Source organism: Mucilaginibacter sediminis (assembly GCF_051903035.1).
Lineage (GTDB): Bacteria > Bacteroidota > Bacteroidia > Sphingobacteriales > Sphingobacteriaceae > Mucilaginibacter.
Window position 1 is genome coordinate 1,036,906 of the sequence record NZ_CP170602.1, and the last position, 461,373, is coordinate 1,498,278.

At 42.9% G+C, this 461,373-nt stretch carries 357 protein-coding genes, 2 tRNA genes, 1 other RNA gene, 1 pseudogene and 1 riboswitch (2 of these 362 cut by a window edge); of the genes and pseudogenes, 153 read left to right on the forward strand and 208 right to left on the reverse strand.

Annotation, left to right across the window (positions count from 1 at the left end; genetic code table 11):
- Positions 1–311, forward strand: partial view of a diphthine--ammonia ligase gene (locus ACFGVS_RS04035; protein WP_439697564.1) — the 3' end only. Its footprint begins 403 nt before the window's first position; only the last 311 of its 714 coding nucleotides appear in the window; the start codon falls outside the window, past its left edge; its stop codon occupies positions 309–311.
- A 228-nt stretch (positions 312–539) separates the two neighbouring features.
- Here ACFGVS_RS04035 and ACFGVS_RS04040 read toward each other — a convergent pair whose 3' ends face one another.
- Positions 540–788 carry a hypothetical protein gene (locus tag ACFGVS_RS04040; RefSeq protein WP_439697565.1) on the reverse strand — a complete coding sequence of 83 codons (249 nt, stop codon included), beginning with the start codon at positions 786–788 and terminating at the stop codon, positions 540–542.
- Positions 789–791: 3 nt separating this feature from the next.
- A complete protein-coding gene (locus tag ACFGVS_RS04045) occupies positions 792–1,493 on the reverse strand; it encodes a DUF3291 domain-containing protein (protein WP_439697566.1) in 702 nt (233 codons plus the stop codon).
- 489 nt (positions 1,494–1,982) lie between these two features.
- Between ACFGVS_RS04045 and ACFGVS_RS04050 the strand changes: the two genes are divergently transcribed.
- Positions 1,983–2,696, forward strand: a complete 714-nt coding sequence (locus tag ACFGVS_RS04050) for a ThuA domain-containing protein (protein ID WP_439697567.1) — start codon at positions 1,983–1,985, stop codon at positions 2,694–2,696.
- Between the two features lie 125 nt (positions 2,697–2,821).
- On the opposite strand, the gene ACFGVS_RS04055 is transcribed toward ACFGVS_RS04050, so the two are convergent.
- The 8 genes from ACFGVS_RS04055 to ACFGVS_RS04090 form a co-directional block, all read right to left on the reverse strand.
- Complete coding sequence (locus tag ACFGVS_RS04055; RefSeq protein ID WP_439697568.1) at positions 2,822–3,781, reverse strand: YpdA family putative bacillithiol disulfide reductase; 960 nt, start codon at positions 3,779–3,781, stop codon at positions 2,822–2,824.
- A 108-nt stretch (positions 3,782–3,889) separates the two neighbouring features.
- A complete protein-coding gene (locus tag ACFGVS_RS04060) occupies positions 3,890–4,555 on the reverse strand; it encodes an adenylate/guanylate cyclase domain-containing protein (RefSeq protein ID WP_439697569.1) in 666 nt (221 codons plus the stop codon).
- A 249-nt stretch (positions 4,556–4,804) separates the two neighbouring features.
- Entirely contained in the window at positions 4,805–5,269 is a 465-nt protein-coding gene (locus ACFGVS_RS04065) for a hypothetical protein (RefSeq protein WP_439697570.1), read from the reverse strand.
- Between the two features lie 217 nt (positions 5,270–5,486).
- Positions 5,487–5,585: signal recognition particle sRNA small type (ffs, locus tag ACFGVS_RS04070), an RNA gene on the reverse strand.
- Between the two features lie 235 nt (positions 5,586–5,820).
- The gene (locus ACFGVS_RS04075; RefSeq protein ID WP_274213386.1) at positions 5,821–6,354 is read right to left on the reverse strand and encodes a hypothetical protein; all 534 of its coding nucleotides are present in this window, start codon (positions 6,352–6,354) and stop codon (positions 5,821–5,823) included.
- A 102-nt stretch (positions 6,355–6,456) separates the two neighbouring features.
- The gene (locus ACFGVS_RS04080; protein ID WP_439697571.1) at positions 6,457–7,029 is read right to left on the reverse strand and encodes a hypothetical protein; all 573 of its coding nucleotides are present in this window, start codon (positions 7,027–7,029) and stop codon (positions 6,457–6,459) included.
- 7 nt (positions 7,030–7,036) lie between these two features.
- A complete protein-coding gene (locus ACFGVS_RS04085) occupies positions 7,037–7,657 on the reverse strand; it encodes a hypothetical protein (RefSeq protein ID WP_090651056.1) in 621 nt (206 codons plus the stop codon).
- An 11-nt stretch (positions 7,658–7,668) separates the two neighbouring features.
- Positions 7,669–8,298, reverse strand: coding sequence for a 2'-5' RNA ligase family protein (locus ACFGVS_RS04090; RefSeq protein WP_439697572.1), 630 nt, complete (start codon positions 8,296–8,298; stop codon positions 7,669–7,671).
- 72 nt (positions 8,299–8,370) lie between these two features.
- Between ACFGVS_RS04090 and dinB the strand changes: the two genes are divergently transcribed.
- The 6 genes from dinB to ACFGVS_RS04120 all read left to right on the forward strand — a co-directional run bounded on the left by dinB (position 8,371) and on the right by ACFGVS_RS04120 (position 14,804).
- Positions 8,371–9,555: a DNA polymerase IV gene (gene dinB / locus ACFGVS_RS04095; RefSeq protein WP_439697573.1), complete on the forward strand. Its 1,185-nt coding sequence runs from the start codon at positions 8,371–8,373 to the stop codon at positions 9,553–9,555.
- 98 nt (positions 9,556–9,653) lie between these two features.
- Positions 9,654–10,517 carry an SGNH/GDSL hydrolase family protein gene (locus ACFGVS_RS04100; protein ID WP_439697574.1) on the forward strand — a complete coding sequence of 288 codons (864 nt, stop codon included), beginning with the start codon at positions 9,654–9,656 and terminating at the stop codon, positions 10,515–10,517.
- A gap of 80 nt (positions 10,518–10,597) precedes the next feature.
- Positions 10,598–11,566 carry a glycoside hydrolase family 43 protein gene (locus ACFGVS_RS04105; protein ID WP_439697575.1) on the forward strand — a complete coding sequence of 323 codons (969 nt, stop codon included), beginning with the start codon at positions 10,598–10,600 and terminating at the stop codon, positions 11,564–11,566.
- 155 nt (positions 11,567–11,721) lie between these two features.
- Positions 11,722–12,960 (forward strand): acyltransferase family protein, encoded by a 1,239-nt coding sequence (locus ACFGVS_RS04110; protein WP_439697576.1) that lies wholly within the window; start codon positions 11,722–11,724, stop codon positions 12,958–12,960.
- Positions 12,961–13,071: 111 nt separating this feature from the next.
- Positions 13,072–14,100, forward strand: coding sequence for a sensor histidine kinase (locus tag ACFGVS_RS04115; protein WP_439697577.1), 1,029 nt, complete (start codon positions 13,072–13,074; stop codon positions 14,098–14,100).
- Positions 14,100–14,804: a LytR/AlgR family response regulator transcription factor gene (locus ACFGVS_RS04120; protein ID WP_439697578.1), complete on the forward strand. Its 705-nt coding sequence runs from the start codon at positions 14,100–14,102 to the stop codon at positions 14,802–14,804. The genes ACFGVS_RS04115 and ACFGVS_RS04120 overlap by 1 nt, the downstream gene beginning before the upstream one ends.
- Positions 14,805–14,829: 25 nt before the next feature.
- Here the strand turns inward: ACFGVS_RS04120 and ACFGVS_RS04125 are convergent, their stop codons facing one another.
- From ACFGVS_RS04125 to ACFGVS_RS04175, 11 genes are all read right to left on the reverse strand, one after another.
- Positions 14,830–15,420, reverse strand: a complete 591-nt coding sequence (locus ACFGVS_RS04125) for a hypothetical protein (protein ID WP_090650382.1) — start codon at positions 15,418–15,420, stop codon at positions 14,830–14,832.
- Positions 15,407–15,904, reverse strand: a complete 498-nt coding sequence (locus ACFGVS_RS04130) for an RNA polymerase sigma factor (RefSeq protein WP_439697579.1) — start codon at positions 15,902–15,904, stop codon at positions 15,407–15,409. Before ACFGVS_RS04130 ends, ACFGVS_RS04125 begins: the two co-directional genes overlap by 14 nt.
- A 45-nt stretch (positions 15,905–15,949) precedes the next feature.
- Positions 15,950–16,477: a hypothetical protein gene (locus ACFGVS_RS04135; protein ID WP_439697580.1), complete on the reverse strand. Its 528-nt coding sequence runs from the start codon at positions 16,475–16,477 to the stop codon at positions 15,950–15,952.
- Positions 16,478–16,640: 163 nt separating this feature from the next.
- Positions 16,641–17,888: a tetratricopeptide repeat protein gene (locus tag ACFGVS_RS04140; RefSeq protein ID WP_439697581.1), complete on the reverse strand. Its 1,248-nt coding sequence runs from the start codon at positions 17,886–17,888 to the stop codon at positions 16,641–16,643.
- A 6-nt stretch (positions 17,889–17,894) separates the two neighbouring features.
- On the reverse strand, positions 17,895–18,971 hold the full coding sequence (locus ACFGVS_RS04145) for a tetratricopeptide repeat protein (protein WP_439697582.1): 1,077 nt from the start codon (positions 18,969–18,971) through the stop codon (positions 17,895–17,897).
- Positions 18,972–19,018: 47 nt separating this feature from the next.
- Complete coding sequence (gene gyrA, locus ACFGVS_RS04150; protein WP_439697583.1) at positions 19,019–21,583, reverse strand: DNA gyrase subunit A; 2,565 nt, start codon at positions 21,581–21,583, stop codon at positions 19,019–19,021.
- 163 nt (positions 21,584–21,746) lie between these two features.
- Positions 21,747–22,145, reverse strand: a complete 399-nt coding sequence (locus tag ACFGVS_RS04155; RefSeq protein ID WP_274213399.1) for a hypothetical protein — start codon at positions 22,143–22,145, stop codon at positions 21,747–21,749.
- 11 nt (positions 22,146–22,156) lie between these two features.
- On the reverse strand, positions 22,157–23,071 hold the full coding sequence (gene hemF / locus ACFGVS_RS04160; protein WP_439697584.1) for an oxygen-dependent coproporphyrinogen oxidase: 915 nt from the start codon (positions 23,069–23,071) through the stop codon (positions 22,157–22,159).
- Positions 23,072–23,223: 152 nt separating this feature from the next.
- Entirely contained in the window at positions 23,224–24,456 is a 1,233-nt protein-coding gene (locus ACFGVS_RS04165; RefSeq protein ID WP_439697585.1) for an MFS transporter, read from the reverse strand.
- Positions 24,457–24,568: 112 nt separating this feature from the next.
- A complete protein-coding gene (locus ACFGVS_RS04170) occupies positions 24,569–24,766 on the reverse strand; it encodes a cold-shock protein (protein ID WP_090650362.1) in 198 nt (65 codons plus the stop codon).
- Positions 24,767–24,906: 140 nt separating this feature from the next.
- Complete coding sequence (locus tag ACFGVS_RS04175; RefSeq protein ID WP_439697586.1) at positions 24,907–25,542, reverse strand: peroxiredoxin; 636 nt, start codon at positions 25,540–25,542, stop codon at positions 24,907–24,909.
- A 151-nt stretch (positions 25,543–25,693) separates the two neighbouring features.
- Here ACFGVS_RS04175 and ACFGVS_RS04180 point away from each other — a divergent pair, with 151 nt between their 5' ends.
- Positions 25,694–27,478, forward strand: a complete 1,785-nt coding sequence (locus tag ACFGVS_RS04180) for a glycoside hydrolase family 15 protein (protein ID WP_439697587.1) — start codon at positions 25,694–25,696, stop codon at positions 27,476–27,478.
- A 341-nt stretch (positions 27,479–27,819) separates the two neighbouring features.
- On the opposite strand, the gene ACFGVS_RS04185 is transcribed toward ACFGVS_RS04180, so the two are convergent.
- From ACFGVS_RS04185 to ACFGVS_RS04205, 5 genes are all read right to left on the reverse strand, one after another.
- A complete protein-coding gene (locus ACFGVS_RS04185) occupies positions 27,820–30,033 on the reverse strand; it encodes a bifunctional alpha,alpha-trehalose-phosphate synthase (UDP-forming)/trehalose-phosphatase (protein WP_439697588.1) in 2,214 nt (737 codons plus the stop codon).
- A gap of 145 nt (positions 30,034–30,178) precedes the next feature.
- Positions 30,179–30,658: a hypothetical protein gene (locus ACFGVS_RS04190; protein ID WP_439697589.1), complete on the reverse strand. Its 480-nt coding sequence runs from the start codon at positions 30,656–30,658 to the stop codon at positions 30,179–30,181.
- Between the two features lie 1,007 nt (positions 30,659–31,665).
- Positions 31,666–32,145: a hypothetical protein gene (locus ACFGVS_RS04195; RefSeq protein WP_090650346.1), complete on the reverse strand. Its 480-nt coding sequence runs from the start codon at positions 32,143–32,145 to the stop codon at positions 31,666–31,668.
- Between the two features lie 226 nt (positions 32,146–32,371).
- Positions 32,372–33,181: a glucose 1-dehydrogenase gene (locus tag ACFGVS_RS04200; protein WP_439697590.1), complete on the reverse strand. Its 810-nt coding sequence runs from the start codon at positions 33,179–33,181 to the stop codon at positions 32,372–32,374.
- 89 nt (positions 33,182–33,270) lie between these two features.
- Complete coding sequence (locus ACFGVS_RS04205; RefSeq protein WP_439697591.1) at positions 33,271–34,443, reverse strand: MFS transporter; 1,173 nt, start codon at positions 34,441–34,443, stop codon at positions 33,271–33,273.
- 592 nt (positions 34,444–35,035) lie between these two features.
- On the opposite strand from ACFGVS_RS04205, the gene ACFGVS_RS04210 reads away from it, so the two are divergent.
- On the forward strand, positions 35,036–36,190 hold the full coding sequence (locus ACFGVS_RS04210) for a putative sensor domain DACNV-containing protein (protein WP_439697592.1): 1,155 nt from the start codon (positions 35,036–35,038) through the stop codon (positions 36,188–36,190).
- Positions 36,191–36,558: 368 nt separating this feature from the next.
- On the opposite strand, the gene ACFGVS_RS04215 is transcribed toward ACFGVS_RS04210, so the two are convergent.
- From ACFGVS_RS04215 to ACFGVS_RS04255, 9 genes are all read right to left on the reverse strand, one after another.
- Entirely contained in the window at positions 36,559–39,150 is a 2,592-nt protein-coding gene (locus tag ACFGVS_RS04215) for a BamA/TamA family outer membrane protein (protein WP_439697593.1), read from the reverse strand.
- 52 nt (positions 39,151–39,202) lie between these two features.
- The gene (locus ACFGVS_RS04220) at positions 39,203–41,551 is read right to left on the reverse strand and encodes a GAF domain-containing protein (RefSeq protein ID WP_439697594.1); all 2,349 of its coding nucleotides are present in this window, start codon (positions 41,549–41,551) and stop codon (positions 39,203–39,205) included.
- Between the two features lie 19 nt (positions 41,552–41,570).
- The gene (locus ACFGVS_RS04225) at positions 41,571–45,173 is read right to left on the reverse strand and encodes a BamA/TamA family outer membrane protein (RefSeq protein ID WP_439697595.1); all 3,603 of its coding nucleotides are present in this window, start codon (positions 45,171–45,173) and stop codon (positions 41,571–41,573) included.
- The gene (locus ACFGVS_RS04230; RefSeq protein WP_439697596.1) at positions 45,166–45,792 is read right to left on the reverse strand and encodes a phosphatase PAP2 family protein; all 627 of its coding nucleotides are present in this window, start codon (positions 45,790–45,792) and stop codon (positions 45,166–45,168) included. Before ACFGVS_RS04230 ends, ACFGVS_RS04225 begins: the two co-directional genes overlap by 8 nt.
- A gap of 4 nt (positions 45,793–45,796) precedes the next feature.
- Positions 45,797–46,669: an SdiA-regulated domain-containing protein gene (locus tag ACFGVS_RS04235; protein ID WP_439697597.1), complete on the reverse strand. Its 873-nt coding sequence runs from the start codon at positions 46,667–46,669 to the stop codon at positions 45,797–45,799.
- Positions 46,662–48,701: a polyphosphate kinase 1 gene (ppk1, locus tag ACFGVS_RS04240; protein WP_439697598.1), complete on the reverse strand. Its 2,040-nt coding sequence runs from the start codon at positions 48,699–48,701 to the stop codon at positions 46,662–46,664. Before ppk1 (ACFGVS_RS04240) ends, ACFGVS_RS04235 begins: the two co-directional genes overlap by 8 nt.
- Before the next feature lie 37 nt (positions 48,702–48,738).
- Positions 48,739–49,962, reverse strand: coding sequence for a Pycsar system effector family protein (locus ACFGVS_RS04245; RefSeq protein ID WP_274213413.1), 1,224 nt, complete (start codon positions 49,960–49,962; stop codon positions 48,739–48,741).
- A 249-nt stretch (positions 49,963–50,211) separates the two neighbouring features.
- Positions 50,212–52,797 carry a DUF3857 domain-containing protein gene (locus ACFGVS_RS04250; protein ID WP_439697599.1) on the reverse strand — a complete coding sequence of 862 codons (2,586 nt, stop codon included), beginning with the start codon at positions 52,795–52,797 and terminating at the stop codon, positions 50,212–50,214.
- A gap of 225 nt (positions 52,798–53,022) precedes the next feature.
- Complete coding sequence (locus tag ACFGVS_RS04255) at positions 53,023–56,049, reverse strand: glycosyltransferase family 117 protein (RefSeq protein WP_439697600.1); 3,027 nt, start codon at positions 56,047–56,049, stop codon at positions 53,023–53,025.
- A gap of 200 nt (positions 56,050–56,249) precedes the next feature.
- Between ACFGVS_RS04255 and ACFGVS_RS04260 the strand changes: the two genes are divergently transcribed.
- The 7 genes from ACFGVS_RS04260 to ACFGVS_RS04290 all read left to right on the forward strand — a co-directional run bounded on the left by ACFGVS_RS04260 (position 56,250) and on the right by ACFGVS_RS04290 (position 62,951).
- On the forward strand, positions 56,250–57,935 hold the full coding sequence (locus ACFGVS_RS04260; RefSeq protein WP_439697601.1) for a gliding motility protein RemB: 1,686 nt from the start codon (positions 56,250–56,252) through the stop codon (positions 57,933–57,935).
- A 303-nt stretch (positions 57,936–58,238) separates the two neighbouring features.
- Positions 58,239–59,285, forward strand: coding sequence for a winged helix DNA-binding domain-containing protein (locus ACFGVS_RS04265; protein WP_439697602.1), 1,047 nt, complete (start codon positions 58,239–58,241; stop codon positions 59,283–59,285).
- Between the two features lie 167 nt (positions 59,286–59,452).
- On the forward strand, positions 59,453–60,010 hold the full coding sequence (locus tag ACFGVS_RS04270; RefSeq protein WP_439697603.1) for a carboxymuconolactone decarboxylase family protein: 558 nt from the start codon (positions 59,453–59,455) through the stop codon (positions 60,008–60,010).
- Positions 60,011–60,192: 182 nt separating this feature from the next.
- Complete coding sequence (locus tag ACFGVS_RS04275; RefSeq protein ID WP_274213379.1) at positions 60,193–60,609, forward strand: nuclear transport factor 2 family protein; 417 nt, start codon at positions 60,193–60,195, stop codon at positions 60,607–60,609.
- A 9-nt stretch (positions 60,610–60,618) separates the two neighbouring features.
- Positions 60,619–61,233: a pyridoxamine 5'-phosphate oxidase family protein gene (locus ACFGVS_RS04280; protein WP_439697604.1), complete on the forward strand. Its 615-nt coding sequence runs from the start codon at positions 60,619–60,621 to the stop codon at positions 61,231–61,233.
- On the forward strand, positions 61,234–62,133 hold the full coding sequence (locus ACFGVS_RS04285; RefSeq protein WP_439697605.1) for a helix-turn-helix domain-containing protein: 900 nt from the start codon (positions 61,234–61,236) through the stop codon (positions 62,131–62,133).
- 47 nt (positions 62,134–62,180) lie between these two features.
- A complete protein-coding gene (locus tag ACFGVS_RS04290; protein ID WP_439697606.1) occupies positions 62,181–62,951 on the forward strand; it encodes a DNA-formamidopyrimidine glycosylase family protein in 771 nt (256 codons plus the stop codon).
- Positions 62,952–63,055: 104 nt separating this feature from the next.
- Here ACFGVS_RS04290 and ACFGVS_RS04295 read toward each other — a convergent pair whose 3' ends face one another.
- From ACFGVS_RS04295 to ACFGVS_RS04315, 5 genes are all read right to left on the reverse strand, one after another.
- On the reverse strand, positions 63,056–63,643 hold the full coding sequence (locus ACFGVS_RS04295) for a hypothetical protein (protein WP_439697607.1): 588 nt from the start codon (positions 63,641–63,643) through the stop codon (positions 63,056–63,058).
- Between the two features lie 143 nt (positions 63,644–63,786).
- Positions 63,787–64,212 carry a GNAT family N-acetyltransferase gene (locus tag ACFGVS_RS04300; RefSeq protein ID WP_439697608.1) on the reverse strand — a complete coding sequence of 142 codons (426 nt, stop codon included), beginning with the start codon at positions 64,210–64,212 and terminating at the stop codon, positions 63,787–63,789.
- A complete protein-coding gene (locus ACFGVS_RS04305) occupies positions 64,178–64,687 on the reverse strand; it encodes a low affinity iron permease family protein (RefSeq protein WP_439697609.1) in 510 nt (169 codons plus the stop codon). The genes ACFGVS_RS04300 and ACFGVS_RS04305 overlap by 35 nt, the downstream gene beginning before the upstream one ends.
- 92 nt (positions 64,688–64,779) lie before the next feature.
- The gene (gene fbaA / locus ACFGVS_RS04310) at positions 64,780–65,859 is read right to left on the reverse strand and encodes a class II fructose-bisphosphate aldolase (RefSeq protein ID WP_090650295.1); all 1,080 of its coding nucleotides are present in this window, start codon (positions 65,857–65,859) and stop codon (positions 64,780–64,782) included.
- A 224-nt stretch (positions 65,860–66,083) separates the two neighbouring features.
- Positions 66,084–67,607 carry a hypothetical protein gene (locus ACFGVS_RS04315; protein ID WP_274213372.1) on the reverse strand — a complete coding sequence of 508 codons (1,524 nt, stop codon included), beginning with the start codon at positions 67,605–67,607 and terminating at the stop codon, positions 66,084–66,086.
- Positions 67,608–67,905: 298 nt separating this feature from the next.
- On the opposite strand from ACFGVS_RS04315, the gene accD reads away from it, so the two are divergent.
- A complete protein-coding gene (gene accD, locus ACFGVS_RS04320; RefSeq protein ID WP_090651024.1) occupies positions 67,906–68,751 on the forward strand; it encodes an acetyl-CoA carboxylase, carboxyltransferase subunit beta in 846 nt (281 codons plus the stop codon).
- A 67-nt stretch (positions 68,752–68,818) separates the two neighbouring features.
- Here accD and ACFGVS_RS04325 read toward each other — a convergent pair whose 3' ends face one another.
- Complete coding sequence (locus ACFGVS_RS04325; protein WP_274213371.1) at positions 68,819–69,037, reverse strand: hypothetical protein; 219 nt, start codon at positions 69,035–69,037, stop codon at positions 68,819–68,821.
- Positions 69,038–69,447: 410 nt separating this feature from the next.
- On the reverse strand, positions 69,448–69,846 hold the full coding sequence (locus tag ACFGVS_RS04330; protein WP_274213370.1) for a hypothetical protein: 399 nt from the start codon (positions 69,844–69,846) through the stop codon (positions 69,448–69,450).
- A 172-nt stretch (positions 69,847–70,018) separates the two neighbouring features.
- On the opposite strand from ACFGVS_RS04330, the gene ACFGVS_RS04335 reads away from it, so the two are divergent.
- Positions 70,019–70,738, forward strand: coding sequence for a hypothetical protein (locus ACFGVS_RS04335; RefSeq protein WP_439697610.1), 720 nt, complete (start codon positions 70,019–70,021; stop codon positions 70,736–70,738).
- Between the two features lie 44 nt (positions 70,739–70,782).
- Here the strand turns inward: ACFGVS_RS04335 and ACFGVS_RS04340 are convergent, their stop codons facing one another.
- The gene (locus tag ACFGVS_RS04340; protein ID WP_439697611.1) at positions 70,783–71,919 is read right to left on the reverse strand and encodes a cysteine desulfurase family protein; all 1,137 of its coding nucleotides are present in this window, start codon (positions 71,917–71,919) and stop codon (positions 70,783–70,785) included.
- Positions 71,920–72,209: 290 nt separating this feature from the next.
- On the reverse strand, positions 72,210–73,592 hold the full coding sequence (glmM, locus tag ACFGVS_RS04345) for a phosphoglucosamine mutase (protein WP_439697612.1): 1,383 nt from the start codon (positions 73,590–73,592) through the stop codon (positions 72,210–72,212).
- A 276-nt stretch (positions 73,593–73,868) separates the two neighbouring features.
- Between glmM and ACFGVS_RS04350 the strand changes: the two genes are divergently transcribed.
- Together ACFGVS_RS04350 and ACFGVS_RS04355 are read left to right on the forward strand one after the other, a co-directional pair.
- A complete protein-coding gene (locus tag ACFGVS_RS04350; RefSeq protein ID WP_274213367.1) occupies positions 73,869–74,432 on the forward strand; it encodes a phosphatase PAP2 family protein in 564 nt (187 codons plus the stop codon).
- Entirely contained in the window at positions 74,432–75,148 is a 717-nt protein-coding gene (locus ACFGVS_RS04355) for a ZIP family metal transporter (protein ID WP_274213366.1), read from the forward strand. Before ACFGVS_RS04350 ends, ACFGVS_RS04355 begins: the two co-directional genes overlap by 1 nt.
- 92 nt (positions 75,149–75,240) lie before the next feature.
- Here ACFGVS_RS04355 and ACFGVS_RS04360 read toward each other — a convergent pair whose 3' ends face one another.
- Positions 75,241–76,326 carry a M20 family metallo-hydrolase gene (locus ACFGVS_RS04360; protein WP_439697613.1) on the reverse strand — a complete coding sequence of 362 codons (1,086 nt, stop codon included), beginning with the start codon at positions 76,324–76,326 and terminating at the stop codon, positions 75,241–75,243.
- 120 nt (positions 76,327–76,446) lie between these two features.
- Here ACFGVS_RS04360 and ACFGVS_RS04365 point away from each other — a divergent pair, with 120 nt between their 5' ends.
- The 4 genes from ACFGVS_RS04365 to ACFGVS_RS04380 all read left to right on the forward strand — a co-directional run bounded on the left by ACFGVS_RS04365 (position 76,447) and on the right by ACFGVS_RS04380 (position 81,429).
- Positions 76,447–77,115 (forward strand): basic secretory protein-like protein, encoded by a 669-nt coding sequence (locus ACFGVS_RS04365; protein ID WP_439697614.1) that lies wholly within the window; start codon positions 76,447–76,449, stop codon positions 77,113–77,115.
- Between the two features lie 284 nt (positions 77,116–77,399).
- Positions 77,400–77,510: riboswitch (SAM riboswitch) on the forward strand.
- Between the two features lie 245 nt (positions 77,511–77,755).
- A complete protein-coding gene (locus tag ACFGVS_RS04370; RefSeq protein WP_439697615.1) occupies positions 77,756–79,075 on the forward strand; it encodes an O-acetylhomoserine aminocarboxypropyltransferase/cysteine synthase family protein in 1,320 nt (439 codons plus the stop codon).
- An 87-nt stretch (positions 79,076–79,162) separates the two neighbouring features.
- A complete protein-coding gene (locus tag ACFGVS_RS04375) occupies positions 79,163–80,218 on the forward strand; it encodes a homoserine O-acetyltransferase family protein (RefSeq protein ID WP_439697616.1) in 1,056 nt (351 codons plus the stop codon).
- Positions 80,218–81,429 carry a homoserine dehydrogenase gene (locus tag ACFGVS_RS04380; protein ID WP_274213361.1) on the forward strand — a complete coding sequence of 404 codons (1,212 nt, stop codon included), beginning with the start codon at positions 80,218–80,220 and terminating at the stop codon, positions 81,427–81,429. Before ACFGVS_RS04375 ends, ACFGVS_RS04380 begins: the two co-directional genes overlap by 1 nt.
- A 105-nt stretch (positions 81,430–81,534) precedes the next feature.
- Here the strand turns inward: ACFGVS_RS04380 and ACFGVS_RS04385 are convergent, their stop codons facing one another.
- Both ACFGVS_RS04385 and gpmA read right to left on the reverse strand, forming a co-directional pair.
- Complete coding sequence (locus ACFGVS_RS04385; RefSeq protein WP_439697617.1) at positions 81,535–82,020, reverse strand: hypothetical protein; 486 nt, start codon at positions 82,018–82,020, stop codon at positions 81,535–81,537.
- An 83-nt stretch (positions 82,021–82,103) separates the two neighbouring features.
- The gene (gene gpmA / locus ACFGVS_RS04390) at positions 82,104–82,793 is read right to left on the reverse strand and encodes a 2,3-diphosphoglycerate-dependent phosphoglycerate mutase (RefSeq protein ID WP_439697618.1); all 690 of its coding nucleotides are present in this window, start codon (positions 82,791–82,793) and stop codon (positions 82,104–82,106) included.
- A 104-nt stretch (positions 82,794–82,897) separates the two neighbouring features.
- Between gpmA and ACFGVS_RS04395 the strand changes: the two genes are divergently transcribed.
- The 3 genes from ACFGVS_RS04395 to ACFGVS_RS04405 all read left to right on the forward strand — a co-directional run bounded on the left by ACFGVS_RS04395 (position 82,898) and on the right by ACFGVS_RS04405 (position 84,390).
- Positions 82,898–83,488 carry an acetate uptake transporter gene (locus ACFGVS_RS04395; protein WP_274213358.1) on the forward strand — a complete coding sequence of 197 codons (591 nt, stop codon included), beginning with the start codon at positions 82,898–82,900 and terminating at the stop codon, positions 83,486–83,488.
- Positions 83,489–83,511: 23 nt separating this feature from the next.
- Entirely contained in the window at positions 83,512–83,895 is a 384-nt protein-coding gene (locus ACFGVS_RS04400; RefSeq protein ID WP_090651008.1) for an SRPBCC domain-containing protein, read from the forward strand.
- Between the two features lie 234 nt (positions 83,896–84,129).
- Entirely contained in the window at positions 84,130–84,390 is a 261-nt protein-coding gene (locus tag ACFGVS_RS04405) for an SRPBCC domain-containing protein (RefSeq protein ID WP_274213357.1), read from the forward strand.
- A 116-nt stretch (positions 84,391–84,506) separates the two neighbouring features.
- Here the strand turns inward: ACFGVS_RS04405 and ACFGVS_RS04410 are convergent, their stop codons facing one another.
- From ACFGVS_RS04410 to ACFGVS_RS04420, 3 genes are all read right to left on the reverse strand, one after another.
- Positions 84,507–84,941, reverse strand: coding sequence for an OsmC family protein (locus tag ACFGVS_RS04410; RefSeq protein WP_090650246.1), 435 nt, complete (start codon positions 84,939–84,941; stop codon positions 84,507–84,509).
- 93 nt (positions 84,942–85,034) lie between these two features.
- Complete coding sequence (locus tag ACFGVS_RS04415) at positions 85,035–85,451, reverse strand: DUF3052 domain-containing protein (RefSeq protein WP_439697619.1); 417 nt, start codon at positions 85,449–85,451, stop codon at positions 85,035–85,037.
- A 4-nt stretch (positions 85,452–85,455) separates the two neighbouring features.
- Positions 85,456–85,887, reverse strand: coding sequence for a DinB family protein (locus tag ACFGVS_RS04420; RefSeq protein WP_439697620.1), 432 nt, complete (start codon positions 85,885–85,887; stop codon positions 85,456–85,458).
- A gap of 230 nt (positions 85,888–86,117) precedes the next feature.
- Between ACFGVS_RS04420 and ACFGVS_RS04425 the strand changes: the two genes are divergently transcribed.
- From ACFGVS_RS04425 to ACFGVS_RS04450, 6 genes are all read left to right on the forward strand, one after another.
- Positions 86,118–87,365 (forward strand): nucleoside recognition domain-containing protein, encoded by a 1,248-nt coding sequence (locus ACFGVS_RS04425; protein ID WP_439697621.1) that lies wholly within the window; start codon positions 86,118–86,120, stop codon positions 87,363–87,365.
- A 198-nt stretch (positions 87,366–87,563) separates the two neighbouring features.
- Positions 87,564–91,691, forward strand: a complete 4,128-nt coding sequence (locus tag ACFGVS_RS04430; RefSeq protein WP_439697622.1) for a PKD domain-containing protein — start codon at positions 87,564–87,566, stop codon at positions 91,689–91,691.
- A 3-nt stretch (positions 91,692–91,694) separates the two neighbouring features.
- Positions 91,695–92,732, forward strand: coding sequence for a PorP/SprF family type IX secretion system membrane protein (locus ACFGVS_RS04435; protein ID WP_439697623.1), 1,038 nt, complete (start codon positions 91,695–91,697; stop codon positions 92,730–92,732).
- 42 nt (positions 92,733–92,774) lie between these two features.
- A complete protein-coding gene (locus ACFGVS_RS04440) occupies positions 92,775–93,221 on the forward strand; it encodes a hypothetical protein (protein WP_274213352.1) in 447 nt (148 codons plus the stop codon).
- A gap of 198 nt (positions 93,222–93,419) precedes the next feature.
- A complete protein-coding gene (locus ACFGVS_RS04445) occupies positions 93,420–94,052 on the forward strand; it encodes an RNA polymerase sigma factor (protein ID WP_274213351.1) in 633 nt (210 codons plus the stop codon).
- Positions 94,049–95,464, forward strand: a complete 1,416-nt coding sequence (locus ACFGVS_RS04450) for a hypothetical protein (RefSeq protein WP_439697624.1) — start codon at positions 94,049–94,051, stop codon at positions 95,462–95,464. The genes ACFGVS_RS04445 and ACFGVS_RS04450 overlap by 4 nt, the downstream gene beginning before the upstream one ends.
- 97 nt (positions 95,465–95,561) lie before the next feature.
- Here the strand turns inward: ACFGVS_RS04450 and ACFGVS_RS04455 are convergent, their stop codons facing one another.
- Together ACFGVS_RS04455 and ACFGVS_RS04460 are read right to left on the reverse strand one after the other, a co-directional pair.
- Positions 95,562–96,158, reverse strand: a complete 597-nt coding sequence (locus tag ACFGVS_RS04455; protein WP_439697625.1) for a 2OG-Fe(II) oxygenase — start codon at positions 96,156–96,158, stop codon at positions 95,562–95,564.
- Between the two features lie 79 nt (positions 96,159–96,237).
- Complete coding sequence (locus ACFGVS_RS04460) at positions 96,238–96,900, reverse strand: NAD-dependent epimerase/dehydratase family protein (protein ID WP_439697626.1); 663 nt, start codon at positions 96,898–96,900, stop codon at positions 96,238–96,240.
- Between the two features lie 175 nt (positions 96,901–97,075).
- Here ACFGVS_RS04460 and ACFGVS_RS04465 point away from each other — a divergent pair, with 175 nt between their 5' ends.
- The 8 genes from ACFGVS_RS04465 to ACFGVS_RS04500 all read left to right on the forward strand — a co-directional run bounded on the left by ACFGVS_RS04465 (position 97,076) and on the right by ACFGVS_RS04500 (position 106,593).
- The gene (locus ACFGVS_RS04465) at positions 97,076–97,903 is read left to right on the forward strand and encodes a glycosyltransferase family 2 protein (protein ID WP_439697627.1); all 828 of its coding nucleotides are present in this window, start codon (positions 97,076–97,078) and stop codon (positions 97,901–97,903) included.
- Positions 97,904–97,918: 15 nt separating this feature from the next.
- Positions 97,919–99,331, forward strand: a complete 1,413-nt coding sequence (locus ACFGVS_RS04470) for an oligosaccharide flippase family protein (protein WP_439697628.1) — start codon at positions 97,919–97,921, stop codon at positions 99,329–99,331.
- Between the two features lie 76 nt (positions 99,332–99,407).
- Positions 99,408–101,072 (forward strand): hypothetical protein, encoded by a 1,665-nt coding sequence (locus ACFGVS_RS04475; RefSeq protein WP_439697629.1) that lies wholly within the window; start codon positions 99,408–99,410, stop codon positions 101,070–101,072.
- On the forward strand, positions 101,062–102,030 hold the full coding sequence (locus ACFGVS_RS04480) for a glycosyltransferase family 2 protein (RefSeq protein WP_439697630.1): 969 nt from the start codon (positions 101,062–101,064) through the stop codon (positions 102,028–102,030). The genes ACFGVS_RS04475 and ACFGVS_RS04480 overlap by 11 nt, the downstream gene beginning before the upstream one ends.
- The gene (locus ACFGVS_RS04485) at positions 102,027–103,097 is read left to right on the forward strand and encodes a glycosyltransferase family 4 protein (RefSeq protein ID WP_090650205.1); all 1,071 of its coding nucleotides are present in this window, start codon (positions 102,027–102,029) and stop codon (positions 103,095–103,097) included. Before ACFGVS_RS04480 ends, ACFGVS_RS04485 begins: the two co-directional genes overlap by 4 nt.
- 1 nt (position 103,098) lies before the next feature.
- Positions 103,099–104,229: a DUF1972 domain-containing protein gene (locus ACFGVS_RS04490; protein ID WP_439697631.1), complete on the forward strand. Its 1,131-nt coding sequence runs from the start codon at positions 103,099–103,101 to the stop codon at positions 104,227–104,229.
- On the forward strand, positions 104,204–105,520 hold the full coding sequence (locus ACFGVS_RS04495; protein ID WP_439697632.1) for an O-antigen ligase family protein: 1,317 nt from the start codon (positions 104,204–104,206) through the stop codon (positions 105,518–105,520). Before ACFGVS_RS04490 ends, ACFGVS_RS04495 begins: the two co-directional genes overlap by 26 nt.
- A gap of 152 nt (positions 105,521–105,672) precedes the next feature.
- On the forward strand, positions 105,673–106,593 hold the full coding sequence (locus tag ACFGVS_RS04500; protein WP_439697633.1) for a hypothetical protein: 921 nt from the start codon (positions 105,673–105,675) through the stop codon (positions 106,591–106,593).
- 9 nt (positions 106,594–106,602) lie between these two features.
- On the opposite strand, the gene ACFGVS_RS04505 is transcribed toward ACFGVS_RS04500, so the two are convergent.
- From ACFGVS_RS04505 to ACFGVS_RS04555, 11 genes are all read right to left on the reverse strand, one after another.
- Positions 106,603–107,481 carry a DMT family transporter gene (locus ACFGVS_RS04505; RefSeq protein ID WP_439697634.1) on the reverse strand — a complete coding sequence of 293 codons (879 nt, stop codon included), beginning with the start codon at positions 107,479–107,481 and terminating at the stop codon, positions 106,603–106,605.
- Between the two features lie 388 nt (positions 107,482–107,869).
- Positions 107,870–108,562, reverse strand: coding sequence for a DUF4288 domain-containing protein (locus ACFGVS_RS04510; protein ID WP_439697635.1), 693 nt, complete (start codon positions 108,560–108,562; stop codon positions 107,870–107,872).
- Positions 108,563–108,564: 2 nt separating this feature from the next.
- Positions 108,565–108,990 carry a VOC family protein gene (locus ACFGVS_RS04515; RefSeq protein WP_439697636.1) on the reverse strand — a complete coding sequence of 142 codons (426 nt, stop codon included), beginning with the start codon at positions 108,988–108,990 and terminating at the stop codon, positions 108,565–108,567.
- Between the two features lie 10 nt (positions 108,991–109,000).
- Positions 109,001–109,375 (reverse strand): hypothetical protein, encoded by a 375-nt coding sequence (locus ACFGVS_RS04520; RefSeq protein ID WP_439697637.1) that lies wholly within the window; start codon positions 109,373–109,375, stop codon positions 109,001–109,003.
- 2 nt (positions 109,376–109,377) lie between these two features.
- Positions 109,378–110,100, reverse strand: coding sequence for a DUF2071 domain-containing protein (locus tag ACFGVS_RS04525; RefSeq protein WP_439697638.1), 723 nt, complete (start codon positions 110,098–110,100; stop codon positions 109,378–109,380).
- Between the two features lie 16 nt (positions 110,101–110,116).
- On the reverse strand, positions 110,117–110,560 hold the full coding sequence (locus ACFGVS_RS04530) for a DUF695 domain-containing protein (protein ID WP_274208517.1): 444 nt from the start codon (positions 110,558–110,560) through the stop codon (positions 110,117–110,119).
- Between the two features lie 377 nt (positions 110,561–110,937).
- Positions 110,938–113,355 (reverse strand): glycoside hydrolase family 3 N-terminal domain-containing protein, encoded by a 2,418-nt coding sequence (locus tag ACFGVS_RS04535; protein ID WP_439697639.1) that lies wholly within the window; start codon positions 113,353–113,355, stop codon positions 110,938–110,940.
- Positions 113,356–113,662: 307 nt separating this feature from the next.
- Positions 113,663–114,694, reverse strand: a complete 1,032-nt coding sequence (locus ACFGVS_RS04540; protein WP_274208519.1) for an alpha/beta hydrolase family protein — start codon at positions 114,692–114,694, stop codon at positions 113,663–113,665.
- A 232-nt stretch (positions 114,695–114,926) separates the two neighbouring features.
- On the reverse strand, positions 114,927–115,508 hold the full coding sequence (locus ACFGVS_RS04545; RefSeq protein WP_439697640.1) for a Crp/Fnr family transcriptional regulator: 582 nt from the start codon (positions 115,506–115,508) through the stop codon (positions 114,927–114,929).
- Between the two features lie 63 nt (positions 115,509–115,571).
- Positions 115,572–116,090 carry an O-acetyl-ADP-ribose deacetylase gene (locus tag ACFGVS_RS04550; RefSeq protein ID WP_090649823.1) on the reverse strand — a complete coding sequence of 173 codons (519 nt, stop codon included), beginning with the start codon at positions 116,088–116,090 and terminating at the stop codon, positions 115,572–115,574.
- A gap of 11 nt (positions 116,091–116,101) precedes the next feature.
- Complete coding sequence (locus ACFGVS_RS04555; RefSeq protein ID WP_090649817.1) at positions 116,102–116,419, reverse strand: ferritin family protein; 318 nt, start codon at positions 116,417–116,419, stop codon at positions 116,102–116,104.
- 237 nt (positions 116,420–116,656) lie between these two features.
- Between ACFGVS_RS04555 and ACFGVS_RS04560 the strand changes: the two genes are divergently transcribed.
- The gene (locus ACFGVS_RS04560; RefSeq protein WP_439697642.1) at positions 116,657–117,013 is read left to right on the forward strand and encodes a hypothetical protein; all 357 of its coding nucleotides are present in this window, start codon (positions 116,657–116,659) and stop codon (positions 117,011–117,013) included.
- Between the two features lie 132 nt (positions 117,014–117,145).
- On the opposite strand, the gene ACFGVS_RS04565 is transcribed toward ACFGVS_RS04560, so the two are convergent.
- The 4 genes from ACFGVS_RS04565 to ACFGVS_RS04580 all read right to left on the reverse strand — a co-directional run bounded on the left by ACFGVS_RS04565 (position 117,146) and on the right by ACFGVS_RS04580 (position 123,235).
- A complete protein-coding gene (locus tag ACFGVS_RS04565; protein WP_439697643.1) occupies positions 117,146–117,709 on the reverse strand; it encodes a histidine phosphatase family protein in 564 nt (187 codons plus the stop codon).
- Positions 117,710–117,754: 45 nt separating this feature from the next.
- Positions 117,755–118,774 (reverse strand): hypothetical protein, encoded by a 1,020-nt coding sequence (locus ACFGVS_RS04570; RefSeq protein WP_439697644.1) that lies wholly within the window; start codon positions 118,772–118,774, stop codon positions 117,755–117,757.
- Positions 118,775–118,951: 177 nt separating this feature from the next.
- Positions 118,952–120,376 carry a hypothetical protein gene (locus ACFGVS_RS04575; RefSeq protein ID WP_439697645.1) on the reverse strand — a complete coding sequence of 475 codons (1,425 nt, stop codon included), beginning with the start codon at positions 120,374–120,376 and terminating at the stop codon, positions 118,952–118,954.
- 27 nt (positions 120,377–120,403) lie between these two features.
- Complete coding sequence (locus ACFGVS_RS04580) at positions 120,404–123,235, reverse strand: TonB-dependent receptor domain-containing protein (RefSeq protein WP_439697647.1); 2,832 nt, start codon at positions 123,233–123,235, stop codon at positions 120,404–120,406.
- A 296-nt stretch (positions 123,236–123,531) separates the two neighbouring features.
- On the opposite strand from ACFGVS_RS04580, the gene ACFGVS_RS04585 reads away from it, so the two are divergent.
- The gene (locus ACFGVS_RS04585; RefSeq protein WP_439697648.1) at positions 123,532–124,785 is read left to right on the forward strand and encodes an arsenic transporter; all 1,254 of its coding nucleotides are present in this window, start codon (positions 123,532–123,534) and stop codon (positions 124,783–124,785) included.
- 33 nt (positions 124,786–124,818) lie between these two features.
- Here the strand turns inward: ACFGVS_RS04585 and ACFGVS_RS04590 are convergent, their stop codons facing one another.
- From ACFGVS_RS04590 to fdhD, 3 genes are read right to left on the reverse strand one after another with little or no spacing between them, the layout of a single operon-like run.
- Entirely contained in the window at positions 124,819–127,140 is a 2,322-nt protein-coding gene (locus tag ACFGVS_RS04590; RefSeq protein ID WP_439697650.1) for an FdhF/YdeP family oxidoreductase, read from the reverse strand.
- A complete protein-coding gene (locus ACFGVS_RS04595) occupies positions 127,137–127,490 on the reverse strand; it encodes a DUF7009 family protein (protein ID WP_439697651.1) in 354 nt (117 codons plus the stop codon). Before ACFGVS_RS04595 ends, ACFGVS_RS04590 begins: the two co-directional genes overlap by 4 nt.
- Positions 127,474–128,343 carry a formate dehydrogenase accessory sulfurtransferase FdhD gene (fdhD, locus tag ACFGVS_RS04600; protein ID WP_439697652.1) on the reverse strand — a complete coding sequence of 290 codons (870 nt, stop codon included), beginning with the start codon at positions 128,341–128,343 and terminating at the stop codon, positions 127,474–127,476. The genes ACFGVS_RS04595 and fdhD overlap by 17 nt, the downstream gene beginning before the upstream one ends.
- 125 nt (positions 128,344–128,468) lie before the next feature.
- Here fdhD and ACFGVS_RS04605 point away from each other — a divergent pair, with 125 nt between their 5' ends.
- The 3 genes from ACFGVS_RS04605 to ACFGVS_RS04615 all read left to right on the forward strand — a co-directional run bounded on the left by ACFGVS_RS04605 (position 128,469) and on the right by ACFGVS_RS04615 (position 129,649).
- Positions 128,469–128,711, forward strand: coding sequence for a MoaD/ThiS family protein (locus ACFGVS_RS04605; protein ID WP_090649787.1), 243 nt, complete (start codon positions 128,469–128,471; stop codon positions 128,709–128,711).
- A gap of 79 nt (positions 128,712–128,790) precedes the next feature.
- Entirely contained in the window at positions 128,791–129,219 is a 429-nt protein-coding gene (locus ACFGVS_RS04610; protein WP_439697654.1) for a GNAT family N-acetyltransferase, read from the forward strand.
- A 7-nt stretch (positions 129,220–129,226) separates the two neighbouring features.
- Positions 129,227–129,649, forward strand: a complete 423-nt coding sequence (locus ACFGVS_RS04615; RefSeq protein ID WP_439697655.1) for a molybdenum cofactor biosynthesis protein MoaE — start codon at positions 129,227–129,229, stop codon at positions 129,647–129,649.
- A gap of 82 nt (positions 129,650–129,731) precedes the next feature.
- Here ACFGVS_RS04615 and ACFGVS_RS04620 read toward each other — a convergent pair whose 3' ends face one another.
- The 5 genes from ACFGVS_RS04620 to moaA all read right to left on the reverse strand — a co-directional run bounded on the left by ACFGVS_RS04620 (position 129,732) and on the right by moaA (position 134,940).
- Positions 129,732–130,787, reverse strand: coding sequence for a ThiF family adenylyltransferase (locus ACFGVS_RS04620; protein ID WP_439697656.1), 1,056 nt, complete (start codon positions 130,785–130,787; stop codon positions 129,732–129,734).
- Positions 130,787–131,971 carry an NTP transferase domain-containing protein gene (locus ACFGVS_RS04625; RefSeq protein ID WP_439697658.1) on the reverse strand — a complete coding sequence of 395 codons (1,185 nt, stop codon included), beginning with the start codon at positions 131,969–131,971 and terminating at the stop codon, positions 130,787–130,789. Before ACFGVS_RS04625 ends, ACFGVS_RS04620 begins: the two co-directional genes overlap by 1 nt.
- Positions 131,952–132,422, reverse strand: coding sequence for a cyclic pyranopterin monophosphate synthase MoaC (gene moaC / locus ACFGVS_RS04630; protein WP_439697659.1), 471 nt, complete (start codon positions 132,420–132,422; stop codon positions 131,952–131,954). Before moaC ends, ACFGVS_RS04625 begins: the two co-directional genes overlap by 20 nt.
- A 119-nt stretch (positions 132,423–132,541) precedes the next feature.
- The gene (locus tag ACFGVS_RS04635; RefSeq protein WP_439697660.1) at positions 132,542–133,738 is read right to left on the reverse strand and encodes a molybdopterin molybdotransferase MoeA; all 1,197 of its coding nucleotides are present in this window, start codon (positions 133,736–133,738) and stop codon (positions 132,542–132,544) included.
- Positions 133,739–133,950: 212 nt separating this feature from the next.
- Positions 133,951–134,940 (reverse strand): GTP 3',8-cyclase MoaA, encoded by a 990-nt coding sequence (gene moaA / locus ACFGVS_RS04640; RefSeq protein ID WP_439697662.1) that lies wholly within the window; start codon positions 134,938–134,940, stop codon positions 133,951–133,953.
- Between the two features lie 189 nt (positions 134,941–135,129).
- Between moaA and ACFGVS_RS04645 the strand changes: the two genes are divergently transcribed.
- Entirely contained in the window at positions 135,130–136,281 is a 1,152-nt protein-coding gene (locus ACFGVS_RS04645; RefSeq protein ID WP_439697663.1) for an XdhC family protein, read from the forward strand.
- Between the two features lie 18 nt (positions 136,282–136,299).
- Positions 136,300–136,887 (forward strand): nucleotidyltransferase family protein, encoded by a 588-nt coding sequence (locus tag ACFGVS_RS04650; RefSeq protein WP_439697664.1) that lies wholly within the window; start codon positions 136,300–136,302, stop codon positions 136,885–136,887.
- 118 nt (positions 136,888–137,005) lie between these two features.
- On the opposite strand, the gene ACFGVS_RS04655 is transcribed toward ACFGVS_RS04650, so the two are convergent.
- Entirely contained in the window at positions 137,006–137,449 is a 444-nt protein-coding gene (locus ACFGVS_RS04655; RefSeq protein WP_439697665.1) for a KTSC domain-containing protein, read from the reverse strand.
- Positions 137,450–137,923: 474 nt separating this feature from the next.
- On the opposite strand from ACFGVS_RS04655, the gene ACFGVS_RS04660 reads away from it, so the two are divergent.
- Positions 137,924–138,691, forward strand: a complete 768-nt coding sequence (locus ACFGVS_RS04660) for a DUF4382 domain-containing protein (RefSeq protein ID WP_439697666.1) — start codon at positions 137,924–137,926, stop codon at positions 138,689–138,691.
- Positions 138,692–138,774: 83 nt separating this feature from the next.
- Here ACFGVS_RS04660 and ACFGVS_RS04665 read toward each other — a convergent pair whose 3' ends face one another.
- The 5 genes from ACFGVS_RS04665 to ACFGVS_RS04685 all read right to left on the reverse strand — a co-directional run bounded on the left by ACFGVS_RS04665 (position 138,775) and on the right by ACFGVS_RS04685 (position 144,410).
- A complete protein-coding gene (locus ACFGVS_RS04665; RefSeq protein ID WP_439697667.1) occupies positions 138,775–139,137 on the reverse strand; it encodes a DUF6717 family protein in 363 nt (120 codons plus the stop codon).
- A gap of 174 nt (positions 139,138–139,311) precedes the next feature.
- The gene (locus tag ACFGVS_RS04670) at positions 139,312–141,150 is read right to left on the reverse strand and encodes a gliding motility-associated C-terminal domain-containing protein (protein ID WP_439697668.1); all 1,839 of its coding nucleotides are present in this window, start codon (positions 141,148–141,150) and stop codon (positions 139,312–139,314) included.
- A 273-nt stretch (positions 141,151–141,423) separates the two neighbouring features.
- Entirely contained in the window at positions 141,424–142,599 is a 1,176-nt protein-coding gene (locus tag ACFGVS_RS04675) for an aldose epimerase family protein (protein WP_090649752.1), read from the reverse strand.
- A 44-nt stretch (positions 142,600–142,643) separates the two neighbouring features.
- A complete protein-coding gene (locus tag ACFGVS_RS04680; RefSeq protein ID WP_439697670.1) occupies positions 142,644–143,702 on the reverse strand; it encodes a UDP-glucose--hexose-1-phosphate uridylyltransferase in 1,059 nt (352 codons plus the stop codon).
- A gap of 222 nt (positions 143,703–143,924) precedes the next feature.
- The gene (locus tag ACFGVS_RS04685; protein ID WP_439697672.1) at positions 143,925–144,410 is read right to left on the reverse strand and encodes a hypothetical protein; all 486 of its coding nucleotides are present in this window, start codon (positions 144,408–144,410) and stop codon (positions 143,925–143,927) included.
- 229 nt (positions 144,411–144,639) lie between these two features.
- On the opposite strand from ACFGVS_RS04685, the gene ACFGVS_RS04690 reads away from it, so the two are divergent.
- A complete protein-coding gene (locus ACFGVS_RS04690; protein WP_274208541.1) occupies positions 144,640–145,359 on the forward strand; it encodes an RluA family pseudouridine synthase in 720 nt (239 codons plus the stop codon).
- Positions 145,360–145,577: 218 nt separating this feature from the next.
- Here the strand turns inward: ACFGVS_RS04690 and ACFGVS_RS04695 are convergent, their stop codons facing one another.
- On the reverse strand, positions 145,578–145,748 hold the full coding sequence (locus ACFGVS_RS04695) for a hypothetical protein (RefSeq protein WP_439697674.1): 171 nt from the start codon (positions 145,746–145,748) through the stop codon (positions 145,578–145,580).
- Positions 145,749–145,969: 221 nt separating this feature from the next.
- On the opposite strand from ACFGVS_RS04695, the gene ACFGVS_RS04700 reads away from it, so the two are divergent.
- Entirely contained in the window at positions 145,970–147,439 is a 1,470-nt protein-coding gene (locus ACFGVS_RS04700; RefSeq protein WP_439697676.1) for a hypothetical protein, read from the forward strand.
- Positions 147,440–147,744: 305 nt separating this feature from the next.
- The gene (locus ACFGVS_RS04705; RefSeq protein WP_090649735.1) at positions 147,745–148,755 is read left to right on the forward strand and encodes a glutamine synthetase beta-grasp domain-containing protein; all 1,011 of its coding nucleotides are present in this window, start codon (positions 147,745–147,747) and stop codon (positions 148,753–148,755) included.
- A gap of 59 nt (positions 148,756–148,814) precedes the next feature.
- On the opposite strand, the gene ACFGVS_RS04710 is transcribed toward ACFGVS_RS04705, so the two are convergent.
- Positions 148,815–149,228 carry a gamma-glutamylcyclotransferase family protein gene (locus ACFGVS_RS04710; protein ID WP_439697678.1) on the reverse strand — a complete coding sequence of 138 codons (414 nt, stop codon included), beginning with the start codon at positions 149,226–149,228 and terminating at the stop codon, positions 148,815–148,817.
- Positions 149,229–149,358: 130 nt separating this feature from the next.
- Here ACFGVS_RS04710 and ACFGVS_RS04715 point away from each other — a divergent pair, with 130 nt between their 5' ends.
- From ACFGVS_RS04715 to ACFGVS_RS04730, 4 genes are all read left to right on the forward strand, one after another.
- A complete protein-coding gene (locus ACFGVS_RS04715; RefSeq protein ID WP_439697679.1) occupies positions 149,359–150,717 on the forward strand; it encodes a glutamine synthetase family protein in 1,359 nt (452 codons plus the stop codon).
- 148 nt (positions 150,718–150,865) lie between these two features.
- Entirely contained in the window at positions 150,866–151,255 is a 390-nt protein-coding gene (locus ACFGVS_RS04720; RefSeq protein ID WP_439697681.1) for a GxxExxY protein, read from the forward strand.
- A 170-nt stretch (positions 151,256–151,425) separates the two neighbouring features.
- Complete coding sequence (locus ACFGVS_RS04725) at positions 151,426–152,463, forward strand: hypothetical protein (protein WP_090649728.1); 1,038 nt, start codon at positions 151,426–151,428, stop codon at positions 152,461–152,463.
- Positions 152,464–152,515: 52 nt separating this feature from the next.
- On the forward strand, positions 152,516–153,385 hold the full coding sequence (locus tag ACFGVS_RS04730; protein ID WP_274208547.1) for an HAD-IIA family hydrolase: 870 nt from the start codon (positions 152,516–152,518) through the stop codon (positions 153,383–153,385).
- A 53-nt stretch (positions 153,386–153,438) separates the two neighbouring features.
- Here the strand turns inward: ACFGVS_RS04730 and ACFGVS_RS04735 are convergent, their stop codons facing one another.
- Positions 153,439–153,843 (reverse strand): MerC domain-containing protein, encoded by a 405-nt coding sequence (locus ACFGVS_RS04735; RefSeq protein ID WP_439697683.1) that lies wholly within the window; start codon positions 153,841–153,843, stop codon positions 153,439–153,441.
- Between the two features lie 137 nt (positions 153,844–153,980).
- Between ACFGVS_RS04735 and ACFGVS_RS04740 the strand changes: the two genes are divergently transcribed.
- Complete coding sequence (locus tag ACFGVS_RS04740) at positions 153,981–154,616, forward strand: sphingomyelin synthase family protein (RefSeq protein WP_255369854.1); 636 nt, start codon at positions 153,981–153,983, stop codon at positions 154,614–154,616.
- Between the two features lie 70 nt (positions 154,617–154,686).
- Here the strand turns inward: ACFGVS_RS04740 and ACFGVS_RS04745 are convergent, their stop codons facing one another.
- On the reverse strand, positions 154,687–156,186 hold the full coding sequence (locus tag ACFGVS_RS04745) for a gluconokinase (RefSeq protein WP_439697684.1): 1,500 nt from the start codon (positions 156,184–156,186) through the stop codon (positions 154,687–154,689).
- A 217-nt stretch (positions 156,187–156,403) separates the two neighbouring features.
- On the opposite strand from ACFGVS_RS04745, the gene ACFGVS_RS04750 reads away from it, so the two are divergent.
- From ACFGVS_RS04750 to ACFGVS_RS04760, 3 genes are read left to right on the forward strand one after another with little or no spacing between them, the layout of a single operon-like run.
- Complete coding sequence (locus ACFGVS_RS04750; RefSeq protein ID WP_439697685.1) at positions 156,404–156,640, forward strand: hypothetical protein; 237 nt, start codon at positions 156,404–156,406, stop codon at positions 156,638–156,640.
- Positions 156,640–157,434 (forward strand): HipA family kinase, encoded by a 795-nt coding sequence (locus ACFGVS_RS04755; protein WP_439697686.1) that lies wholly within the window; start codon positions 156,640–156,642, stop codon positions 157,432–157,434. Before ACFGVS_RS04750 ends, ACFGVS_RS04755 begins: the two co-directional genes overlap by 1 nt.
- Positions 157,415–157,795 (forward strand): DUF3037 domain-containing protein, encoded by a 381-nt coding sequence (locus ACFGVS_RS04760; protein ID WP_439697687.1) that lies wholly within the window; start codon positions 157,415–157,417, stop codon positions 157,793–157,795. The genes ACFGVS_RS04755 and ACFGVS_RS04760 overlap by 20 nt, the downstream gene beginning before the upstream one ends.
- A 50-nt stretch (positions 157,796–157,845) precedes the next feature.
- On the opposite strand, the gene ACFGVS_RS04765 is transcribed toward ACFGVS_RS04760, so the two are convergent.
- Complete coding sequence (locus ACFGVS_RS04765; protein WP_439697688.1) at positions 157,846–160,578, reverse strand: glycoside hydrolase family 78 protein; 2,733 nt, start codon at positions 160,576–160,578, stop codon at positions 157,846–157,848.
- 72 nt (positions 160,579–160,650) lie between these two features.
- Positions 160,651–161,418, reverse strand: coding sequence for a polysaccharide deacetylase family protein (locus tag ACFGVS_RS04770; protein WP_439697689.1), 768 nt, complete (start codon positions 161,416–161,418; stop codon positions 160,651–160,653).
- 156 nt (positions 161,419–161,574) lie between these two features.
- Here ACFGVS_RS04770 and ACFGVS_RS04775 point away from each other — a divergent pair, with 156 nt between their 5' ends.
- Positions 161,575–162,102 (forward strand): DinB family protein, encoded by a 528-nt coding sequence (locus ACFGVS_RS04775; RefSeq protein WP_439697690.1) that lies wholly within the window; start codon positions 161,575–161,577, stop codon positions 162,100–162,102.
- Between the two features lie 598 nt (positions 162,103–162,700).
- Here the strand turns inward: ACFGVS_RS04775 and ACFGVS_RS04780 are convergent.
- The 7 genes from ACFGVS_RS04780 to ACFGVS_RS04810 all read right to left on the reverse strand — a co-directional run bounded on the left by ACFGVS_RS04780 (position 162,701) and on the right by ACFGVS_RS04810 (position 169,954).
- Complete coding sequence (locus ACFGVS_RS04780) at positions 162,701–163,531, reverse strand: amidohydrolase family protein (RefSeq protein WP_439697691.1); 831 nt, start codon at positions 163,529–163,531, stop codon at positions 162,701–162,703.
- Complete coding sequence (locus ACFGVS_RS04785; protein ID WP_274208557.1) at positions 163,524–164,369, reverse strand: fumarylacetoacetate hydrolase family protein; 846 nt, start codon at positions 164,367–164,369, stop codon at positions 163,524–163,526. The genes ACFGVS_RS04780 and ACFGVS_RS04785 overlap by 8 nt, the downstream gene beginning before the upstream one ends.
- 24 nt (positions 164,370–164,393) lie before the next feature.
- Positions 164,394–165,158 carry an SDR family NAD(P)-dependent oxidoreductase gene (locus ACFGVS_RS04790; RefSeq protein WP_439697692.1) on the reverse strand — a complete coding sequence of 255 codons (765 nt, stop codon included), beginning with the start codon at positions 165,156–165,158 and terminating at the stop codon, positions 164,394–164,396.
- Between the two features lie 162 nt (positions 165,159–165,320).
- A complete protein-coding gene (locus ACFGVS_RS04795; protein WP_439697693.1) occupies positions 165,321–166,979 on the reverse strand; it encodes a UxaA family hydrolase in 1,659 nt (552 codons plus the stop codon).
- 88 nt (positions 166,980–167,067) lie between these two features.
- A complete protein-coding gene (locus tag ACFGVS_RS04800) occupies positions 167,068–168,417 on the reverse strand; it encodes an alpha-L-fucosidase (protein WP_439697694.1) in 1,350 nt (449 codons plus the stop codon).
- Positions 168,418–168,445: 28 nt separating this feature from the next.
- Entirely contained in the window at positions 168,446–168,778 is a 333-nt protein-coding gene (locus tag ACFGVS_RS04805; RefSeq protein WP_439697695.1) for an L-rhamnose mutarotase, read from the reverse strand.
- Positions 168,779–169,081: 303 nt separating this feature from the next.
- Positions 169,082–169,954, reverse strand: coding sequence for an AraC family transcriptional regulator (locus ACFGVS_RS04810; protein WP_090649684.1), 873 nt, complete (start codon positions 169,952–169,954; stop codon positions 169,082–169,084).
- Positions 169,955–170,114: 160 nt separating this feature from the next.
- Between ACFGVS_RS04810 and ACFGVS_RS04815 the strand changes: the two genes are divergently transcribed.
- Together ACFGVS_RS04815 and ACFGVS_RS04820 are read left to right on the forward strand one after the other, a co-directional pair.
- The gene (locus tag ACFGVS_RS04815; protein ID WP_439697696.1) at positions 170,115–171,341 is read left to right on the forward strand and encodes a hypothetical protein; all 1,227 of its coding nucleotides are present in this window, start codon (positions 170,115–170,117) and stop codon (positions 171,339–171,341) included.
- A 19-nt stretch (positions 171,342–171,360) separates the two neighbouring features.
- Positions 171,361–172,611 carry a hypothetical protein gene (locus ACFGVS_RS04820; RefSeq protein WP_090649679.1) on the forward strand — a complete coding sequence of 417 codons (1,251 nt, stop codon included), beginning with the start codon at positions 171,361–171,363 and terminating at the stop codon, positions 172,609–172,611.
- A gap of 158 nt (positions 172,612–172,769) precedes the next feature.
- On the opposite strand, the gene ACFGVS_RS04825 is transcribed toward ACFGVS_RS04820, so the two are convergent.
- Positions 172,770–175,619 (reverse strand): outer membrane beta-barrel protein, encoded by a 2,850-nt coding sequence (locus tag ACFGVS_RS04825; protein ID WP_439697697.1) that lies wholly within the window; start codon positions 175,617–175,619, stop codon positions 172,770–172,772.
- Between the two features lie 344 nt (positions 175,620–175,963).
- On the opposite strand from ACFGVS_RS04825, the gene ACFGVS_RS04830 reads away from it, so the two are divergent.
- The 5 genes from ACFGVS_RS04830 to ACFGVS_RS04850 all read left to right on the forward strand — a co-directional run bounded on the left by ACFGVS_RS04830 (position 175,964) and on the right by ACFGVS_RS04850 (position 181,353).
- Positions 175,964–177,040: a sensor histidine kinase gene (locus ACFGVS_RS04830; protein ID WP_090649673.1), complete on the forward strand. Its 1,077-nt coding sequence runs from the start codon at positions 175,964–175,966 to the stop codon at positions 177,038–177,040.
- On the forward strand, positions 177,037–177,792 hold the full coding sequence (locus ACFGVS_RS04835; protein ID WP_274208565.1) for a LytR/AlgR family response regulator transcription factor: 756 nt from the start codon (positions 177,037–177,039) through the stop codon (positions 177,790–177,792). The genes ACFGVS_RS04830 and ACFGVS_RS04835 overlap by 4 nt, the downstream gene beginning before the upstream one ends.
- Before the next feature lie 165 nt (positions 177,793–177,957).
- The gene (locus tag ACFGVS_RS04840) at positions 177,958–179,358 is read left to right on the forward strand and encodes an ATP-binding protein (RefSeq protein WP_274208566.1); all 1,401 of its coding nucleotides are present in this window, start codon (positions 177,958–177,960) and stop codon (positions 179,356–179,358) included.
- 48 nt (positions 179,359–179,406) lie between these two features.
- Complete coding sequence (locus ACFGVS_RS04845; RefSeq protein WP_090649664.1) at positions 179,407–181,068, forward strand: response regulator; 1,662 nt, start codon at positions 179,407–179,409, stop codon at positions 181,066–181,068.
- Between the two features lie 9 nt (positions 181,069–181,077).
- Complete coding sequence (locus tag ACFGVS_RS04850; RefSeq protein ID WP_439697698.1) at positions 181,078–181,353, forward strand: UBP-type zinc finger domain-containing protein; 276 nt, start codon at positions 181,078–181,080, stop codon at positions 181,351–181,353.
- 155 nt (positions 181,354–181,508) lie between these two features.
- Here ACFGVS_RS04850 and ACFGVS_RS04855 read toward each other — a convergent pair whose 3' ends face one another.
- From ACFGVS_RS04855 to ACFGVS_RS04865, 3 genes are all read right to left on the reverse strand, one after another.
- The gene (locus ACFGVS_RS04855) at positions 181,509–181,940 is read right to left on the reverse strand and encodes a DoxX family protein (RefSeq protein WP_439697699.1); all 432 of its coding nucleotides are present in this window, start codon (positions 181,938–181,940) and stop codon (positions 181,509–181,511) included.
- A gap of 436 nt (positions 181,941–182,376) precedes the next feature.
- The gene (locus ACFGVS_RS04860) at positions 182,377–183,045 is read right to left on the reverse strand and encodes a DUF4291 domain-containing protein (RefSeq protein WP_439697700.1); all 669 of its coding nucleotides are present in this window, start codon (positions 183,043–183,045) and stop codon (positions 182,377–182,379) included.
- Between the two features lie 29 nt (positions 183,046–183,074).
- Positions 183,075–184,058 (reverse strand): sugar phosphate isomerase/epimerase family protein, encoded by a 984-nt coding sequence (locus ACFGVS_RS04865; protein WP_439697701.1) that lies wholly within the window; start codon positions 184,056–184,058, stop codon positions 183,075–183,077.
- Between the two features lie 406 nt (positions 184,059–184,464).
- Between ACFGVS_RS04865 and ACFGVS_RS04870 the strand changes: the two genes are divergently transcribed.
- Positions 184,465–185,763: an IS110 family transposase gene (locus ACFGVS_RS04870; RefSeq protein ID WP_274209026.1), complete on the forward strand. Its 1,299-nt coding sequence runs from the start codon at positions 184,465–184,467 to the stop codon at positions 185,761–185,763.
- Between the two features lie 187 nt (positions 185,764–185,950).
- On the opposite strand, the gene ACFGVS_RS04875 is transcribed toward ACFGVS_RS04870, so the two are convergent.
- The 15 genes from ACFGVS_RS04875 to ACFGVS_RS04945 form a co-directional block, all read right to left on the reverse strand.
- On the reverse strand, positions 185,951–186,826 hold the full coding sequence (locus ACFGVS_RS04875) for a transglutaminase family protein (protein ID WP_439697702.1): 876 nt from the start codon (positions 186,824–186,826) through the stop codon (positions 185,951–185,953).
- A gap of 55 nt (positions 186,827–186,881) precedes the next feature.
- Positions 186,882–189,434 (reverse strand): circularly permuted type 2 ATP-grasp protein, encoded by a 2,553-nt coding sequence (locus ACFGVS_RS04880; RefSeq protein WP_439697703.1) that lies wholly within the window; start codon positions 189,432–189,434, stop codon positions 186,882–186,884.
- 23 nt (positions 189,435–189,457) lie between these two features.
- Positions 189,458–192,817, reverse strand: coding sequence for a DUF2126 domain-containing protein (locus ACFGVS_RS04885; RefSeq protein ID WP_439697704.1), 3,360 nt, complete (start codon positions 192,815–192,817; stop codon positions 189,458–189,460).
- A 168-nt stretch (positions 192,818–192,985) separates the two neighbouring features.
- Positions 192,986–195,142, reverse strand: a complete 2,157-nt coding sequence (locus ACFGVS_RS04890; protein WP_439697705.1) for a c-type cytochrome domain-containing protein — start codon at positions 195,140–195,142, stop codon at positions 192,986–192,988.
- A 185-nt stretch (positions 195,143–195,327) separates the two neighbouring features.
- On the reverse strand, positions 195,328–196,785 hold the full coding sequence (locus tag ACFGVS_RS04895; RefSeq protein WP_439697706.1) for a DUF1501 domain-containing protein: 1,458 nt from the start codon (positions 196,783–196,785) through the stop codon (positions 195,328–195,330).
- A gap of 1 nt (position 196,786) precedes the next feature.
- Positions 196,787–199,105: a PSD1 and planctomycete cytochrome C domain-containing protein gene (locus tag ACFGVS_RS04900; protein WP_439697707.1), complete on the reverse strand. Its 2,319-nt coding sequence runs from the start codon at positions 199,103–199,105 to the stop codon at positions 196,787–196,789.
- A 183-nt stretch (positions 199,106–199,288) separates the two neighbouring features.
- Positions 199,289–200,158, reverse strand: a complete 870-nt coding sequence (locus ACFGVS_RS04905; protein ID WP_439697708.1) for an OmpA/MotB family protein — start codon at positions 200,156–200,158, stop codon at positions 199,289–199,291.
- A 327-nt stretch (positions 200,159–200,485) separates the two neighbouring features.
- Positions 200,486–201,409, reverse strand: coding sequence for a helix-turn-helix domain-containing protein (locus tag ACFGVS_RS04910; RefSeq protein WP_439697709.1), 924 nt, complete (start codon positions 201,407–201,409; stop codon positions 200,486–200,488).
- Between the two features lie 16 nt (positions 201,410–201,425).
- Positions 201,426–202,352, reverse strand: coding sequence for an SDR family oxidoreductase (locus tag ACFGVS_RS04915; RefSeq protein ID WP_439697710.1), 927 nt, complete (start codon positions 202,350–202,352; stop codon positions 201,426–201,428).
- Positions 202,353–202,358: 6 nt separating this feature from the next.
- Positions 202,359–203,249: an SDR family oxidoreductase gene (locus ACFGVS_RS04920; protein WP_090650641.1), complete on the reverse strand. Its 891-nt coding sequence runs from the start codon at positions 203,247–203,249 to the stop codon at positions 202,359–202,361.
- Between the two features lie 439 nt (positions 203,250–203,688).
- On the reverse strand, positions 203,689–204,282 hold the full coding sequence (locus ACFGVS_RS04925; RefSeq protein WP_090650640.1) for a dihydrofolate reductase family protein: 594 nt from the start codon (positions 204,280–204,282) through the stop codon (positions 203,689–203,691).
- A 95-nt stretch (positions 204,283–204,377) separates the two neighbouring features.
- On the reverse strand, positions 204,378–205,217 hold the full coding sequence (locus ACFGVS_RS04930) for a hypothetical protein (protein WP_439697711.1): 840 nt from the start codon (positions 205,215–205,217) through the stop codon (positions 204,378–204,380).
- Positions 205,218–205,222: 5 nt separating this feature from the next.
- A complete protein-coding gene (locus tag ACFGVS_RS04935; RefSeq protein WP_439697712.1) occupies positions 205,223–205,705 on the reverse strand; it encodes a YybH family protein in 483 nt (160 codons plus the stop codon).
- Between the two features lie 17 nt (positions 205,706–205,722).
- Positions 205,723–206,301, reverse strand: coding sequence for a cupin domain-containing protein (locus tag ACFGVS_RS04940; RefSeq protein ID WP_439697713.1), 579 nt, complete (start codon positions 206,299–206,301; stop codon positions 205,723–205,725).
- 17 nt (positions 206,302–206,318) lie between these two features.
- Complete coding sequence (locus ACFGVS_RS04945) at positions 206,319–207,581, reverse strand: serine hydrolase domain-containing protein (protein WP_439697714.1); 1,263 nt, start codon at positions 207,579–207,581, stop codon at positions 206,319–206,321.
- A 490-nt stretch (positions 207,582–208,071) separates the two neighbouring features.
- On the opposite strand from ACFGVS_RS04945, the gene ACFGVS_RS04950 reads away from it, so the two are divergent.
- The 10 genes from ACFGVS_RS04950 (at position 208,072) to ACFGVS_RS04995 (ending at position 228,438) form a co-directional block, all read left to right on the forward strand.
- Complete coding sequence (locus tag ACFGVS_RS04950) at positions 208,072–209,217, forward strand: methionine aminotransferase (protein WP_090650626.1); 1,146 nt, start codon at positions 208,072–208,074, stop codon at positions 209,215–209,217.
- Positions 209,218–209,355: 138 nt separating this feature from the next.
- Positions 209,356–210,141 (forward strand): amidohydrolase, encoded by a 786-nt coding sequence (locus tag ACFGVS_RS04955; RefSeq protein ID WP_439697715.1) that lies wholly within the window; start codon positions 209,356–209,358, stop codon positions 210,139–210,141.
- A 682-nt stretch (positions 210,142–210,823) separates the two neighbouring features.
- Complete coding sequence (locus ACFGVS_RS04960) at positions 210,824–217,219, forward strand: cadherin-like beta sandwich domain-containing protein (protein ID WP_439697716.1); 6,396 nt, start codon at positions 210,824–210,826, stop codon at positions 217,217–217,219.
- A 1-nt stretch (position 217,220) separates the two neighbouring features.
- Positions 217,221–218,129, forward strand: coding sequence for a PorP/SprF family type IX secretion system membrane protein (locus tag ACFGVS_RS04965; RefSeq protein ID WP_439697717.1), 909 nt, complete (start codon positions 217,221–217,223; stop codon positions 218,127–218,129).
- A gap of 479 nt (positions 218,130–218,608) precedes the next feature.
- Positions 218,609–219,883 carry a TolC family protein gene (locus tag ACFGVS_RS04970; protein ID WP_439697718.1) on the forward strand — a complete coding sequence of 425 codons (1,275 nt, stop codon included), beginning with the start codon at positions 218,609–218,611 and terminating at the stop codon, positions 219,881–219,883.
- Between the two features lie 22 nt (positions 219,884–219,905).
- Positions 219,906–221,006, forward strand: coding sequence for an efflux RND transporter periplasmic adaptor subunit (locus ACFGVS_RS04975; protein ID WP_439697719.1), 1,101 nt, complete (start codon positions 219,906–219,908; stop codon positions 221,004–221,006).
- 133 nt (positions 221,007–221,139) lie between these two features.
- Positions 221,140–224,280, forward strand: coding sequence for an efflux RND transporter permease subunit (locus tag ACFGVS_RS04980; RefSeq protein ID WP_439697720.1), 3,141 nt, complete (start codon positions 221,140–221,142; stop codon positions 224,278–224,280).
- Between the two features lie 127 nt (positions 224,281–224,407).
- On the forward strand, positions 224,408–224,824 hold the full coding sequence (locus ACFGVS_RS04985) for a hypothetical protein (RefSeq protein ID WP_439697721.1): 417 nt from the start codon (positions 224,408–224,410) through the stop codon (positions 224,822–224,824).
- Positions 224,825–224,954: 130 nt separating this feature from the next.
- Positions 224,955–228,005: a GH92 family glycosyl hydrolase gene (locus tag ACFGVS_RS04990; protein ID WP_439697722.1), complete on the forward strand. Its 3,051-nt coding sequence runs from the start codon at positions 224,955–224,957 to the stop codon at positions 228,003–228,005.
- A 79-nt stretch (positions 228,006–228,084) separates the two neighbouring features.
- A complete protein-coding gene (locus ACFGVS_RS04995; protein ID WP_090650609.1) occupies positions 228,085–228,438 on the forward strand; it encodes a hypothetical protein in 354 nt (117 codons plus the stop codon).
- A gap of 32 nt (positions 228,439–228,470) precedes the next feature.
- On the opposite strand, the gene ACFGVS_RS05000 is transcribed toward ACFGVS_RS04995, so the two are convergent.
- On the reverse strand, positions 228,471–229,349 hold the full coding sequence (locus ACFGVS_RS05000) for a polyphosphate kinase 2 family protein (protein WP_090650606.1): 879 nt from the start codon (positions 229,347–229,349) through the stop codon (positions 228,471–228,473).
- Between the two features lie 274 nt (positions 229,350–229,623).
- On the opposite strand from ACFGVS_RS05000, the gene ACFGVS_RS05005 reads away from it, so the two are divergent.
- The 4 genes from ACFGVS_RS05005 to msrB all read left to right on the forward strand — a co-directional run bounded on the left by ACFGVS_RS05005 (position 229,624) and on the right by msrB (position 236,591).
- The gene (locus tag ACFGVS_RS05005) at positions 229,624–231,954 is read left to right on the forward strand and encodes a penicillin-binding protein 1A (protein ID WP_439697723.1); all 2,331 of its coding nucleotides are present in this window, start codon (positions 229,624–229,626) and stop codon (positions 231,952–231,954) included.
- A gap of 110 nt (positions 231,955–232,064) precedes the next feature.
- Positions 232,065–235,283 carry a tolB protein precursor gene (locus ACFGVS_RS05010; RefSeq protein WP_439697724.1) on the forward strand — a complete coding sequence of 1,073 codons (3,219 nt, stop codon included), beginning with the start codon at positions 232,065–232,067 and terminating at the stop codon, positions 235,281–235,283.
- 113 nt (positions 235,284–235,396) lie between these two features.
- Positions 235,397–235,984, forward strand: a complete 588-nt coding sequence (locus ACFGVS_RS05015) for a fasciclin domain-containing protein (protein WP_274213264.1) — start codon at positions 235,397–235,399, stop codon at positions 235,982–235,984.
- A gap of 133 nt (positions 235,985–236,117) precedes the next feature.
- On the forward strand, positions 236,118–236,591 hold the full coding sequence (gene msrB, locus ACFGVS_RS05020) for a peptide-methionine (R)-S-oxide reductase MsrB (RefSeq protein ID WP_439697725.1): 474 nt from the start codon (positions 236,118–236,120) through the stop codon (positions 236,589–236,591).
- On the opposite strand, the gene ACFGVS_RS05025 is transcribed toward msrB, so the two are convergent.
- Complete coding sequence (locus ACFGVS_RS05025) at positions 236,581–236,937, reverse strand: nuclease (RefSeq protein ID WP_090650595.1); 357 nt, start codon at positions 236,935–236,937, stop codon at positions 236,581–236,583. The two genes, msrB and ACFGVS_RS05025, sit on opposite strands and share 11 nt — an antisense overlap.
- A gap of 86 nt (positions 236,938–237,023) precedes the next feature.
- Between ACFGVS_RS05025 and ACFGVS_RS05030 the strand changes: the two genes are divergently transcribed.
- From ACFGVS_RS05030 to ACFGVS_RS05055, 6 genes are all read left to right on the forward strand, one after another.
- Positions 237,024–237,800 carry an XRE family transcriptional regulator gene (locus ACFGVS_RS05030; RefSeq protein ID WP_090651060.1) on the forward strand — a complete coding sequence of 259 codons (777 nt, stop codon included), beginning with the start codon at positions 237,024–237,026 and terminating at the stop codon, positions 237,798–237,800.
- Positions 237,801–237,874: 74 nt separating this feature from the next.
- A complete protein-coding gene (locus ACFGVS_RS05035; protein WP_439697726.1) occupies positions 237,875–238,249 on the forward strand; it encodes a hypothetical protein in 375 nt (124 codons plus the stop codon).
- A gap of 107 nt (positions 238,250–238,356) precedes the next feature.
- A complete protein-coding gene (locus ACFGVS_RS05040) occupies positions 238,357–239,487 on the forward strand; it encodes an aminotransferase class I/II-fold pyridoxal phosphate-dependent enzyme (protein ID WP_439697727.1) in 1,131 nt (376 codons plus the stop codon).
- Positions 239,477–240,097 (forward strand): dethiobiotin synthase, encoded by a 621-nt coding sequence (gene bioD / locus ACFGVS_RS05045; RefSeq protein WP_439697728.1) that lies wholly within the window; start codon positions 239,477–239,479, stop codon positions 240,095–240,097. The genes ACFGVS_RS05040 and bioD overlap by 11 nt, the downstream gene beginning before the upstream one ends.
- A 61-nt stretch (positions 240,098–240,158) precedes the next feature.
- Entirely contained in the window at positions 240,159–241,067 is a 909-nt protein-coding gene (locus ACFGVS_RS05050) for a 3-hydroxyacyl-CoA dehydrogenase family protein (protein ID WP_439697729.1), read from the forward strand.
- Positions 241,068–241,115: 48 nt separating this feature from the next.
- Entirely contained in the window at positions 241,116–241,406 is a 291-nt protein-coding gene (locus ACFGVS_RS05055; RefSeq protein WP_090650581.1) for a YXWGXW repeat-containing protein, read from the forward strand.
- A 112-nt stretch (positions 241,407–241,518) separates the two neighbouring features.
- Here ACFGVS_RS05055 and argS read toward each other — a convergent pair whose 3' ends face one another.
- The 3 genes from argS to ACFGVS_RS05070 form a co-directional block, all read right to left on the reverse strand.
- Positions 241,519–243,447: an arginine--tRNA ligase gene (argS, locus tag ACFGVS_RS05060; RefSeq protein WP_439697730.1), complete on the reverse strand. Its 1,929-nt coding sequence runs from the start codon at positions 243,445–243,447 to the stop codon at positions 241,519–241,521.
- 74 nt (positions 243,448–243,521) lie between these two features.
- Complete coding sequence (locus tag ACFGVS_RS05065; RefSeq protein WP_439697731.1) at positions 243,522–243,902, reverse strand: type II toxin-antitoxin system VapC family toxin; 381 nt, start codon at positions 243,900–243,902, stop codon at positions 243,522–243,524.
- The gene (locus tag ACFGVS_RS05070) at positions 243,887–244,120 is read right to left on the reverse strand and encodes a hypothetical protein (protein ID WP_274213257.1); all 234 of its coding nucleotides are present in this window, start codon (positions 244,118–244,120) and stop codon (positions 243,887–243,889) included. Before ACFGVS_RS05070 ends, ACFGVS_RS05065 begins: the two co-directional genes overlap by 16 nt.
- Positions 244,121–244,233: 113 nt before the next feature.
- Here ACFGVS_RS05070 and ACFGVS_RS05075 point away from each other — a divergent pair, with 113 nt between their 5' ends.
- The 3 genes from ACFGVS_RS05075 (at position 244,234) to ACFGVS_RS05085 (ending at position 248,334) form a co-directional block, all read left to right on the forward strand.
- Positions 244,234–245,676 (forward strand): arginine deiminase family protein, encoded by a 1,443-nt coding sequence (locus ACFGVS_RS05075; protein ID WP_439697732.1) that lies wholly within the window; start codon positions 244,234–244,236, stop codon positions 245,674–245,676.
- Between the two features lie 104 nt (positions 245,677–245,780).
- Positions 245,781–246,707, forward strand: a complete 927-nt coding sequence (gene ctlX, locus ACFGVS_RS05080; RefSeq protein WP_439697733.1) for a citrulline utilization hydrolase CtlX — start codon at positions 245,781–245,783, stop codon at positions 246,705–246,707.
- A 232-nt stretch (positions 246,708–246,939) separates the two neighbouring features.
- Positions 246,940–248,334 carry an arginine decarboxylase gene (locus ACFGVS_RS05085; RefSeq protein WP_090650569.1) on the forward strand — a complete coding sequence of 465 codons (1,395 nt, stop codon included), beginning with the start codon at positions 246,940–246,942 and terminating at the stop codon, positions 248,332–248,334.
- Between the two features lie 214 nt (positions 248,335–248,548).
- Here the strand turns inward: ACFGVS_RS05085 and ACFGVS_RS05090 are convergent, their stop codons facing one another.
- Entirely contained in the window at positions 248,549–249,094 is a 546-nt protein-coding gene (locus ACFGVS_RS05090; RefSeq protein WP_439697734.1) for a hypothetical protein, read from the reverse strand.
- Positions 249,095–249,364: 270 nt separating this feature from the next.
- Here ACFGVS_RS05090 and ACFGVS_RS05095 point away from each other — a divergent pair, with 270 nt between their 5' ends.
- On the forward strand, positions 249,365–250,897 hold the full coding sequence (locus ACFGVS_RS05095) for a malate:quinone oxidoreductase (RefSeq protein ID WP_439699233.1): 1,533 nt from the start codon (positions 249,365–249,367) through the stop codon (positions 250,895–250,897).
- Here the strand turns inward: ACFGVS_RS05095 and ACFGVS_RS05100 are convergent.
- Both ACFGVS_RS05100 and ACFGVS_RS05105 read right to left on the reverse strand, forming a co-directional pair.
- On the reverse strand, positions 250,894–251,889 hold the full coding sequence (locus ACFGVS_RS05100; protein WP_439697735.1) for a TonB family protein: 996 nt from the start codon (positions 251,887–251,889) through the stop codon (positions 250,894–250,896). The genes ACFGVS_RS05095 and ACFGVS_RS05100 overlap by 4 nt on opposite strands.
- Before the next feature lie 286 nt (positions 251,890–252,175).
- Positions 252,176–254,779: a M1 family metallopeptidase gene (locus tag ACFGVS_RS05105; protein ID WP_439697736.1), complete on the reverse strand. Its 2,604-nt coding sequence runs from the start codon at positions 254,777–254,779 to the stop codon at positions 252,176–252,178.
- A 314-nt stretch (positions 254,780–255,093) separates the two neighbouring features.
- On the opposite strand from ACFGVS_RS05105, the gene ACFGVS_RS05110 reads away from it, so the two are divergent.
- From ACFGVS_RS05110 to ACFGVS_RS05140, 7 genes are all read left to right on the forward strand, one after another.
- A complete protein-coding gene (locus ACFGVS_RS05110) occupies positions 255,094–256,044 on the forward strand; it encodes a glycosyltransferase family 2 protein (RefSeq protein WP_274213249.1) in 951 nt (316 codons plus the stop codon).
- Between the two features lie 109 nt (positions 256,045–256,153).
- Positions 256,154–257,122 carry a glycosyltransferase gene (locus ACFGVS_RS05115; protein WP_439697737.1) on the forward strand — a complete coding sequence of 323 codons (969 nt, stop codon included), beginning with the start codon at positions 256,154–256,156 and terminating at the stop codon, positions 257,120–257,122.
- A 6-nt stretch (positions 257,123–257,128) separates the two neighbouring features.
- Positions 257,129–257,899 (forward strand): glycerophosphoryl diester phosphodiesterase membrane domain-containing protein, encoded by a 771-nt coding sequence (locus ACFGVS_RS05120; protein WP_090650554.1) that lies wholly within the window; start codon positions 257,129–257,131, stop codon positions 257,897–257,899.
- Positions 257,900–257,902: 3 nt separating this feature from the next.
- The gene (locus ACFGVS_RS05125; RefSeq protein ID WP_439697738.1) at positions 257,903–259,405 is read left to right on the forward strand and encodes a GH3 auxin-responsive promoter family protein; all 1,503 of its coding nucleotides are present in this window, start codon (positions 257,903–257,905) and stop codon (positions 259,403–259,405) included.
- A 260-nt stretch (positions 259,406–259,665) separates the two neighbouring features.
- Positions 259,666–260,853, forward strand: coding sequence for a 1-deoxy-D-xylulose-5-phosphate reductoisomerase (locus tag ACFGVS_RS05130; protein ID WP_439697739.1), 1,188 nt, complete (start codon positions 259,666–259,668; stop codon positions 260,851–260,853).
- Between the two features lie 16 nt (positions 260,854–260,869).
- The gene (rseP, locus tag ACFGVS_RS05135; RefSeq protein WP_439697740.1) at positions 260,870–262,198 is read left to right on the forward strand and encodes an RIP metalloprotease RseP; all 1,329 of its coding nucleotides are present in this window, start codon (positions 260,870–260,872) and stop codon (positions 262,196–262,198) included.
- Positions 262,199–262,354: 156 nt separating this feature from the next.
- Positions 262,355–262,954, forward strand: coding sequence for a GNAT family N-acetyltransferase (locus ACFGVS_RS05140; protein ID WP_439697741.1), 600 nt, complete (start codon positions 262,355–262,357; stop codon positions 262,952–262,954).
- A 276-nt stretch (positions 262,955–263,230) separates the two neighbouring features.
- Here ACFGVS_RS05140 and ACFGVS_RS05145 read toward each other — a convergent pair whose 3' ends face one another.
- The 5 genes from ACFGVS_RS05145 to ACFGVS_RS05165 form a co-directional block, all read right to left on the reverse strand.
- Positions 263,231–266,359, reverse strand: a complete 3,129-nt coding sequence (locus tag ACFGVS_RS05145; RefSeq protein ID WP_274213242.1) for an efflux RND transporter permease subunit — start codon at positions 266,357–266,359, stop codon at positions 263,231–263,233.
- A 30-nt stretch (positions 266,360–266,389) separates the two neighbouring features.
- Positions 266,390–267,484, reverse strand: a complete 1,095-nt coding sequence (locus ACFGVS_RS05150; RefSeq protein WP_439697742.1) for an efflux RND transporter periplasmic adaptor subunit — start codon at positions 267,482–267,484, stop codon at positions 266,390–266,392.
- A 13-nt stretch (positions 267,485–267,497) separates the two neighbouring features.
- Positions 267,498–268,799, reverse strand: a complete 1,302-nt coding sequence (locus tag ACFGVS_RS05155) for a TolC family protein (protein WP_274213240.1) — start codon at positions 268,797–268,799, stop codon at positions 267,498–267,500.
- Between the two features lie 69 nt (positions 268,800–268,868).
- Positions 268,869–270,233 (reverse strand): sensor histidine kinase, encoded by a 1,365-nt coding sequence (locus tag ACFGVS_RS05160; protein WP_274213239.1) that lies wholly within the window; start codon positions 270,231–270,233, stop codon positions 268,869–268,871.
- Positions 270,234–270,239: 6 nt separating this feature from the next.
- On the reverse strand, positions 270,240–270,923 hold the full coding sequence (locus ACFGVS_RS05165; RefSeq protein ID WP_274213238.1) for a response regulator transcription factor: 684 nt from the start codon (positions 270,921–270,923) through the stop codon (positions 270,240–270,242).
- A gap of 121 nt (positions 270,924–271,044) precedes the next feature.
- Between ACFGVS_RS05165 and ACFGVS_RS05170 the strand changes: the two genes are divergently transcribed.
- The 3 genes from ACFGVS_RS05170 to ACFGVS_RS05180 all read left to right on the forward strand — a co-directional run bounded on the left by ACFGVS_RS05170 (position 271,045) and on the right by ACFGVS_RS05180 (position 275,104).
- The gene (locus tag ACFGVS_RS05170) at positions 271,045–272,622 is read left to right on the forward strand and encodes a glycoside hydrolase (RefSeq protein ID WP_439697743.1); all 1,578 of its coding nucleotides are present in this window, start codon (positions 271,045–271,047) and stop codon (positions 272,620–272,622) included.
- A 144-nt stretch (positions 272,623–272,766) separates the two neighbouring features.
- Entirely contained in the window at positions 272,767–273,846 is a 1,080-nt protein-coding gene (locus ACFGVS_RS05175) for an AI-2E family transporter (RefSeq protein ID WP_439697744.1), read from the forward strand.
- A gap of 439 nt (positions 273,847–274,285) precedes the next feature.
- The gene (locus ACFGVS_RS05180; RefSeq protein WP_439697745.1) at positions 274,286–275,104 is read left to right on the forward strand and encodes a sugar phosphate isomerase/epimerase family protein; all 819 of its coding nucleotides are present in this window, start codon (positions 274,286–274,288) and stop codon (positions 275,102–275,104) included.
- 131 nt (positions 275,105–275,235) lie between these two features.
- Here ACFGVS_RS05180 and ACFGVS_RS05185 read toward each other — a convergent pair whose 3' ends face one another.
- The 8 genes from ACFGVS_RS05185 to ACFGVS_RS05220 all read right to left on the reverse strand — a co-directional run bounded on the left by ACFGVS_RS05185 (position 275,236) and on the right by ACFGVS_RS05220 (position 293,299).
- Positions 275,236–276,261 (reverse strand): DUF4097 family beta strand repeat-containing protein, encoded by a 1,026-nt coding sequence (locus ACFGVS_RS05185; RefSeq protein WP_439697746.1) that lies wholly within the window; start codon positions 276,259–276,261, stop codon positions 275,236–275,238.
- Between the two features lie 175 nt (positions 276,262–276,436).
- Positions 276,437–278,833 carry an ABC transporter permease gene (locus tag ACFGVS_RS05190; protein WP_439697747.1) on the reverse strand — a complete coding sequence of 799 codons (2,397 nt, stop codon included), beginning with the start codon at positions 278,831–278,833 and terminating at the stop codon, positions 276,437–276,439.
- A gap of 105 nt (positions 278,834–278,938) precedes the next feature.
- Positions 278,939–281,320, reverse strand: coding sequence for an ABC transporter permease (locus tag ACFGVS_RS05195; RefSeq protein WP_439697748.1), 2,382 nt, complete (start codon positions 281,318–281,320; stop codon positions 278,939–278,941).
- Positions 281,321–281,433: 113 nt separating this feature from the next.
- Positions 281,434–283,809 (reverse strand): ABC transporter permease, encoded by a 2,376-nt coding sequence (locus ACFGVS_RS05200; RefSeq protein WP_439697749.1) that lies wholly within the window; start codon positions 283,807–283,809, stop codon positions 281,434–281,436.
- Positions 283,810–283,917: 108 nt separating this feature from the next.
- On the reverse strand, positions 283,918–286,344 hold the full coding sequence (locus ACFGVS_RS05205; RefSeq protein ID WP_439697750.1) for an ABC transporter permease: 2,427 nt from the start codon (positions 286,342–286,344) through the stop codon (positions 283,918–283,920).
- Positions 286,345–286,459: 115 nt separating this feature from the next.
- On the reverse strand, positions 286,460–288,844 hold the full coding sequence (locus ACFGVS_RS05210; RefSeq protein ID WP_439697751.1) for an ABC transporter permease: 2,385 nt from the start codon (positions 288,842–288,844) through the stop codon (positions 286,460–286,462).
- Positions 288,845–288,943: 99 nt separating this feature from the next.
- Entirely contained in the window at positions 288,944–291,337 is a 2,394-nt protein-coding gene (locus tag ACFGVS_RS05215) for an ABC transporter permease (RefSeq protein WP_439697752.1), read from the reverse strand.
- Positions 291,338–291,562: 225 nt separating this feature from the next.
- The gene (locus ACFGVS_RS05220; RefSeq protein ID WP_439697753.1) at positions 291,563–293,299 is read right to left on the reverse strand and encodes a phospho-sugar mutase; all 1,737 of its coding nucleotides are present in this window, start codon (positions 293,297–293,299) and stop codon (positions 291,563–291,565) included.
- Between the two features lie 770 nt (positions 293,300–294,069).
- On the opposite strand from ACFGVS_RS05220, the gene ACFGVS_RS05225 reads away from it, so the two are divergent.
- From ACFGVS_RS05225 to ACFGVS_RS05240, 4 genes are all read left to right on the forward strand, one after another.
- Positions 294,070–294,825: an SDR family oxidoreductase gene (locus ACFGVS_RS05225; RefSeq protein WP_439697754.1), complete on the forward strand. Its 756-nt coding sequence runs from the start codon at positions 294,070–294,072 to the stop codon at positions 294,823–294,825.
- A 76-nt stretch (positions 294,826–294,901) separates the two neighbouring features.
- Positions 294,902–295,480: a TetR/AcrR family transcriptional regulator gene (locus ACFGVS_RS05230; RefSeq protein ID WP_439697755.1), complete on the forward strand. Its 579-nt coding sequence runs from the start codon at positions 294,902–294,904 to the stop codon at positions 295,478–295,480.
- 400 nt (positions 295,481–295,880) lie between these two features.
- Positions 295,881–297,776 carry an AAA domain-containing protein gene (locus ACFGVS_RS05235; RefSeq protein ID WP_439697756.1) on the forward strand — a complete coding sequence of 632 codons (1,896 nt, stop codon included), beginning with the start codon at positions 295,881–295,883 and terminating at the stop codon, positions 297,774–297,776.
- Between the two features lie 101 nt (positions 297,777–297,877).
- Positions 297,878–298,396, forward strand: coding sequence for a DinB family protein (locus tag ACFGVS_RS05240; protein ID WP_439697757.1), 519 nt, complete (start codon positions 297,878–297,880; stop codon positions 298,394–298,396).
- Between the two features lie 52 nt (positions 298,397–298,448).
- Here the strand turns inward: ACFGVS_RS05240 and ACFGVS_RS05245 are convergent, their stop codons facing one another.
- The 5 genes from ACFGVS_RS05245 to kdsA form a co-directional block, all read right to left on the reverse strand.
- On the reverse strand, positions 298,449–299,243 hold the full coding sequence (locus ACFGVS_RS05245) for a helical backbone metal receptor (RefSeq protein WP_439697758.1): 795 nt from the start codon (positions 299,241–299,243) through the stop codon (positions 298,449–298,451).
- A 1-nt stretch (position 299,244) separates the two neighbouring features.
- A complete protein-coding gene (locus ACFGVS_RS05250; protein ID WP_090650270.1) occupies positions 299,245–300,648 on the reverse strand; it encodes an undecaprenyl-phosphate glucose phosphotransferase in 1,404 nt (467 codons plus the stop codon).
- Positions 300,649–300,856: 208 nt separating this feature from the next.
- The gene (locus ACFGVS_RS05255) at positions 300,857–302,188 is read right to left on the reverse strand and encodes a nucleotide sugar dehydrogenase (protein WP_439697759.1); all 1,332 of its coding nucleotides are present in this window, start codon (positions 302,186–302,188) and stop codon (positions 300,857–300,859) included.
- Positions 302,189–302,246: 58 nt separating this feature from the next.
- Positions 302,247–303,182 carry a KpsF/GutQ family sugar-phosphate isomerase gene (locus ACFGVS_RS05260; RefSeq protein WP_090650266.1) on the reverse strand — a complete coding sequence of 312 codons (936 nt, stop codon included), beginning with the start codon at positions 303,180–303,182 and terminating at the stop codon, positions 302,247–302,249.
- Positions 303,183–303,268: 86 nt separating this feature from the next.
- Positions 303,269–304,042, reverse strand: coding sequence for a 3-deoxy-8-phosphooctulonate synthase (gene kdsA, locus ACFGVS_RS05265; protein WP_439697760.1), 774 nt, complete (start codon positions 304,040–304,042; stop codon positions 303,269–303,271).
- A gap of 150 nt (positions 304,043–304,192) precedes the next feature.
- On the opposite strand from kdsA, the gene hscB reads away from it, so the two are divergent.
- The 9 genes and pseudogenes from hscB (at position 304,193) to ACFGVS_RS05310 (ending at position 313,781) form a co-directional block, all read left to right on the forward strand.
- A complete protein-coding gene (hscB, locus tag ACFGVS_RS05270; RefSeq protein WP_439697761.1) occupies positions 304,193–304,753 on the forward strand; it encodes a Fe-S protein assembly co-chaperone HscB in 561 nt (186 codons plus the stop codon).
- A gap of 28 nt (positions 304,754–304,781) precedes the next feature.
- Positions 304,782–304,861 (forward strand) — tRNA-Leu (locus ACFGVS_RS05275).
- Between the two features lie 191 nt (positions 304,862–305,052).
- Positions 305,053–305,700 (forward strand): hypothetical protein, encoded by a 648-nt coding sequence (locus ACFGVS_RS05280; protein ID WP_439697762.1) that lies wholly within the window; start codon positions 305,053–305,055, stop codon positions 305,698–305,700.
- Between the two features lie 664 nt (positions 305,701–306,364).
- A pseudogene (locus ACFGVS_RS05285) lies at positions 306,365–306,553 on the forward strand (winged helix-turn-helix transcriptional regulator); the annotation flags it as partial.
- A gap of 157 nt (positions 306,554–306,710) precedes the next feature.
- Entirely contained in the window at positions 306,711–307,472 is a 762-nt protein-coding gene (locus ACFGVS_RS05290; protein WP_439697763.1) for an SDR family NAD(P)-dependent oxidoreductase, read from the forward strand.
- Positions 307,473–307,543: 71 nt separating this feature from the next.
- Positions 307,544–308,152: a TetR/AcrR family transcriptional regulator gene (locus tag ACFGVS_RS05295; RefSeq protein ID WP_439697764.1), complete on the forward strand. Its 609-nt coding sequence runs from the start codon at positions 307,544–307,546 to the stop codon at positions 308,150–308,152.
- Between the two features lie 54 nt (positions 308,153–308,206).
- Positions 308,207–309,568 (forward strand): TolC family protein, encoded by a 1,362-nt coding sequence (locus ACFGVS_RS05300; RefSeq protein ID WP_439697765.1) that lies wholly within the window; start codon positions 308,207–308,209, stop codon positions 309,566–309,568.
- A 93-nt stretch (positions 309,569–309,661) separates the two neighbouring features.
- A complete protein-coding gene (locus tag ACFGVS_RS05305) occupies positions 309,662–310,714 on the forward strand; it encodes an efflux RND transporter periplasmic adaptor subunit (RefSeq protein WP_439697766.1) in 1,053 nt (350 codons plus the stop codon).
- Between the two features lie 4 nt (positions 310,715–310,718).
- A complete protein-coding gene (locus tag ACFGVS_RS05310; protein ID WP_439697767.1) occupies positions 310,719–313,781 on the forward strand; it encodes an efflux RND transporter permease subunit in 3,063 nt (1,020 codons plus the stop codon).
- 189 nt (positions 313,782–313,970) lie between these two features.
- On the opposite strand, the gene ACFGVS_RS05315 is transcribed toward ACFGVS_RS05310, so the two are convergent.
- From ACFGVS_RS05315 to ACFGVS_RS05335, 5 genes are all read right to left on the reverse strand, one after another.
- Positions 313,971–315,047: a YncE family protein gene (locus tag ACFGVS_RS05315; protein ID WP_439697768.1), complete on the reverse strand. Its 1,077-nt coding sequence runs from the start codon at positions 315,045–315,047 to the stop codon at positions 313,971–313,973.
- Between the two features lie 309 nt (positions 315,048–315,356).
- Positions 315,357–316,325, reverse strand: a complete 969-nt coding sequence (locus tag ACFGVS_RS05320) for a 3-keto-disaccharide hydrolase (RefSeq protein WP_439697769.1) — start codon at positions 316,323–316,325, stop codon at positions 315,357–315,359.
- A gap of 567 nt (positions 316,326–316,892) precedes the next feature.
- Positions 316,893–318,068: a formylglycine-generating enzyme family protein gene (locus ACFGVS_RS05325; RefSeq protein ID WP_439697770.1), complete on the reverse strand. Its 1,176-nt coding sequence runs from the start codon at positions 318,066–318,068 to the stop codon at positions 316,893–316,895.
- Positions 318,069–318,092: 24 nt separating this feature from the next.
- Complete coding sequence (locus ACFGVS_RS05330; RefSeq protein WP_439697771.1) at positions 318,093–319,718, reverse strand: arylsulfatase; 1,626 nt, start codon at positions 319,716–319,718, stop codon at positions 318,093–318,095.
- A gap of 3 nt (positions 319,719–319,721) precedes the next feature.
- The gene (locus ACFGVS_RS05335) at positions 319,722–321,623 is read right to left on the reverse strand and encodes an arylsulfatase (protein ID WP_439697772.1); all 1,902 of its coding nucleotides are present in this window, start codon (positions 321,621–321,623) and stop codon (positions 319,722–319,724) included.
- A gap of 608 nt (positions 321,624–322,231) precedes the next feature.
- On the opposite strand from ACFGVS_RS05335, the gene ACFGVS_RS05340 reads away from it, so the two are divergent.
- Positions 322,232–325,621 carry a DEAD/DEAH box helicase gene (locus ACFGVS_RS05340; protein ID WP_439697773.1) on the forward strand — a complete coding sequence of 1,130 codons (3,390 nt, stop codon included), beginning with the start codon at positions 322,232–322,234 and terminating at the stop codon, positions 325,619–325,621.
- A gap of 91 nt (positions 325,622–325,712) precedes the next feature.
- Here ACFGVS_RS05340 and ACFGVS_RS05345 read toward each other — a convergent pair whose 3' ends face one another.
- The 9 genes from ACFGVS_RS05345 to ACFGVS_RS05385 all read right to left on the reverse strand — a co-directional run bounded on the left by ACFGVS_RS05345 (position 325,713) and on the right by ACFGVS_RS05385 (position 343,208).
- Entirely contained in the window at positions 325,713–331,022 is a 5,310-nt protein-coding gene (locus tag ACFGVS_RS05345) for a PKD-like domain-containing protein (protein ID WP_439697774.1), read from the reverse strand.
- Positions 331,023–331,305: 283 nt separating this feature from the next.
- Positions 331,306–332,199 (reverse strand): glycoside hydrolase family 16 protein, encoded by an 894-nt coding sequence (locus ACFGVS_RS05350; RefSeq protein ID WP_439697775.1) that lies wholly within the window; start codon positions 332,197–332,199, stop codon positions 331,306–331,308.
- A 480-nt stretch (positions 332,200–332,679) separates the two neighbouring features.
- Complete coding sequence (locus tag ACFGVS_RS05355; RefSeq protein ID WP_274213161.1) at positions 332,680–334,011, reverse strand: TldD/PmbA family protein; 1,332 nt, start codon at positions 334,009–334,011, stop codon at positions 332,680–332,682.
- 7 nt (positions 334,012–334,018) lie between these two features.
- Complete coding sequence (locus ACFGVS_RS05360; RefSeq protein WP_439697776.1) at positions 334,019–335,656, reverse strand: TldD/PmbA family protein; 1,638 nt, start codon at positions 335,654–335,656, stop codon at positions 334,019–334,021.
- A gap of 31 nt (positions 335,657–335,687) precedes the next feature.
- Positions 335,688–337,472, reverse strand: a complete 1,785-nt coding sequence (locus ACFGVS_RS05365; RefSeq protein ID WP_439697777.1) for a hypothetical protein — start codon at positions 337,470–337,472, stop codon at positions 335,688–335,690.
- Between the two features lie 6 nt (positions 337,473–337,478).
- Positions 337,479–339,605, reverse strand: a complete 2,127-nt coding sequence (locus ACFGVS_RS05370; RefSeq protein WP_439697778.1) for a DUF4175 family protein — start codon at positions 339,603–339,605, stop codon at positions 337,479–337,481.
- The gene (locus tag ACFGVS_RS05375; protein WP_439697779.1) at positions 339,602–341,116 is read right to left on the reverse strand and encodes a BatA domain-containing protein; all 1,515 of its coding nucleotides are present in this window, start codon (positions 341,114–341,116) and stop codon (positions 339,602–339,604) included. The genes ACFGVS_RS05370 and ACFGVS_RS05375 overlap by 4 nt, the downstream gene beginning before the upstream one ends.
- 69 nt (positions 341,117–341,185) lie before the next feature.
- Positions 341,186–342,061, reverse strand: a complete 876-nt coding sequence (locus tag ACFGVS_RS05380; RefSeq protein WP_439697780.1) for a DUF58 domain-containing protein — start codon at positions 342,059–342,061, stop codon at positions 341,186–341,188.
- Between the two features lie 148 nt (positions 342,062–342,209).
- Entirely contained in the window at positions 342,210–343,208 is a 999-nt protein-coding gene (locus tag ACFGVS_RS05385) for an AAA family ATPase (RefSeq protein WP_274213155.1), read from the reverse strand.
- Between the two features lie 162 nt (positions 343,209–343,370).
- Between ACFGVS_RS05385 and ACFGVS_RS05390 the strand changes: the two genes are divergently transcribed.
- The 4 genes from ACFGVS_RS05390 (at position 343,371) to ACFGVS_RS05405 (ending at position 347,746) form a co-directional block, all read left to right on the forward strand.
- Positions 343,371–343,997, forward strand: a complete 627-nt coding sequence (locus ACFGVS_RS05390) for a DUF4159 domain-containing protein (RefSeq protein WP_147060103.1) — start codon at positions 343,371–343,373, stop codon at positions 343,995–343,997.
- A 62-nt stretch (positions 343,998–344,059) separates the two neighbouring features.
- Positions 344,060–344,680, forward strand: coding sequence for an RDD family protein (locus ACFGVS_RS05395; protein ID WP_090650962.1), 621 nt, complete (start codon positions 344,060–344,062; stop codon positions 344,678–344,680).
- 90 nt (positions 344,681–344,770) lie between these two features.
- A complete protein-coding gene (locus tag ACFGVS_RS05400) occupies positions 344,771–346,405 on the forward strand; it encodes a TldD/PmbA family protein (protein ID WP_147060099.1) in 1,635 nt (544 codons plus the stop codon).
- Between the two features lie 3 nt (positions 346,406–346,408).
- Positions 346,409–347,746, forward strand: a complete 1,338-nt coding sequence (locus ACFGVS_RS05405; protein ID WP_439697781.1) for a TldD/PmbA family protein — start codon at positions 346,409–346,411, stop codon at positions 347,744–347,746.
- Positions 347,747–347,879: 133 nt separating this feature from the next.
- Here ACFGVS_RS05405 and ACFGVS_RS05410 read toward each other — a convergent pair whose 3' ends face one another.
- A complete protein-coding gene (locus ACFGVS_RS05410; protein WP_439697782.1) occupies positions 347,880–349,571 on the reverse strand; it encodes a sodium:solute symporter family transporter in 1,692 nt (563 codons plus the stop codon).
- A 349-nt stretch (positions 349,572–349,920) separates the two neighbouring features.
- On the opposite strand from ACFGVS_RS05410, the gene ACFGVS_RS05415 reads away from it, so the two are divergent.
- Entirely contained in the window at positions 349,921–350,961 is a 1,041-nt protein-coding gene (locus tag ACFGVS_RS05415) for a LacI family DNA-binding transcriptional regulator (protein WP_439697783.1), read from the forward strand.
- Positions 350,962–351,231: 270 nt separating this feature from the next.
- Here ACFGVS_RS05415 and ACFGVS_RS05420 read toward each other — a convergent pair whose 3' ends face one another.
- On the reverse strand, positions 351,232–352,512 hold the full coding sequence (locus tag ACFGVS_RS05420) for a PAS domain-containing sensor histidine kinase (RefSeq protein WP_439697784.1): 1,281 nt from the start codon (positions 352,510–352,512) through the stop codon (positions 351,232–351,234).
- Between the two features lie 50 nt (positions 352,513–352,562).
- Positions 352,563–352,976 carry a helix-turn-helix domain-containing protein gene (locus ACFGVS_RS05425; RefSeq protein WP_439697785.1) on the reverse strand — a complete coding sequence of 138 codons (414 nt, stop codon included), beginning with the start codon at positions 352,974–352,976 and terminating at the stop codon, positions 352,563–352,565.
- Positions 352,977–353,668: 692 nt separating this feature from the next.
- Here ACFGVS_RS05425 and ACFGVS_RS05430 point away from each other — a divergent pair.
- Positions 353,669–354,787, forward strand: a complete 1,119-nt coding sequence (locus tag ACFGVS_RS05430) for an NHL repeat-containing protein (RefSeq protein WP_439697786.1) — start codon at positions 353,669–353,671, stop codon at positions 354,785–354,787.
- Positions 354,788–355,259: 472 nt separating this feature from the next.
- On the opposite strand, the gene nagA is transcribed toward ACFGVS_RS05430, so the two are convergent.
- The 10 genes from nagA to ACFGVS_RS05480 all read right to left on the reverse strand — a co-directional run bounded on the left by nagA (position 355,260) and on the right by ACFGVS_RS05480 (position 372,364).
- A complete protein-coding gene (gene nagA, locus ACFGVS_RS05435) occupies positions 355,260–356,441 on the reverse strand; it encodes an N-acetylglucosamine-6-phosphate deacetylase (protein ID WP_439697787.1) in 1,182 nt (393 codons plus the stop codon).
- Positions 356,442–356,515: 74 nt separating this feature from the next.
- The gene (locus tag ACFGVS_RS05440) at positions 356,516–358,618 is read right to left on the reverse strand and encodes a hypothetical protein (RefSeq protein ID WP_439697788.1); all 2,103 of its coding nucleotides are present in this window, start codon (positions 358,616–358,618) and stop codon (positions 356,516–356,518) included.
- A gap of 152 nt (positions 358,619–358,770) precedes the next feature.
- The gene (locus ACFGVS_RS05445) at positions 358,771–359,847 is read right to left on the reverse strand and encodes a cellulase family glycosylhydrolase (RefSeq protein ID WP_439697789.1); all 1,077 of its coding nucleotides are present in this window, start codon (positions 359,845–359,847) and stop codon (positions 358,771–358,773) included.
- 18 nt (positions 359,848–359,865) lie between these two features.
- The gene (locus ACFGVS_RS05450) at positions 359,866–361,020 is read right to left on the reverse strand and encodes a sialidase family protein (RefSeq protein WP_439697790.1); all 1,155 of its coding nucleotides are present in this window, start codon (positions 361,018–361,020) and stop codon (positions 359,866–359,868) included.
- A 12-nt stretch (positions 361,021–361,032) separates the two neighbouring features.
- On the reverse strand, positions 361,033–362,076 hold the full coding sequence (locus ACFGVS_RS05455) for a family 43 glycosylhydrolase (RefSeq protein WP_439697791.1): 1,044 nt from the start codon (positions 362,074–362,076) through the stop codon (positions 361,033–361,035).
- A gap of 12 nt (positions 362,077–362,088) precedes the next feature.
- Positions 362,089–364,152, reverse strand: coding sequence for a beta-L-arabinofuranosidase domain-containing protein (locus tag ACFGVS_RS05460; RefSeq protein ID WP_439697792.1), 2,064 nt, complete (start codon positions 364,150–364,152; stop codon positions 362,089–362,091).
- Between the two features lie 315 nt (positions 364,153–364,467).
- Entirely contained in the window at positions 364,468–366,309 is a 1,842-nt protein-coding gene (locus ACFGVS_RS05465) for a glycoside hydrolase family 2 protein (protein WP_439697793.1), read from the reverse strand.
- Between the two features lie 217 nt (positions 366,310–366,526).
- Positions 366,527–367,225 carry a DUF3823 domain-containing protein gene (locus ACFGVS_RS05470; protein ID WP_274213601.1) on the reverse strand — a complete coding sequence of 233 codons (699 nt, stop codon included), beginning with the start codon at positions 367,223–367,225 and terminating at the stop codon, positions 366,527–366,529.
- Between the two features lie 19 nt (positions 367,226–367,244).
- The gene (locus ACFGVS_RS05475) at positions 367,245–369,143 is read right to left on the reverse strand and encodes a RagB/SusD family nutrient uptake outer membrane protein (RefSeq protein WP_439697794.1); all 1,899 of its coding nucleotides are present in this window, start codon (positions 369,141–369,143) and stop codon (positions 367,245–367,247) included.
- A 23-nt stretch (positions 369,144–369,166) separates the two neighbouring features.
- Positions 369,167–372,364 carry a SusC/RagA family TonB-linked outer membrane protein gene (locus ACFGVS_RS05480; protein ID WP_439697795.1) on the reverse strand — a complete coding sequence of 1,066 codons (3,198 nt, stop codon included), beginning with the start codon at positions 372,362–372,364 and terminating at the stop codon, positions 369,167–369,169.
- A gap of 194 nt (positions 372,365–372,558) precedes the next feature.
- Between ACFGVS_RS05480 and ACFGVS_RS05485 the strand changes: the two genes are divergently transcribed.
- On the forward strand, positions 372,559–376,557 hold the full coding sequence (locus ACFGVS_RS05485; protein ID WP_439697796.1) for a hybrid sensor histidine kinase/response regulator transcription factor: 3,999 nt from the start codon (positions 372,559–372,561) through the stop codon (positions 376,555–376,557).
- Between the two features lie 118 nt (positions 376,558–376,675).
- On the opposite strand, the gene ACFGVS_RS05490 is transcribed toward ACFGVS_RS05485, so the two are convergent.
- Positions 376,676–377,995, reverse strand: coding sequence for a vanadium-dependent haloperoxidase (locus ACFGVS_RS05490; protein ID WP_439697797.1), 1,320 nt, complete (start codon positions 377,993–377,995; stop codon positions 376,676–376,678).
- 234 nt (positions 377,996–378,229) lie between these two features.
- Between ACFGVS_RS05490 and ACFGVS_RS05495 the strand changes: the two genes are divergently transcribed.
- The 5 genes from ACFGVS_RS05495 to ACFGVS_RS05515 all read left to right on the forward strand — a co-directional run bounded on the left by ACFGVS_RS05495 (position 378,230) and on the right by ACFGVS_RS05515 (position 388,053).
- Positions 378,230–381,793: a VCBS repeat-containing protein gene (locus ACFGVS_RS05495; RefSeq protein ID WP_439697798.1), complete on the forward strand. Its 3,564-nt coding sequence runs from the start codon at positions 378,230–378,232 to the stop codon at positions 381,791–381,793.
- Between the two features lie 747 nt (positions 381,794–382,540).
- The gene (locus tag ACFGVS_RS05500) at positions 382,541–383,572 is read left to right on the forward strand and encodes a sensor histidine kinase (protein WP_439697799.1); all 1,032 of its coding nucleotides are present in this window, start codon (positions 382,541–382,543) and stop codon (positions 383,570–383,572) included.
- On the forward strand, positions 383,569–384,273 hold the full coding sequence (locus ACFGVS_RS05505; RefSeq protein ID WP_225976395.1) for a LytR/AlgR family response regulator transcription factor: 705 nt from the start codon (positions 383,569–383,571) through the stop codon (positions 384,271–384,273). Before ACFGVS_RS05500 ends, ACFGVS_RS05505 begins: the two co-directional genes overlap by 4 nt.
- Before the next feature lie 163 nt (positions 384,274–384,436).
- Positions 384,437–387,253, forward strand: a complete 2,817-nt coding sequence (locus ACFGVS_RS05510) for a TonB-dependent receptor (RefSeq protein ID WP_439697800.1) — start codon at positions 384,437–384,439, stop codon at positions 387,251–387,253.
- Positions 387,244–388,053 carry a DUF4249 family protein gene (locus ACFGVS_RS05515; protein ID WP_090650915.1) on the forward strand — a complete coding sequence of 270 codons (810 nt, stop codon included), beginning with the start codon at positions 387,244–387,246 and terminating at the stop codon, positions 388,051–388,053. The genes ACFGVS_RS05510 and ACFGVS_RS05515 overlap by 10 nt, the downstream gene beginning before the upstream one ends.
- On the opposite strand, the gene cls is transcribed toward ACFGVS_RS05515, so the two are convergent.
- From cls to ACFGVS_RS05530, 3 genes are all read right to left on the reverse strand, one after another.
- Entirely contained in the window at positions 388,054–389,499 is a 1,446-nt protein-coding gene (gene cls, locus ACFGVS_RS05520; protein WP_274213607.1) for a cardiolipin synthase, read from the reverse strand.
- Positions 389,500–389,501: 2 nt separating this feature from the next.
- Complete coding sequence (locus ACFGVS_RS05525; RefSeq protein WP_439697801.1) at positions 389,502–390,545, reverse strand: metal-dependent hydrolase; 1,044 nt, start codon at positions 390,543–390,545, stop codon at positions 389,502–389,504.
- Between the two features lie 81 nt (positions 390,546–390,626).
- Positions 390,627–391,688 (reverse strand): acyltransferase, encoded by a 1,062-nt coding sequence (locus ACFGVS_RS05530; RefSeq protein WP_274213609.1) that lies wholly within the window; start codon positions 391,686–391,688, stop codon positions 390,627–390,629.
- A 453-nt stretch (positions 391,689–392,141) separates the two neighbouring features.
- Between ACFGVS_RS05530 and ACFGVS_RS05535 the strand changes: the two genes are divergently transcribed.
- Both ACFGVS_RS05535 and ACFGVS_RS05540 read left to right on the forward strand, forming a co-directional pair.
- Positions 392,142–392,477 (forward strand): hypothetical protein, encoded by a 336-nt coding sequence (locus tag ACFGVS_RS05535; RefSeq protein ID WP_274213610.1) that lies wholly within the window; start codon positions 392,142–392,144, stop codon positions 392,475–392,477.
- A gap of 74 nt (positions 392,478–392,551) precedes the next feature.
- Positions 392,552–393,013, forward strand: a complete 462-nt coding sequence (locus ACFGVS_RS05540; protein ID WP_274213611.1) for a hypothetical protein — start codon at positions 392,552–392,554, stop codon at positions 393,011–393,013.
- Positions 393,014–393,067: 54 nt separating this feature from the next.
- On the opposite strand, the gene ACFGVS_RS05545 is transcribed toward ACFGVS_RS05540, so the two are convergent.
- The 9 genes from ACFGVS_RS05545 to ACFGVS_RS05585 all read right to left on the reverse strand — a co-directional run bounded on the left by ACFGVS_RS05545 (position 393,068) and on the right by ACFGVS_RS05585 (position 409,004).
- Positions 393,068–395,506: an outer membrane beta-barrel protein gene (locus ACFGVS_RS05545; RefSeq protein ID WP_439697802.1), complete on the reverse strand. Its 2,439-nt coding sequence runs from the start codon at positions 395,504–395,506 to the stop codon at positions 393,068–393,070.
- A 129-nt stretch (positions 395,507–395,635) separates the two neighbouring features.
- Positions 395,636–397,351 (reverse strand): M56 family metallopeptidase, encoded by a 1,716-nt coding sequence (locus tag ACFGVS_RS05550; RefSeq protein WP_439697803.1) that lies wholly within the window; start codon positions 397,349–397,351, stop codon positions 395,636–395,638.
- 3 nt (positions 397,352–397,354) lie between these two features.
- The gene (locus tag ACFGVS_RS05555; protein ID WP_147052007.1) at positions 397,355–397,744 is read right to left on the reverse strand and encodes a BlaI/MecI/CopY family transcriptional regulator; all 390 of its coding nucleotides are present in this window, start codon (positions 397,742–397,744) and stop codon (positions 397,355–397,357) included.
- 720 nt (positions 397,745–398,464) lie between these two features.
- Entirely contained in the window at positions 398,465–400,438 is a 1,974-nt protein-coding gene (locus tag ACFGVS_RS05560; protein ID WP_439697804.1) for a sialate O-acetylesterase, read from the reverse strand.
- A gap of 111 nt (positions 400,439–400,549) precedes the next feature.
- Positions 400,550–402,172 carry an alpha-L-fucosidase gene (locus tag ACFGVS_RS05565; protein ID WP_439697805.1) on the reverse strand — a complete coding sequence of 541 codons (1,623 nt, stop codon included), beginning with the start codon at positions 402,170–402,172 and terminating at the stop codon, positions 400,550–400,552.
- Positions 402,173–402,250: 78 nt separating this feature from the next.
- The gene (locus tag ACFGVS_RS05570) at positions 402,251–403,780 is read right to left on the reverse strand and encodes a SusD/RagB family nutrient-binding outer membrane lipoprotein (protein WP_274213617.1); all 1,530 of its coding nucleotides are present in this window, start codon (positions 403,778–403,780) and stop codon (positions 402,251–402,253) included.
- An 18-nt stretch (positions 403,781–403,798) separates the two neighbouring features.
- Positions 403,799–407,248 carry a SusC/RagA family TonB-linked outer membrane protein gene (locus tag ACFGVS_RS05575; RefSeq protein WP_439697806.1) on the reverse strand — a complete coding sequence of 1,150 codons (3,450 nt, stop codon included), beginning with the start codon at positions 407,246–407,248 and terminating at the stop codon, positions 403,799–403,801.
- A gap of 18 nt (positions 407,249–407,266) precedes the next feature.
- Positions 407,267–408,304 carry a FecR family protein gene (locus tag ACFGVS_RS05580; protein ID WP_439697807.1) on the reverse strand — a complete coding sequence of 346 codons (1,038 nt, stop codon included), beginning with the start codon at positions 408,302–408,304 and terminating at the stop codon, positions 407,267–407,269.
- Between the two features lie 73 nt (positions 408,305–408,377).
- Positions 408,378–409,004, reverse strand: a complete 627-nt coding sequence (locus ACFGVS_RS05585) for an RNA polymerase sigma factor (protein ID WP_439697808.1) — start codon at positions 409,002–409,004, stop codon at positions 408,378–408,380.
- A 169-nt stretch (positions 409,005–409,173) separates the two neighbouring features.
- Here ACFGVS_RS05585 and ACFGVS_RS05590 point away from each other — a divergent pair, with 169 nt between their 5' ends.
- From ACFGVS_RS05590 to ACFGVS_RS05600, 3 genes are all read left to right on the forward strand, one after another.
- Positions 409,174–410,109 (forward strand): helix-turn-helix domain-containing protein, encoded by a 936-nt coding sequence (locus tag ACFGVS_RS05590; protein ID WP_439697809.1) that lies wholly within the window; start codon positions 409,174–409,176, stop codon positions 410,107–410,109.
- Between the two features lie 107 nt (positions 410,110–410,216).
- Positions 410,217–410,957, forward strand: a complete 741-nt coding sequence (locus ACFGVS_RS05595) for an SDR family oxidoreductase (RefSeq protein ID WP_439697810.1) — start codon at positions 410,217–410,219, stop codon at positions 410,955–410,957.
- Positions 410,958–411,023: 66 nt separating this feature from the next.
- Positions 411,024–411,776, forward strand: a complete 753-nt coding sequence (locus ACFGVS_RS05600) for a glucose 1-dehydrogenase (protein WP_274213623.1) — start codon at positions 411,024–411,026, stop codon at positions 411,774–411,776.
- Positions 411,777–412,039: 263 nt separating this feature from the next.
- Here the strand turns inward: ACFGVS_RS05600 and ACFGVS_RS05605 are convergent, their stop codons facing one another.
- Complete coding sequence (locus ACFGVS_RS05605; RefSeq protein WP_439697811.1) at positions 412,040–412,351, reverse strand: hypothetical protein; 312 nt, start codon at positions 412,349–412,351, stop codon at positions 412,040–412,042.
- A gap of 193 nt (positions 412,352–412,544) precedes the next feature.
- Between ACFGVS_RS05605 and ACFGVS_RS05610 the strand changes: the two genes are divergently transcribed.
- Positions 412,545–413,258 (forward strand): SGNH/GDSL hydrolase family protein, encoded by a 714-nt coding sequence (locus ACFGVS_RS05610; RefSeq protein ID WP_274213625.1) that lies wholly within the window; start codon positions 412,545–412,547, stop codon positions 413,256–413,258.
- 113 nt (positions 413,259–413,371) lie between these two features.
- The gene (locus ACFGVS_RS05615; RefSeq protein WP_439697812.1) at positions 413,372–413,890 is read left to right on the forward strand and encodes a hypothetical protein; all 519 of its coding nucleotides are present in this window, start codon (positions 413,372–413,374) and stop codon (positions 413,888–413,890) included.
- Between the two features lie 9 nt (positions 413,891–413,899).
- On the opposite strand, the gene ACFGVS_RS05620 is transcribed toward ACFGVS_RS05615, so the two are convergent.
- Complete coding sequence (locus tag ACFGVS_RS05620; RefSeq protein WP_274213627.1) at positions 413,900–414,106, reverse strand: hypothetical protein; 207 nt, start codon at positions 414,104–414,106, stop codon at positions 413,900–413,902.
- Between the two features lie 114 nt (positions 414,107–414,220).
- On the opposite strand from ACFGVS_RS05620, the gene ACFGVS_RS05625 reads away from it, so the two are divergent.
- Positions 414,221–414,829: a DUF2238 domain-containing protein gene (locus ACFGVS_RS05625; RefSeq protein WP_439697813.1), complete on the forward strand. Its 609-nt coding sequence runs from the start codon at positions 414,221–414,223 to the stop codon at positions 414,827–414,829.
- A gap of 120 nt (positions 414,830–414,949) precedes the next feature.
- On the opposite strand, the gene ACFGVS_RS05630 is transcribed toward ACFGVS_RS05625, so the two are convergent.
- On the reverse strand, positions 414,950–415,315 hold the full coding sequence (locus ACFGVS_RS05630; RefSeq protein ID WP_090652661.1) for a response regulator: 366 nt from the start codon (positions 415,313–415,315) through the stop codon (positions 414,950–414,952).
- Between the two features lie 213 nt (positions 415,316–415,528).
- Here ACFGVS_RS05630 and glgX point away from each other — a divergent pair, with 213 nt between their 5' ends.
- Positions 415,529–417,676: a glycogen debranching protein GlgX gene (glgX, locus tag ACFGVS_RS05635; protein WP_439697814.1), complete on the forward strand. Its 2,148-nt coding sequence runs from the start codon at positions 415,529–415,531 to the stop codon at positions 417,674–417,676.
- 409 nt (positions 417,677–418,085) lie between these two features.
- Here the strand turns inward: glgX and ACFGVS_RS05640 are convergent, their stop codons facing one another.
- Entirely contained in the window at positions 418,086–418,706 is a 621-nt protein-coding gene (locus tag ACFGVS_RS05640; RefSeq protein ID WP_090652663.1) for a TetR/AcrR family transcriptional regulator, read from the reverse strand.
- 172 nt (positions 418,707–418,878) lie between these two features.
- On the opposite strand from ACFGVS_RS05640, the gene ACFGVS_RS05645 reads away from it, so the two are divergent.
- Entirely contained in the window at positions 418,879–419,997 is a 1,119-nt protein-coding gene (locus ACFGVS_RS05645) for a mechanosensitive ion channel family protein (protein ID WP_274213630.1), read from the forward strand.
- Here ACFGVS_RS05645 and ACFGVS_RS05650 read toward each other — a convergent pair.
- The 5 genes from ACFGVS_RS05650 to ACFGVS_RS05670 form a co-directional block, all read right to left on the reverse strand.
- Positions 419,994–420,479 carry a DUF4126 family protein gene (locus ACFGVS_RS05650; protein ID WP_274213631.1) on the reverse strand — a complete coding sequence of 162 codons (486 nt, stop codon included), beginning with the start codon at positions 420,477–420,479 and terminating at the stop codon, positions 419,994–419,996. The two genes, ACFGVS_RS05645 and ACFGVS_RS05650, sit on opposite strands and share 4 nt — an antisense overlap.
- Positions 420,480–420,658: 179 nt before the next feature.
- A complete protein-coding gene (locus ACFGVS_RS05655; protein WP_090652666.1) occupies positions 420,659–424,075 on the reverse strand; it encodes an efflux RND transporter permease subunit in 3,417 nt (1,138 codons plus the stop codon).
- A gap of 26 nt (positions 424,076–424,101) precedes the next feature.
- Positions 424,102–425,214 carry an efflux RND transporter periplasmic adaptor subunit gene (locus ACFGVS_RS05660; protein WP_439697815.1) on the reverse strand — a complete coding sequence of 371 codons (1,113 nt, stop codon included), beginning with the start codon at positions 425,212–425,214 and terminating at the stop codon, positions 424,102–424,104.
- Between the two features lie 32 nt (positions 425,215–425,246).
- Positions 425,247–426,596 (reverse strand): TolC family protein, encoded by a 1,350-nt coding sequence (locus ACFGVS_RS05665; protein ID WP_439697816.1) that lies wholly within the window; start codon positions 426,594–426,596, stop codon positions 425,247–425,249.
- An 87-nt stretch (positions 426,597–426,683) separates the two neighbouring features.
- On the reverse strand, positions 426,684–427,295 hold the full coding sequence (locus tag ACFGVS_RS05670) for a TetR/AcrR family transcriptional regulator (RefSeq protein ID WP_090652669.1): 612 nt from the start codon (positions 427,293–427,295) through the stop codon (positions 426,684–426,686).
- Positions 427,296–427,524: 229 nt separating this feature from the next.
- On the opposite strand from ACFGVS_RS05670, the gene purB reads away from it, so the two are divergent.
- Together purB and ACFGVS_RS05680 are read left to right on the forward strand one after the other, a co-directional pair.
- On the forward strand, positions 427,525–428,871 hold the full coding sequence (gene purB, locus ACFGVS_RS05675; protein ID WP_439697817.1) for an adenylosuccinate lyase: 1,347 nt from the start codon (positions 427,525–427,527) through the stop codon (positions 428,869–428,871).
- A gap of 185 nt (positions 428,872–429,056) precedes the next feature.
- Entirely contained in the window at positions 429,057–429,608 is a 552-nt protein-coding gene (locus tag ACFGVS_RS05680; protein WP_147051710.1) for a NifU family protein, read from the forward strand.
- A 226-nt stretch (positions 429,609–429,834) separates the two neighbouring features.
- On the opposite strand, the gene ACFGVS_RS05685 is transcribed toward ACFGVS_RS05680, so the two are convergent.
- The 8 genes from ACFGVS_RS05685 to ppk1 (ACFGVS_RS05720) form a co-directional block, all read right to left on the reverse strand.
- A complete protein-coding gene (locus ACFGVS_RS05685; RefSeq protein ID WP_439697818.1) occupies positions 429,835–430,626 on the reverse strand; it encodes an inositol monophosphatase family protein in 792 nt (263 codons plus the stop codon).
- Positions 430,592–431,077 carry a GtrA family protein gene (locus ACFGVS_RS05690; protein ID WP_439697819.1) on the reverse strand — a complete coding sequence of 162 codons (486 nt, stop codon included), beginning with the start codon at positions 431,075–431,077 and terminating at the stop codon, positions 430,592–430,594. Before ACFGVS_RS05690 ends, ACFGVS_RS05685 begins: the two co-directional genes overlap by 35 nt.
- Entirely contained in the window at positions 431,070–432,236 is a 1,167-nt protein-coding gene (locus tag ACFGVS_RS05695; RefSeq protein ID WP_439697820.1) for a prolipoprotein diacylglyceryl transferase, read from the reverse strand. The genes ACFGVS_RS05690 and ACFGVS_RS05695 overlap by 8 nt, the downstream gene beginning before the upstream one ends.
- 29 nt (positions 432,237–432,265) lie before the next feature.
- Positions 432,266–433,585: a tRNA (N(6)-L-threonylcarbamoyladenosine(37)-C(2))-methylthiotransferase MtaB gene (gene mtaB / locus ACFGVS_RS05700; RefSeq protein WP_439697821.1), complete on the reverse strand. Its 1,320-nt coding sequence runs from the start codon at positions 433,583–433,585 to the stop codon at positions 432,266–432,268.
- Positions 433,586–433,714: 129 nt separating this feature from the next.
- On the reverse strand, positions 433,715–434,053 hold the full coding sequence (locus ACFGVS_RS05705; protein ID WP_439697822.1) for an NINE protein: 339 nt from the start codon (positions 434,051–434,053) through the stop codon (positions 433,715–433,717).
- Positions 434,054–434,227: 174 nt separating this feature from the next.
- Complete coding sequence (locus ACFGVS_RS05710) at positions 434,228–434,791, reverse strand: UbiX family flavin prenyltransferase (RefSeq protein ID WP_274213642.1); 564 nt, start codon at positions 434,789–434,791, stop codon at positions 434,228–434,230.
- A gap of 169 nt (positions 434,792–434,960) precedes the next feature.
- Complete coding sequence (locus tag ACFGVS_RS05715) at positions 434,961–435,839, reverse strand: Ppx/GppA phosphatase family protein (protein WP_274213643.1); 879 nt, start codon at positions 435,837–435,839, stop codon at positions 434,961–434,963.
- A 2-nt stretch (positions 435,840–435,841) separates the two neighbouring features.
- Positions 435,842–437,887, reverse strand: a complete 2,046-nt coding sequence (gene ppk1, locus ACFGVS_RS05720) for a polyphosphate kinase 1 (RefSeq protein ID WP_439697823.1) — start codon at positions 437,885–437,887, stop codon at positions 435,842–435,844.
- A 187-nt stretch (positions 437,888–438,074) separates the two neighbouring features.
- Between ppk1 (ACFGVS_RS05720) and ACFGVS_RS05725 the strand changes: the two genes are divergently transcribed.
- Both ACFGVS_RS05725 and ACFGVS_RS05730 read left to right on the forward strand, forming a co-directional pair.
- The gene (locus ACFGVS_RS05725) at positions 438,075–438,566 is read left to right on the forward strand and encodes a YajQ family cyclic di-GMP-binding protein (RefSeq protein WP_439697824.1); all 492 of its coding nucleotides are present in this window, start codon (positions 438,075–438,077) and stop codon (positions 438,564–438,566) included.
- Between the two features lie 19 nt (positions 438,567–438,585).
- Entirely contained in the window at positions 438,586–439,422 is an 837-nt protein-coding gene (locus ACFGVS_RS05730) for a KilA-N domain-containing protein (protein ID WP_090652679.1), read from the forward strand.
- An 87-nt stretch (positions 439,423–439,509) separates the two neighbouring features.
- On the opposite strand, the gene bioB is transcribed toward ACFGVS_RS05730, so the two are convergent.
- The 5 genes from bioB to ribD all read right to left on the reverse strand — a co-directional run bounded on the left by bioB (position 439,510) and on the right by ribD (position 444,825).
- Positions 439,510–440,511, reverse strand: a complete 1,002-nt coding sequence (bioB, locus tag ACFGVS_RS05735) for a biotin synthase BioB (protein ID WP_090652680.1) — start codon at positions 440,509–440,511, stop codon at positions 439,510–439,512.
- A 57-nt stretch (positions 440,512–440,568) separates the two neighbouring features.
- Positions 440,569–441,924 carry a magnesium transporter gene (gene mgtE, locus ACFGVS_RS05740; RefSeq protein WP_274213649.1) on the reverse strand — a complete coding sequence of 452 codons (1,356 nt, stop codon included), beginning with the start codon at positions 441,922–441,924 and terminating at the stop codon, positions 440,569–440,571.
- A gap of 106 nt (positions 441,925–442,030) precedes the next feature.
- Positions 442,031–442,645 carry an IMPACT family protein gene (locus tag ACFGVS_RS05745; protein WP_274213650.1) on the reverse strand — a complete coding sequence of 205 codons (615 nt, stop codon included), beginning with the start codon at positions 442,643–442,645 and terminating at the stop codon, positions 442,031–442,033.
- Between the two features lie 71 nt (positions 442,646–442,716).
- Positions 442,717–443,607 (reverse strand): EamA/RhaT family transporter, encoded by an 891-nt coding sequence (locus ACFGVS_RS05750; protein ID WP_274213651.1) that lies wholly within the window; start codon positions 443,605–443,607, stop codon positions 442,717–442,719.
- Between the two features lie 171 nt (positions 443,608–443,778).
- Complete coding sequence (gene ribD, locus ACFGVS_RS05755) at positions 443,779–444,825, reverse strand: bifunctional diaminohydroxyphosphoribosylaminopyrimidine deaminase/5-amino-6-(5-phosphoribosylamino)uracil reductase RibD (RefSeq protein ID WP_439697825.1); 1,047 nt, start codon at positions 444,823–444,825, stop codon at positions 443,779–443,781.
- Between the two features lie 33 nt (positions 444,826–444,858).
- Between ribD and prmC the strand changes: the two genes are divergently transcribed.
- Positions 444,859–445,827, forward strand: a complete 969-nt coding sequence (gene prmC / locus ACFGVS_RS05760) for a peptide chain release factor N(5)-glutamine methyltransferase (protein ID WP_439697826.1) — start codon at positions 444,859–444,861, stop codon at positions 445,825–445,827.
- Between the two features lie 367 nt (positions 445,828–446,194).
- On the opposite strand, the gene ACFGVS_RS05765 is transcribed toward prmC, so the two are convergent.
- The 3 genes from ACFGVS_RS05765 to ACFGVS_RS05775 form a co-directional block, all read right to left on the reverse strand.
- Positions 446,195–447,307, reverse strand: a complete 1,113-nt coding sequence (locus tag ACFGVS_RS05765; protein ID WP_274213654.1) for a hypothetical protein — start codon at positions 447,305–447,307, stop codon at positions 446,195–446,197.
- Complete coding sequence (locus ACFGVS_RS05770) at positions 447,304–447,942, reverse strand: ABC transporter ATP-binding protein (protein ID WP_274213655.1); 639 nt, start codon at positions 447,940–447,942, stop codon at positions 447,304–447,306. The genes ACFGVS_RS05765 and ACFGVS_RS05770 overlap by 4 nt, the downstream gene beginning before the upstream one ends.
- A 222-nt stretch (positions 447,943–448,164) precedes the next feature.
- On the reverse strand, positions 448,165–449,142 hold the full coding sequence (locus ACFGVS_RS05775; protein WP_439697827.1) for a D-alanine--D-alanine ligase: 978 nt from the start codon (positions 449,140–449,142) through the stop codon (positions 448,165–448,167).
- Positions 449,143–449,418: 276 nt separating this feature from the next.
- Here ACFGVS_RS05775 and ACFGVS_RS05780 point away from each other — a divergent pair, with 276 nt between their 5' ends.
- The 8 genes from ACFGVS_RS05780 (at position 449,419) to ACFGVS_RS05815 (ending at position 454,275) form a co-directional block, all read left to right on the forward strand.
- On the forward strand, positions 449,419–450,210 hold the full coding sequence (locus ACFGVS_RS05780; protein WP_274213657.1) for a PASTA domain-containing protein: 792 nt from the start codon (positions 449,419–449,421) through the stop codon (positions 450,208–450,210).
- Positions 450,191–450,499 carry a rhodanese-like domain-containing protein gene (locus ACFGVS_RS05785; protein WP_439697828.1) on the forward strand — a complete coding sequence of 103 codons (309 nt, stop codon included), beginning with the start codon at positions 450,191–450,193 and terminating at the stop codon, positions 450,497–450,499. Before ACFGVS_RS05780 ends, ACFGVS_RS05785 begins: the two co-directional genes overlap by 20 nt.
- 186 nt (positions 450,500–450,685) lie before the next feature.
- Positions 450,686–451,738 (forward strand): endolytic transglycosylase MltG, encoded by a 1,053-nt coding sequence (gene mltG / locus ACFGVS_RS05790; protein WP_439697829.1) that lies wholly within the window; start codon positions 450,686–450,688, stop codon positions 451,736–451,738.
- Positions 451,738–452,145 (forward strand): acyl-CoA thioesterase, encoded by a 408-nt coding sequence (locus ACFGVS_RS05795; RefSeq protein ID WP_439697830.1) that lies wholly within the window; start codon positions 451,738–451,740, stop codon positions 452,143–452,145. Before mltG ends, ACFGVS_RS05795 begins: the two co-directional genes overlap by 1 nt.
- A 10-nt stretch (positions 452,146–452,155) precedes the next feature.
- Positions 452,156–453,136 carry a YihY/virulence factor BrkB family protein gene (locus tag ACFGVS_RS05800; protein WP_439697831.1) on the forward strand — a complete coding sequence of 327 codons (981 nt, stop codon included), beginning with the start codon at positions 452,156–452,158 and terminating at the stop codon, positions 453,134–453,136.
- 98 nt (positions 453,137–453,234) lie between these two features.
- Positions 453,235–453,321, forward strand: a tRNA-Ser gene (locus ACFGVS_RS05805).
- Between the two features lie 237 nt (positions 453,322–453,558).
- Complete coding sequence (locus tag ACFGVS_RS05810) at positions 453,559–453,699, forward strand: Arm DNA-binding domain-containing protein (RefSeq protein WP_274213662.1); 141 nt, start codon at positions 453,559–453,561, stop codon at positions 453,697–453,699.
- An 81-nt stretch (positions 453,700–453,780) separates the two neighbouring features.
- Complete coding sequence (locus tag ACFGVS_RS05815; RefSeq protein WP_274213663.1) at positions 453,781–454,275, forward strand: phage integrase SAM-like domain-containing protein; 495 nt, start codon at positions 453,781–453,783, stop codon at positions 454,273–454,275.
- A 795-nt stretch (positions 454,276–455,070) separates the two neighbouring features.
- Here the strand turns inward: ACFGVS_RS05815 and ACFGVS_RS05820 are convergent.
- From ACFGVS_RS05820 to ACFGVS_RS05835, 4 genes are all read right to left on the reverse strand, one after another.
- Complete coding sequence (locus tag ACFGVS_RS05820) at positions 455,071–457,914, reverse strand: M16 family metallopeptidase (protein ID WP_439697832.1); 2,844 nt, start codon at positions 457,912–457,914, stop codon at positions 455,071–455,073.
- A 92-nt stretch (positions 457,915–458,006) separates the two neighbouring features.
- Entirely contained in the window at positions 458,007–459,221 is a 1,215-nt protein-coding gene (locus ACFGVS_RS05825; RefSeq protein ID WP_439697833.1) for a dienelactone hydrolase family protein, read from the reverse strand.
- A 1-nt stretch (position 459,222) separates the two neighbouring features.
- Positions 459,223–460,548, reverse strand: coding sequence for a MutS-related protein (locus ACFGVS_RS05830; protein ID WP_439697834.1), 1,326 nt, complete (start codon positions 460,546–460,548; stop codon positions 459,223–459,225).
- Positions 460,545–461,373, reverse strand: the 3' portion of a protein-coding gene (locus ACFGVS_RS05835) for a MutS-related protein (RefSeq protein ID WP_439697835.1). Its footprint extends 524 nt past the window's final position; 829 of the gene's 1,353 nt are visible here — the last part of the coding sequence; its start codon lies off the right edge, out of view; the stop codon is at positions 460,545–460,547. The genes ACFGVS_RS05830 and ACFGVS_RS05835 overlap by 4 nt, the downstream gene beginning before the upstream one ends.

Below are 461,373 nucleotides of genomic sequence, written 5' to 3' on the forward strand. Positions count from 1 at the left end.
ATGAATTTTTAAGCCTTGGATTTGGAACGGTGATAGCCTGCACACAGGCTCGCCTTGAACGAATAGTAGGGCGGGAGCTCAGTGCCGAACTGATTGATGCCCTGCCCGATGATGTAGATGTTTGCGGCGAGAACGGCGAGTTTCACACCTTCACTTTTAAGGGGCCTATTTTTTCAAATCCCGTTAACTATAAAACCGGGATTAAAATTTTTAAGGAATATCAGGCCCCTAAAAACACAGACGATTCCTGCGTTACAAACCCGGATCACAAACCAGCCGGATTTTGGTATTGTGACCTTATTTTAGCTTAACCTCCCATTTATTTGGCTGATATTGTCACCAAATAAAATTACTTATAAAATTTAAATTATTAATAATCAATAATTTATTGTTATTTAGTTAGATTTTTAGTTTAATGAACAGAGAGAGTTAGGTCATTAATTGCAGGCATTTTGTGTATTTTGCCAAATATAATCCTGTTCGTTAAAGTTGTTTGTTTTAAAATCCTGTAAATCAACTACTAATCCTGTAAATCCTGTTTAAAAATTGTACCGGTAATATGCATCTTTAAAATCAGCACGCATCTCTATAAACCGGGCGGCAACTTTGGTTAAAAACTCCTCATCAAGCAATTCAAAAACACTGTTAACGCCATCGGTTAAATCCATTTCGGCAACTTTAAAACTTTGCTCCAGGGTACCCTGTTCTATCTTTACAATAAACTTTTGGTTCATATTCATGATCGTAACTTTAAAATCGGAGTGCGGTAGTTCGGCAATAATTCTCATATTTTAATTTTTCAATAAATCTTTTAAAGGGTCTTTACCGTCCAGCGAACCAAAGCTGGCAACCAGCCGGAAGCGGGCAAATAACTCTTCGCTATACCAGTTCTCGCTGCGGGTAAGTTTTATTACCTCGGCGTGCTCCCGGCTTTTGTAGGCAAAGTTTTTTACATCATCAATGCTTTTCCAAACAGAAAATGTTGCCTGCCGGTAAACAGGGGCTTCGCCAACGCCAAACGATGTAACGTAACCAGGGGCTAAGGTCATTAGACCAGCCACCTCATCCACATGACTCCAGAAATTCTTAAGCCTGCTTATGCGGATGGTGGCCCGTGTTAGCACAGCCACGGGGCCGGTATAATTTGTGGCTTCGGGATTGCCAAAGGGTTCTTTGCCACTCCACTTACCATGGCTTTGCAGGGGCTGGCATAGTACGGTATAACCTTCATGGCCAAATATTTTCCACCAGCCCGATACAAACGACCGGTTATAAAACCTGTCAAAATCTTCACGGCTTTCCCAGCAGGCTAATAAGCCCCACTGCTGCCAGTCGGGTTGTAAATCAAAAGTTCCGTTTTTGCCCGAGCCAAGCAACTTATAAAATGTGCAGCCTTTTTGCAGCAACAGCGGCAGCCGGTGGATAGCCATGGCGAGTAATGCGAATGGTATAAACAGCTTGCGGTAACGTATTATGGTTAAGCTAACATACATGTATCTGCTAAATAAAAGATTTAATGTGATATAGTTGGAATTTACCTTCAGGAAGCAGAATTTTTACATAAAGGTGTCAGGGCAACGGCATCTGAATAATTGGCGGCGATAAGCTGTTATTTAATAATTGCTAAAACGATACCTTATGTTTATTGCCTCATCCTGCCAAAAGATCCAAGTTGCTTCGGCACCCTGTTTTGACCAAAAACAGGTACAAATATTTGGATGCACTTAAATTGCGTGATACATCAAATTAGTGTTAACCATGATAAATTATAAATAATTAACTATCAAATACTTATAAACAAAATATCTGAAATATGTTAAGTTATGTTAACCCAACTCAGATGCGTTTTGCCCGATAAAGTTGCCGCGAGAATTGTGGTCGATGATCTGCAGCTTTCAAAACTAAACCTTGCGACGTGAAACATTAATACTAAATTGCATAACGGAATTACATTTCCAAACTAACCTTTTGAAATATCAATTATGAAAAAATTAATCATCATTTGCCTGCTAACGGGCTTGGCTATCATCAATGCAGCCGCCAAAACCAAAGTGCTGGTATTTTGCAAAACAGCCGGGTTTCATCACAATTCTATAGCGGTTGGCGTACCGGCTATTATGAAGCTGGGGGCCGAAAATGGCTTTGCTGTGGATAGCACCACCAACGCCGAAAAGTTTACTGCCGCCAACTTAAAGCAATATGCGGCTGTAATATTTTTAAGTACTACGGGTGATGTTTTGAACGATGCGCAGCAAACAGCCTTTGAACAGTATATTAAAGCCGGTGGTGGCTTTGTTGGCGTACATGCTGCTACCGATACCGAATATGATTGGGCCTGGTATGGCAAGCTGGTTGGGGCTTATTTTAAAAGTCACCCTAAACAGCAGGAAGCGGTTTTACATGTTGTCGACCATGATTTTATTGCCACCAACCACCTGCCCGAAGATTGGAAACGCTGGGACGAATGGTATAATTACAAATGGATAGGTGATGACCTGCATATATTGATCAAGATAGATGAAAAAAGCTACACAGGCGGCGAAAACGGCGATAACCATCCTATGGCCTGGTATCACAGCTTTGATGGCGGCAGGGCCTTTTATACTGAGCTTGGGCACACCGACGAGTCATATGCCGATCCGTTATACCTGAAGCATTTGCTGGGCGGGATTCAATATGCAATAGGGAAGAAGTAGTTGGCATCTGAAGGATGCTCTCTATGGGAGGAATCCAGGAAAAGCCTATGAACAAATCTCCGGCCTGATAAACAGGATGCAGATAGGGCCGGAGATGTTCATCAGTTGAATTTTATGCTATTGATCTATTGCCTTTTTGCAACTATATCATTCATAATCATATCGGCATGCACCCGCGAGTTTTCAATAAACCAAAGGTGGGTATCCAATCCTCCGCAAACTACGCCCGCAAGGTATAAACCGGGCAGGTTGGTTTCCATCGTTTCCGGATTGTATTGGGGAATAAATTTATCTTCGGACAGGATAATGCCCAGTTTTTTCAGAAAATCGAAATTGGGTTTATAGCCTGTCATCGCCATTACAAAATCGTTAGGCATGGTAATCAATCCATCAGGTGTTTTGATATCAACCTCATGCTCGCGGATGGCTTCAAGATTGGAGTTGAAATAAGCCTTTATACTGCCTTCTTTTATCCGGTTAATGATATCCGGCCGTACCCAGTATTTAACCCTGCTGCTAATCTCAGGCCCACGCACCACGAGGGTAACATCGGCGCCCTTGCGATAGGTTTCCAGAGCCACATCAATGGCCGAATTGCTGGAACCAACCACCACCACTTTTTGCGAGGTATAATAATGCGGATCCAGGTAATAGTGTTTTACTTTGGGAAGATCTTCGCCCGGGATATTTAAATTAACCGCTATGTCATAAAAGCCGGTAGATAGGATGACCTTTTTTGCCCGGTAAGTTGTTTTATTGGTTGTTATAGTATAGCCATCATCATCGGCCTTTACGTTGGTTACCTCCTCAAATAAATGGAGCGGAAGGTTGTTTGACAGGGCAACCCTGCGGTAATATTCCAGTGCATCGTTACGGGTGGGTTTGTTATGAACGGTTACAAAAGGTACGCCTCCAATCTCCAATTTCTCTGAAGTTGAGAAGAAGGTCATGGTAGAGGGATAATTATATAAAGAGTTTACCAGGCAGCCTTTTTCGACAATTGCAAAACTTAATCCTGCTTTTTGGGCTGCCAGGCCGCAAGCTAAACCTATGGGGCCGCCACCTATAATGAGTATATCGAGCATGCTGCTAAGATAGGCAGTTTTTGAGAGACAATTGTGAATCGATCTGCACAAGTGCCAATTTTGATTAAATAAGTAAAATGTTCAGGAGGAACCAGCTGCACTTATATGTTAACCAGAAATAGCCATTAAATAGTCCAGGTTTGGTTGGGTGCGATTGCTGTATGGCCTTCCTGCCAGCCGGACCTGTTGCCCCTGGCTGATCCCTTGTAGCTGTACAGTTTGATAATGGGCGATAGCCCCGTCATCTGCCAACAATTGATATGCATGCTCTGAAATGATCATGTCGTTATCCAACTCTTTAGTTTTGGCTTGTAGCCTGGATGCAATGTTGACAGGGAGGCCCATTACTGATAGTTGCGGAGCGTTATCCAATCCAAACTGGCCAACGAAAACATTACCAGCGTGCAAACCGACACCAATCTCGAGCGGGCCTTCATAATAAGGTTCGTCATAAGCTTCGTTATACAGGCCAACCGTTTGGAACATCACTTTAGCAGCCTGGTAGGCATTGTTCACGGATTCTTTTAACCCGGTTTGTAAACCAAACACAGCATACATACTGTCTCCGGCGATCTCTACCACCTTACCTTCGAATTTCTTAATGATTTGATTAAACGCGGTGAACAAACGGCGTACAATTTGAATGACGGTTTTACCAGACTGGGCTTCCAATAAGCCGGTGAAATTCCGGATATCGAGAAACAGGATGGCAAGTTCCTGTTCTTTGTCTGGGGGAGCAGGCACCGGGCTCAGCATGAAATAATTATTTTCCATATTAGTATAGACGATTAACACTTAAAACCATTTTAAACAAATGTAGAGGGATGACTAAATGGTGGCAAAGCAAAAAAGGTAAACCCGGGGCGCTTACCGGTAAAAGTAGGGATATGGGCGGTGAGCCGTGTCCTTTTTTGTACTGCCGACTGATATTAGGACGATTCAAAATACCAACAAAAAATTAACGTCCTTGCCGCGCGCCAAAAAAAAAGAATCCAATGGGTACTTTTAGCCGTTGACTATTTTTTAGAATGGCCGGAAATTTGGCCGGCTGATGAGCGGTGAAAACGACCAGGGCACCGAACTTAGTATTACCAGCAGGGCTACGGTTAACCAAATCGCCATTGTTTTAAATTTTTTCAGGTCATTGGTTTGTCGTTTGCTTTTGACAGAGCCCAGAGTAATAAGGGTTATCCCTATCAGCATCATGGTAACGTGTTCCATGCCAAAAAAACGGATTGCACGTTCATGTACTGCGGTGGCGAAGTGATGTAAGAAATAAGCAACAATAGGGCTGATGAAGTATAGCCAGACGCCCAGTATTAATTGAAGATGTGCTATGGTGGCTGTAGTATGCCTTACAATGTTATCGAATTTCAAATAAGGACTTCCTGATAACCAGCCACGGTACGAACGAAAGATAGCGAACAGGAGGGTTATCAATATCAGCCAGCGGGTGAGGGAGTGTAATGCCAATAAGGTTCCGTACATGTTTATGCAGACAATTATCTTGCAATAATATTTAATTTTTTTATGCTACGAAGCCTTGTGCGCATTTTTTGGGGTATTTGTTACCTGGCTTCTCTCCGTTATGATTTTTAATTATAAGGGGGGCAAACGGCTGTAGTCTGGGAGGAAACTTGATTACCGTCGCTTGGTTCACAATAAAAAAGGAACCCGCTTTTGGCAGGAAAAATATAGGCATAAAAAAGGGTAAGCTACTTTTATCGCGCCGCTCAACTCTCTACCCTTGCTGCGTTCCCACCCTGGGGGAGTTCAAGAGGAGCTGGCCGTAAAAGACTTACCCCGGGGCAAATATAGAAAAAGGATGCTTATCAGGTTAATAAATTGTTAAAAAAGGCTTACCCGCTGATAGTTAAAGGAATAGATTATTGTTTGTTGCCCGTTCCTGGTTACATCGGCCATAAACGCCAGCGCTTTGTTGGCCTTGAATGCTCGTGAACCGCGTGTTTTTAAAATTTACAGTGTTTTTTGATGGGTAGAAATAGCAAAGGCGGTTAAAATCACCGCCTCTTTATTTTTTACTTTGTTAATATCAATTCAAGATCTTTCTTAATCAGATCAGCGTTTTTGGGTTTAATCTCGTAATCGAAGTTAGCGGCACCATCAGTCGCGATCCGGATAATTGAAACTGATTTTGTTTTCAACGTTTCGATATCATCTTTCTCCAGTTTATAATATACCAGGTTAATAATCCGGTCGGCCTGCGAGCCGTAAGTTACATGGGCGTCGCCGCCTACATCAGGTTTTAAATCCAGTACGCTGTTATCAGTAAACTTGATATTGGTAATGTTGGCCGGACCGATAGACCAAACCCGAGGACCGTTCATATTATCTATCCTGAAGCACAGCACGTAACTGGTTCCTATTTTTTCCGCGTAAACGTATAATAGTCTGCCCGTAGCAAAGCCCAATTGTGTGTAAATTCGTTCATCGGATGTTTTCCATGTGGTGTCGCCTTTGATCTTATCGATCTCTGGTTTTTCTAATTTTTGGGCACTTGCAGAAAGCGCAATGCCGGTAGCTAAAATAGCCGACAAGTAAATTTTTTTCATTGTGAAATTTTTAGAGTTAAGTAATAATTTTTGAAAAGGTAATAGGTTTAAAGCCAACGAATTTTATTTTAAGGTTTAGGTTTTTTATTCAATATCAAGTTTTTATGCCACGGCCAGCTTTCTGTCGAAAGGGATTTTTTTATAAATCTTATAGCTGTCAAATTTGGTGTCGGCCTCTTTTTCCAGCACGGTTATACCATCGGCTAAAAACTCGTCTCTGTAATTAATTTTCACAAAATGCGGCCATAAGGTATTAAATGCCTCTATCGGTATTTTACGCGCAATGGTAATGTGTGGATGGAGCTTTTTTATCATCAGCAAATCCTTAATGACGGTAAACCAGTCGGATGTTTCTTTATCCAGTTCTATTTCCGCATAAATAGTACGGAAAGCCGGACCGTGCGAAAAAAAGTTAAATCCTGTTACCCTGATGTTGTGTACAGCTATCGTTCGCCTTATTATAAAATCGACCATATCATAAAAATGACCGATAACTTTGGGCTTTTGCGCCCCGGGTTCAACCTCATCCCTAATGACATCTAAAGTAATATGTGCACGCGAATTCATCCCCTGGAAATTACCAATGCGGTTAAAACACGCTTTTTTAAAAGCATTTATCTTTTGATCAATACGATCTGGCGGAGACAATACTGTCAGATAATATTTAAGGGCCATATTCAAGTTAAAAAAGACTGGTTTGTTTATTAACAGCAGCTGTGTTTTTTACATGCCGCATTAAATATTCCTGGTAAACACTGTTTAATGAATCGGCCGAACCTTTAAACTCAAATTCGCGATAAACAGACGTGCCGGAGTTAACCAGATTTTTTAAAATGGTGAATTTTGATACCACAAACCTCTTTTTCAACTCTTTCCTTTGAAAATAGGGCCAAAGTAAATTAAACTGTTCGGGGGTAAGTCCGCGTGCTATGGTAATGTGCGGTGTTCCACTGCCTTTGCCTACTATATCCCACAATAATTTAAGCCAGTAGGTATTATGGTCGCTTATCTTCAGCTTTGCGTAAATGGTTTTGTTATAGCCGTTATTTTCGTTAAAGCAATCAAAGCCATCTATTTCAAAAACAGCTGCCGGTAAAGCCGTCAACCTGCGCTCAAACATCGAAAAGCCATGGTCATGCACATGGATGGGGTGCTTTGGATAATTGTTGGTAGTGATATGAGGCTTCGACCCCATGCCGGGGTAATCGCCGATTACCCGCCGGGCTTCGTTTTTCAATTTAACAATCTCGGTATTAACATGATCTGGCAAGGACAATACGAAGTGAAAAAATGGCGAATTCATATAATTGCTGATTAAATTGTTTCAAATAAACTGGTTTGATCCTGGCCGACCATCTCAATCCGGCCGCCTTCAATGTTTTCTGTACCAATAAAGCCTTGCTGATTTTTAAATTCAAAGGCTTTAAAAAACTCCCATTTGGCATATGGATCAAACGTATCGCGCTTAACTACGGTAAGCGCATTTATCCAGAAAGGCTCTACCAGCTTTTTATGCCTTAAATGAGGCCATAACTTGTTGAAATCCTTTTCTGGTATATTCCTGGTGATAGTTATATGCGGCGTAAGCGCCTTTTTTATTTTTAGTTTTTTCTTTAACTGGTTAAACCAATCGTCAACCGCAGGTGTCGACCGTATATTGGCATATGTGGTGAATTTACCGTGCAGGTATGGGAAGTTTCCAAAACCATCAATATGCAGCAATACCGGCGGCAAGCTTGTCAATTCTGTTTCTAAAAATTCAATGCTTCTATCGGTCGTGAACGGTTTCTGGCGTTCCTTATGCTGGATAGAAATATGAGCAGGCGAGTTCATGCTTTGATAATCTCCAATAAGCTTTGCAGATGCCTTTTTATAGCGGGCAATTTCGGTTCTGATTATTTCCGGCGGCGAAAGCAGCATTAAGTGATCTTCGTACATCCTCATATTTTAAATTTCTCTCAATCAAAAATACTAATATAATTAGCAAAATACCAAATTAATTAGCAAATTTGTTTCATGGATCAAAAACGATATATCGTACACATCGATCTCGATTCCTTTTTTGTTTCGGTTGAGCGTAAGTTTAACCCGGCGCTTATTGGTATTCCGGTACTTATTGGTGGCTCGGCAGATAGGGGGGTAGTGGCCTCCTGTAGTTATGAGGCCCGTAAATTTGGAATCCACTCGGCCATGCCGATGAAACAGGCCATGAAGCTTTGCCCTCATGCTACAATAGTTCGGGGTTCCCATGGTCGCTATTCCGAAGCATCCAGGGAGGTTACGGATATCATCCAGGACTCGGTACCACTATTCCAGAAATCGTCGGTTGACGAGTTTTATATCGACCTTACCGGTATGGACAGGTTTTATGATTGCTACCAGGTTGCATCAAACCTTAGGCAACGGGTTATTAAAGAAACAGGCTTACCTATTTCATTTGGGATGGCATCGGGCAAAACGGTGGCTAAAATGGCTACCAATGCGGCTAAGCCTAACGGCCAGCTGTTTATTAAACACGGCGAAGAACTCCAATTCCTGGCACCTTTATCAATCAGCAGAATTCCCGGCCTTGGCGAAAGTACCGCCCAAAAGCTTTATCAATATGGCATAGAGAAAATTGGCGACCTGCAACGTACCAATCTTAGGTTTCTGGAAACCGTTTTCGGCAAGGCCGGGATTTTTCTTTGGGAGAGGGCGCATGGAATAGATCATAGCGAAATCACCCCGCATTCCGACCGTAAATCTATATCGACGGAGCACACCTTCGATATCAATGTAAACGATCAGCGCACCATTGAAACCATCCTTATTTCGATGACTGAAGAACTATCGTCAAAACTGCGGCGGGAAAATAAACTGGCATCATGCCTAGCTATCAAAATCAGGTATGCCAACTTTGAAACCCACACGCAGCAGCAAAAGATAGCCCTTACCGCTGCCGAACACATTTTGCTGCCAGGAGTTAAAAACCTGCTAAAAAAAGCCTGGAACCAGCACCGCCCCATCAGGTTGATAGGAGTAAGGTTGAGTAACCTGGCCAGCGGCCGCTACCAGATTAACCTGTTTGAGGATAACGAGGAACGTATTCGCTTATACCAGGCTATGGATAATATCAACTTTAAATTTGGCGATAAAACTGTTTGCCGCGCTGCAGGAATGGATATTGGCACGAGGAATTTTAATCCGTTTTTGAAAGGGTAGGTTACTAAAGAAAGAGAAGATACAGTTAAGGACAGTTTGTAAAAAAATCCGGTTAATTTAGCGCTTGTACTTCCGGTAAACCTGTAATTATTTCCACCATGATGAAACAAATAAGACTACTGCTGTTGTTGGTACCCATATTCGTGGCCCTGAGCGCTTACAAATCTAAGGAATTGACCTGGGTGGCCATAGGTGATTCAATCACTTACCTAAACGATCACCTTGACGAAACGGGTAACCGGGTTACTGTGGGATATCTAACCCGTGTAACGAAGCAGTGCAATGGTTTGCATTATATTAATAAGGGGTTTAATGGCTGGACATCGGGCGGTATCGCAAAAAACATAGATAGCCTCGGAATCCCGGTCGCGGATATTTACACTGTTTTTTTAGGAACTAACGACTGGTGGCAGGGGAGGTCTGTTGGCAGCATGGGCGATTATAAAGCCGGTAATGGCAATACTACCGTTTATGGCTCGTTCCGCATTATTATCAATAAGCTGCGCAGCTTAAATCCTGTTGCCAAAATTCTGCTGATAACTCCGATGCAAAGAGTCGACTTTGTGTATATTAATAATCAGCGAAATAATGCCTTTGGCAGCTATCGCACTAAGAACGGTCAGTCGTTGGAAATGGTTGTGAATGCTATAGATTCCATTGGCCGTTGGGAACAAATCCCTGTGGTTGACCTTTACCACGACCGCCGGCTGGCAATAGAGGACCTGGTTAAATTTAAACGCCTTAAAAACCCAGCATCTGGTACTTACGAAAATTACTTTTACCCGGAATTTACGAAAATATCTTTTGATGCTGTTACCGACGAATATCCTTATCCTAAGGAGGCCATCGGGTTAACTTACGATGGCTTACATCCTTCGGATTGGGGAAACGCCGTTATTGCAGGGGCGGTGACAAAAGTATTTAAACAATGGTTTGGTGCAGATAATACAGCCAATAAGTAATACAAACGATATTTGACGGCCAGGTATGCCAAGAATTACACCGACGAAATTTTCGATATTTACACCTGTAGATTTTTAATATGAAAGTTTTTTTTAGAGTAGTATTATGCGTTTTTTCCTTCGCCATAGCTATACCTGTATCGGCATTACCAGTGATGTCCGTGCCTGGCGATACCGTTTTAATGGCCGATCCGACCATCTTTATGGAAAAAGGCGTTTATTATTTATACGGTACAGGTAGCAAAGATGGATTTTTGGTATACCGCTCAACTGATTTACATCATTGGATAGGGCCGATAGGGAATAGAGGTGGGCATGCATTACTGAAAGGAGATAGTTTTGGAACACAGGGATTTTGGGCGCCGCAGATTTTTAAATATCGGGGTAAATATTATATGGCTTACACAGCTGATGAGCAGATAGCCATTGCCACGAGTGATAGTCCGCTTGGTCCATTTGTGCAAAAGAACAAAAAAAAGGTTTCTGGTAGTGGTAAACAAATAGACCCCTTTGTTTTCGAGGATACCGATGGAAACCTGTACCTGTACTACGTGCGTTTGCAAGATGGTAACCGTATTTTTGTTGCCCGTTTAAAACCCGATCTTTCTGACATTGATTTAGCAACTGTAAAAGAATGCCTGCATGCAGAGCTGCCATGGGAGAACACCGACTTATCCAAATGGCCTGTGTCAGAAGGGCCTACCGTATTAAAACATGCCGGTCTGTACTACCTGTTTTATACCGCTAATGATTTTCGTAGTAAAGATTATGCGGTGGGCTACGCAGCATCAACGTCGCCTTATGGGCCGTGGACAAAAATGCAGGATAGCCCGCTCATCAGCCGGAAAAATACGGGCGCCAACGGTACCGGCCATGGTGATTTTCTGCAGGATGCAAAGGGCAATTTATACTATGTATTTCATACACACAACAGCAATACCCGTGTTGGTCCTCGTAAAACCGCAATTATAAGGGCCGAGTTTAGCAAGGGAGCACCAATAAAAATGTTAGTCGACTCGGGCAGTTTTCGTTTTTTGGTGTTGCAGTAACGTTCGAAACAACATAAGCCAGGCGTCTGATATCTCATATCGTACATCTCAAACTTGCTCTCGGTTGCCGTTGGTCAAAGGTTTTTAACCGTTGGTCAAAGTATTTATATTGATTATGCCGGTTTTGTTTCTTTTGATAAAAAAACAAAACGATTATGGAAACCACGCAACGTCAAACCTACCTCGATTGGTTAAGGATCATCTCAATTTTAGGGGTATTATTTTTTCATTCGGCTATGCCTTATGTGGCCGAGGATGGCTGGCACATCAAAAACGCGCAAACCAGCAACCTGATGATGGAATCAAATCACTTTTTGCACCTTTTTCGCATGCCGCTGCTCTTTTTTATTTCTGGTACCGTGAGTTACTACATGATGCAGCGGCGATCTGCTTTAAACTTCATCGGCTTACGTTTCCGCAGGCTGTTTATCCCGTTGCTGGTTGGCATGTTTATTATAGTGCCGCCGCAAATTTATATGGAACGGCTTGCAAATGGCTATCGTGGCAGTTTTGGGCAGTTTTATACAAGTGTATTTAATTTTGTACCTTATCCCAAAGGCAGCTTCAGCTGGCACCACTTGTGGTTTATTGCTTACCTGCTCATCTATGATTTAATATTTGCGCCATTATTCGCCTGGATGGTATCGTCCAAAAGCGATGGCTTCAAACAGAAACTTACACTGCTGGCTAAAGGGAAGTGGGTATATACGCTAATGCTGCCAGGCGTTATTTGGTTTACCCTGTTAAGCTGGCAATTGCCCGAAACCAATGACCTTGTACATGATGGCTGTTACTTTGTTTACTGGCTGTTTTTTGTACTGGCGGGCTTTATATGCATCGTACAACCCAAACTGATGGATAGCCTGGAGCGCAACCGCCGCTTTGCCTTAACCATCGGTTTTTTAAGCCTAATGTTGTGGGAATGCATGCGTTGGAACGGTATTGAACCCGGTGAAGCACGGTGGCCTTTTCAAAATATACTATTTAGCTACGCTTTTACGGCCCTAAGGCCCATTATTGCCTGGGGATGGGTATTGGCGTTGGTTGGTTACGGCAAGCAGTATCTTAATGGTACACACAAAGCGCTAAATTATCTTAACCAGGCCGTTTACCCGTTTTATATCCTGCATCAAACTGTAATAGTTTTAGTTGTTTATTATATTGTACAAACACGTAATGAAAGTATCCTGTCTAAATATATTTATACGGTTGGTATTACCTTTTTTGTAACAGTGCTTATTTATCATTTACTGGTACGCCCTTATGCTTTAACACGGTTTTTATTTGGAATGAAACCCTTGGAGAAGAAGAGTCAAAAACCAGGAATTAAGATTCAAGACGAAAAGCAAGAATTACCGATTATTCAGGATCGGATTATTGAATCGGCTCTATAATAATATGATGTTGGATGTTTATCGGCCAATGTGTTATGCATAATTAAAACAATTATGCATAACTTAACGAACGTCGAAATAGGGCATTTGTATTAACTCCTGACTTTCCAAATGAATTTTTTTAAGAAATATATTTCCCCCGCGTTGTATGGCCTGCTGGTATATTTTACCGTAAGGCTGCTGCACGACACTGAACATGATGAAATGTTTTGGAAAAGAGACTGGGGTTTAAATGTCCTTGAAATGAGCTGCAGTGTATTGGTGGGCTATGCAGGCATATATATATTTGAGTGGCTCTTTCGGTTTTATGACAGGCGCTGGCCATTGCAACTTAATTATAGGGGAATAGTAAGAGAATTAATTATACTGGTGTCTGCTAACCTGGTTTTGGTGAACCTGGTATTTACTCCAATGGCTGCATTGACTGACGACGGCCTATCCTGGGGTGATCTGGCAGACCTCACCATGATACCAACCTTATACGCCATTATTTATTATGGCATAGCCCGTAGCAGTACATGGTTAAAGGCCTACATTGCCAACAAGGTACAGCTGGAAAAGTTGACTAACGATCAGTTAGAAACCGAACTTAAGTTTTTGAAAGCCCAATATCATCCGCACTTTTTGTTTAATGCTTTAAACACCATTTATTTTCAGATGGATGAGGATGTGCCGGCGGCCAAGCAAAGTACAGAATTGCTTTCCAGTTTGTTAAGATATCAACTTTACGATCAGCAGCAACAGGTACCTATAAGCCACGAATTGGAATACCTGCAAAACTACATCCGCTTTCAGCAAATAAGGGCCAGCAGTAAATTGAAGCTGAACGTTTGTTTTGATGAAAGGTTAACAGACCAGCCAATTTACCCATTACTACTACTACCATTGGTCGAAAATGCTTTCAAATACGCGGGTGGCAACTTTGAAATCAGCATTAGTGCAAATATTAACGACGGCGACTTTATTTTTGCTACATTTAACGATGTACCGGCACAAATGCAGCCTAACGAAAACTATACAGGTATTGGGTTAGAGAATTTACGTCGCCGTTTACAGTTGTTGTATCCGGATAAACACAGGTTAGTTGTTGGTTGTGCAGGAAATCGTTTTTCGGCAGAGTTGGTGATAGAATTTAATTGATGAACTTGATAACTTGTATAATAACCGATGATGAACCTTTTGCGCGCAAGGGCCTGCAAGGTTATGTGGAAAAGATCAACTTTTTTGATTTAAAAGCGAAATGCGAGGATGCCATGGAACTGAGCGAAGTGCTGAAACAACAGCCTGTCGATCTGTTGTTTTTAGACATCCAGATGCCGCATTTAACAGGGGTTGAATTTATTAAGTCGTTGCAAAACCCGCCAAAAGTAATATTTACCACCGCCTTTAAGGAATATGCCACCGATGGTTTTGACCTTGATGTGCTGGATTATCTATTAAAACCCATCTCGTTTGAGCGATTTATGAAAGCTGCCTTTAAGGCTAAAGATTATTTTGATCAAAAGGGGAGTAGTGACTTCGAAATGGGGTATATGTTTGTAAAAAGCGAAGGCAAGCTTGAAAAAATTGTATTTGATGAGGTGTTGTTTGTGCAGGGCATGGAGAACTATGTGGTAATACAAACCGTCAACAAAAAGATTATCACCCACAGCACACTAAAAGCCTTTGGCGAAAGATTACCGCAGCGTAAGTTTATACAAACTCATAAATCGTACTTTGTGGCATATGATAAGGTAAACTCAATTGATGGCAATATGCTGGATGTAGGAACAAACCATGTGCCTATTAGCAGACAGCTACGGGAACAGGTAATACAACTGTTAATTAACAAAGGGAATAAATAATGTTACGAAACCCGTTCAACGATATTTAATTAAACTGTTCTTTTAACCGAACCAGTCTATCTATCATCAGGTTAAGTTTTTCTTCCTCATTTTTAAACATCCTCGGCTTTAAATAAAAAGTGGTAAACAGAAACCAGATGGTGATAGAGCTGTAAGTGCCAATTTTAAATGCCAGGGAAGAGTTTTCCAGCACCTCAATAAAGTAGAGTGCCAGCCCGGCGCTGATTAACAGTATGTAGATGTAATAAAACCAACCTGTAATTTTCGATCGTGTTTTTTGATACTCTTTTAGGCTATCCAAATATTCGGCCGGGTTAATGGTTGCGTCGCGCTTGCTTAAAATGTGATAGTGCCTTACGGTAAGCGCCAAATACATCAGCATGGTAAGCAATACTATTAAAATACCCGCCGTTGTAACCCCTGACTTGAACGCCAGGAAAAATGTAACAATGGCCGCGAATACAGTAACGGCCACCATGGCCACAATTGTCCAATACAACTTGTTGGTTATGCCGCGAATTCCCTTCTTTACCTGCTTCAGCACATCATCCACTGAAAGCTGATCTTGCTTTGGCTGTCCCTGCCAAACCGACATCAAATGATCAAAGTCTTTCATACTGGTTATATAATTCTGTTAACTTCTGTTTAATACGATAAATTTTCACCCTCAAATTCCCCTCTGATATGCCCGAAACATCTGCTATTTCGGGGTACGGCACTTCATCAAGCACCAGTGTTATAATAATTCTTTCCGATTCTTCCAGTTTTGATATGCATTTATACAGTAAAGCAACCTGCTCATTCTTTTCAGAAAATTCCTCTCGTTTTGTTTCGGCTATTTGTTCGGTAAGTTCGTCTTTTGCCTGTCGCTTCTCTGATCGCAGGTAGGTTAAGCAGGTGTTTACTGCAATACGATAGATCCAGGTAGAGATCATGGCCTGGTTACGAAATTTATCCAGGTTTTGCCATACTTTTAAAAAAGTTTCCTGTAGCAGGTCGTTCGCGGCTTCATCGTCGCCGGTATAACCATAGCACAAATGGAAAATCTTTTTAGAATTAGCTGCATAAATTTCCTTGAATGCTGCTTCTTTGTTGGCCACTGTTAATAGAATTTATATAGGTTAGATTATCTTAGTGTACATATGTTACAACAGGTAATCACTCTTTTTAAACCAGTTTAATTTTTTTTCAGCATCGGCAATTAATGCATTGTAGTTATCGGAAAAATCATATTGCAGGTCTTCATGTAGTTTAGTTATTAGCGTTTTTACCTTTTCAACCTGACGGGTTAATATCAGGCGGATTGGTTTGTATGATGTTCGCCTGTCGGCATACTCCAGGTAATTGCTGCAGAAATTTAGTAAAAACTCTATTTCTGCTGTTTTTGATCCGGTAAACTTAGTGTACTTGCTTAGGAGCCGCAGTATTTTGCGCATGCCTTTTGCGGCATTATAACTTAATGCTGGCAATTGGCTGAACATAAACCCAGCCTCGGCCTTAACTTTTTCGATAAACGCAGCCTCGTCATAGGCTTCAAACAGTAAATAAGCCAGTAATTCTTTATTCTCTTTTTTATAACGCGACAGGCGAAGCAACAATTCAGACAATTGCTCATGTGGCAAATGCTGAATCTCTTTCTTAATGTGCTGTAGTCCGTAGGTAGTAACCGTCATGCGTTGTAAAGTTGAACAAAATAGTGAAGAGAATCAAGTGTCGGGATTTAAGGTAAAAATTTACTATAAAAAATAACTCAATTACATAATTAACATTATGTTAAATAAATATATTAAAAAGAGAGAGGCTTTACCATGAAAGCCTCTCTCTTTTTAATATATTTTATTGCTTTGGTAATGCCTCTATCTGTGCCTTTATTTTAGCTGCATTTGCTTCGTCCTTTACGCCCAGGTAATAAGTACGCAAGTTTGTTAATGCATCAATAGACTTTGGATTTAAATCCGCAGCTTTTAACAAGTATGGTTTTGCTGCTTCAAACTGAGCTTTTGCTTTCGCAATAGCTACATCGTATTCTTTTTGTTTGTTGGCCGGCAATTTATTGGCAGCGTTATAATCGTCGATAGCAGGATTAATGATAACGTAGCCTAAATTCAGATTGGCTTCAAAATAGTTAGGATCTATCTCTAATGCCTTTTTGTACATTTCTGCCGCTTTGTTATAGTTTTCGACTTTGCCTGCTTGTAATTTGGCTTTTGTAGCAGCGTCTTTTGCTTTGCCTTGTTCTTTTGTAATTGCTTCTGCAGTTTGCGAATATGTTAAACCAGCATAATAATATAAAGTTTTGTTTTTAGGATCGGCTGTTAACGCGCTTTGTATTTTATCCAAAACTTCTTTTTCTTTGCCAGTTTGCAGGCTTATCTCAATTTCTCTTTTGCGTAGTTCGGCATTATTGGGATATTTAGCTACGCCTTCGCTAACCGTTTTTAGTGCATTGGCTGTATCGGCATTTAACAGGTAAACAGACGAAAGATCAAGGTATACACCTTGTACTTTTGAAAATTTGGTTGTAACCAGTTTAGTGTAGTTTGATATGGCTGCAGGATAATTTTTTGAATTTGCCGCCGATAAACCGGTGTAATAAATAGCATTGGTATCTTCGGGCAATATAGTGCGATAATAATCAAACGATTTATAGGCAAGGTCATATTTACCACTTCCGTATTCGGCAACGCCTTTTGTAAGCTGGTATTGGGCCAAATTTAAGTTACCTGCGTCAATAAGTTGTTTATTTTCGCCTTTAGTATCCAACTCTTTAGCTTTTTTTAACGCTTCTTCTGCAGTTGTAAACAACGGTAACGAAGTAGCTGCTACTGAATCCAGGTTGGCATAGGTAGAGTAAATTACACCTTTTAACGCGTAAGTAAGCGGCAATGAAGCCGTTTTTTCGTTAGCAGCTGCTTTGTCGATAGAAGTGCGTGCAGTAGTTAAACTTGCTTTGGCCAAAGGTGTGCCCCTTAAGCCTTCATACTTTTCATATTCTGATTTGGCAGTGTTCAATTCGCCTTTTTGCGCAAACGCTGTTGCGGAAACTAAGCCCAGCAGGCCCGCCATCAAAAGTTTGATTTTCATGTTTTATTAGTTAGTTAGCTGTTTTAATTTATTGTTTATTTTATCAAGTTGATCTTTGTTATTGGTTTTAGCGTATGCAATTTGCAACGCCTGTAAACCTTTCACATTGCCCGGGGATATTTCGTTGGCCTTTTCGAGCCACTGAATAGCCATCCCAATATTTCTATCGCTCTCCCCCTCCTGCTTTGCCAAAGCGCTTTCCTTTAAGTACAATAACCCCAGGTTAAGTGCCGGATCATAAGCCGACCCATTTAACTCAATAGTATGTAAATAAAGCGATTCGGCCTGGTCGTATTTGTTCAGATGATCGTAGCAATTGGCGGCTACAAATGCAATATCGGCGTTATTTGAATTAATATCAAGTAGTTGCGCAATTAATGGCTCTAATGATTTATAATCCTTTAAATTGTTGTAGATATTGGCTTCATCCAGCAATAAAAACCTGTCATTAGGTACAAGTTTCCGCCCTTTTTTGAGTACTTGAAGCGCTTTTGCTGTATCGCCCAATGATTTATAAATACTTGATGCCGTTTCAATATACTCGGTACGGGTGCTGTCTACCGCTAATAAATTACTGTAATACTTAGCAGCATCTACCAAATTCCCCATCTTGTTATTTGCATAGGCGATGTAATCATTGATTTGCTTAAAATTGGGCGCATATTTTTTGGCATTTTCAAATGATTGCCGCCCATTAGCGAAGTCAGAATTATTTACAAATTCAAATCCTTTCCTGATATAAACGTTAGCAAGGCAACGTTTTACATAATCCATTTCGGGCTGATAATTGTATATCTTGCTTTTGGCCGCAAGCTTGTCGGTAAGATCTGATGTCTGCGCTAATAACGTGGCAGGCTGCCCAAGCGTATTTGCAGAATCGATAAATAAAATACTTGCGTTGATTAATGCCCGGTAAGTATTCCTGGCTAAATCTGCTGAATCTGATTTGGTAACCACCAGGCTGTCGGCCGATTTTTTGGCTGCCCGCAGGTATTTCAAATCTTTATTTTGCTTATAGAAAGCCAGGTTATTAACTACAACTTTAAGCGCTTCGGATTGTGCGAAGGCAAAAGTTGTAGTCATGAATGGTATTAAAACCGATAAAACAATTTTACGGCACTGCATATTTGTTATTCAGTTGGTGGTTCGTCAGTTTTTGATTCTTCGCTATTTTCGGTCGCCTCGTTTTCATCGGCTGCACCTGCTTCTGCATTTTCATCAATTTCTTTCTCTTCATCCTCGTCGTGCTCAATTTTAGCAACCGAAGCAATCTCGTCGTTACCCTTAAGCGTTATCAGGCGTACACCTTGTGTAGCCCTGCCCATTGTGCGCAGTTCACTTACGGCTATACGGATAATAATTCCCGATTTGTTGATGATCATCAAATCCTCTTTATCAGTAACACCTTTTATAGCAACAAGGTTTCCGGTTTTTTCGGTAATATTTAAAGTTTTTACACCTTTACCACCGCGGTTGGTTACCCTGTAGTCGTCAATATCGGTACGTTTACCGTAGCCCTTCTCTGACACTACCAACACCGTTGTTTCACTGTCGTTGATACTGATCATGCCAACAACCTCATCTGTTTCGTCATCCAAAGTAATACCACGAACACCCGTTGCGGTACGCCCCATCGGTCTGACAGTAGATTCGTTGAAGCGGATAGCCCTGCCCGATTTAAGCGCCATAACAATTTCGCTGCTGCCTGTAGTTAAGGTTGCTTCTAATAAGGAATCGCCCTCGTTAATGTTAATAGCATTGATACCATTAGCACGCGGACGGGAATAAGCCTCTAAAGAAGTTTTCTTGATGGTACCTTTCTTGGTACACATGATAATAAAATTGTTTTCCAGGTATTCTTTATCCTTAAGGCTAATCAGCTTGATGTATGCTTTAATGTTTTCCTCCTTAGGGATATTGATGATATTTTGTATAGCACGTCCTTTTGAAGTACGCGTTCCTTCGGGGATTTCAAATACACGTAACCAGTAACACTGGCCCGATTCGGTAAAGAACAGCATGTAGTTGTGATTGGATGCAACAAGCAGATGCTCGATAAAATCAGCATCGCGGCTGTTACTTCCGATAGAACCTTTACCACCCCTGCCCTGGCGGCGATACTCGGTTAAAGGCGTACGTTTAATGTAACCTTCGCGCGATATGGTGATAACCACATCTTCATCCTCAATAAAGTCTTCAGTCTGCATCTCGGCAGATGAGTGCACCATTTCGGTACGGCGCTCGTCACCGTATTTCTCTTTGATCTCTAACAGTTCATCTTTAATGATCTGCATCCTTAAGCTTTCGTCGGCCAGGATAGATTTCAAGTGTTCAATCAGTTTCATTAAGGCTGCGTATTCATCCTTAATTTTGTCACGCTCAAGTCCGGTTAATCGGCGAAGTGTCATATCCAATATGGCACGCGCCTGGATATCACTTAATCCAAACTGGGCCATTAAGCCTTCCCTTGCTTCATCAGGTGTTTGCGATGCGCGGATCAGTCGGATAACTTCATCCAAATGATCTAAGGCGATTAATAAGCCCTCTAAAATATGGGCGCGTTTTTCGGCTTCTGCAAGTTCAAATTTGGTACGGCGGATAACAACCTCGTGCCTGTGCTCCACAAAGTGGTGAATCAGGTCCTTCAGGTTCAGCATCATCGGGCGGCCATTAACCAGTGCGATGTTGTTTACACTAAATGATGTTTGTAACGCGGTGTATTTGAATAGGTTATTTAGTACGATAGCTGCATTAGCTTCGCGTTTTATCTCATAAACTATGCGGATACCCTCCCTGCTCGATTCATCGCGGATGGCAGAAATGCCTTCCAGTTTTTTATCGTTCACCAGTTCGGCGGTGCGCTCAATCATCAACGCTTTGTTTACCTGGTAAGGTACTTCGGTAACAATAATGCGTTCCCTGTCGTTTCCGTGGGTCTCAATCTCGGCACGCGAGCGGATAACAATCCTGCCCCGGCCTGTCTCTAATGCCTCACGCGGACCTTCAAAACCATAAATGATACCGCCTGTAGGGAAATCGGGGCCTTTTACGTATTTCATTAGCTCGGTAACCTCTATCTGGCGGTTATCAATTAATGCCATGGTGGCATCAATAACCTCCGATAAATTATGGGGTGCCATATTGGTGGCCATACCCACCGCTATACCCGAAGCTCCGTTAACCAAAAGGTTAGGGAATTTAGCAGGTAAAACGGTTGGTTCCTGTAACGAGTCGTCGAAGTTTAATTGAAAATCTATGGTATCCTTGTTAATGTCGGCCAGCATCTCTTCAGCAAGCTTTTGTAAGCGGGCCTCGGTATAACGCATTGCTGCAGGTTCGTCGCCATCTATCGAGCCGTAGTTACCTTGTCCTTCTACCAGTAAGTAACGCAGGCTCCACTCCTGGGCCATACGTACCATGGTATCGTAAACAGATTTATCACCATGTGGGTGATATTTACCCATCACCTCGCCCACTATACGGGCCGATTTTTTGTAGGGCTTGTTATTATTTAAGCCCAAATCAAGCATGCCAAATAACACACGCCTGTGTACGGGTTTCAGTCCGTCGCGAACATCGGGCAGCGCCCTGGAAACAATCACCGACATTGAATAATCAATGTACGCAGATCGCATTTCCTCATCAATATTTATCGAAATTATTCTGTCTTCTTTGCTTGAATTATCGTCAGCCATTTTTATTTATTTGTAGAACCTTCTCTCTGTTTTTCGTGTTAAAAATTGATTTTTAAACGACCTGCGAAGTTAAGAAAATAGTTGACTAATGTGCCAATTTTGGCAACAATATGCATGCATAATTTATGCACACCAGCTAATTTATTAACGTTGCAGGTTTGGTTTATTTGATTTTCACCCAGTGATCTTCAATCTTATTACCGTTGGGTAAAACGGTGAATAATTTAAGTGTATCATTACTAATTGTATAAGTATATTTCACTACTTTATTGAGCAATTCTGAGGATTGCAGGCTGTAGGTTTGTGTTTCAAAACAAGTATCGGCCTGCAATTGATAATCTCCTTTTTCGTAAACCACATCCTTCTCCCCCTTTTCCTTTAAAACGGCTTTATAATGCAATTTATCATATGTGCGCAGTAAAGTATAAGCGGTTGAAGCGCTATCCGTTTTGCCGTTAACAACACCTCCCCTATATTCCCATACGCCTTTAAGTGGGTAATCCATTGCGGCAAAGGAGCACAAAAAGCAAATTGTTAAAATTGGCAGTACAAGCTTTTTCATAGGTAATGATATTAAGCCCAGTTAATTCCTTTTTTTAATAAAGATAGTGTTTTTTCTTCCTCGCTGCCCGGCGTTGCCTGGTAGTTATACACCCACTTGGCTGTTGGCGGCAGGCTCATTAATATTGATTCGATACGGCCATTGGTTTCCAGGCCAAATTTGGTGCCGGCGTCATAAACCAGGTTAAACTCGGCATAGCGGCTGCGGCGCTGGTATTGCCACAACTGCTCTTGTTCGGTAAAAGATTTACTACGGTTACGGTTTACCAATTCGGTATAAGTTGGGATAAAAGAACGACCTAACGCTTTCGAAAAATCGAAAATATTCTCCCACGATAATTCGTCATTGGCAGTCAGCCTGTCATAAAAAACACCACCTATACCCCTGGTTTCGTTTCGGTGTTTGATGTAAAAATAATCATCGGCCCAAAGTTTAAACCGGTGATAAAAATCATGATAGTAATTATCGCAGACAGCTTTTAAGCTGGTATGAAAAAACCTTGCATCCTCCTCAATGACGTAATGCGGGGTAAGATCGATACCGCCGCCAAACCACCGGATAGGTTGGCTATTACCGTTCATAGATGAAGGCATTTCAAAGTAACGGATGTTCATGTGAATGATAGGTACCATCGGATGATTTGGGTGAATCACGATAGAAACGCCCGTTGCAAAAAAGTCATCAGATTCTACCTGTAACGCTCTTTTCATGCTATCGGGTAGTTGGCCATGCACGGCCGAAAAGTTAACGCCCCCCTTTTCAAAAATATTGCCGTTTTGGATAACACGCGTACGGCCGCCGCCGCCGCCTTCCCGCTCCCATTTTTCTTCTTCAAACGTGGCCAGCCCATCTGTCAATTCAAGCGCCGTACATATCTCGTCCTGTATCTGTTGGTAGTCTGCAGCTATTTGTTCTTTGCTAATCATTAATGCAAATGTAATTTTTTTGGTTGATTAAGTGATTGGTTGATTGGGTGAGTGGTTAGCATCGGATATAAAAAACAGAAGTTACCCGGGTTGCGATAGTTAAGGTTTCTAACCTAATCAACCAATCGAACTTAATAAACTATTCACCAACCCTAACTTATCTCTACATAATCCAAATCCTTACCAAAAGTTTCCTTTAGCTGACTTAACGAAAGTAACGAAATAATAGTAAGTAGCCCCATCATGATATAGCCAGCTGTGATATCTCCGTAATGTACTTTAAAAAGGTTAAACACCATTATGATCGGAATTAGCAGTCCCCGAACGAAATTTGGTACGGTAGTAGTAACTGTCGAGCGGATATTTGTCCCGAATTGCTCTGAGGCTATCGTAACAAAAGTGGCCCAATATCCTACTGTGCATCCCATAAAAAAGCTTAGCACAGCAAATTTCTCTGGAGTAATTCCCTTACTGCTCAGGTAAAAGTGAACACTCACCAACGACAGCAGTAAAAAAGTTGCCATGGTAAGCTTTCTTGATTTTGTAAACTGCGCAAGCAGGCCCGCAACAACATCGCCCACTGCAATACCTATATAGCTATAAAAAATACCATCGCCGGGCTTAATAAGTGTTTTAGCACCTAAAGCAATGCCAAATTTATCCGAAAAACTAATAAGCACCCCTACAACATACCACAACGGCGCGCCTATAAGTATACAAAACAGATACTTTTTAAACCGCGTCCAGTTTGTCAATAAAATCAGGATGTTGCCTTTAGATGCACCGCTGTTTTTTTCGTTTTTAAACATGCCCGATTCAAAGGTGCCTATCCGCAAAAGCAAAAGTAAAATACCCAGGCCGCCGCCAACAAAATAAGCATTACGCCATCCAAACTTTGCTACAGCGTAAGCAGCAGTTGCGCCAAAAAGACCTATTACAGCTACCATCATGGTGCCATATCCCCTGTTTTCCTTACTTAAAGTTTCGCTTACCAGTGTAATACCTGCTCCTAATTCACCGGCAAGGCCAATTCCCGCTATAAAACGGACAATAGCATACGTATTTACATCATGAACAAGGCCATTGGCAAAATTGGCGATTGAATAAAGTAATATAGAACCAAAAAGTACCTTTATTCGCCCGAGTTTATCACCTATAATGCCCCACATGATTCCGCCAAGTAACAAGCCAAACATTTGCACGCTGATAATAAATTGACCTTTATCGGTAATTTGCTGTTCATTCAATCCCAGATCTTTAAGGCTTGAAATACGTACTATCGAAAAAACCAGCAGATCATAGATATCAACAAAATAACCCAGGGAAGCAACAAGTACAAGGAATATCATGTTCCTGGTGGCCTTAGCGGCGGTAACATCAGTCATAATTATAATAATTGGATGGCTAAAGTAGCAGAATTATACATATAGTTTCAAAAAAATAGCACAAAAAAAACCCCTGTGTATGCAGAGGTCTTTTATCAAGAACTTTGGTTATTTATGCTTTTTTAACATTTACTGCCTGTAATCCTTTTCTGCCTTCTTCCACTTCATAAGTAACGCTATCGTTATCTTTAATGGCATTTACGCCACCTTGCACATCCTTAAAGTGTACAAAAAGATCTTTACCATCTTCGGTAACAATAAAGCCGTAACCCTTTTGTGTGTTAAACCATTTTACTTTTCCAGTTTTCATAATTATAATTATCGTATTAAAAAATTGTTGTGAGATTAAAAACTAAAGCCAAACTGAAAATAAAATGGTTTTAATGTTCAGACGGAATAGATAACCCTATCTTTTTCAAATATATAAAATAATTAATAAACCAAATAAAATTATTTATTTGGTTGCGGAGTAGTGCGTAAGTAGGGTTTTATGAGTGTGAAACCCTTTGGAAATTTGGCCGGGATGTCTTCTGTCTTGGTAGCAGGTACCACAACAACGTCTTCTCCGTCTTTCCAATCGGCTGGTGTAGCAACACCGTAATTGGCCGTTAACTGCAACGAATCAATAACCCTTAAAATCTCCTGGAAATTACGCCCGGTTGATGCAGGATAAGTAATAATTAACTTTACGGCTTTATCGGGCCCGATAACAAACAACGAGCGCACCGTTGCGTTTACAGACGCGTTGGGGTGGATCATATCGTAAGCTTCAGAAATTTTACGGTCTTCATCGGCAATAATCGGGAAGTTTACCTCTACTCCCTGCGTTTCGTTAATATCGCTTATCCAGCCGGTATGTGATTCGACCGAATCAACACTTAGTGCTAAAACTTTAACATTGCGTTTAGCAAATTCATCTTTTAACGCCGCGGTTTTACCAAGTTCGGTAGTACAAACAGGTGTATAATCGCCTGGGTGCGAGAATAATACTCCCCAGCTATCGCCAAGGTATTCGTAAAAGTCTATTTCTCCTGCCGAGGTTTTTGCTTGAAAATTGGGGGCTTTATCGCCTAATCGTAAACTCATGACTAAATTATAATTTAAGTAGATTAAAGTCTACTAAGTTAATATACATTAATTAACAAATCCAAATTAATCAGAAATTATACCACTTTTTACGCCAACATTACACAAGGTATGTTGTTGAACAATTGAACCAGGCTAAAAACTAACATTAATGGCACGACATACATACGATACCGGGATAATTGGAAACTGCGCTTTTTTGGCGCACATACACAAAAACACCAATATAGAATGGCTTTGCTGGCCGCGATTTGACAGTACTTTTATTTTTGGTGGTTTACTGGACAAGAAAAAAGGCGGCGAGTTTTCCATTTTACCTGAAGGAGAATTTACGTCCCATCAGTATTACCTCGAGAATACCAATGTGTTAATAACCGAAATTAGTCCGGCTTCAGGCGGCATGTATCGGGTAACCGATTTTGCTCCCCGTTTTTACCAGCACCAGCGCTATTATAAACCTTTGATGCTATTCAGGAAAATTGAAGCTATTGAAGGATCGCCGAGGGTTAAAGTAAAATGTGAGCCGGTGTCTGAATACGGCGCTGTGAAACTTAGGGTAAACCGCGGTAGTAATCACATTCAATACCTGGGCGGCGAAGAAAACATCCGGCTAACCACCAATATTCCCATCAGCTATGTTTTTGACGGGCAGCCCTTTGTGCTTAACGAAATCAAATACCTGGCCCTCACCTATGGCGAACCATTGGAAGCGCCACTGACTACGACTGCCGAGCGTTTTTTATCCGAAACTATCCAATACTGGCGCACGTGGATCAAACACTCCTCTATCGCCACTTATTTTCAACCATATGTAATCCGGTCCGGGCTGGCTTTGAAAATACACCAGTTTGAGGACACTGGAGCCATTATTGCAGCCAGCACTACCAGTTTACCGGAATCGCCGGGAAGTGGCCGTAATTGGGATTATAGGTACTGCTGGCTGCGCGATACCTACTATGTGATAACCGCACTTAACCACATTGGCCATTTTGAAGAAATGGAGCGATATTTTAGTTACGTCACCGACATATCTTTTTCAACAAATGAGCGCTACCAGCCACTGTATAGCATTACCGGTAAAAAAGATCTGGTAGAAATTGTTTTAACCGATTTGGAAGGCTACCTGGGCAACCAGCCGGTACGCGTTGGCAACCAGGCATCAGAACATATACAGAACGACATTTACGGGCAGGTAATGATTTCTATGTTACCGCTTTATACCGATCATCGCTTTGTTTTCTCCGAAAGGAAAGACTCGGTACGATGGATTGAGTTTTTGCTGAATAAGATTGAATTTACAATTGACGAGAAAGATGCCGGCATCTGGGAGTTCCGTAACATGGCCAACATTCACTGTTACAGTAATTTGTTTCAATGGGCAGGAGCATCAGCTGCCGAAAAAATGGCACGTACGATAGATAATAAAGAACTGATTGATAAGGCTATAGCTTTAAAAGAACGCGCGGCCGCGCATATTGAAAGCTGTTATGATCCCGTCAGGAAGGTATACACCAACTCGGCAGGCAGTTCAAACCTGGATGCCAGTACCTTGCAGCTTATTATGATGAATTACCTCGATCCAACATCGCAGCGTGCAAAGGATCATTTAATTGCACTTGAAAATGAGCTAAAGGCAACTAATGGATTATTTTACAGGTACTTATACAAGGATGATTTTGGCAAACCTAAAACCACTTTCCTTATCTGCGCATTCTGGTACGTTGAAGCGCTGGCCAGTGTTGGCCGCATTGATGATGCCCAGCGCGAGTTTGGCAACCTGCTCAAATACTCTAATCACCTGTTGCTTTTCAGCGAGGATGTGGATGAAAATGACGGCAGCCAATGGGGAAACTTTCCGCAGGCATACAGCCATGTGGGATTAATGAACGCGGCTTACAGGATAGCTATTAAGTTGGATAGGCCCATCTTCCTCTAAGAAGCTGTCTAAAAACGAGATTTATTTATTGCCGTTGACTTTAGTCAACGGTAAAAGAAGGTATCGTTGCTGGCTTTAGCCAAAATATTCAGTGGAATTTGGCTAAAGCCATTCGCCTTTTAGTCATTATTCCGTTGACTAAAGTCAACGGCAATGATTTTTATATGATACATAAATAATCTAAATCAAATTTAGACAGGTTCTCACCCTTAACACGATTTAAGGATTTTGCAGGATTGACAGTTTTTTTTTGATTAACGCCTGGTAAAAGTTCGTCATTAACGAAGTTTTACCAGGCTTTGAAATCTGAAATCTGCACATTTGAAATCTGCACATCTGCATTAATCTTGCAAAATTCCTGAATTTTGTCCTACGTATTGTTTGGTAAAACTGGTGAGCAGTTTTCGTACCTCTTGCGGATTGCGCAGGTAGAATTTAGCCGCCGACAGATTACTGCCCACCTTAATTGTAATGGCGCTTTCTGGCAGGGCTTTAAAAATATCCTCGTCGGTATAGTCGTCGCCAAAGGCTATCACAAAATCATAATCTTTACCCTCTGTCAGGGTTAAAGCTGCTTTGCCTTTGTTGATATCCATATTCTTCACTTCCAGTACCTTATCCCCTGCCAATAGCTGTAACCCTTTATCGCTGGCCAGGTACTTGAGGTTATTCATCAACTCCCCTGCCCTTAGCTCGCCCAGACCTGCCTGGGCTTTGCGGTAATGCCATACCAGTGAGTATGTTTTCTCTTCGATAAACGATCCAGGAGTGCGATCTACATAGGTTTCCAATAATGGGTATATATCGTGCTTCCATTGGTCAGATAGGCCGGCTATTTTATGCCAGGTAGTACCCGGCTGTTTGAACCAGGAACCGTGCTCGGCTATCAGATACATATCTGTGTGTTGAAACCACTCGTCGAGGTTTTCATGTTTCCGGCCGCTGATGAGCACTACCTGGTTGGTAGGGTCTTCAGTAAGTTTTTGAATAATGTTATAAAGCTCTTTATCGGGGCTGGCCTGCTCAATGTCCGATCTGAACCCAACCAGTGTCCCATCATAATCTAAAAAAATTATGCGCTTTTTGGTTTTACTGTAGCGGTTAATGATGGATTGCTCGGTAGTGTTACTTACGTGCCTGGTTTGCAATGAACGTTGCATCAATTTCACTTCCTTAAGCCTGTCCATAAAAATTTTAACCCAATGCCTGATGTTAAATTTGGCCACTAACTGGCGCATTGGAATCATACGCTTTTTTTGCTCATCAAGCGGCATGTTAATTGCCTGTAATATCGCCCTGCATACCTCGCCAGTATTATTGGGATTTACAATTATCGCATCTATTAATTCTTTAGATGCGCCAGCCATCTCGCTCATAATCAATACTCCATCATTATTTACGCGACTGGCTACATATTCTTTACTTACCAAATTCATCCCATCGCGCATTGGCGTAACCAGGCAAACATCGGCAGTGGCATATAAGGCTGCAAGCGTTTCGAGGGGGAACGATCTGTAGTAATAGTGAATAGGACTCCAATCCATAGTGCGATAAATGGAATTGATGTTGCCCACTTTTTTATCAATCTCATCGCGCAGGTGTGCATACTGCGGCACTGTATCGCGCGATGGCACCACTATCATATAAAGGGCTATATTTTCAATACATTCGGGGCACAATTGCAGCAATAATTCAAATGCCGCAAGCCGTTGTAATATGCCTTTGCTGTAATCAAGCCTGTCAACAGATAGTATCAGTTTACCATCCTTAAAGTTATTCTTGATCAGTTCTACCTGGTGTTTTACATCGTCCTGCAATGGTAACGATGCGTATTTTTGCTCGTCAATACCCATGGGAAACGATTCGACTACTATTGATCGTTCGCCCGTCGCTATGATATTTGCCGAAGATGTTACCGGCAAAATACGGGTTGTGGCACCTAAAAAATGCCTTACATCGTCAAAGGTATGCAGGCCAATCAAATCGGCCCCAAGCATTCCTTCCAATAATTCCGATCGCCAGGGAATTAATCTAAACATCTCGTGCGATGGGAATGGAATATGAAGAAAAAATCCGATAGAAACATCAGGTATTTCCTGCCTCACCAGGGCAGGCAGCAACAGCAACTGGTAGTCATGTACCCATATAACATCGCCGGGCTCGGCGATAGTCAGTATTACATCTCTGAATTTTTTGTTAACTGCCTGATAATAATCCCAGTTTGATTGTTTGTAGGTGGCATAAGTAGATGCGTAGTAATGAAAAACGGGCCATAAAACCTCGTTCGAGAAACCCTCATAATATTGGTTAATCTCTTCCTGGTCAAGAAAAACGGGCACCAGGCTTAACTCTTTTAACTGTTGGGTTACGGTATCTTTATCCTCTTGTTCTGTAATTTCAACGCCGGGCCAGCCTATCCATACGTTATCACCTTGTTTGTAAATTGAACCTAAGCCGGTAGCTAAGCCTCCCTCGCTTGATGATAAATTATAGTCGCTATCGGTTTTAGAGATTTTTACAGGCAACCGGTTAGATACGATAATGGTCTTTGGCATAATAATTATAAAATATATTAACTAATACTTTATAAAGTCATAAACAGCCAAGTTGTTTGATAAAATATAATTATTGCAATTATCATAAAATAAAAAAGCCATCCCGATAATTGGAATGGCTTGTATGAAAGTATTTTTTGAAGAATTATTTCACTTGTTGAAAAAACTCAAGGTTTGCTTGTTGAGTTATCCTTACAAGTACTTCGTGTTTGTCGTTCTTAAGATCAACAAAATATGAAGTAGCATCAATGTTTGAATTGATATCGGTGTTAGCCTGGTAAACAATTACTTCATTAACGTCGTAACCAGCGTAATCTTTGCTGATTTGTTTCATTGTTTTAGCGGGGATGGCTTTAACGTCAACGCGTTGAGTTACACCAAGGTACTCACCGTTAAGGTTGTAAAAAGCAGTTTTCCTTACGCCATCAACAGTAAATGTTGCTTTCTGGGTATTTTTAGTTACAGTCCAGTTCACATCTTTTGCATCAGCAAAGTCAACGGTGAAACCATGTAAGGCTATGTATGATACGTTAGTACCTCCATCATTCTTTTTACCGCCATCGGCAGCAAATACATTAACACTTAATAAAGCGGCAATTGCGGTTGTTAAAAATATCTTTTTCATGTTGCTTTAAATTTTAAATCCATAACAAAAATAGACTAATATTATAAATTTGGCAACTATAATTTAATTTTTATGAATATTTTATAATTTTAGATGATTTATAGTGTAAAATTTAATTTTTAGCAATACACTTAGTGTATATTTTACAATATATTAAAGAATTGAAACGCTAATAAATCGGTTTAGCTAAATCTAAATGCATTAAACAGGTAACTTTTGGCTTCAAATCTGTAATCCTCCAATAAATTTCCAGGGACAAAATGCTGCCTTTAGCCCGAATGGAAAATTCTGCGAAATATTGAAGGGAAAAATGAGATTGTAAAAAGGTCTGTCATTGGTAGTAATCACCAGTTTGGCTGAAAAAAACAGAAATGACATTGCTGCAAATGAGGCTTTTGTAGAGACGCAATTATGCGTCTCTACAAAAAAAACAATATTGATAATCAATAATTTACAATGATGTCATTATAAGTGGTAAAATTTCGTGAAATTCTGAAGGAGGAATGACGGATATCGCATATCGGCGTCGACTCACCCCGACGAGGCTGCGCCCGTCTGCCCCTCTCTCCGCTTCGCGTGAGTGTTGCACAACTAAGGTTGCAAAAAAAAGTGCATGTTTTATGGCGGTTTGACGCCCTGAGATTTGAATATCGACTAACTTGCTTTTGGCAATAGCTGAATATTAAAATCTCAGAAGGTTGATCGACAAGATTTGAAATTTTGCGACGTATGCGCTTAGTTGTGCAACAATCACTTCGCGCATAGAGGGGCAAAAAAATAAAAAAAGAGCTTCACCCTCTTTGCGGCGCAGCCGGAGAGAGGGTGGTCGGGCGCAGCCTCGACCGGGTGAGTCGTAGCCAGCGTTCAAAAGCCGAATGATTATTTGAACTGAAACACATCAAGTGCATGCTTTTATTTATTTGATTCCCCCTTGATAAATCGTTTCAAGCAAAAAAGCCACCCCGGATACCAGGATGGCTTGCAATAGTTGTGATTTTTTAAAAGAATTACTTTACTTGTTGAAAAAACTCAAGGTTTGCTTGTTGGGTTATCCTTACAAGCACTTCGTGTTTGTCGTTTTTAAGATCAACAAAGTATGAAGTAGCATCGATGTTTGAATTTACTTCGGTGTTAGCCTGGTAAACAATTACTTCGCCAACTTCGTAACCAGCGTAATCTTTGTTGATTTGTTTCATCGTTTTAGCTGGGATGGCTTTAACGTCAACGCGTTGAGTTACACCAAGGTACTCGCCGCTAAGGTTGTAAAAAGCAGTTTTCCTTACGCCATCAACAGTGAATGATGCTTTTTGGCAATTTTTAGTTACTGTCCAGTTTACGTCTGTTGCATCAGCAAAGTCAACAGTAAAACCATGCAATGCTACGTATGATACATTTGCACCTCCGTCAGCTTTTTTACCGCCATCGGCAGCGAATACATTAACGCTTAATAAAGCGGCTATTGCGGTAGTAATAAATATCTTTTTCATGTTATGTTAAATTTTAAATCCACAACAAAAATAGGCTAATGTTATAAATTTGGCAAATAAAATTTAATTTTTATGAATATTTGATAATAACAGTCAAATTGACGTATAAAATTTAATTTTTCGCAATTTACTTAGTGTACATATTACAATATCTTCAGCACAAAAACAGGTTAATATCGATTTAGCAAGGTGTAAACCAATATATTTATATTTAATTTACATTGGGTTAACCGTTGTCGGCAAATCCGGGGTATAAAGTCATGCCCCCATCCATAAATATGGTGGTACCGGTTATATAGTCGGCCTGGTCTGATGCCAGCCAGGCTGCCAGCTGCCCAATATCGCCAGGTTTGCCTATCCGGTTATAAGGTATCAGGGTTAGTAATTTGTTCAGCGCTTCGGGTGTATCCCAGGCCGATTTGTTGATCGGGGTTTGAATAGCGCCCGGCCCAATGCCAACAACCCTGATTTTATGAGGCGCAAGCTCCTGGGCTATACTTTTCATAAACATACTGATGCCACCTTTACTGGCGGCATAGTTAACATGCCCGGCCCAGGGAATTACTTCATGTACGCTGCTCATACAAATGATTTTGCCGGCAGCCACGCTTCTTTCTTCAACTACTCCCCTGCGGATAAATTCTTTGGCGGCCTCGCGCGAGCATAAAAACTGGCCGGTAAGGTTGATGCTGATTACCGTGTTCCAATCCGCCAGCTTCATATCTACAAATTTGGAATCTTTTTGCAGTCCGGCATTATTAACCAATATGTCTATTGTATGGTAGCGCGCAAACATTTGCGCAAACATGGCTTTTACTTCGTCTTCGTGGCTTACGTCGGCCTGCACTGCGAAGGCCTCGCCGCCAGAGGCTGTTATTTGTGCAACAACCTCCTCGGCAGCTGCCTGGTTATGCGCATAATTGATTACTACTTTGGCACCCGCGGCCGCCAGCGCCAGGGCAACGCCTTTACCTATACCGCTATCGGCGCCTGTTACCAGGGCCGATTGATCTTTTAACGATGGAGTTTGGTTCATGCTAACAGTTTTGATTGTTCAATATAACCAATAAAATTGCGCCAATAATGTTTTGGCACGATTTAAGGATTTTGCAGGATTAAAATGAATTATGCCAAAACTTCGTCGGCTTCCGCTTCTTCTTTAATGCGGGCAACCATCATGATAATGAGTGCGCCGAAGCCCGATACTATCCCAAATGCCCAGCGTAAACCGGCAGCCTGGGCTACAAAGCCAACAAACGGCGGGATAATTAAAAAGCCAAGATAGCTTACGGTAGATATTGCCGCCAGGGCCTGCCCGCTTTTTAAGGTTTTTGACCGGCCCGCCATACTGAATACCAATGGTACTACACAGGAAATACCCATGCCAACCATGGCATAACCAATAAGGGCGGTATATAGGTAAGGTAAAAGCACGGCCATTAAAAAACCAAGTAAAATAAATACGCCGCTAAAGTTCAATACTTTTTTAATACTGGTGGCAGCCACTATCCTATCGCCGGTAAAGCGCCCAAGGGTCATAAAAAACATATAAACTACAAAGGCAGCTGTTGAGGTAGCTTTAGGTGCATGCAACGCTTTTTGAAAATAAATGCTGCTCCAGTCATACATCGTGTTTTCGCAGGCCATACAGGCAAATGCGATGAGCGCGAATTTGAGCAGATCTTTATCGGGGAATGAAAAAACGGTAGTGTTGCTTTGGCCGTAAGGAGCTTGCTCAAGGGAGCTGGGATAAAACCAGAGTGTTAGTATAAACAGTACAACACTTACACCAATAAGGTGATAGGTTGGCGCAACATTAAAATAAACCATAATATAGCCTACTGCCGCCCCGGCAAAACCCGCCAGGCTCCAGATGCCATGAAAAGTAACCATGATAGGTTTATCATACATAGCTTGCACCCCCACTGCCTGCGCGTTTACCGTTATGGCAATTACGTTACGCGTTGAGCCTATAAAAAACAACACCAGAATAAGCTCCCACATATAGGCAGTAAAGCCAGGCAGGCAAAGCAACAAAGTAAATGCAGTTATCCCGAAAAACATAATGCTGCGGCTACTGAAATGCCTGAGCATTTTAGAGGTGATAGGCATGGTAAGCATCAGGCCGATTGGCAGGGCAAATAAAACCGCACCTAATTCTGCTTCGTTTAAATGTAACTGCTGTTGCAGTGATGGGATGCGCGATGCCCATGATGAGTACCCAAACCCCGAAATAAAGAAAAAAATACTGATGCCGGTACGTAGTTTAGCCCTGTTAGCAACACTGGTGTTGTCCATGCGGCAAAAGTAAAAATAAATTATTTGCCTGCCAGCTGTTTACGGATGCGGCTTAAAGTTTCTGGCGGGAGGGCCAGGTTTGAAACTATCCTATTTTACGGGAAGCGCTGCAAAAAAAGTAAGGGCGGTATCCAGGGCAACCGCGTCTAAATAATTAACGGCGATAAGCTGTTATTTAATAACTGAAGGAATAAGCCTATGGCGTAAGGAAGATATAAGCATCAAATGACACACTGTTTTTATTGCCTGATCCTGGTTAAATGATCGAGGTACCGAAGGGACTTGTATTGGTCAACAACAGGCACAAATATTTGGATGCGCCTAAATTGCGCTATCAGTTTAGTGTTAACCATGATAAAAATAAAATATTGATTATTAGGTATTTACAAATATTTTATCTGAAATATGTTAAGTTATGTTAACCCTATTAGAAACGCTTGCCCTTGGGCGGTATCTGTAAAGCGTATTTATCTCAATTATCGCTTAATTGCAATTTTGAGGCATTTGTTTGTGTTGGCAGCTTTTATGGCTTATTTTTGGTAGACAATCTTTTTTAACCGGCCATACCGGCAGGCATCATCTTAAAAACAGCATGGAATCAAGGACAATTACCTCTGAACCAACCTATAAAGCAGCCCGAAAAATTGCCCCGGCAATTGAACGGCATTTTAAGCATTTTCATTCATTAGCGGCTGATAACCCTGCCGAGGTTGGCCTTACGCCTGATATACAAACTATTGAAACCCTTATAGATTTAGCTTTCTGGGCAAGTTTGCGCCGCGAAGAAGGTTATTCGCCAAAGTTTACACTTGCTTTTTTACCGCCTGAAAGCGCCGGGCAACCTTTATTGTTTGGCCATAAAATTAAGCTGGCGCCTAATATACTTACTAAATTTGCTTCGGCAGTACAGCAGCCAGGTATCCACCTTGGCGTTTGTTTAGAGGACGGTGAGCTGTATGTTTGGGGAACAACCCTTGCTATACCTGCTTATTGCTTTGTTTTGGAAGTAATTGAGCCTGGCCTATTGGTGATAAAGCACCGCCGGGTTGATGGGTTTGGCAAATTTTTAAATATTGCCATTTTAAAAGGCGACGAAATAAAGGTGGTTGATGAAAACGGATCGACTTTGTCTGACTGCCCCAACATACTTACGTCGATGCTTGATTTTACACTGCCATCATCATGGAACGATCCGGTGAATGTGCTGGTACAGTTAGCTGCATCAATGCAGGCCCACAAACGGGGCGGTATTTTGTTGGTGGTGCCATCCGGCAGCGACGACTGGCTGGAATCTATCATTCAGCCTATATCCTACCCTGTTTCCCCGGCATTCTCCGGCCTTACCGATTTGATGATACACGAGGGGATTGAAAAGTACCATACGCCCTGGCAGGAAAAATTGCGCCGTGCTGTTGACACTATCGGAGGTTTAACATCAATAGATGGTGCAACCGTAATTAATGACAAACATGAATTGCTGGCCTTTGGTGCTAAAATAGGCCGTTCATCAAAAAGCACCCGTGTAGAAGAAATTGTGGTAACCGAGCCTGTTGTTGGCTGCTCCACCAGGGTGATCCACCCGGCGCAAAACGGCGGCACCAGGCATTTATCGGCAGCACAATTTGTGTTCGATCAAAAGGATGCCATAGCGTTGGTGGCTTCGCAGGATGGCAGGTTTACAGTTTTTGCATGGTCGCCGGTGGTAAATATGGTTCATGCCCACCAGATTGATATATTGTTGCTGTAAGGCACGAGCCCCAGCCCCCTCTAAATCTCCCCCGGGAGGGGAGACTTTTGATTTTGCTGGCAGGTTTTGATTTCCAGTTTATCTTTTATAGCCCTCCCTACCGGCTACTGTGTGTACACATCTCTCTAAGTAAAGAGAATTGTCATTTCGATAGAGTATGTGTGGGGTTGTGCGGGAGAGCGAAAGAGAAATCTTATACGATTTGCACCGCGCAAGTTTGCAAGCATGACGCATAAGATTTCTCCTCACGCCAATGCTCAAAATCCACCCCAGTTCGTTCGAAATGACAACGTTTTCATTTAGTGATACGATCCTAAAAGATGTGTACACACGGTAGCCCTACCGGGGAGGGTTTGGGAGGGGCTTTTCTAAAACCTTAACCCAATAGTAATATAAGGCAACGATCCCTCTTTGGAAAAGCCCATCACGGCCTCAATTAATACCAACTGGGCGGGGATAACGTAAAACCCGCCGCCATAGCCATCATGCCATTGATCTGACTTTTCGCCGGGTACCCAAACGCGGCCTACATCGTTAAAACCTATAATACCTAAGGAACCTGGCAGCAGGTATGATGTAAAATCCAATACTTTAAGGCGTAATTCGAGATTGTTATAGGCGATAGACTTGCCCGTAAACCGGTTTGTGTGGAAACCACGGAAATTTTGCGCACCGCCAAGTTTCATCAACTGAAAATACGTGGCATTGCCAACCGTAGTGCCAAGGCCCGTTCTGTTGGCTATTACCAATACCGAATCCTTATCAGGATTGAGATAAAAGCTAAACTCCGATAGGATTTGCCCGTAGGTGCTATGGCTGTTTTTGCTTAAACCGGTGTAGCCGCCAATGGTAGTATTCCATAAAATACCTTTAGTGGGGATGGTTGCTTTATTGCGGGTATCCAGCCGGGCGCTGGCCACAACGCCCGTATAGAATTTTGTGCCAAAAACATTTTGATCGGGATTAGCCTGATTATAGCCGTTTAAAAAGCGATTAGCATTGTTTGAAGCACTACTGTTATAATATTGCCCGGCGATGCCCTCACTAAACTGCCAGTTATTATTGGTTTGACTAAGCGATACATTGGCGGTAACGAAATCGTATCGGTTACGATAATAGCTGATCTCCTTATCACCCTCGTTTTCAAAAACGGTATTGTTGCCTATGCCAAAAAAGTTACTGAGGTTGTGCGGGCCCAACGATTTGATATTAATACCCAGATCATTATTACCTATGGCCTTTTTCCAATCGGCGCTATACGTCAGCATGAATGATTGCCTGCCCAGGTTATAATTAACAAGGAATTCATCACGGAAGGCATAAGGCTCTTTCCTGAATCCATGCTTTTCCCAGGATAACCCGGCTATCAATGAGATCCCTAAGTCCGGGCTATAATTGGCCAGTACAATTGGCTCAAACCGGTCGAATTTAAAACTCTTTTTATCATACTGATTTACCGCCGTATCTGTTGACGTGCGAATCTTCGCATCCGAAGATGATGGTAATTTATTCTGCTGATCCGACCTGTCGTACACGTACAGGCTGCTTTTATTGTGCAGGTTTTTATCTACGTAAAAACTATCTACCCCATCACCACCAACCATCCGCACCTTTATAGGCGATGGGTTGCTGCCTGTAACTACAAACTGATCGTCACCGGCAAAACCGTATAACCTTACCTCTTCGGTTACATTTGGTTTAAAAGTGCGTTTGTAGGTTATTTTATCAATGCTGCCGTCTTTCTTGATCTTGTTAACGGTAACAGTAAGGTTGCCTCCCGCTTCACTGTTAACGGTAAATTTATCTGTTTTATCACTTGCAGGTATCTCTACCTGTTTGGCTATAAAACGATAGTATTCCATGGCCTGCTTATCCAGTATGTTCCTGCGGGCAATCATTTTGCCGATGATTTCGGCACCCGAAAGTTTAAAAATGGTATCGGGCATCCGTTTAACTGCGCTTTTTATCAGGTTATCGGTTAGTTTATTTTGCACAAAGGCTATCTGTTCCTTCCAATCCTCTTCGCTTAATTGATTCAGAAAATAGCGATCAAAATAGCGTGCGTTAAAATTCCAGCCGTTGATGTCCCTTATTTCGTCACTATAGCCCTGAAACTTTGATTTGAGCCACTGGTGCGCTACTATCCACGGAAATAGCCCCGAAGTTTTGTAATAAACCTGGTCGCGATCACGTGGCACAGGTTCATAGGTGGCTCCCATTTCGCCTTCCAGTTTTTCCCAGCGCCATTGGTCTTCGTGCCTGTCCCAATCGCCCAGCAGCATATCCAGCAGGCGGGCGCGCAGCACGGTTTTTTCATCAACCTGGTTATCATTGTCGGCCTGTAATTTTCGCTGCACTTTATCGGTGTTGTCGGTTTTTTCGGCATCCAGCGGTTCACGCTCTTCAAACAAGAAAACCTGGTTGGCAAAATCCTTGCGATAATCGCCTAATGCAGCATCATCGGGCACGTAAACAATTTCGGGATTGGAGTGAGGTATGCCCAACGCCGCAGCCAATGGCGGCACGGTTAAAGCCGAAAATGGATGTGCGGCAGAAACCTGGTCTTGCAGGATATCCTTAGCTACTGTTGGCCGTAAACTTGGCGGTAATCCTTTTTCGGGATATTTTTGGATAGTTCTTAATACCCATTGCTGCCCGGTTGGGTCTTGCAGGCGTAATGATTTGGTTTGCTGACCGCCGCCTTTTTGCAGAATTTTTAAACCGCCTTTTTCTGTTTGGATATGAAAAATGCGCAGTGTCACCGGCGCTGCCCAAAGTTTACGGTAGTTTTCACCAAGAAAAAAACGATGGGTGCCGCTCACATTATTGTATCCGGGCTCAATAGCCAGCTTAATGCTATCGGCAGTAGCTTGCGCATAAGCGCGCATTGTACCTATTGCGGCTAATATCAGCAGCAATAAGCTTTTAACCATCTTTTTTTTTAGGTACGTATTTTTCAAGGTGATAAGCTAATAACGCATAGTACACAATAGTTTAATACACCGTTTTGTTTTATGATTTAAAATCATAATTTACCCCAACCCTCAAGGCTTTTAGCCCGGTAACACCCTGCAATTCCTCCAGGTCAAGGTATTCAAGATCATTATTCAATATATGCGAATCCTGCAGGTATTTAATATATTCCTGGTATTCGGTTGCCTCGTTGGCGTTAAAATATACCATAGCAATTTTGCCCGGCTGGGTAAGGCGCTCAACAGTGCCAGCTATCAATACTTTATCAATACGTTTTTTAACTACTTCGTACCTGATGTTATAGGCGCCTTCCACGTCAAAACGACGTTCGTCATTCCTGAAACTGATTTGTATTGGGTTTGAGTGGATAAAAATCAGCTGTGTTGTTTGCAGCTGATGCGAAATCTGGTCGATTAAAGAGTTGGTGATCCTTGCTATCTCAGCCATCGACCTTAATTGCCACAAACGGATATTTTTTAAATAGAGCAAATCAAAAACCCGGCCTGGTGCAATCGACTGCCCTATGTAAATATCATATTCGACACCATCTGTCCTGAATTTCTCAAAATAACATGGATATGATTCCTGCACTTCGCCCTGTGCTACCTCCAGGTAATGATTGATGCTGTTATTAATAAGCTGCATGGAATTTTCCAGGTTACGCCTATTGGCAAAAGAAAGACCTGTATCTTCAGACAGTGCTGCAAAGTATTTATCAATCACCGGTTTTTCATCGGGATAGTTTTGCCTGAAATGTTCCAGGAATGGGTTTAGTTCATCCCTAACAAAGCCATCCAGCGTAAGCTCGTCGTTTGTGGTAATAAAACCACTTACCCTTTGCAGCCATTCATCGCATTTAAATACCAGGTTATCAATAAGACGCAGGTGAATGTGTTTTTTTAGCGAGGTAAGGGTATCCATAACCAGCGTAAGGAATGCCTTTAAATCATCCTGCAGGGCAGTGTTACGCTCAATGGTGGAATTGCGGATATCTATTGCGCCAAACAGTGGGTACACGTTATCAAATACAACCGTTTCTATTTCCTGATTTTTACGCCTTCTATTACCACTTTTAAGGTACTCCCAAGCCACCTCGTTAAATTTCCATTGAACAGATGGCTGAAGCGAGGTAAATTTGTCTTTAATTACCCGTTCAATGCGGTCGTTAAACTGATCGATGCTGTTTTGGAGTAACTGCGCTATCAGGGGCATAGCGGTTTGCAGCTTTGATAGTAGCTTTTCGTAAAATGCTATTTCCTTGTAAGCATATACCTCAAGGATACCCACATTTTTTTTATTGTAGTAAACAGGAAAAATACCGTATGATTTAACACCCGATTGTTTTAATACCTTTAAAAAGGGATACTTTATGGTCTTTTCGTCGTTAATAACGTTAAAGAATATAGGCTTGGGATTTTTGTTATAATCATTGGCAATAGCCACAAAGGTTTCTTCGGCCATACTATATTTTTTTGCAGATGACATAAGTACACTTTGCGAGCACTCATCAGTATCGAATATCGGTCGGTTATTTACTGTTAAAAAAGGCATCAGGCCAAATTCAATTGCCGGGTCTTCGGATAGGGTTTTTAACGAATTGATGATATGCTCATATTGTTCGGTTTCGTTACTGGAGTGGTTAACCAGTTCGTTCCGGATGCTTTCCATCGCATGGGGTAAGGTAACATCAGTTAAAGTTATTACCGAGAAACCTTCGAACTTAAAATTTGAGAGTGGTAAAATGCTTTCAAGCACATCTATACCCTCAAAATCATTAAGATAAGGCTCAATGGCCTCAAAGCTTAATACAGGCAATTCTCCCTTTGATACTACATTAACAAATTGCGGGTTGGTAAAAATGTTATAGTAACGTGTAAGTTTGGTATCGGGATCTACATAGCTGTACAACAACTCGTTCCTTAGAATTGTACTGAAGCCATACATGCGCTCCAGGATCAGGTTGTAAATAAAACGTTTCTGGCGCTGTGCAAATAAATCCTGATCGGCCATGTTGACCGCATACAGGCCGGAATGGTGACTGGAATGAAATTCAAAAAAAGCCTCGGTGCTGAAAAATATCTTTTCGGGTACCGGGGTGCTCAGCGCCCAAAAAAACTCTTTTTCATTTAAAATAGGCGGTGTAAGTATACTGTAAATCAACTCCAATGTACCCCTGTACATTTCTGCATAATCGGGGTTCACCTCCAGATCAATACATAAGTCTGTTTCAAACTTATGGAGTACATATTTATAAAACTCAGATTTAAGGGTCTTTTCTGTTTTTACACGCTCCTGTAAATGCGCTACAAAAGGATCAAACGTAAGGCAGGTTTCTACCTGGCAAACATTGCAATCATTTTTACTTATGTTGAGTACTTCGGTGTGCATTTTTTATAAATTACCTTAGTTAAAATCTGAAGGCCGTTGATAAGTAAGGATACCAGCCTTCTTCGGAATGCCCCGCCACAATTTTTATAACCGCTAATTTGGCAGGGGCAATATATAAGCCGGCGCCGGTACCATTATGCCATTTATCAGAATGCTCGCCATTTTCCCAAACGCGGCCAATGTCATAAAAACCTACCAAGCCGGCCTGCCCGGGTACAATATAACTTGCAAAATCAAACAATTTTAAGCGCAGTTCCAAATTGTTATAAAAACTATATTGCCCTGCAAAGCGATAAAGCCTGTAACCTAACAGGTTATCCTGTCCGCCTAAAAACAACGATTGATAGAAAGCGGTTTTACCAATGGTGATACCGCCGCCTACCCGCTCGGCCAGCACTATGGTGCTGTTGGCGTTTAAGCTTTTATATAAAGCAGCCTGCGGTATCAGTTGTATAAAAGAGTTTGAATAACTATTTAAGCCCATATACCCCTGCAATTTAACATTTACGTAGCTTCCCCATGCGGGTAGTATCTTGTTGTTACGCAAATCGCTGGTGAAGTTAAAAATTGCGCCCGCAAAAAGTTTTCGCTGATCAAAGGTATAACTATCTGTACTATTGGTGAGTAAGGGATTTGTAATTAAACGGCCTGTATTGTCAGCTGCATTTAAATTATAGTGCTGTAATGACGGCCCAACGGTTATCGTAGTACCGCCCGCACTATGCCAGGTTAAAGCCGGATCGAACTGAACGGTTGTGAACCGGGTACGATAAAACTTTTTGTAATTACCGGTTTTATCGAATACAGTTTCGTTACCGCGGCCAAAAAAGTTGATATTCTCCGGCGAATTGGCCTGGAATTGTAATAACAGGTTAGCGTTGCCAATGGCTTTAATCCACTCGCCGCTGTAACTGGCCCTGAAAGCTTTTGTTGAAAACGAGTGGCTCAAAAATACCTGCTGCACATCGTTATACGGAAATTTACGAAAACTATCCTGGTGCGTATACTTAAACCCAAGCCCCAATAAAAAACCTTCATCGGGGTTTATCTCGATATTGGCCATGGGCATGGTAACGTTTGACAGGTTTACAGCCATATACGAGATATTGGCACTATCGGCCGAAAAATACTTGCGTACCCTGGTGCTATCACCTGTTAATTTCAGCGTACCGGGGTCATAAATCTGCACTTTGTTTTTTGAGCGGACAATGTTATAGTCTTTTACATCAACACTATCAACAAACCTGAGTTTTATGGGCGACGTGGCATTATTTAAAACAACTTTATCGGCACCGGCACCCAGGTAAATCCTGATCTCTTTGGTAATATCGGGCATAAAATTGATGTTCATCAAGGTATCCCGCACTTTACCGCCGCTGCTGATTTTGTTGATGATGATATTTAATCCATTACCGGGGATATCTTTAATGTTAAAGAGTTCATTTTTCTTTGAAGTGTGGATCTCGACAATTTTATTACTGATCTTATAAAACTCTTCCATGGCGGCCGGGATGTTCGCACGGCGCTCTTTTAGTTGTTTCAATAACACGTCATGCCTTAATTTATAAGCCGATGCGGGCAACCGGCGTAAGCCAGCTTCTAAAACCTCGTCGGTTTCGGCAGCCACAAATTCATTAACAATCCTCGTCCAATCTTCGTGATTATATTTCATCCCCGGAAACAAATCGGCAAACATGCTGCTCCACAATGAGTAATATATATTCTTAATTTTTCCGCCAAAGCCCTGCAGGTCGGGCTCTGCCCATTCCCTTGAGGCGATGTATGGAATGATGCCTTGGTTGGTGTAAAGTGCCTGGTCGCGGTCGCGTGGGACACCGGTATAATAAATACCCTTGTCGGTTTTGGTACCCTGCCAGCGCCACTGATCGCCCCGGCGGTCCCAATCGCCAATCAGCAAATCAAGCAGGCGGCCGCGTAAAAATGTTTCGGCATCTATCCTGTTATCGTTGTCCTTTAACATCGTGACTACCATTTTTAACGAGTTATCTGATTTACCGGTAGGTTCGCGCTCTTCAATAAGCACAGCTTTGTTATCAAATACTTTGTTAAACTTTCCCAGCTTTTCATCGGGCGACATTACGCCGATTTGCGGGTTGGTATGCGGCACATGTACCGCGTCGGCCAATGGAGGCACAATCAATGCCGAAAATGGATGCTGGGCGCTCATGGCATCGTTTACCCAATCTCTGGCGAAAGTTTCCTGGAACTCCGGGGGTAACAATTTTTCCGGGCTTTTTTCAACGCTGCGGATAACCCACTCTTTACCGGTTTTGTCAATTAAACGCAGCGAATGTGTTTGAAAACCACCACCAAGTTTCTCGGGTGTCAGCCCTCCCTGAAAGGTAGCTATATTGATAACCGGCAATTTGGTATCGGCAGCCCATTCTTTACGATAGTTTTCGCCAAATAACAAACGGTGAAATTTACTTACACTATCATATGATGGATGTACTTTAATTACCAAACTATCGGCTGTAATTACTTTAAACGGGGTTGCCGGTAATGGTTTAACCGGTATGTAAGGCTGGGTATAAACAAAAGCCTGTTTTACGCCGGATTCTCCGTCAATAAAGTAGGTAAAACGCATGCTGTTATCGGCAAGAATATCGGCTATCACATATCCCTGGGTAGCATCGGCAAACAGGGAGTTTTTGCCTTTTATAGCATAAGTATGCTTGGCGCCCGCGCCACTTACAACCTGCAGCTGATCGTCTTTTATAAACTGCAGGCCATGCTCATGCCCCGCCACGTGGACGACGTTGGGAAAACCTTTAAACACCCCATCTATTCGTTTCACCATGTCCTTGTATAAAGGATGGTTTAAATCCTCGGGGTTTGGAAATGATGATCGCAAAAATGGATACAACGACCCTAACACAGGCAACGGAATAAGCAGATTACTGTTTACCGCCGTCAGCGGGAAAACGTGATCTTTTAACGAAAAATAGCCGCCATGGGTGCCATAGCTTTGAAACGGATGATGTGATGCCAGCAGGATAACTTTATTGCGGTTCCGGCTCAGGATCTGTTCAAATTTATCTATAATATCTTCTTTGGTTTTACAATCGCATTCGGCGGCATCATTTGCTTTGCTGAATTGATACAGCCACCATTCGCTGTCAAAGGCTATAACTGTCAGGTTATCCCCCAGGTTTATTTCCACAGGGTCCGGGCAGCCATTGCGGGGCACCATTTTTAACAGGCTATCCTGCTGCTCTTCTAAAAACGCCCATTCCCTTTTTATTTTGGCCAGGCCCTGCGGCCCCATTTTATCCCAATCGTGGTTGCCGGGTAAAAAGTAAACCGGTGCGCCATTGGCCCGCATAGGCTGGTATTGCGATTGAAGGATCTTCTGGGTTTGCTTCTCTTCGGGGCTGCCGGGCAGGCCCATTCCCCTGGGGTAAATATTATCGCCAAGGTACATCACAATTGTTTTATTTTTGATGATGTTGGCCGCCGCGTGTTTTAAAACCGCCTTTTGCTGCATGTCCATTTCGCCGGCGTCGCCTATAAGTATCACCCGGTATTTTACCGGGTCCTGTGCCAGCAGATTAAGGCCGCCAGTTAAACATATATATAGCAGAAGTAATTTTTTAATCATGGCCCTCATGAATTACAGTATGCTTTTTAAATAGTTTTTGATTAAGCCAGTGCCCCGCGTATGCTGTGCCAATGCCCACGGCCGCGCCGGCAAGTACATCTGATGGATAATGCTTGCCCAGGTACATACGGGAGTATCCAACAGACGAAGCCCATAAATAAGCCGGTACGGTTACATACCACTTATGGTATTGTATGGATATGGTAGCGGCGGTAGCAAAAGCAAGGCTGCTGTGTCCTGACGGAAATGACTGACCGTGTGTTGGCGAATTAACAAATACATCGTTTGGATACCTATCTGCCGGGCGGGTACGGTTTACCGAATTTTTAATAGCGTAAGTAAAAAGTTCGGTTGCACCTAAATTAATAATAGCCTCTAATCCATTTTGTTTAGCTGCTTTATCGCCGCTTGCCAATCCGTATATTAAAGTACCAAACGAAGCGGCCCCTGCTACGTAGTAGGCTGATGTACTTGTATTATGCCAGTAAGAAGACGTTGGACTTTGCGGGTTGATTCTTTTTAAGATATCAACATCAAGGTTTTGAGCAAAACAGGTTTGATAACAGGTAATGCTAAAAATGGTTAATAGTATAGCTACCAGCTTGATCTTTTTTGGCATGTGTTTATTTACTATAGTTAAATTTTAAGATATTACCCGCAGCCGTTTTGCTGCCCTCGTTTGAGATATAAAGGTTGTATTTATTATCAAATGTAATACCTTCGGGCTGGTTGAAAATAGCAGGATCTAAACTGTAAACTGCTTTTACATTCCAGTTGTTATCGGCAACCACCAATAATTTATTAAACGATGATAAAATATACCATTCGTTGGTTTTGCTGTTTTTAGTTAAGGCTGACGGATGGAAACTAATCTTCTTTTTCCCGGTTAGCTTTTCTATTGTTTTTACATCTACGTTGAAACTTCCGCTCTGTTTAAGTGCGCCATCTGCCTGTAAAGCCAAAATATAGCCGCTGCTGCTTTTGGTAGTTTTGTCGTCGGTGCAATGTTTACATAACAGGTATACCAGGCCATTTTTTTCATCAGCATACATACCTTCATATTCACCTTCGGGCAATAGCCCCTCTAATTTTTGAACGCCAGGAATTTCTTTATTCCGTACCTGGCCAAAAGGAAATGTGAACAGCACCCCATCGCTACGCAGCATAATTACCTGGTTATGGCAAATAGCTATATCTTCATAATCGCCTTTTTTACCAAATTTGCTGTAGTTAACCTGCTTATCGCCCAGTTTCAGGTAATAAATGTTCCCATCTTCGTCCTGTTCGGCATAAACCGAGTCACTTTTGCCATTGTTAAAGGCTATGCCCGAAATTTCGAGCAAGCCATCGGGCATATAATATTTTACAGGTTTATTGAGGTTGTATCCGGTGGGGCTATCGTAGCCTTGTGTACCTGTTTTGCTGGCACAAGAGATACTTAACAATATACCCGCTACAATAACCGCCATCAATGTGTTACGCATATCCTTAATCATTGAGCTTCGATTTTAAAAATTCATAAATCGCCTTTTGCGACTGCACCATAGGCGGCACCGGCTTTATTTTTATATTCCGTAGCTCATCATCGAGTGCAACAGCCTGTGTATTATCCTTAAGCTGAAAATCAATCAGCTGCAAAACCTCGGCCTTTATGTTATCATTGTAAACCGGGAAACAAACTTCTATCCGCCGGTAAATATTACGGTTCATCCAATCGGCCGAACCAAGAAAAACCTTTTCGTCGCCGTTATTGTGGAAGATAAAAATCCGGCCATGCTCCAGGTAGCGGTCTACAATGCGCCTTATAGTGATATTTTCACTCATTCCTGGTACACCGGGTATCAGGCAGCAAATACTGCGTACTATCAGCGATATTTTAACCCCACTCTGTGACGCCTCATAAAGTTTGGCTATTAGCGTACGCTCTTCCAGGTTGTTTAATTTGATAGTGATGGATGCCGGCAGGCCTTGTTTGGCGTTGGCAATTTCTTGGTCAATTAACGCTAAAAAGCGGTCCCGCAAATTAAACTGGGCTACCAGCAGGTGCTTAAAATCAATTGGATACCCATCTGCCGATTTTTTACCCTTTGCTAAAAACATGAACAGCAACTCCATTTCGCGCAGTAATGATGAATTGGCCGTCATCATGATATGATCGGTATAAAATGCCGCGGTGCTTTCATTAAAATTCCCGGTTGCCAATAATCCGGAGTATTTATCGCGGCCATCGACATGTCTTTTTACCAACGCAATTTTAGCATGAACCTTTAAGGCAGTGTTGCTGTAAATAATATCTACACCGGCGGCTTTCATTTTTTTTGCCCATTTAATGTTGTTGGCTTCATCAAACCTGGCTTTCAGTTCGACCATAACCCGCACCTTTTTTCCATTTTTAGCGGCACTTATAAGGGCATTTACAATGCGCGACTCGCTGGCCACCCGGTACAGGGTAACAGACACTTCTTTAACCGAACCATCGGTAGCGGCTTCGTTAAAAAAACGAAGGATGGTATCGTAAGATTGGTATGGGGCATGAAAAATGTAATCCTGTTTTTCGATATGATCAAACAACGATCCCATATCATTTACATGATAGCCTGTTATTGGAGTCCATTGCGTGTTACGCAACGAAGAATTATTCACAGGTAAACCCGACAAATCTTTTAGGTTGTGGTACATCCCTCCTTCCACTACACTCGAGCTTTGCAGATTAAATTTATCTGTTATAAAATGCAGGGTGCGTAAAGGCATCCCCGGTTGGTGCAAAAAGCGGGTGGCAATACCCAGATCGCGTTTTAGTAATTGTTTTTCAACCTGTTCAGATAGGTCGCCCTGGTACTCGTCGTCCAGGTCAAGTTCGGCGTCACGGGTTATTTTTATGCTGTAGCAGCCTGTAAGCACCTCGTTTTTAAATAACTTATCCAGGTTATTCCGGATAATGTCATCCAAAAAAACAATGTATTGCCCGTCATCTATATTCACGCGGTAAAACCTGGGCAACTGGTTTGATGGAATGTTAAGGATTACGTTGCGTTCGGTTTTGTGCTCAGCTTGCAGGGTCACTAAAAAGTACAATCGGTTATTTTCCGGGAAGAAATTCTTTTTGGTATCAGCCAGGTCTATAGGTTGCAAAAACGCCATAACCTGGCTATAAAAGTAGTCGCTTACCTTGTCTGCAATTGCATTGGGTATAGGTTCGTTAAAAAGCAGGGTGATTTTTTTGGCTTTTAATAAAGGTATAATCTCACCGGTAAAAACATGTCCGAATTTCTGTTGTTGATGGCCTATCAATTCCTGGGCTTCCAGCAATACATCCTCTTTTTCGCTGTTGCCGTGTTTGGCCAGGTTATGTAAGGCCAATAATACAGGCATCCGTACCCGGTAAAACTCGTCTAAATTGGACGAAAATATGGAGAGAAAATTTACCCTTTCCATCAATGGCAAAGTATCTTTTCCGGCCTCCATCAAAATCCGTTCATTGAAAAGCAGCCAGCTTAAATCCCTGTCAAAAAATGAGTAATGATCCATAAGTAGATATATTTGTAACGGTATAGTACTTACCGTTTTAGATCAGTGTCGAAATAATGAACGCAACTACCGAAATAATAAGGCCAAACATGAATACATTGTACGAGGCACGCAACAAGCGGTATTTTTTTCCCAACACCACACCTTGCGAATAATTATCGCGGATAAGGCTTCCGTATAAGAAATCGCTGTCGTCCATCATTTTAACCATGCCCTCGCTGTATTTTTCGAGCGACATGCGGTAAAAATTACCAAAAAACAATAGGTTAACGGTTTTATTCTCAATATCCTCATGTGTGAATACGCCGTCAGGTATCGACGGCCGGGTTGCCAGTATCGAAAAGGTGATAGTGAGTAAACTTACCCCAAGCAGCATAAAGGTTGGCACCAGGAGGTTGGAGTGTTCATCAATTTTGCGCAGCACCAAACTAATAATGGCCGATAAAATGATAGAGTTTACCGTGATCATGATATGGGCCTTATTGTCGGCCATGTCGCTCAACCGCTGGTGATTGCTTGAGCTAATGCGAAACATCGTCTCGATACCGCGTTCAGGCTTATCCGTTTTATGTTTTTTACCATGCTTTTCGGTATCAGCCTTATCATCGTCTGTGTCAGTCACAACGCCTTCTTCGGCCAAAGCAATTGCAGGCGCTTTGTCTTTTACCAGCGCCTGTTTGCCTATCAGTTTATCCAGATTTTTTTGCTGCTGATCGCCAAGCAGCAGACGGCAATAATCGGTAAAATACCGGTGCGATTGCAGTAGTTCGATACTCTTTTGACGCCACACGTCTTTATCAAGTACAATGTTTTTTACCTTTTCTATTTCTTTACGCACCAGTTTGCTGCGTTCGTTAAAATCATCGGTTCCTAAATGAAAAAGATCGGCATCACATATAATTTCCTGAAGTAAGCCAACTGGCTTCTGTGGCATTTCGGTAGCCATAATACAGCCTTTTACTTTTTCAATTACCGCATCGGTAACTTTTAGCTGCTTAAGCTCATGCTCGGCTATGCTGATGCTCTTTGCCTCGTGTTCGGCTTTATCAGTAAAATATCCGGTATCGTGAAACCATGAGGCAGCTACAACAACAAAAAAGTCCTCATCGCTAAGCTGGTAGTGGTTGGCAATTTTTGTAGCGGCAGCTACAACATCTTTGGTATGCTGAAGATCGTGATAAATTAAGTTGGGGTCCTGGTAGGCATCAAAATAAGATATCACGTATTTTTTGACGTCTTCTAATAACTGTTGAAATTTCATTGGCCTGAATGTAATTATTAATCAAATTTATTCTAAAAATCCCTATTTGCTGTCGATTTAATGTTATAAGCTAATTTATTGCTGATAATTAATTGATGACGACTAAATTGATTTACAACCTAAATTACTTTGCTAAACCTATACCATTGATTAAATATCTAATTTTCAAATACTTAATTAAAGTTTTCTTTCCTGAAGTCTTGATATATCGCTAAATCACGATATTACGTTACTAAGTTGTAATATAATTTAGTCTTTAGCTGCTGGATATTTTGAATCGGGACCTTCGTAGCTGTAATTGTAAGGCGGATAAGGCACAATAAAAGTATCCTCCACCCGGGTAGACCTTTTGAAATAGGGGATCCAGATAGCAGAAACAACACATGCCCTTATTAAAAAGTACAAAGACTGCGAAACAACTTTTTCATCATGCACGGTTAATGATATGATGTAAAAAACAGCGCCAAACCCCAAGACATATAAAAAATAACCGGTAATAACTTTAGGGAATATATCGCGTTTATTTAATAAAAGGATAAGGCAAAAAACAGCCAGCATCATGAGTATAATATTGCCACCGGCCCCAACAACCAACAAAAGTTTGTGGTTAAAGCCATATTTACTGGTAGCAAAGGAATTCCAGGTAGCCATATCAAAAAAATTGCCGGTGTAAAGATTCCGGGCAACGCTAAGGACTGTTGCCCCGAGGCCAATGGCTATCAATATGAGCCAGCCACCAATAGGCATAAACGTTGATCCATAGCTAAAAACAATAGCCGGTGTTTCGCGCTGGTAAAACCATACGCCTAAAAAAATCAGGCCAACCACCAAAAAGCCTGCAAAAATAACCATCGGGTTGTTAATGTTCGATCCGGGTTCGCTGATGGCTCCGTAACTAAAACTATAGCTAAGTCCGTCGCTGTTAAGCTTTTTAATATCTTCTTTAAATTCGTCCAGTTTATCTACAGGAACATTGTCCTTTAAGTAAGCAAGCTTGTAATTAAGCTGTAGCGTATCGCCCGAAGATGTGTAATCAGACGAAAATTTATAATAGTCCCTTGTAATTGCATTGGTTTTGTCAGTTATGTCCCAGCCTCCTTTTAATATAACGCTTATGGTATAATCATAATCAAGTGGGTAACTCAATGACACAGGCGTTTTTATTCTTCCGTTTAACGATGGCAGTTGCTGCGAAATGTAGTTGGCATATAAGTCAGCCGATTTTTTATTGGTCTCGGTATCTACCCGGAAAAAGTCTTTTATGGTATAGGTTTCGGTAGTTGTAAGTACATTTTTATCCAGATCGTCATCCACTGTAATCGAGTCTTTTTGTTCGATTTTTGTATATGTTTTTGCATAATAATCCAGGTAATTTTTCTCCGTTTCGGCCATGCCTGTCGAGGCAAGCCGGCTGCGGATATCATCAGCCTCGTTTAAAGTGTAAGTGGTTTTTACAGTGAACATCACCGGCGCGTGGTCGTTTTTCACTTTATAGATATCATTAAAAATCACTTTACCTGTTTTGGATTGTGGTATGGTAGTAAGCGAAGTATCACCCGCTCTTAATACCAAACCTTTACCATAATTAGGGAAATAAATATCGGTACCCGAGCCGCCCTGGTAGTCAATAGTTGCATCAACCCAAACCTGTTTGCCCTGTACGTTGGCAGTAACCACAGCATGGTCAAATGCATAGTAAGTTGGCAGGTAATCTTCAATATGCGCCCTAACGCTCGAATTTACCAGCACCATCGCTGCATCTATACCATCGGCTTTCAGCATTGATACCAGTAATAACGATTTATCTTTACAATCACCGTAGCGTTGTTTAAATACCTTTTCGGGATTATTTGCCTTATGCGAGTATTGGCCCATTTCGATGCCCATATACCGCACCTCATTTTGCACGGTTTTAACCGCCTCGCGAAAATATTTTACCTGGTCGTTACCTGTTTTTGCCTTAATCTCGGCAATGCGCTGTGCCAATTCGCCTTTAATATTGATTGCTGCCGGGTTAATACTCAGTGCCCAATTTACTACGCCAGCCCAGCCATTAAATTCACTGATCTGTACGCGGGGCCTGCTTTCGTACCAGGCAGGCTGGTTTTCGTCGTCACGCGCGGGTGGTACCTGGAAACCCTCATATTCGTACCGCTTTAAGCCAGCAGTTTGGCTGATAGCCACTTTAGGTATGGCATTAATCGCCTTAAAATTCAATTTTCTTTGTGCCGACGCTATGAGCACCGTATACTGATGTGCTATAGGCTGGTACCACTGAAAAGCGATATCATCGCAAAACCTGCCATTAAAAATAGGGTTGCGGCCGGTTAGTGTATATGAATATTCAATCCTGTCGCCTTTACGAATGTCGTCAAGGATCAGCAAAGCCGAGTAACTACCCTGGTAAATAAAGTTGGATAAATCCTGTTCGTCGGCAATTACTTTAAAGGCAGATACATTTAAGCGATTAATAGGCTTGTTGTTGCGCCAAACAATGATGTTATGAAAATCAAGACGCTGGAAACTGGGATCGAAACTCACATTAACCTGTGATGCATTTTGAATGCCTGTTTCAGATACTATCTCTTTAATTACATGGTGGTAATTGGCCTGCAACTCAACATGCACCTGCTGTTCAAAAAGAGCAAAAAAATAACCTTTTTCTATGGTACGTGCCGACGGTCTTTGGTCATAAGGCTTACAGACACTTAACCAGCCGGGTTTGGGTGTTACGTGCACTACGGGTGTACCCGCCGCCATAACACACTGTTTATTAATTAACAACAGCAAAGCACCAGTAATAAGGTTTAAGTATAGTTTAAAACGATTTTGCATACCGGCTATTAAAATAAAAAAAAGAACCGGATTTATAATTATTTATTTAATTATTGGCCCCGCCCCAATCCTTTAATATCTGCCAGTGGAGCGCCTTGAGTTTAGATCACGGATAGGTAGTTAAGAAAACAGTTCTATAAAACCATAAAAGGAAGTTTTTTTTGAAAAACTTCCTTTTATCGGGCAAATCAAAAACCCCTCCCCTTTAGAGAGGATTGGGCGAACCTATTGTTGTTGATTGCCCAACAATGGGGCAAACTTTTTAACGTAATCCTTTAATTGGCCATCGAATTTCTTAAATAATGCAGGCTGATTATTTTCTTTAACAAAATCTGTCATGCCATTTAATATTTGTAAACCTATTTGAACATCGCGGGTGCTCAAAGTATTATCGTTTGATGTTAGCAAATGGTAATTATAATCAAGCTGATCTGTTACGTACTCATCAAGATGGTTTGCCATTTTGGTACCTAAAACTACATCATTTAATTGAAATGCCATTTGTATCAAAAATATTTTACGGCCGGCAATGTCAATGTAAGGGTTAATGTCGGGCATTTCCTGATCATATTTATGCAGTACTTTTAAAGCAAGGTCGTTATGCCCCTCCTTCATCAGATTCTGGATCAAATCGGTAAAAGTGGTAGTCATTACCGGGTAAAACATCGACGTTGACTCGTGATCAAGATATTTAGCGGTTTTAAAGTTCCCGAATTTAAACTTGTTCATCACATTATTGTACATCACCATTGTGTTTGTTTTACTTAACTGGTCATGCACGGTGGTGTCTTTCTGGAAAGGTATTAAATGGTAAGTAAAACCTTCTTTATACAGGTATGGCTGTAAACCAATCAGGTTTTCGTTGCCAATGGTTGTAGTAAAACAAATAGGCCTTTTCCAGTTATTATGCGCAAGTATATCCAATATCGCCAGGTTCTCTTTGGTTACATAATTTGGCGGAAATTTCCAATCCATTACGCTTGCAAGCCTGCTTTTTTGATCGGGCGTTACCACTCCCATTTTTACTACCTGGTCCGGGTTTATGGTTAGTTTTAAATTTTTGGTAGGCAGGTAATTGCCAAAATCGCCGCTTTGGTATTCAACCTGGGCGGCTTTATCATCAGATGTTATAAAGTCAAAAACCTCTTTTACTTCCTGCGGACCGTCTAATTTTTTGTCGTTAAAATAAATGGCATCGCGTACACCCTCTTTATATTTATCATAAGGCATGGTAATAGGCAAAGGATCCGATTCATTCATCTTTTTCTGCATCTGGCGTATGTACCAATCGCCGGTAAATAAACTCAGGTTCACGATGCGTACGTCGGGCCTGATGCCTTCAACTTCCTGATCGTACCATAACGAGTAGGTATCATTATCGCCATAGGTAAATAATATGGCATCTTTAGGGCACGATATCAGGTAGTTATAAGCCATATCATGCGGTGTCATTTTTGTAGAGCGGTCGTGATCACCCCACTCCTTACTTGCCAGCAACACGGGTGCAGCCAATAAACACACGGCAGTTGAAGCTAAAGCAGCAGTTTTGCCATCAATAAATTTACGGGCGCTTTCGGCAATGGCTATAACACCTAAACCTATCCAAATAGCAAAGGCATAAAAGGAGCCAACATAGGAGTAATCACGCTCGCGCGGCTGCACATTGGCTTGATTAACATATAATACAATAGCAAGGCCGGTAAAGAAGAAAAGTAACAATACCACCAGCGCATCTTTCTTTTTACGGTTAAAATGGTAAGCAGCACCTATTAAACCGATAATGAGCGGTAATGCATATAATGGCGTATAGGTTACTGCTCCTGTAACTGATTTTGGCAAATGCCTGCCGCCATCAAATATTCCGGTTGTCCAATTACCATCAATGGCTACCATGCTTTGCTGGCCATCGGCGTCATTGTATCGGCCCACAAAGTTCCATAAAAAATAACGCCAGTACATCTGGTACATTTGCCAGGTAAACATCCAGCTTAAGTTGTTGGCAAAATTTGGCGCCTGCCCCTCAGGAATGCGCAGCCACTCTTTATAAAACTGAACATCCTGCGGATCGGTACTGTACATACGCGGCAAAATTGTGGTATGATCATATACCGTTTCAATTTTTTTGCCAGCATTTTCATATTTGGTATTTCCTTTACGATAAATGATGCTTCCCTCCTTTTGTTCGGTAACCTGCGCATCATAATACTGCCCAAAAAGCAAAGGGTTTTCGCCGTACTGGATACGGTTTAAGTAACCATAAAGGGTAAATGCATTATCGGGGTGCGAGTTATTTAAATCGGGATTTGCCGTAGCTCTGATGGGGATGTAAGCAAACGAGCCATATCCAAAATAAATGAAAGCGAGGCACAACAAAGCAAGGTTAAGCGTTGGTTTTTTTGCACGGATACTATATATAATACCCGACACAAGGGCAGCCACGATGATTAGCATAAAAAAGAATGCACCGCTGCCAAAGCCCAGCCCCAAGGTATTTACAAAGAAAAGGTCAAAGTAGGCGGCAAATTTAATGGTGTATCCCCTAACACCGTACTGTACCAGGCCAAGGATAACTATACCGGCCAAAAACGCCAATATTCCGTTACCTACATTTACATTTTTACTCCTGCGGAAGAAATAAACAATGGCCAAAGCCGGTATGGTTAATAAATTAAGCAGGTGAATACCTATTGATAAACCAATTACATAGGCTATAAAAACCAGCCATTTATCGGCGCCTTTTTCATCGGCGTGTGCATCCCATTTTAAAATGGCCCAAAATACAATAGCGGTACATAATGATGATAAAGCAAATACAATGGTTTCAACGGCCGAAAACCAGAAAGTATCTGTATAAGTAAATGCTAACGCGCCAACAAGGCCTGCACCCATAATCATGATCAGGTTTGTTTGGCTAACTTCTTCATCACGTTTATTGAGTAATAATTTTTTGGCTAATGCAGTAATTGTCCAAAATAAAAACATAATGGTAGCCCCGCTGGCGATAGCCGACCCCATATTGGTATAATAAGGCACCTTAGCATTATTGCCGAATGAAAGTAATGAAAACAACTTGCCCAACATGGCAAAAACAGGGTACCCCGGTTGGTGAGCAACCTGTAGCCTATAGGCGCATGAAATAAATTCACCGCAGTCCCAAAAACTAACTGACGGTTCTAATGTTAAGATGTAGGTAATTGAAGCTATAACAAAGCAAAGCCAGCCTAAAAGATTATTGATTTTTTTGTACTGCATTTATATTAAATAGTAAGGGTTTTATCGCGCGGGCAAATATCACTATTTTTAAATGGTAATTAAAAAAAACAGTTTGCCTGTGCCAAATTTAACATTTATTAACTTTTTTAGAACAAGATATTCGGACTCAAAAATGTCCTGCAAAATCTATTACCAATGAAAATTTTTATCTTACCATAAATAATACTTATTTTGTTGCGATGCAAAAAATCTACCCATTTCTGTCCATAAAATCATTTTTGTTAGCCGGAATCATCCTGGTTTCGGTTCAAGGGGTTAAAGCACAATCTACTTACCTGCCAAACTCCTACCAGCTATACCAAAAGTTCAATGCCGATATTTATTCAACAAAAACAGCGTTTCATAGTTCCATGCGCCCATTTTTGATTGATAGTATTATCCAGCACAGCTATGATTCGGTCATGAATGTTGGGGTGAGACCCAACAGTAAAAGCTGGGTCACGCGCAAATTATTGAATGAACACCTTTTTGAAGTTAAAAGGCCCAATTACACTTTTTACGGTGATATCATCCTGGATTTGGATGTAAGTAAAGATTTTAGCGCAAAAACAGGCGGTCCTGCCCAAACGTTTTCGTCCCAGGGGCAGTTAGCCAGCCTCACGGTAAACTCAAGTATTTATTTAAATACCCGCGGGTATCAATTTGGTGGTACCATTGGTAAAAACTTTTCATTTTACACCAGTGGTTATGAAAACGAGGCAAAATTCCCTACCTATTATAATACGGTTGTTAATGCCAACGGCTTTATACCGGGGCTGGCTTATCAGCGTTATTATGGCATAACTAAAGGCCTGGCAGATTGGTCGTATGTCACAGCAATCCTATCTTATAACGTAACAAAAAATATCAATGTTACCCTGGGCGAGGATAAAATGTTTATAGGCGATGGTTACCGATCTCTATTGTTGTCAGATTATGCAGCCAATATGCCCCTGTTAAGGGTGACCGCCAACCTGGGTAAGCATGTGCAGTATATGGCAACCTGGGCTTATATAGAAGACCTTAAAGAAACAAAATTCGACACCTTTGGCAGCAACCGCCGCAAATGGGCATTTTTTCATTATATCGACTGGAACGTGAGCAACCGGGTATCCTTCGGTTTCTTTAACGCGCTTATTTCGCCCGAAGCCGATGCAAACGGCAACAGGCGCGGTTTTGATGCCAACATGATAAACCCGATTTTCTTCTCCAGCTCATTGGGGCCATCTCAACAACCTAAAGACAATACGTTGGTTGGTTTTACAGGTAAATATAAAATTTTGGATAAAACCGCGCTGTATGCCCAGTTATTGATTGACAGGTTTAAGGCCAGTAATTTTTTCTCAGGCAATAATGCCGATAATACTAATGGCGTACAAGTCGGTATCCGCGGCGCCGATCTTTTTGCTGTAAAGCGCTTTAACTACCTTTTTGAGTTTAATACCGTTAAACCGTATACTTACCAAAATGCCAATACCATAAGCAGCTACAATTTTTACGGCGATCCGTTGGCGCATCCTTATGGCGCAAATTTCAGGGAGGCTTTGGGCATTCTGAACTACTCTTTTGGAAGGATTGACCTGCAAGGACAAATAAACTATGCCAAATATGGTACAGATACATTAAAAAGCATAAACAACGGCAAAATAGTGAACAAACCATTTGTACCAACAGCAACTACTACTACCAATGTTGGCCAGGGATTGAGCACCCAGCTTTACTATGCCGAAGGCACAATTTCATTTTTAATTAACCCTAAATATAATCTCCGTTTTGAATTAAGCGGCTTGTACCGGCAGGAAAAAAGCGCGAAAGCTGATAATAAAACAACGATGGTTACTTTTGGGTTAAGAAGCTCATTCAGGAATTTGTATCATGATTTTTAAATCATAACCCAGAGATTTTACAAAATTGATATTTTGATATTATAAAAACGCGATGCTTAATTGTATCGCGTTTTTTTGTGCCTATTAAAGTTATTGTGCTCTTTTTTGTGCGCTAAATGCCAAACCAACCGCAATGCCCAAAGATATACCTATAGCTACGTTGTGGAGTGCCAGGCCTATCGCAATACCCATTGCTAAATGCGATGAGTTAATGTTTTTAATTTACTTATAACAAATTTTTCATGCTGACATGCCTTTGTCATTAAGGCCTGATAAATTTGTAATATAACTAAAATACTATCAATGAAAGATAATCCTTTAGCCCGGTTGCGAATGTATAACCAGTACATTAGCAGCCCCGTTTTTAGCAAGCCGGAGGATGTTGTCAAAAACATGGTGGCCATGCAGGCCCAGGATTACGCAGGGGCCAAATGGGCTGTTGGGCTACGTATGACATCGGCGAAAGAAAATATTGTTGAACAGGCTATCACTGATGGCCGCATATTGCGCACCCACCTGCTAAGGCCTACCTGGCACTTTGTTGCGCCCGACGATATCCGTTGGATGCTGGCGCTTACTGCACCCCGTATACATGCCATTAACGCAGGGATGTATAAAAAATTCGAACTGGATAGTATTGTATTTAATAAAGCCAACGAAGTATTTATTAAAGCCATGCAAGGCAATAAACAACTCATCCGGGCAGAATTAACCGACGTGTTAACCAGAAATCATATCCCAACCGACGAGTTACGCTTTACCCTTTTACTGATGCATGCCGAACTTGACGGCGTTATTTGCAGTGGTGGCCGCATTGGTAAACAATTTACCTACGCCTTGCTTGACGACCGGGCGCCGGCAACCCCGTCACTAACCCACGACGAAGCACTGACTAAACTGGCAACGGGCTTTTTTAATACGCGCGGCCCAGCTACCATACACGATTTTGCCAATTGGTCGGGGCTTACTATTGCAGACGCCAGTACCGGTCTTGAACATATAAAAGGGCACCTAATAAGCGAAGTAATAGACGGAAAGATATATTGGATGCCCTATCATACAACAACTGCTCCAACTAAAAACAAAGCGTACCTGTTGCCTGCTTATGATGAATTTGCAATAGCCTATAAAGAGCGTGACGCGCTGGTTGCGCCCAAATACAGGGAGCAGGCCAGGTATGTAATTTTCGATCCGGTGATTGTGATAGATAACCAAGTTGTTGGCAACTGGAAGCGGGCAATTAAAACAAACACTGTTGATATTAATTATAACCTGTTTGGCAAACTTAATAAAGTTCAAACAACAAGATTGGCTGCTGCTGCCAACATATACAAAAAGTTTATTTTATAACTCATCGGCTAAACCTGGCAAAAGACTTTAGACCTGGGTGTTTTTGAGTTCTTTGAGAACGCGGTTGGGAAAATTGTCCATGTACTAACGAAATTCATCCATGTTACAGCTTTGCTGCTGTGTGCACTTTTGTATTGTCAATTACGACAAACAAAAAACATACTACAATGGCACGTTTAAAAGCATTAAGTCCTGACGAAGCTACAGGCAAAACAAAAGAATTATTTTCTGCAATACAAAGTAAATTGGGTGTTGTACCCAACATGATGCGCACCATGGGCAATTCATCGGCCTTGTTAGAAGGTTACCTGAACTTTAGCGGGGCACTGGCACATGGTAAGCTTGGTGCAAAAACCGGTGAGCTGCTGGCTATGGCCGTGTCCGAAAAAAATAATTGTGATTACTGTTTATCTGCACATACCTATATCGGCGAAAAGTTAGCACATATTGACGCTGCAACTTTAACCGATGCCCGTAACGCGACTAATCAGGACGCTAAAACAGCTGCGGCTTTGCAATTTGCAACCATATTAACAGCCAAACAAGGCCTGGTAAATGATGCCGATGTTGAAGCGGTAAAAGCGGCTGGCTTTACCGACGGCGAGATAGGCGAAATTGTTGGCCATGTGGCGCTAAATGTTCTGACCAACTATTTTAATAATACCGCCAAAACCGACATTGATTTCCCGGTGGTAAACGCTTATAACTCTGTTGAAGCCTTGTAAAAAGAATCAAGAGTCAAGAATCAAGAAATTAAGACAGCTCCAGGTATTTTTTCAGCATAATTAAAAAGAATTAAGTGCCGGCGATCAATAATTAGGACAGGTGCAGTTTTTTCATCTTGATTCTTGATTCTTGATTCTCGCCTCTCTTTCACTACTTTTATCAAGTTTAAAACAACGTCATCATGGAAAACAAACGCTATCCCCTCCCTCCTTTTAACATGGAAACAGCACAGCAGAAAGTGCAGGCTGCCGAGGATGCCTGGAATACTCGCGACCCTGAAAAGGTGAGCCTTGCCTATACCATTGATACTGAATGGCGCAACCGCACCGATTTTATAAATGGCCGCGAAGAAGTTAAACAGTTTTTAACGCAGAAATGGGAGAAAGAACTGGATTATAAATTAAAGAAAGAACTTTGGGGTTTCCGCGAAAACCGTATGGCTGTAAGGTTTGAGTACGAATGGCACGACCACACCGGCCAGTGGTATCGTAGCTACGGGAACGAGCTTTGGGAGTTTGACGAGAATGGCTACATGCAAAAGCGTTTTGCCAGCATTAACGATATGCCTATTGCCGAAACCGATAGGAAACTATATTAAGAACACATTATGAATTATGCACAAATTGCATTTACCGATGCCGTAAAGGAATTCCAGGAACGTTATGGTAGCCGTGCCGGTTATGCACGGCAGCAGGAATTTAAATACACTGATGGTTTTACCGAAGCCGAAGAGGATTTTATAAGCCAGCAGGATAATTTTTACCTATCCACTATTAGCGAAAGTGGTTACCCTTATATACAGTTTCGCGGTGGTCCTAAAGGTTTTTTGAAGGTGTTGGATCATGAAACCCTGGGCTTTATTGATTTTGGAGGCAATAAGCAATACATATCCGCAGGTAATTTGGCTACCCACAATAAGGTAGCTTTATTCCTGTTAGATCAGGCCGCAAAAGCCCGGCTTAAGATTTTTGCAGAAGCAAGTATTTTAGATATCGATAATAACGCCGAATTGTATGATAAGCTAAACCTTCCGAATTATAAATTTAAGCCCGAAAGAATTATCCTGTTAAAGGTGACAGCCTACGATTGGAACTGCCCTCAACATATTACCCCAAGGTATACCCTTGAGGAGATTCAACATGAGTTTGCGGCCCAACACGAATACATCAATAAATTGAGAGCCGAAAACCACGCTCTTAAAGCACAGTTAGCATCAAAATAAATGACCGACAACCAAAATACTTTTACCCTGGTTGATCCTTTAACCGGGAACCTTGCCTTTAAACTTTTTTTATTTGAGGATAACAGCTATTTCGACCATTTACAGCGCAATAATTATTTTTCGGTTATCTGGGTAAAAGAAGGATCGGGCAGGTTAAAATCTGATTTTTCGGAATATAGCTTTGAAAAGGACAACCTGCTTGCGTTTACGCCCTATCAGCCCTTTATGCTTTCTACAGCGCAAGCTATTAACGGCGTAGCTATTCAGTTTCACCCCGATTTTTTTTGTATCCATAAGCATCATAAAGAGGTATCGTGCAGTGGTATTTTGTTTGACAATATTTACCATCCGCCATATATAAAAATCGACGCCACCAGTGCGGCTACTTTTGATATGGTGATAAACCAGGTAAAAGCCGAAATGCAAAACAAGGGGATGGCCCAATTCGATATCCTGGTATCGTATCTGAAAATTTTCTTGATCACGGCCTCCCGTCTAAAATCCGAACAGCAGGTGTTGGACAGGGATCCCGACAAGGTAAATAAAGAACCCTTCGTTTTGCAAAGCCTTCAGGATGCTATCGAAATACATTACAAAACCAAGCACAGTGCGAGCGATTATGCCGATATGCTCAACATTTCGGCAAAGGCGCTGGCCCGCATCACCAAAAGCCATTTTAATAAAACCATCAGTAACCTGATTGCCGAACGCATTATCATCGAGGCTAAACGCGAGTTGTATTTAACCAATAAACCCGTAAAAGAAATTGCATGGGAACTGGGATATGAAGACGAATACTATTTCAGCCGGTTTTTTAAAACCAATGCTGATGTATCGCCGCAAATGTACCGGGATACAGTAGGATTTGGCAGGGCAAGTGACAATCAGCTGGTAAATTAAAAACTAATCCATTTATATTTGGTTTGATTTTTAAAATATCAACTACCATGCCCGAACTACCCGATCTGCAGGCTTTCAGCCACAACCTTGATAAAAAACTTAGTGGTAAAACCGTTAAGAATGTTGTTATAGTTAATGCCAAAAAGCTTAATGTAACCCATCAACAGTTAAAAGACACCCTTGAAGGCCAAAAGCTGGATAAGGTGTACCGCGAGGGCAAAGAGCTTTATTTAAAATTCGGCAAAGGTGATATACTTGCCCTGCACCTGATGCTGCACGGCAAGTTGTTTTTGTTTGATGGAAAAAACGAAAATAAATATCCCATCATCGAATTACATTTTACCGATGGTACCGGTCTGGTGCTAACTGACTTCCAGAGAATCGCCAGTCCAACCTTAAACCCTGAAGAAAAAGAATCACCGGATGCCATGGCAATTAATGCTGATTTTTTGAAAACACGGTTAGTTAAAACCAAAACCAACATAAAAACTGTTCTATTAGATCAAAAGATCATCCGGGGTATAGGCAATGCCTACGCCGACGAAATATTGTGGCATGCGGGCATCTCCCCTTTTTCGGTAAGTAACAAAATACCCGAAGCCAGGCTTAATGATCTTACTGATTCAATTCATCGTGTTTTAAAAGATGCTGAAAAGGCGATCCTTAAATCAAATCCGGACATCATTAACGGTGAGGTCCGCGATTTTATGCTGATCCATAACTCAAAGAAAACCCACAGCCCAAAAGGCGCAGAAATCAAAGTAAAAGAAGGCTCAAGGAAAACTTATTATACAGATGAGCAGGAGTTATTTGAGTAATATATTTTAAGCGCGTTGTCTCAGTAATTTTCTCGCGATAAGATTATTTAAACTAATAGATCACTGACAATCAACTATTGTGAATATATAGTTTCTTACATTATCTATTTCAACTTCTTCACCAACACATTAAAATCGGCGCCAACAACTGGTATCTTTTTCCATTTGTCGATTCCGGGCTCTTTGTGGAAAGTACCGCCATTTAGCAACCCGCAGGCAAAACTTATTTCAGATCCATTTTTTGTGGTCAAAAACTCAATGGAAACCAGGATCTGCCCGGATACTACAACATTATAAGGCGAGAGGTCAACGGTTACCAATTGGTGCCCGCCATTTTCATATTTAGGTATGGTTCCTTTTATTTCCGCAACAACAAGATTGGTGTCTGCTGGCAGCTTGCCGTTCATTTTATACACATTCACTTTAAAAGGAACACTGTCGCCTGATTGGTTGGCCGCATGAAAGTTAAGCTTTAGTAATTGAACCTGTTTGCGGCCGGCGTTCATCCGGATACCTACCTGCCCGCCTTTTACTGCTGAAAAGGAATTGTTTGCTGATCCTTCGCGGGGTTTGTTGCCTATCATTTTTGTTTTATCCTGAGCAAAGCTACTTATGGCAACCAAACACAGTAAAAAGGTAAAAATGGATTTTAAAATGAATGCTTTTGACGATAAGTAAATAGTGTTTTTCATGGTAGACATATCAATAAGATGTTTAATTTAAATGAAAGACGATGCCACGACCGAATTGGTTGCATGACAAAACTTCGGGTTCAAATTAAATTATCCGGATGATTTTAACTGATATGAATATGGTTGGTTGTAAATAGATTGGTTTATTTTTTAACCATCTTATAATGCCTCATCCCGGCTTCTTCAAACTCCGGACCTGACTGCTCAAATCCAAACCTGGTATATAGTGATACTGCCTGTACCTGGGCGTGCAGATAAATGTAATTTGCGTCGGCCGGCAAGGCCTCCAGCGCCGCTTTTACAAGAGCCTGGCCAACACCCAGTCCTCTGAATTTTTCAAGTACGGCAAAACGTTCCAACTTGTAGCCCTTATCTGTCTTTCTCCAGCGGCATGCACCGGCTGGTTCCCCATTCACCGTTGCCAAAAAATGTGTGGATTCATCATCAAATTCAACCTCAAGCGCGGGTGGGCAATCCTGGCCAACAACAAATACCTCATATCTGATGGCTGATGCCTTATCCAGGTCGGCTTGTTCAGTTGCTTTTTTTACTTCTGTTTTTAAGTGCATTTGTATAATGTGGCTTGGTTTTAAGGTGCTCTAATTTGCTGTTATGGTTTGCAGCAGCAGCATCAATTGAATGTGTGCAGGTGATATCGTCTTCTTGCTCGGCAAGTTCAGATAACTGTACATAAAACTTATGCAACTGATCAAGCTCCAGCTCATTCAAGTCTTCGATATCAACCATCCGGTTACTTGCACCCTGGTGCGAGGCCAGCAATTCATTCAGTTTTAAATGTATGGCTTTTGAATCTTTATTTTGTGATTTTTGGATCAAAAAAACCATTAAAAAAGTAACTATTGTTGTACCGGTATTAATAATAAGCTGCCAGGTATTGGAGTACTGAAAAATGGGCCCAGTTACTCCCCATATGATGATGATAGATACCGCGCCTATAAAGGCAGCGGAACTTCCGGTAGCGATAGTTGCCCAGTTGGCAAACCTTTCAAACAGATTTTTTTTCTTTTTTTTTGCCTTAGCCATTTTGTAGATGTTACTTAGTGATCATTTTGGCTAAACAACAAAGCGCCGGTACATTTGTTGCACCGACGCTTTAATAGTTTTAAATTGGTTATTTATAGTTTGCTTGTGGCATCGATACAATTAAGATCTTCGAAAGCCGCCGCAAGTCTTTTAACAAAATTTTCTTCGCCTTTACGTAACCATACGCGCGGATCATAATACTTTTTGTTTGGAGAATCTTCGCCATCAGGGCTGCCAATTTGCGATTGCAGATATCCTTCTTTTGATTTATAGTAATCTTTAATACCTTCCCAGTATGCCCATTGCATATCGGTATCAATATTCATTTTAACAGCACCATATGAAATAGCCTCGCGGATTTCTTCCTGGCTTGAACCAGAACCGCCGTGGAATACAAAGTTGATAGGTTTTTCTTCGGTTAAGTTGAATTTTTGTTTTACATACTCTTGTGAGTTATGCAAAATAACCGGCTGCAATTTAACGTTGCCTGGTTTGTACACACCATGTACGTTACCAAAAGCAGCTGCCACTGTAAAACGTGGGCTCACTTTTAATAAATGCTCATATGAGTAAGAAACCTCTTCTGGCTGGGTATATAAACGCGAGCTGTCAACATCAGAGTTGTCAACGCCGTCTTCTTCGCCACCGGTAACACCTAATTCAATTTCAAGTGTCATGCCCATTTTGGCCATACGCTCCAGGTATTTAGCAGATATCTCGATATTTTCTTCGATAGGTTCTTCAGAAAGATCAAGCATGTGCGATGAAAAAAGTGGCTTGCCTGTTTCGGCAAAAAACTTCTCGCCATAATCTAACAGGCCGTCAATCCATGGTAATAATTTTTTTGCGGCATGGTCGGTATGCAAAATTACGGCAACACCGTAATGTTCGGCCAGCAAGTGAACATGCTTTGCAGCTGATACACCACCTAAAATACAGGCTTGCAGTTTTGAATTATCTAATGATTTGCCGGCGTAAAATTGCGCACCGCCATTTGAAAGCTGAATAATAACCGGGGAATTTACCAGCTTAGCTGTTTCCATAACTGCGTTAATAGTATTGGTACCTATAACGTTTACCGCCGGCAAAGCAAACTGATGCTTTTTAGCTGCTTCAAACAGTTCCTGCACCTGATCGCCGTGCAGAACACCTTTATAATTTTTTAAATCCATGAGCTTTTATTTGGGCCTCGAAGTTATAAAATTTCTTTGTTTTTGATAAGAAATGTTACTATTAATAGTTGAATATTAACATTTTGTTCAGTTAAATAAGCAAAGTATATTAAAACGATAGTTTTAAGGGGATAAAAAGTAACAAAAGGGCAAAATTCAATTAAATCTTATGCTTTTTTTATCATTTTCATAATATTTGGTTAATCTTAAAGGCAGGCGGCTAATCAATTTACATAGTCAGTACCCGCATCCAGGTCGCTAAAATCATGATTATAAGGCATTGGCCCATCATATTGGATGAGCCCGAACACCTGCTGGCTAACCACGCGCTGCAGGCAAATGTCTATAAGAGTAGTTGAATTGGGCTGTATAACTTTTTTCAAAAATTCATCCGCGGCATTTATTTCAAATGGCACATATTTAATAAATCCATTATCCGGCCGCGGATTTACAATGAGGCCCAACTTTTTTGCTCCCGGTAATGCCGGCCGTAATTCTTTCCCATCATATTTAATACCTGCACAACCATTCATCACATCATGATTAACAAAATACGTTACTGTTTGCGGCGATATACTATTTCGCTGTCTGTCGGCAAAAAAGCCCTCGGGCAGATGATTGGGATCTGCATTGTCGCCGGCGGTAAAAATAAGGTCATAATCTGTTACCGGATAATCCTCCGAGTCATGAATCCTGAAAATTACCATCGAAAACCTATCGTGAATAAAATACCTGTCATGCAGGAAAAAGCCCTCAGATACTTTCTCCACCTGCTCCACTGCCTGAACTTCATCTGTTTGGGCAGCAAATGCATCAATAAGCGTATCATAATCATTTATGTTATTAACCTTAATACAATCCAATATCGCTTCAATCAATGCAGCACTTTCTGCGGAATCATCTTTCCCGTCTTCTTTGGGGCTGGCCATAATTCCCATGGTGGTGCCCGAGTGAGCTTTCCATTTAACCACCCTGAAGGCTGTTTTAGGGGCAGTATCAAACTCCACTGTCATCGCCTCTGGTGTATCTTTACCATCGGTATTAACAACCGGCCCTTGCTTTACACTCACATAAGTAGCATTTAAATTAGCCGCGGCCGATCTTACCACCCCATCGGAACCCAGTTCGCCGGTGTACGAATTAAGGTTATCATAAAATGCGCGGTCGATAGACTGTCCTATTATACTAAACGGAAAAATACCATTTTCGCCAATCTCCCCTCCTTTTCCTTTTATCCATTTTTCATTCAAGTCCCATGATTTATCGCTGCCAAGTTCAAGCCAGTTAAGCACGCCTTGTCCCGGCTCCACTTTCTCAAACCACGATTTTAACCGGCTTATTTTACTTTTTCCTAATTGTGCTAAAGCCGAGCCAAAGTTGGCTGGCGCCAGCATAATCAAATGGCTCATAGGGCAAACAGGCGCACCTGGTTTATTATAATAAAAATCAAACCATTCCCTTACCACAGGGCCGCCGGTAGAATGGGTTATACAAACAAAACGGTTATTTGCAAGTATCTCGGCCGATAACTGCTCCCGAACTGCATGTTCAAAAGCCCTGGAAATATCATGCAACTGTACTTCATCATGAAAGCTGACGTATTGCCCAAGGTAAATATCCTTAACTGTTACTGTCGGGGCAATGCTTGAAGCTTCATTCATTAAACGCAGGGGTAATTCGCCGTAGGTGTTAAGGTTGGTAACACTCCAGCCGTGAACAAACACAAGTACAAGGTTATCGGATTTCATAGGGTTAAAATTTAGGTAATTAAAAATATAATGTTACAAATTAAAAACGATAATGTTTAATTTAAACGCCTTATTTTTAAATAAATACAATTTCAAGCCGCGGCAAAAATACATTTTAGTGGTTCAAAGCCCGACAGCGCCCTCCGTCAGCTCTTTATCATTAAACCGTGTTATATACCTGGTTACAAGAGGAAAGTTAACGTGTGGCAATTTTTATAAACTTATTACCAATCCATATTTAAACAGTTTATAATTTTTTTCGTTTCTTTGTAGTCAATTGAAAGAGTTAGACATAGATATGGCGTGGTTTAAACGAGAGTTGAAAGGGATAATTACGACTACTGAGGAAAAGAAGGAAACCCCTGATGGTATCTGGAATAAGTGCCCTAATTGTAAGAAACCTTTACACTATTCTGAGCAGGTTGAAAATCAATATGTTTGCCATTACTGTGGCTTTCACCTGCGTATAGGTTCAAAAGAGTATTTTTCTGTTTTGTTTGATAATAACGAGTTTACAGAATTATTTGCCGATTTAACATCAGGCGATCCGTTGCATTTTGAAGACACCAAAAAATATACCGACAGGTTAACAGAAACCCAGGCAAAAACCGGCTTGAAGGATGCTATCCGTGCAGCTGTTGGCAAAATTGACGGACAAGACATTGTGATTGCCTGTATGGATTTTAATTTCATCGGCGGTTCTATGGGTTCGGTAGTAGGCGAAAAAATTGCCCGCTCGATAGATCACAGCATAGCCAACAAAATTCCTTTTCTGATGATATCCAAATCTGGTGGTGCAAGGATGATGGAAGCTGCGTTTTCATTAATGCAAATGGCCAAAACATCGGCTAAGCTGGCTTTACTATCGCAGGCTAAAATACCTTATATATCTTTATTAACCGACCCTACAACAGGCGGCGTTACGGCGTCATATGCTATGCTGGGCGATATAAACATTGCCGAGCCTGGTTCATTGATTGGCTTTGCCGGCCCAAGGGTTATTAAAGAAACTATCAAAAAAGACTTGCCAAAAGGATTCCAGACCGCAGAGTTTGTTCAGGAACACGGTTTCCTTGATTTTATAGTTGACCGCAGAGAGATGAAAGAGAAACTGGCGTCGTTTTTAAAGATGATGAAAAACTGAGTTTCTTTAATTCGATATAAAAACAAAGGCTGCCCGTTTTGGGTGGCCTTTGTTTTTATATCGAAAATCATTTTGTTATACAGCCCGATAGTGCACCGGCCCCCGGTATATCACGATCGGGAAGATCGGCAAAGCTGCCGTCTTCATGCAAAACTTTCAGATTTTTTCTGTTTGGGCCATTCCTTTCAAGCGTATGATTACCCGTCGTCATATCCGCATTAACGTTAGTGCCCCTTATCCACACGTCGTTCCCCTGGTTTTGGTTTAGTTCTCCATACTTTCTCATGATTTTATCCTCCTCTATATTTTAGGTTAAAATATTAATTCTACAAAACATCAATAGATACTTGGTTTATAGCTGTGCATTCAATTGATGGTAAGCCCGGGCATCCTGATTATGTGTGGGATTTTAGGTCGTTGTCATAAACCTTGTATATTATATCAACTCATTATTATTCTTTTTAGTATTCCGAAAAGCATGCGGAGAGGTAATTGCTGTCATGGTTGTGCAGACTGCTTATGACCGTTCTTTTAACAATGTTATTTCTTTTTATAGGGTCACGAAATTTTCAAGTTAGGATGGCAAAGGGGTTATCCGGTTATTGGAAGAAATGATAACAAAGAAGAGGCAGGCCGGTACGGATAGCCCCTTCTTATTTTCAAGCAGCGAGTTCTATAATGATTTAATTATCAAGCTTATATACCTTCGGTACCCGGCTCATGCCCTACCATGCGGCCTGTTGTCCGGCCCTGAGGGCGACTTGCAAAATCTGTTTTAGCAGGTCCCACTGATGGAAACTCCTTTTTATTTGGCGGGGTTACGTCGGTTTGTTCGCTATAAGATGTATCGGCGCTTCTATCAGGCTGGTCAACTTCGGCCTGGGAATGGCTGCCAACGCCTTCTGTTCTTGTTTTACGTTCTTCGGGCGTTTCGTTTGGATACTCGCCGCTTACATCAAACTCTTCGTCCAAATCATCGCCATCATCTTCCAAATCACGGTTCGCGTTATAGGCATCGCCGTTGTTCGCAGAAACCGAACGGGCATTTTGATAATTGCTATCCTGGTTTTCCCAAGTTTCATTATGCATACTCATAGGTTTTAATTTTAGTTACTAATTAGTAAACCCATTAAAATACTATATTGTTTTCTAATTAAGAAAATAACTTTCAATGTAAATGTGCAGATATGCAGATTTTAGATGTGCAGATGGAGCTGTTAATGCTGAATTGTTTTAATAACTTACAACAAACTAAACCAACATAAAAATGAAAATAAGCACGTTATTTGAGGAGTTAGATGCCTTGAGCGTACAGGATGGAATTGACGATATATTTGAAAAATCGGGAATGAGTAACAGATATAAAGAACTTAATTTTGGTTTTTTTCCTTTAGGATCTGGCATACTAACTAAAGAAAATTGCACAATAGATAAAGCTGAAGTTAAGGAAAGACGTGCGATGATTTTGGGCAATGATTTCGGAACAATTTCTTATGTAGATAATCTTAATAATAAGTGTGAAACGAATAGCCCTACCATCAGAAACCTAACAAATACTGGCCTCGACTTAGAGAATTCATTCTTTACAAACTTTTATATGGGACTGAGAGATAATATCAGGTATCCCAAAACGACAATGATTTATAGGCAAGAAGCAATTAAAAAAGAGTATAAAGCATTGTGTTCTAAATTTTTCAAAACACAAATGAAGCTTATCAATCCAAGTATTGTAATTTGCCTGGGCCAGGAAGTAAAAAAAGCCTTAATAGATTCTGAGTTGAAAAACTCATTTACCGGTTGGAAACCTAAGTCTGGTTCGATAGCAAAGTTATATTCAGATAATAATCATTCAACTATTTTAAAGAACGAAGAATTGGCGATGGACTGCACATTCATCATAATTCCACATCCTTGTGATATTAGAAACTTCAACGGAAAGTATCAAAATATTCTAAAGGAAATCCTGAAGAATAAAGTTGAGTCCTGATGAAAATAGATTCTAAACTTACGAAGTTTCAAAGGGGCCTATACTTAGGCGCTCACCAAACAAAGTTCCTTTACCTTGGCTACCGTGAAATCAACTTCGTCTTTGGTATTGTATTTGGAGAAAGAGAATCTCACAGACGGTCTTGATGAGCTTGCACCTATCGAGGTAAGTACGTGCGAGCCAATATCGGTGCCTGAGCTGCAGGCGCTGCCACCTGATGCTGATATGCCACTGATATCTAAATTAAATAACAGCATATCGGCCATTTCCATTTCCGGGAAAGCAACGTTGAGTACAGTATACAAACTTTTTTCAGGATCAGTTTCGCCATTGAAATTTACGCCGGGGATCTCGCTGGTTAATTTACCCAGCATGTATGATTTTAGGCCCTGTATATGGGCCTGGTGTTGCTCCATTTCGGCATAAGCCAACTCCAAAGCTTTTGCCAGGCCAACAATTCCGTAAATATTTTCGGTACCGCCACGCATGTTGCGCTCCTGCGAGCCGCCATATATTAAAGGCTTTATTTTAATGCGGTGGTTAATGTGTAAAAATCCAACACCTTTAGGTCCATGCAGTTTATGACCGGCGCAAACCAAAAAATGAGTTTTAAGCTTGCTCAGGTCATGCTGGTAGTGTCCCATGGTTTGTACCGTATCGCAATGATAAATGGCGTTATAAGCCTCGCAAAGGTCGCCAATGCGGTTCATATCCGATAGGGTGCCAATCTCGTTGTTAGCGTGCATAATAGATACAAAACTCCTGGCATTGTCTTTTAGTAAAGTTTCCAGGTGATCGTAATCTACATTGCCTTTACTATCAATATTAACAAAACTTAATTTGATGATACCCGATTTTTCCATGGCCTCCAGCGTATGTAATACGGCATGGTGCTCGATGTGGCTGGTTATGGCGTGGGTAATGTTATGATCAATTATGCCGCAGCGGATAGCGGTATTATCGGCTTCGGTACCGCTTGATGTAAAAAATATCTCGGCAGGCGAAGTATGCAGCAACCCGGCTATGGTTTTGCGCGATTTTTCGATAAGCGTGCGTGCCTCCCTGCCGTGTGAATGGATCGACGATGGGTTACCATAATGGTTTTCCATCACTTTATACATTTCTTTTAAAACTTCAGGGTCAAGCGGCGTAGTAGCAGCATTATCAAAATAAACACGCATCGTTATAGTAATTATTGATTTATTGAATTACTGATTTATTGAATTAAACTGATCCTTCGATCAACAATTCATTAATCCGATAATGCAACAAATGGGTCAGTTAACTTGTAAAAACTCTTTATTAAATTAAGACTTAATGATTGGAATTAACACACATCGTTATCGTAATCAATGAATTAAACTGATTCTTCAATCAATAATTCAGTAATTCAATAACTCAATAATTAATTCAAACTTAATGATTCGGTTAATGCCTAACTCAATAATTCATTAAATCAATAATCCAAAAATTAATTCAAAATCTCTTTAATATCAGCGATTATCTTATTTGCCAGCCCGTTTGCAACCGTTTCTGAATTGCCCTCGGAGTAAATACGGATAATCGGTTCAGTATTTGAACGACGCAAATGTACCCATTCTTTATCAAATTCTATTTTCAAACCGTCAATTGTTGAGTGCGGTTGCTTCATATATTTTTCTTCAACCTTACTCAAAAGGGCATCAATGTCCATTTCGGGGGTTAAAGTGATCTTATTTTTCGAAATAAAATAACCGGGATATGACCGGCGCAGGTTTGAAACCGATTGGCCGTATTTAGCCAGGTGGGTTAAAAACAAGGCGATACCCACTAAAGCATCGCGGCCATAATGTATTTCGGGATAAATAATGCCGCCATTACCTTCACCGCCAATAACAGCATTAACCGATTTCATTTTGTTAACCACGTTCACCTCTCCTACTGCCGATGCGTGGTATTCGCCGCCGGCAGTTTCGGTAACATCGCGCAACGCGCGGGTTGATGACAGGTTGGATACCGTATTGCCCAAATTATTCTGCAGCACATAATCGGCCACTGCAACCAGCGTATATTCCTCGCCAAACATGTTGCCATCCTCGCAAACAAAGCAAAGGCGGTCAACATCAGGGTCGACAGCTATCCCCAAATGGGCGCGTTTATTTAATACTTCTTTTGACAAAGCTGTCAGGTTTTCCGGCAACGGTTCCGGGTTATGCGGAAAATTACCGTCGGGCTCGCAATACAATTCGTGAACGGTATTTACCCCCAATGCTTTTAGCAAGGCAGGTACAAAAATACCTCCGGTAGAATTTACACAATCAATTACAATATTAAAATCGGCCTTCTTTATAGCTTCCACATCAACCAGTGGCAAAGCCAGTACAAGGTCTATATGTTTTTGAAGCCAGCTATCGTCCATCGTAACTTTACCAAGATCGTTCACATCAGCGTACGTAAAATCGCTGTTTTCGGCAATTTCCAGCACTTCTTTACCATCCGCATCGCTTATAAATTCACCATCGGCATTAAGCAGTTTAAGCGCGTTCCATTGTTTAGGGTTGTGGCTTGCGGTTAAAATAATGCCGCCTGCTGCCTGCTCGCCTGTAACTGCAACTTCAACAGTTGGCGTGGTTGAAAGGCCAAGGTCAATTACATCTATGCCAAGGCCTTGTAAGGTACCTATTACCAGGTTATTAACCATGGCGCCCGATATGCGGGCATCGCGGCCTATCACAATTTTTTTGATTCCCGATTTTTCTACTGCCCAGGAGCCATAAGCCGACGTAAATTTTACAATATCCAGCGGTGTTAAACCATCGCCGGCGGCACCACCAATGGTACCGCGTATCCCCGAAATTGATTTTATAAGTGTCAAAATTGTATTTGTTTTTGTTGGACAAAAGTAAAATATTTAAACGACAGGCTTGTACAATTTATATTTTTCTGCAAACGTTTGCTCAGTAAAAAAGGCCTCAAACAACTTCAAAAAACTATTTTATAACTATTTGCTTCTTTTACCATAGGTAACGCCGTTTAGCTTTTATCTGTATATAGCTGGTAAAACATGAGTCTTTTATCTGTAATTAGCCGCCTGCTATAAAACTTGTTTAAAGTATTTGATAACTTTGGGGCTTTACTATAAAATTCATCAATGCCTGATTACATCTTACAACTCGACCGGCATTTATTTTATTTCATCAACCACGACCTGACTAATCCGTTCTTTGATCTGGTTATGCCCTGGTTTCGTAATCCTAAATTCTGGATTCCGCTGTATATTTTCATTATTGTTTTTTCTTTATGGCGATATAAAAAAGTGGGCGCTATAATCATCGTCCTGTTAGCAACAACTGCTGGCTTTGCCGATTTTACGAGCGCTACGCTCATCAAGCACCAGGTACAAAGGCTTCGCCCCTGCCGCGATCCGGTAGTTGGTTTAACCGATATTAACCGCATTCCATGCGGTACGGGTTACAGCTTCCCGTCAACCCATGCAACAGATCATTTTGCCATGGCTATATTTTTATGCCTTGTTTTTGGCAAAAAATGGCGCTGGGTATGGTTTGCTGCAATTTTTTGGGCCGCGCTGGTGTCATTTGCCCAGGTGTATGTGGGAGTGCATTTTCCTGTTGATGTAATTTGCGGGGCTATTTATGGCTCGCTTGTAGGGATGCTGTTTGCCTTTATTTTTAAAAGAATACAACCTGCCTTTTAATGGAGATCTGGAAAGTTTTACTATTGTTTTTAAGCGCCTCATTTGGTGGTTTATCTGTTTTTTTATTCAGGGGCGATAATCATAAAATGCTCAAGCTTGTGTTGTCTTTCAGCGGGGCATACCTGTTTGGCATAACCGTTTTGCATTTAATACCTGATGCTTACCACGGCAATGATAATTATGTGGGCGTATTTATCCTGATCGGGTTTCTTTTCCAGATTGTTTTAGAGCTATTTTCTGACGGCATTGAGCATGGCCACATGCACAAACACCAGCACGACCTGGTGGTTTTTCCGGTAGGTATTATGGTAAGCCTTTGCCTGCACGCTTTTTTAGAGGGCATGCCATTGGCGCAAGGTAACCAGGATCAGTTGGTTTATGGCATAGCATTGCACCATATACCGGCCGCATTTGCTTTAGGCACCGTGCTGCTTACCAACAAGCAAGGCCGTAATAAAACCGTGTTTTTCATTTTGTTATTTGCCGTAATGGCGCCGGCCGGATACTTTTTTAGCAATACATTAAGCACCGGCAACATTGGTAACCTGCAGCATTACTTTAACCGGATAATGGGTATGGTTATTGGTATATTCCTGCACATATCCACCACAATTTTATTTGAATCAAGTGCCGATCATAAATTCAATTTACGAAAAATGGGGGCTGTGCTTTTGGGTGTCGCTATTGCGTTGGCCGGAAGCTCCCTAACCGATTAAGCCCCCTAACCCCCTAAAGGGGGAACCATAGTTGAAAATTCAAATTAGTAATTCAAAAAGTTCCCCCTTCAGGGGGTTAAGGGGCTTAGGGGTTAATTAATGCTCTTTAACATTTTGATATACAATTCAATCCCCTCCTTTATCTCATCTATATATACAAACTCATCAGCGGTGTGTGACCTTGCCGAATCGCCAGGGCCAACTTTGACGGATGGGATATCCAGCAACGACTGATCTGAAGTAGTTGGAGAGCCATAAGTTGTACGGCCCAAAGCTAAACCTGCCTGCACAATAGCATGCTCTTTGGGAATTGATGATGGTTTTAAGCGGATAGATCTTGGCTTTACATCGCAGCTTACATGCTGGCGGATGATTTCCAGAACCTCCTCATTTCGGTAGGCATCGGTAACCCGAACATCAACAGTAAACACACAACTTGCCGGCACCACATTATGCTGCGAACCTGCGTTGATAATAGTAACCGACATTTTGATCGGCCCAAAAACTTCCGATTCTTTAGGGAACTTAAAGCTGCGGAACCACTCAATATCTGTTAGCGCTTTATAGATAGCGTTATCACCTTCTTCGCGGGCTGCATGGCCGGCTCGGCCATGAGCGGTACAATCCAGCACCATTAAACCACGTTCGGCAATGGCCAGCTGCATTAGTGTAGGCTCGCCTACTATTCCGAAATCAAGCTTACCCAGTTCGGGGATAATCAATTCAAGTCCGTTTACGCCAGAGATCTCCTCTTCGGCAGTGGTCGCCAGGCAAAAATTATATTTCAGGTTTTCCCTGTCATGAAAATAAAGAAATACCACTATCAACGATACCAGGCACCCGCCGGCATCATTGCTGCCCAGGCCAAATAGCTTACCATCTTCAATCCTGGCATCATATGGGTCGCGTGTGTAACCAGAGTTAGGTTTCACGGTATCGTGATGTGAGTTGAGCAGTATTGTTGGCTTTGCCGGATCAAAATGCCTGTTCCAGGCCCAGATATTGTTAAGCTTGCGATGGGTGGTTACACCGTGTTGTTGTAAAAACTCGTTAATCAGATCTGCGGTGCGGTCTTCTTCTTTACTGAATGATGGTATAGATATCAGCTGCTGCAATAATGTAACTGCCAACTGGTATAAATTGTTGCTATCGGTCATAGATGTCGGGATAATTCCCATGAATGTTATGCGGGCAAAATTAATAACTTTTTATGTAACGATACTGATAAACGAATGGTATTAATATTCGGGTTTAAATTAAAATTGTAGTTTTGAAATTCAATCTATTTATCCAAAACAATGAAAAAAACATCAATCTTATCTATCCTGTTTTTAATGCTGATGGCAGGCACTTCCTATGCCCAGCAAACCAGTAACTACAACAAAAACGGTTACAAGCTTACCTTTATCAACTATGATAATACGCTTGATACCGCATTGAAAACCAAACTGATAAACACGTTTTATAAAGTATATCCTGAGCTGGCAAATGCCTACAACAAAAAAACACTGAAAGCAGTTACCATGATTATAGATACCAGCTACAAAGGCGTTGCCGAAACTGCAAACGGCATTGTTACCATAAGTTCGCGCTGGATGCACCAACGCCCGGAAGACATTGATGTAGTAACTCACGAAGTAATGCACATTGTACAGGATTATGGCCAAAGCACCGGCCCGGGCTGGTTAACAGAAGGTATTGCCGATTATGCCCGGTTTAAATTTGGCGTTAATAATCCGGCAGCAAACTGGTCGTTACCGGCATACAAGACCACTCAAAATTATGATAACAGTTACCGCGTTACCGCGCGTTTCCTGGCGTGGCTGGAAAAAAGCAAGCCTGGAATTGTGAAAACTTTCGATGGCAAAATGCGCGACCATACTTTTACCGACGATACCTGGAAACAGCAAACCGGCAAAACGCTGGATGAACTTTGGAAAGATTATTCAGCAAACCCAACTGTCTGAAATCAGAATTAACAGAATGAACCTCTGTCTAAACCGGAATTTGTCGAATTATTTGAATTTCCAGAATTTTGAAAATTTAAATAATTCCTTAATTCGACAAACTCCCGTTTAAAAAAACATTTGCATATACAGGTTGTTTAAGCAGGCGAAAGGGTAAGTAACATCTACCCTTTCACCTTTTAATAAAAATAAAATTTGGTATTTAAATAAATATCCGCTTATCTTTGAAGCATTATTTGGTAGCAATACCATAGTCAATCAATTCTCCGCATAGTTCGGGTATTGATTTATAAAGAAGCGGCGAGAGATCAGGCTCACTGACCCGCTGGCAACCCTTCAATTTTGGAGAAGGTGCCAATTCCTGTCCCGGCAAATAACACCGGGGGATATAAATTTATAGCCATGAAAAGTTTTAATACAATTACTAAAAGCAACATTTTTAATACCCAAAACGGTAACATGCAACATATTAGCCCTTCTATCGGCAATATTTGTATGTGTTGCTGCTGTTGATGTTTAATACGTCCCTTTTTTCAATCCCTGAAAACATACGTGTTGTAAAACTGGTAAACATTTTATCAGCTTGCTAAAATCCATCTAAACAACAAAATTTAATTATAACCTTTCAAAATCTACAACTATGTCAGCCTTAAAATTCGAAACCTTACAATTACACGCCGGCCAGGAAGTTGATCCTACTACAGGCTCACGCGCGGTACCGCTTTACCAAACTACTTCGTACGTATTTAAAAGTGCCGAGCATGGTGCCAACCTGTTTGCACTAAAAGAGTTTGGCAATATTTATACCCGCTTAATGAACCCCACTACGGATGTGTTTGAAAAACGCATTGCCGCTTTAGAAGGTGGTGTTGCGGCTTTGGCCACTGCATCGGGCCAGGCTTCCCAGTTTATAGCGTTAAATAATATATTACAGGTTGGCGATAATTTTGTGAGCTCGCCATTCTTATATGGCGGCACTTACAACCAGTTTAAAGTAGCCTTTAAACGTTTGGGCATTGATGTGCGTTTTGCCAAAGACGATACCGCCGAAAGCCTTGAAGCTTTAATAGATGATAAAACCAAAGCCATTTACCTGGAAACTATAGGTAACCCTGGTTTTACAATTGCCGATTTTGATAAAGTTGGCGCGCTGGCAAAAAAATACGACTTGCCGCTTATTGTAGATAATACTTTTGGAGCAGGCGGCTATTTATTCCGTCCGTTGGAGCATGGCGCAAGCGTAGTAGTACAATCAACCACCAAATGGATTGGCGGCCATGGTACCAGCATTGGCGGTGTTATTATTGATGGCGGCACTTATAACTGGGGCAACGGAAAGTTTCCGCAGTTTACCGAGCCATCCGAAGGTTACCACGGGTTGGTTTTTGCAGATGTGTTTGGCATTGGCGGTCCGTTTGGCAACATTCAGTTTATTATTCGTGCACGTGTAGAAGGCTTGCGCGATTTTGGCCCTTCGCAATCGCCGTTTAACTCATGGCTCAACATCCAGGGATTGGAAACACTATCATTGCGGGTGCAACGCCATGTGGATAATACATTGGAACTGGCCAAATGGCTTGATCAGCATCCGCAGGTAGCATCAGTAAACTATCCGGGATTAGCATCATCCCCGTACCACGAATTAGCAAAAAAATACCTGAAAAATGGTTTCGGAGCGGTGTTGTCTTTCGAGATTGATGGCGATAAAGAAGCAGCGGGTAAATTAATTGATAACCTGAAGCTGGTAAGCCACCTGGCCAATGTGGGCGATGCTAAAACATTGATCATTCAGCCATCGGCAACAACACATCAGCAGCTATCAGATGAAGAACAGCTTTCGGCAGGCGTTACTCCAACATCGTTAAGGGTAGCGGTTGGTATTGAGCATATTGACGATATAAAAGCAGATTTTGAACAGGCATTTGCCAAAATAAAAGAGGCGCAAGCCGAATTAGCGTAGTGGTGAGTAGTGAGTGGTGAATGGTGAGTGAATAAAAAATTCACCACTCACTACTGCCCACTCACCACTATCAACCATGATAGAAGAATGAATACAGAAATATTTAAGTACACACAAACTTTTGAGCTGGAATCGGGCGAACAACTACAGCAACTGGAGATAGGCTTTCATACGTATGGCCGCTTAAACAAGGAGCGGGACAATGTGGTATGGGTATGCCACGCCCTGACAGCTAATGCCGATGTTTTTGATTGGTGGAAAGGTTTTGTGGGCACTGGAAATAAATTCAACCCGGAAGAACATTTTATAGTTTGTGCCAATATTTTGGGTTCGCCATACGGTACAACCAACCCTTTAAGCACGAATCCGGCAACTGGTTTGCCGTATTTTTTAACATTCCCGCAGTTTACTATCAGAGATATAGTAAAAGCACACCAGTTATTAGCCAGCCATTTGGGCATCGGCAATATTCATATCCTCATTGGTGGCTCATTGGGCGGCCAGCAGGCCATTGAGTGGGGTATTATTGAACCAAACCGTATCAAAAACCTTATTTTGATAGCCACCAACGCGCGTCATTCGCCATGGGGCATCGCGTTTAATGAGTCGCAGCGTTTGGCTTTAAGTGCCGACACGACCTTCAACAATAACACTATCGAAGGTGGGCAAAACGGCTTGAAGGCTGCCAGGAGCATAGCGCTGCTCTCCTACCGTACTTATAAAACTTATGGTATAACACAACAGGAGGAGGTTGATAGCAAAACCGATAATTTTAAGGCATCAACCTACCAGGATTACCAGGGCCAAAAGCTGGTGAACCGGTTTAATGCCTATAGCTATTGGTATTTAACTAAGGTGATGGATTCGCACAACGTGGGCCGTAACCGAAATGGTGTTGAGAAAGCACTAAGCCTTATCAAAGCCCGTACCCTGGTTATTGGCATCAAGTCGGACGTGTTATTTCCCATCGAAGAGCAGGAATACCTGTTCAGGCATATTCCCAAATCGGCCTTTGCCGAACTGGATTCGTTTTATGGCCACGATGGCTTTTTAATTGAAACAGAAGCATTAACAAATATTATCACATCGTTTTTTAAAACTGATGTAAAAGGAAAAATTATAGAATTGCAACGTACAGCGTAATGAGTAAAAAGTTAAGTATAGGATTATTTGGATTTGGCGTAGTTGGACAGGGGTTATATGATATCATCAAGACAAAAAATTTAAACATCGAAATTGTAAAATTTGCTATCAAGGATCCGCACAAAGAAAGGTCCCTGCCGGCAGATTTATTCACCACAGATAGAGACGAGTTGCTGAACAACCCAGAGATTAATACCATTGTAGAATTAATTAACGATACCGAGGCGGCTTTTGAAATAGTATCAAGAGCATTAAGCAGCGGAAAAAACGTGGTATCGGCCAGTAAAAAAATGATAGCGCTTCATTTGGAAGAGTTGATTGAGCTACAGCATACGCATGGCACGTCATTATTATACGAGGGCGCGGTTTGCGGTAGCATCCCTATTATCCGTAATCTGGAAGAGTATTATGATAATGAATTACTGCACTCTATAAGTGGAATTTTTAACGGATCATCTAATTATATTCTATCCAAGGGCTTTATTGAGGGGCTTGATTATGATAGCGCCTTAAAACAGGCGCAAGACCTTGGTTTTGCCGAGACCGACCCAACCAGCGATGTAGGTGGTTACGATGCCAAATATAAGCTGGTAATTGCTGCGGCACATGCCTATGGCGTTATAGTACAGCCAGATGAAGTTTTTAATTTAGGCATACAGAACCTTGCTGCCCAGGATTTACAATATGCCCGCGAAAAGAATCTGAAAATTAAACTGGTTCCGGTAGCTAAAGAATTGGACGATAGCAATGTGGCCATGTTTGTATTGCCTAAATTTGTTAACAGTACCGAATTTTTATATAACGTGGAGTACGAGTACAATGGTGTAACAGTGCAGGCCGCTTTTGCCGACCAACAATTCTTTTTTGGAAAAGGCGCCGGCGGCCATCCTACCGGATCGGCCGTGCTATCAGATATAGCAGCATTGCGCTATAGCTATCAGTATGAATACAAAAAAGCCAAGGAAAAAACCGGGCTTCAATTTACCAATAATGTAGAGTTTGACATCTATTTAAGGTATGATGACGAACGTTTGGTAGAAGATTTGAAATTTATATCCATAAAAGAGCGCTATTACTCAGGTGATTATAAATTTGTGATTGGAAAAGTTAATTTACAAAACCTGATTGATAACCAATCGCAAATAGCTGAAGGAAAGGCATTTGTTGCATTTGCTGGTCAGCTTACCGGGGTTGGCCTGGCGTCAGTATAAGCGGGCCTCAGCGCGTCAATGTATATTAAATCTACTTTATTGAGTTTACAAATAAGAGAGGCCCGGACGGGCCTCTCTTATTTGTAGGGATTTAGTATCTGTTTATTATTTCGCAAAAAAGATAGCTATGCGCTTACCAAAGGCCACTGCTAAAATACCTACAAATACTTTTGTTATCGATGATATTACCGCGTTTTTATCGTTTTCGCTGGACATGTTGTATATGCGGTACAGCAAATCAGGAACGTTATTAACAATAAGCAGGCCACCGATGATAATAAGTGCTATCTCGTATATCACTTTTCTATCAGCAAACAGTTTTACATTTTCTTGCTTATCTGTTGCGTTAGTAACTGCCCTGGTAATAAACTTCGTACCTGCTATTAAAAAAATAGACAAGGCCAGTATAAAAATAAAGTTTATGATATTTAACCAAAACAGGTTCATTTGCTCAGAAGCATGGTCGGAGCCTGAAAGAGCATTAAACGTTTTTAAAAAGGTGAAAAAACCGGGGACTTTGGATAGGTTGGAAACCAACAAGTAAACACCAAGTATCTTTATGGTTATTTCATAAATATCAGACTTCTTCATTTTTTGTTTTAGCGTATGGTTTATAGTTAATCGGGACGACTAAGATAAACAAATACGCTGCATATCTCCATGAAAATCAAATCTCAATCTAAATAATAATGCCTTATCTGGTTTAACCCGTGGTCCAGTTCATAAACCCAGGGTGTGGCTGTGGGGATTTCAAGTTGAGTCACCTGCTCATCGGTAAGGCAATCTATGTATTTAATTAATGAACGCAGGCTATTGCCGTGGGCAACCACAATTACCTTTTGGTTGCGGCGCAAGGCACTTACAATGGTTTCGTTCCAAAAGGGCAATACTCTATCCATTGTCTCGCTAAGGTTTTCGGTGAGTGGTAGCTCGCGATCTGTTAAATTTTTATAGCGCAAATCGTGACCGGGAAACCGTGGATCATCGCGGGTAACAGCAGGCGGGTGTTCATTGGGGTCGCGCCGCCATTTTTGAACCTGTTGGGCACCGTATTTGGCTATGGCTTCATCTTTGTTCATTCCCTGTAAAGCGCCGTAAAAACGTTCATTAAGCCGCCATGATTTTTCAACCGGAATCCATAAATGATCCAACTCCTCCAATATAAAATGCATGGTTTTAATTGATCGCTTTAAATACGAGGTAAAACCGACATCAAAGTTATAACCATTTTTTTTAAGGATCTGCCCTGCTTTGTGGGCTTGCTGATAGCCATTTTCAGACAAATCGACATCTTCCCAACCGGTAAAACGGTTTTCGAGATTAAAAATACTTTCGCCGTGGCGTATCAATACTATTTTTTGCATAGGTATTTGCTTAACGCAAAAGTAAGTGCAGAGTTGTAAATAAAATTGTAAAATAATCATAAATCAATTAGCTTGCGTTATAAACCAACTAATACTAAACCAACATGATCCCTACTACACCTGCCCCTGTAAAGGACGGCATTGCTAATCCGGCGCCGCTTGGCCTTTGCGCCTTCGGTATGACCACCGTTTTGTTAAACATCCATAACGCCGGTTTTTTTGAAATGAACGGCATGATACTGGCTATGGGCATTTTTTACGGCGGCCTGGCACAGGTTATTGCAGGCGTTATTGAGGCAAAAAAGAATAACACATTCGGGCTAACTGCATTTACATCGTACGGATTTTTCTGGCTATCGTTAGTTGGCCTTATTGTAATGCCAAAACTGGGCTGGGCTACAGCAGCATCTGAAGGCGCTATGTGTGCTTATTTATCAGTTTGGGGAGTATTCACCTTGCTTTTGTTTTTTGGCACGTTAAAATTGAACCGCGCATTGCAGTTTGTTTTTGGATCGCTAACCATATTATTCTTTTTATTAGTGGCGGGCGATGCAACAGGTAATCCTGCTATTAAACACCTGGCGGGTTACGAGGGTATTATTTGCGGCGCATCGGCTATATACACTGGTATTGCCAATGTGTTAAATGAGGTTTACGGTCGTGTGGTATTACCAATAGGACCTGTAAACGTTTAAAATAATCTTGCTAAATTGCGCAGGTGAAAGATTTTAAAAAATACTACAGCATACCGGCAACGCCCGACGAAATTTATATGGCCCTTACCAATCCCGTCACTATTGAGTTATGGACAGGTGAAACAGCTCAAATGAGTACCGAACCAGGGTCGGAATTCTCTATGTGGGATGGCAGCATTGTTGGTAAAAACATAGAATTTGAGCCCGGCAAAAAAATTGTACAGCAATGGTATTTTGAAGGTAAATCAGACGATTCAATAGTTACCATAAAACTACACCCCGATAAACAAGGCACATCTGCCGAAGTTAGGCACACCAACATACCCGATGAGGATTTTGATGACATTGCCGATGGCTGGACCCATAGCTACTTTGGCGGATTGATAGACTTTTTTGAAGGCGAGTGACGGCCGGAGGTTAAAACATAAAAAGCGATGGTTATAATCCGTCGCTTTTTATGTTTAATAAAGTACTTACAGGGCTGTATTACAAAAAGCTTAGCCTTTACCAACCGCGTGTTGGTTAATCAAGCAAGCATTACAAGCCCAAAAGTGTGTGTACCGGTACGGGATGACACACCCTGAAACAACCTGGTACGGGGTGGTACGGGGTGAAACACCCTGGTACGGGCTGGTACACCATTGAAAAATGCCGGCAGCAAACACTGTTTTAAACCTCATCGGCTGCCAACCATTTATCATCCCGAGAAAATTGTACCGCAATGGTATTCTGAAGGTAAATCAGATGATTTTGTAGTTACCATAAAACTACACCCCGATAAACAAGGCACATTTGCCGAAATTGAGCACACCAACATTCCCGATGAGGATTTTGACGATATAACCGATGGCTGGACCCATAGCTACTTTGGCGGATTAATAGATTTTTTTGAAGGCGAGTAAGAGCCTGAGGTTAAAACGTAAAAAGCGATGGTTTATAGCCATCGCTTTTTACGTTTTAAATAAGTCCCTTTAATTTCCCCGGAACTTTACCAGAACTTTAATAGATTTTATTGTCGTTATATCTCTACTGCCGGGTGAACAAACACCTTCGATTTAATATCGGCGCCGGCTTTACCAAGCGTAGCAGCTACAGAACAATATTTGTTTAATGATAATTCAACCGCGCGGGCTGCTTTATCTTCATCAATATCGCCATACAAGTGAAATTCAACTTCAATATCCTGCCATAACGAAGGTTCTTTGCCGGCTTCGCGTTCGCCGTTAACCACCATTTTATAGTCCTTTACTTCCTGGCGTTGTTTTTTTAAAATGCTGATAACATCAATTGCCGAGCAGCCTGCAAGGCCCATTAACAGCATTTGCATCGGGCGTATCCCAAAATCTTCGCCACCACTTTCGGGGCTGCTATCCATTTTTACTGTGTGACCAATGGAATCCACGGCCTCAAAGCCGAAATCGCCATGCACACGTTTAAGTTCTATTGTGGCCATAGTATTAAATTTATAATGATGCTAAGTTAGGTAATTGTTGGCGTTTGCAAATAATAGCTGATGATTGTTTACGCTGTTATTACCAAAAAAGTTTTAAGCTAATGATTTCCTGTCCTTTACCGGAATAACCAATTTTAAACCCGACCAAATTTCGTCCACGGCACAAACTTTTATATCAACCAGCCCTATTTTAAGTGCGAAATAGCGGATTACGTCTTCAGTAATATCGGTAACCACTTTTGATGCTTTTTTGGGCCACGACACCCAGATCATGCCATCGGGTTTTATTTGCTTCATCAATTGCGGCAAATTAATTAAAAACTCGTCCTGGCTTTTTGTGAAAAAATGGATAAGATCTTTTTTAACACCGGCATCATCCACAAAGTAAACTTCGGCCGGCATGTCGGTAAATAACTGCAAATAATAATCGGGGGCGTTAATCAGCATTACTGTTGCCGAAGCCTTTATGCCCAGCTTTTTTGCCAACGGTGTACCGGAGTATCCTGCCATATAATTAAATAGTTTTTAAATGGTGCATTAAATGTTCAACATAATCATTAGCCAGCCATTCAACAGTTTGAAGGTTGGGTTCGCCTTTGCTGTTATCGCAACGGGCGGTCAGCCTGTCGGCCGGGTAATTTTCCCAAACCCTTATTATTTGCCTGTTAAGCAAAATCCAAAGGTCAAGCACTTCTTTAATATCAGCATCCTGGTAATGTTGTACAGCAACATAAATATCCTGCTCATAAACCAGTTTAAAGTTCTCCTCGTAAGTGCAGCGTACAAAGCGCTGCAGGTTTATTTGGGCGCTGTCAATCAGGTGGCCAATGACCTCTTTTTTTGACCATTTACCTGGTGCGGGTTTTAAATCCCAATTATCATCGGGTGACCTGGTTTGCAAAAAATCGGTTATAGCGGTGTTTAAAATGGCCGAAGTAGTGGTCATGGTGTTGTTTTTTTAATACGTGGGGAGAGAATCAAGAGTCAAGAATCAAGACAAAAACTATAAAGGCTAATTTAGGATTAATTTTAATGAAGAAACAGCTTCGATCCTATTCTTAGCAAATTCGCGCTATCTTAATTCTTGACTCTTGATTCTATCTTCCCACTGTCCAAGTTAAGTATTATTTCATATTGAAATACAAAACCATTAACTTCAAAGCCTTAAAGACACGTATGGCCCTTAATTATATCTGGATAGCATTTTTTTTGATCGCTTTTGTTGTAGCACTCATTAAGCTTATTTTTTTTGGCGACGTAGAGGCTTTTAAATTGCTTGTCGACGGTATTTTCAATTCGTCAAAATCATCGGTAATGGATATTGCCTTACCATTGATTGGCGCTATGGCCTTTTGGCTGGGTATATTAAATGTGGGCGAAAAGGCAGGCGCCATAAATTTTCTATCGCGCCTGGTAGGTCCGTTTTTTAGCCGCCTGTTTCCTGATGTACCTAAAAAGCATCCGGCCGTTGGTCAAATGCTCATGAACTTCTCGGCCAATTTACTTGGGCTTGATAATGCGGCCACCCCGCTGGGTTTAAAAGCTATGGGGAGCCTGCAGGAGTTAAATAAAGATAAGGAATCGGCTTCAAACGCACAGATCATGTTCCTGGTGCTGCATACTTCGGGCCTGCAAATGTTGCCGGTTACTATCATAGCGCAACGTGCCATTTTAAATGCCAAAGATCCCGCGGATATATTTTTACCATGCGTTATAGCAACCTACGTAGCAACGGTTGTTGGTTTATTAATTGTAGCCATAAAACAAAAGATAAATCTTTGGGATAGGGTTATCATTGCCTGGCTGGGTGGAGTAACTGCTTTTATTACGATAGTGGTATGGTATTTTACAAAGTACTTAACTAACGAAGAAATAAGTATAGTATCTAAAGTAGTTAGTAACTTTTTATTGTTTTTTATCCCGGTAGTATTTATCGTAGGCGGATTGATAAAAAAAATAAATGTATTTGATGTTTTTGTAGAAGGAGCAAAAAGCGGATTTGAAACATCGGTAAAGATAATCCCTTACCTGGTGGCAATGTTAGTAGGTATTAGCGTGTTTCGTAGTTGCGGTGCGCTGGATTATATGAACGAGGGTTTGCGTTGGGTTTGTATAAAGGCCAACCTTGACACCCGGTTTGTAGATGCAATGCCCGTAGCCTACATGAAACCGCTCAGCGGATCTGGTTCAAAAGCAATGATGATAGATGTAATGAAAACCTTTGGCCCCGATAGTTTTGCAGGCCGCCTGGGTAGTGTATTCAACGGTTCGGCCGATACTACGTTCTATATAGTTGCCTTATATTTTGGTACCGTGGGGATAAAAAAATCACGGTACGCCATACCCGCCGGCTTATTTGCCGATGCAGCCGGTATCATAGCTGCAATATTCATCTCTTATTTATTTTTTGGAAATTTAAAGTAAGCTTAGCACCGTTATCATTCATTATTAAGCAACCTATTTTATTTCTGTTACAGGCAATTACTTTGTTCGTTTTTGGCGAAAAACCTCTGGTTCAAAAATTTTACTTTTTGCAATAAATTCAATTATTATTTGAAAATAATTATTATTTTCGACCAATCTATTGAATTTTAAGCAATTATCTACAGTAAAAGCAAGTGAATGAATAAAATATTTACTACAAATTTATTTTTTTTTGCTTTATTTAATTTAGTTGCTTTTTCGGCCTTAGCGCAAACTATAACTATTGGCAATGTAGATATCGGCCCCTATGCGCCAGGGTCGACAATAAGCGTTCCCATCCAGGTAACGGGTTCATGCATCGATCCTGCTAATACCTACAATCTTTACCTTTCAAATGCCAGCGGTAGTTTCACGTCGCAAAAACTAATTGGCAAGTTCACGGGCAACTATGCTACTTTTGTAAATGGCATAATACCAGCCGGCACCATTCCCGGCACCGGTTATTTGGTTAGAGTAGCCGCTACCAAACCATCGGTTACAAGCACGTCATCAGCTGCCATATCAATTGTTGCCGGCGCAGGCACTGTTGCAGCGTTAAATTCGCAATCGATAGATGCCAATTATCCCGAAGTGTTTGGCACTTGTTCGGGGTCGGGCAATTCTTCTTATAATTTTATAAATACATCAACTACAGGCGCCACAGTTACCGCAAGCTTTTACAACGAGCTTTCTCAGGTAACTGAAGCATCCAATGTTAATTTTACCAATAATGGTAATTTTACAGCCAAAGCTGCTAATTACACAATTAGCGTAAAAGCTGTTTTAGGAGGCATCACAGGTACCTATACTTATACCCTGGTCAATAACATGGTTAACAACAGCTTCGGGGTTGAGGGTAGCACAACGGCCTGCCTTGGCAGCGGGGCTACCAATTTAACGTACAACATCGACCCGAATGTTATAAAAAGCAACTATCCCGGGTTGCTTTATAATGTTTCCTGGGGCGATGGTACGCCATCGGTATCTTATACCTATTGCCAGATACTTGCTGCCGGCGGCAAAGTTTCTCACCAATATGTTAAGGCATCATGCGGAAACATAGTTAAAGGCCAAAACAATTCATTTGAAGTAAAACTGCAATTAGCAAGCCCGTTTTGCGGCAATGTAGGCACCCCCGTTGCCAGTTACGCAAAAGTTATAGCGCCGCCAATTAACCTGCCGGTTGTGCCGGTGGCCGCCTGTGTAAATACTGCGGTTAAATTTGTAAACAATTCTTTTCCGGGCGACGACCCCAACAGTACGTCGGCAAGTTGTACAAACAGCAAAGCCCGGTATACGTGGCTTGTTGACGGCGTAACCAAACAAGTTAATTACAAACTATCTGATGCTTTCATTTATACTTTTACAACCACCGGTACGCATACAGTAACCTTGCAACTGCAAAACAACACAGGCTCATGCGCCGTTGCAGATGTTACGCAGGATATTTGTATCCAGGAGCCTCCTGTGCCGGCCTTTTCGCTGCCTGTTAATTCGGGTTGCATCCCCCTTACGGTTACTCCTGTAAACACATCAAAAATTGACTCAAACTGTAATAATACCAATAAATATGTGTGGACGGTTACCGGTCCAGCACCCGTAGCTTATGCAAACGGCACAAATGCAAACAGCCAAACGCCACAGTTTTTGTTTAACAAAACAGGTGTTTACAATATTAAACTGGCAATCTCGACGGTAAGTTGCGGGCTGATAACCGATGCTAACACACAAACGGTTGTGGTTGATGATGTGCCCACAGCCACATTATCAAAAGATACTGTGTTTTGCGGAACAAATAGTACTCTTAAATTTGATAATAATATTAACAGTGCTACCAAAGTAACATTTTCCGGGTCGGCACAAAACACAGGTGCAACCTACAAATGGACGGTAACCGGCGGGGCATTTTCTTTTATTAATAATACTACCGACGTTTCACAATATCCGGTCATAAAATTTAACGATTTTGCCAAGTATACCGTTACCGTAACAAATACCAACGTTTGCGGGGCACCGGCCACCAGCAGCCAGCATTTACAATTTATAGCAGCGCCAACAGTTACCGCCGGCACCTACCCTGCCGTTTGCGCCGGGACACCCATAAGTTTGAATGGTGCGTCAAATAATCCTTCAATAAAAATGCGCTGGGCCGGCGGTACCGGCACCTTTACCGACCGAAATTTGGCGCAGACAGTTTATACACCTTCATCCGCCGAAATAAAGGCGGGCAAGGTTACTCTCCTTTTTCAGGGGATAACAACCCTGGCCGCACCCTGCGATACCATAACCGATCCAACAACCATCGTCATCAATAAAGCCGATTCAATTACAAGTAAAAATACAGTTACGTCCTGTGCAGGAAAATCGCTTGGTTACAATATCACAGCTACGAAACCTGCAACAACATTTACATGGGTAGTTGATGCATCAAAAACCACCGCAACTGCTGGTGGTTACACGGTAAGTGGCAGCGGCAGCTTTATAAACGATGTTTTAACCAACAGCGATTTAAACGGAAATGCGACTGTAACGTATAATATTATATCAACCAGCCAGGGCTGTGTTAGCGGTGTATTTGTACTTACAGTAACTATCCCCCCGGCTATTGCTACCCCATCGTTTACCAAGGATAACAGCACAGCGTGCGGTAATATGCTGGTTAAGTTCACCAATACATCCAAACCAATAAACAGTGTTTTTTTATGGGATTTTGGCGACGGCTCAACAGATACAGGGACCAATCCCCAACACATATTTTTGGCAAAAACAGACGGTCGGGATACTGTTTATCACATCAGTTTAAGCATTGTAAGCAATTGCAATATAGCCCCTCCTTACCTCGATTCGGTAAGAATAAGCCCACAAAAACCAATTGCAAGGCTAATTCCTGATAGAGTTGAAGGTTGCTCGCCTTTTATTGTAACAGGCAAAAACTCATCGCCCGGTAAAAACTTACAGTACACCTACTACCTGTATGATGGGCCGCTGATGCTGGAATCAAAAGTATATACCGATAAAAGCGATTTTAAGTTTGATACGCCATTAAATACCACCCGTACAAAGCAGTACACCATATTTATGGTTGCCCAAAATTACTGTGGCAATACCGATACCACGCTCAAACGCACAATAACGGTATCGGCCCCAACTATTACGCCGGATATGTTTTTTCTGAATAATAAAAACAGCGGGTGTGCACCTTTAAATTTAACGTTTGTAAATAATTCATCAGGCGGCGATACATTTTATTACACCATTTATGATGATAAATACGCCGTAGTAACCAATGTAGCAGCCGGTACCGATAAACTGCCTTATGTATTTACCAAACCAGGCCTGTATTATGTAACCATAACCGCTTCAAGTGCATGTTCGTCGGGCAATGAATCATCCAAATCAACAAACCGGGTTATGGTATATGATATACCCAAAGCCGGCTTTGCAGCATCAGATACCACGGGCTGCCGAAATGTTACCGCGTCGTTTACAAATTCTACCTACGCCGATCCTAACACACAGCCGATAGCCCTATCCTATACCTGGTATTACGGAGATGGGGCTACAGCCACCGGATTTACGCCACCACCACATACCTACAATTATAAAAATTCGCCTTACACCGTTAAACTTGTGGCCCTTAACCCATTAACAGGCTGTGCAGACAGTTTGGTAAAAAAAGATTATATAAAAGTTACGTCGCCGCCGGGCACTGCTTTTACAGCCAATCCCGATACTATCACCAGCATACCAAATTACCAGTTTCAGTTTGTTGACCAAACTACCGGAACGCCGGCCAATTGGATGTGGGATTTTGGAGACGGAACTGTAAGCGCCCTTGGTAACCCAATCCATACTTATGCAGATACGGGAAAATATAAGGTAACGCTGGTAACCAGCACTAAAGATTTTTGCGATAGCGCAGTAACACACTATGTACGCATAACTGGTATTCCCGGCGAACTGTATTTGCCTAACGCCTTTATGCCTACCAGCGGTACCACCGAACTAAGAAAGTTTGCGGCCAAAGGATCGGGTATTAGGCAATGGCACCTGCAAATATTTAATGGCTTTGGCCAGTTAATTTGGGAAACCACGAAACTATCGGCCCCTAAAGGCACCCCGGTTGATGGCGATGGCTGGGACGGTACTTTTAAAGGAGTACCCGTAGAGCAGGGCGTTTACGTGTGGCAGGCTTCGGCAACATTTATAAACGGCAGCGAGTGGAAAGGAATGTCGTACAATAATTCATTACCCAAACGAACGGGTGTTGTTCATTTAATAAGATAAATAATGCGCGTTTTGCTTAAAGGATATGTTTTAGGGTTGTTAATGCTGTTGTTTGTTAGCGTGGCCGTTGCCCAGGATCATATGTACTCTCAGTTTTTTAATTCGCCCGTGTATCTTAACCCTGCATTAAACGGGCAATTCCACGGCGATTTGCGGATGAACCTTATTTATCGCAATCAATTTACATCGGTGCCTGGCGGGTTTAACTATCTTACAGCATCGGTAGATTATAATATTCCGCAATTTGGCGGCGGGGTTGGTTTGATATTTACCCGGGGTAATGAGGGTACTGCCGGGCTTACAAAAAACAATATAGCCGGTATTTACTCCTATAGTGTTGGTTCCGATGATTTTGTATTATCGTTTGGCGTGCAGGCAGGGGTAACTAACCGCTCGGTTGATTATGGCAAACTGGTATTCAGCGACCAGATTGACCCACGTTTAGGGTACATCCCCGGATCGCCAACAAATGCCGAGTCGCCAAGATTCGACAGCCGGTTCTACTTTGATTCAGGCGCGGGTATAAACCTTGCTTTAAGCGATTTTAATATTGGCGGTGCATTGCAGCATATTAACCGGCCCAATGAATCATTTACGGGTACGCCCGCAAAATTACCTATGCGCGGTACGGCACATATAAGCTATAGATGGGATCTTAACAAGGATGAAAATCTTGATGAGGACGAAAAATCTTTTTTTATTCCATCAGTTGTTTTTTATAAACAATCAACGGCACAATCAATAAATATGGGGCTACAGTATAAAAGACATAACCTTAATGCCGGTTTATGGGTGCGTACTGCCGGATCGGGCGGGCCATCTGCAATCACTTTTTCGTTAATATTTGATCTGTTTTTAAACAAAGAGAGCGGAGAAAAATTCAGGTTGGGGGTAAGCCATGATGCGCCAATTTCGGGTCTTAATTATAGCAATACCAGCGGCACAACCGAAGGAAGTATCGGTTATGAAACCACCTTGCCCTCCCGTGGGGATACCTATCACAAATTTGAAGGGGCAAGGCGCTGTTATGATTTTTATTAAGAAATTTATATACCTTTAACAAGTTATATATCCTGAATTACGATGGAGAGAATCTATCACAAAGCAAGACCCGACCAGTCTTATCTTAAAGACAAACGACATAAAAAGAAAACAGCCATGATAGGTGCATGGATGCTGGCGATTTTTGGAATTATTTTTATGATGATAGTTGTAAAGTTTGCCACATCGGGAGGATCATCTGATATGCTTACGTTTACCATGTTCCCAAACAGCGATGATGCATACCAGGCAGCCAAGCAGTACATTGCACCTACCATCAAATCGGGCAATTTAACTTTTGCCGAAGATCACTATCAGTTTGCAAAAAAATCAGATTCGGTGTTTGTCATTAAATCATACGTAACTTCAATTGATAAAAAAGGAGAAAAAGTAAAAACCAATTTTAAGATCACATTAAAATACAACGGAGGCCCCAAGGCAGTACAGGATAACTGGACAATGATTGATGTGAATGAGGTAGCAGAGTAATGCTTCATTATTCAAGGTAATTTGCGATCTGCAAAACACATTAATAACGCCTGTTTTACGGTTCTTTTACTTTTAAAAGCGAACGGGATTTATCATAAATAAGCTTTCTGAAAAAAAAGTAAAACCAAAGGCAACCCTTTCAACTATAAATACGTGTTAGTTGCAAACAGGAATTAATTAAACAGGTAGCCCGTATATATGGGAGAAGCAGAACTACAACAATTGATTGCAGGCTGTTTACAGCATAGCCGAAAAGACCAGAAGATGCTTTACAAAGCATTTTATGGCTTTGCTATGAGCATATGCCTGCGATACGCCGGCAATAGGTACGAAGCTGCTGAGATCATGAACCAGGGCTTTTTAAAAGTGTTTACCAACTTACAAAAATATGATACCACCCGCCCCTTTATTGCATGGGTTGGCAGGATTATGATGAACACCTCGGTTGATTATTACAGAAGTAACCTAAAACTCTCGCTAACCGATGACCTTGATGCTGCCGAGGATATAGGGCATAACGAACTCCCCGACCAAAAGTTAAATTACGATGATCTTATCGGCATGGTGCAACAACTGCCAAACGCCTACCGGACGGTGTTTAACCTTTTTGCTATTGAGGGATTTTCGCACGAGGAGATAGCGTCGAAACTAAATATAAGTACAGGTACATCAAAATCAAATTTGTTTAAAGCGCGTGAAAAATTGAAAAATATGGTAATCAACTCCGGCAGGCTGCCGGATAGTAATTCCGGCAGCGGGCAACATACCATTGTGGCTATTGGCACTATAAGCATCAGTATGTCGGTATTGATAGAATTAATAATGAAATGAAAGAGAAAAACGAAAATAAGCTGGATCAATTATTCAGGGACGGGTTATCCGGCCCTGGAGACCACTTTGCTTTTCGGGAGGAGGATTGGGAGTCTATGGAGCAGCTGCTGGATAAAAAATCCAATAAAAAAGCAGGCTTCTTCCGTATTATGTATTATGCATCCGGCATTGCAGCTTTATTGCTGCTGGCTTTAGGTTTATATTTTTACAGCAAAAACGATACTACAGATCCAGCTAAATCACGCGTAAAGGTGGTTAATAAAACAGGCAATAGCCAAAAACATTCAGGTTCACCTGGTAGGGATACTGGCAACGACAGCCTCAACAATAAAACTGATGACATTGCGGTAACCGCCCCTGGCGGGCAATCCAATAGCGTTAAATCTGCAAAAAAAAATACGATTAACAATAAAGCAGAAAACATGGCCGTAAACAATTCAGCCAATAACAACCGGGCATCAAAAGTTAAAGTAAGCACGGGAAGTATTCTTAACGATAAAGCTACTAACATGGCTGCCAGCAAAGTGCTGCCTAAAAACAATGTGCAAAAAACGGAAACAATTAGTAAAGCCATACCAGGCAACAATGCAACCCAACTGGCCGATAATAAAACACCAAGTGCAAACAAAGCACCTGATGGCCAAACAACCGGTATTGATACACCTGATAATGGCGGTAAAATAGCCCAGGCAGGCAACCAGGTTAAAAACAACATGGCAGCAAATCAAAATGCAGATACGACAGCGAATAAGAAAGCAGAGCGGGAGGCAAAAAAACAAATGGCTATTGTTAAGGCATCAGCAATAAAAAACAGGCCACAGTTTTCTATCAGCGTGTTGGCCGCATCTGACGCTAATGCGGTAAATTCATTTGGGCATAGCCAAACAGGTACTAATTATGGATTGCAGCTTTCATTACGGATTACAAAAAAGTTAACTATAAGCACGGGTGCAGCATACGCTATTAAGCCTTATTCATCAACACCTACCAGTTATTCGTCTGCGTCTTACAATCCATCGATAACGCCTACCAATATCCAGGCAAATTGTAAGGTGCTTGATGTTCCTTTGAACCTCAGTTACCAATTGTATTCAAAAGGAAGCAACGCTATTGGTGTTGGTACGGGGTTATCATCGTACTTTATGCTTAAAGAAAATTACAGGTTTGATTACTCGGCCGAAAGCGGCTGGAAACCCTATAACCTGGAAATACGAAATAAAAATACACACCTGTTTGGCGTGTTGAATGTTAATGTTAATTACCAGCGAAGAATAAATTCGAAGTTTAGCGCCGTTTTACAACCCTACATGAAACTACCGATTACCGGTATTGGCAATGGCAAGGTCGACCTAAAATCAACCGGCGTTGCCCTTGGTATAAACTGGAACATTGGTTCAGGGTTTAAGCCATGATAGGCCAAAGTCTGAAGTACTAAGTAGAGCACTTTAAGTCGTAAAATGGATTTCGATTTTTTGACTTAGGGCTTAGTACTTTCGACTTCAGACTTATTTAATGATCTACCTTTAACCAGCCAGTAATGCTCATTCTTGGTTTTTGCGTACATAAAACCTCGTGAACAAGCTCATTACTTTTAAAGAATACCGAACGCCCGTTTTCAGGGCCGATATTTTGTTCATGATTTGAATGGTGTATACGCAATTCGCCACCATCGGCAGCTAACCACCCGGTATTTAAATACATGATCATTGAATATTTACGGCTATCGTTATTCCTGAACTGATCAAGATGCTTTTTGTAGAAAGCGCCCTTTTCATACAAAGTATAATGAAATTCATAGCCGGTGATACCGGTATAACAGGTTTTATTAAGATAGGCAACAAAGCTATCCATCAGGTCGAGAAAATCATTTTCGCAAGGGGTGTCATGCTTGCGGTCGAGCCAGTAGATGTGGTCGCCCCTAACTTTAGTGTCATGGTTCACGGCTGTATCGTTACCGGTTCCGGCAGATGACAGTAAGCTTGATTTAACAAGTGCCTGTAGGTTTAGCTTAAGATCGGCAGCAAGCGTGTCACTTAAAAAATGATCGGCTATGCCAACCTTATCGGCAAGGTAACTATCGATAAGGCAATTGAATGAATCTTCCAATAAAGGTGAGTTAGCATGTTATCCGGCAAATGCAGGCATGTTGTTAAAGATACCCTTTTTAATCGATCTGGCAGCAGTATTACCTTGCCAATGCTATGATATCCTTTCCTTCTATCACTTTTTTGGGATATGGTTGGTTAACCACCTTTATCATGGCTGTAGCCAATTCCTCCAGGGTGCAAAAACCCGCCGGGTAAAGCGCACGGCCAACCGGGAACAGCCAGTTGATATATTTGTAAAAGCTGTGGGCATTTTTTAAACCCTGTATCGGTTTTATAAAGCCTGGCCTAAAGGCGTAAACTTGTTTAAAGGGCAGTTTCATCAGGTCGTTTTCTGTTTTACCTTTTACCGCGGCCCACCCGTTGCCTTTTTCATTACTATCGGTGCCAGCGCCCGATACATAGCAAAAAGTCATTTCAGGATCTTGTTTTGCCAATATTTGAGCCATGTGCATGGTGAGTGTATAAGTAAGCCTATAATATTCATCGGCCTTTTTACCTACCGAAGTAACACCCAGGCAAAAAAAGCACGCATTATAACCGGTAAGCTGATCACTGATTGGCGAGAGATCAAAAAAATCGGCATGAATAATCTCTTTTAATTTGGGATGCGATACCCCCGACGGCTTCCGGTTAATCACTAATACCTGCTCAACATCCGGGTTTTGTAAACATTGGTGCATAAGCCCCTCGCCTACCATTCCGGTTGCGCCGGTAACAATGGCTTTTATTCCTGTTTTCATATGGTAAAATGTATTTGCATAAAATTAATGCTTTAAAATGAGGCCGCACGCGCTTTTTGAAATAAGTTTTTGGTGCGCGGGCAACCCTCCCGCCTAAAATAACGATATAGTTAATAGATGCCCTTTGCTTCTTGTATTACTTAAAGCAACAGACACCGATTAACATTAATATAACATGAATCCAATTTCTGTTGTGATCATTACCAAAAACGAGGCCGGTACCCTTGTTAAAAGTATCCCGCTGCTGAAACAGATCAGCGACGACATTATTGTGATTGACAATAACAGTACCGATCAAACCGTAACTATAGCCACGGCATATGGCTGCAAAGTATATCAAAAGGCATGGATTGGCTATGGTGTCAACAAAAACAAAGGCATTCAACTGGCGCGATATAACTGGATACTAAGCGTTGATGGTGATGAGATACCCGACCAGGCCCTGATCAACTCTATAAAGGCAACGGCCCCGGGCGATGATAAAACTGTTTACGATATAGCCTTTAAAACTTATTTTGGCAAAAAGCTCATCCGCTTTGGTAACTGGGGTCGCGATCACCATATCCGCCTGTTCAACAGGCAGCATGTTAAATGGAACGAAACGCCGGTACACGAAACATTGCAACTGCCGCAAAACGTTGTTGTAAAAAAACTGGACGGCAACCTGCACCATTATTCTGTGGAAAACCGGGCCGAGTACGAGAAGAAAACAATTCACTATTCGCAATTAAGCGCCATAAAGTACCTGAAAGCCGGAAAAAAGGCGGGCCTTGTAAAGCAGCATTTGGCGCCGGTATTTCATTTTGTGAAGACCTACCTGCTTTTATTGGGGTTTTTAGATGGCAAGGAAGGCTTCATCATTTCGCGGATGGCATTTAAAAATACATGGCTAAAATATCATTACCTTAGTAAAGCTACACAAAGCCTAAGGGATAAGCCGATTTACCAGCATGACGTACCTACCGTGGCATATAAACTTAATACCCATGCACGTGTTGAATAAACCACAGCATTGTTCATGAAAAAAAAGCTGGTAATTGATCTTTCGGCAAATACATTGCAGCTTGTCATCAACCAGCTGTTTGGGGTGATTATTTTTTATGTATTATCTGTAAATCTTGATAAAAACAGCTTTGGCCAGGTTAATCTGGCCTTAGCGGTACTGCTATCTGCATTCAACATCCTTTCTTTTGGTATCGACCAGGTAATTATTAAAAAAGTAGCGCATGGCGATGATGTTCAAACAGCTTTGTCGCTTTATGCTTTCCATGTGTTGTTTGCCGGAGGGCTATTTTATGGCGTCCTGTTATTGGGCCGCACGTTTTTCATACATGATAATGAAGTATACCGCCTGATACTGCTGTTGGGCCTGGGCAAGCTTATGATCTTCTTTTCCACACCATTAAAGCAGGTTTCAAGCGGCATGGAGCGGTTTAAATTACTGGCATGCATGCTGGTCATATCCAATATGGTAAGGGGCATCAGCCTGCTCATTTTGGCCGTTTTGCACCAGGTAAGCATAGGCACCATAATATGGGTATTTATTGGTGGCGATGTACTTGAATTAACGGCGTCCTTTTATCTTTTCAGGCGCTATGTACGGGTGCCCGTACTTCCCGCCTGGAGAAAATCACCCTACTTTGCCTTACTGCGCCAATCATTGCCACAGGTTGGAGTGGTCTTAATTACTTCGGCCCTGGCCCGGTTCGATTGGTTGTTCATCGGGTTTATGGTATCGGCAGTTAGTTTGGCAGAGTATAGTTTCGCATACAAGATATTTGAGATCTCTACCCTCCCCTTATTAGCTATCGCCCCCTTAATTCTTCCCCGTTTTACCAAATTATTTAAAACTGATAACCATCGCCGGGCCGATCTTAAATTGCTCATCCGGATAGAACTTATAATAGCAGCATTTACTGCTTTGATTTTAAATATGTGTTGGAACCCTGTGGTTGACAACATAACCCATGGGAGGTATGGCGCGGTTAATACAACAACCATATTTATCCTCTCGCTTTGTTTACCCCTGCTGTATTTAAATAATTTTTTGTGGACGATTTTTTTTGCGCAAAACAGGTTAAAAATGATCTTCAATTCGTTTTTGCTCACTTTTGCCGTAAATGTAGTTGGCGACCTTGTATTAATCCCTTTTTACAAAAACGAAGGGGCTGCCCTCGCGTTTTTATTGGCCTGCCTGGTGCAGGGTGTTTTCTACCTCGCCAATGACAAATCGGGGCTTAAGGGTTCTTTTTATACACTCGCCATTTGTACCGCATGTGCCTTTTTTAGCGGATTGGCAGCCAAAGCCCTGTTCCCAAACCTATGGCTGGCCATGATAATGGCGGTTGTATTTTACGGTGTTTCGTTATTGATCACGATGCAATTAAAGCGGGATGACAGAGCTGGCCTAATCGGGCTGTTAAACTGGTAAAATAAGGCATCTTCCTGCTTTACGCAGGCAACCAATACGGTTTTCAGGTCGTAATGACTTTAAATGCCCAAGGATAATGTTGGTTAACAAAGCAGTTTTTTACATTGATAAATTAAAGCAAAAGGTGGATTGGAAGCTACTGGCCTTTTTGCTTTTATTTTTGAACGTAAAAATCGGCATCAAGATCCCGGTTATCATCCTGTTCACACTCCTTCAATTTAATTTCAAATTCGGTTTTAGTTTCAAAAACTCCCGGTTGCCCCTGTTTTATCCATTAGTAATAGCTATAGCGGTTATTAACTGGTTTATAGGCAAAAATTATACGCAACTTAATTATAACATTATGTTATCGGCTGGTATAGGGTTTTGGATATTATGCATCCTTGCCATTCACCAGGTAAAACTGGCTGTTGAGCAAAACCAACCCGCCGTAATACATCAAACCATCCTGTTTTTCTTTATTATCAATGCATTATTCTCGGCCGGCAACCTGGCTGCCATATTTTTAGAGACCCATGCCATTAACCCTTATACCTACCAGGGTCAGCTGCAAAAGTATTTTTTAAACACCGGCGATTATATAAGGGGTGTAACTTTTGATACCTCCACAACCAACGCTATGCTAAATGCTTTTGGCGTAATCTACTTTTTAACGCGCAAAAACGCCCCCATGCTTTTTGTATGCATGGCTACCTTATTGTTTACTGGCAGCAATTTTATCAATATTGTTATAGTTCTCGTTTTTTTAATGTTATTTGTTTTCAAAACAGATCGTTATCAAAAAAGCCTGATTGTAGTTTGCCTGGTTTTTTTAGGCGTTTTTATGGCGAAAATCTCGCCTCAAAATAATCAATATACAACTAACGCAATTTCGATCCTGCTGCATAAAGATCCAAGCCCGCCCACCCCCCCGGTGTGGGCAAATGTACCTGTGGAAGCGAGACCGGATAGTGTATTAAGCTTTGATGAACACCGGCAAAAACAGGCCATCATTTTCAGGGATAGCGTTTATAAGGCAGCCCATCCCAAAAGAACAGAGATTATAAAGCCACAGGACAAGCCCTACGAAACCGAAGGCGGCCGGATAGCCATTAAAGGCCCCGATATTAATTCGGCGCCTTATCAAAGCAGTACCCAAACCCCTCCCGAGCAAAAACAACTGGTGCAGTTTATTGATGCACACAAGGCGGCGTTGCCGGTTGCCGGGCAGGAAATTGTAGTGCCCAGGCTGGACAGGCCCGGCAAGCTGATTGGCTTTTTACAAACAACCAATTTTTTGCATCACCATATTAATAAACTAATAACCGGCGCTGGTATGGGCAATTTTTCGTCGAAGCTGGCTTTTAGGGCTACCGGCCTGGGATTTGCCGGAGGCTATCCGCATAAATTCACTTACATCGGGCATGATTTTATGGTAAATCATCTCGACCTGTATCTCAATTATTTCAGCAAAAGGGCGGGCTTTCATTCGTTAACCAATAGCCCGTTTTCGGTTTATGACCAGTTATTAGCCGAATATGGCATTATTGGTTTACTCGTATTTGCCGTCTACTACCTTGGCTTTTTTGCCAGGCATTATAAAGCTTTAACTTATGGCCTGCCCCTTTTGCTGTTAATGCTGGCAGCATTTTTTATCGAGTACTGGTTTGAGCAGCTTTCGGTTATCGTATTTTTCGAACTGTTGCTGTTGCTAAACATCAAAGAAACCAAATCCCCTAAACTGTTGGCACATGAACTTTAGCATCCCACAAATAACGGTATTGATGCCTGCCTACAACGCCGGTAAATATATTGGCGATGCCATAACATCGGTACTGGAACAAACTTTTGCGGATTTTGAATTACTTATAATAAATGACGGATCGACAGACAATACGATCGACGTTGTCCGTTCATTTGACGACCAGCGCATTGTAGTAATTTACCAGGATAACAAAGGTATTGCCGGTGCGCTTAACAACGGACTGAAGTATGCCCGTGCGCCATATATAGCGCGCTTTGATGCCGATGATATTTGCTACCCCGAACGCCTGCAACTGCAGTATGATTTTATGGTAGCGAATCCAGAGTACAGCGTAATTGGATCTGCTGCTGACTATATTGACATGGAGGGGCACTTTTTGTTTACCCATAAGCCCCCGGCTTTTGATAACGACGAGATTCAGCAGTTAAAATATTCGGTTTGCCCTTTCATTCACTCCTGTGTTTTTTACAAAAAAGATATGGTAATTAGCAAGGGGGGGTATAATGAGCATGCCTATAGCTTTGAAGATCATTTTTTATGGGTTAATATTTTAAAAGATCAAAAGGCCTGCAACCTTGCCCTACCCCTAATTAAAGTAAGGCTAAACCCCGAATCAATCACCATTGATGAAAAATGGAGGCCCCGCAAGTTCAGGGACATCAAATATGCTACGCTTAAAAACCGCGCTATAAGTAAACGGGAAGGCAGTTTACTGGCAGAGATAGGCGAAAAACAATATTCGGCCAAAATAAAACAAGGCTCTTATTATGCGCTTTGCGGTAAAAAACTACTGCTTAATAACTTTCAGCCACAAAAGGCCCGCATTCATGTGGCCAGGGCTATCAGCATCTCGCCCTTAAGGTTAGATAACTACCTGCTGTATACTGTTAGCTACCTTCCGGAACGAGTAATTATTTGGCTGCATAAATTAGTATCAGGAGGTGCTGCGATATGAAAGTAGCATTCATCACCCGGTCAACCTTGTATACCGTGCCCGGCGGCGATACCGTGCAGGTGGTGCAAACCGCGCGCCATCTTACCTTTATGGGCATTACCACCGATATAAAACTGGCAAACGAGCACATTAATTACAACAATTACGATCTGCTGCATTTTTTTAACCTCAGCCGTCCTGCCGATATTTTATACCATAGCCATAAGGCCGAAAAGCCATTCGTGATATCAACCATACTATGTAACTACAGCGAGTATGATCAGCAGCATCGTAAAGGTTTGGGCAGAATTTTCAAGTATTTGCCGGCAGATGGTGTGGAATATGTTAAAACCATAGCCCGTTACCTGCTTGGCCGCGATAAACTGGCCAGTTTAGCTTATACCTGGAAGGGACAGCGCAAAAGTATATTGGATATTTTAAGCCGGGCGGCTATGATATTGCCCAACTCCCGCTCGGAGTATCACCGGGTATTAAACAATTACCCGGGCGAAGTAAGGCACATGGTGGTACCGAACGGCACCGATCAGCATTTGTTTAAATACGATGCCTCGGTAACAAAAGATGATAAACTGGTGCTTTGTGTTGCCAGGATAGAAGGCATTAAAAACCAGCTGAACCTGATAAAAGCATTAAATAACACGCCTTACCGTTTGCTGCTTATCGGAACCCATTCTCCCAACCAGGCAGCTTATTACCAGGAATGCCGCAAAACAGCGGCAGATAACATCACCTTCATTGAGCAGATACCGCAATATGAACTGGTAAAGTACTATGCACAGGCCAAAGTACATGTATTACCAAGTTGGTTTGAAACCACCGGCCTTAGTTCGATAGAAGCCGCCTTAATGGGCTGTAGCCTGGTTATCAGCGACAAAGGCGATGTAAGGGAATATTTTGCCGACGATGCATTTTATTGCGATCCGGCAATGCCTAAAAGCATTTTGGCTGCCATTGAAAAAGCCAGCCAGGCCCCCGTTAACGAAGATTTACGCGATAAGATTTTACAAAAATATACCTGGAAACAGGCTGCTACTGAAACTTTAAAAGCATATCAATCTGTATTATAACATGAAACTACGCATAGCCATATTAGGGACCAGGGGTGTACCAAATTACTACGGTGGGTTTGAACATATTTCGGAATATGTATCGGCCGGCCTTGTAAAGCGCGGCCACTCGGTAACGGTTTATAACTCACACAATCATCCATATCAGCAGGATAGCTGGAACGGTGTCGAAATAAGGCATTGTTATGATCCTGAGTACCTGGTTGGCACCGCAGGGCAATTTGTTTATGACATGAACTGCCTGTTAGATGTCCGTAAACGAAATTTTGATGTGGTAATGCTTATGGGCTATACCAGCAGTTCGGTTTGGGGACAGCTTTATCCTAAACACAGCACCATTATTACCAATATGGACGGCATGGAGTGGAAACGGACTAAATACTCCAAACCAGTACAGCAGTTTTTAAAATATGCCGAAAAGCTGGCAGTTAAACACAGCGACTATTATGTTGCCGATTCAAGGGTGATAAAGTCGTATCTGAAGGATAAGTATAACATCAACAGTAAATACATCCCCTATGGTGCTGATATTTTTACCGATTTTGAGCGCGAGCAATATGATGTAAGCGAAGCGCTAAAGGAGGATTATTTTTTGCTGATGGCACGCATGGAACCCGAAAATAACATAGAAGCCATCCTGGAAGGTTTTAACAGGAGTAATTCGGCCAAAAAGTTTAAAGTTTTGGGCGATACCAGCAATCGTTTTGGCAAGTTCATCACCAATAAATTTGCCAACGACCAACGCATTCAATTTAAAGGCGCCATTTTTGATACGCCCAAGGTACGTTCGTTGCAAAATAACTCTTACCTGTATTTTCATGGGCATAGCGTTGGAGGCACCAATCCATCCTTGTTAGAAGCGATGGCCAGCGAGGCTCTGATAGCGGCGCATAATAACCCCTTTAATAAGTCGGTATTAAATACGGATGCTTTTTACTTTTCAAATGCGACCGAAGTAACCCACCTGGTAGAGAATGTGCAGCGTAAAGCGCCCGAAAAAAATATGGTAATGAATAACCTGCATAAAATTCAGTACCAGTTTAATTGGGAGCGGGTAATTGACCAGTACGAGGAGTTTATTATCGAAAGCTATAAACACAAAAACTATGAAGCAATTATTGCTGATAAATGATAATAACGCTAATAAGGTAAGTTATTATCACATCATGTTACTTATGGCAAGCCTGCCGTTTGACAGGTTTTACAGCCATATTATACTCATTAGTTTTATTGTGCATACGTTTATCCATTTGCAAAAGGAAAAGCTAAGGATTATGCTCACATTAAAAACTGTAGTACTGCAATCTGTTTTTTTTGTTACGCTTATTGCCACGGTTTACTCCCTTTACCGTTCCGAAGCGTTTAACGAATGGGTATTGCGCTTACCCATTCTGATTTTGCCGCCAGTATTTTTATTAAACGGCCTCGACTTAAAAAAATATCGGGCTAATTTTTTATTTGCTTTTGTCATTGTGTGTACGGCAACCATCATTTACCTATATATTGATGCCCTTATCACCATTAAATATTATCATCTGCCGCTTAAAACCATTTTTTCGCCGGCATTTACTAATCATAATTTCTCGGAGCCGCTTGATATACATGCCACTTTTTTTTCATTACAGCTGGTGATAGCATTGGTATATCTGTTAACGCTATTGTTTAAACCGCTAACATTGCCTGTGAAATTAATTTGCGGTATTTGCAGCTTCATATTGTTATGCGGACTTATCCAGCTAAGTTCAAAATCAATTCTGGCGATTTTATTTATAATTATTAACCTGGTACTCCCGTATTGCCTGCTTAAGGGTAAAAGCAGGCTGAAGTTTATAACGGCCGGCGCAGCAATATCGGCGTTGGCTTTTGCAACAATTTTAAATGTGTCCTCATTCAAAGAACGCTATTTAACCAGTTTGACAGATGATTTTTCGGCATTTAAACCCGGCGAGAGTACCGACTCGCGCCTGGCCCGCTGGCACGTGGTAGCCCAACTTATTAAGCAGAAGCCTTTAATTGGTCATGGCTCAGGTTCTGAGCAGAAATTGTTACACGATGAATTTTTTAAGGCTAAAATGTACGACTCATTTTTAGCCAACTTGAATTCGCACAACCAATACCTCAGCTTCCTGGTAAAATCGGGTATTTGGGGGCTGCTTGTTTATTTGATAACGCTGGCATACGGTTTTAAAACCGCTATCCTAAAAAAGGACGTGGTATTTATCAGCTTTATGCTGCTGATTGCCATTGTTTCGCTTTCAGAAAATGTGCTGGATGCCGATAAGGGTGTTATGTTTTACAGCTTTTTTTTTGCCTTGCTGTTGTTTTCCGGCGGCGAAGTGAAGCCTGAAGAAATCGTCAAAAATAAAAGCCCGGAATATTTAGATGAAGTGGCAACCAACAGTTTAGCGCTTACGTCATACTAATGTTGTACCGCCTATAAAATGGTAGATAGTTCTTAGTAGAAAGTCCTAAGTTACAAGCCCACAACAACGACGAGATAAAATTCAGAACTCAAGACATAATACTATAAATAATGCAGATCAGGTCCGTTTTTAATCAACCAAGCTTCAATACCGTGTCAGAAATTAAAAAAAATATATTAACTACCCTGGCCTATTTTGATGCATTTAACTATCCGCTCACCCGCGAAGAGGTATGCTTGTTTTTGCCGGTGAAATTTGAGCGCAAGACTTTTGACGACGCCATGACCTGCCTGATAGAAACCCGCATGGTATACCGTTTTGATAAGTTTTATTGTTTAAAAAACGATCAATACCTGGCGCAGCGCCGCAATAAAGGCAACCAAAAGGCGATTGAAATGGTAAGTACAGCGCGTAAGGTTGGCAGCCTGCTTATCAATTTTCCTTACGTGCGGGGGATCGCTATTTCGGGCTCGCTGTCTAAAAATTATGCCGACGACAAGTCAGATATAGACCTGTTTATAATTACCGCGCCAAACCGCCTTTGGGTAGCACGTACCCTGATGCATTTTTTTAAGAAGCTAACCTTCCTGGTAAATAAGCAACATTGCTTTTGCATGAACTATTATGTAGATGAACAAGCGCTTGAAATAGCCGAAAAAAATATATATACCGCTACAGAAGTAGTTACCCTGATACCCATCCAGGGCGACACCACTTTTGCTGATTTTTTTGCAGCTAACGTTTGGACGCGCAAATACCTGCCTAATCATATTATGCGGGTATCAACCGCTAAGTCACTAAAAAATAATTGGTTAAAAAGCATGTTTGAATTTTTACTTAACAATAAACTGGGCGATTTACTGGATGATGGCTTTATGAATTTAACATCGCGCAGGTGGAGTGAGAAAACCAGGCAAAAGAAACTTAATGATCATGGCGTATTACTGGCCATAGTTACCGGTAAACATTGTGCTAAACCCGATCCGGGAAATTTTCAGTCGAACCTGATTAGGCGCTTTCAAAATAAAATAATACAATTGCTTGCCGAAAACCAGCATAGTGTAGCCCATTGAAAAGATAGTTTATTCTGAAACCTGCTGTACAGCTTTAATTTTAGATACCACAAGCCCGGTTACCACCAAAATAGTTCCCGCTATAGCGTAAACCGAGATTTGTTCGCCAAGTAAAAGGTAACCAAAACCGTACCCAAATACAGGCGTAAGGTAAAGCCACGTACCGGCCGTTACAGCATCCTGGCCAACCAGGTATAGCCACAGCTGGTTGGCGATAAACGAGAGTACCACAATTAGCCAAAAAAGGGATAAAAACAGGTTGACGTTAATGTGGTGTACATGCTGCTGCCCAAACAATGGGCAAAACGGCAACAAAATTATGCCACCGACAAATACCTGCCAGATATTGAACGATACATTAGGCAAGCTGATAGTTAATGTAGAGAAGTAAACGCTGCTTGATGCATAGGCAAAAATGTAAATAAGCAGCAATATAATGCCCAGTGGTTTTATACTGGCATTAGGCAGCGCCGCTGCAGAAGCCAGCACCAGGCCGGTAAATGCAATCAGCATCCCAATAATTTCGAACCTGGTAAGTTTCCGTTTAACAATTATTGACGAAAAAAAGGCGATTAGTAAAGGCGCAACCGCTATAAACAACATACTGATACCGGCCGATGCGTATCGCTGGGCGGCAAAAAACGAACCTAAAGTTAAAGTGGTGCATAAAAAGCCGTAAATGACGATGCTTTTCCATTCGCTTTTTAGCGGCCAGAAACGTTCTTTCCTGACCAGGCCAAAAAAAGGACCGAATATGAAGCCTGTGGCAATAAACCGGATGCTGGCCAATATCAATGCATCTGCCGAGCGGATTCCGAATTTTACAGCGACAGACCCGGTTGCCCAAAGAATACTAAACAATAAACCGGGAAGGATTTTCTTTAACATGGGCACTATGATATGCCTGCAAAGATATTTTTTAATGATTTAAATTAAAGGGTGCTATGACGTTTTGTGTAAGTAACGCAGATGAAGTGCCTATTATAGTTTCTAAAGATATATTTATTGACACATCGGAGCTTGTTGAACACGAATCAGAGGCGTAGCCTCGGCCAATTTTGTAGCCGCGGTTTTAACCCGTGAAAAAAACGAAGAAAACGATGGAGAGCCGGTTCGATCCATATGAACAACGCATATATATATCGTTTGAACAATTTGAAAATACCTGGATTTACGCCCGAATATGTGCCGTGCCGATGGCACTCTTGTTGTGCTTTGGTCAATCATCCACGGGTTGAAACCCGTGGCTACAATATTTGTCGGGCCGATGGCCCTATCAGGGCTTTCCATCCCAAACAGTTTTCAATTTATTCTTTCTTTTTCCAAGGGCCGAAAAAACTTCAACGCCGGCAGGGCTATCTAACTCGGCAGGGTTTTCTATATCAGTTACAAAACAATCATCATAACTTTCAATCCGCCAGCGCACAAAACGGCCATTGGGATTCATGTAAGATTCAACATAATTCTCTTGCTGCTTTTCGACTTTATCATAAGCATCGTCAAATGACCATGCTTTTATTAAAACAAACCTTTTTTCGATGTCTTGTTTTTTTAAGCGCACTCCTTCTATTTCAATAACCACCGTCATCTTAACACAATAATATCGCTCTTTTGGCGGCTCCTCAGCTTTTATAAATGTCGCGTGATCTACCGACGTTACCCAGATATCTCGAATGAATCCCACTTTTTTAAGCTTTTCAAGATCGTTAAATTTCACTTTCGCAGTTACCCCTGTAGGGCGTTTCTTTTTGCCCGTAATTTCATACGTATCAAATAAATTTAGCGCTATAAGACGGGTTAAATCCTCGCGATATATACCGTCAATTTTTTTGACCCGTTCTTTAGGTTTAAGATCGGTGAGTTCCTTTACTTTAGGATAAACTAAATTGATTTTAACTGTCGCAAAACGTACCGAGTTTGAAACGACCCTATCTAATTGCCAATATTCCAGGTCATAAATTTCTTTCATTTTCAAATTTCCTTCTGCATAAACATCCAACGCTGCCCTTCCAAATCGGCAGCGCGGTAACGGGTGCCTGGGTAGCCTTCTTCCGGCACAGATAATATGGTAGCGCCGTTGCTTTTAGCGTGGTCATAATGCCGGGTTACATCATCTACATAAACCAAAACCCCGTTAATAACGTAGGGCACCTCGTAAGCTTTAGCAACTATAGTACAATTTTGCGCATGATGCTTGGGGCTTTGGTAATCTGGCGTGGGCTCGGCCAGCATTACCAGGCTTTCGCCCATGGCTATTTCGCCATGGCCCAGGCGGCCTTGCTCATCAGTCATGCGGGTTACCTCGGTAAAACCAAAAACCTTGCAAAGCCATTCCATTGCCGCTATGCCATCCTCATAGGCCAGCATAGGTATAATTTGTTGGTTTGATATGCTCATGATGCGTTGTTTAATGTTTAACAAATAATCTTGCAACGGCAAAATACCCGATATAGCAAACTACAATAATAAGGTAAGCCCAAAGTAGTTCGCGCGTATACAATTTTAGCTGTTTGTGAAAAAAAACCAGCAATACAGCTGTTAGTACCAATAAATGGAACACAATAAGGTAGTAGCTTTCTATAAACATTGCCCAGTAAGCAATTCCGGTTACATCTGCCTGCACCTTGTTTTTTGTCGCGAAATGCGAATCATAGTGGTTACGCAAATAGGCCCTTAAAAAAAACAGCACTACCCTATCTAAAATATAGGTGCCGCTTACCAGCAATGATATAATAATAACCAGCGCATCAAATTTTATCTTACGGAAAATGATTACAGGCATGGTCAGTTATTTACAACCGCCTTATCGGGCTTTGAATACCAATCGTGCTGTATATTGGTCATCAACAGCGCATTATCAAACACAATAGTCCCTTTTGGAAAAATAGCTTCATCCTCAAAAAAGCTTGATGATACTTTGCTTACCTCAAGGGCTTCTACCTTCCAGTTTTCTGTATGCAGCAACAAGCCTTCATATTTATCGCCATTTGGCGAATAGCCTGTGGCACCAGCTTTAAAAAAATCAGATGCAGTATCTAAATCCTTAAAAACAGAATCTTTGTTAAAAGTATCGGTAATTTTAGCATCTATGCTAATGGTAGTACCATCCGAGCTTTCAAAAGCTACGTGATAATTGCTGTTATGCTCATTAACATCAAACCTGGCGTGATAATGCCTGCCCGGAAATATTCTGCCGCCAACAATAGTGTTGAAACGGGATGAAGTATCCCTCCGGGGAATGTAAACACCTTCTTTAATTTCACCATCTTCCTGCCATTCAACAGCAATGCGGTGCGCGCCGTTTTCGGAACCCACCCCAACAAAAGCGGGCATTCCTTTAGGCCTTACATCTTTTAACCGGATAAGGCAAATACCCACAATGGCTTTACCATTAACAATTTTAGGACTAAACGGGGCCGGAACTATTAATTTGGCAATATCAGGATCGACTGCAAAGTTAATCAATATGCGCCTGTCTATAATACCGGTAATAGTAGGTATTTTCATGTGAGGTTATTAAAAGCTATTCGGCAAAATCTTCCAGCACACCGTTATACTCGTCCCAGTCCGGGTCGGTATTGGCGGTAATACTGATTGGTAATTCATCAAAGCCTGCCAATGCCACGTTCAGGCGTTCGCCTGCTATATCAACATCAGTAGTATACCATGCCCACCATCGTTCATTTTCGCCGGTAAATGAAAACGCCAGGATAGTTTGATTATCCTCTTCCAAAATATCTGCAAGCGCTTCCTCAACCTGCTCCATCAGGTCAAGATCTATTTCGTGCGGCAGCAAAGTTTCATTGGGCGAATTATATGACCAAATCACATCCATCCGGTGGTTATAAAAACCGGTATCAATAAAATTTTGCAGGTAAGGCCTAAATTTTACAAAAACAGGCAAACCTCCGTCCGTCGAAAACTCGAGTGAGATCCATGAGTCGCCCAGGTATAAATCTTCAATCATATATCAATATTACAAAAAAGGTTTGCGATTATTAAACTTCGCAAACCTTTCATTTTATTTTTAAGCGCGGATTACCGGTCGAGCATAAGACTGTTTTTTCGGTTAAAAAACACCGTTTAGGTTAAAAATATTAACCACCGGTTGTGTACCACCCCGTACCAGGGTGTTTCACCCCGTACCGGTACACACACTTTAATGCTAAAAACTGCCTCATCCCATCCCTTCTCATCAGTCAGCCGGCCGCATTTAAACGCACCACACCTTGCACTAAAATGAGATTTTAGTAAGACCCGGGAGTCGGAAAGAACTAATGTCAAATCAGCAAAATCGAAATTTATTGTTCGCAAGTCTTTCACTAATTGGTTATTTAAAGTCGTTTACTTTACCTCAAATTCCTTTTTCAGCTTGATATCTTCCGATGAACTGCCTATCATCACCATAAATTTGCCTGGTTCAACTGTCCAGTTCATATTTTTATCCAGCAGGGCCAGGTCATCGGGGTGCAGGGTAAACTGTACCGTTCTTTTTTCGCCGGGTTTAAGATTTACACGTTCAAAACCGCGCAGATCATATTCGTATGTAGTTACGCTGCTTACTTCGTCTTTCAGGTATAGTTGTACCACATCATCCCCGGCACGGTCACCTGTGTTGGTTACATCCACGCTTACCTGCACATCACCCTGAGAATTCTCTGTCTCCGGCGACACTACCAGGTTACTGTATTCAAACTGGGTATAGCTTAAGCCATAACCAAATGGGTATAAAGCGCCGTTTACACTGGTTTTACCCCAGCTGTTGGGACCGCCCTGCCCTGCCTGGGCATTGGGCTTAAACGGAAAGTTGAATTCAATTTGCCCTGTGGTTTTTGGGAAAGTGATGGGCAGCTTACCACCCGGGTTATTATCACCAAACAACGTTTCGGTTATTACCTGCCCGCTTTGCACACTCGGGAACCAGGCCTCTAAAATAGCCGGCACATATTTATTTTCCCAGTTGATGGTAAGCGGCTGCCCATTTATCATCACCATAACCACGGGCTTACCGGTAGCCTGTAAAGCCTGTATCAGCTTTAATTGCCTGCCAGGAAGGTTTAAGCCTGTGCGCGATAAGCTTTCGCCTACCCTATCTACATCTTCGCCCACAACGGCTATAACCACATCCACGTTTTTGGCCTGGTTTACAGCGTTATCGATTTCTATTTGTTCCTGATGGGTAAGCGGCGTTTCAATAATCTCGCTCTCGGGCCAGGTGGCATCTATCATGTCGCAACCTTTGGCATATACAATTAAGCCATCGTTACCCATATAATTAACCAAGCCATCGTACACACTGGTAACCGGGTTATGCGAGGGGCCGTAACGGCTGATGGCATAATTGGTTTCTTTAGCCAATGGGCCGGTAACCAATATCCTGGAATATTTCTTCTTATCCAAAGGCAGCAAGCCGCCTTCGTTTTTCAACAACACCATCGATTCGCGGTTCATTTTGAGCGACAAGGCGGCATCATCGGCCGTATGTACAATTTTATCGGCAGCGTTTGGATCTTTAACGTAAGGGCTATCAAACAAACCCAGGCGGAATTTTACCCGCAATACATCCCCCACCCGCGAATCTATCACCTTCATCGAAATCTTGTTTTCTTTAATCAGCTCGCGCAGCGGCAAAATAAAGGTTTGTGGCATGGTAAAGTTGGTGCGCACATTAAGGCCCGCCTCAACCGCCTGCCTTACGGCTTCTTTATAATCGGCCGCTACATGGTGCTTGGAATAAAGATATTCAACCGCTTCGCTATCGCTCACTACATAACCATTAAAGCCAAATTGCTGGCGCAGCAGCTGCGTTAAAAAGTAATAACTCCCGGTTACAGGCACGCCATCCCAATCATTGTAACTACTCATTACGCCCATAGGATGCGCTTCCTGGATAACCCGGCGAAAAGGGTATAAATAAACCTGGTGCATTTCCCTTGGTGCCACATGCGGATCGGTGCGTGCTGCGCCGTCACGACCACCCTTGGGTACGCTATACACTGCGAAGTGTTTAAGGGTTGAGGCAACGCCTTCCTCCTGAATACCCAGTACCATTTGTTTGCCCATTTCCGCAATATGAAAAGGATCTTCGCCATAACACTCAACCACGCGGCCCCAGCGCTGGTCGCGGGCGGGGTCAAGGATGGGGGCGTAAACGTTGGTATAGCCCAAAGCTTTGGCTTCGCGGCCTACGGTTTGGCCTGCCTGGCGTACCAGTTGTTTGTCAAATGTACTGCCAATGCTGATAGGCGCCGGCAAAGGTGTTGCCCTGTCATGGTTCAGGCCGTGGATGCCTTCGTTGGTAAAATCAACCGGGATGCCCATGCGGGTTTCTTCAACAAACCATTTTTGCACGGTATTAATTGCCGAAGCATGTTTGCTAAAGGGGAACGAATATTGCGTAGGCGCATCATCCGTATGCGATGTAAGGTTATTTAGTTCTTCATCTATATTCGCTATGCCATCCTTCCAGATCTCGTTTTTCCAGTTGGCGACAGGCATTTCCTCTTTGAGTACCCGTTTATAACCATATAGCGTGGCCATCTGGCATGTTTTTTCGTCAACGGTCATCTGGCTTAGTAAATCGGCAACGCGCTTATCAATGGTTTGAGATGGGTCTTCAAACACATCCATTTTACCATTTTTATTAAAGTCTATCCAGCCTTTATGATAAATATTTTTTTGTTGTGCTGATGCTGATAAGGTAAGCCCGGCAGCCATTGCCGTTACCACGCAAATGCGCGGCAGGTAATACTTTTTTCTCATGTAGATGAATTGCGGTTTGTATTTCAAATATAGGAGAATATAGTAATGCCGGGAATATATCACCAAGCTGTTACAATGCCCCCCGGCCCCCTGAAGGGGGAGTGTTCAATAGCATTAGTTAAGCAAACCAGAAGTACCGATAATATCGAATAATGAATTTTGAATCTCCAACACCGAAGTTTTCTTTCATTATTCGTTATTGGACATTCGGGGTTCGATATTTAAATGGTTCATAATTCTTCCATTTAATAACAATTGAGGGAGTGTATATAAGCTCCACAAATCACCTATAAGTTTTACTCCGCCTTCAGGGGGCCGGGGGGCTTAATGTCTTCCTAAAAAACGCTATAGCCAAACTATCCATCTTCAGGTGCACGGCATGCCTGTTAACAGTGTGATCATCGGCGAATAGCACAGGTGCTTCCTTTTTTACAGGTTCGATGGCTTCTGACAACATTACATAATGCCCGGTTTTGCCGGGGTTAATGTACAGCTGCGATCCTTTTATCAATTGGTGGTAATGGATGGCGTTAGTTTTTACGGGCGCTATAGTGTCGCTTTGCGAACCCACGATATAAACAGGACTGCTGATGTTTTTCACCTGCTGCCTTTTTACAAAACCAGGGCCCAGGGCCGGCGAAATAGAGAAAAATGCTTTGATACGCTTATCTTTCAGCGGAGGATAATGTTTTGATTCGGTTAACAGCGTGCTATCATCCAGCGATTTTACAAGGCCGGGATATTCGGGAATTTCGATTTCTTTACGGCCTGCGGTTTTATAGTAATTGCGCAGCACATCAAAATCAAATTCGCCGCCTGCGAGGGCTATTACCGTAAACCCTCCAAATGAAAAGCCGGCCGCCCCTATCCTGTCGGGATCTATTATTGCCTTAAAATCCCGGTCGTTCAATAGCGAGGTTAATGCAAAACTAATGTCCTGCGGGCGCTCCCAGGCCTTTAAAAACTCCAGCTTTATCTTGTTATCATAAGTATTGCCCCAATGATCTACAGCGGCCACAATAAAGCCGTTTTGCGCCAACGCGGCTGCCAGCCATTCCAGTGTTAACCTGCCGCCACCGGTGCCGTGCGACAGCATAATAACCGGCAACTTAACCGCAGGCAGTTTTCCGTTGCGCACGGTTTGCACACGGGTAAATGGCGAAAAGTATTTATCAGCCTGTTTTACCGAATCAGTAGTGGGGTACCAAACCTCGGTTGTTACCGGGCGGTTACGCTTTTGATCTTTAAACTGAAAAGTGCGCTGGCCAATATTGGTTTGCGCTAAAACGATATTACCTGATAGTAAAAATATAAAGGAGATTACAATTTGCCTGTACATAATTTTGATGGTTTAATAGTACAAATCAAGTGCTTATCGTTGTCAAAAAGATTGACAATTGTCAATAAATCAAATTGGTCAGTGGTCATTAGTCATTGGTTTGGTTAAGTGTGCCAAACTCATGTGAGGGTAGCGTTAGTGGAACTCGTGGGGTAATCTGGTTTAAGCCTTTGGCTTAAGTTCAGCTGAAAGCTGAAACTATGCGACCCACGATCTGGAAGCTCGCGGGAGCTTAGGCTTTAGTGGGCCGGTGGGCCTTCAGCCGGCTAAGCGTTTCCTGCGAGATGCCCAGGTAATCGGCCACTATTTTGTTGGGCAAACGCCTGATGATATCCGGACGGGTATCCATCAGCACCTGGTATCGGGCTTTTGAATCCATGGTGATCAGGCTCTCTATCCGTTGGATAGACGCGATATAATCCTGCTCAAGCCCTATGCGGTACATGGTTTCCCAGCCGGGAACCTCTTTTAGCAGGAGATCCCTGTCGTGCCGGCTTAGCACCAGCAATTCTGATGCCTCCAGGCTTTGAATTGCAGCCAGGGACGGCGTGCCGTTGATAAAACTTGGGAAAGCGGTGCCCATATTGTTTTCAAATATCAAAAACCTGGTAGACTCATTCCCGCTGTCGTCAACCAGGAAAACCCGGAGACAGCCTTTGATCACAAAGTAAATATTTTTAGCTACACTACCTTTTGGTACCAATACCTCGTTCCGCTTAGCATGTTTCAGCTTAAAGCAACGGTCAATCAATGCCTCGTGCCCGGCAGAAAGATCAATCTTACCAGAAAAGTATTGTTTTAAAACCGGGTGCATGTAGCTAACATAATAAATATTTAAGCGTAATCCCTTATCACCTTAAAACAATATTCCACATTGCTACAACAAACCTTTGTAAATACCACAGTTTTCGTCATCAAAGCAAACAAAAACTACCTCTTTAATACCGTCGTTCTCTGCCAGAAAATCCTGTACTGTTTTTATGGCGATGGTTGCCGCTTTCTTTTTAGGGAAATGGTAAATACCCGTACTGATATTAGGGAAAGCAATGGTTTCCACGTGGTTTTCAGCAGCCAGTTTAAGGCTGTTTAAATAGGCGGAAGCCAGTAATCCATCCTCGCCTTTGCCGCCATTATTATAAACCGGTCCAACCGTGTGGATCACGTATTTAGCCGGAAGATTACCACCTGTAGTAATTACCGCCTCGCCGGTTTTGCAGCCGCCCTGTCGGTTACGAATCTGGATGCACTCTTCCAGTATGGCTTTGCCGCCCGCCCTGTGGATGGCGCCGTCAACTCCCCCGCCGCCCAGTAACGATGTGTTGGCAGCATTTACAATGGCATCGGCCTTAATTTTGGTAATATCGCCCTGTACCAGTTTTATTCGTTGGTTACTCATGGTAAAATAGTTTAGTCCTCAGCCGCCTCCTCGCCTTTGCTACCCAATTCAACAATATCACCTTGTTGAAACAGGATGGCCTTTAAAGTGGTGCGCCAAACGGGCTTTTTACGCAGCAAAAATTCCAAATCCATACCAAAATGTTTAAACTCCTCATGCTGGGCATTTTGCATAATGGCTTTGGCGTCGTTATCTGTTTCTACAGCTATCCGCTGCTCGTACCAGTTTATGGCCTCGGCCTCCTCGGTAAGCGAAACAATCATCCTTGCAAATGTGCGGGTTTCGGCCGACAATTCATTTACTGGTTCGTGGTATTGATCAAATGACATAATACTTTTTATTAATTAAAACACCGGAGTCGTTTTTTGTTTGAATGGACAATTATTTATCTGAGGCAAGCGATGAAAGGCAAAAGGTAGAAAGCGATGTGTGTTGAAAAACTTTATTATTCGACGATGTATTTTATTTATTATTCAACCAGACAGTCCATTTTGAATTCTGACTTTTGAATTTATTTTGTAACCTCCACATAACCTTGCCCGTACTATTGTTTATAAACCAATTTTATGCAGCCTAAAGCTTTACTCAAACTGGCGTTAAGTTTATTACCTTTTTTAGGGTTTGCCCAGCCGCGTACCGCAACCTACACGGCAAATTTACACGGTAAGCAAATTAAGCTTAGCCTGGCAAACGGTTTTAGCGGTGCAAGCCAGATACAAGTGGGCGGCGTAACCTATTATGCAAACAGCGGCCACCCTGATGCAGGCAATCACCTGATGTTCCAATCACGATATGTCCAGAACATCGAATATTTTGTACTTGCCAACATCCAGAATTCATATGATAAATTACCGGAGGTTATTACCGGGAAATACTACCGTGGGCGAAATAGTGTTACCATAAAGTTCAAGTTGAATAAATAGCCCAATGCGTTGTTTTAACTGGATACCGGGCAGCTTGGGCAGTTTCAAACCCGGCTTACCCGGCAAAAACTATTGTCTATTTAACCTGCGATGCTTAAATTTTGTCATAGGCTTACATTCGGTAGCATGGCGTTAAAAATCGCATCCTTTTGAGGCAACTATGCCTTCTTTATCTTTGGTTAAAACAGCAACTCCATTATCAAAGGTTACTATCCAAATGCTGTCATAATCATCATCCGGCCATTTTAAGCCACTTTCTTTTACACCAAGCGCCCTTGCTATTGGTGCGATGCCCCCGTGTTCCCAGGCTACAAGTACAACGCCGCTACGGCTTTTAAGATCTGCGGCCATACCTAATGAGTCTTTCTCGGTGCGGCTGCTGTTGATGGTTAAATTATATTTGGCCACAAGCGGTACAATAGTTTGGAACATGCGGGCATGTTTGGTAGCCTCGCCCAAACCAAGTGAGGGCACAAACACAAACGCCGGGATACCAAACTTTGCAGTTATCACGGCCGGTAGTTTTAACGACCGGTTTAAACCCTCGCAGGTAAGGTTATCGCCTTTAAGCGGTTTCTCGGCATGGCGGATGAAGACTATTTTCAAATCGTTAGAAATGCTTTTTTGACCAAAGGTATTTAAGCAACAAGCGTTTATAGCAATAGTTGCCATAAATAAAATTTTAAAAAACTTCATTTTTTCAGTTTTAATCAATGATGAAGATGAGCTTGTAATTGGGGATTATTTTCTTTTATAAAAAGAAATAGTAGCTAAAGAACCGGGATAGTCCCTTACTTCGGTGTTGGTATAATACCCGGAGCCGTCTGCAGCAAAACATACACCTTCGCCTTGTGGCTCGTTATTGAAGTAAGGGGCATATTGCGGTTTAGTGAGCAGCCCGGCAGTTATGGAAAGGCCCGCGGGCAACTTCCAGTACCATATAGACTCCTTGCTCCTCAGTAAAATTTCGGTACCATCGGCAGATATATCTCCGCCGGTTGCTTTGTTAAACAGCAACTTAACAACAGGAGTTAACGTTATTATCGCGACGGTACTTTGGGGGTACCTGGCCACATAAATTTTTGAAAGATTATTCTCTTTACTGGCAATATAAATATCTTTTGTTTTAGGGTCAATCATCAGTGTCTCTGCGTTACGGGAGCCGTCCGGATAACGCAGTTCAATTTTATCTACATCATTTATATCCAAAGTAACCGGTAAAGTTTTTCCGGTTAAATCGGGTTCAGGGAAACGGTAGATCATTATTGTTTTATATTTCGCATCGTTATCGCCTATATCGGCAACATATACATAACTTTTACCTGCAACCGGGCCGGGGCCTACGGCTATATCTTCCCAATCGCGGTTGCTTTCCCGGGTTAAGGTGAGCGTTCCTTTATCAGCTCCGGTTCCATCGGTAAGGTAAACCTGGTTTGGGTTGCCGCTATCGTTATGAATATATAGCAAGCCGCGGGTTAACCTGCTTGCGGCAACGCCCGATATCTCTACAAGATCTGTCCGGAAAAGATGATTGGTTACCGGCACCGCGTTAAATAGCCTGGTAGTATCTAACGATGCGGGATCGTATGTTGGAGACGGGAATACAACCGGAGTGACCGGTGGCGTTGTTGCAACCGTATCTTTTACCGGCACAACACTGCTACCTGTTTTTTTACAGGCCGTTGCAATAATTATCAACAAACAAAACAACCCACGTTTAATGTATTTAGTTGTTTTATTTACATTAAATGGGGTTGTCATGCTGTTGATGATTATTGAAGTTAAGAATTAAGAATCAAGAGTCAAGGATCAAGATAAGCGCAAAAGCAGCTAAACTTAAAAGTTAGCGACTTTGCGATATGTTATCTCTCTGACGCCGAAGTCTTACTACTTACTACTTACTACTTACTACTTACTACTTGATACTTACTACTATTATTAATGCTGGTTGCCGGTACCATCAGTTTGGTAGCAGCCGATATCTTTACCCGGCGGAGTTATGCCGCTTGAACCAAAGTTAGGATCAACCGGAACATTAGCAATAGCACTAAAGCCGGTGTAGCCCTTGCCAACAGCAGGTGAACCTGCCTGAAGGCGGAAGTTAAATGCATCAACAGAGGCCTGGTTTACAAAATTCAGGTTTGGAAGCGGATAGCTTACAAACATTGGGTTGTTTTGGCCTACCAATGTTGTACCGTCATATTTAAAACCAAAGGTGTAAGCGGCACCTAAAAATGCTTTCATATTAGGTATATCTGTAGCCTGGGGATGTGTTACAACAGCTTGTGCAATATTTGTTGGCAAAAACTGATTGGCAATTGCCACATTATCAGCATAATAGAAGTTATAACCATAAGCAGTTTTAGTGATAGGGCCATCTGCGTGGCTTAAAGTATCGGCTAAATAAACTTTAGCAGTAACGTTGTTACCGCCTGCAATACGTACACCAAAATTGCAATCAACAATTAAGTTATTGTAGGCTAATGCCCTTGAATTATTTTCAACTTCAACAGATCCGGAGCGTGCGCCGTATACACCGTGGTTTCTGAAACCGCCATTAACATAAGTATTATTGTACATGGCTATCTGGCATTGGATAGAGCCTTTTGCACCGTCATTTGCTGACTTTGTTCCGTTAGTAGCACCACCAATGATCAGGTTATATGCCATGTTGCCCTGCGTACCGCCTTTGGCGTTAAAACCATCGCCGCCAAGTCCGCCGCATTTCTCTAACGTGTTCCTCATCATATTGATATGGCCGCCATAAAAACGAACGGCATCATCAGGCGTACCATAAATCCATGAATCTTCTAAAATAAAGTTTCCGTCTGGATTTTGCCAGTATATAGCATACTGATCGCCGGTTGACGGGCCGGTAAACGGAGGTGACTTTAAACCTGCGCCTGCAAAATCAAGGTGTGTCCACTTTATAACTAACAATTTGCAGGTAACATCGGCATAAATACCGCCCCATCCGCCTGCATAGGCAGAATCTGTTGCGGCCGTTGAGTTACCTGTAGTTTTGGTTCTGCGCGGATCAGTTATAGTAACCGGAGCGTCTTTGGTGCCTAAACTAACCAATGTGCCTTTTACAATAAAAGTAGCCGAGTTAGTTACTTTTACAGTAACCCCTTTTTGAATTAAAAGGGTATCTGTTGCATTAATGGTAACATCGCCAGATATGGTGTACGTTTTACCGGCAAGCATTGTGCCTTTGATTGAGCCGGATAGCGGCGCGGTATTGCTAACCGCTTGCCCTACTTGCAACAGCGGAACCGATATAACGGCGTTATCTTTACTTTTACTGCACGCTGCCAGTACCAATGCTGATAGGCAAACCAATGCATTTCTTAAATTTTTCATGATTAAATGGGTTATAGTAATTTATTGTTAAAATTTAAACCGGAAACCAACCAGGAACCTGGCGTAAAACTTGTCGTTTTCTACAGTAGCATAATTAGGGCTATCCTGTATAGGCAGCTTATTATTGCCGCTATAAGCTTTGTTTGATTGTTTTATTATTAATTTATAAGGCGTGTTTAACAGGTTGTTAACTTTTACATATACAATGTAATGCTCACTAAACTCCTTCTGGGCCGAAAAATCGAGGTTGATGGTTGGCCTCTCCCAGTTGTCAAGATCTTTATATAACGACAAGGTATTTATTCTTTCGCCCGTGTAAACCGCGGCAAGCTGCGCATCTAATTTGTGCTTACCATCTTTATACAGTAATGAGAAATTACCGACATGTGCCGATTGTCCCTGTAACGGACGCGATTGGTTTACCTCAATATTATGGAAACTGTTATCAGCTGGATCTACGTAAGTAAATTTCTTGGTAGAATTGATAACCGAATGGGTATAAGTATAGTTACCTGATACGCCAACATTGCCGAAGAATTTACGAAAAACAGCCTCCAGGCCATAATTATGGGCTGTTCCAAAATTATATGGGCTTAACGTAAGGTTGGCCGAAAAGTCTGTTTGCACCAGGGCGTATTCAATAGGGTTGGTAATTGTTTTATAAAATGCGCCCACCATAAACTGATCTAAACCGTTCGGAAAAACCTCGTACCTGAAATCGAAATTATCGATAACCGAGTGTTGCAAATGCGGGTTACCTTGTATCGGGAAATTATCTGTAGCAAAGCCGGTATTATCCTGGTATGGGACCAGGTCTGAATATGCGGGGCGTAAAACCGATTTAAAATAAGATAACCTTAAAGCCTGGTTATTACTTAACGCATACTTAGCGTTCACGCTTGGTAAATAATCGGTATAAGTTATAGATGCCGATTTACCTGCTATAGTTGCCGGTAATGATGAATCATATGATTGTGATGTATGCTCGGCTCGTAACCCAAATAGAACGTCAAAACGGTCATTTATAAAATACTTTGCTTGCACATACCCTGCCTGAATGTTTTCCTGAAAAGTATAAACACCAGGATTACTAAATGCCGTGCCTAAAGCATCGGTATTGGGTATAAATTTAAATTGCGAAGCGGGGATAGAAACGTATTTCTGGTAAGTTGAATCGGCATCCGGAACCGGGCTCAGCTTATATTGATTATCGTAGTTATCCCTGTTTTTGTGCCTTGCCATACCACCAAATCCAATTTGTGTAGTATGATTGTTTATTTTGGTGCTATAATGCAAATTCAAATAACCCGATATATCCCTGTCTGTATTGCGGGTCCATTCACGTGTTTCTTTTTCTACAGAGACAGGCCCGTATGAGAGTGAGGTGGCTGTACCTGAAGCATTAGGGCTAATTTGCTGCGAGGTATTGAACGCTGCATAATCTGGCAATTGTTGTTTAGCCTGCGAATAAACTAACGACCAATCTGTAGTAAAATACGAAGCGAGTTTATTATTACCGTGCAATATCAGGCTGTAAATGCTTTGTAAATCCTGCCTGGTTTGGGTTTGGTTGTTGTTTTGAAAACCGCCTATATAACCGTTATAAGAATAGTTGCCCAAAAGAATATCGTTGGTTAACCGTACCCGGTCTTCGTTTAGTTGCAGGTAAGTACCAAATAAGCTTACTGTATTATCTGCATTAAATTTATAGTCGATTGTCGAGATCAAGCCAAGCCTATTGGTTAACGAGGAGTATTTACGGGTTTGGTAATCGGGGAAAACCTGTGTCATCGTGGCATTGGGGCCCGCCGCCGGCCCTAATGTTGCATTTTGAACCAATACCGATGTATTGTTGCCCGCATAGGTATTTTGATAAGTACCTGAAAATATTACACCGAGTTTTTTATTTAAAAACCTATCGCCTATCGTTAGGCTAAAATTGCTGTTGATAGGGGTCTTTTTTGTACCTGTTACCAGGCTATTGTAAGGAAAAGAAGAAATCGGCGCATAAACACCATTTCCCAAAATTTCGGCTGGCGACTGTTTATTTATTGACGATGTGTTGAAACTGTCAAATGGTCGTTTTGAAAATAACTGGCTATAACCCGCGCCAACATTTCCCTCTAACCTGAATTCATCCGGCGCTGTTTTCATCACCATATTGATAACACCTCCGGAGGCATCGCCTTCCATATCGGGAGTTAATGATTTTGAAATCTCAATCCGTTCAACCAAATCTGCGGGGAATATATCTAATGGTACATACCGGTTCTTGTTATCCGGGCTCGGAATTTTCACCCCGTTTATCAACGTTGTATTATAACGCTTATCCATCCCCCTGATAATGGCATACTGCCCGTCACCTGTATTTCCCCGCTCGATAGAAACACCGGAAACACGTGCCAGCACGTTGGCAACAGTAATATCGGGTGATATGGCAATAGAATTGGCCGAAACTATGTTAACCAGGTTATCGGCCCGTTGCTCAGCCCTTTTGGCATACCTGTCCGATTCTTTATTGCCCTTTGCGGATATGGTTACGCCATTTAAGCTGGAAGTATTTGAAACAAGGGCGAAGTTTAGTTTTAAATTTTGATTGTCGGCAAGTGTTATAGTAGTATCAATTGATACATAACCAATGTATGAAACCTTTAATCTGTAAGTACCCGCTTTTAAATTGCTGAATGCATATTTTCCATTAAGCATTGAAACTGCTTTAACCGGGCCGGGCAGTAGTACTAATGTTGCGCCAACAAGTTGTTCGTTAACATTTTTATCAAAAACAGAGCCCGATATGGTAGAAGCATAAGAACCTGAGACGAAAAACATGAAGATCAATGCTGAATAAATCTGTTTCATTAACACGATATTTTCAGCAAAGAAACCCCATCAAATCTGTAGCAATTTTGAATTTTAAGTCTATTATCTATTAATTAACTCAATGGTTTCCATAAGTTAACAATGACCTAACTTCTTCATTAAAAACACACTTTTACCTAACAATAAGTAAACACCAAAATGAAGAAATTTAACATCCCCTGAATATATTTTTCGGGTAATTGATGATAAAATTCCGGGGAATATCAAAATGGCTTATAGCAAAATCCATCAAAATAAAAGCAATTGTATACCCATAATCAATTAATTCAACATCTTTGAATAATTATATGGGGCATACTTACATCTGGATAATTTCTTTTTTTGCCGTAGCGGGCGTCATTATAAGGCCGTTTAAAATACCTGAGGTAGTTTGGGCCGTAGCAGGGGCTGTTTTGCTGGTTATTTTTAAACTGATATTACCTGCCGATGGCTTAACGGGCATTGGCAAAGGCACTGATGTATACCTGTTTTTAACCGGCATGATGCTGCTTGCCGAAACCGCCCGCGAAGAAAAACTGTTTGACTGGCTGGCGGCTCACGCCGCGCGGATGGCTCAAGGGTCGGCAAGCAGGCTTTTCCTGCTCATATACCTTGTTGGCGTGGTGGTTACCATATTTTTATCAAACGATGCCACTGCTGTTGTACTTACCCCCGCTGTGGCAGCCGCTGTAAGGGCTGCTAAGGTTGATAAGCCCCTACCCTACCTGTTTATTTGCGCGTTTATAGCCAATGCCGCCTCATTTGTATTGCCCATATCAAACCCGGCCAACCTGGTAATTTATGGAAGCCATATGCCACCGCTATTACATTGGCTGGCGCAATATATTTTGCCTTCTTTTTTTGCTATAACGGTTACTTATATCATGTTGCGCTTAACACAGCGCGAGGCTTTAAAAGCAAAAATTGAAACAGATATCACTATCCCGGTTTTGGCTCAGGGCGGCAAAACAGCCATTATTGGTATAGGTGCTACAGCCGTTATTTTGCTGATTGCATCAGCACTTGATATTCAATTAGGCCTGCCAACTGCCATAACAGGAATTTTAACATCGGCCATTGTAATTACCAGGGCTAAAAAAAATCCGTGGATGGTGATAAAAGGAGTTTCCTGGGCCGTGCTGCCCCTGGTTGCCGGGTTATTTGTTATTGTAGAGGCGCTGGGCAAAACCGGTATTATAGAGCGTTTAACAACCCTGCTTCATGAAAATGCCGCACATTCAGTAAATGCGACGGCCTGGGGTAGCGGCATCATTACCGCCTTTGCCTGTAACCTGATGAACAACCTGCCTGCCGGGTTAATAGCCGGTAATGTTGTACAGGGCAATGTACCCGAAATTATCAAAAGTTCGGTACTCATCGGCATCGACCTTGGGCCAAATCTATCGGTAACGGGCTCATTGGCAACTATCCTGTGGCTGGTTGCGCTACGCCGCGAAGGACTGGATGTAAGCTTTTGGACGTTTTTAAAGCTGGGGGCGTTGGTTATGACGGTTTCGTTGCTGTTTGCATTAGGGGCTTTGTGGATATAGTTACAACGGCTGTAAAATTATTACTGTGAAATATCACTTCACCTCATGTTTTTTTACACTGATAAAAACCAGTTTTGAAGTAGGCGTATTACTTCCTTCGGCCACACTATCAATCGGGATCAACACATTGGCTTCGGGGTAATAGGTTGCGGTGTTTCCCTCGGGGATGTTATAGGGGATCACCACAAACAAGCGCGCAACACGCTCAATCCCGGCAAAGTTATTGTAAATATCTACATGTTCTCCTTCCTTAAAACCGGCTTTGGCTATATCTTTCTCGTTCATGAATATTACCCTGCGCTCGTTGTGGATTCCGCGGTAACGGTCGTTCAGTCCGTAGATGGTCGTGTTAAACTGATCGTGGCTGCGGATAGTTGTCATCCGGAACTCCCCTGTTTTTGGTTCATGTATGGGCAGACCGGCAATGTTAAAATCAATCTTATTGCCAAACTTAATATTTTCAAACTTGCCTTCCCGTGGACCATTGGGCAAATAAAAGCCTGCCGGTATACGTACCTTTTGATTATAGTTCTCAAAACCGGGAATTACTTTGGCAATGTCATCGCGTACAGCATCATAACTTTTGGCGTACTTATCCCAATCAATAACAGAACGCTTGCCCAAGGTGGCTTTAGCCAGCCTGCAAACAATCTGGTTCTCGTTCAAGAGATCCTTAGAGATGGGCTCCAGCATTCCCTTCGACATTTGCACAACCCCCATCGAGTTTTCGCAGCTGATGAACTGCGCTTCGCCATTAACCATATCTTTATCACTGCGCGAAAGTGTTGGTAATATCAAAGCTTCATCACCATGTACCAAATGACTGCGGTTAAGTTTGGTAGATACGTGAACAGACAGCTCGAGCTTACGCATTGCATCGGCCGTATAAGTGGTATCCGGCGTAGCCGAAAGAAAATTACCTCCCATGGCAAAAAACACTTTCAGCTTACCCTCGTGCATGGCCTGTATTGACTCTACTACGTCGTAACCATGTTGGCGCGGTGGTTCAAAACCAAAAACCTCTTTCAGTTTGTCCAGTTGTTTGGGTTTAGGCTTATCAAATATCATCATGGTACGGTTGCCCTGCACATTGCTGTGACCGCGCACCGGGCAAAGGCCAGCGCCCGGTTTACCTATCGCACCTTTCAGCATAGCCAGGTTAACAATTTCTTTAACGGTGGCGACGCCGTTTTTATGCTGGGTAACACCCATAGCCCAACAAATGATAATGCGGGTTTTATCCTTGAGCATATCGGCGGCCTGCTCTATTTGTGTTAAAGGTACGCCGGCTTCGTTGGCCAGGTGGTTTAAATCGAATTCATTAAGATGGTTTAAAAATGCTACGTAGCCTTCGGTATTGTTTTTTATAAATTGATGGTCGAACACCGTACCGGGAGATTGTAGTTCAGCCTTATATAGCAGTTTTTCAATAGCCTTCAATAATGCCATGTCGCCGTTGATCTTTACCTGGAGGTACAAATCGGCTAACTGGGTGGTTATTCCTAATACGCCTTTCACCGTTTGAGGATTTTTAAAGCCCATCAAGCCCGCCTCATGCAGCGGATTTACAGCAATGATCTTAGACCCATGTTGCTTTGCTTTTTCGAGGGCGCTCAGCATCCTGGGATGATTGGTACCAGGGTTTTGCCCAATGATAATGATTACATCGGTATCATAAAAATCATTTAAAGTAACCGTTCCCTTACCTATGCCAATGGCCTCGGCCAGCCCCAGGCTGGTTGATTCGTGGCACATATTTGAACAATCGGGCATATTGTTGGTACCATACTCGCGGATAAACAGCTGGTAGGTAAACGAAGCCTCGTTACTTGTGCGCCCTGAGGTATAAAATGCAGCCTCATTTGGCGATGCCAGGCTATTTAATTTATCGGCTATCTTTTTAAAAGCATCGTCCCAACTAATAGGTTGGTAGTGCGTGCCGCCTTTAGGCAGATATACAGGTTGGGCTATCCGGCCTTTTTTGCCTATCTCGTAATCGTTTAGTTTGGCCAAATCAAAAACAGAGTTTTGAGCAAAAAATTCAGCTGTGAGCTTTTTGGTGGTGGCTTCTTCGGCAAGGGCTTTTGCGCCATTCTCGCAATACTCGGCAATGGGCGACCGGTCGTCATCCGGGTCGGGCCAGGCACAGCCAGAACAGTCAAAGCCGTCCTTTTTGTTCATTTTAAACAGGCCTTCCATACCGCGCACAAAGCCGGGTTCCTGCAAAATATCAACCAAAGCGACAGTTACCGCGGGAATGCCCGCTGCCCATACTTTTGGCTTACTGATTTTCAGGTTGAGCAGTTCTTCAGGATTTTCTGCTGATGGCTGTTCTTTAACATCTTTACTCATCATTTTTTATCGGCTAAAGGATTGGGGTAGTTGTCGCTCTGATCTTCGGCGACATTATCAAGGCAGGTAAAATCTTTTTCTACCAATAAATGCAGGCTGCCATGTTTACCTTCAAAACCAATCTTATCGGTTTCTGCGAGTTCTTTAATCACATCATTGGGTACAAACAGGATAATGGTATTTTCCCTAAATATCGATGACAGGTGATCATCCTCAACCGCTTTAATGGCATAGTATAGCTGCTGGCCACAAAAGTCAACTTCTTCCTGCATATGGCCTTCCTCCGCCAGTTGCGCTACATCGCTTTTGGTAAGCCTGTATCTTAATGAATTGCCTTTAATACGTATTTTCATAATTTGGTATCAATACGCGGTGTGCCGCGGTGTAAATATTAAAACGCTCATCGCGCAGGAAACCTATCAGGGTAATATTAAATTCTTCGGCTAATTGTACGGCCAGGCTTGACGGAGCGCCTACAGCCGCAATAATATTAATGCCCGCCATAATTGCCTTTTGTACCAGCTCAAAACTCGCCCTGCCACTTAAAAGCAGTATAGTTTGCTGCAGGGGGAGCCAGCCATAACCAAGGGCGGCCCCTATCAATTTATCCAGCGCATTGTGCCTGCCTACATCCTCGCGCAACAATAATAATTCGCCTTGTGTGGTGAATAAAGCCGATGCATGCAAACCACCGGTATCAGCAAATACCCGCTGATTCCTTTGTAAAATAATGGGTAGCCGGTATAAAATCTCCGCAGCCACGGCATCATGATCTGCCACCAGGCCGGTAAAATTACTCACCGTGCGAATGGCGTCTATAGAGCCTTTGCCGCATACCCCGCAGCTTGATGTGGTATAAAAATTACGCCCGCTATTTTGCAGGTGTGGTACAACACCGGGATTTAAGGTAACCTGGATCACATTCTCCTTATTTTCGGCACAGGCAATAAAGCAATGAGCGGTTGATGTAATATCATCCGCATCTTTTATAATACCTTCTGTAAATAAAAAACCGTTTGCAAGTTCGGCATCGTGCCCCGGCGTACGCATAGTAACCGAAATATTCTGTACCTGCCGCTGCCCTTCTTTTCCGTACTCCAGCCTTATCTCTAAAGGTTCTTCAACAGCAAGCGCATCGGTTGCCCGGATGTTGGTTGCAGCTGTAACTTTAACAACAGGTATTTGATGTGTGGATTTGACGGCCATATGTAAATATACAATTTAGCACACAAGTTGTTTAGTCAGCCGCTTGGCTAAAGGGTGAGTTTTTGAATATCAATTATTTAAAATTCTATGGTATATTATATCTCATTTTGCCCTAATTTTGAGGGATGAAGATCAATGTGCTGGCATTTGGTGTAACAAAGGAGATATTCGGAAGTTCGCTGGTAAGTTTGGAATTAACAAATGACGCTACCATTTACAATTTAAAGTATGTACTTGAGCAGCAATATCCACGCTTAAAGCAATTGGCATCGTATATGGTTGCGGTAAATAACGAATATGCTTTACCCGGCGATACCATCCACGAACGCGATGAGATAGCCATTATTCCGCCTGTAAGCGGGGGATAGTTTTTGGCACAAAGGCTTAACGATTTCCCTGTTTTTTACCCGTTTAATCCTCGTTCTTTCAATCTTTTATCATAAAAAAATGAGTATCAGAAAAGCCACTTTGGCCGATCAGCCTGCTATATCAAACTTACTGGATCAATTGGGTTATCCGGGGACGGAAGCCTTTTTAGCAGAAAACCTGGAACAGATGCTTAGTCAGCCACAATCGGAAGTTTTGGTTTATGAATTGGATGGGCATGTTGCAGGCTTTATTGCTTTTGATTTTTTAACACAATTGGTAGTTAAAGGCAGTTTTGCAAGGATAAGTTGTTTTGCCGTGGACGAGAATGCCCGCAGCAAAGGAGTTGGAAAATTATTGGAGGAACATTTTAAAAATTTGGCTATCGAAAAAAAATGCGACCGGATAGAGGTGCATTGCCATTCGCGCCGGGTTGACGCGCACCGTTTTTATGAACGCCAGGGTTACCACGAGTCGCCAAAGTATTTGATGAAATCGTTAATTGATTAAGCAATCCATGAACAATATACAAGTATTACTTTCTGCGGAAAGCCTGAATGCACAATCCTGTATTGACTGGGTGATGTCGCCGGAATCTGGCGGGATAGATGTATTTATTGGTACAGTACGCAATGCCACCAAAGGCAAAGCGGTTTTAAAACTCGATTTTGAAGCTTATGAGCCTATGGCAATAAGCGAGATGGAAAAGATAGCCAACCAGACCTTTGAAAAATGGCCGGTACAGAAAGTTTTAATCCACCACCGTACAGGCGAGTTACAAATTGGGGAAATACCGGTGATCATAGCTGTATCTGCCGCCCACCGGGATGCGGCATTTGAGGCCTGCCGCTACATCATAGATACCCTTAAACAAACAGTACCCATCTGGAAAAAGGAGGCTTTTGAAGATGGCGAGGTATGGGTGGCAGCACATCCTTGATTAATTTCGGATTTGGGATTTACTATTTCGGATTTTATAAGTAAACGGACAGTATTTTACCCACAGGAAACATATCATCAGCCTATTCTGTATATAAACTCAACCCACCTTCCAGCGATAACACATCAGCCTCGGGAATTCTTTTCAGGATCAGCTTTACCGCTTCGGCGCTTCTTTTGCCGGTTGAGCAGTACAACACTTTAGTATTGGTACTGGTGAAGTATGGCATATCCTCTTCCAGCTCGTCTAAAGGAATATGCGTACCGCCAATATCATAGGCATCACGCTCCTGAATTGTACGTACGTCAATCAGTTCGATAGTATCATCTTCCTGCATGCGCCTTTTAAGTTCTTCTGCAGATATGGTTGAAAAAGTAATTGTAGCAGCCAAATGCCTGATATGCGTTTTGGTGATCAAGCCAATTTTAATGATGCGGCTCTGCATACTTTGAGCATCAAAGATCAATACTTTACCGGCAAGCAGTTCGCCGGTTTTAGTGATGTATTTAATTACCTCGTTGGCCTGCATACTGCCAATAATACCAGCCAACGTAGGGATCACACCACCTTCTGTACAATTAGGGATCTGGGTGGCATCCACCTCGGGGAAAAGATCGCGGTAATTAGGCGACCTTTGCCCATCCTTATTAAGTACGTTCCATACAGCTACCTGGCCTTCAAACTGGTAAATGGCACCGTAAACCAGAGGTTTTCCACTTAAAACACAGGCATCATTTAATAAATAACGGGTTTCGAAGTTGTCGGTGCCATCAACTACAATATCGTACCGGTTTACTATATCTAAAACATTGGCCGAAGTTATCTTATCCCTATGGGGCACCAGCTTTATACCCGGATTTTGTTTTTGCAAACGCTGGCAGGCAAGCGTGGTTTTTTCCTTTCCAATATCATCCGGCGTATACAAAACCTGGCGGTGCAGATTACTTACAGATACCACATCAAAATCGGCGATGCCTATAGTACCAACTCCTGTTGATGTAAGGTACTGTGCTGCGGGGCAACCCAGCCCTCCGGCACCTACTATCAGTACTTTTGCCTGCTGCAACAGCTGCTGTATGGCTTCGCTGAAACCAGGCAGGGCAATTTGGCAGCTATATCTCAGATCATCGGTATCCATTAGCTTGTAGCTGTTTTTTGGTGTATAACCCGTTTTATTTTTTCCAGTTCATCCGGCGTATTCACATTGGTTAACGCCTCCGGTTCCGGCGGATTTAATAGTGTGATATCGGTATTGATGAGCACCTTACGCGGACAAGAATACCCCTGCGCCAAATAAGACAATAATACAGGATAACTTTTCGGTTCCCAAATGGCAATAAGCGGTTCAGGAAAATCTGTTACCGGACTATGGTAGGCTGTCGCGATGGAAGAACTGTTACGCCAGGCTATTAAATTACGCAAGGTACCCTCATCCATCAAAGGCAGATCGCAGGCGATAACCAGCCAGGCGCTATCCGGTTTTTCCCGAAATGCCGATAATATCGCCCCAAAAGGGCCAAGCCCCGTAAAGGTGTCTTCCAGCGATGGGTATTGCTTATCTATTCCACCTTGCTGACCGGACCTGCAGGATATAAAAACTTCGTTGCAGAAAGGTTTTAGCATATCGGCCATGTGGTAGCGCTGGGCCTTGCCATGCCAGTTTACGTTCCCTTTATCAAAACCCATACGCAGGCTTTGTCCGCCGGCCAACACCAATCCGTTTAGTACAGGCCTTACCTGTTGCAAATTGGTTTCAAAAAAAGCTATGATCCTTTCCCTGTCTGCTAATCTATAAACGGGAATCTGTTGCCAGTTTGGGATAGCTTCCTTTATAAAATCAAAAGGTTCGTCGCTGTAATCGGCTAATAAAAACAGTTGTACGTTGGTTAACTGTTCAACCCGTTTTTGCAGTGATGCCTTTTTATTAATATCGATAATAACAACCTGCGCATTTGCCTGCTGGTGGTTACCGTTCACCAGTACCAGGTCGGCATTGGCAAATTGCTGTTTAAGCTGGTAAGGCATCAGCGGGTTTTGAAAATTAAATTGCTGGTAGTTTACCTGGTCGGTATAATCCACTATAGCACCACTCGCCAATCTACCTGGTACCTGTGTAATATCATGATTGTGTGCTGTATCGGCATATGCACATTTATAGCTTGAGGATAAAGCAGCTATTATATCGTCGGCCAGTAATTTTATTACTGTACATGGCCCGCCAACAATTGCCCATTCGTTTCTTCCAAAATTCCCGGTGGAAGGCCTTGCCAGTTTGGCGTGTTTTTTATGCTTGACTTCGGGATTATGCTCTTTTAAAATCACGTTTACCTCCTGTTTTTGCTGTCAGTTTGGTTTCTTTTATCACAATATCATGGCTCATGGCCTTGCACATATCATAAACGGTAAGCGCCGCTACAGACGCGCCAACAAGTGCTTCCATCTCGATACCCGTTTTGGCAGTAATGCTCGCCGTACATTCAATCACAATTTCCTGCTGCTCATTCACTTCAACAGTAACCTGGCAATTATCCATACCCAAAGGGTGACAAAGCGGGATCAGTTCGCCGGTTTTTTTGGCGGCCATGATGCCTGCAATTATTGCTGTTTGAAAAACAGGCCCTTTTTTGCTGATCAAGTCACCATCTATCAAATGCTGCAACACCTCATCGGGCAAAACAACAATGCTACGTGCCGTTGCGGTACGTTGCGTTACCTGCTTTGCAGATACATCAACCATTGATGGGTTGCCTTGTTTATCTATATGGGTTAACATTATAATTTTATCTGAACTCGAATTAAACGAATTTTTAGAATTTAAGAATTGCTTTGCAAACGGTAATTTATAATTGCGGAAATAATTCAGTAAATTCTATAAATTCCTGAAATTCCGGTTCAGACAAACTTCCATATCCTAAACACCTCCCCTTGCTTAAAATCACCCCTTTCCATGGGTAATTCTAAAAAAGCTTCGGTATCTGCTAAGTTAGCAAAATCGCCCGAACCATTTCCTTCTACAGGCGATGCTATTAATTGTCCTTGTAAATTACTGTTCAGTTTCACCTGCAAATAGTATTGCAAAGGGGGCTGAAACTTAAAATCTTTAGCTAAAACAGCATAAACCGGCGATTGTTCTGCCAAACCCAGGGTTGTATTTAGCCAGGTTAAAAAATACCGGTGCAGGCACATAAATGTGGCTACCGGGTTGCCGGGGAAGGCAAAAACCAGGGCTTTATCCTGGTACCGGCCAAACCAAAACGGCTTACCGGGGCGCTGTGCTACTTTATGAAAAATTTTCTCTGCCCGCAAATCTTCCAATGCCTGGGGGATATAATCAAACTTGCCCATAGAAATACCTCCGCTTAGCAGCAGCACATCGTAATTTAGCAGGCATTGTTGAATTTGGGCCTTTGTAATTTCAGGATCATCCGGAATATGCAGGATATCCGGCTGCAGGCCATATTGCTGCAAAACCGCTTTAACCGTGTAGCTATTTGATTTACGAATCTGGTAGGGCGAAGGTGTTTCGTGCACATCTACCAGTTCATCGCCCGATGATATAATGACCACTTTGGGCATTTTTTTCACCAGCAAATGAGTTTTACCAACCGATGCAGCCAGGCTAATGATAGCCGGTGTAACCAATTGACCCGAAGCTGCCAATACCTCATGCTGTTTTTTGTCGGCGCCCTGGATATGGATATTTTGCCCTTGCTTAATCCCATCCACTTTAATACTGGCTAACCCGGCCCTCATCTCCAGATCCTCGTAACGGATAACCGTATTGACCGACGATGGCAAAACCGCCCCGGTCATGATCTCGATACACTCGTTGCGATCGGTAATTTCAACAGGCACATCGCCCGCCGCCTGGGTAGCCTTTATATGGAATGTGCAGATGCCGTTTTCAACAGCCTGGTAATTAATGGCTATGCCATCCATAGTTACCCGGTTAAAGGGCGGCAGGTCGCGGTCAGCCTTTATCGGTTCGGCCAAAACTTTACCCAACGCCTGTTCAAAGGGTACGTTTTCATCACCATAATCTTTTACCTGGGCAAGTATTAGTTTTTCAGCTTGTTCAACAGTTGTCATAGTTTTAGCTAAAAGCCAAAGGCAGAAAGCCTAAAGCGTTTTCCCTGATCTTATACTTCAAATGAAACACATGTCCACACGTCATTGCGAGGTACGAAGCAATCCCAAACTATGCAGATCGGATTTGCAAAGCCACTCTGCAAGGCGGGGATTGCTTCGTACCTCGCAATGACGGTCTGTTTTTTTATTTTTAGCTTTCAGCCTTAAGCTCATCAACCCCCAATAGAGGCCATCGATTCATGAAGCCCGGGGTGTATCACGCGCGACTTTTCGGCCTCCCAGCCATCTGCAGCGCGGCTGCCAAAAGCATCCAGCAAAACCGACCGTAATTCATCATCGCTGGCACCGTTGCGTATCAAATCCTTAATATTAAGCCCGCCATCGTCATATAAACAGGTTTTCAATTCGCCCTGCGGGGTAATCCTGATCCGGTTACAGGTACCACAAAACGTGCGCGAATAGGCTGCAATGATACCAATTGTACCTTTATGCCCCGGTATCTGGTAATTATATGATGTGGAATAAGCCGCATCGGTTAGTTTCTGGATCTGTGGATATTTATTTTTAATCTCATCCAGGATGCGTACATAATCCCACTGCAAACCGGTATAAATATGTCCGTCGCCATTAAAAGGCATTTCCTCTATAAACCTTACACTTACGGGCAAATCTTTGGTCATTTCAACCAGTGGAATAATATCCTGGGTGTTTTTGCCGTCCATTACCACGGCATTTATTTTCACCTCGATATCATGCTGCAGCAAAGCCTCCAAAGCGGCCATAACATTGGCAAATTCATCGCGGCGGGTAATGGTAAAAAAACGATTGGCGTCCAGCGTATCTAAACTAAGGTTTACAGATCGTATACCTATCTTTTTAAGTTCGGGCACATAAGGTGCAGTTAAAACCCCATTTGTGGTGATACTCAAATCCTGTAATCCATCCAATTGCGAAATAGCGGTAAGCAGGGTCATAATATCCTTGCGTACAAATGGCTCGCCGCCTGTAATACGGATTTTTTGGATGCCCATTTTTACCAGCAGGGAACAGGTATGCAGCATTTCCTCGTAGCTCATCAGTTCCTTACGGGATAGCCAGTTGAGGCCATCCTCGGGCATGCAATAAAAACAGCGCAGGTTGCACCTGTCGGTCACCGCAAGGCGAAGGTAATTGATGTTTCGGCCGTGATTATCTATTAACAAGTTATAAAATTTACAGTGTATACAATTTAATCAACAAATCTGTGGTTTTTAAGTTTAATGATCGTTAATGTAAAAATAAAAATTACAAATTTGAACATTGTGGTTTAAATGTACTTTTTTATAGCCAATTATTGTTGCTAATCACATATACACCGATATTCACATTTACAATTTATTGAATTTGCCCAGGTGAAAGAACTTAAAGATATAATAACGGCATTTGATGCCGCACATAATGCCGGCAGGCAAACCGCGCTGGCTACGGTTGTACACGTAGAGGGTTCATCTTATCGACGCGCCGGCGCCCGCATGCTCATTACCGAAGATGGGCAACTTACAGGCGCCATTAGCGGCGGCTGCCTGGAGGGCGACGCCCTGCGCAAGGCCCGCCTGGTGATGACCCAAAACAAGCCCATGCTGGTTACTTATGATACCACCGACGATGACGACGCCAAGTTTGGCGTTGGCCTGGGCTGCAATGGCATTATCCACATTATGATTGAACCTATTTTTGCTGATAGGCAGGATAACCCCATACAGTTGTTTAAACAATTTTTGAGCAAACGCGAACCTGTGGTGCTTATCACCCTGTTTACCATGAACGATAAGCAGGCACCGCAGCCCGGCACTTGTTTGTTACTAAATAAGGATGAAGAAATAACCGGACAATTCCCCGATGACGCTATTAAGGATGCCCTGTTGCAAGATGCCAAACACGTTTTGGCCAATGGCAATTCGGTAACCAAAACTTATTTATATGGCGATAAATTTACCTGCTTTATTGAGCTGATGCAACCCGCAGTGTCGCTTGTAATATTTGGTGCCGGCAATGATACCATACCGCTGGTACAGATAGCCGCTGCGCTGGGTTGGATAATTCACCTGGTAGATGGACGCGCCAACTACGCTGTTCCGGAGCGGTTCCCGCTGGTGGGCAAAATCACCATATCCAAACCGGAATACGCTTTACAACATGTAAAAATAGATGAACGTACTGTAATTATTTTGATGACACACAACTATAATTACGATGCCTGCGTATTAAAGCAGCTACTGCCACTCAGCCCGTCCTACATCGGGGTGCTGGGACCAAAAAAACGGTTACAAAGAATGCTGGATGAGTTTGCCGGTGAAGGTATAACGGCTACCCCGCAACAATTGGAAAGCGTATTTGGGCCGGCGGGTTTGGATATAGGATCTGAAAATGCCGATGAAATTGCCCTCTCTATCATTGCCGAAATGCAGGCGGTGCTAAAGGGTAGGTCAGGAACATCATTACGTTATAAAACAAGTATCCATAACCATGTACCGCAGCAAATTGTACATCAATCTATGCCTTAAAAAAACTGAAGAAAACGAATGACGGGGATAATTATACTTGCTGCCGGCTCTTCAAGCCGCTTCGGATCGCCAAAACAGAACCTGGTTTACCAGGGCAAAACATTATTGCAACGCGCCATACAAACCGCTTTAACTTCGGCCTGCTGCGATTGCGCTGTAGTAGTATTGGGAGCCAACGAAGGCGAAATACGCCCCAACATATCCGATCAGCAAGTTAATATTGTTTATAACCCCGACTGGCAGGAAGGCATGGCTTCATCAATCCGCCTGGGAATAGCCCAGCTAATGTACTTAGAGCCACTGATTACGTCGGCAATCCTAATGCTTTGCGATCAGCCCTTTGTTGACCCGCTGCTACTTTATCAATTAACCGAACGCAAAACCGAGAATGATACAGGGATAATAGCCTGCGAATATAAAAACACACTGGGTGTGCCCGCTTTGTTTGATAAAAAGTATTTCGTCAAATTAATGAAGCTAACAGGCAGTGAAGGGGCAAAAACCATCATCAATGCCTACCCGGACGATGTTATGTCGGTACCGTTTGGACTGGGTGCCATTGATATTGATACAATCGATGATTTTGAACGATTGAACCGGGGATGAGGGTTCGAGTTGCCAGTTGCGTGGTTCGGGTTACGGGGGCAAACTTAACGTTTTAAAAGATCTTAAAGTTGAGATGCAGACCTCACAACCCGAGCCCCGCATCTCGTAACAGAACCAGCTACGCCGTAGCTACCAGCCTGCTTACGCTGCGGTAAACATATTCGTTATAAATATGCCTGCGGGCAAACCTGCCGGGCGAATCGGCATTAATCAGCTTTACATAAATCGCCTTGGGTACATCAAAATACTCGTATTCGGCACCATCCAAAAACGTAATTTTCAACACCTGCGATTTGTATTCAAAATCGGCAATGTTTGATAACGTGGTAGTGGCCGTATATTCGGTTAATGATTGCGCGCGGGTTTCGGGCGCTATGCTTACCAAAAAGTGGTAAGCTTCAATAATGGTCTTGCTTTTTTCTTCCGCCTCAACCCTGCTCTCATCCTGGAACTTATCCGGGTGCCAGGTTTTCATCATATTGCGGTAGTTTGATTTTAATTCCTGTAGTTCTGCAGCTTCGGTAACATTTAAAAGCTTCCTGTAGTCGACAATTTTTTTCATTCTATTATTTTTATTTTATCGTCGTTGAAGCTGAAAGCATGATAATTAAACGCTTTGTTTTCAAGAAAATAATGGCGCGAAGGTACACTTTTTACAGCACAATTTATAGTCCCGGCAGCGAAATGATTTAAGTTTGATTTGGGCTTAACAATTAAATCACATACGCCCCGCCGGCCAGGTTTGAAGAAAAGCTATGGAGCGCAGGTTTTCTGTTGGCAAAACTGGTCACCTGCGCGCCATCGCACCGATGTAAACTTTTGCACACAGGCCACAAAGGCATACAATTACCAGACAATTGAAGGGAAAATTGTGCAGATAACTGGTCAATAACCACCGAAACTTTACGCTGTAACATAATTGGACCTTATTCTGCAACCAACACCCCTATTCATCGATACATATTGCCATTTCGTCGGCACATTGCCCGACAAGGCACCAGTTTTGAACGTTGGTTTATACACTAAATAATACATTATGAAAAAGTTACTTTTATTTGCCGCTGCACTCAGCCTTTCGTTGTTCTCTTGTAAAAAGGACAGCAACAACAGTGCAGGCGGCACATCGCACGTAACAGTGAAGATGACCGATGCCCCTGGCGCTTTTGATGCCGTTATCCTGAATGTTAAAAGCGTAGTTGTAGTTACCGATAAAGGGGAAAATACACTTGATGTAAACGGCGGCCCGATAGACATCCTAAGGTTTAGGGCGGGTAAAGATACCGTGCTGGCAGCACAGGACATCCCGGCCGGCACTATCCAGCAAATAAGGCTGGTTTTAAACGACTCCGGCAACCGGGTAGTAGTAGCTGGCGTATCTCACGACCTGACCACGCCCAGCGGACAAACATCGGGCGTAAAGCTTAACGTACACGACAATTTAACGGCAGGTGTGGCCTACACCCTCCGTTTAGACTTTGACGCAGCGCAGTCGATCGTATTAACCGGAAACGGCAAATACATACTAAAACCAGTGATAAGGGCAATACCACAGGCTGTTTCGGGTGCATTAAGCGGTGTAGTATCGCCTGCCGCGTCGTCTCCTAAAGTGTTTGCAATTACCGGCGCCGATACCGTTGGTACTGTGGCCGATGCTACGGGCAAATTCTACTTTTCGGGCCTGGCAGCAGGCACTTACAACGTACAATTTGTACCGGTAAGCCCATATGTTACAAAAACCGTTACCGGAGTAACCGTGATAAACGGTTCGGTGAAGGATATGGGCACAGTAACCATTACCCAGTAAGCGTAATCACTGTTCAACAAAAAAAGCGGCTGTTCCTGTTGGGATAGCCGCTTTTTTTGCTGAACATGGTTTTAAGCATTCAGCTATTGCTTGTTAGTTTCCACTTTCTTGAAATAAATAACCTCTGGCAGTTTGCCAAACACAAATTCGGTAACACCACAAAGCCACATTTTTTGGTTAAGCTCTTCGCCGTTGTATCGGCCAAGCAGGTAAATACCGCCACCCACATGGTCTCGATAATCTTCAACAAGTTGAAGTGGAGTTGCGTTTTCAAAAGGTTCTTCGGCCAGCTGCAGTTCTACTTCGCGGGCACCCTGGCCAACATAGTCAAGCATGATGTCGGCACCTTCAACCATTTCCAGGTCGGCATGCATACCTTGCCAGTCGGGCAGGTTAATATACCAGCGGTTGGTGGGTTCTTTAATGAATTTGTAGGACGTAAGCATGAGGTAAAGTTAGTAATTACAGCTTAAATCTCATCGACCTCTTTCTACTCCCCAATCTCATCAGGAATATTACGAAATCAGAAGGTTGGGTGATTACCTTGTATTCGGCTTACAATTGCGCAACGGCTGGTACATCCAACACTCCACCAAAGTCTTGATACTTGATACTATACTTCAATACACCAGCACCACATACCCCGATCGTACTGCGCTGCCATCCTTCAAATCAATAATGTAATAATAGGTGCCCGCAGGAAGGCGCCTGTTTTTATAGGTTCCATCCCACGGATGGGCGTAGCCGGTGGATGTGAAAAGCTTTTGGCCGTAGCGGTTAAATATATTTACCGTACAGGTAGCAAACTGATCTAAGTGCTGAATATCCCATATGTCATTTACACCATCGTGGTTGGGGCTGATGGCGTTGGGGATCACCACATCAAGCGGCAGCACTTTTATAATCAGGCTGTCGGTAGCCGTACATGTATTTTGGTTTTGCACCAGCAAGGTGTATTTGGTTGTTTGATTTGGGGTTGCTATGGGGTTGAGTATGCCTGGGTTATCAAGCCCGGTGGCAGGGCTCCATTTCGTGGTCATTATATCGCCGGTTGCAGTGGCTTTTAACTGGATGGCATCGCCCTGGTGAATGGTTACGTTGGGGCCTGCATCAACTACAGGTTGCGGTAACAGCGTTGCTGTAAGTGCATTGCTTGTTGCTGTGGGTATAGTAAGGCACAGGTTGTGTGGGGTTACCTGGCAGGTTATTATATCGCCGGTTATAAGGCTGTTGGTAGTAAATATAAAGCTGTTGGTACCGGCATCGGTGCCATTTACCTGCCATTTAAGCGTAGGCTCCCTGCCACCGTTAAGCACTCCTGCCTCAAAAGTGATAGAGTTGCCCTGGCAAACGTTGCCGGTTAACTGACTGATACTTATTGACGGCACTACCGGCGTAGTAAAGCTTACATTGATGCTGCCATCGCTACAACTGGCTACCCCATTTGTAGCCATTACGGTATAAGTTGTTGGCTGCATTGGGGCTACAGTGATGGATGGGGTGGTTTCGCCGGTTGACCATTTAAGGGCAACGGGTGTTTTCTCAACGGTGGCGCCAATGATGAACAGGCGCTGGCCGTTGCCGCCATGATCATTTACCACAATGCTGTCTATACGCGTTGGTGCAGGCATCTGGATGCGCACATTATCCAGCCGGTTTTGCCGGTTGGGCGATAACCACACGTTTGTAGTGCTGGTGTTATTGATTTGGTTGGTAAACTGGGCAGCGTTAAAGTCGCGGATGTCCTGGTTGCCTATAAGGTCTTTTTTGTACACCTCGGCACCATTGGCCCAAAAGCTTACGCTTACATACGACGCCGGGCCGGGTACGCCAAAATAGGTATTGGCCAGCAGGTTGATGGCCACAGCACCATCCTCGTTAACGGGAATAAAAAGTTTACGCGGATCGGGTCCGGTAGCGTTGCTTGCATTCCAGCCGGTAAAGGTATCACTCCATGGGTAAAGGATATAAGGGATACCATTGAATGTAACATTCCCCGTAGGGCAGTTAACAAACTGGTGCCCAAAAGTATTAGTAGAGATGTTGAAATTGAACTGGTTTGAAAAATCGACCTGTTTATATTTGGCATAAGCCGCACCCGAAACATCGGCCTGGAGTACCATAGTGCTGCCAGGGCAAATAGCGGTATCATGCTGCACAATAACAGGCGGCGAAAGGATGGTCATGGTAAGGGCGTTGCTGTTGGCGATATTAAATGTACCGTTAGGCCCAGGGATACTTACCCTGCATTGCACTACATCAGCATTAACAAGTGTACTACTGGTAAATTTATTTTGATTGAATCCAACGTTAATTCCGTTTACCTGCCATTGGTAAACCGGTAATACGCCCACACCTGAGGCCACTGCTGTAAATGTAATAGGCTGCCCAACACAGCCGCTGGTTGGTTGCGAACCGATGGTAACCAACTGTGCATTACCTTTTGTATTAAATACCAATTGAAAGGTGCACAACAAAACCAACCAAAGACACTGCTTTGTAGGTAACCGCTGCTTAAATAATTGGGTTGACAATAAAGAGTTCATTGTTGGCTGGTGGAAATATACAGTTTAGATGTGAGATTTGAGATATGTGATTTGATATGAAAGGCCAGTTTGGCGCTCCCTGAAGTTAAGAACAATAGGCAGGTCGTCTTTCGGTCCTCCCAGTCGGGCAAAAAAAAGATCCGGTCAAATGACCGGATCTTTTCAAAATATCTAAAAATCGCAAGCTTATTTTATCACCGAAAACTTATACAGCGATTGAGTTTTATAAGTCTCGCCCGGCTTAAGTTCGGTTGATGGAAATTGCGGCTGGTTTGGCGAATCGGGGTAGTGCTGGGTTTCCATTGCAAACGAGGTACGAAACTCGTCCTTAATACCGCGTTTCATGGCGTTTTTGGCCTGCATAAAGTTACCACTATAAAACTGCATACCGGGCTCTTCGGTATAAACTTCCATTTTAATACCACTTTTATCACCGGTTACGGTAGCAATCGGGATTGTGATATCGTGTTTGTTAAGCACAAAATTATGATCGTAACCTTTGCCGTTTTTCAGCTGCTGATTATCGTCATTAATGCGTTTGCCAATAGTTTCTGGTTTGGTAAAATCAAACGGCGTACCTTTTACCAGCTCAATTTTACCTGTGGGAATTAAACCGGCATCAACCGGGGTATAATTATCCGCATCAATTTGTACCAAATGATTAAGGATAGTGCCACTCCCTTCGCCGTTCAGGTTAAAAAACGCGTGGTTGGTTAGGTTTACCACGGTTGTTTTATCGGTTTGGGCTTCGTAAACGCATTTAAATTCGTTGTTGTCGGTAAGGCTATAAACCACCTTTATGGTAAGATTGCCTGGGAAACCTTCTTCCATATCTTTTGACAGGTAGGTAAGCTCCAGGGTGGTCGAATCAATTTGTTTGGCATCCCAAACAACACTCTGATATCCGTTTTTACCGCCATGTAACGTGTTTGGCGGGTTATTGATAGATGACTGATAATCTTTACCATCAATTTTAAAATGACCTTTGGCAATCCGGTTACCAAAACGGCCTATGGTAGCGCCATAATAAGGTTCAGTTGATTTTTCAAAACCTTCTACACTTTCATAACCTAAAACTACATCAGTAAGTTTACCATTCTTATCGGGTACCAGCAGGCTTACTATACGCCCACCATAATTGGTAAAGGTAGCGGTAACGCCATTTTTGTTTTTAAGGGTGTAAAGATGAGTTTGTTTACCATTGATGGTTGATTCAAATGCAGCAGCGAATGATTTGGTGCTATCCGTTTTGGTGCTATCTGTCATACTGGTTTTCTGTTGGGTTGATGGTTGATTACAAGCTGCCAAAGATAGGCAAGCCGGTACCATAATTAATGATAGATTTTTAAATAAGTGATTCATAAATAGGTGTTGTGTTGTATTGGTTGGTTTAAAAGTAATGTTTTTTACGCTCCTTTCGCTTTGTAATGAATTTCGCTTAGTGCACGCAGCTTTTCGGCAGCGTATTCTGCAGTAATATCGCGTTGCGGGTTGGCCAGCATCTCGTACCCAACCATAAACTTTTTCACGGTTGCCGACCGTAGTAGCGGCGGATAAAAATGCATGTGCCAGTGCCAGTAAGGATGTTCGCCCATGTTAACCGGCGATTGGTGCATACCTGCCGAGTAAGGGAACGAGGTTTCGAACATGTTATCGTACCTCACGGTGAGTCTTTTAATGGCATCAGCAAGGGCGTGCTTTTCTTCATCTGTAAAATAAAGGATGCTGGTAACGTGCCTTTTGCTGATGATCATGGTTTCATAGGGCCAAACCGCCCAAAACGGTACCAGTACTACAAAATGATCGTTCTGAAAAATAACGCGTTCCTGGCGTTTAAGTTCAAGCGCCAGGTAATCGCCAAGCAGACTGCTGCCTTTTTGCTCAAAATGAGATTTTTGCTGCTGGGTTTCTTTAGCTACCTCAACCGGGATGCTGTTTTGCGCCCAGATTTGCCCGTGAGGATGGGGGTTGCTACAACCCATAATGTCGCCTTTGTTCTCAAATATTTGGATATGTTTTATCCAGGGGTATGATGCCAGGTTTTCAAATTCAGATTGCCAAACATCAACCACTTTGCGAATCTCCGTAGTTTCCATTTGCGGCAACGTAAGGTCATGCCGGGGCGAAAAGCTGATAACACGGCAAATACCTTTTTGGCTGTTGGCTACCAATAGTTCATCATCGTTAAGGCCGCCATCGGGTGTATTTAGCAGTAACGATGAGTAGTCATTAGTAAAAACAAAGTTGCCTTTATAATCAGGATTTTCGCTGCCATCTGCACGCTTGTTGGTTGGGCAAAGATAACATTGCGGGTCATAAGCGGGGCGGTCGTTAGCCTGTGTGGCTTCTACCTTACCTTGCCACGGGCGTTTGGTACGGTGCGGTGATACCAGGATCCAATCGCCGGTTAAAATATTTAAACGACTGTGCGGATGCTCTTTAAGATCGAAATTATTAGTTTCCATTGTGTTATTTGTACAGGTTTTATTGGCTTATGGCAATTGGTAATTGCGTTTGATTTTTCAAAAGTAGAAAAATAAATGTAAATACTACATTTAAAATAAAAAAGATTAAACGATCTATTGCCAGCTAACAGAAGCATAGGCCTTAAACCCGTCGATAAAACGTGTTACACAAAAAAAGCGATGACCTGTAAGGTGCATCGCTTCCAAACTAATATTAAAAAATTATTTAGCTGCCAAAGCTTTTTTCTTAACTGTTGTAGCTGCCTTCGCCGTTTTAGTCGCGGCTGTTTTTTTAACCGCGGCAACGGCACCTTTGGCTTTGGCCGAGATCTTTTTTGCTTTTGTTTCGGCCAGGGCTTTTACATCGGCAGCTTCTTTTCTTGCCACGATGGTTTCATTTTTTGCTTTGGCAGTAATCTTTTTTGCTTTTTCACTCGCCTCGGCTTTTACTTTGGCTACTGCAGTTTTTGCCTTATCGGCGGCTTCAGTTGCTTTTTTTGTTACATCAGCTTTTGCAGCAGTCACAGCCTTTTTGGCGGTTGTTGCTTTTTTTGTGGTTACCTTTTCTTTAATATCTTCCAGTTTATCCGCTGCGGCTTCTCTTACGTCTTCGGCTGTATCTTTGGTACCTTCCCACAAATGTTCAATTGTTTCTTTAACCTTCTCAAAAAATCCCTTTTCTTCAGGTTCGGTTTTGTTAATGCTCATGTTGTTTTTACAGTTAGATTGTTGCTTAACATAAAACAAATACTATTCCATGGTTATACTATCTAAGCAAATGGCCTTAATTTAAGTTTATTGTACTTTTTTAAGGCCATATTACAAGGTCATTTGACTCCGTGTTTAACACCGTGCACTCGTTGTTGTTATTTAAAAAATTGACGGCAGGCGTGTTATCATTATTATAAACCGTATTTTTGCCGGCTATATATAAAATATGAAGTTTCCGAAATTTGCCGACCTGATACTATTTGAGAACGATGATGTTATTGTAGTTAATAAACCCCCTTTTTTGAGTTCGCTCGACGAGCGTGAAGGTGGCGAGGTGAATTTATTGCGACTGGCTAAAGGATATTGGGAAGATGCACAAATTTGTCATCGACTGGATAAAGAAACTTCGGGGGCGCTTATTATTGCCAAAAACCCGGAAGCTTACCGAATGGTATCGATGCAATTTGAAAAACGGCAGGTAAAAAAGGTGTACCATGCGATTATTGACGGCACCCATACCTTTGATAACTTACTGATTGACCTGCCGATATTAAACGTGGGCAAGGGCAACGTAACGATTAGCAGGCAGGAAGGCAAACGTGCCGAAACCTGGTTTCAATCACTAAAATACTTTAAGCATTATACATTGGTGGAGTGTCGCCCGGTAACAGGCCGTATGCACCAGATAAGGATTCACCTGGCTACCCAAAGGGCTTCAATAGCCGGCGATGAAATGTACAAGGGTGAGCCTGTATTTCTATCTAAAATAAAACGGAAATATCATTTAGGGAAAGACCAGGAAGAATTACCTATCATGAAGCGCTTTGCGCTGCATGCATACGAAGTTACATTCAAAATACCCCCCGGGACAGAAATCACCATACATGCCCCCTATCCCAAGGATTTTGAAACGTTGCTGAAACTGTTAGAAAAATTTGATAGTTAACTTTCCAGCTGCCTATGATCCGCTCCCGGATAAACAGCCAGCTTTCTCTTCGATGAAGGACACATCTGTATTAAGTTAATAAATCCGATATTAAGGCGCGTCCGTTACTTTCATGGCAAAACTTTCCGGACTGATCCAGCTAACACGATGGCACAGGCTGCAAATAAAAAAAGACAACCTTTTTTATGGTTGTCTTTTTTACACAGGAGCCAAAACTACTATTTGTATATAGTGTCTTTCAACAGCGTAGTTCTTATATATATAGTGTCTTTTTTACCAGTAGCTACTCCATTAGTAATAGTTTTCTTAGGCGCTATAGTTTCCTTTTTACAAGAAAAGTAACATGTGGCAACAATAATTGCCATAATTAAAAGTGCGGTTTTTTTCATAATAAACTGGGGTTAGTTTTTTTCAAAATTAACATAAATATGCGTTAATATCAAATAAATAGAAAAATAATTTCTGTAATACGAATGTGGCATCTAATTCATTCCCCTCCTTTTTTTAACACAAAAAAAAACAATAAGTCATTCCCGGTATACGGATAATTTAATTTATATGTTTGGTTTTGTCTTTAGCAAGTGTATTTTTATCCTAAATTGCCGGCACGTTGAAAATACTGCGCTATATCCCTATACTATTATTATTTATTTGTCTCTCTAAAGTGACATGTGCCCAATCTCATGCTAAAAAAGACAGCCTGATAGATTATATTTTGATAAAAGACCAAACAGAAAGGGAAACAAAAGTTACCCGGTATGTAAAGTCGTTTTTTCAAAATGCTCCTTTAAACCAGCTCATCGATAAAAAGAAAGATGTTACAAATACGTTTGCCACGTTTAACTTTGATAATAAATCGTCGATGCTGTATTTCATGGAAAGCATCTATCAGAGAAGACTCAACAATTTAAAGGAATCTCAAAAATCATTGATAAAAGCTATTGATGAAGCGCACAAAAGCAGCGATCATTTTTTACTTCAACAATATTTTATCCACCTCGCATTTTTACAAACAGATGAAGGTAATTTTATTGAAGCTTTAAACAGTTACGATTTGGCTAAACAGGAAATCAAAAAACTAAATAATCCCAGTTTAGAGCTTATACTTAACGTTAATATATCAGATGTAGATTATAAAAGCGGCTTATACAGCCAATCGTTATCCTATCTTAACCAGGCTCAAAAGATATTGGAAGAAAATAAAATTAACCGTCCGGCTATTTCAACCATCATCACTTATAACAAAGCTGAAAACTATTTTAGGACTAACAATTACGATTCGCTAAAAACCTATCACGAAAAACTATTTGATCCAACATACAAGAGTTATAAATTATACACCTATCAAAAACGTACCGGTTATTACCTAAGCCTGCTGAAGCATGATTATAAAGGTGCGATAAAACTAATCAACTCGCTATTAAAAGATAGCTTGTATGTTAAAAGCGACCTGGAGGAACAGCTTTTGGCCGATGCTTATTTAAGCAACGGCCAAATTGATTCTGCAAAATACATGGTAGATAAACAACTGGCCCAACCATCTCAAATAAACCATCCCGAAATAAAATATCATTTATATGAAGTGCTTGGGGAAATAGCTGAACGTAAAAATGACAGCAAGTTGGCAGCAAGCAGCTTTAAACTGGCATTGAGCCAGTTAAAGCAAAACCTCAATAATCTTTCGCAGGCAGGCAATAAGTCATCGCAATTAAAAGTAAATGAAGTACAAAGCTTGTATTATGTAAACTTACTAAGGTATGAACGCGAACGTTTATGGATGATATTTGCCATTGTCATTGCTGTTTTAGCGGTTGTTGTTGTGGCTATTTTTTACCGCAGCAGCAGGCAAAAACGCCATTATGAGCAGTTATTATTCGCCGCCAAAAAACAAGAGCTGGCCACAATCAACTCTCATGAAGTACGTAAGCACCTATCAAACATATTGGGCCTTCTTGACCTGGTTAAGGACATTGAAACCAAAGAAGAACTACTTAAAATACGCAAACATTTATTATACTCGGCCGAGGAACTGGACAAAAATGTTAAAAACGTTTCAGAAAAGTTAAGCGAAAAAGATTGATCTCGTAATCAGCCAACATAGGGCGAAATTTTTAGGTATTCCCATTTACAATTCCCCGCTGTTTTGCATTCTTTTTAAAATTCAGCATTACCATAGGCGTAAAAATACTAAATCACTAAAAATACCTCCAATTAGATTAATTATTATGCATTTACAGTTAAAACGTGGTATTTGTTGAAAAAAATTATAAAAAAATCACAAATTCATGGTGATTTTTGTAAAAATAATTTAAATTCGCCTTGTTAATTGGCGAGATTAATACAAAAACTATCAATAGAACCCCAACTTTACAAATTAATTAAAAAATGGCAACTAAACTCGAGTACATTTGGCTTGATGGGTACAAACCAACACAAAGCCTGCGTAGCAAAACAAAAATCGTTAAGGATTTCAGCGGTAAAGTAGAAGATCTGGATAACTGGAGCTTTGACGGCTCATCAACTGAACAAGCACCAGGTGGTTCATCAGATTGTATCTTAAAACCAGTTTTTGTATGCCCGGATCCGCAAAGAAAAAGCGCTTACCTTGTTATGTGCGAAGTTTTAGATTCAACAGGAAAACCTCACGAGTCAAACGGTCGTGCCCTTATACAGGATGATGATAATGATTTCTGGTTTGGTTTTGAGCAGGAATACTTTTTATGGGATCCTAAAACCAACAAACCGCTTGGTTTCCCGGCTGGTGGTTACCCAGGCCCGCAAGGACCATACTATTGCTCGGTAGGCGCAAACAATGCTTACGGCCGCGAAATTGTTGAAGAGCACTTAGACGTGTGTTTAGAAGCCGGCTTAAATGTTGAAGGTATCAACGCCGAAGTAGCAGCAGGTCAGTGGGAATTCCAGATCTTCGCTAAAGGCGCTAAAGAAGCTGGTGACCAAATCTGGGTTGCACGTTATTTATTAGAAAGAATTGGTGAAAGCTATGGCGTATCTATCAACTGGCATTGCAAACCGCTTGGTCAGTTAGACTGGAACGGTTCTGGCATGCACGCTAACTTCTCAAATACTACCTTACGTACTGCAAACAGCAAAGCTACTTTCGAAGCTATCTGCGAGTCATTCCGCCCGGCTGTTTCTGAGTGTATCGCTGTATATGGTGCCGATAATGATCAGCGCTTAACCGGTAAACACGAAACTGCTTCTATTACCGACTTTAGCTATGGCGTATCAGATCGTGGTGCTTCTATTCGTATCCCACTTTATGCAGTTGAACACAACTGGAGTGGTTACCTGGAAGATCGTCGTCCTAACTCGGCTGCCGATCCATACAAAGTGGCTGCGGTGATTATTAAAACTGTAAAAACAGCTAAAGTTTAATCCCCCTTATATCATTAATTTCCCCTGGTTTTAAAAAGATCAGGGGATTTTTTTTGCCCCTATTGTTTTTGTTTGAAATACTGCAGATAATCGCCTTTGGTTATTTGAAACTTCCCTTCCAGCGGCCATTTATAAATATATACCCAACAGGCAACAATTCCATTTTCTGTCTCAATATTAGTCAGGCTCCTGGTATACTCATGAGGCTCAGGCTCACTTGGGCCTATTCCTTCATATTCATCAATAACAGATAAAATTTCAACAGCGTCATCCATCAAATAAATGCTGCCGTATACAAACAGATTACTATTTATATCATTAATTGCTGCCGGATATTCGCCTATATCATAAAGTCGCCCCCTGAATTTACCTTCGCCAACCAACCTACAATGTTGTTGTAAATAAGCGGCATAAGGGTTACCCTGAGCCAATAAAGTTCCATAAACAAATAAATACCGGTTAATTGCTGTCATTATAAAATTGCATAAAACAAAGGTAACAGCAAAATCGTATCAATACTTGTAAACACCAATAGCATTTTTTTATGTTTACATCGTAATGGCTATGTTACCCAACTAAAACCAGCCTTATAACTTATATACCATGAATACCAAACAGATTAAAACCTATATAGAAGAAAATAACATCCAGAAAATAAAATTCGCTTTTGCTGATATTGATGGCGTTTTACGCGGTAAAGTTATACATCCCAAAAAATTCATTGAGGGCCTGCAAAGCGGTTATGGTTTTTGCGATGTAGTTTTTGGATGGGACAGCAATGATGCCTGCTATGATAATGTGCAACTTACGGGCTGGCATACTGGCTACCCCGATAAGTTATGCCGCATTGATCTGAACACTTTAAGAAACGTTCCGTGGCAGGATAATATCCCCTTCTTTCTGGCCGATTACAGCGACCCTAATGGTAACGCCCTGCCGGCCTGCCCGCGTAGCCTGTTAAAAAAGATAGTTAAAGAATGCGAAGGCCTTGGCTATCATGCCGAGTTTGCGCAGGAGTTTGAGTGGTTCAACTTCAGGGAAACACCGCAATCCATCAATGACAAAGGCTTTACCAATATTAATACCCTTACGCCGGGAATGTTTGGTTATTCCATACTCCGGACATCACAAAACAGCGATTTTTATTACGCCCTGTTTAACTTGCTTACACAATTTAATATACCCATAGAAGGTTTACATACCGAAACCGGCCCCGGCGTTTACGAGGCTGCCATTGCCCATGACGAGGTTTTGGCCGCGGCCGATAAGGCTGTGCTATTTAAAACAGCAGTTAAAGAGATTGCCAGTAAACATGGCATCATGGCTTCATTTATGGCCAAATGGAACGAAAACCTGCCAGGCTGCAGTGGTCACATACACCAAAGCCTATGGAGTAAGGATAAGGCCCACAACTTGTTTTATGACAATAACGATATACATAAAATGAGCGATATACATAAGCATTACCTTGCGGGGCAACTGCATTGCATGCAACACTTATTGCCCATGTACGCCCCTACAATTAACAGTTACAAACGACTTGTTGAGGGCGCCTGGGCGCCAACCACCATTACATGGGGGGTAGATAACCGCACCACAGCCCTGCGTGTTATTAATACCACGCCAGGTTATACCCGCCTGGAAACCCGCATACCGGGCTCAGATACAAATCCTTATTTGGCCATAGCGGCAGCATTGGCTTCTGGTTTGTACGGTATAAAAAACAAGCTGCCACTAAACATCGAACCTACCACAGGCAATGGCTATGAAGATAAACGCAACGGCGTATTAGCCAAAAACCTGTTTGATGCCGCCACAAATATGCAAAATTCGTCATTAGCCAAAGAGTTGTTTGGCGAGGGCTTTGTTGAGCATTTTACCCAAACACGACTATGGGAGAATCGCCAATACGCAAAACATGTTACTGATTGGGAATTGAAGAGGTATTTTGAAGTGATATAATTTCCTTCTGAACTCGGATTAAGCAGATTTTTCGGATTTTTGGATTTGATTTACATGATCGCAAGTCTTTTACAAATTTAAAAATCTGACAAATCCATTAATCTGCTTAATCCGAGTTCAGACAAAATCAAAACATAAACGACAAAGAATGCACCAATTAAAGCATGACGAAATCACCCGGCAGATTATTGGCTGCGCAATGAAGGTTCACTCCACATTAGGCAACGGATTTCAGGAGAAGATATATCAACGGGCGCTTGAGTTAGAAATGGCATCTGCAGGACTTGTTTTTGAACGGGAGATGGACATGCCTATTTATTACATGAACCAACAAATTGGAGAGCGCCGGGTTGATTTCTTTGTTGAAGGCTTAGTAATGGTTGAGTTAAAAGCTATTATCCTACTGGAAGACGTTCATCTGGCCCAAGCTATCAATTATTTGGAAGCTTATAATATGGAGGTTGGCCTACTAATAAATTTTGGCAGCAAATCACTGACCTTTAAACGTTTGTTAAACAAAAAATTCAAACCAAATTAATCTAAATATATCCCACGCAAATCAAATCCAAAACTATCAAAATATACCGCACGCAAGTCAAATCCAAATAATCCGAAAAATCTGCTTAATCCGAGTTCAGAAAAAACATTATGCAAATCACATTCCTTATTCCATTTTATTATCTAATCTTTGTAGCCTAAATTATGTAAATGGACTTTTCTTTAATTGTTAAAAAAGCATGGGAAGGGTATGACGCGTCCAAAACTATCAAGTTTATTGAGGACATCAGCGCCATGGTATCTACCAACCATGTATACCGTATTACCTTTGATGACGACGATATCATTATTGCCAAGCTATCTTATTTTGGTAAGTTTGAGCACTTTAAAGAGGATCACCGCATCATCCAAACCTTAGCCAATAACCTGCTTTATCCTTTTGAAAATTTACTTGCACGCTCGTTACTTAAAAATAACAGGGTATATATTTATCATTATAAGCATGGCAAAACTGATGCCTGGGTGGTATTTTATAACCCAACGCGTATACTAAACCGCCTGCCGCGCCGCCTGGATGACAACCATATTAAAAAGCTTGGGCAACAAGTGGGTAAGTTTCATAAAGCCTGTTCGAGGGTTAAAAATGTACTTCCAAAATCCTCAAAAACTTTACGTACCGATATTTCGTCGTTGATGCACCAGTTGGAAACCAACGAGAAACAATTTGGCACTGCCATGCAGGCCGATTTTTTGAAGTATCATTGCGAAACTTTCATGAAAAACCGGTCGAAATACAACATGAGCTCTTTCGAGATTATCCCGGTTTTTATCGACTGGAACATCGGCAACTTTTCGGTAACCCCAAGCCTTGAATTGTATTCCCGCTGGGACTATGATTGGTTCAGGATGAGCTATCGAGTGCTTGATTTTTACTTTTTCAGCCGGGTGGTATCAGACATTGGCGACCGTACGGTATTTAGTTATGTGATTAACACTATGATGGAAGATAGATTTATCTTATTCCTGAAAGAATATCATAAAGTAAACCCGCTTACCGCCGACGAAATAAGATTTATGAAAGAAGCGTACCGCTTTTTTATCCTCAATTATGTAATTAAGGACGGCAAGCACTTTTTTAGCGAACAATATGCTCAAAAATTGCAAACCGAGGCATTTAATGTTTATTTACCATCGGTAGACAGGGATTTTGACGCGGAAAAAATCATCGAGGCGCTTAAATTAAAATAGGCTTTGAGTTAATATTTAAGCATATTGCAGCTTAATTAAAGCAAACGCAGGTATGAACAGGATAGACAACTTTAAATCTATAATAGACAGGTACAAAGTTGTTTTTTTTGACGCTTTTGGGGTACTAAAAAACTATAAAGGGCTGCTGCCGGGCATCGAAAACACGTTTGCCTACCTTGATCAGCAAAAAAAGGATTACTATATTGTTACCAACGATGCATCGCGCAGCCCGGCACAACTGGCAGAATCATATAATAACAAAGGCCTGCTTGCCATAACTCCGGATAAGATCATCTCATCTGGCATGCTTACTAAAGAGTATCTTGACCTGAAAGTGAATGACGGTATTGTGGCTTACCTGGGCACGCCAGATTCTGCACATTATATAGATAGCTCGGGGCTGCACACCCTGCCCGTAAGCCAGATTGATGCTTCGAATATTGATAAGGTAAATGCGCTGGTGTTTTTAGATGATGAGGGTTTTGATTGGTTTGAAGATTTAAATAAAACGGTAAACATATTACGCAAACGCACCATCCCGGCCATAGTTGCCAATACAGACCATGCGTATCCACTCAGCAAACACGACGTATCGATAGCCATCGGCGGAATTGCCCACATGATTGAAAAAATTGTTGGCAAGGAGTTTATCCGCTTTGGTAAACCAGACTCGCAGATGTTCATGTTTGCCTATGATTTGCTGCGCGACCAGGGACCAATCAGCAAAAAAGATATTGTAATGGTTGGCGACACCCTGCAAACCGATATTTTGGGTGGCAATAAGTTTGGCCTTGATACTGTACTGGTGCTATCCGGCAACACTCAGGCAGTTGATGCCGAAAACCGTATAAATGCCACCGGTATTGTTCCTACCTTCGTTTGTGATTCGGCTGTTATTGAGCATGGAGAATTAGCATTTTAAGCTTTACTATCCTTCGCCAAGCACGTGAAGCAAAAAAATGCGAGGCCTTTCAATCAGCAGGCCGCCCCTTTGGAGATACCCGGATGCGGCCCTGCGCATCTGTAATTAATAAAATGAGCTACCGCTATCAATACCCCCCCGGCCGGCACAATAATACCCTCCATTCGTCCACTCAAAAAAACATGTCCAAGCATAATAATTGCAAAGCCGGTTACTAATAAAATTACCGGCAATGGCCGCCTGTGGATGCGCAGGTAAGATAAGCCTATCGAGTATAAACCTATCATCAGCGCAAAAATGATCATCCCCCACTCCACCAGCGGCAACGCCAAAAAACTCAGGCCAATAAGTGGCAGGCCGGTAAAAACAAGCGGCACAACCGCACAATGAATAGCGCATAACGTAGATGCTGTTATACCAATCCTATCTATCCTTGCCGTAGTCTTATGGTAATTCATGCCACAAATATAATATTAACGCAACAAAATTGCATTTAAATTTGTTTTATATTTGCCAATAACTTTAACATTGGTGTAACATATTATTAATAATCGCGTCAATAATTACCTTTGCAAATCATTTTCCTGATATAATTTTGACCCAGATTACGTTACATAGAATAAAAATTAACTGGCAAACCGCGTTTAATACGAGCTTAAAACGGGTAAGGCTTATTATTGGCACCATGCTTATTGTGGCGATAATTAATACGATGCCTTCTTTTTTTAAAGCTATTGAACAACGCCATGGCGTAGTGCTGCATGATTTGGTACTGGCAAATTTGCCGGCGCTCGACGTATCGATACCAATTTTTGCGCTAATATGGGGAATGGGTATCCTCATGACAATCAGGACACTTTACAAACCGGATATAGGCATAAGCTACCTTTGGACTATAATTTTCGTATGTATAGCCCGCTTTATAACATTAACCCTCGTCAACCTGGATCCGCCGGTGGGGCTTGTCCCCTTGATTGACCCGCTTACCGGATACTTTTACGGGCATGCCGCAATAACCAAAGACCTTTTCTTCTCGGGCCACACATCAACCCTCTTTTTAATTTATTTAAACCTCGAACGTAAAAACGATAAACGCATTGCACTTGCCGCCACTATCATTTTAATGTTCCTGCTGCTCATCCAGCATATTCACTATACCATGGATGTGCTGGCTGCCCCGGTTATTGTTTACTGCTGCCATCGTTTTACCAAAGCGCTGGGTTTTAAATAAGCGGACAATCATTTCAACTTCATTTTTTCAGAAAACGCTAATGCAACTTTAATGCTTTACGTTTACCTTTTCAGATGCCCAGGTTATTAACCAGGTGCATGGTATCCTTTAAATCGAGGTAAAGCTTTTTAAAAATAACGAAGGTTTTGTTATACAATTCATGATTTTGCTGTTTAGGTCTTATAATGGTTTCACTATTCACATGAGTTAGCGCATCATAACTTTCGGGATGCATTATTTGCATGGCGAGATAAACAGCCCCTACAGCAGATGCGTCTTCAGGTTGCAACACCACCAGTTTTTTGCCGGTAATATCAGCCAGTACCTGTGTCCAGGTGCCCGAACCTACAAAACCACCGCTTATATTAACCTGGGTAATAGCAACAGAGGCATCCTCAACCGTTTTAAGCACATCATATAAAGCGAAACAAACCCCTTCAAGCGCAGCCCTTAAAAAATGGGCCTGGGTATGGCCTGGCTTAATATTGAAGTATGCGCCGCTGGTTTTGGTGTCCCAAAGGGGAGCACGCTCGCCGTATAGATAAGGTAAAAATAAAAGGCCGTCGCTGCCGGCTGGTACTGTTTCAATGGTATTGAATAAAGCATCATAATCGGCACCTGTTAGATTATTTTTTTGTAAAAAGTTTTTCAGCAGCCAGTTTATCGCAATCCCACCGTTATTTACAGCTCCGCCGCACACATAGGTGTTTTGGTTAAGCAGGTAGTTAAAGGTCATGCCCTGGTAATTATAAACAGGCACCGGGCTGGTAATACGTACCGCCCCGCTTGTACCAATAGTGAGGGCCGCTACCCCCGGCCCTATAGTATGGCTGCCCAGGTTTGCGCAGCAGCCATCGCTTGCACCTATAATAAATTTGGTATCAGCTGGTATGCCCAGCAAGTTTGCCGTAGCAGCGTCAAGATTGTCCTTGTAATAAGTGGTATTCACTGGCTCTGATAATCTATCGGCAGTTATACCGGCAAGCTGGCAGGCTTCATTGCTCCATTGCAATTTTAAAATATCGAAAAGTCCTGTGGCCGAGGCGATAGAATAATCAATTTGGAAATCATTAAACAGTTTAAACCAGATAAACTCTTTTATCGATATAAACATATCTGCCTGCGCAAACAGACCGGAGTTATTTGCTTTCAGCCAAATGAGCTTGCATAAGGGCGACATGGCATGAATTGGCGTTCCTGTAATGCGGTATATCTCCTCCCCTTTTGGCGAGTTCCTTAAATCCTGGGCTATATTTTCGGCACGGGCATCGGCCCAGGTAATCATGGGTGCCAACGGCGTGCCTGTTTTATCAACGGGGATAATACTATGCATCGCGCTGCTAAAGCTAAACGCCTGCGGCGCATACCCTATTTTAACCACTATCTCCTGCACGCATTGTACAAAAGCATCCCAGATAATTAAGGGGTTCTGTTCGCTATAACCGGGTTCGGGGATATCAATACCGTAATGCTGTTGGCTTACCCCCAATGCCTGGCCTGTTAATGCCACAGCTACAGCCTTTGTGCTGCCAGTACCAATATCAATACCTAATATATATTCCTGCATCATCTATCAGCCAAAATAGGATTTATCTTTGGGATGGCGGAAATAAAACATAGCATTGCTTAATTATCCTAAATTTGTCCTGATTTTTCAATTTATGGCATATAATTCTTCTGTTGTGAACAATTGGACCGGAATTTTAAAGACATTCGGCTTCTTTATCATACTCGGATTGATATATATAATTACGAAGGTTATTCAAAGCAATCATTATAATTATGTAATGAGAAATTCGATTGTTGTTGATGGAAAAATAACAGATTTACACCACACCAAGGGTGGCGAGGTATTGAAAGTTGAATTGCCGTTTAATGGAAAAACAATATCATCCACTTGCGAATCTTCGATAGATGACAGTTTAAAAGTTGGCGATAGCATAAGACTTCGCGTTTCGGTATATAACCCTATCGACTATACTGAGTACGTCAGTCGGATAAAAACAGATAGCGCAGAAAATTAATGAATTACAATCCACCCCAACTCCGCACCATTAGGGTGATCCGTTATGTTACACCATTGCGCGAAGGCGGGTCACTGCCGGCTATCGCCGAAGGCGACGACGAGTTTTTATATGTACTTAAATTTCGTGGGGCCGGCCAGGGCGTAAAGGCACTTATCGCGGAGCTTATTGGCGGGGAATTGGCCCGCCTGTTGGGCCTGAAAGTACCCGAACTGGTGTTTGCTAATCTTGATGAAGCCTTCGGCCGCTCTGAGGCCGACGAGGAGATCCAGGACCTGCTCAAATTCAGCGTAGGGCTTAATCTTGCTTTGCATTATTTGTCGGGCGCCATAACGTACGACCCGGTTGTTAACACTTTGGATGCTAAACTGGCATCCAAAATAGTTTGGCTTGATTGCCTGCTCACCAACGTTGACCGAACCCCGCGCAATACCAACATGCTGATGTGGCACAAGGAACTTTGGCTTATTGACCATGGGGCGGCCCTCTATTTTCACCACTCGTGGAATAACTGGCAGGAATCGGCAAAAAAACCATTTGTGCAGGTAAAAGATCATGTACTGCTTCCGCAGGCATCTGAATTGGATGAGGTGGATGCCGAATTTAAGTCCATTGTAACATCTGAACGCATCTACAACATTGTGAATTTAATCCCCGACGACTGGCTTACCGATGAATCAGGAAACGGAACACCGGCCGAGCGCAGGGAAGTTTACGCGCAATTTTTATTAACCCGTATTGCATCATCGGCAATATTTGTAACCGAAGCTAAAAATGCCCGATCAGCTATTTGAGTATGCCGTAATACGCGTTGTACCCAGGGTAGAGCGCGAGGAATTTGTAAATATTGGCGTAATACTTTATTGCCCAAAACAGCAATTTTTAAAAGCAATTGTATCAATAGATGAAGCACGGATAGCGACTTTTGCACCCGGCCTGGATATAGATTGCCTTAAAGATAACGTTAAATCGTTTGAAAAAATAGCCCATGGCGCTCCGGATGCCGGCCCCATTGCCAAACTGGATATAGCTTCGCGCTTTAGATGGCTTACTGCTACACGTAGTACCGTGGTGCAATCGTCAAAAGTGCATCCAGGCCTATGCACGGATGCCGAATTGACTTTGAAGCGATTATGTAACCAGCTGGTGGGATAATCGTTTATGTAACGCAGAGTGCAAAACTTTGCACTCTGCGCACGTTTAAATTATTTAGCGATAACCTTATCTTTAACCACAACCCAAGGGTAGTTAAATGTATAATCGCCTGATCCTAAATGTACTGTTGTGCCGTTTGCATCGTCACTGGCACCTGTTAGCGGTTTACCATCCTGTTTTACATCTTCGGCATGTGCCTGTGGCAGTGTTAGCCCTGCTGTGGTGTTAGCAGGAATTTTAACATGTATGCGCATGATGCCATCTTTAACTTCCCACTCAGAAAGCAGCTGGCCATACATGGTTTCAAAAGTTGCTTTGGCAAATGTAAACTGGCGGCCGGGTTCGGGTTTCAATACTATATTCTTATAGCCTGGTTTACCAATTTGCAGGCCGGTAACATGCTGGTACATCCAATCGCCAACGGCACCGTACGAATAGTGATTAAAGGAGTTCATGCTTTTATCCTGGAAAGTACTGTCGGTTTTAATACCATCCCAACGCTCCCAAATGGTGGTTGCGCCCATTTTTACAGGGTATAGCCATGATGGATACGTTTTTTGCAATAACAGGTCATAAGCCACATTGGTATACCCATTTTGCGATAACACCTGGCACAGGTAAGGCGTACCTAAAAACCCGGTTGAAAGGTGGTTGTTCCGGCTGCGTACATCCTCAACAAGGTAAGCCGCTGCCCTGCTTTTTAAACTATCGGGCACCAGGTTAAATTTCAATGCCAGCACATAGCCTGTTTGCGAATCGGCAAAAATGCGCCCTGTGGGGGTCATATAATTATGGATGAATGCCTTTTTCACACTTTCAAACACATCATTGTATTTCTTTTCGTCGGCGGTGTTGCCTATAGCACCCGCGGCCTGGCTAAGTAATTTTGCCGAATACGCATAAAAAGCCGTAGCAATCATATCAGGGTTGGTATAACCGTTTGGCTCCGAAAAATCATAGATGCCGGGACGGTAAAACAACCAATCACCAAAAACACTACCTCCCCGCCAAATGTAATTATCGCCCGCTTTTTTGATGATCTTATCAACATACGCTTTCATGCTGGGATATTGGGTTTGCAAAATGCGTTTATCTGCATAAACCTGGTACATTGTCCAGGGAACAATAACGGCCACATCGCCCCAGCCTGCCGATGTGGCACGGTTAGTTTGTAAAACATCTGGCACCACAAAAGGCACTCCGCCATCCGGGAACTGGTCGGCTGCTACATCTTTCATCCATTTGGCAAAAAATGGCCCTACATTCATGTTAAATGCTGCCGTGCGCGAAAAAACCTGTGCGTCGCCTGTCCAGCCCAATCGTTCATCGCGCTGCGGGCAATCTGTAGGAATATCTAAAAAATTACCTTTTTGCCCCCACTGAATATTGTGCTGTAACTTGTTAATCATGGTATCTGAACAGGTAAACTGCCCTGTAACCGGCATATCCGAGTGGATTACAACTGCAGTAAAATTCTCCGGTTTAATCTCGCCCGGGAAACCCTCTACAGCAATATACCTGAAACCCATAAAGGTAAAGTGCGGCTCAAATGTTTCCACGCCATCCCCTTTCAGGATATAATTAATAGTAGCGGTGGCGTTGCGCAGGTTGGCTGTATAAAACTCACCAAATTTATCCAACACCTCGGCATGCCTGATGGTAACAGTTTTTCCTGCCGGGCCGCTCACTCTTAATCTTATCCACCCAGTCATATCCTGGCCAAAATCAATAACTTGGGTTCCTTTTGGGCTTTTAAAAATCGCTATAGGTTTCAGTTCGGCAATTTGGTGCACCGGCACACTTTGTACCCCAACCAATGTAGCATTTGTAATATTATTGGCTACATCAACTGGCAACCATCCTGCGTCATCAAGCCCTTTTTTGTCCCAGCCGTTTATTTCTTTACGGGCATCGTAATTTTCGCCATCGTAAATGCCGTTAAGCGTTACCGGCCCGTTTTGGGTGCCTTTCCATGAGCCATCGGAGTTTACGTTTTCGATAGTGCCATCAGCATAAGTTATTTGTAACTGGCATAACAAGGCAAGGTTTTTACCCCAGAAACCCCAGTTGTTCATATAAGCTATCGTGCCTTTAAACCAGCCGTCGCCAATCATGGCACCAATTACGTTATCGCCGGGCTGCAGCATCGTGGTAACATCATAAACCTGATATTGCAGGCGTTTTTTATACTCGGTCCAGCCGGGTGTAAGTACCTGGTTACCTATTTTGCGGCCGTTAAGATATAACTCATACACCCCGTGGGCGGTAGCATAAACCCGGGCCGATATCACTTTTTTAGATGCCGAAAATTGCTTGCGTAACATAACTGCAGGCATTTTGCGTGAGCTATCCTGCTTGGGTTGCACCCAACTGGCCGTCCAGTCGGCGGCGTTAAACAATCCTGTTTCAAAATAAGCTGGTTTGCTCCAGGCAGATGTATTGCCGTGGTTATCCCATACTTTTACCCGCCAATAGTAGCGTGTCGCCGATTTTAGCGCAACTCCATTATAAGTAACAAATACCGATGAATCGGATGCTACCTTGCCCGTATTCCAAACAGTTTTGGACGACGAGAATGATGCCTCAGTAGCAACAACAATAGTATAGGCTTGCTGTAAAGTATTCCTTTGCGCGGTATTAATTTTCCAGCTCAACCGCGGATGGCTGATATCGATACCTATCGGGTTGGTTAAATATTCGGCGGTCAGGCTTTCAACAACAGGTTTTTGCGCCATGCAAATCGCCGGCAAAACAGCAAATAAAAAAAGTAAAATACGTTTCATGATTTATGATTGGTTACCAATGATATCATTCGCGTGCGGCAATGGCAACCCCGTCTGTCTTTTGTATACCCCTTAATTAATCGTTTTAGCATAGTCGAGGGCATCCTGGAACGTACGCACTTCTATTTCACCCTCGTGTTGCTTAAGGTAAAGCAATAATTGTTTGTGTGCTGCAGCAGGTGTAGTTATATAATCGCCGCCGATACCATGAAACATAAAAACCCCTAACCCACCGCTTTGTTGTGTCTTTTTAACAAAAGCAACCAATTCATCGCCCGTAACACCGCCATGTATGCCCCAGGCCGGTACCTGCATGGGGTCAATCTTTTTAAAATCGGTTATTACGGCATCGGCGCCGCCGCCAATACGTGCGTATTTGACGATGCCGGCGGCACCCAGCGAATCGGCGTATTTTACGCCGCCAACAGCTATTTCGGTACAGGGGTAGGCATACGTGCGCGTACCTGTTTTTCCGTCAACGGCAAACAGCAGGTTATTCATTTCGGCAACTTCGCGCTTGATCATAAATACCGAATAGTTGGCCGAATTATTTGCAGGATTGGCTTTTACCGAATTGGTTAAACAGGGATGATATAGCGAGTGGTTAGCCAATTCGTGCCCATTTAAAGCTACCTGCCGCCAGCGTGGGATGGTTGCCTGGGTTATATATCCCGTCAGGAAAAACGTACCCTTAAATCCTAACGAATCGAGTTGTGGCAGCGCTATATCCAACTGTGACGGCAAAGCATCATCATAGGTAAGCACTATGATAGCTTTTTTATGAGTTTGAGCCAAGGCGGTAAAATTGAGCAATACTAAAAGCAGGGTTATTTTTTTCATAAACGCAGGTTTAAAACCTGTACTAATATAGACTAACGCATGATTTTTTTGGCGATGGAAAACGAATAAAATAAATTAAACTTTATTAAATGCTACTGACATAGGGCTGTCACAAGCTGGTTGTTACTTTGAGTTATAATCAAAAACAAAAACGCTATGAATATTATCCCAATGTTTTTAAAGGAATTAGAGCAGGAAGCCCAAACCACCCGTAAAATGCTCGAAATTGTGCCAACCGACAAATTTCAATGGCAGCCACACCCGAAAAGTATGACCATTGAAGACCTTACTGTTCATATTGTGGATTTGCCAAACTGGCTTGCATTAGCGGTGTACACCGATGGATTAAATTTTGCCGCAGAACCTTACAATCCACCTAAAGCCGAAAACACCACTGAACTGTTAGATTTGCTGGAACAATCGGTAGCTAAAGGCAAAGAAGCCCTGCAAAACATAACCGAAGAAGAACTGCTGAAACCCTGGACACTAAGCAATGGCGATGTGATATTGCAAAACTATAACAAAGCCGAAGTAATCAGAGTTGCCTTTTGCCAGCTTGTACATCATCGCGCCCAGTTAGGTGTTTACCTGCGCCTGCTAAACATTCCGATACCCGGCAGCTACGGCCCCAGCGCCGACGAACTGAGCGGAGAGTATCAACGCGAAGTAGCAAGTACCATTTAGTAGTAAGTATCAAGACAGCTGCGAAAATTGGTTAATCCGAAAGTTAAAAAATCTTGATACTTACTACTTACTACTAAATAAAAACGATTGTCCTTTATTTAGAACAATCGTCTTTTACATGTCTTGCTGTGTGGATACTAATTCCTATACTTTGATAATTTCCCTTCGTTTATTTCTTCAAGGAAACCGTTCTCGTTAATTGCGTACCGGGCATAGGTTGTATCGGTATCAATTTTATATTTTGTAACAGAATTTGATTTTTTGCGTGTTTTAGAGCGCAAAATGAAGATAACGACTGTGAAACAGATTACGGCAAGCAGTGCAGCGATTTGGAAAAATATAAAAGGCATAACGTTGAAAATAAATTGTTTAATACGCACATCTAAAACTGTGATAAAAACTTAACGGTTTATAATTTTAGCTGTAATCGTTGCCTATACATAGCTAAATATGTGCCAACATTTTATTAACGTTTATGCTTAGAAGAATGTTACAATTTGAGGGCAAAAAATTGAGGGATATGGAGCCTGTAGACAGAAAACTTGCGAAGTTTTAAAAACTTCGCAAGTTTAATAAAATGAGTATGGGAAAGTGAGGCTTATAAGCCATAAAACGAAATAGCGTTGCCTCCCCAAAATTGTTCCTGCTCGGTGGCAGATAGCTTAGCAACATAGTTTTGCATTACCTGCATGGTACCCTCGTAACCGCCTGCCAGCAGGCAAACCGGCCAATCGGAACCGAACATGACACGGGCCGGGCCAAATGCCTTGAATATTACATCAAGGTATGGGGTAAAATCATCAACCTTCCAGTTAGCCCAATCGGCTTCGGTTAGCATTCCCGAAATTTTGCAGGATACATTTTCATGTTTGGCCAGCGCTTCGATATCCTTTTGCCAGTCGCCTATTTTTTTATCCTTGATGTGAGGCTTGGCCAAATGATCAACCACAAATTGCTGATTGGGAAAATTTCCTACCAATTGATTAGCAAAAGGCAGATGCCGTGGAAATATCAGGATATCATAGGTATAGCCGTACTTTTGAAGCATGCCTATGCCTTTTTGAAAAGCAGGCTGTAGCATGTACTGGTCATCTGCCTCTGATTGCAAAACATGCCGGAATCCTTTGAGCTTATCGTAGCTTTTATATTGCAGCAATTGGTCTTCAAGGTCATCAGCTTGCAGGTTTACCCAGCCTACTACGCCTTTTACAAACGGGTTTGCGGCTGCGTGATCCAGCAAAAACATGGTTTCATCGCCGGTTTGGCTTGCCTGTACAGATACACAACCATCTATGCCGTGCTGTTGTAAAATGGGTAACAGGTCAACCGGCGAAAAATCACGTTTTATAGCCAGCATCTGGTCGTTAATCCAACTATCCCTCACGGGGTCAAAAATCCAGAAATGCTGGTGCGAATCTATCTTAAGCATATGCTACCACGTTTTGTTTTTGCTCACCAAGGCCGTCAATACCCAATTCAATAACGTCGCCAGGTTTAAGGTAAACCGGCGGTTTCATACCCAGGCCAACACCGGCGGGGGTACCTGTTGATATAATATCTCCTGGCAACAAAGTCATAAATTGACTTGTGTATGATATTACCTGCGGCAGGTTAAATATAAAGTTTGATGTGGTACCATATTGCATAATTTCGCCATTTACTTTCAGCCAAAGGTGCAGGTTGTGCGGGTCTTCAATCTCATCAGCAGTTGCCAAAAACGGACCCAGCGGTGCAAAGGTATCGCAGCCTTTGCCTTTATCCCAGGTGCCGTTACGCTCCAGTTGAAACTCGCGTTCGGATACATCGTTGTGCAATACATAGCCTGCAACATAGCTCATGGCATCTGCTTCATCAACATAAGAGGCTTTTTTACCGATAACTACGGCGAGTTCAACCTCCCAATCGGTTTTTACCGAATTTTTAGGAACTACTACATTATCATTAGGACCAACAATGGCCGAGGTAGCTTTCATAAAAATTACCGGCTCGGGCGGCAGCGGTGCGTTGGTTTCATGCGCATGGTCGGCATAATTTAAACCGATGCATATGATTTTTGACGGGCGCGCGAAGGGGCTGCCCAAACGTGCATCATCGGCAACCTGGGGCAGTTCAGCATCTTTTATAAATGCGGCTAAACGTGCAAGGCCATCGGTTTCAAAAAACTGTTCGGTATAATCTTCACCAAAAGCCGATGTGTCGTATTTTTTATTATTAAGGATAACACCTGTTTTTTCTTTACCGGGTTCGCCAAATCTAATAAGCTTCATTGTATCTTGTTGTTATGGTTTTGTTTAATTATTAAGGGTGATAAAACCGCCATCGATAGGATAATCGGTACCGGTGATAAACCCGGCCTCATCTGAGCACAAATAAAGAGCCAATGCTGCCACCTCTTCTGATTTTCCCATGCGGCCAATCGGCTGGCTTTTGGAGAGTTTTTCAAAAATTTCGGCTTCGTGCCCTGCATAATTTTTGGCGATAAAGCCATCAACAAAAGGCGTATGGATACGTGCCGGAGAAATGCAGTTACAGCGGATATTGTCGTGCAGGTAATCACGGGCCACAGACAGCGTCATGGCGTGTATAGCCCCTTTACTCATCGAGTAAGCAAACCTATCGGTAATACCAACACTGGCTGCTATCGAAGCTGTATTAAGAATAACCCCACCCCCATTTGCCTTTAAAATAGGAACAACGGCGTACAGGCAATTGTAAGCGCCTTTTACATTTACGTTAAATACTTTTTCAAAATCGGCAGTGCTGGTGGTATCGGCGCGACCAATGTGGGCGATACCTGCATTATTTATTAAAATATTAATTACACCAATGCTTGTAAAAGTATCAACCACTTGTTGCTGGTTGCTTACATCGCAGGCATAGCCTTTGGCTCTGCCCCCGGCGGCCTCTATTTCGGCAACGGTATCGGCCGCTGCTTTATCATTTAATTCGATGATGTGCACAGTAGCGCCCTGCTGTGCAAAAAGTATCGACATTGCCCTGCCAATCCCGCTGCCACCGCCGGTAATTACTGCTGATTTATTGGTTAGTTTGAACATAATAATTTTCTATTTTGTCATCCTGAGGACCGAAGCATCTATTAGTAAACTTTGCATATTGAATATGCATATTGCAGAATAGATGCTTCGTTCCTCAGCATGACAGGTTGTTAAATATCCTTTTCAAAGCCCTCTCCAAAGGAGAGGGTTGGGTAAGGCTCTTTATAACGACACTCCCCTCTTCCACGGTATAAAATCGTCCTGGCCAAGCTTTACCGATTTGGGTTCTATTTCGCCATTGGCAACTTGTATTACATAATTCAGAATCCGCTCGCCGGCCTGTTGTATGGTTTCTTCACCCTCGATGATAGTACCGCAGTTAATATCGATAATATCGGGCATTCGCTCAAACATTACCGTATTGGTTGATAGTTTAATAACAGGTGTAATGGGGTTACCTGTAGGCGTACCCAAACCAGTGGTGAATAACACAATGTTTGCGCCCGATCCAACTTCGGCCGTAGTACTTTCCACATCGCTGCCGGGCGTACATAATAGGTTTAACCCCGGCCTTGTTACTTTTTCAGGATAATCCAACACAGCGGTTACCGGAGATGTGCCGCCCTTTTTGGCCGCCCCCGCCGATTTGATGGCATCGGTGATCAAACCGTCGCGGATATTCCCCGGGGATGGGTTGGCGTAAAAGCCCGATCCATCCGCCTCGGCACGGGCGTTATAGGTAGTCATCAATTGCATAAAACGGTTGGCGGTTTCTTCGTCGGCACAGCGATCGCTCAGTTCCTGTTCTACCCCGCAAAGCTCTGGAAATTCGGCCAGGATTACCGAGCCGCCCATGGTAACCAACAAATCTGATACATAACCCAAAGCCGGGTTTGCCGAAATGCCCGAAAAACCATCAGAGCCGCCACACTCCATACCTATGCATAGCTTTGATAGCGGCGCAGGCAGACGCTGAATTTGGTTAGCCTGTACCAGCCCGGCAAAAGTTTGTTTAAGGGCTTGTTTAAGCAATTCACTTTCGGTACCCACTTTTTGCTGTTCCAATATCACCATTGGTTTACTGAACGCGGGATCGCGTTTGGCAATCTCGGCCTGCAAAATGCTTACCTGCGCATGCTGACAGCCAAGGCTCAGCACCGTTGCCCCGGCAACGTTTGGATGAGTGATGTAACCGGCAATCAATCCACATAAAGCATCCGAATCATCCTTGGTGCCACCACAACCCATACTGTGGTTCAGAAATTTGATACCATCTATATTTTTAAACAGGCGTTTTGAGTTTGGTTTATCAGCGCTTAGCTGAATATCGGCATTCAAAATCTCTTCAACAGATTTACCTGCCTGGTAAAGCTCCATTAACTGCTCTACATCGCCTTCATAGCTTTTAGCTTTTTTATAGCCAAGCTTATCAACTAACGCCTCTTTTAAAACCTGGATGTTCCGGTTTTCGCAAAATACAAGCGGTACAACTATCCAGTAATTTGCAGTTCCTACAGATCCATCGGTACGGTGATAACCGTTAAATGTTTTGCCCGCAAAATTTGCGGTATCCGGCTGGTGCCAGCTCAGCTTACGCTCGCCCAAGTGAAATCCTTCCGATGCGTGGTGTACATTAGCTGTAGTAAGCAAACCTCCTTTGGGTATTGTTACAGTGGCCTTACCTACCAGCACGCCGTACATATAAATTTCGGCATCTTGTGCCAATTCATTAATAGCAAATTTGTGTTTGGCCGCCACACGATCAACCAATGGAAAGCTTTCGCCCTCAAAATTAATTATTGTGCCGGCTTCGAGGTTTTGAAGCGCTACCAGCACATTATCGTGTGGGTGAATTCTTAAAAATGTTTCTTTTTGCGACATATTTTTTGTTCATGGATCATGGATCATAGTTCATAGTTCCCGGCAGCTTTTTTTTCACCATGAACCATGAACTATCAACCATAAACTTTTAATTAAGCGATAACTCAATAACCGGTATCTCATAAGGTGGCTTAGCCGGCATGGTAACCTCCAAATCATCAGATCCTGATGGTTTGTACAACAACTCCGAATGATCATTTAAAAACTGCGCGTATTTAATTTTACCGGCGTAACCAGGCAGTATCAGCTTGCCCCCGGGATAATCAAACAATTGTACATATAGTTTCTTTGTTGTCTTATTGTAAGTAAGTTTTGTTCCCTCGGGTATTTTATAAGTATCCGGGGCGTAAGTACAGTTGTAAATTGATTTATCGTTGGCATGCATCCAGTGTGCCAAACTATCCAGCGCATTTGTGGCACGGTAGTCAAATTCGCCGCGGGCTGTTGGGCCTACGTTAAGGATAAGGTTACCGCCATTACTTACCGATGTTATCAGCAAATCCAATAACTGGCGGTGGGTTTTCCATGTATTTTCATCGCGATAGTATCCCCATGAGCCCGAAAATGTTTGGCAGGTTTCCCATGTTTTGCCACGGTATTTGGCCAGTTCGGCTGTACTTACCTGTTCCGGTGTTTCAAAATCGGCGCCATCTTTATATTCTTCCAGATTAAGGCGGTTATCTACTATAATGCCGGGTTGCAATTTCCTGATCAGTTTTAGCAGTTCAACAGATCCCCACTCGTCTTTACCCTTGCCATGCCCATCACCACGCGGGAAAGAAAAATCGAGCCAAAGGATATCAATTTTACCATAGTTGGTTAGCAACTCTGTTATCTGGTTGCGCATATATTGGCGGTATTTGGCCATATCGCGGTTTTTATTCAGTTTGGCATAACTGGCGTCGCTTTTATCTTTTGGCGATTGCGGGTGAATTTCATCAATAGTATAATCGGGGTGGTGCCAATCTAACAACGAATAATAGAAGCCAACTTTAAGCCCCTGTGCGCGGAAAGCGTTTACATACTCGCGTACCAAATCGCGTTTGGCCTGGGTATTAGGCGCTTTATAATCGGTATATTTTGAATCGAAAAGACAAAACCCTTCATGATGTTTAGTGGTGAGTACCGCGTACTTCATACCGGCAGCTTTGGCCTGTTTAGCCCATTTCTGAGGGTCAAAATAATCGGGGTTAAACTGGTCGAAATATTTCTGATAGCCGGCGTTGTCAATCTTCTCGTTATGCTTTACCCATTCGTGCCTTGCCGCGCCCGAGTACAATCCCCAGTGAATAAACATGCCAAAGCGACTGTCTTTCCACCATTCCATCCGTTTTTCTTTTTGGGCATCCGTTTCGGTGCCAATTGTTTTTTGTTGTGCCGAAGCCGATAAAACGGCTACCAACATCACCAGCATAGATAATTGAAGTTTTTTGAACATGAGGTTTATAATTTAGTTGACAGGTTATTTATAGCTGAAATATTTTATCCATTAAAACCCATTTTTCGCCTTTTTGGGCACCTTTAATAGCCTGCTGATATTTCCACATCAGGTTTTCCCATTCCAGCACTTTTGGATTAGCAGCATCGGCAGCCGACTTTTTTTCGAAACTGAAAGTATCGTCGGTTTCCATGATCATAAACAGGCGCACATCAAAACGGTAAATTTCCATGTTAGTGATGCCGTAATCGGTAATACTTTGATGAATCTCGGGCCAGATAGCCTGGTGGTATTTTTCGTATTCGGCAATCAGCTTGGCATCGTCAACCAAATCAAGCGTTAAACAATAGCGGTGGGCCATAAATAGATTTAAAAAGTAGTATATCGGTTATACAAAGAAATAAAGTTTACAGGTAAATAGTTGGTATAAAATGGTTAAAACATTCAGCTTTTTTGGCATATACAGAGCAGCCCCCTCTCTAAATCCGGTACGGGAGATTTTACCTGACTATTTGTTAAAATCCTATCTAATGGGAAGGATTTAGCCGGAGTTTAATCATTACGCTGTTCTTACCATGCATTCAGTCCTTTGTGGCAAGGGGAGAGATAGCTAAAAAAAAGACGAAGATCAAAAGTCTCCCTACCGGGGAGATATAGAGGGGGCTTACGAATTCTTAATAAACTCCTTCTGGTACATCAGCGGGCTTTTGCCGGTCACCAGCTTAAAATGTTTGTGAAAGGTTGAAAAGTTATTGAACCCGCTATCGTAACATAGCTGTTTAATGTTCAGCTTATCTTCTATCAGTAATTTACAGGCGTGGCCAACTTTTATTTCGATGATAAACTGCGAGAAGGTTTTGCGGGTTTTTGATTTAAAGTACCGGCAAAACGAGTTGGAACTTACACCCGCTATCTCGGCAATCTCATCCAGGTAAATCTTTTTCCTGAAATTCTGCATCGAATATTCATAAATATTGTTTAGCCGGTCGTTCTCTGAATCATTATGATCGTATTTAAAACCAATGGAAGCCATGTAACTCGATGCCGCGCTGGTGGCAATAGCATTTAGTGCCTTTAGCAGCATGATAATCCTCTCGGCGCCATCGGTACCTGGCATGGCTGCCATCTGGGCGGCTACTTTTTCTTTTGCTGCCCCGGTAATCTGCAACCCGCGTTTTGATTTTTCGAACAATACTTTGATCAATTTATTCTCTGGCAATTGCAAAAATTGCTCGCCCCAAAAGTTTTCGCAAAAGTGTACTACAAAAACCTCTACCCCTTTATTTTCAGCGGAGTTAAAATACAAATCGTCAAAACGCCAGTAGTGCGGCAGGTTGGGGCCAACCAACACCATGTCGCCCGATTTGAATTGTTTAATACTATCGCCAATAAACTGTGTACCGCTGCCTTTTTTCAGGTAAATCAGTTCCAGTTCGGGGTGGCAATGCCAGCGGTTGTTAATATCGGGCAATACATCGTGCCGCACACTAAACGAGTGTGCAGGGCCCGAAGAAACTTTTAGTAACTGTGGTTTCATTCAGCTTATTTTACAATTGATGCGATAAATATAGCCAATAATTGTAAAAATAGCTGATTGTCGCACTTTTTTTACGCCACTAAAAAAACGACACGTCACATTTTCTTTTAAGTGATATATTTTTATATCTTGCTGCCAGATTAAATCCAATTATTTCCTAATGAAACCTTATTACAAACTGCTGCTTCCGGCATTAATATTGCCTTTATTTTCTGTTGCGCAAAGCAATTACAAACCAGGTTATGTTGTTACGCTTAAAGGCGATACTTTACGCGGCTTCATCAACATTAAAGAATGGGCTGTTAACCCACGAAAGGTTAGTTTTAAAACATCGACAAATGACACTCCCCCCCGCGACCTTGGTGTTAGTGATATCACTTCGTTTGCAGCTACAAATTCAGAAGCATATCAAAGATATATTGGCTTACTAAACGTCGATCCAACCAAAATATCCAGCCTTTCAAACGGCCGAAACACGGATACCAAAACTGATTCGGTGTTTTTAAAGATCATCCAAAAAGGAGCCAATATTACTTTATTTGAATATGCCGACGATTTAAAGAATCATTACTTTGTTAGCGGAAGTGGCGATGCTCAGCCAACGGAACTGGTTTACAGGGTTTATAAGAATGATGGAAAAACCATAAACGAAGATGCATATAAACAACAACTATTCCTGTTATCGGAAAAGTACAACGGCTCCAACAACACCAAAACCATTATTGAAAAGGCCGACTATAATGCGGATGACCTAATCGAAATAGCACGATTTATCAATAAAACTAATGCGAAACAAGACGCAACATTAACCGATGGCAGTAAAAGCACCCAATTTTTTGCTTCGGCGGGTGTAAACTTTGGCAACATTACATCAGGCATCGACGCATTTAAAGAATTTGACAGCAAATCAGCCTCATCAATATTCCCGCGCATTGCCGTCGGAATAAATGTATTGGCTAACCCCAGTACCGGAAAACTGATATTCAGGGCGCAGCTTGCTTATACCAGTAATAAGTTTAAAGGAAATCAAACCGGCGGCTCTACTTATTCGCTAACTCAAAATAATATATCGCTGATACCACAAATCCTGTATAATTTTTACAATACAAATGACTTTAAATTTTACGCCGCTGCCGGTGCCGCATTTAATATATCAGCTTACGGCGGTAACAAGTATACCTATTCAGGTGCAGGTAAAACAACCGTTACAGATGGCTATCTGTTACAATCAAATTGGATATCATACCCCATAAATATCGGCGCGGTGATTGGTAAAAAATTCGACATCACAGCAGGATATATACCGAATGCGATCTTTACCAAGGATAACACAAATTACATGCAGGTAAGTGCTGTTCAAATAGCCTTAAACTACTATTTTAATTAAAAACTAAACCTCTATCGCAATGAAAACTTTATTTTCAATAGCAGCAGCATTAACGTTGCTACCTGCTTTAACGTTTGCGCAAAGCAATTATAAGCCAGGCTACATTGTTACCCTAAAGGGTGATACTTTACGCGGTGAAATAAACCAGAAAGAATGGTTTGGCAACCCCAAAAGCATCGAATTTAAAAGCACTGCAGGCGTTAAAAACTATACGGTAAATGATATAAGCTATTTTGAATTGCTTAATTCATCTATTTATCAGCGGTACTCCGGCGAGATCAGTATGGATGAAACCAATACTTCAAAATTGCAAACAGGAGTTGATTCAACCAGAAAGCAGGATGTGGTATTTTTAAGGGTGGAGCAAAATGGCCCAAATGTAACCTTGTATTCATACATTGATGCCAAAAAGACGAGGTTTTTTATTGGCGATAACAAAACCAGCCAGGTTAAGGAACTTGTTTACCGGATTTATTATTTGCCAGATCACGGCGTACAAACCCGGAGCGAAAATATTTACATACCGCAACTGTATGACCTGGCTATTAAATATAACCCGACATCGGAGAAATTAAAAAGCGAAATAGAAAATGCTACTTATAGTTTACCCGACCTAAAAAGCATTTCCCAAAAACTCAACAATATTACTGTTGATAAAAAAACGTATGGTGGTAAATCGGCGTGGAAATTTTTTGCCGGCGTGGGTGTTAATGCTACCCTGTTTACAACCAGTCCGGGTACCAGCCAGGGCACCAAATTTTACAACGCAAAAAATACAACATCTGTGTACCCCGCAGTGTCAGCAGGTGTAAATTTATATCCAAATCCAAGTGTTGGCAAACTCATTGTACGTGGCGAAATAATGGTTACCGGGGCAGCGTATAAGAACTCTGTAGATCTCTATTTTAACCAGCCGGATATACCAAAATCTGATTTTAATGTAAAGGAATTTTTAGTTATTGTTAATCCGCAGGTGATATACAACATTTATAACACCAACAATTTTAAATTCTTTATCGACGCCGGTATATCCTATACTTTCGTAAAAACCACGGGCAATTCTATCTACAACAGCCATCTTCAAACAACTACGTACAACTACCTTTCTCTAAGTTCGGGACTAATCAGTTTCCCTATCAAGCTGGGTGTAACTTTAGGTAAAAAAGTGGACATATATGTTTCTTATTCCACTCCCGCGGCTATTACCAATAGCAAAAATTATACTATAAATGCAAACAGCATTAAAGCGGGCATTAATTACGAGTTTTAAATCAAAAAAGCGTCCCGGTATCTCACCCCCGGGACGCTGTGTTATGGCTTAAACCAATAACATCAACTAAATCCAGATCAACCTCGCGTATGATCATTGCTTGCCATCTTTCTCAGGGATAGCCAGATTTTAAATATCGTTTCAGACTTTCTCCCTCATTAAAACGGGCCACCGCCACCCGGAGGGGGGCCACCAGGGCCAGGGCCGCCCATACCACCGGGCCCCATTGTTGGTTTCTTACCTGCAAATTTCTGTAGCTTAAGTGTAAAACTTAACAAATAATACCTACCCAGCCTGTTGCTGCTGGTTTGGGTTACATAGCTACCACTTTGCGTACTGGTGTAACCCGTATTTTGATTAAACACATCCATTGCCGAAAGGCGGATAGTACCTGCATTTCCTTTTAAAAACCTGCGCTCAACATAGGTATTTAATATGTTGGGGTTGGCTGCTCCTTTATAGCCGTAATAAAACATCTTGGAGTAATCGTAACTTACTGTCCAATCCTTCCATAAATAATTTTTGCCGTTGATGCCCAGGTTAAGCGAGCTGAAATTATTGTTGATGTTGGCCGTAGTAATCGAATTATTCGACTTATTTACCGCGTAGGTTGTGCTGGCCTCGGCATCTACAACATCAGTAATACTCAACCGGAATCTGACGCCTTGCGAGAGCACCAGGTTTTTAGCTATATTTTTCTCGGTTGTCATGGCATAACTTGTCGAATCGACATTACTTATATAAGAGATGTTATTATTGTAGGCAACGTTGCCTATAAAGAATAAATTATATTTTCTTTTTTCCCAGGGTTTGGCAAATACGTAAAAACCCTGTGCCGAGTAAAATCCATCGGCATTCAAATACTGGGTTAAAATACTTCCGGCCAGTTTGCTGTTTGGCGTGTATGTTTTAGGGTAATTGATAGTGTTGGCTACTATCTTATTATCGGTAGTGGTGAAAGATAAATTACTGAAAAACACATTCCCACTCTCGAAATTAAACTTGTTGTACCTGATGGATAGGTTGTTATTAAACTCTGGCTTTAAATCGGGGTTACCTTGAACCGGGTACGATGCATTGCTGAAATCGGTAACAGGTTGCAACTCGGTATAGGTTGGCTGGTTGCTCACCCCGTTATAGTTTAAGCTTAACGACTGATTACGCGAGAAGTTGTAAATGAACCTGGCATTAGGTGCTAAGTTAAATGTATGGCTATCTGTTGGCGAAGCACCGTTAGTTAATGATTGCCCGCGCAGTATGGTTGGTTGTGCTACCAAACCTAAGGTGTAGTTATACTTTTTATCGATAAAACGATAGTTTAAGCCAAAACGATTGGTAATAAACGTGGAGTTATAATTATTGCTCAGCAAGCCATAATAATCTTTGGTTACGCCATCAAGGCTGAGGGTATCTGTCCGTTTATCAGCCGTAGTATAGGCGTAATGATAAGCATATGTTAATTCAAGATACCCTTTTTTACTCACCGGCTCCAAAAACGATACGCTTGTACCCAAACTATCGGTACGGCTGTTGGTATTAATAAACTGATTGAGCGGCGCGTTTGCAGCACCATCTAAATAGGTATAAACCGGGTTTTGGTATTTATTGATCTTGTATGATCCGGCACCAACATTTACGCTAAAATTGCGGCCTTTACGGGCAAAACGGTGGTTAAATAACACATTGGCCCCATAATTTGGTTCGGTTTGGTTACTGTAGGTATCAAAATTATAATTGGATATGGTTTGGGAGTTATTAACCAACAAACTACTGCCTAACTGTGTGGTAGTTACTTTTGCATAAGCAAACGATGGTGTAATTTTAATATAATTAACGGTATCGGGCTTAATTTCGATATTGAAGTTGAAACGATGGTTCAGCTTTTCGTCGTTTTGGGTGTTGTTATTGGTATTGGTGCTTGGGTTTGATGTAGATATATTGTTTTGAATGGTTTTGTTGATGGTATATACCGAATTATCGGCAAAGCTATAGCTGCCATAAGCTGTAACTTTTTTGCCCCAGCTATCGCGGTAGTTAAGGCCAAATGACCGTGCTGTAGTGATACCGTTAGTATTGCTGCTATTACCACCCGGAGGACCACCCGGACCGCCGCCTCTGGGGCCGCCGCCGTTAAAGGTAAACAGGTTGGTATTGGTATTATTTAGATTGCCCAAAAAGGCCAGTTGCTGATCGCCGTTAAATTTGAACATATTTGCCGATGCCACATACCTGTTCCCCTCCTGGCTGTTGGAGATACCGGGAATAGCATCCCTGCCCCCGCCCACGCTGGCCTGGCCAAAATACCCGTAATTTTTACTCTGTTTTATGGTGATGTTAAGGATCTTGTCAGGCTCGCCGCTTTTTACACCGGTAAGATTGGCCTGATCGCCGTAGTCATCAATAATCTGGATGTTTTGTACAATATCAGCGGGCAGGTTTTTGGTGGCCGATTTTACGTCGCCACCAAAAAAATCTTTACCATTTACTCTTACTTTGGTTACACTTTTACCCTGGGCGGTAATATTGCCATCTTTATCAACATCAACACCAGGCAATTTTTTAATTACATCCTCCACAGGGGCATTATCACGAACCGGGTAAGCAGCGGCATTAAATTCAACCGTATCCTCCTTAAGCTTTACCGGGTTAACATCAGATATGGTAACCGTGTTAAGCATATAGGTATCATTTTTAAGAATAATGGGCTTTAACAACACAGGAGTACTGGCATTATCCAACACAAAACGACGGCGCAGCCCCTGGTAACCTATCGAGTTTAAAACCAGGCTAAACGTGTTTGTTTTTACATCGTCAAAGGTAAATGCGCCCTTACTATCGGTAATTACTTTGGTGCTATCGGTACCGGTTAGTAATTTAACGGTGGTTCCAGGTAAGGTTACCCCGGTTGAGTCGGTGACAGTTCCCCTGACCCGCCTGCCCGTTTGGGCAAAGGTTGTGAGGCTAAACAGCAATGCTGCGATTATCAGATATGTAGATTTGAGTTTCATCCTGTTGCGGCTTATTTACAACACAAAGGAATAACATCGGCATCACCCCCAAAAACGCAATAGACAGGGGTACTACAAACGTAGATGAAGGCATGCTTTTTACCTATAAACCCATGCATTTGCCCCCTTAAACTCCAATAACACTATTTAACGGTTAATTTTGGCCATTTGTCGGCGAGTTATGCCTCTTAGGCGATTATGCTTGATTGATAGCCAATTGGTTTAGTAATATTGAAGAGTTATTAAACCGCCATCGAGAATCTTCAGGTCAAGATTTTCTGTCGAAAAATAAAAAACATAAATAGTCCTGATTCTCGTATCTTGACTTCTGATTATAACCAGCAATGAGCCTCAAATCAAAAAGCACTACGATTACTATCCTAATTCATGTATTAATATGGGCCGTACTGGTTTTTGCCCTGCTTTTATACCAGCCGCTTACCTGGAACATCGTATTACCTTATCAATTCTGGGTAAAACAGGCTTTGGTTATTATTGTGCTGGTGGTTGCTTTCTATATCAATTCTATTGTACTTGTGCCGGTATACCTATTAAAAAACCGTACCGGAATGTACTTCCTGATTATCATTGGGTTAATAATTGCCATATATTTTTTAAACAATCTTTTCGACAGTGCTTTAAATATGCATCAATTAATGGATGCAGCTACGCACAAACACAGCAGGCCGCCAAAACAGGGCGGCGGCAGAAATCATATTTTTGATTTTGTAATCGTGTTTATCATGGCATTGGTATTAGGCATCAGCACCAGCATTACGGCTATTCAAAAGTGGCAGGCCGATATCAGGCTCCGCGAAACTTTAGAACAAGATAAAATCAGTTCGGAATTATCGTTCCTGAAAGCGCAGATCAATCCGCATTTCTTTTTCAATACGCTGAATAACATTTACGCGCTTACGCATATCAATGCCGAAACATCGCGCAAAGCTATTCACCAGCTTTCGCGGATGATGCGGTACGTGTTATATGATACCCAACACGGCACTGCATTGTTAAGTCAGGAAATAGCCTTTATAAAAGACTACATCAGCCTGATGGAACTACGGCTTACCGATAAGGTGAAAGTTACATTTAATTCGCCCCCAGCTGTTAATGATATGACCGTTGCCCCTATGATATTTTTACCTTTTGTGGAGAATGCCTTTAAACATGGCATCAGCGCCACGCTGCCCAGTGAAATCCTTATCAGCGTTGAACAAAATGCAGAGATGCTGGAACTAAGGGTAGAAAACTCCATTTACAAAGACGCCAACCCCAACCTGGAAGAAAACAAAGGCATTGGCCTTACCAATACCCTGCGCCGTTTAGATTTGTTGTATGCCGGAAAATACACATTGGATATAAAGGAAGATGTCGCCGCAAATACCTATAAAGTTCACTTAATACTCAACCTGTCATGATATTAAACTGCATAGCCGTTGATGATGAGCCCCTGGCCCTTGGGCTGGTTTGCGCCTTTATTGAACAAACGCCCTTTTTAAAACTTACAGGCCGCTACAGCAGCGCTGTTGAAGCACTGGTTGGTTTACAAGACCAAAAGGTGGACCTTATTTTCCTGGATATACAAATGCCCAATTTAAACGGCATCGAGCTGGCCCGTGTGCTGGATAGCCGGGGCGCCAGCAAACCCCGTATCATTTTTACCACGGCTTACAACCAGTTTGCGTTGGAAGGCTACAAGGTTGACGCGCTGGATTACCTGTTGAAACCTTTTAATTACGAAGAGTTTTTGCATGCCGCCAACAAAGCATTAAGCTATGCCGAGCTGCTACAACGCTCAGCCAACCCGGCCCCCGCCGCGATGACTGCTCCCGAAGAACATCGTATTGAGGACGACTACCTGTTTTTAAAGATAGAGTACCAGCTGGTGCGCATAGCACTTAAAGATATCCTGTACATAGAGGGCCTGAAAGATTACGTTAAAATATACCTGCAAGGCACCGAGAAAGCCCTGCTATCGCTCACCAGTTTAAAATCGCTGGAAGAAAAATTGCCGTCAAAACGCTTTATGCGGGTGCACCGCTCGTTCATCGTATCGTTAGATAAAATAAACTCCATTACCCGCAACGCCCTGCAAATTGGCAAGGTAAACATCACCGTTGGCGATCAGTATAAGGATGCTTTCGGGGTATTTTTGAGCAAGTGGGTGTAAGTGTATGAATCAGAATTTTCAGAATTTGAAAATTAACAGAATCCTGTCTGTTGAAATAAATTCCGGGTATTCTTAAATTCTGAAAATTCTGATTCAGACAACATCGCTTTGCAATTTTTTCTCTCCCATTCTCCCGCATTAAATAATAATCCCTAATTTTATTTTATGCAAGAGGTAACCGTATCCTGGCTTAAATCGCTCGAAGCTTTAGAGCATGTCCCGGATGATCAGCTGCAATGGCTGATAGATAATAGTGAATACAAAATATTTGAAGATGGCACGTTGCTTAATGAGCCTGGCTCACCCGCTACGGGGCCACATATAATTATTGAAGGCAGTATGCGGTTTTACATGCTGCAAAACCGCGGCCGTCGCGATTTTGTTGCCGTAGGGCCCGGAAGTATAACAGGCTATCTTCCGTTTTCGCGCGGACTCATTTCAAAAGGCTATGCCGAAGCTATCGGCGAACTGCATGTTTTGAGTTTCCCTACCGAGCGGATAACCGAAATGATAAAAAATCATTTTGAACTTACCCAGGCGTTAGTACACATCATGACCAACCGCGTGCGCGATTTTACAGCCCTGCAGCAGCAAAACGAAAAAATGATGGCCTTAGGTAAACTATCCGCCGGGCTGGCCCACGAGTTGAATAACCCGGCATCGGCCATTGTGCGTGATTCTACTTCCCTAAGCAAGCACTTACAGTTAGCGCCTGATGCCGTAAAGGGAATGTTTGCCATAAAAATGACCCCCGAACAGGTTGACGGTGTAACCGGCGAGATGTTTAAAGTGCTTGGGGCAAAAGAAGGAACACGCCTGAGTTTGAAGCAACGTACCCAACGCGAAGATGAAATTGGCGAATGGCTTGATGAAAACGAGATAGAAAACAGCTACGACATAGCCGAAAGCTTTGTTGATTTTAATTTTACGTTAGAAAATCTCGACACTTTAAAAAGCTATATCCCAAAACAGTTTTTGTCGACCATCCTTAACTGGATGAGCAACAAGCTGGTGGCCGAAAAAATGATCCTGGATATCCAGGAATCATCCAAACGGATAGCCGAACTGGTAAGTTCGGTTAAAACTTTTACGCATATGGACCGCGGACAGGATAAGCAGTATGCCGATATTCATATTGGTATCACCAACACGCTTACCATGCTGGGTTACAAAATTCGTAAAGGAAATATTACCGTTGTTGAAGATTTTGACCGAACTTTGCCCGAAGTTAAAGCGCTGATTGGCGAGCTTAACCAGGTTTGGACAAACCTTATTGATAATGCCCTTGATGCTATGGCACCCGCGGGCAAAGGCATCCTGACCATTAAAACCCGGCGTGACCGGGAGTTTGTAGAAGTTTTTATCATCGACGATGGCCCGGGTATCCCCGAAGATATCCAAAGCCAGATTTTCGATCCGTTTTTTACCACCAAAGAGATGGGCAAGGGTACCGGCATGGGGCTTGAAGTGGTGCAACGAATTGTAAAACAACACCGTGGATCGATCAAAGTAAAATCGAAGCCCGGGTGTACCGTGTTTAATGTTTGCTTCCTTATTGACGGGTAGCCAACATTTTTTTAATAATATATTTATCATTTACCTGTAGCAAAACCTATGAATCGACCTATTATATTTTCAATTGATGATGATCAGCAGGTACTACGGTCTATTAGCCGTGATCTGCGGTCACAGTACGGTAAAGAGTACAAAATACTAAGTACGACATCGGCACAGGAAGCACTGGAAACACTTACCGAACTCAAAAATGGTTCGGATGTGGTAGCCTTGTTTCTTTGCGACCAGCGCATGCCCGAAATGGAAGGCGTTAAATTTTTAGAAAAAGCAAAAAAAGTATTTCCTGACGCCAAAAGGGTATTACTTACGGCATACAGCGATACCGAGGCGGCTATTAAAGCCATCAATGATGTGCAGCTGGATTATTACCTTATGAAACCATGGGACCCGCCCGAAGAAAAACTATACCCGGTAATAAATGATTTGCTTGCAGATTGGCATAACAGTTATATTCCCGAATTTGTGGGTATTAAATTGGTAGGGTACCAGTTTTCGCCGCAATCGCATGTGATAAAAGATTACCTGGCCGGTAACCTTATCCCCTATCGCTGGCTTGATATCGAAAAGAATGTGGATGCAGGAACGCTACTGGCTTTAAACAACCTATCTACCGATTGCCTGCCCATGGTGTTTTTTGAGGACGGCAGCTATCTGCAAAAACCATCGATACAGGGCATAGCCGCCAAGCTTGAAAAAAACACCCAAACATTAACCGATGTTTACGATGTGGTAATTATAGGCGCTGGCCCCGCCGGCCTTGCCGCCGCGGTTTATGGCGCATCCGAAGGTTTAAAAACCCTGCTGATTGAGCGTAAAGCTCCGGGCGGACAGGCAGGCACCAGTTCGCGGATTGAAAACTACCTGGGTTTCCCGGCTGGCTTAAGCGGTGCCGATCTTACCCGCCGGGCCATTACACAGGCCATGCGTTTGGGCGCCGAATTTTTATCGCCCCAATCTGTTAGTGATATCAAACAAAAAGATGGTTACAAAACCATTATTTTGGATGACGGGCCCGAAATTATAAGCCGCACCGTAGTGATAACTACCGGCGTTGATTACCGTAAACTGGAGGTTAAAGGCGTTGAAAACTTTACAGGCGCGGGCATTTATTACGGAGCCGCCACTACCGAAGCTTCGGCTTGTACGGGTAAAGATGTTTATGTAATTGGCGGTGGTAACTCGGCCGGGCAGGCTGCCATGCACCTTTCTAAATATGCCACGAAGGTGCATATCGTGATCAGGCGCGAGGACTTGGTGGCAACCATGTCGGCCTACCTAATTACACAAATCAGCGAAACACCCAACATTGAGGTGCTGGGCAATACCGAGATTGTAGAAGCCCACGGCGGTAACTGCCTGGAAAAATTAACCTTAAAAAACTGTATAACGCAGGAAACTTTTACAAATAAGGCTGCTGCCTTGTACATTTTTATAGGCGCCAAACCATATACCGACTGGATTAAGCTCGACATTATAAAAAACAACAAGGATTTTATAGAAACCGGCCGCGAGCTGCGCAGCTACGAAAGCTTTAACAAAGTATGGAAACTTAAGCGCGATCCGTTTTTACTGGAAACCAGCTGCTCGGGAATTTTTGCCGCCGGCGATGTACGCGCCGGGGCCATGAACAGGGTGGCATCTGCCGTGGGCGAAGGCTCAATGGCCATTAGTTTTGTTCACAAATATTTAGCTGAAGTTTAATAACACAATATGCAAAACGACGACCAAATATGCCAGCACCTGGCGGCAATTACCGATATTAAACAACCAAAGGAGTACCTGTGCGAAGAGTGCGTTAAAACACATTCATCATGGATGCACCTGCGCACCTGCCAAACCTGTGGCGTTACATTATGCTGCGATAACTCGCCCAATACCCACATGACCAAACATTTTGAAGCCACCGGCCACCCGGTAGTAATATCGGCCGAGCCCGGCGAAAGATGGCTATGGTGCTATGTGGATGAAGCGGTAGTGGGCTATTAGATGTGCAGATTTCAGATGTGCAAATTTCAGATGATTTTGATTTGCACATTTGAAATTTCAACATCGAAACTGAAGCTTCATTTGCACATCTGAAATCTACATATCTGCACATCAGTCCCTTCATCTGCACATCTGAAATCTGCAGATCAACAAGCTTATCCTTCCAGGTACCTATCCAAGGAGATTGGGCCTGAACCTAAGATGGTGAACAGTGATAGTAGGATTAATGCAATTACCGATGGCCATTCCAGGGCATTTATTGGTTCCCGGAAAATACCGGTTACAAATACGGCTCCTAACACGATGGGGATCTGGATAAGAGAAGCCAGCCGGGTAAATATACCGAGCGTTATCAGGATGCCTCCAATCATGTGGGCAAAAGTTACATAATAAACCAAAACCATTAGTACCCCTGGCGAAAGATCAACGATATCCTGGCTGTCGATAAGATCGCGCAGGTAGGCCGTGTTTTCCATAAAGGCTATGCCTTTCAGCAATAAAAATACCCCAAGGGCAACACGAACAAGATCAAGGAATTTAGGGTGATGGGTATCGCCCCAATGTTCAATTTTATGAACCACATTCATAACAGCCTCCTCATTTTTAAAGGTGTAATTGGTTTTGGCAACCAGGCGGCTTGCGGGGAGAATAAAGCAGATTGGTTACGCTATATAAATATAGTAACAAACTTGTTATAATTGCAAATTGTTTTTATTCGGAATTTAAGGCAAACGCGCCAAAATTGGGTTAACATAACTTAACACATTTTAGGCGAGAAACGATATAAATATTTGATAATCAATAATTTGTATTTTTAACATGGTTAACATTAAAAATCATGTTTCGCGCAATGTAAACGCATCTTAATTTTTGTGCCTGCCGTTGGTTAAAACAGGTGCCGAAGCGACCTGGATTTTTTAACCAGGATCAGACAATAAACACAAGCTATCGTTTGACGCTAATATCTTCCTGGCATCATTGGCTTACTCCGTTGTTTACATTTATAATTTCCAACAAAATCTATCACTCTATGCCTACCCTATCATTCAAAGCAGCGTCGCTGGTTTTAAATACAGTTTCAAATGGCACTGATAGTTCATCCAGGCAGCCGGCATCTAACAATTGTTTCTGCTGCTTTACAAAATCTGTAACATCTTGAACCTTCCTGATTTGATGTTTACCAAAATCTTCCAGCGTTTTCCCTTTTAAACCCAATTGAATTGCGCGGCGTTGCAGCTTATTGCCATATGGGTCATGGTCAGGATCCCATTGCAGGCGCACTTCCTTTTGCTCCAAATCGGCCATCCATTGTGCGTGGCTTTGGTAATATTGAGGATTAAATGAAGATATGGCTGCTTCACCCAGGATTTTCTCTAAATCCGTCTTTTGAATCCACAGGGCAAGTACTCTCTCCTGGTTTTCCTTTTCGGCCCAGCCGCAGCGGTACATCATCCATAAAAAATTGGGCTTTATCCACGACATCCGGCTATAACTATAATGGTTACCGCCAAGGAATTGATGCTCTACCGCAAAATCGGCAATGCGATGATTATAGGCCTGGTAAACAACGATAAGATCTTCGGTTTGGTGGCCTAACAAATGCTGGCCGGTTTTGGGTAATCTTTGGATGCTATTCCGGTATAATTCGGTAGTGATGTGTAGTAGATTGTTTTTTGTTAAATTGGTATTCATTAATGTATTATATATTCATAGTTGATCTTTTACAGATCATATTCCTTTAACCATCCTCTTAAGGTGGCCAGGTCTTTTTTCACAGCAGTTGTAAATGCGTCCTTGCTGATAGTTAATTGTTTGGCGCCATCCTGCGCGCCGCCAAGTTCATATTCGCAGTGCAGGCTCATGGGTCCGTTTATTTTCTGTTCTTTTAATATACGAAAATATTTTGGAAAATCCACCATACCCTCGCCCAAAGGCACACTTTTAACCTGCCATTTGCCATCTTTTTTGTCCCAGTAAAAATCTTTTACATTGGTTGTTTTAATCCGTGGGATAAGTGTTTGGATAGATGTTGACCAGGTGTCGGCACCTTCGGTAGTGGCATGCCTTACGTCGTACTGGCATCCAATAAAATCAGGACTGGTTGCATCCATCCCCAGCCAAAGATCCCAAACCGAGGCGCCAAATAACTCGCCCGAATGGTTTTGATAAGCACCATGCATGTTATATTGGCCGTTAAGGGCCTCAAGCGCCTTAAACTGTTTGTTTATAGCTTTCAGGTTTTCGGGGATGCCGATGCTTTTATCATAATTTAACCAGGCCATCCGGTAGTATTTAATTCCTAATGCCGATGCTGCCTTCAAAATATCATGAGTATATTTTTCGTCGGGCGATTTAATGTTGGTTACAATGGTATAAACTTTTAAACCGGCTTGCTCAACTGCGGCGACTGCTTTTGGCAGGTCGGCAGCCACATACTCCGGCAATACGTGCCCATCGGGCCTTACGGTAAGGTCTACCCCATCAAAACCCATATCTGCCGCCAATGAGGCCATATCAGCGTAATTGAGCCAATGCAGGTGCTTGGAGAAAATGCTTACTTTAATTTTTCCGGGGGAAGATTGAACGGCATCGCTCCTATTTGAGCCTTTGGGTAAGATAAATCCTTTGGCGTTTAAACCTAATGCCATGCCGGCCGTTGCCATTGTAGCTGCTGCAATAAACTTTTTGCGGCTGATATTTTCCATAAGCTTATAAATTGGTATTGCAATATACCAAAAGCCGGATGGAATTTCAGAAGAAGAGTTGTAGGAGTGCTAAGCCGGAAGTTTTAAGCCCTAAGTCAAAAAAAAGATTTACATTTTACAATTTGCCATTGGTATCTTCCTATGACCTATTCGATTTACAAGGAGGGTGGGCCTGTCAGTCTGAGTGTTAAAATTTCGCGAAATTCTGAAGGTGAAATGACATACTTTTGTTAACGCTGTGCAGTGTGGCCGGTCGAGTTATAGTGCTTCGTGCCTGTGTCTGAGTATGGTTCCGAAGATAGAGTCTGAAGGTATGGTACGATCCTGTTTACAGTGATTTGTCCGATGGGTAGCCTGTTTTTTCCTTATACTCCTTCGGGCACAGCTTATTTAAAACAAGCTTGATATGGAAAAAATGCGTACACATGCAGCCGGTATAGATATTGGCTCCCGTCATGTTTTCGTTGGCCTGGAAAGCGGCCCTGTCCGTAGCTTTGAAACCTTTACCGGCGATCTGGTAGCACTTAGTAAATATTTACTGGAGAACCGGGTAACTACAGTGGCGATGGAAGCTACAGGTGTTTACTGGTATGTACTTCATGATATCCTGTCAGATGCAGGGTTAGATGTGTGGCTGGTCGACGGCCGCCAAACCAAACAGTTGCCTGGAAGAAAGACAGATGTGAAAGACTGCCAGTGGATCCAGCAGTTACATAGTTATGGTTTACTGAACCGTTGCTACGTTTCTGAGGGGCTGCTCAAGGAGCTACGTAGTTACCAGCGATTACGTGAAGACCACCTCCGGAGTGCCTCGATGCATATTCAGCATATGCAAAAGGCCCTGATCGAAATGAATATCCGTTTACCGGAAGTATTAAGTCAGATACATGGGGCCAGTGGAAAAGCCCTTATAACAGCAATCCTTTCCGGTGAAAGAGACCGTTATAAGCTGCTTGCTCTCTGCCACAAAAAAATCAAAGATAAAAAGAGCGAAGAAGTATTAAAGGCTTTGGAGGGCCATTACACGCCACATGGGCTTTTTGCCCTGGAGCAGGCTTATAAGGCATATCTTTTTTATCAAGGCCAGATCTTGGAGTGTGACCGGAAAATAGATAGCACCTTGCAACAGATTAATAAAGACAAACAACTACCGCCCGGTACAAATACCGGAAATAGAAAACCGATCAGGCACAATAAGCCCCAGGTTAAAGACCTTGGCGGGCATTTGCTGAAAATATTTGGTGGCCGGGATGCCACCAGACTTCCCGGCTTTACAGATTATAACTGGTTACAGTTATATACAGAAATTGGAGCCGATTTAAGCCAGTGGTCGACGGAAAAACGGTTTGCCAATTGGCTTGGGGTATCTCCCGGTCAGAACCGTTCGGGCAAGAAAAACAAAAGTAAAAGCAAAGGAAAACCTACCGCCGGCCAGATATTCAAGGAGATGGCGTGCGGCTTGCTAAACAGCAAATACATTGGATGGGGAGCATTCGCCAGGCGGTTAAGAGGAAGAAAAGGTCCGGCGATAGCCATCAAAGCAACTGCCAGAAAATTGGCTATTCAATATTGGCGTTTAATGGTTAAAGGGAGCGATTTTGTAGAAAAAGGCATAGAGGCATATGATAACATGCTTAAAGAGCAGAAGCAAAGGTATTTACAAAAGCTCGCTATCGAATTTAATGTGGACTTAGTACCTATATAATTCGATATGTCATGGGTAATTCTGAAGGGAGAATGACAATCAAAAAATAAACGACTGTCATCCTGAGTAAGTTTTATTTGTGCGCAAATAAAACTTACTCAGGATGACAGGAAAATTGGATATGTCATGGATAGTTACGAAGAATGACACAGAACACAATTATAAAACACTTGGTGGCGTAGCTGTACTACTCCACCCTCCGCACATCCACATTTACATACATCCGTTGCCCGGCGCCGCTGTAAACCACACCTTTTAACGGTACTACATCGGCAAAATCGCGGCCGATGGCGGTGCGGATGTGGCGGTCGTTAACCAGCAGGTTATTGGTGGCGTCAAACTCGGTCCAACCTATGTCGGGAATGTACAATGCGATCCAGGCGTGTGAGGCATCCGAGCCAAATAGCTTTGGCTTTCCGGGCGGCGGCAGCGTCTCGATGTATCCGCTTACGTACCTGGCCGATAAGCCTAACGAGCGTAGGCAGGCCAGCGAGAAATGCGCAAAATCCTGGCAAACGCCTTTTTTATGTAAAAAAACTTCTTCCAGCCTGGTTGTAACATCTGTAAAGCCGGGCGTGAAATCAAAATCATTATATATGCGGGAATTAAGGTCAAGCATGGCTTCCATAATTGGCCTGCCGGGCGTGAATGATTTTAATGCATACTCCCGGATGCCTGGTATAAACATAACATGATCCGATTCGAGATAAAATTGCCTGATGTCACTTTCGGCATCGGTACTTTTCAGCCAAATCACCACGTTTTCCCAGGGTGTTGTGTTTTGGGGTGCTGCGCTAATCCATACCGGCTCCGAAATTTTAACCTCGCTTTTTATCTCGACGGTTAACCGTTTATGAAATTCTTCTATCGAAAAATAGATAAATTTATTACTGAAAAAATCCTCCCTGGTCACTACTAAATGTGGTACGGGATGAATTTGGTAGTTCACATTCTCAACCTCCTGGAAACTATGGTTAACCGGCACCTGGTATACCAGGTTATGGCATAACGAAGCCGGCAACTGGTATTCATATTTGGTAATATGGGTTACCTGGTATTTCATAAGCTTTGGCAGTTTTGAAAACACCGGTTAAAAAATGGCTTTGTATTAGCGGTTCTCATAGTTCGGGTAAGGCGTTATTATTCTTCACAAAGCTGTACTGGCTTTGTGTTGGGCTAAAGTAGCTTTCAAATATAATGGTTGATGCCTGGCTCAATAAGGTAATCAGGTGGTGCAAAAAGCCACTAAGCTCTTTTTTGCCAAAACCATTGGCATTGGCCGATGGTACCATCTTGTTTACATCGCAAAGCCTGATCATCGTTAATGCCTCCAGCAGTTTTTTGTGTGCCGGGCTAAGGCCGCCTTCTTTATGGTTATCTGGCAGATGCGCCAGGTGCTCATCAATTTTAGCGATTAAAAAGGCCACCGACTTTGGATTATCCTCGTTAACGAGCAGCAAATTGAGCACACCCGGCAATTGCAGCGTCGACCGGTATAGGTAGCGGTAGGTAACCAAACTCTCGTTGCACATCAGCACCAGTTCCATCAGTTGCTTCTCCACCTCGGGTGTTACGTTGTTTGCCAATGCAGCCTGTAAAATGATGCATGTATTTAACGATGATTCTAAAAACCGGCCGATGTTAAGCAACCGCCAGCTGGATGCCCTGGTCATGTTATCGTTGTTGAGGCCGATGAAAGCCATCAGCTTGATGATAAACTGATCGAGGTTGTGGTAAATCTTGCGTAAATCGTTGCCGTTTTCCTTCATCAGCTCAAACTCTTCGGATATGCTATCCAAAATCCTCCAGGTATCCAGGCTTAAACGATCGCGTACGGCATAGCCGTTTGTTAAAAATGATTGCAGGGATTGCGCCAAAGTACCTGCCCTGCCTGTTTCAACAGCCAGTGACAATAATTCTTTTTCGGGCTGCCTTAACCTGGCCTGGTCGACTGAGGCAAAGCCGGGTAAAGTGCCCGTTACCGCGCTTAAAGTTTTTAGCAGTATTACCAGCGTTTGGTTGGTTTCAGGATGAATTTCGTCATCGCGCTCATTGTAAATCTTAAGCACGATACGCATTAGCCGCACATTGGTCACTGCCCTGTCGAGGTACCGGCCCAGCCAAAATAAGCTTTCGCCGGTGCGGCTTGGCAAAATATTTTTTACCTGCCGCAATACCGGCTGGTTAACCGCGGGCTTTGCCTGGCTTTGGGGCGATGGCCCCAGTACCCAGGTATCTTTACTGATACCTCCCGACTGGTTAGAAATAATAAACTCGCCTTTTGTAGGAAAACTCCTTGACAAACCGCCTGGCATTACATGGTAAACCTCTTTATCCATATCGGCTACAATGTAACTCCTGAACACGGCGTTGCAGGCTTCCAGGTTGTTACCAATTAATGATGGCGTGGTGCTGAAGCTTACTACCTCCTGCGCCACGTATAAATAAGGCCGGGTGTTTATTTCGACCCTCAAATCTTCTATCTGCTTTTTGCTCAGTTCGCTGCCGATGTATGGGCGGTTCTCGTTACTCCGGTAAATAGACCGGATAATAAGGAAGGGCAGGTTATCCAGCACATACTTTTTCTCTTTCTCGTGCCCGCACCACCAGGTGGCTACCGATGGTAATATCAGATCTTCGTTTAACAGGTGCTTGCACAGGCGCGGCAAAAAAGCCATCAGCCCCGGATTCTCCAATATGCGGCCGCCTAATGGGTTAATAATAGTTACCTTTTTTTGCCGTACCGCTTCCATCAACCCAACCACCCCTAAGTGCGAATCGCCTAAAAACTCCAGCGGATCGCAAAATATATCATCAACACGGCGTACAATAACATCTACTTTCTCTAACCCTTTTAAGGTTTTTAGCCATACATAGCCGTCGCTCACGGTTAAATCCTGCCCAAAAACAAGGGTAAAGCCTAATGACGATGCCAGGTAGGCGTGCTCAAAGTAAGTTTCGTTGGCGGTACCGGGCGATAATAGTACCACCCGTGGGTTCTCTTTATTTTGTAAAGCGAGCCTGGTAAGCGTATTTTTTAATGTTTGATAATAAGACGAAATTTTACGCACCTGGTTTTCGCGGATCAGATCAGGAAAAACCCTGGTCATGGCGGCCCTGTTTTCAAGCGTGTATCCGGCACCTGACGGCGCGTCGGCACGGTCATGCAGCACCCACATTTTGCCAAGCGGCCCTCGTACCAGGTCGGCAGAGTATTGGATAAGCTGGAATTTGCCGGGGATTTTAATTTTATCAGCCTGCCTTAAAAACCCTTTATGGGTAAATACCAAATCAAAGGGAATAAAACCCTCTTTAATCAGCCTTCGTTCGCCATAAATATCAGATATGATCAGGTTAAGCAATTCGGCACGTTGTATCAGGCCTTTTTCAATATTCTCCCATTCCTGTTGGCTGAAGACCATAGGCACAGGGTCAAGCTTCCAGGGGCGGTTAATACCGTCAGGGTCGCTGTACACGTTATAAGTAACCCCATTATCGCGCAACTCCTGGCTAATTTCCCGGCTCCGCTGCTCCATTTTTTCAAGGCCCAGCTCGTCATAAGCATGGGCAAGCTTTTTCCAATGCTCGCGCACCACGCCTTCGGGTGCGGCAAGCTCATCAAAAAAAGGTTTGGCAGTTTTACCGTTCCGCTCCAGGTAAGTTTCAATCATTTTCCAAATGTCTGATTTTTCTGCTATAAATTCCTGGCATTTTTATATCGCCTCAAATCCATGGTATACGGGTATTCCGGGCTAACTACTTCATTGGTGATGGTATATTGCGGCAGTATATTCATTTTGGTAACAAACCTCCCTCCTGCTGTTTGCTGAGCAACAGCAGGCTCAACCAGGTTAACCGAATGGCCAAAATCAAAAAAGCGGGAAATGATGCGCGATTCGGCTTCATAACTGTTTACCGGGAAGGTATCGTAGCTACGTCCTCCGGGATGCGATACATGGTACTGGCATGCAGCCACTGATTTTTGCGTCCAGGTGTCAAACAAATCAAACACCAGCGGCGTATCCGTACCGATGGTGGGGTGTAGTGCCGATGGCGGTTGCCAGGCCCGGTAGCGTACGCCGGCAATATATTCGCCTTGTACACCTGTGCTTTTTAGCGGTATTTTTAAACCGTTACATAAAAAGGTGTAACGCGAATCGGTAAGGCCCGATATTTTAACCTGGATACGCTCCAGCGATGAATCCACAAAACGCGACGTGCCTGTGCTCGACATTTCTTCGCCTAATACATGCCATGGCTCAATGGCCATCTTAATTTCGATATTGATATCATCCACCTGCAACTCGCCCAGGAACGGGAAACGGAAGCTAAAGAAAGGCTCAAACCACGAGATATCAAAACCATAACCGGCATCGCGCAGGCTATTTACCACCTCGGTCATATCTTTATAGCAATAGTGCGGCAGCAGGAATCGGTCGTGCAGCTCGGTTCCCCAACGCACCAGTTTATGGTTGTATGGGGTTTTCCAGAACCAGGCCAACAATGTGCGGATCAGCAGGAACTGCACCATGCTCATGCGGTAATGCGGCGGCATATCAAAGCCCCTGAACTCCAGGATGCCTAACCGGCCACTTGATGAATCGGGCGAATAAAGCTTATCGATACAAAACTCCGAGCGGTGGGTATTGCCGGTGATATCTGTTAAAAAGTGACGGAAAATCCTATCAACCAGCCAAAAGGGAACTTCATTTTCGGCCCGGTCGGGTACCTGCTGAAACGCTATTTCCAGCTCATACAATGTTTCCATCCTGCCCTCATCAACACGTGGCGCCTGGCTGGTGGGGCCTATAAACTGGGTAGAAAACAGGTACGACAAGCAAGGGTGATGCTGCCAGAAGGTTATAAAACTGCGCAAAATATCGGGCCGGCGCAATAGCGGACTATCAGCCGGTGTTTCGCCACCCAGGGTTACGTGGTTACCCCCACCCGTCCCGGTATGCCTGCCATCAATGTTGAACTTTTCCGTCGCAAGGCGCGATTCTGCTGCCTTTTTATACAGCACATCGTAATTTTTTGCCAGTTCGCGCCAGCTTGCCGCGGGGTGAATGTTCACTTCAATAACACCCGGATCGGGCGTTATCATCATTTTGGTGATACGATTATCGGATGGTGGATCGTAGCCTTCAATCAATACGGGCATCTTTAGCTTCTCGGCTGTACGTTCAACGGCATTAACCAGGTACAGGTAATGCTCAAAGTAACTGGTCGGCGGGAAAAATATAAAAAGTTTGCCCTGCCTCACTTCAACCACCAACGCTGTTTTAAAAATGATTTTGCTGTTATTGAATTTGGCCCCGGTTTCGGGAATCAAATGATCGCCATCAGGCAAAGCATCCACATCGGCAAAAAGGCTTCTTTCCGGTAGCTCTTCCTGCTCTGCCGGATCAAAATATTGCACAGAATCCAATGGCAGGCGCAAGCCCACGGGCGAATTGCCGGGAACAAGGAACAAATTTTGCCGCCTGAACGACCATTTACAACTTTGCCAGTTGCTTTGCTCCAGGTCCCATTTAATGGGCACTACGTAGCCTACTGGCTCGTTCAGCCCGGTATTCAGCAACTCGGCCAGTTTTTGTCGCTCCAGCGGAGATTTCAGATCAACCTTCAGCGGATCGACATTGATGGGCGTTTTACTCTCTTCCCACAGAAAATAAAATGGATCTTCGTAAGTTGGATTAATATTTTTAGGGTCAATATGCAATTCTTTGGTAAGCAACTTCATGAAGCTTTTGGCATCCTTAGGGCCAAGGCCGTAATCTTTTGACAAGTCGGCCATTAACGCGTCGTTGTTCCACAACGGCACATTATCCTTACGCCAATAGCAGGCCAGTTTCCAGCGTGGCAGCGGTTCGCCTGGGTACCATTTGCCCTGCCCGTATTGCATTAACGCGCCTTCGCCATACTCGTTTTTAAGCTTGTGGAACAAGATATTGGACAGGCGGCGTTTATGCTCGCCATCAGCTGCCGAATTCCATTCAGGCGCTTCGTTATTATCTACCGATACAAAAGTTGGCTCGCCGCCCATAGTGAGGCGTACGTTGTTGGCGGCAAATTCCTCATCAACCTTATCGCCAAGGGCCATAATATCTTCCCATTGCTCGTCAGAGAATGGTTTGGTTACCCGTGGTTTTTCTTCAATACGGGTAATGGTGTTTTCAAAATGAAACTCTGTTTTGATGGGGTCGTTTGTATCGCTGATGATACCACCACTGATCGGGGCCGCGCTTTGTGGATCAGGTGTACAGGCCAATGGAATATGTCCCTCACCGGCAAATAAGCCGGATGTCGGGTCGAGCCCTATCCAGCCCGCACCAGGCAGGTAAACTTCCGTCCAGGCATGCAGGTCGGTAAAATCCTGTTCGGGGCCTGATGGGCCGTCTAATGATTTAATGTCGGGCTTTAACTGCACCAGGTAGCCCGATGCAAAACGCGCGGCCAAGCCAAAATGCCTTAGCAATTGCACAAACAGCCATGCCGTATCACGACATGAGCCCGATTTAAGTTCCAGCGTTTCCTCGCATGATTGTACGCCCGGCTCCATGCGGATATTGTAGGAAATCTCCAGGTAAAGCAGCCTGTTAAGGGTGACTAAAAAATCCTGAGTAACTGCATTTTTCTTGAGTAACTCGGCGGCTTTCTCTGTTAAATCCATTAACAGCGGGCCGCGCTCGGTTATCTCCAGATACGGCACCAGGTTCTTTTTCAATGATTCTTCATACTCAAAAGGATAGTGATTAGCATACTCTTCTACAAAAAAGTCAAAAGGATTTATCACCACCATATCGGCAATAACCTCTACATCAATCACAAATTCGTTTACCTTGTCCGGGAAAACAATGCGGGCCAGGTAATTACCAAAGGGATCCTGCTGCCAGTTTATAAAGTGCTTTTCGGGTAATATTTTTAACGAGTAGCCTTTAATCATGGTACGCGAGTGCGCGGCAGGCCGTAAACGGATAACTTGTGGCGAAAGCGTGATATGTTTATCGTACTTGTAACTTGTAAAATGACGAATTGCTACTTTTATTGACATCGGCTATGTTTTATGTTATAAACATAGCCTATTTACAGTAAAATATTCAACAAAACAGTTAAATTTTTATTGATTTTTTAATATTTATAAAATTCACTATCCACAATATCAATAACGCTATTGGCCACAGTTAAGCCGCAGTGGTAAGCTGTGTATTTATCAGCCATCTTAATTCAAAAATACCTCATCCATAAAAACCCAGGCAGGTTTGCCTTTTGCAGGATGCCAGGCTGGAACACTTTTAAGTGGCCTGGCAACCAGCTTTATACAGGATATGGGCTGGCTGTTTTTTAATTTACACTCCAGGCTCATGATGCTGTAAGTATCTTTTTTAAGCGGCATGGCGGGTGTAATACTCCCTAACAATTTAAGATGAGATTGATCGGTACCGCCCCACACCTCTACCTTCGCCGGTAAAAATATCTGAGGGCCTGTATTGCGCATCACATTCAGGTTAATTGCATGCAAATCGACGGGCTTATTAAACCACATCAGCAATTCCAGGTCTTTTTGCGAGGCCAGCCATTTTCCATCGCCAAAGTTACCACTGCCCAATTCCTTATCTATCATTGTTTTAGGACCCTCTCCTTTGTACTTACTATCGGGATAGGTTAAAAAACTGACGCTATCAGGCGTGTAGGTAGATTTGTAAATGTTAAACTGAACCGTGTCGCTGCCTATCCAACCGGCTTTAAAGGCCCTGGCGCGAATTACCGTGCTTTGCGTGAACGATACGCCGGGTTTATAGGAGATAGCATGAATACTATCCGGCGCGCTACCATCGGTAGTATACCGGATATCGGTTCCTTTTATCGGGTTGCCAAGCTGCAACAGGTAACTTTGCTTAAATATTACCGCAGTGTTCTTTAACTGGGGACTGGTAAGTTTTAAAGGCTTGCCATCATCTTTAAAGCCCGTTAATAGGACAACGTGCTTATTTGCTTTTTGCAATGGCACAAGATCGACGGTTTTAAGGCCGGTATCCCAGATGGCCAGTTCGGTGAGGCTTTTGATGGCTGCCAGTTGCTTTACATCGGCAGCATTTAATTTCACGCCGGCCAGCGAGAGGCTTTTAAGCAACTTAAGCGAAGCCAGTTCTTTTAGCCCTGCGCCGGTAACATCGCTAAAATTGAGATTAAGCCTGCGCAGGTTTTCAAATTGGGCTATCGTTTTCAAGTCAGCATCCTTCACCGGCATTTTATTCAGGTCGAGCGATACCACTTGTTTTTTAACGGGGCTAAGCTCATCAAGCGACTTGATGTTGTAGGTGCTTTTATTGTAAATATTAACGGCCAGAGCGGGCGATTCCTTAGCCAGCGGATAAATTACCCGGTAATTATTGTTAAGTTTTTTAATCTCCTTATCATCAGCTGCCGAAAAATCGTATATCTCCTCCGCGCTTTCGGCGGGTTTTAATAATGTTGCCGCAATCATCCGGAGCGAATCGGTTGCGGGCAGGTCGATAACCTTTTTCTTAAAGTCGGGCTTGTTTTTTACCCAAAGGTAAAGGAGTACTTTTTCTTCGTCGGTTAGTTGCGGTTTACCGGTAGGCGGCATGTGCTTCTTCTCTGTTTCGGGCATGTGTACCCGCTGCAGCAACAGGCTCATAGCCGGATCGCCGGGGATAAAAAGTTTACCATTTTTGCCGCCTTTTAACATTGCAGCCTGGCTGGTGAGCATTAGTCCGCCTTTCATTTTATCCGCATTATGGCAGCTTTGGCATTTGGCTTCAAAAATTGGCCTGATAACGTCCTGGTAAACAAAGGCCTTGTCAATGGGCACTTTGTTTTTTTCTTTATCCATTACCGGCCCTAAAACAAAATCATCGCCATGGGTAAGGTTTGCACCAAAATGCCCGGCCACTATTAAACAGGAAACTGTGACCAAAGCCCCTGTTTTGGCCAGCGTAGCTGTATATTTTGATGTGTTGCGAATAAGGTAAACGCCATAGCCCACAAACGCCACGCTGACACCAAACCACTTATGCCATAACAAATTGCCTCCCTCGTAACCCGGCTCGCGCGATAACAGCAAACCCATAATTACCGTTAACGACGATAAAAGCGCACCCAATACAAGCAAATAATTGGTAAAGTATTGGTAAAACTTCTCGTTAACAAATTCGGCCCTGAACCGGAAAAACTCCAGCACCATGGCCAACATGAGTATTACTATAGGGAAATGTAAAATTAAGGGGTGCAACCGCCCAACCGGCTGTAACCATTGCGGCACAACCAGGCCATCGCCGGCTACCAGTAAAACTAAAATGAAAATATTAAGTGCAAACAATGCCGCGTCTGCGAAAACCTTGTGGTTGCCCTTCATACCAGCAACAATATTTTATTTATCAAAACCAAATAAGCTAAAACGTTTTAAACACATCGACAAAAAGATATCAGCCGTAAAATCTATCAAAACCGGATAAGCTAAAACGTTTTAAGCATATCGCTAAAAAGGTATCAGCCGTAAAAATCAAAATCCTGTCAATCCTGTAAAACCCTAAAATCGTGTTAAGTGATAATCCCCTTTACCACATTTCCGGCCACATCCGTCAGCCTGTACCTCCGGCCTAAGCTTTTAAACGTAAGCTTTTTATGATCGATGCCTAACTGGTTGAGCATGGTAGCATGAAAATCATGCACATGCACAGGATCTTTAACAATATTATATCCAAAATCGTCCGATTCGCCATAAACCATGCCCGGCTTGATACCACCGCCGGCCATCCACACACTAAAGCAGCGCGGGTGATGATCGCGCCCATAGTTGGCTTTCTCCAACTTGCCTTGGCTGTAATTGGTACGGCCAAATTCGCCGCCCCATATTACCAGGGTTTCATCCAGCAGGCCGCGTTGTTTTAAATCGGTAACCAAAGCGGCCGAAGCCTGGTCTACGTCCTTAGCCTGCCCGGCCATTTCCTGTGGCAGGTTACTATGCTGATCCCATCCCTGGTGGTAAAGCTGCACAAAGCGAACGCCGTTTTCTGATAGCTTCCTGGCCAGCAAACAATTGGCCGCGTAAGTACCGGGAATTAAACATTCGGGGCCGTACATTTTTACGATGTCGTCCGATTCTTTGGATACATCCATAATTTCGGGCACGGCAGTTTGCATGCGGTAGGCCATTTCGTACTGCTGTATCTTGGTGTTTATCTCCGGATCGCCGAATTGTTTATAGTTGATATCATTTAAAGCGGCCAGGTTATCCAGCATTTTTCGTCGTTCGTGCCGGTTTAATCCTTCGGGATCGTTCAGGTACAATATCGGGTTTTCGCCGCTGCTGAATTGTACCCCCTGGTGAATAGAATCTAAAAAGCCATTACTCCACAATTTGGAGTAAACCCCTTGTCCGTTGCCTTTTCCCTTGGATAACAATACCGTGAATGCAGGCAGGTTTTTGTTCTCGCTGCCAAGCCCATAGCTTACCCACGACCCCATACTTGGGCGGTTACCCTGCTGTGCCCCGGTCTGGAAAAAAGTAAGCGCAGGATCGTGGTTGATGGCATCGGTGTTCATCGAGCGGATGATACAGATATCATCGGCAATTTTGCCGATATGAGGGAACAGATCGCTCACCCATGCCCCCGATTCGCCGTATTGTTTAAAATCGTAAAATGAACCTACCAGCGGGAACGAGGCCTGCTTAGCCGTCATCCCGGTAAGTATCTGGTTGCCACGCACCGAAGCAGGCAGCTCCTGCCCCATCATCTCTCGTAATTTTGGCTTATAATCAAATGATTCCAGTTGTGAAGGCGCGCCGTCCTGGAAAAGATAGATCACCCTTTTTGCCTTAGGTGCAAAGTTGGGGATGCCCGACACAAAATCAGCTTCGGCATCGGCACCGCTACCACTAAAAAGATCGGGAATAAGTAATGAGCCTAACGCAACACTGCCTATCCCCAGGCTTAACCTGGACAGGAACTTGCGCCGGTTTATATTGAGCCTGCTCTCTAAAAAATCTTTTTCCATATCAGGTTTTTGTTATCGTTTCTTCTACATTGTACATGGCATCAACCACTTTCATCATAGCTGCTAATTTTACTTTATCAAGGTTGGCTGGTATCGGGTATTCGCCAACGCTTAACAGCTTTTGGGCGTCGGCCTTGTTCATCCCCTTCAATTCATCGTTGTAATAGGCTGTAAGTATGGCCAATTCTTTTTCCTGCGGATGGCGGCACATGATCAAGCGGAAAGCTTTGGTTATTTTATCCTGCGGACGACTGTTATCCTGCAATAACCTTGCTGCTAAAACACGGGCGGCCTCCAGCACCGTAGGGTCATTAAGCATCACCAAAGCCTGTAAGGGCGTATTGGTGCGCAAGCGTTTTACCTCGCACTGATCGCGGTTACTGGCATCAAAAATACCCAGCGAGGCCGGCGGCACGGTGCGTTTGATGAGTGTATACATGCCCCTGCGATAAAGGTTGGGGCCGTGTACCTGTTTATAGCTGGCCAACTGCCCGCGGCCGGATGTCGCGTTTTCCCACAAGCCGGGCGGCTGGTACGGATTAACACTTGGGCCGCCAATGGTATGGTTAAGTAACCCGCTGCTGGCCAAAACCAAATCGCGCACAAACTCGGCAGGCAAGCGGCTACGGGGGCCGCGCGCCAGCCATGTATTTTCTGGATCGTCCTTTAACTTTTCGGGGCTGATTACTGCTGATTGCCGATAGGTAGCCGACATAACAATTTGTTTTACCAGCCGTTTGATATCCCAGCCATGATCCCTGAAATCAACCGCAAGCCAATCCAATAATTCGGGGTGCGACGGCAAATCGCCCTGCATGCCAAAATCGCCCGAACTTTTTACAATGCCTTTGCCAAAAAATTCCTGCCAAACCTGGTTTACAAATACCCTTGCCGCAAGCGGGTTGTTTTTATTAAACAGCCATTCGGCCAAACCGAGGCGATTTTTAGGATAGTTGGCGGTAAATGGTAATATAGCTTTGGGCGTACCCGGCTCAACAACATCACCATGGGCATCGTAATTGCCTCTTTTAAGAATATAAGTAGGCCGCACTTTATCACTATCTGTCATGATAGATACAATGAGTTTATCGGTATCCTGCTTATTGATAAAACGCATCACCTTTTTCACTTCATCGTTACTGATCGGCATTAAGGGCCGTTTGGCATAAGTTTCGGGCCCGCCTACAACCGACTCAATGCCTACTTCCTTTACATTATTAAAAAACGCAAACATTTGGTAATAATCCTTTTGCGAAAACGGATCATATTTATGATCGTGGCAATGGGCGCACTCCAACGTAACCCCAAGCAGGGCTTTGCCGAAGGTATTGGTACGATCGGTTACGTAGCTTACCCGATACTCTTCATCAATTACGCCGCCCTCTTCGGTAATTTTGTGGTTGCGGTTAAAGCCTGTTGCCAGTAGCTGCTCGGTAGTGGCATTGGGCAGCTGGTCGCCGGCTATTTGCCAGGTAATGAATTTGTCGTAAGGCAGGTTTTCGTTGAAGGCGTGAATCACCCAATCTCGCCAGGGCCACTGGCTGCGGTAGTTATCGTCCTGGTAGCCGTGCGAATCGGCGTAACGGGCTACATCCAGCCAATGCAGGGTCATTTTTTCGCCGTATTGTGGCGATGCCACTAACTGGTCAACTATCTTTTGGTAAGCGTTGGCGCTGTTATCGGCCAAAAAGTTGTCCATCATTTGCAAAGTCGGCGGTAAGCCCGTCAAATCAAGCGATACGCGTTTTAGCAAACGTTCCTTATCAGCTTCGGGATTAGGATCAAAACCTTTTTGCACCATTTTTTGCAGCACAAAATTATCTATGGGATTTTTTGGCCATGCGGTATTTTGAACCTGCGGAACAGCATACGAACGGGGCGGCACAAAAGCCCAATGTTTTTCATAACGGGCGCCTTGTTTTATCCATTGTTTAAGCAGGTCGACTTCAAAAGGCGTTAATTTTTTGAGGTTGGATGACGGCGGGGGCATTTGTTCGGAAGTATCTTTGGTTGAGATACGCCGGTAAACTTCAGACATCATCGGATCGCCTGCTACAAGCGCATGGGCTGTCGGGTTATCTTTCAGCGCTTTAAAAGCACTTTCTGGAATATCAAGCCTTAAATCGGCCTGGCGGTGTGCAGCGTCGGGTCCGTGGCATTTAAAACATTTATCAGATAATATGGGGCGGATGTTAAAGTTGTAGCTGATGGTATCGGGCATTTGCTCCGCATCTGTTTTACCGGCCCGGTTGCAGGCATGTATGATAAACAAAACACAGGTGGCTATTACAAGCCACACTAAATACAATTTCCGGAACATCAGTCTACTAATTGGTTAATTAAGAAATTAAAGTTATTAATTTCAATTGTAATCTGCAATTTGATTTCCGGGCCCTTGGTAACATTTCAACTACAGAAATTAACCAACAATAAAAACGGGCTTAACAAAAATGCTAAGCCCGTTTTTCCTGTTGAATCCTGATTCTTATCTTCTGACTCTTTTTTATTGTTTAACCGGGGTGGTATCCGGTGCTTTACCTATCAAATCCATAAACTGATCAAGTTTTGGTGTGATGATAATTTGGGTACGCCTGTTTTGGCTTTTACCTGCCGGTGTGGCATTATCCGCAATTGGATTATACTCGCCGCGGCCGCCCGCAGTTAAGCGTTTGGGGTCCACATTATAAGTATTTTGCAAGGCTTGTACTACTGATGAAGCCCTAAGCGTACTCAAATCCCAATTATTACGAATGTTGGTTTGCTTAATTGGTACATTATCGGTATTACCTTCAATCAGCACATCATAGGTTGAATAATCGGTAATGATCTTAGCAATTTTGGCCAAAGCGGTTCCTGCTTTGTCTGAAATTTCATAGCTACCTGATTTATATAACATATTATCAGACAAGGATATATACACGACACCTTTAAGTACCTGTACATCAACCCCCTGTGCTTCTTCCCTGCTTAATGAGCGAGTAAGATTATTGGTTAACACCATATTAAGCGAGTCGCTTTTGTTTTTGGTTGCCACCAGGTATTGGATATATTTATTGGAGGCATTTATCTCATCAACCAATTTCGAGATGTTTGCACCACCCTGGTTGTTGCCGGCCAAACATTTGTTCAATGCATCTTTTAACGATGCATTATTTGACCGTTCGGAAGTTAGCTGTTCTTCCAGGCTGGTAATACGACCGTTTGACACGGCAAGTGCCTGCTCGCTCCTCTGATATTTTACGCTGAGGTCTTGTGTGCTATTTTGCAATTGCGTGTAATTGCCCTCGAGTTCCTTGTATTTTTTGCTGCTAACGCAACTTTGGGTTACCGTTGCTACAATGAGCACCAACGGTAATAGATGGTAAATTTTCATATCTGTAAATGTTTAATAGCCGGTTATAATTATTTATAAGCAGCATTGCATTTACAACAACATTTTGAGTAAAAAGTTTACCATGCCATATTTGTGCAGTAAAATTACCTTTACACCCTCATTATCAAATATTAAACTAAACAGCAGCCCCTAAAAATCAAATCACAACATTAATATTGGGGGCTTAGCATGTCGAGGACTTCCTGGTGCCTTATAATAATGTATATCGTATGGCGGCGAAGGCTTTGCCCATTTGATGTGATTCAGGCGCGGGCATTGACCCGCTGGCCACGCTCGACCCAAAACCAGATTTGTTGTTTGTGAATATCAGTTGAAAGAATTGCGGAACTCCAGCGGCGAGAAACTGGTTTTGGTTTTGAACAGCTTGCTGAAAGACTGCAGGTGTTCAAACCCCAGGTCATAGGCAATTTCGCTGACGGAAAGATTAGTGGTCGAAAGTTTCTCTTTGGCCAGTTCTATCAGCTTGTTGTGCAAATGCTGCTGGGTATTCTGGCCGGTAAGCGACTTGAGCAGGCCGCTCAGGTAACCGGGTGAGATATTTAAGTTCTCGGCAATATAAGTAACGCTGGGCAGCCCTTTCCGGGCGAGTGCGCCGCTGCTAAAGTAAGCGGCGAGTAAATTTTCCAGTTTGGATAGTATTTCATGGCTGGTTATCTTGCGGGTGATGAACTGCCGCTGGTAAAACCTTTCCGAATAGGTGAGCAATAGTTCCAGTTGGGCAATGATCACGCTTTGGCTAAACCTGTCAATGTTGGCATGATATTCCTGCTCTATATTTTGTGCAATGGCTGTGAGCATGGTTTCTTCCTTGTCAGATAAGTGAAGCGCCTCATAAACCGAGTAATTGAAAAATTCGTATTGCCTGATTGTTTTGGCCAGCGGGGTGTTCCATAAAAAATCCGGGTGAATCAGGATCATCCATCCTTCGCGACGGTGCATTACGCTGCCTTTTTCAATCTCCATTCCAAAGACCTGCCCCGGCGACATGAAGAACAGTACACCTTCATCAAAATCGCATGTTTGCTGGCCGTATTTAAACTTGGCATTCTTCACTCTTTTCATCGAGATAGAATAAAAATCATAGATCAAACTGAACGCCCCCTCTGCCAGGGGTTTGTTTAGGTTGCCCATATGCACCAGGCTAATCAGCGGGTGCGCCGGTTTAGGCAAACCTGCCATACGGTGATATTCGGTGATGGTATGAAAATGAAAAAGCCGGTTACTGTTCATAGCTATGCTAAATTCGTTATTTTTTATGATATGCTTCGGCAAACTCTTCAGCAAAATCAGCCAGTTTCACCTTGCCCATTTTGGGCCGGCTCTTGTGAAAGTTTTCAAGCGCTTTACCGCTGTGCATGGCGGCCTGCATTTCAACTAAGGTTTGTGCCAGCTTTTCCGGTACTTTGGCCATCTTTAATCCCCGCAGCATTTCCTTATCAGTAAGCAGCACCCATTTTAGCCAGGGCTTGCCTACCGCGCTGCCAATGATCCTGGCCGCTTCGTTACACGTCATTTCATCGCTGCCTACGTAGCGGATGGTTTTCTCTTTGGGCGATAGCTGCAATTCCCCGGCAACGGCATCCGCAATATCCTTTGGCGAAACAAAAACTATCCGGTCTTCTCCGCCGTAGTTACCCATCAGCAGGCCGGTTTTACCGGTTAGCAGGGCCCCAAGGCCGGAATAACGCAGCGTTAAAAATTTACCAATGAAGCCTTTGCCTTTGATGAGGTTAATGGACTGATAAAAGTTGGTATAAAAAGCGCCAGGCCGCATAATAGTGATAGAGGCGTCCAGGTCGTCAAATACATGTTCTACGTTTTCGGTTTTAACCAGGTCTGCCACCCAACCGCTCATTAGTACTACCCGTTGGATGCAGGTGTCCTTAAGGGCCCGCACATAATTTTGAGCTATCCTATACATATAACTGCCCAGATCGGGCTCGGTGAAGCTTAAGGGGATCATGGCATAAACAGCGTCTGCGCCTTTGAAAGTATGGGTCAAAAACGGTACGTCGTCTATTGAGCCAATGGCTGGTTCCGCGCCTAAGTTTTCGATAGCTGCCTGTTTTTTAGGGTCGCTGCTTACAACGGTTACCGCGTGCCCCCGGGCAATTAATAGTTCTGTCAGCGGTTTACTAATGTTCCCCAATGAACCGGTTACAATAATCTTCATTGCTTGTTATCTGGTATAAATACCGTTCTCAATATCGTTAAGCAAGGTGTTGTGCGTTGGGTGCCACTTCAAATATTCCCGCGTCCGGCTGCTCGATGTCGGGCAGTCGATAGCGGCCATGTGTGAAAACCATCCAAAATGTTCGGCAGCGGCCTCAGCAGCAATTGATTTTACCGGGAGATTAAGTTGTTTTCCTATAGATTCGGCAATAGACTTAACCGTGATGGCTTCTTCCGCAGAACCATGAAAACGGACTCCAGGTACAGCGTTCTCCAAAGCCAACCTGTACAAACGGGCAGCATCCAACCGGTGTACGGCGTTCCATTGGTTAAGCCCTTCGCCGATATATGCCGATACGCCTGTCTGCCTTGCTATATTAACCAGTATGGGTATAAAACCATGTTTATCCCCGTCGCCATGCACCGATGGTGACAGGCGGATAACTGCCGCACGAACACCCTGCGAGGCTACAACGTCTGCTGCTTGCTCAGAGGCCCGCGGCCATGCAGGGTTTAACGGTGGAATAATATCTTCGGTAGCCAGCTTCCCGGGGCTTACCAGCGCCGTACCGGAGGTAACAATAAACGAACGGTTTGAACCGGCTAATACGTCGCCAATGGTTTCAATGGCTATTTTATCTACCTGGCAAACTTCCGCAAACCGGGTAAAATCGTGAATAAAACCGGCATGGATAACGCCGTCGGCCTGTGCGGCGCCGCTGCGCAGGCTATCAAGGTCTTCCAGATCACCCCTGTGAACTTCTGCACCGGCATCGGCCAGCTTTTGGGCCGATGCATCTGAACGGGCCAACCCCAGCACATGGTGGCCGGCACCTATTAATTCCTGCACAATAGCAGTACCAATGAAGCCTGTGGCTCCTGTTACAAATACACGCATAAATAATTCTGTTTTGTTGATACAAAGATGGGCTGCTTTAGCTGGCAGAATTTATCCAAATCTGCGTTTGATTTAGCCAAAACTGTAAAAAGTATCTAAATAGCCCGAACTTGAATTATTGTGCGATCTACTCAGTGTAAACGCGCGGTGGCATTAAATTATTTGGCGAACTCCTAAACCTGTAGCCTATAGCCCCACGATGAAGCCATTAACCTACCGGCTATCTGAGTGGGTAGGTTAATGCAATCATTAGTGAAATGGAGTGCCCCCTACAGTACAATTTAAAATTGAGCTGACTTACTAATTAATTCAAATTGTATCTGTTTAAAGGTCTGATGTTTTCGGTAGGTTTGAAAGAAATAAAAAAATAATGGGTTTTACCCAACCCTCATTTTTTATAAAATCCTGCGCAGTAAAGCTATTTGAAACAGCCATCCCGTTAAGCTCCGATAGTGCCTGTTTTAACTTCGCCGGCGCGTTTGTAATTGGCAAAAATAACTCCACCCGGCGTAACCAAACTTTCTGTTAATGTAAATGCCGCCGGGATTGTGCTGTTGTTAAACAACCTTTTTCCTTCGCCAAGCAGCACGGGGTAAATTTTGAGCCAAAGCTCGTCTACCAGATCATGTGCGAGCAATAAATGAACAAGCTCGCTGCTGCCCCAAACTTTAATGTCGGCACCATCAGTATTTTTGAGCTTTTCGATATCCGCCACACTGGTAAGGAAAGTTGTGTTTTGCCAATCCGACTTTTGCATGGTGGCCGACAAGACGTATTTTGTTACCTCATTAATACCTGGCCAATAGCCGGAGTGTTGGGGCCAATAAGATGCAAAAATTTCGAATGTTTTCCGGCCCAGTAAAAGATCGGCAGGCTCCATCTGTTTTTGCATAGCCTTACCAGAAACTTCGTCGCCATAAGGTGCCGACCAGCCACCGTATTTAAAACCACCTGATGGATCTTCCTCAGGGCTGCCGGGTGCCTGCATCACACCGTCTAATGTTATAAATGTTGTAACGATGATTTTTCGCATGTGTATATCGTCAGTGATGATTCACCATTTAAGTCCCGCGTTCTTTACAAATTTAATGCTATTAACGCGAACTGCGGATACAAAAGTGTGCCATTTTACCGTCGAAGAAGTAAACGCACCCCAATAAGATAATACATCACAAAAGTAATGGCGGGAATAGCCACCAGGTAGCCTGCTGTGCCAAAAGGTTCTGGCCAGGAAGGAGGTATTAGTTCCAGCAAAATGGCAATTAAACTGCAGCCAATATACCAACGGGATGCATGTTTACTGAGTGAGCCCGTTATTTTGAGCGCCACGGCAAAAAGGAGGGTGCCCAGGTATATCAATACAACTTCGGCCACGCTGATTACATAAAATAGACTTTTTACCGCGACGTATAAATCCGGCCGTTTCGCGGCCGGGTTTGCAGCAAACAGCCGGAAAGCATCGGTAAGGTAATAACCCCAGAATGCCATATTGATGATAAACAGGGGCACTGCTATGCTTAGCGCTGCAAATGCTAATACCGAATACAGATTTTCGCCCGCTTCCTGTAAACGGGTTTTCAGCAGGGCGGCACCCAACAAAAGTAAAATTCCGCCTGCTATAAGGATGGTGTAGCGGGTTTGCTGTTCAGCAGCGGTGTTAACCCAGCCCTGCAGTGTTGAGGGTGGCGGCCCCATGCCTGCAAAGATGGAAAATAACAGCCATGGTATAAATAGTAACAGCGCGGTAACAGCTTGTTGTTTACCAGATCGATCTTGTTTCCAAAGGCGGTGTACACCAAGATGATATGCGGAGAAGGTCATCAAACAGGCATTTAAACCCCAAATGGGTAAGTAAAATTTATAACTTACCGAACCTATGCCAAAACCAATAGCCATGGTTACAGGTGGAACAAGCCATAGGTATGCCAGGCTCAGTTTTTGTTTAAATGAGGTAGAATCGTTATGCATCTCAATTATTTTATTCCTTTTTCCAGTTTGGCATTTTGCCCGGCGAGAATCTTCCAGGAGCCATCGCGTTTTATCATAACAATCATCCTCCGAAACTCAAACGTTTGGCCGGGAAACCGTTCGTCGCCATCTAATGCTGTGCGCACATGCGATATGGCAAAGTTTGGATATGGGTAGATAATATCCTCGACGGCACGGGTATAGTAATGCGTTCCTTTAAAATAGGTGGTATGCACCTGCTGATAATGAAACTGAATATCGTCCCGTCCTTTATAATAGGCCCCAAACCAGTTAACCCAGGTGGCATCAACGGTATAATTATCAGCAAGGCCTTTAGGATCGTGTCGGTTCCAGGCGTCTTCGTAATTTTTTATGAGCTGCCTAATCTGCGGATTTTCCTTAGTGGTATCTGTTTGCTGGCTGTAGGCTTTAAAACCATACAACCAGCACAAACAAACTACTATGAACTTAAAACTACTAACTTTCATAACCTGGTGACTGGAATTTAAAACGCTTTTAGTATATCAATTGGCGGCCCAACGCGTTCAAAGCCGTGTTGTTTCCTGAACTCGTCCTGCTCGGCTTCGGGTTTGCCTTTCATTTGCCCTTCGCTTATCGCTATAAAACACTCTTCCATTTTACCTGCCGGCTGAAAAGTAGTGAGCATTCGGCCAACCCCTTCACCTACCTTTGAAAATGCGTGCGGTACACCACGCGGGCCAAACACACTATCACCGGGCTTAACATGGTGCATTTTATCGCCCACTGTTATTACAAACTCACCTTCCAAAATATACCACCACTCGTCCTGGTTATAATGGAGATGCAGGTTGGGACCTCCTTTTTTAACTCGCGATGATTCATATACATAAAAATCGCCATCGGTATCTTTGGTAGATACTTTGGAGTAAAATGTATCACCATCAAACAGGCTGATGGGCTTTTGGAAGCGGTCGGTCCCGGCATCTGTTTTATAGCCGTTTTTTTCTCTAAGCATGGTAAAGCTTTTGGCGATGGTGGCTATGGGGCTGGCTAAAATGGCGCCCGTTACGGATATCATTTGGAGAAAGGTGTTACGTTTCATGATGGTGGAAGTTTGGTTTATTTAATGAACAAGTCGTCAGTAGCCCAGGTTGGATTTTTGGCGTAAGCCTTCCAGAATATCTGGTCTAAGTCATAGTCGAAATTAGTTTTCCAACTACGGGTGTTGGTTAAAATCACAAAGTTAAATCCATTATCCAAACGACCCTGTTCTGTGGCGGTACCGGGCAGGCTCCCTGTATGAAAATAGTTGTTACCTGAAATACCCCAGCCGCATCCGTAAGCTGCGTTGGCAGTTGAGCCGGTATACATAATATTTAAGGTTGATGGTGTAAGGATATCCGGACGTACCGGAAATTTATCGATATAAACCAGGAACCTGGCCAGGTCGGCAGCTGTAGCAATCCACCCTCCGTGCGAGTCCATCCGGCTCACATTCATTGCATAAGGATCTTCGCCATACTGGCCATAGTAAGTAACTTCTTTTGGAAGTTTTTGGGCAAATGTGTTACCGCCAATAGTCATATCGGTAATTCCGATAGGTGTTAATACCAATGTTTTCACCGCTTCTTCATAGGTTTGGCCTGTAATTTTTTCTATCACGCGGCCTAATATGCAATAACCAAAATTCGAGTAATCGTAGTTTGTGCCTGGTACATGGTCAAGCGGGCGGTTATCTAAAGTCCAGGTGATGAGTTGTGCCGCTGTCATTGCCTGATTACTGAACATCGGGTCGTTCACTTCGTTACCCCAGCCTCCGGATGTATGGTGCAGCAGTTCATCAACAGTAATATCGGTAATATGTGCGCCGTAGGCCTTAGTGCCATAGGTTTTACCTAAAAGCGCGCCATCGCCAAATACTTTGTCGTTCAGCTTTATTTTACCCTGATCAAGCAATTTCATTATAGTAACGGAGGTAAACTGCTTTGAAAGGCTGGCTAACCGGTAACGATCGGTTATTGCCGCTTTGGTACCCTTAGATTTATCGGTTATGCCATACGCTTTCAGGTAAACCAATTTTTCTCCTTTGGTGATGGCTACAGATACTGCCGGCACGTTATAAGTGGTCATAAAAGCATTTACTTCATCATCTAAAGCAGATACCGCAATTTTGCTGGCAGTAAGGGTGTCAACCGTCGTTCCTGAACCAGTACCGGTACCTGTACCTGTGCCTGTTCCCGTTCCCGTATCTATCTTAGTAGCCGGGGGCGAATCTTTGCTACAACCGGTAAAAAGCAGCATGCCGGCAACTGCAACTAATTTGGTAAATTTTAAAGCGTAAATAGCAAAGCGGTAAGTCGCGGACTTATAATTTTTTTTCATAGGTAATAGGTAGTTGTTTAATAACAAAGCCTTATAAGGAATCAAAGAAACAGAAACGGGCTGAAAAATTCTTTCGCGTTTGTTGCAAATCCATTTGATTTTGTTGCGTAATGAAACCAAACTGGAAGATGAGCCGTCATTATCGATGTGGCACCCCTTCGCTAAACGCAATTTATTTGCAGTTATAGGTAAAAGGGTTGACAGCCGCGCTCACCGGAAAATTTTGATCGTGATATTGGGAGATAAGGGTTGCGTTAATGTTTGTAGGTGCGGCGCCTCCGATTTACGCAAAAGAAGCATCCCCAATTATTGCCAAACCGAAGCAAATCAGCTTCAAAGGACCTGAATTATTATAGCTTAAGATACCGCATACTTACTGTTTTACAGCAGCGCTATTATTTTTCTTACAACGGTAAATACTTTCAAAAAACTAAAAATACGTATTAATACGTTTACCGGTTCGTGCTTTTTTACTTACTTTAGCCCTTAGATGATTTCTGTAGTTTCAAAATTACCCCAAACGGGTACTACCATATTTACGGTGATGTCGGCCCTGGCCAATGAGGTTGGTGCTATAAACTTGTCGCAGGGATTTCCGGATTATAACTGCTCGGCCGACCTGATCGAACTGGTTAACAAGGCGATGACTGATGGCCATAACCAATATGCCCCTATGGCCGGCGTAATGAGTTTAAGGGAGCGTATTGCCGAAAAAACCGAGAGGCTTTACGGTGCCGTTTATAATCCCGAAACCGAAATAACCATTACTGCGGGCGGCACGCAGGCTATATTTACTGCCATTAGCGCTGTTATACACCCCAATGACGAGGTTATTATTTTTGAGCCCGCATTTGATTGCTATGCCCCTGCCATAAAGCTGATGGGCGGCGTTGTAAAATCATTACCGCTTGAGCCGCCAAACTACCGCATTGCCTGGGATATGGTAAAAAGGCTTATCAACCACAAAACCAAAATGATTATCCTTAATTCGCCGCATAACCCTACTGCTACTATTTTGCACAAGGAGGATATTGACGAGTTAAGCGCATTGGTTAAAAACCAGGATATTTTAATACTAAGCGATGAGGTTTACGAGCACCTGATATATGATGGCCAAACGCACCACAGTATGGCGCGCTACCCGGATTTACAACAGCGAAGCTTTATAGTGGCATCATTTGGCAAGCCTTTTCACGCTACCGGCTGGAAGGTGGGTTACTGTATGGCGCCGGCCTACCTGATGCATGAATTCAGGAAAATTCACCAGTTTTTGGTTTTCGCGGTTAATACCCCCATACAATATGCTATTGCCGAGCATCTAAAAAATGAAGAAACTTATACGGGTTTGCCAGAGTTTTTTCAGCAGAAACGTGACTACTTTCGCCAGGGGCTGGAACAAACCCGGTTTGAATTGCTGCCCTGCCATGGATCATACTTTCAATCAGTACGTTACAGCAATATAACCGACGAAAAAGATGCCGATTTTGTACTGCGTTTAACTAAGGAATTTGGCGTGGCGGCGATACCGGTTTCGGCCTTTTACAGCAAGGGTATTGACCACCATGTGTTAAGGTTTTGTTTCGCCAAAAGGCAAGAAACTTTGGATAAAGCCGTTGATAGGTTATTGAAAGTTTAATTTTGAGTTAATAGACCATGGTCGATAGTCCATGGTTGAAGCACAGAATTGAACAATCTGGTTAAAATAATTAGCTATCATCCATTAACTTTAAAAACTATAGGCCATCGACTATGGTCTATCGACTAAACACCGCTTATGGATAATCTTAAAATTACCGTTTTTCAAGGCTACCTTTTTTGGGAAAATACTGATAAAAATTTACAAAATATTACTTTACGCTTATCTGGCGGAATAAGGGAAAAAACAGACCTTATTATCCTGCCCGAAATGTTTAGCACCGGCTTTACCATGAATGCCGCCGCACTTGCCGAACCAATGGAAGGCAAAACCATGCAATGGATGCACCAAACCGCCAAACAACACGATTGCGTGGTTACAGGCAGTATTATTATCAAAGAAAACGACCATTACTACAACCGCCTCATTTGGATGCGCACCGATGGCACTTATGAGTATTATGATAAACGCCACCTGTTTGCTTTGGGCAAAGAACATAACACCTACACCGCCGGCACCAAAAAAATTATGGTGGAGCTGAACGGCTGGAAAATATGCCCCATGATTTGCTACGATCTGCGTTTCCCGGTATGGCTGCGCAACCTTGCCGATAACCCTTACGATTTATTGATAGTTGTAGCCAACTGGCCCGAACGCCGTGCCCTGCACTGGCGCACTTTATTACCCGCCCGCGCTGTTGAAAACCAGGCTTATGTAATTGGCGTAAACCGGGTAGGCCACGATGGCAACGAGGTTTACCACTCGGGCGATTCAACCTGTATCGATCCCAATGGAAACGTGGTTTATTACAAACGCGATGAGGACGATGTGTACACCTTCTCCATCATTGCAGATGAGGTAAAGAAAGCCCGCCGTGCCTTACCGTTTTTGAAAGACGCGGATGAATTTGAAATAAACCTTTAGGTCATTGGTCATTGGTCATTGGTGAGAATTGGGGTTGGGTTATTTGGTTTTAAAAATTTGCAGCGTATTTCAATATAACAAACGCAACATTTTTCGCGCCCGGCAAAATGGAAGGATCAAAAAGGGCTTTTTGGGATGGTTTTGAGCATTTGGTTAAGTTAGCCTTTGCCACTTAATTTATTTTTATAAATGGCCACCCACTTTTGGGTTATTGTTAAGCCCTGGATATTAAGGAGCAGGGCCTCTCCTACAAGCTTTCAACACAGTAATGATCATGCTATCAATTGGCCCGATAACGATTTTTCTTCACCGTTATTTTACAGCGCTTTTTTTTCTAATTACTGCCTGATTCAAAACATTTTAAGTATTTTCGACTAAATATTAACTATTCCTAAATAAGGCATATCAAACAGTTAAAATACGATGTTATTTACGGCTGTTTTTGTGGTTATATCTTTTTTAGGAACAGGGCATATCTGACCTTCACCTTATAAAAAAAATTGAATCAAGCACCAGGAACCAAAAGTCAAAAAAAGCACAGGTAAAAGTTTATTCAATCCAGGCCGCAGGCTGCGCTTAACGGTGTAATGGGCATGGATTTATTTTTTATACCTGACTCCCGGTTTATATAAGGTGCCAGAGGTATAATTACCATTAAAGTTCTCGTTTTTAAACCAACGTTATGAAAAAAAACCTACACCTCTCAATTTCACCATCCCTTTATAGATTATTGAATTACAGGGAATTATATATAGCTTTTTTTATAACTCTCCTGTCGGTTAAATTATTTGCGCAGGTGCCTGTGATCAGTTACAGCGGGCCCCAGGTTTACCGGCCAGGTGTGGCAATTACCCCGCTGAGTCCTACAAGCAGCCAGGTTGCCGCCCCGGCTTATAGCAGCAGCGCAACTACCGTTGGATCAGGGTATGCTAACCCGGTAGGTGTAGCCGTAGATAATGCGGGCAATGTGTATGTGGCCGATGCCGGCAACAATACTGTTAAACCCACTATATATAAAATACCGGCCGACGGCGGCCCACAGGTTGTGTTTTCCTCCAGTTTTAATCAGCTATTCGCCATAGCAATAGACCGTGCAAATAATTTTTACGTGTCGTCAAGCAATTTGTGGAAAATACCCGGGGGCAGCGGCACCCCTGTTAATTTAGGTAGTTTTAGTCAGCCGCAGGGTATAGCGGTAGACGCAGCGGGTAATGTATATGTGGCCGATACCTGGACTGGTTATATAAAGAAAATACCTTCCGGTGGGGGAAGTATTATAGTTTTGGGAATGGGGTTTAGTTCGCCAACCGGTATAGCTGTTGACAATAATGGCAATGTATTTGTTGCAGAAGACACAGGAAATGTAATACGGGAAATACCAGCCGGAGGCGGTAGTCCGGTTTTTATTGGAAGCGGTAATCGTCCAACCGGACTGGTAGTGGATGCTTCAGGCAATTTGTATTTTGTTGATTCCGGCACCCAAAGGATAAAAGAGATATCCGCAGGTACTCGCGTTGTAACAACTATTCGAACTATGTCAAGCCCCACCGCAATAGCATCAGACGCCTCAGGAAATCTATATGTAACCGGATCAAGCGGTTTTACGCGTATAGTTGAAAAAATAAAGCCTGTGGGGGGATACTATATAGCCCCTTTTTTGCCAGCCGGTTTAAACTTTAATGCCTCTACAGGCATTATCAGCGGTACGCCCGTTTCTACATCGCCTGCAACAAACTATATTGCCACGGCCTACAATAGCTCCGGCAGCGGTTCGGCAACGTTGAATTTAACAATTAGTTCAACACCAATAGTAACATTAAGCGCAGTAACCGGGAATATTTTTGCATTTGCCGGCACGGCGTCTGTCAGTCCACAAATTAAACAGTTTACAGTTTCGGGGGTTAATTTAACCGGAGACATTATTGCTACGGCGCCGGCAAATGTCGAAGTGTCCCTTGCTTCTGGCAGTGGTTACAGCAGCAGCATAACTATAACCCAATCAGGGGGTGTAACAGGAAACACCACAGTATATGTTCGATCTGCCGCATCTGCGCCCGTTGGTTCGATATCAGGAAATATAACACTTACTTCAACCGGGTTTACCCAGAATGTGGCGGTAACAGGTACAGTAAGTGCGGCGCTGCCCATTGTGGCCAGCACTGTTACCGGCAATATTTCTGCATGCCAGGGTACCGCTTCGGCAAGCCCGAACCTGCAACAGTTTACAGTTGCCGGCACCGGTTTAACAGGTAATATAATAGCAACTGCCCCAACAGGCTTCGAGTTATCACTTGCCTCGGGCAGCGGTTATGGCGGCAATGTAACGCTTACACAGTCAGGCGGCGCAGTAAATAATACCGTGATATATGTGCGGTCGGCGGCTACTGCACCTGCCGGTACCGTATCAGGCAACCTCGTGCTGAGTTCAACAGGAGCCACAAGCCAGAATGTGGCGGTAACAGGCAGAATAAATGCATTGCCGGTGGCCGACCCAATCACCAATCAAACCGTCGTAAATGGCGATACTACCACAACCATTAACTTTACAGGTACCGGCAATACCTTTACCTGGGTAAATGATACTCCGGGCATTGGTTTGGCAGCAAGCGGTACCGGCAAAATCGCTTCATTTACTGCTGTTAACAAAACAGCCAGCCCGGTAACTGCAACAATTACTGTAAGTCCGGCATCTACGGGAATGGTGTATGCTGCAAATCAAGATTACGATAATGTTTCGGTGGTCAATATTGCAACTAATAAAACTGTAGCTACGATACCGGTAGGTACATCCCCCCAGGGTGTTACGTTAAGCCATGACGGTACCAGGGCGTACACGGCCAATTATTTTTCATATAACATCTCGGTTATTAATACCGCAACTAACACCGTAATGGCTACGATCTGGCTCGGCGATAATTCGAGAGTCATGGTATTAAGCCCGGACGACAGCCGGCTATATGTAGTAAAGGAACAGTCGGGCGCTGTATCCGTGATCAATACCGCAACCAATACGATAACATCTACTATAACCGTTGGTGAAGCTCCTTCTTTTTTAGCGATAAGTCCAGATGGCAGCAGGATTTATGTAGAGAATGCCCAAAAAAACGTCTCAGTGATCAATACGGCCACAAATACGGTAATAGCTACAATTGATCTGGGTGCTTCCGGTAGGTGTATGTCATTAAGCCCTGATGGCAGTCGTTTGTACCTGGGAACCAGTGGTAATAGTGTTTTGGTTGTCAATACCTCAACCAACACGGTTGTGGCAACTATACCTGTATCAGATCCCGACTATTTTGCAATAAGTCCTGATGGGAGTCGTTGCTACATACTGAACGGCTCAAGTAGTGTAACTGTCGTCAATACAACAACTAATACAGTAATAGCTACTATTACAGTGGGATCGCAGCCCCAAGGTCTGTGTATATCGCCTGATGGCAGTAAGGTTTATGTTGCTAATACGTATTCTAATAATGTTTCGGTGATCGATGCTACGTCAAATACGGTGGTATCCACTATCCCGACAGGCAAATCACCTACCGATATATCGCCAAGCGCCGATGGCAACCAGGTGTTTGTACTAAACAATAGTAATGTTGTCTCTGTGATCAATGTCTTATCAAATACCGTAGTATCCAATCTCTCTGTAGGCAAATTCCCCGCATTCTTTACCACAGGCGGAACCGGCTGTAGTGGCGCAGCAGCTACCTTTACTATTACCGTAAACCCATCACCTCCTGCCATTCATGGCGGTACAGCAGCAGGCACTATTTCTGCTTGTTTAGGCAGTGCTTCATTAAACACGCAACGGTTTATGGTTACCGGCAATGGTTTAACAGGCAATATTACCGCTACAGCCCCAACAGCCTTTGAGGTATCACTTGCCTACAGCGGCGGATTTGCCAGCGCTGTAACCATTACACAAGTAGCGGGCAAGGTAGACAGCACCCTAATTTATGTACGGTCGGCGGCAACAGCGCCGGTTGGCAGCATATCAGGTAGCGTAACGCTAACTTCACCAGGCATAACCAGCCAAAATGTAGCGGTAACCGGAACAATAAATACATTGCCAACAGTAAACACCATACCCAACCAAACAATTACAAACGGCGGTAGTACCGCAGCTATTAACTTTACAGGCACAGGCAATACTTTTACCTGGGTTAATGATACGCCCGGCGCAGGCCTTGCAGCAAGCGGTATTGGGAATATAGCATCTTTTACGGGCGTAAATACAGGCAGCAGCCCCGTTACAGCTACCATTACCGTTACACCGGTTTCGGCAGGCTTTGCATATATGCCAAGTAGTAATTCTAATTATGTCTCGGTGATCAACACAGCTACAGATATGGTGATTGACAAAATAACTGTTGGACAGGGGCCGCTAGCCGTAGGCACATCGGCCGACGGCAGCCGCGTGTATGTGGCAAATCAAACGGACAATACCGTGTCGGTTATCAATACTATAACTAATACTGTGATAACAACCATTCCAGTAGGCCTATTCCCGCAAGGTGTAACGGTAAGTCCGGACGGCAGTAAAGTATATGTAGCAAATGCTAATTCAAATTCAGTCTCGGTGATCAATACCGTAACAAATACGGTAACAGCTACTATTGAGGTAGGTTCATTTCCCCAGGGCATTTCTGTAAGCCCCGATGGCAGCACGGTATACGTATCGAATTCACTGGGGGCTAGCGTATCGGTCATTTACACCCCATACAATACAACAGTTTCTACTATTCCGGTGGGCCGTAATCCTAATAGTATTTCAATGAGTACAGTTGGCAGCAAGGTTTATGTAGCAAATTATGATTCAAACAGTGTCTCGGTGATCAATACCGCAGCTGATACTGTTGAAGCTACAATAACGGTTGGTTTATCTCCTGTCGGCGTTTCTGTAAGCCCCGATGGCAGCAAGGTATATGTGTCAAATTTTGTTTCAAAAACCGTCTCGGTTATAAATACTAAGACTAATACCGTTATCGCGACAATTACTGTTGGTTCCGGTGTCGGTAGTTTATCGGTGAATTCAGATGGCAGCAAGGTTTATGTAGCAAATTATTATTCAAACACTGTCTCGGTTATTAATACTATAACAAATGCCGTAATAACCGCCATACCTGTAGGTCAGGGACCAGCATCATCAGGAAATTTTATTACCTATGGAACAGGCTGTGCAGGCGCACCTATCACCTTCACCATCACCGTAAACCCATCCAATAATCCTTCGCTAAGTTCATTAACCATGAACCCGGGTTCTCCGCTGATCCTGGCAAGTTCAGCAGTTGGTACAGTAAATTATACAACGGGGGTCGACGCAACAACCAGTAGCGTAACGCTTACCCCAACAGCAACTTATCCAAGTGGCACTATTACGGTAAACGGCGTACCGGTAACCAGCGGTACACCGTCGGCCCCCATACCGCTTAATAGCGGCCCCACTTTAATAACTACCGTGGTAACTGCGCCGGACGGCATTGCTACAAAAACCTATACCGTAACGGTAAACAGAACAGGGTCAAACAGCGGCGCGTTAAGCACGTTGATCCTGAGCCCGGCTTCTCCGCTGGTGCTGACAAGCGCCACTGTAAGCAATGTGAATTATAAAACGTCTGTAGATCCCTCCATAAACACCGTTACCTTTACACCAACAGTAGTTGAAGCTGGTGCAACAATAACCGTAAACGGGGTTGCCGTAAGCAGCGGCTCCGCCTCGGGTCCGATAACGCTGAACACCGGCCCTACCACAATAACTGTCCTGGTAACTGCCCCCGATGGAACTACTATCAAAACTTATGCTGTAACGGTAATCAGGGCATCAAATAATGCCACCTTAAGCACCTTGATCATGAACCCGCCCGGCGCAATGTTTCCGGCATTTGGCCCCACCAGTGTGAATTACACAACCGCTGTAGATCCTGCCGTCAGCAGCATAAGAATTACACCTACCACACAGGATACAAATGCTACGGTAACCGTAAATGGCGTACCGGTTAGCAGCGGCTCCGCATCGGGAGTAATAACGCTTAACAGCGGCCCTACTTTGATAACCACTGTGGTAACCGCGCCGGATGGTATCACAACCAAAACCTATAATGTAACGGTAAACAGGACAGGATCAAACAATGGCACATTAAGCTCATTGGTCATGAACCCCGGGTCGACGCTGTTTCTTACTAATGCAAATACCACTGCCGTAGATTACACTACCTCTGTTGAGCCAACTGTGACCAGTGTAACGTTTACCCCCTCGGTGCAGCAACCGGGTGCAACTATAACGGTAAATGGCGTTGCGGTAAGGAGCGGTACCACTTCTGGTCCGATAGCGCTTAACAGCGGCCCCACAATAATACCTACCGTAGTAACAGCACCGGATGGCGTGACTACCAAAACCTATTTTGTTACAGTAAACAAAGTGGGGTCAAATAATGCCAGGTTAAGCTCATTGGTCCTAAATCCGCATTCAGCACTGGCTTTGGTAAGCTCAACACCAACTAATGTGGAGTATACAACAGTAGTACCTGATACGGTTGGCACAGTTACCCTAACCGCGATAACAACCGACCCCAATGCCACTTTCACCATAAATGGCACTAACGCTTCGCCGGCTACCATAACGCTGAACGTGGGCGATAACCTGGTAACAACCCTGGTTACTGCCCATGATGGCGTAACCACTAAAACCTATAACATAACCATAACCAGGCTGGCGGGGCTGGTTGGATTTGTAAATAACCATAGCCTTAGCCTGCCTGCTGCCCTGAGCCTTGCAGACAATATGCAAAATGACGGCATAACGGTTCACCAGGGTGTTTCACCGAATGGCGACGGCATTGCCGATGTGTTTACCATTGATGGCATTACAGCTTATCCTGATAATAAATTAACCATTGTTGACCGGAGCGGCGCACCTGTATTTGAAGCCGCGGGATATGATAATACGAATAAGGTATTTAACGGGCGATCCAATAAAACGGGCGCAATGCAGCATGCGGGTACTTATTATTACTTGCTGGAATACCGCAATAAAGGCCAGTTGAAACGTAAAACCGGCTATTTAATCATCAAATATTAATATGAGGATAACGGGCTTTTTAAGCATTGTATTTTTTTTGACAGGATTTAGTTTACAGCTCAAAGCCCAAAACGGCCAGTTTAGTTATACTCAATATGCCGAAAACCTGACACCGCTTAATCCGGCCTATTCGTTGCTTGATAAAGCGGGCTCGGTAACGTTGCTTGCGCGCAAGCAATGGGTAGGCATAAGCGGGGCACCATCAACCTTAATTTTTAACGGTAATTTGCCCATCGAAAGCATAAACGGAGCAGCTGGCCTTAATGTAATGAACGATAATTTTGCTGTAGAGCATCAGTTTGAAATTAATGCCTATTTTGCCAAAGCTATTCAACTGGAAACAAACAGCTATTTGGGGGTATCGTTAAATGCCGGCCTGCGGAATTACAGGGCTAATTATTCTGAACTCGACTCAGGCGATCCGTCTTTCAAGGACGACGTGCGCGAAACTAAGCCTAATTTGGGTTTCGGGATTATTTATTATACAGACTGGTATTATGTTGGATTTTCGCTGCCGGAACTTACGTTAACCAGCCTTGGTACCGCTTCCGTACAAAACATCAATAACTTCAGGAATCATTACTATTTTTCGGCAGGGTGTATAACCAACCTGTCTGATGAATTTAGCTTTAAGCCGGCTGCTTTGGTATCATATGCAAAAGGAGTTCCGATGGTAGGCGATATATCGGGGACGTTTTATATCAAAAACCAGCTTGGTATTGGTGTAAATTATCGTACCCATAATCAGGCTGCAGGTATCATATTGATAAACATAGAATCTGTCCGTTTAGGGTACAGTTATCAATTCGGAACATCTTCGGCAAACCTGGGTGGTTTCAACAATGCAACCCATGAAGTTTCTTTGAGTTTTCGTTTCGGCAAAGGCGCATCGGTTTCTAAAGTATTATAAACTGGGTGTGTTTTTACGCGGCATCTTTCCATATTGTAGTGTATTTTTTGGCAAATGAATTTTGCTTTAAAAATTTGCATTTTCTTTTAAACTTTCGGTGTATTAATTAATAATTAGTATAGCTTTTTTGTGTAAAATCTCCTTTTTTTTAACACCTTTTTGGCGAATTAGGGCTCCGTGCCCTGATTTTTAAAAATGGGATGTTCGCTCTCACCCGGACCCGAACACCCTCAAAATAACAACTAACTGATAATCAGCACATATAAAAACAATCCCAAGGCTATCTCCCAAACACCAGAACACTTAAAAACCTGATTTATAACAACTTAAGTGTTAGCGTTTTCCAATCAGAACGGATAACCTTGCAAAAGCGAACACCTTATGGTGATGTTCGCATATATAATTTTCACCCGACCACCCTCTTCATAGAAAATTCATAACCGTTATGAATTTTTGTCCCGTTGAATTGAAAGAGGACTATGTGTAAGATAAAAACCCTGCTATTTTTATTAATTGTATTTTTTTGCTGTAATACAAACCGGGCCACCGCCCAAACTGACACACTCAAAATTAACTTCCAGGATGCCGAAAAACAGTTTTTGGAAAACAACCTGGCCTTACTGGCACAGAAGTATAATATTGAGGCTTCAAAAGCGCTGATACAGCAAGCCAAACTCTGGGATAACCCCGTGCTAAGCACCGACCAAAACATTTGGGATGGCGGCAGCAAAAAATTCTTTTACCACGGCAATAACAGCGGCCAGGTATTTGTGCAGCTAAGCCAGGTATTTGCTACCGCCGGCAAACGCGGCAAACAGGTAAAAGTGGCCGAAGATGATGCCAAAGTTCAGGAAGCAGCCTTTGCCGACCTGATGCGCAACCTGCGCTATAACCTTCAATTGGATTTTAGTCAGCTGGCTACATTGAATGCCCAGGAAAAAGTTTATCAAAATGAGATCAGTTCGGCCCAGAACCTGGTAGCGGCTATCCAAAAATCATTTGATGCGGGTAATACTTCCATGAAAGATCTGATCCGCCTGAAAGCATTGCTTTTTGGCCTGCAGAATGATATGGTAGAAAATCACCGCCAGGTAAATGACCTGCAAACTGAATTAAAAACCCTGCTACAAACCAAGGAAACAGCCTTTGTATACCCGGTAATAAGCGACAAACCTATTGAGACGGTAACCCTCGATATCCCAGGTTTGATTGAGCAGGCCAAAACAAACAGGCCCGATTACCTATCAAATCAATACCAGCTAAGCTCGGCCACACATAACCTGGCGTATCAAAGGGCTTTGGCTGTGCCCGATGTTACCATCGGCGCTGCTTATGACCAAAACAGCAGTTATGCCCGCAATTACTATGGTCTGCAAATTGGTTTGCCCCTGCCCTTTTTTAACCGCAACCAGGGCAATATTAAATCGGCCAAATACAATATTCAAAGCCAGGAAGCAACTGTAAAACAAAATGAGCTTCAGCTTAAAAACGATGTGGTAGCGGCTGTAAATCAGTACAAATTAAACCAGCAATTATTCTCGACCCAACAACTGGAGTTTAATGAGCAATACGATAAACTGTTTAACAGCATGCTCAAAAGCTTCCAGCAACGGCAAATCAGCCTGATTGAATTTGTCGATTTTTTTGATACCTATAAAGATACCAAGCTTAAAATACTACAACAGCAATACAACCTGCAAAAAGCCATTGCCGACCTGAACTTTGCTACCGGCACTACTATAATTAAATCGTAAAACACCTTATAAAACATATATAATGATGAAAAGAGAAACGCTGTTATCCGGCATCTCCGCTTTACTATTGCTTGCCGCCTGCAAGGGCAAGCCGCAACCCGTAGCCGAAAATAAGCAGGTTTGCGTAAGCGATTCGATGGCAAAAATTATAACCATTGATACTGCTAAAACTACTGCAATAAAAAATGAACTTACCCTGTCGGGCGAGGTTTCAAATGATGAAAATAACGTGGTAAAAGTTTTTCCTTTTTCAAGCGGGCAAATACTGGATGTTAAAGTTTCCCTTGGCGATAAAGTAACCAAAGGTCAAACCCTGGCTATTATGCGCAGCGCAGATGTTGCTGGTAACTATACCGACTTAACAGCCACAAAATCAGACCTGGCCATATCAAAACGCCAGTTGGAGCAAGCCGAGTACCTTTACAAAAATGGCATTTCGAGCGAGCGTGATTACACCGAAGCCAAAGAAAACTATAACAAAGCAGAAGCAGCTAACCGTAAAATTCAGCAACAGATTGCTATTAACGGAGGGGGTAATACCAACCCAGGTGGCACGTTGGTTATCAAGGCGCCGGAAAGCGGCTATATCGTCGAAAAAAATGTTACTACCGGCAGCTTTATCCGCCAGGATAACAATGGCAGCATGTTCACGATATCAAACATGAAAGATGTATGGATTTGGGCCAACGTATTTGAATCCGACATCAGTAAGGTTAAAACCGGGTACAGCGCCAAAGTAACTACGCTGGCTTACCCGGGTAAAGTTTTCGAAGGCAAAATTGATGCTATTAGTTCGGTACTTGACCCCGATAATAAAGTGTTGAAAATTAAGGTGGTATTACCCAACACCGATATGCTGCTGAAACCCGAAATGTTTACCAATGTAGTAATTACCAATAATGATGCTGCAACATCCGTATCAATCCCTGCCAAAGCAGTGATTTTCGATAGCAGCAAAAACTTTGTGGTGGTTTACAACAGCAAATGCGATTTAAAAGTACGCGAGGTAAGCGTTATCAAAACAGTTGATGATGTCACTTACATCGCATCAGGCCTAAACGCCGGCGACAAAGTGATCTCCAAAAACGGCCTGCTTTTATACGATGCATTAGCGGGGGATTGATTTTAAGAAGTATCAAGTAGTTAGTATCAAGTATCAAGACCGGAGCCAGCCAGTTAATTGTTACCTAATACCAACCACTTGATACCACCATAAAATCTTGCTACTTGATACTAACTACTTGATACTTTAAAAGATGAATAAATTCATTAAAAATATAATTTACTTCTCACTCAGGCACCGCTACTTTGTGTTTTTTATGACACTGGTTTTGGTTGTGCTCGGTGTGTGGAGCTACATGAATACGCCCATCGAGACGTTTCCTGATGTAACTAATACCCAAATCATCATTATTGCCCAATGGCCGGGCCGTAGCGCCGAGGAAGTTGAAAAAATGATCACCATCCCGATGGAGACCGTTTTAAACTCGGTACAAAAAAAGGCCAACCTGCGTACAACCTCAGCCTTCGGCTTATCGTACGTGCGCATCATTTTTGATGATGATGTGGATGATGCTTTTGCCCGCCAACAGGTATTAAGCCGCCTGGGCAATGCCGATTTGCCCGATGGCGTAAAACCCGAGGTTGAGCCACCATACGGCCCTACCGGCGAAATTTATCGTTATACGCTTAAAAGCCGCACCAAATCAATTCACGAGCTTACCGCTATACAGGATTGGGTACTTGATCGCCAGTTTAAATCTGTGCCCGGCGTTGCCGATGTAAATAGCTTTGGCGGCGAGGAAAAAACTTACGAAGTTGCTGTTAACCCTGCCCTGTTGCAAAAGTACGGGCTTACGTCGCTGGATGTTTATACTGCCATAAACCGTAGTAACATCAATGTGGGTGGCGATGTGATTGAAAAAAATGACCAGGCTTATGTAGTACGCGGTATTGGGGTTATCAATAATATTGATGAAATCCAGAATATCATCATTAAAAATGTAAACAACGTACCTATATTGGCAAAAGATATTGCCGATGTAAAAGAGGCCGGCCTACCCCGTTTAGGCCAGGTGAGCCGAGATAAGCAAAAAGATGTGCTTGAAGGTATTATTGTAATGCGCAAAGGCGAGAATCCCGCCGAGGTTCTGAATCGTATCCGTGACAAAGTAAAAGACCTGAATGAAAACATCCTGCCCAAGGACGTAAAGATTGATACCTTTTACGACCGCACAAACCTGATGGATTTTTGTACCGAAACAGTTATCCATAACCTGTGCGAGGGCATTATCCTGGTAACCGTTATTGTGTTCCTGTTTATGGCCGACTGGCGTACAACCCTTACTGTTGCTATTATCATCCCGCTATCCCTGTTGTTTGCCTTTGTATGTATGCGCATAAAAGGAATGAGCGCCAACCTGCTATCAATGGGTGCTGTAGATTTTGGTATAATTATAGACGGGGCGGTTGTAATGGTTGAGGGGATTTTTGTTGCCCTTGATCATAAGGCTAAAGAAGTAGGCATGCAAAAGTTTAACGGCCTTGCCAAGCTGGGTTTGTTTAAAAATGTAGGTGCCGAAATGGGTAAAGCCATCTTCTTCTCCAAGTTGATCATCATCACCTGTTTAATCCCGATTTTTGCATTCCAGAAGGTTGAGGGTAAAATGTTCTCGCCTTTGGCCTATACCTTGGGTTTCGCATTACTTGGAGCATTAATATTCACACTAACCCTGGTACCTGCTCTGTCCAGCATCCTGTTACAAAAAAACGTAAAGGAAAAACATAATCCGGTTGTTCTCTTTTTCGAGAATGGCATACGCCGAATGTTCAACTTTACCTATAAAAATCAAAAACTGAGTTTGATAGTTGCGGTTGCCTTTATGGCTGTCACCTTCTTTTCGGCAAAGTTCTTAGGATCGGAATTTTTGCCCGATCTGAACGAGGGCGCATTATGGGTTGAGGCTGAATTACCAATGAGCGTTTCGCTAAATGAAGCCGAAAGCATCAATCAAAAAATGATGCAGATATTAGATAAGTTCCCCGAAGTGAAGCAAACGCTTGCGCAGGTTGGCCGAACCAATGACGGTACCGACCCAAAAGGCTTTTTTGACGTTCAAATCCAGGTCGATCTTAAAAACAAAAAAGAATGGCCCAGCGGTATTACCGAGGATGAACTTATTGCCCAGATGGATAAACAACTGAGCAAAATCCCTGGTGCCGTGTTCAACTATTCGCAGCCTATTCGCGATAACGTAGAAGAAGCAGTTGCTGGCGTTAATGCCGCGTTAGCTGTAAAAATATTTGGCCCCGATTTTCAAACACTTGATAAAAAAGCCGACAGTGTACTGCGAATTTTAAAAACAGTACAGGGCGTTGAAGACCTTGGCGTGCTTCGCAATTTGGGTCAACCAGAGTTCAGGATTGAACTCGACCAACGCAAAATGGCACTTTATGGCGTATCTACCGCAGATGCTAACTCGGTTATCGAAATGGCTATAGGAGGTAAAGCAGCAACTGAGTTATATGAGGGCGAGCGCAGGTTTGATATCAGGATCAGGTATCAGCAACAATACCGCAACACCCAGGATAAAATAGAAAACCTGATGGTGCCTACCCTTAACGGCTCCAAAATTTCAATAAAAGAAATTGCCACCATCAAAACTATTACCGGGCCAGCCTTTATTTACAGGGATAATAATACCCGTTACATTGCCGTAAAATTCTCGGTACGCGGCCGCGATTTGGGCAGTACCATTGCCGAAGCACAAGGCAAAGTACACTCGAAAGTAACATTTGAGCATGGCTATACTGACGTTTGGGCAGGTGAGTTTGAAAACCAGATACGTGCATCAAATACATTGGCTCATGTAGTACCTATTTGCTTGTTGGTGATATTCCTCATCTTGTTTATCACATTTGGTAATGCCAAAGATGCCACATTGGTTATTATGAACGTGCCATTCGCCTTAATTGGCGGGATACTGGCGTTGCATATAACAGGCACAAACTTTAGTATATCCGCGGGTATAGGTTTTATCGCCTTATTTGGTGTGTGTATTCAAAATGGTGTAATCCTGGTATCTGTATTTAAAAAGAACCTGGAAGAGCGTATGCCGCTTGATAAAGCAATTTTAGATGGTGTTATCAGCCGCGTAAGGCCTGTAGTAATGACTGCGTTGATGGCAGCCATAGGGTTAATGCCCGCGGCTGTATCAACGGGTATAGGTTCCGAAACGCAGAAACCCCTGGCTATAGTTGTTATTGGTGGCCTGGTAACCTCAACCATATTAACACTATTGATATTGCCTATCATATATGCTATTGTTCACCGGCTGATTCACCGCCGCGAAAACCGTAAGCTTTTGAAAAAGATAGGCGTTGTACGCAACGCATAATACCCCTTGCTAAACTAAACGCCCGGCTAATAAACCGGGCTTTTTTTCGTTTATATGGATTTTTGCCATTGTAAGTGTCGGATAAATACCTACTTTCGGAGAATTTTATCACACTGCATATTTTTTTATGAAAGCACTTTTAAGCTTCATCTTTATTGCTGTACTGGCAAGTTCCTGCTCCACTTATTACATGACCCCGGCCAGTTTAGTAAGCCAACTTGACAAGGTTAACCCGGAAAAGATAACCGAAGCCTATGATTTTAGACTTGGCCTTGCAGGTGTGTTGCTAAAAAACGGTAAAAACTTTTACAACGGAATTGATTCTATTGAAGTAACTAATAAGGATGGCAAATCATTTAAAATGCAGGTTACAAATCATACAAGCCTTAAGCTAACAGATAATGCAGGGAATTATACCATCGTATTTTTCGACTCGATGTTTAAAAAAGACAGTATGATTTTTGCCAGTAAATCCCATTTTTTTAATTTGCCCGTTCAACGTAGTATCAATAGCCTCAAAAAAATTGAGACTCAAATAAATTAATTTCTAATTGATACAAGATTTGTCGGCCCTTCTAGGTATCTATATCAGCTATGTATTATATTTATTGCCATCGTACATTGTAATATTTAAGTTTTATTTTGCGTGATATAATAAAACTGTATTTAATTGTATGTCCGTTATCAGATTTACACATCGCCATTTATTTGTAATCACTTTATCGTTAGTCTTCGTTGTACCAGCATCGGCACAAAAAAGAAAAGATAAAGATTACGCCCAACTGGTTAACTCTTTTATTGGTACCGGGGGGCATGGGCACACTTATCCCGGCGCGGTAATGCCTTTTGGCATGGTGCAGCTAAGCCCTGACACAAGACTGGAAGGCTGGGATGGCTGCTCGGGCTATCATTATACTGATACGGTTGTCTATGGCTTCTCGCACACCCATTTAAGCGGCACAGGCATTCCCGATTATTGCGATGTGCTGTTTATGCCTACCACCGGCGAGCCGCAGTTTAAAAACACCGAATATCGCTCTGGTTTTAAAAAGAAAAATGAGATTGCCACGCCCGGTTATTATAAAACCTTGCTGGATAAATACAATATCGGCGTCGAATTAACAGCTACTACCCGCGTTGGCGTACACCGCTATAGCTACCCCAGTGCCGAAAAGGCCAACATCATCATAGATCTGCAACACCGCGACGAGGTGCTGGATTCGTGGATTGAAGTGGTGAACGATCACGAAATTCGCGGGTACCGCAAATCAAAATCGTGGGCCAATAACCAACAGGTTTATTTTTATGCCAAATTCTCAAAACCATTTAAAACTTATGGGATAACCAGTAACAACGAGTTACAGGATGGGAAAAACAAAGCGCAGGGCAAAAACATTAAAATGTACCTGCAGTTTAACAATCCCGGCGAGGTGATTTCGAAAGTCGGTATTTCGGCAGTAAGTACCGAAGGCGCCTTGAAAAACCTGGATGCAGAAGTACCCGATTTCGATTTTAAAAAGGTCCAGAAAGCAGCCAAAGCAACCTGGAATACCGAGTTGAATAAAATTCAGGTAGAAGGCGGCGGCCCATCCTCGTCGCAACAATCAGCGCTTAATGATGAAGGGACGGTTAACAACCCTTATAGTCCCGCCCCTGCCGGTAAAAAAACAAAACCCATTGACTATGCAGGTATAAAACAAACCATATTTTACACCGCTTTATACCACAGCATGCTGGCACCCAACATTTACAGCGACGTTGACGGCCAATACCGTGGTATGGATCAGCAAGTGCATACCGCGCAAGGCTTTAACTACTATACTGTTTTTTCGTTGTGGGACACCTACCGGGCCGAAAACCCTTTGCTTACACTGATCGACAGAAAACGGACGCTCGATTTCATCAAATCATTCCTGGCGATGTATGACCAGGGTGGGTTACTGCCTATATGGCCACTGGCCAGTACCGAAACCTATTGCATGATTGGTAATCACTCCATCCCTGTTATTGTAGATGCTTATGCAAAAGGTATTCGTGATTTTGATGCGGCAAAAGCATTTACCGCTATGAAAGCCGCGGTGAACCGCAACCAGTTCGGGCTGGATGTTTACCGTAAAAACGGCGCAGTATTATCCGACCAGGAAGATGCTTCGGTATCCAAAACCCTGGAGTATGCCTATGACGATTGGTGTATAGCCCAGATGGCTAAAATGCTGAACAAACCCATCGATTACGCCGAATACATTCAATGTGCCCAGTATTGGAAAAACGTTTACAATAACCAGAATGGCTTTATGCAGGCCCGCAGCAATGGTGGCTGGCTTACACCTTTCGACCCTACCGAGATAAATGGTAATTACACGGAAGGCAACTCTTGGCAATACTCGTTCATGGTACCCCAGGATGTAGAAACCGTGATGGCAAAAATGGGTGGAAAGGAAGCTTTTGAAGCTAAACTGGATGAATTGTTTACCACAGAATCAAAGCTAAACGGTAGCGATATTCCGGATGTAGCCGGCCTTATCGGCCAATATGCACACGGAAACGAGCCAAGTCATCATATGGCTTACCTGTACAACTTTACCGCATCGCCCGAGAAAACGCAATTTTATATAGACAGGATTTTGCGTGAAGAGTATAGCAATAAACCCGATGGGCTGGCAGGAAATGAAGATTGCGGGCAAATGTCGGCCTGGTATGTCATGAGCTCGCTGGGTATTTACAATATTGCCCCCGGGCAGCAGGCTTTCCAGGTTGGGGTGCCACAGTTTGATAAAGCTGTTATTAATTTAGAAAACGGCAAGCAATTTACCATCCTCAACTCCGGGGCAAGCATAGGCAAAGGCAATATTTATTTGCAAGGCATGAGCCTGGCCAAGAAAACCTATAACAAGCTATACCTTAATTTTGACGATATAGCCAACGGCGGCGAGTTTGAAGTATTTGCCGGCAAACTGGCCAACAAACTGTTTGTACAGGATTTGGAACGCCCAACTTCAAAAATAAACGACAGCTTGATTGTGGCTACCCCTTACATTATAGCCCCCGCCAAATCATTCAAAGAAGCTATCAGCGTACAAATAAAAAGCACCGACCCGGATGCCGGGATTTACTACACATTAGATGGATCAACCCCTACCGTACACTCAACACTTTACAGTAAGCCAATTGCCATTACCGGGAATACAACAGTTAAGGCGATAGCTATCATGAACGGTAAAAGCAGCTTTGTTGACGAAGCTAACTTTATTAAACTACGAACAGACATCAAACTAACGCTCGTCAATAAATACCTGCCCAACTATGCAGATAAAGGCGACGAATCGCTTATCAACGGCATCCATGGCACAACAAACTGGCATGTGGGCAACTGGCAGGGCTACCAGGGCAAAGATTTGGAAGCCATTATTGATATAGGTGCCATAAAACCTGTAAAACAAGTCAGTATTGGCACATTACAAGATAGCAATGCGTGGATAGTGTTCCCTAAATATATTCAATATTGGGTATCTGACGATGGCAGGAATTATAAGTTGGCAGCCACCGTGAATACCAAGGTAGATATTAAGGATACAAATTCGCAAACCCAGGAGTTTACTGCGCCGCTAAATTTAAACACCCGCTATATTAAAATAATAGCCAAACAATATGGCGCACTGCCTAACTGGCATGAAAGTAAAGGCAACCAATCGTACATTTTTGCGGATGAAATAACCGTGGAATAATTTGTGATTAAACTATCCTTTTGATCAAAATATGGTTAGCTTTAATAATTAATTATCACTCAAAATTACCTTCTTTACTATGAGCAACTATTCGTCAAGCGATGATGGCAAATTAGCCGGCATCATCAGTTATTTTACCATTATAGGGTGGCTTATTGCTTATTTTGCCCTGTATCAAAAAAACAAAACCTATCAGGCAAGCTATCAAATGAGGCAAACGCTGCTATTCCACATCGTGTCTATGATCGTATCGTATGCCGCCGGTGCTATACTTTTTTCGGTAGGTTTTTCGTTTGGTGCAGCAATACTTTGGGTAGTGCGGGTTGCGCTTTTTGTAATCTGGGTGATTGGCCTGCTTGGCGCACTCCAGGGTGAAAGAAAACCAATGCCGCTAATTGGCGAACCTGCACAAAATATATTTTCTGGCATTTAACCAAGTTTGATTAAGCAATTGGAGAGGGTGATTTATTCCTTTTCCAATTGCTTTTTGGATTCATCCAATTTATCCTTCTCTTCTTTTTCAAGCACCGGGTATTTTAGCTTCAATCCTTTTAGAGTATCAAGAATGACAGTAGAAATGGCAATCCGTGTAAACCATTTTTTATCAGCAGGTATTACATACCAGGGACAATCACCGGTAGCAGTTTCTTTTATTGCCTTTTCATAAGCATCCATATAGTCCCCCCATTTTTCCCGCTCTTGAATATCGGCAGCCGAAAATTTCCAGTTTTTTTTGGGGTTATCAATCCGTTTTAAAAAACGCAGCTTTTGCTCCTGCTTAGATACATTCAGGTAAAATTTGATAATAACTGTACCGTTATTCGTAAGGTGCTTTTCAAATGCCCGGATACTTTCGTAACGTTTATCCCAAAACTTCCCATCAACATCTTTTACATCGTTAATCCCAGGCAAATGCTCTTTTAGCAACAAATCGGGATGTACCTTGGTTACCAATACATTTTCATAATGCGACCTATTGTGGATACCTATGCGCCCCCTTTCGGGTAACGACCGGTAATGCCGCCACAGAAAGTCGTGTTCATAATCTTCGGGACTGGGTTGTTTAAAACTATAAACCTGGCAGCCCTGCGGGTTTAAGCCCGATAATGTATGTTCAATAGCGCTATCTTTCCCGGCGGCATCCATCGCCTGGAAAATGATGAGCAGGGCATATTTATTGGCCGCGTAAAGTTCTGTCTGCAAGTCAAATGTTTCATCTATCAGGTCTTTTAATGTCTTTCGGGCCTCGATTTTTTTAAATCCGTCAGAATACGCCGGATCGAAGTCTCCCAGCTTAAATCCCTTACCATTTTCGACTTTAAACTTTTTGACGATATTACTCATGATAAAAATTTTGTTTTACACGTTGTTAACATGAAATTTAGGTATTAAAATTGCGTTGATAATAAAAGTTTATTTTTAGCTAATGTACTACGCCACTATTCAAACCTAAATATAAGTTACCGTTTAAGGCAACATCAAATTATATTATGGAAATTTTAGGCCTTTATTAAATAAAATGGTAGTCGGCTGGTATATATTTAGCTTTATATAAACTACACATATTAATATTTGTTTCGGGCTATGATTTAGCGCCATAATTTTACATCTTTACCCAATGTTCAGAGAAATACGAAACCGGTTTCTGCGATTCCTTGTTATCTTCATATACTTCGTTATCATCTTTTTTTGCTCCATCGAGCTCAACTTCCTTTGGCTTTTTGGTTATTCACCTGACATGCAGGATATTAAGACCCCTGTGCTTTCTGTGGGCTCGGAGGTTTTTACTGCCGATGGTAAACTGATAGGCCAATACTATAAAGAAAACCGCTCGCCCGTTGATTTAAAGCATATTTCACCCAACCTTATAAACGCGCTTATTTCAACCGAAGACGTGCGTTTTTACAGTCATGGTGGTGTCGATTTTTATTCGTTTTTTACCAGTATGGTTTCAACGGCTAAAGGCGAGCGGCGGGGCGGCAGTACCATTACACAACAGCTTGCCAAAAACCTTTTTGAAACACGTAAGCGCAAATCCCAGGGCTTTATCCGCAAAGTGCCTCTTATAAATACCGTTGTATATAAGTTTAAAGAGTGGCTTACTGCGTTTAAAATTGAACACGTATATAGCAAGCAAAAAATTCTTGAATTATATTTTAATACGGTCCCTTTTGGCAACAATACTTTTGGCATAAAAACAGCCACATTAAAATATTTTAACAAACAACCTGACCAGGTTAGTCCCGGTGAAGCTGCTTTGCTTATAGGTATGCTGAAAGCCACATCCAGCTATAATCCTATCCGCAATCCCGAACGTGCTACCGAACGCAGAAATACGGTTTTAGGCCAGATGCTTAAAAATGGTTCCATTACTAAAGACCAATACACAAGCAGTTCACAATCGCCCATAAAACTCGATTTAAGCTATGTAGAAGAGGATTCGCATGGCGACTCCTACCTTCGCCGCGCGGTTGAAAAATGGCTGGATAAATGGTGTAAGGATAATGGGTATGATTTATATGAGGATGGATTGAAAATTTATACAACCATAGACTCGCGGATGCAGCAATATGCCGAAGAGGCTGTTGCCGAAAAAATGAAAATGCTGCAAAAACGTTTTTACAACCTATGGGGCAATAAAAATCCGTGGCGCGATTCGAAGGGTGTAGAAATTAAAGATTTCATTTTAAAAAACGAGCAAAAACTTCCTATATACAAATTGCTGGATAAAAAATTTGGCGGTGACACCGTAAAAATAAGCGAGTACTTTAAAACTAAAAAACGGATGACCGTTTTTACCTGGCACGGTGAGCAGGATACCACATTTTCGACTATCGACTCTATTAAATACTACGCCAAACTGTTAAATACCGGCATGATGACGCTTGAACCATCTACCGGTAAAATAAAGGTTTGGATTGGCGGCATCGACCATCGTTTTTTCAATTACGATCACGTAAACCAATCAAGAAGGCAGGCAGGTTCTACCTTTAAGCCATTTGCCTATTTAACGGCGCTTGATAACGGCTACACGCCCTGCGATAAATTCACCGATCAGCCAGTAACCATAAAATATAAAGACAACGGCAAAGACGAAGTATGGCAGCCCAATAATGCCGATTTTCATTTTTCGTACCAGGAAATGTCGCTAAGGTGGGCTATGGGCAAATCTGTAAACTCCATTACCGCGCAGCTTACCGAAAAAGTTGGCTGGGATAAAATTGTACAGTACGCGCACAAATGCGGTATCGAAAGCCCATTAAAATCGGTTCCTTCGGTATCATTAGGATCTAATGACGTTTCGGTTTATGAAATGGTAAGGGCGTACAGCACATTCCTCAATAAAGGCCAAAAAATAGATCCATTACTGGTAACTAAAATAACAGACCAGCAGGGTAATGTAATTGACGAATTTGAGTTGAAACAAGAAAAAGTATTGAGCGAAGAAACCGCCTGGCTAATGCTCTATATGTTCCGAGGAGGTATGGAAGAACCGGGTGGCACCTCACAGGCCTTATGGGAATACCCTGGCCTTTGGAAAAAGGATAACCAGATTGGCGGCAAAACCGGCACATCATCTGATTATGTTGACGGATGGTACATGGGTATAACAAAGGACTTGGTTACCGGCGTATGGGTTGGTGCTGACGACAGAAGCGTACACTTTACATCGTCCGAAACCGGCGAAGGATCACACACGGCGCTGCCCATTTTTGGCCGCTTTATGGAGAAGGTTTATGCCGATCCAAAACTGGGCTATACTTACGGGCCTTTCCCTAAGCCCTGGAGCAAGATCACCAAAAACTACAATTGTCCGTCGCCGCATATTGCCGCTGATACTACGGAGGTAGATAGTACAAGCAACCCTATTGATACCACCAACGTTATACCAACGCCAGCTAACAGTACGCCGGAGAACCCCGAAACAACGCCCGCCAATCAAAAATAGGGCATTTTAAGGGGATTAAAAGTTCATAGACAAGTTTTAAATATCAATCGGCAGGCCCTACAGCCCGCCGATTATTCATTAAATTAGCCGTATTCTATTTAGTTTGAATTATGAATAAAACCTACTCATTGTTAAACAACGCTAAAAAGTTCAGCTTTATATTGGTATGCCTTATCTGCTCGCTGCTCATCAGCAACAGCGCCAGGGCGCAATATTTCGGTCAAAATAAAGTACGGTACAAAAACCTCAAGTTTAAAGTTTATAAAACCCCGCATTTCGAAATCTACTATTACATCAAAAACGATAGCATGATTAAACGCTTTGCCCAGGAAAGCGAATTGTGGTACACCCTGCACCAACAGGTTTTTAAGGATACATTTAAAACAGCCAATCCAATTATTTTATATGCCAATCACCCCGATTTTCAGCAAACCACCGCAATTGACGGCGAAATTGGTGTAGGTACAGGCGGTATTACCGAAGGTTTAAAAAACCGTGTGGTAATGCCTGTGATGGAAACAAACCAAATGACGCGCCACGTAATAGGGCACGAATTGGTGCACGCTTTTCAATACCATGCCCTGCTAGGTGGCAATCAGAACGAGAATTTCGAGAACATCAATAACATTCCACTGTGGATGATAGAAGGTATGGCCGAGTATCTTTCGTTGGGTAAAAAAGATGCCTACACCGCGATGTGGATGCGCGATGCTTATTTGAACCACGACATCCCTACGGTTCGCGATCTGACGGAGAGTAACAAGTATTTCCCGTACCGCTACGGAGAAGCCTTTTGGTCGTTTTTAGGGTCAACTTACGGCGATACGGTGATTGTGCCCTTCTTCAAAAATACTGCCCGCTATGGCCTTGCCTATGGCATCAGGCGCACTTTTGGGTACGACGACAAAACACTATCCCGGCTGTGGAAAAATTCGATAGAGAGCACTTACAAGCCATTTTTAAAGGATACCGTACAAAAGCCTGTTGGTTTAAAACTGGTAGATAAAGACAACGGCGGCGACCTTGTGGTAGCCCCGGCGGTAAGCCCCGATGGTAAATACCTGGCATTTTTATCTGCTAAAAGTTTGTTCAGTATAGACCTTTACCTGGCCGATGCCCGAACGGGTAAAATTTTACGGAAACTCACAAGCAAGGTATCCAACACGCATATAGATGAGTTTAACTTCATCGAATCGGCCGGCGCATGGTCGCCGGATAGTAAGCGGTTCGCATTCAGTGTGTTCAGCAAGGGACGTAACCGCATGGAAGTAGTTGATATCAACAACGGACGCGTTCTTGATGATGTATCGATGGAGCAGGCAGAGCAATTTAGCAACCTCTCCTGGTCGCCCGATGGTAAGGACATTGTTTTTACCGGGCTTGTTGAGGGCCAAAGCGATTTGTATTCCTATAATTTCGACACAAAAAAAGTTACTCAGCTTACCAACGATAAATACACCGATTACCAGCCAACCTATTCAAGGGATGGTAAAAAGGTTCTGTTTTCAAGCGACCGCTCCACTTACGATCAATCATTAGAGCAGGCTATCACCTTTAACCTGGCCGAACTTGACCTGGCCACCGGCAAAGTGACCGATATAAAAATATTTAACGGGGCCAACAATTTAAATCCGCAATACTCAGCCGATGGTTCGCAAATCTACTTCCTGTCCAACAGGGATGGTTTCCGCAACATGTACCGCTACACCATCAGCACGGGCCAGGTTGAACAAATGACCGATCTGTTTACCGGCATCTGTGGTATTACCGAATTTTCGCCTGCGTTAAGTATCTCTGCTAATGATGATGTGGTATATTCCTATTACCGGGCGCAAAAATACGCCTTGTACAACGCCAAAGCATCGGCGTTTAAGTCCATTGCATTACAACCGCAGGCAGTAGATTTTAGCGCTGCTATGCTGCCCCCTCCTCGTGCAGTTGGCGTCGATCTGATCAATTCGAACCTGAACAACTTCCTGGCTTACCGGAAAATCCCGGCAGATTCTGTAAAAGAAATCCCCTATCGCCCTAAATTTAAGCTTGATTACCTGGCAGGCAGCGGTGTTGGCATTGGGGTAAGCAGCTTTTACGGCACCAGTCTGTCAAGTGGTATCCAGGGTGTGTTCAGCGATATATTGGGCCGCAACCAAATATTCGCTGCAGCATCCGTCAACGGGCAAATTTACGACTCCGGCGCTGCCGTAACATACGTAAACCAAACCGGCAGGTGGAATTTGGGTACAGGAATATCACATATTCCCTACCTTTTTGGTTTACAAACGGAAACCTTCCCAACACAAAATGTAGGCGGCAAAAATGTAAAAGTATTATCGCAGAATACGGATATCATCCGCAATTTTGAAGATGCCGCCAGGGTATTTACCTCTTATCCTATCAATAAAACAAACCGTTTTGAAGTAAGCGCCGGTGCCTCTTATAACTCTTATCGTGTTGACCGGTATAGCGATACCTATAAAATTGATACATTAACCGACGCCAATAACAATACCACGTTAAACTACACCTATCTCAACTCGGATAAAAAGAAAATTGCCAATGCTGAAGAAAGCGCCCTGCTTAATTATAATTTAAAATCATATGCGCTTTTCCAACTGTCGACAGCCCTGGTTGGCGACAACTCCTTTTTTGGGGTGACCGCTCCTTTGAATGGTTTTAGGTACCGATTAGAAGCCGGTTACAATTTTGGCACCTACAAATTCTTCTCTCCAACTATTGATCTTCGTAAATACGTACGTGTTGAGCCGGTTACATTTGCAGCCCGCTTTTATGGCTACGGCCGCTTTGGCGATTCAAACGGCATTTATCCCCTATTTATAGGTTATCCCTTTTACATCAGGGGCTATGAAGGGCAAACCTTTTACAATAACAACAGCAAGGCGTCAAACGGCTTTAATATCGACCAGCTATCAGGCAGTAGGATGGCGATATTTAACTTTGAAACCCGCCTGCCATTTACCGGGCCCGAAAAATTGGCCCAAATCAAATCTAAATTCCTGTTTACCGATCTGAACCTGTTTTTTGATGCAGGCCTGGCCTGGAATGCCGGCGAACATATCTATTTCCAGAAAAACCCTCCGGTTTTAAGCCGCACGGCTGTTGTGGATGAAAATGGTGTGCCACAAGTTGACAGCAACGGAAACCCTGTGTTTAATACAACATATGGCCGTGTACCCGCTTTAAGCGCCGGCATTTCATTAAGGGTAAACGTTTTTGGTGCCTTTGTATTGGAGCCATACCTGGCCATTCCTTTTAACCGCACAGATGTAAAGAAACCTGTGTTTGGATTGGGCTTTACACCAGGTTGGTAATACCCGTCTCCTTTTTTAATATATTTAAGCGGCCGTGCGCCGCTTTTTTTATTTAAAACTTAAATTAGCAAAAACAGTTAACTGTTTGATTGTTATACCTGTAACCAACCACTATGAAAAATTTGATAATGCTTGCTGCCTTACTTTTATTAGGTACTATGTTATTTGCGCAAACAAAGGCTGTAAATCCTAAAGCAATTGGCCCGCTAAAAGTTGCAGCGGGCGATAGCATGCGATCCGCTAACGACATTGTTAAAAACTTAGCTATATCCAAAGACCTATCGGTGTTTTACAATTTTATTAAAACCGCAAACCTTGCATTAACTTTCCAAAGCCGTGGACCTATTACCATATTTGTTCCTGTGAATGGTGCCTTTCAGAATTTACCTGCAGGAAGGCTCGATTCGTTAATGAAACCATCGCATATTTGGGAACTTACCAGTATTTTGAGTTACCACGCTATAGCCGGTTGGTTTAAAGCAAAAGATATTGAAAAACAGATTAATAAGAGTAAAGGTGCAGCTACATTTACTACCCTGGCGGGCTATAAACTGAAAGCAAAGATTGATGCAAACCGTAATATTGTTTTGATTGATGAAAATGGAGGAGAATGCATTATTAGCCGTTTTGATATTGAGCAAAATAACGGCATGTTACATGTGGTAAACAAGGTACTGCTACCTAAGGCAAAAGTTATATAAATTGTACTATGAAATGACAAACCACCTAAACTGCAATTTCGTATTTTAACTATAATTAGTTGTAAGGATAAATCCGATTTTACGACTAACAGGGCAAAATCATAGTTCAAAAAAAAACGAAATGAATAAAGTAATGAAAAAATCAATTTTTGCTATAGCTATAATAAGTATCATAACAGCTTTTGGCTGCCAAAACAGCAACGGCCAGGCAAAACATAAATTAAGCAAACCGGCGGCAGAATGGAAGAAAATACTTACACCCAACCAGTATTACATTATGGTTGAAAGCGGAACCGAACCTCCTTTTAAAAACGAATACTGGAACAACCACGAAAAGGGTGTTTATGTAAGCGCTGCCACAGGCGAAGTATTATTCAGTTCTGAAGATAAATTTGATAGCGGTACAGGGTGGCCAAGCTTTGTAAAAGCTGTCGACTCCAAAAAAGTTGCTATTGTTACTGATAACAGCTACGGCATGAGCCGCGACGAAGTTATTGAAAAAAGCACTGGGCTACACCTTGGTCACGTTTTTGACGACGGCCCTGCCGACCGCGGCGGCAAACGTTTTTGCATGAATTCGGGTGCTTTAAAATTTATTAAAAAGTAATAGCACGCCTGTTGGCGTTTACCGACGGGCGCAATTGCGGCCTGGTACGTATCCCGCTTTCATATTTTAAGCCAATGGTCAGATCTACCCAATCAGGGTTAACCGGTCTGATCATTTTTTCTTTTTGGGGCCTTGTATAGGTGCTTACTGTTTTAAAGCGTTCCATCGCCTGCTCTTCGGTATTAATCTCTTCAAAATACACTAAACGGTTAAGCTGCTGTGCGCTATCAAAAAATAAGGTTGGCATATCGCTGTAAAACTGCAGCGTTTTTACCAGGTCTGAACATAAGCCTACATGAAGGTTTTTCCTGTTTCTGTCGGTGATGATATATACAAAACGTTTCATTTTTTGATAAAAATTTTGGTGAATGAATAAATATTACTAACTTTATGAGCATAAAATTACTAATAAATTTAGCAAATGCAAATTTTATGTCAATAATTTCACAAAATATTAAGTTCCTTCGCAAAAAGAAGGGAATTACCCAACAGCAGTTCGCTGATGAAGTAGGTATAAAACGCTCATTGGTAGGTGCTTATGAAGAAGAGCGTGCCGAGCCGAAATATGAATTACTAAAACAATTAGCAATCTATTTTGACATTAGCATTGATGATTTTATTAATGAAACCATTAACGAAAAGTGGGCGCCAAAACCAAAAGGTAACCCCGCAAACCTGCGCGTGCTAAGTATTTCTGTTGATAAAGAGGATAACGAAAACATTGAAATGGTGCCCCTTAAGGCCAGCGCCGGTTATTTAAATGGGTACGCCGATCCGGAATATGTAGCCAAGCTGCCTAAGTTTTATTTGCCTATGTTTAAACAGGGCACCTACCGTGCTTTTGAAATAAAAGGCGATTCGATGCTGCCGATAGTATCAGGAGATATCATCATTGCTGAGTACCTTGAAAACTGGGCAGATGTAAAACCTGGCGAAACTTACGTGGTAATATCAAAAGACGATGGCGTTGTATATAAAAGGATAGGTAACAAATTCAAAGACAATAAAAAGCTAAAGCTGATATCTGATAATCCGGTATATGAGCCGTATGAAATAAACGGCGAAGACGTGCTGGAAATATGGAAGGCAAAAGGCTATATATCAACACAGTTACCACAGCCAACACCCGAGCCAACTATGGAAAGCCTTACCAATATGATGGCCCAGATGCAGCGTTCGATATCCAACTTACAGCAAAGCAACAATTAAGTTACATCGGCTTTCTTAAACCTTTACGTTATATCTTTATCTTAAGATTAAAACGTAAATAAATTAAAAGAGCTATGAAAAAATTTCTGTTGATGTGCTGTTTCCTGATGGGGATTGCAGCAGTAAGCCATGCACAAGGTGGCGGTATGAGAAAGAGCCCCGAAGACAGGGCTAAAGATTTGCAGACACAGTTAAAATTAACTGATGATCAAACCGCTAAAGTTACAGCCATTTATAAAGAACAGGCTACAAAAATGGACAGCGTAAGAACTGCCGCCAATGGCGACAGGGATGCAATGCGCAGCGCCATGATGCCGATGAGAAAAGCAACTAACGATAAAGTGAAAGCTATTTTAACTCCGGAACAAGCAACTACTTTTGACAAGTTGCAAAAGGACATGATGGATAGGATGAGACAAGGTGGCGGCGGAGGAGGCTCCCAAAACTAATTCAATATAATACGACAAAAGAAGCGGCGATGAGCCGCTTTTTTTATTTTTGCACGGTAGAGCAAAAAGCTCAGCATTAGAAATACTCTATTAAAACATCCCATAAATTGACATCAGCCAGCGAACACCTGAAAAAAAAACTCGACGAGCGAAAGGAAATTGCCATATACCGCAGCCTGAAACAAGAAAACAGCCTTGTCGATTTTTGTTCAAACGATTACCTGGGTTTCGCCCGGTCGCCGGTATTAAAAGAACGTATTAAAGCCGAATTGGATAACAATCCATTGAGTCTAAACGGATCAACCGGCTCAAGGCTGCTTTCGGGAAACTCACAGTATGCCGAAGACCTGGAATTGGAAATTGCCGGGTTTCATGGATTTGAAGCCGGTTTACTATTTAATTCAGGTTATGACGCCAACCTCGGCCTGCTCTCGTCCCTGGCACAACGTGGCGACACCATTATTCTTGATGAATTAATACATGCCTCTGCCATTGATGGTGTGCGGTTAAGCTATGCCAACAGGTACAGCTTCAAACACAACGATATCGAAAGCCTGGAGGCTAAATTAAAGGCATCTAAGGGCAATTGCTATGTGGTGGTTGAGAGTATATATTCCATGGACGGCGATTCGGCTCCGCTAAAGGATATGGCTGATATAACAGAAAAGTACGGTGCGCATTTAATTGTTGATGAAGCACATGCAGTTGGCTTGTATAAAAAAGGCTTAACAAACCAACTTGGCCTCCAAAATCGGATATTCGCCACGGTTGTAACTTTCGGTAAAGCACTTGGCAATCACGGGGCGATTGTGCTGGGTAGCAAGGTGCTTAAGGAATACCTCATCAACTTTGCCCGGCCATTTATTTATAGCACGGCCCCCTCCTTTCATCACTTAGCTTCGATAAAAATGGCTTATCAGCTATTAAATAATGTTGAAAAGGAAATTATCGACCTAAAAAACAACATTGCATATTTTAAAAACCATACCAACATCAATAGTGATTATCCTTTGTTGCAAAGCGATAGCGCTATCCAATGTATTATTTTAAAAAACAATGACAAAGCCCGCCTGATAGCAAATACCTTACAGTCAGCAGGTTTAGATGTACGACCCATTTTAAGCCCAACGGTAGCCGCCGGGACAGAACGTATAAGAATATGCCTGCATAGTTTTAATACCTTAAATGAATTAGCTTTGCTGTGTAATACAGTAAACAATTTTATTAATGCCCGCTAAACAACCTATTTTTATTACCGGCATTGGCACCGGTATTGGCAAAACCATAGTTTCGGCAATTGTGACCGAAAAATTAAAGGCAGATTATTGGAAACCTATCCAATCCGGCGATTTGGATAATAGTGATACTCAAAAAGTACAAGGCCTGGTTTCCAATCCCGGCACAAAATTTCATCCCGAAGCGTATCGCTTAACACAGCCATTTTCTCCCCATAAATCAGCCGCAATTGATAAGGTTACTATCGAAATGGAAAATATTGTGTTACCTAAAACAGATAACCAGCTGGTGATTGAAGGCGCAGGTGGCCTGATGGTGCCGTTGAATGACAATTTTTTGATGATCGACCTGATTAAACAGCTTAACTCAAAAGTGATCCTGGTATCACAGCATTACCTGGGGAGCATTAACCATACCCTGTTATCCATACACGCGCTTAAAAAATACAACATCGAGGTTATGGGTATAATATTTAATGGCGCCAAGGATATTTATTCAAAAAGCTACATTCTAAATTATTCCAATCTACCGGAATTGGGCACCATACCCACTTTTGAGAATCTAACCAGGAAGGCAATTACAGATGCCGGCACTCTTATTAGCTTACAATAGGCTGATCGAGTTTTGCAAAACCAATAATTTGAATCAATTTAGTAATTGTATAAACTGATAAATGATGAAAAACATAACCGTTATTGGATCCGGAACTATGGGTAATGGCATAGCCCACACCTTTGCCCAATATGGGTTTGAGGTAGCGCTGGTTGACATCAATGCCGATGCCCTGGCAAAAGCTGTACAAACGATTACCAATAATCTTGACAGGCAGCTAAAAAAAGGCAGTATAGATGAGATTGGTAAAACAAATACCCTAAGCCGGATCAAAACGTATACCGATTTGAAAGAAGGCGCTGCAACCGCCGACCTGGTTATTGAAGCCGCTACCGAAAACCGGGAGATTAAACTCAAGTTATTTAAACAATTAAGCGAAATCTGTTCGGACGACGTTATTCTCGCCTCAAATACATCATCTATATCAATAACCGAAATTGCAGCTGCTACCAAGAATCCGGGCAATGTAATTGGTATGCACTTTATGAACCCGGTACCGGTAATGAAATTGGTAGAGGTAATCAGGGGTTATTCCACATCAGATTCGGTTACACAAACCATTATGCAACTGGCCCAAACGCTGGATAAAGCCGCTGTTGAAGTAAACGATTACCCCGGTTTTGTTGCCAACCGCATTTTAATGCCAATGATTAACGAAGCCATTTATACGCTATACGAAGGCGTGGCCGGAGTGCAGGAAATTGATACCGTTATGAAATTGGGCATGGCCCACCCCATGGGCCCGCTACAGTTGGCCGACTTCATTGGTCTGGATGTTTGCCTGGCTATATTAAAAGTGTTGTACGATGGCTTCGGCAATCAAAAATATGCACCTTGCCCCCTGCTGGTAAACATGGTTACAGCTGGCCACCGCGGCATAAAAACCGGGAGTGGATTTTATAAATATATTGCAGGCAGCAAAGATTTGGTAGTAGCAAGTAAGTTCACCAAATCCTCATTAAACCAATAATCCCTGAAACTGTCAAACATCTGTAAGTAACTACTAAACATTTTACAGATGAAAACAATTGCGAAAACCGGATTAGTATTAGCCTTATCAGCATCACTATTTACATCTTGCGCAGCCGACTATTACGTAGCCGAACGACCGGCCGAACCCGTATATGTACGACCGGCTGCACCCTATCCGGGCGCCTATTGGGTACCTGGCGAATGGGCCTGGCGTGGCGGCAGCTATGTTTATGTAAACGGATACTATGCAAGGCCGCGTGCCAATCGTGTTTATGTACAAGGCTACTGGCACCCTGTTCGCCATGGCTATGCATGGCATAGGGGCCATTGGAGGTAAGCGAAGCCCCCTAACCCCCTAAAGGGGGAACAATAGCTTAAAAGCAAAACGCATAGCCATTTGGCTGACTATGCGTTTTGCTTTTAAACTCCCTATTCAGGAGCCAGGGGCTTTACATTCTCTCCGGTACATCTATTCCTAACAAAGCCATTCCTTTGTTAATTACTTTGGCCGACGAAGCAGATAGTTCTAATCTAAATTGTTTCAGCACTTCGTTTTCTGCCTGGAGTATTGATTTTTCGTGGTAAAACTTATTGTATGTTTTGGCCAGTTCATATACATAATTGGCAATTATAGCAGGACTGTAGCTATTGGCTGCATCCTTGATCACCGTTGGGAATTGGGTTAATAGTACAATCAGGTCGCGTTCTACCGTATCTAAGGCTGTTGTTTCATTTGTGCTGCTAACCTGGTATTCTGCGCGGCTTAATACCGACCTGATACGGGCATGTGTATACTGAATAAAAGGCCCTGTATGACCCTGAAAATCTACCGATTCATTCGGATCGAACAACAAACGTTTTTTAGGATCAACCTTAAGCAGGAAATATTTCAAGGCCCCCATACCTATGGTGTGATACAATTGTTGTTTGTATTCGTCGCTAAAACTATCAACCTTGCCCATGGCATCGGTTTGTTCTTTAGCCGTAGCATCCATTTCGGCCATCAGGTCATCGGCATCAACTACCGTACCCTCGCGAGATTTCATTTTACCAGATGGCAGATCGACCATACCATACGACAGATGGAACAGCCCATCAGCACCTGCCTTGCCCAATTTATTGAGGATCAGGAAAAGCACTTTAAAGTGATAATCCTGTTCGTTACCTACCACATAAATGGATTTATCCATGTGGAAGTCGTTATATTTTAATTGGGCAGTACCTAAATCCTGGGTAATGTAAACCGATGTTCCGTCTCCACGTAAAACCAGCTTTTCATCCAGCCCATCGGTAGTCAGGTCTATCCAAACCGAACCATCCTGTTTTTTAAAGAAAACATCTTTTTCCAGTCCCTCATCAATAATATCTTTACCTAACAAATAGGTGTTCGATTCGTAATAATACTTATCAAAATCAACACCCAGTTGCTTATAAGTTTCGGCAAAGCCCGCGTAAACCCAACCATTCATGGTTTTCCATAGGTCGAGAACTTCAGCATCCCCGGCTTCCCATTTCTGGAGCATTTGCTGGGTTTCTATCATCAGCGAGGTGACATTTTTTGCTATCTCTTTAATCTTATCTTCCTCGGCACCAATTTTATCGGTTAACTCAGCAATAAGTTTGGTCTCATTTTCGAGCGTAGCGTATTTTTTTGCTTTTAGTTTATCAATACTAATCAGCAGTGCCTGTATTTTCTCTTTTTGGTTATCATTAAATAGCGTCAGGTCGTTTTCTTCGTACACGCGCTCCAGAATAGGCACTAATTGTTTTCTTAGTTCCTTATCAAACAACACATAATACTTGCCAACCAAATGATCGCCTTTCAGGCCGGATGACTCGGGTGTTTCGCCATTGCCGAACATTTGCCACGCCAGCATAGATTTACAAATGTGGATACCACGATCGTTCACCAGGTTTGCCTTCACAACATCGTACCCGGCAGCTGCCAGAATTTGCGCTACCGAAAAGCCTAAAAGGTTATTACGAATATGCCCCAAGTGCAACGGTTTGTTGGTATTTGGCGATGAATATTCAACCATTACTTTTTGTCCGTTAGCCTTAGCCACAGCAAAATCATCAGGTAATATCTGGTTATATAGCTGGCCAATCCAATATTCGTCGCTTAAAGAGATATTTAAAAAACCTTTAACTACGTTGAAAGCGGCAACTTCTCTTAACTCATTTTTAAGATATTCGCCAATTTCGGAACCCGTTTGTTCGGGGCCTTTTCTGGAAAATTTGGTGAACGGAAATGTGACTATAGTAACTTGCCCCTCAAATTCTTTACGGGTTTCCTGTAAGCTAATAGCGGCCGGGGCTACATCTGTTTGGTACAAATGTTTAATGGCTTTAACGGCCGCTTCAATAATAAAATCCATGCGGCAAAATTAATTAAATTGGGGATAACGGCTGTAATAAATTTGGAGGAACGGAAAATGCCCTGCCTAAATAACTAATCGAAGCTTTTCAATCCGTTCAAAGTGCTTTTGTTTAGGGTAGCACAAGGAATATTGTGGCAGATTGCTGTAGCAGCAATAAATAAATCCGCGGTCTCTATTCCTTTGTTAATCTTTTTTAAATCAATATAAATTTCAGAAGCTGTAACTGCTACTTTGGCATCGAAATTTAAAATATCCATTTTCCGAAAAAACAAATTCCAGTAGTCCACCTGGTCATCAAAAGCTCCAGCATATATTTCATATTGCGTGACCGTTGAAACAGCAAATCTTTGACATGTTTTAGTTAGTTGAAAAAAAGCAGTTTTAGTTTGGTCCTTTTTTCTAAAGTGCTCGATCAAAATGGAGGTGTCCAACAGGATTATTTCGTCCGCCATCTATTCAAGCGTTTTCTTATTTCTTTATACTCTTTATATTGTTCGTCGCCAATTACAGGTCCGCTCAACAATAATTTCTGAAAATCAGTAAACTCATCTTTTTTAGGCTGTTCTCTTATCTTGCTCAATTCCTGCTCCAAAATAGCCCGTTTGTCTTCTGGCAATTGCTGCACAACATGCAATAACTCATCAAACCCTATTTCTACTTTCAATTCCATATTCAAATATAATCAATATTTAAACGAATAGTAAGTTGCCCTGTTTCAATTTCATGTCAACATTCCAATTCTCATTTTTTTTCTGATAGATTTGTGTTTGATCATTCCGATTTATGACAGTTAAAAACTCCGATTTTAAAATAGATGTAACCTCCGAAATTGGCACCCTGCGTACCCTGCTTATTCACAGCCCCGATAGCGGCCTTGGCAAAGTTGTACCTTCAAAAGCACAGGATTGGCTATTTGAAGATATTGTGCACCTGGATACCATGCGCCGTAACGAGTATGATTATTATGTGAAACTGCTGCTCTATTTTTTAGATCCGGATAAAATAAAAGGCAAACTGCAACAGGTAGAAAGCGATTACGAACGTAAGTTTTTTAAACCCGACCATACCAATTTCCACGCATCAAACAACGTTATTGAGATACAAACCCTGCTGGCCGATATTTTACAGCAGCCGGATATCCGTAAAAAACTGGTGGCTTCTGTTTGTGCAATTGAGAGCTGCAATTACCGGTTACAGCAACAGTTGATAGATACAGATCCTGTCGAACTGGCCAAAATCTTCATTTCGGGTTCGTTGAATGATGATGAGATGATCTTCGCCCCTATTCCAAATCTCATTTTTTCGCGCGATTTGGGTATAGCCATAAACAACCACATGCTGCTGAACAAACCGGCTAAAAAAGCCCGCTTCCGCGAGACTTTGCTAATGCGGTATATATTTTTTAACCACCCGCTGTTTGCATCTTATCAAAATAACATATTAGAGATCCCCGAAACAGCCCAGCATTTTTTGCGCCCCGGGGAGGATAACCAGGAAAAAACCACATTAGAAGGTGGCGATGTAATGATGGTGAGCCCGCAGCACCTGTTGATTGGTTGCAGCGAGCGTACCTCTATCAGCGGCGCCAACGAAGCTATTAAACTGTTGTTTGATAACGATGTTGTAAAAAAGGTAACCATAGTAAAAATACCGCATAAACGCGATTATATGCACATTGATACGGTATTTACCCAGGTAAAACGTAATACCTGGGTGCTGCTGCGCTCATTGGCCGTGGCCGAAGCGCCGCCGGAAGAGCAGGAGCCAATGTCGTGGTTCGCCGATAAAAAATCAAAGGACAAAACCGAGATTGTACAGTTCAGGAAAGACAAGAAACCAAAAGTATTCAATTGCCTTGAAGACCTGTTATCCAGCATCAGCGAAAAAGACCTGCAATGCGAAGACAAAACCCGGTTCATTTACTCGGGCAACAACATATTCCCGTTTGACTCGCGCGAGCAATGGACAGATTCATGCAACCTACTGGCCTTAAAAGAAGGCGTAGTTTTAGGGTATGACCGTAACGACAAAACCGTTGAAGCATTTAAACAAAGCGGCTTTGATGTAATAAAGGTGAACGACCTGCTGCAAAAATTTGAATCGGGCGAACTTGATCCGAAAACTTTAACAGATACCTTAATTTTAATGCCATCCGCAGAACTTTCAAGAGCCCGTGGTGGTTTTCATTGTATGAGTATGCCTTTGCTAAGAGATAAAGTAATCTGAATCAGAATTTACAGAATTGAAGAATTTACAAAATGAAAGAGGCAGCCAATTCTGCTAATTCTAAAATTCTGTAAATTCTGATTCTGACTAATGACCATTGACCAATGACTGACAACCAATCAACATCAAACATATTAATGATTCGCCCGGTAAGTTTCGGCTTTAATGAGCAAACTGCCGAAAGTAATGCGTTCCAAAACCGCGATGCAGATCAGCAGGCCGTACAGGATAAAGCCCTGGCCGAATTTGATCATTTTGTAAAAACTTTAGAGCACGCAGATGTTCAGGTAATCGTGGTGAACGACACGCCACAGCCCCATACCCCTGATTCTATTTTTCCAAACAATTGGGTTTCATTTCATGATGACGGTACAGTTTTCCTCTACCCCATGCAGGCCGAAAACCGCAGGCTGGAACGGCGGGAGGATATCATAACCAACCTGGAAGACAAGTTCAAAGTAGGCCATATTATTGACCTGAGCCGTTTCGAGGCCGATCACCGTTTTTTGGAGGGCACGGGCAGCATGGTGCTGGATAGGGAAAATAAAATTGCATATGCCTGCCTTTCGCCACGTACTGACAAACAGGTTTTGGATTTATTTTGTGAACAGGCCGGCTACAAAGCCATCAGCTTTGACGCGGCCGACGAACATGGCAAAGCTATCTACCATACCAATGTATTGATGTGCGTGGGCAGCAAATTCGCGGTTATTTGCGCGGATAGCATCCCTAACCCTCACGAGCGTATAGTTGTTTTAGAATCCCTTAAATCAAGTCAAAAGGAGGTTATCACCATCAGCTTTGAGCAAACGAACCACTTTGCAGGCAATATGCTCGAGGTAAAGAGTGATAAGGGGAAAACACTCATCGTGATGTCGAAAAATGCATTTAATGCTTTGGACAGTGAGCAAAAAACGACGTTAGAAAAATATGGCAATTTGGTTTATGCAGATATCAACACGATAGAAACCAATGGAGGCGGAAGTGCCCGATGTATGATGGCCGAGGTGCATTTGCCGGTTAGTTCATAGGCAATAGATCATGGTTAATGGCAGCTTCAAATTTCATCATGAACGGCAATAACATTTCTTTCATATGTAATAGGTGATGGTTACAGGCCGCCTCAAACCTCACCATGAACTATTATCCATGAACAATGAACCACAATGCACAAACAAATTACATTCAAACCATAAATTTTATCCCAACAAATAGCCAATTATTCCGTTTTAAAATCACATTTTTGCCCCAAATTTTTTAAGGATGCAGAGTTACCAGGAATTTCTTGATTTAAGTGTTGGTTTCCCGCAAGATGGTTTTGAAATCATCGACGACGAACTATACTTTCAAGACCTTAATTTAATGGAGATGATTGAAACGTACGGTACCCCCCTACGCTTTACTTATCTGCCACAGATCTCCAAAAAGATCCAACAGGCCAAGCTGTTGTTTCAGCAGGCAATCATCAAAAACAACTATCGCGGCAGCTATAAATACTGCTATTGCACCAAAAGCTCGCACTTTAAGCACATTGTTGAAGAGGCGCTTAAAAACGAGATTCACCTGGAAACATCATCGGCTTTTGATATGCCAATGATTGATGCCCTGGAGAAAAAAGGCGCTGTTAATAAAGATATTACGGTGATATGCAATGGATTTAAAACCTTCCAGTACAAAACGTATATTATTGATATGCTGCATGATGGCTTTAAAAACATCATCCCTGTGTTGGACAACAAGGAAGAGTTTAACCTTTACGACGATGAAATTGAGATGGATACCCCATGTAACCTGGGTATCCGTATAGCGGCCGAAGAGCAGCCCGATTCTCAGTTTTATACTTCCCGCTTAGGTGTACGCATGGAGGATATCATCGATTTTTACCACAATAAAATTGAAGACAATCCTAACTTCCAGGTTAAACTATTGCACTTCTTCATCAACTCCGGTATTTCAGATACCCCATACTATTGGAACGAGCTGGAGAAATACGTAACACTTTATTGCAAGTTTAAGAAAATCAACCCGCACCTGGATACGCTTGATATTGGCGGCGGGATGCCGTTTAAGGATTCGCTGGTGTTTGATTTTGATTACGAGTACATGATTAATGAGATTGTGAGCCGTATCAAAGAAATTTGTGCTGAACATGATACCATGGAGCCTGATATTATTACGGAATTTGGTAAATATACGGTTGCCGAAGCATCGGGTATCCTGTATAAAGTATTGGGACGTAAGCAACAAAATGACCGTGAGCGCTGGTTAATGCTGGATGGTTCGTTCATTACCAACCTGCCCGATGTTTGGGCACTTAACCAAAAATACATCCTGTTACCTGTAAACAACTGGGATAGCGAGTACGAGCGCGTAAACCTTGGCGGCATTACTTGTGACGGCCAGGACTATTACAACCAGGAAGCGCACATGAACAGCGTATTTATGCCAAAAACCCGTAAGGTACAATACCTGGGCTTTTTTAACACAGGCGCCTACCAGGAAGTACTAAGCGGCTACGGCGGTATTCACCACTGTTTATTACCATCACCAAAACACGTCATCATCCGCCGCAACCGCGACGAAACATTCAACTTTGAAGTTTTTGGCGAAGAGCAAAACAGCAAGCAGGTATTGAAGATACTGGGCTATACCACTTAAACAGTTGACAGTTTTTAGTTAGCAGTATGCAGCAAAATATTTAGCGATGAGTTTTACTCATCGCTTTTTTTGTCTGAACAGGGATTAAACAGATTTTTCAGGTGATGCAGGATTTTGTCCCATGAATACGACCATTTTCAAATCTTCAAATTTTCAAATCCTCAAATATTCCCTTTCATCTGCACATCTGTAATCTGAAATCTGCACATCTACCCTACTTCCCCGACGCTACTCCCCAGTAACAACTATTGCGTATCTTTTTAAGTAATTCGGGGGTGATACTGGATACGGCATGTTCCAGCTTGTTTTGGGTGTTGATGAGGTACATGGTGCCGTTTACATTATTATACACATAGGAGCATAGCACTTTATCTTCACCATCTTCTATTTTTTTAACATCAACACGCACTGCATTGGTTTTGTTGCTCGTATCTGGCTTTAGGGCTGGGTCGGCAGCTTTTACCCAGTTAACCGTATAGTTGATATCCGCTGGCGATAGGCTGGCAGTGTTGGCCTTAAAGCTTTTGCTTTCCTGTATTACCTGTAACAGGCATTTTACACAGGGGTCGCTGGCGTTGGCTATTCCGTATTTCTTTTGCGGATTATTCAGTACACTATCCTTTTTACCATTTACCTGGACGGTACTTTTTGAACTATCTGCCGATACTGTCTGTGGCTTAGCTTTTTGCTGATTACAGGCTGTTATGGATATTGCTGTAAACACTGTTAAAAAAACGACGTTTAGCTTATTGAGTATCATAATTTACTTCATAATGGTGGTGTAATATATACAGCCCATTATACATTTTGTGTTAATTTATTATAAATACAACAACGGTAATTTGTTCAAAAACGTTGCTAACTAAATTTAAACCTTGTTTTTATTGCAATTAATGGACAGATGACGACAGATTTTCTGTAAAAAATCCTTAAAATTGTCAGATTTAATTCCGAGCTGCTTCAATCAGTTATTCGGGGGTTAAATCAGCATAACAATTTTGCAAAAACCGGGTTATACCGGGTGTAATTAATTTCAAAATACCTTTGCAGGTATCATACTAAGATGGCTAACAGCGATAAAGTTTCGGGAACAACGGTTGATGTGGTTTTAATAGGCGCGGGTATTATGAGCGCTACTTTGGGGGTAATGCTAAAAGAATTGCAACCCGATTTAACTATCGAAATTTTTGAGCGCCTGGACGTCATCGCTTCAGAAAGCTCGGCACCCATGAATAATGCGGGCACGGGTCACTCCGCTTTCTGCGAACTAAACTACACGCCCGAATTGCCCGACGGTACTGTAGAAATAAAAAAAGCCATCAAAATTGCCGAGCAATTTGAAATAAGTAAAGAATTCTGGACTTATCTTATCGATAAAAAATATATACAATCGGCCGAAAGCTTTATCCGCAAAGTGCCGCATATGAGCTTTGTTTGGGGAACCGATAATGTAAACTACCTGAAAAAACGTCAGCAAGCGCTTATTAAGCACCACTTTTTTAAAGGGATGGAATACTCGGAAGACAAAGCCCAGATTAAAAAATGGATTCCGCTGGTAATGGAAGGCCGCGATGAACACGAGGCGGTATCGGCCACGTTTATGGATATTGGTACAGATGTAAACTTTGGTAGCTTAACCAGCAGCTTGCTTGACACCCTGAAACAAAAACCAGGCGTTAACTTAAGCCTTAACCACGATGTTACCGGCCTTAAACGCAACACAGATGGCAGTTGGCTGGTAACAGTAAAAGATAAAACAAGCGGCACAAAAAGAAAGCTGACCAGCAAATTTGTGTTTGTTGGCGCCGGAGGCGGCGCTTTGCCATTATTACAAAAATCGGGCATTAAAGAGAGTAAAGGTTTTGGCGGTTTCCCAGTGAGCGGGCAATGGCTGGTTTGTACTAATCCCGATGTAATTAAACGTCACGAAGCTAAAGTTTATGGTAAAGCATCGGTAGGTTCGCCGCCAATGTCGGTACCGCACCTGGATACCCGGATGATTGATGGTAAACGCGAACTGTTGTTTGGCCCCTACGCAGGTTTCTCAACACGCTTTTTAAAGAAAGGATCTTTACTAGATTTATTTTGTTCAATAAAACCAAATAACATATTACCGCTGCTTGCCGTAGGCCGCGATAACTGGCCACTAACCAAATATCTTATCAGCCAGGTAATGCAATCGCCCAACGACAGGCTTAAAGCCCTGCGGGAGTACTTACCAACGGCTAAAGCCGAAGATTGGGAGCTTGACATTGCCGGCCAGCGCGTACAGGTGATCAAAAAAGATCCTAAGCATACGGGCGTACTGGAATTTGGCACCGAGGTAGTAACATCGGCAGATGGCAGTATTTCAGCCCTGTTAGGCGCGTCGCCGGGTGCATCCACATCTGTACCTATTATGGTACAGCTGATTGAACGCTGCTTTAAAACCCATATTAAAACAACCGAATGGCAGGAGAAGCTGAAACAGATGATCCCATCCTACGGACAATCATTATCAAATGATGAGGCTTTGAGTGTTGCTACGCGCGAACGTACGAGTAAGGTTTTGGGGCTGGTTTAATCCTGATTGTTTTTAATATTCGCGAGAAAAATAATTGGCACCGAAAATTGCACACGTACAGGAACACCGTATAGATAAGCCGGCTTCCACTTGGGGCTTTCTTGCATAATACGCATAGCTTCCGCGTCGAGGCTTGGCTCAGTTCCCCTTGATATTTTTATATCTGCTAAAGTCCCGTTTTTTTCAACTATAAATGTCACGATAACCCTGCCCTGTATACCATTTTGCCAAGCGTATCTTGGGTATTTTATTTTCCTCCTCAGAAACCTCGTAAATCCATTCAAACCGCCATAAAACTCGGGCAGTATTTTTTTTTCGGTAAAAGTAAATACATTCCCTCCGCTATCGTAACTGGTGCCAAATGTAATAACCCCATTGGTATAGTTACAGATATAATTCAATGTATCATTAAAATGCCCTTTCCATTCACCTTGCTCCAGGCTGTCCAATACCGGGCCACTCTCCATAACCGTTTTAAAATCGTCGCTATACTTTACCCATTTTCCGTTACCGTTAACAGCTAAAGCTTTACCTATGGAATCATTACAGTTGATCAATTTTACTTTGTTTTGATGATGTGATACCGAATAATAAGCCAAGCCATTAGGATAATACACTATTTGCTCTCCTTCTTTTTGCCCGTTTTTATAATTGCTGATCGTTTTTATATTCCCGTTTAAGTAATATTCAATACATGTACCATCAAAATCAGGATACACAAAACGGCTTGCCGACATACTTATTAATTTTATCCGGCCGTTAAGATAAAGGTCTTTCACGGAGTATAATGTTTTTCCGGTGCTGTTTGTCGGCGAAATTATCAGTCTTACAAAGTCCGCGCTATCTCTGTTTTTTACCACATAGCCATGATTGTCACGCGTCCATACATCATTAGATAACTTCATATAGGTTTTTACAGTATCCAACTGGGCGTTGGCACCGGTTACAGAAAAAAATGTTGTGAACACATATAAATAGAATATTTTACGCATATATTCGGAACTCAATTTAGGTTGGTAAAGAAACTAAATTGTATCGAGGATATCAATCAATTGCCGTTTACCAGCATAAAGCTAACAGGCATCGTATAAATAAATATCGCAAACGCACCCTGGCATACACAGATGAGATTACACTAAAGACTCTCCGTTGCCATTTTCGGCCAGAATTTTAGCTATCGAATCCGGGCACTCTTTTAAAAGAAAGCGACTTACCGAATCAAGGGGGTGATCGTAAATTTTCTTTTGCCGATTTGTACTGATTTGTCTCCCGAGAAAACTATTGAAACGACACCGCCGGCATATTGCTGTTTACCGCTGTTTCTTTAACCTTAAAATCGGCCGGGTGGCCAAGGATAACGGTTTTAATTAAAAACGGAATTTTAACGCCACCGTTTATTCCCTCGTAATTTCCAAACTCCGTTACCGAACTTGCGGTACCATCAATAACCTGTTTTATTTTAAGGCCCGTTTTTTGGCTGTAATAGTTTTTAATTACAGCGCCGTCTACAACGCGAATGTCAACTTCATAAGCCATGTCGCCGTTTACCACTTTCATTGTTGAATCAAGCGACACCGCGTTTCCCAGCTTTTCGTAATCAAGTTCGGGGAAAGCTTTGCTTTTTTCTTTAAGCACTCTTTTGGCCACATCGTCCAAAGGCATTTCATGGTTTACCTGCTGCACACTTATATTATCATTATTAACCAAAATATGACTTAGTACCAGGTTGTTATATGATGGCACAGTAATTTCCTGAAAATACATTCCGGGTATGCGGTACCTCGAAACCATCTGTACTTCTGAGCCCTGCACACTTGCTGCTGCCGAAACCTGTAGATCTTTAATATTTTTCAGCTTATCAACACCGCCAATGGCATCAAGATAGGTTTTGATTACACTGCCGGCAGTTACACCGGCTGGAACCGGCAACCCGCTAAACGAGTTATTTTCGGCATTTACATCAGGCAGTTTGTGGTCGGGGTCGATAACGGCCAGGGATATTTTCGATGTGGATTTATAAGGAAAAGTCCAGGTACCGCCGCGCTGCCATATTTCGGCAGGTAGTTTTACAATGCCTGTTTTGCCATTTTCTTCTTTAATGCTAATGGTTACAGGTAGCGCCATCTCTTCCAGGTTCTCTATGGTAATCAGCGCGCCTTTCGCCGGGTCGCCGTCCTGGTAGGCAATACCGCTTATGCTTTGGTCAAGCTTCCAGGTGGTAAAAAACCATTCGTTCCAAAACCAACTCAGATCCTCGCCGGCGGCGTTATCAATGGTGTGGAAAAAATCCCAGGGCGTTGGATGTTTAAATGCCCAGCGTTTGATATAGGTGCGAAACGCGTAATCAAAACGCTGTTCGCCCAAAATCTGCTCGCGTAAAATGGCAAGGCCCAGGGCGGGCTTATCATAAGCCGCGTTGCCCAAAAAGCCTTCTTGTAGTACATCCGGAATGGTCATAATAGGCTCAGCATCGGCGCTAAACAAACCTGATGCCGCTTTTTGCTCGTCTACCGGCTCATAATACTCGCCTTTATTAAAAACGCGTGTATCAACGTTGTTTAAAAAGGTATTAAAACCTTCATCCATCCACGCGTACTTACGCTCGTTTGAGCCTACGATCATCGGGAACCAGTTATGGCCAAACTCGTGGTTGGTAACTTCCCAAAGCCCCCCTGCTTTACTTTCCCATCCGCAAAAAACAATCCCTGGATACTCCATTCCTCCTACCGTACCGGCCACATTGGTTGCTACGGGGTAGGTATACTCAAACCATTTATCCGAATAAAGTTCAATGGCAGCCTTCACATACTCTGTAGACCGGCCCCAGGCATCGTTACCTTTTACCTCGGCAGGATAAACCGATTGCGCCAAAGCTTTTTTACCGCTGGGCAAATTAATCCGCGCTGCATCCCACATAAATGCTTTTGACGCCGACCATGCCACATCACGAGCATTTTTACAGGCAAAGTGCCAGGTAAGCACCGGTTTTTTAGGGTGATCGTTACCGCTCAAAACTTCAGCCTCATCCTTTATCATCACCGTTTTATCACTTGCACGGGCTGCGGCCAGGCGGCTCATGGTAGTTGGTGTGTAAACTTCGGCGGGGTTAAGCAGCTCGCCAGAGCCGGTTACTACTAAATTTGAGGGGGCTGTAATGGTGTAATCAAAGTTACCATATTCCAGGTAAAACTCGCCGGCGCCAAGGTAGGGTAATACATTCCACCCGGTTACATCGTCATACACCTCCATGCGGGGGTACCATTGGGCTATTTCATAAATCCAGCCATTTTTGGTTTGCAGACGGCCCATACGGTCGGTACCATACTTAGGTATCTCAAAACCGTATTCTACTTTAATCTGCAGCTTACCACCCGCGGCCTTCAACGAATCTTTGAGCTTTATTTGCAGGCGTGTATCAGTAACCAGGTAATCGGCTTTGGTAGTTTTACCGTTTTTAATAATGTAAATGGCTTTTATTTCATCGCCTTTGGTATAGCTGCGATTGGTAAAACGCCCCCCGGTAACCGAGCTGGCAGCTTCGGAGCGCGAATCTTCGCGGTAAATATTCTGATCGTCCTGCAGCCATAAAAATGATAAAGCATCGGGGCTGTTGTTGGTATAAGTAATTAGCGCGGTACCGTCAATCCGGTGTTTCGCGGTATCCAACATAATATCAAGCTTGTAATCGGCACGGTTTTGCCAGTATTTTGAGCCGGGCGCTCCACCGGCATTCCTGTATTCGTTACCTTTTTCGGGATAAAATAATGGATTAAAAACTTTATGCTGATCGTATTTCCCCCCCTGTTGATCGTCGGTTTGAGCATAGGCTATTGTGGAAAACACACACAGAAAAACAAAAAGAATTGCTTTACAAAATTTCATGAAGGCTTTATTTATAATGACAGGCAAGTTATGCAAATATTTCCAAGTGCTTTTAACGTAATAGATGCTTTACATATTGTAGGCAGCCCCACCTAAATAGCGTAGCTTTCATGAGCGCACCAAATCACCAACTGCGAATAATCCTCCCCGGTAGGGAGGACTTTAAAAAAGCAGTTAAAGTCTCCCCTACCGGGGGAGATTTAGAGGGGGCTTGGCTGCTTAAAAATCATTATACAAACCATTCCCTATTTTTTATATTTTTGCGGATGATTGCGGGCAAACATAATTTTAGCCACGCATCACATTCCTTATAAATGGATATATCAGTTGTAGTACCGCTTTATGACGAAGTAGAATCATTGCCCGAGCTTACCTCATGGATAAGCCGCGTAATGGCCGAAAATCGCTTTACTTATGAAATCATATTGGTTGATGATGGTAGCAAGGACGGGTCATGGGAGATGATCAGGAAGCTAAGCTTCGATAATCCTTTCATTAAAGGCATCAAATTCAGGCGCAACTATGGCAAATCGGCAGCGCTTAATACCGGCTTTGCCGCTACCAGGGGCGATGTGGTAATAACCATGGATGCCGATTTACAGGATAGCCCGGATGAAATTCCCGAACTTTATCGCCGTATAACCGAAGAAAAATTCGACCTGGTATCGGGATGGAAAGCCAAACGGTATGATCCGCTCAGCAAAACCATACCCACTAAGCTATTTAACTATGCCACCCGTAAAATGAGCGGCATAGATAACCTGCACGATTTTAACTGCGGCCTTAAAGCATACCGCGGCGCTGTGGTGAAAAATATAGAGGTTTATGGCGAAATGCACCGCTATATCCCAGTATTAGCCAAATGGGCCGGTTTTACCAAAATTGGCGAGCAGGTAGTTGAGCACCGTGCCCGCAAATACGGCAAAACCAAATTTGGCATGAGCCGCTTTGTAAACGGCTTTCTTGATTTGCTATCGATATTTTTTGTTGGCAAGTTTGGTAAACGCCCCATGCACTTTTTTGGAACTATGGGTACAATCAGCTTTTTTACAGGATTGGTAATAGCGATATGGATAATGGCCGATAAGCTTTATAACATCTCGCATCATATTAAAGAAAGGCAGCCAACAGACAACCCCTGGTTTTATATAGCCATTGTAGCCATCATTTTAGGCTCGCAGCTATTTTTAACCGGCTTTGTTGCCGAACTGGTTTCCCGTAGCTCAAGCGAACGGAACCATTACCAGGTAGAGGAAGTTATCTGATTTGAAAATTTGAGGATTTGAAAATTTGAAAATTACCCTTTCAAATTGAAATGGTTGAAAAGCCAGCCATTTTCAAATCCTCAAATTTTCAAATCATCAAATTCAAAACATGTTTTTTTCCATCATCATTCCTTTATATAACCGCCCGCAGGAGATTAAAGAACTGCTGGAAACACTTGTGCTGCAAACGTACCGGAATTTTGAGGTTTTGGTGATTGAAGATGGATCGGTTAATGACGCCGAAGCTATCGTAAACAGCTTTGTTGGACAGTTGGATGTTCGCTATTTTAAAAAAGCAAACGAAGGGCAGGGTTTTACACGCAATTTTGGATTTGAACGCGCCAGGGGCGACTACTTTATCATATTCGATTCGGATTGTTTGATCCCTGCAGATTACCTGCAGATTGTAAATAATTCGTTAACCGCAAATTACCTTGATGCCTACGGCGGGCCAGACGGAGCACATACTTCATTTACGCCTACGCAAAAGGCTATCAGCTATAGCATGACCTCCCCTTTTACAACCGGCGGCATCCGCGGAAATAAAAAAGCGATTGGGCAGTTTCATCCACGTAGTTTTAACATGGGTGTATCAAGGCAGGTATGGGAAAAAGCAGGCGGCTTTATTATCACCCGACTGGGCGAGGATATCGAATACAGCATCCGCATCCATTCCCTTGGTTTTAAAATCGGGCTGATCCCCGACGCCATCGTTTACCATAAACGCCGCACCAACTTTGTGCAGTTTTTTAAGCAACTTCACTTTTTTGGCAGGGCGCGCATTAATATTTATAAGTTTTTCCCGGGGGAGTTAAAGGCGGTGCACTTTTTCCCCGCGGCGTTCACACTGTTCCTGCTATTCACGCTCATTTTCAATCTATTGGGATGGCAGATTGCCAAACTGGGTAATTTAATAGTGTTGTTTATCATTTTGTTAATATTTTTTCATGCTTGGTGGAAAAATAAATCAGCAAAAATCGCATTTTTGAGCATTATAGCTGCCTTCACTCAACTAACAGCCTACGGGATAGGATTTATGCAGGATTTTTGGAAGCGGGTAATTTTTAACAGATCATAATAACCTATGTACCACACCTTTTCTGTTGCAGAAACCATTAAAACTGCATGGAATATTTTAAAGAAAAATTTTGTGCCGCTTGTTGTGTATTCGGTTATTTCGCTGTTTATAAATGAGGTGCTTGACTTTTTTAAGACTTTTTTTTTAATTGGCGATTACCTTACCACCACTATTTTCTTCTTCATAGCGTTGATAACGCAGTGCTTTATTGGTTTAAGCTTTTACAAACTCATATTAACCTTAATGGACAAAGAATATTATGAGTTTGAATTTAAAGATATTTTGCCATCGGCTAAAATGACATTTAACTTTGTTATTATCGGCTTTTTAACAGCGTTCTTCGTTGCAATATTATTCTTCTTCTATGTATTGGCCCAACGGTATCTGGGTTTGGAAAGCATATTTCAAACAATAGAATTATTGATTATCCTCTACATAAGCCTGCGCAGTATATTTTGCATCTGCTTTATTGTTGACGATGATTCGGCGCCTATAGAATCGCTCAAACAAAGTTTCGAAATAACCAAGGATAACTTCTTTAAAACGCTTAGCATCTTTATTATTATAATAGGCATACTCTTTATAGCATTGATACCTGTTTTCCTGATCATAAATTTAACCGGACTTGATGAAAAGGGAGGATTCATATTCAGATTAGCTTTTTATTGTTGGTTTTTGCTAACCTTCCCCTTTATCCAGGTAATTATTATGGTTACCTACCGTAAATTAGTTTACAGCCACCTGGATGTTGACGATGACCTGTCCGAAACCAATTAACAAATGGGCCTTAAATCTGTATTAAGCAAAGTTTTTGCAGCCCTGGTAAACAGGGAGCTTAATCAGCTGCGTAAAAATGCCCTTATTTTGCAGCAAAATACATTTAGCAGTCTTATCCACCAGGCTAAAGATACCACCTTTGGTAAGGCGCATAATTTTTCACAGATCAATAGCTACGAAGATTTTAAACGAAATGTACCTATTCACGATTACGAAGACCTGCGCCCCTATATAGACAGGGTTGTAAAAGGCGAAGAGAATGTGTTATGGCCGGGCAAGCCAAAATACCTGGCCAAAACATCGGGCACAACATCGGGTGTAAAATATATCCCGATATCAAAAGAAAGCATGCCCCAGCATATTAAAGCCGCCCGAAACGCGCTGCTTGCTTATATCCACGAAACCGGCAACGCCGATTTTGTGGATGGCAAAATGATATTTCTGCAGGGAAGCCCGGTTTTAGCCGAAAAAAATGGCGTTTCAACTGGGAGGCTTTCGGGCATAGTGGCACACCACGTACCCGCCTACCTTCAAAAAAACAGGCTGCCCAGCTATCAAACCAATTGCATTGAAGATTGGGAGCAAAAGGTTGACGCCATAGTTGACGAAACTTTTAATGAAGATATGCGCCTCATTAGCGGCATACCGCCCTGGTGCCAGATGTATTTTGACAGGCTTTCGGCAAAGGCCGGCGGCAAAAAGGTGAAAGATATTTTCCCTAACTTCAAATTGTACGTGCATGGCGGCGTAAACTACGAACCTTACCGCGCCCGGATGGAGGAAAGTATTGGTTTTAAAATTGATTCTATCGAAACTTATCCGGCATCAGAGGGCTTTATCGCTTTCCAGGATTCACAAAAGGAGAACGGACTGCTTTTATTAGTTGACTCAGGTATATTTTACGAGTTTATTCCTTCTGAAGAATATTTTAACGAGCATCCAACCCGCATCAATATCAAAGATGTGGAACTGGAGAAGAATTATGCGCTTATCATGAACACCAGCGCCGGCTTATGGGGTTATAGCTTAGGGGATACCATTAAATTCATATCTAAAAACCCTTATAAAATCATTGTAACCGGCCGTATTAAACACTATATATCGGCCTTTGGCGAACATGTTATTGGCGAAGAAGTAGAACATGCATTAATGAGCGTAGCAAAGGCCGAGGGTGTTGATGTAATTGAATTTACCGTAGCGCCACAGGTTAACCCGCCGGCCGGGCAACTCCCCTACCATGAGTGGTTTGTTGAGTTTGGAACACCGCCCGGCGATCTTCGGGCCTTTGCCATAAAAGTGGATAAAGCCCTGCAAAAGAAAAATATTTACTATTTTGACCTGATTGAAGGTAACATTTTGCAACCTTTGATCATCCAAGGCCTACAAAAAAACGCGTTTATAAATTACATGCGTTCCGAAGGAAAACTGGGTGGGCAAAATAAGGTGCCAAGACTATCAAACGACAGGAAGATAGCAGATGGGTTAAAAGCGTATATTAGCAAATAAAAAATACCAGCCCGTCATTGCGAGGATCAATCAGGCAAAACCTGAAGAAAAATCGTTATGACGTGCAACAGACATAGTTAAACAAATGTTCTAAACTACCGTCATTGCGAGGTACGAAGCAATCCCGAACTATTTGGGACTTAGCATGTCGGGGATTGCTTCGTACCTCGCAATGACGGATATTAAATTGATAGTCAATAACTTACAAATACGTCATTATAAGAAACGAAGCAATGACGATTTTAAATATAAAAACGTAATTGAGTAACCAGATAAAAAAAATTGCCATTTTAGGCTCAACAGGCAGCATAGGTACCCAAACACTTGAGGTGATAAAGGGCAACGGTAACCTGTTCAGGGCTTTTTTACTTACAGCGCATTCCAACGCCGGGCTATTAATTAGCCAGGCTATTGAGTTTTTGCCGGCCTACGCCATTATATGCGATACCGGCAAATACCTGCAGGTTAAGGAGGCCCTGGCCCACCTGCCCATCGAGGTACTTGCAGGCCACCAGGCTATTATTGATACCGTTACTCATCCTGATATTGATGTAGTGCTTACAGCGATGGTTGGCTTTGCAGGTTTGGAACCTACTATTGCCGCTATAAAGGCGGGTAAAGATATCGCCCTGGCTAATAAAGAAACTTTAGTTGTTGCCGGCGAAATTGTAACCACTTTGGCCAAACAGCATAGGGTTAACATCCTGCCGGTAGATTCTGAACACTCGGCGATATTCCAGTGCCTCACGGGCGAGGAAAACAACCCTGTAGAAAAACTGATTATTACAGCATCCGGCGGCCCTTTCCGTGGCCGCAGCGTTGATTTTTTGACCGGTGTAAGCCGCGAAGACGCGTTAAAACATCCCAACTGGGTAATGGGCGCCAAAATCACCATTGATTCGGCATCGCTCATGAATAAGGGCCTGGAGGTGATTGAGGCCAAATGGCTTTTTGATGTAGATGCAGATCAGATTGACGTGGTGGTTCACCCGCAATCTATCATCCACTCTATGGTGCAATTCAGGGATGGATCAATCAAAGCCCAAATGGGTTTGCCTGATATGAAACTGCCTATCCAGTACGCCCTTACCTACCCTAACCGCGTTCAAAACGATTTTAAGCGCTTTGACTTTACCGCTTACCCTAATCTGACTTTCGAAAAACCAGACCTGGAAACTTTTCGTAATCTTGGTTTAGCTTATGCTGCGTTAAAACAGGGAGGTAACATGCCTTGTATTATTAATGCTGCCAACGAGATTGCCGTTGCAGGTTTTTTAAACAACAACATCGGTTTCCTGGCCATGAGCGATTTGATTGAAGAATGTATGCAGCAAATCGCCTTCGTATCGCAACCAACCATAACCGATTATTTGAATACCGACAAAGAAACACGCATCTTTGCGCAAAATTTTATACAAAAACTGCCGTTAAAGGCAATAAACTATTAATAGATAAATATAACGAATGAGTATAGTGATCATGGTAGGCCAGCTTGTACTGGGCCTTTCAATTTTAATCATCCTGCACGAACTGGGGCACTTTTTAACGGCCCGGGCTTTCGGGATTAAAGTAGATAAATTTTACCTGTTTTTTGACGCGTGGAATATCAGCCTGTTTAAATTTACGTATAAAGGTGTTGAATATGGCATTGGCTGGCTGCCTTTAGGTGGCTATGTAAAAATTGCCGGTATGATAGATGAATCGATGGATACCGACCAGATGGCCGGTCCGCCGCAACCCTGGGAGTTCCGTTCAAAACCAGCCTGGCAGCGTTTAATTGTAATGCTGGGCGGTGTTACAGTTAACATCATACTGGGCATTCTTATATTTTGGGTCCTGACTATCCGCTTTGGCGAAAGCTATATTCCTAACTCAAGTGCGCAATATGGCATTGTACCAGGCGTGGTAGGCAAAAAAATAGGCTTATTGCCGGGCGATAAAATTACCGCCGTTAATGGTAAAGAAATTGTACGTTTTGACGATTTAACAAGCCCAAAAGTATTGCTCGAAAATACGGTATTTACCGTAGTGCGCGGTGCCCAGACGTTAAGCATTACTGTACCGCATACCATATTAAACGATTTAGCCGATCATGGTATCGAAGAATTTATAAGCCGCGTACCACGTACCAAATTTTCTGTCGATTCGGTTTATGGCAATGCTAAAAAAGCAGGCCTGCAAAAAGGCGATAGCGTAGTGGCAGTAAACGGCCAGCCTGTTGTATTTTTTGACGAGATCCAAAGCCAGCTTGCAGCAAACAAAGGCAAGATGGTTGACCTGAGCGTAAAACGCAACAGCACCACTTTGCCAATAAAAGCGCAGGTTACCGCCGATGGAACTATTGGTTTCGCACGGCCAAAAAGCGATTTCCCGGAAGTAAAAACCATAAAATACGGTTTCTTTCAATCTTTCCCTATCGGTGCGGCGAGAGCTATCAGCACATTTACTGATAATGCCAAAGGCCTGGGTAAAATATTTAAAGGTGATGTTAAGTTTAACAAAGCCGTAAGCGGCCCTGTTGCTATAGCAAACCTGTTTGGCGGCACTATTGACTGGGTGCATTTTTGGAGCCTTGTAGGCTTTTTATCAATGGTATTGGCGCTGATGAACCTGTTGCCTATCCCGGCGCTTGACGGTGGTCATGCCGTGTTCCTGATTGTGGAAATGATAAAAGGCAAACCACTGAGCGATAAGTTCCTGGAGCGCGCACAAATAGTGGGCTTTGTGATACTGGTTACCCTGATGGTATTTGTTTTTGGAAACGATATTGTAAACAAGGTAATGAAGAAGTAGGCTGAAAGCTAAAAGCATAAGACAGAAAGCTATAAATGAACAGCCTGGGGATTTAATCTCCCGGCTGTTTTTGATTTGTGGACGCCGGGGGCTTATTTAACTATAAATCGATTTTTATCTGTTAGCACAGGGCATAATTTCCGATATTTACCAGCCATGTACACACTTAAATACCAGGAGTTTTCTGAGGCTTTATACCAGGCATTACAGCCTGATCCATTTTATATCAGGTTATTACAATCAATAACCGGCGATAAAGAGAAACGGGAAGCTTTAATAAGCTACCTTGATTTTTCGATGTACGAGGCCGAAAAATACGGCCTGCTGTTTATTCCCGGCCAACACAGGTATGGCGCGTCTATATGGAGTAAGCCCTTAAGTGCAGAGACCGAATCGAAAAAAAGCCAGGAAAAGAAGGCCTTTTTGAAAGCCAATTTAGGTGATGTCGTGCTGGATGCCTATGTGCAGATGGTAGATTTTATGTCGGCGCAATTGGAGGGTTTAATTGCACCAGAATCATGGTACCTTTCCATCGTCGGCATCAAACCGGAATTCCAGGGTAAAGGTTTAGGTGTCGGCCTAATCACTGATGTATTGGCAGAAACCGACAAATTGGGTTTGCCCACCTACCTGGAAACTTTTACGCCCAGGAACATATCATTTTATAACAGGCTGGGATATAAAGAAAGCGCATCCTTTTTAGAGCCGGTAACCAATGCCACTTATTGGGTAATGCTACGGGAACCTGGTGGTTAAAAAGCATGGCAAACTATTTAGAAGAACCAGCCCCCTTTAGGTACCTGAGTTGGACAAAAACCGGCACAAATATTGGATCAGACAACATTAACGCAATCAATTTAGTGTTAACTATGTTTATATACAATTAATTTATTATCAAATACTTATAAAAAATATATCTAAAATATGTTAAGTTATGTTAACCCACTTTAGATGTGTTTACCCTGTTAAAAAAGCCCCCGTCATTACAACGGGAGCTTGGTTATATATAGAAATTAGGGAAAGTTCCTTGTTTTACAACCTGCCGGTATCTCCGCTTTCCACGCGTTTGCGATAAGTCCAGTAAAACACAATGGGGAATACAAACAGGTTAAAAATGGTATTGGTAATTAAGCCGCCAATTACCACAATGGCCAATGGTTTTGAAGCCTCGGAACCGATACCTGCGGACAATGCAGCCGGCAACAAACCAATAGCGGCCATCATAGCCGTCATGATAACCGGGCGCATCCTATCGGCTACACCGTTTTTCAAAGCCTCGGTAAAATCGGTAAATTGATGATGCCGCAGCTCCTTAATGTTCGATTTAAATTTCGAGATCAGGATAACGCCATTCTGCACGCAGATACCAAATAAAGCTATAAACCCTATCCCTGCAGATATATTAAAGTTAACCCCGGTAATCAACAAAGCCAGGATGCCACCCATGATAGCAAAAGGCACGTTGTTTAATACCAGCAGCGAATCCCTGAAGTTGCCGAAAAGGATAAACAGGATAAAGAAGATAATAAGCAAGCTTACCGGCACCGCCTGCGACAGCCTTTGCGTAGCACGCTGCTGGTTTTCAAAGTCGCCGGCCCATTCCAGGCGGTAATCTTTAGGCAGTTTTATTTGCGCGTTAACTTTGGCCTGTGCTTCGGCAATGGTGCTGCCCATATCCCTGCCGCGGATAGAGAACTTGATAGCGCCGTACCGACTGTTTTTATCCCGGTATATCATACTGATGCCCGTTATTTTGCCAATATCCGCTATCTCCCTTAGCGGAACTTTACCACCATTCAAAGTAGGCACACGCAAATCGCCTATGGCCGTTGCATTGTTCCTAAAATCTTCCGGGTAACGGATCCTTAAATCAAACTTCTTTTCGCCTTCATAAATCTGTGTTGCAGCGCGGCCGCCAATCGCCGTTTCTATCACAGCGTTAGCATCCGCAGCGGTAACACCGTATTGGGCCATTTTATCCTGGTTAAGGTTTATCTGTAACTCGGGCTGGCCCATGTTGCGTAAGATGCCCAAATCTTCGATACCGCGTACACCTTTCAGGATTTTGTAAATCTGTTCTTCCCTGCTTTCGATATAAGGGTAGTTATCTCCAAACATTTTCACCACGATCGATCCCTTTACCCCCGATACTGCTTCTTCCACGTTATCTGATATAGGTTGTGAGAAGTTGAGGTCGACACCGGGATAAAACTTTAGTTTATCCTGCATTCTGGCAATTAATTCCTCTTTGGTTTCTTTACGTTTCCATTCGTCCTGCGGATAAATATCAACATGGAATTCTATGTTATAAAAGCCGGTAGCATCGGTACCATCATTTGGCCTGCCGGTTTGCGATATCACCTGCTTAACCTCGTCAAAACTCAGGAAAATCCGGCGCATCTCGTTTGATAGCTTAACTGATTCTTCCAGCGAGGTACTTAACGGGCCCGTTGCCCGCACATATATCGATCCTTCGTTTAATTCCGGTAAAAATTCGGTCCCTAATAATGTAAAACAACCTAAACTAATAACCAAAGCAGCAACTGCTATCGGGAATACTATTTTGCGTCGTTTAAAACACAGGTTATAAAAGCGAAGTGCATTTTTGGTGATAAACTCAACAAATACGTTATGACGTTCCTTTACATTTTTACGTAACAGGATGCTGCTCAGCGCGGGCACCAGTGTAAAAGTTAACAACAAGGCACCCAAAAGCGCAAAACTCAATGTCCAGGCCAGGGGCGAAAACATTTTTCCTTCTACCTTTTGAAAGCTGAAGATGGGTAATAAACCGGTGATGATAATAGCTTTGGCAAAAAAGATGCCCTTACCGTTTACCAAGCTGGCCTGGCGGATTAAGCCAAGCTTGCTGAGCTTGTTAAAATTCTCCATCCCCATTTCTTTGGCCTTATGGTCAAGCAGTACAAAAATCCCCTCCACCATTACAACGGCCCCATCTATAATGATACCAAAGTCGATAGCGCCCATCGAGAGTAGATTGGCGGACATGCCTTTCAACTTTAGGCACATAAAGGCAAACAACAGCGCCAGCGGGATGATAATGGCTACAATTATCGTAGTGCGCCAGTCGGCCATAAACAGTAATACAATCACCGTTACAAATATGATTCCTTCGGCCATGTTATGCAGCACAGTATGCGTTGCAAAATCAACCAGGTTTTCGCGGTCGTAAAAGGTATTGATCTTAACGTCCTCAGGCAGTATAGTACCGTTCAGTTCTTTGATCTTATCTTTAAGGCCTGCAATAACTACACTCGGGTTTTCGCCTTTGCGCATAACCACTATACCCTCTACCACATCCGGGTCAACATCGCGGCCTACCTGACCCAATCTCGGTAATGATGCTTCGGTTACCTCGGCAATAGTCTTTACATAAATAGGCGTACCTTTTACGTTATTAACAACAATGTTCTTTATCTCGCTGATGTTGTTGAGCAAGCCAATACCGCGTACCACGTAAGCCTGCCCGCTTTGCTGTATCACATCGCCGCCTACGTTTACGTTACTTTTGGATACTGCATCAAATAACTGCAAGGGGGTAATATCGTATTGAACCGCCTTTTCGGGGTTTATGGTTATTTGGTAAGTTTTCACCTCGCCGCCAAAACTGTTTACATCGGCTACGCCCGGCACCGCCCTTATCTCGCGGCTTACCACCCAATCCTGTATGGTTTTCAATTCGCGTACCGACCGCTTATTACTGGTTAAGGTGTAACGGTAAATTTCGCCTGTCGGCCCGTAGGGAGGTTCAATTTCGGGGGTAATACCATCTGGCAAATTGGCCTCATCAAGGTGGTTGTTGATCTGTAAACGAGCAAACGCATAGTCTACATCATCATCAAATGTAATTTTTACTACCGACAGGCCAAACAGGGACGACGAGCGCACACTGGTCTTTTTCTCGGCCGGGTTCATGGCCAGTTCTATGGGGCGGGTTACAAATTTTTCAACCTCCTCGGCGCTGCGGCCGGGCCACTGTGTTATAATAGTTACCGATGTGTTGGTTACATCCGGAAAGGCATCTATAGCTATGGTTTTAAAACTGATATAGCCCGCCACCGCCATAAGCAGGGTAACAAAAAATATAAAAATCTTATTTTTAAGTGCAAAAGACAGCACTCCTTTTATGAACTTGTTCATCTGTTCGTTTTATAAAATGATCGTGAACTGTTAGTCCTTTAATGACTCGTACAGGTAAACCTGCCTTGAAGCAACCACGCGCTGTCCGGGCTTTAGCCCTTTGCTGATGTAGGCCACATCTTCTACCCGCTTGGCTATTTCAACCGGCTGGATATGTACTTTAGCCGGCCCATCTACAACAACCACGTAGTTTTTATTATTATCAAACACAATAGCATCTGTTTTAATGGCCGGCAGGTTCATGCCCGATTTGGCCTGGATTTTTACATTAGTAAACATACCCGGCTTAAGCATATTATCCGGATTGCTTATCATCACCCTGGCACGCATTACTTTATTATCCGGATCGAGCACGTCAAAAAGCTTATCAATTTTGCCGGTAAATACTTTATCCGGATAGGCCAACGTAGTTATTTGTACTGCATCGCCAACTTTTACACTGGCAATGTCTGATTCATACATGTTGATGAGCACAAATACCGACGACAAATCGGCTATGGTAAACAGGTTCTGGTTATTATCCGCACGTACCTGCATATCATCCGTTACATTTTTCTCGATAATGTAACCGTTTAGCGGCGCCTGGATTTCATACCCTTTGCCGTTGCTTTTATTGATAGACATGATAGAACCGGCACGGTTGTTTTCGGCAGTAGCCTTTTGATAATCTGATTTTGCCTGCTCCAGGTCTTTCTCGGACGACAGGCCGCTTTTATAAAGATCCTGCGTGGTTTCCAGCTGGCGTTTGGCATTTCGCAGGTCGGCCTGTGCCGAAATCAAGTCGCGGCTGAAGCCGGCAATCTCGGCACTTTTCATGGTAGTAAGCACCTGGCCTTTTTTAACCACATCGCCCAGCTGCACATGAACCGATTGCGCTATACCGCTCACCATCGGAAAAATTTTTACCATTTTGCTTTCATCCGGCGCAATGCTGCCGGTAAGCGTTATTTCCGACAGCGCGTTCTCCGCCTTTACGGTGTCAATAACCAGACTACGCAATAACGTATCAGTTACCTCAAAGCGGGTATCTTTCGCAGCTTCGTCCGGATGATGCGAACAGGCCGAGATAGATAAAATCAATGCCGGAAGAATACTAAAAACAACTATTTTATATGGGCGATACATGATCTGTGTGTTATTATTGATTAAAGAATGGTGTGCCGGTTGCAAAATTCAATTGCTCTAACGAAGTGATGCGGTTGAGTTGCAGATTATTTAACTGCAGCGTATTGGTTTTATACGAATCATAAAAATCAAGAAACTCCAACAGGCCTATGTTATGTTTCTGGTAGTTTTTAAACACTTCCTGTATCAGGTGGTTAAAATCCTGCTTAAACTTGGGATCGAAGCTATTGTACAGGTTTTCAAGGCGTAACGCGCCCTTATAGTTATTGGCCAGTTCACTTTCCAGCTGGTCCTGCTGGCTTTGCAGCTGCACCTTACTGGCATCAACCGCAATACGGGCCTGTTTTATGCCGCCCTGGTTGCGGTTAAAAAATGGCAGCGAAAACGCTATGCCCGCGCTTGAATAATCCCGGATATAACTACCCTGCTTGTCATAGGCCAATGAAAGAGTAACATCAGGTATGGCCGTGGCCTTTTGCAGTTTCAGGTTAATGTTGTTATAATCAACAACCGAGCGGGCAACTTTAAGATCGTAACGGTTGGCATTGGCAGAATCTACAAGACGTTGATAAGGTACATCTGACACCATATTTTTTCCTTCCAGGTTAATGTCAACCTGGGGCAACACGAAGCTCGACGGTTTGGCGCGGATCATCAATTTCAACTCGCTTTGGGTGTCATCAATGCTATCCATCAAGTCATTTAGTTCTGATTGCAGTGAGTATAACTGCGACTGGATGCGCAGCACTTCTTTTTGGGAGATATTGCCTTTAGTATATTGTTCCTGGAAAGCCTTAAGCGTTTTCGCCAGCGAATTAATCTCTTCCTGGTAAACCTGTGCCGACTGCTCCTGGAAATAGATCTTATAAAAGTCGTTCCTGAGCGTATACCTTAGCGTTCGTAACAGATCAAAAAGCTGGTACTGAGCCTGCTGTGCACTTATCTGCGCCAGCTGGATATTTTTATTGCGCTTGCCCGCGGTTTGGATAAGCTGCGATAGCTGGGCCGAATATTCGCCGCCATCATGGCTGGTATCAAAAAAGCGTTTGGTTTGCGGGTTGTATAAAACGTTGGCAAAACTAAAATCGGGGTTATTGAACAACCGTGCAGTAATTACTTGCGCCTGCGCCTGGTCAACATTATAGTGCTGAATAATGAGGTCGAGATTGTTTTTTAAGAATTGATCTTCTGTCTCTTTCAATGACATCCTGAGGGTATCGCCGCCGGAGGGTTGCCCGTAAACCGGGCCCCCGACAGCTATACACCATAGTAATAGTTGAATTGAAAAAAGAACGATAACAAATTTTCGGTGCATAGTTTATTTGTTTGGCGCAAAACTATACCACCCAAATTAGACCAGCATTAAAGCGGGATTAGAAAGAGATTAGAAAATTGGCACAAAACTAATGGTAAAAGTTGTGCCTTGCCCAACTACCGATTGTATATTGATGGTGCCATTAAATAACTGGATAATTTTAAAAGCTACGTACAGCCCTACCCCATTGCCGTCAAATACACGCCCGTTTGCGCTGCGGTAAAAGGGGGTAAATATTTTTTCCTGGTCTTCGGCAGGAATACCAACGCCCTTATCAATAATTGTAATTACTATGGATTGATCATCGGCATTTAAACGGCAGGTAACGGGTTGATTATGCGAGAATTTAAACGCATTACCAATAATATTATTGAAGGCTATTTTAAGCAAAGTGGGGTTAGCGTTAATAAATAGCGCCTGTTGGTCGTCGGGCAAATGATCAATTTGTACCTGTAGTTGCGGGTGCCCGGCCGACATAGCCCAATGATGCTGCAACTCCCATATTTGTTCATCAATCTGGATAGGTTCCAGCTTTGCGCGGGTATATTCCATATCCGTTTGCGCCAGTTCCATTAAGCTGCTAATGGTATCACTAAGTCGCCCGGCATCATTTAATACCGAATTCAACAGTCGTTCATAATCTACGATACTGCGTTGCTTGTTCAGGGCAACCTCTACTTCGCCAATAATACTTGTAACCGGGGTGCGCAACTCGTGCGATGCATTGGCTACAAAAGTTTGCTGTAACTCAAACGAGTTTTGAAGGTGACTAAGCAGGCGGTTAAAATTAAGGGCCAGGGCACTTATTTCGTCCTTACCTTTTCCTTCGTCAACCCTTACATGTAAACTGCTGGCATTAATTTGCTTCATTTGTTTGATAAGGCCATCAATGGGCATCAGCGATCGCTTTGCAAACCACCTGCCTATGAAAAACAAAACGCTGTTCACCACTATCAAAATGATAATCATAATACGGATAATTCCCGATAGGCGCACCTTTGCCTGCTGATCATACGCGGAAGCCAGGATCACGAAATTCCCTTGGTTATCATGATAGTAAATACCTATTGTTTGGCGTTCGCCTTCCCTAAAGCTGATGTACTTTTTTGCGCGGACTTCTTCAATGGTGTTAAAGCTCCAGTATTGCTCTTTATCTTTTATAAACGAGGCTATGTTGTTGGCATTGTAAACCCTTATTACCTCGTTGGGCAATTGTTCCAGCATACGTTCGCGAACGTGGTTTAATGAATCGGATGATATTTCGTCGGCTTCGAGGTATAGCTGTGCGGCCACCTTTGCCCTATCTTTTAAATGCCCGTAAAAATCCGTTCTGAAAAAGTTGGCAAAAGCCAGGTACATACTCGCCATAATAATTAGCAGCATGGCAGAACTAAGGAGTGTAAAATTTAAGGCAAGCCTGTTTTTTATTTTCATACAGCCTTATTTCTCCTTTAAAATATACCCCATACCTATAACTGTATGAATAAGTTTTGACTGCGCGCCCTTTTCTATTTTTTTACGCAGGTAGTTTACATACACGTCAATAAAATTGGTGCCAGTGTCAAACTGGATATCCCAAACCTTTTCGGCAATATAATCTCTTGATAATGTTTTGTTGGGGTTGCGCAAAAACAATTCCAGTAAATAGTATTCTTTTGTGGTCAGAGTAATTTCGGTACCAGCGCGCTCGGCAGTTTTGGTAAAGGTGTTTAGTTTCAGGTCGCTAAAGGTTAATAAACCTTCTTCCTGGGGCATTTCCTGCCGTGAACGCCTTAGCAAAGCATTCATCCGCGCCAAAAGCTCGTTAAAATGAAAGGGCTTTACCAGGTAATCATCAGCGCCCGCCTGCAGGCCGTTTACCTTATCGTCTACCCTATCCAGCGCGGTAAGCATTAATATGGGCAGCTGCTTATTATCCCTGCGGATGCGACGGCAAAGATCTATGCCATTAATATCAGGTAGCATCAAATCAAGGATTATTAGATCAAAAGTATGCCCGGCCAACAGGTCAATCGCGCTAAAGCCGTCAATGGCGTGTGTTACCTCATAATCATGTTCCTGCAATCCCTTTGAAATAAAGGCGGCTACTTTTTCTTCGTCTTCAATAAGGCAAATACGGTTCATCCTAAAGGGGTAATTAATTGGTTACAAATTAAAGGAATAATATGACATGTATAATCAACAGGCCCGTTTCCCCGCAATTAAATAGCTAATAATACAATTATCCCGGCTTATATTTGCACCGATGAAACCGACAAAAAACTTTATTAAACTAATGGCCGTCCCGTTGTTATTGACAACGTTTTTTAATTGTACATCAATTGCCCAAACTACCGATACAACAATAACCCTGCATATCAATTTGAATAATACCGCCCAGGTAATTGAAAACATAGGCGCATCGGGTTGCTGGTTTTCTGAAGGGATAGGCAAATACTGGCCCGCCGAAAAAAAGGAAGCCATCGCTCGTTTATTATTCAGTAAGCAAAAAGACAAGTTGGGAAACCCATTGGGAATTGGTTTATCGGCCTGGCGTTTTAACATTGGCGCCGGAACTGCAGAACAAGGCGATAGCAGCGGAATTAAAGATTTCAGGAGGCGATCTGAATGCTTTTTAAGCCCAAATGGCGATTATGACTGGAACAAGCAGGCCGGCTATCAATTCTTTTTAAAAAAGGCACATGATTATGGCGTAGAAACACTCATAGCCTTTTCAAACAGCCCGCCGGTGCAATTTACACGTAACGGGCTTGGTTATAAAACAGAAAAAGACTTTACCAGTAACCTAAAGGCCGATGCCTATAGCGCCTATGCCAATTTTTTGGCTAAAGTGATCAGCCATTTTGATAGTGAAGGCCTTCACTTCAGCTATATCAGCCCGGTTAATGAGCCCCAGTGGGATTGGTCGCGCCCGTATATGCAGGGTGATCAGGAGGGCACCGCATGGAAAAATGACGAAATATATCATGTGGTTAATGAACTTAACGGGGCTTTAAGCAAAGAGAAATTAAACACTAAAATATTGATAAGTGAAGCAGGCATGCTCAATTACCTGTATTCGGGTAGTGGTTATTCAACAAACCAAATTCAGCGCTTTTTTGGTCCTAACAGTTCATTATCTGTTAAAGCATTAAACCATGTACCGCCAATAATTGCCGGCCACAGTTACTTTACCGAAACTACCGACAGCGCAATGGTAGCTACCCGGAGCCAACTGGCCGATACCGCAAAAAAATATGGTGTGAACTTCTGGCAATCAGAATACAGCATGCTGGCCGATGGTTTTAAAGAAGGCTCAAAAGGCGACCGGGACGCGATAGATTGCGCATTGTTTTTGGCAAAAGTTATTCACTCCGATTTAACAGACGGTAATGCTACCGCCTGGCAATTTTGGAATGCCTATGAACCAGGCAGCGCCGGTTTTAATACACGGTATTACCTCATCGCTTTAAACCCCAAACCCGATTTTAAAGACGGCGAATTTACGGTAACCAAAAACCTGTGGGCCCTGGGCCATTACAGTTTATTTGTGCGCACCGGCATGGTACGCGTACTTACCGGCACAGCGCCGGCCACACAAAGTAAAATCCTGGTTTCGGCATGGAAAGGTGCGAACAATAAACTGGTTATAGTAGCTGTTAACCGCGGAACGACCGATACAAAGGTAAACCTCGATTTAAAAAACGCCACCAAAAAATACAAAACGCTTAGCACTTATTTAACCAATAGAGATAAGGCCGTAAATATGCAGGCTTCTCAAAGTAAGTATACTCCCGGAGTTTTACTCCCAGCACGATCGATATCAACATTTGTACTGGATTGATAAAGAGTTAGCCACCGGTAAATTGAGGAATTAGTGCTGCCCGGGCTTTTGGTTTTGATATTAAATCAATATTGCGATATTGTTAAAACTTTTGGAGATGTTCATTGTCCCCTATTTGAACATTCTTTTTCAAATTAGCACAAAATGGCCCTCAATAGCGATAAATATACCGGTAAAACAACTCAAAAAGAACTCACCTATATTCAAAAAGTATGGCAAACCGTTGCCGTAGTAGCCCTGTTGGTAGTAGTAATACTGATTGCCCGGGTTGCTTTTAATGTATTATTAATGGTACTTGCGGGTGTACTCATCTCCGTATACTTTCACGGCCTTGGCGACATGATCCAGCGGAAAACCCTATGGCGCCGCCGCATCTGCATGATTATTTCTATCGGTGGCACGTTTGTGTTGCTTGGGGTACTGTTTTGGTTTATGGGGTCTAAAATATCAAACCAGGTAGCCGTATTGAGCGATACCCTGCCGCATACAATTAGTAATGCTAAGCTAAAACTGGCCGAAACCCCCATAGGAAGAAAGATATTGGAATACCTGGCGGACGATAACTCTGATGCTTTAATGACCACTGCAAAATCATTTTTCAATACCAGTTTTGGTGTTTTGGGCGATATTTACATCATCTTGTTCCTGGCCATATTTTTTACAAGCAATCCTAACCTGTATAAAGACGGCATGATAAAATTAGTGCCAGAAAGCCGCAAACCGCTCGCCCATCAGGTGATAGACAGAATTAGCTTCGCCCTAAAGGGATGGCTAAAAGGAATGATGTTATCTATGGTGCTGGTTTTCATTTTACTTTCTATCGGGTTAGGCATCATGAGCATCCCTGTGGCTTTGGTGCTTGCCCTGCTTACCGGCCTGCTTAAACTTATTCCCAACTTTGGATCATTGGCAGCCATGATTCCCGGCGTATTACTGGCCTTAACCATCAGTACAAATACTGCTATAGTAGTAGCATTAATGTATATGGTTACTCAAACTATAGTAAGCAACATAGTAACTCCTATCATCCAAAATAAAATGATAAACCTGCCGCCAGCTTTAACCATACTGGCGCAAGTATTAATGGGCACATTATCCGGAGTTTTAGGTATTATTTTGGCGGTGCCCTTACTGGCTATCGTGATGATTTTGGTTGATGAGTTGTATGTAAAAAAAATAACAGATCTTGATATTGTAATTGTGCCTGAAAGAGGCCAACCCTAAACACAAAAAATGCGCTCCGGATCTCATCCCGAAGCGCATATTACTAATCAACTAAATCCAAATTTCTCAAGTTTGGAAGTTTTTTATCGGCATTGCTGTAGTCAAACCTAAAATAAGATTACTGTACTGCTGGGGTGCCTCCCTGCTATTCTTTAAAAACACGCGCCAAATATATAATATTTTGATATTCAGAAATTTGCAAAACATGCAGTTATTTTAGCCCTGCGGAAACGTTACAGTACGCGTGCGTTTCTATAGCTTAAATTTGGGGGTCGACCAAAATACAATCGAAGCGAAAACCGATTGAGGAAGTTCGATTTAATTTTAAAAGAAAGCGATCTGGTGTTATAAGATATAGTGGGGCAAATAATCATATATTTATCGCACAATAAAAATTAGCCATACAGATTATCTTTTCACCGTTCTTATAAATGTTATAATGAAAATAAAGTTTTTTTGCCCGCGCTGGGGTTCTGAACAATTGCCCTGGGACGAATTTTGTTTTAAAGTAAAAGAAGCCGGTTACCAGGGCGTTGAAGCATCTGTACCTTTTGATGAACAGGAAAAAGACATCATTTTAAATGCGCTTAAAAAGCATAACCTGTTATTGATTGGCCAATATTACCAGTCGTTTGAAGAAGATTTTGAGGTGCATAAAACCAGTTTCCGCAAGCACCTGGAAAACACAATAAAAGCACGGCCGGTTTTAATTGATTCGCAAACCGGAAAGGATTATTTCACAAGCGAGCAAAACAAAGCGCTTTTTGCCATAGCCAACGAGATTGCCGTTGCAAGCGGCATTACCATTGCCCATGAAACACACCGGAATAAAGCGCTATTCGCCACTCATATTGCTAAGCAATTGCTTACAGATAACCCCGATGTTTTAATAACCGCAGATTTTTCGCACTGGTGTAATGTATCTGAAAGCCTGCTGGAACAACAACCAGAAGCGGTTAAAATAGCCATCAGCCGGACTGTTCACATTCACGCGCGCGTTGGCCATGCCCAATCTGCACAGGTTTCTGATCCAAATGCCCCCGAATGGCAACCAGAGCTGGATGCACATTTGCAGTGGTGGGATGCCATAGTAAAATCGCGCCTGCAAAACGGCGCCGGGCTATTAACCATTACACCCGAGTTTGGCCCTTCCCCTTACATGCCTGTACTGCCGTATACAAAAATGCCGGTATCAAATCAATGGGACATTAACCTTGGCATGATGCAATTACTTAAGAAACGCTACCAGGAGCCCTAAGTCTGGGGCTTTAAGTCTGATTCGTCATTTTAGACTTAGAACTTAAGCTTTGGACTTAAGACTTAAAACACGAAGAGCCTGTCGCGTTAAGCAACAGGCCCGTGTGCGTACATGTTTACTTTATATAGATCTCAGTTAAGATTAAGATTGATACGGCTGTTGCCCCTTACCTCAAACGATGAACCGCCGCCATTCAATTTGCCTTCTATTCTTTCTTTTTCTTTAGTACCGCTAAAGTTTGATGTAAAGTTGGCTTCTACCTTATCAGCACGCATATCAAGGTCAAGGGCCGATTTGGACGGCACCGAAATATCAATGTGGCCCGAGCTTACATCAATTTTAACATATTTACCAACACTGGCAAATTGCGCATGAAAGCTGCCGCCACTGGTTGAAGCATCCAATGCACAGGCCAGGCCGTTAAGGTTGATGCTACCGCCTGATGTGCCTGTTTTTAACTCGCCTGCAATATTATTGGCGCTGATGCTACCGCCGCTGGTGTTGGCATCAATAGTTCCTTTTAAATCAGTAAGATGTAATGACCCGCCCGATGTTTCCAGGTGAATTTTACCATTGCAGTTACTTGCCTCGATACTGCCGCCGCTTGTTTCCAAATCGATGCTCGATCCCGAATTGCTTACATGAATGCTGCCGCCTGATGTTTGGCCTTTGATCATCCCGGTTAATTTATCAACATGCAAACTACCGCCGCTTGTTTCAAATTTTTCGGTACCATCCAAATTATCCAGGTGTATGCTGCCACCGCTGGTATTCAGGCTGGTGTTAACATTTTTGGGTACAAATACCTTAAAGCCAATACTTAACGAATTTCGCCAGTTTGAAAAATTGTGTTTGTTTTTGGCCGTCGCGTGAACTTCGCCGCCAGTAACGGTAACGCTTAGTTCGTAGTTTTCCAAACGCTTTTGAATTTCTTCTTTTGATATATTGCCGATGCCATTATTTCCCTGGATATAAACCTCAACGCGTGGCGATTCACCAGCGGCACCGCTTACAGTAATACTTCCGCCCGATGTGTTTACAAAAACATCTTTAACAGCCCCGGAAATGGGTTTGGTCATGTATGGGGTTTTGGAGTCCTGCGCAAAAACAACACAGCTTTGGCAGGCAACAAAAAATAGCAGTAAGTGCTTTTTCATAATGTTTTAGTTTGGTTTATTAATAAGACAACGGGATGGAGAAATACGTTGCACGCAAAAGAAAATAAAAGCCTCACCTAAATCCTCTCTAAAGGAGAGGACTTAAAAACTACATTTAACATTTCCCACATGCAAATCAAGAACCCTCTCCTTTGGAGAGGGCAGGGTGAGGCTCCTACTCACTCCTCAAACTATCCACCGGATTTGCCAGCGCTGCCTTAATTGCATGGTAGCTAACGGTGATAATGGCCGCTAATACAGCAATGCCGCCCGCGGCGGTAAATACCCACCAGGGTATAGTGATACGGTTTGCAAAATTTTGCAGCCAGTTGTGCATGGCCCACCAGGCTACCGGCGAAGCTATAATAACCGATAAAAGCACCAGTTTTAAAAAATCCAAAGAAAGCAGTGTACTTATTTTTGACAAGCTGGCCCCCAATATTTTACGGATGCCAATCTCTTTGGTGCGCTGCTCAATAGTGAACGCCGCAAGCCCAAACAAGCCCATCGTAGCCAATATCACCGTGATGTAAGTGAATAAGCTAAAGATGGCGGCCAATCTGTCTTCGGCCTTGTATTGCTGGTTAAAGGCATCGTCCATAAAAGTGTAGTCAAAAGGTGTATCCCGGTCGTATTTTTTATAGATATTTTGCATTTTGGCCAACAGGGTTGGCAAATTGGTATGGGGATTTATTTTGGCAAAAAGGTTGCATCCGGTCTTTTTCCAAAATGATGAGGTATCGGGAAGTGTAATTAAAGCAAAGGGCCTTAACTCATCTGCCATTGAACTAAAATTGAAGTTTTTAAGCACACCCATAACCTGGAGATTGTTATTGCCATCACTAATAAAACTGCCTACCGGGTTTGCGGGTAAATGCAGCTTCCCTATAGCCAGTTCGTTAATAACCACTTTATTACGGCCGGTAATTTCGGTATTTGGCGCAGGCGGATATTTCCATTTTAAGCCAAGAACCGGGATAAAGTTATTATCGGCAACTAAATTGGCTATAGGTATACTTTTCTCTTCTTTGGTTTTGCCGGCAGCAAAAAACATATCATAACCCTTGTACATGGCATAATGCGATGTAGCTATCTCCCCGATACCTGCCAAATCACTAATGTCTTTTTTAAATGCATGGTAGTTTTTTACCAGGCCGGTACCTACAGGCAGCATTACGATATTATCGCGGTTAACTCCTGTATCTGCGTGTCTGAAATAATAGAGCTGCCGGTCGATAACAATTCCGCATATAATCAGCCCCACAGATATGGCAAACTGCAGGGTAGTAAATACTTTACGTACCATTGCGCCGCCCGCCTGCGTGCTCATTTTGCCCTTTAGCGTAACTACAGGTTTAAAAGCCGATAAAACTAACGAAGGGTAGCTGCCTGCTATTAACACCGTAAGCACCAGCAAAGCTAACAGCAAGCCTAAAACTACCGGGCTATATAAAAACGAGTTATCGATCTTTAACTGCAACACATTTAAAAACCAGGGCTTGCAAAGATAACACAGGCAATAACCCAGCACGAATGAAATGCCCGCAAACAAGGCAGACTCTACATAAAACTGCATAGCAATACTAATACGGCTTGCCCCAGACACCTTGCGCACCCCCACTTCCTTGGCCCTTAACGTAGCCCTCGCAGTAGAAAGGCCCATGTAATTAACCAATGCCAGCAGTAATATCAACACAGCCACCAACGGAAAAATCTTTAAATACCTGGTATTAGATGAATCGCCAAAGTTCATGTGCAGGTGGGTATCAGTTATTGGCGATAAAGTATAAATCATCTCGCCCAGGCTTTTGTCTTTTTTGGCCATTGCCTGTAGGTTACGCCTCAACGCGGCAGTGTCCGAAGCATGTTTTAAAAGCAAATTCAATCCAAATGAGCCAAAACTTATCTCTTGCGAACCTATATACATTGATGCTTCTTTCATTGAAAGCAAACTTGTGTTAGATGCTACAAAGTTGAAGTCGATAGATGAATTTGACGGGGCATTTTCGGCTACCCCGGTAATGTGGTAGGTATAGGCACTATCTGTTTTTATAATAAGTGTTTCGCCCACAGGATTCGTGTTACCAAAGTATTTTTTTGCGATATCCTTTGAAATTACAACAGAGAATGGCGCTTTAAGTGCATCCGAAGCCTCTCCGGACAATAACTTAAACGAATAAAAATTAAAGAAACCCGCGTCCGCGAAGATCAGTTTACTTTCTGCAAACTTAGTTTCGGGCGATTTTGGATTGCTCACCACCATTGGCCTGAAATAAGCCAAAGTACGCATATAATCCTCCACCATTGGATTGTTTTGCTTCACAATAGGCCCGGCGGCGTAACTCATGTAAGCCATGTTCATGGTATTTCCACCCATCTTTATCGATGCCCGCAGGTTATAAATCCGCTTCCCGTTTTTGTGAAAACTATCGTAACTCATTTCATGCGTTACATACAGCATGATCATGATACAAACCGCAAGGCCAACTGCCAAACCTGTTATATTGATAAAGGTGAACCCCTTATTCCTGCTTAAACTCCTGAATGCAATCTTAATGTGGTTACGCAACATAAATCCTAATTTCTAAATACTAAACCCTAAAATTCAAACTCTAAATCCTAACTTAAGCACCCGTTACTCACAACTCACAACTCACAACTCACAACTCACAACTGCCTACTCACTCTTCAGGCTTTTTACCGGGTTGGCCAGCGCGGCTTTGGTTGATTGTATGCTTACCGTAACAGCGGCTACCAATAAGGCTGCAATACCTGTTACTACAAACACCCACCACTGTATATCAATACGATAGGCAAAATTCTGCAGCCATTTTCCGGATATGTACCAGGCAATGGGCGATGCAATAACTGTAGCAATAATCACCAGCGCTAAAAAATCTTTGGCTATCAGCATAATAATATTGGCGATGCTTGCGCCTAATACCTTGCGGATGCCTATCTCTTTGGTGCGTTGTACAACGGCAAAGGCTGTAATGGCAAACAAACCTAAACAAGCCAACATTATAGCCAATGCAGAAAAGGTGGTAAATACACCTGCCGTACGCTGTTCGGTACGGTATAGCGCGTCATAATCATCATCCAGAAAACGGTAATCGAACGGACGGTGGCTAACCCTATCTTTCCATACCTTACCAATTTGTGCCAAGGTTGCGGCTGTGCTATTCCCATCTATCTTCACAAACATCCGGTGTAGCTGCTCGTTGTCCAGGAATAAGATCAGGGGCGTGATCTGGTCATGGAATGATTTAAAATTAAAGTCTTTTATCACGCCTTTTATTGTTCCGGTTACCCCCTTTGATATGGTTTTGCCAATAGCCTGCTCTGGAGTCCAGCCTAATGCTTTTACCGCCGACTCATTCAGCATAAAGGTGTAATGATAATTTTTACGTTGATTTGTAGTATCCAGCAATAGCAAATCCGCATGGGTATAATCACTTCCCGAAATTAGTTTGAGCTGCATTGTTTTTATAAAATCCTCGTCAACAGGGATAGCGTTTACAGAAATATTTTTACCGTCATTGGTGTTTATACCATCGCCCCAGCCAACATTTATAGGTTCGTCATTAGCAGCAGCTACGGATTGCACGCCGGGAATGCCGCTCATTGCTTTTTTTATTGCATCCAGCTGCGGTAACATCTTCGCATCTATAGGCAGTACTACCATGTTGCTTTTGCTGTAACCAATATCCTTATTGCGGATGTATGATAATTGCTGCAGTATCACGATGGTAGATATGATCAAAAATACCGAGATCGCAAACTGGAAAACTATTAACGATTTACGTACATTTTGACCGGATGTAAATGAGAACCCCGATTTTAATATTTTTACCAGCTTAGCATTTGATAATAACAATGCAGGATAAGCCCCCGCTGCAAAACCAACCAATAAACTTAATGCCACAAGGCCCAAAAGTATGAGGGGGTTGACTAAGGTGGCAGCTTCAAGTTGTTTGCCCGATATTTGGTTGAACAAAGGCAAAACCAACGCCGCCAGCGCAATGGCCAATAGTGCAGCTATAACCGTTGTAAATACGGATTCAACAATGAATTGCCAAAATAATTCGCCATTGCCGGCACCCATAACTTTGCGTACACCAATTTCGGCACCCCGGCCCGCGGATTGGGCGATTGCAAGGTTAACATAATTTACACAACCTATTATCAATATTAATAAGGCTACAATTAAAAGAACGTAGATGTACGTTATGCTGCCAACCGGCTCAAATTCATCAGCCAGGTTTGATTTTAAATGTATATCTGTTAAAGGCTGCAAATTGTAAGTAAGATAATGGTTGCCATCCATTTTTAATTCTTTTTTGCTTACCGTATTCACCATGTAAGCCGATACCTGTTTTTGCAATTCAGCAGGTGAAGCTTTATCGTTAAGCAGCAAATAAGTCATGTTATTGGCTGTCCACCATTGCTCCGGCCCGTTCATATCCATATAAAGACTAAATGGCAGTACAAAATCAAACTGTATTTGCGAATTACTGGGCACATTTTCAGCTATTGCCGATACAGTGAAGTTTTTTGAGCCAACTTTCAATACTTTGCCCAATGCATCCTGGTTGCCAAAATATTTCGCAGCCGATTTTTGAGTGATCACAATTTTATCCGGAGCACTTAAAGCCGATGAGATATCGCCTTTAGCTAAATTAAATGAAAATACTTTGAAGAAATTAGCATCGGCATATAAAATGCCTTTTTCGTCGAATACCTGATTATTATAACCAATTACCCTGTTTGATTTAAACGTTCGTACATAATCCTTCACCCTGGGCAACACCCGCTTAAATTCCGGGCCAGCTTTAGTACCGCTAACGGCTATGCTTTGTGGTCCATCAGCCGTGTTATATTCCATAGTTGCCCGCACTATCCTATCGGCGTTAACGTGAAACTTATCGTAACTTGTTTCGTGCTTTACGTAGATGCCTATAAGCAGGCAGCTGGCAATACCAACCGCTAAACCCAGGATATTTACAAACGCATAAAGCTTGTTCTTTTTTAAATTACGCCACGCTAATTTGGTATTCATATTTTTTAAATGATAATTTCTAAATCCTAAACTCTAATTACAAAACCTTAAACTTTAAAGTTCCAAATCCAAAAATCGAAACCGTATTTGTCTTACTACTTGATACTAAAAACTTACTCGCTCCTCAAACTCCTTACCGGGTTCATCATTGCTGCTTTAAGCGACTGGAAGCTAATGGTTAATACGGCGATGATAAACGTGATAAACGCGGCTAATACAAATATCCACCAATGCAAAGGCGTTTTATAAGCAAAGGTTTGCAGCCATTTATTCATGCAATAGTAACCAATAGGCATTGCTATAACTGTTGCCAGGAATACCGGTTTAAGCAGATCTTTCGAGATCAATATCAAAATGCTTTGTACCGATGAGCCTAATACTTTACGCACACCAATTTCTTTAGTGCGCTTGACTGCTGTAAACGATGCCAGGCCAAATAAACCCAGGCAGGCGATGAAAATAGCCAGGCCCGAGAAAATAGTGAGCATAGTTTGCTGCCTGATATCTGTTTTATAGGTAGTGTCAAACTTCTGGTCTAAAAACGTATACTCAAATGGGTAAACCGGCGCTACTTTGGTATATATATCTTTAACCGCTGCCACCGATGCAGGGATATTGCCTGCCTTTAATTTGATAACGATCACCCTACGGTCGTCGCTTGGAGAGATCACCAGGGCGTCCATATTTTCCTTAAGGGAAAGGAAGTTAAAATCCTCTACTACACCAATAATAGTTCGCCGTTTATCATCACGCACTTTGTTTTTTATCCATTTGCCGATAGCCTGCTGCGGTAAGAAACCTAAGTCTTTAGCTGCCGTACGGTTGATAAGTACTGAGTTGGCAGTATCGGTGGCAAAAGCGGGCGAAAAATCGCGGCCGGCAATTATTTTCAACCCTAAGGTTTTTACGTATTCAAAATCGGCAAACTCTGTTCGCGACATAAAATTGGCTTGCTGTCCTTCGGCATCAAAACCATGCACATCGTAAAAACCACCGGGCTCGCCAGACATCAGCGACACCGATGAAACTGCCCCGGAGTTTTGTAATTCGTCTTTAAAAGTTTTACGGTGATCATAAATATCGTTGTTATCAATTTTTATCACCAGTGTTTGTTCCTTATCATACCCTAATGATTTGCTTTTGATATAACGCATCTGGTTTACAATCACAATAGTACCGATGATAAGCATCACCGAAATACTGAATTGCAGCACCACCAATCCCTGCCTGAAAATACTGCCGCCTTTGCCCAGCTTCAATTTACCCTTTAAAGCCTGTATAGGCGAAAACGCCGACATAAATATAGCCGGGTAGCTTCCCGCCAAAAAGCCGACCACCAAAATAACCCCGAAAAGAAATAACCAGATAGGCAGGCTATTCCAGGATACAGTTAAATGATAACCCAGTAATTGGCTATAAGATGGCATCAATACCAGGAGCAGACCAATTGATAATGCACACGAAATGAGGGCCAGCATCAACGACTCGCCAATAAACTGCCATATTAAATGATTGCGTAACGCGCCCATTACCTTGCGCATCCCAACCTCCTTTGAGCGCTCGACCGCCCTTATGGTGGCCAGGTTCATGAAGTTGATACATGCGATGAGCATAATAAGCGCCGCTATCGAGATAAATATGAATACTACCGTTTTATCGCCATGCTTTACATTATCAAAAGCCGAATATTGCTCAAAATAAATGTCATTAAGCTGGGTAAGCGATAAATCAAACTTAGCACCGAATTTTTGCATATCCTTGCCCATGTACTTATCCATAAACTGGGTAAAACGATGTTCGAGCGCAGCTGGGCTGCTGTGCTCATTTAAAAGCACATATACAAACAAGCCATTGTTTATCCATACATCAAAGCCCGGATTTTTGGTATAGTTGGCTATCGGCATCACCAAATCAAAATCGAGGTGCGAGTTTGACGGCACGTCTTTGGCAACGCCCGTAACTTTCAGGTTCAGCTGCTTATCAAACTGCACCACCTTACCCATGGCATTATCGGCCGAGCCGAAGTATTTTTTTGCGGTAGTTTCGGTAAGCACCACACTATTAGGATTATCAAGCGCTGTGGCGGCATCACCCTTAAGAAGCGGGAAAGTAAACAGCTTAAAAAAGCCGGCATCTACGGCATACACCTTCTTTTCATTAAAGGCTTTTTCGCCAAAAGATACCAGGTTATTTTGCGGCGATACCCGCACTGCCATCTTAATATCCTGCGGGTAATCGTTCAACAACGCCGGCGCATATGGACCCGACAGGTATGGAACCCTCGGTTTCGCCGGATCGAAGCCCCGCATTACCCGGTAAATATTTTTGCCCTGCTTATGAAATTTATCTACACTAAACTCATTCATAATATACAGGAAAATCATGAGGCACACCGTAATGCCCATGGTTAACCCCAGGATATGGATCAGCGAAAAAACCTTTTGCTTATAAAGGTTTCGCCAGGCTATTTTCAAATAATTACGTATCATTTTATTTGTTCATTAGTTCACTGGTTCATTAGTTCATTGGTACTTATCGCTTCATAACTTTGTAGTGAGCTCCCCGCTGCTTACTGCAAACTCACAACTGCCCACTCACTACTCACTACGAAGGCTCTTCACCGGGTTACTCAACGCCGCTTTGATGGATTGAAAACTGATAGTAGCAAAAGCTATAAAAACAGCCAGGAAAGCCGATACCGCCAGTACCCACCACTGTATGTTTTGGCGGTAAGCAAAACTTTGCAGCCATTGGTGCATAGCCAGCCACGCCAAGGGCGTAGCCACCAAAATTGCTATCAGTACCAGTTTAATAAAATCCTTGCTCAGCATGGCCACAATGGTGCTTACTTCGGCACCCAACACTTTGCGGATGCCTATTTCTTTGCTGCGCTGCTCGGCAGCGTAAGCGGCAAGGCCAAACAGGCCAAGGCAGGCAATAATAATGGCCAGGGTGGTAAATACAATGGCTATGGTGCCCATGCGCTGCTCGGCGCGATAGGTGGCATCAAAATCATCGTCCATAAACGAGTAGTTAAACTCCCGGTTTGGCGCCACAGATTTCCATTTGCTTTTGACAAGGCCCATCAGTGTTGTAATGTTGGCCGTATTTATTTTCAGGCTCAAGGCCCCCCTGTCTTCGCCGTACATCAATACTACCGGGCTGATGTTGGTTTTTAATGAATTGAAATTAAAATCTTTTATCACCCCAACTATCCGGTATCCCTTCCAAACCTTGGCCATATTATCCTGCGGAACGTACAGCATTTTGTTAACCGGATCGGCCACATCCATCAGTTTTGCCGCTGTTTCATTAATGATCATCGACGCGGTATCTGTGCCCATTTGTTTATTAAAATTGCGGCCCTTTACCAGTTTCAAACCGAGAGTGCCTATGTAATCTTCATCAACCATCCAGGTTTGCGTCAGCACGGCCTTCTTTTGGTCAAGGTTACGATCAGGGAAAACGCTGCTGCTGTTACGGTAGTCCATAGTTGGCAAAAAGCCTGTCATGGTGGCATTAATTACGCCCGACAACTGCTTTACTTCGTTTTTAAATGTGGCAGCCTGAGCGCCCATTTCATAAATACCATGAATAATCAATACCTGATTACGGCTATAGCCCAGATCTTTACTTTGGATATATTTTAACTGGTTATAAATAACCAGGGTACCAATAATCAGGAAAATAGATATCGAAAACTGGAACACTACCAGGAAACTTCTTAACCAACTACCTTTAAAACCATTGGCCAGCTTACCTTTTAATACCTCGATGGGCTGAAATGCCGAAAGGAAGAAAGCCGGATAAAAACCGGCCAAACAACCAATAATTAATACTGCCGCCAACATGCCCGGCAACAGCCAGCTTAATGCGCCGATATTGAAACTAAATGATTTATCGGCCATGTTGTTAAACACGGGCATAAATAAATAAGCCGTAATTATAGCCAGCACCGCCGCTATAAACGTAACCATCACCGACTCGGCCAAAAACTGAAAAATAAGGTATTTACGTGGCGAACCCAACACTTTACGTACCCCAACCTCGCGCGCCCGGTTTGATGAGCGGGCGGTAGATAGGTTCATGAAGTTTACACAGGCTATAAGCAATATAAAAATAGCCACCGCTGTAAAAATGTATACGTACTGAATATTGCCATTGGGCGCAAGTTCTGATACAGCGTTTGATTTTAGGTGAATGTCTTTTAACGCAATTAAATTAAGCTGGTACTTATTACCTGCTTTCTCAAACTGATCGAAAGTGATGTGAAGTATACTTTGCAGCTGCGAACCGGCATACTTACGCATGAGCAATGGTAATTTGGCTTTAAATTTCTGCGGATCGGCCCCTTCACGCAATAAAACATAAGTATTAAAATTGTTGCTGAACCAAGCGTCATCCTTACTTTCGGCAAGCGTGCTCATAGATAAGAAGAAACCGAAATTAAAGTGCGACTGCTTAGGGATATCCTTTATAACGCCCGTTACTTTATAAAGCGTGCTATCATTAAAGGTTAAGGTTTTACCTACAGCCTGTAGCGGATCACTGAAATAACGCCTGGCAACAGTTTCATTAATAACCACACAATGTGGCTCAACCAAAGCTTTTTGAGGGTCGCCGGCAATCATCGGGAATGTAAAAACATCAAAAAGTGTGGCATCGGCAAACAACATATGATCTTCCTTAATATTCTGGTTGTCCTTTTTAACGTTGTTGCCTCCCCTGTTTATCAGGCGTACGGTTTTCTCCACTTCCGGCAAATCGGCCACTAAAGCGGCTGCCAATGGTGCCGGCGAACTTGCGTACGACTGATCGTTGCCGCCAAACTTGATATCGTTGTTAATGCGATAAATTCTATCGGCCTTTGTATTAAACTTGTCATAACTCAGCTCATCTACCACATAAAAAACAATCAGCAAACAAGTAGCCAGCCCAAGGGCCAGCCCCAACACATTAATAGCCGTAAAACCCAGGTTTTTCTTGAGCGTACGAAACGCGGTTTTAATGTAGTTTTTTATCATTCTATTGGTTCATTAGTTCACTGGTTCATTAGTTCATTGGTACTTATCGCTTCATAACTTTGTAGTGAGCTCCCCGCTGCTTACTGCAAACTCACAACTGCCCACTCACTACTCACTACTCACTACGAAGGCTCTTAACCGGGTTGGCCAAAGCGGCTTTAACCGATTGTATGCTGATGGTTAGCAGGGCTATTGCCGTTGCACCAAAGCCGGCCATCAGGAAGATCCAGGCAGTTATGGTAATCCGGTAAGCATAATCCTGCAGCCATTTGTCCATGGCGTAATAGGCCACAGGCACCGCTATTAAAATAGAGATCGCAATAAGTACAATAAACTCGGTAGTCAGCAACCTGATAATGCCTGCAACGCTTGACCCTAATACCTTACGGATGCCGATCTCCCTGGTCTTTACCTGTGCCGAATAGGTTGCCAGGCCAAAAAGCCCAAGGCATGATATAAAAATAGCAATGGCCGAAAACACGTTAAATAGCGAGCCTGTACGTTGCTCTGTTTTGTATAGCTGGTTAAACGAGTCATCTAAAAAAGTATAGGAAAACGGCGAATCGTTATTGTATTGTTTCCAGGAAGTAAGCGCGGCTGCAATGGCTTTTTGTGCATTGGCACCAGTGGTTTTAATGTATATTTTGTAGCAGTCGTCGGCGCGGTAGTACAATACCGCCGGCTCAATTTTTTTACGCATAGATGCGAAGTGAAAATCCTGTACTACCCCACTTATGGTACCCTTCATTTTTTGGATGCGGATATTTTTACCTATCGGATCCTTAAGGCCCATAGCAGATACCGCGGCCTCGTTTAGCACAAAACGGGTAGTATCAGCAATAGCCCCGGTAAAGGCTACACCCTCCTTCATTTTTATTTTAAAGAAAGATATAAAATCCTTGTCGGCAGCAATCGGATGAAAAAACAGGTTAGCTTTGGCTGGTTTACCGTCCCAGTCGTTATCGCCTGTCCAGTTATCGTTTTCAATAATATCATTGCCAGACCGGGTTACCGATATAATACCGGGCTGCTTCAGCAACTCCTGTTTAATGGCATCGTAATGCGTTTTCATATCGCGCATATTAAACACAAACACGTTTTCTTTATCATAGCCAAGATCCTTTTTCTGGATAAAATTGAGCTGCCTGCCAATTACCAGGGTGCCGATGATCAGCACGATAGAAACGCTGAACTGAACCACAACCAGTACCTTCCGGAAAACGGTATTTCCTATACCCGTAGTTACTTTACCCTTAAGCGCTTTTAATGGCTCAAAAGATGAAAGCAACAAAGCCGGGTAAATGCTTGATGCTGCTAAGGTGCCTATCAGTGTAATTACCACATACATCCAAACCTGGTAGTTGGTTACAGATAGTTGCAATTGCTTGCCCGAGAAGTTATTGTACATAGGCATCAGCACATACATTAAAATAAGGGCAAACAGGGTTGATATGGCAAACAGTAAAGTAGTTTCAATCATAAACTGCATAAATAGCTGCAGTTTACCGGCGCCTATTATTTTGCGCAGGCTTACTTCCTTGGCCCTTAACATCGATCGTGCTGTCGAAAGGTTTACGTAGTTGATGCAGGCTATTACCAGTATCAAGATGGCCACAATGGCAAATGTGCGTACTGTTTCAATACCTCCGTTACTGCCATCGGCTTTGTACAAATGCATCTGGAACAGTGGCTGCGCAAGGTAAGGCACGGGCGCATCTACCGGGTGTTCGCGTTCATGTATCGCACGAAGCTTTTTGGTAACCTGGTTAATATCGGTATTGGGCTTAAGCAACAGGTAAGTATCAAATGCAAAATTGACCCAGTCGCCATCCATCGAAGAGATGAACGTTTTATTGTCGTAGCTTAATTTCCTATCCATGTAGGCCAGCTTGTTAAACCGGCTCATGGGCAGCAGGATGTTATATTTTAGGGTGGAGTTTGCAGGATAATCGGCAACTACCCCGGTTACTTTCAGGTTTTCGTTTAAGCCTAAAACAACCACCTTGCCTATAGGGTCTTCGTTGCCAAAATATTTTTTGGCTATAGCCTGTGTTATCACTACCGAATTATTATCCGGGAATGGTTTTTTCTTATCGCCTGCAACCAGCTTAAAATCAAATACAGAAAAGTATGAAGGATCGGTAAAAGCAAAATTATCTTCCCTGAAATTCTTTTCCTTGTATTTAAACGGCGCTACACCAATATTCCTGATCCGCACGGCATCGGTAACCTCCGGCATCTCGGCTTTGGCGTAAGTAGCAAGCGGGGCAATGATAGATGTAAAAATCTGTTTGCTCTCATCCGTACCTCCTACAATGCCAACGCGGTATATCTCCGCCCCTTTTTTGTTGAATGTATCAAAACTCAACTCGTCCTGCACCCAAAGTAGCATAAACAGGCCAATCACTAACCCAAAGGTTAACCCCGCCACATTAATGGCCGCGTAAAACTTATTGTTTGTAATGTTACGCCAGGCTGTTTTAAAATAATTTCTTATCATTTCATTTAATCATTAGTCATTTCGCTACGCTGTCATTGGTCATTGGTCATTGGTACTTTCATCACCGGATAATACCAATGACCGGTGACCAATGACCAGTTATTCACTTTTAAGGCTCTTAGCCGGATTAACTGTGGCTGCCCTTACTGATCGTACACTTACGGTTAAAAATGCGATTACAGCCGCTATAGCACCCGCCAGCAGGAACACCCACCACTGTATCTCAATACGGTAGGCAAAGCTTTGCAGCCATTTGCTCATACTGTACCAGGCTAATGGCGATGCTACCAGTGCTGCAAATAACACCAGTTTCATCAAGTCTTTCGACAACAGGTTTACGATACTGGTTACACTGGCGCCCAATACTTTGCGAATGCCTATTTCCTTAACCCTTTGCTCGGCAGTAAAAGTGATCAGGCCGAACAGACCTAAGCACGCAATACCAATGGCCAGTATGGTGAACACAAACAGTAGCTTGCCTTGCTTTTGCTCGGTTTGATATTGGGCTGCAAAGTTTTGATCAAGAAAATTATAGTCTGCTTTATTCTCAGGATCAAAGCGGGCATATACCTTTTGCAGGTAGCTGATAGCTGCCTGCACATTACCGTGGCCCAGCCGCACGTATAAATTATCTTTATCTTTTGTTTCGGATGGAAGGCTTAATACCATGGGCGATATTTTGTGCTGCAGCGAGTAGGTATTAAAATCCTTTACTACGCCTATCACGGTTGCGTAGGTAACCACCCCATGATTTACTCCGCTGCGAACGCGCGCGCCGACCGGGTTTTTCCAGCCCATTTCTTTCACCAGTGTTTCGTTAACCAATATGGAATGGTTGGCGGTATCGGCAGGGCCTTTCATGAAATTACGCCCGGCAGCCATTTTTATCTGCATAGCAGGTAAAAAGTCCTCATCGATGATCAATGATTCTACCAGTTTGCTATCCGGGCCTTTTTTTCCGTCGGCCCCTATGCTAAAATAGGTAGATCCGATATCGTTATTACCGATGGGATTGCCGGCAACCGCCACGCTTTGGATCAGGGGGCTTTGCAGTAATTGCGTTTTAATTTCGTCGGTTTTCGCCCTCACGTCGCGGTTACCAATATGAAACGTAAGCATTTGCGATTTGTTGAAGCCAAGGTCTTTAGTCAGCACAAAATTGAGTTGCTGGTAAATTACGCAGGAGCCAACGATCATTAATATGGTAATCACAAACTGGAATACTACCAGCCCCTTGCGGAAAAGAATAGTTGAAGATTGGTTACCCAACTGCCCCTTCATGGCGCTAATGGTTTTAAAGCCAGAAAGGAACAAAGCCGGGTATACACCGCTTACCACGCCGGTAACTACAGCGAATAATACAAATATCACCAACGATTTGGTTACCCCGAAATACCAAAGCTGTAACGATTTACCGGATAGGATATTTACGTAGGGTAAGGTAGCCTGTATCAGTACCATACCTGCAATGGTAGCCAGCACCGCCAGCAGGATTGAATCGGTAAAAAACATGTACAGCAATTGCATCCGGCCCGAGCCGATTACTTTCCGGGTGCCAATCTCTTTGATCCTGACAGATGAGCGAGCCGTGGTAAGGTTAACATAATTGATAACCGCAATGGCCAGGATGAGCAGACCAACGATGCCAAAAACATACAGGTAGGCTACGTTGCCATTATTACCCATCTGGTAATCAAGGTTGGAGTGCAGGTGAATTGCTGTAAGCGGCAATAGTTCCAGTTTATAGGTTACCCCTGCCAGGTTTTGCTTCAGGTATTTGTTATAAAAGTCACTGGAGCGTGCTTCAATTTTTTGATAGTCGTCATGATCTTTTAGCAGCACGAAGGTGTAAATGCCTGCGTTGCCCCAGTTGCCATTATAATCGGCATTGAATGAACGGAGTGCGCTAAACTTAAATGTAGAATTTTGCGGCACATCATCAATTACCCCGGTAACGGTATTTTGAACGTAACCTTCAAAAGTGATCACCTTATCGATAGCGGATGAAATATCACTGCCAAAGATCTTTTCGGCCAGTGTTTTGGTTAAAACGATAGATCGTGGCTTTACAAGCGCCGTGTTGGGATCGCCGGCTAAAAAGTGATAGCTAAATACATTAAAGATGTTTTTATCGGTAAAAGAAATATCGCCGGCCTCAACCTGCTTTTCGTTGTAAACAATTTTGCCGCCGCCCTCCAAATCAACACGTACGGCCTCTTCAACATCGGGGTAGTCTGCTTTTAGCGCCGGTGAATAGGGTGGCGAGGTTACCGCCAGGTTAAAACTGCCGCCGTTCCATTTGCCATGTTGGGCTACCTGGAAAATCCTGTCCGATTTTTCATTATAGCGGTCGTAACTCCACTCATCGGCGACATATAAACTGATAAGCCAAAACGCTGCCACCCCAATAGCCAGGCCGCTTACATTGATAATGGAGAAAACCTTATGCTTTATTAGGTTTCGCCAGGCTATTTTTATGTAATTCTTGAGCATGAGGCAAATATTTAACGTTTATACAACTTAAATACTAAAACCCGTACCAATTACATAATTACTTAATTAACAACAACTTATAAAAAATCAAATATAAAAAACCGTCCGCTTTCGTACGGTATCCGTGCAAAGGCGAACAGATGGAGATTTTTCAGCCCCATGATAACGCAAAAATCCCGGCGCAAGGGCCGGGATTTTCAGCATATGTAATTTTAAACGAATGGCTTACACGCCCAGGTCCTGCATAATGGCGTCAATTTTAGCATCCAATTGCTTGTCGGTATCGGCATAAGCTTCTTTACTTGCCAGTTTACCGTTAACGCTGCAATAAAATTTAATCTTCGGCTCGGTACCTGATGGACGGGCAGATATTATGCTGCCATCTTCGGTAATAAACTGTAACACATCTGATGTAGGCAACTCTATTGCTTTGGTAGTGTTGGTATTCAGGTCAGTTTCTACCTGGAATTCGTAATCCTTTAAGGTAACCACTTTCGATCCACCTAAAGTAGCAGGCGGATTTTTCCTGAATGTTTCCATCATGGCTTTTATTTCTTCGGCGCCAGTTTTACCTTTTTTGGTTATCGATATCAGCTTCTCTTTGTAGAAGCCGTACTGAACGTAAGTATCAATCAATGCCTCAAACAGGCTGCTGCCTTTGTCTTTGTAATAGGCCGTCATTTCGGCAATAAAGGCGCTTGATACAACAGCGTCTTTATCGCGCACCAACTCGCCTATCAAATAACCGTAGCTTTCCTCGCCACCGCCAATGAAGGTTTGTTTGCCTTCAAAATGGGTCATCAGTTCGCCAATATATTTAAAGCCGGTTAATGTATTGTAACAAATTACATTTTTGGCTTTAGCTATAGCGTCAATCAGGTTTGATGTTACAATGGTTTTAACAATGTACTCCTTGCCTGTAAGTTTGCCTTTATCTTCCCATGCGCTAAGCAGGTAGTTAATAAGCATACAGCCGGTTTGGTTACCGTTAAGCAATATAAATTCGTTACTGGTATTTTTTACAGCTATTCCCACACGGTCAGCATCAGGGTCGGTAGCTAAAACCAAATCGGCATCAGTTTCCTGTGCTTTTTTTAAAGCCAGCGTTAAAGCTTCTTTTTCTTCGGGGTTTGGATATACTACTGTTGGGAAATTTCCGTCGGGCGTGGTTTGCTCATCTACCAGGATCACATTCTCAAAACCAAAGCGCTTCAGCGCCTGTGGCACCAGGGTAATACCTGTGCCGTGGATTGGCGAATAAACAATTTTTAAATCTTTTTGGCGACTTATGGCTTCTGGTGAGATAGATAATTTTGTGATCCCTTCTAAATAAAGCTCATCAACTTCCTCGCCTATCTCTTCAATGTTTGCATCAACACGGTTGAATTTAATTTCGTCGATGCTGGCAATTTTTGCCACTTCGTCCATAACCGCTTTATCATGCGGTGATACGAATTGGCCACCATCGGCGCCATATGCTTTGTAACCGTTGTACTCTTTAGGGTTATGCGATGCAGTAAGCATCACCCCGCTTTTGCAACCAAAGTGGCGCACGGCAAACGAAAGTTCAGGTGTTGGGCGCAGCGCCTTAAAAAAGTAAACATGAATATCGTTGGCCGAAAATACCTCGGCTGTGATGTTCGAAAACAAGTCGGCGTTGTTGCGGCTATCGTGTGCTATGGCAACTTTAACTTTTTCGCCAGGATAGGTTTTTTTAAGGTAGTTTGCCAGACCCTGGGTAGCTGCACCAATAGTGTACTTATTAATACGGTTTGAGCCTGGGCCCATGGTACCACGCAAACCACCGGTACCAAATTCCAGGTCGCGGTAAAACGAGTCTGTTAACTCGGTATATGCTTTATTGTCTAATAAAGTTTGAATTTCCTGTTTAACATCGGCATCGTAATTTCCTTCGAGCCAGGTGTTTACTTTTTTTAGGATGGATGGGTCTAAGTCCTGCATTGGTATAGTATTTAAAAGATGATTGGGTTAACCAGTGGTTGTAACAAATATGGTAATAAAATGTGTGTTTAAATCACGATCAAAAAAATCTGCTGGTTTAAAATTCCCCATATCGTTACGGCGATAAATGTAATATTTTCTGCAATTATCTTTCATTATAAAAACATTAATTCCGGCAGCTTATAAATTATAGTTTCTCAAATCCGCTCAAATCCGCCCAAATGCGTCCTTGCTGCATTGAAATAAAATAAGGGGGAGGGGGGGGGTAAAATCCCAACCTCGGGCCACGCTCAACTAAGCCATCATCTGGTATAGCGTTTAGGCGATAGTAAATTTTGCATGATATGGCGCAGCCCAGCCTCACCAACAGAAAGTTAAGCAGCTTCGTCCTTATCTGTACTCCCGATTTACAAGCAAGCTTGACGGAAATATTAAAACATAATGAGCTTTTAAACAAAGTAAAATAATCTTAAGTACTTTGTAATAAATAATTTATGTAGTCTATATAATATATTACTTTTAGCTAAATTTCCTTTGAACGCTATTTTATGGAATGACAAATGAAGTTAAAACATATCTCCCGGGCAAAGCAGCAATAACACAACACCCGGTATCATTTAGCATAATCAGCTCCAAAAAATCAGTTGCAGGCCCAGTTTTGTAAGCCAATTGTAATCATCAGTAAAACCATCATTTTTATTTTGGAACGATCATTCCAATTTTATTATCTTTGAGTCAAAAATAAAAAACAGTTATTAAATAATAAAACAATGAGCAATTTAACAAACAAAGTAGCCGTAGTTACAGGTGGTAACAGCGGCATAGGATACGCCACCGCAAAAGAGTTGGCAGCCAAAGGTGCACAGGTAATTATTACCGGACGTAATGCCGCCACAGTAAGCAAAGCAGCCGAAGAACTGGGTGTAACCGGTATAGCATCCGATCAGGCTAAGTTAAACCAGATAGACACCCTGGTTGCCCAGGTAAAAGCACAATTTGGCAAAATAGATATACTATTTCTTAATGCCGGTGTAGCCTTGTTCAGCCCGATGGAAGTTGCAACCGAAGAGCATTATGATACCATGATGAATCTAAATGTAAAAGGCGTGTATTTCACCGTTCAAAAATTTCTGCCTATTTTAAATGATGGCGGTTCTATCATATTCAACGCATCAGTTAACGCATCATTAGGCGCCCCCGATAGCAGTGTATATGCAGCAAGCAAGGTAGCCCTGCTATCATTCACTAAAGTATTTGCCCGCGAATTAGCCTCCCGTAAAATCCGTGTTAACTCGGTATCGCCAGGCCCGGTTGAAACCCCGCTTTATGGTAAACTTGGCTTAACTGAAGAACAGGTTAGCGGCTTTGGATCTGTTTTAAGCCAAAAGGTTTTGCTTAACCGTTTTGGCAAATCAGAAGAAATTGCAAATGCGGTAAGATTCCTTGCTTCTGACGATGCCTCCTTTATAACCGGTACCGAACTTACCGTTGATGGTGGCTTAACTGTTAATGCTATTATGTATTAATAAAAAAGATTAAAAAATTTACACCTATTTGGAATTATTGTTCCAAATAGGTTTTTATATCATTACAATTTGAATTATGGCCAGGAATAAAGATTTTGACGAAGATGAGCTGCTTGGTAAAGCTGTTGACTTGTTTTGGGATAAAGGGTATCATGCAACATCTGCCCAGGATTTGGTAGATGAATTGGGTATTAGCCGCTCAAGTTTATACAATACCTATACTGATAAAAAAACGCTGTTTTCAAAGGCCTTACGGCAGTACCAGGGCAAAAACACCAGCGCGGTACTCACATTACTCAACAATACCGAAAATCCGGCAGAAGCCATTAAACAGGTTCTGTATGGTGTGATCCGCGAAAGCGAAGAAGACAAATTTACCAAAGGCTGTTTTATGGTAAATACAGCCATCGAATTATCGAGCCACGATAAGGAAATTGCAGACCTGGTTTCCCAAAACAACCAAAGTGTGGAAGATGCGCTAACCAGTGTTATGGAGAAAGGCCAGCACCAGGGACAGTTTAAAACCGCCCTGCCCGCCCGGGCACTGGCAAGGTTTATTTTTAGTACTATAAGCGGTTTAAGGGTATCGGCCCGTAGTGGGGCCGGCAGCAATGTACTGGAAGATATTGTGCGCGTGGCTTTATCGGCTTTGTAAGGGTCGCGCTTAATGAATGCCATTAAGGTAAGGAATTAAGGTCGATTTAATATCGAAGACCGAATGTCCAATATTGAATATGAAGGAAAAACTTCGGAGTTGGGCATTCGAAATTCAGTGTTCGATATTAATTACCCTTCTGTTTTTCTTACGTTGACGATGGCTGTTCTTCGGCTCCTGTATTGGGCAACACAAGCACAAATATTTGGAGGAGGCTAAATTACGCTAATACATCAGTTTAATGTTAACCATCTAAAAAATATAAAATATTAATTATCAGATATTTATAAATTTAAAATCCGAAATATGTTAAGTTATGTTAACCCAATTAGATGTGTTTGTCCTGATAGCTTTCTGCCTTCCGCCTTAAGCATTTAGCTTTATTACTACCTTTGCGCCGATGGATTATTTTAAGAAGCTGCTCGATCTGCTGAACAAAGAAAAAGAAGAAGACCGCAGCGCCTACCTCAAACTTACCGAAAACACATCTGCTGCAGATCGTCGTGCGCAGGGCCTTACCTGGTACCCTATCGCCATCAGGAATACCGAACCCGGCCGGGGCGATTACATCAATGTAGAGGTGGAACGTACCACCCACCAGGATATTTCGCACCAGTTACGCTTTGGTGTACCCGCCGCCTTATTCAGCAATCACGATCCTCAAAAAGATCGCGTGGAGGGCACTATTACCTACCAGGGCGGGAACAGACTCAAAATTACCTTATATACCGACGAACTGCCCGATTGGGCCCGCGACGGCAAACTGGGCATCGACCTGTTATTTGATAATAACAGTTACGACGAAATGTTTAAGGCCATTAAACAAGCATCGGCCTTGGGCGAAAAACCGGAAGGCCGTTTGGTAAATATCCTCAGTGGCAAAACCTCCCCTGTTTTTGCTGATGCTGCCCAGCCATTAAATATTTCCCGTTTAAATACCTCCCAACTGGCGGCAGTAAACAAAATAGTAACCGCGCAGGATCTGGCCATAATTCACGGCCCGCCGGGCACAGGAAAAACAACCACACTTGTACAGGCCATCTGTTTGTTAGCTAAACAAACCGGCAAGCAAATTTTAGTAGTGGCCCCAAGCAACACCGCTGTTGACCTCCTGAGCGAAAAACTGGCCGACGAGGGTTTAAATGTTTTAAGAATAGGCAACCCCAACCGGGTGTCCGAAAAACTGGTTTCGCTTACGCTGGATAGCAAAATGGCCGAACACGCGGATAATAAACTCATCCGCACGCTAAAAAAACAGGCCAGTGCATATAAAGATATGGCGCACAAGTATAAGCGCAGCTTCGGCAAATCAGAACGCGACCAGCGCAAAGCCCTGTTTAACGAGGCGCACAAGATCATGAAAGATGTGGCCCTAACGGAGCAACACATTATTGACGACCTGGTGAGCAAAGCGCAGGTAATAACCGCCACTCTTGTTGGTTCCAACCATTACACCATCCGCGAAGTAAAATTTGAAACTGTTGTGATTGACGAAGCCGGCCAGGCTCTTGAACCCGCCTGTTGGATCCCTATCCTGAAAGCGCAGAAAGTTATTTTGGCCGGCGATCATTTGCAGCTCCCTCCTACCATTAAATCAAACGATGCTGCCCGTGCAGGCTTAAGCACTACTTTGTTAGAGAAATGCGTTGCCCTGCATCCCGAAGCCGTTGTTTTATTAGATGAACAATACCGCATGAACGATACCATTATGGGCTTTTCATCCCGGGAGTTTTATGGCAATCAGTTAAAGGCTCATGCTTCCGTAGCAACACGATTATTGTTCAATGGCGATACACCAGTTACTTTTATCGATACCGCCGGGGCCGGGTTTGAAGAGCAAGTAGCAGGCACCAGTACCTATAACCCGGATGAAGCAGCACTGCTCTTCAAACATCTAAACCGCCTGGTAACGGAGATCGATCCGACCGACAAATTCCCATCGGTAGCCATTATATCGCCTTATAAAGAGCAGATAAGAGTATTAAACGAGCAATTACAAGCAAACCCGGAGCTGTTACCTTATATCGATAATATCTCTATTAATACCATCGACAGTTTCCAGGGGCAGGAACGCGATATGGTTTACATCAGCCTGGTGCGCAGCAATGCCAATGGCGAAATAGGGTTCCTCGCAGATATCCGCCGCATGAACGTAGCCATGACCCGCGCCCGTAAAAAACTGGTAGTTATAGGCGATAGCGCTACCCTAACCCGTTTACGGTTTTATGCTGATTTTGTGGAATATACCGAAAAGCTGGGCGGCTACCAAAGCGCCTGGGAGTACGCTGGAGATTAGGAGCCTGTCGCATATTACCCGCAAATCGGTCGGTTACACAGGTCATCGAATCAAATTACATACCGTAACTTTACCATAAAGAAAAAAGCTATTGATAAGCGATGATAAAGATTGCCCGCCCATATATTGAGGATGCACCCTCCTGGTACCCCTATTTTTTCGATTTAGCCAAAGGCGATGACCTCATCGAAGCATTGGAGGTTAACAAACAGCAAACAATTGACTTGATCAGGTCGATCTCATCATCGGCGGAAAATTACAGCTATGCCGGGGGTAAATGGACTATAAAACAAGTGTTAATTCATCTCGCTGATGACGAACGGTATTATGCCTACAAAGCTTTTTGCTGCTCGCGGCAGGTTGACGCATTATTAGAAGTGCCGCAGGGCAATGATTATAACAAGGATTTTAACGCGCAAAACCGCACCTTAACAGATATAGCCGAAGAACTGGTAACCATAAGGGATGCTACCGTCAGTCTTTATAAACACATGACCGATGCCATGCTGGATTTCAGATTTGACAAACTGCCGGTTTATACCGCAAGAAGTGTGGGCTGGATGGTTGTTGGGCACAATGTTCACCATTGTAATATATTGAAGGATATATATTTAAAATAGCAAAATGGTGATTATTTCCATAATGATATTTTTGCTGCTTTAATAAAAGTGATTACGTAAAGAGCAAACCAAGTTCATTCAGCAATTTATTAAAATAGCCAGGAACTTCCAGTAGCCGGCTGCCATACCATGAAAACATTTCGCCATCAACTAAAACAACTTTGGCTTTTGGCAACAACTGTTTAAATTCATCAATATGCTTTTGTCTGAACGGATATGGTTCGGATGATAAAAACACCACGTCGGGGTTTGCGGTAACCAAATCATTGGCTGATACTTCCGGATATCGCTCCGCTTCAAAAACGTTATTCAGGGCACACATTTGCATCAGGCTATCAATATAAGTTTGCCTGCCTGCGACCATGTATGGTTTCCTCCATATAAAATAAGCTGCTTTGATGTTTAACGGGTGAAAAACAAGTGTATTAAAACGATGCCGGATTTCGCTGTTTAAAGCGTCTGCCTCCTGCTTTTTGCCAACAAGTTGACCAACACTTTGAATCATGCTGAAAGCCGTTTCCAGGTCATGAATATCACTGATCCAAACAGGGCAAATATGCATCAGTGCCTCAATTTGGCTCCGTTCGTTCTCCTCTTTGTTGGCTATGATCAGTTCCGGTTGCAGGGATTTAATAAGCCCGATATCCAGTTGCTTAGTCCCCCCTACCTTTGTAACCGCCTTAACTTTCTGCTTTGGATGGATACAGAATTTAGTAATGCCTACAATTTCGGCGTCTAAACCTAAATAAAAAAGCAGCTCGGTTTGCGAGGGCACTACAGAAACTATGCGTTTTGGTGTGACAGGCAGATTAATCACACGGTTTAACTGGTCGTAAAACCCGGCCATCTTAAAACGCGTTCTTCTCTCCTCTTAAAGCATTCCAGAACGTTAGGAAAACGATTTTCATATCTAACAGGAACGACCAGTTTTCCAGGTACCAAACATCGGCTTCAACACGTTCAAGCATTGCCTGGGTTGTTTGGGTTTCGCCCCGCAAGCCATTTATTTGTGCCCAACCGGTAATTCCGGGCTTTAAAAAGTGCCTTACCATAAAGGTGTCTATAAGCTGCGAATATTGTTGTGTGTGGCTAATCATGTGCGGCCTCGGCCCTACTACAGACATATTACCCAATATCACGTTAAAAAACTGAGGCAGTTCGTCAAGGCTTGTTTTGCGGATGAAAGCACCCGTTTTGGTAATACGGGCATCGCCGCGGGTTGCTTGTTTCTTGTCAGAATCCTTGTTTACCCGCATACTGCGAAACTTATAACACTTAAATGGTTTATTATCCCTTCCCGAGCGCTCCTGCACAAAAAACACAGGGCCCCTGGATTCAAGTTTGATGAGAATAGCCAGGATAGGAAAAAGCCAGCTGAATACAAAAAAGATGATAAATAGCGAAAACAAAACATCAAACAACCGCTTAATAAACCGGTTAAGCATATTCTCCAACGGCTCGGGCCTTACCGATATAACCGGAATATGCCCAAAGCTTTGAATAAAAGTTGGCTTTTTTGCATAGTCATAATACTCTGGGATGAACTTAAACCTGATGAGATTTTTGTCGGCATCGAGCATTAATCTTTCAATTGTTGCCGCCTCCGAGTTAGGCAACGTACAAAAAATTTCGTCTACCTTGTTATTCAGCACGTAACTGATACAATCATCAGTACCACCCAAATAAAGGTGTTTATCATTTACCGTTTCAGGATTATCATCAAAAAAACCTATCAGATTATACCCGCGCTCCGGATTCTGTTTAAAAAAGCCATATAAATCAGTACCAATCCTACCTCCGCCAATAATAATCACCGCACGGGTATCTATCAATGATGCCCTGTCGCTTTTGCGTATTGTAAGGAATATAAGCTTCCACAAGCCAAGCAAAAACCCAAATAACGCAAGTGAGTAAAACAGGTACTCACGCGTAATAAAATATGCCTTGGTACCTATCAGTATAATTATGGTAAAGCAAATAAAACTTACAAACAGCATGTATGTTTTTATAACACCACGATAAGTTTTGATTGAATCTTTATTTAAAACATGTTCATACAACCCGGTAATATTGGCCGACAATAGCCATATTAAATTAAACACTAAAACAACGGGTAAATATTTCCTGTTATTTATCCAAAAAATGTATGACCTATCCTCGATAAAGTAAGAGATTACCATGCTCATATTAAGTATAATATAATCAATGGTAAGGTTCACTGCTTTAATAAAAGTAGCGTATCTGTGAATCATGTATTAGAGCTTGTTGAAGTATTTAACACCTGCTAAAATTAGCATATTTATTTATAAATAACAATGTGATAATTGGAAGTACAATCAGTTACAAATATGTTATTGCATGTGTGGCAAAATTAAAAATTAAGAAATTCATATCAAATCAAATATGTGTTTACCGTAACGTTTTACAGCTATCATATAACAAAAACAAACTTTGGCTAAACTATAACCGGCCATCGACTATACTTTTATCCAGTATTCCCTTTATATCATAAATAACTGATGAGGCTTCTTTTTTCAACCGGTTATAATCCAGACCGAAAAATTCCTTATGTGATACCGCTACTATTATAGCATCGTATTCACCCTTCAGCTCGTCAAAAGTTTTAATAGTTTTAACCCGGTACTCTAATTCAACCTCGGATGGATCTGCCCATGGATCGTAAATCTCATAACATGCTTCAAACTCACTTAAAACCTTTACAATATCAATTACACGGGTATTGCGTACGTCGGGGCAGTTTTCTTTAAAAGTGAACCCAAGCACCAGCACATTTGAGTTTTTAACCGGGATTTCCTTTTTCACCATCAGCTTGATAACTTCGAGGGCTACGTATGTGCCCATGCCATCGTTAAGCCGGCGGCCGGCCAGTATAATCTCGGGATGATAACCTACCTCCTGTGCTTTTTGGGCAAGATAATACGGATCAACTCCGGTACAATGACCACCAACAAGACCGGGTTTAAAATTCAGGAAATTCCATTTGGTACCGGCTGCTTCCAAAACAGCATGGGTATCAATACCCATTATCTGAAATATTTTGGCCAGTTCATTTACAAATGCAATATTAATATCGCGTTGCGAGTTTTCAATTACTTTACAGGCTTCGGCAACTTTAATACTCGGGGCTTTGTGAGTCCCCGCCGTAACAATTGCCTGATAAAGGTTATCAATAAAATTAGCGGCCTGGGGCGTTGAGCCGGATGTGACCTTCAAAATATTAGTAAGGGTATGCACTTTATCCCCTGGATTGATCCGCTCAGGCGAATACCCTGCGTAAAAATCAACGTTGAACTTAAGCTCCGATATCCGTTCAAGTATGGGTACACATATATCCTCGGTAACTCCAGGGTAAACTGTCGATTCATAGATTACTACGTCGCCCACTTTAAGTACAGAGGCAACTGATTCACTTGCCTTTTTTATCAGGTCAAGATCGGGCCGGTTATGCTGATCTGTGGGTGTAGGTACTGAAATTATATAAACATTACAATCTGCTATATCCTGAATATCCGAAGTAAATACGAGCCCGTTGCCAGCGCCGCCTGATAAAACCGATCCCAATACTTCGGCATCAGTTTCCAGCGTACGGTCAAAAGCATTATTTAACTCATCAACCCTGCTTTTTTTTATATCAAATCCTTTTACCGGGAATTTTTTTGCAAACTCAACGGCCAGGGGCAATCCCACATATCCCAGTCCTATTATTGCAATGCGGGTAGTTTCCGGGGCGTTAAATTGTTGCTGGATTTGATTTGACAGATGATCAAACATGTTTAAACGAGGGTAGATATTTGCAAATATATATTATTTTTTGTGTTGATAAACCATATTATTGACTGTAGATCTGGTATACGCCCGCGACAGACCTGTTAGCCGCCGACCCCACAAGTAAGGTGGTAATTTTCTTGTCGATCATCAATTGCTCGGCATAACCTGCAAACTCCTCACCATCAATAATAAGCGGATTGGCCGTCATTATTTCCAAAACACTTAGGGTCGATGGGTCCGGGTGTTTCAATAAAGCGCGACGCAAATCACCATCGGTAATAACACCTTTAATATTATTCGCCTCGCCAACTATCACCATCCCCAGCCGCCCGGCCGACATGTTGAGTAATAACTCTGTGAACGACGCACCTTCATGTATAAAAGGCAATTTATCGGTACGCATTATATCTTTTACCTTAACTAACAATTTTCGGCCAAGGCTACCGCCGGGGTGGAAACGGGCAAAATCATGCTGCTTAAATCCGCGCGACTCCATCAAAGCAATGGCAAGCGCATCGCCCATTACCAAGGCCGCCGTAGTTGATGATGTTGGCGCCAATTCGAGCGGACAGGCCTCGCGCGCGATTTTTATATTTAAATGATGATGGCTATTTTTAGCAACAGTAGAATTTACATTACCCGTTACTCCAATAACCAGATTATTGTTCCATTTTAAGAAAGGGATTATGCGTAGTACTTCATCGGTTTCACCCGAATAGGAAATCAGCATAACAGTATCGTTGGGGCCAACCATGCCAAGATCGCCGTGAAAAGCCTCGCCCGGATGTAAAAAAAAGCTTGGTGTACCAGTGCTGGCAAGTGTGGCCGCAATTTTTTTTCCTATAAGGCCGGATTTACCGATACCAATAACTACTACCTTACCGGTACAATTTAATACGGCCTCAACGGTTTTAGTAAATTCGTCATCAATTAACCCCGCCACGTGCTTCAGCGATTCTATTTCGATGTCAAAAACTCTTTTGGCAATATCCTTCATTAATATTATACGTTTTACGTATTAAGTTTTACGTTTTTAATGATAGTTCACGTACTACTTACAACGTAATACGTAAAACACCAACACTATACAAGCGAACCTATCAACGCATCCAAATCATGTAACTTTAGCATGTTAGGGCCATCGCTAAGTGCATTATCCGGATCGGGATGGGTTTCAATAAAATAACCATCGGCACCAAAAGCCTTTGCCGCTAAGGCCATCATAGGCACAAAAATACGGTCGCCGCCGGTTTTGCCACCTGCTCCACCTGGTCGTTGTACCGAATGGGTACAATCCATGCAAACCGGGTGCCCAAAAGCCTTCATGTCATATATGTTCCTGAAATCAACAGCAAGGTTATTGTAACCATACATATTACCACGCTCAGTTAGTATCACCTTGGTATTACCAGCCTCCAACACCTTTTGTGCAGGATAAAACATATCAGCTCCCGACAGGAACTGCGCTTTTTTTACATTTACTATTTTACCGGTCTCGGCTGCTGCTACTAAAAGGTCGGTTTGACGGCACAAAAATGCCGGAATTTGCAACACGTCAACTACCTCAGCAGCCACAGCCGCCTGAAAGGGTTCGTGAATATCGGTAATAACAGGCAAACCAAATTTTTCTTTAACATTCTGAAGCATCTCCATCCCCTTCGCTATGCCCGGGCCTCGATACGAGTGAATGGATGTCCGGTTAGCTTTATCAAAAGATGATTTGAAAATCACAGGGACGTTATACTTTTGGCCAACTTCGGCAACCTTTTCGGCAACAGTGTATAACAGTTCCTGGTTTTCCATTACACATGGGCCTAATATAAAAAACGGCTTCTGCCGCATCTGCTCAAATAACATATTATGTAGGTTATGAAGCAAAGATAATGATAAGCGCGAACTTCACGAATGAAACTAATAGGCACGAATATACAGGCAGGAATATATCATTTGTTTATAATCTTGAACCTGTCCGGTGTCCTGTTATGAAATTAGTATCAATTAACATTCGTGAAATTCGACACAATTGGTGAAATTTGTGTTTATATGGATTATTTTGAATTTTATGGCATACCCGAGTCATTTAACATTGAACCGGCAAAGCTTAAAAAGAAGTTTTACGAACTAAGCAAACTATATCACCCCGATTTTTATGCGGGCGAAGACGAGGCAAAGCAGCAGGAAATACTGGAATTATCTACCCTAAATAACAAAGCTTACCAGGTATTAAATGATCCGGCACGCAGGATGGAGTACATTTTAAAGCTGCATGACCTGGTATCTGAGGGGGCAAAACCACAATTACCTGCAGATTTTTTAATGGAAATGATGGATATTAACGAACGCCTGATGGAAGTTGACAATGCCACAGAATTAGCTTCCATAACAGCGGAAGTGCTTGCTTTTGAGGCCGATATTAATGAAAGCCTAAATAAGCTAACAGCCGATTATACCCAACTTGACCATACCGCGCAGGAAGAACGCCGCATAAAAATTGCAAATATTTACTATAGACAAAAATATCTGTTGCGAATTAAAGAGAGTTTAGATACATTTGCAGCCCGCCTGTAAAAGATCACAGATCAATATAACAGAGCATGCCCAGCTGGCGGAATTGGTAGACGCGCTGGTCTCAAACACCTGTGGGAAACCGTGCCGGTTCGACTCCGGCGCTGGGTACAGGAAAAGTTAGGTAGTACTTAACTTTACTGTAAAAATTAAAAACCCTCTTTACATAATTGTAAAGAGGGTTTTTTGTTGTGCATTTCGATATATTAGCGCTTAACTATAGTTCATTCGTTTGTAGTCAAATTTCGGCTGCGATGTTATAAACAATTTAAGAATTAGTAATGGGACTTGATTGGAAGCCAATGAACAGGCCTAAACCTGGTAGAGAAAAAGAATACGAGGATATTTTTATGGCACTGCAAAAGAAGGAAGAAACCTCGTTTTTTAGTAAATTATTGGGGAAGAAGCAAAACGGTAGACAGAAGTTGTTAGAGTCCTTTTTCGATATCTCAATTCCAGCTTACGAGACGCTTAATGCCCCAAGAGTGGGCTTTGATAATAATGCTACTGAGTGGGTAAAAGAAAAATATGAGTTTAGAGAAGACAAAGCCTTATCCTTAGAAGAATTTCTCCGACAAATGTATGGATACTATGTTGTTGAACTGGTTCCTGAACATGACGGTATTCCCTTGTATATAGCACCTCATTATGAACCTCATATATTCAGGGCTCAATTTTTAAAAGATTGTGAGCAAATTATCGGAGAAAGAATGTTGGAAACCGCATACACCTCGCAACTTGCTCAAGGTGCTATACTCTTTGGACAACAAATTATGGGAATTGCAGACGATTACGCGATTAAAAACAATGTTACCTATTTAAAGGACCAACGATTACCACCAGCTTTTGATGAGGATTCGGCAGAAAGCAAGGCTCACATTATGTTCTCGGCCGCGAAATGGTTATTATGGTGGGGAGGAAGAGGTCATGGATACGAGGCTGATTTTTAGAAGAATCAGGACAATTGGTGGTTCAATTCTAACCCGCTTGGTCCAAATTACTCGTGATTTTATAGAATATTCGTTCTGTTATAAATATTCATTTTATAAACCCTTTAACCTTTAAATCTGGATTATTGGCTCTATAAGCCGTAAAAAGCTTTCTAAATGTTGAAAGTATTCCTGCTGATCGGTACAAAGAGGCTGTATCATAAATCATGATCAGCCTCTTTTTTGTGTGATTTATTCGGGTACCTGATGGAGGCAATTTTCGTACAGGCGATTCTCAGACGGTCATTTTGATTTATGATACAGCCTCTTTGTTGTTTTTAGGCTTGCATTATTACCGTCCCTTTTTGGAAACAATAGGTGAGTTTTGTTCAAGATTTTAATCAGGCAAATCGGAAGCGCCTAAAGACCGATGTATTAATTACAAGATTAGCTATACGGGTCAATTTTATTTTAGCAAACCTGAGACGAACCTGCACCGAGTTGAATCTTTTCGTTTTTCAATAGTGGAAAAGTAATTATTGAATATTTATAAGCAGCGCTCGTTTAAAGATCTTACGATTGATATACATTCAACAGTAACGGCTTCCCGTTTAAAGTACGCGATAGATGCGCTTATTGGAAACGACCCGTTCACCGATATACAAGAAAGCATTCGCGGCATTTAGCCAAAGAACTGAAAGACCAGGAAAAGCAACATGTGATTACCGGGACCGTGATGGATGGCGGCCCGGTGAAGGTTACCTATCAATTGAGTGAATATGCCGATACCCTGGCGCCCCTTATCTATTCCCTTAAAGACCGGGGATTAAAAACACCAGAAGAAAGTGACGGAACGGGAATAATAGTTGATTAAATCATCCCTTCTTGTGGTGAAGATCAGCAACGTCTGAACTTCAACGCCCAGCCTTTTCTGTTTTTAATGTCAGTTTTTAAAATGATGTATAATGTTTTTTGCTTTATTGAACAGTGTTCAATAAGTTTGTACCGGTTTAAAATTAATCCAGGCAATCATGAAAAAAGCATTGATCACAGGCGCCAGCGGAGGCATCGGGCTCGAAACAGCCCGGCAGCTGGCTCAACAGAATTACCAGGTTACCCTGGTAGCCCGTAACAGGGACCGTCTCGAAAAGGCGTTAAGCGGTTTAAGCGGCAGCGGCCATACCATCCTGGTTGCTGATCTGAACGACAAGGAAGACCTGCAAAAGCTGGCGACACATCTCAGCGCTGAAAAGTACGGCGTGCTCATCAACAACGCGGGTAACGGTACTTACGGAAAATTTACTGATATCCCGCTGGAAGACCAGCTGGCCACGATGCAGCTCAATATGCAAGCTTTGGTAACTTTGTCTTATAGCTTTTTACAGAAAGCTGTCAAAGGAGATGCGCTCATCAATATCGGTTCGCTGCTGGCCCATTCTTCTCTGCCGGGCGGTGCGGTGTATGCAGGCACCAAGAGTTTTGTCGCTAATTTCTCAGAATCATTGTGGTGCGAATTCAAGCCTAAAGGCATTTATGTAACAGGCTTTAACCCCGGCGCCGCAAACTCCGATTTCCATGCAAACGCAGGCGGGCATACCAGTGATTTCCCAAAGTTTGTAATGTCTTCTGTTGAGGATGTTGCCAGGGAACTCGTGAAAGCCCTACAAAAAAGGCAGAAGCCCAGAGTGATGCAAGGTTGGAAAAATCGTTTTATGCTATTCGGTTTCAGGTTTTTACCCAGAGTTGCTGCGGTGAACATTATGAGTAAGATCAGCCCAGGCATGCAGAATTAAGCAGAAACACCCATCCGAAATTTGGCCACACGAACGGCGATCTTATATTTGTATCTTATCATTATCTAAAAATGGGCATAGCAGAAAGAAAATTAAAAGAGAAACAGGAAATGCACAAACGCATCCTTAACGGTGCACGTAAGATATTTTTAGAAAAGGGCTATGAAAAAACCAGTATGCGTAATATCGCCGCTGAGATCAATTACAGCCAGGGCTCGCTTTATTTCTATTTCAAAGACAAGAGTGAGATCTTCCACGAATTACATAAGGAGGGCTTTCGCCTGTTGTTGAACCAGTTGAAAGTACTGGACAAAGTTGGCGACCCTTTTGAGCGGTTAAAAGCATCCGGGCGCGTGTTTATTCAATTTGCCCAGGATAATAAAGATTATTATAACCTGATGTTCATTGTCGACGAACCGGTTAAAGATTCCCTGTCTGAGGGATTCCAGATAGCTGAAGAAGCCATCAAATATATGCAGGGAATGGTACAGGAATGTCAGCAGAAAGGCAAGTTCGCAGATATGGACACAGAATATTTTACTTTCCTGATCATCTCTGTAGTACACGGCATCTGTGCGCTTTTTTGCAAACACCGCAATACAAGCTTTGTTGACAAAACAAATGAACAACTCATGCAGAACGGATACGAGTCTTTTGTGGCGTTGCTTGAAAAAAGTTAGCCTTTTTTTTAATATATTGTTGAACAGTGTTTAAAATTAAAACGATGATTTAAAATGAAATTCAAAAGTCAAACATTTTATCAACTTTTGCTTTTGTCGTCAGCCTTACTGGCTGCACCCTTTGCAAAAGCGCAGGGCAAGCTGGACGAGTATATCCGGCAGGGCCTTGCCTCAAATGAAAGCATCAGGCAGCAGAACTTCGTGCTCGAAAAAAATATTTACGCGCTTAAGGAAGCGAAAAGCATGTTTCTGCCCGATGTTACTTTTTCGACTACCTACACGAAGGCTGATGGCGGCCGTACGATAGATTTCCCTACCGGCGACTTGTTTAACGGAGTTTACTCCACGCTGAATAAATTGACCGGTAGCAATGCCTTTCCGCAGCTACAAAATCAGCGGATACAGCTTAATCCGGATAATTTTTATGATGCTAAGTTTCGCACCACACTCCCTATTCTGAATGCGGAACTGATTTATAATAAGCGGATCAAAAGGCAGCAGGTAGATCTGCAAAAGGCCGAGGTATTGCTCTATAAACGCGAACTGGTCAAAGAGATCAAAGCAGCCTATTACAATTACCAGAAAGCCGTTTATGCTACCGGCATCTATGAATCTTCACTCCGGTTGGTTGAAGAAGGTCAAAGGATCAATACGAAGCTGTATGACAACAGTAAGGTTAACCGTACCGTTGTGCTCAGGAGTCAGAATGAAGTATCCAGAATCAATGCTTCGCTTATTGAGGCACAGAAAACAGCGGAATCAGCCGGCTACTATTTTAACTTCCTGCTTAACCGGCCGCTGACAGACAGCATACTTTCAGACGACATTAAAACACTGCCTGCAAGGGAACAAAGCCCGGGTAACAATGTTGATGGCAGGGAGGAATTATTCAAACTAAGGATAGCAAAGGATATCAACGGCAACCTGACTGGGCTGGCCAGATCCTATATCGTCCCCAAGTTAGGAACCTTTATCGATCTGGGTTCGCAGGCTTTTGACTGGAAATTTAACAGTAATAGCCGTTACTATCTGTTCGGGGTTTCCCTGGAATGGAACCTGTTCTCTTCCGGCAAAAACAATTACCGGGTCAAGCAGGCGCTTGCCGACCGCGAGGCCCTGGCATCACAGACCGATTACGTGCAGCAGCAATTGCTTACCGAACTTAAAGTTCGCCAGGCTGGTATGCAAAGCGCCATTGCGCAATACCAGGCCGCACAATCCCAATTAAAAACCAGCCAGACCTATTACGGGGATATGCTGAAGTTATACAAACAGGGAACAGCCATTTACATCGAACTGCTGGATGCCCAGAACCAATGGATCGATGCCCAGCTTCACGCCAATATTGCCCTTTACGACACCTGGATTGCAGACGCCGCTATAGAACGCGCCAATGCCAGTTTCACCATTCAATAAAATAAGATCATGAAACCATTATAAGCGATCCTTAAAAGACAATATAAATAAGCTCATGATCGATTCATCTCCATTAAAAAACAAATTAAAACGATGAAAAACTTACAATTATTCAGCATTATCATAGCAGCGTTAATCTCAATGGCTTCCTGCAAAGCAAAACACAGGGAAGGTAATCCAATTGGAGAACCGGATATCATACCTGTTAAAACCGCATCGGTGTCTACATTAGGCGTACCCGACCAGATCACCGCTACAGGCCTGGTCAGTACGGAGGATGAAGCCAAATATGCCTTTAAGATAGGCGGCGTGATCAACCGTATCCTGGTACAGGAAGGCCAGTTCTTTAAACAGGGGCAATTGCTGGCCACGCTCAATTCTACCGAAATTTCAGCTGGTTTAGCCCAGTCCAGCTTAGGTGTTGAAAAAGCACAGCGTGACTATAGCCGGGCACTAAATCTTTACAAAGATAGTGTTTACACTTTGGAACAATTGCAGAATACTAAAACAGCTTTGGATGTTGCCAAAAAAGCAAGGGAAGCAACAGCCTTCAATGAGCGCTACTCTAAAATATATGCCGCATCTGATGGTTTTGTAAGCAAGAAAATAGCCAATGAAGGCGAGGTTATCGCCGGGGGTATGCCGGTACTGCTGACCAACTCTACCGAACAGCAAAACAGTTATTCACTTAAAATTGGCGTGACTGACCGCGAATGGGCCATCATCAGGCCCGGACAAACCGCTAAAGTAACGCTCGACGGCTATGCCGGTCAAACCTTTGATGCTACCGTGTTCCGCAAGTCGCAGGCGGCCGATCGGGAGCTGGGTTCGTTCCAGATAGAACTGAAACTGCAATTAAACGGCGTAAAACCCGCGGTTGGCATGTTTGGTAAAGCAGAGATAGCCACCCACCAGGATAAAAGCGTGATGATTATCCCATACGGATCACTGGTAGAAGCTGACGGCAATAAAGGTTTCGTATTTACCACCATAGGCGCAACCAGGGTAAAAAGAGTACCGGTTACCATTCTGAAGTTTGACAACGAAAATGTTTATCTGAAGGATAAACTGGAAGGTATAGACCAGATCGTGGTCTCCAACAGCGCTTATCTCAACGAACAATCTTTCATTAAAATCATCAAGTAAAGCCATGAAGATCACAAATTTTGCCGTTAAGAACTATCAGTTCACCCTGATCATATTCCTTTTGGTGGCAGTTGTAGGCTTACTCACGCTGTTTACCATGCCCCGTTCGGAAGATCCGACAAACCATCCGCCGCAATACATCATCACGGTGATTTACCCTGGAACCAGTCCAAAAGATATGGAAGAGCAGGTAGTAAAACCCATCGAAAACAAGATCTATGGGCTTGAAAACATTGAAAAGATCCTGACAACCGTAGAGGACGGTGTAGCGGTTATCCAGCCCAAGTTTAAATATGGCGTAGATGTGGACAACAAATACCAGGAAATCTCCACGGAGATCAATGCGCTAAAGAACAGTGAACTTCCTAAAGATATCTATCTGATCAAAACAGAAAAAGTATCCTCATCAGACGTAAAAATTTTGCAGGTTGCGCTCGTGTCAGATAACGCTTCCGGTAAATTACTGCGGGATAAAGCAGATATCCTGAAAACACAATTAGAAAAGATCACCAATTTAAAGGAGGTAAAGTATTTCGGTATGCCCGAGCAGGAGATCCGGATCGATATGCAACTCAATAAACTGGCGCAATTGAAAATACCGCTTAATGTGGTCATCGGCAGTTTGCAAAGCGAAGCCGCGGATATCCCCGGGGGAAGTATCAACCTGGACAGCAAGGTATTTAATGTTAAAACCAGCGGCAAGTTCAAGAGTGTCGATGATGTTGCCAATACGGTTATCTATAATGCTAATGGCAAAATCATTTACCTGAAAGATGTGGCCGACGTAAGTTATAAGGACGGCACGATAGACCATATTACCCGTTTAAACGGGCACCGTTGTGTACTGGTTACGGCGGCAATGAAAGGCAATGTAAATATTGCCAGCGTTCAGAAAGAGTTTTTACCGGTACTGGATGAGTTTAACAAAAGCCTGCCTGAAAACATTCGCATGGTCAAAAACTTCGATCAGGCCGATATGGTATCCAGACGTTTGGGCCACCTTGGTTTTGACTTTGGGTTAGCCATCGTTCTGGTCGTCATCACCCTGCTGCCACTGGGGTTCAGGGCATCGCTGATCGTGATGATCTCCATCCCGCTTTCTTTGGGCCTGGGGCTTATCGCCTTGAATTTCTTAGGGTATTCTTTAAATCAACTCAGTATTGTTGGGCTTGTGGTAGCATTAGGGCTGCTGGTAGACGACAGTATTGTTGTAGTAGAGAATATTGAGCGCTGGCTCAGGGAAGGGCACTCCCGCATGGATGCTGTCCTGAAAGGGACAAAACAGATTGGTGTGGCAGTTGTAGGTTGTACAGCTACCCTGGTTATCGCGTTTTTGCCGCTTGCCTTTTTACCTGATGCGGCCGGTGAATTTATCCGCAGCCTGCCGGTGGCTGTTATGACCAGTGTGCTGTCGTCTATGATCGTAGCTTTAACGCTTGTACCGTTTTTGGGCAGCCGGATGTTAAAGACGCATACACATGGCGAGGGTAATTTCTTTTTAAAGCATCTGCAAAGGTTTTTGACCCGCTCTTATGCCCGGGTGATGCCGCTTGCCTTGAAATGGCCTAAAGTTACTATCGGGATATCGTTAGCCCTGAGCGGACTTGCTTTTTTTCTGTTCACTATTACCGGGTTCAAGCTTTTCCCAACTTCGGAAAAACCAATGTTTTTGATTAATATTAAATTGCCACTTCAGGCGGATATCCCGGAAAGCGACCGGGTGACAAAACTGGTAGAAGGTGAACTGAAGAAACACAAAGAGATCGTTTTTTATACGTCGAATGTGGGCAAAGGTAATCCACAAATTTACTACAACGTGCACCAGCAGGATGTAAAGCCTGATTTTGCCCAGGTATTTGTTCAACTGGATGAGGAGGCCAGCCCGGATAAAAAGACCGAACTGATCAAGCAACTGAGAAAGAAGTTCAACGACTTTCCCTATGCAAGGATCGAAGTGAAAGACTTTGAACAGGGAACGCCGATCGAAGCGAATATCGTAGTAAGGGTATTTGGAGAAAACCAGGATACCATACGATCTCTTTCTTTTAAAGTCGAAGAAATTCTGAAAAAGCATCCCGGTACATTTTATGTCAATAATGAGCTGAATGTTTATAAATCAGATGTCAAAATAAAGATCGATAAAGAGAAGGCCCGTACCTTAGGCGTGCTGACCAGTGATGTGGACAAAGTGATCCGTATGGCGGTAGCGGGACTAACTGTTGGCGACTATATCGATGACCGGGGTGATTCGCGCAACGTGGTGATCACGCTTCCAAGAGACAAGTTCTCTAACCTCGATGCTTTAAAAAACCTGTATGTCAACAATGTGCAGGGCACGCCGGTACTGGTTGATCAGATCGCCACTATTTCGTTTGAAATGTCGCCCACAGCCATCAACCATTTTAATAAATCACGCTTTGCGAAGGTGACTTCCCTGACCAAAGAGCACGTCCTGGCGAACGACGTCCTGAAGGATATCGTTCCGCAGCTGAACAAGCTAAAAATGCTGCCGGGTTATTATTACAAACTTTCAGGGGAAGCGGAGTCTGAAGGTGATGCGCTGGGCGGTAACTTTCTATCTGTGATCATACTCAGCACATTCCTTTTCATTGGTGTGCTACTCCTTCAATTCAAAACCTTTAAAGGAATTATTATCGTGCTTTCGATCATACCATTAGGCATACTTGGCGGGGTGGTTCTGTTACTGATGACAGGCAACCCGATGTCGCTTGTGTCTATCATCGGATTCATCGGTTTATCAGGGATACAGGTTAAAAACTCATTGTTATTGGTTGATTTTACTAACCACTTGCGCCTGGAAGGACACGGCATAGATGAAGCCATCAACATGGCCGGCGAAACGCGCTTTCTACCCGTTGTATTGACTTCGATAACAGCGATCTGTGGTTTACTTCCAATCGCTTTGAACCCTAACCCGCTCATAGCTCCGTTGGCGATTGTTTTGATTGGTGGACTGATTAGTTCTACTATCCTATCGCGGATAGTGACTCCGGTAATGTATAAATTAATACCACCACATTTGGAAAATGATGAGGAAAAAGCATAGTTAATTTAGCCCAATTTACGACATCCATAGCAAGCATTTGCGACAAAAAATATATAGTGAAAATGCCTGCTATGGATATTTTTATCATTCTATATAATTCAGCTTGATCAATGGCAATCAATTATCTCCATAAATCTTTGGCAATGAATTTCTTTTACTTTATCACCCCGATCCTCTCCCATCGCAATACTAAGGCCTAACCGCCCAGGCCAGGCCGTCAGCCCCCGGAATATCAATATGCCCTGTCACTTTCAGCGCTGTGAGATCGACCACCGCCACGTAATTGTCGCCCGTGCAACCGATAAACGCCCGTGATCCGTCATCGTCTACCAGGATGCCGGCTGCTCCATGGCCGGTACTGATGCGTTTCAACTCTTTGCGCGATGCCACATCAAAAATAAACAGATCGCCGGTCCTGAGGCTTGTAATTAATACCCGCTTACCATCCGGTGTAAACTTTAGCCGATTGGCGCCAACAACCTTTGCGTCGATGTTGCCGGTTACCTTTTTGGCGGCGATGTCGATAATGGAAATGGCACCATCATTAGCACCTGCCGTCCACAATTCACGGCCATCGGGCGAGACATCAAAACCTTCAGACCCTACCGCAACAGGAATAACAGTTTGCACCCAATCCTGGCGTGCCGGAGGTGCAAATCCTGTTGGGGAGGCGACGGGTTTGAGCAGACTATCTACCAAAATGCTTACCGTCCCTGCCGACACGTTTGTTGTGTAAACCTTTTTTCCGTCGCTGGTTACATAAATCATATGTGTCCGGTCCTGGCCTGTTCCCATGGCCCAGTCGAGTTTGGTTGTCGCCGGATCATAGCGGCCAATAGCCTTTGCTCCCTCTGCTGTGAACCATACTTTGCCATTGACGAACGTTAATCCGTGCGGCCCGGTTAACGGCCTGGTATCAATTGCCGGTAAAGGCTTCTGTGCTACCAGGTCAACCACACTAAGCTCGTGCAAGCTGCCGCCGCCGTAAATAGAAACATAAGCGACCTTTCCATCAGTTGATGCAATAACCTCATGAGGATCGGAGCCCACAGGTACACGGGCGATAATCTTTAGTGTAACGGGGTCAATGATCGCCAGAATATGATCGGTTTTTGAAAGCGCAAGCAGGGAACGCGACGGCATAGTCTGCGCGGCGCATCCTGTTGCTGCAAAAATCAACAATGTACATAAAACGTTTATAACAACTAATTTGGCCAGATTAAACTTTGTGGCTTTAAAAATTGAGTTACACAGGAACTTGTTCATATATGACTATGAATTAAAAGAAACTGTAATAAATTTTGTTTATACGCTGGCATCAAAGTCAATCATCAGAAATGATCTCCCTGGAAACAAATATACAGAACTCAAACCGGGCTTTCTGCGAAGGCGGCAGGTGAATCGACGACCGGCTGAAGACTACCGACCATTGGTTGCTTTTAACAGATGAACTACCATAATTAAACACAAAATAAGATAGATATAAAAGGGGCCCCAACGCCGAAAACATTCCCGGCGTATTGCAAGAAAGCCCTCCTGATTATTCAGGAAGGCTTTCTTACTTGTTAGTATCCTTTATTTGGCAGGAGTTATAATAATATTCCTGTAATCAATCGGTCCGTGATCCCCCTGGATCAATATCGGGCCAGGTTCGCCTTCCTGGCTATTTATAGCGCCGCCGGTTATCCCGGGGATTATCTGGTCGCATATTACCGTTTTCCCATTAGCTACGATAGTTACCATTCTGCCAACCAGCGTAACGTCATACGATTGCCAGTCACCGGGGTTTTTCGCCATCATTTTATTTGGCGGCAGGAAACCATAGATCGAGCTGAACTGGTTGTTAATAGGCTCAGGGTCTCCGCTTTTGGTATCAATCACCTGCAATTCATACCGGCCCCTCAGGTAAACGCCACTGTTGCTTCCCTGCGGATACCTGAATTCAATATGGAGTTTAAAATCGGTAAAAGTTTTATCAGTTATCAGGTTAGCTCCCGAATGCGGGCTTCTCAAAATTCCACCCTCCGCTATCCATTGATTCTTGCCATCTGTATGCCAGCCCTTAACGTTTTTTCCATTAAACAATTTCACAGGCGCACCCCAAACCGGGCTTTTAGTTCTCACAAGCAATGGGGCACGTACACCAGTAAGCTCATAAGAAGCACCGTCGGTGTAAACCATGGTACCTGTCAGTTTATCGCCGCTAACTTCAAATTGAAAATCCATATTCCGGGTTCCTTCTTCCCATTGCGGGGGAATAGAAAAGCTGTATTTTCCATTATCCGGTTTAACTTCCGAAATCGGGCGCGCGCTTCCAAAGGCATACACAAAGCGACCGATTAAAGTATGGGTACCGGATTTTTGCACCTCCAGCCATGATGGCAGGCTTTTACCGCCTTTGGTGATGGTGATATCCCACCTGCCTATCACATCAGGGTCTTTCGATGGCCCGATTTCTCCGGCTGATACTTTTAAGCCCGGGAACGCAAATAACATTAGCATTACTTGTAGCCGAAGGAAACGGCAAAGTGATCTATTATCCATTATTAATAAATTTTTCATGTTTTATTTTAAGCATTTATTGGTTAAAGTATTTGAGACTACAGGTTGAAAGGTAGCTTTTATTTTTCTTTATCCAAAAAATTATCCGGCTAACTGCCTTTATTAAATAGCTGTTTAATTTAATTGGGATTACTTAAATAACCGTCAATCAAGGATCTATAATAAAACTGACCACGTGGCTCACCAAATGGATACTAATTGAAAAACGGGTTATTTTTTACTTGTTTGGGGTACTATGCATAACCAATAAAGTGTGTGTACCAGTACAAATGAAACACCCTGAAACACCCTGACACGGGGTGGTACGGGCTGACACACCATGAAACGGGCTGAAACACCCTGGTACACCCTGAAACACCCTGGAACACCGTGGAACACCGTGGAACACCGTGGAACGGGGTGGTACACCTGTTTATTATACCAGGCCATTTCCTCACATAAACCATAAAACTGTGATAATGATAACAGCCTTGAAAAAAGAAAAGCCCGCACAGGAAATTTCAATTCTGTGCGGGCTTCACTGTTTAGTTTGGAATTTACCTAAGCTTATTATTTATCAGCAACGCACCTGAATCCAAGGTGTTCCATGCCGCTGTCTTCGGTACTTTTCATGCGGCGGGCAACACGATAGCCCGAGCAATAGCTATCATTGCACAGGAACGATCCACCCCTGATTACTCGCTTGATAGCATAAGGCTCGTCGGGATCAAAGCTTTTTACCGCGCCGCCTGGATTTTTTATGCCCCCCGGCCGGTTAATCGTTTTGTAGTAATCGTTGTTATAATAGTCGACACACCACTCCCAAACATTGCCGGCCATATCAAATAAGCCGTAACCATTAGGTGCGAAGCTGGAGACCGGGGCTACACCGTAAAATTTATCTTTATTGGTATTTTTATCCGGGAAGTGGCCTTGCCATGTATTGGCTTTTGCTTTACCGGCATCAACAGGCTCGTTGCCCCAAGGGTAAACACTGTTTGATAAACCACCACGGGCGGCCCACTCCCACTCGGCCTCGGTAGGTAAACGTTTGCCAGCCCATTTGCAATAAGCTACAGCATCATACCAGGAGATGTGCACCACCGGGTAATTATCTTTCCCCTTGATATTACTTTTAGGGCCATGCGGATGTTTCCAGTCTGCTCCCGTTTTCCAAACCCACCACTGGCTGTAATCATTCAAATCAACAGGATGAGTTGGTGCGCTAAAAACCAGCGATGCGGCTACCAGCAAGCTATCAGCCGGCTTTTGGGTTCCGGGAGGCAGCTGCTTTTTCAATTCGTTCCAATCCGGTTTTTTCTCGGCGGTAGTAACGTAGTGGGTAGCTTTTACAAATTTGCTAAACTGCGCGTTGGTTACTTCAGTCGCATCCATCCAGAAACCATTTACGCTTACCTGGTGTTTTGGATATTCATCTGGCGATGCCTGTTTATTATCGCCCCCCATCTGAAATGTACCCGCCTTAATAAAAACCATACCTTCATGCCCCGCGCTTACTCCTGGTTTATCCAGCAACGCAGCCTGGCGACCGGCAAGCGAGGGAAAACGCGCCGGGATATTTGACTCGCAGCAGATAGCTTTTTTTTGCGGTAATTTAGTTTTAACCAAAATGCCTGCTGCAACCGGTTTGGGTTTACATGATGGTGCCGATAGGCCGATGCCTGCAATAACCAGGCCTAAACCTATGCGATATAGCCGTTTGCTTTTTATTATTAATCCTTTCATTACCACCTTAATTCTGCTATCTGTTTAATTTGCTTTAATATCCAGTATCGCTTTGGGTTTTATCAAATTAAAATCCAAAACTACATTATTTGCATTTACCCATTGCAGGTATTCTAACGAAAGCTTACGCACTACGTCGGGGTTCTTTGCAGCTAAATTATTGGTTTCTCCCCTATCGTTATCAATATCATACAATTCCCATTGATTCACCGGGAATACCGACACCAGTTTCCATTTGCCTTCGCGAATGGCACGATTGCCCCATAGCTCCCAAAATAGTGGTTTATCGCGGTTAAGTTCCTCTCCTTTAAAAAACAATCCGGTAAGGCTTTTACCAATCAATGGGTTGGTTTTGGTACCGTTGTAAGCCGCCGGGTATTTGGCGCTCGCCACATCGTAAAATGTTGGTGCAAGATCAACCAGGTGGGCAGTACCCCTTTCAATAGTATTTGCCTTTATTTTACCGGGGAACCAGGCAATCAGCGGCGAGCTCATACCTCCTTCATACAGCGCACCTTTAAAAGACCGTAACGGCGAATTGGAAACAAACGACCAGTTTTTTCCCTGCGATTCAAAGGATCCGGATGTACCTACCGGGCCTATATTACGGGCCGCGTGTACCTTACCGTGCGCTACATCTTCGGCAGGCGCGCCGTTGTCAGATATAAATACGATGAGTGTATTATCATCCTTTTTAAGCGCTTTTAACTTATCCAGCACTTTACCTACATTTTGATCCATCCTATCAACCATCGCGGCGTAAACCTCCATTTTGGCCTTCCAAAGCTGCTGCTCATCGTAAGTAAGATTATCCCAGTTGGGCACTTCGGCATCGCGTACGGCAAGTGGCTGACTTGCATCGCGCAGGCCTAATTGTACCTGGCGTGCCAGGCGTTCTTTACGCAGCGAGTCCCAGCCTATGTTGTACCTTCCTTTATATTTAGCAATATCCTCGGGTAAAGCCTGTAAAGGCCAGTGTGGCGCGTTAAAAGTGAGGTACAAAAAGAAGGGTTTATTAGTTTTGCTTTGCTCGTCTAAAAACTTAGCAGCATGATCGCCAATTTCGTCGGTCATATAATAACTATCATCCGGTTTATGCCAGCGTTTGTTATCCTCTTCAATAATAACCGGGTACCTGGCGCCCCCAAGTGGCATGTAGCCGCTATTAAAGTAATTGGCCGCGCCGCCTATAATACCGAAGAAATGATCAAATCCCCGTTGGTTTGGCCAACTGGTGCTATCGTTGCCTACATGCCATTTTCCCGACATTAATGTGCTGTATCCATTTTGCTTTAGCACTTCGGCCAAAGTCAATGATTCTTTGTTCAGGTAGCCCTGGTAAGCCGGTAACCCCAGGTTTTGGTCAAAATAACCAATGCCCGCTTTGTGCTGGTCTTGCCCGGTTAATATAGATGCCCGGGTTGGCGCGCAGATGGCGTTATTATAAAACTCCTTTAAACGCAGGCCTTGCGAAGCCAGCTTATCCAGGTTGGGGGTATGGATCTCGGAACCATAACTTCCCAAATCGGCATAACCCATATCATCTACTACAATAAGGATGATATTCGGCTTCTTTTGCTGGGCCTGTACCTGTTGCAAGCCTGCAACGGCTAACAAAAGCGTTGCGCATATAATGCTCGTTTTTTTCATCTGCTATTTCCCTTTAGGAGTTGTGTTTATCATCGACTTTTGATCTGCCTGGGCCACACCTGTTTTTTTATGGATCCTTTGCTTAAATACGTCGTCCCAATCAATAAAAGGGTAAATATTGTTCTTTTGCGCCTGCTCATCAAATAAGGCCTGTAACTCCTTTAGTTTTTCGGGGTATTTAGCAGCCAGATCATTACGTTCGTTAAAATCTTTATCTAAGTTATAAAGTTCCCACTTATCCTTATTAAAATCTCTGACGGTATCGGCCGGGTTACGCGATGTATTAAAAAAAGTGGTATGATGCAAGGCTTCGGCCTTCCATCCGTCTTTATAAATAGAACGAGAACCGAAGATATAATAATATTGCAAATTGTGCCTGGTTGGTGCAGCCGCATCAGCAAACGAGTAAACCAGCGACGTTCCCTGTAAGGTATCCTGCTTTATACCTTTAATGTATTCGGGGGCTTTAATGCCCAGGTATTCGAGCGTGGTAGGCAACAAATCGTTAACATGGCTATATTGGGTGCGTATGCCGCCTTTATCTTTAATGCCTTTAGGATAAAATACAATTAGCGGGTTACGCGTGCCCCCCTCAGAGTTGGCATCTTGTTTCCAGTATTTAAATGGTGTGTTGGCGGCCTGTGCCCAGCCTAACGGATAATTTACTTCAGTGCCTTTAGGCGTACCAATATCGTCTATTTTACTAAGATTGTATTTAATAGTTTCCTCTTCCGAACCACCGTTAGCCAATATAGAACGATCGATATCGCCATTCTGCGAGCCTTCTTTACTGGCGCCATTATCGCCAATTACTACAAATATCAGGGTGTTATCCAGTTGGTTACTTTGTTTCAGATAACTTATTAAGCGCTCCGTTTCATGATCGGTATAGGTAAGATAACCTGCATAAACTTCCATAAAACGGGCATACAGTTTTTTTTCATCTGCCGATAGGGTATTCCACGCTTTGATACCGGGGTTTCGCGGAGGCAGCACTGCGTTTGCGGGAATAATGCCTTTACGCTTTTGTTCGGCAAATACCTTTTCCCTGAAAACGTCCCATCCCCCGTCAAACTTCCCCTTATACTGGTCGCTCCACTCCCTGGCTACCTGGTGTGGCGCATGTGTGGCGCCCGGCGCGTAATACAGAAAAAACGGCTTGTCTGGTGCCGCTTTTTGCTGGCGGGCAATGTAACTAATCGCCTTATCGGTTATCTGTTCGCTCAGGTGCCTTCCATCTGGTTTTACGTGGGCGTTATCTTCGACCAGGTCGGGCTTGTACTGGTCTGTTTGCGAACCAAGAAAGCCAAAAAAATGATCAAACCCTTTACCGCTTGGCCACCTATCAAACGGACCGGCATCGGTAGCATCCTCGTCGGGCGTTAAGCCGTATTTGCCAACCGCAAAAGTGTTGTAGCCGTTCTCGCGCAATATTTCGGCAATGGTACCTTTATCTGCCGGTATGCGCCCATCATAACCCGGAAAGCCTGCCGATAATATGGTATGCGCAAAACCGCCCATGTGTACATAGTGATGGTTGCGGCCGGTTAGTAATGCTGCCCTTGTAGGTGCGCAAATGGCTGCCGTATGAAAGTTGGTATAGCGCAGGCCATTATTGGCCAGGCTATCATAAGTTGGGGTATTAATGATGCCGCCAAACGCGCTTGTAGCACCAAAGCCAACATCATCAAGCAAAATCCAGATTACGTTTGGCGCGCCTTTGGGGGCTGTAACCGGGGCGGGCCACCATTCTTTTGAATCGGCAAGTGTTTTGCCAACTTTTCCTTCATAGGCCGGCGCCTGGTTGTTTTGCGCAGAAACCGATGCAGCGGCCATTGCAATAAACGCACCTGAAAGCAAGGCGGCTTTTGATGCCAGGTAAACAAATTTAATTTGTGTTTTCATATATTATAATTTAACTAAAGCTTATTAAGTAATAAATGAATTTTGGGCGACGACAAAATTGAACCAGCGGCGACAGGAGGCGTATTTGGCGCCTTTAATACGCTTCATACAATGCCGGAACAAGCCGTTACAGCCAAAGCTCCCTTGCGGGCATTATTTAGGGGTAGTCAGTAAATCTTATTTCATATTTTCAGCAGGCTTAAAGCATGAAATGAATGTTGCATGTAATTTTGAGTGCCACGCACCTCTTCCGGAAGGCAAAAAATTAAGCATCAAAAAGCAATAGGATATTGCCTGATTAACAACAACAGCAACAACAGCACGCAAGCTGTTGCGGAATGACAGAAGAGAATTTATTAAACCCTGTTTCAGGATTAAAAAAAGTGATCATGGTGGTATTTTTACATTGCAAATATAAATTAATTCCAATAAACTACTAATTCTATAGAGATTATATTTTTTATTTCAATTTGCCTCTTTTACAAATAATAGCTAACCTGCAATTAACAGAAACCGATTTAGGGCCCCATAAATATTTTCTTTACCCAACTTGGTTAGTCTGCCCAATTCTTAAGATATTTACCCAAAACACAACAAAAGGGATATAAGTGGATACAGCAGCTATTTATGAGGAAGATGAACCTGGAGGCCATACTTATATTTTAGATTTACCCTTTGCGGCCATTACCGAAACCGCCATACTCCAACGGTCGGGCGGTGGATATGATAATCATCCAGCCTATTATAAACACATTGTTCCCGAGGTTATTGAAATTAACAGCGGCGTATTTTACCACGAATTTGATGCCGTTAACTTTCCGCAAGTTACCGTGGTTCAAAATAATCAGCAACTTTTATTAACCTGTGGCTGCACCGCCAGCCATGGCCTGCTTTGCGAACACCAAACGCTGGTGCTTACCGCCGTTATTAAAAAAAATGATCTGCGCATATACTTTGATAGCCGGTTAAGGGACGAAAAAATAAGAAAGGCGGCCATTGATTATGGCCTGGAAAACGAACCCGACCTGGATGCTTTTTTTAAAGTGACGTATATAGATAAGCAATCGGTTATTGTCCCAAGGTTGCCCTCGCTTATACCGGTTACTAAAGATAGCCTGGCCCAATACGGCGAAATGTTGCTGCCCGCTGATGCGGCAATTACTGATAAGGCCGACGGAGATACCGGCCAATCCATATGTATTGTGTTAAAACAGCACAAATATTATAAATACCTTTTTGTGGAGCTGTACAGCTCCACAATCACCAAAGAGGGTAAAATTAAAAACCCGCTGACTCTGGTGAATCCTTTAGACCAGATCTGGAGTACGGACGACCATGAGCAGCTAAAGTTTTTTACAGGCATCAATAAATTTCAGAACCACATTAATAGCAAACGGTCGGCAGCCGATATTCTGGCCTTAAGGGCAATTATTAAAAACCCGCTGAAGTATGATTTTTATTACCACAACAGCCAGGTATCCGACAATATCACAGCATCATCTATAGTACCTGTTAAGGTTGGGCTATTACCGCAAAACATTAGCCTGAATATAAAACCGCAGGGGCCGTTTTATGAATTTTCGGGCCAGCTTATAATTGATGGCGAGGCACATCAGCTTAAAGATATGGGCATTAGGTTTAGCTATTTTATTTCGGTAAAGGATAAGCTTTACCTGGCCGATAATATTCAATTGCTGGGCATTATCGACCTGATGCGTAAACGACCCGAGAACCTGCTCATCCATCACTCCAAATACAAAGAGTTTAAAGCACAATTGCTTACCAAGCTGGAAGACAGGATTACGATTGCCTATCAGCATATAAAGCCAGCTACACAGGCCCAGTTAAAGCAACAGGGATTTACCGCCGAAACAGAGCAGATCATTTACCTGTCGGACTTTGGCAGTCATGTGATGATTATCCCGGTGATGCGTTATGGCGAAGCTGAAGTACCTGTGCGTACTAAGCGCACCATTCATGGGGTTGACCATAAAGGCAACGAATTTATTGTAAAACGCGATGACGAGGCCGAGATAGCCCTGACAGCCCTATTGGTAAGGCAACACCCTTACTTTGATGAACAACTGGATAACGACCTGCATTATTTTTACCTGCATAAAAGACATTTTTTGCAGGAAGAATGGTTTTTAAACGTATTTGAGGATTGGCGGCAGCATGGTATTACTGTTTTAGGTTTTAACGAGCTGGAAGGCAACAAGCTTAATGCCAACAAAGTAAATATTACAATAAGGGTGCTTAGCGGCATCAACTGGTTTAATACCGAAATTGGTATCCGCTTTGGCAAAACCAAAACTTCATTAAAACGCGTGCAAAAAGCAGTGCGTAACAAAAGTAAATACGTGCAGCTGGATGATGGCACGGTGGGTATTTTGCCGTTGGAGTGGATTGAAAGATTTACTAAATACTTTAATGCCGGCGAGGTTACTGATGAAGATATTTTAAGCATCCATAAAATCAATTACGCTGCAATTGATGAATTGTTTGATCAGCAAGTGATGGATGAGGAGGTTAAGGCCGAGTTATTTACCTACCGTGAAAAGTTAGCTGATTTTGATAAGATAACACATGTGGAAGTATCAGCCGACCTGAAGACGACACTTCGCCCTTACCAGCAACAAGGGTTAAACTGGCTTAACTTTTTAGATGATTTTAATTTTGGCGGATGCCTTGCCGATGATATGGGGTTGGGCAAAACCATGCAGATTATCGCCTTCATATTATCGCAACGCAACAAAAGAGATCGGAATACCAATTTGCTGGTGGTGCCCACATCTATCATATTTAACTGGCAGGCTGAAGTGAAAAAGTTTGCCCCGTCCATCAGGATGCATACCATTTACGGGGCCGACAGGATAAAAAACACTTCAGAGTTTGACGGTTATGAAATTATCCTGACATCGTACGGCACGCTGCTTGCCGATATTGGCTTTTTAAAGCACTATCAGTTTAACTACGTTTTTCTGGACGAATCGCAACAGATAAAAAATCCCGATTCGCAAAGGTACAAAGCGGTACGCCTGCTAAAATCGCGCAACCGGATCGCCATTACAGGCACTCCCATCGAAAATAACACCTTTGATATTTACGGTCAGCTTTCATTTGCCTGCCCGGGTTTGTTGGGTACCAAACAGTATTTTAAAGATATTTATGCCGTACCCATTGATAAATTCAAGAGCCATAAGCGCGCGGCCGAATTGCAGCATAAAATAAAGCCCTTTGTTTTGCGCCGTACAAAGCAACAGGTAGCTGCCGAATTACCCGAAAAAACCGAGATGGTACTTTATTGCGAAATGAAGGAACAACAACGCAAAATTTATGATGCCTATGAAAAGGAATTCCGCGAATACATCTCGGCCACAACCAGCGACGAACTAAGGAAGACACCGATGAACGTGCTTAAAGGATTAACCAAATTAAGGCAGATCTGCGACTCGCCGTTATTGATTGATGGAGAAAAGCCACCCGGCTCAGAATCCGCCAAGATAGAGATGCTCATTGAGCAAATTGAAAGCAAACAGCATCAGCATAAAATACTGGTATTTTCGCAGTTTGTATCGATGCTGGAACTGATCAGGAAAGAGTTGTTGAGTCGTAAAATTGAATTTTGCTGGCTCACGGGCAGCACCCGCAACCGGGAGGCTGTTGTAAATGAGTTTCAAAATAATCCAAAAATCAGCGTATTTCTTATCAGCATGAAAGCCGGCGGTACCGGCCTTAATTTAACCGAAGCCGATTACGTGTATATTGTAGACCCCTGGTGGAACCCCGCCGTTGAAAACCAGGCCATCGACCGCTCGCACCGGATAGGTCAAAGCAAACACGTAGTAGCTGTAAGGATGATTTGCCCCGATACCGTAGAAGAAAAAATTATGCAGATGCAGGACTTTAAACGAAGCCTGGCCGATAATTTGGTTAATACAGATAGCTCGTTTTTACAATCAATGTCAAAAACAGATTTGCTGGGAATTTTAGGTTGATTCGGTTGCGTGATGCGGGTGGCGAGTTGCCGGTTTTACGCCGTAATAACTATTGACCAATGACTAATGACGCGAAGCAAATGACCAGTGACTATCTCAAAACAGTCACATAACCCGTAAACCGTTGCCCGTTAAGTTTGGTATCCACAATAAAGTAATAAACCCCAACCGGCACGGGTTGCCCGTTTGATTTACCATCCCAGGGTACACCATAGCCTTTGGAATGGAATATAAGGGTACCGTAACGGTTAAACACATCAACCGTGGAGTTTTCATAGGCTACCAGTCCGGTTATTTCCCAGGTATCATTCGTACCATCGCCGTTGGGCGAAAATGCGTTGGATACCGATAACGACGGCGATACAACAATATGTGTGGTGCCGGTGGTAATACAACCTAAACTATCGGTAATAGTTAGTGTATAGGTGGTATCAACGCTTCCTGTTATAACCGGATTTTTAGCATGAATATCACTGATATTATAATTTGGCGACCATAAGTAGCTCACAGATTCGTCATTTACAGATGGGTGCAGCGTGATCGTTTTATCCCTTAAAACATATCTTATCTTCTCGGTGGTAAGCTCCGGCGGACCAAAGAATGTTATTTTAACCGAATCAGACGGCGTATAGCACTGGCCGGAATTATCTACATTAAAGGTCAGCATAACCGATCCTTTTTTCAGATCGTTAACCCCCGGCGAATATGTGGCATTTGGCTGGTTTCCCGAATGAAACTGACCGTCGCCGGTAGCAGTGCTCCAAAAACCTGTACCGCCGGGCACAAGTACTTTGCCGGCCAATTGCACAAACTGATCTTGCGAGCAAACATTTTGGTTTTTACCGGCATCGGCGCCTGGCTCCTGCCCGTACCTGATATTGAGTACCGAAGTAGAGATGGTGCAATCGTCTTTACTGGTAGATGACAGGGTTATAGTGACACTGCCTGAGGCCTTTTCGTCGGCCGAGGGGATATACTGCACATTATCAACAGAGGTTGACGATGGCAAAAACCTTCCTTTAGGATTACTTGACGACCAGATACCTGTTGTAGTCCCCCCGGTAACCGAACCTTTAAGAGCGATAGACGTTACATTACTACACACCAGTTGGGGGCCTGTGGCCGTAGCAACAGGTGGCTGATTTACCTGTACCGTGGTAACTCCGGCATCGCTTGTACAACCGGCCACGGTGACAAATAAGTTATAGGTACCAGCACTTTCAACAGTAGCCGGAATATCCGGGTTTTGTGATGTTGAGGAAAAATTATTAGGTCCTGTCCACATATATGTGGCACCTGCTAAAGAAGGAGTACGCAAATTAATAGTATTGCCAAGGCACACCGGCGAGTTACTGTTTGCCTGCGGTACATTAGGCTTGGTGTTAACATTTACGGTATGAGTAAACGGCACCCCATCGCAACCATACGCTGATGGCGTAATAATATAGTTAACGCTGACGGGAGCTGTTGTTGTGTTTGTTAAAGCTTCATCAATAATGGGGCCGGTACCCGTGGCTGCCGGGTTACTGATACCCGGTACCGCTGCACGGGTCCAACTAAAGGTTGCAGTAGGCACATTGGATGTAATGGCGTAGTTTTGCGGCGTTTTATTACAAGCCAATGAAACTGTATCACTGGTAATATTAAGTGCAGGGTTAACGGTTACAACCCAGTTAAAAGGTTCGCCATCACAGTCGTTTGTTTTGTAATTAATGGTGTAAACAACATCAATCGGGGTGGTATTGGTATTATATAACACCTCCCTGATCACATTAGAGGCCTGGCCGCTTACCGCGTTATTGGTAATACCTGCCACGGCTGCCCTGCTCCATCTAAACGAGGTGTTGGCTGTATTAAACTTTATATTGTAATTGGCAGAGGTACCATTACATATTGAACTTTTTGGCGATTTGGTTATCACCGGCGTAGGGTAAACTGTAACAACATACTTAATGGGCGTACCAGGGCAGGTGCCATTTATTGGAGTAATTGTGTAAGTTACATTGATAGGATTGGCCGTAGTATTTATTAACGTTTCTGAAATCAAAGTATTGGTCTGATTTGACACCGCCGGGTTACTAATACCAGCAACAGCCGCCCGCCCCCAACTGAAAGTAGCCGTTGGCAGGTTAGCGGTTATAGTATAATTTAAAGGATTGCCACTACAGGTAAAACCACTTGAGCTACTTGTAATATAAGGTGTTGGGTTAACTATAACAACTACCTTTTTCATGGCGCTTACACATTGCCCAACCGCAGCCTGTACATTATAAAACGTACTTGTATTTAATGACGACGTTGTAAAAGTACCGCCGATGTTTACGAGTTGTCCGCTTTCGTTTAACCACTGGTAGGTTCCTGCTGAGCCGCTTGCAACAAATTTTGCCGTACTACCTGCACAAATAACGATTGTATCGGCCGATGTTTGTGGCGTTGGCGGTGCATCGTAAACTGTTACTGTTACAGCTTTACGCTGGCTGTTAAGGCCATTTACCGTGGTTTGAACATAATAAGTTGTAGTAGCGGTAAGGCTTGGCGTAGTATAACTTGCCCCTTGCTTTATTGATGAACCGCCACTTGCTGTCGTAAACCAATTATAGGTGCCGCCCGGAGCCGTCGCGGTTAATGTGGTGCTGCTGCCTTTGCAAATTTGGACATCCTGGGCAGTAGGTGCCGGTGGTACTGTATTAAAAAAAATGGTTACCGTTGCAGATGCCGCGTTACATGCGCCGGCCGGCTTGTTTGAAAGTAAAGTAAGCACAGCCTTGCTTTCATTATTTGCAGGAGTATAAACAGCGTGAAGATCATTTACATCTGAAAATTTGCCGGCCCCGCCAGACCATGTACCTCCCGAAGCACCGGTAATACTGCCATTTAAAGTAGCCGGTGTATTTAGCGGTACACTCTGATTGGCACCTGCACTTACCGTCACGGCATCATCAATGGTTATATTAAAAGATGATGAGCTGCCCGAAAACGAGCCGCTGGGCGGTATGGTATTGGTGATGGTATATGTGCCTTTGGTGGTATTTGCCAAACTGATTTCGCCGGTTTTATCGTTTACAAAAGTTAGTCCGGCGGGCGAAGCTGTAAAAACCCCGGCGCTGGCACCCGGCGCAAATGCTGGTTTAGGATTGGCTCCTGTTTTACAAATGGGGGTATTATACGTAAAAGCAGTAAGGGGATTAACCCTGATAGTTACGTTACCTGAGTAAGTGCCGGAACAAGTACCGCTGCCGGTTAACACAACTTTATAGGTTCCCGGAGTACTGGCGCCGACATTAATTTGCCCTGTAGTCGTACTTATAAACACCAGGCCCGGAGGCGCACTGAATATATCGCTACCGGAAGGATTGATAATTACAGGGGTTGGATTTTCGCCTGTCGTTGCATAGGTTGCCGACGAATACTTAAATGAGGTGCCGCTATTGTCAACGGTAACTGTAATTGGGGTGCGCGTACTGGTGCAGGTACCAGAAGTACTTTGCACATAGTAGGTTTTATCGGCCGATAAAGGCAGCGTAGTATAGGTGTTTCCTGTGTGCAGCGATACACCGCCAGAGGGAACGTCAAACCAATCAATACTCTCACCCGCGGCTGCGCTGGCCGAAAGGTTGGCAGTGCTACCGGGACAGATTGTAGGCGAGGGCCCCGCTACAGGTGACTGCGGTAATGGTGTAACAACCACTTTTACAGGTACAGGTGCACTGGTGCAACCATTAACGGTAACCTGTACCGTGTATGTTGTAGACGCCGTTAATGCAGGGGTAGTAAATGTTTGCCCGACCTGTACAAGGTTATTACTGCTATCAAACCAGGCATAATCCCCGGCTGGCCCGGTTGCGGATAACGTTGCCTGGTTTCCGGAGCAGATGTTGGCATCGCGCGCCACAGGTGAGGCCACAGGACTTGAAACAACAACCTTAACAGCAGTACGGCTGCTTGTGCACTGCCCTACGGTTGTTTGCACGTAATAGGTAGTAGTTGCTGTTAAGGCAGGCGTGGTAAACTTCCCATTCTCGGTAACAGGTAAGGGATTATTATCCGTGGCGGTTGCAAACCATTGGTAAGTTCCTCCTGGCGCTGTAGCCGTGATTACAGCAGTCGACCCACTACAGGTAATAGGTGGGTTTAAAACTGATGGCGCTGCAACCGGTGGCGCAACGATTACATTTACAGGACTGGGCGCACTATTGCAACCCGAATTAGTAGCCACAATATAGTAAGTAATATCCTGGGTTAATGGCGGTGTATCGTAGGTAAGCCCTTGTTTTAAAAAGTGCTTTCCATCGGCATCTGCATACCATTGGTATGTGCCATCTGTACCGGCAGTTAGGTGTGCACTGCTATTATAGCAACTATTTACAGTTTGTTGCGCGGGCGCGGCAGGTATTGGGTTTACGGTAACGTTAACCGGTACACGCGGGCTTTGGCAATCGTTTATGGTATTTTGTACATAATAAGTGGTGTTAGCCGTAAGCGGCGGGGTTGTATAATCAGGACTTGATATTAATGGGGTTCCGCCGGTAGGGGTATCAAACCAATCGGCAACGCCAGCTGGGGCGTCAGCGTGTAAAGTGATTACCGAACCAGAACATACAGTATTATTGCTGGTAACCGTGGGCGATTGTGGTGCCGAAGTTACAGTTGCAGATACAACTGTTCGTTGGCTTGTACATCCGTTAACAGTAGAAGTAACATAATAATTCACCGATTGCTGCAACGACGCAATTGTAAGCGTTGGTCCGGTATTAACCACGTTTGTTGAGGTACTTGAGGTATACCAGCTATAATTATCACCATTACTTACCGATAGGGTAACCGGACTGCCCGCGCATGCTTTAACACTATGGGCTACCGGTTTGCTTAAAACGTTAACAGACACCGTGGTTCGTGAACTTGTGCAACCAGCGGTAGTGGCTTCAACATAGTAGGCCGTATACCCGGTAACCGGAGGTGTATCATAGCTATTGCCGTTATGAAACGGGGTGCCGCCTGCTGCTTGTGTGTACCATTGAAAACTATCGCCAGCCGAAGTAATCTGGAGATGGGCGCTTGTGCCCTGGCAAACCGTGCCGCCACCCGCTACTACCGGCGCAGCAGGTGTTGGCGTAATGTTTACAGTGATTGTTTTGCTTGCCGTGCAACCCGAAGTTTTGTCGGTAACAGTTACCGTATAGTTGCCTGCTTTGTTTACGTGAATTGGATTAACGGTTTCGCCCGTGCTCCATGCGTAATCATAATTGCCAGAGCCGCCAGAGGGAGTAGCTGTTAAAGCAATAGTGTTGCCCGCGCATATGCCCGGTTCGGAAGAAGATATAGCAACAGTTAATGAGCACGACTGGCTAAAGCCACGCAGCGAAATAAGTAAAAAAATAAAAATAAGTAGACGGATCTTCATTAACCTCAATATCTATTCGTTTCAGCTTTATGATAATAAGGTTCGGTTTGAATAAAACCTCAAACCGGTAAATTATTTACAACCAATAACATAGCCTACCACACTGTTTTTATAGAAATTAAATCTCAACCTTTATACGTAAAACAAACAAAATGGTTTGGTACTTCGTAAAATTTTCTGCTTAAATTTTCATTTTTATCGCCTAATTGTCTTTTTAATTAAAAATAGCAAAAAAAGCGGCTACCGAAGCCTGTTCTAAATTCAAGAAACACTTTGTTTAAAATTATTTTTTTTGAGTTACCTTAACCCAATCAACCAGCATTTTTGCTTTATTTTTCTTAATAAGATCTACTGTTGATGCCGGCATGCCATTGTAAGGCATAGTTACGCCGTTTATTTTTACCGGGTAAGCACCGCCAAGGGCGTAATTCAGGATGAGGTATTTTTTGTTATCAAACGCCCATTTGCCGTAATGCCCGGTCATCTTTTTATTTAACCTGAACATCAGTTTACCATCGTATTTAAAATAAAGGGCATCCGGCGTCCATTCTACAGCGTAAATGTGCCATTGGGTAACATCATTGCCTGCACTAAAATACTGGCGGTTTACAAATGGTGTTTCGCCGCTGTAGCCAGGGCCATGCACGGCGGCACTGGCCCAATCCTTTTCGCCTACGTATTCCATAATGTCAATTTCGCCACAGGCGGGCCACATGCCGTTACCTAACAACCACCAGGCGGGCCAAAGGCCGGCACCTTCAGTTAGTTTAATCCGGGCCTCGGCTTTTCCGTAGGCAAATTCAAATTTATTTTGGGTATTTATTCTGCCTGATACGAAATCAAAAGTTTGCCCGTCTTTTGTTTTAAAACCAGGTATCCACTGTGGCCTTATTACCAAGGCACCTTTTTTTGCGCCCTCCGCCGCTGCCCCACTAACCAAAAACACAGTCGAACCCGTATCAACATAAGCCTGCAGTTCATTGTTCACATGCATACCCGTTACTTCGGTATTCCATTTATTGCGATTGAGTTTTTTGCCCTCGAAGTCATCAAAAAAAATGACCGTCTCTTCAGTTTTTGCTGCTGCTTTTTTCTTCTGACCCAAGCAAATGGTAGATACAGCAAGCGCACAACAAAAGAAAACCATAAAGCCATAATTACACTTTTTACATTTCATGTTTAATCATAATTAACAGGTGATATTGGCTTTGCCGGCGATAAAGCTAATCACTATTAGTTACCAGCCGTTGCTCCAGGCAAATGTAATGATTGGCAATTGCTTATTCATAAAATCCGATATACTCAATTTTGAATAGCGTGTAGCTAAATGGCAGATTAACAGCGCCGACAAACCACGGGTCGGTGCCTTTTAATTAAAGAATTGCTGACCGCTACAGAAAATAATTTATTTGAAGCTTTGTCTGAAATTCAACCAAAGACTTTGAAATTTAGAGCGCTCAAATTTTTAATATGAGTGCGGCTTGATTCTCTTTAACAACGAATAAATGTAAATAGCAAATGTTAATTACAGACAGGTTCCATCCGCATGCCTTCTATTCAGTTTCGGGGGAGCAAGAATAGCCAATATGTGGCAGTATTAATATCGACAAAGGAGCAACTTTTAGCCGCTCCTTTGTTGATGTAATCATCCGGGGTATTAAACCGCATCTGATAGTGAACTAAACGTAAAGTCCCTGACCTTCAACGTAGGAATCAGGTAACTACGGTAGCTTTCTACACTGATGCTCCGCTCCTGCTTGCCCAATGCTTCCAGGTTGTTTAGCATAATAACCGGGCTCTCGTTAAACCTGAAGTTTTTAACCGGGAACTTGATTTTGCCATTCTCTATATAAAACGTACCATCGCGGGTTAGGCCTGTTAACAACAGCGATTGCGGATCGACCATGCGGATATACCACAGGCGTGATACCAGGATACCTCGTTCGGTGCTTTTAATGAGGTCTTCCAGGCTGGCATCGCCGCCATCCATAATGATATTGCCAGGCCCGGGCAAAGGCTTAACACCTTTTTTATCAGCCCAGTAGCGGCTATAACTTAAGTTTTTAACTACGCCTTTTTCAATCCAGCTGGTTTTTTCGCGCGGCAAGCCTTCGCCGCTCCATGTGGTTGATGGAAGGTCGGGATTAAAGGGATCAGAGTAGATATTTACTTTTGGGTCCATTAATTGTTCACCCAGGCGGGTGCCCCCACCCTTTTTGCTCAAAAAGCTACGGCCTTCCTCCGCGCTCCGGGCATCAAAACGGAACATGTTTTCCAATAGGTAGGTAGCCGCAACGGGTTCCAATATCACAGTATATTTACCTGGCTCTATGGCTTTTGCACCTGACGAGCTTAAACATTTACCCGCGGCGTATTTGGTTGCCGAAAAAGTATCCATCTTACTTACATCGGTAAATCCCCTGGCCGCATAGCCAGATGCTGTGCCTTCCTGGTTACGTGTAGTAACCGAGAAAGTAACATCGCTACCTTTGTTATAAGCAAACAAGCCTTTAGAATTCATAACGGCGTTAAAACTGGTAGAATTCTCGAGGAACCCGGCTGCTGTCAATTTTGCTTCCTTAGTAACCGATAAGCTCTTGGCCACCATTTCTGCGCGGGTATCCGGCGTTATGGCTGCAGTGTTGGCGTTAAAGGTGATGGCCTCTGCAAAAGTTTGCGGACCTAACATCGGCATATACTCGGGATTGGCCGGTGCTAACTGCGCCAGCTCCTCCGACCGGCGTACCACCCTTTCAAGGGCGGCATCGTCAAATTCATCAATGGTGGCGGTACCGGCTTTTTTGCCAAATACCGATGTTACGGCCAATCCAATAGTACTGATATCGCCGGCTGTTGAAACCGCGTTTAAAGCAGTGCGGATATTACCGCCTTCGCTGCCGTTTAAACTTACCTCACATTCCTCGGCTTTTGAATAGGCAAGTACCTTTTTTAGTAAAGCCTGGGCTTCTTCTTTATTTAATATAGGCATAATTCAGTTATCCGATTTTTCTTTTAGTGTTGATTACATTCACTCCCTTAAATAATGCGGTTGATGATCCGTGCGATACCGCGCTTGACTGGCCCGGCTGGCCTTTACCGTCATTAAAGGCCCCGCCTAAACGGTAGTCGCGCTCATCGCAAACCTGGCTACAGGAATTCCAGAACTCCTGTGTATTGGCCTGGTAGGCAACATCGTTAAGCATCCCGGCTATTTTGCCATTTTTAATCTCATAAAACAGCTGCCCGCCAAACTGGAAGTTATAGCGCTGCTGATCGATAGAGAATGAGCCATCGCCAATAATGTAAACACCTTTCTCGACGTTTTTAATCATCTCATCAACACTCAATGGGGTTTTGCCCGGTTGCAAAGATATATTTGGCATACGCTGGAATTGTACGTCCTGCCAGCTTTGCGAGTAACAGCAGCCTTGCGACTCAGTAAGCCCGATGATATGTGCCTGGTCGCGGATGGCCTGGTAGTTAACTAAGGTGCCCTCTTTTATGATATCCCATTTTTTACACTTAACACCCTCATCATCATAACCTACAGCGCCTAATGAACCCACCTGGGTTTTATCGGCCACAATATTTACGGCTTTGCTGCCAAAGTTAAACTTGCCCGATTTCCATTTGTCCAATGTAAGGAAGCTGGTACCGGCAAAGTTAGCCTCGTAGCCCAATACGCGGTCAAGCTCGGTAGGGTGGCCAACAGATTCGTGAATGGTTAACCATAAATGCGAAGGATCAAGCACCAGGTCATATTTGCCCGGCTCAACCGATTTTGCTTTTATTTTATCGGCAGCCTGCTGGGTAGCAAACTTCATATCTTCAATCATGTCATAACGTTTTTTGTAGCGGGTAGTTATACCAGCCACTTTCTCGCTATCCAGCGGATCAAGATACTCGTATCCCATACCAACCGGCGAGCTTAATGACCTGCGGGTTTCAAATGAACCGGCTGCAGGATCAATTTTGGTTACCGTAAAACTTGGGAATAAGCGATGTACATCCTGATCGATATACGAACCATCGGTAGATGCAAAGTATTTTTGCTCGTTTACGGCAAACATGATCGAGTTTACAAAGTTGGCCCCGCCTGCCATGGCCACGCCGTTGGCGTTAAGCAACAGATCAACCTTTTCTTTGATGGGTACTTCAAATGCGTTTTTGGTAAGCGGGGTTTTCCAGCTTACTTCGCCATAACCTTTTTGGGGTGCAAGCTCTACGGGCGCACCTCCAATTTTGGCATTGGCTTTGGCGACTGCAACTGCTTTCAGGGCCGTTTTGGCCATGCCCTCTTTAGTTACATCGTTGGTTGCTGCAAATCCCCAGCAACCATTAGCTATAACCCTGATACCGATACCGTACGATTCGGTATTTGCCACATTAAGTACCTTGTTTTCGCGGGTAACCACAAACTGGTTAAGGTAGCGGCCAATCCTAACATCGGCATAGGTAGCACCGTTTGATTTGGCTGCGTTTAAAGCCACATCGGCCAGCTCTTTTTTGATCTTTACATCAACGCCTTCCAGCGCCTGTATAGGATCGATTGTTTTACCGAGGGCATTCATACCGGGCAGCATTAAAGCGCCGGCACCCATACCCGTTAAATAGATAAAGTCACGTCTTCTCAAAGTATATTTCCTCCTTTTATTACTTATATAACTACCGAAACCTGGCCTCGAACCATAAAAAAGCGCAAGCCATCAGCAGCAAAACATAAAAATATATTTTACTTACAGCAATCGTGGCTTTTTCGTGTATCTGTTTCGTTACATTGCTATTAATCGCGTTGTTGGCAACATAGGCTTTGGTGTCGGCTTGCTTTTTTAGCGCCCTTATATTTTTCCAGTCATCATAACTATAAACATAAAACCAGTTTAAAGCCCCGTTATTTTGTTTTACAGATTGCCAGCCAACCGTCTTTGGCCAATAGTTAACCGTCCATTGAAAAGGGAGCTTGCTATTTTGTATTGGGGAGATAACCGTGCTGTCAATTTGTATTAACGGCGGCGCTACCGCGCTCTCCAGCTGCAATTCAACCGGATTTGATAATGTTGGTATAACCGATTTTATTGTCCATGATCCTGTTGTGGCAGCCTTCCGTGCTGCCTTAGCAATCAATAACGACCATAAAGCAGAGTAGTCCGCTTTATCACCACTCAATACCCAGCTGAATGTATTATTCAGGGGTGTGAATACCAATTTGCCGGCACCGGCCAATGCATTGGCTGCTAAAACATGTCCATGCTCGTCACTAATCAATGATTGGGTATTGGCCTGGTTTGCCAGGTAAACCATTCCGGCATTCAATTTGGCTGTATTACCGGTTTTGCCTTGTATGTTGAGCGATACAGGTGCAGGATCTTTCACCGCCAGCCGGTCAGAAGGAAAATCACGTTGCAGCCACGAATTTGATTTTAAGCTACTATCAGCCCGGATAACTATCCCCAGGCCTTTTTGGAGAACTTCCTGTTGTAAAGCGGCAGCCTCGACCCCGTTTAGTGTTTTCAAAACGGAGAGGTCGGCAATTAACACATCAAACTTGCCAAAAACCGACGCCGATAAATGATCAAGCGGAAATTGATCCAGGTTGATGAACTCTTTGTTGAATTTATCTTTACTGATTGCTGAGCGGACTGCCACTGCAAATCCGCTCTCGGAAAGCCAGTTCTTTAAAAAGCGGCTCTCAAAATCGGGCGATGCTATTAGCATTAAAACGTTCAAAGCCTTGGCCGGCTCAATTTGTACGGGGATATTTTCATTTTCGAGCGTATCTGTTCCGGCTATGGCCAATAACTTATAGACGTTTTTACCTTGATTTTTTGGCGTGCTCCTTAAATTAAAAGGCCCGGCCTCGTCCGGTGGAATGATTACCGAATCCAACCCTGTACTTAAGCCCTTCAGTACCAGTTTTATTTTTCCGGGCAGGCTGTTTTTATAAGTTCCGGCAACGTTAATCTCATCTCCTGCTTTTAGATGTTCATTCCAACTAACCGCAGTTATTCCTTGTTTAAAAGCCGCAGGACGGAATATTACCGGTACATGATCCAGTCGCTGTAGTTCTTCCTTGTCCAAACCATCGCCCAGGATCCGTATTTGTGTAATTGTCGAATCTGCTTTCAGATCCGCTAAATCATAGATCAGCATTGCCTTTGGAATCTTTTTGCTGATTGTGTTATTCAGGGTGAATATTTTTTCCGTATTATACTTGCTCACACTATCAGCACTAAAGCCTTCGGTTAATAATAGCGCTTCCCTTTTGTCCTGCTTATTTACATCAACCTGGTAAGTTAAAGGCAAAGCAATACATGCTATCGCAATTGTGGCCGTTATACTTGCAAGCAGCCGTAAGACCAAACGCGATTGATTGGCCCGGACGTACTCTTTCCAAACCGCCAAAGCAGTAATTAAAATGCAAATGATGATAACAATAGCGTTCCAGTTCATTTGTATTTAGCGGTTTAAGCGGTTAAGGTTTTTATAATACTGTTGCGATAAACCCAGGTCGGCAGGGTTTTCTGCTGCAACCGGCAATTTATCAGCTGGAATAAGCGTTTTTTGAATAGCCCTTTCTACCAACGAGATATCGCCTGGCGTAATTTTACCTGGTTTCGATAATATCCGGCGCATGGCACTCAAGGCCGGCAAGTAAGCACCCGGCTGAGCCGAGGCCTTTGAACTGAGTTGCTGGCTGGCTAAAGCAAGTATATGTTCATCTGCACCGCTCATTTTTGGCGCTACCTTAAGCTGCGCTAAAACCTGCACCGCCTTTTTTAAATTTTCATATTGATCGGTACCGGGTTTAACATCCGATTTATTGATGGGTTGATTGATCTTCGACAGATCGCCACTTAGCCGTTTCTCTAATTTTAACGCCGGTGGATTATACGACGTTTTAGCTACATACATCCTTGATTTTTGCTGCAAATCTTTTAACAATCGCAGTGCTTTATACTCAAATGGTAATGCATCTTGTGGCTTGTAAAGCCTTAATTGCAATTCGGCTTTCCACATTTCTGTAAGCGTAGCTTTGAGTTGCTTTTTTAGTTCAGGATCAAAAAACTGGGCATCCTCGGCATTATCATGTTTATCGGTGTATTTATCCAATATTACCGCCGCGTTACCGTAATTTTTGATATCCCCAACCGGATCATCTTTCACATCTGCAGGATTAATGTCAGACTCTGACTCTTCGCCCAAAAACTTACCATAGCGCAGGCGAAGCAGCTTTTGATCAACACCCAGGTCATTACTCCGGTCATTAAACTTCACCGTTGTGATGCTGTCTTTATCCTTCAACAACTTTTCGGTATCAAGGATAATCTGCCGTTCACTACGGAAAAATTCCGGCTTCTGGTTTACCCCGCTCAGCATACCATCCATGCTTAATAATTGGGCAGTATCCTGTATAGATACTGTATAAACATCCGTGCGGCTTTGCTGCTGGTGGGTATCGGTAGCCTGTATGTAAAAGTAAAGTTCATCGCCAGGCTCCATGTTTAAGGCCGGCAAACTAATTAATTTTTGCAGGCTATACTGTGGCAAGTGCGAACTGAACGAGGTAGAAAAATCGATTTTATACTCTTTGAATTTTACTGCCTCGCCGCTTCCCTTAGCTACTGTCGCCAAAATAAGCGCGTTTGCTACACCATAATCATCATTAACGGTTGCATCAATATTTACCTTTTGCGCTTCGCCCGCATCAATATAGGTGTACTGCTTAGGCGATTTGATATGGATAACCGACGGCTGGTCTGTTATTACCTGTACCTGGTATAAGTCCGAAAGCTTGCCATCAACGTTAACCTGATAAAAACCAGGCTTGTTAATCAGTTTTTGAATTTGCCAGGCATTTTTATCGGGGTTTATATTTTTAAGGTTAATAGTTTCCTTATCATTAAACAGCAGTGCCACCTGTTTAACCGCGATATTGGTGGCGATTTTCCAGCTCACGGTCGCGCCATCCTCTACATTTAAAGTAAACTTATCCTGGCTACGTGGCTGTTTACCCGTGTAAGCTGGCGGATGTACTATAACGTCAATCGAGGATATTTGAGGCAATACCTTTTCTGCAAGGGCATTATTTTCAGTTGATAAGGCTTTTCCTGTTAAAGATTGATTTGTTGCCGACGGCTTGTTTAGTACCCATGTGAATCCGAATGCAAACAACAGCAACAATAGCGCAAGTTTAGCCCGCTTTAAAAACGAACTGTGCCACTGCGGAACAGCCTGCAACTGAGTTTCAACCTTTTGTAACTGCAATGTTTCCAGCAGGTTTAATTCTGATGCAGGTTTTAATACCAAGCCGCTGCTTTCTTCCAGTTCGGGATATTGTTGATCAAGGAAATTAGCTATTAAAACGTCGCTGGTGTTCCAGGCCCGATGAATGAACAGAAAAATTACCAGGCATAATACAAATAAGGGTAACGCCCAAAGCCCCGGCACTTTAAATAAATACCTTAGAAAAGCAATGGAAAGCAGCGATATTGCAGCAGCAAAAAGTACATCTGCAAGCAGCTGATAACTGATATACCACCTCCGTATAGTGTTTATTTTATGTATACCGGTGTGTTCAATCATTTTAATACAGGCTTATTTTTATGGGCAACCCATCTTTCGACAATGAACACGGTAATCAGCATCAGCCAGAAATAGCGCGACAGATCTGTTTGCACAATTATTTTACTATTATCTATGTTTTTTGCCGACCAAATTATATTTGGCATCATTTGCCGGTGGTCAATTCTAGTTAAATCATGACTGTTTAATACTTCATAATCAGGATTATACAAAACCAGTTTCAATAATAACTTCGGGAAGTTATTACTCCAAACCAGGTCATTCCAGGCTGGATTGAAACGGGAATAAAAGTGGTACTGTATAGTTTGCGGGCCGTGCTCCTGCGTTAAAACAGGGTTGCCATAGCCATCAACCCAAATAGATTTACTGCCCGAAACTTTATTTTTAACCAGTTTATAAATTGCTGCCGGGTCTTCCTTGTCGGCCAAAGCAAAAGCGCTGCTGGTTTTTATTGACGATGATTCCAATTCGATCTTCCCCTGCTGGTAGTTAAATATATGTGCAGATTTAACCAGCGCACTGGCATCAACCGGTTTGTCGGACAGCCAAAATAACCAGTCCTGTTTTATCGGTATTTGCGCCGCATCAGCATATTTTTTGACAACAACCTTACGTTGGGTAAAATCGATAATTGTCTGTAAGTCAGCAACTAAATACTTTTCATCAACACTGTATTTATCGCTATAGATAGCCACCCGTAAAGCACCCGTATCAATCGGCGTGTGTTTTTCGGGGGCCGTTTTCAAACTGACAACCGGGCTACCATGGTTAACATCTACCACAAATGGCGATTTTGGATCGCCTTCGGATTGAATAATATAGCTGGTAAAATAAGTACCCGATGGCCGGCAATTGCCTTCAATGACTTTAATTGAATTATTAGTGGTAAACCATGCACTTTCAATCCAGGTGCTTACAGAGTCAGCGGGGGTATATGTTAACCAATGCAGGTTGAGCGATACAGATGGTTTGCTGCCGTTAAAGTACTTTGCCTGGTTTGGTGTGAGTAAATAAACCGAGAGAGCTGGCGGTAGCTTTTCGTTTAATTTTGCCACCAGGCTCCAGTAATTTTTTACATCAGGTTTATCTTTTAATAAACTATCATTCAGTGTTTTATTTAGTTCAAACTTCTTAAAATTTTCATCAAAAAAATGAAACTCGTAACCAGCTTTAGACAGAGAATCTACAGTAAATTTTAAATTTTTGTAGGTCTCTTTCAGGTTGGCTTTAGGGATAAGCACCCACCCTTTTGTTTTGGCTGTGGCCTGGCTGCGCTGCCAAAAGGGAGCCGCCAATAAAAAAGCAAGCGTCGATAAAAACAGGCACCGTAAAATAAATAGCAACACGTCGTTCAGCTTAAAACTCCGGCTGCTTTTTTGCGCTGCCGCGGTTATCAGGGCGATGCTGCCAACCTTTAGGGTTTTGCCCGGCCTGATATTCCATAGGTGTATAACTACCGGGATACTTATCGCGGCAATGGCAAACAACCATATGGGGTTTAAAAACTGCACCTTTTGTTAATTATTGAATTAATGAGTTATTGAATTATTGATTTAAGAATGAATAAAGTAAACAGTTTGTTAAAATTTGCTTTTATTCCGTTGTGTTAAAAAATCGCGTAAGGCTTCATCCAGCGGCTGGGCAGTGCTGAGCATCCTGTAGTAGATATGCTTGCCCAGTAATTGCATCCTGATAGCCTCTAAATGGCTTTTTAGCTTTTGCTGGTACTCGGCTGCCTGTTGGGTATTTATTTCGATGGTCTCCCCGGTTTCCAGGTCTTCTAATGAAGCATATCCGCCAAAGTCAAAATCAAGCTCGTTTTTACCCATTAGGTGGAATACCACCACTTCATGCTTTAAAGCTGTTAGTGAATCGAGTAGTTTATTTATCTCGCCATCAGCCTGGTACATATCGGTAACAAATACCAGCAGCTCCTTACGTCCGTCGCCGGCAAACAGCTCCCTGTAATGCACAGGCTGCGTAAACCTGCCGTTGGGTTTAACTTGCTGCAGGTGATAAAACAACCGCTGCAAATGCTGCGGATCGGGTTTGGATGCTAACGAAAACAAACCTCCATCCTGGAAAACATACAACCCTACGGAATCGCCCTGCAAATTGGATAGCCAGGCCAGCGATGCCACCAGGAAGCGGGCATAGTCTATCTTTTTAATTCCGTTATCGTCATGATCCATAGAAGCGCTGGCATCAACCAAAAACTTTACCGAAATGCTGGTTTCCACCTCCGATTCGCGGATATAGTACCGGTCGCTCCTGGCAAACATATGCCAGTCCAGCCAGCGCAGGTCATCGCCGGGCTGATAGCTGCGGTACTGGCTAAACTCAAGCCCGGGTCCCTTCACCTTGCTTTTGTTAAACCCATTCATAAAGCCATCAATAACCGTTTTCGCCAGCAATGGCAAATCCTTAATGGTCATTAATACTTTTGGATCAAGCATTTTGATTTCGGATTTGGGATGTTCGATATCGGATTTATTTTTTTCTGAACTCGGATTAAGCAGATTAATGGATTGACAGGAATAACAGAATTTAAGTGTTGAAGCAAATCAAAATCCAAAAAATCTGATAAATCTGTTTAATCCCGGTTCAGACAATGGCTTTACTTCTCTCTACCACCCTCACTAACTCCGCCGTCACTTTATCTGATGTAATACCCTCTGCCTCGGCCTTAAAATTCATCAATATCCTATGCCGTAACACAGCCGGGGCCATAGCGTGGATATCTTCCATTAAAACGGAGTAACGTCCTTTTAATAAAGCGCGTGCTTTGGCAGTTAAAATTAAAGCCTGCCCTGCCCGCGGGCCTGCACCCCAGCGCACCCATTCTTTTACATAGCTTACAGTGGTGGTATCGGGGCGGGTTGAGCGGATTACCTTGCTCACATATTTTACCAGGTCTTCGCTTATCGTAACCTGCCTTACCAGGGCCTGGGCCTGAATGATCTCTTCGGCGGTTATTACTGCCTTAACATCGGCTTTTTTGGTACCGGTGGTACGGTTCAGTACTTCAAACTCTTCCTGCTCCGTTGGGTATCCGATTTTTATCAGCAATAAAAAGCGATCTAACTGGGCTTCAGGCAATGGGTAAGTGCCGGCCTGTTCAATAGGATTTTGGGTAGCAAGGATAAAAAATGGTTTATCTAAAGGATACGTTTGTCCACCATACGTCACCTCAAACTCCTGCATCGCTTCCAGCAATGCCGATTGCGTTTTGGGTGGCGTTCGGTTAATTTCATCGGCCAGGATAATGTTGGCAAACAACGGACCTTTATTAAATTTAAAAAAACGTTTGCCTGTAGCATGGTCTTCCTCCAGTATCTCGGTGCCTATAATATCCGTAGGCATCAAATCGGGAGTAAACTGGATGCGCCTGAAGGCCAGGTGTAGCGCCTGCGACATAGTTTTTACGATGAGTGTTTTGGCCAGGCCGGGCACGCCTTCCAACAGGCAATGGCCTCCGGCTAAAAATGCTACCAGCAATTCGTCCAATATGGCATCCTGCCCTACTATTACCTTTTGAATTTCGCCTTTTAAAGCAGGCAATTTGGCAAGCAGTGCTTTTATATTATTTTCGGTCAGTTCCAACTTAATACGTTTTTAATGTACTCCCCCAATATATCACCCTTTTGATTAATAACCAGTATTTTTTATTAAAAATTAAATAAAGTATCCAAAACTTTACAAGCAATGCAAACAAATGTAGCATCAGCATAAAATATTGTACTACTTTTAAGGTTTTAAAACACGATGGCATTCAGCGGAAAATTTACGTTTACCAGGTTAAGTTATCACTCCGGCGATTGGGATACCGATCAGCGCATGCCATCAAACCTGCTTAATTCCCTGCTGGAGTATACCACCATCCCCATCGATCAGCAGGAAAAAGTGATCCCCCTGAGCAGCGACGATATTTTCTTATATCCATTTTGCTACCTGAGCGGCCACAAGCTTGTGCAGTTTGACACCAAAGAACGGGCGAATTTTAAAAAGTATGCAGAAAACGGTGGTTTTATTTTTGTGGATGACTGCAACCATGACATCGACGGACTTTTTGCCAAATCATTCGAAGCGCAAATGGCTGCTTTATTTGGCCCAACCGCGTTAAAGAAGATCCCCAACAATCATAAAATATACCATTCTTTTTTTTCTTTCGATAAAGGCCCCCCTACCACCAGCTTTGAATTAAATGGCTGGGGAGATGATTTGGTGCACGATTACCTAAAAGCCATCGAAATTAACGGGCGTATAGCCGTATTATATAGCAGCAAGGATTATGGTTGTGAATGGGACTATGATTATAGGAATAAGCGCTTCCTTGCCGAGGATAATACCAAGTTTGGGGTAAATATTATTATGTACGCGCTAAATTATTAACCCCGATAATTTGTTTGTTACCTGGATTTTAATTAATTTCCAAAACCTAAACAGATTGATCAATGATTAATGAATACTACATTTTAAGGCAGGGACAAAATGAAGGCCCGTATACACATACCCAGTTAATGGATATGAATATTAAAGCCGACGATTTCCTATTATCGCCCCTCGCCGAGGGCTTACAACACGCGGCAGATTTACCAGAATTTCAGGAATATTTCGTTTCAAAGGGAATAAATCCACCTAACCGGTACAATGTTGCCAGTTTTTGGTGGCGCCTGTTGGCTTTTGTTATTGATTATGTTATCGTAATATTGATACTGATCATATTTTTCGCGCTGATAAATGTTGCTGGGATATTTACGCACAATTCAATAAATTTAGATTCTCCGGACTCCGATCTTTTATTCCGGGTTATATTTTTCCTGGGCCTTGTTGCCTATAATTCCATTTTTGAGGCAACAAGCATGCAAGGCGGAATAGGCAAATTGATTTGCAAACTAATTGTTGTTGATGAAAGCGGTGAAAGGATAAGCTTTGGAAAAGCCCTATCACGCAATTTTAGCAAATTGTTATCCAGCTTCCTTTGCGGCGCAGGTTTTTTAACGGTTTTTTGGAACCCAATGAAGCAAGGATGGCATGACCAGGTCGCCAAAGCCTATGTAATAAGGAAATCTTAAGATAATCCGTAACAAATCACGCGATCTAACTTCAAACACATAAATATTCAAACTTCGCTCATTATATTTAGGACTTAAAACTGACTGACCTTGAAAAGAAAAGATTTCCTTTACCTAACCGGAATGGGCATTAGTGCATCCATGCTTAGCAGGATCCCCGTTTTCGGTTCGCCCGTTTTGCCCGGCCATGATATGAGCCCGGTAGATGTGGCCCTTAAAAAACGAATGGCCGATGTGGTTTTAAATGCTGCCCGGTCAAAAGGTGCCACTTATACCGATGTGCGTATAGGCCGCTACCTTAACCAGTTTGTGGTAACCCGCGAAAACAAGGTTGAAAATATAGTTGATACCCAATCGTACGGTATGGGTATCCGCGTTATTGCCAACGGTTGCTGGGGTTTTGCCGCTACAGATAAACTGGATAACGATAGCATTGCCAAAGCAGCCGAGCTTGCCGTTGCTATCGCCAAAGAAAACGCCCGCATCCAAACCGACCCGGTACAGCTGGTGCCTCAAAAGGGCCATGGCGAAGTAAGCTGGAAAACGCCGATTGAACGCAACGCGTTTGAAGTGCCGATGAAAGAAAAAACAGATTTGCTACTATCCGTAAACGATGCAGCCATGAAAGGCGGTGCCAATTACGTAAACTCCATCCTGTTTTTAGTAAATGAGCAAAAATACTTTGCATCAACCGACGGTTCATATATCGACCAGGATATCCACCGCATCTGGCCTTTATTCGCGGTTACTAAAATAGATTCCAAAACCGGCAAATTTGAAACGCGCCAGTCGTTAAGCGCACCACGCGGAATGGGCTATGAATACATGACCCCGCGCGAAAGCGACAAGATAAAAGGCGTAACAACCCTTTATAAAGACAGGTATGATATGCTGGAAGATGCCCGCGCGGCAGCTACCCAGGCCGATCAAAAATTGAAAGCAAAATCTGTTGAGGCAGGCAAATATGATTTGGTTTTAGATCCAAGCCACCTTTGGTTAACCATCCACGAATCTGTTGGCCACCCTACCGAACTTGACCGCGTATTAGGTTACGAAGCCAACTTTGCCGGTACCAGTTTCCTTACCCTGGATAAATGGGAATCAAAAAAATTCAATTTCGGTAGCAAAAATGTAAACATTGTAGCCGATAAAACCCAGGTTGGTTCACTTGGTGCCGTTGGTTATGATGATGAGGGTGTTGAGGCCAAAAAATGGGATATTATTAAAGATGGTATTTTGGTTAACTACCAGGCTATACGCGATCAGGCCCATATCATTGGCTTAAAAGAATCGCAGGGCTGCTGTTATTCGCAAAGCTGGCAGGATGTGCAATTCCAGCGTATGGCTAACATATCCTTACAACCCGGTAAGGTGCCTATGGGCGTAAATGATATGATCAAAAACGTAGAAAAAGGCATTTACATCATTGGCGATAGTTCGTTCTCGATAGATCAGCAACGGTATAACTTCCAATTTAGCGGCCAGCTGTATTATGAGATCAAAAATGGCAAAATTGTAGGTATGCTGAATGATGTGGCTTACCAGTCAAACACGCAGGAGTTTTGGAACTCGTGCGCCGCGGTTTGCGATGCCAATGATTACCGTTTAGGCGGATCATTCTTTGATGGTAAAGGCCAGCCTATGCAGGCCAGCGCCGTATCGCACGGATCATCAACAGCATTATTTAAAGGAGTTAACGTAATTAATACAGCAAGAAAAATTTAATATATGGCAATTTTAACAGAAGATGAATGCCGCGCGATATTAAAAAAGGCGCTGGGCTATTCAAAAGCCGATGAATGCGAAATCAACTTTGGCGGATCAGACTCGGGCAATATCAGGTACGCCCGTAATACGGTATCAACCAGTGGTTCGTTAAGCCAAACCAGTATGGTTATTTCATCAGCATTTGGCAAAAAACTGGGTGTGGTAACCACCAACGAATATGATGATGCCTCGGTTGAAAAAGCCGTTCGCTTATCCGAAGAACTGGCACAACTGGCACCCGAAAACCCGGAGTTTGTATCCTTTTTAGGCCCGCAAACTTACGCACCACGCTCAAAAACCTTTGTCCCCGAAACAGCAGCTATCACCCCTGCATTACGGACAGATATGGTGGGCAAAAGCCTGGATACAGCAAAAGAAAATAAATTAATAGCAGCAGGCTTTTTGCAAAACAGCGCGGGCTTTAGCTCGATGATGAACTCGCATGGCTTGTTTGCCTACAATACATCAACCGATGTCAATTTCTCGGTAACCTTACGTTCGGAGGACGGTACAGGCTCTGGTTACTCTACCAAGGGTTATAACGATGTGAGTAAACTGGATACACTGGCATTTACCAAAATAGCTGCTCAAAAAGCAACCGGCTCCAAAGGCGCCAAAGCTATTGAACCGGGAAAATACACGGTTATTTTAGAGCCTGCAGCCGGTATTGTATTACTTGAACAATTGTATGGCGGCCTTGATGCACGCAGCGCCGATGAAGGCCGCAGCTTTTTAAGCAAACCCGGCGGTAAAACCAAACTTGGCGAAAAAATGGTTGATGAAAGGGTAAACATTTACTCCGACCCATCGCACCCTGATTTACCAACCGGCAGTTGGGCCGGCGATGGCCAACCGCAGGTGAAAAGAAGCTGGATTGAAAAAGGAGTAGTTAAAAACTTCACATACTCGCGTTACTGGGCTCAAAAACAAGGCGTGAAACCGATTCCAAATCCCGATGGCATAATTATGGAGGGAGGCAACGCCACTTTAGAAGAATTGATAAAAGGAACTGAAAAAGGAATTTTGGTTACCCGCCTGTGGTATATTCGCCCGGTTGATCCGCAAACGTTATTGTTTACCGGCCTTACCCGTGACGGTACATTTTATATCGAGAATGGACAAATCAAATTCCCGATCAAGAACTTAAGGTTTAACGAAAGCCCGGTTATTATGCTTAATAACCTGGATGCTTTGGGTAAATCCGAACGTACGGTAAGCGGCGAATCGGGCCAAAACGCGCTGATCCCTCCTATGAGGATCCGTGATTTTACTTTTACTTCGCTATCAGACGCGGTGTAAATAAAGCATTGATTATAAACAACAAAGCCCGATGCTATTAAAGTACCGGGCTTTGTTGTTTATACATTTTTATAAAAACGGGAATATGATTGTTCAACAACCCGTGGCATACGGTTGTGTCATATTTTTATAACTACCAGAACCGCACGTAAATGGCCGATAGAAACAGCAATATCACCGCAATAAGCACTATCGATGACGACTTCAATTTAAACATGCCTTTATCAACCTCGATAGATTTTGCATTAACCGCAGGCCCAAATAAGCTTACCAAAACCATCACCCCAAAAGTTGCCAGGAAGGACCAGCCAAGGCAGATGAAAAAAGGAATTTCGTAAACACCGGCTGGGTTTATAAACGCCGAGTACAACCAGGTTTCGGGCCCGAATACCTTAACCGCAAACTGGTTGAAAAATACCGAAGCTGCAAAGCCAGTCAGGATGCCTATTATGGCAGCCTCGCCGGTGGTGCGTTTCCAAAACATACCCAACAGGAATGTAGCTAACACGCCCGGGCTCACGAAGCTACTGTATTTTTGAACAAAGGTATAACCGCCTTCGCCACTGATGCCCAACATATCGTTCCAGGTAAAGGCTACGGCAATTACAAGGCTGCACACAATCGCTATCCTGCCTACCCAAACCATATTACGCTCGGTAGCTTTGGTGCTCATATAGTTTTTATAAACGTCCAGCGTAAAAATGGTAGATATACTGTTTACTTTGCCCGCTATTGATGCCACAATTGCCGCAGTTAAAACGGCAAGTGATAAACCTTTTAAACCCGAAGGCAAAAAGGATAATATGGCCGAGTAAGCGCCGTCTTTTTTGCCACCAACAAGCATTGGCAAATCGCCGTGTTTGTATAATACAAAGGCTACAATACCTGGCAGCATTACAATAACCGGCATCAGGATTTTAAGCAAGCTGGCAAACAGGATACCCGTACGGGCAGTATGCAAATTGGCACCCAGTGCACGCTGCGTTATATACTGGTTACAGCCCCAATAGTTTAGGTTGCTTATCCACTGGCCACCAGCGTACATGGCAAAGCCTGGCAGAATCAAGTATTTACTTATCGTTTCAACAGATGCTCCATGAGCAGGCTTTTTAAAGATGAGGTGGAAGTGATCGGGCGAGTCTTTTAGGATGAGTTTTAAACCGGCAAGCGCGTTTTGGCCGAAACCAAATTTATCACTCACAATAGTTAGCGATAAATACGTAATGGCAAGCCCACCAATAATGAGCACCGCAACCTGCACCACATCGGTATAACCAACTACCTGCATGCCACCAAGTGCGATGATTACTCCAAATATGGCCAGACCAATCATAATTTCGTGCAAATACCCGCCGCCAAGCAAACCGTTAATGGCCAGTGCACCAAGGTATAAAATGGCAGTAAGGTTAATAAATATGTACAGCGCCAGCCAGAATATCGACATCACCAGCGCCACTCCGCTGTTATACCTGTCTTTCAGGAATTGCGGCATGGTGTAAATTTTATTTTTGATATATACCGGCATAAAAAATACCGCTACAATAATCAGCGTGGCTGCGCCCAGCCATTCGTAAACGGCTACGGCAATGCCTGCAAAAAAACCATCGCCGCTCATGCCTATAAATTGCTCGGCCGAGATATTTGATGCGATGATAGATGCCCCTATAGCCCACCAGGTAAGTGACCCTTCGGCCAGGAAAAAGCTATGCGAACTGGAATTGGTCTCTGCTTTTTTACGGCGATAAACCAGGTAACCATAAACGGAAACCAAAACGAAATAAGTAAAAAATACGATCAGATCGCCTATGGAAATGTACTTCAGCATGTTTGTTTTTGCAATGGGAATTAGGTTATACCCGGTTCAATTCTCAAATCTATAAAATAAAATGGACTGGCAATGGTTTACGCTTATCAAATGTCAATGATACAGCTGTAGTAAACTATTTAATACCACAATAGCTACTAATACATCCCGACAAGGTGTTTCTTTTAACTTGCTCATAAGTTTATAATTTTATTAAAGGAAATGCAATTGGTAACCAGTCCCTCACGGCTATAAAATCCAAACATGCTTAATTACTACTATACATTTAGCAAAATCATATTATTTATTTGCTTAAACGTTTAACTAAATTAGCGCCCTTATTATATCAGATAATTTACATTAAACCATTATGGCCGATACACCCAAAAGCGACAAAGTAGACATGAAGACACTGGCCAAAGTGCTCAATGTATCTATCGCCACTGTATCAAAAGCCCTTAGGGATAGCCATGACATCGGTCCCGAAACAAAGCTAAAAGTAATTGAAGCCGCGCGTAAGCTCAATTACGTGCCCAACCCCTATGCCAGCAGCCTTCGTAAAAAAGCGAGCAACACTATTGCCATTATTATTCCAGAGATTGCCGACAGCTTTTTTAGCCAGGCCATCAATGGGATAGAAAGTATAGTTGCCATAAAAAAATACCATACACTGATTTACCTTACTCATGACAGTTATGAGCGCGAGGCCTACATGTTTACGGAGCTGGCCAGCGGCCGGGTTGATGGGGTAATTATGTCAGTAGCCAGCAATACCGAAGATACCGGCCATATTAAAACCCTGCAGCAGGCGGGCGTGCCCATTGTGTTTTTCGACCGGGTTTTTGATGACCTAAATTCAGTAAAAATTACTACCGACGACCTGAACAGCGCCTACATAGCTACAAACCATTTGCTGGATGCCGGTTGCAAAAACATCTCGCTCGTTACCATCAAAGGTTACCCCTCCATCCTATCGGCCAGGGAACAAGGCTATAAAAAGGCGCTGGCCGAACGGGGCATCCAGCCAAAGGAATCGGGCATGATTACCTGTTCGAATAAATATAACAACGAAAATGTTGAAGTAATTAAAGAACACCTTACACTTCAAAAGCCGGATGGCATTATCGCAACGGTAGAACACCTGGCTACATCAACTTACCTGGCCTGCAATGAGCTAAAGCTCAATATCCCACGGAATGTTAAAGTGGTTTGCTTTACCAACCAGATAACGGCCCCCATCCTAAACCCGCCGCTCACAACCATTTTGCAGCCCGCATTTGATATGGGCAAAAAGGCCGCACAATTATTATTTGACCATTTGGCCGGCAAAGCTGTTGAAAACAATAAAGAGATAGTTTTACCCTCAACGTTGGTGATCAGGGAATCTTCAATTATTGAGTTGTTGAATTAGTGAATTATTGAATTTTTCAGATTGGGAAGATCGAATCAAAATTAAGCTATACGACTTGAATAAATTTATCTTTCGAATTGGGCGATGCCTGCGGCCCGGGCCGTCTGTTCATACGCCTTCAAGGCCTTACACACGGGCCGGTATCCACGCCCATCCCTATCGCGGCAGATCATCACTTAATTTTCCTGATTATAACTTAAATCAAAGTACGGGTTGGATATCATCGTTTGCCAGCGCAGCAATCATTTTATTTTCTTTGATATTTTTCAGTCAGACAGGTAAGCTTTGCTTTAATGGAAGTTGAATTCTGAAGGTTGTTCCTTCATTCTGTTTGCTGACAAATTCGATGTTTCCATCCAATAGCTCAACATATCTTTTTACAATATTGAGTCCCAAACCTGTACCCTGGATGTTTCCTGTGTTACCAGCCCTGAAAAATCTTGCAAATATGTTAGCTTGTTCGGCTTCCGGTATGCCAATGCCCTGGTCTTCCACGGTTATCGTAATATCATAATCCGTTACAGTGGTCAGCAGCTTTATTTCCTTTTCCTCCGGTGAATATTTGCAGGCATTCGAGAGCAGGTTTAGCAATATATGTTGTATAATTTTTCGGTCTTCTTTAATTTCGTTGTTTCCGGTATGGCTGTGGTGAATTTGCTGGCCTTTTTTCTTTGTTGCAGACACTTCCTCCATCATATCCTCGCAAAGCCCGGGAAGATCGAAATTTGCCCTTTGAATTTCCACATTCTCGCTTTCCAGTTTTTCAATAGACAGAAATTCATCAAGTATACCGACCAGGTTTTTAATGGACGACTTGATACGTGTCAAATGCCTTTCCATCTTCCCCGTCTCTCCCAATTTCGCATATTGTCCAATCAGCGTCGTACTCGACAACATTGAAGTCAAAGGCGTCCGAAATTCATGTGAAGCCATGCCAATAAAACGGGATTTCATAATGCTAAGTTCCTCAGTTTTGGCCAACTGTATTTCAATCTGGTGTTCATGTTCTTTTAGTTTAGTTATGTCGGTTACCATAGAGAGTAAATGTTTGAACCGGAGTTTTTCGTCCTTTATTACCTTTGACTTTATAAACGCAAAAAAAACAGCGCCATCCTTTTTTTTAATTTCACATTCCATACGTCCCAATGTCCCTTCTTCAATGGCAATGTTCATGTGCCGGTAGAAATTGTCCTGATCGCGTTCTGTATGGAGAAACGTAGAAAATGGTTTGTTAATAAGCTGCTCTTTATCAATTCCCAATTGAATAGATGCCCGCACATTTACTTTTTCGATAATGCCATTCTTATCCAAAATAAAATAGCCAACCGGCGAAAGTTCAAACAGTTCCGAATATTCTAAAAGAGCAGTGTTGAGTTTTTCCTGTATTTCATGTAATTCCGCATTTTGCATTTGCAGCTCTATCTCATGCACGCTTAGTTCATGCTCCAATTCGTTAGAGTTTGATTTTCCTGTCCGCTGTATTAAATTCACTTCTGCCTTTTTGCGTAGTAAAGGAAACTCTTCATTTTTTTTTGCCCTGGATTTGCTCATATTGCTCAACGGCCTTAAAATAACAAACTTAATTTATCTTTAATTTATCTTCAATTTCTCCCCGCCTGGCTCAATACCTCATTAAATTTTTCGGGCAGGGTAATATACTTATCCATCCAATAATAAGTGGCATCGCGCGGTTGCCCTTTACCCAGCAGGCGTTCAAAACCGTTATCTGCATTTAAAGAATTGATCCGCCTGGCAAATGCATCAGGAAAATCGTTTGAAAAATCGTGATCTATCACAAAACCTATCTGGCAAGTAATATCTAAGCTAAATCTTTTCGTTTCAAACCAATCGTACAGTGTACGCCGGCTAACATTTAGCTTGCGGGCAATTTCACTAATACCCATATGGTCTTTCCTTTCAAAACGTTCAACAGCATGTCCGTAATGCGAATCTTCGCCAATTGTACTCCCATTATTAAAATAGTCATTTACGAAGTAGTCTTTAGCCCTGATCATTTTATAGTACTTAGGTTAAAGTTTACAGTGTGAGAATTTTGTATATCAAAGTAAATTTGTTTAGCCTGAAAACGATTGCATCGGGGGCAAATACAATTTTAAGTTTTTTGGTTAGTAATAATTTAGGTGTCCTCAGTTTGTTAATATCCCGGCAGCCCTTAACCGGGCGATTTAAAAATAAAAGAATTAGAACAACAAAACGACCTTTTAAAGCCCAAGTAACAACCATAAAAAGCCACAAAATGAACTAATTAAACTTAAAGTTAAAAACAAAACATCGGTTTCTCGGCAAGCAAGCTTCGTTGATGTACTAGGCGATATGCCTTGATATTTAATTAACATTAAGATATCTTAACGCGGGGTTTATCATTAAGGAAGTGTTGGCCGCAGCATTGCATGTGAGTTATTTATGCCCCGATTGGAAAAGCTTATGAACATCCCTATTCACGCCTAAGCAACAAAAATGCTATTTCACCAAATAAACATCAAGCCATATGTGGGTTAGCCAGTTATGAATAGCTTTATATTATTGAGATATCAAAATAGCGCTGGTTAGTTTGAATATTCTGCCATAGTACTCCTAATAGTAATGAGGATCATGAGATGTGGTGCCGACCGTCATTTGGATCTTTCCGGTGCGCATTTAGGTTTGTATTTAAATAAGTTATCTTTTTTATTTAACTCACCACACCATGAGAACTCGAACAACTTTCATTTTAACATTTGCTCTACTGTTGGGCAACGCATCCTGTGTTAAAGAACTTAATGCTCCTACCAGTGTATCGCTAAGCCCCCTTGCCGACAGCAGAATACAGGCTCCGTTCAATATTAAACCGACCACAGTAACAGTAAGCACATTTGTGGGCAGTTTACAACAGGGCTCGGCTGATGGCACAGGCACGACAGCTTCATTTAATAAGCCGAGAAGTTTGGCGTTAGATGCTTCCGGTAACTTTTATATGATAGATCAGATAAATTGTACAATACGTAAGATAACCCCATCGGCCGTCGTGACGACGCTCGCGGGCAGTGGTTTTCCGGGGTTTGCCGATGGGCAGGGCGCTACGGCTGAATTTTCTTATCCATCTGGCCTGGCGGTGGACGTTTCCGGTTATTTATACGTAGCAGATGGTACCAGGATACGTAAGGTCAGCCCGTCAGGCCTGGTGACAACCTTTGCCGGCAGCGGAGCGGCCGGTTCCGCCGATGGAAAGGGTGCTGCAGCCTCATTTTGGGGAGCAACAGATGTAGCCTTAGATGTTTCAGGTAATGTTTATGTGGCAGATTTCCTTAATTTCAAAATCCGAAAAATAAGCCCGGATGGCATGGTAAGTACCTTTGCAGGGAGTGGAGTTCAGGGAACAGCAAATGGCAAGGGTGCTAAAGCTTCATTTGACAGCCCGAATGGCTTGACAGTGGATACAAAAGGTAATGTATATGTAGCAGAGGAAATTACTAATCAGATTCGCAAAATAACCCCACACGGGGTAGTTACAACTCTTGCAGGCTCTACTGAACGAGGTTCAAACGATGGCAAGGGTGCTAAAGCTTCGTTTTATTACCCCGGGGGCATGTGCTTAGATGCTTCAGGAAATTTGTACGTAGCTGATAATGGTAGCAATAAAATACGAAAGGTGACCGCACAGGGTGACGTGACAACTGTTGCGGGTAACGGCGTTGAGGGCTTCGCAAATGGGCCAGCTGCCTCTGCATCATTCAATCGGCCAACAGACGTGGCGGTAGATATTTTTGGATATATTTATGTAGCGGATTGGCAAAACAACATGATACGAAAAATAGTGATCAGGTGACCATGAGACGCTGATTTCATAAACCAGAAAAGTAAACTTACTGATGATTGAAAGAAAGAGGCGTTCAACGTGCATCCCAGAGCCTTTGCGATGTATGCAGCCGCCTGGTTTGTCAACACTATTTGAGTCCGCACCAAAAGCCCGGCTTTGCTGCTTTATTTTTTCAAGAGTATAGTCTTTACCGTTTAAAGCCCGGTACAGCAAAATAGTCAGGAGCCGTGGCTGTCGCCGCCGTTTATTTATAATATTCTTAACCCTTTTCCTATGTCGCTACCTTTGTGACTGCTGTGTTTTGGTTACTTCATGGGCGGCTGGAAAACAAACGAATATGAGGAACGAATACTTACCTGTGTACGGAAGTAAGGCTGGTTGCAAATTAAACCCGGCGCTTAGCGTGTGATGCAATGCGGAAGCCTGCCGTAGCGCCGTGCCCTGCCTGTTGCAAAAAAATTCTGCCACTCACAACTCAAACCTACCCACCATACACCAACTTCCCGTTCACGATTGTTGCCTGAATATTTATCTGCTCATCAAATATGGCAATGTCGGCATCCATACCTTCAACTAAAGCGCCTTTGCGATCATCTACCCCCATAATCGTTGCCGGGTTTTTGGTCATCATTTTTACGGTTTCGGGCAGCGGCACATCGGCCATTGCCATCATCGTACGTACCAGCCTGTCGCAGGTGGCCACACTGCCGGCAAATGAGCTGCGGTCGGGTAGTTTGGCAACGCCGTCTTCTACAATAACTTTTAAACCGGTATCCTTATTACCCAGTACGCTATCACCTTCGGGCATACCCGCCGCCCGCATGGCATCGGTGATGAGCGCTATCCTGTCCGGCCCTTTAATTTTGTAAACCAGTTTTAACAAGGGCGCAGGCAAATGAATACCATCGGCAATAACCTCCACATCCATAGCATCAATCAAAAAAGCGGCTTCAATAACTCCGGCGTAACGGTAGGCATTGCGCCTGGTTACACCCGACATGCCAGAATATAAATGCGTTGCCAACTTGTAACCGTTTTCAAAAGCTAAGGCAACTTCCTCGTAAATAGCATCCGTATGCGCCAAAGCGGGCATAATGCCGTTGGCCTGCAGGTATTTGGCAAACTGAATTGCGCCGGGCAGTTCCGGTGCGGCGCTCCAGCGTTTGATTGCCTTGGAGTAAGCAATAATCTCTTTATACTCCTCCTCGTCGGGATTGCGGATATAGCGTGGGTCCTGCGCACCGCGCTGGTTCATGGCAAAGTATGGGCCTTCCAGGTGCATACCTAAAAATTGCGCACCCATTGTATTTTTAGCATCGGCTGTGGCATACAAATCAAGCGTTTTGAGCAGATCGGCCTTTTCGGCGGTGAGGGTTGTGGGTACCATGGCTGTGGTGCCATAGCGGGCATGCGTACGGGCTATTTCCAGGAAAGCTTCCTCGTTACCGTCCATAAAATCGTGGCCCCCACCGCCATGCACATGGATATCAATAAAGCCCGGCGAAACATAATTACCATGGGCGTCGATTACCAGGGCATCAGGAGCGTCGATATCGCGCTCAGATATAGCCGCTATCTTTGTTTGGTTGATGAGTATAGTGCCATTAATGATGCCCTTGGGGGTGATGATACGGCCGTTTGTGATCTTTACTTGCTTGTTCATTTGCTGATAGACCTACAAGTTAAGCTGATTTGGTGAAACTTTAAGTCTCAGCATAAAAAAAGTAACGAGGCACTTTATTTAAGCCAGATGGTTTGCGTAAAAGCACCGTCAACAGCAGCGTCCCATATCTCTAAACGTGCCCATTTGCGGCCTTTAAGGTTTTCTGTTAAGGTAAATAACCTGCTGTCAAATGCTTCGGTTGCATCAAGGTTAACACGTTTGCGATAAACCTGCTTACCATCGCCAGATATGATTTCGGCAAAATTAAGCGGGAATGTCCAGCTGGTTTTAAACGAGATATGGCATTGCCCATTGGCAGGCAAGGCAACAGTTTCGCCGGACGACCGGCCATTTATTTTAAAATCTTCAATCAATACTTCGCCGGTGGTTGAAAAGAATTTCCCCTGCTGCAACACATCCAAAACAGTTTGCCAGCCTTGTTTATATTCCGGTTGTTTATCCAGTTTCAGGTAATTGATATTCATGTGGGCATACATTTCATTTTCCGGTTCGATGCTGAACAAGTCTGCTTCCGAGAGCACTTTTTTATGCAGGCCCCAGTTATTCATATCGTCCATCAAATCCAGCACCCGTTTCCCCAACCTGGGTTGCGACAAATCGGCTGGCATCGCCTTCCAGGCAGCACCTAAAAACCTATCCGACAGAAAAAAATCCTCCTTTTTATATGCATCCGGAAACCCTGTTGATCCTTTGGTACGGGCATGTGCAGTCCAGGCCAGGCCATTTTCGGCTTGCAGCAGCCTCTGCATATCGTTTTTATCACCAATATGGTAAACCTTGCCATGTTCGGCATCGGTAGTTTCGAACGGCGTACCCTGTTTCCTGTCCATAATCCAGTAAACCGGTTTTGGGAAAAACTCCAGCCAGTGGCCTCCAAAAAACTCATTCGGCTCTTCGCCTGGCAACAACAAAAAATTTGATGAGGATAAGCGGGCGCATTGCTCAAACAAAGTTTTCAATTCCTGTAAGCGTTGTTCGCCGGGACCCTTAGGGTGGGCAGTATAGTGAAATTCGGCCAGGTGCACCATATTTACGCCAAGCCGTTTAAACACTTTTACAAAGCCGGGGCTGTCGGGCACGGGCTTGCCTTTAAGCACCACACTCATAATAAACTCATTATGAAAATGGCTGGCCATGGTTTTGTAACCCGGCAAGGTTTTATAGCTGTCATTATGCGTAAATTGCTTCACATTGGCTAACAATGCCGGTGCGCCATTAATACCTAACAGGCAGAAAAAGTTAAGCCGCTGTTTTGTCCCCGGCGGAGCATTAAACCAGGGTACATAGCGTTTATCGCCATTTAATTCCTGCCGTATGCCAATGCCAAAGCCGTCGAGCATTTGGCGGTAGTTGTTGCCGTACCACACAAATTTGAGGTTAAAAGCTTCATCCAATGGATAAAAATATTGGTGTGGCGCCGGGAAAACTGCAATGCTTCCTTTATCATTTGTGCCGATGATTGCACGATACTTTACGGCTATATTTTGGGCGGTATCAAGCTGATTGATATCTGCTGTTTGCAGTTTTTCGTAAACATCGCTGTAGCTGACGTTTTTTACAGGCCGCTCCTTCCCTACTAAACCGGCATCATACAGTATAGCCGTCGAATCTTTTTGTGTTGATACAACCGCTGCTATGTTGAACAGGGGCTGCCCGTTATAGAGTGTTATCTGCAGGTCGCCCTTAAAATTGGGGGCTTCTGCCCCAGTTATTGTAATTACAGTTCGTGAACCCGAGCTATTTACGTTGATATCCCTTTTATGAAAGTCAACTTTATAGGATTGATGCGGTTTTAGGGGAACCTTATCAAAAAATATATTCCATCCGTTTTGGGACACCAGGTCGCGCTTGCCTTCGGAGATAATGAACTGCGGATCGACGTTTTGGATAATGGTTTGGTATACGCCGTCTTTACTTAATCCGATGCTGTTGAATAATGGTTCGTCATTTTTCAGATTCAATACCAGCCGGCCGTTGTTGCCCTGGCCCGTGGGCCAGGTTATGGTAAATCGGGCGCCGGAGGCGCTTACGAATACTCCCGGGCTGGTTTTAAACTTTTTTTGTTTAATGATCTGAGCTGATGCCATATCAACAAGCAACAAGCCCATTAAACCAAGGTATGCAGCAACTAAATAACTGTTCTTTTTAACCCTCATCGCTATTTATTTAACAAACGCCCTGGATATTGGCAGAAAAATGGCAAATCGACAAAAACTTACGAAGTTTTAAAAACTTCGTAAGTTTGGGATTTTCAAACATGTCACGGGTCTCTCATAATCTGCACATTTGAAATCTGCACATCTGAAATCTATTTCCCCCGTCCTGTCAGGCTTTTAATCAGTTCTGTTTCTTCAGTTTTATATGGCGTGCCATCTTTGTGAAAAATATCATGGAACCACAGTTTTGGTTCGGCGCCATCGGGCATCGGGGTATCCCAGGCATAAATGGTATTGGTTTTGCCGGTTACAAAGCCCCAGTTTATGGCGCCTACGTTTTCTTTTTTCAGCATAGGCAATACGGTTGCAAATGTGCTGTTACGCGGGCGGGCCATATATTCGGTGCAGATTAGAGGGCGGCCAATCATTTTCAGGAATTGAACAGTTTTTAGGTGATCATCAACCGGCGAATAATCGTGATAAGTAGTTACATCTGAATTAGCTACCTGGAACTTGTTTAAATCCTCTAATCCCCATGACCACACGCCTGCGCTTACCGGCTGGCTTGGGTTTACCTGGCGGGCCCATTTAAATACGTTTTTAAGCAACGGCAAACTTTTGTTCCCTTTACCGGAGTTGCCTGGCTCGTTATATAAATCCCAAAGTAATATGCGCTTGTCTGCCTTAAAAGTGGTTAATACATCCTTCACGTATTTTTCCAGTACCGGAGAATTAGCCATCTCTTCGGATGCCGGCTGGCCGGGGTCCTGCGCCCAGCCTGAATTGTGGATGCCAGGTTTTGGCTCGGGTTGTTTACCTGTTTTTGGCACCTTGTTCCAGCAATCGTCAAAAAATACAAACATGGTTTTAATGCCGTGTTTGCTGGATATGGCCAGGTATTCGTCCACTCGCTTTTTAAAGCCGGCTGGATCTTGCTGCCAGGCCAGGTGATGCAAAAACACCCGCATTACATTCATGCCAATACCCTGCGCATAGCCCAGTTCCTTATCAATAGTCTTCGGGTCGAAGGTATCGGCCTGCCACATTTCCAATTGGTTAATGGCGTTGCTGGTTATAAAATCGCTGCCTACAAGCCATTGGTTTTTGGCGTACCAGGCGTTGGCTTTTTGCGGGCTCCAAACGGCTGCCGTTGCTTTTTGCTGGGCCGATAGCTTCATGCTCAATGGCATTATTAAAGCGATGGCCAATACTTTTAGTTTAGTTTGCATGTATAAGTGTTTAATAGTTTAATTCAATTTTTTATTGGTCAAATGTCCTTTTATCATCCAGATAGCGTTGCTGCCATAAGCATCAGTTGATGTTAAGGCAATAATGGTATCATCATTAAGCACACACAGCGAATTCCACAAACCATGCTTGTTTAAAGGTACGTTAAATGGCGTGCTCATATTTTTAAAGTTTTTAGCATTATCATCACCAACAGCCACCTGCATACAGGCCAAATCGCCGTTATTATCCCGGTTTTGTGTGCTTTGGTACGATAGAATAGTTTGCCCGCTGTGCAACTGGCGCAAATAAGGCGCTCCGGCATAAACCGCCTGGGGCAACCCGGGTGTAAGTGCGTAAGTACGTTCCGCATCGCCAGGGCCAACGGTTTTTCGCCAGTTTTGCGCAATGCTGTTGCGAATGATGGAGGGTTTAAACTGGCCGCCGCTATTATCTTCAATGGAAAACACTATCTCACCTGCCCCCTTTAACAAAACAGGCACAGGCATCCCATCGCGGTGGCCGGGTGTGAATGCTACAATCTCAGGTTTCTTTGTCCAGCTGAGGCCACCATCGTACGATCTGAAAAGCGAAATATTTTGCTCATTCGATTGCGTAAAGATGCCCTCGTCTGAGTAAAACAACTGAATTTCTCCGGATGGCAACTGCAATTGCGACGGCTCCCAGCAACCATCCTCAAACCGGTAGCCGGCCTGGTATATCAAACGCTCATCTGTCCAGGTTTTACCTTCATCGTAGCTTTTTTTGGTGATGATGGCGAAGTGTTTAGTAGTATCTGCCACGCCATTTACTTTGTGCGGCCGGGGATTATAGGATACCAGCAGCGAGTGGTCTTTCAGTTCCAAAATATCAGGAACGGCCATATTAACACCCGGAACCGATGAAGCCACTTTTACCGGGGCAAGCCAGGTTTCGCCAAGGTTGGTACTTACGGTACTTTGTATCCCGCCGTCGCCTTCATAAACACAAAGCAGATGACCATTACTGAGTTGTATGGCACGGGCATAGTTGCCACCACGTGCAGATACCCGTTTTATCGTCGACTGATCCCACGCGATATCCACCTGATCACTTACTTTCACAGGCATTTTTTCTTGTCCGCAGGCCATCAGCGGAATTAACATACCAACAAGCCATATCTTTGTTATTCCCATCTTCATCATCCGTCAGTTTACAATATCGGCCAGCCAAAAATTAAAAGGTTTATCCCTGTCGCACACCAGCGTATTGCCGTCAAATTTCAATTCGGCAGCGTGTATAGATGTGCGCCTGGTGCTGTATGAGTATGCCCCGTCCTTATCCAATTCGCCGTCATCACCATGTGTTTTACGGCCGGGGTGCGTAAAATAAATGATGTAAGCATGGTCGCCACTCAACACTACATCGGCATGGGCACCGGTTGGCGTATCCTCGTTACGATGACCGGGCTTATCCAGAACCAACCCCTGGTGTTCCCAGGTTTGCGCATCTTTTGAACGGTAAACGCGCTGGCCCTGCCATTCGTCGGTTATCATCCAGTAAAAGTTTTTAAACCAGAATATCTTGGGCCCTTCGTGCGCACGCCCACCTATTGCTGGTTTATCGTCAACCTTCCAATTCACCAGGTCGGTACTTTGGGCTGTCATGGTTATACTGTTCAGCTTTTGATCTTTATACCACATGTGCCATTTTCCGTCGGACAGTTTTATCAGCGTTGGGTCGATGATATTATGATCGGGCAAATGAAGGGGGCCTTCATATTTCCAGTCCCACAGGTTTTTACTGGTGTAATGTACCAGGTGCGAATCGCCGCCCCACTGGCTGTAAACACCTTTGATATAAACTACAAACATATGGTAAACGCCGTTTTGGTAAACAACATCGGGAGCCCAGAAAGTATTCTGGCCTTGTTCGTGTTCCAAATTTAACGCGCCTTTGTATACCCAGCTATGTCCATGATCTTTTGATACGGCTACACCTATGGCTGTGCCATAACAATAGGCCACACCCGGCGCTTGTACATTTGCCCGGCGCTGGGTATACAGCATCGTCCACTCCTTTTCGGCACGGTTAAAAACCAATACCGGGTCCGCAGCACCATCATAAATGGGGTCGCGATACAGTGGCGATGGTGGTTGCATTGTGATAGCCCCGTCCTTAGGTTGAGCCACAATCGTTAAACACATCGTTACCGACGCGGTGAATGCTGTTATAAATTTAAAGCCTTTCATTAGCTGGTATACTTACTCTGCTACCGGGAACGACGAAATTCTTAACCTTGCCCCGCCCATGGGCACCAATGTTAAATTAACTGTTGGCTGGCTGGTTTTAACCGGGCTTTGAGGCAGCACACCACAAAGGCCATACTGATCAATTGCCCAGCCGGGAATTTGTTTACCTTTTGTTTTTAACTCAATGGGGGCGTTAGCATTTGTAAACGGATTATTGTCCTTTGGCCATGCACGATGAATAATTTCAATTGATTTCTCAGGATGTTCCTGGTCAATTACCAAACCATAATTCCAATCAGATGCGGCGTGAATTTCAAACGATGGCCATTTTTGCGGATCGGCCGTAGGCTGCCAGTGCGAATCGCCCTGGGTTGTGGTACGGCTATCCTCCTTGGTGTATTGTTCATCAATTTTGAGCGAATAAGTTAGCGGACCGTAATTTACGCTCACGCTATTCTTATTTTGCTCCCACTGGCGTACTTTTAGTTGCATAGGTAGATGCAGGGTTATTTTATCGCCGTTTTTCCAGGTTTTAGCTAATTTGATATAGTCGCCGGTGGTTGAGCTCAATTTTACCGGGATGCCGTTTACCTTTACCGATGCAGCTTTACACCACTCAGGGATGCGCAGGTAAAGCGGAAAAGCAATAGTTTTTGACGCATTTACCGTAAAGCTCACCTCGTCTTCAAAAGGATATTTAGTGGTTTCCACAATATTTACATTTACGCCTTTGCCAACTTTTGCCGATACCTGCCCTTGGGTATACAGCTGTGCTGCTATGCCATTATCGGGGGTAGCCATCCAGCTATTTTCGGCATAGTATACCCAGCCTGCGGCATGGTTATGCTGGCAGCAGCGGCTGCTAAAAGGATTCATCATCAAAAACGGACCTTCATTGGCAATGCCGGGGCTGTGGTTTTTGCCATCGCTAAGCACCATGTTTGGTGCAGTTAAATATCTTAAAGAACGATAATCGGGCATAAAGGCCGCCGAAAACGTGTTGAATGCCACATCCTCGCAATTGGATGCCCAAAAGGTATCGCCAGTTGATCCTAAAAGCATTTGATCTGATGTCATTTGCTCAACCATGCCACAGGTTTCTACGGCCTGGCGTGGGTCATCATAACCTTTGCGGGCATTTTCATCGGCGCCAAACATGCCGCCGGGTGCCTGGCCATATATTTTACGGATAAGGCTAAAATCGTTATAAGTAGCGGCCAGATCCTTTGAATCATGGCTCTGCAGGTAAAAAGTTGCCGGTTCGCGAAAGCATTGGGCTACGTTTACATTATGCCAGTTGGGCAGGTTATTGGCCTGGCGCCAGTTTGCAGTATTTTTATCCAGCTTGGCAGCCAAATCCAGCAGGAATTTATCGCCGGTGCGGTTGTACAACCAATAAACACTCAGCATATTATCGCCGCCACGGCTATTTTCCCAATAATCTTCTAAAAACTGGTCGTCCGGTACCGATAACTCGTACTTGAAATATTTGGTCATGAAGGGGATAACCCGCGGATCTTTAGAGTATTCATAGTACGATTGCAGGCACCAAAGCATAGGCATGTTTGTCCATAGGTCGCGATTACCTTTATTGGTACGGGCCGGGCCAAAATCGCCGTTATCGCGCTGGTTATTTAATACCGCGTCAATCCAGAATTTGGCTTCTTTAATAATCTTTTGATCGCCCAGCATATAGCCAATATTGGCGTAGCCTTTTAGCCAGTAAGGTAATTCTTCCCAACCGTATTCGCCTTTACCTTCTTTATTTAGCCAGGCATTGTTGGTTTTTGATAGCCAAACGCTTATTTCGCCCAGGTTACCGGTAAGGCCATCGCGCTGTAATTCCAACGCTTTTTTTAGCCAGCCACCTGCTTTAATGCTGCCTACCGGCAGTTTGGTAAAATATTCGTGCTGCAACGGCGCCCGGTTATTAATGTAATTGGCGTTCACCTGCTGGTTATTAACCTTTGTTATTACCGATGCCTTTACTGCTTGCGCCGCTGCTGTGTAAACACTGCCGCATATTGCTAAAACAGTCAAGCAGATCACTTTGCCTACTCTATTCATATTATTCATTGTGAAATATATTATTTGCAACTATTTGGCCTTCTTCAGTTCTCTCAAAAGGCTGCTACTCTATGTAAATATCGCTTGAACAATAATAAACGATGTCATTTCGAACGAGGTACGAGGAGAAATCCTATGCGACTTGCTCTGCACATGCTTCGCGGAATGCAGGGCGTATAAGATTTCTCTTTCGCTCCCCACACATTACTACGCTCGCTCTATCGAAATGACAACTTCTTTTTATATTAACTCTAAAAAGAGACTTTGCGACTAAAGTCCTCTCTGTTGAGCGGACTTCAGTCGCCGCTAAATCGTTCCTATCATTTATTTCACCAACGCCGGATCGTAAAGTTTCACGTTTTCTTTGTGTAACAATTCTACAGGCATTTTAATCACTTTACGATCATAAGTCATAAAACCGTTAACCTCTCCTTCTACGTCGGTTGTTTGCGTATATACTGCAGCCGAAAGGCCAAGTTTTATAAGCTCCTGCAATCTATCGGTAAACGTGATATAACGTTTTAGCAGGTCGTCGCCATTTTTAAAGTTCTGATAGCCCCAATTTTTGTTAGCTTGCCAGGTATGCCCGTCAACAGGCCAGCCAAGGCCGCCAAACTCACCCAGTACCACGGCTTTGGTTTTACCAAAAATCTCAGGGCGCGGCATTGCGGGGTGTGGGTAGTTATGTAAATCAACAATATTTCCGGTATCGTAAAAGTTACCACCGCTTGCACTATTCACCAGCCGCGACGGGTCTTTTTTCATTGTCCATTCTGTAATTTCAACCGTTTTAAATTGTCCCCAGGCCTCGTTAAAAGGTGTCCATACCACAATGCAGGGGTAGTTGTATAATGAGTTGATGATGGCGTTCCACTCCTTGCGGTAGTAACCTTCAGATTCGGGCGTACGCTGCTGATCGGTTTGGCCGTCTAACACGCCGGGGCGGTTTTCCCAGTGGTTACCCAAATCGCCGCTTGGCATATCCTGCCAAAGCAGCATGCCTGTTTTATCGCAATAGTTATAATAGAGGGCGGGCTCAACCTTAATGTGCTTACGGATCATGTTAAAACCCATTGCTTTTAATTGGTCAATATCGTAGCTCATGGCCTCGTAAGTTGGCGGGGTGTACAAGCCATCGGGCCACCAGCCCTGGTCAAGCGGGCCGTATTCAAATACAAACTTGTTGTTTAGCAACATACGTTGCACGCCATTAGCATCGGCACCAAGAGAAATTTTGCGCATGGCAAAGTAGCTTTTCACTTCATCAACCGACTTGCCTTTGCGGATAACAGCCACCTGCAAATCGTACAGGAAAGGATCTGTTGTCGACCATAATTTTTCGTCCTTTATATTCAATACAGCGTCAGCGCCTGCATCAACTGTTTTTTCGTCTACTTTGGTTTTACCATCCCACGCAGTTATTTTCAATAGGTCGCCGGGCTGGCCATCGGTTACTTCGGCCGAAACCGTTAGCGTGTGATTATCAATATCGGGGGTTTGTTTGGTGGCTTCGATATGCGTTTTGGCAACGCCTTCCAGCCAAACTGTTTGCCATATACCGGTTACAGGCGTATACCAGATCCCTTCGGGACTTTTAACCTGTTTACCACGTGGTTGCGGGCCGTCATTTGTTGGGTCCCACACGCTCACTTTAATTTCTTGTTTTGCACCGCCTTTTAAATAAGGGGTGATATTGAATGTAAAGGGGTCGAAACCGCCTTCATGCTTACCGGCGCTTACACCGTTTACAAAAACTTCGGTACGCCAGTCAACAGCGCCAAAGTGTAGCAATACATCTTTGCCTTTTAATGTTTTATTAAGTGTGACGGTAGTTTTATACCATAACATGCTATCCTTCCCTACCGTTTTGCCAACGCCCGAAAGGGCAGACTCGACGGCGAAAGGAACCAATATCTTACCTTCATACCTGGCAGGGCCTGCGATACTTTTTTGCACTATGGCGTAATCCCACAATCCATTCAGATTTTGCCAGTTACCCCTTACCAGCTGCGGACGCGGATACTCGGGCAGCGGTGCATTTGGGTCAACCTTGTCGGCCCAGGGTGTTGTTATTTTTGTTTTGATAAGGTGCCAGCTACTTTGCTGCGCATTAGCCGATAAACAGGCCGCAGTAAAAACCGCAAGGCATAAATTTAATTTTCTCATTCGTTATATTAAGAGATAAAAAGCATCAAGTAGTTAGTAGTAAGTATCAGGGCTTTGGCAAATGTATAGCATCACACAATTACTGCTGGTATCAATACTGTTGCATAAGCATAATATTAAAAGTTTCGATACGTCACATTAGGTACCTGATACTAAAAGTTAACGCATTGAAAAAAGGGGCCGCACCGTACAGTACGACCCCGAACCAATTATTAACTTAGAAGGACACTTTCACTAAAGGCGAGAATATCATATCCTCAACTCCGCTTATTTTAATACCAACCCTGGCAAATACATAATTTTGTGTTGGTGACAGCGAAGGGATACCAACACTCATGCTGATGTTACTCAAGCTGGTAATATCCGATCCGTTAAGCTGTGTTGAAGCTACCTGGTCGCCGCCCGATACAAACTGGGTTTTGTTGATATACAGGTTCACCCTGTCAATGCCTTTTGCATTGGCGTCGGTTATTACTTTTTCGATATTAAAAGTAGCCGTAACTGTTTTACTTGCGGCGGTTATTTTGGCATTTCGCACCATGTAATATGGCATTACCTCAATATCCATGGTTTTATTGCCGCTTATAGTCACCGCTATGGTATCGCGCTTGCCGGCAGATAACTCTTTCCACATGAACGGGCCCTGATTTGCAGGAATTGTGAATTTATAGTTACCGTTGAAAAGCAAAGTTGAATAATTGCCTTCCTGGTCAAACGTGCCTACTATTGGCGCTAATTTTCCAAAACCGGACTGATACAAGTTGAAAGGCACCTGGTTATACTCCACATTCACAGGGTCGCCCTTATAGGTTAACCTCCCGTTAAATGTTGCGGATGGCGCAGCATAATTATCTTTTTTACAACCCGTAGCTGTAAGCAAGAGTGCTATGATGATATGATGAAATTTTATTTTCATGATCGTAGTTTAATAAATACTATTGATTTGGTTGTTTAACAATTTTAGGATTAGCCGATAATACATTATCACCAATTTGTGAATAATAATTACCTAACTGGAACCTGTTTGCACCTGTTACAGAACTTGGTTTAACTTCTTTAAACAGCCATTTACCATTATTGGCATTGCCGGGGTTGTAATATTTATATGGCCATAACCCAAATGGTTGTGTGTTGCGTTTAGCCGCCTGGCCAATATTGGTAACCAGGTCGGTAACGGTCATTTGATTACCATCCCATACTACGGTTGCCAATCTCCAGCGTTTCATATCAAACAAGGTATGTCCTTCAAAGGCCAGCTCTACCCTACGCTCGTGTACAATGCGATCAAAATAGTTAGCGGCTGTTAACACCAGTGGTGTATTAAGGCCTGCCCTTGCGCGTACCTGGTTAATATAGGTTGATGCTGTTGTGTAGTCGCCTAACTCGGCAGCAGCTTCGGCACCGTTAAGCAACACCTCGGCATAACGGTAACGAATAAAGTTAACATCGCTACCACGACCACGACGACCGGAACCAATTGTTGGATCAAGATATTTACGAACATAGAAACCGGTTTGCGTTCTGAATTCTAAACCGTTAACAGGCCCATCCTTACCTACTACCTGTACCGGCGTAGTTGTACCCGGAAGCGGCTTAAGTTGTACAGCATCGCCGCTGGTAAGTATGCTGCCATCAGCCAGCTGGTAACCAGCCCAAACATCAGTACGTTTACCTTTAAATAAACCGTTTGGCAATAATACTGTGCCTGCTAACCTTGCATCCCTGCCAGCAAAAGCATCCAGCTGATTATCGTAGTAAATAGGGTTACCAGAGCCGTCTTTAGTTGCGATTGGCGCATAGGTATTATCCAGTTTTTCGTACGCTTCAACCAGGTTTAACGACGGATCTAACCGGCCTGCATCCAAACCTTCGTCAGATATTGAATAAGGCTGATCATTTGTGGTAAAACCATGGGTTTTACCACCGTTGGCCTTAAAGTCCTCAACCCAGATTGATTCTGTACTTGTTTTGTCAAGAAAAATATTAGCGAAGTTATCGCTCAGGTCTGGCAATTGCTTGTATAAGCTGTAATTACCTGCACTGCCGCTGATTATAGCTTTGGCAGCTGCAAGGGCTTTCGTATAATAACCGGTAGCCATACTTGCAGGTATACCCACTTCGCCGCCTGGTAATGAAACCTGTGGCGTAGTAGCGCCATATTTGGCGATAGAAGCTGCATATAATGCTGCCCTTGCTTCCATGGCTAAAATAGCACCAGGGGTTGCCCTTGATTTCTCTTCAACTTTTGCAGGCAACAAACCTTTAATGGCTTCGGCCTCGCTGATGATGAAATCATAAACTTCTGATTCCTTGGCCCGGGCTACCTGTAAAGGTACTACGTTGCCAGAAAAATCGTAGTCAAGCGGTTTGGTAATTAATGGCACACCACCCATGCGTTTTACCAGTTCAAAATAGTACTGGGCACGTAAAAATCTGCCTTCGGCAATGAATTGATTTTTTTGATCGGCGGTTAGTTTGGTTGCCGCTGTTGCACGGTCAATAAACAGGTTTAAATCGCGAACGTATGTATAGTCCCAGGTTCCCCACTCACCGTAACCCCAGCCGGTACGTTGTACAAAGTACGAACTGCCGTTTTCTGATGGGAACGATTCGCTAAAGTCAGCAAACGAAGCCCATCCGTTATCAAGGCCCGAGAAATCAACCACACGATTATATAAATCGCCCAGGATAGATAGCACCAGGTTTGGATCTGAAAATGCCACATCTGCCGTTACTATCTGCTTGGGCGGCACATTCAAAAATTCGCTATCTTTTTTGCATGATCCCGTAATTAATAGGGCCGCAAACGTAGTTATTATAGTTATTTTTTTCATTGAATTTAAACTTAAGGGATTAATTAAAAGGTTAAATTAACACCGAAGTTAAGGACCTTACTTTGAGGGAACTGAAGCCCGTTATCATCCGTTACTTCCGGATCAACCGCATATTGCTTCAGGTTATCAAACGAAAACATGTTGTATGCGTTAACATAAAATCTTGCCTTCCTGATCTTTACCTTTGTTAACAAATTGGTTGGTAACGAGTAACCCAATTCAAGTGTCCTTGCCCTTAGGTATCTTACGCTATGCAACCAAAACGATGAATTGTTTTGCCCGTTAAGCGAGTAGCTGCTATAGCCAAAACCCGGATTAATCCTGTTTGCGGGGTATTTTCCGGGAATCCACTGGCTGTTAATATCAAATGGATCGGCACGGTGGTACCTGTCTTCAAAAATGGTATTTAAGTTACCGTTGTTTTGGAACGCCCACCTCGTTTCCCAGTTCTGGAACCAGGTATAGCCTGCACCGCCCGAGAAATCGGCGTGGAAATCAAAACCTTTGTAAGCTGCACCAAGAGTGAAACCAAAGTTTATATTAGGCTGCGTGCCGTACCCATAACCAATAGGCCTTTCGTCGTACTGGTCAATTTTACCGTCACCGTTTTGATCCTTATACATTAAATCGCCCGGTAACAGGCTACGGTTGCCTTTTCCATCGTTGTTGATTTTGTAGTTGTTAATCTGGTCAATTGATGTAAACTGGCCGATAACCTGGTAGCCCCAGTCGATGTGCGAATACCTGTTTTCGGTTGAGTTACGGTATTGGTCCCACGAGTTATAAAACAACGGGTTGTACGAGGTAAGATTTTTTTGACGGCTGTATGAAAAATTACCGCCAACATTAAATGTCGCTTTACCAATGGTTCCGTTATAGTTAAGGGAAATTTCCGCTCCCTGTTGCGAATCGCTGCTGGTGTTTTCCTGCGGTAACCCGTAACCAACTTCAATTGGCAAAATCACATCATTTTTGGTACCCAGTAAACCGGTACGTTTTCTGTAAAAATAATCTACAGTACCGGTAAGGGAGCTGTTCAGGAAGCTAAAGTCGGCACCAACGTCGGTTATCTTGCTTTTTAACCATGAAATATTGGTTGTTACTATACCCTTATCCCTTGATGTAACCACCGCATTGCCATCTATAATAGCAGTACCCGAATTGTAGTTGTAACCAGGTAAATATGAGTAAGGCGAAATCAGGTTCCTATCGTCCCCTAACACACCGTATGATCCCCTGATTTTCAAATCATTCAGCACACTGTGATCGCCAAGCAAGCTTTTCATAAAGCCTTCCTGGGTAATCCTCCATCCAACAGATACACCCGGGAAATACCCCACACGTTTATCAGGCGCAAAAAGGTACGATGCGTCACGTCTTGCAGATGCTTCTAAATAATATTTATTGTCGTAGTTATAGTTGATACGACCGATATAACCGATACGAGCTTCTTTATCATCACTATCCTGGTAAGTATCGGCAGTTGGGAAATAAATAAGCGGTAGGTTATTTGAAACCGGCGATGCGTGGATCCAGTTGCGCAAGTGCTGAAGTTCGATACGCTCAGATACAAACGTAGCGCCCACGGTATGCTTGCCGAAGGTATTGTTATAGTTTATTTGCCATTGGTAGGTTTTTGCAAACTCCTTACGTTGTTCACGCTCTCTCCATGGGTTGGTACTGCCGCCTGTTACATCGTAAGTGTCGGTAGCTGGCCTGTAGGTGTAAGCATTATAGGTATACTCCTGGTTGTTCAGCAAATAATCGGCTATGTAGTATGAATACAAACCTTTAACTGTTAAACCCTTAATGCCGGGAATTTGATATTCGGCACCAAAGTTGGTTTGCAATACGCGCCAGTCGCTGTGGTATAAACCCGAAAGTTTGTCGTTCAGGAACGCGTAATTTGATTCGGTATGGCCTATATCGTTCAAATAAGCAGGGTTATCGTTAGCGTAAGGGCGTTCCAAAGGTGTATTCCTTAATACCGCAAACCTTGCCAGGAAGTAATCATCGCCACCAGGTACACCCGGGTTTTCGCGGGTTTCTATACGGCCATTGATATTCAGGCTAACTTTTAAACCAGCCGCAACTTTAACCGAAACATTTGATTGGATATTTGAGCGGTTAAACTTATACTCTTTGCCTAATTGTGAATTTTGGAATAAGTTGGTTGCTGAAACGTAGTAATTAACCCTATCGGTGCCACCGGTAAAGTTGGCGTTAACAGAGTTTTGAGGCGCATTGTTATTCGCTTTCAAAACATAATCGCGCCAGTTAAAGCTTTGGTAGCCTTTTTCGGTACCTGCTTTGTATTTGTCAAGTTCGGCTTGTGTAATGCTGGTTGAGCCGTTGGTGTTCACCTCAGCATCTGCACGATAACGCATGTAATCGTACGAGTTGGTTAATACATTCGGGAACCTGTACCAGTTTTGGTAACCGGTATAGGCATCAATATTAATGCGCGCATCGCCGCTACCTTTTTTAGTGGTTACCACCACAACACCGTTTGCCGCGCGTACACCATAAATAGCTGCCGAGCCGTCTTTCAATACGGTAATGCTTTCCACATCGTTTGGTGCAAGGTTGTTAAATTGGCCTTCATCCTGCTGGATGCCGTCAATTACATACAACGGCGACCCCATGTTACGGATCTGGATGCTGGCGCTTGCTCCAGGCCTGCCTTCAGACATTCTGAAAGTTACACCTGGAATTTTACCTGCCAAACCCGTACTCACCGTTGAACCGGCATGCACGCGATCAAGATCTTTACTGGTTACGCTGGAAATAGCGCCCGTAATGGATTCCTTTTTTTGTGAACCATAACCTGTTACTACAACTTCTTGCAGTGATGAGTTAGTTGCTTTTAGCCGCACTCTGATACTTGTTTGCCCGTTTAGCGGAAATTCCATTGTGGCAAAGCCAATATAGCTTAATACCAACACGCTGTTGGCAGTAGGTACAGTTAAGCTAAACTGTCCCTTTACATCAGTTGTTGATCCACCCTGCGAGCCTTTAATACGTACGGCAACGCCTGTTAGCGCTTCGCCCGTGGTATCAGTTACCGTTCCTGTCACCTTCACCTGTGCAGATGCACCAAGCGAAAAAAGCAGGCAGCTCATGATAGAGAATACAACTAATGTTACTTTTTGGCCCCATTTACTGGGCGGCCATTGCACGCGGGAGGGCCCCCCATGCCTGAGTAGTAAAAATTTTCTCATAAATTGATTTGTTATTGGTTAATTGTTGATTTTAAAAATGTAATGTTGACATATCTAAAATCACGATGTAAAGAAAAAGGATTTACGGGCCTCCTTATTAACCAAATCATCTCAATAATTAGTCAAAAAGTATCAATTTTTATTCAGACGAAAACCCTTGTTCAGAATGGCTATATTTGTTCAAGAGATCGATTTTGAAACCTGCATATTTATTTTTTTTACTATTTATACTATCCTTCAGTATCTGTAATGCACAGCCTTATTACTTCAGGCATTACCAGGTTGAGCAGGGATTATCAAATAATACGGTTTACTGCAGTTTGCAGGATAAACAGGGATTTTTATGGTTTGGCACCCGCGATGGTTTAAACCGTTTTGATGGTTACACATTCCGGGTTTTCGGGCATAATCCTAAAAATCCACGCAGCATTTGCAGCAACATGGTACATGCCCTCAGGCTTGACAACAACGGCAATTTATGGGTAGGCACCGATGAGGGGATTGATAAATTTGATAGCAAAACAGAAAGTTTTATCCGCGTAAATCCATCAAATACCAATGGTGTCAGAGCTATCGAATTTGACCATTATAATAATTGCTGGTACATCGCAGGATCGTCCCTGATCAGGTATAATACGCAAACCGGCAAAACAACCGACTTTGGTAAACTGCAAAATTTTGAAGCCTCGGGTATAGTTCAAAATAACGGCTATATGTGGGTATCATCCAATAGCGGCACTATTGAACGGCTGGACACCGTTCGCAATACCTTTAAAAGCTACAGCATAGTTAACCACTCCAATTGGGCTCCCTCTTACTTCACTGAAAAAATTTTTAACGCAGGCAACAATAAAATATTTATAGGTACCACCAGTCAGGGTTTTAAAATATTTGACTGCGTTACCGGAACTTATTCCGATGTACTGACAAATAATAAAAACAAAACCGGCATTTATGTAAGGGATTTTGCAAAATATGCCGATAACCAGTTTTGGCTGGCTACCGAATCGGGAATATTTATTTACGATGTGCTTAACAACTCTTTTACCAATTTAAGGAAAAAGTATAACGACCCGTACAGTATATCGGATAATGCCGTGTACACCCTATGCCGGGATGTGGAGGGAGGCATTTGGGCAGGCACCTATTTTGGCGGGATAAATTATTATCCAAAACAATATTCAACTTTCAACAAATATTACCCCGGCGATGAAAAAAACTCGCTTAAAGGAAACGTAGTACGCGAAATTTGCAAAGATGATTACGGTAATCTTTGGATGGGAACCGAAGATTACGGCCTGAATAAGTTAAGCGCCGATAAACGCACCTGGACGCACTACCTACCGGGCGGCAAAACCGACATAACCAACACCAACATCCACGGCCTGGTAGCCGATGGCAAAAATTTGCTTATAGGCACCTTTGAGCGCGGGGTTGATGCTATGGATATTCCCAGCGGTAAGGTGGTAAAAGTTTACCTGGTTGGTAAACACAGCAGCCTCAAAAGCAACTTCATAATTTGTTTTCGTAAAACAAGGAAGGGTACCATATACGTGGGGGCTACCAGGGGGCTTTATATTTATAACCGTAAAAAGGCCGATTTTACATTAATTGATAAAATACCGGGAGGCGATTTTGTTTATGATATTATTGAAGACCATTCGGGCAAACTTTGGATAGGTACTGTAAGGGATGGTATTTATACTTATGACCCCGGCACCAATACCAGTATTCACATCCGCGATGCATACCCTGTTAAAAAAGCTATTAACGGATCAACAGTTAACGGCGTTTTTGAGGATAGCAACCATATTTTATGGTTTGCCACAGATGGTCTTGGTTTATGGAGATATGATCCGGAGAAAAAAAACTTTAAGTTTTATGATCTTGATAACGGTTTACCAAGCAACTATGTATTCAGGATGCTGGAAGACAATCATAAAAACTTATGGATCAGCACCTCCCGCGGCCTGGTAAGCTTTAACATTATTACCAACAGCATTAAGGTTTATACCAGGGCTAACGGTTTATTAAGCGATCAGTTTAACTACAATTCGGCATTTAAAGATACTGATGGCACCATGTATTTTGGCTGCGTTAAAGGGATGATAAGCTTTAATCCGTCGGCTTTTGCCTTAAACAACTATGTTGCCCCGGTATTTATAACCGGTTTCCAGGTACACAACCAGGAGATAGTGGTAAATGGGGCCGATTCATTACTCCGGCAATCCATCATCTACACAAAAAAAATTAATTTAAATTATAACCAATCGTCATTTAGCATTGATTTTGCCGCCTTAAGCTACCCGTCGCCCGAGATGACCCAGTATAAATACACCATGAAAGGGCTGGACAAAGGTTGGACAGATTTAAAACGAAACCGCAAAGTATACTTTACACAGCTGCGGCCCGGCCATTATACCTTTATAATAAAAGCTGCAAACAATAACGGCGTTTGGAGCACTAAAGAAACAGCCCTTGAAATAAACATTGCGCCGCCTTTTTGGGCAAGTTCCTGGGCCTATGCACTGTATACTGTGCTGGTTATTTTAACTGGCTATTACCTGTTAAGGCAGTACCACAACCGCAACAAACAGCGCAATAGACGATTGATAGAGATACTGGAGAGCGACAAGGAAAAACAGATATATAATGCCAAAATTGAGTTTTTTACCAATGTAGCACATGAAATACGTACTCCGCTAACCCTTATAAAAGGGCCAATGGAAAAGGTGATCAAAAGATCTGAGCACGTACCCGAGATTCAGAATAACCTGAAGATCATGGAGAAAAACACCAACAGGCTACTCGATCTGACAAACCAGTTGCTTGATTTCAGGAAAACAGAAACCAATGGCTTTAGCCTGAGTTTTGTAAAAACAAACATAGCCGATTTGCTGGCCGATATATTTTTAAGGTTTAAGCCCCTAACCGAGCAAAAAGGGCAACGTTACACCCTAATATGTGTAGATAAAACCTTGTATGCCTATGTTGATATTGAAGCATTTACCAAAATAATAAGTAACCTGATCAATAACGCCATTAAATATGGCGAAAACGCTATAGAGGTGGAACTGCTGAAGCCCGAACCCGGCGATAATACATTTACCATTGAAATAAGAAACAACGGTTACATTGTGCCTTACGAAATGCGTGAAAAGATTTTTGAGCCCTTCTTCAGGATGAAGGAATCAGAAAAACAAATTGGCACAGGGATAGGCCTCTCCCTGTCGCGTTCCCTTGCCGAATTGCACAAAGGATTATTAGTGTTGAATAAATCTATTAACGATTTCAATATTTTTAACTTAACCTTGCCTATTCACCAGGAGAAGGAATTTGACCTGCACAACACTCCCGACGATTATGAACTAACCGATTCTATTAAAGAAGAAAATTTTGATTTTATGAAACCGATTATACTTTTGGTGGATGACAATCCCGAGATACTTGATTTTATTTCGGACGACCTGAGCGATAAATATGCTGTAATAAAAGCATTAAACGGCCAGGAAGCGCTGGATATGATAGAAATTGAAAACATCCAGCTTATTATCAGCGATGTAATGATGCCGGGAATTGATGGCTTTGAGTTATGCAAGCGCATTAAAACCACATTTGATTACAGCCATATCCCTATTATATTACTCACGGCTAAAAACACCCTGCAAAGCAAAATAGAAGGCCTGGAAGTAGGTGCAGATGCCTATATCGAAAAACCGTTTTCGCCCGAGCATTTACAGGTGCAAATAGCCAATCTGCTTATCAACCGCAATAAAATCAAAGACCATTTTGCAAGTTCGCCGCTGGCAAATATTAAAACTATGGCCTACTCCAAACCGGACGAAAGCTTTTTGGATAAGCTTAACGCGGTAATTAATAATAATATTCAAAATCCCGACCTTGATGTAGAGCATATTGCCAGCCTGATGAATATGAGTAAGCCTACGTTGTACCGTAAAATTAAGGCTATATCAAACCTAACCATTAACGAACTGATTAATATAACCCGCCTTAAGGCAGCTGCAAAACTGCTTGAAGATGGCGATTATAAGATTTATGAAGTTGCTAATATGGTAGGTTACAGCTCACAATCGCACCTGGGCCGTAACTTTTTGAAACAATTTGGCACCACCCCTACCGAGTATCAACAAAATAAAAAGAATCAGAAGGTTAAGACAGTATCAAGTAGTTAGTATCAAGTATCAAGATTTTTGACTTGCAGCTTTACCACTGTATTTGCGGCTACGTTGATACTTGCCATTTGTACTAAAAAAGGCAGCTGTCTTGATACTTGATACTAAGTACTTGATACTACTCATGTGTCTTTAGCTTGTTGATCGCGAAGTTTCCTATACGCCTTCCTTCGTCAACGCCATTTACAATGGATGGCATATAATGAATACCGCCGTAAAACCGGCTGATAGCTGCCTCATCGGCGGCCGCTTTAAATGATTCGAACTTCCGGGCGGGGATACTAAACTCTACCTCGGTGGAATCTGTAAAAGCAAGATTATCGCCAAACAGCTTGCCGAGCACCACTGCCGATGCATTTGAAACTACGCTATGCCCGCTCGTGTATTCGGGGAATGGTGGGGTTTGCAGCAAAGGCATCCAGTTTTGATCAATGTATTGGTTAATATAGGTTTCGGGGCGAATAACTTTGCTTTTGTATTTTTCGTCCCAGCAATTAATAAAGCTATCGGCAATTACAACAGCCAGGCAGGCATAAGTCTCAGCCGAACGGACGTAGTCGGCTTTAGCCTGGCGGCAAACCAACCCGGCAATGTTTATCCAATGGCCCCCGGGCGATATTTTTTTGGTAGCAAACATGGTATGCCCATTGGTATTAACCTTAAACGGGTTATCGTCCCAATATGTGGCTATAGTGCTTTGCTCCGGTGTTAAATGCTGGCCGGCCTCCCTTACAGCAACAGCCAGTTTATAGAAATAACTGGTGGGTTCCTTCGAAAAATCCACCGCTTTTGCAGGCTTAAACTGTTGTGCCGAATCCAGTAAAAATGGACGTATTTCGTTCCAGTGCGGCTCCACCCCTTTCATATAGGCCGGTGGTGTCGGCTTCCAGGTGGCATCGTCTGTTTGCACATCGTATTTTGATAACGAACGGGTATGCTTATAATTATCCTTGCCCGCCCATTTAATAATCCGGTCGGCAATCAACTTTCCATAAGCTATCGAGTTTTGGTATACTTCATCGGGCATGCCGGTATTTTTAAATTCATCCATCAACCCGCTGTGGAAAGCCTCTATCCGGCCTTCAGACATGACCAGTATTTTCCCAACCGTTAAAATGGCATGCGCGGCAGCTAAATTGTAGCAATATGTTTTGCCGGCTTCCGGTTCGGGGATTGAATCCAAGCCTTTTACCTGGCCCGCAAGCGACACATATTTCGGTTTGCCGTTACGTGCGGCCTCGTACCCTGCAACGGTGATATAAGCGTAAATGCGGCTTGCCACCGGTGGCGAATAAATATCATGCAGCATTACCTCGATAACCTCGCGTACCGATCGATGGATGTAATTGGGGTTTTCGGCTGATTTTTTCCACCCGCTATTTTTACTACAGCCAAATAACAAGGTAACGGCAAAAACAGTAAAGTAAAGTTTATTCATACATGGGTTTTGATAAAATTAATAAAGGTTAATTGGCCCGGATAGGCTATCCATCAAAGCTAACAGGAAATCCATAAACATATATTGAGCGATACAATTTGACGAAATATTGAGATGATTTGCAGAATCTGTTATATCAAAATCCATTTTCTTTACGTACGCTTACTGTATAGCGTTCAATAAGTTAAAGCTTAACCAAAGCATAAACCATTATTAAATTTTTACTGTAATTACATGATAAAACCTTTACTCCTTAAGTTTAAACCCGCGCTTATACTATTGTTTTTTTTGGCAGCCGGCTGCTCGCGCAAACAGGACGGCCCTACCCTTTTTAAACTATTAGACGCATCACAAACCGGCATCGATTTTAGAAACACACTGAGCCCAAGCGATAGTATCAACATTCTTAACCATCCTTACTTGTACAACGGTGCCGGCGTGGGCATAGGCGATTTTAATAACGATGGCCTGCCCGATGTTTATTTTGCAGGCAACATGGTAGCCAACAAGCTATTCCTCAACAAAGGCGACTTGAAATTTACCGATATAACCAATACTGCCGGTGTTGATGGCGAAGGCAAATGGAGCGCGGGCGTATCCGTTGTGGATATTAATAACGATGGCAAAATGGACATTTACGTTTGCGCGTCGTTTAAATCAAATCCCGAACAGCGCCGTAACATGCTGTACATTAACCAGGGCAATAATAAAGATGGTATACCCACTTTTAAAGACGAAGCAAAGGCCTACCGACTGGACGATGATGGCTACAGCACGCAAGCCATATTTTTTGATTACGACCATGATGGCGACCTGGATATGTACCTGCTGACAAACTTTTTAGGCAAAACCACCCCTGTAGCTTATCGTCCTAAACTGACCGATGGCAGCGCCGAAAATAACGACCGCCTTTACCACAACAACGGTAACGGCACATTTAGCAATGTTACTAAAGAGGCAGGCATTTTAATTGAGGGCTTTGGCAACTCGGTATCGGTAACAGATATTAACAACGATGGATGGCCTGATATTTATGTAGGCAATGACTTTATATCAAACGATGTGCTATACATCAACAATAAAAACGGGACGTTTGCCAATCGCGCGGGCGACTATTTTAAACATACCGGCTGGTCGGTAATGGGCTCGGATATGGTAGATATCAACAACGACGGCCTGCCCGACCTGGTATCGTTAGAGATGCTGCCCGAAGAAAATGTGCGCAAAAAAACCATGCTGATGGGCGATAACTACATTACATACATCAACAACAAAAAGTTTAATTACGAGCATCAATATATCCGTAACGTGTTGCAGTTAAACCAGGGACAAACGCCACTGGGGCACATCCAGTTTAGCGATATAGCCTACATGGCCGGCATTTACCAAACCGATTGGAGCTGGACGCCGTTGGTGGCCGATTTTGATAACGATGGCTACCGCGATATGGTAATTACCAACGGTTACCCGCGCGATGTAACCGACCTGGACCATGCCTTATACAGTAACGACCAGGGCCGCACTGTAAAGGAAAACCGCACGTTGGCCGCAGCCGACTCGTTCCCGGTTGTTAAAACGGCCAGCTATGCTTTTAAAAACCAGGGCGGCTATATGTTTGCCGACCAGTCGAAAAACTGGGGTATTGTTAAACCAACTTTTTCAACCGGCGGCGTTTATGCCGACCTTGATAACGATGGCGACCTTGACCTGGTAATCAACAATATTGATGACGATGCCTTCATTTACGAAAACACACTAAACAGCAAAACACAGGTAGATAAAACGCACCATTATCTCACCGTTAAGCTAACGGGAGATAGTAAAAACCTTGGCGGCATTGGTGCAACCATGCGTATTTACTACCAGGGCAAACAGCAATTTTATGACCAGCAACCCTGCCGCGGCTATATGAGCACCGATGATGCCAAAGCACATTTCGGTATCGGCACTGCTAATGAAATTGATTCGTTGCGCATCCGCTGGGCAGATGGCAAAACCGAATTGGTAAAAAACATCAAGGCAAATCAAACTATCACCCTGCAATACAAAAACGGTTCAGGCAGTTACAGCCCCCAGCTTCATTTGGAGAGTGCACCGGTATTCCAATCAGCAGCAAACCAATTGGGTATCAAATATGTGCACCAGGAAAAAGATGCCATTGATTATAACATCCAACCAACCCTACCGCATAAACTAAGCCAGTATGGGCCATCTATAGCTGTAGGTGATGTAGATAACAACGGCTACGACGATTTTTATGTTGGCGGGGCTGCAGGCAATAAAGGCGTGTTTTTTATGCAGGGTGCCGACGGTAAGTTTACCATGGACAATAATCGTTTTTTAAACGATAGTTTCAAGGAGGAAGAAGATATGGGCGCGCTGTTGTTTGATGCCAATGGCGACGGTTTCCTTGATTTATATGTGGTTAGCGGCAGCTACGAGTTCCCGAAAGACCATACTACCGCGCAGGACCGGCTATATATCAATAATGGTAAGGGGCAGTTTACCAAAAGCTTTGGTACTGTGCCGGTTGAGTATGATAATGGCTCCTGTGTACGCGCGGCCGATTTTGACCGCGATGGCGACCTTGACCTGTTTGTAGGTGGGCGGTCTGTTTCGGGTGCTTACCCATCATCGCCGGTGAGCCATATTTTCAGAAACGATGGCGGCAAATTTACCGACGTAACCGCACAGCTTTGTCCTGAACTGGCACGCGGCGGGATGATTACCGATGCGCTATGGTCTGATTTTGATAACGACGGGCAGGTTGACCTTGTTGTTGTGGGCGAATGGATGCCGGTAACCTTTTACAAAAATACCGGTAACGGTTTTACCAAAATAAAAACGGGAATTGACAACCACGTTGGCTGGTGGAACAGCATTGTTGCCGGTGATGTTAATAACGATGGCCAGGTGGATTATGTTGCAGGCAACCTGGGACAAAACTCAAATTACAAAGCAACTTTTGAACAACCAATGACCATTATGGGTAAAGACCTTGATGGCAACGGATCATTTGATGCCATGATATTTTGCTACATGAAGGCCGAGGATGGATTGCAAAAGCCCTTCCCGATGCACACACGCGACGATTTGATAAGCCAGCTGATATCTATCCGCAAAAAATACCCAAGCTACAGGGGCTTCGGCAAAGCTACTATGGACGATTTATGGAGCGAAAAAGACAAAGAAAACGCGGTGATTATGAAAGCCTCTGATATGAACACCAGCTTTATTACCAATAAAGGAAACTGCAAGTTTACAATAAGCCCCATGCCATTAGCCACACAAATGGCACCCGTATACGGTATAGTTGCAAAAGATATTGACCAGGACGGCAACCTGGATCTGGTGATGGCAGGTAACGATTTTGGAATGGAGCCTTTTACCGGGCGGCATGATGCCTTTATGGGCCTATACTTGAAGGGGAATGGCAAAGGCGGATTCGCTCCCCTATCTGTAGCTAAAAGCGGCCTGTTTATTAACGGCGATGCCAAGGGATTGGCCACCGTGCAGTCGGCTAAAGGAGGTGATGTTTTAGTTGCCACACAAAACCAGGATAGCCTTAAGATTTACAGGCAAACCGGCATAGGCATTCAACCTAAAAAGTACATCAAACTAAAAGCCGATGATTTTTATGCAGATATCATCTATAAAAACGGCGACAAAAAAAGGGTGGAGTTTTACTATGGCTCAACCTACCTGTCACAGTCATCGCGTAATTTGCAGGTCGGCGCCGATGTGGCGAAGATTACCATAACCAGTTATAGCGGTAAAAAAAGGATGATGAATGACTAAGGTAATTTAAAACAGCCAACCTATTAATATCGGCGAGCGAGCCTAATCAAAACGGCGTGCGAACCCGATTATACAAAACGTTTGAAGTAATCAAGTCAACCAAGCGGATAACGGGCGCAAAATTTGCCGGCATTGAACAAATAAGGCCGAAAAACTCTCGCAGTTTTATCGGCCTTTACATCTACCTATGAAAAACAATCCTTTGAGAAGGATATTAAGTTACATTCAATTGCAATGCCAATTATTAAATGTGGGTTAAAACGTTTAAAACAGCAATTAATTTAAAGTTGCGTGTGAGTTTGTGGAAATTACTCTACTACTATTGTGTAATAATGATACGGGCGCGCAGTTAGCAGTTCGCGGTTTGCAGTTTTCAGTAGGCAGTTTTAGTCGCGGCTTGAGGGTTTGCATTGGGTGGGACAGATTGCAGTTGCGGTTGGTTCCAGGTTGCAATTTGTATTAGGTAGCACCAATATATAACAATGCAAACCGAGATTGCCCAACGAATACCACCGACCTCGAACTGCCAACCAAAACTGCTAACCGAGTACTACCGCCCAGAGCCTACTCAGAACTCTCAACCGAGAATTGCTAACTGCCTACTGAAAACTGCAAACCGCCCACTGCAAACTGAGAACTGCCCACTGCTAACTGCTCCCTGCCAACTAAAGCCCCTTTCGTCGGCACATTTAAGCCGCTCGTCTATTGTATTTACAACGGTGGTGAAATGCGTTTACCTTAGCCAGCATGTTTAACCGCATAAAGCCGGCGCTTATTATCGAGGTGTGTATCCACCTGCTGTTTTGGGCGCTTATTATTTATACCCCTATTATCTCGCGGCCAGACATGCGGGGCATGCCTCAACACTTTTTCTCGCCCGGGCGCATTATCGTTTTCAATCTGGTGCTTGCCTCAGAGTTTTACCTGAACGCTTTTTTACTCATACCCAAGGTGTTAAAAAAGAACATCTGGTTTTATTTTTTGGCCTTGCTGGCATCCTTTGTAGTTTTTAACATTGTGTTATTATATGCCAGGCCACATTTTCCTTTACCCAATGTTAAAGATATGGAAGGCCGGGCACCACGTGGGCCATTATTTGTACTGTTTCCGTTACTATCTATAACTGCCGGAAGTTTTGCCTACCATTACCTTGCAGATCAGTTTAGGGCGATGAACAAGAAGAAGGATATCACCAATGCCTCGCTCCTGTCCGAACTGGCTTTTCTGCGTTCGCAGATCAGTCCGCACTTTATATTTAATGTCATCAATAGTGCTGTGGCGTTATCCAGGATAAATCCTGCGGCAGTTGAACCTACGCTGATACAGTTATCCCAATTATTGCGTTACATGCTGTATGTTACCGATGCCGAAATGGTAACGGTGCAAAAAAAAGAAGATTACCTGCGCAGCTATATCAACCTCCAACAGCTACGCTTTGGCGACCAGGTAAAAATTTACTTTAAATCGGATATAAAAGCCCCGGACAAAACCATCGAGCCCATGCTGCTGATCCCTTTTGTGGAGAATGCCTTTAAACACGGTACCGGGGATATTGCCAGGCCAGATATAGCGGTTACACTTTTTGCCGACGAAGAAACACTACGATTTACAGTACAAAATGTGTATAACGCAGCCGAAAAGCAAAAGGATAATGACAGCGGCATCGGTTTAGCCAACGTAAAACGACGACTGGAACTGCTTTACCCCGGTAAACACAACTTATACATCAATAAAAACGAGCAAACCTACATTGTGATGCTGCAAATTGAACTTAAATGATGAGATGCCTGATTATTGACGACGAACCGCTGGCCCTTGACCTGCTGGAAGATAACCTGAAACACGTACATAGTATACAAATAGCCGCACGCTGCCGCAATGCCGGCGAGGCCATCCTGGCTATGCAAAAGGAGCAGATCGACCTGATATTTTGCGATATCTATATGCCCGGCATCAATGGTTTACAGCTTATTAAAAGCCTTACCCAGCGCCCCATGGTAATATTTGTAACGGCTTATGAAAAATTTGCACTGGAAGGTTTTGAACTGGATGTAATTGATTACCTGGTAAAACCGGTACCGCTGGATAGGTTTTTAAAAGCCTGCCACAAAGCTATCGACCTGTTTGAACTTCGCCGGAGTTATGTACCCCAGCCTGTGGTAAAAAATTATTTCTTTTTGCATGCCGATTATAACCTCATCAAAATAAGTTTCGACCAGGTGGAATATATTGAAGGACTAAAAGACTATGTAAAAGTACATTTCACCAATCAGCAAAAACCGGTTTTATCACGCATCAGCCTTAAAGCTGTGGAATTGCAATTGCCGGCCGAGCAGTTTTTCCGGGTGCATAAATCATTCGTGGTAAACCTGCAGCACGTATCCCAGCTTCGCCGTGCCCGCATTAAACTCATCAACACCGAAGTGCCCCTCAGCGACAGCTACAGGGAGGTGATTAATAAAATGATTGGAAAGGTGTGAGTTCAAAAGCTTATGGTCCATAGACGATGGTCTATGGACCATAAGCTTAACCAACCTCACTACACATTCCTCCCATTTATCTACACAAGCTCTCCTGATGTCGCATTTATTTTAAGTGGATGAAAATAGGGTGCAATTTCGTTGCAAAGAAAATGTACCCCTGATGAAGAGATTTTCCTTATTGTTATTTACCATCGTAGCTTTAGGCCATTCGGCCACACAGGCACAGCAAACACAAAAAAAGCTGAAAGACATTATCGTCAACCACTTTTTTTTGTGCACGCTTGATCAAATGCTTGATACCATATCAACCACCTACCAAATCCGTATTGTGTATGATAAAAACCAACTTGAAGGTATGGATGTGGTTGAGCATTTTTTTGAAGAGCCTTTAAAAAACATTATCAAACAAGTTTGCCAGGAACACGATTTGAAGTACTGGATTGAATCTACCGGCACTATTTACATCCTCAAAAACACCGACGACCTGGCCCGGTTGAAAAAACTAAACCAACTTTCGTTGCAGGCTGCAAATGCCAAAATAAAACGTAAAAAGACCGATGATGACGACCCGGACATAGCGCCAAAGATAGCCCCCAAGCATTTTATGTTCAGCATAAACGGGCGGGTGATCGATCAGCTAACCGGCGAATCACTTCCATCTGCTTCGGTGAAGATCCGGAACTCCGACCTCACGGCAATGAGTAATTCTGATGGTTACTTTACTTTTTTACGGGTACCCTCAGATACCTGTGTTGTCGAGGTATCCTATTCGGGCTACCAAACAGACTATTTCAGGCTTAGCAGCGATAAAATCAACAATACGCTTATTTGCGGGCTGTACACATCGCTAAACACCTTAAATGAAGTTAATATTACCGGCAAAAAAAGCGGAGTTATGAACACCGATAGCAGGCAGGTGGGCGTGCTCCAGCTTTCGCCGGCAAATTTAGATAAGCTGCCAACCATGGGCGACAAGGACATTCTGCGTGCCTTCCAGCTGATGCCTGGCGTGAGCGGCACAAACGAATCATCATCCGGGGCCTATGTGCGCGGTGGTACGCCCGATCAAAACCTGGTTTTATTGGATGGCTTTACCGTTTACCAGGTTGATCACTTATACGGCTTTTTTAGCGCCTTCAACGCCAGTGCAGTTAAGGATGTGCAGCTTTATAAAGGCGGCTTTACCTCCAAATACGGCGGCAGGCTATCAAGCGTTACCGAAATTAACGGCAAAGAAGGCAATAAAAACGAAACCAATATGGGTGTCGACCTGAGCTTATTAAGCGCGAGCGGCTTCCTGGAGACACCGTTATCAAAAAATGAAACACTGTTGCTTTCCATCAGGCGGTCATATCAGGGGCCTTTTTATAACAAGATATTTAACCAGTTTAACCAGACAACAACATCGCAGGGCGGTGGTTTTGGTGGCGGCGGTTTTGGCGGCCGTGGCGGTGGCGGCTTTGCCAACCAGGTAACGCCGGCCTCGTATTTTTACGATGCCAACGCCAAATACACATATACCATCAGCGATAAGGATAAACTTTCGGTAAGCTACTACTCCGGAACCGATAAAACCGATAACAGCCGTACCCTTGGCTTGCCGCCGGGCCTATCGGGATCGGGCAGCGGAATTGGCATTACCGATTATACCAAATACGGCAATCTGGGCAGCAGTGTAAAATGGTTCAGGCAGTGGGGTAAAAAACTATACTCCAACAATTACATTACCTATTCCTCGTATTTCAACAACCGGGAACGCGCCAGTTCGGGCGGCTCATTGCTGGATAGCAATGGCATTGCCCACACCTTTAGCAATAACACCGTAGAAACCAATCACCTTAAAGATGTTGGCTATAAATCTGAATGGGAATGGCAAGCCGGCGAAACCTACAAACTGCTTTTTGGAGGCTTTGTTAACTATAAAAAAATTGATTACGAATACACCCAAAACGATACCGGCAAACTGATTAACCAACATAACAACGCCATGCTGGAAGGTGTTTATGCCGAGCTTTCTATCGATCCAAATAATAATTTTCATATCCAGCCGGGCTTACGGGCCAGCTATTACGGCCCAACTGGTAAACCATATTTTGAACCTCGCCTATCGGCCAGTTATAATTTAAATGATCATTTCACGGTAAAGGGTGCTACCGGGCAGTTTTACCAATTTGAAAATCAAGTTATCCGCCAGGATATATTGGCCGGTGACCGTAACTTTTGGGTGTTATCCAACGGCAGCAATATCCCGGTTGGTATGGCCAGGCATTATATAGGCGGCCTTAGCTATGAAAATGATGAATTTTTGATTAGTGTAGAAAGCTATTACAAAACTTTAACCGGGCTTACGCAATACACAGTGAAACAAACCCAAACAGGTGGCGGTGGCTTCCGGATGGCCGCACCGCAAACACAAACTGTTACTGAAGATTTTTATACAGGTACCGGTCGCGATGCCGGTGTTGAACTGCTGATACAAAAAAAACTGGGCAACTACACCGGCTGGGTAAGTTATACACTTGCCAAAGCCCAGAATAAATTTGCCGCCTTTGGCGATTATTATTACGACGCTAACCAGGATGTAAGACATGAGTTTAAATCCATCAATATGTACCATTACAACAGGTTTAACTTTGCAGCAACATTCCTGTTCAGTACTGGCAGGCCGTATACTGCCCCCCTATCAACTTACACCATTCAAACAGCCGATGGCAACAGTAAAACTTACCTGAACATCAGCGACAAAAACGGCGAACGCCTGCCTGCATACCACCGTTTGGATATGTCGGTATCATATGATCTGCTGAAGATTGATGGTCACAAAGTAGGTTCGATAGGCCTGTCGTTCTTCAACGTTTACAACCATACCAATACCTGGTATAAAGAGTACCAGGTGCAAAACAACCAGGTGATAACCACCAATGTAAATTACCTGGGCTTTACCCCCAACCTAACACTCAGCTTAAGATGGAAATAAAAACATATACACGCTATATCGCATTGAGCTTAATAGGCAGTTTAATACTGCTGGCATCGTGTAAAAAAAATCAGTCGGATATACTGGCTACCAATAAACCGGTGGTAGAATCATACCTTATCCCCGGCCGGGTATTAAGTATCAAAGTTTACCAGCAAAAGGCCCTTACCGATACTACAACTTACGGCGCGGCACTTACAGGTTTAAGCATCAGCGTATCTGATGGCAGCAAAAGCGTCAAGCTAACCGAAAGCGCAAGCGGCACATATACCTATGCCGATCAATCGTTTATCACCACGGGTAAAACGTATACCATGCAGTTTACCTATGCCGGAGTAGCAGTCAGCGCTACTACTATTATGCCGGGCAAACCTGCAGATTTTACCCTATCGGATAGTATATTTCATGTTCCCAGCACTATCAACCCTTTATATGCCGATGTGGCAAGGGCCACCATTAAGTGGAGCAACCCCGATTCGCTGTACCACCTGTTGGTGTTCAAAAACCTTGATAACGACCCCTATTATATATCTTACATCCGCAGTGATAATAAGCCCAGCTTCCAGATTAACGCGGAGCGCGCATCTTATTACAACTTGGTACAATCGTCATTTAACTATTACGGCCATTATAAAGTGATATTAATGCGGGTTAACCAGGAATACATCAACATACTGACAACCAATATCACCCGCGATTCACAGGCTTTGCTCAACGAGCCCACCAACGTTACCAACGGCCTGGGCATTTTTACGGCGATGCAAACAGATACCTTGAGTTTAAGGGTGACAACGCAATAGCTACAACAACGGCGATAAAAGCCTGATTAGCTTTTCGGGCAGTTGTTTAAACAGGGTACGTTTGGCCCAGGTTTTGGGATTTATTTTAACGGCATCTTTAATATCTGTGTAAAAAACATCTCTTAACTGGCCTGCTATTTTATCATCATATATTATGCTGTTAACCTCAAAATTCAGTTCAAAACTTCGTTGATCCATATTGGCAGTGCCAACAATGGCCAGTTGCCCATCGGCTACCAGGGTTTTGGCGTGTACAAATCCTTTTTTGTATAAATATACCTCAACGCCTGCGTCGAGCATTTCGCGGTAATATGACCTCGACGCGGCGTTAACCAACGCTGAATCTGACTTGCCTGGTACGAGCAGCTTAATTTTAACCCCACTACGGGCAGACACATTAATTGCATCCAAAACACTTTCGCCGGGGATAAAATATGGCGACGTTATCAGCAGCTCTTCTTCGGCCATGCCAATAGCCTGGATTAGGGAGAACATGATGGTAGGAATATCCGAGTCGGGCCCGCTGGCAGCAATTTGTACAATGGCTTCGCCTTTAGCGCTTTCTGTCGAACAGAAAAAATCCTTCTCCAGTTTCAGCTTTTTACCCGCGCTAAAATTCCAGTCGCATATAAAAAGGTATTGCAGGTAATATACCCCGGGGCCATTGATACGGACATGCGTATCGCGCCAGTATACTTGCTTTTTGCCGTTGTTATTGATGTACCTGTCGCTTACGTTAATGCCACCTACAAAGCCCGTGCAGCCATCAATCACAATAATCTTCCGATGATTGCGGTAATTTGTCCGGTTGGAGAGTGCGATAAACAGGATCTTATAAAAAGGGTAAGCCTCCACACCGCCGGCTATCAATTCGGGCACCAGGGTGTGGCGTATAGAGCGGCTTCCGAAATCGTCATAAATAAAACGGACCCTTACCCCTTCGGCTGCTTTTTTAATTAGGATATCTTTTATCTGGTTACCAATGTCGCCATCCTCATAAATATAATATTCCATGTGGATATGGTGTTTGGCATTTTTTAAAGCGGTTATTACATCGGGGAATTTTTCTTCGCCGTTGATATACAGTTTTACATCGTTATTGCTGGTTAAGGGGCTATTATCATTTAGCAGCATATGGGCAAGCTTTTTACGGCCTTTTAAATCGTCGTCACCAGTATTCCATGTCTTCTCCGATTCCTGTACAATCTTTTCGCGAATCTCGGCACGTAATTTACTATCGCTCACAATTTTTTTGGAGTACAATTTATTTTTCCGGTAATTGGCGCCCACAGCAAAATAAATAGCCATACCAACTACCGGCACAAGAATGGTAATAAGCAAATACGCGAAAGTTTTAGTTGCCGACCGGATGTCATACAAAATACGAAAGCAAACGAAAATAACCAGAATAAGATAAATGCCAATTGCGGGTAAATACCAGTTCATTTTTAAATTTTGTGATTAGGTTTATTCTCAATAACTGGTTTGCCCAGTATCCGCTTTATATAAATTTTAAGCGAATGACCGTCCCAGCCAGTCAGGCGGCCTTTCTGCAGCAACATGGCCTGGTTTTTACCGGCAACCAGCGGGTAACTAAACGCGAAAGGTGCATCGGCCACTGCCCAGCCTTGTATCTGCCCAAACCGCAACACATTGATATTGGTGTTGTTTCCGGCCTTTGTTATAGTATAGTACCCGTTTGAAAATGAGATGAGGCTATTTATTAATTCTTTATTTTGAATGTTGCTTAATAACCCTTCATCTTTAGCATGGAACTGGTAATTCAATGCGTTATCGTTACCATCAAATACCGAACTGTAGGCCGTGTTATAGCCATTGTTTATGGGCGCTACAATATACCAAAGCATGCTGGTAAAGGGTGCTGGTGTAATTAAATAGCCTGGTTGAACCTGATCTTTTTCCAATGTTGCCTGTACCCTGCCGCTTATGTACAATTTACTAAAACCGGCTAAACATAAATATAAACCGGAGAGCATCATCGCAGCAAAAGCCCATTTCGTACGGCCTTGATAATTGATATTTTTTAATACCAAAACTACGAAGGCTACAAGCAAACCTATGGTAAATAAAGGGTCGGCCACATAAAGCAGGTTAACCGAAAACCGCTGATGGCTAAACGGTTCCAGCAGGCCGGTACCGTAGGCATTACAAGTATCCAACAAATCGTGCAGCATTAATTGCAGACAAAAAAACAGCGCAAGCATAATAAACGGGAGGTAAACCTTATGATGTATCCGCTGGGCCAAAAAAGCTAAGGCCAGGCCAACAACTACCGCGAAGACTAAGGAATGGGTTATACCACGATGAGCCAAAAGCGCCTGTTCAGGCGGAAGAAACAAAGCCCCGGCACTATCAATATCGGGCAGGCTTTGAGCTACAGCCCCCCATAACAGTGCCTGTTTGCCCAATTTTTTACCCAATACAAGTTCGCCAATGCAGGCTCCTAAAGTAATATGGGTAACTGAATCCATTGGCCGGTTTTATGTTTTGTTTTGATAATGGTTTTACGCAGATATTGTTTGCGTTTTGTTAATTATTGTAATTGATTAACGCTATCCAACCAAATGTTTAATTACAGGCACCTTACTCATGCCATATACCAACAGCCACGACAGTAAAAAGCAAACAAAAGCTATTAACGGAATGCTCAACACAGGGTTAAAAATGGTAAAATTAATATCGTTTAAATCAAAGATACTTAATACCAGGGCATGGCTCAGGTAAATACCAAGGGTATATTTACCCGCATTATCGCAAACGCGTTTCACGGTTTTATTAAGTTTCAATTTGGTGTATTTGGCTATCAAAAAAGCACACGTGGCCAACATAACAACAAAAGGCCCAACCGGCTCATAAAAAAAGGTTTTAAGCTCATGATCTTTTACCTGCAAGTAGTAGGTACCCCAGCTTATTACAGCCACCAGGGCGACGAACACAAGGGCGGCAATATACGGCAATGCCCGCAAGTTGAATCGCTTGTAAGTAAGGTAATGCCCTAATACAAGGTAGCCAATATAGCCTGTAAAATTATGAATATCTACAGCGCTATTAAAAATGCTTAAATATGGCGTGGCCAACAACATCGCTAAAAACCAAATCACCAGAAAATACAATATTTCCTTTTCGGTAGCATGCTGTACAAACTTGCCTAAGACAGGAATAAACAGGTACAGCCCTATTAACAGGTACACATACCATAAATGATAATACGCTCCTGATTTGAGTTGATTTAAAACAAATTTTACATCGGGCCACAAATGACCGGTAAACGTAAACTCCTCGTTATACAGCCGGTAGGCAACATAAACCAGGCTCCAGAACAAGAAAGGAAGAATAAGCCTGCCGATACGCTTTTTCAAAAAATCTCTCAACCCATATTCGCGATGTAACAACAATGCCCCGGTTATCATCACAAAAACCGGCACAGCAAAGCGCACAAGCGCGTTGTAAACATCGCCGGTGAGCCAATCATTTAAAGGCACACTTTTATAGCCAAAAAGCAAGGGCGAGGCGGTATGTAACACAATAACGGCAAACATGCTGATCAGCCGCAAATTATTTATCCATTCAATGTTGTGATCTTTATTGTTTACAACCGCTTCGCTAAATTTCATTGGCTAAACTTATACAATATTTTGATTTTGCAGGAAGCGTTTCGTTAATAGATGACCAAATTTAGATTTTTATAGTTTTGATTGGTTACCATTATCACATATGTGTTTCGTCCTGGGGACAAGTCACTTTTAAAAACTTGATGTAGAAAGAAGGTAACCCCTACGGGGCAAAAAACACATTGGACATTTATCCTACAAACAGGTAGCCTCTACGAGGCACAATTACTAACAACCTGTATGTAAATAAATAGCAGGATTATTAAAAAACTGTAACCTTTTTGAGGACGAGACAAGGCGCTTGCCTCGTAAAGGCTACCCGTTTGTAGCAATATGTCTAAAATTCTCTTATGCCCCATAGGGGCTACCTATCTCAACATTGAAAGCTGTTGTATGAAGTAATAAGTTTAACCGCGATTTCCTACTTCATCTTTCTTAAAACATTATCTTTGCCCTATGCTGTCCAGGTTGATGAAATCGTTATTGGTAGTTACTTTGTTCTTCGCTTTACACATAAGCGGATCCGGACAGGTACGCGCTTATACCGGCAAACATGACAGCAATAAAGCGAGTGTTAAACAAAACACCCACCATGACCAATTAATTGCCGAGACGAATACCGAAATTAATGCGCCTGCATTACAGGTTACGGTGCATCCGGCAGCTTTCTTTACCGCTGTTGATCTGAGTGCAGCTTACACACTTGCAAGGTTCAACATTAGCAAGGCTTCAAATGTGCCACCATCCCGGTTTTACCGGCTCATCCTTTTCCCGTTTCATGGTTTCTGGTAAACCCATGCTGATCTAAGTTTTTTAATTCTTCGCGTTTATTACAGCGCGTATTTATTCAATTTTAATTATCAAGCATGAACCATATAACGGAAAATGCCCTGGTTGCGGGCACCCTATTAGCTGTATTTATTATCCCGGTAGTGATCATAACCCGCCGGTCAAAACAAAAAAGATTCGCGGCGCTAAACCAGCGCCTGCAGGCAATTGCAAATGAACATCACCTCAGTTTAAGCCGGTCGGAGTTTATCGGTAATAAGATCATAGGCTGGGCACAATCGGGCAAAGCGTTGCTTTTTGGATCGCAGGAAACCGTGACCGTAAACGACCTGAACAACGCTACCCGCTGCTATGTTTTAAAAAGCATGAATGGCACCGCAGTAAAATCAATCGTTTTGCAAATTGCCGACCAGGCGAACCGGCAGCTTTGCAGCATACCATTTTACCAGCAATTTATTGACAATGAATTAAAGCTGAAGCAACTGGAAACCCAGGCAAAAGACTGGGAGGCTTTACTGAACAGCCAGTTTCAAAAGTAACTTATCGATTAAAGAATTAAGCCCCGGCGAATTAGCCGGGGTTTAATTCTTTAATCAGTTTTTCACCCTGTTTTGCTCACTTTCGGCACCGTTTGCATCATGCTTACGCAAACCGGAAATTGTTTTGCCAAAACGATAACTTAACGATAATGCTAAGTTGCGGCTATCGCCAAGGTTTGTCCAGTTGGCGCGGGTATTTGCCAGGTTATTAATAACGCCGCCGCCATTAAAAGTGTAAAAAATATCATTGGCCACCAGGCTGACGGTAAAGGACGGCGAAAACTTTTTAGATACAGATGCATTAACACGCCCCCTGCTGGTTGTTACAAACTGGGCGTTAGTAACTCTGCTTTGATAACCACCATCCAATTGGGTTGTCCAATCATGCGGTAGTTTAAACTTGAATACCGGCCTTACAAAAAAGTATGTTCCCTGCGTGTTTAGCGTGCCGGTATAAAACTCGCTTACCGAGTGGATATTGGAAACCCTTGAATATATGTGAAAATTAAGCCATTTGGCAAGATCGAAACCGGCATCGGCTGCTATGCCCTTTACCGTTATACTGCCTAAATTGCCGGGCCGGCTATAATAAATACCATTTACAATCTCGATAGTCTCATTCACATCGTCCTGCGTGTTGCTGTAGTTTAGGGTTACTGTAACGTTTTTCCAGTTATAGGCTAACTCAATGTTGTTGGTATATGATGGCTTAAGGAATGGATTACCGGTATAATAAGTAAACTTATCCAAGGGCGACAAAAATGGATTTAAATCCTCGTAATACGGCCTGTCAATCCGTCGTCCATAATTCAGGCTTATGCTTTGGCTGCCTGCTGTATCCAGCTTATATTGCAGGTAAACAGTTGGAAACAAACCATTATAATTTCGCTTAAACGTCGAATCGGATTTTTGCACATTGCCCAACTGGTGTCCGTTTGATGTGGTATTTTCAAACCTTAACCCGGCCTGCGCCGAAAATCGTTTCCAATCTTTACTTGTATTAATATATGCGGCGTTTATTTGTTCCTTGTAAATAAAGTGATTGGTTTTACCATAATCGGGGTTGGTTACATTGTTGATGGTATAAAAGTAGTTGGCAATATTATCCGTTTGTGTATTACTGATTTTAAGCCCGGCCTCCAGTTTAACGCCATTAGTTAAAGGGTGTGTATAATCTGTTTTGGCCGAGTAGATGTGAATATTTTCGGGCAGGTTCCCTGTGAGCAGGTCGTTGCTTATCACTGTTCCATCCGGTAAATACCCGGTATTTAAAAACGATTGCTTTGTGCTGTTATCGTAGTTCAAATAATCAAGGTCGACTGTAAGCTCCTGCCCTTTTTTGTTATACTGATGGCGGTAATTAAGGTTTACATTGCCGTTCTTAAAGTTAATATGCTCCTTATTATCGGCCACAATAGTCGAATCTAAAACGTTGGCGGCATCAAGCAATTTGCTGGTATTACGGGTATTGATATCGCCGGGATTTAATAAGCCGAATATATTTATGCCGATTGTAGTTTTATCAGATACGTAATAATCGGCCCCAAGCCTCAGGTTTAGGTTTTTTGTTTGCCTGCGGATAAATGAGTGCTGCAAAAAATTGGAAGCAGGGCTGCCATCATCGTTTAAAAAGTACCTGTTAATAACCAGGTCGTTAAACGAATTAGAGGTGCTATAAGCCAGGTTGCCGAATACATTAATTTTGTTGTCCCTGAAATTAAAGTTAAAACTGTTGATGGTTTTGCCGTACTTGCCCTGGGTATAATTCATGTTAAGCCCACCGTTAAAGCCTTTTGCTTTATTCCTTTTTATGCGGATGTTGATTACTCCGCCATTCCCGGCGGCATCGTATTTAGCCGGCGGGTTGGTCATTAGTTCAACCTGGTCGATAGTTGATGCGGGTAACGAGCGCAGGTAGTTTTGCAGATCTGTCCCCGATAAGTAGGTAGGCTTATCGTCGATATAAATTTTAACGCTGCCGCTGCCGTTAAGGCTGATACCGCCATTCTGGTCGACGATTACGCCCGGCGATTTATCAAGCACATCCATAGCCGTGTTGCCGCCATTACCAATCATGGCATCTACGTTTACTACCGTCCTGTCAATTTTGTGCTCAACCAATTGCTTTTGGGCTACAACCGCTACCTCTTTCAATTCTTTACCGGCAAGCTGCAAAATAATATCCGGCAGCACCATATCTTTTTCAAACGTAAAAGGTGCGCTTTTATAGTTTTGATACCCTATCATGCTAACGGCCATCTTATACTGTCCGGCTTTTACATTTTTCAAGATATAAATCCCCATAGCGTCTGCCACACCTGTTTTTACCAGTGCTGAATCCGTAAACTTATATAGGTAAACTGTAGCACCATCCAGCGATTTGGCGTCGGTGCTTTTAATTTTACCTGTTATCGTTATCAAATTTTGGGCACTTACCAAAGTTGAGGCAATAGAAAGCCAGGCGGCCAAAATAGCTGCAATTTTTAATTTCATATTGATAGGTATTAGGAGGTTTCTTTTAGGTTGATCTGTTATTTAATCTTAAATATTTTTCAAATTTTGGGCATGGCAATTCCCGTTCACCTGTTGAGGGCGGGTTAAAATTCATGCAGTCAGAATAATTTAGGGCTTATCGGTGGTGGTTGCTTTGGTATCGGTATCGTAATTATTATACAAGGTCCATTGGTTTTTGCCGGTAACGGGCACATACTTTTTCTTGTATTTCTGAAAAACATCATCTGGCTGTTTTACACCGTTGATGATCATTTCACTTTGGCTAAGTTTAAAGGAAACCTTAGGAGCATCAGCATCAATAAGCCCGTCCTTTTTCAATTCGGCAGTCACCACCTCGCCTATACTTGGTTCGGTTGGCGCATGGTAAGGTTTATAGTCGGCTTTGTACACTGACTTATAGTCTTGTTTATTATAGGGCTTGCTGCCATAACTATAAGCGTTTTGTGCAGGCGCGGTTGGTTTTGTATTTTGCGTTCTGCTTTGGTTAATAGAATCGGCTTTTGCCAATTCCTTTTGTTCATCAAGTTTGCTTAGCGTTCCAAGACCACCATGCAATCTGCCTAATTTACTTTTTAGGGTATCCAATGGTTTTGCTTTAGCAGGCGTATCTGCCGAAATCGGGGCAGTTGCCTTTAAAGATGCTGCATGAGTTATTTTTGCTTCTTTGTTTACGTCACCTGGTTTTAAATCAGCATGATGAGATGATGTATCATGAAACAACTCTTTTTTAACAGAAACAACCGCATGCGATACTGTTTTACCTGTATTAACCAGCATTTTATCAATCCTTTTGACATTGCTGAAAGCCATGGTGAGCAAACCGGCGCTTAATAATAACACGGCCAAAACAGAGCGTTCGCGAATATTAAGGCTGTGGTTATTACCCGACGCCATACGTTTAACCCGGTTAATCAACTGATCGCGCTTGCCGGGGAAAGCCATGGCGTAGGCCGGTGCCGACAGCTGGAACTCCTGGCAGCTTACCAGGGCCCTGATGTAGTTTACCTTGCTGCTTGTTTCCAGTACAGCTATGTCATCGCAGCAGTTTTCCCGCTCGGTACGGATCAGGGCCGACAGCCATAGCACGGCCGGGTTAAAAAAGAAAATGATCTCGATGAAGCTTTGTAACAGGTTTATCAAATAATCCCGCCGGCGAATATGGGCCAACTCATGTACCAGGATAGCCTCAACTTCGGCGGGCGGCAGGGCAGTTAGCAAACCAACAGGGAGCAGGATCAATGGTTTCAAGTGGCCAATCACCATAGGTACTTTTGCTATGCCCGATTCTGCAATACCTATTATTTGCTTTATCCCCAGTTTCTGCGACAACAAGGCAACGCGCTTTTGCCAATATTCATCAACTGTAAAAACAGACCTGCGCCGCAAATGATGCAGACCCTGTAGCCCGGCCAATAGCTGGAGACCGCGCGCAAAAACCACCAAAAACCATATTAAAGCTATCAGTTGGGCATGGGTGTTCACATAGTTTATACCCTTATCAATTACCGAATCTTGCGCAAACCCGGCTACCCCCAAAACAGGCAGATGTGGTGTTTGATTATTTGCAGAATAGCTGGCCGGCGATATTTTCCCTGCTGCTGTTTGGTTAATTTCCCAAATGAACGTACCTATGGCCGTTAAAGCAAACAACATCAGCGCGCCTACCATTAACGTGTAGCGTTTTGCCGCTGTTTGCCTGCGGGTAAACACCAATATAAGGCTGGTGATTACAGCAAGTATAACGCCCTGCCACAACGAGTGCAGCAGCGTGTAACTCAAGGCTGCGGTGAAGCCCCGGGGCAGTAATTCATTCAGGTAAGTCATGGTTTATTCCTCCAGTTTTCTTAAAATTTCTTTGATCTCCTGTAATTCCTGGTCGCTTGTTTTTTTGTTGCCCAGTAACTGCATCACCAGTTTACTTGCCGATCCTTTGTACATCGAATCAACAAACTTATCCAGCAAATGCGACTTGGTTTTTTGCTCCTCTTCGGCCACGCTGTAAATATGCTTCATCTGGCTTTCGTCCCGGTTAAGGATACCTTTATCGGCCATAATCTGCATCAGCTTTAGCGTGGTTGTATAATTTACCTCTTTTTGCTTTAGCAACTCATCATTAACCGCACGAACTGTCGACGGGCCTTTTTCCCATAAAACCTGCAATATTTCCAGTTCGGATTTTGTAGGTTCCAGTTGCTTGTTTTGTTGTGTTTCACTCATAACAATTCAAAGGTAGGAATATTTTCGTACGAAACAAATTTTAGGTAATAATTTTTTCGTACCTTTTTGAAAAGATGTGTAAATATGAGGCCTTTGCCCGCTATCCTTTGACAGGCTCCCCGTGACCTATCCAATTTTCCTGTCATCCTGAATGATAAAATTTTGCAAAATTCTTAACGGGAAATAACACACAATAAGAGGATTGTCATCCCGTAGTGAAGGATCTATTCGCGAACTTGTCCGTCGGCGATGCATGTCGATTGACAGATTTTTCACTCCGTTACCCATGACAAGTTTCATTTTCTGTCATCCTGAGCGATAGCGAAGGATCTATTGTACGCCATGCATAACCGCCAATAAAGTTCGCGAGTAGATCCTTCGTTCCTCAGGATGACAGTCTTTTATTTTTGAATGTCATTCTCCTTCAGAATCCGCGGATTTTACCGCTCAGAATGACAAAGGGGTTATTTATAACATGCCATGGGTAGGTACGAGGGATCTATTTACCAATCCCAGTTAAAAAATCCAGGTCATTTCCGAACTTGTTTTGGCTGGCAACAGGTACAAACATTTGGGTATGCTTAAGTTGTGTAAAACATCAGTTTAGTGTTAACCATGAAAAAAGCATAAGCTAATGACTGTCAAATGCTTATACTATAAAGTACTTAAAATGTGTTAAGTTATGTTAACCCACTTTATATGGGTAGCCCTGCTCCTAAACTACTTCTTATTTAAGGTAACACCCGGCCATTCATCCGTGCGGAACGGCGACGCAGGCAGACCTGCAGCGTTGTACAAATTACATACCGGGTTAATTCCCCAGGCATATCTAACGGCTACCGGGTTACTTACCTGTGTACTGCTCACTACAACTTTATCGCCAACAATTACAGCATCGGCCCAATAAAATTTTTGGTCAGCGCCGGCAATGGCAAACCCTTTTAGTGGTTGGCCGTCGGCTGTTTTAAGGCCATTGTTATATTTAAATGAAATGGTTATTTTATTATTGTCGACGGCATATTTCTGAAATATAGGACCCGAATAATCAATCTTTTCGCCATAATTTTTGCCAAGGGCATTTAAGGCCAGCCTGCGCCCAACTTCCTGTTTATTTTTGGGGTGGATATCATAACCGCCCAAATCAATGGCAACCGCCATGCCGGTGTTGGGCAGCGAGAGTGTTTTAAGTTGTGCTTCCCTTAATTCGGCCCAACCAGATGCTGAAGGCTGCGGATCGGTAATGTAGTAATTGGCCAGCTGCACAAAATAAAAAGGGAAATTACCCTCGCCCCACCTGGCACGCCAATCGTTGATCATGGTGGGAAATAACTGGCGGTATTGGTATGCCCTGCCTGTATTTGCTTCTCCCTGATACCAGATAACCCCTTTAATAGCATATTGAATAAATGGGTTAATCATTGCGTTAAACAATACCGAAGGCCTGTTTGGCCTTTTAGGATCCATTGGAAAAGGCGGCATGGTCTTAAGGTTGAGCCCTATATGGTATTGCCATGCACTATTCAGGGGGATTTGCTGTCCGTTATCGTTGGCAAGGTAAAGTAATTTGGCATCACTGTAAAGGCCTCCATTGCCTGTAGCATCATACACCCTGATAGTTATAATATTTTCGCCGGCCTTAACCAGGTTACCGGGTATGGTATACATCCTTGGCGTATTATAAACGGCGGTTTCGCCTGCTTTTTCGCCATTGAACCAGGTAACATCGGCATCATCCACCGCACCTAAACTTAATTTAACAGGCTTGCCGGCCCAATCATTAGGAATAATAATTTTTTTATGTAACCAGATAACGCCATCAAAATTGGGCAATGTTTTCTCCAGCGTAGCCGGTAAAACCATATCATGCCATTTTGAAACGTCCAGGTCAGGCGTAAGCCAAACCGGCTTGCCATCGCTGTATCCCGAATCTTTTTGGGCAATAAGGTTTTGCCATTGCTGCGTTTTATCCAGGTAGGTTTTTTGGGCTTCTTCTTTATTTTCTGTTTCAACCGTAGTTACCGGCTCAACAAACTCAGGCATTGCTCTTAATGCTGTTCCACTTGTCCAGGCCTCGGCAATGGTACCGCCCCAGGAGGTATGAATGAGGCCGATGGGCATACCGGTTTTTTGATAAATCTCCCTTGCAAAAAAATAGGCTGCCGACGAGAATTCGGCTACGTTTTCGGGTGTGCAGGGTACCCAGCCGCCTTTGGTTACCTTAGCATCGGCCAGCGGAATGTTGCTGGTTACACGCTCAACCTGTAACAGGCGGATATTGGGATAGCTGGCTGCCGCCATTTCCTTTTCATAATCGTTTATCTTTCCCCAGCCCGCTACCGGCATCTCCATGTTCGACTGGCCCGAACATAGCCAAACTTCGCCTATCATTACGTTCTTCAGTTCCAGCACCTCCCCATCTGATATAGAAATGGTAAATGGCCCGCCATAGGATGGGGTTGCAACCTTTATTTTCCAGTTGCCATCGGCATCCGCGCCGGTGGCATATTTTTTACCGGACCATGATGTTGAAATAACGACTTTTTTTCCGGCTTCAGTCTTTCCCCATATAGCAGCTTTGGTTTTTTGCTGCAAAACCATATTGTCGCTAAAAACAGATGGTAATGTTATCTTGGCGTGGCTTAGCTGCACAGCCAACACGAATGAAATGGCGGTTAATAATAACGATTTAAACATAACTTGCTTTTGCAGGACGATTAATTTTCCCTGCCAATAAAAGTAGCACCTTAATTCAAATTATTTACAAATCGTTAGCGTTTATTTGTAAAACATCAAACCGGGCGCTTTTTATCTCAGTAGCTTGTTCTCGCCTTCCACTTCTACATTTTCCTGTTGTGCTACGGCCTTATATTCATAACTGCCTTTTAAAGGCAAGGTAAGTTCAAAGCTACCATCGGGTTTAACAGGTACCCAGACGCTGGCTGTCCATTTGCCGGCGTAAAGTGTTTCTACCTGGCCACTATAAGGCCTGTAATCAAAACGGGCCAGTTTTACTGTTGTAGTTTTGTAGTTTGTTATTCGTCCTTTTAATATCACTCCTCCCTTTGATAAAGCTGAAGCACCGGTTTCAACAATAACGGCTTCTTTAAACGCGGGGTTTACATTATCTAACTTAATAACAACGGGGTTTGGCCAGCGATGATCGTCATAAATACGCTGCGCTTTCACTACAGATACTTCTAAGCCTTTGGTAGTTTGGGTATATTTGCAGCTTACGTCATCTTTTTTATATTCAATTACCTGGCTATTTTGCCCCAAAACGCTTATTTTGGTGTCGGGCATACTAATTGCCGAACGGATCAGGAACGTTTTACGCGCACCTTCCTTCCAGTCGGCGGCATCGGTTACTATGGCATAAAGTGTATGCCCGCCTTTTTGGGTAAACCAAATATTTCTCTCTTTGCTTACAACCCAACTCCGTACATCGTCAATACATTCGCGGTTGATAAAATACCATGCCGACATTTCGCGCAACCGTTCTTCCTGTTCTATAGGTAGTTCGCCGTTAGGTTTAGGGCCAACGTTCAGTAACAGCGAACCGCCTTTCGCTCTGGCTTCTATCAATAAACCAATCAGCTGGCTGCCCGATTTATAACGCTCATTGGTTGGCTGATAGCCCCACGCGGTACCCATGGTAATGCATGATAACCATGGTTCGTTGATCATTGCCCCCGGCATAATCTGCTCGGGTGTTTTAATAGCCCCGCGGGTGATCAGCAAATCGGGTTGTAATTTCCAGCAGGTCTGCTTTACAATTTCTTTGGGGTCGCCATCAATAAAAAGCACATCTATTTTGCCGTATTTGGTCATTAGCTCCTCGCACTGTTGCCGTGTATAATCGTCGTAGGCTTTGCGGGTAGCAACATCCATTTTAACATCCGTACGGCTTATCGCGATATGGTGATCACGCAAAAAATTAAAATCCTCAGGCGAAAAATAAAAACCCACCTGCAGGCCTACTTCACGTGTGGCATCAACAAATTCTTTTAACAGGTCTTTTTTATAGGGTGTGTTGGTAATATTAAAACCGGTAGTTTTAGTATCCCACATACAAAAGCCAGAGTGGTGCTTGGTGGTAATAACAATATACTTCATGCCGGCAAGTTTGGCCAAAACAGCTATTTGGTGCGGGTCGAATTTTGATGGATCAAAAGTTTTCGGCAATTCGGTAAAATAGCGGTTCACGTAATCATCGCTTGCGCCTACCAGTGAGTGGCTGATAACTACACCCAACTGCCCATCCATACTAAAATGGATAAACAGGCCCAAACCTGTATTTTTAAGCCAAAGCTCCCGTTCGGGCTTGTTCAGGTTATAGTTACTCGCGTTGTCATCTTTCACCAGGTCGTTTTGTGCAATGGCTCCATTGCAACATATCACCAGCACTAACAAACAAAAATATCTTCTCATCGTTATTAAAAATAAAAAAAGGAAGGGCAGCCAAACCCTTCCTTAAACCAAATCTATCAATTTATTAACACGAATGCATTATTTATCCCACCACATCCTTGTCAGGAACTCATCGGCACCTTGCCGCGCTATTGCAGCAGCATAGGATGCGGCATTAAGATTTTGCTCGGATATAGGGTACAACATCCTCCGGAATATTTTGCCGCCTGTGGCATTACCTACATAATTATTAGGCACCAAAGCCGGATATCCCGTACGCCTGTAGGTAGCAAATACCTCCTGCGCATCCGGGAAAATACCGATCCAAAACTGGGTATAAATCTGCGCCATTTTTTGGTCAAGCGTACCTGCCGAATTAAACTTATGGTAATTGATATAGGTATTAATCTGGGCATCGCTTATTGCGCCCGCACTGCCGCCAATAATAGCCCACTGGCGCATAGATGCCGCGATGCCGCTCTCGTACAATGACGATGCAGTAGTCGCGCTATACCATCCTCTTGAGGCAGCCTCTGCAAGCAGAAAATAGCTTTCGGCAGCAGTAAATACCAAACGGGGAGAGTTTAAAAGCAGGATAGTTTTAGGGTTAGGTTCTGAGTAAGTTACAAAATCGGCCGGCTTGGCATTTAATGAAGCCGACATGCCTTTTTGTATTGATGAAGTTGTATCGGCAACGCCTGCGTTATAAACTATAGACACAACACCTAAACGCGGGTCTTTATTGGCTTTCAGGTAAGTGATAAATGGTTCCTGATATTTGCCGCCTTCGGTATTGGTTGTTCCGTTTTGAGCAATGTAATCATTGTTCCAAAGATCATTTGCCAACGGATTTTTATTGATATCCTGGCCCGACCCAACATACGACACTTTGGCAATGTCGGCATCGTTTAATATCACACCGCCGGCTATAGCTTTTGTTGCCCATGACTGCGCCGAAGTTAAATCAACCTTGGTCATGCGCATAGCGCATCTTAACATTAATGAGTAGGCGAATTTTTTCCATTTATCAGTGCTTCCCCCGTAAATCAGATCGGCAGCGCCAAAAGTTGCTTTACTGGCGTCAAGCGATGTAGCAGCCTGGTCAAGTTCTTTCAGCATATCTGCATATATATCTTTCTGCGCATCATATGCGGGTTTATAAATAGAGCTGTTATAACCCTGGCCGGCCTGTGAGTATGGAATATCTCCATACAAATCGGTAAGCCTGCTAAAACAATATACCCGCCAGATGCGTGCCTCGGCAACCAGGTTAACCTGCGATGCATCGGTGCCTGCTGCCTTTATAACTTCCACCAATTCGTTGATCTCGTTAGGATAAGCATTGGCGAACGCCGCAAACGACTGCTGGCTTTGAGCTAAAACGTATTTACTGCCAAAACCTGCAACATCATTAAAGCTGGTAGTATATTGCATGGTTCCCAGTAATAAATCAAGCATGCGGGCCGTACCATCATACTCAGCTTTGGTAAATATATATTGAGGAACAGCTTTTGAAGACGCGTTGGGGTTTACGTTTAGCGTATCGAAGTTTTTAGTACATGATTGTGTTGCCATAATGCCAAGCATTAACAGCAAACACGAAGTATATTTTGATATGTGTCTTTTCATCTTAATCAACTTTAGATATTAGAATTTAACGGCCAGGTTTACACCAAGTGAGCGGGTACGCGGCAAACCAATGGATTCAAAACCCTGCGTGTTACTGTTGGTGAAGCTCTCTTCGGGATCAAAATTCTTTGTCTTTTTGTAAAGCGTCCACAGGTTACGTGATACCAATGAAATACTTGCCGACTGAATATGAATCTTTTTAAGATCGAGACCGGGTAAATTATATGACAAAATAACCTGGCGAAGTTTTACAAAGCTTCCATCATGGGTAAACAGGTCTGAATAAATTTTATAGTTGTCATAATATGTACGTAAGCCACTTACCGGTACGGTGCGCGTATAAGCAGCTCCGGTTTGGTCTACTCCATTTAACACCAGGCCATTTTCACGGCCAGGCAGCGTTGATTTCATTAAACCTAAACGGGTAGCATACACTTCCATTAATGAGAACACCTTATTACCAAACTTACCGTCGAGCAGGAAGTTCAAAGAAAAGCGCTTGTACCTGAATTCGTTAGTTAAGCCCATGGTAAGCGGGGCAACACTTTTGCCAAGCGGTTCATATCCCGATTGAACAGGCAAGCCGGTGGTTGAATTGAATACCACTTGCCCGCTACTGTTTTTTACCATATGTGTGCCATATAAAGTGCCGAATGACATTCCCTCTGTATTGTTTAACAGCGCATAACCGTTTACAGATGTCGCCATTTGAATTGTCGACAGGCCAGGGGCAAGTTTTACTACCTTATTGTCGTTATATGCAACATTATAGTTAACGTTCCAGCTAAATTCTTTTGATTTTACAGGCGAACCGTTTAAAGCAACTTCGATACCCTTGTTACGCACTTCGCCAACATTCAGGATTACATTATTATAACCCGAAGTTGATGAGATAGCCGTATTTACGATATCATTTGTGGTTTTACGATCATATAAGGTAACATCAATGCCCAAGCGATTCTGCAGCATCTGCAATTCAAGACCGGCTTCGGTAGTTGTAGAGGTGTAAGGTTTAAGCGCACTATTGGTAATGTTATTACTGGTAACATTTTGTAATGGCTGCCCGGCACTTGGAACATTGCTATAAGTAAGATTAATTACATAAGGATCAGGAGCACCGCCGCCTACCTGCGCCCATGAGGCCCTCAGCTTGGCCAGGGTAAAAAACTGAGGTAGTTTAACAGCATCTGACAATATAAAGCTACCACCCACACTTGGATAAAAAATGCTGTTATTTTTAGAGCTTAATGTAGAAAACCAATCCTTGCGGCCGGTGAATGATAAGAATACAAGGCTTTTGTAATCAAAATCGGCCGAACCAAACACCGAGTTAGTAACTATTTTGGCGTTATAAGGAGTAGTTGACGTTGTGGCAAGGTTGGTTGAGCTGTAGAAATAAGGAATAACAAACTGCGAACCATTTACGGTTTGTTGATTTGTTATGTTTTTACGACTGTTCACACCGCCCAATACCGAGCCATTAAAATCGCTTACAATTTTTGTTTTGTATGATACGGTCACCAGTTCGTTGGTTTCAGACACATCTGACTTTATCGACTGATATTGCCCATTGGGAACGTACAATGTACCTGTTGGTAGTATGTTTGAATAATTGTAATTAAAAAAGTCGCGACTTAAGGTGGCTTTGAAAATCAGGTTCGTTATCGGTGTGTACGATACTGACCCCTGACCTATAAAACGATCTTTAACGTCATCTTCTTTAAATTTATTAATCACGAAGTAACCATTTGAAGCGATGGCGGCATCATTCCACACCTGCTCATTACCGTTGGCATCGTAGCCTGGTTTAAGCCAGCGTATATCAACGGTATTTGCAACCTCAAGCGGAGTCCAGTTAGGGTTTCCCAATGCATCACCGGCCCCGGTGCGATTATGACCAGTTTCGATATTATACTGCGCCAATGCTTCTATGGATATTTTATTGGTTAACTTACTGGTTAAAGCCAGGTTAAAGGTTTTACGATCATAAGTTGTACCCGGCAAAATACCTTTGCTATTCAGGTCGGCAGCCGAGAAACGATATGTGATGGCCTCATTGCCGCCCAGGAATGCAAGGCTATTGGTGTAAGTACTCCCGGTTTGATAATAATTTTTAAGGTTATCTTTTTGAGCAGTATAAGGATGTGTTTTACCATCAACAGCAACATAATCTGTCGAACCGTCAATTTTTGCACCCCACGAACGCCTGCCGGTGCCCTGGGCAGTGGCCAACGTTGTTGGTTTTACGCCGCCATCACCCTGGCCATATTCATATTGATAATCTGGAAAAACTGCAACGTTATCATAAGTGGCCGTTGAATTATATTCAACTCCTACTCCTTTTTGAACCCTTCCTTTTTTGGTGGTAATTAATATAACACCGTTTGCTGCCCGTGAACCATACAAAGCCGCCGCAGTACCTCCCTTTAATACGCTGATGGACTCGATGTCGTCAGGGTTTAAAGCGGCTATACCATCGCCGCGGTCAACGTTATTGGTAATACCGTTTACGGTTGGTGCACCGCCGGGTACGCTATTATCAATAGGCATACCGTTTACTACGTAAAGGGGTTGGTTATCGCCGGCAAGGCCACCATTACCACGTATAACTATACGGCTTGAACCGCCCGGTCCTGTTGATAAACCTGCAGCATTTACACCCGCTACTTTACCAGTAAGCGCATTGGCAACGTTATTTTCGCGGGCCTGGGTAAACTCGGCTCCTTTAACTTCGGTAACAGAGTAACCCAATGATTTTCTTTGCTTACTGATACCAAGTGCGGTTACCACAACCTCGTTAAGCGTGCTGTTATTCTGTTTCAATTTTATTTGAACAGGCGATGTTAAATCCGTTACGGTAACTTCCTCTTTATTATAACCAATATAAGCAATCAATAAGGTTAATGGTTTCCCGGTGAATTTATCGGGAACCACCAGTTTAAAATTACCCATTACATCAGTTGAAGTCCCGATTTTAGGATCGGCCTTTAAATATACCGATGCACCAATAACAGGCAGGCCGTCTTTTTCGTCAACCACTTTACCTATTAACACAGCGGCAACTACCGGCGCGGTATTAACGGTTGTTTCTCTTATCGAGTAGATAGAGATCTGGCTATCATTGATTTTTCGGTATTCCAGCTGAAAAGCTGCCAGTAACTGTTTCAGGTTTTCATCAAGGTTAAACTGCTTGGCGTTGTTAAATAAGCTTACCGGTATAAATTTATTATCCAGCAACCCTTCCTGGTAAGCAATTTGTACATTGAATTGCTTTTTGATATTTTCAAGCGCGTCCTTTAACAGCACTTTGTTTTCGGCAACCTGCTGCATGGCATAGCCAGGGGCTTTTGTATGAAACCTGTTATTGCTGGTAAGCGCCAGCTGAGCGTAGCCGTAAACCGACTGGCCGAGCAACACCAACAAGAAACAGCAACATTTTAAAAAAGTTGAAAAGTCAAATTTTCGCATAAATGAGTTGTTTAGGGGTTAATTTTTTGTGATTGTGATGTTTTTGTCTGTTTGGGTGACCTTTACCGATAATGTAGTGGAGATAGTTTCCAAAAGTTCGTCAACGTTTGATACACTTATCTCTCCTTCAATTTTCAGATTGGCAATAGCCGGGTCGGTATAATCAATGTGATATCCATAATCGTCGGTCATGACCTCGCCGATTTGTGATAACGTAGCATTGTTAAAAAGTAATTGGTGGTTTGTCCACTGTGTTAATTTCTCGGGCACAGCAAGCTTCTTTTGGGTTACCACCTTCCGGTGTGCGTATTCCACATAATCGCCCGGTTTCATCACCAGCAACCGGTTGTTATGCGATGCCTGGTCGAGATATTCGAGCATAATTTTACCACTTACCAGGCCTACATTGGTTTTATTATGTCTGTTACGTACGTTAAAGGAGGTGCCTAACACTTCGATATTAACATCGTTGCAATGCACAATAAATCTTTCGGTAGCTTTTATATGGCGGGGATCTTTATTAATATGTTTTACACTGAAAAAACCTTCACCGCTGATCCAAACTTCCCTTGCCTTTTTGTCCCAGTTATTGGCATATGATAATTTGGAGTTACCGTTAAGTATCACTATCGAATTATCGGGCAGGGTAACGGTACGCAATTCGCCAAAAGCGGTAACTACTTCATTCTTTGAATTGTATTTCAGCATCCAGAACGCTATTCCAACTGATGATACCAATAAGATCATCGCGGCTACACGCAAGAAGGTGTTTAAGCGGAATACTTTTTGTTTTACTGTCCTTTTACCGTGTAATGTACCTTCAATACGGTTCCAAACTTTTTGTTGGTTTGCTTCGTTTGTAAAAACATCCTGCTTACGGTAAGCCAATATAATTTGGGTAGCTTCGTCAATAATTTCTTTTTGAGCAGGGTACATAGCTGTAACCGATTGCCAAAAGTTGATATCATTTTTAGTGGGGTTGATAACGAACTGAAGAAAATCGTCATCATCTAAAAAATCCTGTAGGGTATAAGTGCCGTATTTTGCAATCTCCATGCTATATAAGTTTCTGATTTTAACCTTATATACATGAGCATACGGGAATTATCCCTCCTAAATAAAAATTAATTTAATTTGTGTGAATATGGGTACCTAAACAGGTATAAAGGCCAATAACAATGGCCAGTTTCGAGGTTTTCAGGGCTCCTTGCAAGTTATTAAACGCCTTGTAAAGCAGTTTGTATGTAGAGTTGATGTTGATTTCCATAATATCGGATATCTCCTCATAGCCCAGGCCTTCGTAAAAACGCAGGTAGATGATTTCCTGCTGCCTGGCCGGCAAAGTTTTTACTACCGTTTTTATTTTATGCTGAAGCTCGCGTTCCTCTTCATTGGCAATAATCTGGTGATCAAATGAGATCTCGAAAGAAAAATTGTAATCGGTTTCTGATTCCAAATCCACAAAACGCGATTGCCCCTGCATTTTGCGAAAAATAATACCGCGAAGCGATTTATATAAATAGTTTTTTACCGACACCGGATTGCCGAGGCCTGCCCGGTTTGTCCAAAGTTTAATAAACAAGTCATGAATAGCATCCTCAATAATGTTTACATCGCGGGTAAATTTGTACCCATAATTATTGAGTACTTTAAAATAATCATTGTAAAGCTGGGTATAGGCGTCCCAACTGCCCTCTTTAAAGGCAAGCCACGTTGCAACATTGTCGCCATAAACACCTACAATACTTTCAGACATAATAAAGTTAAAACCGCCTACTTTTTAAAAAATGAATTTAAGTACAATGTAATAAATTATAACAATCATTTTACATAAACTTTAAATTATGTTTAGCAAAAAATTTAGCTGCAAAAACACAGACTGTTAGATAAATCGATTACATTAACTTAGATGCAGGTAGCTGACTATGAAAGACGAGGAAAAACTAATTTTTAACAATCTTAAAGAGCAATACATACATTTTGGATTGCCTGCGGATGGTATTGATGAAAAAACCGATTTTGCTATTCATAACCTGAAGGATGTGCATGCTATCCTCCCCTATCAATCGCTCATTTTCAGGCCTAACTTTTTCTCGTTTGTATTTGTAAAAAACGGATATGGCAGGTATACAACCGATGAACTGGTGTTTGATACTGTACCCGGAACTATATATTTTACAAATCCGGGGCATTATAAATCATATAACTGGCATAAGATAGAAGAAATATACCTGATTACGCTTAGCGAATCATTCCTGAAAGAGAATGTTCACAAGGATATTTTTGAAGAGTTTCCGTTCCTGCTTGCCGAAACGGTTCAGCCCCGCGTTTTGTCATCAGATGCATTTTCGGAGTTTGAGCAGCTGTACCTGCTGATAAATAAGGAATATCAAAATCACAGTGCTTATCGTAACCGTATCATCGGGAACCTGTTTGTGGTACTGTTGTTAAAGATAAAGGAATACTTTTGGAAGGACTATAACCCCATTTATGAAGGCAACCGCAGTTCGCAAATTGTAAAAGAGTTTAAACGAATGCTGGAAAAACATTACCGCGACCTGGGTAATGGCTTAATTGAAAAAGCATACCGGGTACAGGATTATGCCGATGCCCAAAGCCTGCACCCTAATTACCTGAGCAACGTTATCAAAATAAAAACCGGTAAGCCCATTGGCACCTGGATAACGGAAAAAACCATATCGGAAGCCAGGGCATTGCTGCAAAACTCAACTATAGCTATTAAGGAGATTGCCTACAGGTTGGGCTTTTCCGAGTCGACCCATTTTAGCAATTACTTTAAAAAACATACGGGTCTGTCGCCGGTCTTATTCAGGAAACAGCACATAGCCGCTACATCTTAGATATTTATATGTAATGCTTTAATATGTGTATCATTTGAGGTACCCTCAAACCTCACCTTTGTTATGTCGAAACAAACAAGACATCAACATAAAATAACAAGGAAGCCATGAACACATTAGCAGAAAAAGTAATTTTAATAACCGGGGCCTCAAGAGGCATTGGTGCAGCAGTAGCCCACAAACTGGCACAAGCCGGGGCAAAAGTAATTATTAATTACGCCGGCGGATTTGAAGCAGCCGCTCAAACCGTAAACTCCATTAAAGCAGCCGGTGGCGATGCTATAGCCCTGCAAGCCGATGTAAGCAAAGCCGATGAAGTAGCCGCCATGTTTGATGCCGCCATTGCACACTATGGCAAAATTGACGTATTGGTAAACAACGCCGGCATCATGATAACCAAACTCCTGAAAGATACTACCGACGAGGATTTTACCCGCCAGTTTGACATCAATGTACGCGGCACGTTTAATACTATGCGCCAGGCAGCAACCAAGCTGGCCGATAACGGCAGTATTATAAATTTCTCGTCAACTACTACCCGGGTAATGATGCCAACTTATGGTACTTATGTTGCCACCAAAGCAGCAGTTGAGCAACTAACCCGTGTATTTAGCAAAGAGGTTGGCGCAAGGGGCATCAATGTAAACTCCGTATCTCCGGGCCCTACCAATACCGAATTGTTTACCAAGGGCAAACCACAGGAAGTAATTGACCGGCTGGCATCACTCTCGGCCTTTAACCGTATCGGCGAGCCTGAAGATATTGCCAAAATAGTAGTATTCCTGGCCAGCGACGACGCCAAATGGATAAGTGCGCAAAACATTGGCGCAAATGGCGCGATGGCTTAAAGCAGAGTTAAGAGGTTAGAATCGAGAATTAAAGACAAAAATATCAAATAGCAAAACATAGAAATCATGAACTCATTAAATAATAAGGTAGCATTAATAACAGGATCGGCACGTGGATTAGGTAAGGCGATAGCTGAGCGCTACGCGGCGTTAGGGGCCGATATTGTAATCAATTATTCGCGGGACAAGGCATCGGCAGAAGAAGTGGTTAGTAATATAGCCGCCATGGGCGCAAAGGTTATAGCTGTACAAGCCGATGTAAGCAAAGTGGCTGATATTGAAAGATTGTTTGCCGAAGCTAAAAAGGCATTCGGTAAAATAGATATTGTAGTGGCCAACGCAGGTATCGAGCTTGTAGAAACTCCGGTAGTTGATTTTACCGAAGAACAGTTTGACAGGGTATTTTCCATTAACACTAAAGGAACTTACTTTACAATGCAACAGGCAGCCAAAAATGTAGAGGATAACGGCCGTATCATTTACATAGCATCCAGCACAACATCATTTCCGGTGCCAGGGATGGCTGTTTATGGCGGCAGCAAAACAACGCCACGTTACCTGGTTGATATATTATCAAAAGAGATAGGTCATAAAGGAATTACTGTAAACTCTATTATCCCTTTTGCGGTTGATCATTCGGGGATATTTGCCGAAGCCGGTAGTTATCCTGAATTAAGGAAACAATTGCTTGATAGCTGCCCCATGGGCCGCCTGGCCGAAGTTGAAGATGTGGCCAACGCTGCCGAATTTTTTGCAAGCGATCTGTCGTCATTTGTTAATGGACAGCACCTGCTGGTAAATGGCGGCGCAACAAATTAATAAAGCCGCCGCCCATATCGTAAAAAAACTCCGCCTGGTAATCAGGAGGGCACTGAAAAAGGTCTTAAGACTTAAAAGAGGATTAGATAAGTAAAATGGACGCCTTGAGAATCGTCCATACGAAAACACCCTCCACCACCGCCAAAGAAAAAGGGGCTGTTTTCAATATCGAAAACAGCCCCTTTTAATAAATAGCCACTTTTTCAGTGCCCTCGTAATCAGAGGGCGGAGTTTTTTATTGAATGATATTTTGTTTTAATTATTTAAGAAGCGTTCGCCAGCTTATAGCCAGGCTCGGCAGTTAATGTACGCTTTACAATTGGAATAGCAGGTTCCTGGTATTTCTCTTTCAGTTTTTTAAATATCTGGAAACTGAAAGCATCCTGCATTGGTAAATTCCATTTGGCAATGGACGCAGGGCGTAGTTGCAAACTATCAGTTGGCACCCTCAAGTTCATATGATTGATGTGTGTAAGACCTGTAGTTTTGTCAGTATCATATATCACAAATGTATCAATCTTATTGCCGTCAGGATCGGTATAGATCACAGATTCATGTTCGTTAAAAGTTTTCATATAGTTAATAGATATAAAATGATAACAAGAAAAAAACATAAAGGTTTCATAACTATAAATTAATCTAAATAAATTAATAAGAAAAATAACTGGGAAGAATTTGACGATATTTAACTAATCCGCCCTAAATACCGCCTGCAAAATTGTAGGGCGGAGAATTCTGCTATTTTTGTTTGAGCCAAAAAAACCAATTATGAAACGCACTTTTTTCCTGGCTTTATCCTTGTGTTTTGCTGTAAATCTGTATGGCCAGCAAAGCATACCCGATACGGCAAAAGAAGATTTTAAAGATGATTGGGCTGCCCTATCGCACTATAAAAAAGAAAACCAGCAGATAGGCGAACCTAAGCCCGGCGAAAAGCGCGTGGTGTTTTTAGGCAGTTCGATATTTGAGTTCTGGAAAGCCAGAGTGCCCGAATTCTTTGCCGGCCGTCCATATCTCGACCGCGGTATTTCCGGACAGATTTCGCCGCAGTTGTTAATCCGTTTCAGGCAGGATGTAATTGATTTGAAAGCCAAAGCGGTTATTATACTGGCCGGCAGCAACGATATTGCCGCCAATACCGGGCATGTGAGTAACCAAACTATCATGGATAATGTACGTTCGATGGCCGAATTAGCTAAGCTGCATGGTATCAAAGTAATCCTTTGTCAATACCTCCCGGTATTTGATTATCCATGGCGTAAAGGCCTTAAGCCGGCCGATAAGATCATCAGCTTAAATAACGAAATTAAGGCGTATGCCGAAGCTAATAACTTTACCTTGCTCGACTACTTTTCGCCACTGGCTGATGAGCGCAATGGGCAAAAAGCCGAATTAACAACCGATGGTGTACATCCCAATGCAGCAGGTTATAAAATTATGGCAAAGGTTACCGAAGAAGCTATAGCCAAAGCATTAAAATAAACACTTGTTTTATAGCGGCTTGCAAATATAAACGGTTTTATGTAGCTTAGAACAACCGGTTGTACTACCGGTTGTTTTAAATACATTGCAGCTTACCCTTAAAACATCACATCATGCCTAATCACCTATCTCCACTCGGAATTTTCCACACTGCTATCAGTATTCTCGCCGTACTTGTTGCCCTTTATGCCTTGTTTCGCCAGGGAAAAATCGATCCTAAAAGCGGTCCGGGTAAATTGTATATCATTTTCACAATCATCGGTTGCCTTACAGCTTTGCCCATCATGAAAACCGGGCACTTTACTGCGGGCCATGCCCTGGCTGTTCTCGTTTTAGCAGTTTTACCTTTAGGCATTTACGCCAAATCAATTAGCTTTTTGGGGAAATCGGCCGAATACGTACAGGTTTTCATCATGTCGCTCACCCTATTTTTTTCCATGATACCGGCAACTATCGAAACCTTAACCAGGTTACCCATCAGTCATCCGCTGGCCGCAGACCCTAATGATCCGGTAGCTAAAATGGGCTTGATGACGCTTGTTGCCGTATTTGTAATCGGCGTTTTATATCAGCTATTGAAGATCAGATCGAAACGAAAAGCAGCCGGAACGCCCGATGTTAACTTAAGCTGATAGCGCAATTTACGCTTGCCTAAACGCAATATTCCTTTCGGCCATTAATGCTTTAAGTATTTGAAGGCCTTTTTTGCCTGTACCGTGTAGTTTCATAAAATCAGCTTCGTGCCACGCAGATAACTGGTTTATATCCGTTATTCCGGCGTTGGCTAAGGCGCGCCGTGCCGGGTTCGAAAGTTTATGCAATGGATTGTCGTTGTTATTGTCTTTCATCTTCACCAGGTTTATGATTCAAATTTAACACCTATATCCCTTTATCAAGCAGTACCGGCGCGACAAATTATCGGGCAGGTTGCGACTATCCGAAATTAATGCCCATATTGTAACATGAAAAAATACTACCTGTTAGTGTTCTTGTTTTTTGCCGGCTTAATAGGTTCGGGCATATACCCGCATGACTATTTCACCTGGATATTGGAAGTTTTTCCGGCAATTTTAGGTTTTATTGCCCTGGTTTTAACATTCAACAAATTCAGGTTCAGTTATTTTACTTACATTATGATACTGGCACATTGTTATGTATTATTTATAGGAGGCCATTATACATATGCGCTGGTGCCGTTGTTTGATTGGGTAAAAGAGTTTTTTCACCAGGCACGTAATAACTACGATAAAGTTGGCCATTTTACCCAGGGCTTTGTACCTGCCCTGATAACCCGCGAATTATTCATCAGGAAAAATATTATCCAAAAACGCTGCTGGCTGGCCGTACTGACGGTTTGCGTTTGTACCACTATCAGTGTGTTATATGAGTTTTTAGAGTGGTTTGTATCCGTGGCTTCAGGCTCATCCGGCGATTCATTTTTAGGTACGCAAGGCGATATCTGGGATACACAATCAGATATGTTGTTCGCCATGATAGGCGCAACCTGCATGGTTATATTTTTTGCAAAGTTACAGGATAGGCAAATAAGGGATTTAGGGCCGGCGAAATAACGTCAGATACAGTTTATTTAATGTTTACAATTTGCCGATAACTGCCATCAACAGGGCCACCAGATACAGGCCGCTTAACATTTTCTGGTTTACAAAACAAAAAAAATAATTAACTATTAGTTAAGCTGCACGTTTCAAATAATGGTCAACCAAGCGGGTAAGATCGGCCAGTTCAAATGGTTTACTCAGCCAGGCGTCGGCACCGCATGCCTTAGCAATATCGGCCAAATCAGGGTAACCGGAAATCAATATTACAGGTATATGATAGGTTAACGGATGTTTTTTGATAGCAACGCAAAGTTCGCTCCCAAAGCCATCTTTAAGCTTATAATCAACCAACACCATATCTGGCATGTGTAATATAACCCCTTTTATTGAGTTTTTATCCAACGAAGCAACGGTACGGTAGCCCTCGTCATGCAGGATCATCTGTATCGCGTCAGACAGATCTGCATCGTCTTCAACAACAAATATTTTTTTACTCATAGGTTTATTATAATAGATATACAAAGCTACATAAGTTAATTTACAACCATCAATTATAAATTAACAATTTTAAACCCAAAGCAACCAATGTGTTCATTTTTTTACAATGTGGTTATCAGTTACCAGGTAATAAAAAAATAACGATCAAACAAATCCAACGCTTTTTCCTTAAATAGCTGATAATTTAAGTTTTTGATAAGCACCTCATCCCCTATGAAAATAACAACATACCCTGGTAAATCATTCCCACTTGGCGCAACATGGGATGGTAAGGGCGTAAACTTTACACTATACTCCGAGAACGCTACCGGCGTTGACCTTTGTTTGTTTCACAGCCCCGAAGATGAAGTAGAAACAGAAAGGATCCCGGTTACCGAATATTCCGAACTCATCTGGCATATCTATATTCCCGGTTTAAAACCCGGTCAGCTTTACGGTTACCGTGTAAGCGGCCCCTATGATCCCGAGAACGGCCATCGGTTTAACCCCAACAAGCTTTTGCTTGATCCCTACGCTAAAGCCATATCGGGTACCATTAACTGGGACGATTCCCTTTTTGGCTACCAAATAGGCAGCGATGAAAAAGATTTGAGTTTTAGTGAAACCGATAACGCGGCCTTTGTACCCAAATCGGTGGTTGTTGATCATAATTTTGATTGGGAGGGCGATGCTGCTCCTTGTATCGAGTACTTTAACTCGGTGATATATGAAGCCCACGTTAAAGGTTTCACCAATATGCATCCCGATATTCCGAAAGAGATAAGGGGCACCTATGCCGCCATCGGTCATCCGGTAACTATCAAATATTTAAAAGCGCTTGGCGTAACCGCTATCGAACTGATGCCTATCCATCATTTTTTAAATGACAGGCACCTGGTTGAAAAAGGCTTAACCAACTATTGGGGCTATAATACCATCGGCTTTTTTGCGCCCGATGCCCGTTACTCATCAAGCGGTGTGCTCGGCGAGCAGGTAACCGAATTTAAAACCATGGTAAAAGAGCTGCATAAGGCAGGCATTGAAGTGATACTTGACGTAGTGTATAACCATACCGGCGAAGGCAGCGAGATGGGGCCTACCCTATCGTTCCGCGGCATTGATAATTGTTGTTACTATCGCCTGACCGAGGATAACCGGTATTATATGGATTATACAGGCACAGGGAACACGCTAAACGCCAATTTGCCCAACGTATTACGCCTGATGATGGATAGCCTGCGTTACTGGATATTGGAAATGCACGTTGACGGTTTCAGGTTTGACCTCGCCGCTACACTGGCGCGCGAACTGCACGAGGTAAACCGGCTAAGCGCTTTTTTTGATATTATTCACCAGGACCCCTGTATATCGCAGGTAAAATTGATTGCCGAACCGTGGGATATTGGCGAAGGCGGCTACCAGGTAGGCAAGTTTCCGCCGGGATGGGCCGAATGGAACGGCAAATATCGCGACTGTATCCGTGATTTCTGGAGCGGTACCGAAAGTTCATTGGCCGAGTTTGGCGACAGGATTACCGGCAGTTCCGATCTTTACAAATCATACCGCAGGCCAACAGCCAGCATCAACTTTGTAACCGCCCATGATGGCTTTACCCTGAACGACCTGGTAACCTACAACGAAAAACATAACGAAGCCAACGGAGAAGATAACAACGATGGCGAAAGCCACAACCGCTCCTGGAACTGCGGTGTTGAAGGCCCAACTAACGATGAAGCCATTAATGAATTGCGCGAAAAACAAAAACGAAATTTCCTAACAACCCTGTTCCTATCGCAAGGAGTACCGATGCTTGTTGCCGGCGATGAGATGAGCCGCACCCAAAATGGCAACAACAATACTTATTGCCAGGACAACGAATTATCCTGGATCAACTGGGACACAATGGATAAAGATCTGATGGGCTTTACGAGCAGGCTGATTAAATTGCGAAAAGAACATGCGGCATTTTCACGCAAGAACTGGTTTAAGGGCGAAGTAGAAAAAAAAAGCGGTGTAGCCGATATCGCCTGGTTTTTACCGGGTGGATCGGAAATGAGCGAAGATAACTGGAACCATGATTTTGCAAAATCAGTTGCTGTTTTTTTAAACGGCTTAGGGTTACATAGCGTTAACGCTGAAGGTAATAAGATAATAGACGATAGCTTTTACATTATCTTTAACGCCCATAGTGAACCATTAAACTACAAACTGCCAACTGCCGAATATGCGGCCAGTTGGGAGCTTTTGATTGACACACATAAAAAGGCAAACGAGAAAGTAAAGGGAGTATTTAAAGCAGAAGAAACGATACAGGTTGAAGGGCGGTCGGTTGTACTGCTTCAGCATCAATTGATCCATAATGGCGAAACAAAACATAACTAACAGAATATGATGCATTAATTTAATGACAAAGGGTTTTAAAACAAAAAGGGGGTAAATGAGAAATGCTAACTAAGTTTTACTAAAAAACACAATATTGATGTTAGTCATTTTTAGCCCTTTAATGCAAATCATTTAACAGTGTACAGAACGCCGGAGGGTAAGAGGCAAAAAGCCGGATGAAAAATAAATCTTCATCCGGCTAAATCACTCTAAAACAATCACCTCTTATTAAATAGGAAGTTATAAACAATTAATAGATAGATGCTTTTACAAAGCCTATGAATTGAATGTTTAAACAAAGGTATCTATAATATACAGATTGTGTGGAGCAACTGATTCATTTTTACGGGATACTGACATATATACTAACCGGTATTATACCAATCGGTACTTAACTTAACCTATAGTGTTAGCAATACATCAAACCCTTAATAAATATATCGGTAAGCAAAAGCTTCTTGGTCCTGATTTCTTCAAGGTGCTCCTTGCGGGGGAAACTGGTTTTCTTTTGAGATACGGCCCCTACCCTGATGCCATGCATGGCATCCAATAAAAGGTCTACCAATTCCTCTGGTTTTTCTATCGGGCTTATGCAGCCCTTTTCTATTTCGCTTTTAACGGCGTTGCCCAATAGTGCAAGCTCGGCTTTGTGCACCTGTTCAACAATTTCCCAGATGGTATCGGGCAAATTTTGCTCGTTAAGCCTAAAAAAATCAAAAAAGTTATAATTACTTACTATAAAATCGTGATGGGTGTTTATCTGAAACACAAAAGCTTCTTTAAGGCTGCCGAATGTATCAGCCTTTTCTTCCAGTTTTTTCAGGTAGTCTACAGCCAGTTTTCGCATTACGGCCATATATAGCTGGCTTTTATCCGGAAAGTAATAATATAGCAGTGCTTTTGACATTGAAAGATCGCCGGCTATTTCATTCATCGTGGTTTTTGAATAACCATAATGTAAAAAACGCTCGTACGATGCCTCTAATATCTTTTCCCTTTTTATATCCTGATGGTCGTGGGTTGTAGCCATTGCCGTATCAATTATTAAATCCCAGTCAGCATAAAAACTAAATTCCTGACTTTTTAAACAAATCTATCAAAAAATCTATACATAACTGTACCAAGTCCCCTTTCATTACGTGTTGTTAAAACAATTTTACATTCGTAGTATTTATGATAGTAATTAACTAACATTATTAAGCATGAATATTGTTAACAGACTGCCCCCTGATCTGCTTGAATTTTCTAAACAAATCCCCGCCATCCTATGGAACCTTATTATAATGGTAACAGCTATCCTGATAGGTTTGCTCATAAAGGTTGCAGTTACACGATTATTTAAAGTTTATGCAAAAAAAGAAGCTACGGATTATTCTTTCTTCAGATCTGTCATCGTAAACCTGGGTAAGGCCATAACCTACTTTATTCCTTTGTTCCTGTTCAACCTGTTTATCCCGCTAATGCGGATGGATAAAGCCTACCTTAGTCCGCTTGATAAAACAATTGAGATTTGCCTTACCATATCATTCGCGGGCATCCTGGTGCGCTCTATAAGCGTACTTGAAGATTATATTTACCACACTTACGACCTTAATAAAGCCGATAACCTGGTTGAACGTAAGGTGCGTACGCAAATTCAGTTTATCCGTAAATTTCTGGTGGTACTTATTGTGTTTGTAACCATCGCCATCATCCTGCTTAGTTTTGACAGCATGCGCAAAATTGGTACAGGTTTACTAACTGGTGTTGGTATAGGCGGTATTATTGTGGGCTTTGCGGCGCAAACCTCATTGGGTAACCTGCTGGCCGGTTTCCAGATAGCGTTTACCCAGCCTATCCGTATTGATGATGTGCTGGTTGTTGAAGGCGAATGGGGGCGCGTGGAAGAGATTACCTTAACCTATGTAGTACTAAACATCTGGGACAAACGAAGATTGATACTCCCCATCAATTACTTTATCACCAAGCCCTTTCAAAACTGGACACGGACATCATCCGAAATTTTGGGTACCGTGTTTTTGTATGTGGATTATACCATTCCGCTGGATGCTATCCGTGCGGAGTTTGAGCGGCTGATTAATTTAAGCCCGCTGTGGGATAAAAAAGTGCAGGTGGTACAGGTAACGGATACCAAAGAAAACAACATCGAGGTACGGGTACTCATGAGTGCCCGCAACTCATCAGAAGCGTTTGACCTGCGCTGCTACGTCCGCGAAAACCTGGTAGGCTTTATACAGCAAAACTACCCTGGCAGTTTACCAAGAATCAGGAACGAGGTTAGTAACCTTGAAAAATATTTGCAGCCCAAAGCCGAAGCTTAAGCTGCATTTGAAAATTCAATACCACTGCCAATTACCAGGGCATCTTCAATAGCGCCAACAAACGGGTCGGTTACATTGCTGGCTTTTACAGCATCTTTACGTAACCAAAAACTGCCAAATGTTGATGCAAAAGCCGCCGCGCCGCCAATTAAAGCGCCGGCAGCCGGGTTGCCCCCTGTTGCTTTATATATACTTGCACCGGCAAGCGCTCCAGACATCATCCTGAACACAACCGAAACCGGTTTAATCCGGTCTTTTGCCGAGGGCAGTTTATCGCCGATGATCTCGCCTACGGCTAATATTTTCAGTGCCAACGCGACATTCCTGGATTGCATAAATTTTAACGGGGAATGATCAAGTCGTTTGGTTTGATGATGACTTAAAATATGACTGGCAATAACCGGTGCCGATGTTGACCGCATACCGGCCAAAGCGCCCAACCCCATAACCTGCCAAAAAGGATGTGTTATTTTGAGTTCCATATTAGTGCTTATTATACCATTTAAACCAAGCATTGCTTATTATGTTCTGTATAAAACATATAAATCAATAATTAAATACCGGAATTATAAAAGGCAACCAGCACAGTCAAAATTATTCCACAACAAAAAAGCCGCCCCGATAAATTCAGGGCGGCCATTATTCTTTGTAGTTTAAAAAGTTAAACTTCTTCTGCTTCTAAAACCGGTACATGTTTTTCTTCCTTTTTACCAAAAAGCCGTGCTTTCAGGTTGTAACGTATAAGGTACATACATGGCACCAGGATCAGGGTGATGATGGTAGCAAAACCAAGGCCGAAGATCATTGTCCAGGCTAATGGTCCCCAGAAGGCTACGTTATCGCCACCAAAGTGAATGTGTGGTGCAAAGTGGGTGAACAAGCCTACAAAGTCGATATTAAAACCTACAGCTAATGGTATCAAACCTAATATAGCTGCAGTAGCGGTTAACAATACCGGCGTCATACGGGTATGGCCCGCTTCAACTACGGCATCGTGAACGCTTGCACCTTGTTCTATCAGCATATCGGTAAATTCTACCAGCAGGATTCCGTTTCGGACAACCACACCGGCAAGTGCTATGATACCAATACCTGTCATTACTATTGACATCGTCATGTGGAATATGGTTACCCCCAGCAGTACCCCAATGATACTAAAGAAGATCTCGCTGATAATGATAAATGTTTTACCAATAGAGTTAAATTGGATCATTAAAATAACCAATATCAAACCAAATGATACACCAAGTGCAGATAACAGAAAGGTCATTGCTTCCATCTGGTCTTCCTGTCCACCACCCATTCTTATAGATACATTGTCGGGCGCTTTAAAGTTATTGATGGCCAATTTAATGTTTGCGTTAACATCGTTGGGATTAAATGGTTTTATTACGTTTGATCCTAATGTTAGCACACGCCTTTGTTGTTTACGTTTAATGTTACTGTAGGTAGTTGTATACCGCACATCAGTAAATGCAGAAATGGGTACCTGGCGAATAGAACCACCCGTTGCCATGTCACGATAAGTAACCTTAAGGTTTTTAAGGGCGTCGATATCCCCTCGCTGACTCTGCAATGCACGCACCTTTATCTGGTAATCATCTTCCTTGGTATTCCTAAAATCAGCGGCTTTGGCACCTAATATTGCGGTAGCCAAATTTTGGGTAATGGTACCAGAAGATATACCTTCCCGGTTAGCACGCTCACGGTCAACATCAAAAACAATGGTAGGTTTATCACTTTGCACATCGGCAGTTAAATTTTCGATACCGGCGATATTTTGTTTAACCAAATAGTTTTTCAAACGATCACCTGTTTTAACCAAGGAATCAAGGTTATCACCGATTATTTCAATACTGATATCCTTCTGTACCGGCGGACCGCTATTTTCCTGTGTTACTGATATTTTAGCCCCTGGCACACCTTGAACTGCTTCGCGGATTCTTTTTAAAACCGCTTTGGTATCTTTACCATTACGCTTGCCAAATTCAACAAATGCAACCGTTACTTTGCCTTTATTTTCATAGTCTCCCTGATCTTCATCAGTAGGATCTGTAACTCCTTTGGTAACGTTTGAAATAACCGACGATACAATGTCTTTATCCGGTTCAACCACTTCGGCCACTCGTTTCTCCAGCTTTTTGGTCACTTCGTTTGTATAAGTCTGGTCGGTACCTATCGGCATGGTAATGTACACATAAGCAAAGTTAGGATCGCCAGAAGGGAAAAACTCGGGTGTTTTACCAATTAAGCTCATTAAAACTATGGCAAAAACAAATAAACCCATAGTACCAAACAACATGGTTTTAGGAAAGTGTACTGCTTTCTCGAGCCATTTGGCATACCATTGCTGAAAACGCGGCCATGCGTTTTTCTGAAACCTGTCTATAACCTTTAACAGCACAAAGTGATTTAAAAGATACAGCGCTATTATCAGCACCATAAAATTACCTATGCCAAAGTTTATCAAGTAACCAACAACTGTGGCAATAAGCAGGTATATCATTGCTCGCTTTACCTTACGGTCAAATTTGGGATGATCGTGCTCACCATCAAAATGAGGTTTCATGAAATCAACTGCGAAAACCGGGTTGATAATATAAGCAACAACCAGTGACGCCAGCAAGGTTATAATTAGGGTGATAGGTAAGAAGAACATAAAATGTCCAATCAAACTATTCCAGAATGCCAACGGTACAAATGGGGCAAGCGTGGTCATGGTACCCGAGAATACTGGCAAAAACACCTCGCCCGCAGCTATTTTGGCGGCCTGCTTAATGGGTACCTTTCCATTGGCAAATATGCGGTGTGTATTTTCAATAACCACAATGGCATCATCCACCACTATACCTAAGGCCAGCAGGAATGAGAACAGTACAATCATGTTAAGCGTAAAACCTATCCAGGGCATTATCAGAAAAGCTATAAAGCATGATAGCGGCACCGATAAAGCTACAAATATGGCATTGGTAGTACCCATGAAAAACATTAGGATAACCGTTACCAGGATAAAACCAATTACTATTGTATTTATCAGGTCGTTAAGTGTTGTACGGGTTTTGTCCGACTGATCACCAGTTACCGTAATATTCAAGCCTTTAGGGAAAACTGTTTTTTGCTTTTGTTTAATAAGTTCATTGATCTTATCTGATGCCTGGATCAGGTTTTCGCCTGCTCTTTTACTTACGTTTAATGTAATTACATTTTTAAAGTTGGCGTTATCATTGGTTTTTAAGCGGGCAAAACTTTCCTGCTCCAAAAACGAATCCTTTATCTCGGCAATATCACGCAAATAAACTGCCTGCCCTTTGGGGTTACGGATAGCCATAGCCGCTACCTGATCGGCATCCTTAAAATCCTGTTTGATATCGATACTGCGGCGCACACCATCGGTAGTAACATTACCTACTGATGCGAGAATATTTTCGTTCCCGATAGCCTGCGTGATATCGCTAAAGCTGATCTGTGCTGCCGTCATCTTATTCATATCCACGTTAACCTGTATCTCGGGCGTTAATGCGCCTACTTCATCAACTTTTGAAATTTCCTTATAACTTTCAATGTCGTCTTTTAAGTTATCAGCGTACTCCTTTAGTTTTTTCAAGTCGTAGTTACCTGATATATTGATGTACAGGATCGGAAGATCGGCCACATTGATATCGCTTATGGTCGATTCCTTAAGGTTGTTATCATTTTGCGGCAAATCCGGCTTTGCTTTATCAACAGCCTCTTTAACATCAATTTTGGCATCCCGGATATCGATGTTAGCATTAAACTCAGCTGTTATTAAAGATATGTTTTGGGCCGAGTTTGAGGTTACCTTTTTAAGCCCTTTTAACGATTTTAACTTTTTTTCAATCTGGCGTGTTACCAGGTTTTCCACGTTTTGAGGCGATTGACCAATAAATGCAGTCGAAACAAACACCTTCGATTGTGCTATATCAGGAAAGTTTTCTTTAGGCAAGTTGTTATAACTTACCAAACCTAATACGGTAACCAAAAATATGAGTACATATATGGCCGTTTTATTGTCGATGGCCCAGCTTGAGGGTCCAAATTCTTTAGTTGAATCTTTCATAATTGACAGATCAAGTGTTTAATAAATTATTTCGCTGATTCTAAAACCTTAATTTTATCACCATCCTCAATTTCGGTAGCGCCTTCGGTAACTAATATATCGCCGGCTTTTAATCCTGATAATATTTCCGTTTGGCCACCGTAGGTTGCCCCCGATTTAACATTTACCTTTTTGGCGATGCCATTTTGATTAAGAAAAACATAATCGCCCGATTCCGATTTTTGAATGGCTTTTACAGGTACTGCAATTGTATTCGACCTGGTGTAGTTAGCGATTTGTATAATGGCCGTCATATTGGGGCGTAAAGTTTTGCGTACTGGTAGTTTAACCTCTACCCCAAAGCTGCGTGATGTTGGATCGATAACCTTTGCAGCAAATGTTACCTTGGTTACCAAAGAATCGTTTGCATCGGGTACTAAAATTTTAACTTCGTTACCGGTATTAACACTACCCGAATATGATTCAGGTACATCCGCCTTAACTTTTAAAGCATCGGCATTAACAATACGGATACCAACCGGGTTGGCAGGGCTAATTGCCTGGCCAAGTTTCAGGTCCATTTGGTCGACCGTTCCGTTTATCGGCGATATAATCTTATACAAACTTGCCTGTTGTTTTAGCCCGGCCAAAGCCCTTTTACTGGCTTGCAGCGTAGTTTGCGCCTGCAAAAACTGAACCTCGGTGCCAATTTTTTGGTCCCACAGATTTTTTTGGCGATTATACAGTGTTTGGTTCAGGTTAACCTGTGCTTCAGTTTGCGCAATATTTTGTAATAGAACGTTATTGTCAAGTTGTGCCAGCACCTGACCTTTGTGTACGTGATCGCCTGCCTTTACATACAAACCAGTGATAATAGCCGATGCCTGCGGATAAGCTACTACGTTATCCTGCGCATCAATTTTACCCTGTATCTGTACATAGTTGGTAAAAGTTGACGGCTGTAACACCACAGTACTTACGTCAGTGGTCTTAGCCGAATCTGTTGTGCCAACCTCAGCTTGTAGCTTGGTAATCTTGGCGTTTAAGTCGGCCTGCTGTTTTTTAAGGTCGGCAAGTTCCGTTTTTTTATCTTTTGGTTTGCTTGTGCAGGCAGCCACCAAAAGAATCAAAGCTGCCGGTATGTATAATATTTTTTTCATGTCGTTTTTATATAGTGAGTTTAGTTTTTGTTTTATTGAATTCGTCCGTAGGCCTGGTCAAGATCAACTTTACTTACCAGTGCATCATATAACCCCTGAATGTATTTGTTATCGGCATCTTCAAGTGCGGTTTGTGCCTGTGTAACCTCAATACTTGAGCCTACTCCCTGCTGATATTTTATTTTTGATACCCTTAAAACTTCCTGCGCCAGTTCCCGATTGGCTTTTTGGTTATTTAACGATTGTAAACCATTAATGTAAGCGACAGAGGCCACCCTGGCATTCAGGTTCAGCGAATTTTTTAGATCTACCAGGTTGTTTTGTGATTGCATTAACGAAATTTTGGCTTCTTTTACCTGATTACTCCGTTGGCCACTGCTAAAAATAGGCACGTTTAATGAAAGGCCTATATAGCTCGATGGAAAAGAATTTTTATATAAATTTCCAAAACTATTATCCTGGTATGATGCCGCATAATTGCCGTTAAAATTCAACGTCGGTAAATAAGCTGCCTTTTTATTTTGGAGCAGCAATTCATTTACTTTCTTATCAGTTTCCTGTAAAGCATACTCAATGCGCTTATGGTAAAAGGCAGTATCGGTACCTAACTCTGCCACGTTATTATCTAATTTAATATCAACCAGTTTATCTTTAAGCGTTAAGTTATATTCAATTGGCATACCCATCTGAAATTTTAACATCTGATAATTCAGTGCAAGCGAGCGTACCACATTTTCGCGATTAGTTACCAGGTTATTGTATTGAACAGTTATACGGTCAACATCAATGAGTTCAACAAAGCCCTGTTTGTTTTGCGCCACGGTTTGATCAACCTGTTGTTTTAGTTGTGCAATATTGGCATCATAAAGCTTAATTTGTTCATCGCTAACCAAAACCTGGTAATAAGCCTTTGTTACAGCTATATTGGCGGCAATTTTGGTTCGCGTGTAGCTGCGCTCAGATAATTCCTTATAGGTTTTTGATGCTTTTAAACCTACAAAATAACTGCCGTCGAATATTTTTTGTGTTAAACTCAACCCCAGGTTTGAATTGTACTTTACACCGAATTTCACCGGGATAAATGTACCCGGCGCTCCAAAAAACTCGCCTGGCAATAAACTTGTTGGAACCTTAAGGTAATCAGTAAACGATGCGCTACCATTTATCTGTGGCAAGCCTGTGCCTGTTGTTTCCTTAATTTTATATTCGGCACTTTTAACATCAAGACCGGCATTAACTACGGTATTCTGGTGCTCATAAGCATAATTAACACAGTCCTGCACGCTGAAATTAAAAGTTTGATTATTAGGTGGCGTTTCCTGGGCATAGCTTTTAAGGGCTATGGCTCCCAAAAATGTGGCCGTAAAAAGTAAATATTTCATTGTATATATAGTTGTTTGGTGATTTTTTATCTATTGTGCCCCAAATATCCGGGCCGATTTTGACAGCCTTATGTCAGCAGTATTAAATTAATCTTCTTGTATGTTCCTGTACTGATTTAAAAGCTTGTACCCTTTAAGGGTGCAAATGCCATAGTTAAAATGTTCTAAAAACTGGACCTGCACCTTCCAGGTATTAAATTCCGCTATCGGGAATATCGTGGTGTTAAATCCAAGTTCCACCGTGTTTACCCTCATGCGCGCAACTATCCTTACGTCAATTTCGGGCCTTATGTAACCTTGTTTAATACCTTTTGTTAATAATTCTTCCAGGGTGCTAATCAAAACCTCATTTTTGAACTGCTGAAAAACCTTCCATGCATCAGGGTGGTACTTTTGCATATCATGAATTACTATCGGGTTGATACGCGAAAACATATCCTCCGAGCATTTGGTCATGTTCATCATTTCCTCTATCACATTAGCAGATTTACTAATGAACTCGATCATTTGCTCCTCATCCTCTTTCAGCTTCTTTTTAACCATTGCTGTTACCAATTCGTTTTTGTCCTTAAAAAACTGGTATATGGTTTTTTTCGACATACCCAGGTGCCTGGCTATATCGTCCATGGTTACGCTCTTGATGCCTGCCTTTAAAAACAGCTCTTCGCCACCTTCAATTATTCTTTCTATTTGACTCATTGACTTTCCGGGTCAAAACTAAGGAAACATTTTTTGATTTCAAAGTTTCCAACTGAAATGACTTTTTAACGACAAAAAACTCATTTTATTTGAAAATTTGATGATTTGAGAATTTGAAAATTATAAGATGAAGAACTTTTCTGGCATTTTCAAATCTTCAAATTTTCAAATATTCAAATTCGCCCGCCTGCATATCAATTTTCCTATCTTTGCAAAAAATTATATTTCAATGAACTTGTCTCCGCTTTCTGCAATTTCGCCAATTGATGGCCGTTACCGAAACACCACCGCCGAACTTGCTGATTATTTTTCTGAATACGCCCTGATCAAATACCGTGTATTTGTCGAGATTGAATATTTTATAGCATTGGTTGAATATCCGTTGCCTCAGTTACAAGGTTTTGATGTCAATCTGATAGAAAAGTTACGCGATATCTATAAAAACTTTACTGAAGCCGATGCCCAAAGCATCAAAGAGATTGAGAAAACAACCAATCACGATGTAAAAGCTGTAGAGTATTTTATCAAAAATGAGTTTGATAAATTAGGCGGTTTAGATGCATTTAAAGAGTTTATTCACTTTGGTTTGACATCGCAGGATATCAACAATACAGCTATCCCTTACACGTTTAAACTTGCTATAAACAACACCTACTACCCTGCTATTAGCCAGCTAATTGATACATTAAAAGGATATGCCGCCGATTGGAAAGATATTCCATTATTAGCGCACACACACGGACAACCGGCCTCGCCAACAAGGCTTGGTAAAGAGGTTGAGGTTTTTGTAGAACGGCTTGAAGGCCAGCTGGAGATTTTAAAGTCGGTAAAATACTCGGCCAAATTTGGGGGCGCTACCGGCAATTTCAACGCGCACCATATAGCTTACCCTACTAAGGATTGGAAAGCTTTCGGAAATCATTTTGTGAATGATGTATTAGGGCTGAGCCGCTCGCAGTTTACTACCCAGATTGAGCATTACGATAACTTTGCCGCTCAATGCGATGCTTTAAAACGCATCAATAATATCCTGATTGATCTTGATCGCGATATGTGGACTTACATATCCATGAACTACTTTAAGCAGAAAATAAAAGCGGGCGAAGTGGGCTCATCGGCCATGCCGCATAAAGTTAACCCGATTGATTTTGAGAACTCGGAAGGTAACTTAGGCATCGCCAATGCTTTGTTTGAGCACCTGGCTGCCAAACTGCCTATTTCGAGATTACAGCGCGATTTAACAGACTCAACAGTTTTACGTAACATAGGTGTGCCTGTAGCGCATACTTTAATCGCCATAAAATCTACCATCAAAGGCTTAAACAAACTATTACTTAACCAGGCTGCCATCACCGCCGACCTGGAAGCCAACTGGCCTGTAGTTGCCGAAGCTATCCAAACCATATTAAGGCGCGAGAGCTACCCTAACCCATACGAGGCATTAAAAGACCTTACACGCACCAATCAACAAATAAATGCGCAAACTATTGCAGAGTTTGTTGATACCTTGCAAGTAAGCGATAGTGTAAAAAATGAATTGAAACAAATTACGCCATTAAATTATACGGGGATTTGATGTGCCGATTTCAAATTACAGATGTGCAGATGAGTGATTTTTATAATGCTACCCATTCAAATCATCTGCACATCTGAAATCTGCATATCTGCACATCTATCATCTGCCCGTCATAACAATTTTAGTATTGTATTTAAATCAAAAAGGTGATTAAATTTGTTTAATTAATCTAAATAGAATTTTCGATGAATATCAACGTATATACCGAATCAACGCCAAACCCGGCAACAATGAAGTTCATTGTGAACAAGTTGCTGATTAATGGCAGTGCCGATTTCGCTACCAAAGAAAGCGCCGATAAATCACCTTTCGCTAAGGAATTATATAAATTTTCGTTTGTAAATGGTGTTTTCTTCGCCAGCAACTTCGTTACCATCACCAAAACCGATGAAAGTGACTGGGCTGATGTAGAGCCAATCATGAAAGAGTTTGTAAAAGGTGCGGTTGAATCGGAACTGAAGATCCAATTAGAAGAGCAGTCGGAGGAAACAAACTTCGAAGGATCTGAAACTGAAGTTAAAATTCAGCAGATATTGCATGACTATGTTCGCCCGGCTGTTGAGCAGGACGGTGGTGCTATATCCTATCGTTCGTTTAACGAAGGCGTAGTAACTGTCGAGCTTCGCGGTTCATGCAGCGGTTGCCCGTCATCAACAATAACGCTTAAAGCCGGCATCGAAAACCTGCTTAAACGTATGGTTCCTGAAGTTACCGAAGTGGTATCTGAAGCACTATAATTACCCACGAACCTCACTAATTGAATCGAATTTCGCGAATTGAATTAGAGACAGGAATGGCACCAATTTATTCGAATTACACAAATCATTGTTCGAATAAATTGGTGCCATTGCATTTGTGGCAATTTGATCTGATTTTTTAAAATTATCCTTTAAAAATCCGTAAAATTCGATTCAATCAGTGAGATTCGTGTGTATGAAATTCAATTCGTGATATTCGTGTGTATTACTTGAAATATTTCTGTATGGCCGTTAGCATCTCCCCTGTTATTATACCATTGCTGGCCAACAATTCCCTTGTTTCCAGCACTTCACTTCCACCTTTAAAGTTTACTACATCGCCACCTGCCTGTTTTACAATTACAATTCCGGCGGCTACATCCCAGGCGTTCAGGTTGTATTCGTAAAAGGCGTCAAAACGGCCGCAGGCGGTGTAAACCAGGTCGACAGCTGCCGAACCAATGCGACGCAGGCCGTGGCTGCTTTTCATCAGTTCAGTAAATAGTTCAATATATTGGGCCTGCTTGGTAAAATCATAGTAAGGGAAACCTGTAGCGATAAGACTTGTACTTACCGTAGTATTTTTGCTTACATGGATTTCTCGGCCATTCAGATAAGCCGGAGCATCTTTCCATGCGTAAAAACATTCGTCCTGGTTTATTTCATACACAACGCCCGCTACCAGTTCATCATATTCTTTTAATGCTATACTTACCGAATAAGCCGGCAGGCCGTGAATAAAATTGGTAGTGCCATCCAAAGGGTCGATAATCCAGTTATACCGGTCGCCCACTATTGTAGTGGTTTTTTCTTCGGTGATGAAACCAGATTCAGGTAGTACTTTTTTTAAGCCTTCAACAATAATCCGTTCGGCTGTTTGGTCAACGTATGAAACCATATCATTGAGGCCTTTGTATTCAATTTTATCAGGGTCGAACGCTTTGCGTTCCTGCCTGATAAAATCGCCTGCCTGTTTGGCTATTTCAATTACCTGTTGCGTTATGTTTTGGAGTTGCATGTTTACGTAATGATAAGCTGAATGAAAATACCTTATGAATAAAAAAGCTTGCAAAAAACAAGCTTAAAGCAGCACCTATGCGTGCCACAGGAGGATAAATACCGAAAGCCTGGATCAAAATTTTTATAAGCGCCAGGTTTGCAAAAAAACCGACGCAAGCCACTGCAACAAAGCGAAAAAACTGCTTATAAGCAGATGATTTTGATTCGGTGAAAACAAGAGCGCGGGTAATAGCGAAATTGACTATAACCCCAAGCAAAAACGAGATGGCTAACGATAAAGTGGAATTACGGAAAGTGTATGAACCTATGAGGTAAGTGCGCCGGGCTAACAGGTTGTGATAAAAAAGATAAAAGGCAGAGATATCGACTAAAAAACCGGCACCGGCCGAAAGTACAAACCTGAATACCTGGTTATTTAACAGCTTGTGAGCTTGTTTTTTATTAGCCATGCTGTAACGTAGCTGTTTTTTTATTTTTTAAACCGTTGACAATTAACAACGCGCCACCAATAACCATGATCAGCGAAATCATTTCGGCCTGGGTAAAGCTGATACCAGCCACATGGTATTTTGTATTTACGCGTATCAGTTCGATAAAAAACCGTTCAACACCGGCCAATATCATATAAATACCAAAAAGCACACCTGAATTTTTTATCTGTTTGCGGATACTCCACAGGAACGCAAATAGTATCAGGCAGATGATACATTCATATAACGATGTTGGGTATACGGGGTATTGCAGTTCATGACAAAATTTACCTATGCAATTTGCCAGTGGAACGCCCTCGTCATTAACATTGTGCGGGAATTTAAAAGACCATACCCAGTCAGGCGCCCAGCTCAACCAGCCCGGTTTCGGCGCAAGGTTTACCACCCCCCAATCGCCATCGCCCGACATTTGGCAGCCAACACGGCCTAATGCATAAGCCAGCATCATGCCCGGCCCGCCAATATCCAGCATATCTAAAGGCTTAACGCCGTTTTTATTGGCTATATATAACACTGCTGCGCCGCCGCAGATGAGGCCACCATAAAAAGTAAGGCCGCTAAAACCTATTAGCATACCAACCGGGTCTTTCATAAAATCGCCCCAGTTTTCAAGGGCATTAAATAATTTAGCGCCGGCAAAACCGAATATAGCAGCCCACAACAAAATGCTGCCCATCATTTCATACGGGTGTACGGTTACTTCCCTGTTTTCGGGCTTGGCTAATTTTTGCTTTTCGCTTTCGTAATAAGCCCAGTAAGCAAAAGCTACCGCCCCTATAACGCCGCCAATCCAATTACCCCTTAACGACAGCAGGAAACCCTGTGTATCATCTAAAAGTGTATGATAATTTAATGCCGAATCGATTAATTTATAACCTAAAATAAAACCAAATACAGCGTTACCGGCCAATTCGGCTGCCGAAGCAGGTTGCCCAACCAGTACTGTTCTTTTTGATGAATGAAGAATCCCCAGCTTCTCTTTACGTTTAAATTCCTGAACAAAGGCCCAGTATGCTGCCATAAAAGCTATAGCCACAAAAAAACCAAATGTTTGTATTGGCAACGGAAAATTAAAACCGAAAAGATATTGCAGAAGCGATGTTATGGTTGGAAACATAGGTTGTATTTTGAAGCGAAGATAGCGTTTTAATGAACTAATATTTCTTCGCCTTCTGTTATTTCGACATCACCATCCGGTGAAATATTTGTTAAGCAAACCTTTTTCAATTCGTTTACCAATATAGGGTCGTATTTGGCCTTTACCTTTACATAATTGCGGGTAAAGCCGTGCATAAAGCCATCTTTTATGTCACCTTCAAATAAAACCTCATCGGTTTTACCCAACTGGGTTTCGTAAAAAGCCCGGCGTTTCTTATCGGACAATATGTGCAGCATTTTACTTCTATCCGCCCGGGTTGAACCAGGTACTGCGCCTTTCATTTCGGCCGCCAGCGTATTTTCCCTTTCGGAGTAAGTAAATACGTGCAGGTATGAAACGTTCAGATCGTTTAAAAAATTATAGGTATCAATAAAATCTTCACGTGTTTCGCCGGGGAACCCTACAATAACATCAACCCCAATGCAGCAATAGGGCATCAGTTCTTTTATTTTGGCCACCCGATTTACATACAGGTCGCGTTTGTAGCGACGACGCATGAGGCCGAGTATCTTGTCGGAGCCAGATTGAAGCGGGATGTGAAAATGAGGAACAAACCGTTTTGAAGTAGCCACAAAAGCAATGATCTCGTCAGTAAGCAGGTTTGGTTCGATAGAGGAAATGCGGATCCGGTCTATCCCTTCCACCTCGTCGAGGGCTTTAACCAGGTCAAAAAACTTATCCTCCCGTTGCCCGTTGCGGATCCCGAAATCACCCAAATTAACACCGGTGAGTACTATTTCTTTTACCCCCGAAGCACTTATCTGTTTGGCCTGTTCAATTACGTTGGCAATGGTGTCGCTCCTGCTGGCGCCGCGGGCCAATGGGATGGTACAAAAGGTACAGGAGTAATCGCAACCGTCCTGAACTTTCAGGAAAGTACGGGTACGGTCGCCAAATGAATAGGCCGGTACAAACTGGTTGGCCTCGCTTACCGGTTGGTTGTATACAACTGCTTTGGGCTTTTTGGTAAGGTCGGTAATATGATCAATAATCTGGAATTTTTCGGCAGCACCAAGCACCATGTCGACACCGGGTATTTCGGCAATTTCCTGTGGCTTTAGCTGGGCATAGCAGCCAACTATGGTTACGTAAGCATTCGGAGAGATTTTGAGTGCTTCCTTCACTATCTTTTTACACTTTTTATCGGCGTTTTCGGTTACCGAGCAGGTATTGATCACAAAAACATCGGGCGTGTTTGAAAACTCAACCGTATCGTAACCGGCCTGGGTAAACATCCGGCCTATCGACGAAGTTTCAGAGTAATTAAGCTTACAGCCAAGTGTATAAAAAGCGACTTTCTTATTCATTGCAAAGCTGCAAAGATAAGCAATTAGTGAATTACTGAGCTACTGAATTAGTGATTTTACTTTGGGGTTAATTATTTATAGCTAATCCTCCCGATAACATGCACTAATAAAAATGTGATTAAAAACAACTTATGCCAATACTTTGCTCTTTAGCCGGGCGTATTCTTCTTCGCTTAGTATACCTTTTTCTTTTAGCATATGAAGTTTATGTAATTGCTCTGATAGGCTTGGCTGCGTAGCAGCGCTACGGTAATCGGGCGCATTAACAACAGAACGCCGTTTGATTAAAGCATTACAGGCATCAACCTGGCTGCCCAGGGTAAAAAGATCAAGAATCCACCCGATGCCAGCCAGGCCAAGTGTGCAAAAATAAAGCATACCAACGCCTGTTTTATTGAGATAAAACTTGTGCGCACCCAACACACCTAAAAAAAAACATAAAATGTACGCAGTCGACTTAGATTTCATTATTCGGGTGAACCTGAGTTTAATTTTGGCTTAACCAAGGTAATAATTTTCTTAATGTGTACAAAACATCCGGCATAATTTGGTTGGGCATACACACGGCCCGGGCTATGGAATCAATATTAAATCATTAATAATGAGGCTATTTAACAACAACCGATAAACCTTAAGCAATAATTATATCCCCTTCCACTCATAGCTTTCGTTCTGCAAGCCTATGAGGTCAATAACCCGGTTCACTACCGTCATCGCCAGTTCCTCGATAGTTTGTGGTTTGCTGTAGTATGATGGTATGGCGGGGCAAATAATCCCCCCGGCCTCGGTAACAGTGGCCATATTGCGAATGTGAATAAGGTTAAAAGGGGTATCGCGGGCAACAAGGATAAGCTTGCGACGTTCCTTCAATATTACATCAGCAGCGCGGCTTATCAAATCGTCAGATATTCCTCCTGCTATCCGTCCCAGGGTGCCCATAGAGCAGGGCACAATTACCATGGTATCAAACTTTGCCGACCCCGAGGCAAAGGGCGCCATGAAATCATTTTTGGCATAAAACTTATAGTTTTGCTTGCTGTAATCGTCGTTCCCCAACTCAAAGCGCCAAACATCTTTCGCGTTATCCGACATCACAACGGCAACTTCGGCAATTTGATCTTTTAGCTGGTTTAGCTTTTTTAACAACAGGTGGGCATAAATAGCGCCGCTGGCGCCGGTGATGGCAACTACAATCTTCTTCTTCATTATATCTCTCCAACAATCCAAAAATACGGGCATAAAAAAGGGTCGAATACAAGTACCCGACCCTACATCTACCTATGAAAAACATGCCCTTGAGAGGGCACTACAAATGTACTAACAGTTTTTATATTATAAAGCAAATTTGTAAAAATATTTTTACGTTATCTTTTTGTTAAGATAAATTCGTATCTATTAAGGTTTGAATTATACCGTCAACCATACCTACGCGGGGTACGTATATCTGTTTTATCCCCGCATTTTTCATAACCGTCAAATAAATTTCGCAGGCCGGAATAATAACATCAGCCCTATCCTGGTTTAAACCAAGCACATTAATGCGATCTTTAAGCGAAAACGAATTAAGGTAAGTATACAGTGATTTTAGCTTGGCAAAAGCCATCGGGGTCTCGTCTCCTTCTTCGGCTAAACGGTGCAGTTTATTAATATTGCCACCTGTACCAATGCCCAGCAGCTGTTTATATCCACGTGTATGTTCGCGGATAAACTCCTTCATTTCATCCCAGGTTTCTTCGGTATCCTGGTTGTCCAGAATACGGATAGTGCCAATATTGAACGATTTGGAGGCCATTAACTCACCTGCCGAAAACAAAGAAAGTTCGGTACTACCGCCGCCAACATCAATGTATAAATAACTTTTGCTTTTATCAATGGTTTGCTCGGCATGGCTGGCGTAAATCACCTTGGCTTCTTTGGAACCATGAATAATCTCCAAATCAATATTAGCTTGTTCCTTAATCAGTTTAACAACATCCTCGCCGTTTGTAGCTTCGCGCATGGCCGATGTGGCATAGGCCAGGTAATCTGTTACCTTATAAACATCCATTAAATTGCGAAAAGCGCTCATTGATTTTACCAGATCGGCAGCTTTTTTATCCGAAATACTGTGTTGGATAAAAGCGTCATCGCCCAGGCGTAAAGGCACCCGGATCAACGTATTTTTTTTGAACGAAAAGGAACCGTGATTTTCAATAATATCGGCAATCAGCAGTCTTACTGCATTTGAACCAATATCTATAGCTGCGTATCTCAACTTTATTTGTTTTTAGTTTTCAGGTAATTGTATATCTCAATTTGCGCCCGGTGCGATTCGGCCGCGTTGGTTTTGTGGTATTTATTGCTGTTGGCACTATTTATTTCGCGCGCCTTGGTATTATCCTGCAATTGAATATTAATAATGTCTTTAACTTCCTTTTTTAAGCGCTCGTCTAAAATCGGGAAACCAACTTCAACCCGGGTATCAATATTTCGGCTCATAAAATCTGCCGAAGTAAGGTAAATCAATTCGTCTCCCCCGTTACAATAAATGTGTACGCGGGCATGCTCCAGGTACTTATCCACGATACTTATCACTTCAATATTCTCACTGAATCCCTTAACTCCCGGCACAAGGCAACACATACCCCTAATGATCATTTTTATTTTAACACCCGCGTTACTTGCCTGGTAAAGTTTATTGATAAGCCCTTCATCGGCAAGGCTGTTCATTTTTAGTATCATATAGGCCTTTTTGCCCGCCTTCGCATTTTTTATCTCGGTATCTATCAGTTTGTAAATAGCCGGCCTGGAATCAATGGGCGATACAATCAAGGTTTTCAGTCCTTTGGGCAAGGTGTTCCTCTTGAGCGATCTAAATACAACATCCAAATCGTCGGTTATTTTTTTGTTTACCGTAAACAGTGTATGATCAGCATATATCCTGGCTGTCTTTTCGTTAAAGTTCCCGGTTGATAAACAGGCATAATGCACAATCTTTTGTTTTTCCAGGCGGCTAACCAGGCATATCTTCGAGTGTACTTTGTAGCCTGCTATACCGTAAAGTACATTTACGCCCTCCTCTTCAAGCCTGTTGCTCCAAAATATGTTATTCTGCTCATCAAACCTTGCCCGCAATTCAACCAAACAGTTTACCTTTTTACCGTTTTTGGCCGCATTTACCAGAGCGTGTACAATTCTTGAATTTTCGGCCAACCGGTAAACTGCAATGCTTATCTCTTTAACTTTTGGATCGATAGCCGCCTCACGCAAAAAATGGATAATGTAGTCATAAGATTGATATGGGGTACTCACCATATAGTCCTTTTTTGCGATAAGGCCCAGCAAGCTTTTACCAAACGAAAGATCTTCTACGGGCAAAGCCGGATATTTAACAAATTCCAGGTCGGGGCTGCCTACATTTGGGAATGAAATAAAATTCTTGAAGTTATGATACCTGTTGCCAGGGATAAGGCTTTCGCCGTGCAGCCCCATTTTAGTTACCAGGTATTTTAGCATATCCATGGGCATCTCGGTATCGTAAAGCAAACGCATTGGTGTACCCTTTTTGCGTTTTTGAAGGCTTTTTGATAATGCATCTATGAATTTGCCGCTCACTTCCTTATCCAGGTCAAGTTCGGCATCGCGGGTAAGCTGTAGGGAATATGCTTCGATGCTGTCGTGCTCAAAAATGAAAAATATATCTTCCAGGCTGTACCTTATAATATCATCCAGCAGTATAATAAATTTCAGATTGTTGGTTTCGGGCAACACAACAAATCTTGACAAACTGTCCGGAAACTCAATCAGCGCATAACGCGTTTTTTTATTTTTGGTAAGCTTTACAAAAAAGTAAATAGCCCGGTCGCGTAGTTCAGGTAGCGGCAGGCTATCATCAAGCATAATGGGCACCAAAGTGGCCAGCAGTTTTTCCCTGAAATAATTTTTAACGAACGCCCCGCGGCTTACGTTAAGCTGTTTGTCATTCAGGATAAATATCTTTTCTTCAGCAAGCTGTTTAACAATAATGTTTTCATACAGGTTATTAAACTTACGTTCCTGCCTTACAACAATATTTTTGATTTGGTTAAGGAGCTTTTTAGGATTATAGCCTAATATTTCTTTCGATTTTTCGTTTAAAGCGGCAAGCCGTGTCATAGTAGCCACCCTCACCCTATAAAACTCGTCAAGGTTTGATGAAAATATAGCCAAAAAGCGCACCCGCTCAATTAAGGGCACAGTTGGATCGGCAGCTTCCTGCAAAACCCTGTCGTTAAAATATAACCAGCTTATTTCCCTGTTAATTAATGGTGGTTGTTTATCCATAAAATTTGTGCCCCTTAGGCCACGTGTACAAAACTGCTTATTTATTTGTTAATTTAATATTAACTCATCTACATAAAACCTGTTTTTAATGATTATTATTTAGTGTGTCATGTAAACAAATTGATAATGGCGCTGTGTAAATGTTTACAATACATTAGTTTTGTAAACATTATAAACTCTTTTACTTATGCCAACATTTGATATAGTAAGCAAAATAGATGGGCAAACGCTTGATAACGCCATCAATACCGCTAAAAAAGAAATACTTAACCGTTACGATTTTAACGATTCAAAAAGCACTATCGACCTGGATAAAAAAACAAATGAAATAACCATCGTAACCGAAAACGAGATGCGCCTTAAAGCCATCCAGGATTCCATCATCGGCCGCATGGTAAAACAACACCTGGATTCAAGCGCGCTTGATTTTGGTAAAGAGCAATACGCATCGGGCAACATGATCCGCAAGGAGATAAAGGTTAAAGAAGGTATCGACAAAGAAACATCCAAAAAGCTGGTTAAAAAGATAAAAGACAGCGGCCTTAAGGTGCAAGCCTCTATCATGGACGACCAGGTGCGCGTACAAGGCAAAAAAATTGACGACCTGCAAGCGGTGATCAGCCTATGTCGTACCGAAAACTTTGGCCAGCCGTTACAATTTATTAATATGAGGGATTAAGGGAAATAAAATCATATCCATGTCGACAAAAGGTAAGAAGTCAACCATTAACGTTCAGGGAACAGAAATAACTGTTGTTTCTTTGAAAGAGGACGACTACATATCACTCACTGATATGGCTAATAAGTTCGGTGGCGATGATTTGATATATAATTGGATGCGCAACCGTAACACTGTGGAATTTCTTGGGATATGGGAACAAATTCACAATCCCCATTTTAAAGGTGTCGAATTCGACACCTTTAAAAAAGAAGCAGGCCTTAATAGCTTCAGGCTGACGCCCAAAAAATGGATAGACGCAACCTCAGCAATAGGCATCCAATCAAAGGCAGGCAGGTATGGAGGCGGAACATATGCACATCGTGATCTTGCATTTGAATTTGGTTCATGGCTTAGCCCGGAATTTAAACTTTACCTGATCAAAGAATTTCAGCGTCTAAAAAATGATGAAAATAATAGGCTATCATTAAACTGGAACTTAAATCGCACGCTTGCCAAAGTAAACTACCGTATCCATACAGATGCTATAAAGGAAAATATAATCCCTCCCGATATAACAAAAGAGCAAATACAACATATTTACGCCAATGAGGCGGATATATTAAATGTAGCATTATTTGGATTAACGGCTAAACAATGGCGGGATAAAAATAAAAATTCAGAAGGCAATATTAGAGATCACAGTTCTATCGAGCAGCTATTGATATTGGCCAATATGGAAAGCATGAACTCTGAATTTATAAGGATGAATTTAACGCAAGGCGAAAGACTAAAAAAATTAAATCAAATTGCAATTCAACAATTGAGATCATTAACAGGTAATTCGAATTTAAAAAAACTGGATGACGAAAAATAAATACTCTTTCAGATAGTAAACTTCTTATTTCTCTAAAAACAAGAAAGGCGCATTAATTGCGCCTTTCTTGTTTAAAACGGCAAGCAACTACCCCGCTGCTTCCATTTCTTTAACTTCATTTGGGCGGCCGTTTTTGAAGGCTTTGCGCGGTGTAAGGCCAAGCAGTTCAAACATGGCCATATCGGTATCAAATGATGGGTTTGGTGTGGTTAAAAGCTTTTCACCTGCAAAAATAGAACTGGCGCCTGCCATAAAGCAAAAAGCCTGCTCAACAGTACTCATTTCGGTACGGCCGGCAGATAACCGCACTACCGAACGTGGCATAATTATACGAGCGGTAGCAATCATCCTTACCATATCCCAGATAGGTACGCGGGGCTGATCGGCCAGTGGTGTACCAGCTATGGGCACCAAAGCATTGATAGGTACCGATTCGGGGTGCTTGGGCAGGTTTGACAATGTTTTCAGCATCGAGATCCTGTCTTCAACGGTTTCGCCTAAACCAACTATGCCACCGCTGCAAACTGTAATTTTCGCTTTACGTACGTTTTTAAGGGTATTTAACCTGTCGTCATAAGTGCGGGTGGTGATAATACGCTTATAATCTTCTTCAGATGTATCTAAATTATGGTTATAAGCATACAAGCCGGCATCTGCCAATCGTTGCGCCTGGCTCTCGGTAAGCATACCCAGTGTACAGCATACCTCCATATCAAGGCTATTAACAGCCTTTACCATGTCAATCACTTTATCAAAATCGCGGTTATCGCGCACTTCGCGCCAGGCGGCACCCATGCATAAACGCGATGCGCCACCGGCTTTTGCTTTTTCGGCAGCAGCAATAACCTCATCTTTAGGCATCATGGCATGTACATCTACACCGGTATTATAACGGGCAGCCTGTGGGCAGTAAGCGCAATCCTCAGAACAGCCGCCGGTTTTAATAGAAATCAGCGAGCTGATCTGTACTTCGGCGTAATCTTTATTTTCGCGGTGTACGGTTGCCGCGCGGTAAACCAGGTCGAGTAATGGGGTATGGTATATTTCGGCTATTTCTTCTTTTGTCCAGTCGTATCTTACTTCAGTCATATCTCAAATTTTGATGGTTCAAATTTATAATAATATCGTATAAAACGCCAGTAACGCTTAATGCTTCAACAAAAGCCTGGTAGCCAGGTACAAGGGCAATAAAAACCCGGCGCAATCGGTAAAGGTGGTAATAATAATAGACGAAGCCACCGCCGGATCTATCCCCACCCTTTTTAATACCAACGGTATAGATGCCCCGGTAATACCCGCGATGATGAGATTTCCTGTCATGGCTAAAAACAAAACGAGACCAAGCATGGGGTTGGCATCATAAAACAGGGCGATGCAAAAAACAACCAGTCCGTTGGCGGCCCCGTTAAGCATGCCTACTAAAAATTCTTTTAATACTGTATTATATGCCTGGCTATCGGTAAGGTTACTTAACGATATACGCCTGACTGTTACCGCAAGGGCCTGCGTGGCTGCATTACCGCCCATACCTGCTATAATGGTCATGTAAGCGGCTATGCCTTTCACCTGGGAAACGGTATCGTCAAAATGCCTGATCACCGATGCGGCCAGGTAAGCAGTGGCCAGGTTAATAACCAGCCATGGCAAACGACTTTTTACGGCATCTTTCCAGTTACCGCTCAATTCCTCGTCTTCAGATACACCCGAAATCTTTAATATATCTTCGGTATTTTCCTGCTCCATTACGTCGATGATATCATCAACGGTGACCCGGCCAAGCAGCTTCATATGGTCATCAACAACCGGGATGGTTGTTAAATTGTATTGCGATATTAGGCGGGCAACCTCTTCCTGGTCAAGCTCGGCCCTTACATATACAGGGTCGCGTTTTACCAGGTCGCTCACTTTGGCATCCGCATGGGCTTTTATAACATCTTTTATCGAGAGGATGCCTTGCAAGGTGTCGGCATCGTCAACCACGTAAATGGTATAAAACTCCTCCATCTCTTCCGATTGGCGAATGATCTCGTCCAGTGCCTCTTTTTTATCCAGCCTGATGTTTACTTTGATGAGTTCGGAGTTCATCAAACCGCCGGCAGTATCTTCGGCATAGTTCAAAAGCGCGCGGATGCTGCTGGCATCATCGGCATCAATATCTTCTAATATTTCCTGCTGCTCATCTTCATCAAGCTGGGATATGATGTCGGTTGCATCGTCATAATCCAGCTCTTCAACTATCTCGCTTCTTTTTTCAGGGTGGAGGTTCAGGAGCAGCTCGCCGGGGCTGTGCTCCTCATCCATTTCGGATAAAACTTCAGATGCAACGTCAGTCGGCAGGATATTGATGATCCTTTCCTTATCCTCCTGCTCAAGCTGTTCAAACAATAAAGCAATCTCCGAGGCGTGATATTCCTTCAGAACTTTCTCTAATTCAGCATCATCGGCCTCAAGAGCCGTTTTGATGCGGAGGAGATCGGTTTTATCTAAGTCAAAAGATTGCATATCCGACGAAAATAAACATTTATGCCGCAATTACGACATTAAAATGAGGTTAAATCGGGGCTATTTTCGAGGTGTGTTGGTCTGTCACCCCTTGACGTTTAAAAAACTACAAACTATAATCATACTTCGCCTTTAACCCGGCCACCTTTCCTAATTTTCCCAAAACCTGCTCCACTTGCATTTTGCGAATAGATAGCTGCATACTACAATCGTTATCAAACTGCTGTTCAAGCACCGGAAGATTCTCTTCTTTGATAATCCGCATCACGTCATTCATCTGCAGGTAATCAAACTTAATGGTGTAAATATCATTCACCGTTTTTTGGATGATGATGGCCAGCTTCAGGGCTTCTTCTGTAGCTACCTTGTAGGCGTTTATTAACCCTGGTACCCCAAGCAGCGTACCGCCAAAATAACGCACTACAACCACCAGGATATTGGTAACATCTTTTGACAGCAGGATATTTAATATTGGCCGGCCGGCGGTGCCCGATGGTTCGCCGTCGTCATTCACCCGGTAAACAGACCTATCGGTCCCCAGGCGCATGGCCCAGCAATGGTGGTTGGCTTTGGGGTGTTCGGCTTTTAATTTGGCTACAATGACTTTAATATCATTATCGGAGCTGATGGGATAAGCAAACCCCAGGAACTTGCTGCCCCTATCACGGAATATACTTTCGGTCGGTTTTTCGATGGTTTGATAGGTATCGTCAAAAAGCATTATTTAGGAGCTAAAAGCTGAAGGCTTAAAGCGGAAAGCATTGAAAAGCCATTCATGAGTACAACATTAAATTACAAATGCAAAAAGCCTAATGTTTGCGGGAAATAAATAATAACAATAGCCAATATAGCTACCAATAGTCCTATTTTGTTAAGTGTGCTTAATTTCTCTCTAAATACAAGCATACCTACCAGGGCTCCTACAACAATAACCCCAATATTCATTGACGAAAACACCGATGACGGGTTATTTGCCAGGGCTTTGTGCGCCTTCAGATAAAAAAGAATATTACCAAAATTAAACAAACCCAATACCCAGCCAATGAGTATATGCGGCCATGAGAAACGCATTTTTTTTGTGAACACCTGGTATAACAAGCCGATAAACGACAACGTAAACGCAAGAATAAAGACAATAAAAATGGCTGTAGTAAAAGGCACGCTGTTAACTTTAGTGATCTGCTTCAGCAATACATCTATAATTCCGAACCCCAGGAAAACAATAAGCAGATATATCCAAGAACCCTTTTCTGTATTTTTATGATTAGGCCTGCCCGTTGTTTTTTGCCATGGAATTGTACAAAATATGGCAATAAACGCCAGGGCGATACCAATGATCTTTATTGTATTTGAAGCCTCGCCAAATATCAAAAAGGCCGATATAATGGGAATAAACAGCGATAAACGCTGCGCAACATCTGTACGTACAATACCAGCCCTGCGCACCGATGCAGCCATAGCCAAAAACACAGCGGGAAATAAAACTCCAAGCGCCAGGTAATTAAATACAGGTGTATTTTGCAGGCCTGCAAGCGATGGCCTGTAAAAAAGCCAGGTAAGCATGATGGCCATCGAATAATTCCAGGTTACCGCCTGGTAAACGTCAATGTGGTACCTTTTGGCCAGCTTAAGCATAACCGACACAATAACACTACAACAAATACTTAAAAAAACAAATAGCATAATTGGTGGTGTAGAAGAGTCAAGAATAAAGAGTCAAGAATTAAGAAAAAAACCATTTTGATTTTCCATCATCTGATAAGGCTTGACGCTTATCATCGGGAGTATTTGCCAACCCCTATTTTCTTCTGTCTTGATTCTTGACTCTTTATTCTTGACTCTTATTTTTAATTCTTATTGGTTGTATAACGTTTGTAAACGGTCTTCTTCAATGAATGATTCGGCGGCAAGTATACCTGTTATTTGTGGTGATTTTATGCCTTTTGATAAAACAGTTTTGCCGGTAAAAATGCGGGCCTCATCCCAAAGCCCGGCATCAATAAACACCTGCAGGGTATGCGCACCTCCTTCAATGATCACCGATTGAATGTCTTGTAAATATAATTGGTACAAAATGTATTGAGGCACATAGCGGTCAAAATCCTCTAATGCAATATACTTGTTTTTTCCGTCGGAATTAAATTCTATTTCATTAAAAATCAGTGTTTCAACAGATTGATCAAATACATTGGCCTCTTTACTAAGTTCCAGCCTCCTATCTATCACCACCCGTTTTGGCGATTTTCCTTCCCAGTACCTTACGTTTAATTGCGGGTTATCAATGGCAACGGTATTTTTCCCAACCAAAATAGCATCCTCCTCGCTGCGCCATTTATGTACCAGCTTGCGCGCCTGGGTGCCCGTTATCCAAAACTGGCTCCCATCACCAGGCGCAAAAAAACCATCGTTGGTTTGCGCCCATTTCAATATAATGTATGGCCGGTGCTTTTGTACTTTGGTAAAAAACCGGCGGTTAAGCCACTGGCATTCTTGTTCCAGCACGCCTGTTATCACTTCAATACCGGCAGCTTTAAGTTTTTCAATTCCTTTACCATCAACCTGGGCAAAAGGGTCGCGGGTGCCAACAATTACCAGGGGAATTTGATGTTCAATAATCAAATCGGCACAGGGTGGTGTTTTACCATAATGTGCACAGGGCTCTAATGAAACATATATGGTTGATTGCTTTAACAGTTGGGCCGCGTTATCAAATTTAGCCGTTACCTGCGCAATTGCGTTCACTTCGGCATGGGCCTGGCCATATCTCTGGTGATAGCCCTCGCCTATTATTTTGCCTTCATGAACAACTACCGCGCCTACCATCGGGTTCGGGCTCACCTGCCCGGCACCAAGCTGGGCAAGTTCAAGACAACGCTGCATAAAAATTTCATGTTGAACCATGCTGCAAAAGTAGCTTTTATGTTACTTTGTTGCATGATTACCATAAAGGATGTTTTTGAAGATTACAAACAGCTGAACAAAGTATATGACGCTAACGAGGTAGAGTCGCTTACTTTATTAACTATCAGCCAGGTAACCAACCTGACAAAAGCATCTGTTAAAGCATTTCCGGAACGGGAGCTAAATGAGGAACAAGCCCAAAAGCTAAAGAATATTGCTGCCGAACTGATAACCGGCAAGCCCATTCAATATATTTTAGGCGTTACCGAGTTTTATGGACTACCGTTTAAAGTAAATCCCAGCGTACTTATCCCCCGCCCCGAAACAGAAGAACTGGTAGAGTGGGTATTGGCAGTTTGCAGCGGGCGGTTGGCAGTGGGCAGTTCTCAGTGGGCAGTTGGCAGTGGGCAGTCGGCGATTGACAATAGGCAGTTTGCAGGGAGTATATTGGACATTGGCACGGGGAGCGGGTGTATCGCTATCAGTTTAAAAAAGAATTTACCACAGGCACAGGTCTCGGCAATTGATATATCCGAAGGTGCGTTGCAGACCGCAAAAGAAAATGCCGATTTAAATGATGTTAGTGTCCAATTTATCCACGCCGATATTTTAGATGCAGCAACCCTTCACCACTCACCACTCACCATTCACTACTCACTACTCAGCACTCACAACTCGCTACTCACCCCTCACCAAATCATCGTCAGTAACCCGCCTTATGTAACGCTGGACGACAAAAAACAAATGCACACCAACGTAACCGATTTTGAGCCCCATACTGCGTTGTTTGTACCCCAGGATGATCCGCTGTTGTTTTACAGGGCTATTGCAGATTTTGCTTCGGGTAACTTAACCGCCGGGGGATATTTATTTTTTGAGATTAATGAGAGTTTAGGTAATGAAACCGTTGCATTATTACGCGATAAGCACTTTACCGATATTGAGTTGCGACAAGACATGAGTGGCCGCGACAGGATGATTGGTTGCAGGAGCCCCCTCTAAACGGCGAAGCCCTCATTGGCTCCTTCAAAAATCAAATTAGATGCTAATAATCTCCTCCGGATGGGGAGACTTTAATTACAGCATTAAACGTTGAAGGTATTTTGAGAACCTGTTTAAATTTGATTTAGATTATTTATGTATCAAATAAAAATCATTGCCGTTGACTTTAGTCAACGGGATAATGACTAAAAGGCGAATGGCTTTAGCCAAACTCCACTGAATAATTTGGCTAAAGCCAGCAATGATACCTTCTTTTACCGTTGACTAAAGTCAACGGCAATAAATGAATCTCGTTTTTAGCCAGCTTTTAAGATAAATATCTATTTTTTTGATCCTTGGTTGAATGATATAGTGTTTCTTCCAAACCTTACTTATTCTTAACTACCATCCCTTGGTAGTTATAGTAATTAAAATAAAAAAACAGGTAAGCCACACCCAGGTTAAGCGGTATCAACACCCAAAGCAGGTGAAACATAATTACCCAAAACAGTACAATAAATAAGGCCAGTATCCATTGAATATATTTATCCATATTTAAGCCAAACCAGTAAAGCAGGCAGTGGAAAAGCATGGCTATACTTAACCCTGCCAGTAATAATTCCACAGCCATTAAAGGGCTAAAACGGCTAAACAGCCAAACACTTTCGGGTATTAGGATAAAAAAGTAAACACCCGCAAAATTCAGGAACAGCCTGAACCTGCTATAGGGCAGGTTACGCGAAAACCTTAAACGCGTTTCTTCAAACCTATGCGCCTCAAATATCAAAACCACATGGGCAGTTATTACAGCCAGGATGGCTATCCCGGCCAACCGTAAATCATTCTTCACATCGGCAAATAAATAAAAAACACCGGTTATAATTAACCACGACAATGCTTTGGTAACAAAGTATTGCACTTTAAGCTTATCAAAAACATGATAGATGTACAGGCTAAAGTATGGCTTGCGCCATTTGTTGCTCAGCTTTAACAAAAAGGATTGGCTGCTGCCGTCAACCAGCCGGTTTAATATCCGTGTATATATTAGTGCGCTCCACCAAACCATGGCCACTAAAAACAAAACCATCGCGGCAGGCAGCAGATAGTAATGATGCACTACACCTACGCAAACAGCCATTACAGCGTAAATGATAACCGGGCTTAAAATAATGGCTTGTGTATAGCCCCAGCTTTTTAATTGATGCTTGCGGCTTAGCGCATTGCTGCTGTAAAATAAAAACTGCTTTTCGGGCGCCAGTAATTGCACCGATACATAGTGCCAGCTTTTAAAAACGTATAACAGCCAGCCGCCGATAACTACCGCCAACATTACAGGGCTGCTGCACATGGCCACCATTAACGATTCATGGTAGCTGATGAGCATATTGCCTGGCACACAACCAACCAATATAAAAAATACAAAAAGCAAAACAGGCGCGTGCACCTGGTAAAAACCAAATGCAAATACTTTTACCAGTACATTGGTTAGCGGCCGTTTCACAGTGTTATCGACTTTAAGGTTTGCCCTTCAACCAGTAGTTCGCCCGCTGCAGGCAACTCCTCAAGCTCAAGCGTTTGGTGCGATGAAAGCAGGAAGCTGGTACCTTGCTGAAGATGCCGCTCGGCAATCCAACTGTTTAAGATTTTTAAAGATGCGGTATCAATGGTAATAAGCGGCTCATCTAACAGGATCAATTTAGGATTGCCCAGGAACGCCAACACCAGCGACAATTTTTTAAGCATCCCGCTGGAGTAAGTCCCCAAAGGCCGACCAACGTAGCTTTGCATCTGCATGGTATTTATATAATGTTGCTCCTGCCCTTCCGGGGCGTCCTTTGCCTGCGCAAAAAGGGCAATCATCTCCTTACCAGTCAAAAATTCGGGGAACACGGGTTCAGCTTCGGCAAAGTTTACCAGTTTGCGGTAAGCCACAGGTTGTTTTTTTATGCTGATAGCGTTATCCAACAAAATATCACCATCAAAAGATAAAATACCGGCGATGGACTTTAGCAGCGTACTTTTACCCGAACCGTTAACTCCCTTTATCCAGTAAACTCCCGGACTGATGGTAAGTTCGTCTATTTTAAGGGCCGGGAAACCACCGTAGAGTTTTTTAAATTTTATGAATTGCAGCATTGTTGGTTTGATAGTAAAAGAAATGCAATGTTACACGGAGATACTTCAATTTTGTAATCAGTCAAAGTGTACCACCCTGTACCAGGGTGTTTCACCCCGTACCAGGGTGTTTCAGGATGTTTCAGCCCGTGCCAGGGTGTGTCATCCCGTACCGGTACACACAGTTTGCTGGTTATATATGGTACCGAAAACAAGGGGTTAATTCTGACAGATCTTAAATTCCTATATCGCTCCTTCTATCAATGTACCGTAAAATTCGCCCAGATCCATACCCGCAGCCCTAACCTGTTGCGGTATAAGGCTATTAGCAGATTGGCCTGGCGTTGTATTAATCTCAATAAAATAAAAATCGTTACAGCCTTCCAGCAAAATAAAATCAACCCGTACCATGCCTTTGCAATTGAGGCGGATATAAACTTCGGTTACAATATCGGCTATCAGTTCAACCTGTGGGGCCGGCAAATCAGCCGGGGTTACCTCTTTGGTTACGCCAGATGTGTATTTGGCTTCGTAATCAAAAAAATCTTTAGTGGTTAATATCTCTGTTGCGGGCAGCACGGTGATTTTACCATTCAGCCGGGCTATGCCAATGCTAAACTCCCGGCCTTTTATAAATTCCTCTACCAGGATCTGTTCATCTTCATGGAAGGCCTTTCTTAAAGCATCGGGCAAGCCGGCAACATTATAAACCTTGCTCATGCCTACGCTGCTGCCACCATTATTGGGTTTGATGAACAACGGAAATTTAAGCGTAGCCGCTATAATAGCCACATCATGCATATCCTTTTCAAACAGGCGCATAGAATGGGCGGTATGCAGGCCATGTATCCCATTTACTATAGTTTTAGTATACGCCTTGTTCATGGTAATAGCCGATGTTGTGGCATCACAGGTGTTATAAGGTATGCCCAGCATATCCAGGTACCCTTGTATTTTGCCGTCTTCGCCGGGAGTGCCATGTATGGTGATAAAAGCAAAATCGAATTTGATTTTTTCGCCATCCAGCGCAATGCTGAAATCGTTTTTATCAACATCAACAACACCATGGGCTGCTTCATGAATCCACCTATCGCGGTTTACATAAATGGTATAAACTTTATATTTTGAGGCATCAAGGCTGGCGGCAATATTTTTGGCGCTGTTTACAGATACTTCATACTCACCGGTAAAACCACCGGCCAAAAGGGCTATGTTTTTCATTTGATTTCGGGTATCGGATGTTCGATTTTTCACAGTTGTTTATTTCAAAGGTGTTCAAGAGGGCTTCGCCGTTTCGGATTTATTTTTTATTTTGAATTTACCTTTTAAGGTGTGTTTGTTTTCGATTTCGAAATTAGGATAATAGTATTGAATATACTAAACCGAAATCACAAATTACTAATTTCAAAATCCTCAAATCCGAAATCGAACATCCGAAATCCGAAATAATTGCTATGTTTGATACTTATTTGACTGTAATTATCCCTACGCATACCAATGAGCAAATTTGGTCTTTATTTAAAAACAAAATCATTTCGTTATAACCTTTTAGGTGCAATTGTTACAGTAGTTGTAGTTGTTTTAATTGCCTTTTACAGCCTGGGATATTATACTAATCATGGATCCGGGATACCTGTACCAAAGCTGAAAGGCGAGAAAATTGATCGCGCTATGGCATTATTAAAAGAGCAGGGCTTTGGCTATAAAATAGATTCGGTTTATGTTGAGGATGTTGAGCCGGGCACCATTGTAGAACAGGATCCCGATGCCGGAACTAATGTGAAAGAAGGCCGCGTAATTTATTTAACCATGGTTACATTACAGGCGCCCCCCGTGGCCCTGCCCGACCTGGAACAGGCCAGCTACCGCGAAGCTACCGCTACCCTATCTAACTACGGCTTAAAAATTGGCGATACCACATACCGTTCGGATATTGCCCGCGACCGCATACTCGAAGTACGTTTTGGAGGGGTTGTTATTAAAACGGGGGCCAAACTGCCTAAAGGATCAAAAGTGGACCTTGTTTTAGGTGATGGCGCAGGAGCAAGCGAGGTAGCCATTCCTGAGCTGATTAATCTTGATTTGGATGCGGCACGTTTTGCCATTAAAGGCGCCGGATTAACAATGGGCACAATAACTTACCAGGGTTCCATAACCGACTCGACCAATGTAGTTGTAACCGCGCAATACCCCATGAGAACCGACTCGCTGAGTAAAACCAGCATAGGTACACGCATGAATATTACTGTTTCACAAGGTGCAAAAACAAATGCAGCCCCAACAAATTAATGCAGCCGAACTGCTTGCCAGGATAACCCGGGGCGAACAACTCCATTTGATAGATGTACGCGAGGCTATTGAATATCAAACCTTTAATATAGGCGGAGTTAATGTGCCGTTGAGTACCCTTGCTGACAAGCTAAATAACCTGGGTTACAACAAAACCGATGAATTAATCGTTATCTGCAAAGTTGGCTTACGCAGCGAAACAGCTCAAACACTATTACTGCAAAGCGGTTATCACAACGTTAAAAACTTAACCGGTGGGTTGATTGCCATTCAAAAAATCAGACACTAATTGACACTAATTAAAGCGAATTGCACGAATTGAATTAATTGAAAAAATACAGCCCTAACGGGTTATCATCTGCATCATAAAAATTAAATAAATTATCACCTTAATTTTCTAATTCATTTAATTAGAAAACATTAGTAAAATTAGGGTGATAAAAACTAAATAATTACCATCTATAGCTAATTTATCATGACTGAGAAAAAGTCAAAATCAGGACCATTAAAAAAATTCATTATCGCATTTGTAATTGTGATTGTCATCATACTGGCAGGTGTTGGTGTAAACTATTACTATAAGTATTTTGGCCCCAATGTAACTGCCAAACAGGAGTATTTATACATACATACCGGCGCAACCTATGCCGACGTAATAAAAACGGTACAAAACGAAGGCATGGTTAAAGATACCGTTACCTTTAACTGGGCGGCTGTAAACATGAACTATACACACCGGGTTAAACCGGGCAGGTATCACCTGCACGAAGGCATGAGCAACCGCAAGCTAATTAATATGCTGGCCTCCGGCACACAGGAGCCTGTACAACTGGAGTTTCATGGTTTACGGCAGAAGGAGCAATTTGCCGGTTTTGTTTCCAAAAAAATCGAGCCAGATTCGGCATCCATCATCAACCTGCTTGATTCATCGGCATATGTGGCCAAATATGGTTTTACTACCGATAACGTGTATACCATGTTTATGCCCAACTCCTACCAAATGTACTGGAATACATCGCCCGATAAATTCTTTAAAAAGATGTATGCCAACTACGAAAAATTCTGGACACCGGCGCGTAAGCAAAAAGCTACCGCACTTAATCTTTCCCAACAGGAGGTATCTGTGTTAGCGTCGATAGTTGATGCCGAGGCTTTACATGACGACGAGATGCCTGTTATTGCCGGTTTATATCTTAACCGCCTTAAAAAGGGCATGAAATTAGAGGCCGACCCTACCGTAATTTTCGCCTTGAACGATTTTACCATCAAACGGGTTTTAAACAGGTACCTGTCCTACAACTCGCCATACAATACTTACCTGCATACAGGCCTGCCCCCCGGCCCTATCATGATGCCATCTGTAAATGCTGTAAACGCCGTGCTTGATCATCAAAACAACGATTACATATACATGTGCGCCAAAGCCGATTTTTCGGGATATCACGCCTTTGCAAACAACGTTGCCGACCATTTAGTGAATGCCCATGCTTTTCAAAAAGCGCTTAACGAACGCAACATTAAAAGGTAATGTTTGAGCATACCACCAAAATACGGGTGCGGTACGGCGAAACCGACCAGATGGGCTATATGTACTACGGTAATTATGCCGAGTTTTATGAAGTTGGCCGCGTAGAAATGCTGCGCAGCCTTGGATTAACTTATAGCGGTATGGAACAGTCGGGCATTATGATGCCTGTGCTGGAGCTTAAATGCAAGTACCTGAAACCGGCTTTGTATGATGAGGAAATAAGCGTAAAAGTGATTATGGATAAAATGCCCGGTATCCGTATCCATTTCCGGTATGACCTAAGTAATGAAAAAGGCGAGCTGATTAATACCGGCGAAACCTTACTGGTTTTCATTAATATGAAAACAAACCGTCCGTGCCTGCCGCCACAGGATTTTATAGATAAATTATTGCCTTTTTTTGAGTAAATTTGGTTAGATGAGATGGCTTCACCACTTTTTGCTGCGCTTTAGTTTTTATCAGTATATTATAGAGTGGACAAAATATATCATTTTGCCAGGTTTTCGTCCGCTGCCGTTGTATACTGTGATTGATTTTTTTATCAAGGAGATCACTAAAACCTCATTAACTAACCGCGCATACGCGCTGGCCTATAGTTTTATGCTGGCCGTATTTCCTGCCACAATCTTTTTGTTTACGCTGATCCCTTATATACCCATAAAACACTTCCAGGGGACACTACTAACCGTTTTGGCGTCAGTAATGCCCACAAACGCTTATTTAGCCTTCAGGGGGACGCTTATCGACATTATCAAGAATGAAAACGGCAAGTTGCTTTCGTTTGGTTTTTTATCAACCATGTACTTTGCCACCAATGGCGTAATTAACCTGATGAAGGCCTTCAACAAAGCATCGCTAATTACCGACCGGCGAAGCTGGCTCAAACGGCGGCTGGTTGCTACGGGCATTACCATAGCTATTAGTATGGCACTTTTTATTTCGATAGCCATTATGATTGCCGGCCAGGCCGTTATTCACTGGATTCAGCTGCACGTTAATAAAGAAAGTCATTTCTGGATCTACCCTATCATGTTGTTCCGGTGGATCATGATTATTATTATTATTTTTATCAGCATAGCCTGGTTGTACAGATACGGCCCTGCCCATACAAAACGTTGGAACTTTGTAAATCCGGGCTCGGTACTGGCTACCGCGCTGGCAGTGCTTACTTCTCTTGGTTTTTCCTATTATATCAACAATTTCTCATCATATAACAAAGTATACGGATCAATCGGAACTCTGATTGTAGTGATGCTTTGGATGTACATAAACTCGCTGATTTTGCTTATCGGGTTTGAATTAAACGCGTCGGTTGAGCTTTCAAAACGCAGTTTAAGGGTGGTAAAACCACGTTTCAACAGCTTCAGGCAGAAAAAATCCGACCATTTTAAAAATTAATTATCTGTCTATCAAAAACTTAGCCACAAAAGTTAAGAAATTGAAAAAAAATCATTTCGATACTTGTCAATCCGCTCCGGATTTGTACTTTTGTCCCCGGAGAGCTGGCAGAGTGGTCGATTGCGGCAGTCTTGAAAACTGTTGAACTGTGAAAGGTTCCTGGGGTTCGAATCCCTAGCTCTCCGCTGATTTTGATATCAAATTATTTAAAAGCCTGCAAATCATATGATTGCGGGCTTTTGTTTTTATATCAAACGCTCAATTCGCATATAATTAGTGCGTGATATGGTGAGTGAATTTTGAGAAACCCAAACTCACCGAATTAGTCATATCTATTTGACTATCAAGATGTTCAATATTTAAACATCTTGATTATGATCAGCTGCAAGCTTAGTTTTGTTTCACTTTTAATGTTATTTAACATGAAAACTAATTTCAGCTTACTCTTCTATTTGAAGAAACCAAAAAACTACACAGACGGCCCTGTGCCGATCTATCTTCGTATTACCGTTGCCGGTAAACGGTCTGAAACTACCACGGCACGAAGCTGCGATCCTTTGTAATGGAATAGCAAGGCAGGACGGTTAAAAGGAACCAAGGAAGCTTCCAGAACCTTTAATGCTTATCTTGACCAGTTACAAGCTATGGTGTATGACGCCCATCAAAGCCTTACGGAGCAAAAAGCAGTCATTACAGCCGAACGGCTAAAAAGTAAACTCACCGGTAAAGCGGAATCCGTTAGGATGATCCTTGATGTATTTAAGGATCACAATGCACAGGTGGCTTCTTTGGTCGGTGCCGATTTCGCAAAAGGGACATTAGAGCGTTATCAAACCTCTTTAAAACATACTTCCGAATTTATCAAATGGAAGTATAATACCGCCGATATTGACATCCGGGATATTGATCATGATTTTATAGTAAGTTATGATTTCTACCTTCGCTCTATAAGAAGATGTGCAAATAATTCAGCTGTTAAATACCTTAAAAACTTTAAAAAGATCGTGCGTATCTGTATTGCAAACGGTTGGTTAAACAGTGATCCTTTTGTGAATTACAAAGCGAAAGTAAAAGTAGTAGATAGAGTGTTTTTGAATAATCAAGAGTTGCAGCGGATGGCACTCAAGGTAATGATTTAACTGGTAATTGTAAAACGTAGCGTACTCTTCTTTTTTGATCTTATAAATCTTATTGACAAAAAAATTTAAACCGAAAACTCTGTCTGTAAATATCGCCAGCCGATATCATACGGGTGAGGATTTAACTCAAAGCGGCCGCGAAACTTGAAATAGGTACCCGATATCATAAGGTTATTATACGTTTTTAATAAACAATATATTATAATTTGGTCTATCAGATTTCATAGGAAATATTAATTATCGAAAGGATTCGATTCTCCTTTGGGCTACTACAATAAGTTTAAACCCCTAACAATTTAACTGTTAGGGGTTTACTTGGTTTTTGACTAAGATATTTCTCAATCACGTCTCTTTCTCAGATTAAATAACTACCTATTATTCAGAAAATTATGACATTTATATAATGTTCTAATCCCTTTTGGAGGTTTGTTTTGATATACGAGATCTTTCAACAAGTTTTAAATAAAAAGCCTTTTTACACAATTATCCCATTTGATACCCGGATAATTGATATATTAAAATATACAAAGTAGCAGGTCAGTCACAAAATACGGCATCACTTCGGGCTCATGGCCGGTGCCCTCCAAAGATTGGATCCTGATGCAAAGGCTTATAGCCCCAGGTACGCAAAGAGTACAATAATGGCTGCACACATCCAGCATCAGGTCCAAACTTGGTATTTGCAGCTATTAGCAGCGGCTTGTCTTTATTGCTCAAAAAAGACACTTAATTTAACTGATCTCATTTAACGATATGAGGAAACGATAAAGAACGACGAGCGGATTATTTTGATGCTTATTGAATCTTGCTGCTTTCGGGCAGCAGGATGAACTTGATAAAATTCTCACCATTTAAGTACTTAACGGCAAGATCTTTAACATCCGTTGGTTTTACGGCGTTTATTAATCCTGTGTAAATGCGGGCATCCTCCAGGTGCTCTTCATTTTGTATCTGGCCGGATATATAGCCAAGCCACCATTCATTGGTTTTCACTTCAGTTTCCTGCGATCGCAGGACTTCGGCACGCCATTTATTGACGTTCACTGGTTCCGGCTCGGATTTTATCAGTTTCGCTACCTCATCAAGTGTAGAGGCAATTAATTTGTCCACATTTGACGGTGCACAGCCGAAATTCACAATCAGGGAGAAGCGTTCCTGTGGTAATTTGGTAACATTTACAGATGCGCTCGGTGTATATACGCCGCTTTCTTCTTCCCGTAATCGTTCCAGCAAACGTATGGTAAGCACTTCCTTAAGGGCGTCCATGGTATACAGGTTCGACTGGCTGTATTTGAATTTGCCGGACCAGACCAATAACACGGTTGCTTTATCTTCCGTGCCTTTGAAAACCTTCTTTTCGTAGTTTCCTTCCGGAATATTGATGTCTAAATCCTTAGCAGGCATTACAGAGTCCAATGCAGGTAAACCGCCGATATATTTTAACAGCAAAGGTTGTATGGCCTTTACATCAAAATTGCCGACAAAAGTAAATGTACTGCCGGAGGCATTTCCAAAGCGCTCCTTATATATATCGAAAGCCCTATCCAGGCTTATCTGATCTATTTTTGAGATACTTGGGCCGCTTCTGCGGATATTGTGGTTGCCTAATACTGCATAAACCGTATCCTGAAAAACATTCATCGGTGAATTAGCCCGGTTTTCGAGGCTTGCTTTCGACTTGGTAATCAATCCGACAAATAGGTCTTTATCCTTTCTTGGTTGTGTATAGTAGGCATACAATAGCTCCAGTGCGTTTTCTAATTCAGCGGGAACTGCAGATCCGTTAACGCCCGTCGTGCGTTCTGACATTTGCATATGTACCCCAAATTGTTTGCCCGACAAATAGTTATTCAATTGGATGGGATTATAATTACCTGCGCCGAAAGATGAAATTATACCGGCCGCGTTAGAAGCTGATTCATAATCGTTGTCGCTATACAAGGAGGATCCCCCGGGAGTAGAACCACTGAACAGAATCTGATTGTCTTTGAAATCGGTTGGTTTAAGAATGACTTTGACATGATTTGCAAAATGAATAGTGGTAACGTTTAATAAACTATCGGTAGACACGCTGACGATACGGCCGCTCTTTGGTTTACTTGTAAGTAAAGGTTGTTCATTCACAATATTTTTGTACTGCAATTGCTTTTCCTGCTCAACCTGGCCCATCCAGGTCAGCACCGTTTTTTCATCAGGCAGAATGGCTTTATCCTTATCCGGAGCCATTATTAATATATCCCTATCGTATGTTTTAATTTGCGCCCGGGTCAGATTATTTAGGTCGCTTAAATTTATTCCCGGTAAAGATTTTTTGAGCAGCGTATATTCAAATTGTATACCCGGGGATGCAGTTCCTTTTAAGAAATATTGAAGGTATTCATTAACGTAACTATCTGAGTTTGTCTTTTTACTTTCCTTGACGCCGGCTTCCATTTTACTCAGGTAATTTTGCTTAGCCCGGTCCAGCTCTGTTTGCGTAAAACCTAATTTTTTTACCCGGTCGGTTTCCCTCCAAATAGCTTTAAGCCCTTTTTCCAATTGACCCGGGTTCGCATTTACAAAAACCGAAAACTGGTCGATCCCTCCTAAAAGCTCACCTATCCCCATGCCACCGCTTATAAATGGCGGATTAGCCTGGCGCTGTAACTCAGTAATACGCTCATTCATCATAAAGTTAAAGAGTTCCCTGATTACGGATTGGCGAAAGTCACCCGCCGTTTTCAGCGCAATGCCCGGATGTTTAATGATGATCTGCAACACTGTCGATGTCATTTCTTTATCAGTTACCGTCAAAAACTGATTTTTACCGGTAAGTGGAATGCTATATCGGACTCTTGTTCTTTCGATTTTTGGGTTTTTCAGGTCGTTGAACTTTTTCAGGATGCTCTTTTCCATCTCGTTCACGTCAATATCGCCTACTACAATCAGCGCCTGTAGATCGGGCCGATACCAGTCCCTGTAAAATGACCTGATGGTTTCGGGCTTAAACCCTGTAAGTACCGAGTCTGTCCCGATCGGCATGCGGGTTGCGTACCGGGAATGATTAAGCATAACCGGCCAATATTGACGCTGCATCCTGTCCTGGGCTCCTTTACCCAAACGTTTCTCTTCCAAAACCACTCCCCTTTCTTTATTGATCTCGTCCGGATCAAGCGTGGCCTCCTGTGCCCAATCCCGCATAATCTGTATACCTTGAGTCAGGATCTCCGGGTCATCAGATGGCAGGGGCAGCTGGTACACTGTTTCGTCAAATGATGTATAAGCATTCAGATCGGCACCAAAACGTACACCTGTTTTTTGAAGATAGTTAACAAGATCACTTTTTGGAAAATGCTTGGTGCCATTAAAGTTCATATGTTCGAGAAAATGCGCCAGGCCTTGCTGTTCATTGCGCTCAAGAACAGACCCGGCTTTGTTGGCCAAATAGAATACTACCCTATTCTTGGGTTCTTCGTTATGACGGATGTAATAAGTAAAGCCATTGGCCAGTTTCCCCATACGAACTGCAGGATCTAAGGGAAGTTCGGCAACCATATTGGTTTTTCGAAACTTTCGTATTGTTTGGGCCATCGTATTTTGGCTTACGATACAAGCTAACAAAACCATGGTGGCCGCTCCGGTCAAAAATATTTTTTTCATTAAATTTTTCTTTTCGTTTGATTTAACATTTATCGATTTGCAGGCTGATGACTCGCCACGACTCGGCGATCCGTTCATCGTTGTAAATGGACTCAGGCATTTTTCACAGTCACTTGATCTCCCGTTAAAACCAGTTTCACGGAAAAGATCATTTGACCATCTTGATATTCTTGAATCGTCCGCTTGATGGTCTTTAAATTTCGCCTGACCTTGCCCCGGAATAGGGTACGCCCATTTTGTAAAACAGTAATCTTTTGATCAAGATCCATCATTTTATCATTAAGATTAATATTCAATACTTTAAAGGTGTTCTTTGTTACTTTTATCTGATTTCCTTTTATGCTTAGTTCGGCTGCCGCGCCTTCGCGAAGTGTTTCGACAGGCGCAGACAACCAGTAAAAGCGATGCTGAAGCCGGTTATCTTGTACCCAGGATACTTTTTGGGGAAGCGGGTTTCTGGTAAAAGAGGCCATCCAGGGGATCGCAATTGTATCCCGCCGGTCCATCCAGTGCGCCTTATCTGGATATAAATGAAAATCGTGGATAAATCCCTTAGGGTCGAGCCGCTGCAGGCTGTCTAATCTTTGGTTAAAAGCGATGGCCAGGGTATTGCGGCTATAAGCGGTATCTTTGCCTCCCATGTATATCGCAAAGGGCAGGTTTCGAAGATTAAGGGCATTGGCGTCTCCGGGGTGGCCGGCCATCATGGAAGCAGCAGCAAAACGGTCGGCCATACGCGGGGCCAGTTGAAATACCCCGTCACCGCCCGCAGAGTAGCCCAGGATGTAGACTTTATTTGGATTGACATCTTCCATGATGACAGCGTAGCGGATTAATGAATCCAGCAAATTATCGATATGATCTTCGTGCCATAAATTCCAGGTATTAGTAGGTGCTCTTGGCACAATGCAAAACCCTTCTTTTATCGGATATAGCGTCCGCTGGTTTTCCCACTGTTGATCGTTGACCTTCGGAGGAGCATTTCCGCCCCCATGAAGCGAGATATAAAGGCTACGCCCGTCGGCAGGCTTCTCGCCGAATGCCCGATATGCAATAGCCATGTTATATTTTCCTAAATGGATAACTCCTTCAGACCAGACCTTCTCTGCTGCCGGACGTAACTTGTTTTTTTCTATCGTCCATTCTTTTCCTGCAAGCTTTTCTGCTTCCACACGGCTTAACCCTTTTTGAGCAAAGGAAGGGGTAGCTAAAATGAACAGGATACAAACCAGCGGAACCAGCTTTACCCAATGAGAAAAGAAAAGCCTTTTTCCTGGAGGAAAAGTTTCAGTTATATAGTTTTTCATGTTATTTTTCAGTTAATAAGGCCAGTATTCCTTCATTTTCAATAATGAGCATACCCTGCCGGTCAGTGGTTATGCCCGTTTCCAGCTTATAAGTATATTTTGGTACGTTACCGTGCATAACCGTTGGTAAAAAAGCGAACTGTACATTTTCGGAGGTTTTCTGCAAGGCTTCGCCTACCTCGATAATATGTGTAGAGATGATAAAAAAGGACTGGTGATATTGCGCAAAAGCTGCTGTAACGGCCAGCGTAGCGTCATACGCATCCTTTACATTGGTGCCTTTAAACAATTCGTCAAATAAGACGATGAAGCTATTTCCGGTAGCTACCTCCTCCGCCGCCTTTTTTACGCGCAATACTTCTGCATAAAAATGACTATACCCCATATTCAGGTTGTCGGAGACATTGATGGAGGAATAAATACCATCGCGAACTGAAAACTGCATGTATTTCGCAGCAACGGGAAAACCCATATGGGCCAGGTAAACTGCAATGCCAAACGCTTTCATGATTGTAGATTTACCAGCCATATTGGCTCCGGTCAGAAATAGCATGTTACTGCCTTCGTCAAAGTTTATAGGATTGGCAATCCCATTAATTAACGCCGGATGCCATACTTCGCTGATCTTGACCAGATGCTTTGCTTTAGGCACCGCTTCCGCGTAGGTAAATCCACGATCTCTGCCAACTGCGCTTACGGCGATGTAAACATCCAACTTGTAAATATTTTCCAGCAGGGTTTCCATCTCTGCCTGCAGCGTTTTTTTGATCAGATAATCATAAGCCGCCAGCTGAAAAATGGAAAGTTTTTCCGAATTTATTTGTTCCAATAAATTCCTGAGGCGGGGATGGGCAAGGATATCTAAGAGTATGCTTTTTTCATGGTCAAAGGGCGTCGTTTCACTATCATTTAACAAGTCCAGAAACCTGCGCAAATCATTCAACATTTTAATCGTTACCAAAAGGCCGTTTTGTAATTTCTCATAGCGTTCATCCTTTAGGAGATAGTTTTGAACCCTCGTGGAAACAACATGCAATAAGGCGCCCGGATAATTGCTGCTTGTGCCTATGCGGAAATAATTTTCTACTTCCTGGAAATCTTGCTTGCTAAACGGGAATAACAATTTTTTCTGTCCGAAGTAGTTAAATAAACCGCATCGTTTATTGATCGCTTGCGGATCAGTAAGTGGCTGTTGAAACATTTGCTGCAGCAGCCGCTCTCCGCCACTGGTTTGCACTTTATTGAATAGATTAAAAACAGAACCTGGCGTGTATTTACCCAGTAAGTTCAGATCTTCTTGAGTTTGTTTGTCGATTTTAAAGCTCATAATCCTCGATTAGACATCCGCTCCAGGCCGGATTTTAAGATTTCCAGGATACCTTCATTTTTAACAATCACCATCCCATGGCGATCTGCGGTTAACCCCTGTTTTAACGAATAGGTATATACCGGTTGGTTCCCATCCATAAGTGTCGGCAAATACACAAAGTTGATATTGCCGCATTTTTTTTTAAGCACTTCTCCTGCCTCGATGATATGTGTGGAAATCACAAATTGACTATTCCGCTTAGCTGCGAAGGCCTCTGTAAAAGCAATAGTTGCTTCGCAGGCATCCTTAACATTCGTGCCCCTGAACATTTCATCGAACAGTACAAACAAGTTCTTCCCCTGCTTAAGCTCTAATGCTATTTTTTTAATCCTTAAAACTTCAACATAAAAGTGACTGGCACCCATACCCAGGTTATCTGGCAAATTGATGGTCGTAAACATACCGTCCAGAACGGAAAATTGCATCTGTTTTGCTGCAACCGGGAAACCCATATGCGCCATATAAAGCGCAATACTCAGCGACTTCATAAAGGTTGATTTGCCCGCCATGTTTGCTCCGGTCAGAAAAATAACGTTACTGTCCGCCGTAATACTGATGGAATTGGGCACTGCCTTTTCCAGTTGGGGATGGTAAACGCCTTCAAGTCTTACTTCATTCCGATCTTCGGGCATAGCTTTGGGGAAAACAAATCCCTGATCTGCAGCGACTTTTGCAACAGTGATATACACGTCCAATTTATAGATATAGGTCAGTAATTTGATGACCATGTCACGGAAGCGAAACCTGAAAAACTCATCAAATTCTGCGAATTCCGCAGCCGAA

Bases quoted from the DNA above. Each gene is read 5' to 3' on its own strand.
- ACFGVS_RS04040 (WP_439697565.1), bottom strand. From the start codon at position 788: ATGAGAATTATTGCCGAACTACCGCACTCCGATTTTAAAGTTACGATC.
- ACFGVS_RS04045 (WP_439697566.1), bottom strand. From the start codon at position 1,493: ATGTATGTTAGCTTAACCATAATACGTTACCGCAAGCTGTTTATACCA.
- ACFGVS_RS04050 (WP_439697567.1), top strand. From the start codon at position 1,983: ATGAAAAAATTAATCATCATTTGCCTGCTAACGGGCTTGGCTATCATC.
- ACFGVS_RS04055 (WP_439697568.1), bottom strand. From the start codon at position 3,781: ATGCTCGATATACTCATTATAGGTGGCGGCCCCATAGGTTTAGCTTGC.
- ACFGVS_RS04060 (WP_439697569.1), bottom strand. From the start codon at position 4,555: ATGGAAAATAATTATTTCATGCTGAGCCCGGTGCCTGCTCCCCCAGAC.
- ACFGVS_RS04065 (WP_439697570.1), bottom strand. From the start codon at position 5,269: ATGTACGGAACCTTATTGGCATTACACTCCCTCACCCGCTGGCTGATA.
- ACFGVS_RS04075 (WP_274213386.1), bottom strand. From the start codon at position 6,354: ATGAAAAAAATTTACTTGTCGGCTATTTTAGCTACCGGCATTGCGCTT.
- ACFGVS_RS04080 (WP_439697571.1), bottom strand. From the start codon at position 7,029: ATGGCCCTTAAATATTATCTGACAGTATTGTCTCCGCCAGATCGTATT.
- ACFGVS_RS04085 (WP_090651056.1), bottom strand. From the start codon at position 7,657: ATGAATTCGCCATTTTTTCACTTCGTATTGTCCTTGCCAGATCATGTT.
- ACFGVS_RS04090 (WP_439697572.1), bottom strand. From the start codon at position 8,298: ATGAGGATGTACGAAGATCACTTAATGCTGCTTTCGCCGCCGGAAATA.
- dinB (WP_439697573.1), top strand. From the start codon at position 8,371: ATGGATCAAAAACGATATATCGTACACATCGATCTCGATTCCTTTTTT.
- ACFGVS_RS04100 (WP_439697574.1), top strand. From the start codon at position 9,654: ATGATGAAACAAATAAGACTACTGCTGTTGTTGGTACCCATATTCGTG.
- ACFGVS_RS04105 (WP_439697575.1), top strand. From the start codon at position 10,598: ATGAAAGTTTTTTTTAGAGTAGTATTATGCGTTTTTTCCTTCGCCATA.
- ACFGVS_RS04110 (WP_439697576.1), top strand. From the start codon at position 11,722: ATGGAAACCACGCAACGTCAAACCTACCTCGATTGGTTAAGGATCATC.
- ACFGVS_RS04115 (WP_439697577.1), top strand. From the start codon at position 13,072: ATGAATTTTTTTAAGAAATATATTTCCCCCGCGTTGTATGGCCTGCTG.
- ACFGVS_RS04120 (WP_439697578.1), top strand. From the start codon at position 14,100: ATGAACTTGATAACTTGTATAATAACCGATGATGAACCTTTTGCGCGC.
- ACFGVS_RS04125 (WP_090650382.1), bottom strand. From the start codon at position 15,420: ATGAAAGACTTTGATCATTTGATGTCGGTTTGGCAGGGACAGCCAAAG.
- ACFGVS_RS04135 (WP_439697580.1), bottom strand. From the start codon at position 16,477: ATGACGGTTACTACCTACGGACTACAGCACATTAAGAAAGAGATTCAG.
- ACFGVS_RS04140 (WP_439697581.1), bottom strand. From the start codon at position 17,888: ATGAAAATCAAACTTTTGATGGCGGGCCTGCTGGGCTTAGTTTCCGCA.
- ACFGVS_RS04145 (WP_439697582.1), bottom strand. From the start codon at position 18,971: ATGACTACAACTTTTGCCTTCGCACAATCCGAAGCGCTTAAAGTTGTA.
- gyrA (WP_439697583.1), bottom strand. From the start codon at position 21,583: ATGGCTGACGATAATTCAAGCAAAGAAGACAGAATAATTTCGATAAAT.
- ACFGVS_RS04155 (WP_274213399.1), bottom strand. From the start codon at position 22,145: ATGAAAAAGCTTGTACTGCCAATTTTAACAATTTGCTTTTTGTGCTCC.
- hemF (WP_439697584.1), bottom strand. From the start codon at position 23,071: ATGATTAGCAAAGAACAAATAGCTGCAGACTACCAACAGATACAGGAC.
- ACFGVS_RS04165 (WP_439697585.1), bottom strand. From the start codon at position 24,456: ATGACTGATGTTACCGCCGCTAAGGCCACCAGGAACATGATATTCCTT.
- ACFGVS_RS04170 (WP_090650362.1), bottom strand. From the start codon at position 24,766: ATGAAAACTGGAAAAGTAAAATGGTTTAACACACAAAAGGGTTACGGC.
- ACFGVS_RS04175 (WP_439697586.1), bottom strand. From the start codon at position 25,542: ATGAGTTTACGATTAGGCGATAAAGCCCCCAATTTTCAAGCAAAAACC.
- ACFGVS_RS04180 (WP_439697587.1), top strand. From the start codon at position 25,694: ATGGCACGACATACATACGATACCGGGATAATTGGAAACTGCGCTTTT.
- ACFGVS_RS04185 (WP_439697588.1), bottom strand. From the start codon at position 30,033: ATGCCAAAGACCATTATCGTATCTAACCGGTTGCCTGTAAAAATCTCT.
- ACFGVS_RS04190 (WP_439697589.1), bottom strand. From the start codon at position 30,658: ATGAAAAAGATATTTTTAACAACCGCAATTGCCGCTTTATTAAGTGTT.
- ACFGVS_RS04195 (WP_090650346.1), bottom strand. From the start codon at position 32,145: ATGAAAAAGATATTTATTACTACCGCAATAGCCGCTTTATTAAGCGTT.
- ACFGVS_RS04200 (WP_439697590.1), bottom strand. From the start codon at position 33,181: ATGAACCAAACTCCATCGTTAAAAGATCAATCGGCCCTGGTAACAGGC.
- ACFGVS_RS04205 (WP_439697591.1), bottom strand. From the start codon at position 34,443: ATGGACAACACCAGTGTTGCTAACAGGGCTAAACTACGTACCGGCATC.
- ACFGVS_RS04210 (WP_439697592.1), top strand. From the start codon at position 35,036: ATGGAATCAAGGACAATTACCTCTGAACCAACCTATAAAGCAGCCCGA.
- ACFGVS_RS04220 (WP_439697594.1), bottom strand. From the start codon at position 41,551: ATGCACACCGAAGTACTCAACATAAGTAAAAATGATTGCAATGTTTGC.
- ACFGVS_RS04225 (WP_439697595.1), bottom strand. From the start codon at position 45,173: ATGATTAAAAAATTACTTCTGCTATATATATGTTTAACTGGCGGCCTT.
- ACFGVS_RS04230 (WP_439697596.1), bottom strand. From the start codon at position 45,792: ATGCCAAAAAAGATCAAGCTGGTAGCTATACTATTAACCATTTTTAGC.
- ACFGVS_RS04235 (WP_439697597.1), bottom strand. From the start codon at position 46,669: ATGATTAAGGATATGCGTAACACATTGATGGCGGTTATTGTAGCGGGT.
- ppk1 (WP_439697598.1), bottom strand. From the start codon at position 48,701: ATGGATCATTACTCATTTTTTGACAGGGATTTAAGCTGGCTGCTTTTC.
- ACFGVS_RS04245 (WP_274213413.1), bottom strand. From the start codon at position 49,962: ATGAAATTTCAACAGTTATTAGAAGACGTCAAAAAATACGTGATATCT.
- ACFGVS_RS04250 (WP_439697599.1), bottom strand. From the start codon at position 52,797: ATGCAAAATCGTTTTAAACTATACTTAAACCTTATTACTGGTGCTTTG.
- ACFGVS_RS04255 (WP_439697600.1), bottom strand. From the start codon at position 56,049: ATGCAGTACAAAAAAATCAATAATCTTTTAGGCTGGCTTTGCTTTGTT.
- ACFGVS_RS04260 (WP_439697601.1), top strand. From the start codon at position 56,250: ATGCAAAAAATCTACCCATTTCTGTCCATAAAATCATTTTTGTTAGCC.
- ACFGVS_RS04265 (WP_439697602.1), top strand. From the start codon at position 58,239: ATGAAAGATAATCCTTTAGCCCGGTTGCGAATGTATAACCAGTACATT.
- ACFGVS_RS04270 (WP_439697603.1), top strand. From the start codon at position 59,453: ATGGCACGTTTAAAAGCATTAAGTCCTGACGAAGCTACAGGCAAAACA.
- ACFGVS_RS04275 (WP_274213379.1), top strand. From the start codon at position 60,193: ATGGAAAACAAACGCTATCCCCTCCCTCCTTTTAACATGGAAACAGCA.
- ACFGVS_RS04280 (WP_439697604.1), top strand. From the start codon at position 60,619: ATGAATTATGCACAAATTGCATTTACCGATGCCGTAAAGGAATTCCAG.
- ACFGVS_RS04285 (WP_439697605.1), top strand. From the start codon at position 61,234: ATGACCGACAACCAAAATACTTTTACCCTGGTTGATCCTTTAACCGGG.
- ACFGVS_RS04290 (WP_439697606.1), top strand. From the start codon at position 62,181: ATGCCCGAACTACCCGATCTGCAGGCTTTCAGCCACAACCTTGATAAA.
- ACFGVS_RS04295 (WP_439697607.1), bottom strand. From the start codon at position 63,643: ATGAAAAACACTATTTACTTATCGTCAAAAGCATTCATTTTAAAATCC.
- ACFGVS_RS04300 (WP_439697608.1), bottom strand. From the start codon at position 64,212: ATGCACTTAAAAACAGAAGTAAAAAAAGCAACTGAACAAGCCGACCTG.
- ACFGVS_RS04305 (WP_439697609.1), bottom strand. From the start codon at position 64,687: ATGGCTAAGGCAAAAAAAAAGAAAAAAAATCTGTTTGAAAGGTTTGCC.
- fbaA (WP_090650295.1), bottom strand. From the start codon at position 65,859: ATGGATTTAAAAAATTATAAAGGTGTTCTGCACGGCGATCAGGTGCAG.
- ACFGVS_RS04315 (WP_274213372.1), bottom strand. From the start codon at position 67,607: ATGAAATCCGATAACCTTGTACTTGTGTTTGTTCACGGCTGGAGTGTT.
- accD (WP_090651024.1), top strand. From the start codon at position 67,906: ATGGCGTGGTTTAAACGAGAGTTGAAAGGGATAATTACGACTACTGAG.
- ACFGVS_RS04325 (WP_274213371.1), bottom strand. From the start codon at position 69,037: ATGAGAAAGTATGGAGAACTAAACCAAAACCAGGGGAACGACGTGTGG.
- ACFGVS_RS04330 (WP_274213370.1), bottom strand. From the start codon at position 69,846: ATGAGTATGCATAATGAAACTTGGGAAAACCAGGATAGCAATTATCAA.
- ACFGVS_RS04335 (WP_439697610.1), top strand. From the start codon at position 70,019: ATGAAAATAAGCACGTTATTTGAGGAGTTAGATGCCTTGAGCGTACAG.
- ACFGVS_RS04340 (WP_439697611.1), bottom strand. From the start codon at position 71,919: ATGCGTGTTTATTTTGATAATGCTGCTACTACGCCGCTTGACCCTGAA.
- ACFGVS_RS04350 (WP_274213367.1), top strand. From the start codon at position 73,869: ATGCCTGATTACATCTTACAACTCGACCGGCATTTATTTTATTTCATC.
- ACFGVS_RS04355 (WP_274213366.1), top strand. From the start codon at position 74,432: ATGGAGATCTGGAAAGTTTTACTATTGTTTTTAAGCGCCTCATTTGGT.
- ACFGVS_RS04360 (WP_439697613.1), bottom strand. From the start codon at position 76,326: ATGGGAATTATCCCGACATCTATGACCGATAGCAACAATTTATACCAG.
- ACFGVS_RS04365 (WP_439697614.1), top strand. From the start codon at position 76,447: ATGAAAAAAACATCAATCTTATCTATCCTGTTTTTAATGCTGATGGCA.
- ACFGVS_RS04370 (WP_439697615.1), top strand. From the start codon at position 77,756: ATGTCAGCCTTAAAATTCGAAACCTTACAATTACACGCCGGCCAGGAA.
- ACFGVS_RS04375 (WP_439697616.1), top strand. From the start codon at position 79,163: ATGAATACAGAAATATTTAAGTACACACAAACTTTTGAGCTGGAATCG.
- ACFGVS_RS04380 (WP_274213361.1), top strand. From the start codon at position 80,218: ATGAGTAAAAAGTTAAGTATAGGATTATTTGGATTTGGCGTAGTTGGA.
- ACFGVS_RS04385 (WP_439697617.1), bottom strand. From the start codon at position 82,020: ATGAAGAAGTCTGATATTTATGAAATAACCATAAAGATACTTGGTGTT.
- gpmA (WP_439697618.1), bottom strand. From the start codon at position 82,793: ATGCAAAAAATAGTATTGATACGCCACGGCGAAAGTATTTTTAATCTC.
- ACFGVS_RS04395 (WP_274213358.1), top strand. From the start codon at position 82,898: ATGATCCCTACTACACCTGCCCCTGTAAAGGACGGCATTGCTAATCCG.
- ACFGVS_RS04410 (WP_090650246.1), bottom strand. From the start codon at position 84,941: ATGGCCACAATAGAACTTAAACGTGTGCATGGCGATTTCGGCTTTGAG.
- ACFGVS_RS04415 (WP_439697619.1), bottom strand. From the start codon at position 85,451: ATGGCAGGATACTCCGGTACACCGTTGGCAAAAAAGCTGGGCATAAAG.
- ACFGVS_RS04420 (WP_439697620.1), bottom strand. From the start codon at position 85,887: ATGACCACTACTTCGGCCATTTTAAACACCGCTATAACCGATTTTTTG.
- ACFGVS_RS04425 (WP_439697621.1), top strand. From the start codon at position 86,118: ATGGCCCTTAATTATATCTGGATAGCATTTTTTTTGATCGCTTTTGTT.
- ACFGVS_RS04430 (WP_439697622.1), top strand. From the start codon at position 87,564: ATGAATAAAATATTTACTACAAATTTATTTTTTTTTGCTTTATTTAAT.
- ACFGVS_RS04435 (WP_439697623.1), top strand. From the start codon at position 91,695: ATGCGCGTTTTGCTTAAAGGATATGTTTTAGGGTTGTTAATGCTGTTG.
- ACFGVS_RS04440 (WP_274213352.1), top strand. From the start codon at position 92,775: ATGGAGAGAATCTATCACAAAGCAAGACCCGACCAGTCTTATCTTAAA.
- ACFGVS_RS04445 (WP_274213351.1), top strand. From the start codon at position 93,420: ATGGGAGAAGCAGAACTACAACAATTGATTGCAGGCTGTTTACAGCAT.
- ACFGVS_RS04450 (WP_439697624.1), top strand. From the start codon at position 94,049: ATGAAAGAGAAAAACGAAAATAAGCTGGATCAATTATTCAGGGACGGG.
- ACFGVS_RS04460 (WP_439697626.1), bottom strand. From the start codon at position 96,900: ATGAAAACAGGAATAAAAGCCATTGTTACCGGCGCAACCGGAATGGTA.
- ACFGVS_RS04465 (WP_439697627.1), top strand. From the start codon at position 97,076: ATGAATCCAATTTCTGTTGTGATCATTACCAAAAACGAGGCCGGTACC.
- ACFGVS_RS04470 (WP_439697628.1), top strand. From the start codon at position 97,919: ATGAAAAAAAAGCTGGTAATTGATCTTTCGGCAAATACATTGCAGCTT.
- ACFGVS_RS04475 (WP_439697629.1), top strand. From the start codon at position 99,408: ATGTTGGTTAACAAAGCAGTTTTTTACATTGATAAATTAAAGCAAAAG.
- ACFGVS_RS04480 (WP_439697630.1), top strand. From the start codon at position 101,062: ATGAACTTTAGCATCCCACAAATAACGGTATTGATGCCTGCCTACAAC.
- ACFGVS_RS04485 (WP_090650205.1), top strand. From the start codon at position 102,027: ATGAAAGTAGCATTCATCACCCGGTCAACCTTGTATACCGTGCCCGGC.
- ACFGVS_RS04490 (WP_439697631.1), top strand. From the start codon at position 103,099: ATGAAACTACGCATAGCCATATTAGGGACCAGGGGTGTACCAAATTAC.
- ACFGVS_RS04495 (WP_439697632.1), top strand. From the start codon at position 104,204: ATGAAGCAATTATTGCTGATAAATGATAATAACGCTAATAAGGTAAGT.
- ACFGVS_RS04505 (WP_439697634.1), bottom strand. From the start codon at position 107,481: ATGTTAAAGAAAATCCTTCCCGGTTTATTGTTTAGTATTCTTTGGGCA.
- ACFGVS_RS04510 (WP_439697635.1), bottom strand. From the start codon at position 108,562: ATGAAAGAAATTTATGACCTGGAATATTGGCAATTAGATAGGGTCGTT.
- ACFGVS_RS04515 (WP_439697636.1), bottom strand. From the start codon at position 108,990: ATGAGCATATCAAACCAACAAATTATACCTATGCTGGCCTATGAGGAT.
- ACFGVS_RS04520 (WP_439697637.1), bottom strand. From the start codon at position 109,375: ATGCCTGTAATCATTTTCCGTAAGATAAAATTTGATGCGCTGGTTATT.
- ACFGVS_RS04525 (WP_439697638.1), bottom strand. From the start codon at position 110,100: ATGAAAATACCTACTATTACCGGTATTATAGACAGGCGCATATTGATT.
- ACFGVS_RS04530 (WP_274208517.1), bottom strand. From the start codon at position 110,560: ATGATTGAAGATTTATACCTGGGCGACTCATGGATCTCACTCGAGTTT.
- ACFGVS_RS04535 (WP_439697639.1), bottom strand. From the start codon at position 113,355: ATGAGAAAAAAGTATTACCTGCCGCGCATTTGCGTGGTAACGGCAATG.
- ACFGVS_RS04540 (WP_274208519.1), bottom strand. From the start codon at position 114,694: ATGTACAGGCAAATTGTAATCTCCTTTATATTTTTACTATCAGGTAAT.
- ACFGVS_RS04545 (WP_439697640.1), bottom strand. From the start codon at position 115,508: ATGCACCCGGTTTTAAAACAATACTTTTCTGGTAAGATTGATCTTTCT.
- ACFGVS_RS04550 (WP_090649823.1), bottom strand. From the start codon at position 116,090: ATGAGTAACCAACGAATAAAACTGGTACAGGGCGATATTACCAAAATT.
- ACFGVS_RS04555 (WP_090649817.1), bottom strand. From the start codon at position 116,419: ATGTCATTTGATCAATACCACGAACCAGTAAATGAATTGTCGGCCGAA.
- ACFGVS_RS04560 (WP_439697642.1), top strand. From the start codon at position 116,657: ATGCAGCCTAAAGCTTTACTCAAACTGGCGTTAAGTTTATTACCTTTT.
- ACFGVS_RS04565 (WP_439697643.1), bottom strand. From the start codon at position 117,709: ATGAAGTTTTTTAAAATTTTATTTATGGCAACTATTGCTATAAACGCT.
- ACFGVS_RS04570 (WP_439697644.1), bottom strand. From the start codon at position 118,774: ATGACAACCCCATTTAATGTAAATAAAACAACTAAATACATTAAACGT.
- ACFGVS_RS04575 (WP_439697645.1), bottom strand. From the start codon at position 120,376: ATGAAAAATTTAAGAAATGCATTGGTTTGCCTATCAGCATTGGTACTG.
- ACFGVS_RS04580 (WP_439697647.1), bottom strand. From the start codon at position 123,235: ATGAAACAGATTTATTCAGCATTGATCTTCATGTTTTTCGTCTCAGGT.
- ACFGVS_RS04590 (WP_439697650.1), bottom strand. From the start codon at position 127,140: ATGATGAGTAAAGATGTTAAAGAACAGCCATCAGCAGAAAATCCTGAA.
- ACFGVS_RS04595 (WP_439697651.1), bottom strand. From the start codon at position 127,490: ATGAAAATACGTATTAAAGGCAATTCATTAAGATACAGGCTTACCAAA.
- fdhD (WP_439697652.1), bottom strand. From the start codon at position 128,343: ATGGCCGTCAAATCCACACATCAAATACCTGTTGTTAAAGTTACAGCT.
- ACFGVS_RS04605 (WP_090649787.1), top strand. From the start codon at position 128,469: ATGAAGATCAATGTGCTGGCATTTGGTGTAACAAAGGAGATATTCGGA.
- ACFGVS_RS04610 (WP_439697654.1), top strand. From the start codon at position 128,791: ATGAGTATCAGAAAAGCCACTTTGGCCGATCAGCCTGCTATATCAAAC.
- ACFGVS_RS04615 (WP_439697655.1), top strand. From the start codon at position 129,227: ATGAACAATATACAAGTATTACTTTCTGCGGAAAGCCTGAATGCACAA.
- ACFGVS_RS04620 (WP_439697656.1), bottom strand. From the start codon at position 130,787: ATGGATACCGATGATCTGAGATATAGCTGCCAAATTGCCCTGCCTGGT.
- moaC (WP_439697659.1), bottom strand. From the start codon at position 132,422: ATGTTAACCCATATAGATAAACAAGGCAACCCATCAATGGTTGATGTA.
- ACFGVS_RS04635 (WP_439697660.1), bottom strand. From the start codon at position 133,738: ATGACAACTGTTGAACAAGCTGAAAAACTAATACTTGCCCAGGTAAAA.
- ACFGVS_RS04650 (WP_439697664.1), top strand. From the start codon at position 136,300: ATGACGGGGATAATTATACTTGCTGCCGGCTCTTCAAGCCGCTTCGGA.
- ACFGVS_RS04655 (WP_439697665.1), bottom strand. From the start codon at position 137,449: ATGAAAAAAATTGTCGACTACAGGAAGCTTTTAAATGTTACCGAAGCT.
- ACFGVS_RS04660 (WP_439697666.1), top strand. From the start codon at position 137,924: ATGAAAAAGTTACTTTTATTTGCCGCTGCACTCAGCCTTTCGTTGTTC.
- ACFGVS_RS04665 (WP_439697667.1), bottom strand. From the start codon at position 139,137: ATGCTTACGTCCTACAAATTCATTAAAGAACCCACCAACCGCTGGTAT.
- ACFGVS_RS04675 (WP_090649752.1), bottom strand. From the start codon at position 142,599: ATGAATCACTTATTTAAAAATCTATCATTAATTATGGTACCGGCTTGC.
- ACFGVS_RS04680 (WP_439697670.1), bottom strand. From the start codon at position 143,702: ATGGAAACTAATAATTTCGATCTTAAAGAGCATCCGCACAGTCGTTTA.
- ACFGVS_RS04685 (WP_439697672.1), bottom strand. From the start codon at position 144,410: ATGAGCATTAACAAAACCGAACCTGAAGAAAAGGGATTTTTTGAGAAG.
- ACFGVS_RS04690 (WP_274208541.1), top strand. From the start codon at position 144,640: ATGAAGTTTCCGAAATTTGCCGACCTGATACTATTTGAGAACGATGAT.
- ACFGVS_RS04695 (WP_439697674.1), bottom strand. From the start codon at position 145,748: ATGAAAAAAACCGCACTTTTAATTATGGCAATTATTGTTGCCACATGT.
- ACFGVS_RS04705 (WP_090649735.1), top strand. From the start codon at position 147,745: ATGGCAACTAAACTCGAGTACATTTGGCTTGATGGGTACAAACCAACA.
- ACFGVS_RS04710 (WP_439697678.1), bottom strand. From the start codon at position 149,228: ATGACAGCAATTAACCGGTATTTATTTGTTTATGGAACTTTATTGGCT.
- ACFGVS_RS04715 (WP_439697679.1), top strand. From the start codon at position 149,359: ATGAATACCAAACAGATTAAAACCTATATAGAAGAAAATAACATCCAG.
- ACFGVS_RS04720 (WP_439697681.1), top strand. From the start codon at position 150,866: ATGCACCAATTAAAGCATGACGAAATCACCCGGCAGATTATTGGCTGC.
- ACFGVS_RS04725 (WP_090649728.1), top strand. From the start codon at position 151,426: ATGGACTTTTCTTTAATTGTTAAAAAAGCATGGGAAGGGTATGACGCG.
- ACFGVS_RS04730 (WP_274208547.1), top strand. From the start codon at position 152,516: ATGAACAGGATAGACAACTTTAAATCTATAATAGACAGGTACAAAGTT.
- ACFGVS_RS04735 (WP_439697683.1), bottom strand. From the start codon at position 153,843: ATGAATTACCATAAGACTACGGCAAGGATAGATAGGATTGGTATAACA.
- ACFGVS_RS04745 (WP_439697684.1), bottom strand. From the start codon at position 156,186: ATGATGCAGGAATATATATTAGGTATTGATATTGGTACTGGCAGCACA.
- ACFGVS_RS04750 (WP_439697685.1), top strand. From the start codon at position 156,404: ATGAGAAATTCGATTGTTGTTGATGGAAAAATAACAGATTTACACCAC.
- ACFGVS_RS04755 (WP_439697686.1), top strand. From the start codon at position 156,640: ATGAATTACAATCCACCCCAACTCCGCACCATTAGGGTGATCCGTTAT.
- ACFGVS_RS04760 (WP_439697687.1), top strand. From the start codon at position 157,415: ATGCCCGATCAGCTATTTGAGTATGCCGTAATACGCGTTGTACCCAGG.
- ACFGVS_RS04765 (WP_439697688.1), bottom strand. From the start codon at position 160,578: ATGAAACGTATTTTACTTTTTTTATTTGCTGTTTTGCCGGCGATTTGC.
- ACFGVS_RS04770 (WP_439697689.1), bottom strand. From the start codon at position 161,418: ATGAAAAAAATAACCCTGCTTTTAGTATTGCTCAATTTTACCGCCTTG.
- ACFGVS_RS04775 (WP_439697690.1), top strand. From the start codon at position 161,575: ATGAATATTATCCCAATGTTTTTAAAGGAATTAGAGCAGGAAGCCCAA.
- ACFGVS_RS04780 (WP_439697691.1), bottom strand. From the start codon at position 163,531: ATGCTTAAGATAGATTCGCACCAGCATTTCTGGATTTTTGACCCCGTG.
- ACFGVS_RS04785 (WP_274208557.1), bottom strand. From the start codon at position 164,369: ATGAAGCTTATTAGATTTGGCGAACCCGGTAAAGAAAAAACAGGTGTT.
- ACFGVS_RS04790 (WP_439697692.1), bottom strand. From the start codon at position 165,158: ATGTTCAAACTAACCAATAAATCAGCAGTAATTACCGGCGGTGGCAGC.
- ACFGVS_RS04795 (WP_439697693.1), bottom strand. From the start codon at position 166,979: ATGTCGCAAAAAGAAACATTTTTAAGAATTCACCCACACGATAATGTG.
- ACFGVS_RS04800 (WP_439697694.1), bottom strand. From the start codon at position 168,417: ATGTTCAAAAAACTTCAATTATCTATGCTGGTGATGTTGGTAGCCGTT.
- ACFGVS_RS04805 (WP_439697695.1), bottom strand. From the start codon at position 168,778: ATGGCCCACCGCTATTGTTTAACGCTTGATTTGGTTGACGATGCCAAG.
- ACFGVS_RS04810 (WP_090649684.1), bottom strand. From the start codon at position 169,954: ATGAAACCACAGTTACTAAAAGTTTCTTCGGGCCCTGCACACTCGTTT.
- ACFGVS_RS04815 (WP_439697696.1), top strand. From the start codon at position 170,115: ATGAAACCTTATTACAAACTGCTGCTTCCGGCATTAATATTGCCTTTA.
- ACFGVS_RS04820 (WP_090649679.1), top strand. From the start codon at position 171,361: ATGAAAACTTTATTTTCAATAGCAGCAGCATTAACGTTGCTACCTGCT.
- ACFGVS_RS04825 (WP_439697697.1), bottom strand. From the start codon at position 175,619: ATGAAACTCAAATCTACATATCTGATAATCGCAGCATTGCTGTTTAGC.
- ACFGVS_RS04830 (WP_090649673.1), top strand. From the start codon at position 175,964: ATGAGCCTCAAATCAAAAAGCACTACGATTACTATCCTAATTCATGTA.
- ACFGVS_RS04835 (WP_274208565.1), top strand. From the start codon at position 177,037: ATGATATTAAACTGCATAGCCGTTGATGATGAGCCCCTGGCCCTTGGG.
- ACFGVS_RS04840 (WP_274208566.1), top strand. From the start codon at position 177,958: ATGCAAGAGGTAACCGTATCCTGGCTTAAATCGCTCGAAGCTTTAGAG.
- ACFGVS_RS04845 (WP_090649664.1), top strand. From the start codon at position 179,407: ATGAATCGACCTATTATATTTTCAATTGATGATGATCAGCAGGTACTA.
- ACFGVS_RS04850 (WP_439697698.1), top strand. From the start codon at position 181,078: ATGCAAAACGACGACCAAATATGCCAGCACCTGGCGGCAATTACCGAT.
- ACFGVS_RS04855 (WP_439697699.1), bottom strand. From the start codon at position 181,940: ATGAATGTGGTTCATAAAATTGAACATTGGGGCGATACCCATCACCCT.
- ACFGVS_RS04860 (WP_439697700.1), bottom strand. From the start codon at position 183,045: ATGAATACCAATTTAACAAAAAACAATCTACTACACATCACTACCGAA.
- ACFGVS_RS04865 (WP_439697701.1), bottom strand. From the start codon at position 184,058: ATGGAAAATATCAGCCGCAAAAAGTTTATTGCAGCAGCTACAATGGCA.
- ACFGVS_RS04870 (WP_274209026.1), top strand. From the start codon at position 184,465: ATGGAAAAAATGCGTACACATGCAGCCGGTATAGATATTGGCTCCCGT.
- ACFGVS_RS04875 (WP_439697702.1), bottom strand. From the start codon at position 186,826: ATGAAATACCAGGTAACCCATATTACCAAATATGAATACCAGTTGCCG.
- ACFGVS_RS04880 (WP_439697703.1), bottom strand. From the start codon at position 189,434: ATGATTGAAACTTACCTGGAGCGGAACGGTAAAACTGCCAAACCTTTT.
- ACFGVS_RS04885 (WP_439697704.1), bottom strand. From the start codon at position 192,817: ATGTCAATAAAAGTAGCAATTCGTCATTTTACAAGTTACAAGTACGAT.
- ACFGVS_RS04890 (WP_439697705.1), bottom strand. From the start codon at position 195,142: ATGAAGGGCAACCACAAGGTTTTCGCAGACGCGGCATTGTTTGCACTT.
- ACFGVS_RS04895 (WP_439697706.1), bottom strand. From the start codon at position 196,785: ATGGAAAAAGATTTTTTAGAGAGCAGGCTCAATATAAACCGGCGCAAG.
- ACFGVS_RS04900 (WP_439697707.1), bottom strand. From the start codon at position 199,105: ATGTTCCGGAAATTGTATTTAGTGTGGCTTGTAATAGCCACCTGTGTT.
- ACFGVS_RS04905 (WP_439697708.1), bottom strand. From the start codon at position 200,158: ATGAAAATTTACCATCTATTACCGTTGGTGCTCATTGTAGCAACGGTA.
- ACFGVS_RS04910 (WP_439697709.1), bottom strand. From the start codon at position 201,409: ATGAACAGTAACCGGCTTTTTCATTTTCATACCATCACCGAATATCAC.
- ACFGVS_RS04915 (WP_439697710.1), bottom strand. From the start codon at position 202,352: ATGAAGATTATTGTAACCGGTTCATTGGGGAACATTAGTAAACCGCTG.
- ACFGVS_RS04920 (WP_090650641.1), bottom strand. From the start codon at position 203,249: ATGCGTGTATTTGTAACAGGAGCCACAGGCTTCATTGGTACTGCTATT.
- ACFGVS_RS04925 (WP_090650640.1), bottom strand. From the start codon at position 204,282: ATGCGAAAAATCATCGTTACAACATTTATAACATTAGACGGTGTGATG.
- ACFGVS_RS04930 (WP_439697711.1), bottom strand. From the start codon at position 205,217: ATGCATAACGATTCTACCTCATTTAAACAAAAACTGAGCCTGGCATAC.
- ACFGVS_RS04935 (WP_439697712.1), bottom strand. From the start codon at position 205,705: ATGAAAGTTAGTAGTTTTAAGTTCATAGTAGTTTGTTTGTGCTGGTTG.
- ACFGVS_RS04940 (WP_439697713.1), bottom strand. From the start codon at position 206,301: ATGAAACGTAACACCTTTCTCCAAATGATATCCGTAACGGGCGCCATT.
- ACFGVS_RS04945 (WP_439697714.1), bottom strand. From the start codon at position 207,581: ATGAAAAAAAATTATAAGTCCGCGACTTACCGCTTTGCTATTTACGCT.
- ACFGVS_RS04950 (WP_090650626.1), top strand. From the start codon at position 208,072: ATGATTTCTGTAGTTTCAAAATTACCCCAAACGGGTACTACCATATTT.
- ACFGVS_RS04955 (WP_439697715.1), top strand. From the start codon at position 209,356: ATGGATAATCTTAAAATTACCGTTTTTCAAGGCTACCTTTTTTGGGAA.
- ACFGVS_RS04960 (WP_439697716.1), top strand. From the start codon at position 210,824: ATGAAAAAAAACCTACACCTCTCAATTTCACCATCCCTTTATAGATTA.
- ACFGVS_RS04965 (WP_439697717.1), top strand. From the start codon at position 217,221: ATGAGGATAACGGGCTTTTTAAGCATTGTATTTTTTTTGACAGGATTT.
- ACFGVS_RS04970 (WP_439697718.1), top strand. From the start codon at position 218,609: ATGTGTAAGATAAAAACCCTGCTATTTTTATTAATTGTATTTTTTTGC.
- ACFGVS_RS04975 (WP_439697719.1), top strand. From the start codon at position 219,906: ATGATGAAAAGAGAAACGCTGTTATCCGGCATCTCCGCTTTACTATTG.
- ACFGVS_RS04980 (WP_439697720.1), top strand. From the start codon at position 221,140: ATGAATAAATTCATTAAAAATATAATTTACTTCTCACTCAGGCACCGC.
- ACFGVS_RS04985 (WP_439697721.1), top strand. From the start codon at position 224,408: ATGAAAGCACTTTTAAGCTTCATCTTTATTGCTGTACTGGCAAGTTCC.
- ACFGVS_RS04990 (WP_439697722.1), top strand. From the start codon at position 224,955: ATGTCCGTTATCAGATTTACACATCGCCATTTATTTGTAATCACTTTA.
- ACFGVS_RS04995 (WP_090650609.1), top strand. From the start codon at position 228,085: ATGAGCAACTATTCGTCAAGCGATGATGGCAAATTAGCCGGCATCATC.
- ACFGVS_RS05000 (WP_090650606.1), bottom strand. From the start codon at position 229,349: ATGAGTAATATCGTCAAAAAGTTTAAAGTCGAAAATGGTAAGGGATTT.
- ACFGVS_RS05005 (WP_439697723.1), top strand. From the start codon at position 229,624: ATGTTCAGAGAAATACGAAACCGGTTTCTGCGATTCCTTGTTATCTTC.
- ACFGVS_RS05010 (WP_439697724.1), top strand. From the start codon at position 232,065: ATGAATAAAACCTACTCATTGTTAAACAACGCTAAAAAGTTCAGCTTT.
- ACFGVS_RS05015 (WP_274213264.1), top strand. From the start codon at position 235,397: ATGAAAAATTTGATAATGCTTGCTGCCTTACTTTTATTAGGTACTATG.
- msrB (WP_439697725.1), top strand. From the start codon at position 236,118: ATGAAAAAATCAATTTTTGCTATAGCTATAATAAGTATCATAACAGCT.
- ACFGVS_RS05025 (WP_090650595.1), bottom strand. From the start codon at position 236,937: ATGAAACGTTTTGTATATATCATCACCGACAGAAACAGGAAAAACCTT.
- ACFGVS_RS05030 (WP_090651060.1), top strand. From the start codon at position 237,024: ATGTCAATAATTTCACAAAATATTAAGTTCCTTCGCAAAAAGAAGGGA.
- ACFGVS_RS05035 (WP_439697726.1), top strand. From the start codon at position 237,875: ATGAAAAAATTTCTGTTGATGTGCTGTTTCCTGATGGGGATTGCAGCA.
- bioD (WP_439697728.1), top strand. From the start codon at position 239,477: ATGCCCGCTAAACAACCTATTTTTATTACCGGCATTGGCACCGGTATT.
- ACFGVS_RS05050 (WP_439697729.1), top strand. From the start codon at position 240,159: ATGATGAAAAACATAACCGTTATTGGATCCGGAACTATGGGTAATGGC.
- ACFGVS_RS05055 (WP_090650581.1), top strand. From the start codon at position 241,116: ATGAAAACAATTGCGAAAACCGGATTAGTATTAGCCTTATCAGCATCA.
- argS (WP_439697730.1), bottom strand. From the start codon at position 243,447: ATGGATTTTATTATTGAAGCGGCCGTTAAAGCCATTAAACATTTGTAC.
- ACFGVS_RS05065 (WP_439697731.1), bottom strand. From the start codon at position 243,902: ATGGCGGACGAAATAATCCTGTTGGACACCTCCATTTTGATCGAGCAC.
- ACFGVS_RS05070 (WP_274213257.1), bottom strand. From the start codon at position 244,120: ATGGAATTGAAAGTAGAAATAGGGTTTGATGAGTTATTGCATGTTGTG.
- ACFGVS_RS05075 (WP_439697732.1), top strand. From the start codon at position 244,234: ATGACAGTTAAAAACTCCGATTTTAAAATAGATGTAACCTCCGAAATT.
- ctlX (WP_439697733.1), top strand. From the start codon at position 245,781: ATGACTGACAACCAATCAACATCAAACATATTAATGATTCGCCCGGTA.
- ACFGVS_RS05085 (WP_090650569.1), top strand. From the start codon at position 246,940: ATGCAGAGTTACCAGGAATTTCTTGATTTAAGTGTTGGTTTCCCGCAA.
- ACFGVS_RS05090 (WP_439697734.1), bottom strand. From the start codon at position 249,094: ATGATACTCAATAAGCTAAACGTCGTTTTTTTAACAGTGTTTACAGCA.
- ACFGVS_RS05100 (WP_439697735.1), bottom strand. From the start codon at position 251,889: ATGCGTAAAATATTCTATTTATATGTGTTCACAACATTTTTTTCTGTA.
- ACFGVS_RS05105 (WP_439697736.1), bottom strand. From the start codon at position 254,779: ATGAAATTTTGTAAAGCAATTCTTTTTGTTTTTCTGTGTGTGTTTTCC.
- ACFGVS_RS05110 (WP_274213249.1), top strand. From the start codon at position 255,094: ATGGATATATCAGTTGTAGTACCGCTTTATGACGAAGTAGAATCATTG.
- ACFGVS_RS05115 (WP_439697737.1), top strand. From the start codon at position 256,154: ATGTTTTTTTCCATCATCATTCCTTTATATAACCGCCCGCAGGAGATT.
- ACFGVS_RS05120 (WP_090650554.1), top strand. From the start codon at position 257,129: ATGTACCACACCTTTTCTGTTGCAGAAACCATTAAAACTGCATGGAAT.
- ACFGVS_RS05125 (WP_439697738.1), top strand. From the start codon at position 257,903: ATGGGCCTTAAATCTGTATTAAGCAAAGTTTTTGCAGCCCTGGTAAAC.
- rseP (WP_439697740.1), top strand. From the start codon at position 260,870: ATGAGTATAGTGATCATGGTAGGCCAGCTTGTACTGGGCCTTTCAATT.
- ACFGVS_RS05140 (WP_439697741.1), top strand. From the start codon at position 262,355: ATGTACACACTTAAATACCAGGAGTTTTCTGAGGCTTTATACCAGGCA.
- ACFGVS_RS05145 (WP_274213242.1), bottom strand. From the start codon at position 266,359: ATGAACAAGTTCATAAAAGGAGTGCTGTCTTTTGCACTTAAAAATAAG.
- ACFGVS_RS05150 (WP_439697742.1), bottom strand. From the start codon at position 267,484: ATGTATCGCCCATATAAAATAGTTGTTTTTAGTATTCTTCCGGCATTG.
- ACFGVS_RS05155 (WP_274213240.1), bottom strand. From the start codon at position 268,799: ATGCACCGAAAATTTGTTATCGTTCTTTTTTCAATTCAACTATTACTA.
- ACFGVS_RS05160 (WP_274213239.1), bottom strand. From the start codon at position 270,233: ATGAAAATAAAAAACAGGCTTGCCTTAAATTTTACACTCCTTAGTTCT.
- ACFGVS_RS05165 (WP_274213238.1), bottom strand. From the start codon at position 270,923: ATGAACCGTATTTGCCTTATTGAAGACGAAGAAAAAGTAGCCGCCTTT.
- ACFGVS_RS05170 (WP_439697743.1), top strand. From the start codon at position 271,045: ATGAAACCGACAAAAAACTTTATTAAACTAATGGCCGTCCCGTTGTTA.
- ACFGVS_RS05175 (WP_439697744.1), top strand. From the start codon at position 272,767: ATGGCCCTCAATAGCGATAAATATACCGGTAAAACAACTCAAAAAGAA.
- ACFGVS_RS05180 (WP_439697745.1), top strand. From the start codon at position 274,286: ATGAAAATAAAGTTTTTTTGCCCGCGCTGGGGTTCTGAACAATTGCCC.
- ACFGVS_RS05185 (WP_439697746.1), bottom strand. From the start codon at position 276,261: ATGAAAAAGCACTTACTGCTATTTTTTGTTGCCTGCCAAAGCTGTGTT.
- ACFGVS_RS05190 (WP_439697747.1), bottom strand. From the start codon at position 278,833: ATGTTGCGTAACCACATTAAGATTGCATTCAGGAGTTTAAGCAGGAAT.
- ACFGVS_RS05195 (WP_439697748.1), bottom strand. From the start codon at position 281,320: ATGAATACCAAATTAGCGTGGCGTAATTTAAAAAAGAACAAGCTTTAT.
- ACFGVS_RS05200 (WP_439697749.1), bottom strand. From the start codon at position 283,809: ATGATACGTAATTATTTGAAAATAGCCTGGCGAAACCTTTATAAGCAA.
- ACFGVS_RS05205 (WP_439697750.1), bottom strand. From the start codon at position 286,344: ATGATAAAAAACTACATTAAAACCGCGTTTCGTACGCTCAAGAAAAAC.
- ACFGVS_RS05210 (WP_439697751.1), bottom strand. From the start codon at position 288,844: ATGATAAGAAATTATTTTAAAACAGCCTGGCGTAACATTACAAACAAT.
- ACFGVS_RS05215 (WP_439697752.1), bottom strand. From the start codon at position 291,337: ATGCTCAAGAATTACATAAAAATAGCCTGGCGAAACCTAATAAAGCAT.
- ACFGVS_RS05220 (WP_439697753.1), bottom strand. From the start codon at position 293,299: ATGCAGGACTTAGACCCATCCATCCTAAAAAAAGTAAACACCTGGCTC.
- ACFGVS_RS05225 (WP_439697754.1), top strand. From the start codon at position 294,070: ATGAGCAATTTAACAAACAAAGTAGCCGTAGTTACAGGTGGTAACAGC.
- ACFGVS_RS05230 (WP_439697755.1), top strand. From the start codon at position 294,902: ATGGCCAGGAATAAAGATTTTGACGAAGATGAGCTGCTTGGTAAAGCT.
- ACFGVS_RS05235 (WP_439697756.1), top strand. From the start codon at position 295,881: ATGGATTATTTTAAGAAGCTGCTCGATCTGCTGAACAAAGAAAAAGAA.
- ACFGVS_RS05240 (WP_439697757.1), top strand. From the start codon at position 297,878: ATGATAAAGATTGCCCGCCCATATATTGAGGATGCACCCTCCTGGTAC.
- ACFGVS_RS05245 (WP_439697758.1), bottom strand. From the start codon at position 299,243: ATGGCCGGGTTTTACGACCAGTTAAACCGTGTGATTAATCTGCCTGTC.
- ACFGVS_RS05250 (WP_090650270.1), bottom strand. From the start codon at position 300,648: ATGATTCACAGATACGCTACTTTTATTAAAGCAGTGAACCTTACCATT.
- ACFGVS_RS05255 (WP_439697759.1), bottom strand. From the start codon at position 302,188: ATGTTTGATCATCTGTCAAATCAAATCCAGCAACAATTTAACGCCCCG.
- ACFGVS_RS05260 (WP_090650266.1), bottom strand. From the start codon at position 303,182: ATGAAGGATATTGCCAAAAGAGTTTTTGACATCGAAATAGAATCGCTG.
- kdsA (WP_439697760.1), bottom strand. From the start codon at position 304,042: ATGTTATTTGAGCAGATGCGGCAGAAGCCGTTTTTTATATTAGGCCCA.
- ACFGVS_RS05280 (WP_439697762.1), top strand. From the start codon at position 305,053: ATGAACAGGCCTAAACCTGGTAGAGAAAAAGAATACGAGGATATTTTT.
- ACFGVS_RS05290 (WP_439697763.1), top strand. From the start codon at position 306,711: ATGAAAAAAGCATTGATCACAGGCGCCAGCGGAGGCATCGGGCTCGAA.
- ACFGVS_RS05295 (WP_439697764.1), top strand. From the start codon at position 307,544: ATGGGCATAGCAGAAAGAAAATTAAAAGAGAAACAGGAAATGCACAAA.
- ACFGVS_RS05300 (WP_439697765.1), top strand. From the start codon at position 308,207: ATGAAATTCAAAAGTCAAACATTTTATCAACTTTTGCTTTTGTCGTCA.
- ACFGVS_RS05305 (WP_439697766.1), top strand. From the start codon at position 309,662: ATGAAAAACTTACAATTATTCAGCATTATCATAGCAGCGTTAATCTCA.
- ACFGVS_RS05310 (WP_439697767.1), top strand. From the start codon at position 310,719: ATGAAGATCACAAATTTTGCCGTTAAGAACTATCAGTTCACCCTGATC.
- ACFGVS_RS05315 (WP_439697768.1), bottom strand. From the start codon at position 315,047: ATGAACAAGTTCCTGTGTAACTCAATTTTTAAAGCCACAAAGTTTAAT.
- ACFGVS_RS05320 (WP_439697769.1), bottom strand. From the start codon at position 316,325: ATGGATAATAGATCACTTTGCCGTTTCCTTCGGCTACAAGTAATGCTA.
- ACFGVS_RS05325 (WP_439697770.1), bottom strand. From the start codon at position 318,068: ATGAAAGGATTAATAATAAAAAGCAAACGGCTATATCGCATAGGTTTA.
- ACFGVS_RS05330 (WP_439697771.1), bottom strand. From the start codon at position 319,718: ATGAAAAAAACGAGCATTATATGCGCAACGCTTTTGTTAGCCGTTGCA.
- ACFGVS_RS05335 (WP_439697772.1), bottom strand. From the start codon at position 321,623: ATGAAAACACAAATTAAATTTGTTTACCTGGCATCAAAAGCCGCCTTG.
- ACFGVS_RS05345 (WP_439697774.1), bottom strand. From the start codon at position 331,022: ATGAAGATCCGTCTACTTATTTTTATTTTTTTACTTATTTCGCTGCGT.
- ACFGVS_RS05350 (WP_439697775.1), bottom strand. From the start codon at position 332,199: ATGAAATGTAAAAAGTGTAATTATGGCTTTATGGTTTTCTTTTGTTGT.
- ACFGVS_RS05355 (WP_274213161.1), bottom strand. From the start codon at position 334,011: ATGCCTATATTAAATAAAGAAGAAGCCCAGGCTTTACTAAAAAAGGTA.
- ACFGVS_RS05365 (WP_439697777.1), bottom strand. From the start codon at position 337,472: ATGAACTGGAACGCTATTGTTATCATCATTTGCATTTTAATTACTGCT.
- ACFGVS_RS05370 (WP_439697778.1), bottom strand. From the start codon at position 339,605: ATGATTGAACACACCGGTATACATAAAATAAACACTATACGGAGGTGG.
- ACFGVS_RS05380 (WP_439697780.1), bottom strand. From the start codon at position 342,061: ATGCTTGATCCAAAAGTATTAATGACCATTAAGGATTTGCCATTGCTG.
- ACFGVS_RS05390 (WP_147060103.1), top strand. From the start codon at position 343,371: ATGGCATTCAGCGGAAAATTTACGTTTACCAGGTTAAGTTATCACTCC.
- ACFGVS_RS05395 (WP_090650962.1), top strand. From the start codon at position 344,060: ATGATTAATGAATACTACATTTTAAGGCAGGGACAAAATGAAGGCCCG.
- ACFGVS_RS05405 (WP_439697781.1), top strand. From the start codon at position 346,409: ATGGCAATTTTAACAGAAGATGAATGCCGCGCGATATTAAAAAAGGCG.
- ACFGVS_RS05410 (WP_439697782.1), bottom strand. From the start codon at position 349,571: ATGCTGAAGTACATTTCCATAGGCGATCTGATCGTATTTTTTACTTAT.
- ACFGVS_RS05415 (WP_439697783.1), top strand. From the start codon at position 349,921: ATGGCCGATACACCCAAAAGCGACAAAGTAGACATGAAGACACTGGCC.
- ACFGVS_RS05420 (WP_439697784.1), bottom strand. From the start codon at position 352,512: ATGAGCAAATCCAGGGCAAAAAAAAATGAAGAGTTTCCTTTACTACGC.
- ACFGVS_RS05425 (WP_439697785.1), bottom strand. From the start codon at position 352,976: ATGATCAGGGCTAAAGACTACTTCGTAAATGACTATTTTAATAATGGG.
- ACFGVS_RS05430 (WP_439697786.1), top strand. From the start codon at position 353,669: ATGAGAACTCGAACAACTTTCATTTTAACATTTGCTCTACTGTTGGGC.
- nagA (WP_439697787.1), bottom strand. From the start codon at position 356,441: ATGAACAAGCAAGTAAAGATCACAAACGGCCGTATCATCACCCCCAAG.
- ACFGVS_RS05440 (WP_439697788.1), bottom strand. From the start codon at position 358,618: ATGAGGGTTAAAAAGAACAGTTATTTAGTTGCTGCATACCTTGGTTTA.
- ACFGVS_RS05445 (WP_439697789.1), bottom strand. From the start codon at position 359,847: ATGCAAACTAAACTAAAAGTATTGGCCATCGCTTTAATAATGCCATTG.
- ACFGVS_RS05450 (WP_439697790.1), bottom strand. From the start codon at position 361,020: ATGGGAATAACAAAGATATGGCTTGTTGGTATGTTAATTCCGCTGATG.
- ACFGVS_RS05455 (WP_439697791.1), bottom strand. From the start codon at position 362,076: ATGAAAGGCTTTAAATTTATAACAGCATTCACCGCGTCGGTAACGATG.
- ACFGVS_RS05460 (WP_439697792.1), bottom strand. From the start codon at position 364,152: ATGAATAATATGAATAGAGTAGGCAAAGTGATCTGCTTGACTGTTTTA.
- ACFGVS_RS05465 (WP_439697793.1), bottom strand. From the start codon at position 366,309: ATGAGAAAATTAAATTTATGCCTTGCGGTTTTTACTGCGGCCTGTTTA.
- ACFGVS_RS05470 (WP_274213601.1), bottom strand. From the start codon at position 367,225: ATGAAAATAAAATTTCATCATATCATCATAGCACTCTTGCTTACAGCT.
- ACFGVS_RS05475 (WP_439697794.1), bottom strand. From the start codon at position 369,143: ATGAAAAAAATAACTATAATAACTACGTTTGCGGCCCTATTAATTACG.
- ACFGVS_RS05480 (WP_439697795.1), bottom strand. From the start codon at position 372,364: ATGAGAAAATTTTTACTACTCAGGCATGGGGGGCCCTCCCGCGTGCAA.
- ACFGVS_RS05490 (WP_439697797.1), bottom strand. From the start codon at position 377,995: ATGAATAAACTTTACTTTACTGTTTTTGCCGTTACCTTGTTATTTGGC.
- ACFGVS_RS05495 (WP_439697798.1), top strand. From the start codon at position 378,230: ATGATAAAACCTTTACTCCTTAAGTTTAAACCCGCGCTTATACTATTG.
- ACFGVS_RS05500 (WP_439697799.1), top strand. From the start codon at position 382,541: ATGTTTAACCGCATAAAGCCGGCGCTTATTATCGAGGTGTGTATCCAC.
- ACFGVS_RS05505 (WP_225976395.1), top strand. From the start codon at position 383,569: ATGATGAGATGCCTGATTATTGACGACGAACCGCTGGCCCTTGACCTG.
- ACFGVS_RS05510 (WP_439697800.1), top strand. From the start codon at position 384,437: ATGAAGAGATTTTCCTTATTGTTATTTACCATCGTAGCTTTAGGCCAT.
- ACFGVS_RS05515 (WP_090650915.1), top strand. From the start codon at position 387,244: ATGGAAATAAAAACATATACACGCTATATCGCATTGAGCTTAATAGGC.
- cls (WP_274213607.1), bottom strand. From the start codon at position 389,499: ATGAACTGGTATTTACCCGCAATTGGCATTTATCTTATTCTGGTTATT.
- ACFGVS_RS05525 (WP_439697801.1), bottom strand. From the start codon at position 390,545: ATGGATTCAGTTACCCATATTACTTTAGGAGCCTGCATTGGCGAACTT.
- ACFGVS_RS05530 (WP_274213609.1), bottom strand. From the start codon at position 391,688: ATGAAATTTAGCGAAGCGGTTGTAAACAATAAAGATCACAACATTGAA.
- ACFGVS_RS05535 (WP_274213610.1), top strand. From the start codon at position 392,142: ATGCTGTCCAGGTTGATGAAATCGTTATTGGTAGTTACTTTGTTCTTC.
- ACFGVS_RS05540 (WP_274213611.1), top strand. From the start codon at position 392,552: ATGAACCATATAACGGAAAATGCCCTGGTTGCGGGCACCCTATTAGCT.
- ACFGVS_RS05545 (WP_439697802.1), bottom strand. From the start codon at position 395,506: ATGAAATTAAAAATTGCAGCTATTTTGGCCGCCTGGCTTTCTATTGCC.
- ACFGVS_RS05550 (WP_439697803.1), bottom strand. From the start codon at position 397,351: ATGACTTACCTGAATGAATTACTGCCCCGGGGCTTCACCGCAGCCTTG.
- ACFGVS_RS05555 (WP_147052007.1), bottom strand. From the start codon at position 397,744: ATGAGTGAAACACAACAAAACAAGCAACTGGAACCTACAAAATCCGAA.
- ACFGVS_RS05560 (WP_439697804.1), bottom strand. From the start codon at position 400,438: ATGTTTAAATCGTTATTATTAACCGCCATTTCATTCGTGTTGGCTGTG.
- ACFGVS_RS05565 (WP_439697805.1), bottom strand. From the start codon at position 402,172: ATGAGAAGATATTTTTGTTTGTTAGTGCTGGTGATATGTTGCAATGGA.
- ACFGVS_RS05570 (WP_274213617.1), bottom strand. From the start codon at position 403,780: ATGAAAAGACACATATCAAAATATACTTCGTGTTTGCTGTTAATGCTT.
- ACFGVS_RS05575 (WP_439697806.1), bottom strand. From the start codon at position 407,248: ATGCGAAAATTTGACTTTTCAACTTTTTTAAAATGTTGCTGTTTCTTG.
- ACFGVS_RS05580 (WP_439697807.1), bottom strand. From the start codon at position 408,304: ATGGAGATTGCAAAATACGGCACTTATACCCTACAGGATTTTTTAGAT.
- ACFGVS_RS05585 (WP_439697808.1), bottom strand. From the start codon at position 409,004: ATGTCTGAAAGTATTGTAGGTGTTTATGGCGACAATGTTGCAACGTGG.
- ACFGVS_RS05590 (WP_439697809.1), top strand. From the start codon at position 409,174: ATGAAAGACGAGGAAAAACTAATTTTTAACAATCTTAAAGAGCAATAC.
- ACFGVS_RS05595 (WP_439697810.1), top strand. From the start codon at position 410,217: ATGAACACATTAGCAGAAAAAGTAATTTTAATAACCGGGGCCTCAAGA.
- ACFGVS_RS05600 (WP_274213623.1), top strand. From the start codon at position 411,024: ATGAACTCATTAAATAATAAGGTAGCATTAATAACAGGATCGGCACGT.
- ACFGVS_RS05605 (WP_439697811.1), bottom strand. From the start codon at position 412,351: ATGAAAACTTTTAACGAACATGAATCTGTGATCTATACCGATCCTGAC.
- ACFGVS_RS05610 (WP_274213625.1), top strand. From the start codon at position 412,545: ATGAAACGCACTTTTTTCCTGGCTTTATCCTTGTGTTTTGCTGTAAAT.
- ACFGVS_RS05615 (WP_439697812.1), top strand. From the start codon at position 413,372: ATGCCTAATCACCTATCTCCACTCGGAATTTTCCACACTGCTATCAGT.
- ACFGVS_RS05620 (WP_274213627.1), bottom strand. From the start codon at position 414,106: ATGAAAGACAATAACAACGACAATCCATTGCATAAACTTTCGAACCCG.
- ACFGVS_RS05625 (WP_439697813.1), top strand. From the start codon at position 414,221: ATGAAAAAATACTACCTGTTAGTGTTCTTGTTTTTTGCCGGCTTAATA.
- ACFGVS_RS05630 (WP_090652661.1), bottom strand. From the start codon at position 415,315: ATGAGTAAAAAAATATTTGTTGTTGAAGACGATGCAGATCTGTCTGAC.
- glgX (WP_439697814.1), top strand. From the start codon at position 415,529: ATGAAAATAACAACATACCCTGGTAAATCATTCCCACTTGGCGCAACA.
- ACFGVS_RS05640 (WP_090652663.1), bottom strand. From the start codon at position 418,706: ATGGCTACAACCCACGACCATCAGGATATAAAAAGGGAAAAGATATTA.
- ACFGVS_RS05645 (WP_274213630.1), top strand. From the start codon at position 418,879: ATGAATATTGTTAACAGACTGCCCCCTGATCTGCTTGAATTTTCTAAA.
- ACFGVS_RS05650 (WP_274213631.1), bottom strand. From the start codon at position 420,479: ATGGAACTCAAAATAACACATCCTTTTTGGCAGGTTATGGGGTTGGGC.
- ACFGVS_RS05655 (WP_090652666.1), bottom strand. From the start codon at position 424,075: ATGAAAGATTCAACTAAAGAATTTGGACCCTCAAGCTGGGCCATCGAC.
- ACFGVS_RS05660 (WP_439697815.1), bottom strand. From the start codon at position 425,214: ATGAAAAAAATATTATACATACCGGCAGCTTTGATTCTTTTGGTGGCT.
- ACFGVS_RS05665 (WP_439697816.1), bottom strand. From the start codon at position 426,596: ATGAAATATTTACTTTTTACGGCCACATTTTTGGGAGCCATAGCCCTT.
- ACFGVS_RS05670 (WP_090652669.1), bottom strand. From the start codon at position 427,295: ATGAGTCAAATAGAAAGAATAATTGAAGGTGGCGAAGAGCTGTTTTTA.
- purB (WP_439697817.1), top strand. From the start codon at position 427,525: ATGAACTTGTCTCCGCTTTCTGCAATTTCGCCAATTGATGGCCGTTAC.
- ACFGVS_RS05680 (WP_147051710.1), top strand. From the start codon at position 429,057: ATGAATATCAACGTATATACCGAATCAACGCCAAACCCGGCAACAATG.
- ACFGVS_RS05685 (WP_439697818.1), bottom strand. From the start codon at position 430,626: ATGCAACTCCAAAACATAACGCAACAGGTAATTGAAATAGCCAAACAG.
- ACFGVS_RS05690 (WP_439697819.1), bottom strand. From the start codon at position 431,077: ATGGCTAATAAAAAACAAGCTCACAAGCTGTTAAATAACCAGGTATTC.
- ACFGVS_RS05695 (WP_439697820.1), bottom strand. From the start codon at position 432,236: ATGTTTCCAACCATAACATCGCTTCTGCAATATCTTTTCGGTTTTAAT.
- mtaB (WP_439697821.1), bottom strand. From the start codon at position 433,585: ATGAATAAGAAAGTCGCTTTTTATACACTTGGCTGTAAGCTTAATTAC.
- ACFGVS_RS05705 (WP_439697822.1), bottom strand. From the start codon at position 434,053: ATGAAATCTAAGTCGACTGCGTACATTTTATGTTTTTTTTTAGGTGTG.
- ACFGVS_RS05710 (WP_274213642.1), bottom strand. From the start codon at position 434,791: ATGAAGAAGAAGATTGTAGTTGCCATCACCGGCGCCAGCGGCGCTATT.
- ppk1 (WP_439697823.1), bottom strand. From the start codon at position 437,887: ATGGATAAACAACCACCATTAATTAACAGGGAAATAAGCTGGTTATAT.
- ACFGVS_RS05725 (WP_439697824.1), top strand. From the start codon at position 438,075: ATGCCAACATTTGATATAGTAAGCAAAATAGATGGGCAAACGCTTGAT.
- ACFGVS_RS05730 (WP_090652679.1), top strand. From the start codon at position 438,586: ATGTCGACAAAAGGTAAGAAGTCAACCATTAACGTTCAGGGAACAGAA.
- bioB (WP_090652680.1), bottom strand. From the start codon at position 440,511: ATGACTGAAGTAAGATACGACTGGACAAAAGAAGAAATAGCCGAAATA.
- mgtE (WP_274213649.1), bottom strand. From the start codon at position 441,924: ATGCAATCTTTTGACTTAGATAAAACCGATCTCCTCCGCATCAAAACG.
- ACFGVS_RS05745 (WP_274213650.1), bottom strand. From the start codon at position 442,645: ATGCTTTTTGACGATACCTATCAAACCATCGAAAAACCGACCGAAAGT.
- ACFGVS_RS05750 (WP_274213651.1), bottom strand. From the start codon at position 443,607: ATGCTATTTGTTTTTTTAAGTATTTGTTGTAGTGTTATTGTGTCGGTT.
- ribD (WP_439697825.1), bottom strand. From the start codon at position 444,825: ATGGTTCAACATGAAATTTTTATGCAGCGTTGTCTTGAACTTGCCCAG.
- prmC (WP_439697826.1), top strand. From the start codon at position 444,859: ATGATTACCATAAAGGATGTTTTTGAAGATTACAAACAGCTGAACAAA.
- ACFGVS_RS05770 (WP_274213655.1), bottom strand. From the start codon at position 447,942: ATGCTGCAATTCATAAAATTTAAAAAACTCTACGGTGGTTTCCCGGCC.
- ACFGVS_RS05775 (WP_439697827.1), bottom strand. From the start codon at position 449,142: ATGAAAAACATAGCCCTTTTGGCCGGTGGTTTTACCGGTGAGTATGAA.
- ACFGVS_RS05780 (WP_274213657.1), top strand. From the start codon at position 449,419: ATGAGCAAATTTGGTCTTTATTTAAAAACAAAATCATTTCGTTATAAC.
- ACFGVS_RS05785 (WP_439697828.1), top strand. From the start codon at position 450,191: ATGCAGCCCCAACAAATTAATGCAGCCGAACTGCTTGCCAGGATAACC.
- mltG (WP_439697829.1), top strand. From the start codon at position 450,686: ATGACTGAGAAAAAGTCAAAATCAGGACCATTAAAAAAATTCATTATC.
- ACFGVS_RS05795 (WP_439697830.1), top strand. From the start codon at position 451,738: ATGTTTGAGCATACCACCAAAATACGGGTGCGGTACGGCGAAACCGAC.
- ACFGVS_RS05800 (WP_439697831.1), top strand. From the start codon at position 452,156: ATGAGATGGCTTCACCACTTTTTGCTGCGCTTTAGTTTTTATCAGTAT.
- ACFGVS_RS05810 (WP_274213662.1), top strand. From the start codon at position 453,559: ATGAAAACTAATTTCAGCTTACTCTTCTATTTGAAGAAACCAAAAAAC.
- ACFGVS_RS05815 (WP_274213663.1), top strand. From the start codon at position 453,781: ATGGTGTATGACGCCCATCAAAGCCTTACGGAGCAAAAAGCAGTCATT.
- ACFGVS_RS05820 (WP_439697832.1), bottom strand. From the start codon at position 457,914: ATGAAAAAAATATTTTTGACCGGAGCGGCCACCATGGTTTTGTTAGCT.
- ACFGVS_RS05825 (WP_439697833.1), bottom strand. From the start codon at position 459,221: ATGAAAAACTATATAACTGAAACTTTTCCTCCAGGAAAAAGGCTTTTC.
- ACFGVS_RS05830 (WP_439697834.1), bottom strand. From the start codon at position 460,548: ATGAGCTTTAAAATCGACAAACAAACTCAAGAAGATCTGAACTTACTG.